Consider the following 461,373-nt stretch of genomic DNA (forward strand, 5'->3'; position numbering starts at 1 on the left):
TAATCCAGTGGGTTGTGTTGTTGTTGTGTCATGATCCATGTTTTAACGCTGCGCCTTGCAAAAAATAAGGCGCGATTATAGCAACCTGGCGGGGGTCGTATAGCGATTACGCCACGTTATAAGTTAGCTTCATGATCGGCGGGAAATTATTAGCGTAACACGGGAGAGGCGTGCTCTCCCCTGTCAGAGCGCATGATTTCGCAGGGGTCGGGCATGCCCGACCCGGGTTTTATTCCGTGCAATAGCTCAGAAAACGGTTCAGCGCCTTCGAGAGGTGTTTCTGCCGATGATGAATCCGGTACAGCGTGCGTTTGAGTTTTGGCAACGGAATGGTCACTTCGACCAGCGTCCCCATCTCCAGTTGTTCGGCAATCACCCTCCGCGACAGGCAGCTGATCCCCATGCCGTGACGCACCGCATTTTTAATCGCCTCAGAGTTACCCAGCTCCAGCGCCAGATCGAACTGCGGCAGATGTGACAACAGCAGATAGTCGACGATTTCACGCGTGCCGGAGCCATGTTCGCGCAGGATCCAGGGCGCGGCGGCCAGGCTCTGTAACGTCACCGGCTGGTTGAGAATATCGGCATTCGGGGCCGCAAAAACCACCAGCTCATCTTCCAGCCAGGGCTCCGTGATCAATTCAGCCATATGGCATGGCCCTTCAATCAGGCCAATATCCACCCGAAAATCAGCGACATCCGTAATCACGTCCTGGCTGTTACCGACGCTCAGCTCTAAAGGCAGCATCGGGAAATCGCGGCGGTAGTGGGCGATCATGCCGGGTAACAGATAGTTGCCGATGGTGCTGCTGGCCGATACGCGCAATGCCCCGTTGTCTTCACGGAATAACTGCTCAATATCCTGCGCCTGCTCAAGCAGCCCAACGGCACGTGGATATAACAGGCGGCCATGTTCGTTAATGACCAGGCGTTTGCCGACCCGGTCAAACAACTGGACACTCAGTTGGCCTTCAAGATCGGCCAATGCGGCACTGACCGCTGACTGGGAAAGTGCCAGCACCTGAGAGGCCTGAGTGGTTGAACCGCTTTTCAGGACTTCGGTGAAGACTTCCAGTTGGCGCAGGGTGATATGCATCGTCATTCCTTTCACAAAAAAAGTGGCTTACAAGTAGACTGCTTAACACTTAGAGTGGTTGATTATAAGTATATAATCAATTTATCTTTTAAGTAAGTTGCCATCATCATATCGCCATCATCTTATGGAGGAAGATATTTTGGCTGACATCGCTCTCAAAAATCATCATCACTCGATACAGCACTTTATTCCAGGCCTCGCGCTGGCAGGCGGGATTGCCGCGCTGGCTATCTGGGCGGGCAATATCCCCTGGGTTGCCGGACTGGGGCTGGGCGCACTGACCCTGGCGATTGTATTTGGCATCGTCGCTGGCAATACGCTGTATCCCCTCATTTATCCGTCTTGCGATAGCGGTATTCTGCTGGCAAAGCAGAAGCTGCTACGGCTGGGCATTATTCTCTATGGCTTTCGGTTAACCTTCCAGCAAATAGCCAACGTCGGCATCAGTGGCGTGATCATCGATATCATGACCCTGAGCTCCACGTTCTTTATTGCCTGCTGGCTGGGGCGTAAAGTCTTCGGGCTGGATCGCGACACGGCCTGGTTGATTGGCGCCGGTAGCAGTATCTGTGGTGCCGCGGCCGTGCTGGCAACAGAACCCGTGCTGAAAGCCGAAGCCTCAAAAGTCGCGGTGGCCGTGGCTACGGTTGTGATCTTTGGCACTATCGCGATTTTCCTTTATCCGCTGTTATATCCGCATGTCTTACAAATGTTTCCGTCGGTGACACCTGAAAGCTATGGTATTTACACGGGCTCTACGATGCATGAAGTCGCGCAAGTGGTCGCGGCAGGACATGCTATCGCCCCGGAAACAGAGAACGCGGCGGTGATCAGTAAAATGCTGCGCGTGATGATGCTGGCCCCCTTCCTGGTGATCCTCAACTGGCAGATGAAGCGCATGCGGCCAGCCACTGAAACTCAGAGCAAAAGCGCACTCTCTTTCCCATGGTTCGCTCTGCTGTTTATTGTTGTCGCGCTGTTTAACTCTCTGCATCTGTTCCCACAGTCCGTCGTCAACGCCATTAACCAGCTGGATAATGTCTTTCTGGCGATGGCCATGGCAGCGCTCGGCGTCACGACGCAGGTCAGCCAACTGAAGCGCGCCGGGATGCGCCCGATTCTTCTGGGCCTGACGCTGTTTATCTGGCTGATAGTGGGCGGTGGTGCTATCAACCTGTTGGTTCAACATTTGATGGCATAGTTTCCGCACTTTTCCGGTTATGATGACCTGACTGCCATTAGGCAGGCCATTAACAGGAGAACGGCATGAAATATATCGGTGCCCACGTCAGCGCAGCTGGCGGTGTGGATAAAGCGGTTGAACGCGCATACGAACTGGAAGCCACTGCTTTCGCGCTCTTTACGAAAAATCAGCGTCAGTGGCGCGCGGCTCCGCTGACTGATGAAGTGATTTCGGCCTTTCGCACTGCCTGTGAAAAGTATCACTACACTCCCGGGCAAATCCTGCCCCACGACAGCTATCTGATCAACCTCGGCCACCCGGTAGAGGAGGCCCTGGAAAAATCACGCGAAGCTTTCCTCGATGAAGTGACACGCTGCCAGCAATTGGGGCTGACGTTGTTGAATTTCCACCCCGGTAGCCACCTGCATCAAATCAGCGAAGACGACTGCCTTCAGCGCATTGCTGAGTCGATCAACATCGTGCTGGATAAAACGGAAGGCGTGACGGCGGTGATCGAGAATACCGCCGGTCAGGGCAGTAACCTGGGGTTCCGCTTTGAACATCTGGCGGCGATCATTGATGGCGTGGAAGATAAATCCCGCGTCGGTGTCTGCATTGATACCTGCCACGCCTTTGCCGGGGGTTACGACCTGCGCAGTGAAGAAGAGTGCGTGAAGACGTTTGCCGATTTCGAACGCATCGTGGGCTTTCAGTATCTGCGCGGTATGCACCTCAATGATGCGAAAAGCGAGTTTAACAGCCGTGTCGATCGTCATCACAGCCTGGGTGAGGGGAATATCGGTAAGACGGTATTTAGCTGGTTGATGAAGGATAAACGCTTTGATGGGATCCCGATGATTCTTGAAACGGTCAATCCGGATATCTGGAAAGATGAAATTGCGTGGTTGAAGTCAGAGCAGAAATAAAACCCGTAGGGGTCAGGCATGCCTGACCCTGTGAAACGGGCGAGGCGTGCCTCGCCCCTACGGGGATAAGATTATACTTTCAGCGCTTCTGCTTCCGGGCGTTTCAACACCGCGTAAGAGAGACCTGCCACCAGCGTACCCACGATAATCGCCGCCAGGTAACCGACGACCGGAGTGATTGCGCCAGGGATTAACAGGACAAACAGACCGCCGTGTGGCGCCATCAGTTTGGCACCAATCGCCATCGACATTGCGCCGGTTACGGCACCGCCGATGATGCAGCAAGGCAGAACGCGCATCGGGTCACGGGCAGCAAACGGAATCGCACCTTCAGAGATAAAGCACAGACCCAGTACCAGCGCCGCTTTGCCCCCTTCCTGCTGACCTTTGTTGAACTTCCTGCGTGCAACCAGCGTTGCCAGACCCATCGCCAGCGGTGGCACCATACCGGCTGCCATAATCGCCGCCATCGGCGCATAGGTTTGCGAACTGAGCAGTCCGACACCAAAGGCATAAGCCACTTTGTTCACCGGGCCACCCATATCGGTACACATCATGCCACCGAGGATGGCGCCCAGAACCACCGCGTTAGCCGTACCCAGGTTTGCCAGCCAGGCCGTCAGACCTGCCATGATACCGGCCACCGGTTTGCCCACCACGTAGATCATCAGCAGACCTGTAATCAAACTCGCGACCAGCGGAATGATCAGAATCGGCTTTAATGCTTCCATGCTGGTCGGTAGTTTGACCTTCTGGCTAAGGAACTTCGCGGCATAACCGGCAATGAAACCGGCGATGATACCGCCAAGGAAGCCGGCGTTAATGCTGGTCGCCAGCATCCCGCCAATCAGGCCAGGCGTCAGACCCGGACGGTCTGCAATCGAGAAGGCGATAAAGCCTGCCAGCACCGGCACCATCAGGGCAAACGCACTGCTGCCACCAATCTGCATCAGCGCTGCTGCCAGCGTACCCTGCTCTTTAAACGCAGTGATACCAAAGGCGAAGGACAGGGCAATGCTCAGCCCCCCTGCGACCACCATCGGCAGCATGTAGGACACACCGGTCAACAAGTGACGATAGGCCCCTGCTTTCTCTTTTTTCTCATCCTGTGCAGCAGACTGTCCACCCTGAGGCTGGTAAACACGGGCTTCTGCCACGGCTTTATCCAGTTCCTGAGCGGTTTTCTTCAGCGCCAGGCTGGTAGAGGTGCGGTACATCGGCTTACCGGCAAATTTTGCCAGGTCCACTTCGATGTCTGCCGCAACAATCACCAGATCGGCTGCCGCCACTTCTTCAGCGGTAATGGCATTGCCAGCACCCACTGAACCACGGGTTTCCACCTTCACCCACCAGCCGCGTTTTTTCGCTTCGGTGTCAATGGCTTCGGCGGCCATAAACGTATGTGCCACACCAGTCGGACACGCAGTAATCGCGACAACACGTTTAGGCCCGGTGCTGACCGCAGCAGGCGCAGCCGCTGATGCCGCCGGTGCCTGATAAGGTTGTGCGTGAGTTTGCGCCTTTGCCAGCACCTCGGCTGGCTGACGCAGCAGCTGTTCGATGTCAGCCAGATAAATGGCTTTGCCGTTCAGTGTGCTGTCTGCCGGAATATTTTTGCCTGCCACAATGACTTGATCCGCTTCTGCCGGATTATCCGTCAGAGTCAGACCGGCGCTTGCCGCAGCCGCTGTGGTGATATTTTTTGCCAGATAGCCCGTTGCCAGCCCCAGCGAAGAATCGATTATCAGCAGCGTTTTCATTATGCGTCTCCTGCTGTTAGTTAATGAAAGGTTGTAGGTCGACACGCGCCATCATTGCGGCCAACTGGGTACGATCGGTAACGCCCACGTTGCTCTGGCTGACGGCCATAGCCGCCACTGCCGTTGCAAGACGCAGTGTGTGCTCGCTCGATTCACGCATCAGCAGGCCATATATCAGCCCGCCAACCATAGAATCGCCCGCACCCACGGTGCTCACAACTTCACAGGCAGGTGGTTTTGCAATCCATTCGCCTGAAGCATTCACCCACAGCGCCCCTTCGGCACCGAGAGAGATAACCACGTGAGCGATCCCCTGCTCACGCAGCGCATGTGCTGCTTCAATCACATCTTGTAATGTCGGTAATTTGCGGCCTGCCCAGATTTCGAGCTCACGGCGGTTGGGTTTGACCAGCCACGGTGCGGCTTTCAGGCCCGCAACCAGCGCCTCACGGCTGCTGTCAAAAATAATGCATGGGCAGTGGGTACGCAGTTGCGTCATCCACTCGGTGAAGGCATCCGGGTCAACGCCTGCTGGCAGGCTTCCGCTGACGCAGACCATGTCGAACTGCCCCAGCCAGGTCAGTGAATCCGCCGTAAAGCGCTCCCAGTCCTGTGCCGTTACGTCAAAACCTGAGAAGTTCAGGTCAGTGACATCGCCATCTTTCTCGGTCAGTTTGACGTTGATACGGGTGCGGCCTTCAACCACCTGGAAGCGGTTAGCAATCCCCAGCTCGCTGAAGAGGTGCTGGAAGCCGTCCTGATTCTCTTTACCCAGGAAGCCGCCCACGGTGACATCAATGCCCAGGTCTTTGAGAACCTTGGCCACGTTGATACCTTTACCCGCTGCGTGCAGCCCGGTGGTTTTCACCAGGTTGACTTCGCCGCGCTCAACTTCCGGAACGTACCCCACCAGATCGTAGGCAGGGTTCAGAGTAATAGTGGCGACACGTCTGCTCATGATGCACCCTCGCCCAGACCGGCAGCGATGGCTTCACCAATGGCATCCAGTGCTGCGCGGGCATCTTCACCGCTGGCGCTGAAGCGCAGGCGATGGCCTTTTTTCACGCCAAGCGCCACGACTTTCATCAGGCTGCGACCGTTAGCCGGTTTACCACTACCATCAAGGTTTGTGACAGTCACATCACAGTTAAACTGTTTGATCACACTGACCAGTGCTGTACCCGGACGCGCATGCAGGCCATGTTCGTTACGAATGGTGAACTCTTCGGTCAATACGTCAGCCTGTTCGGAGACGTCGCTGGTCAGCAAGGCGAGAATTCCGGCTGCGTCCGCACTCAGCAGACGATCCGCTTTCTGCTTAATCAGCAGATCGCTTAAGTAGTTCAGCACATTCAGCGGCTGGTCGTCGGTGACGGAAACGGTGATCAACAGTGACGCGCTTTCACCGTTAACGCTGAACGGGGCAGCAGCACGGCTGATGGCAACCGCACTGGCCAGGTTACCGTTGGTGCTGTCACTAAGCCAGATACCCTGCCCCAGATTCAGCGGCTTACCGGCAATCACGCAGCTCACGAAGGAAGCATCCACTGCGCCTGCCTGTTGCAGACGACCAGCGTTCAGTGCCTGTAAGGTCATCAGGTCACTAGCGGCCACATCGATCGTGATCAGCGAGGTATCGAATTTGAATTCTGCCGCCAGTTTTTCACCCATCAAAATACTGCGCAGGGTTTCTGCGGAGTCGGTGGTGCGCAGCTGTTCTGCCACACTGTCATCACTCAGCACATGCGTCAGCTGGCGCAGCAGCGCGAGGTGTTCGTCAGACTTCGCGGCGATACCAATCACCACGTAGGCCGTTTGATCTTCGCCCCAGGCAATGCCCTGCGGGAACTGGAACACCTGCACACCGGTTTTTAACACCAGATCGCGGGTATCGGTGGTGCCATGCGGGATAGCAATACCGTTACCGAGGTAAGTGGAGGTCTGCTGCTCGCGTGCCAGCATGCCGTCGACATAACCTTCGCCGACATTACCGGCGGCGGTCAGCGCGGCGGCGACCTGACGGATAGCATCTTGTTTGTCGCCTGCCTGGGCTCCAGGCTTAATGGCGTTGAGTTCTAACTGGAACATGGTTCTCCTCGCTGCTGATTTGAATCGTTTCAGCTAATTTGAGAAAAAAAGCGCTATCTCTGCACTAACAACCTGAGGAGACAACGCTGAAACGTTTCAATGAGTTTGGTCCCGATAGCGGATCTGTTGCAAGTTTTACTGTGAATCGCGTAGCAGATTTTTGACGCTCCGCACATTTCATCAATCATTTTCAGAAAAACGCACCTCAAAAGAGTGGAAAGCTGAAGGCATGCTGACGAGCATTCTCACCGCTGAATTGTGCAAAAAGTGCCTAAAATGAAAACGCTTTCGCCCCCGATTGAAAAAGGTTTCCCGACTTTCATATTAGGGCGTAAAATCTCGCCGTTTTTCCTCACCAGGCTTATCGAACCCATGTCATTACCTGCTGCGCCCGCCCGTACCTTGCCTGACAGCAAATCCCTTGCATTTCTGATCGTGGCATTTATTTCCGGGCTGGCCGGTGCGCTGCAAACGCCAACCCTCAGCCTGTTCCTGAGCACTGAAGTTCATGTTCGCCCCTTTATGGTTGGCCTGTTCTTCACGCTCAGCGCCGTGATTGGCATTGTCGTCAGCCAGCTTCTGGCGCGCTATTCAGACCGCAAAGGCGATCGTAAAACACTGATCCTCTATTGCTGTTTGCTGGGCGCAATGGCGTCGCTGCTGTTTGCCTGGAACCGCAACTACTTTATTTTACTGTTCGTAGGCGTTTTGCTTTCCAGTTTCGGCACCAGCGCCACCTCGCAGATGTTTGCGCTGGCGCGTGAGCATTCAGATAAAACCGGGCGTGAAAACGTGATGTTCAGTTCGGTCATGCGTGCGCAGATCTCTCTGGCCTGGATGGTGGGTCCGCCGCTGGCCTTTGCTCTGGCGCTGGGCTACGGCTTTCGCACCATGTATCTGACAGCCGCCGTGGCCTTTGTACTTTGCGCGGTGATTGTGCGCTATCTGCTGCCCTCAATGCGCAAAACCACCCTGGTGATGCGTCAGCCCATTCAGGCTCCGCGCCGTCATCGCCGTGCCACGCTGATGTTGTTTATTGCCTGCACGCTGATGTGGTCGAGCAATGGTCTGTATCTCATTACCATGCCGTTATATGTGGTGAATGAGCTGCATCTGCCGGAAAAACTGGCCGGGCTGATGATGGGTCTGGCTGCCGGGCTGGAGATCCCGGTGATGCTGCTGGCGGGGTATTATGCCAAACGCTGCGGTAAGCGCCGCCTGATGCGTGGCGCCGCGTTTTCAGGATTGCTGTTTTACAGCGGCACGCTGATGTTTGATGGCGAAGTATCGATGCTGCTGTTGCAGGGGCTGAATGCGATGTTTATTGGGGTGGTGGCAGCAATCGGGATGATTTACTTCCAGGACATGATGCCAGGCCAGGCCGGTGCAGCGACAACGCTGTTCACCAATTCAACCCGTATGGGCTGGATTGTTGGCGGCTCGCTGGCTGGGATGGTGGCTGAGGTCTGGAGTTTCCACGCGGTGTTCTGGTTTGCCGTGATCATGATGGCCGCCTCACTGCTTTGCCTGCTGCGCGTGCCAGAACCTCAGTCAGGGGAAACCAGCACAGAACAGCCCGCAGGCTGATTCAGGGGGCGGTCTGTGCTTCCAGGTCCAGCAAATACACCATCGATTGCTCGCGGCTTGTGCCACACATCTCAAACTGCGGCTGCAATCCTGAGCACACTTTAGGCCGCAGTGGCGAACCAAAGATTTTGCAGCGCATCTGAGCATCGAGCTGAATACAGGGTGTATTCGCCGGTTTTCCGTGCGGATGGCCTGGGATAGGCGATGAAATTGACGGTGCTGTACAGCAGGCACCACAGGCGGCGCGACACTCCATCACTGACCTCCAATACGAAAGCGCGACAATAGCAGGTCGCCCTCGCGAATACTATTCTTGTCCTGTAACCGGTTCGGTCCGATCGAACCCCCTGTCCGGCCCGTGCGTATTCCTTCAGGCGCATATTTTTCTCCGGGCCATCTTGCCTGGCGACGCGGGCGCGAGTAACGTGTCGCGATAAATTTCCCCCTCATCTTTCATACGAGACCTGTTTTATGCCAAGAGCCAATGAAATCAAAAAAGGCATGGCCGTCAGCTTTAACGGCAAACTGCTGTTAGTTAAAGATATTGACGTACAAAGCCCGAGCGCACGCGGCGCGTCCACGCTGTACAAAATGCGTTTCACGGATATCCGCACCGGGATGAAAGTGGAAGAACGTTTCAAAGGTGACGACATCATCGACACCATTTCACTCAGCCGTCGCCAGGTGACCTTCTCGTACATTGATGGCGATGAATACGTCTTTATGGATGATGAGGATTACACGCCGTACAACTTCAAGCAGGAGCAGATCGAAGATGAACTGCTGTTCCTGCCGGAAGGCGGTATTCCGGGTATTCAGGTACTGACGATGGACGGTATGATTTTGGCGCTGGAGCTGCCTCAGACGGTAGATATGGAAATTGTCGAAACCACCCCGGGAATTAAAGGTGCTTCCGCCAGCGCCCGCACAAAACCCGCAAAAATGGCCACAGGTCTGGTCGTTCAGGTGCCGGAGTACCTCAGCAATGGTGATAAGATTCGCATTCATATCCCTGAGCGTCGTTATATGAGCCGCGCGGACTAGTCAACGTGAAAAATGGCGCGGTCAGGTGACGGCGCCATTTATAATATGTTATAACATAACAATATCACCGATAATCAACCAAGAGAATGCCCGTCTTGTGTTGTTGGTCGAGCCAGCGAATCTGGCTGGTGCCGAGATTGTAGGGTAAAGACTGTGGGGCCGTGCTTTTCAACGACATATGACTGAATCTTGCCTGGCCATTACGCTCGCATGAGACTTGCACCTGTTTTTGCTGAATCTTATGGGTGCATTCAGACTCCACAATCCTCCCGCTGAACTGGATGACTCCCGAACTGCCTGGTAACTGAGGCTGGTCTGCCACTACATTGCTCGTCCATGAGGCGAAAAACATAACGACGGCTGTCGTTGCAATAATGTTCATATCAACCTCAATGTTCATCTTCTTCTCGATGACTTTAGCCAATTACATACATTGATGTGATGAAAACAAATACGGGCCAAGAACGATAAATATCATTAAAGTTTTCCTGAGGAGCGAATATGACCCGAGTCAATCTGATTACCGGCTTTCTTGGCAGCGGAAAAACCACCACTCTGCGCCATTTACTGGCCAGTAAACCCGAAGGTGAGCAGTGGGCCGTTCTGGTGAATGAGTTTGGTGAAATTGGCATCGACGGTGCCCTGCTGGCAGAAACGGGGGCGGTACTGAAAGAGATCCCCGGTGGCTGCATGTGTTGTGTCAACGGGCTGCCCATGCAGGTAGGGCTAAATATGCTGCTGAAGCAGGCTAAGCCTGACCGCCTGTTGATTGAACCTACCGGGCTTGGTCATCCAAAGCAGATCCTTGATATGCTGTCAGCCACCGTTTATCAGCCCTGGATCGACCTGCGCGCCACCCTGTGTCTGCTCGACCCACGTCAGCTTGCCGATAAACGCGTGGTAGAAAATGAAAACTTCCGCGACCAGCTTGCCGCCGCAGATATTATTATCGCCAACAAGCAAGATCGCTGGGAAGAGGCCGACCGGGAAAGGCTTGATCAGTGGCAGCAGCTCACAGCAACGCCTCGTCAGCTGGTTGCCACCTCTCACGGCCAGATCGATGCTGCACTACTCGATCAACCGCGCGCCAACCTGCAAGCGCTGCCAACACCCTCGCACCATCATCATCATCGCCCGTCGCAGTCCGGGCTGGCCGCGCTGAAGCTGGACGACAACGCGCGCTGGCGGCGGGCAGTGAATCAGGGACAGGGTTACTTTGCGGCGGGTTGGATTTTCGACAGTGAAACTGTATTTGATACCATCGGCCTGCTTGAATGGGCCAGACTGGCACCGGTTTCGCGTGTTAAGGGTGTATTACGCATTCCGGAAGGGTTAGTGAGTATTAATCGTCAGGGTGCGGACTTTCATATTGAAACCCGTCAGACGACACCGCCTGATAGCCGTATCGAGTTAATTCATGAGGAAATAGCAGAATGGAATCTTTTGCAAAATGCTTTGTTGAATCTTCGTTTATAGTTGTAGATATATTATACGCCGCGACTTTTCTATAAAAAGCCCCTATACGGATATGACTATTAAACGTTTTTTACTGATTTTGCTGCTGAACGTTCTCGGCCTGGCGCTGTTTTTCTCATGGTATATTCCGGCCAACCATGGCCTGTGGTTTACCCTCGATAAAACCATTTTTTACGGGTTCAATCAGCGACTGGCGACCAATCCGATCCTGTTATGGCTGGTGGCTATTACCAACTTCCGCGCCTTTGACGGTGTGTCACTGCTGGCGATGGGCGGGTTGTACCTGCATTTCTGGCGTCGTGAAACACCTGAAGGGCGCCGCCGCATGTTTGCCATCGGCATCACCATGTTAATCACGGCAGTGGGCCTTAACCAACTCGGACATCAAATTCCGGTTTCGCATCCCAGCCCAACGAAATTCTTCCCGGACGTTAATCACGTGACCAAACTCACCGGGATCCCGACAAAAGATTCCTCCGCAGACAGTTTCCCCGGTGACCACGGCATGATGCTGATGATTTTTGCCTGCTTTATGCTGCGCTATTTCACCCGCCGCGCATTTGGCCTGGCCGTGATTATTGTGCTGATTTTTGCCCTGCCGCGCGTGATGATTGGCGCACACTGGTTTACCGATATTGCCGTGGGTTCCCTGTCAATCGTACTGGTTGGTATGAGTTGGTGGTTGCTGACACCGGCGAGTGATTATCTGGTGAACTGGCTGTATCGCAATTTGCCGGGCAAATATAAAACCGCACAATAATCCCAGCCGCATGGATGTAAAGACTCTTTTTTACGTCCACTATATTGCCGTTCAGGCAAATAATCTGCAGGCGAAAAAGGGGCTATAAGACGTATTTATTATGCCCCGGATAACAGCCGAAACCGCTACATCTCAAGCTTGTCCATCCAGATTGTTCTGATTTTGACTTGACCCGTAGTTGTTAGCAGCAAAATTGCGCTTAAGCACATTCAGTTAAGCTGCTAATTGGCGATAATGTGACCAATTCGTTACGTAATGGTTTTACATCGTAAAATCCTCTAAAAAAGTGCTTAAAAGCCCTCGCTATGGGGCTTGTTATCGGGTAATCTCGTTTTCGATTAGGCTAAATGGCTAAAGTATTTCGGTAAGTTACATTTTAATTTGTGCTCAATGACACATTTTAAGGTTTTCCGATTTGTCTTAACCTCCTGTACTAATTAATCTCGTTTCGTTTCGCAATTTTGCTAACGACTTAGTCGTTAAGGACTTCAAGGGATCACAAACATAATGGTCAAGTCTCAACCTATTCTGAGATATATCTTGCGGGCGCTCCCCGCCGTTGCATTAGCAACACTGTTGTCAGCATGTAGTTCGAACAGCGGACACAACGTACAAACTGATACTCATGCAGTTAAAGATCAAAACGGTTTTTTACTGCAAGCGTCTCAGGATGAATTCGAACAGATGGTCCAGAATGTGGATATCAAATCCCGCCTGATGGACCAGTATGCGGACTGGAAAGGTGTACGTTATCGTCTTGGCGGCACCAGCAAACGTGGCATTGATTGCTCTGCGTTTGTCCAGACCACATTCCGTGAACAGTTTGGCCTGGATTTACCACGCTCAACGTATGAGCAGGAAGATTCCGGAAAAAGTATTCAGCGCGCAAAACTGCGTGCAGGTGATCTAGTGCTGTTCCGTGCAGGCTCCACGGGTCGTCATGTCGGTATTTATATCGGTAATGACAACTTTGTTCATGCCTCCACCAGCAGCGGTGTGATGATTTCGAACCTGAATGATTCTTACTGGAAAAACCGTTACCGCGATGCCCGCAGGGTATTGAGCCGAACGCAAAGCTGATTTCACTCCCTTGAAATCTGCGAACACGAGATATGAAAACGCTGCCATGGCAGCGTTTTTTTTTGCCTTTTATACCGTCCTTCCTGCTCGTCATTTCGCGGAGTGAACCCTGTTTTTGGCCGCAAAAAGGATTACGTCGTCCTGGAACAATTTTTCAGTTGTTTTACCTGGCAGGCCGCCCGAAAAGGAATTGATTACCATCAATAAGATAGAGACAGAATTTCCCCTCCGTTATATCCTCACTGGCTGACACCAGAAGCAGTTCGCGACCAATAATAATAAAATCGGCGAAAACGGGAGAGATCACCGAATGCCACTATCTACCACCGTCAGGCGGCAGGTGACTCAGCCGCGCAAGATAGTTTGTCTCAGTGCGTCCATAGGTTTTTTCTTTTTTCTACTGTTTCTTATCATTATGCTGACCGTCACCTGGAGCCGGCGATCCGCAGCGCACGATCGCCTCGCGAGCTATACGCAACGTTACGTTGTTAACGCCTTCGACGAGTTGCAGACCACACTCCAACCACTTCAGGTTGCCACCAACGCGACCTGTGAAACCATACGCAACGATCTTACGCAACGCTCAGCCTTTGCAGCCAATGTTCGCGCTATTCTCCTGGTCAAAGATCACAGTGCCTTTTGCTCATCCGCTACCGGTCCGATGCAAATGGATATCCGCGAAATCTCCCCCTATACCGATGTCAGAAACCCCACCGACATTCGGCTGATCTCCGGTACGCCGATGATGCCCCATACACCCGCCATCGTGCTGTGGCTAAAAAACCCTGCCCTGCCCAACAGCGGTGTTTTCACTACCCTCAATATTAATCTCACCCCTTATTTACTGCTGGCCTCACGCGAGCAACAGATTAGCGGTATGGCAATCGTCGCCGGAGACAGTGCGATGACCACCTGGGATGAACAACGCGTGGTGAAACGCAGCGCGCTGCCAAAGGTGCCACTGCGCAGTATTGCCATTCCAGGTTATCCCCTCACGCTCTATCTTTACGGCGAAGCGCTGCCACGCCGCGATATCCATATTATCCTGCTGGCAGGGCTCTTAATGGGCGTACTGATTACCTGCGGCTGTTTCCTGATGCTTACGCTGCGCCTGCGCTCGGGTAAAGAAATCATGCTTGGCATTAAGCGCGGAGAGTTTCATGTTGAATACCAACCCGTCATCGAAACCCACAGCGGAAAATGCTACGGACTGGAAGCGTTGCTGCGCTGGACGCATCCGACCGATGGCCGTATCCCGCCAGATTCGTTTATCAGTTATGCCGAAGGACAGAATCTGATTGTGCCGCTGACCCGCCATCTTTTTACGCTGGTGGCACAGGACGCGCATCGCCTCTGTAAAGTAGTGCCCGTCGGCACTCAAATGGGGGTTAATCTGTCGCCCAATCACCTTGTTCACCCGAGCTTTCGCCAGGATGTGCGGGACTGGCTGGCCATGATGCCTGCGGGCCATTTTGAGTACGTGTTTGAAATCACCGAACGGGCGATGGTCAGCGAACAGGGGACTGAGGAAATATTCGACTGGATCCGCCAGCAGAACATCAGAATAGCCATTGATGATTTCGGCACCGGTCACAGCGCATTAATCTATCTGGAAAAATTCCAGTTTGATTATCTGAAGATCGACCGGGGGTTTGTACAAAGCATCGGTATGGAGACGGTCAATTCTCCCGTACTGGACGCGGTGCTGACGCTGGCGAACAAACTCAACCTTAATACGGTGGCCGAAGGTGTCGAAACGGGCGAACAGGCATTGTGGCTGATCAACCGCGGCGTAACCTATTTGCAGGGCTATCTGTTCAGTCGCCCACGTACCGTGCCACAGCTTATTGAGTACTACCTTGAGCAACAAACGCCTGTTCCCAGTACAATTTTAAAGGAATAACGGGCTGTTAAATCAGATAAAAACCTTTACTATCATTGTCTCATCGTGGTTTGACTGCCACGGCTTGCAAATATAACCGATTTGTCGCTGGTGGGAGCCTGTTGAAACCATGATTGTGCGTATTGTTGCCCTTGCATTACTTAGCCTGTCTGCGGCCAGCGTGCAGGCAGAAAAAATTAATGAGAGCTACAGTTTCGCTCAACTGGGCACGGCGAAGTACGCTGCCGGGTTCACACACTTCGATTATGCTAACCCGGCCGCACCGAAGGGCGGCAGCGCAACACTTTCTTCTATTGGTACCTTTGATAATTTCAACCGCTTCGCCCTGCGTGGCAGCCCCGGGGTGGGTACGGACACGTTGTATGACCGCTTATTTACCTCATCTGATGACGAAGTCGGCAGCCTGTATCCATTGATTGCGGAATTTGCCCGTTATCCGGATGATTATCGTTGGGTAGAAGTGACCCTCAATCCACGGGCGCGTTTTCAGGATGGTTCACCGATTACCGCTGCGGATGTGGCCTTTACCTTCAATATGTTTATGACGCAGGGCGTGCCGCAGTATCGGGTGTTTTACAAAGGGGTGACAGTGAAAGCGCTTTCACGCCTCACCGTACGCTTCGATCTGCCGAAGGGAGACCGCGATAAGATGATGTCGCTGATCTCTTCTCCCGTGTTTCCGGAAAAATTCTGGAAAAATCTCAATCTCGGGGAACCCCTGCCCTCCCCTCCTCTTTCCAGCGGACCTTATCGTATTTCTGCGTATAAAGTGGGCCAGTCGATAACCTATTCGCGGGTGAAAGACTACTGGGCGGCAGATTTACCGGTGAATAAAGGCCGCTATAATTTCGATACGATCCGCTACGACTATTATCTTGACGACAACGTCGCCTTTGAGGCCTTTAAAGCCGGCGCATTTGATTTTCGTACCGAAGGGTCGGCCAAGAAATGGGCTACGCAGTACAGTGGTTCGAATTTCGAACGCGGATATATCATTAAAGAACAGGTGCCGAATACCGTTGCCACAAACACCCAGTGGCTGGCATTTAATACCCAGAAGCCCCAGTTTGCCGACCGTAAGGTACGCGAAGCCATGTCGCTGCTGTTTGATTTTGAATGGATGAACAAGGCCCTGTTTTATAATGCTTACAAACGTGTCGACAGCTATTTTCAGAATACCGAGTATGCCGCGCGCCACTTTCCTGATGCCAAAGAGCGTGAGATCCTTGGCCCCTTTAAGGGCCAGTATCCACAGGAGGTGATCGATAAGATCTATCAACCTGCGAAATCTGACGGCACGGGTTACGACCGGGAAAAACTGTTGCAGGCGCTGGCGCTACTGAACCAGGCAGGCTGGGAGCTGAAAAACCAGCGGCTGGTCAACAGTAAGACCGGCAAACCCTTTACGTTTGAGCTGCTGCTGCGCAGCGGCGGCAACGACCAATGGGTTCTCCCCTTCCAGCACAACCTGGCGCGGGTCGGCATTACCATGACGGTGCGTCAGGTTGACAGTTCGCAATATCTGGCACGCCTGCGGAAACGTGACTTTGATATGCTGCCGACCGTTTATTCGGCCTTTCCTACGCCCGATACTGGCCTGCAGTTTTACTGGGCCACGTCCTATATGGACTCCAGTTACAATACGCCTGGCGTGAGCAGTCCGCTGCTTGACGACCTGATCACCCGCATTAATCAGAATCAGGGCAATGCCGAGGCACTGTTGCCGCTGGGCCGCGTCCTGGATCGCGTGCTGCTGTGGAACTATTACATGATCCCGATGTGGTATACCGCCAATGACCGTTACGCATACTGGAACAAGTTTTCGATGCCAGCCACGCGCCCAACCTATGCGCAGGGTTTTGATAACTGGTGGTACGATGTCAACAAAGCCGCACAGTTGCCGGCGCAACGTCGCTAAGGAGTCTGACTGTGGGTGCTTATTTACTTCGTCGTTTATTGCTGATTATCCCAACGCTCTGGGCGATCATCACTATCAACTTTTTCATTGTGCAGATCGCACCGGGCGGCCCGGTAGATCAGGCGATTGCTAATATTGAGTTTGGTCAGACGACCGGCCTCCCCGGCGCCGGGGCGGAAGGTTCGGCTCACGGGCGTAGCTCGCTTAACGCCGCGCCGGGCGACGGTCAGTACCGGGGTTCACGCGGCCTGGACCCGGAAGTGATTGCCGAGATTACCAAACGTTACGGCTTCGACAAACCGTTGCATGAGCGCTACTTCACCATGTTGTGGAACTACGTGCGCTTTGACTTTGGCGACAGCCTGTTTCGTAGCAGCTCAGTAATCCAGCTGATCAAAGAGAGCCTGCCAGTGTCGGTGACGCTCGGGCTCTGGAGCACGTTGATTATTTATCTGGTCTCGATACCGCTGGGCATAAAAAAGGCGGTGCGCAACGGGAGTGCCTTTGATATCTGGAGCAGCACGCTGATCATCGTGGGTTACGCCATTCCGTCTTTCCTGTTCGGTATCATGCTGATTGTGCTGTTTGCCGGGGGCAGTTATCTCGACTGGTTCCCACTACGCGGGCTGGTTTCCCCGCAGTTTGATTCCCTGCCGTGGTATGGCAAAGTCACCGATTATCTCTGGCATATCTGCCTGCCGGTACTGGCAACGGTGATTGGCGGTTTTGCTACGCTCACCATGCTGACCAAAAACTCATTTATGGATGAGATCCGCAAGCAGTATGTTGTTACCGCCCGCGCTAAAGGGCTGGATGAGAAAAAAATTCTTTATCGCCACGTGTTCCGTAACGCCATGCTGTTGGTGATTGCCGGGTTCCCCGCCACCTTCATCAGTATGTTTTTCACCGGTTCACTGTTAATCGAAGTGATGTTCTCACTCAACGGGCTGGGATTACTGGGCTACGATGCCACGATCCAGCGCGATTATCCGGTGATGTTCGGCACGCTGTATATTTTCACCCTGATTGGCCTGCTACTGAATATCCTGAGCGATATCACCTATACGCTGGTCGACCCGCGCATTGATTTTGAGGGCCGCTAATGAGCCGTTTAAACCCGATTAATCAGGCGCGCTGGGCGCGATTCCGCCATAACCGCCGGGGTTACTGGTCGCTGTGGATCTTTGCCGTGCTGTTTATTCTGTGTCTTGGTGCAGAGCTGTTAGCCAATGATAAACCGCTGGTGGTGCATTATCAGGATCGCACTTACTTCCCGCTGCTGGTCAACTATCAGGAGAGTGATTTTGGTGGCCCGCTGGCGACCCCGGCCGACTACCAGGATCCGTGGCTGAAATCGCGTCTGGATCAGAATGGTTGGGCCATCTGGGCACCGATCCGCTTTGGTGATGATACGATTAACTTTGCCAGTACCGTGCCCTTCCCTTCGCCTCCCTCCACGCAGAACTGGCTCGGGACCGATGCTAACGGTGGCGATGTGCTGGCGCGCATTCTTTACGGCACACGTATCTCCCTGCTGTTTGGTCTGATGCTGACGATTGCCTCCAGCGTGATGGGTATTTTCGCCGGAGCGGTGCAAGGTTATTTTGGCGGGCGCGTCGATCTCTGGGGGCAGCGTTTTATTGAAGTCTGGTCCGGTATGCCAACGCTGTTTCTGATTATCCTGCTCTCCAGCGTGATTCAGCCCGGCTTCTGGTGGCTGCTGGGGATCACCGTGCTGTTTGGCTGGATGGGACTGGTCGGCGTGGTGCGTGCAGAGTTCCTGCGTACCCGTAACTTTGACTACATCCGTGCCGCGCAGGCAATGGGTGTGAGCGACTGGCGCATTATGTCTCGCCATATGCTGCCAAATGCGATGGTTGCCACACTGACCTATCTGCCTTTTATTCTCTGCGGATCAATCACCACGCTGACCTCGCTGGACTTTCTCGGCTTTGGTCTGCCGCTCGGCTCACCTTCGCTGGGCGAACTGCTGTTACAGGGTAAAAATAACCTGCAAGCCCCATGGCTCGGCCTGACCGCCTTCTTCTCACTGGCGATCCTGCTGTCGCTGTTAATCTTTATTGGTGAAGCCGTACGCGACGCCTTTGACCCCAGCAAGGTGTATTGATATGGCGCTGCTCACGATTCAGGATCTCAGTATCGCGTTCCGTCAGGGTGGCGTAGAACGTCGTGTTGTGGATGGGCTGTCACTATCCGTGGATGCCGGTGAAACGCTGGCACTGGTGGGTGAGTCGGGTTCAGGGAAAAGTGTCACTGCCCTGTCGGTGATGCGTCTGCTGCCCACACCGCCGGTTGTCTATCCGCAGGGCGATATTCTCTTTGATGGAAAAAGCGTGCTACACGCTGAGGAAAGTACGCTAAGGGGCCTGCGAGGCAACCGCATCGCGATGATCTTCCAGGAACCGATGGTATCGCTGAACCCCCTGCACAACATCGAAAAACAGCTGTATGAGGTGCTGTCACTGCATCGTGGTATGCGTCGTGAAGCCGCACGCGCTGAGATGCTGACCTGCCTCGATCGGGTGGGCATCCGCCAGGCCGCCAGCCGTCTGAATGATTTCCCGCACCAGCTTTCCGGCGGTGAACGCCAGCGCGTGATGATTGCCATGGCGCTGCTGACGCAGCCTGAACTGCTGATCGCCGATGAGCCGACCACCGCACTGGATGTCACGGTGCAGGCACAGATCCTCACCCTGCTGAAAGAGCTCAAGCAGGAGCTGAATATGGGCCTGCTGTTTATCACCCACAACCTGAATATTGTGCGACAGCTGGCGGATAGTGTGACCGTGATGCGTAACGGTCAGGGCGTGGAACATAACAGCACCCATCAGCTTTTCAGCGCCCCTCAGCACGCTTACACACAGCAGTTACTGAACGCGGAACCCGAAGGCCAGCCGGATCCGGCTGACGAGCAGGCCGAGCCGTTGCTGCGCGTGGAAAATCTGGCCGTCGCGTTCCCGATCAAACAAGGTTTGATGAGGCGCACCGTGGGTTATCATCATGCGCTGAAGTCACTGAGTTTCACGCTGCGGCCAGGAGAGAGCCTGGGCCTGGTGGGAGAATCCGGCTCCGGTAAAAGCACCACCGGGCTGGCGTTGCTGCGTCTGCTGCATTCGCAGGGGGAAATCTGGTTTAAGAACCAGCCTCTGCACCTGTTGAACCGCAAAAAAATGCTGCCCGTCAGGCGCCAGATTCAGGTGGTGTTCCAGGATCCTAACTCCTCACTCAACCCGCGCCTGAACGTTTTGCAGATTATCGCCGAAGGTTTGCAGGTACATCATCCTGAACTGAGTCACGCTGAACGCGAAGCACGGGTCATCACCGCAATGCAGGAAGTGGGGCTGGACCCTGAGACGCGTCAGCGTTATCCCTCTGAGTTTTCCGGCGGGCAGCGCCAGCGCGTGGCTATCGCCAGGGCATTGATCTTACAACCGCAGCTGATCATCCTTGATGAACCGACCTCATCGCTTGATCGTTCGGTGCAAAAACAGATCCTGACATTGCTGAAAAAGCTTCAGCAACAGCACCGTCTGGCCTATATCTTTATCAGCCATGATTTACGCGTTGTGCGATCACTGTGTCATCAGGTAGTGGTACTGCGTCAGGGGGAAGTGGTTGAACAGGGTGAGTGTGAGCAGGTATTTAGCGCACCGCAGCAGAGCTATACACAACAGTTACTCACGCTGGCCTGACGCTGAATGGCGATCAGGCACTGCGGTCGCTAAGAAAAGGTTCGGCAATACCCACGCCGAAACTTTTCAGTCGGCAGGTTGCTGCGCATTCATCATCACGATGAACAAAGAGACAAGGTTCCCCTTCCCACTCGACCACCGAACATACCAACTGAATTTCCGCGAGCGCCGACTCAATCTTCTGCATGGTTTCCCATGCCGACTCGCCGCTATGGCTCAGCAGGCGCAACCCGATAAGATCGTCATCGCCGTTCAGACCGTTAAGGGTCTGTGCTTCAATGACCTGTCCGACCGGGCCGGCACACCAGTGATAGCGTTGCGGCAGTCGATGTACCACTGAATGTTGTAACGTATTCACCAGAGCTCCCCAGAGCGATTTTTAAACAATATTTTCACAAATAATTCACAAGGTAAATCATCAATTCTCGCTAACAGATTAACCTGTTAATTACTGGAACTATTTACCCTGTGTCAGAGCATCGGCTGACATGAAAAATCACGTATCCGGCCCCATTTTTGAGAGATGTCTCTCATTTATTCGTTATATTTACCGCGTTCGCCGGGTGATAACAACCGTTTTCGCTGCAATGTTGTTACTTTTTTATGGAAATTTTTTTACAAAAAAATCAACATCCTGAGCAGGGTTTTTAGGCCGGGAGGCGAGATTTGGGGAGCCAGTGGGGTGAGAGAGGGTTGTCATTACGCCGGGAGACATTTTTCGCACGGGCCGATCGCAACACATGATCGGCCCTACACGACTCATCAGCCCGCAGGGACAGATTTGCGCGGTCGCGAAGCGTAGATAAACAACAAGATGGACGTGGTGGCGCAGATAAAGATGGCGCTGACCATGGGCCACGCGCTGGTGAACGTAATCGTGGAGAGCAGTGCGCCTGCCAGCGCGCCCACGCCAAAGCGTAGCGTACCCGCCAGCGAGGAGGCGGTTCCTGCCATATGCGGAAATTCTTCCAGAATCACCGCCATCGCATTAGACGAGACCATTGCCACGCAGCCGATAAACATCGCCACGCCGAACACCAGTGGTATAAAACCAAGATTCAGCGCACTCACCACCACCAGCCAGACGCCCATCGAGAACTGGATTAACAGCCCAAAACGGAACATCACCAGCGGGCCAAAGCGGCGCACGCAACGGCTGTTTAGCAGCGTCATCAGGAACAGAAACACCACGTTCAGCGCAAAATAATAACCAAAATCCTGCGGCGAAATATGGTTCAGCTCGATATAGACAAACGGCCCGACGTTCAGAAATGAGAACAACCCGGCGAACGAGAATCCACTGGCCAGCATATAGCTGAACACCCGCTTGTGACGAAACAGAGAGAGGAAGTTACGCAACGTGGTACGCAGGCTGAACGGTTGCCGTTTGTCCTTCGGCAACGTCTCTTTGATTTGGGTCACCACCAGCAGCGTGGTGACCACCGCTGCCGCCGAGATGGTCCAGAAAATGGCATGCCAGCTCCAGATCAGCAGCATCCAGCCCCCAACAATCGGTGCCAGCAGGGGTGCAATGGTGGTGACCAGCATGACAAAGGACATCATGCGGGAAAACTCCTCTTTCGAGTAGCTGTCACGCATCAGTGCACTGATCACCACGCTGCCCGCCGCCGCCGACAGGCCGTGCAGAAAACGCAGTGTGATCAACTGATCGATAGTCTGCGCCAGAGCACAGGCGGCAGCCGCAATAGCAAAAATCAGCGTTCCTGCCGCAATCACCGGTTTGCGGCCAAAGCTGTCAGCCAGCGGCCCGTAGACCAGCTGACCCAGGGCAAAACCGAGAATATACGCGTTCAGCGTCATCTGTACGCTGCCCGCTGACACCGCGAATTCGCGGGCAATCTGCGGTAAGGCAGGAAGATACATATCGATCGACAGCGGCATAAGCATCGCCAGCAGCCCGAGGATCACCACCAGTCCCATGGAGGAATTCTTATCTTTTGCCACTCACCTGCCCCTCTGCTGGACAAAAATTCACTAACGCGTCAGTCCGACGCTGGCAATTTCTTCTGCGGTTAAAGGACGATACTCACCGGGTTCCATCTCTGTATCGAGCGCAATCGCACCAATACGTTCACGATGCAGCCCCACGACGTGGTTCCCCACCGCGGCAAACATACGTTTTACCTGGTGATAGCGCCCTTCGCTGATGGTCAGACGTACCTGATGCGGATCAATCACTTCCAGCGTAGCAGGTTTGGTCAGCGTCTTCTCATTGTGCAGCTGAACGCCGTCAGCAAACTGCTGTGCGGTATCGTCACTGAGCGGAGATTCCAGCGTCACCAGATAGGTTTTTTCACAGTGATGGCGCGGAGACGTGATGCGGTGGGACCACTGACCATCATCGGTCATCAGCACCAGACCGGTAGTATCAATATCCAGACGCCCGGCGGCATGCAGCTTCCAGGCGGAAGGTTCTTCAAGGAAGAACAGCACCGTCGGGTGATCGGGATCCTCAGTGGAACAGACATAACCGACCGGCTTATTCAGCATAAAGTAGCGCGGGCCATGCTGCTGTTGCAGCGGATTGCCATCATATTCAACCGCGCTGTCCGGGCTCAGTTTAAATGCACTATCGCGTACAACGTCACCGTCTACGGTCACTTTCTTTGCACGAATCTCACGCCCGGCGATGACACGGCTGACTTCCAGTTGCTGGGATATAAATTTATCAAGTCGCATTAACTCTGCACTGCCTGTAATTAGTTTGGAGTGGAAACTGACGATAATCGTCTTGTGATGTGGCGCAGAACGCTCATCCGGAATGGAACAGGGAGTATAGCGGCAGAAGGGGCTGAGGCACAGAGGGGATCGTATTCTTATGGCGCTTTCATGGCATAATGTCCCTTTATTGCTGCTTTACAGGTCTTCATGTCGTTCACCCTACGTCCCTATCAGCAGGAAGCCGTGGATGCCACCATCCGCTATTTCCGCCACACGTCGCAACCTGCGGTCATTGTCCTGCCTACCGGAGCCGGTAAAAGCCTGGTGATTGCAGAACTGGCACGGGTCGCACGCGGGCGCGTGCTGGTGCTGGCCCACGTGAAAGAGCTGGTGGCGCAGAACCACAGTAAATATCAGGCATATGGGCTGGAGGCCGATATCTTTGCCGCCGGGCTGCAACGTAAAGAGAGCCATGCCAAGGTGGTGTTTGGTAGCGTGCAGTCAGTAGCACGAAATCTGGCGCAGTTCAGTGCCGAATTTTCGCTGCTGATTATCGACGAATGCCACCGCATCAGCGATGCCGACGACAGCCAGTACCAGCAAATTATCAATCAGCTGCGCCAGCATAACCCGCAGCTCCGGCTGCTGGGCCTGACCGCCACACCGTATCGCCTGGGCAAAGGCTGGATTTATCAGTTCCATTATCACGGCATGGTCAGAGGCGACGAACGCGCCTTCTTTCGCGACTGCATCTATGAGCTACCGCTGCGCTATATGATCAAACACGGCTTTCTGGTGCCGCCTGAGCGGCTGGATATGCCCGTGGTGCAGTATGATTTCAGTCGTTTACAGGCGCAGGAAAACGGCCTGTTCAGCGAGGCGGATCTCAACCGTGAACTGAAACAGCAACAGCGTATTACGCCGCACATTATCCAGCAGATTGTTGAATTTGCCCAACAGCGGGAAGGCGTGATGATTTTCGCCGCCACGGTCGACCATGCGCGTGAAGTGCTCGGATTGCTGCCGGGCAGTAAAGCGCTGATCAGCGCGGGCACGCCGGCTGCCGAGCGTGACGCGCTGATCGCCGCATTTAAAGCACGTGAACTGCGGTATATGGTCAATGTGTCGGTGCTGACGACAGGGTTTGATGCCCCGCATGTTGATCTTATCGCTATTCTGCGCCCCACCGAGTCAGTCAGCCTGTATCAACAAATTGTCGGACGCGGGCTGCGGCTCAGCCCTGGTAAAACAGACTGTCTGATCCTCGACTATGCCGGTAACCCCCACGATATTTTTACCCCGGAAGTCGGTGCGCCCAAGGGTAAAAGTGATAATCAGCCGGTGCAGGTTTTCTGCCCTGGCTGTGGTTTTGCCAATACCTTCTGGGGTAAAACCACTCAGGATGGCACCCTTATCGAACATTTTGGCCGCCGCTGCCAGGGCGTGCTGGAGGATGATGACGGGCTGCGTGAACAGTGTGATTACCGTTTTCGCTTTAAAAACTGCCCACACTGTCATGCTGAAAATGATATTGCCGCACGCCGCTGCCGGGAGTGTGATGCAATCCTTGTTGACCCTGACGATATGCTGAAAGCCGCACTGAAACTGAAAGATGCGCTGGTGCTGCGCTGTGCGGCGATGGTGCTGGAGAGCGGGAGCGACGACCAGGGCGAATGGCTGAAGGTGCGTTACTTCGATGAAGAAGCGACCGAAGTCAGCGAGCGCTTTCGTTTAAAAACCCCGGCGCAGCGCACCGCCTTTGAGCAGCTATTTCTGCGCCCGCATCAACGTGCACCCGGCGTACCGCTGGGCTGGAAGAGCGCTGCCGATATCATTGCGCTTCAGCCGCTGCTGCGTCATCCCGATTTCGTCGTCGCGCGTAAACAGCGCCATTACTGGCAAGTGCGCGAGAAAGTGTTTGATTACCAGGGACGTTTCCGCCGGGCCAACGAATTACGTTAAAACAGACGGATTGCCGCTCCTGCTCTGCTTTCCGACTTAATACATTGCCTGAAAAGGCAAACCCGGGTATAATTCCGCCCGCTTTTAACTGGCTTTGCCGGATAAAAGCTGAACAATCCACCTGTTGCTGGGTCGCCTGTAGCAGGAATAAAACTTGAAGAGACTTAAAAATGTTCACTATTAATGTTGAAGCTCGTAAAGAGCAGGGCAAGGGTGCGAGCCGCCGCCTGCGTTTAGCTAACAAATTCCCAGCCATCATCTATGGCGGAAATGAAGCAGCTGTTGCTATCGAACTGGACCACGACTCTGTTATGAACCTGCAGGCGAAGCCTGGTTTCTACGACGAAGTTCTGACCCTGGTTGTTGATGGCAAAGAAACTAAAGTAAAAGTGCAGGCTGTTCAGCGTCACCCGTTCAAGCCAAAACTGCACCACATCGACTTCGTTCGCGCTTAATCGCCCGTTCGTTTTAGATGTGAAAAAAACGCCGCTTAATGCGGCGTTTTTTTTCGTCTATTTTCCGCTGGTACGGCGCTGCAACTGGTCGCGCAGGTTAGGCGGTGTCCCTTTAATGGTCAGCGTGTCAGTGGTCGGATCCCAGAAGATACGTTCACCTAACAGCATTGCGTCAAAGTTGATCGTCAGCCCGCCGCCGCTGCCGGCAAATTTGGTCAACTGGCGCAGCGTACTGCGGTCTGCCGGGAAGCTCTCTTCCAGCTCGTAACCCTGTTCCTGAGTAAAGGCCTGGAAGGTTTTGTCTCCCAGCGGGGCCAGCTCATTCGACAGGCCTTCCAGTTCAATCTCTTCACCGGATTTAAGCTGCTCGTTGCAATAAGTGGAAACCTGCTGGCGGTAGTTTTGCCGCTCATTTTTATCGAGGCTGGCTTCGGCACAGTAGTCATCCACCGCCTGTAGCAGGCCACGGTTCTGCGCTTTTGTATCCAGGCCCACGCTGGCACCGAGGAAGTCCATAAAGAAATCAGCCACTTTACGCCCCACCCGCCCACGCAGGAAGGTCAGGTAACGAGTCGATTCCGGGTTGGTTTCCCACTCGGTCAGATCGATGCGAGCCACGATATCGGCATGATTGATGTCCAGATAGTGGGTCGTGCTGATATCCAGCTCTTCGTTAACACGCATGCTGTTCTGGCTGTTCAGTACCGCAATCAGCAAATACTCAACCGCCAGATAGCGATAGTGACCGAATAACACCACGCCACCCTCTGCGAACGGATACTTGCTCAGCTCATCGCGCAGGCGTGCACTGGCGGCGCGGCTAAACGCCAGGAAATCATTCTCGCCCTTACGACAGTTGCGTAATGCATCGGCGAGTTCGCTCTCTTCATTAAACAGGCCATAGGCTTTGCTCTTGGCACTGTAAACGCGATGCAGCTCTTCCATCATTGCCGTCACGGGCGCGTTGGACGGTAACAGTGAATCTCGCAGCACCAGCTCCAGCGTCTGTTCGTCACGCTTGATCATCTGGTGAAGGGCAATCTGGGTGATATCCAGACTCATGGTAAACTCTCCTTTAAGCACAGGCGCGTATTCAATCACTGTGCGACTTTACGATCAACTGTCAGAACGATGCACAGTCCATTCGCGCGTCATTACGATAAAAATGCAGAAAAAAGCACGTTCTTACGGTAAGATAGCGCCCTTTAAACCTCAGTATAAAATTGACGTTATGGCACAATCATCCCGCTACAGCAACGAGCGCGTGGAGAAGATCCTCGCAGAAATGGTCCAGGTTCTGGAATCAAACCAGACCCCAACCGATCTTTCCCTGATGGTATTGGGGAATATGGTGACCAACTTACTTAACACCAGCGTGTCACCGGCACAGCGCCAGGCAATGGCACGTTCGTTTGCCGATGCCCTGCAGGCGTCGGTACGCGATGACCAAGCCCACTGATGAGATGATCCTGATTCCGATATGGTAACAAATCGACAGCGCTACCGTGAAAAAGTGTCCCAGATGATTAGCTGGGGGCATTGGTTCGCCCTGTTTAACATCATCTTTGCGCTTATTCTGGGTAGCCGTTACCTGTTTGTCTCCGACTGGCCAGCCTCGCTGGCCGGTCGCATCTACTCATTCAGCAGCTGGATTGGCCATTTCAGCTTTATTGTTTTCGCTGCCTATCTGCTGATTATATTTCCACTGACCTTTGTGGTGATGTCGCAGCGCCTGCTGCGCTTTCTCTCTGCGATTATCGCGACTGCCGGGCTGACGCTGGTTCTGGTGGATAGTGCGGTGTTTTCCCGCTTCCACCTGCACCTGAACCCGGTCGTCTGGGAGCTGGTGGTCAACCCCGACCAAAGTGAGATGGCCCGTGACTGGCAACTGATGTTTATCAGCGTACCGGTCATCTTCCTGGTGGAGATGCTGTTTGCCACCTGGAGCTGGCAGAAACTGCGCAGTCTGAACCGTCGCAGCTTTGGTAAACCCCTGGCCGGGCTGTTTATCAGCGCCTTCTTTGCCAGCCACCTGATGTACATCTGGGCGGATGCCAATTTCTACCGTCCAATCACTATGCAGCGCTCGAACCTGCCGCTCTCTTATCCGATGACCGCGCGACGCTTCCTTGAGAAGCACGGCCTGCTGGATGCTCAGGAATATCAACGCCGCCTGGTACAACAGGGTAACCCTGAAGCCGTGTCAGTCGCTTATCCGCTCAGCGATATCACCTTCAGTGATAAAGGCACGCGTAACAACCTGCTGGTGATTACCGTTGATGGGCTGAATGAAGCCTCGATGGCGAAATCATTGCCCAACCTGACACGTTTTGCCGAAAGTAACGTGCGCTTCAGCCAGCATTTCAGCTCAGGCGCTACGGAAGACAGTGGATTATTTGGCCTGTTCTACGGCATCTCACCAAGCTATATGGATGGCGTGCTGTCATCGCGTATTCCCTCAACGCTGATCACGGCGTTGGGGCAACAGGGCTACCAACTGGGTCTGTTTGCCAGCGACGGTTTCAACTCGCCGCTGTATCGCCAGGCCCTGCTCACCGACTTCTCTTTACCGACATCGCAGAGCCAGTCGAATGCGGATACCACGCGTCAGTGGCAGCGCTGGCTGGACGGACATAAAAACGAAGGGACGCCGTGGTTCTCCTACCTGTCGTTGTCGACATCTGACAGCAGTGATAGCGCCGATAAGCAGAGCGCTCGTCACTACAACCGCGCCGCGGCCAGTGTAGACCAGCAGATCCAGACGGTGCTGACGACCCTGGAACAAAAAGGATTACTGGCGAACACCGTGGTGGTGATCACCGCCCAACACGGCGTGGTGCTGGAAGGCGATACCACGCCGGGAAATCGTGAAATGTTGCAGGTACCTCTGGTAGTTCACTGGCCGCAAACCCCTGCGCAAACCGTCAATAAGTTGACAGATCATCAGGATATAATGACCACCCTGATGCAGCGCCTGCTGCACGTCAACACGCCAGCGGTTGATTACTCGCAGGGCGAGGATCTGTTTGCTGCCCAGCGTCGTCATAACTGGGTTGCCAGCAGCACCCATCATCAGTTGCTGATCACCACGCCGCAGGAGACGCTGGCGCTGGATAACAATGGGGGGTATGCCGCCTGGGATCTGCAGGGCCAGCCGTTGAAAGATCATAAGCCGCAGCTGGCATTGTTGTTACAGGTACTGACTGACGAAAAACGATTTATCGCAAATTAGCTGTATAAATCTAGAGCAGTCAACGCGTTAGCGGCTTGCAATCAGGATGCAGTTGGGTAAGATAGATTCATCCGTCGGCGCGTAGCGCAGCCTGGTAGCGCATCGTCATGGGGTGGCGAGGGTCGAGAGTTCAAATCTCTCCGTGCCGACCAAATTTCCCCCAACGTTTTGTCTAGTGAAGTCCAGACAAGACTATAAAAAACAGAATATACAGTAGGTTGCACAGACCTGCTGTTTTTCTGTTGTCTAGCAAAGTCCACACTGATACAGTGAAATCCAACATTTTTAGGCATATCTTTAGGCATACAATCCATTGTGTCGTCTGAGCCATATGCCTAACCAGTGATTGGAGAATGATATGGCGCGTCAGACAAAGCCCCTTAACAACACCGAAGTCAAAAATTCCAAAGCGACTGAACGTGCCACTATCCTGTATGACGGGGACGGCTTAGAACTACTGGTTAAGCCCGGTGGCTCAAAACTCTGGCGATCCGCTATTACAAACCTTTCACTCGCAAACGCGCCATGATTAGCTTTGGTGCTTACCCTGCTGTATCTCTCTCTGAGGCACGTCAACTTCGTGAAGATGCCCTTCTTCTATTGAGCAAAGATATTGATCCGCAGGAGCATAAAAAACTGAACAGTTGCGGCAAAAAAGTGCCACTGAGAACACTTTTCAAAAGGTCGCTGCCGAATGGTTCAAAACCAAAGAATCAGCGGGGCTGGCAACTCATACGTTAAACGATATCTGGCGATCTATGAGTAAGTATGTGTTCCCACATATTGGCTCTATGCCCATTGCTAATATCACGGCTCAGCAGTTTATCGGAGCGTTAGAGCCAACACATGCTGCCGGAAGACTCGAAACGGTTAAACGTCTAAGCCAGCGTATCAATGAGGTTATGGATTATGCACTCAATTCCGGTCTGGTTTCTGTAAACCCCGCTGCACGAATCGGAAGAACACTCCATAAACCGAAGGTAAAGCACCGCCCAGCCCTACTGTAAGTATCCCGGCAAAACGGCCCATTCACTTTTAGAGATCTTCCGACATACTGAATATGTCCCCTGAGGAGATCGCTATGCGTAAGATCCGATTCACTGAACACCAGATTATCGCCGTTCTGAAGTCCGTCGAAGCCGGACGAACCGTCAAAGATGTCTGCCGTGAGGCCGCGATATCTGAAGCCAGCTATTACAACTGGAAGGCCAAGTATGGCGGGATGGAAGCGGCCGATATTAAAAAGATCAAAGATCTGGAAGACGAGAACCGGCGGCTCAAACAGATGTTTGCCGATCTCAGTCTGGAATGCCGGGCGTTGAAAGATGTTATCGAAAAAAAGCTTTAAAACCAGCGATAAAGCGTGAACTCGTCCGCTATCTGACGGCGCATTTTGCCATGAGTTTACGCCAGGCCTGCAGGACGTTATCGCTGAGCAGGACGGTATATTTTTATCAGCCTGATACCCGGCGTGATGAACCGGTGATCCAGGCGCTGACTGAACTGGCAGAACGCTATCCGCGCTACGGTTTTAAGAAGCTTTTTCAGGTGCTTCGCAGGCACGGTAATGCCTGGAACCATAAACGCGTTCACCGGATTTACTGCCTGCTGAAACTGAATTTTCGTCGTAAGGGTAAACAACGTCTGCCGGTGCGCAACCCGACCCCGCTGGCAACACCGCAAGCGTTAAACCAGAGCTGGTCGATTGATTTTATGCACGATGCACTCGTCTGCGGCAGACGCTTTCGAACCTTCAACGTGGTGGATGATTTTAACCGTGAGGTGCTGGCGATAGAAATCGACCTGAATATTCCAGCTCAGCGTGTCGTCCGGGTACTGGACAGGATAGTAGCAAACCGCGGATATCCTCTGAAGATGCGGATGGATAACGGGCCAGAACTGGTCTCACTGGCACTGGCGCAGTGGGCGGAAGAACACGGGGTGATGCTGGACTTTATCAAACCGGGTAAGCCGACCCAGAATGCCTTTATCGAACGGTTTAACCGGACGTACCGGACAGAAATACTGGATTTTTACCTGTTCAGAACCCTGAATGAAGCACGGGAAATTACAGAGCGCTGGCTGGCTGAATATAACAGTGAGCGACCTCATGAATCCCTGAATAACCTGACGCCGGAAGAATACAGATTGATGGCCGAAAACACGGAAATCTCAAAAAGTGCGTGGAACTAAAGCTGGGATACTTACAGGGTAAGCTGTGCCTTAACGGGAGTGACGCTGTAAGATGGCGTTAACTGTTTAGTTGGGGCGATCTGAGGCGTTAACTGAGCAACCTTATTGGGCACACTGTGAGAGGGTGTTTTCTGTGGCACTGCTTGAGGTGCGTGAATTATGGGTGTTGCCTGTAATGTTGCGGTAGGGCTAACAGAGGGTGTAGCCGTTGGTGCAGGACGTGAAGCCTGTACTTTGGCTGCATTAAGATCGGCATAAGCCTGAGCACGATTAGTCGCCGCCTGTTTCATGGCTGATTCTTCATGACTGCCATTCACGCCCGAACCACTATAGAGTGCTGCATTTCTGTAGCTGCCCTGCGCAGTTGAGTAACCCCGTTCAGCATGGGATACAGCTTCTTCAGCTTGTGCAACATCAGCAGCATGAACAACACCGCCTACCGCCATAACCGCAACAACAATAAGAGTCACTTTCATTTGTTAATTTCCAATACGAATTAAGTTGACGCATTTATACACTCACTCTTTAACTGGAAATTGATGAAGATCAACTAACGTCATCGGGTTGATGGAAGTGATTGTTTTGGATCATAATTTATTGACTAGAAATTTTAAATTTTACGCTGAAGTTAGAAGGCCACTGATAAAGACTGACGGCATTTAGACACCGCTCACGTTGCACACAAGGCTATTAAGGACAATGCCTTGTGTGCTGCATCACAGGTGCAGGGCCAACGGCCCGGTTTGACGGCTATGCGAGATACTTACACGAGGTCCGTTTCATGAGAGCAAGTTTTAGAATACTCTTCGGTATGGGCAATGAGGCGGGCCTGTCTTTAGTACACATCACCACGGGTCGATCGAAAAAATGATTGACCTCTACGAGAAATCATACTGTTGCAGTGTTTTTGAAACCCTTAGCGGGCACCATGTTATGGGGATTCTTCTGAATCCCCTATTGTACATGCAACTCCCTATTTTTCCCTTTGTCCTTCTGGCATGACCAATTTCGCATAAAACCTAATAGCCTATTTGTTATCATTCTTTTTAGAAAAACGCAGGGCCGGGCGAGTAACGCCTCTATAATATAGATAACAAGGATGTACACATGTCTGAAGCAAGAATAGTAGCAAATAGAATCCTGGACGTATTGAGAGGAAGAAAAGAACAATCCGTTTATATTAGATACACCAATAAAATTGGTGAAGTCGCTTTGGATTTTTCAAACGATGTATCAGTGCTGTTATGGGGATATTTCGATATTGATAACAGATATAGAAACCAGTTAGACATCATGAGATTAATGCACAGAGTAAAAAAAGGTGTTGACAACTCCGACTTATCAGCCATATTAAATAAAGTGTTAAGTGTTTTTTTAAAACAGATAAATAAAAACAAAGTAAATTCCACTATAGACAACATGGGAAAGTTGACAGGAAAGATTTTTATAAACATGGCCCTGATAAATGATTTATCCTCGATTTTTACCAATAAATTTGTTGGTAAAATGAGTGTGGGTTTTTTAATGTCAACTCTCTTTTCAATAGGTGGTTCTGTATCGAGAGCAGTTTACGCTTCAGAAAAGCTAAAACAGGTCAATTATGAAGTCTACACGACCCTAAGAAATGCAGGAGACCTTGACTTATTCTACTTTCTTGTTGATGCATATGCTGGACCATTTATAGATGCAATGGCATTAAAACAAAAAAACCCGCCATTTGGGACGAGATTTTAATAATACTATCAGAAAGTTTAATCAAAAAATAAAATCTACCTTTTATTAAACTTAAGGGTTGTTTTTATAGAAAATAAAAAACAACCCAATGCAAAAAATATAATAATAAGATGCCCGGTCACTTCACCATAGTTGAGAGGCGACAGACCACCAACAGAGTAAATATAAAAAAGGGTAGTAACAAAAGAGTAAATAGCAAAAATGATGAAACAAAAGATAAACACCGATAACACACAAAAAAAATAATATAACGATTTCATATTAAGCATTTCCATCCATTGAAATCCTGTTAATAGTGTGCAGATAAGGGCTAATTTCGCGAAAATCTACGTTAAGAGGATAACTGAATCCCTCCAAAATTAACAGATACCTCAGGAAATGGCCCTCCTTTTTGCCGCCCCTTTGTGCATAATCCGACCTTAGCCTTGTCGGGCAACGGCCAGCCAGCGATACCCGTAACCCTCTATCAAACATCCTTTACACTGTTTTTATGCTCTTTTTTTCGTCGGTTCTCTGCCTTTCTCCGTCAGAAAACGTGGCGAAACTCTCAATCTTCATCACTGAAACAAAAATGTCACAGTAATATCATACGCTGTCGCTAGACTTTCATCGCACTGTCAGACAGGGATAACTCAATATGGCTATTATCAAAGCAAAGAACTTCAAAGACGCAGAAGAACTGCTTCATTCAGGTATCAGTAAAGTGGAACTGGCTTATGACATCGGTAGTGACGACTTCTTTCGTCTTGCCAGCCAGTGGTGCGATCGTGGCGCCAAGATCTCCAAAGGCCACGATCACTTCGTTGTCTCACTGAAAAGTTTCGCGATCCCCCCTAATCACTGATTAACGCCTTTATTTTGATATCCAGCCACTAACCTGTTTAAATAAATCATCTTATTTGAACAGGTTAGCGGCTATGACTGCACTGCACCTCCCGTCTTACCCGCCTTTTATTTCACACTGCACCCTGCAACCGCTGGCCGAACATCCCGATATCTATCTGCTGGATGCGCTCTACGATGCCGCGCATTTCACGGAATCCCTGTTTACCACGCTGACTATCCCTGCGCCTGAACACTTACAGCGGGCAGTCAAAAAGCGCCGTGCTGAATATCTGGCCAGCCGCTACTGCCTGCAACAGGCGCTGACAAGCTGGGGTATTCCCTCGTTTTTGCTGCGTAATACCCCCGATCGCGCCCCCATCTGGCCACAAGGTATCAACGGGTCACTGTCGCACACCCACCAGCAGGTCTGCGCACTGTTGACGCGTCGTCAGGATTGGCTGCTGGGCGTTGACTGTGAACGTATTATGACGGCGCAGGTCGCCCATGAGACGCACTCTATGCTGATCACCGCAGCAGAGAAAGCACGCCTGGAACTGAGTGAAGTTCCCTTTACGACGGCGCTGACCGTGGCTTTTTCGCTAAAGGAGAGTCTGTATAAGGCGCTTTACCCGCGGGTGTTGCAGTTTATGGATTTCAGTGCAGCGGAAGTGATTCAGTGCAGTGCCGACTTACAGCACATCAGCCTGCGTCTGACGCAGACAATTTCCGGGGAGATGGTGGTCGGGAGAATTTTTGAGGGAAGAGCCATACTGCAACCCGATCAGGTGATCACCTGGATTATCGGGCCGCAGCAGCGCAGAGATTAACGGGATGCATCGTGATGACGCTGTTGCAGCGACGGCAGATCGTGTAGATCCACACCGTACAGCTCAACCATCGGCATCATTGCCTCAATCACCCGACAGCTGTCTAATGTTGCCATGCCAGAGGGTGCCTGAAAAAATCGCGTGAAGTGCAGCCAGATACCTTTCATCATTTATTCCTCTGTTAACCGCCTGTCGCATCAGGCTTCAAGTGAAGCTTTATTAAACCCGACTTCCCCCGCCAGACAAAATACCCATTTCGCACAGCCTTTACCGATTCCCGGCAAACGTGGGTTAATCCCATTTCCCGACTGATATAAGCCAGATTTGTTGTTTTACAGCAGCGGACCCTCCTTCAATAATTGCCAGCAACTGATACCGTTCAAGGATGCATTATGGCTTACCGACTGAGCTTACTGGATAAAAGCCCCCTGGCTGAAGGCGAAACCGCGGCGGTTGCGCTGGCACGAACCCTGACCCTGGCGCAACGGGCGGAAGAACTGGGTTATCACCGCATCTGGCTGGCAGAACACCACAACACGGCCGCACTGGCCAGCCCGTCACCGGAAGTGCTGATCGCCTGGATCCTCGCCCACACGCGCCACATCCGTGTCGGTTCCGGTGGCGTGATGTTGCAGCACTACAGCCCGTATAAAGTCGCGGAAAACTTCAATTTGCTGGCATCACTGGCCCCTGGCCGCGTCGATTTGGGCGTGGGTAAAGCGCCGGGCGGGCTGCCGCTGTCCACGAAAGCATTACAGCAGGGTGTAAACGCGGAAGAGAAAGGGGATTTTGCCAGCCAGCTGCGCGCGCTGGATCAGTGGCTGAGCGCCTCCCCTGCCCCTGAAGGTGAAGACCAGCTGCTGGCCACGCCGGTACCACCGCGCCCGGCAACTCGTTTTCTGCTGGGTGCCAGCGAAGCCAGCGCTCAGCTGGCCGCCGAGCTGAACTGGCAGTTCGTGTTTGCCGCCCACCTGAATGGCGACAAGCAGGAACTGGACCGCGCCCTGACGGCTTACCGCACACACAGCAAAGGACAATCCGCGCTGCTGGCCGTGCAGGCCATTGTTGCCGATAGCGAAGCCGAAGCCGATCTGTTGGCGGCCGATTTACAGCACTTCCGCGTGCATGTGGATAACGGCCAAAGCGTCACGGTCGGCAATCTGGCCCAGGCCGAGGCCTTTATTCGCCAGTCCGGCGCGAAACAGTACCGGATTGAACCACGTGAATCCGCCGTACTGAAAGGCACCGCCGCACAGGTTCACGCCCATCTGGACGCGCTGCATCAGCGTTTCGGGGTGGAAGAATTCATTATTGATACCCCGATCAGTGCAGGTGTTCCACGCCTGAAATCCCTGCAACTGCTGGCCACCCACCAGCTGGTTGCCGCATAAGGAGCCGGACCATGAGCCACTCTCTTGCACAGCAGCTCGTCGCCTGGCGCCGTGAACTGCACCAGTATCCTGAGCTGTCGAACGAGGAGTTTGCCACCACGGAACGCATCACCGGCTGGCTGAAAGAAGCTGACATTACCCTCCTGCCTTTTGATCTGGCGACAGGCGTCGTGGCCGAAGTCGGTCAGGGTGAGCCGTTGATCGCCCTGCGTGCTGATATCGATGCCCTGCCGATTGAAGAGATCGTCCCGGTCGAATTCCGCTCGCAGCATCAGGGCGTGATGCACGCCTGCGGTCACGATGTGCACACCTCTGTGATTCTGGGTGCCGCAAAACTGCTTAAGGCCCGTGAAAAGAGCCTGCCCGGCCGCGTTCGCCTGCTGTTTCAACCGGCAGAAGAACGCTTTGGTGGCGCGAAAACGCTAATCAAAGCGGGTGCTTTACAGGACGTGGCAGCGATTTTCGGTATGCATAACGCCCCGGAACTGCCGGTCGGTACGTTTGAGACGCGTGGTGGCCCGTTCTACGCCAACGTGGATCGTTTTGACATCGACATTCACGGCAAAGGTGCCCATGCAGCCCGGCCGCAGGAAGGGGTGGATGCGATTGTGATCGCCAGCCAGATCGTCAGCGCCTTACAGACCCTGGTCAGCCGCAGTTACAGCCCGCTGGAATCCGTGGTGGTCAGCGTCACACGCATTGAGGGCGGCAATACCTGGAATGTGTTACCGCAGAAAGTGGTGCTGGAAGGCACAGTACGGACCCATAACGCGGCGATCCGCAGCGAGCTGCCGCAGCGCCTGCGCACGCTTATTGCAGGCATCGCCAGTGGCTTTGGTGCACGTGCCGACCTCAACTGGCATGCCGGCCCGCCGGCATTGATTAATACCGAGTACTGGGCCGAGTTCAGCAAACAGGTGGCTGCCCGTCAGGGTTACGCAGTGCAACATGCCGAACTGCAAATGGGGGGCGAAGATTTTGCCTTCTACCTGCATAACACGCCGGGCACCTTTGTCAGCATCGGCAGCAACAGTGAATTTGGTCTGCATCACCCTGGTTTTAACCCGGATGAAGCCCTGCTGTATCCCGCCGCAGAATACTTTAGCCAGCTGGCTGAAGCGGCGCTGAAGGACATCGCTTAACGGGCTGAGAACGGCCCGATTCATCTGCATTTTCACCATAATAAGAGTCATTCATCATGAAAAAATCATCCGTATTACTGGGCCTGCTCAGCGCGTCTTTGTGGCTTGGCACCACAGCAAATGCAGAAACCGTCAAGATTAACGGGACCGGGATCAGCGTCGAGGCCAATGCCACGCCGGTGCACGCGCCGCTGAATCCGGACGCCGTCAAACTGCTGCCGAAAGATCTTAAGCTGGCCGTACCGGGCAAGTTTACCGTCGCCGTTGCGGCACTGAACTCACCGCCACTGACGCTGTTCTCCGATGACAATAAAACCCTGCAAGGCAGTGAAGTGGATATCGCCCGCCTGGTGGCTGACAGCCTGGGGCTGGAGCTGAACGTGGTACCGACCTCATGGGAGGACTGGCCGCTGGGCGTCAGTTCCGGTAAGTATGACGCCGCCATCACCAACGTGACGGTGACCAAAGCGCGTAAAGAGAAGTTCGATTTCGCCACCTACCGTAAAGACTCCCTCGGTTTCTACGTGAAGTCTGACAGTAAAATCACCTCACTGACCAAAGCCGAAGATATCGCCGGGTTGCGCATTATTGTCGGCTCCGGCACCAACCAGGAAGCGATCCTGCTGGCGTGGGATGCCGAAAATCAGAAGAAAGGTCTGAAACCGTTCACGCCTAACTATGTGAAGGATGATGCTGCGCAAACGCTGGCACTGCAGTCCGGACGCGCCGATGCCTTCTTCGGCCCGAACGTGATCGGTGCATGGAAAGCCGCACTGACCGGAAAAACCAGGCTGGTGGGCAGCGTGGATGGTGGCTGGCCGAAAGCCGCCCATATCGCCGTAACGCTGAAGAAAGGCAACGGGCTGGTGACCGCCGTTAACGCCGCGCTGAATGGCGTGATCAAAGGAGGCGAGTACGACAAGGTGCTGAACCGCTGGGGCGAAGGCATTGAGCGTCTTGACCATTCTGAAATCAACCCGGAAGGCCTGGGCGACTAACGGAGGTCAGCATGAGCCATGAACAGTTCCGCCAACTGTCGCCGGAGGCGCCTGAACTGGCGCCGATTATCGACGGGTTATTTGGTGAGTACAGCGCACGTTACGGCGACTTCTTTGCACGCGATGCCGAAGTCGAACTGACCGAATGGTACCTGTCGCCCCGGGGGATGTTTGTGGTGCTGGAGCGCGACGGGGACATTATTGCGATGGGCGCTTACAAGGCGCTCGATGCCGAAACGGCAGAATTGAAACGCATCTGGACGCGCAGTGACCTGCGCCGCCAGGGGCTGGCGCTGAAGGTGCTGGTGGAGCTGGAGCGCCGCGCCCTGCTGGCGGGTTATCGTCAGGTGTATCTGACCACCGGTTTCCGTCAGCCGGAGGCGGTGCGTCTCTATCTGTCCCACGGTTATCAGCCGCAGTTTGATACCCGCCGTGACCCGGAAGAGTACAGCCTGCCACCGCATGATGGCCGCCTGCGCTTTACCAAGCAGTTGCACCAGAACGTCGATGCAGGAGCCGCCAATGAAACCCAGTGAAACCCTGCGCGTCGTGCCCGCACGCTACCCGCTGCGATTGGTGGGGGCGGTCATCGCGCTGTTTATTCTGGCCGTGGTGATCCAGTCCGTGGCGTTTAATCCACGCTGGGAGTGGTCAGTATTCGCTCAGTGGTTCTTTGCCCCGGCAATCCTGAGTGGTCTGGGCCAGACGCTGCTGCTGACGCTGATCGCCAGCCTGCTGAGTATCCTGCTGGGGGTGGGGCTTGCGCTGGCACGTCTTTCCCCTTCCTGGCTGCTCTCAGGGCTGGCGTTCGGTTATATCTGGCTGTTCCGTTCGCTACCGCTGATTGTGGTACTGATTATTCTCTACAACTTCTCCTATCTGTACGACACGCTCTCACTGGGGATTCCGTTTACCCCGCTGACGCTGGTTGAGTATAAAACCATTGATGTGCTCGGGCAGTTCAGCACCGCGGTGATTGGGCTGACGCTGGTGCAGGCCGCCTATACCGCTGAGATTATTCGTGGCGGGATTTTAGGCGTGGATCAGGGGCAGTTTGAAGCCGCTGCCGCTCTTGGGTTACCGTCATCGCGCCGCACGCTGCGCATTATCCTGCCGCAGGCGCTGCGCTCCATTATTCCTACCGGCTTTAACGAAATCATCAGCCTCGCCAAAGGCACCGCGATGGTTTATGTGCTGGCGATGCCGGAGCTGTTTTACACCATCCAGATGGTTTACAACCGCACGCAGCAGGTGATCCCGCTGCTGATGGTGGCGGCCGTCTGGTATCTGCTGATCACCACGGTGTTATCGGTGTTCCAGCACTATGTGGAACGCTGGCTGGCCCGGGGGGCCACGCGTGAACCCGTTAGCCGCCTCGCCTCTGCGCGTCTGCGCGCCGCCGTTACCCCTGTCAGGAGCTAATCATGTCTGAAGCTATCGATCTGCACAGCGATGCCACTCTCGGTCATATTTCGATTGCCGGGGTGAGTAAAAGTTATGGCCGTTTCAAGGCGCTGGACGATGTGTCGCTGGAGCTACCGCCGGGTTCCGTGACGGTGATCCTCGGCCCTTCCGGATCGGGAAAGTCCACCCTGCTGCGGGCAATCAATCATCTTGAGCGCGTGGATGAAGGTTTTATTCGTATTGATGGCGACTATATTGGCTATCAGCGTAAAGGCAATAAGCTGTATGAGCTGAAGGAAAAAGCGATCCTCAAACAGCGTATCGGCGTGGGCTATGTGTTCCAGAATTTCAATCTGTTCCCTCACCTGACGGTGCTGGAAAACATTATTGAAGCGCCGCTGGCCCATAAGCAACTGTCACGCGCCGATGCCGAAGAACGGGCTTTGCAGCTGCTCGACACGGTCGGTCTGCGCCATAAAGCCGATGCCTGGCCGCGCCATCTTTCTGGCGGGCAGCAACAGCGAGTGGCGATTGCCCGCGCGCTGGCGCTGAATCCGAAGGTGATTCTGTTTGATGAACCCACGTCGGCGCTGGACCCGGAGCTGGTCGGCGAGGTACTCGATACCATTAAGCAGCTGGCGCGTTCCGGCACAACGCTGGTCGTGGTCACGCACGAGATCGGTTTCGCCCGCGAGGTGGCGGATAATGTGGTGTTTATGGTGGAAGGGAAAATTGTGGAGCAAGGCAGCGCCGGGCAGGTGTTGAACCAGCCGCAGCATCCGAGGACCCGTCGTTTTCTGGCGAAGGTGCTGTGATAAGTCAGTATCACCATAGGGTCGGGGTACGCCTCGACCTCATCGGCAACGGGCGAGGCATGCCTCACCCCTACGAAAACCTTTATCTGTCACGGGCGAGGCGTGCCTCACCCCGACGAAAACCTTTACCTGCCACGGGCGAGGCGTGCCTCGCCCCTACGAAAACCTTACCTCGCCCCTAGACTAATGTATCCGTCCTTTTCACGGCATCCAGCGTAGCCTGATCGCGTTCATCCCCTGTCAATTCACTCAGTGTGCCGTCACGCATCTCCAGCAGGCGATCCGCATGCAGGAAATAATGGTCATCATGGCTGATGGCAAACACCGTTTTCCCCAGTGACTGCAACCACGGCAACAGCTCGCGATAGAAGATGCGGCGGAAGTGCGGGTCCTGATCGGCGGCCCACTCGTCAAGCAACAGGATATCGCGCTGCTCTGCCGTCGCCAGCAGCAGCGCAAGGCGCTTGGTCTGCCCCTTCGACAGCTTCAGGTTCAGCACGCGGTTGCCTTCCAGCTTGATTTTATCCTGCATTTTCAGGCGTTCCAGCCAGTTCTGTACCAGCGCCGGGTCAATCGCCTGCCCCTGATCATCAATCAGGCGGTCAAACAGATGCACATCGGTAAACACCGCCGAAAACAGGCGACGATAGCTCTCCATTGAGGACGCTTCCACCACCTGGCCATCCAGCAGAATGTCGCCAGACACCGGCTGATATAACCCGGTCAGCAGCATCGCCAGCGTGGATTTCCCACTGCCGTTACCGCCAATCAGGAACACCAGTTCGCCACGCTTAAGCGTCATGTTCACCGGGCCAACGTGGAAACCGTTATCGCCGTAATGGAACATCAGATTACGCAGTTCCAGCGTCTGCCAGTTTTTCGCCGCCGGAAGCTGCGGGAACTCAGCTTCATAAGGCGCCAGATTAAAGGTGTTCAGCTTGTCGAAGGCTACCTGTGCGGTCAGCAGCGTGGGCAGTGCTCCCACCGCTGAAAGCATCGGCGTGCGCAGGAACAGCAGGGTCAGCGAGTAGGTCGCCGCCACCGCGGTATCGGCCCAGCCAAGGCTGTTCGCCAGGTAAAATGCCAGCCCGATGGCGCCCAGCATCATGATATTCGACCAGTTCACCGCGCTCAGATGGTAAGTATCGGCCCGCACAATATGGTGACGATAGGTCTTTGCATCTTCGCTGTAGACGTTTTCAAAGATCTGCTGCGCGCGCTGACGGTTCAGCGCCAGCTCTTTACGCCCTTCAATAATAATCTGGAAGTCGTGATACAGACGGTCTTCCGTGTCGCGCAGCATCGCCATATGTTGATAAACGCGTGCCACCAGCAGCCAGCCGCCGATAATCGTCACCGCCACCCACACGGAGGTCACCACCATCATTTTCGGTGACAGCCAGACCAGATAGGCCGCAGAGCCGATCGTCAGGATGATCCCCTGAATCAGCTCCGGCAGACGCACAAAAGCAATGGTGATATTACGCACATCACTGGTCAGGCTGGCCAGCAGCTGAGCGTTACCAATCTGCTCAATGCGCTCAACCCGCGTGTCGAGAATACGTTTGATAAATTCGCCGCGCAGACGATAGACGAAATGGTGGCCCAGCATGGTCAGCGCCAGCTGTGAACCCAGCGTAACCGCCATCAACAGCAGCAGCAGTCCGAGAAACTGCGGTAACACCATCACAGAGGAATTAAGGGTGACGATCAGTTCGCGGTTAATGAAAGCAATCAGTCCAATCCCCAGCGCGGCGCTAAGAAGGCTAAGCACGATCACCAGAATAAACGGCCAGCGATACTGCTTATAAACAACGTGAAGCAACTCCATGAATACATCCCGGCAGGTAAAAAGCAGCTTGCAGTTTAATGAGAAGCAAGACGAGATCAATAACAATTCTCATTCGGGAACGTTTACACGCGGGCTAGCGGGCGCGGCGAAAGGTCAGATTGAAGCGAAAAGGCCCGGTGAGCGGATGGATGCCGGGTTTGAGCGGCAGAATACCGTGGTAACGCAGACGTGATGGCCCGCCCCAGACCACCACATCCCCCTGCTCCAGCAGCACGCGCTGGCAGGCGTCAGCGCGCTCAAAACCACCAAATAAAAAGACCGCTGGCAGCCCCAGCGATACGGACACAATAGGCTGACGCAGATCGCGTTCATCTTTGTCCTGATGCAGGGTAAGCTTTGCCCCCGGTTCGTAGCGGTTGATCAGACAGGCATCGGGGGAAAAACCACTAAACCCGGCTTCAGCGGCGCAGGTCACGGCCAGCTCCCGGAAGGAAGCGGGCATCGCGGGCCAGCGCTTGCCGCTGACGTCGTCCTGGGCGCTGTACTGGTAACCGCGTGAGTCCGTAGACCAGCCAAGATCGCCGCAGTTGGTCATCGCCACTGACATCTTATGGCCGCCGGGCGTGATGCGATGTTCAAAAGGATTCTGCGCAGCAATCTGGTTCACCTGTGCCATCAGCTCTGCGGCGCTGTCACGAACGCGGCGGCGCAGGATCACCGCGCCGTCCATCAGCGGTTCCTGCCACGGGGCATCATCGGCAAACAGATCGAGCATTGGAACTCCTTCGCGTATCAGTGTGGAGAGGATGGCGGGATAAAGGCCGCAAACTGTGGCGACATCCAGTGGCTGAAATGATCACCCTCTTTGAAAATCAGATAGACCGCCAGCTTATCACGCAATGCCAGTGCTTTGGCCTTCTCGGTACCCAGCACCATCAGCCCGGTGTCCCAGCCATCGGCTTCCAGCGCCGTGGTGGCAATCACCGTGACAGAGACCAGCTTATGCTGAATGGGGCGACCCGTTGACGGGTCAATCACGTGTGAGATGCGTTTTCCTTCCAGCTCATAATAGTTGCGATAGCTACCGGAGGTGCTGATGCCGTGCCCCTGAAGGTCGACAATCGCCTGAACGGCGTTCTCCTGATCGGTCGGTTTCTGGATCGCCACCTGCCACGCATTGCCCTGGGCATTTTTGCCGCGCGTCAGCACCGCACCGCCCACCGACACCAGATAATGGTTAATCCCCTGCTGCTCCATCAGCCGCGCCAGATGGTCGGTGGCAAAACCTTCACCGACGGTCGAGAGATCAACATACAGCTCAGGCAGGTCTTTCTGCAGCCAGGATTGCCCGGCGCGGTTGATCACCTGTAAATGTTCCAGCCCGGTTAAGGCGCGGGCAGCATCAATCTGAGGTTGTGTCGGCGTCTTCAGCGGCTGTTTATCCGGCCCAAACCCCCACAGGTTAACCAACGGACCCAGCGTGATATCCATCGCGCCTGAGGTCTGCTGCCCGATGCGTAACGACAGCGTGATGATATCGGCCATGTTGTTACTGATGGGCTGCGGCGCGCTGCCGCGATACTGGTTAAAACGTGACAAAACCGAATCACTTTTCCAGGTGGAAAGTTCGTGGTCATCGTTATCCAGCTGCTGCTGTATCGCTTTTTGCAGGGCGTCACGACGCTCAGGCGCGACGCCCGCCAGGCTCACCCTCCAGAATGTTCCCATTGTTTTACCTTCGAGCACCATCCCTTCAGATCCCGCTGATGGCTTAGGATTGTCACAGGACGTCAGCAAGTAAACCACCATCAAACCTAAAAAAAACCGCCATTTACTCTTCATATCAACCTGTAACCTTGATTAAAAACTGGTCCGAACCGTGCTTTACCGCAGGGAAAACTCGGACTCGATGCCTTGATCTTACCGCCATTGCTCACCAGGATGGTAGCTGTACAGGGCACTCGTGACGCCCATCATTCACTCTTAAAGGAGAGCCATAATGATCTATTACGTGCTTCTCATGGCTTCAATCGCCCTGATTATCTTTGCAGGCTTTAAGCATTACAAGCAGACACACGTCCGACAGTTACCGCGTCCGCGTCACCGCTAACACGGTATGCCAGACTCCCCCGGCCGCACCGGGGTGAGTTCACCGGCACCATCCTGGTGCATCCTGCCTCTCTCTGAGCCGCGCACAGTATCACAAGCCACCTGAACCGCCCCTCAATCCGCTCTCCCCCAACCTGGCACGTTTTCTGCTTGATAATCCTTATTGTTCAGAATGAGGAAAGGTCATGCGCAACAAAAATGCGGTCAAAGAAAACCAGGCCCGACGTCGTCTGTTGAGATTTTCACTGCTGACGCTCGGAGGAGCAGGACTGGAAGGCAGTACGCAGCATTTCGCCGGGAAAGAAGAAGGAGAAGAGAGTGATAAAAAAGTGGCCGTGATGGCCGCCTGAACCTGGCATGATCAAAAAAGCCGCCTCTGCGTCATATCACGCAGAGGCGGCTTTTTATTGTGCCTCAGGCTTATCGCGGCCAGGAAAATGGCCGTATCAGGTGAGGATTAGAACTGGTAAACCAGGCCTACAGCCACCACGTTGTCGGTATTGATACCGGCAGCCTGGGTGAAGTTGTTGTCATCCAGCAGATTGATCTGGTAATCCGCATAGGTCGACATGTTTTTGTTGAAGTAGTAAGTCGCGCCGACATCGATGTACTGTTTCAGGTTCTGGGTGCCCCAGTTCTGAATATCGGTTCCGCGTGAAGTCACGTAAGCCAGTGACGGACGCAGACCAAAGTCGAACTGATACTGTGCAACCAGTTCCCAGTTTTCTGCTTTATCGGCAAAGCCGTAGGCGGCCGGATTATCCGTGCTGCCGAAGCGAGTCGCGTTGTACGATTTGGTGTACATGGCTGCCAGGTAAACGTTGTTCGCGTCATATTTCAGACCACCGGTGTAAGCTTCTGCTTTGTCACCGTTGCCCAGCAGCGCATTGCTGTTCTGGGTATTGGTGCGGTCAGAAGAGAACATGGCAGCACCAGCGCTGAAGCCCGCACCGATGTCGTAGGTGGCAGAAAGGCCATATCCATCGCCGTTCTGTGCGGTAGCGCTACGGTTGCCCGCCACTTCAGCATCGCTGTCATTTTTACCCTGGTACTGTACGGCGAAGTTCAGGCCTTCGACCAGACCAAAGAAGTTGTTGTTACGGTAGGTCGCCATGCCCGAGCCGCGCTGGAACATGAAGTTATCTGCACCGTAGGTATCGCCACCGAACTCTGGCAGTACGTCGGTCCATGCGCCGATGTCGTATGCCACGCCGTAGTTACGACCATAATCGAATGAGCCAGCGTCACCGAATTTCAGACCGGCAAAACCAACGCGGGTATAGCTGTTCGCTGTTCCCTGGGCTTCAGCGGTGTTCAGGGCTGCCTGATATTCCCACTGACCGTAGCCGGTCAGCTGGTCGGAAATCTGGGTTTCACCTTTGAAGCCGAAACGCAGATAAGACTGGTCGCCATCTGAACCGGAGTCGTCTGAGAAGTAGTGCAGACCATCAACTTTACCGAACAGATCCAGTTTGTTGCCGTCTTTGTTATAGATTTCTGCCGCACCCGCTGAACCTGCTACCAGCAACGCCGGGACCATCAGAGAAAGAACGCGAAGTTTCATTTTTTAATACCCTCTCGATTATAAGTCTTATATTGCCACTGCGTGCTGTAGGTAAAAATTAAGCACTTAGTGTCATGTTAAGCTTGGGAGAGTAATAATCCATCAAGAAAATGATACTAAATCACATAAAATGTTTCTTAAGGGGGTAAACACATTTCTTAATGTAAATAAAGCGGAACTTTTACGCAGCACAAATAGATAACCAATTGCGCACTTAAAGACAAAAAATAAGATTAGTCTTATAATTCATTGCATTACACCTACATGTAACAATGCGCACTGATTGATAAAATTATTCTGCCATGAAGCAGTATTATTAGCGCGCTATCATCATTTATTGAATTATTATCTTCATTCACCCCGAATGAGTTGCACCACCTATTAATATTGCCAGGCTTTGTGCCTGGCATTTTTTTACGTATTTTATTCCCCTGCGAAATTATTCTTTCCTGGTATTATCTGGCGACGAAAATCTAACGTTCGCGCATCGACTCTTTAACTTTATTCAGCGGTTTAATCAGATAATCCATGACGGATTTCTGGCCGGTTTTAATCTCTACGTTCGCGACCATCCCCGGCACGATCGGGAATTTTCGTCCGGCTTTGTTGGTCAGTTCGGCCTTGTCGGTACGCACATAAACCCGGTAATAGTACTGGTCACGTTTGACCTCATCCTGCAAGGTATCGGGTGATACCGTCTCCACTTCACCGCGCAGATCGCCATAAATTGACGAATCATACGCCGTCACTTTGACCGTGGCGGGCAGCCCCGGACGGATATAGGCGATATCACGCGGGTTAATGCGTGTTTCGATCAGTAGCTGGTCCTCAAGGGGGACAATCTCCATCAGCTTACCGCCGGGTTGCAACACGCCGCCCACGGTGGTGACCTGAATATCTTTAACGATGCCGCGTACCGGTGAGTAAATAGTGGCGCGGGTCAGTTGATCCTCTTTCCCAGTCATCACCTGTAATTGTGCATCCAGGTCCGCGTTGTTCTTCACCTGCTCTTCGCGTGCGCGTACCGCGTAGTCATTACGTGCCTCATCGATTTTCCCCTGAAGCTCAGCGACCTGACGGCGCAGGCGGATCACTTCCACCTCACCCGCCGCCCCTTTCGCCACCAGCGGCTGGGTCATGCGCAGCTCATCCTGAACCAGTTTTTTTGACTGCTCCAGATTGCTGACGGTCTCTTGCAAATTACGCCGCCGCGACTGGTACAGTTGCGTTTCACGCGCCACCAGATCCGGCTCTTTCAGCGTTTCGGCACTGAATTTCAGCGGCGCGCCCGTCAGTTCAGCGGTTAAGCGTTCGGCCGATCCGCGCAGCGTTCGCGCGCGTGATGCCGCCTCACCAAAGTTGGACTGAAAACGCGTCGGGTCAAGTTTTGCCAGCACCTGCCCTTTCTCGACGATATTGCCTTCATGGACGTTGAGCTGGTCGACGATGCCGCCATCCAGACTTTCAATCACCTGCGCACGACTGAGCGGCGTGACCTTGCCCGTTCCCACCGTCACTTCATCAAGAATGGCGAAATGTGCCCAGACAAAAAACAGCACCAGCGCGACAGTACAGACCCAGATGATGGCCGAGGTGCGCCGTTCATTCTGTTTCAGACTGCGATCCATCAATACAAGGCTCATGCGGCATCTCCTCTTGCACTGGCCGCCGGCGGTTGGGCCTGTGCCGTCTGCGCGGTAGCACGTTTCAGGATGTCATCTTTCGGGCCATCAGCAATCACGCGGCCGTTATCCATGACAATAATGCGATCGACCATTTTCAGCAGCGCCGGGCGATGCGTCACCAGTATCAGGGTGCGCCCACTCAGCCAGCCTTTCATCTGACTGATCACATGTTCTTCCAGCTGTTCATCCATCGACGCGGTGGGTTCGTCCATCAGCACCACCTGCGGCTGGCGCAGGATCATACGGCTGAGCATCACCATCTGGCGCTGCCCGCCGGAGAGTCCGCGTCCGCCCTCATTAATAATGCGGTCCAGGCTGGCCGCATCCTGCTGCACCAGGCTCAGTGCACCGCTGACGCGTAGCGCCTGTAACATATCCTGCTCGCTGGCGTGGGGGTTGCCCAGCATCAGGTTCTGGCGCAGGGTGCCGAAGAACAGACGAGAATCCTGTGACAACCAGCCCAACTGTCGCCGCAGGTCAACCGGGTCAATGCGGCGTAAGTCCACGCCGTCGACGATCACTTTGCCCTGGGTCGCCATCGCCTGCCCGGCCAGCAGTTTCAGCAGCGTCGACTTCCCGGCCCCCACACGTCCCAGGATAGCGATGCGTTCGCCGGGTTTAATTTGCAGCTGGTTAATGGTGATCACGTTTTTCACGTTTTCTTCATCGTAGCTGTACTGCACGCCACGCAGATCGTAGTGACCGGTCAGCGTTGGGCAGTGCGCCATTTCTCCCTCTTCCGGCTGGTCGAGCGGTTTCTTCAGCAATTCATCCAGCCCGTTCATCGCACTTTTCGCATGTTGCCAGCGCGAGAACACCATCGTCAGCTGCATCAGCGGCGCAATGGTGCGCGAAGAGAGCATACTGCTCGCCACCAGCGTACCGGTGGTGATCTGACCATCGAGCACCAGATAGACCCCAAACACCAGCATGCTGGCGTAGGTCAGTTGCTGCACGCTTGACGCCCAGCCCGTGAGGCGCGCGCCCCACAGACGCTGCTGCATGCCAATCGCGGCGCTCACTTCGTGCGTCTGCTCCCACTGACGCTGGAAATAGGGTTCAGCCTGCAGTGATTTAATATCTTCAATACCTTCAATGGTTTCCACCAGGATGGCGTTACGCAATGCCCCTTCGCGTAATCCCTCTTTGGCCAGTTTCGCCATAGGAATCTGGATCAGCAGGCCGGGAATGACGATCAGCGGGATCGCCAGCAGCGGCACGATCACCAGCGGGCCGCCAATAAACGCCATAATAAACAGGAACAGGATGACAAACGGCATATCCGCCGCCGCCCCCACGGTGGTGGAGGTCAGCAGCTCACGCACCTGATCAATTTCACGCAGCTGGGAGATAAACGATCCGGTGGATTTTGGTCGCGCCTCGTTACGGATATTCATCGCACGCGCAAACAGCATGGAAGAGACTTTCAGGTCGATGCGTTTTCCCATCATGTCAGACACCTGCGTACGCATCAGACGGATGAGATATTCGATCACGGCGGCAATCAGTACGCCGCCAAACAGCACCCACAGCGTGGCTTCTGACTGCGCGGGGATCACCCGGTCATAGATCTGCATGGAGAACAGAATCCCCGCCAGCGCCAGCACGTTACCCACGATCGAGGCCAGGGAAATCTCACCGATTTTGCGCCCCATTCCCTGGAAGTTCTGCCAGAACCAGTGCTTTTTATACGGCTGGACGAACTCATCAATACGCGCATCGCGCCCACGTGCCGCCACGCCGATAATCCCCACCTCTTGCTGACTTTGTGCCAGCAGCAGCGCCAGTTCGGTTTCACGCACCACGTCACCGCCGTCACTGAGCCAGTAACGGGCATTGCCTTCACCATCAATGGCTTCAATCACCACCACACTGCCGCTCTCCATAATCAGCACCACGGGCGTCACTTCCTGACGCCAGCGGATTTTGTCACGCGGTGTCATAGTGAGATGCAGCCCGAGCAGCCCCGCCAGTCGCTCCAGCTGCTGCGGCGGCGTGAGGTGCTCAAACCAGCGCATCTGCTGTCGCAGTGTTTTACCATCAGCCGGTTTACCGAAGCGGGCGGCCACACGCAGCATGGCATCGATCCAGTTTTCCGTGGTTGCGGTTTGTTTAGTCATAAAAAACGGCCTTATCTGGTTGTCTTACGAGCGCCGCATCACAGCGACGGCAGCGTTTGTCCACTGTTCTTTTCCCGGTCAATGCCCAAAATATCCAGCAGATTATCCACCGCTGCGGCATAACGAACCGTGGCATCCCAGCCATCGTAGAGCGCCGTCAGGCGGCTGCTGTCAGCCTGAAAGACATCCTGCTCAACACTCAGCAGGTCGTTCAGGCTACGCTTATTCAGTTTGTATTCATCGGCATACACCTCACGGGTATGATCTGCACTGCTCAACTGCTGCTCACCGGCCTCTTTACGCTGTTGCGCGCCAATCATGTCGGCATAGGCCGTAGAGGCATTCTGGTTGATTTGCAGTTTTGACTGCTGGATGGCGGCCTCAGCCGCTTCACGATCGCCCTCAGCGGCACGAGTTTTGGCGTTCACCAGCCCGCCCTGATACAGCGGCGCTTCTACCTGCAATTGCAGTTCGTCATCCCAGTAGGATCGGCTGTCATTTTCATAACGGGTGCGGCCAGCCTGGACTTTAATGGTCGGCCAGTGGTTGGATGAGGCCTGGCGCACACGCTCCAGCGCCGCCTCTTGCTTCGCCTGCGCACTGCGCACGGCAGCGCTTTTCTCATAGGCGATTTTGTCCAGTGTCACCTGCTGGTTCAGCAACGCCTGTGGCAGTTCTGGCAGGTTTTCAGACGTTACGCCCGTCAGCACGGTCAGCTGCGCACGCGCCGATCGCGCCTGTGCGCGATACTGCTCCATGCTGGCGTTCATACCGGCAATGCGGGTTTGTGCCTGCAGGACATCAGACTGGGAACTTAGCCCGGCATCTGCACGCAGTTTTGCCATGTCCCTGACGCGCTGCAAAGACGCGATATTCAGACGCGCGGCATCCACCAGCGCCTGGTAGCGTTTCACTGCCAGATACGCCTGAAGGGTGTCCTGCGCCACGGTGGTCATGGTGTCATAAAGCGCATAGCGGTAGGCATCGGACAGCTTGTGCTGCTCGTCGATTGCCCCCCCGGTACGGCCAAAGTCATACAGCAACTGGCTGAGGGTGATGCCACCCGAACCGCTGTTATTCAGGCTGCCGGAGGAGTCGGTCTGGTGCGATCGCCCGCCGCTGGCTGCGAGCGACACCTGGGGATACCAGGCGCTTTTCGCCGCATCCAACTCGGCCTCACCGACGCGGATCTGTGCAGCGGCTTCAGAAATTTTGGGATTACGTGCAAAGGCTCGCAGGATAGCGTCACGCAGCGTCAGGCTGGCAATCTGCTCTTCCGTGGGTGCTGCGCGCCAGTTAAATGCCGCAACAGGTTCCTCTTTCGCCGCCAGTGCGCTCTGCCCAACCAGACAGGTTGTGAAACACAGCAATATCACCCTATTTTTCATCCAGACACCTGTGATCATTATGTTCCGGGCCAGAGGCGGGAAATACCCCGCCTCTTCTGCCCCCAATTAAGCGGTTTGTAACTGCAATTGATGCTGCGTCAGCACGTCTGCCAGCGTGCTTTCCTGAAGGGGAGCGTGATACACATCCGACATCGGTTCGCTGCTGCCCCCCGGTAACACCTGTGACCAGACACCACTGTCGGTGGTACTGAGCGCCACCGGGCTGTCCCCGGTCAGGAGCAGTGACTGAACGGCGGTGAGGTCGTCCTGCGTTGTCGCGGCCACCAGCGCATCGCTCTGCGTTGCCAGACCCAGACTGGCGAGTTGCAGCGATCCGCTGTCCGTCGCATTCCCCAGATCAACGTGGATCTGGTCAGACTGTTCAACCCAGTTACCGGCACCGTCCGAGGTACCAAAATAGATATAATTCAGCCCGTCATGCACATTGGAACCGGACAGCGGCACGGTGATGCTCCAGTGGTGATCCTCCGTCAGGGTCGCGCTGTAATACGGATAGTCATCCACCCGGATGCTGATCAAGTTAATGGGGAAGGTATCGGCGAAGGTGCCGCCAATGGTGACGTACTCCTGGCCGTCAACCACGCTAACGTCCGCCGGGGTGACGTCATCGACGGTGAAACCAATTTTGCTGGTGTAATGACTGAGCAACAGGACATCGCGGGTGGCGCTGGTGCTGTTGCCATTGGGGTCGGTAGCGCTGAAGGTAAAGGTATATTTACCGTCGGTGATCGCCGCCAGTTCGCTGTCATTGATCGACACGCGCCAGATATTGTCGCTGGCGACGTTGCCATAATAGGTTTTACCCGCAAGATCCAGTGTAACCACCGTGCCGGAAGGCAGGTTGCTGGAGGTGCCCCACATTTCAAGCCCATAGATCCCTTCACGGTAGTTGACGGCATCATCGGTGGAGATGGGGTCAATGCTCAGTGACGGCAGGGTATCAACAGAGGTTGCGAGGGTGATGTTGTGCGCCGTAGATGTGCTGTTACCCGCGGCATCACTCAGGCTGGCCTGCACGCGATAGACGCCATCGTCCAGCCCCTGAAGCGCGCTGGCCGGGATAGCCAGATTCCATGTGCCACTGCTGCTCACCACCGCGTGCCAGGTCTGCTCATTGAACAGCACATCCACGGTCCGTCCCGCTTCGCCCCAGGCCGAACCGCTAATCAGCAAATCGTCACCCTTTTCACTGGCATCAATCACGTCATCGCCCGAAATCTCATTCATGGTGATTTGTGGGTCGCTGGTGTCGATAACAATCGGCGTGCTGCTGCTGCCCTGCTGGCCCCAGCCATCGGTGGCGGTGACCACAATGGTGCTTTCCCCCTGGCCCAGCAAATACAGGGCATACGAATCAGGACTCAGTGACCAGTTACCGTCGTTGTCCACCGTGGCGTTGTAGTTTTCTTCACCCATCGTCACCACCACCTTCTGCCCACTGCCGGTCGATCCCGTGCTGCCGGTCAGGGTCTGCTGCGTTGCCAGCTCGGCACTGTTCAGAATGCCATCGCCAAACGGCAGGTCGAGGGTGGGATGTGGCGGCTCACCGATGGGCGTCAGCGGCTCAACGGTAATCACTTTATTTGCGGTCGACGTACCGCCGCTGGCGTTAACGAAGCTGATACTGATGGTGTTGCTGCCGTCGGGCAGCGCCTGGAGATCTGCGGCAGGCAGGATGACGCTCCAGCTGCCATCGCTGGCAATCTGCGTGCTGTAAGTGTGCGCATTCAGGCTGACGGTCAGGGTGCTGCCTGCGGCAATATTGGTGGAGGTCCCGCTGAAGGTTTGATCGCTCTGGCGCTCGTCAGCACTGATCACCGCATCGCCCGTCAGCGGGGTCACGGTGAGTGACGGGCTGCCGCCCGTTCCTGTGCCGCTCTCCGGTGGCACAACCTCCGGGGTGTCAACGCCGCTGGCAGACGTACTCTGACTGCTGCTGTCATCGCTGCTGCTGTGATGGCTGGCCAGCGCCACGCCACCGCCGACCCCGGCCAGCCCGAGTAGCCCCAGACCAACGGCCGTCAGGGTTCCACTGCTCTCCGCTGCGGCGGGCGCACCGAGCAGCGCATCGACGCTGGCCAATGCCTGATAGGTTGGTGTCAGCGGCGTTGCGGCATCGGTGGTATTCAGCCCGCTGCTGAACAGCGCATGCTGCGGCGGGTTCACCCCGTCATCAAACAGTAGTTGGCTTTGTTCGCCGTCGGTGGCCGTGAAGAAATGCTGATAGCGCACCGTGCTGCCATCGCGCATGTGAAGGATCAGATCGTCGCCCTGCTGTTGATAGTCAACAACGGAGGTAGTCGGTGCGTGAATTTTCACCAGCGAAGGCTGGTCAAGCTGCACGGTTTGAGACGTATGAGACTGGCTCTGAGACAGCAGTTTTCCGCCATCGCGAGAGAGTATATCGACGAAGCCAGATGCAGGCTGAGTCATGGTGTATCCCCTTGTGTACCCGGTAAAGTGAGTAAGCGTTTGCGAAGAAAAGCTCAGCCAGAGGCCGTTTTTTTCACGCAAAACATCAGCCAGCGCTACAAAAATAGCGCCGAGCATCACCCGGTGTACAACGGATCACAATGTAATCCATAACAAGGAAAAATGATTAAAATAGCTATTATAGTAGCGCTGGCGCGGCCTACGTTAACCTTGTCATCAGCGCATTACTACTGGCCAAAATCTGGAATTACACTTCGCCAGTGGCCTTATATCTTATTGTTATTTTTGCCTTACTCACTTTAAAAAAACCTTTCTTAGTTTATTCAGGTCCACAACGAACAACAGCGGCCGAAGCCGCTGTTGGATTGTTTCGCTACCAATCTATCACTTCCTCTTAACTTTAGACGCCCTGCGCGGGAATGCGACCCGCGCTGGCGTTATTTTTTCGTTATACGACATGGACCTGGAGATTATGCTGGATCAGCACATCGCCCAGGGTGTTGTCTGACGACAGTGCCGAGTTGTGATAAACGTCAAAGGTCTGCCCTTCTACCGTCCTTTGCCCGGTGGTGGCCCAGACGCCGCCGTCGGTATTGGCCAGCGTCACCTGGTCACCCAGCGTCCCTTTGATCAGCAGGTCATCGCTCTGTTTATCGGTAATATTCAGCGCTTCGTTCAAGTCCAGCTTAATGCTGTTATTGCCCGAGGTGCCAAGGTCGATAATCTCCACATGCTCGACTTTCAGACCGAGCGAGGTGAGATCCAGCGCAATATGTTCACCGTTCAGTACCAGGGTATCCGTCCCTGCGCCACCATCGATATGGGTAAAGTCGAGCGAACTCACGGTGATGGTGTCATTACCCACGCTACCCGTTACCGATTCGCCATGCACTGTCTGACCATCCGCCAGCGTAATGGTGACCCCGCCAATGGTGTAGCTGCCGTCATCCGTTGCCGTCAATGCCACTGTTTCACTGCTGGCCGTGGTGCTGGCCGCCGCCGTGGAGGTGGCATGGTCGGTGCTGCTGGTATCGCTGTCGGTCACCAGCGTTGAGGCCACACGCGCTGCCGTATGCACGGTGGGGGTGGTGCTCTCTTCACTGGTGCTGGCCGCACTGATTGAAGACGTATCCGTCGACGCCAGAGATTCATCGGAGGCCACCGCCATCATCACCGAGGCGGTGGTGGCTAATGGCAACACTGAACCCAACAGCAGCGTGGTGACGGTGGTCGCCGGGTTACCTGCGGCATCAACCGCCGTCACTGTGACCACCGAGCTGAGATCCAACGTGCTGAGTAACCCCCCGACGAACTTCGCACTGTACCGTCCATTAGCGCCCACCGTCGTGGTCATTGTCTGGGTTTGCCCGCTTTGCGACAGCGTGATCGTCACCGTTGTCCCTGTCGCCAGACGCTGGCTTCCTCCTGAAATGGTCAGCCCGGTCAGCAAGACACTCAACAGACTGGCAACCGCATCAACGCTCACCGCCGGCAGGTTTTGCGTCACGGCGTTGAAGCTGGCGCTGGTGCTGCTGGTGTTACCTGCGCGGTCAGCAACAGTGATTGCCGCAGTATGCTGCCCATCGGCCAGAGAGGTCAGCCCTCCTGCCGGGATGGTCACACTCCAGGTCCCATTAGCGGCTACCGTGCCGGTGTATGACATCCCTTCAATATTGACAGTGACCCGGCCCCCCGCTGCACTGGTGGACGTCCCGGTAATGACTTGTGCGGTACCGGATTCAGCAAGGTTGAAGTAACCATCGCTGAAGCCCGCGGTATTGCTCAACGTCACCGTCGGCGTGCTGTGAGTACCGACAATCACCGGAACCGTAATCGTGCCGCTGCTGGTACCGGCCCCGTTGATCACACTGGCGCTGATTGACGCCGTGTTATCCGGCAATGCTTTCAGATCCACCGACGGCACCGAAACGCTCCAGCTGCCGTTGGCGGCGACCACCGTGCTGTAGGTCTTCGACCCGACGTTAACCAGAATGGTCGAACCTTCGGCATTAAACGCCGTACCGGAGATGGTTTGCGCCGTCTGCGCTTCCACCGCATTCAGTGCCCCATCGCCAAACAGCGTGCCAAAGGTGATGGTCGGCGTATTGTGCGCAATCACGCTGGCGCTGTTGCTGCCGGACGCGGTATTGCCATACGGGTCAGCCAGATTGGCGGTGATGGTCAACGGACCGTCCGGTATGGCAGCCAGCGCGGTTTTCGGAATGCTGATACTCCAGCTGCCGTTACTGCCCACCGTCGTACTGTAAGCAATACCATTCAGGGTAAAGCTCACCGTTGAACCCGCCACCGCATTGGTGGAGGTACCGCTGATGGTCTGCGCTGTCGCCAGCTCAGCGGCGTTAAGAACGCCATCACCAAACAGCGTGCCTACGGTGACCGTCGGTGCCACATGCACCCCGATGGTGACGCCGACACTGCTGCTGCCCACATTGCCTACCGCATCGGTCACGGTTGCTGACACCGTCAGTCCCCCCGTCGCCAGACCCAGTAACTGTGCCGATGTGAGTGTCACACCGAAGTTGCCGTTGGAGTCAGTGCTCCCCTGTAAAGTCAGGCCACCGACTTTAATACTGACCAGGGTACCGGTTGGGACATTATTGACATGACCACTTAACAGCTGCCCTAACGAAGAGAGGGCCTCTGTCACACTTAATATCCCATCGCCAAACAGCGGGTTAAGGGTGACCGATGGTAAAGCATGAATGCCCACCGTCCCCGCCAGTGTGCTGCTGCTGCTGTTACCCGCCGTATCGGTGACGGTCACTTTAAGGGTGACACCGCCGTCTAACAGGGTCGCCAGCGCCGATGGCGTCAGCGCCAGGTTAAAGGCCCCGTCAGTCCCTGCCGTGCCGGAGAGCAGTGGCGTAATGCTGTCACCAACAGTGACCACGACACGCGCCCCCGCCGTGGTGGTGCCGCTGATCAGCTGATTAACCAGTGCATCCGCCGCATTCAGCAGGCCATCCCCGAACAGCTGCGTCTGGTTCAACGACAGGCTTGGCGGAGTTAGACTGACCTGCAGCCCGCCCACAACATTAAGGGTGGACTCATTACCGGACAGGCTGTCTTTCACCGAGGCACTGATATCCAGCAGCCCGGACTGCAGCCCCTGCAACTGACCCAGAGTCAGGCCCGCGCTGAACTTACCATTGGCATCAACCGTCGCGTCAACCTCAGTTGTCCCGATCATCACTTTGATGATGGTACCGGCCGCCACATTTTTCACCGTACCGCTGACCAGCTGACTGGCGACATTGCTCAAATCGGCAATATTCAGTAAGCCGTCACCCAGGATTGGGTTGAGGATAATCTCTGGCTTGATCGTCGCAACGGTGATGCTGGCGCTATTACTGGCAACGTTACCTGCCGGGTCGACCACTTTTACCCCCAGCGACACATTGCCATTCCCGAGCGCCAGCAGATCGGTGGCGGAGAGATTCACGTTCCAGCCGCCGCCCGCCTGCACGGTGGTGGTATACGCTTTAGCCCCCAGCGTCACCGTGACAACCGAGCCGGCCACCGCATTTAATGTGCCGCCGATGGTCTGTCCGGCCTGCGCTTCCAGCAGGTTGAGCACATTGTTATCACCAAACAATCCGGTCAGTGCACCCACCACCGGCAGGTTAGTGATAATCGTGGTGACCGGTGCTGTCGTCGTGACAATGTTACCTACCACATCCGTGACGGAAAGATTCAGCGTGTTAGCCCCTTCTTGCAAGGTCGCCAGCGCGGCTGGCGGCACCAGCAGCGACCATTTTCCGTCCTGCCCCACGGTTGTACTCAGTATCTGACCATTCCCCAGAGTCAATTCTACCAGCCCCCCAACCGCAGACACTGCTGTGCCGGTGATCAGCTGGTCAACAGCGGATTCTGCCGCATTGAGGAAGCCACTGAATACGCCAGGATTAGCAGGGTCTCTGACATCGCCAAATATCGTATCAACGTCCAGCCCCAGCAGGCTGTTAAACACTTTATTAATCGTGATGGCCGCACTGGTCTGGTTGCCATGGTCATCCGCCACTTTCACCGTCAGCACGTTACCGCCCTGCAACAGGGCGCCGATCGCCGTCGGGCTCAGCCCAAGCTCAAAAGCACCATTGAGGACGGTTGCCTGCGCCAGAGGAACAGTGCTGTTACCAAGGTAAACATAAATCGTTTGACCATCGGCCCCTGACACCGACCCCGTCAGTGTCTGCGTCAGTAGTGCATCTGCCGCATTGATGACGTTATTCCCCAGCAGGGCGTCCACATCCAGCAGGGGTGCCTGAGTATCCACAATCACATTGTTAAGTACCGCAGACCCGGTATTACCCGCCGTATCCTTCACGCTGGCGTTGATGCTGGTCACATCCTGAGCCAGAGCTTGTAGATCGGCAGACGGCACGTTCACCGTCCAGGAGCCGCCAGCCTGTACTACGGCGGTGTAGGTTTTGGTTCCCAGCGTCACAGAAACCGTGCTGCCAATTTCCGATGAGGTACCGGTAATGGTCTGCGATGTGGCCGCTTCCGCCACGGTGAGAATGTTATCTCCGGCAAATTGCGTGATCGTCACAGTCGGCGCAGTGATATCAATCAGAACCGTCGTGTTGGCGACAACAGGGTCGCCAACGGTTGGCGTAAAGGTCACCACCACCTGCTGTGAACCGGCCGGAAGGTCCGCATTCACCAGCGTCTGGGAGGTAAACTCATTGTTCAGGCGCAGTGCATCGACCGAAATGGTATCGACCAGAATGCCACCCACCGTGATGGTGATCTGCCCGCCCAGCGACAGAGGGACATTGTTGAGCGTCCCGCTGATAAGGGTATTAGGGCCATCGGCCACATTGATAATGTTATCGCCGCTGACAGGAGCCAGCGTAATGTAACCGTCAAGCGTTGGGCTGAGGTTTAACCCAACAGCACCATTAACGCTGGTGGTATTGCCCGCAACGTCGGTAATGGACACCGTGTAATTACCGCCTGCGGTCACCAGTGCCGCGAGATCCGTCACCCCGACATTAATCGTCCATGCTCCGTTGGTACCCACCAGGCCGGTTAAGGTCTGAGTACCAATTTGAAGTGTCACAGTGGCCCCTGCATCAGCAGGATTGGAAATCCCGGTCAACGTCTGCGTATTCAGGCTTTCGACGTAGTTGAGGACATTATCGCCAGCGAAGGTCAGTCCGTTAATTACTGGAGCAGCCGTATCGATGATAAAGCCTTCATTGAGGGTATTGGTGTTCCCCCCCGGGTCGGTCACAGTGACCTTAACGGTTTGCAGATTTTGCCCCAGACCTCCGAGATCGGCCATCTGGCCCGCAGACAACGTTAGCGACCAGGTGCCATCAGGATTAACGACCGTCGCAGGGATCGCCGCCAGGCCACCAAAGGTCAGGGTCACACTCTGCCCCGCACCGACCGCGCCAGTAGTACCGGTCAGTACCGCCCCTGCCAGCGCATCAACGTTAAGATAGCCATTATCAAATGGTACCGCGATGGTGGGCTGCGGCACCGTCAGATAGGCGTTAAAGTCGAGCGTTTCCGTTGCCGGGTTGCCTGCAGCATCAATGACGGTGACGATCACCTGGTGTGTTGTGTTGTTCAGGCCGTTAAGCGCACCCGGAGGCAGTTCCACTGTCCAGACATTCCCTACCACCGTCGCATCGTAGACCACGCCATTCACATCGACTTTCAGCGTGACGCTCTGATCCTGGCCAGCCACCACCGGAATGCCGGTGTTACCCGTAATGGTGATCGCACCCGCCGCCTCATCAATGCCCAGCCCGGTGCCGAACGGGTTAGTAATGGTCGGTATTGGCAGGGTCAGCAGCGCATCAAAGCTGCCCTCAACCTCCGCCTCATTGCCGTAGGCGTCAGTCGCCACCACGGTAATGGTGTGTTCACCGTTGGCCAGACCAGACAACAGGCCGGTGCTGAGATCCAACGACCAGCTACCATTGGCATTAACGACGGCAGGCACAGCTGCCGCGCCGTCAATACTGACGGTGACGGTTTGACCCGCACCCAATACCCCCGTCGATCCCCTCAACACCTGATCGACCGCGGCTTCCGCAATATTGAGCAGGCCATCAACGAACGGGGTGGTAATGGTCGGAACGGGCACATCGTTAATCGCCACGGTCAGCGATGCATCTGCCGGAATCCCTACGTTGCCCACGCCATCCGTCACCGTCACCGTAATTGGCCAGTTGCCGTCCGGCAGCGTGGCTAATACGCCACCCGACAGCGGCAGACTCCAGGTGCCATCACCGTTGATGGTGGCCTCAATCGGCGTACCGTTCACATTGACAATGACATGGGTGTTAGCCGCATCACCATTAAAGGTCACATTCCCCCCCAACGTGATCCCGCCAGCGACTTCATTCAGCGTTAGAATACCGTTACCCGCCAGCGACAGCGGATCGAGGGTGACCGTCGGTAATCCGGTGACAATCGCGGGGAAGTCCAGCGAGGTTGATGCCGTATTGCCCGCCGCATCGCCGACCACAATCACAATCACATGGCCTGCCCCCGTGCTGTTGCCCAAAGCAAGCAGCTGTGTCGTGGTTAAGTTGGCCGTCCAGACACCGTTGGCATCAACACTGGCGGCATAGACGTTGCCGTTAATCGTCAGCACGATAGTCTGCCCTGCACCAATCACACCAGTCGTGCCCGTCAGCGTCTGAGACACTGCGGCTTCGGCCACATCCAGCAGACCATCAACAAACGGCTGGTTGATCACCGGGTTCAGCGTATTGGTCAGTATCAGCTCGACATCGGCCGATACGCTCACCGGGTTCACCGCATCCACTGTTGATACACTGACCTGAATAACCCCATTGCCCATCGCGGCCAGATCGGCGGCCGGGATAGTCACCGACCATCCCCCCAGACCATCCAGAACCACAGGGGAGTAAGTCTGTGTCCCGACAGTCACCACCAGGCTGGCACCGTTCGGCAGATTATCCACCGTGCCCCGGATCGTCTGATCAACTAAAACTTCGGTACTGTTAAGGAAGCCATCAACGAATGGCGTCTCCAGGGTCAGTTCCGTGAGGGCGTTCACCGCCACGTTGACGTCGAGAATTTGCTCCGTGGTGTTACCGTACGCATCCTTGACGGAGACACTGAGCCCCAGATCACCGTCGACCAATGCCAGCAAATCAGCACTTGGAATGGTGGTACTCCAGTTGCCCAGGTTATCGGAGAGCACGCTGTAGACATTGGTCCCAAGGGTGATCTCAACGTTGAGATTCGGCGCTGTATTGCCTGACAACACCAGCCCCGTCAGAGCATCCGCCAGGCTGAGCACACCGTCCGTCACCAGGTTGGCGTCGATTTCCAGCAGTGGCGGTTGAGTATGAACGGTAAAGCTCTCATTGGCCGTCGCGGTATTGCCTGCAACGTCGTTACCGCTGGCAGTAATGGCATTGCTGTTCTGCGGCAGATTTTGCGCATCAGTCTGCGGGATCGTCGCTGTCCAGTTACCGTCGCTGTCCACGGTTGCCGGATAGTCTTTACCATTAACGCGCACGGTAATGGTGTCACCTTCCGGAATATGCTGGCTGCTACCGGTGATGATGACGCCATTCGGGTCGCGTGACTCGTTGTAGTTCACCATGTCATCACTGGTGACCGGGTTGATGGTAATGGAAGGCAGATCGTCACCACGCGCAATCACGGTAAAGTCACGGGTATCATCGCCCACGTTACCGTAGATATCGTTGACCGAGACACTCACCTGCTGCGGACCATCCGCAATGCTTCCCACTGCCGTATCCGGTACCAGGTAACTCCATACTCCGCCGTTAACCTCAGCGTAAAACGTCTGCCCGTTAAAGGTAATCTCCACCATCTGGCCATCGGTCACATTGGTGGTGGTACCGCTTAACTGCAGTGCCTGACCCACTTCACTGGTGTTGAGATAGTCATCACCGGTGATCGCATCAATGGTAATCAGCGGCAGATCGCCGGCTTCTGCCCTCACTTCGACGGTTTCCGTGGCCACCAATGAGGTGTTACCCGCTTTGTCGGTCAGCGTGGCGGTCACAGTATAACTATTGTCGGCCAGGTTCTGCGTCGCACTCCCCGGCAGATCAAAGCGCCAGCTACCATCCTCCTGCACAATCGCAATATAAGCAGGCTGGTTACCGTTAAAGGTGATGCTCACCTGCTGACCTGCTTCATCCGGCGATGCCGTGCCGCTGATGGTCACGGTTTGCAGAATTTCAGTGCCGTTGATCACGTTATCACCGGCAACCGGATCCAGACTCAGCGTTGGCGCAGTCCGATCAACGATGACGGAACTGCTGATGCTGCCCGTATTGCCCTGCGCATTGGTCACGTCCACGCTGATGGGCAGGCTACCCTCGCCGAGGGCCTGCAACTGTGTGGTACTCAGCGGTAGCGTCCAGTTACCGTTAATGTCTGCCGTAACAGGGAACGCCTGGCTGCCGATGGTAACAATCACCGTCTGACCGGCACCGATCGCGCCGGTGGTGCCCGTGAGGGACTGCCCGGCAGGATCAATCGCTTCGTTATTGTTGAGATAACCATCGCCAAACGGGAGGTTAATCGTTGGCTGCAGTGCGCCGGTAGCCAACGTCACGTTGGTGCTGACAGGGCTGCTGTTACCTGCGGCATCCGTCACGGTGGCCGTCAGCGTATAGCTGCCGTTGGTCACACCGGTCAGGGCATCGGCAGAAATAGTCAGGTTCCAGTTCCCCTGATCATCAACGGTCGTAGTGTAAGTCTGTCCGTTGAACACCACGTTCACTGCCTGACCTTCCTGCGCACCGGTACTGCCCCCGCTGATGGTGACACCCTGCGCGGCTTCAGTAGCGTTGATCACACCGTCAGTGGCGATCGGATCCAGCGTAATCGTTGGTGCGACCGTATCCACACCGACCGTCACCGTCTGGCTACTGCTGTTGCCTGCCACATCCGTGACCGTAACGGCCAGATCTGCCCCTGTCTGCGGCAGACCTTGCAAGACTGCTGACGGCAAAGGAATGCTCCAGTTACCGTTAGTATCCACCGTGCCGGTATAGGTGGTGGTGCCGATAAGCACGGAGACCGTTTGTCCTGCCCCCGCCACACCCGTGGTGCCATACAGCGTCTGCCCCAGTGCCGCTTCGCTGGCGTTCAATACACCATCGCCAAACGGGATATCGACGCTGATTTGCGGCAGATTATGGACAACCACGTTCAGCGTGGCGTTACTGGCAACCGGATTACCGTTGGCATCCAGCGTACTGGCAGAAACAATGGTTTGGCCGTCAGCCAGGCCCGCCAGCGCACTTGCCGGTACCAGCGCACTCCACACACCACCGGCACCCACGTTCACGGTAAAGGTCTGACCATTAATCAATACTGACACCGGGGTGCCCGTCGCCACGTTGGCGGTATGACCGGTAACGATCAGCGACTGCTGAGCCTCATCGGCGCTGAGATAACCGTCGCTGATCGGATCGATACTGATCCCCGAGGCAAGGGTGTTCACCGTGATAGTGAGAGTGTTGCTGGCTGGGTTGCCCGCAGCATCACTCACCGCGGCAGTAATGGTTGGTGTGCCGTTCTGCAAGGTACCGGACGGAATGCTGATGCTCCAGCTGCCATCTGACTGTACAACCGGGTTATAGACCTGCGAACCCAGGGTGACGGTCACCGTCTGTCCCTGCTCGACATTTGTCGTTGTACCGGACAACAACTGACTGCTCTGCTGTTCAGCACCATCAACGATATTGTTGCCGGCAAAGGTATTAATCGTAATCGTGGGGAGATCCGCCACATCCGCTTTCACCACCAGCGTGCTGGTGACAGGGGCACTGCTGTTCTGCGCCGCATCCGTCGCCGTCACACTCACCGCGTAGCTGCCATCCGGAATAGCCTGTAAATCTTCCGCAGGAACGTTTACCGTCCAGATTCCGCCGCTCACCACCACCGGCGGATAGGTGACGCCGTTCAGCGTCACAACAATGCTGCTGCCATTTTCACCCGTTCCGGAAACCGCCAGATCGGCGCCCCGCTCTGCGGCATTCAGCACACCGTCACCCGCTATCACATCAACGGTGACCGCCGGCGCCAGGGTATCAACGTTAAACGGTACGGTGAGTTCTGACGGATTACCCGCAGCATCGTTGACCAGCACCGTGATGTTGTTGGTATCCTGCGGTAATCCCGCCAGTACCGTTCCCGGGATTGCCACGCTCCAGTTGCCGTTACCGTCAACCGTGCCGGTATAAGTGATACCTGCCAGTGTGATGGTGACCGTCTGACCGTCGCCAGAGATACCGGTTGAGCCGGTCAGGGTTTGCGTACTGCCTGCCTCTGTCGCATTCAGGACGCTATCACCGAACGGTGCATCAACCACCACGTTGGGGAGATTCGTCACGTGAACATCCAGCGAGCTGCTGCTGGTCACTGCCGAACCTGTCGCATCAGTACCGCTCACGGTTACCGTCAGCGGCCCATCCACTAAGGGGATAGCCCCCGGTTGCAAGGTTAATGTCCACTGACCATTTGCGCCAACGGTGACCGGGAAGTCGCTGCCACCCACGCTGACCGTCAGCAGAGTACCGACCGTGAAGTTAGCTGAAGTACCGCTGATTTCCAGCGGCTGAGCCGCCTCCTGCGCATTGAGGAAACCATCACCGCTGATCGGATTGATTGCCAGGCCCGAAAGCAGGTTGTTCACCTCAAAGCTTCCGGTTTGTTCAATCGCTGTATTGGCACTGTTGCTGACAGAAACCACATAGGTTTGCTGTCCGTTGCTTAAGGCTTCCAGCGCCGTCGCGGGAAGCGTAATGCTCCATGCGCCGCTCGCCTGTACCACGCCACTGTAAGTGACGCCGTTCAGCGCGAGGGTAACGAGTTGACCTTCTTCCACGTTGGTAGTGGTCCCGGTCAGTTTCTGGCTGACATGCTGCTCTGCCCCATCAACAATATCGTTGCCGGTAAACGGATCAACCGTAATCGTCGGTTGCGAGGTATTGATCTGCACCGTGGTCGTCTGGGTAGTTTTGTTGCCGGCCAGATCGGTTTCCGTAACGCTGACCGGGTAGCTGCTGCCCGTGAGAGCGCCGAGGTCAGTTGCATTCACCTCTACCGACCACAGCCCGTTAACCCCAACGGTGGTCTCGTAAGTTTTGCCATTCAGCGTCACCACAATGGCTGCGCCATTTTCACCCGTACCGCTGATGGCGATACCATTTTGCTGCTCGCTGGCGTTGATAATATTGTCGCCGGTGACAGGATCCAGCGCCAACGACGGTGCAATAGTGTCAACAGTGAAATTGCTGCTGCTGGTTGAGGTGTTGCCTGCCGGATCTTTCACTACCACGCTGACGGTGTTGGTACCGCTGTTCAGGCCCGCCAGATCGCCGGTCGGCACGCTCACCGCCCAGCTGTTGTCATTGCCCACGGTGGTCAGATAAACCTTGCCGTTCAACGTGACGCGCACGCTGTCGCCAGGCGTACCGGTCCCCGTGATCGCCAGAGGTTGCCCCAGCTCAGTGCCATTCAGATAGCCATCAGATACCGGAGTGATCACAAAATCAGGTGGCGTGGTGTCCAGCACAATCGGACGTGTGACCGTCACGCTGTCACCGACCGATGGTGTTGCAACCACCGTCACGGTATAACCCGTGTCGGCCAGCCCGGTGAGGGCCGTGGACGGAATGGTGGCGCTCCACAGACCATCAGGCCCGACGGTGGCGTTATAAGACTGGTTATTAAAGGTAACCACCACGCTGGTGGTGCCGTCCGGTACGCTACCGGTAACGGTCAGACCTGCGGCCGCTTCCAGTGCATTAACCACATCGTCACCCGCGACCGGATTCACCAGCAGCGCGTTGGAAACAGCGGTATCCAGAATCACCGAGGTGTTCTGCGTCACGCTGTTGCCTTCCGGATTGGTGACCACAATGGTGACCGGGTTCTGCCCCTGATCGAGATTATCGAGCGTGGTCACCGGGAAGGTGACCGACCACTTACCGTCACTGCCTACCGTGGTATCCAGCGTGGTGCCGCCAAGGGTGACGCTGACGCTGTCCCCAATGGTGCCACTACCGGTGATATCCAGTGGCTGCGTCACTTCAACACGATCGATGATGCCGTCACCGCCGATCGGATCGAGGGTGTACGTTGGCGCGGCGGTATCAACAATCACCACCTCAGTATCCACCGTTTTGTTGCCTGCCGGATCGGTGACGGTAACAGTGACATCGTAGCCACCGTCTTGCAGCAGGGCCAGGTCTGCAGGTGGGATGGTTACCGTCCAGCTGCCATTGTTGCCGAATACCGCGTTATAGGTTTTACCCTCCAGCGTGATCACCACGGTATTACCCGCAGCGGTGGTGCCTTCAATCACCAGCGGCGCCTGTTGTTCGGTGGCATTGATAATGCCATCTTCGGCGATAGTACCCAGCGTCAGAGAAGGCAGATCGGTGGCAATCGTGACGGATGACGGCCCGGCTTCGGCGCTGTTCCCGGCCACATCAATCGCCGTAACCAGAATGGAAGACGCCCCCTTCGGATCCAAATCCAGTAACTGCTGCGTGGTCAGCACCAGAGTCCAGACGCCGGAGCTGTTAACGGTGGCCTCAAACGCACTGTTGCCGATGTTAATGATCACTCTTTGACCGTCGCCCAGTTCCCCGGTGGTGCCCGTCAGGGTCTGCCCGATAAGTGCTTCAGCATTGGTGAGCGTATTATCGCCAAACGGCGTATCCAGCGTTGGGTTCGGCAGGTTGGTGACGTGCACAATCAGCGAGGCGTTGCTGGTGGCCAGTGGGTTATCACTGCTGTCATAAACGGTCGCGACACCCGTCACGGTGCCATTGGTCAACGCTCCCACGTCAGCACGCGGAATGTTGACCAGCCAGGTTCCGTTCGGCTGCAATAAACCATCATAAGGGAGGCCATTAAAGCTAAAGGTCACTCTGCTGTCAGCAGGAACATTCAGCGTGGTCAGAATGATATCCAGTCCCTCTGCCGCCTGAGACTCAGCGAAGTTGAGGTAGCCATCGTCACTGATCGGGCTGACGGCAATCGCGGGCTGCGTGTCATCGACGTTGAAGGTTTTATCCGTGGTGCCGTTATTACCCGCTTTGTCGGTGACACTGGCGGTCAGGGTGTACGATCCGTTCGCCAGCCCCTCCAGCACCTCTGTCGGCAGATTGGCCTGCCAGCCGCCGCCGGACTGAATGAGGGCGGTGGTGGTGTACGTCGCGCCATTGCCACTCAGCGTTAGCGTCAGGGTCTGACCGGCTTCCACATTCGAAGCCGTACCGGTGATAATCTGGTCCACCTGCTGTTCAGCGCCATCAATACTGTTATTCGGCGTGACATTGTTGACAACAATGGACGGTACACCGGTATCCACGACCAGCGGGGTGCTGGTGATAGTCGTGTTGCCCGCCGGATCAACGGCCGTTACCGAGAGCGTATAGTCACCATCAGTCACCCCGGCCACCACGTTGCCCGGGATCAGGGCAGACCAGGACCCGTCGGCACCGACCACGGTAGTAACCGTGGTTCCCGCCAGTTCCACGCGGATAACATTGCCGGCTTCCCCGGTGCCGGTCACCGTCAGCGGCTGAATAGACTCTGCCGCATTGATATAGCCCCCGGAAACCGCATTGACGGTCACTGGCGGCGGAGTGATATCCACCTCAATGGTACGGACCACGGTGGTCACGTTGCCGGCTTCATCGGTGCTGGTGACCTGCAGTTCATAGCTGCTCGCGGTCAGCGCTTTCAGCGCGTTAACCGGCAGCTCGATCTCCCAGTGCCCGGTGCCATCCACGACAACGTCATACGTCTGGTTGTTCAGTGTGACACTGATACGGTCACCCTGCGTACCTGACCCACCGATGGTCTGTATGTCGTTCTGTTCTTCAAGGTTAATGCGGTTATCGGCCGCTACCGGATCCAGCGTGACCACCGGTGCCACAGTATCCACGGTAAAGTCGGTATTCACTTTAACGCTGTTGCCCGCATTATCACCCAGCGTCACGGAGACAGTATTTGGGCCCTGCGGCAGGTTTTGCAGCGTGGCAGACGGTACCGATACGCTCCAGTTACCCAGCGCATCCACTGTACCGGTATAGGTGATGCCGCCAATCAGCACGTTCACCGTCTGACCTGCGCCCTCAACGCCCGACGACCCACTGATGGTCTGTGCGCTACTCGCCTCGGCAGCATTGAGATAATCATCACCAAACAACGGATTGATCTCCGGCAGGAAGCCCGGAAGCACTTCACTGTTGAGTGAATGCTCAACGGTGATGGTATTGCCATTGACATCAACGGTACTGGCGGTGACTAACAGCGTGGTATTGGTCAGGTTCGCCAGGTCGGCAGGTGGAACCGTGACCGTCCAGCTGCCATCACTGTTGGTGGTGGTGAGATAGGATTTTCCGCGGAATGACACCGATACCGAACTGCCTGAGGCCACAAAGCGGCTGAAACCATGGATGGACAGCGGCAACAGTGCCTCACTGGCGTTCAGCGTATTATCGTCGCTGATCACCCCGATGGCGATGGCGCTGAAGGTATTATCAACGGTGAAGCTGCCATTGGTGCTGGCCGGGTTACCGGCCACATCGCTGACGCTGACGGTATAATTATCGGTGCCGTTCGCCAGATTATGCAGCGCCGAGGCCGGAACCAGCACACTCCAGCTGCCATCTGACAGTACCTGACCGGTGTAACTTGCACCATTAAGGCTGACGGTGACCGTCTGGCCTGCCTGAACATTCGTGGTGGTTCCGGTGACAAACTGAGACAGCCCTTTTTCCGCGCCATCGAGGATATTATCGCCCGCAAACACACCGACGGTGACGGTCGGCAGTGAACCGCCGCCAGCAATCACCGTCAGCGGCTGGCTGCTGCTGCCGCTGTTGCCCAGGGGGTCGGTGGCCGTCGCAGTCACGGTGTAGGTATTGTCGGCCAGGCCGGTAACGACGTTCGCGGGAAGGGTTGCGGTCCAGTTACCGCCAGCATCCACCGTGGCGGGGTAATCAACGCCATTGACGCTCACCACCACCGTCGCACCCGGCTCAGTGGTACCGGTAATGGCCAGCGCTGCATTGTGTTCCAGCGCATTGAGATAGCCGTCGCCAGAAACCGGTGCAACCGTCACAGACGGTGAAGCCGTATCGAGGGTGACCGGGGTCAGCGTCGTCGTTTCATTGCCGCCGCTGTCGCGAGCCGTGACGCTGATATCATATTTACCATCAGCAAGCGTTTGCAGCGTCGATGCCGCAATATTGACGCTCCAGTTGCCATCTGCATCGGCGGCAGTGCGGTAAGTCACGCCGTTGAGTACCACCGTAATGGTACTTAACGGGTCTGCTGTCCCGGAAAGCGGCAGCGGCTGACCCTGTTCGGTGCGGTTGATCACCCCGTCCCCCGCTACCGCGCCGACATTCAGGTCTGGCGCGAGTGTGTCCACGCTGACGCTGGCATTATGGATAACTTCATTTCCTGCGGCATCGCGCACCGTCACGATCACAGCGTTGCTGCCCTGCTGCAGCAACGCTAGATCAGCAGGAAGTAAGTTAACACTCCAGGCGCCCGTAGCAGGATTCACCGTGGCGTTATAGGAGGTGCCGTTTATCTCAACGGTCACCGTCTGATCCGGCAGTGTCAATCCGGTGTTACCGGTGATCGTCTGCGGTGTGGCTGATTCGGTTAGATTAAGGATATTGTCGCCACCAAAGGCAGCGTTGACAGTGACATTGTCCGGGAAGTTGGCCTGCACTCCAATGTTCAGCGTGGCGCTGATGCCAGGATCGGTGGCAACTTCGACCTTAATGTCATAAGTATTGTTAGCGACCCCAACGAAGTCAGCAGGCGGAATTTCAGTGGTCCATTTACCGTCTGCACCCACGGTGGCAGTGTAGGATTTATCGTTAAACGTCACGGTGAGCAGGGTGCCCTGCGGCACGCCCTGACTACTGCCGCTGACGGTCACCGGTGACCCGGCTTCCGACGCGTTGATCCAGTTATCGCCACCGACCGGCGCAATCGCCAGCGTCACGGCTAACGGATCGTTAATCACGGGATAATTGCCGCCAAACAGGGCGGTGACGCCGGCAGCATTGGACACGGACACACCGTAATTCACAAATTGGCCGTTAGTCAGGCCTGCCAGTGCATCGGCAGGAATGGTGACATGCCATAATCCCCCCGCCAGCACGGTCGTCGGGTATGGCTCGCCGTTGAACGTGACAATCAGGGGCTGGCCCTGCTCAACATTGAGAACCCGGCCACTCAATTCCTGATCCACACCCAGTTCGGCATTTTGCAGAACGTTGTCTCCGGCAAAGGTATTCACCTCGATCAACGGCTGGCTGCCCGGTTCAACGGCCAGAGTGACATTCCCGTATGCCGTCGTCACATTGCCTGCCGCATCGGACACTTCCACTCTTATTGGGTAACTGCCGTCGGCCAGAGCGGCCTTGTCGGCGTCAGAAACCACGATGCTCCATTCGTTATTGCCATTCGCATTGCCGGTCAGGCTCAGCTCCCGGTCACCGATGAAGACGCGAATGATACTGCCCGATTCCGCCGTCCCGCTGATAGTCAGGGTGCCCAGTTCATCAGCGGAAACGTAGTTATCGCCATTATCAGTGACAGGCGTCAGCGTAACGCCCGTCGGTGCCACGGTATCCACACTCAGCGGGAGGGTGGTTTCAGCCGAGGTATTACCGTATTTGTCGGTAGAGGTGACAACCAGGTCGCTACTCCCCTGATCGAGCTGTTGTAACGCCGAAGCCGGAATGTTCACACTCCAGCTACCGTCGGGATTCACTGAAGCGGTATACGTCTGACCATCCAGAGAGACGGTCACCGATTGACCGCCAACGCTGCTGCCGGTGATTGTCAGCGGTTGCGTGATGTCAGTGGCATTCAGCGCACTGTCAAACGGCGCGACAGTGACAACCGGAGGCGTATTATCCACCGTCACCTCAACTGTGCTGCTGCCCGTGTTACCCGCCGGATCGGTGATATTCACCACCAGAGGTAATGTCCCTTGCGTTGGATCGGTCACTGAACCCGCCGGAATAGTGACACTCCAGCTCCCGTCGTTATTGACCGTACCGGGGTATTTCTCACCGTTAAAATCGATGGAAACCGTCTGATTAGGGCCCGTCACGCCGGTCGTCCCGGTCACAGTCTGCGGCTGACCAATTTCCGTGCCGCTTAACACACCATCGACAAACGGCAGATCGACCTGCACGGCTGGCGCAGTGGTGATCACATCCACCGAGACAGTGGTGCTGTTTTCAATGAGGGTGCCATTAGGCAGCGTAATGCTGGCAACAATCAGATTCGAGCCCTGCGGAAGCTGTTGCAGGTCGGCTGACGGCACCGTTACCGTCCAGCTGCCGCCTGCCTGAGTGACAGCGGGATAACTTACCCCCCCCAGGGTTACAGACACGGCAGTGCCCACCGGTACGCCACTCGCGGACCCGCTCAGGGTGAGCGTGCCCTGTGCTTCAGTCGCACTGAGATAGCCATCGTCACTGACTGGCGAGGTAATGCTGACGCTTGGGGTGGTGCTTTCCTGCACGTTGAAATTGTGAGTGGCGCTGGCAGACGTGCCGCCCGTATTGCTCACGCTGGCAGAAATAGTCGCACTGCCGGTGGACAACAGCGCAAGATCGGCCGCCGGCACCGACACGCTCCATACGCCGTCAGCATCAACCGTTCCGGTGTAGGTTTTTCCGTTCAGCGTAACGGTAACGGTTTGCCCCTGTTGCACGTTAACGGTCGTACCGCTCAGGGTTTGTGAGGTCAGTTTTTCCGCGCCATCGAGCACATCGTTACCGGCAAAAATAGCAATGGCAATCTGAGGCACGTTTGCCGCCGGAGAGACTTCAACAGTAAAGTTATGCGTATCGTTGGCAGACTGGCCGGCGATGTTAGTCACCGAGGCTGAAATGGTCGCCGAACCGTTCGACAGCGCTTCTAAGGCCGAAACCGGAACCGCCACACTCCAGCTACCATTCGCCTGCACCGTCGCATTATAGGTGACGCCGTTCAGCACGATCACCACCGTTTGTCCGGCTTGTACGTTGGTGGTAGTACCGCTTAACAGCTGAGTGGTCTCTTTTTCTGCGGCGCTCAATACGTTATCGCCCGCGAAGGTGCCAATGGTCAGTGTCGGCCCGTTAGCAGGAGGGTTAGGAGGATTGGGAGGGTTGGTCCCACCGCCATTACCGCCATCATCACCACCACCACCGCCGCCACCACCCAGTGCGGCAGCACCCAGCCCCACCAGGCCAAGCGCACCCAGACCTGCAGCGGTGACAAGGCCCGGACCCGCCCCGGTATCAGCCAGCAGCAGAGGCTCAATACTTCCCAGGGATTCATACTGCGGCGTGATGACCATCGCGGTCTGCGCATCGGCAAACTCGCTGGTCACCGGGAACAGAGCGTGTTCCGGCGGATTAACTCCGTCATCGAACACCAGTTCGCTGTGATCGCCATCCACGTCATCCAAGAAGAACTGCTGATAGCGCACAGTGGTGCCATCTTTCATGTGCAGAATGAGGTCGTTACCCTGGCGCTCGTATTCGGCCACCATTTCGCGCGTGCCATGCACTTTTACGATGCTGGGTTGATTAAGGAGAACGTTCCTGGACGAGCCCGCATTGGCCTGGGAGAGAATAGAGCCGTCGTCGCGTGAGAGAATGTCTACGCGGCCATCATTGAGCTGTGCCATTTTAGTAACCTCATGTACATCAGATAACAGGATTTAGAAGTTCAACGCGAGAAAAGTGAAAAAAAACTTCACTTTTAGCTCACCTTAAACAAAATATTTTCACACCGTGTTGGGCGTTACTTTTCACCTGATGCACAGTCAGAGAGTGACTCTCCCTGAAAAAAATGGCTTAAATTTGCTGAAACTGACTTATTTTTTGTTTAATTCCTCATTCACATATAATTAATAAAATGAATGTGTTATTTGATTAAAATTTATCGATACGATTAATTATTTTAATTTAATGGTTTAGTACAGTAGCCGATTAATTGCCAAAAAATGCTGAAAAATAGTGCAACCACTGATTAATGATTTGATTTAGTTAACAGAAAAATTAGTTTGATGATGGCCGTTTAGACACTTTCAGGCATAAAAGCGATTTAACCGTGGTAATAACGCGGGGTTAATGACGCGAAAATTTCATGTTGATTCGTGACCGTAAGCACAAGCAGGCAATAGCTTAAAAAGCCACCAACCCCGCTCCGGGTTCAACAGTGAAAATCGGCATTTTATGTTCCCTCACAATAATTTGAGTTAAGTAAAAGAGGCTCAGCCTTAGCCAGGAACCTTCTTAAAAGCTGGCGTTAAGGGACAATTCTGATTCACCGCCCTATTTATCCAGGTTATTAACTTTGCCCATCCTGTCTTTCTGTGTTGCACCCTGCCCGGCATCGCCTTCACAGGCAGGGTTTAGCTTCTTAACTGGCAACAATTGTGGTAAAAAATGGGGTTGATTACGCGACAGGCAAAATGGATACAATGACGATACTGGAAGGCTCTGCCTCAGAGGAAAAAGCGCTGGCAACACAGCGTGCCACGCGTGCGGTATTTTTAATCGCCGGTATCGGCATGGCCTCCTGGGCCCCCCTGGTTCCTTATGCGAAAGATCGTGCCCTGCTGAGCGATGGCTCACTCGGCACCCTGTTATTGTTTCTTGGATTAGGCTCGCTGATTGCGATGCCATTGACCGGGATGCTGGTGGGTCGTCTGGGATGCAAACGCGTTATTGCAGCGGGCAGTCTGTTGCTGTTGCTGCTCTTACCCCTACTGGCAACGCTCTCCAGCCCTTCTACACTGGCGCTGGCGCTGATGATCTTCGGTGCCGCCATCGGTCTGATCGACGTTGCCATGAATATCCAGGCCGTCGAGGTCGAAAAAACGGCTAAAAAAGCGATGATGTCAGGGTTTCATGGTTTCTTCAGCGCGGGCGGGATTGTGGGTGCCGGACTGGTCAGCGCTGCGCTCGCGCTCGGTGCCTCTCCGTTAGTGTCGATACTGATGATCAATGTTTTGTTGGTGTTGCTGTGGCTTTACTGCCAGCAGCACCTGCTGAGCCAGCGTCTGCACCAGCCGGATACGTCGCTGTTTGTGATGCCGCGCGGCTGGGTACTGTTCCTTGGCGTGCTCTGTTTTATTCTGTTTTTAACCGAGGGTGCCATTCTTGACTGGGGCGCACTGTTTCTGACCCATAACCGTGACCTGCCCGCCTCACAAGCCGGGTTGGGTTACGCGGTATTTTCCATCGCCATGACCATTGGCCGCCTGTTTGGCGACCGCATCGTCAACGTGTTCGGGCGCACGCCAACGTTATTCTGCGGTTCATTATGCGCGGCGGGTGGCCTGGTGCTGGCAGTGGCGATACCGGATGCCACCTGGACGCTGGCCGGTTTTCTGCTGGTGGGGTTTGGTGCTTCAAACGCCGTGCCAATAATGTTCAGCGCAGCGGGAAAGCAGCAGGTGATGCCCGCCAATCTGGCCATCGCAGCGATGACCACCATCGGTTACGCCGGCATTCTTGCAGGGCCCGCGTTGGTCGGTTTTATTTCTCAATTATCCAGCCTGTCCGTCGCGTTCAGCGGCATTGCGGCGCTGCTGTTGGTCGTTGCTGCCAGCGCCCGACAGATTACTCGTTAACCGGGGTTTCACTGCATGTTGCCATATAAATTTCCACTGACTTCCGGCAATGTTACGCGCTTCTTTGCACTGTTTATTCTGGTGCTGGTACTGGCATCAGGATTTATGATCCACAATGCAGTTAACGCCTGGCTGACAGAAAAGCGCTACGCGATGGCGGATATCACTCACGCGATGCAAAAGCGTATTGATACCTATCGCTTCGCCACCTGGCAGATTTATGAAAACCTGGCGGCCAATGCGGCGGGCACGGCGGGCAACAGTTTGCAGGAAACCCGTCTACGTCAGGATGTCTATTATCTGGAGAAAACCCGGCGTAAAACCGAAGCATTGATTTTTGGTTCACACGACAGTGGCACGCTGGATATGACCCTGCGTATGTCCAACTATCTCGACACCTTATGGGGTGCCGAGAACAGCACCTGGTCGATGTATTTCCTCAACGGGCAGGACAACAGCCTGATCCTGGTCTCTACCCTGCCATTAAAAGATATGGCCTCACGCTATAAAGAAAGCGCGATCAGCAACATCGTTGAGGCACGTCGCGCCGAGATGCTGCAACAGGCTAATGCGCTGGACGAGCGTGAGAGCTTCTCGCCGTTGCGCCGTTTTACCTGGCAGAATGACCACTACTTCACCGTGCGCACCACCTTCAATCAGCCGGGGCATCTGGCGACCGTGGTGGCTTTCGATCTGCCGGTGAACGACATTATTCCGCTGAATATGCCGCTGGAGAATTTCCAGCTAAAGCAGGATACCACCCCGGTTGCCGAAGGGGATGATAATCAGGACAGCAGCAGCACCACCCGCATCAATTGGGTTAACCCTAATATCGAAATTGCCGGTTCACTGGCCAGCACGCCCTTACAGCTGATCTATCGTGTACCGATCACCGGGCTGGTGGTAGATACCTTACATAATCTGCTGTGGCCGCTGCTGGCTAATCTCGCGTTGTTGCTGATGTCACTGGCGGGTCTTTTCCTGCTGCGCCAGCAGTCGTTGCGCCCCAGTGAAAACCAGAGTGCCGAGCTGGAGTCGCTGCGCCTGTTGAATGAAGAGATCGTCGGTACGCTCCCGGTGGGGCTGCTGGTGTATGATTTTGCCAATAACCGCACCCTTATCAGCAATAAAATTGCTGAGCACCTGCTGCCGCATCTCAATCTGCAAAAAATCATCAATATGTCCGATCAACATCAGGGTGTTTTGCAGGCCACGGTGAACAACGAGGTGTATGAGATCCGTCATGCCCGCAGCATGATTTCACCGCATACGCAGGTGTTTATGATGCGCGATCAGGATCGTGAGTTGTTGGTGAACAAAAAGCTGCAAAAAGCACAGCAGGTGCTGGATAAAAACCATCAGTCACGCCAACAGCTCTTGCAGAATCTCGGTCACGCGTTGCAGCGTCCACTGAACGAGGTGATCACCAGCCTGCAAGCGCTGGCTGCCGCACATCCGGACGAACAGGTGGATACCTCGCTGGAAGCCTCTCAGGCTCTCAGTCGTCTGGTTGACGATATTGTGTTACTGAACCAGCTGGAAACCCTCGACTGGACCCCGGACGCAGGCAGTTTCAATCTGCAAACCCTGCTGGATGAGCTGGTGGCTGAGCTGCTACCGGTTATGCGCCGCAAAGGTCTGACGCTGATGATCGCCAATCACCGCAGCAGCGATGAGACGCGTTTTGGCGATCGTCGGGCAATCAGTAAAATCTTGTCCACGCTGCTGCACTATGCCGTGACCACCACAACCTGGGGCCGGGTCAGCGTCACCGTAAGCGCCCCCGACGATCGCCCGGATCGCCTGTCGATTGAGATTGTTGATACTGGTGCTGGTCTTTCGGCTGACGAAATGTCGAACACGGATTTCCCGTACCTGGGTGAGACTCATCAGGACCGTTATGGTCAAGCCTCAGGCATGGCCTTTTTCCTGTGTAAGCAACTGTGCAAACAGTTAGGTGGCCATCTGGATATCAGCGCCAGCCCGGATATCGGCTCGCGCTACAGCATCCAGCTCCATACGCCGCTGGAACCCCAGCTGGTACAGGAAGAGAAGCTCCTGGAGGGCGTCAACGCCCTGATTGATATTACCGTTGATGACGTGCGTAAAATCGTCGTACATCAGCTTGAAGACTGGGGAGCGAACTGCATTACGCCAGACGAACGTTTCTCCGGTCAGGAACACGATGTACTGGTAACGGATGAACCTGAGCATTTGACGCCCTGGTCATTACTGCTCTCCGGTGATGAACCGGGTTTCTGCCAGATTTCATCCAATCAGTACCGGGTCAATTTCAATATCAGCAGTGCGATGCAGGATGCGCTGCTGACGTTGATTGAACAGCAACTGGCTCAGGACGAGCTGGATGACGAAAATGCGGAACAACAGACCACGGCTCAACTTTTCGCCAGTGGTTACTTCCAGCTTTTCGTCGATACAGTACCCGATGATGTCAAGAGACTGTATAATGAGGCCGCAAACAGGGACTTTACTGCGCTTGCTCAGACTGCGCATCGGCTGAAAGGCGTGTTTGCCATGTTAAATTTATTACCCGGCAAGCAGCTTTGTGAAACGTTAGAACATCACATTGAACAGTGTGACGATTCAAACATCAAAAATACCACCAGTGAAATTGACAATTACGTCAATGACCTGCTGCAGCAAGGTAACCAATAATATGAATAACCTGAATGTCATTATTGCCGACGATCACCCCATTGTTCTGTTCGGCATTCGTAAGTCGCTCGAACAAATTGAATGGGTCAATGTTGTCGGTGAGTTTGAAGACTCCACTGCATTAATTAACAGCTTGTCTAAGCTTGATGCCAACGTTCTGGTGACAGATTTGTCTATGCCAGGCGAAAAATATGGCGATGGCATTACACTGATCAAATATATCAAGCGTCACTATCCTGATCTGTCGATCATTGTTCTCACCATGAACAATAACCCAGCCATTCTCAGCGCTGTGCTGGATCTGGATATCGAAGGCATCGTACTGAAGCAGGGTGCACCAACCGACCTGCCTAAGGCTCTGGCCGCATTGCAGAAAGGCAAAAAGTATACGCCGGATAGCGTGGCGAAACTGCTGGAGAAAATCAGCGCGGGCGGTTACGGCGACAAGCGTCTGTCACCGAAAGAGAGCGAAGTGCTGCGTCTGTTTGCTGAAGGCTTCCTGGTAACCGAAATTGCCAAGAAACTGAACCGCAGTATTAAGACGATCAGTAGCCAGAAGAAATCAGCCATGATGAAACTGGGTGTGGATAACGATATTGCGCTGCTGAACTATCTGTCATCAGTCAGCATGTCACCGGTTAAAGATTAAGTTTAAGACTGACGGGGCGACCTGAAAAATGGTCGCCCCTACATCTGCAGGGGCTGACCTTCTGTTTTGGTCAGCCTTTATGATTTAAACGTTCGCCCTGCTCTCTCTTGCCCGCTGCGCATATAACGTTAACGCCTGCTGTAATGTATCCATCGTCACCGGCTTAGACAGACAGTTATCCATTCCCGCATCAATACAGCGCTGTTTCTCTTCCGCTAACGCATTCGCCGTCACGCCCACCACCGGGAACGTTTTCCCCAGTTCGCGCAGACGTCGTGTCAGGCCATAACCATCCATATTCGGCATATTGACATCGGTCAACACGATATCAATCTCGTTACGGCCGATCACGTTAAGTGCATCAAGACCGTCGCGCGCCGTTTTCACGCGGTAACCCAGCGATCCGAGCTGATCGGAAAGCAACATACGGTTGATCGGATGATCGTCGACCACGAGGATCAGGATGTCATCATGCGCGGCGGTTTGCGCTTCTTTCGCCAGTACGGCAAGCCCGCCTTCAGGCTGATCCGCCTCCACCCGGTAGATCCGCGCCAGCAATGAAGGTAATTCGTGCGGCGTGGTTGTCGCACAAACCCAGTGCCCCGCGCCCAGATGCTGTGGTGCATCATTGTGGCGACTGTCAAAGCGGATAGTGGCACGTACGGCCTGCTCAGGCAGGAAATCATGATCGGTAATCATCACGTCATCTGCCGCCGCCTCGCCTTCGTAGCGCTGCACCTGAATACCGTGTTCGCCCAGCAAGCGCGTCAGGAACGTGGCCAACTGCTCATTACGCAGTGCCAGCCAGCACTGCTTATCGTGCAGACCGTCCTGCAACTCTGGCGCTATCACCCGGCTGTTATACAGCGGAATACGGATAATAAACAGGCTGCCCATGCCCGGCTCAGAGTCGACCTCAATATCACCGTCCATCATATTGATCAGCTTCTCACAGATAGCCAGCCCCAACCCGGTTCCCTGGAAGTTACGCTGTACCCCACTTCCGACCTGGAAGAACGGGTCAAACAGGCGCGTCAACTCCTTTGCCGGGATCCCCACGCCGCTGTCGCGCACGCGGAAAGCCAGATACCCATCTTTGACGTAAACCTGCAGGATGATCCCGCCAGTATGAGTGAACTTAATAGCATTATTCAGCAGGTTGGAGATGACCTGCTGCAAACGCATCGGGTCACCATCCAGCGTGGCTGGAACATCGCTGTCGACAAAGCACCACAGCGTCAGACGCTTTTTCACCACCATTGCCAGATAGTTGGAAGTGATATGTGCCACCACTTCACGCGGAGAGAACTCAGCGGGTTCTATTTTCAGCTGCTCAGACTCAATTTTTGAGAAATCGAGAATATCACTGATGATTTTCAGCAACAGGCTGGAGGAGTTGTTCATGGCCGTCACCAGCGACTCAACGCCCGGCGGCAGAGATTTTGTTTGCAGCAGGTCAAGGTTACCGATAATGCCATACAGCGGCGTACGCAACTCATGGCTGACGGTCGCCAGGAACATGGATTTGGACTGGCTGGCCTGCTCTGCGGCCTGAGCCATCTCCTGTAATGACTCTTCCATTTTGACGCGGGCACTGACGTCAACCAGCACGCAGATCGCCACATTCTCATTGCGGTAGCGCGAATGGACAAAGCTGATTTGCAGATTGGTATTACTGCCTGTCAGCACATCGACAAAGTTAACCTGCTGTCCACAGATAATCTCGGTTAAGCGCAGCCGATCTTCCTGAGTCAGCATGGTGAGATAATTATGAGCCAGCTCGTTACTGAGGATGTTGGTGCCATCACTGGTGCGCAAAATGCAGATCCCGACCGGCGCCGAGGCCACAATTTTACGGTTAAACTGCTCGTGCTCCTCCAGCCGGTGGGCATTATCTTCTGCGGGCAAAAACATTCTGCGTTCAAACAGCCATGCCAGCGTAAACAGCACTACCGCACTGATCAGGTTCAGCAACAGGGCGTTGATAATCAAAATTTTCAGCCGTTCAATCATCACATTGGTCGGCACCGAGTAGACGATACTGAGCGAAGACGGTGACAGACTTTTCTTCATGATTAGTTGATTGTAGCCGGAAATATAGCCAAACCAGGCGGCGTCATCAGGCAGGTCATCCGCTGAGAAATCCGGGCCATTGCGCGCAGAAGAGAGCAGACGCTGATTATTCTGATCCACCAGCGTGGCCGTTACCGGCATGCTACCCGGCAGGATCAGGTCTTCCATACGGATATTCTGCTCAATACCCAGCAGAGCCGTGACCTTATTGACCACATACACCGGGGTGATCATGTAGTAATAGCCAACGCCGGGCTGTGCCGCCGGAGAGATCCAGAACAGGCTGTTTTTACGCTCGTCTTCGTTACCATTACGGTACTTCAGGATGCGCTCGCGCAGCGATTTCATCGCGCGTTCACGATCGACGGATGCCGTGCCCAGGCCGAAATCCGCCAGGCAGGTACTGTCGCCACCGATAAAGAACACCCGGTTCAGTTCATAGGCGGAAGCGAAATTTTCTTTCCAGTAACTCAGGAAATAACTGAGAGGCTCCAGTGAGTTGCGCCAGGTATTGCTCATTGCATTGCAGTCGGAATCCGCATACAGAGGGTAGAACTCTGGCGGCGATGCTTTGCCTGCAGAGACACCGCTCAGTCCATCAAGGCTGCTGGTCGCAGTATTCAGGCGGTTTTCCGCAATAAACTTCAGCTCACGCATGACGTCCGCTGAATGGCGCACATACCACTGAGCCTGGTCATAGCTGGTATTGAATTCCTGGCGTACCTGCGATTCTCTTTCGTGTATGACGTTAATGATATAAAACGTGGTCAGCAGTGCGCCCAGCGTCCACAGCATCAACGCCAGGGCGCGGAACAGATAGCGGGAGATCTTTAACGTCGTTCGGAAAGAGACAAGATATTTCAAGCGTAACCCACTGGCAGCCATAACGGACAAAAGAAAATGATTGCCGATACAGTAGCGTCAGCATGGTAAAAAAGCCAGTTATCAGCACGCCCGCAGGCCGCTATTTCAGTGATTTTCAGCCTGTTCCCAGGCATCTTTGCGCCACTCAGATGGGGTTTTACCCGTGATGCGGCGAAACTCGCGATTAAAGTTGGATTTGGTCTGGAAACCGACGCTCTCCATCACTTCAATCACCGTCTGCTGGCTGCCCGCCAGGCGCTCTCCCGCCTCGCGGATACGCCAGCCATTCACATACTGAGACACGCTTTGCTGATAGAGGGCATTCACCGCCGCGGATACCTGCCGCGTCGGGATCCCGGCTTTGCGCGCCAGTCGCGCAAGGTTCAACTGAGGCTCCCGGTACAGCCCGGCCTGCATCAGAGCATCGATACGGGCCACAATATCCGGGTCCTCTGCACTGACCTCCCGCGTCACCTTGATCACAGGCGGTGCAACAGGTACACGGCCTAACAACAGCAACAGCGACATCACCGCCGCGATGGTCAGATTTCCGGCTAATAACAGTCCCGGGGTTCCCTCCGCCGCCGCAAATATCATTAACCAGGACACGGTGATATCCAGTAAGGCTACCGCAACCAGCAATAACGCCAGCAGCCGCCAGCCACGCAGCGTCAGATCACTCTCGCTCAGTGCCGCCTCCGGCAGCGCATCGCTGCCCGATTTCAGCCGCAGCAACATCAGGCCGGCACAGCCCAGCCAGATGGCAGGGAGCAGCCAGTCAATCCCCTGCGGCAGCCAAAGCACGCAGGCGACCATCAACATGACCACCAGCGCACTGCGCCAGGCGTGTACGCGCTGCCCGGTTGCCTGTGCCAGCGCCAGACGGCACATCAGCGGCAGTGCCGCCGCCGTGATGGGCTGCAATTCGCGCCAGACCTTTTCCCCGGGCAGCATAATAGCCAGCCCGGCAATCAGACTGTGCATCAGACACAACCACAGCAGCAGTTGAAACAAGTGTCCGGTGTATCGGCGCTGCACCAACAGCAACACGCATACCAGACTGAGCAAAAAATTAACCGGTATCAGCATAGGACTCTATCGCGTTCGAGGACGCCAGGCGCCTGTAATGTCCTGATAATAGTCTTTTTCCACACGACGAGTGAATATGATGCGTTTAATTATTTCCACAATGCTATGGATACTGAGTCTCCCCGCGTGGTGCTATTCCGTCGGCAGCCAGCAGGAAACGATCGTTGATAGCCAGCGCGCACGCACGCTGAATGTGCGTATTTTTTATCCCAGCCATAGCGAGCAAGTCCCTCAGCGACAGGCAGAGAATGGCGTTTTTTCGGGGTTCTCGGCTATCGTGAATGCGCCGCTGGCAACAGGCCGTTTCCCGCTGATTGTGTTGAGCCACGGCAGCGGCGGTAATAACGCCAGTCTCGCCTGGCTGGCCGTTCCTCTGGCAGCGCGCGGTGCCATCGTTATTGCCGCCAGCCACCCCGGCAGTACCACCGGAGATTCCAGTCCAAAAACCGATCTGACCCTTCAGATCACCGATCTCTCTTTTATGCTCACCCACTATCTTCAGGCTCCACGCTGGCAGCAGACCATCGATGCAGAAAAAATCGGCGCGATAGGTCATTCTAAAGGCGGATACAGCGTGCTGGCGCTGGCCGGTGCCCGCACCAACCGCCAGCAGATGAGCCACTACTGCCAGACAATGCCACAGATGCCAGACTGTCAGTTTTACTATCGTGATGGCGTCAGACTGGAAAACACGGACGACCAGCGCCTGGCGGCCAGCTATCGCGATCCGAGGGTGAAGTGGGTCATAGCCCTCGACCCCGGCATGAGCTACGTACTGACCCGCAGCAGTCTGGATACCATCAAGATCCCGTTGCTGACCATCGCCGCAGACTATTTTATTCGTGCCACCGGAAAGATGAATCTCGGTGTGGATCGTCTTAAATTACCGCTGATAACCGTGCCTGATGCCGGGCACTTTGACTTTCTACCGCTCTGCCAGCCCAATGCCGCCGCGATTCTGGCAGAGGAAGGGGAGGCATTTATTTGTGAAACCCCAACGGCGCAACGGGAAGTGATCCACCAGAAAACCCTGGCCGACGTCAGCCAGTTTATGCAACACCACGGTTTTCTCGCGCCCCGGCCCGCTAAGTAAGTTCTGTTTTTCAGGCAAAAAAAAGCCGGTTCAGAGTGAACCGGCTTTTTTATCAGACCCTTAACGATTACTCGTCATCGGCCTCAGGTGCATCGTCGTCGCTTTCCACTTCCGGGGCAATATCGTCATCCCCTTCCGCGACGCTGCCGTCGATAGCATCAAGTTCATCTTCCGCTACCGGTTCGGCCACACGTTGCAGACCCACCACGTTTTCATCTTCAGCGGTACGAATAAGGATAACACCCTGGGTGTTACGCCCTACTACGCTCACTTCAGACACGCGGGTACGCACCAGCGTACCGGCATCGGTGATCATCATAATCTGATCGCTGTCGACAACCTGTACCGCACCAATAACCGGTCCATTACGTTCGGTCACTTTAATCGAGATCACACCCTGCGTCGCACGCGACTTGGTTGGATACTCGGTGTTCGCCGTACGCTTACCATAACCGTTCTGTGTCACGGTCAGGATGGCACCATCGTCACGCGGTACAATCAGTGACACCACGCGATCGCCTTCTGCCAGTTTGATACCGCGCACGCCAGAGGCAGTACGACCCATCGCACGAACAGCGCTTTCTGCGAAGCGCACCACTTTACCGGCGGCAGAGAACAGCATCGCTTCATCGCTACCGTTGGTCAGTGACACACCAATCAGTTCGTCGTCGTCACGCAGGTTGACGGCAATGATACCGGCGCTGCGTGGGCGGCTGAACTCTTTCAGGGCCGTTTTCTTCACGGTACCGCTGGCGGTCGCCATAAAGATGTTAAAGCCTTCTGCATACTCACGCACCGGCAGGATTGCGGTGATACGTTCGTTGGCTTCCAGCGGTAACAGGTTGACGATTGGACGCCCACGCGCACCACGGCTGGCTTCCGGCAGCTGATAAACCTTCATCCAGTACAGACGACCACGGCTTGAGAAGCAGAGGATGGTGTCATGGGTGTTGGCCACCAGCAGGCGGTCGATAAAGTCTTCTTCTTTAATGCGTGCAGCCGATTTACCTTTACCACCACGGCGCTGCGCTTCGTAATCAGTCAATGGCTGATACTTCACGTAGCCCTGATGCGACAGGGTCACCACAACATCTTCCTGGTTGATCAGGTCTTCGATGTTGATGTCGGCGCTGTTAGCGGTGATTTCGGTACGACGCTCATCGCCGAACTGATCGCGGATCAGCTCCAGCTCTTCGCGAATCACTTCCATCAGACGCTCGGAACTACCCAGAATGCGTAACAGCTCTGCGATCTGCTCCAGCAGCTCTTTGTACTCGTCGAGCAGTTTTTCATGCTCAAGTCCGGTCAGTTTCTGCAGGCGTAAATCAAGGATCGCCTGAGCCTGCTGCTCAGTCAGATAGTACTGACCATCGCGGATACCGAACTCATCTTCCAGCCACTCAGGGCGCGCTGCATTATCACCGGCACGTTCCAGCATCGCGGAGACGTTACCCAGCGCCCATGGACGCGCAATCAGGCCCGCTTTCGCTTCAGAAGGAGAAGCAGCGCGGCGGATCAGCTCAATAATCGGATCGATGTTCGCCAGCGCTACGGCCAGTGCTTCAAGGATATGAGCACGGTCACGCGCTTTACGCAGTTCGAAAATGGTACGGCGGGTAATCACTTCACGACGGTGACGCACGAAGGCTTCAAGAATATCCTTCAGCGGCATAATCTTTGGCTGGCCCTGGTGCAGTGCCACCATGTTGATGCCGAAAGAGGTCTGAAGCTGAGTCAGTGAATACAGATTGTTCAGAACCACTTCGCCAACCGCATCGCGCTTCACTTCGATCACGATGCGCATACCGTCTTTGTCAGACTCATCGCGCAGGGCGCTGATGCCTTCCAGACGTTTTTCTTTTACCAGCTCGGCAATTTTCTCAATCAGGCGCGCTTTGTTCACCTGATACGGAATTTCATGCACGATGATGGTTTCACGGCCGGTCTTCGCATCCACTTCCACTTCACCACGGGCGCGGATGTAAATTTTTCCACGGCCAGTGCGATAAGCTTCTTCAATGCCACGGCGGCCATTGATGATAGCGGCGGTCGGGAAGTCCGGGCCTGGGATGTGTTCCATCAGCCCTTCGACGGTAATGTTTTCGTCGTCGATATAGGCCAGGCAGCCGTTGATCACTTCGGTCAGGTTATGTGGAGGAATGTTCGTGGCCATCCCGACGGCAATCCCTGAGGAACCGTTAACCAGCAGGTTGGGAACGCGGGTCGGCATCACTTCCGGGATCTGCTCGGTGCCATCGTAGTTAGGCACAAAGTCAACGGTGTCTTTTTCCAGATCCGCCAACAGTTCGTGAGCGATTTTGGACATGCGAACTTCGGTATAACGCATCGCAGCAGCGGAGTCGCCATCTACGGAGCCGAAGTTGCCCTGACCGTCCACCAGCATGTAACGCAGCGAGAACGGCTGCGCCATACGCACGATGGTGTCATACACGGCAGTGTCGCCATGAGGGTGATATTTACCGATGACGTCACCGACGACACGGGCGGATTTTTTATAAGCTTTGTTCCAGTCGTTACCGAGGACGTTCATAGCGTAAAGCACGCGGCGGTGAACCGGCTTCAGGCCATCACGGACATCTGGCAGCGCACGGCCAACGATGACCGACATTGCATAATCCAGATAGGAGTTCTTTAACTCTTCTTCGATATTGACCGGTGTAATTTCGCGGGCCAGGTCGCTCATGGAGGCGCTTTCCTTCTGTATTATTCCCGGATTCAAAGGTGCGAAAGTATATCACAAAGCAGCCATGTGTTGAATGGAAAGCGTTGCTTTGGCCGCTTTATTGCATTCTGTCCCTCTCCGGCCCGCGCCCCTGCCCATCGCAACGCGTAAACATGTATAATGGGGCAAACTTTGGCTGGAGTAATAACCCAATGAAATCAGAACAAAACGCGGGTACGCAGAACGTTGATCACGGTGAAATCGCTAAATTTGAAGCAGTTGCTTCACGCTGGTGGGATTTAGAAGGCGAATTTAAGCCTTTGCACCGGATTAATCCGCTGCGCCTTGGCTGGATTGCCCAACACGCTGACGGCCTGTTTGGCAAGAAGGTGCTGGATGTTGGCTGCGGCGGCGGTATTCTCGCCGAGAGCATGGCGCGTGAAGGTGCGAACGTCACCGGGCTGGATATGGGAGCGGAACCGTTGCAGGTTGCCCGTCTACATGCACTGGAAAGCGGCGTAGCTATTGATTACGTCCAGCAGACCGTGGAAGAGCACGCTGAGCAGTTCGCCGGACAGTACGATGTGGTGACCTGCATGGAGATGCTGGAGCACGTGCCCGATCCACGTTCCGTGGTCCATGCCTGCGCCCGGCTGGTGAAACCGGGTGGCGAAGTGTTCTTCTCAACCCTTAACCGCAATAGCAAATCCTGGCTGATGGCGATCATCGGCGCAGAATACGTATTACGTATGGTGCCGCGCGGCACACACGACATCAAAAAGTTTATCCGTCCGGCTGAACTGCTGAACTGGGTCGATGAAACTCCCCTGCGCGAACGCCATATTATTGGCCTGCACTACAACCCGATCACCAACCACTTCAAACTGGCTCCGGGCGTTGACGTGAACTATATGGTGCATACGCACAGCGCCATCGACGCGTCGTGACGCTATACGGGCGGATGCCGATCCGCCCGTGCGATATACGTGCGATATATAAGTCCATCTTAGTGCCTGACGCGAGATAAGATCGTTTTCGTCTTATCCCTGTCATCAAGATCAGGTTAATCTCACCGCATCACGCCATTTGTGCCCGTGAGGCGTCTTATTGTGCGTACTTTTTCAGCGCCCCAAAGCTCGAATTTTTTAACCTGAACAAGAAACCCGCGCTCGATCAAGATTCTAAAAAAAATCTCAACCCATTGACATTGACCCAGGGCCTTGAGAAACGTGGACTTAGGAAAAATGCCAGCCCTAGAACCGGAGTTTGCCGCGAAAATCAAGCCTTGTTAAGCACGCGGAAATTACTAGAATACTCACCATATTGTTATCAAGGTTTCTTCCACCCCCTATATGTAGTGTTTATCCACAGAGTTACTCACAATGAGAAATCTGTGTATAAACGTGGGGACTATTTGTTAAGGACAGGTAAAACGCGACATGAATCAGAGTCTGCTTGTAACCAAACGCGATGGCCGCACCGAGCGTATCGATCTCGATAAAATCCACCGTGTTCTCGACTGGGCTGCCGAAGGACTGCAAAACGTCTCCGTCTCTCAGGTTGAACTGCGATCCCACATCCAGTTCTACGAAGGTATCCGCACTTCTGATATCCATGAAACTGTCATTAAGTCTGCTGCTGATCTGATTTCTAAAGATGCCCCTGACTATCAGTACATGGCTGCCCGTCTGGCCATCTTCCATCTGCGCAAAAAAGCCTACGGCCAGTTCGAGCCGCCAAAGCTGATTGACCAGGTCACCCGCATGGTAGAGATGGGCAAATATGACCATCACCTGCTGGAAGACTACAGTGCGGAAGAGTTTGAGCTGATGGACGGCTTTATTGACCACTGGCGTGATATGAACTTCTCCTACGCTGCCGTGAAGCAGTTGGAAGGCAAGTATCTGGTGCAAAACCGCGTGAGTGGTGAGATCTATGAAAGCGCCCAGTTCCTGTACATTCTGGTCGCGGCCTGCCTGTTCTCCGGCTACCCGCGCGAGACGCGTCTGGACTACGTGAAGCGTTTTTATGATGCGATCTCCACCTTTAAGATCTCACTGCCAACGCCAATCATGTCTGGCGTGCGTACGCCTACGCGCCAGTTCAGCTCTTGCGTGCTGATCGAATGTGGTGACAGCCTGGACTCTATCAACGCCACTTCCAGCGCCATTGTGAAATATGTTTCTCAGCGCGCCGGGATTGGTATCAATGCGGGCCGCATTCGTGCGCTGGGTAGCCCGATCCGTGGCGGTGAAGCCTTCCACACCGGCTGTATCCCGTTCTATAAGCATTTCCAGACTGCAGTGAAGTCCTGCTCTCAGGGCGGCGTTCGCGGCGGGGCAGCCACGCTGTTCTACCCGATGTGGCATCTGGAAGTCGAAAGTCTGCTGGTACTGAAAAACAACCGTGGTGTTGAAGGCAACCGCGTGCGCCATATGGACTACGGTGTTCAGATCAACAAACTGATGTATCAGCGCCTGCTGAAGGGCGAAGATATCACCCTGTTCAGCCCGTCTGACGTGCCGGGCCTGTACGATGCTTTCTTTGCGAACCAGGACGAGTTCGAGCGCCTGTACACCAAATACGAGCAAGACGACAGCATCCGCAAACAGCGCATCAAAGCGGTAGAGTTGTTCTCACTGATGATGCAGGAACGTGCTTCTACCGGCCGTATCTACATCCAGAACGTCGACCACTGTAATACTCACAGCCCGTTCGATCCGGCTATCGCACCTGTTCGCCAGTCCAACCTGTGCCTGGAAATTGCGTTACCAACCAAACCGCTGCTGGATGTGAACGACGAAAACGGCGAAATTGCGCTGTGTACGCTCTCCGCATTCAACCTGGGCGCGATTGAAAGTCTGGATGACCTGCAAGAGCTGGCCACGCTGGCAGTTCGCGCGCTGGACGCCCTGCTCGATTATCAGGATTACCCCATCCCGGCCGCCAAACGCGGTGCAATGGGGCGTCGTACGCTGGGTATTGGTGTGATCAACTACGCCTACTATCTGGCTAAAAATGGCGTACGCTACTCCGATGGCAGCGCCAACGTCCTGACGCACCAGACCTTTGAAGCTATTCAGTACTGGCTGCTGAAAGCGTCCAACGATCTGGCCATCGAACAGGGTGCCTGCCCGTGGTTCAATGAAACCACGTATTCTCAGGGTATTATGCCAATCGACACCTATAAGAAAGATTTGGATGCGATTTGTAACACACCGCTGCTGCTCGACTGGGAAGCACTGCGTGAATCCGTGAAAACGCACGGCCTGCGTAACTCCACGCTGTCTGCGCTGATGCCGTCAGAAACCTCTTCGCAGATTTCTAACGCCACCAACGGGATTGAACCACCGCGCGGCCATATCAGTATTAAAGCATCAAAAGACGGTATCCTGCGCCAGGTGGTCCCGGAGTACGAACGTCTGAAAGACAGCTACGAGCTGCTGTGGGATATGCCAAACAATGATGGCTATCTGCAACTGGTCGGCCTGATGCAGAAATTTATCGACCAGGCGATTTCGTCGAATACCAACTACGATCCAACGCGCTTTGCCAACGGTAAGGTGCCAATGAAGCAGTTGCTGAAAGACCTGCTTACGGCCTATAAGTTTGGCGTGAAAACGCTTTACTATCAGAACACGCGTGACGGTGCAGAAGATACCCAGGAAGACCTGGCACCATCGATTCAGGATGATGGCTGTGAAAGCGGTGCCTGCAAGATCTAATCTCCGTGGGCCAGGTTTGCCTGGCCCCTTCGCGAAACATTGACTCTGAGGGTCGGGCATGCCCGACCCTGAACGCATCTGGAATACATCATGGCTTACACCACATTTTCGCAGAATAAAAATAATCAGCTGCTGGAACCGATGTTCTTCGGCCAGCCGGTGAACGTGGCGCGTTTCGACCAGCAGAAGTATGACATCTTTGAAAAACTGATCGAAAAGCAGCTCTCTTTCTTCTGGCGCCCGGAAGAAGTGGACGTCTCACGCGATCGTATCGACTATCAGGCACTGCCGGATCACGAAAAACACATCTTTATCAGCAACCTGAAATATCAGACGCTGCTGGACTCCATCCAGGGACGTAGCCCGAACGTGGCGCTGCTGCCGTTGATCTCGATTCCTGAACTGGAAACCTGGATTGAAACCTGGGCATTCTCAGAAACCATCCACTCACGTTCTTACACCCATATCATCCGCAATATCGTTAACGATCCGTCGCTGGTGTTTGACGATATCGTCACCAACGAGCAGATCCTGTCGCGTGCCAAAGATATCTCTGGCTACTACGACGATCTGATTGAGATGACCAGCTACTGGCATCTGCTGGGTGAAGGTACGCACGAAGTGAATGGTAAAACCGTCACCGTCAGCCTGCGTGCACTGAAAAAGCAGCTCTACATCTGTCTGATGAGCGTGAATGCGCTGGAAGCCATTCGTTTCTACGTCAGCTTTGCCTGCTCCTTCGCCTTTGCTGAGCGCGAACTGATGGAAGGCAACGCCAAAATCATCAAGCTGATCGCCCGTGATGAAGCCCTGCATCTGACCGGCACCCAGCACATGCTGAACCTGCTGCGCAGCGGCGAAGATGACCCTGAAATGGCAGAGATCGCCAAAGAGTGTCGCCAGGAGTGCTACGACCTGTTTGTGCTGGCAGCCGAGCAGGAGAAAGAGTGGGCAGAATATCTGTTCAGCGGCGGTTCGATGATCGGCCTGAATAAAGACATTTTGTGGCAGTATATTGAATACATCACCAATATCCGCATGAATGCCGTCGGTCTGGATCTGCCGTTTAAAACCCGCTCCAACCCGATCCCATGGATCAACTCCTGGCTGGTTTCCGATAACGTGCAGGTCGCGCCGCAGGAAGTGGAAGTAAGTTCTTACCTGGTCGGCCAGATTGACTCTGAAGTAAACGCTGACGACCTCAGCGACTTCGAGCTGTAAGATGGCGAGCATTACACTGCGTACCACCGGTACGCAGCTTGAATGTCATGATGAACACCCTTCCCTGCTTGCCGCACTGGAGTCGCACCGGGTGTGCGTGGAGTATCAGTGCCGTGAGGGCTACTGCGGTTCGTGCCGCACACGTCTGCTGAAGGGTGAAGTCAGCTACAGCGCAACGCCGTTGGCCTTTGTGCAACCGGGTGAGATTTTGCCCTGCTGCTGCAAGGCCGAAGGGGATATTGAGATCGCGCTGTAAGGGGTTAAGCGCGGCTATCTCATCGACATCGGGTCGGGCATGCCCGACCCCTACGCATTCCCGATAATCGATACCATCACCGCACCACATCGGGTCGGGCATGCCCGACCCCTGCGCATTACTGATAATCGATACTGTCACCGCATCACATCGGGTCGGGCGTGCCCGACCCCTGCGCATTACTGATAATCGATATCGTCACCGTGCCACGTCGGGTCGGGTCGGGCGTGCCCGACCCCTGCGCATTACTGATAATCGATACCATCACCGCACCACATCGGGTCGGGCATGACCGACCCCTACACGTTCCCGATAATCGATACCGTCACCGCATCACATCGGGCCGGGCATGACCGACCCCTACACGTTCCCGATAATCGATACCGTCACCGCATCACGTAGGGGCGAGGCATGCCTCGCCCGGGGCGTTTACAGCGTTTCTACCACATCAATCCAGCCGTGTCCGGTGGTCACTGACTGACCATTCAACCAGCGGCGCAGCATATTCATCGCCAGCATGGCCACCATCTCCTGCCGTGCTTTCAGACCATGTCGGCTGACGTTAAACTTCACTTTTTGCGCAAAAGTGCCGTCCGGCGTGTGCAGAGCAAAGCCCAGACGATCGTCCTCCAGACTTCCCACGACCAGCGATAACCGGGCATGGTTCTGTTTCGCCAGCTGCTGACTGCGTGCCGCCAGCAAGCCCAGTGACTCACTCTGATGAGGCAACACGTTGCCCGCCGCCAGAGAAGCACCGGCGGAAATAAGCTGCCATTGCAACAGCCCGGCGCTGAACTGCTCGCTAACGGCAAGCGTAAGCTTATGTTCTTTCAGACGGCGTGCCAGCTGCTCGGGTAAGGTTTCAAACCCTTCAAAGATCACACTGTCACCGGCAATCTCACGTACCTGCTGCCAGAACTGCTCCATCTCGGCACGCTTTGACGCCGGACCGTTCAGCTTCAGTTCGATAATCGGCATCGATGCGCGGTAACCCATCACCACCCCTTCCGGCAGCGCTAAAGGCTCAATATCAGAGGCGAGGTCACTTTCCCCGCGACCAAAAGTGGTCATCCGCAGGCAGACGGGCGGCTCGGGCAACTGGAAACGGGCTTTCAGGCGCGGCAGGATTTGATCCATGACCATCACCTTGTATTCGGAAGGCACACCCGGCGTGAAGAAGATCCAGCAGCGATTAAGCTGCATGGCGAAACCGCAGGCGGTGCCGACCGGGTTATCGATCATCTCCGCACCCTGCGGGATTTCAGCCTGCTTACGATTACTGGCGGCCATCACTTTGCCACGGCTGGCAAAGAAGGCTTCCATTTTCGCCAGCCACTCAGGATGAATTTGCAGTTCCACTCCGGCTGCGGTGGCGGCGGCCAGCGCACTCAGATCATCACTGGTCGGCCCCAGGCCACCATTCACGATCAAGACATCAGCCACTTTGCTGCGCTCGGTCAGTACCGTCACCAAATCCTGCAAGCTGTCCCCTACCGTCTGACGGCTGGTCATCGGTAAGCCCTGCTCAAACAGTACGCCAGCCAGCCAGGCCGCGTTGGTATCGACGATTTGTCCGTGCAGCACTTCGTCGCCGGTCGCGAGCATTTCCACTCTTATCATGTTGTTCTCCGGGTACACTCAAGCTTTACACTGTAAGAAGCACCCGGCAGAAATACAACGTCAATTTCCACTTCTTTAGCCGTCATTAGACCCGCGATGTCAAACAGGCCTGCGTCTGATTTGCCACCCATGCCTTCAGCTGCACGCGTGAGCGCTTGATCGCCCCGCCGTTATCAGCCGGTAGCGGATACCACGCCACCGGGCGCTGATACCCGGCCAGCTTTGGCGCGGCCCAGTCGGCCAACACCTCCAGCCCAATATTGCCTTCCACCAGTGCGACCGCGCGATGACCGTACTCCGCATCGACTTTTGGCACAATAAACACCTGTGTCACCGCCGGATGGGCGAGCAAAATGCGTTCAATATGCTCCGGCTGTACCGACTCACCGCCTGAAAAGAACAGGTTATCGCGCCGTCCGTCGACCCGCAGCTCGCCCCGATGCCAGTGCCCACAATCGCCGGTACGTAACCAGCCGTCGTGATCCGTCAACGGCATCAGTGCGCCCTGCAACCAGTAGCCGGAGGCCAGAGCGGGCGAACGCACCCAGATCTCACCGTCGACCACCCTGACCTGATGGCCAGCCAGTGGCGCACCCACGCCTGGATGTTCGTCTGCCCGTCGGGCGCAAAGAGTCGATGCAGTTTCCGTCATACCGTAGCCACAATAACAGTGCAGCCCGGCGGCCTCCGCCTGACGCGTCAGCTCAGCGGGGATTTGCGCACCGCCCAGCAGTACCGCGCGCAATCTGGCGGGTAAAACAGGTTGATTGAGCAGGCGCCAGAGCTGCGTGGGCACCAGAGACGCGATGCTGCTGCGCGCCAGTGCAGTATGCAATCCTTTGTCATCGGGGATCACCAGCGTGCCTCCGGCCAGCAGCCAGCGCCAAAGGATGCCCTGCCCGGAGACATGAAACAGCGGCAGCGACAATAACCAGCGATCATCAGCCGTCAACGCCATCAGTTCAATGACCGCTGCGGCGCTGTGCAGATGGGCGCTGAAAGTGTGGGCCGCTGCTTTAGGCAGCCCGGTAGAGCCAGAGGTTAACGTCAGGGTGGCGATCCGATCCGGCTGCCACGGCTGGCTGCCATCACCGGCAATCGGACGCAGCGCCAGCATGGGTCTTTCAATACTGGTTTCCCCGGCCAGATTGAGTACAAAGTCCAGCCCCAGCCCCGGCAACAGCTGGCGTAGCTGGGCATCCGGCAACTGAGGGTTAAGCCCCAGCACTCGTGCCCCGCAGGCCATCAGTCCGAGCCACGCCAGCAGCGCCGCCAGACTGTTCGCGCTTCGCAGCGCCACGACATCTCCGGCGGCCACGCCTTGCTGCTGAAAGCCCTGAGCATGTTCTGCCACCGCCTGTGACAGCTGCTGCCAACTGAGCGTGACCTCGCCACTATCAATCGCCAGCGACGCCGGACAACACTTCTGCCAGTCACGCCACGGCCAGTCGGCTATCGTTGCCAGAGACATTGCAGCACCTCTCTGTTCTGCACAGGTAACATACTGCCGGGCCACGCCCGCAGCACCTGCTGCTGCATCAGTTGCAGCGTATCCAGACCTGGCCGCACGCCCGGCGTCAGCTCATGTGCGAGCCGTGCCAGCTGGGTCAGCCCAAGGCTGGACTCCAGCGCACTACTGATCACCGGGGTTAACCCCTGCGCCTTCGCCTGTAACACCTGATGCTGTACGCGCTGAATACTGCCCGTGAGCATCGGTTTGATGACCACGGCCACCACGCCGGGTGCGGCGGTCAGTGCGTCATCATGGTCACGCAGGGTTTCATCCCAGGCGATGTTAATACCTGTCTCGGCGGCAAAGGCGAGGCTCTGCTGTCTGTCACGGCAAGGCTCTTCGATAAACGCAATGCGTGAACGCAACTCCGGCGACACATAGCGGGCAAAGCTCAATGCCTTTTCCAGCGTCCAGCTTTGGTTAGCATCCAGCCGCAAGGTGAGGTGCGGTAACGCCTCCAGCAGCAGGTTGACCTGCATGCCGTCGCGTATCGCCTCGTACAGGCCCACTTTCATTTTTGCCAGCGGCTCTGGCTGACGCAGCAGTTGCTGAAATAACGCGTCCGGATCGCCACTGCACAACTGCGCCAGACGATACTCCCCTTCTGCGGGCAGGGTGTTCGTCAGCTCGGCCTGCGCACAGCTGATGCCGAAGGCCACAGAAGGCCGTTCACTCTCTGCGGGCGTTTCACCCTCACACCACTGCGCCAGCCAGCTCATCGCCTGCTGCTGTGCTTGTTCAAGTGTCTCATGGCTGAACTCTGGGAGGGGGGCAATCTCACCCCAGCCTTGCGCTGCTCCCTCCATCAGGTTCACCAGCAGTCCCTGGCGGGTTTTTAACCGCTGGTTTCGTAACACCACCCCGGCGTCCATGGCGACCTGATAACCGTATAACGTGGCGTGACGCATCAGGGATTACGCCGGAAGTTGCTGAAGTCAGGCTGACGCTTTTCGTTGAATGCATTGCGCCCTTCCTGCCCCTCTTCCGTCATATAGAACAGCATGGTGGCATTGCCCGCCAGCTCTTGCAGCCCGGCCTGGCCATCACAATCCGCATTGAGAGCGGCTTTCAGGCAGCGCAGCGCCATCGGGCTGTTTTGCAACATCTCACGGCACCAGCGAACGGTCTCTTTTTCCAGCTCGGCCAGCGGTACAACGGTATTAACCAGCCCCATATCCAGTGCCTGCTGTGCGTTATACATCCTGCACAGGAACCAGATTTCACGCGCCTTTTTCTGGCCGACAATACGCGCCATGTAGGCCGCGCCCCAGCCGCCATCAAAGGAGCCCACTTTCGGCCCGGTCTGACCAAACTGTGCATTATCTGCCGCAATCGTAAGGTCGCACATCATATGCAGAACGTGGCCGCCACCCACCGCATAGCCCGCCACCATCGCCACGACCGGTTTCGGACAGGTACGAATCTGGCGTTGCAGGTCGAGGACGTTAAGATGATGAACGCCCGCGTCATCTTGATAACCGCCGTAGTCGCCGCGAACTTTCTGGTCCCCACCGGAGCAAAATGCCCGTTCGCCTTCGCCGGTCAGCACAATCACGCCCACCGCCGGGTCACGGCGCGCATTATCCAGCGCCTGCTGGATTTCACTGACCGTTAACGGGCGAAAGGCATTACGTACTTCAGGACGGTTGATGGTGATTCTGGCAATACCATCGTCCGTTTTGTGATAGCGAATATCGCTGAACTCAGCGCCGCAATCCCGCCACTGCGCCGGGGCATACAGCAGGCTTTCATCTGGATACAACATCAAAGCTCCTTAATGGTGATTAAGCACGCGGGCAAGTTGATGGGCAAATGCCAGGGGATTCGCCAGGTGCGAGTTATGGCCCGCTGCGGGGATAACCGCAGGAGGAAGTGCGGCCTGCTGAGCAAGCTGCAAAAATTTTTGATCCCACTCACCGCAGAGATAGCGGAACGGAAAGGTTTTTTCTCGCAGTTCCGGCAGCAGGTCGGGCTGCTCTGAGAGTGAGGTGGCCTGTAACATCGCCGCCAGATCTTCACCGCGATTGTTGAGCCGCCGGGCGACCAGGCGCTGGCGTTGGATTGCGGTCAGTTCGGCAAAAACCGGCTGCTGATACCACTGGTCCAACGCCTCTTCCAGCGGTTGCTGGCGGAAACACTGTACCCAGCCCTGGTCATGCGCCCGGCGGCGGGTACGCTCACTGGGGCAACTGAGGCCAAAATGCCCGGCTTCCACCAGCAATCCTGCCAGACCGTTACCGGCGTGACGGCAGGCGTGATAGAGCGCCAGCCGTCCGCCGAGGGAGTAACCGATCAGCCAATAGCGATCGACCTGGTGATAGTGCAGCGTGGCGTTAAGTCGCTGGCATACATCATCAAAACCGCTCACGGTCTGCGCACGTGAACCACCGTGACCGGGCAGATCAATACTGAGCAGCGGCCAGTGACTGAAATAGCGCTGAACCGGCTGCCAGTCCGTTGCACTCCCGAGAAAACCGTGCAGCCATACCAGTACCGGACGCGTACTGTGATGGTGCCCCTGCCAGTGCGCATGTAGCATCATAAATGGACCACCTCGCTGGCGCAGCGCGCCAGGGTTTGTGCACCCTCATCACCGTCGACCACCACCTCAATCAGGGTGATGCCCGAACTGAAACCCTGTTCAACCGCCCGCTGAAGTGCCAGCCAGCTGGCTGGCTGTGCAAAATGCAAACCAAACAGTGCCGCAGCATGGCGAAAATCAACGCTGGGCGGCATAGTGAAGAAGCGTTCACGTTCAGATAAGGGCGTTGGCAGCATAGAGAAGATCTGGCCGCCCTGGTTGTTTACCACGATGACCACCACCGGCGCAGAAGCCTGCTGCAACAGCGCCAGGCTATTCAGATCGTAGAGCGCGGAGAGATCGCCCAGCAGGATCAGTAGCGGCTGGCCCGTGCCGCGCTGTACGCCCGCCGCCGTTGCCAGTAACCCGTCGATGCCGCTGGCACCGCGATTACAGTACAGCGGATAACCCGCAGGAAGCTGTGCAAAAGCATCAACCAGGCGAATGGCGAGGCTGTTGCCGATAAACAGCGCGCCGTTTTCCGGCAGCAGTGCGGGCAGACGGTGCGCCAGCTGTGCCTCGCCAAACTGCTGCAAATGCTGTTGCAGATAGTCCCGGGTACGTTCAGCCAGCGGCACCAGCTGTGGACACCAGGGATGACGAGGCGCCGCAGGATGGTGCTGCAACCAGTCAGAAATATTGGCCTGAATGCGCCGCCCGCCAGGGTTCCCCGGATGGCGCTGCCCCGGTAATGCATCGATCAGCCAGTACATCTCAGTGCCGCTGTCGTTCTGATAGTTGAGCAGGTTTTTTCCCGTCAGGCTGCTGCCGAACTGCACCACGATCTGCGCCTCACTCAAGGCCCACTGTGCCGATGGATGCCCCAGCCACAAGGCCGCGCCAGGTAGTGGTTGCCCGGTTTGTGACACCACGTCACCGAGCAGCGGCCATCCCAGCATTTCCGCCCACTCGGCCAGCTGCTGGCCTTGCTGAGCACTGACGCGCCCGACAATCACCACCCCCCGTTTCTGGCGCCAGAAAAACCAGTCTTCTTCAATGGGGGTATGGCTGCGCTGTGGATATTTCAGCCAGGGTTCGTTGCTGTCCCACCAGTTTCCCAGTTCATCCTGCCAGGCGAGGTAATCGTTGCTGTCAGCGCCATACAGAGGTTCAGCAAACGGGCAGTTGATATGCACGCCGCCATGCTGCTGCTGTGCCAGCAAGGTATCGATGGCCGAGACCAGCCAGCGTGCGGGGATCGACGGTGAAGGCCGGGGAAGGTTGAGTGCAGCGGAAACATGGGGCGCAAAGAGACCAGGCTGTTCAATGGCCTGATTCGCGCCACAGTGAATCAATTCGGGTGGGCGGTCGGCGCTGATGGCGACCAGTTTTTCGCCGGTCAGATGCGCTTCAACCAGCGCGGGATAAAGGTTGGCTACCGCCGTCCCGGAAGTGACAACGATCGCCACCGGTTGATGGGTGGTTTTGGCCAGGCCGAGCGCGAGAAAACCGAGGCCACGCTCGTCAAAATGGGTATGACACACCCATTTATCACTGGCTGCTACTGCCAGAGCCAGCGGCGCAGAACGGGACCCGGGAGCAATGCAGATATGCCGTATACCGTGGCGCGTCAGCGTTTCCAGCAGTACGGTAGCCCAGCGGCGATTAAACGTTGCGTGCGACATCTCTTGCTGCATAGCCACTCCAGATCAAAAATCCTCGCGCTATTATAATCAGCTGAATTGATGTCCTTTTTGATTTGGGCCAGTTTTACCCCTGGTTTTCCGCCGTGAGTAACGTGCCCAGCGTCGCGGCTTTGCGTTCAATTTCCTCCCACTCCCGCTCCGGTTCGGAGCCGCTGACAATCCCGGCCCCAGCGTAGAGGCGAACCTGTGCCCCCGACACCTGCGCGCAACGGAGCACCACGGCAAACTCGCTGTGTGACTGCGACAGATACCCCACCGACCCGCTGTACCAGCCGCGACTAAAGGGTTCCTGCTGACGAATAAAAGCCTGTGCAGCGGCACGCGGCACCCCGGCAACGGCCGCTGTGGGTTGAAGGCGATCCACGCATTGCGCATCGTCCGCTCGCATTAACCGCGCGCGGATCCGCCGCCGGATATGTTGCAGATGACGCAGCGGCAGTAATTCTGCGGGCATGACTTCCAGTTCAGTAACAATATCCGCCAGCCGCTGACGGATATCCTCCACCACCAGGGTGTTTTCCCACTGGTTTTTTTTATCCATCAGCAACCCTGGCTGATGCACGTCAGCCGTTCCGGCCAGGGCTTCACTCGAAAGCTGGCTGCCCTCGCGCGCATACAGCCGTTCAGGGCTGGATCCCACCAACGCCTGATGTTCCTCTGTGGCCAGCATAAAATGGTAGCTATGGGGGTTAATGCGCTGGCTGGCGGCCAGCAAGGCGGCGGCAGACAAGGGGCCAGACAGGCTGAAATCGCTGACCCGTGCCAGCACGACTTTCTCCAGTTCGCCAGCGGCTATAGCCGTCAGCGCATGGTTAACCCGTTGGACCCAGCCCGTTTTATCCGGGGCATGATGCACGCAATGATAATGCGGCAAGGATGTAGCCGGCTGCACCGGGCGCAAGCCTGCCAGCCAGTGCAACAAACGCCGGGCTTGCTGCTGTAACGAACCGTCGCTGACCAGATTGAGCGTCAAGTGGTGCCCTGCACTGTCCTGCTGCCACAGCAGGACAGGCAGAAACAGGTCACTGGCACCAAAGATGCTGTTTGCGCCAAACACCCGCAAGCCCGGCGGCAATGCCTGCAAGCGCAGGGTAGCCTCTGCAACGGAGTGAAACCGCTCAAGCGCACCACAGGCTGCCACGATCTCTTCACCACTGCGCGACTGCCAGTAAAACTGGGGCCAGCAGGACTGGGAGGCTAGCCAGTTCAGCGCATCAGTTTCGGGGGAAAAGCGCACGCTGATTTGCCGCACGCCGGGCACCGATTCGCTCACCTGTGCGAGCCGATCGCGTAGCTGTTCTACCGCCTGAGCAAGTTGCACGCTGACCTCAATAGAAAGTAAAACACGGATGGGCAGTTATGTTAGCGGGATTAGCAAGGCAGGATATTGATCTGAAAACAGGGGGAGAGAAATGAACAGACGCCCGGGAGGGCGTCTGTTGTGCTACTGCCTGTTGTTCTACTGAATTAGCGACGCGCCAGCAGCAGGCCGATGACCAGACCCAACGTGGCACCGACACCAATCCCCTGCCAGGGTTTATCGTGGACATAATCATCAGCACGCGTAACGGCCTGACGGGCTCGCACATAGTAGGTATCAGAGGCATCGCTGATGCGGGACTTCACCTGGTTCAGTGATTTTTCCGCTTTCGCTTTCAGCTCAATGTATTTCTGATCGGCCGGATCGCCCGACGACTTCAGCACTTCTTCCAGGGTTTCAGTGAGCAGCGCCAGATCGTCATCCAGGCGAGTTTCATGTGGTTCAGTCGTTGTTGCCATTTCCATTCTCCTTGGGCGAAAAATCTTCGTCAGGTAACTATAGACAGTTTTTGCCGCTCTGCTTGATTAAAACCGCCAGGAATCGACTGAGAATGGTGTGTTCAGGGACAGTAAAACGGGTCAAAGGGTGCTTATTTTCCCGATATTTACGTTAATTCACATGCGAAACCACTGCGGTAGTTAGATTTATCTGATAAATTTTGCGTGAACTGAATCATTACCCAGGCAAGCTGTCGTAACTCCCTGTAACCGGACCTTTATCCGGCGAAGCGAATGCGTGCAAACGCACGACAGTCACTACAAACTCCGTTCACCTGAGGAAATTATTTCCGGCATGAATCGAAGAATGTTTATGAAAGCGTCAATGGCATTCGCAACCCTCAGTGGGATGTCGGGTTTATCCACGTTGTTCTCCCAGGCTGCCTGGGCGGAAGACGGGATTGCCGATGGTTCCGCAAAGCGATTTGATTTTGATGTGCTTAAAAAAATGGCCGCCGATATGGCAAAACAGGCCTATGGTGGTGCTCCGGCGCCGTTGCCTGAAACACTGGCAACGCTGACGCCGCAGGCCTATAACGAAATCCAGTACGATGCCAACCATTCGCTGTGGAACGGCATCGACAACCGTCAGCTTGACGTTCAGTTCTTCCATGTGGGGATGGGCTTTAAGCGCCGTATCCGCATGTTCTCCGTTGATGGTGCCAGTCGTGAGGCGCGTGAAATTCACTTCCGCCCTGAGTTGTTTAACTACAACAATGCTCACGTCGACACCAAACAGCTGGAAGGCAAAACCGACCTTGGCTTCGCCGGTTTCCGCGCATTTAAAAAACCCGAGCTGGCAAAACGCGACATCGTCTCGTTCCTCGGCGCCAGCTACTTCCGTGCTGTAGATGAAACCTTCCAGTACGGTCTGTCCGCGCGTGGCGTGGCCATCGACACCTTCAGTAACGGTAAAGAAGAGTTCCCGGACTTCACCGCCTTCTGGTTCGAAACCCCGAAAGCCGATGACACCACCTTTGTGGTGTATACCCTGCTGGATGGCCCGAGCTGCACCGGCGCGTTTAAATTCACCATTCACTGCGAAGATAAACGCGTAGTGATGGAAGTGGAAAACCACATTTATGCGCGCAAGGATATCCAGCAGTTGGGTATCTCGCCGATGACCACCATGTTCAGCTGCGGCAATAACGAGCGCCGCATGTGCGATACCATCCATCCGCAGATCCACGACTCCGATCGTCTGGCCATGTGGACAGGGAGCGGTGAGTGGATTTGCCGTCCGCTGAACAACCCACAGCGTCTGACGTTTAACGCCTATCAGGATGAAAACCCGCGTGGTTTTGGCATGTTACAGCTTAATCATGACTTCGACAGTTATCAGGATGTGATTGGCTGGTACAACAAGCGCCCAAGCCTGTGGGTGGAACCGGTCGGTAAGTGGGGTAAAGGTGCGATTAACCTGATGGAGATCCCGACCACGGGTGAAACGCTGGATAATATTGTCTGCTTCTGGCAGCCAGCCGATGCCATCAAAGCCGGGAGCGAGCACAGCTTCTCCTACAAGCTTTACTGGAGCGGCCTGCCACCGGTACGTAGCGGTCTGGCACGTGTTAATGCCACCCGCACCGGCATGGGCGGTTTCCCGGAAGGCTGGGCACCGGGCGAGCATTACCCGAACGTCTGGTCACGCCGTTTCGCCGTTGACTTTGTTGGCGGCGATCTGAAAGCCGCAGCACCGAAAGGCATTGAGCCGGTGATTAACGTCACCTCCGGTACGCTGAAGCAGGTTGAAATCCTCTACGTTGAACCGATTGATGGTTACCGTATTCTCTTCGACTGGTATCCAAACAGCGATTCCACCGAACCGGTAAATATGCGTCTGTTCCTGCGGACTAAAGATGAAACGTTAAGCGAAACCTGGCTGTATCAGTATGTTCCACCGCCGCCGGATAAGCGTAAATACGTGGATGACCGGATTATGACCGCGGGTTAATCGCGTTTGGACCGGGCCGGTCAAGGGCCAGGTCAACGTCTCAAGGTCCAGGGCGTTGACGTTGACGTTGACGTTGACGTTGACGTTGACCTTAAAATAAACGATTAACGCCAAACGCTATCGCTAACCAGACGTCCGCTGCATATCAATATGCGGAATATTATCCTCCAGATACTCCCCGCTGACTGCCACAAACCCCAGACGAGCATAGAAACGATGCAAATGCGCCTGTGCAGAAAGAAAAATAGGCTGCCCTGGCCAATGGTGTTCGCAGCTATTCATGGCCTGCTCCATTAGCCGACTCCCCAGGTTCAGCCCGCGCGCCTCTCCGGACACAATCACCCGACCAATTTTGACCGGCTGGCCCTCCCCTTCAGGCATCAGAATGCGTGCACAGGCAACCAGCTGATTGTCGAGGATACCCAGCAGATGGCGGTTTTCACCCACCAGATCCGCACCATCAATATCGAGATAAGGGCACTGCTGCTCAACAATAAACACCGCGTTGCGCAATGCCAGCAGCCGATAAAGCTGGGCGGCACTGAGTTCGCTGTGGTGCAGGTCCTGCCAGATGATGTCCATCAACTTAACTCCTCAGACTGAAGCAAAAAAAATCGGGCCACTGTGGGCCCGATTATTACCTGTCTTGCATCAAATTACATCAGTGGCTGCGCCAGTTTCACAAGCGAAATCAGCGGCTGCGGGAAGATACCCAGTATCAGCACCAGAATCGCGGAAATCAGCACCACCACACCACCGGCAGTAAATGCCCAGTTAGCAGGCGCATCACGCTGGGACAGTTCCGGTGGTGAAAGATACAGACTGACGGTCATACGCAGATAGTAGTACAGGCCAATGGCACTGCCCAGCACCACAGCTCCGGTCAGCCACCACAGGTGCGCACTGACACCGACAGCAATCACATAGAACTTACCGATAAAGCCCAGCGTCATCGGGATACCCGCCAGCGACAGCATCATCACGGTCATGACTGAGGCGAGGATCGGACGGTGCCAGAACAGGCCACGGTAAGAGTACATAGAGTCTGCATCCGGGCCACGGTACGGGCTGGACATCAGGCTGACCACACCGAAGGCGCCGAGGCTGCTGAACAGATAACCGGCCAGATAAACGCCAACGGTTTCCATCGACAGCTGATGGGTCTGTACCGCAATCAGGGCGACCAGCAGGTAACCAAGGTGAGCGATAGAAGAGTAACCCAGCAGACGCTTGATATTGCTCTGCGAGATTGCCATCAGGTTACCAAACAGCATGGATGCCACGGCGATCAGGCTGAGTACGGTACGCACACCTTCGTTATCCGCCATTGGCGCATACATAAACAGACGCATCAGCACGCCAAAAATGGCGATCTTGCTGGCGGTTGCCAGGAAGGTGGATACCGGTGCAGGTGCGCCCTGGTAAACATCCGGCGTCCAGAGATGGAACGGCACCAGTGACAGTTTAAAGCCAAAGCCGACAATCATCAGACCCAGGCCCGCTAACAACAGCGGCTGGTTGATCACACCGTCATTCAGGCTTGCACCCAGTGATGCGAAAGCAAGGTTACCGGAATCGGCATACACCAGCGCCATACCAAACAGCAGGAACGATGAGGCCGCTGCCGACAGAATGGCGTACTTGATGGCGGCTTCCAGCGAGCGTTTTTGCTGGAAGGCATAGCCCACAAGACCAAACAGCGGCAGAGAAATCAGCTCAATACCAATGAACAACGATGCCAAATGGTTCGCACTGGCCAGCACCACGCCACCGAGGGCAGCAATCAGCACCAACAGATAGAACTCTTCACGGTTGTCCGGGTACGTTGCCAGCCACGGATAGGCAAAGGTGCAGGTCGCCAGGCTGGCAAGGATCACCAGCCCGGTATACAGCATCGAATAACCATCCACCCGCATCAGCGGGGTGACATCCATGGGGCCTGCCTGACCGACAAAGTACAGTGAAAACAGCGCCAGGTTGAGACCGACAACTGCCAGCGTCGCATTGACGAAGTGATTGCGTCGCCACGCAATGGACAGCATCACAACTACCACCGTCAATCCGACGATCAGCAGCGGCAGAAGCGCGATCAATTGTTGAGGAGTTATTGTCATGGCGAATTACGGCCTTGTAGTTGAAATTGAAGCAGTAAACCACTGCTGAATATTGCTCATCGCAGCATGAGAGGTATCCAGAATCGGCTGCGGATAAACACCCAGCAACACCAGCAGGACCACCAGCACCATGATCATCAGGAACTCACGTGCAGACATCCCCCGCAGCGGCGTTTCTGACTTCGGCGCACCGTAGTAAGCACGTTGCATCATAATCAGCGAGTACACCGACGCGAACACCAGACCAAAGGTGGCGATGACAATAATCACCGGCACAGTCTGAAAGCTACCCGTCAGGATCATAAACTCACCGACGAAGTTACCGGTGCCCGGCATCCCCAGGTTAGCAACAGCGAAGAACAGCGACAGGCCCGGCAACCACTTGATACGTGACCACAGGCCGCCCATCTGACGCATATCGCGGGTATGCAGGCGCTCATACAGCTGGCCACACAGAATAAACAGCGCAGAAGCGGAAAGACCATGCGCGATCATCTGGATGACGGCACCCTGGAACGCCAGCTGGCTGCCCGTGTAGATAGCAATCAGCACGAAGCCCATATGGGAAATCGAGGTGTAGGCAATCAGACGTTTGATGTCGTACTGCGAGAACGCCATCCATGCGCCGTAGAAGATCCCGATAATCCCCAGCCACATGGCAATCGGTGCAAACTCGGCAGAGGCATTCGGGAACAGCGGCAGGGCAAAACGCAGCAGGCCATAGGCCGCGGTCTTCAGCAAGATCCCCGCCAGGTCAACAGAACCTGCCGTAGGGGCCTGACTGTGCGCATCCGGTAACCAGCCGTGCAGCGGTACCACCGGCATTTTCACCGCGAACGCAATGAAGAAGCCCAGCATCAGCATGTATTCCACGCCGTGCGTCATTGGGGTTTTCAGCAGCAGTTCGTAGTTAAACGTCCATACGCCCGTTGCGTTGTAGTGCACAAACACCAGCGCCAGAATGGCGATCAGCATCACCAGACCACTGGCCTGGGTGTAGATGAAGAACTTGGTGGCAGCAGAAATACGCGTCTTCCCGTCAGAGGCTTTGTGGCCCCAGAGTGCGATCAGGAAGTACATCGGCACCAGCATCATCTCCCAGAAGAAGAAGAACAGGAACATGTCCATTGCCAGGAACACGCCGATTACGCCACCGAGGATCCACAGCAGGTTCAGATGGAAGAAACCCTGCCATTTCTCGATTTCATTCCACGAACAGAGAATAGCCATCAGGCCTAACAGGCCGGTCAGTACCACCATCAGCAGCGACAGACCATCCAGGGCCAGATGGAACTCAATACCGAAGCGTGGGATCCACGGCACGGAGAACTCAGATTGCCACTGCGGCAAGCCCGCCGCCTGACTCAGTGAGTAATCTCCCTGCAGCCACAGTTGCAGCGAGAGCACAAACGTCAGCCCCATTGCGATCAGTGCAATCCAGCGTGGCAGCTTAGGCCCGAAGCGCTCCAGCTGCCAGCATAGTAACCCACCGACAAACGGGATGAATATTAGCCAAGGTAATAACATGGCGGTTTTCCCTTTATTGCGATTTTTATTCTTTATAGGGTGTGGCTCTGCCCCACCCCACTCACAAACCTTTACATCACCAGCAGCAGCGCCAGTACCACAACGGCACCAATGCTCATGGAGGCGAGATACCAACGCAGATAGCCATTCTCACTGACGACCAGGCCCTTGTTAGCGCCGCGCGCCAGCAAAGCAGGAATATTCATCAGTGAATTGAGCGGATCACGCGACAGCAGCCAGGCAACGCCGAGATAAGGCTTAACAAAGACTTTGTCATACAGCCAGTCGAAGCCCCAGGCAGCAAACCACCAGGTACTGAAGAAACGCCCTACTGCGCTGTTGGCAATTGCCGTCACCAGAGTTCGTTTACCCAGCCATAGAGCAGCTGCCAGCAGGATGCCCACAATCGCCACTACGCCAGACGCAATCTCCAGCGTCAGCACGCTACCGTGCGCCAGCTCACTGGTCTCAGGCAACACGCCTTTCAGCGGTGGAACAATCATCGCACCAATAAAGGTTGAGAGAATTAACAGCACAATCAGCGGCAGATGGTGAGTGATGCCTTTGCCAGCATGAGCGTGAATTTTTTCTTCCCCGTGGAAGGTAATGAAGATCATACGGAAGGTGTAGAGGGAGGTCATAAACGCCCCTGCCAGGCCGGCAATCATCAGATTCAGATGACCGTTAGCCAGCGCACCCGCAAGGATCTCATCCTTACTGAAGAAGCCTGCGGTGATCAGCGGCAGCGCAGACAGCGCGGCGCCCCCGACCAGGAAGCAGACATACACCAGCGGGATACTTTTACGCAGACCGCCCATCTTGAAGATGTTCTGCTCATGATGGCAGGCAAGGATCACCGAACCAGACGAGAGGAACAGCAGCGCTTTAAAGAACGCATGGGTCATCAGATGGAAGATCGCCGCGTCCCAGGCCTGAACACCCAGCGCCAGGAACATATAACCAATCTGGCTCATGGTGGAGTAAGCCAGCACGCGTTTGATATCGGTTTGCACCAGCGCGGCAAAACCGGCCAGTACCAGCGTGACCGCACCAATAATACCGACCAGATGCAGCACTTCCGGCGTCATCAGGAACAAGCCGTGCGTACGGGCAATCAGGTACACACCCGCGGTGACCATTGTGGCGGCGTGGATCAGAGCAGAAACCGGCGTCGGGCCGGCCATTGCATCAGCGAGCCACGTTTGCAGCGGCAGCTGTGCAGATTTACCGACCGCACCCCCTAACAGCATCAGGGTCGCCCACTGCAGCATCGTGCTATCTGCAGCAAAGTGTTGTGGTGCCAGCTCCATCATTTCGCGGAAGTTCAGCGTTCCCAGCTCGTTGTAGAGAATAAACAACGCAAATGCCAGGAACACGTCGCCCACGCGGGTGATGATAAAGGCTTTCATTGCCGCCGCGCCGTTGTTCGGGTTGGTGTAATAGAAGCCAATCAGCAGATAAGAGCAGAGGCCCACCCCTTCCCAGCCGAGATACATCAGCATCAGGTTATCGGCCAGCACCAGCACGACCATGCTGGCGATAAACAGGTTGGTGTAGGCGAAGAAGCGTGAGTAGCCCTCTTCTCCCCGCATGTACCAGGACGCGAACATGTGGATCAGGAAACCAACGCCAGTGACCACCGACAACATGGTCAGCGACAGGCCGTCCAGCGTCAGGTTGACATCAATTTTGAAATTACCCACCTGCATCCAGGTCCACAGCGCCTGGTTGAATACCTGCTGGCCGTTATTGAAGAAGTCGATACCTGCATATGCCGCCACCAGCGCCGCAAGGCCGACCGATCCCATCCCCACGGTAGCAGACAGATTCTCTGACCAGCGGCCACGGGAGAACGCCAGCAGTAAGAAGCCAATCAGCGGAAACAGGATAGTTAAATAGAGAAGGTTCATCCGCGCATCTCGCTCACTTTATCAATGTTGAGGGTCTGGCTACGACGATGGAGCTGCAGCAGCAGCGCCAGGCCAATGCTGGCCTCAGCCGCGGCCAGGCTGATTGCCAGGATAAACATCACCTGACCGTCGGCCTGTCCCCAGTAGCTTCCCGCCACCACAAACGCCAGTGCTGCGGCGTTAATCATGATTTCGAGACTAATCAACATAAACAGCAGATTGCGGCGGATCACCACGCCTGTCAGTCCAAGGACAAACAGGATGGCAGCCAGAATAAGTCCATGCTGTAGAGGGATCATACCCGCTCCTCCTTATTACTTTTCGCCGCATCACCCGGACGGTTGCTCAGAACCTCACCAGAACGCTGTTCGCGCCCGATGTGGAAGGCCACCACCAGACCCGCCAGAAGCAGCATCGATGCCAGCTCAACGGCCAGAACATACGGACCGAAAAGACTGATACCCACTGCTTTCGCATCGATCATCTTGCCGTCGATGCCCTGGTCATTAATGCCGCTAATAGCATAAACCAGCACCACCAGCAATACCAGGGAGAGCGCAGCCGGCCCCATCCACATGCTCGGTTTCAGCCACTGGCGCTCCTGCTCGACTTCCTGGCCGCCCAGATTCAGCATCATCACCACGAAGACGAACAGCACCATAATCGCACCGGCATAAACAATGATTTCCAGCGCGCCCGCAAAGTAGGCGCCGAGCGAAAAGAACACTCCTGAAACGGCCAGCAAAGAAATAATCAGGTACAGCAACGCATGTACCGGGTTGGTATGAGTGATGACGCGCAACGTCGCCAGCACCGCTACCAGACCACTAACATAAAAAGCAAATTCCATGCCTGGCTCCTTAAGGTAACAAGCCCTTGACGTCGATAGGTTTGGCTTCGTTTTCAGCGTCGCCTTTGTCTTTACCGTCGATCGCCATACCCGCCATCCGGTAGAAATTGTACTCCGGGTATTTACCCGGGCCGGAAATCAGCAAGTGTTCTTTTTCATACACCAGATCCTGACGCTTGAACTCACCCAGTTCGAAATCTGGGGTAAGCTGAATCGCAGTGGTCGGGCAAGCCTCTTCACACAGGCCACAGAAAATGCAGCGCGAGAAGTTAATACGGAAGAACTCCGGATACCAGCGGCCATCCGCCATCTCTGCTTTTTGCAGAGAAATACAGCCTACCGGGCAGGCAACAGCACACAGGTTGCAGGCAACACAGCGCTCCTGGCCATCCGGATCGCGCGTCAGCACAATACGGCCACGGTAGCGTGGTGGCAGATAAACCGGCTCTTCCGGATACATCATGGTTTCACGTTTGGCGAAGGCATTCATGCCTATCAGCCAGATACTGCGTACGGTTGTCCCGAAACCAACGACAAGGTCTTTTAATGTCATGTTCTTAAACCCCTTACTGCGCCGTGTACAGAATGACTGCGGCAGTCGCCAGCAGATTCAACAGCGTCAACGGCAGACAGACTTTCCAGCCGAACGACATCACCTGGTCATAGCGCGGACGCGGTAACGCAGCACGAATCAGAATGAACATCATCATGAAGAATGCCGTTTTAATCGCGAACCAGAAAATCGGTGGCAACCACGGACCGTTCCAGCCGCCGAAGAACAGCGTGACGATCAGTGATGAAACGGTCACGATACCGACGTATTCACCGACAAAGAACAGGCCGAATTTCATCCCGGCATATTCAATGTGGTAACCGTCGGCCAGTTCCTGTTCCGCTTCTGGCTGGTCAAACGGATGGCGGTGACAGACCGCAACACCGGCGATGCAGAAGGTAAGGAAACCTAAGAACTGCGGGATCACGTTCCACAGATGCTGCTGACTGTTAACAATGTCGACCATGTTGAATGAGCCCGCCTGTGCGACCACGCCCATCAACGACAGACCGAGGAACACTTCATAGCTCAGGGTCTGCGCAGAGGCACGCATTGCGCCCAGCAGCGAGTATTTGTTATTACTCGACCAGCCGGCAAACAGCACCGCGTACACCGCCAGACCCGCCATCATCAGGAAGAACAGCAGACCAATGTTCAGGTCGGCGCCCATCCAGGTGGAGGTCACCGGCACAATCGCCATCGCCAGCAGCAGCGAGGTAAAAGCAATCATAGGAGCGAGGGTAAAAATCACGCGGTCGGTAAACGGCGGGATCCAGTCCTCTTTAAAGAACATTTTGATCATGTCAGCGACCAACTGCAGGGAACCGCCCCAGCCGACACGGTTAGGCCCGTATCGGTTCTGGAACAGGCCGAGCAGACGGCGCTCACCAAAGCTCATAAAGGCGCCACAACCGACCACCACAAACAGGATAATCAGCGCTTTTACGACGGCAATCAGCACGTCGATAACTTCCGGTGTCAGCCAGCTCATTGTACTGCCTCCCGCAGATTGTCGATGTTGCTACCAGCCAGGAACGGTGGAATGCCCGGTAAACCGAGTGGCAAACCCACCTGCCCTGCCTGCAACGTGCTGGAGAAGCGTACTGGCAGGCGCAGTGTTTCGCCCTGGCAAGTAAACTCAACGGCCGTGCCGACATTCACCCCAAGCTTCGCAGCATCATCCGGATTAACCATCAGGTAGGCTTCTGGCATACGCTGCTGAATAACCGGGGCGCGCTGAGTCATTTCATCGCTGCCGAACAGGTGGAAATACGGTGCCACACGCCAGGCATCGTTCACGCCAGTGAAGGCAGCAGGTACCGTGTCGAACCAGCCCAGCTGTGTGGCCCCCGCTTCGATCAGACGCACGCCTGGATCGCCATTACGCAGGCTTCCGCCCACTTCCGCCTGGAATTTATTCCATGCCTGAGGTGAGTTCCAGCCTGGTGCCCAGGCAAACGGAATTTGCGAACGTGCTGCAGACGGCTGGTTGTTCCCTTCCATAGAGAAGGCAAACATGCTGTCTTTGTCCTGCGGCTGACGCGGCTCATGCACGTCGATGTTGGCGCGCATTGCAGTACGCCCACTCGAACGGTTAGGTGAACGTGCCAGTTTCTGACCACGAATACGGAAGCTGGCATCAGGTGCCGCTTCTTTAATCCCAGCCAGCTGTGGCAACGCCGCTACGCAGGCATCGATCACATGATCGAGCTGGCTCCAGTCCACTTCGCGGCTGTTAATCGTGCTTTGCAGCGAATGCAGCCAGCGCCAGCTTTCCAGCATCTGTACTTTTTCGTCGTAGTAGGCAGGGTCATAAACCTGGAAGAAGCGCTGTGCGCGGCCTTCCTGATTCACTACCGTACCGTCGCTTTCAGCAAAGCTGGCGCTGGAGAGGATCAGACCGGCTTTTTCCGTGGTCGACGTACGCTGATGATCGAGTACGATCACGTTTGGCGTATGGGCCAGCGCAGCATCCACCTTCGCCTTTGGCAGGTGACGGTAGAGATCGTTTTCCATGATAATCACGGCATCTGCTGCACCGCTTTCCAGCTCGGACAATGCCACATCAAGGGATTTCCCACCGATCAGGCCAAGACCCACGCTGTTCGTCGCGGTTGCCAGCAGGGTAATACCTACATCAGCACCGCGATTCTTCAGTGCTTTTGCCACGTTAGCGGCCGCCTGAATCATCGCTTCGCTGCCGGAGTTAGTCCCGGAGATAATCAGCGGTTTCTTCGCCCCGGCTAATGCCTGAACGATGACGTCAATTTTGCCTGCCAGTGACTTATCAATATCCGTAACGACAGGCGCACTTTCATCCAGTTCATGCGCAACGGCAAAACCAAGACGCGCCTGATCTTCCACCGGGGCGCGATAGCTCCAGGCGGCAATGTCATCAAGACGGGTCTGGTCAACGTTGGTGACAAACAGGGGGTGCTTCGCGTTCTGCCCGATGTTCAAAATGGCGGCAATCTGCCAGTCTGCCACTTTCTGTGCGGCAGCCATTTCACGGGATTTGCCCTTCACCGCCTGACGCACTGACAGTGCAACGCGCGCTCCGGTCTGGGTCAGATCTTCACCCAGCACCAGCACCGCATCGTAGCTTTCAATTTCGCGCAGCGCCGGAGTATGAATTCCGCTGTCGCGCAATACTTTCAGCATCAGATCCAGGCGCGCCTGCTCTCCCGCCGCAATGCCGGTGGAGAAGTTTTCTGCACCGACCAGTTCACGCAGTGCAAAGTTGCTTTCTACGCTGGCTCGCGGGGAACCAATGCCGATCACTTTCTTCGCCTGGCGCAGCACATCCGCCGCGCCCTGCATTGCCTGGTCAGCATTCAGCGCGATCCAGTCATCACCGCGACGCTGCATCGGCTGGCGTGGACGGTCTTTCAGGTTCACGTAGCCATAGCCGAAACGACCACGGTCGCAGAGGAAGTAGTGGTTTACAGTACCGTTGTAGCGGTTTTCAATACGACGCAGTTCGCCATAGCGCTCACCCGGGCTGGTGTTACAACCGATGCTGCACTGCTGGCAAATGCTCGGTGCAAACTGCATATCCCACTTACGGTTATAACGCTCAGAGTGCGTTTTATCCGTGAATACGCCGGTCGGACAAATTTCAACCAGGTTACCGGAGAATTCGCTTTCCAGTACGCCGTCTTCCGGGCGACCGAAGTAGACGTTATCGTGCGCGCCGTAGACACCGAGGTCGGTGCCATCCGCGTAATCTTTGTAGTAACGCACGCAGCGGTAACAGGCGATGCAGCGGTTCATTTCGTGGGAAATGAACGGACCGAGATCCTGATTACGGTGGGTACGCTTCGTGAAACGATAACGACGGAAGCTGTGGCCGGTCATCACTGTCATATCTTGCAGGTGACAGTTACCGCCCTCTTCACATACCGGGCAGTCGTGCGGGTGGTTAGTCATTAACCACTCGACAACGCTTTCGCGAAACTCTTTGGCTTCGCCATCATCGATCGAAATAAAGGTGCCGTCAGACGCCGGGGTCATGCAGGACATAACCAGGCGGCCACGGGTGTCTTCGGCATTCTGAAATTGCTTCACCGCGCACTGGCGGCAGGCACCGACGCTACCGAGCGCCGGGTGCCAGCAGAAATAAGGAATATCTAAGCCGAGGGAGAGACAGGCCTGCAAGAGGTTGTCTGCGCCATCAACATCATATTCTTTACCGTCTACATGAATTGTAGCCATAGTGAACATGCTTCCGTAAGGCCCGTGCGAACACGGGCGTTAAACTTTGCTTACCAGCGCGCCTTTAACAGGTTGGGCTGGATGCCGCTAATCGCGTGCGCGTTGCTGAATACCTGGGGTGCCATACCCGCTTCAAACTCTTCGCGGAAATATTTAATGGCACTTTGCAGTGGCTCTACTGCACCAGGCGCATGCGCACAGAAGGTCTTACCCGGGCCAAGCTGGCGGCAGAGTTGCAGCAGGGTTTCAATATCCCCCGGCTGTCCCTGTTTATTTTCCAGCGCGCGCAGAATTTTCACACTCCACGGCAGGCCATCGCGGCATGGCGTACACCAGCCGCAGGATTCACGGGCAAAAAACTCTTCAAGGTTACGCACCAGCGACACCATGTTGATTTCGTGGTCGACGGCCATCGCCAGCGCCGTACCCAGACGACTACCGGCTTTACCAATACTGGCAAATTCCATCGGCAGATCGAGGTGCGACTCGGTCAGGAAGTCCGTACCTGCGCCACCTGGCTGCCAGGCTTTGAACTTCAGGCCATCGCGCATGCCACCGGCATACTCTTCGAGGATCTCGCGCGCGGTGGTGCCAAACGGCAGCTCCCATACGCCCGGGTTCTTCACACGACCGGAAAAGCCCATCATTTTGGTACCGGCATCTTCGCTGGTAGAAATCCCTTTGTACCAGTCAACGCCGTTGGCGATAATGGCCGGTACGTTAGAGAGCGTCTCTACGTTGTTAACGCAGGTCGGCTTGCCCCAGGCACCCGCAGAAGCCGGGAATGGCGGCTTGGAACGCGGATTAGCGCGACGCCCTTCCAGTGAGTTAATCAGTGCGGTCTCTTCGCCGCAGATATAACGCCCCGCGCCGGTATGCACAATCAGCTCAAAGTCAAACCCCGTGCCGAGAATGTTCTTACCCAGCAGACCCGCTTCGGTCGCTTCCGCAATGGCACGGCGCAGGTTAACGGCCGCCTCAATGTACTCACCGCGCAGGAAGATGTAGCCACGGTAGGTTTTCAGTGCAAACGCGCTGATCAGCATGCCTTCCACCAGCTGGTGTGGCATCTGCTCCATCAGCAGACGGTCTTTATAGGTGCCCGGCTCCATTTCATCCGCGTTACACAGCAGGTAACGGATGTTCATGGATTCGTCTTTTGGCATCAGGCTCCACTTCAGACCCGTGGAGAAACCTGCACCGCCACGCCCTTTCAGGCCCGAATCTTTAACCTGACTGACAATCTCTTCCGGCGACAGGGATTTCAGCGCTTTTTCAGCCCCGGCATAACCATTCTTACTGCGGTACTCTTCGAGGAATACCGGCTGTTTGTCTTCACGCATGCGCCAGGTCAGCGGATGCATTTCGGCAGTACGCACGATCTGTCTCATTGATACTGCTCCAGTAAGTTGGCGATACCTTCCGGCGTCAGATGAACGTGGGTATCTTCATCCACCATCATCACCGGCCCTTTGTCGCAGTTGCCGAGACAGCAGGTTGGCAGCAGCGTAAAGCGCCCGTCCGCCGTGGTCTGACCCGGTTTGATATTCAGGCTGCTTTCCAACGCCGACTGAATCCCCTGGAAGCCCGTAATATGACAAACCACGCTATCGCAATAACGGATCACATGGCGGCCCACCGGAGTGCGGAAGATCTGGCTGTAAAACGTTGCCACCCCTTCCACATCACTGGCCGGGATCCCCAGCACATCAGCAATGGCGTGGATTGCACCGTCCGGCACCCAGCCACGCTGTTTCTGGACAATTTTCAGCGCTTCAATGGAAGCCGCACGCGCGTCTTCATAGTGGTGCTTTTCATGCTCGATGGCGTCGCGCTCTGCCGCACTCAGCACAAAAGCCCCGGTTTCATCGATCGTTTCGATCGCAATTCTTTGATCGTGCATAATTAGCGGTCCACGTCTGACATAACAAAATCGATACTACCGAGGTATACGATCAGGTCGGATACCAGGCTGCCGTTGATCACCGAAGGGATCTGCTGCAAGTGCGGGAAGCTTGGCGTACGCACGCGGGTGCGGTAGCTCATGGTGCTGCCATCACTGGTGAGGTAGTAACTGTTGATCCCTTTTGTCGCCTCAATCATCTGGAAGGATTCGTTGGCCGGCATAATCGGGCCCCACGACACTTGCAGGAAGTGAGTGATCAGGGTTTCGATATGTTGCAGCGTGCGCTCTTTCGGCGGCGGTGTGGTCAGAGGATGGTCGGCTTTGAACGGGCCTGCTGGCATGTTCTTCAGGCACTGTTCCAGAATGCGCATACTCTGGCGCATCTCTTCCATCTTCAGCATCACACGCGTGTAAGCACAGCTCACGCCGTCTCCGATTGGCACTTCGAAATCGAAGTTTTCATAACCGGAGTACGGGCGCCATTTACGCACGTCAAAGTCCAGCCCCGTACCACGCAGACCAGCACCGGTGGTGCCCCAGGCCAGCGCTTCTTCCATGTTGTAGGCAGAAACACCTTTGGAGCGGGCAATCAGCACGGAGTTTTTCAACGCCGTCTGTTCGTAAGCTTTCAGACGTTTTGGCATCCAGTCGAGGAACTCACGCAGCAAGCGTTCCCAGCCTTTCGGCAGGTCATGCGCCACGCCGCCAATGCGGAACCAGGCCGGATGCATACGGAAACCGGTAATAGCTTCCACTACGTCATAAATTTTCTGGCGATCGGTAAAGGCAAAGAACACCGGAGACATAGCACCGACGTCCTGAATAAACGTAGAGATGTACAGCAGATGGCTGTTTATACGGAACAGCTCTGAAAGCATCACGCGAATCACTTCAACGCGTTCTGGCACCTTGATACCTGCCAGTTTTTCAACCGCCAGTACATAAGGCATTTCATTGACGCAGCCGCCGAGATACTCGATACGGTCAGTGTACGGAATGTAGCTGTGCCAGGACTGGCGTTCGCCCATTTTTTCCGCACCACGATGGTGGTAGCCGATATCCGGCACACAGTCGACGATCTCTTCGCCGTCCAGTTGCAGGATGATACGGAAAGCACCGTGCGCTGATGGGTGGTTCGGACCCAGGTTGAGGAACATGAAGTCCTCATTGTTGGTCGAACGCTTCATGCCCCAGTCTTCTGGTTTGAAGGTCAGGGACTCCATCTCCAGATCCTCTTTCTGCTTGGTCAGCTCGAAAGGATCGAATTCGGTCGCACGCGCCGGATAGTCTTTACGCAACGGGTGCCCTTCCCAGGTCTGCGGCATCATGATGCGCGTCAGGTGTGGGTGGCCCTCGACATTGATACCAAACATCTCCCAGGTTTCACGCTCATACCAGTTGGCATTCGGGAAAATTTTGGTGATGGTTGGCACATTCAAATCGTTTTCAGACAACGCCACCTTGAGCATGATGTCGCGATTGCGTTCAATGGAGATGAAGTGATAGAAAACGGAAAAATCCGCCGCCGGTAATCCGGCACGGTGCGTACGCAGGCGCTCATCCATGCCATGCAGGTCATACAGCATCACATAAGGTTTAGGCAACTTGCGCAGGAACTCAATAATCTCAAGCAACTGCTCACGTTTCACCCAGACTACCGGCACGCCGGTACGGGTTGCTTGCACGGTAAAGGCATCAGGCCCAAAACGATTACGCAGCTCGCCGATCACCGGGTCATCCTGGTGATCTCGGGTTTGCCATAACGGCTGAGCGAGATCTTGCGTGGTTAAATCTGTCATAAGTTGTTCACCATTCTGGCCTGTCAGACAGGCACTCAGTGTTGGCGTCAGGTGGGTCAGCGCGATGACATTGTGTTTTTATTGCGCTTTTCATGACCACATCCATAAACTGCTGTCTTAAATTTCGTCAGGGGTACGCAGATTAGTGACTGCGATACGCTCGGCGTTTTTCCTGTCGCGCTCAGATTGCATATTGGCGCGATAAACGCCCTGATCGCTGACCACCCACGACAGCGGGCGACGTTCTTTTCCGATGGACTCCTGCAGCAGCAGCAGCGCCTGCATATACGCTTCAGGGCGCGGTGGGCAGCCTGGAATATACACGTCAACTGGCAGGAATTTATCCACGCCCTGTACTACGGAATAGATGTCGTACATGCCACCGGAGTTGGCACAGGCACCCATTGAGATCACCCATTTCGGTTCCAGCATCTGGTCATACAGGCGCTGAACAACCGGAGCCATCTTGGTGAAGCAGGTTCCTGCAACCACCATAAAGTCTGCCTGGCGCGGCGAAGCACGGATAACTTCAGAACCAAAGCGCGCAACGTCATGCACCGACGTAAACGACGTGGTCATTTCTACATAGCAACAGGAAAGACCGAAGTTAAACGGCCAAAGGGAGTTCTTGCGACCCCAGTTCACCATGTCGTGCATGGCATGTTCCAGCTTGCCCATGTAGACGTTTTGATGAACGTGCTTTTCCAGGGGATCGGTCACGATCTCCTGTTTTTGCAGTGGGTAACGGTCATTCTCACCGTTCGGGTCTATGCGGGTGAGCGTATAGTCCATGTTAATGCCTCGCTGTTACTGCTTGTGACGGTTGGCGTGCGAGATGGTGGTAGGTTTGACGTCAAACTGACGACGGGCAGGAGCCCAATCCAGTGCGCCAATGCGAACCAGATAAAACAGACCAGCAAGCAGAACCAAAATGAAAATGGCGGCTTCGACAAAGCCGACCCATCCGCTTTCGCGAATAGCCGTCGACCATGCGTAGAGATAGAGGGCTTCAACGTCGAAGATGACGAAGAACATGGCAACCAGGTAGAACTTGGCAGACAGACGCAGTTTGGCGCTGCCTACAGAGGCGATACCGGATTCAAAAGGTGTATTTGTATGCCTTCCACGGGCTTTTCCGCCCAAAAACCATGCTCCGGCCAACATCAGGCAGCAGAGACCAATCGAGACGATCAGGAAAACAGCGAATGCCCAGTGATGGGCGACGACTTCTGTGGTTGTTGACATACTCTTGCTTACTCACCAAAAGTGGCGTTTTGCGTCCTGCTCTATTATTTGGCAGTTAACACACCACATCGATTCAAGGGAAGAATGAAAAACCTTATAAATTTTACCGTCTTTAGCGATTAGGCAGTAATTTTATGTGGTTTTTTACTCCTTTAACTGACCTTTTGTCAACTTTGACAAAACTATCCGCACATTATTTTACACTCACAACATTTATTTAACACATGATGCTCAAAAAATGGGCTAAATCGAGTCAGTGACATCATGTGATCAAAGTGTAGCGGTTAAAACCTTGTTTGGATCGTGTATTTAACAAGGCCTATTTTGGCAGGATTCGTCCTCTTTTCCTGCCCCTTAATGGGGTTATTTTTTTGATCCAGAACACAGTTTGGTGTTTTTAGTGATAAAAACGGTCGGTTTTTTACTGCCGAATCAATTCACTGATCGGATCAGATGGCTCGGAAAGAGGAAAAAAATCGTCGTTCAACGAATAGGTGAATTTTTGACACCGCAGTGTTAATTGACGTCAAAAAAAGAAGGGTTTCACTCGACTAAAAGGTAAAAAAAAGGCCTTTCAGATTAAAAATACGCTGAAAGGCCTTTTTTACTCAGTAAAACTTAAATTCATCAATGTTTAATGATAAAAGTAATCGTTTGCGTTTACTGGTTATTCTTCTTCATCGGCAAAAGCTGCGCTGTCTGGCGCTGCAGGGGTCAGGCGGTAGGGATCATTGCCGGACTCCATTGCGTTGAAGATTGCCAGCGCCAGTTCGTTATCGCTGTCCGGGTTACGGCACAGCAAATACTCGGTGTCTGGCAACATTGGCAGCCCTTCAGCAGCCCCCATTACGCGTAATTCCGGGCTCATCATCTCAACCGGACGAGCTGTGACACCCAGGCCCGCTTTCACCGCAGCACGGACCGCAGCAAGTGTTGAGGCAACGTACGAGATACGCCACGGAATGCCCGCTTCGTTAAGATGGTCAATGGCCATGTCACGGTATGGGCTTGGCTCATCCAGCAGAACCAAAGGAATGGCTTCTCCACGCTGGAAGATGTAATCCGCTGCGCAGTACCACAATGTTGGAGACGTACGCAGAACCTGCCAGGCGAAGTTCATCGGGCTGGAGGTCGTCACCACCAGATCAACTTCACCCTGGTTTAACATTTCCATCATGAAGGGATTGCGTTTCACACGGACATCGATAGCCAGTTTCGGGTAAACCGATGTCACGCGGTTGAGCAGAAACGGTAAAATGGTATCAGAAGTATCATCAGATGCGCCGATGGTCAGTACGCCCTGAATGTTGCTGTACATCAGAGAAGTACAGGCTTCATCGTTGAAGCGCAGGATTTTTCTGGCGTAGCCCAGTAACTGAATACCATGTTCCGTTAATAACTTGTTGCGTCCATGCCTGGCAAACAGCTCTTTGCCTACCAATTGTTCCAGACGCTGCATCTGCTGGCTTACGGCTGACTGCGTTCTGCACACCGCTGCTGCAGCGGCAGCAAAGGTGTTCAAATCAGCAACAGCAACGAAGGTTCTCAGCAGATCGAGGTCAAGATTAAGTATTGGACGATTTGCACTAGTCATGTTTTTTTCTTCACTTTATAAGTTTTTTACAAACAGCTACCCTGGTGTTATTACCTTTTTTATCAATGGGATAAAATGATAACAATTGCATAATGGCTACAGTGTTTAGCAATAAAAAAAATTACCCGATGCATTACTTTCATTGGCAGACGAATAAGTAGTTTTTACTCTGGTAATTTTGACCAATGGTGAATGGCAAGATCGCAGAGAAAAGGTTCTTCCGTCTGATACATCACTAATGCACGCTGCACTAACCCATAAGTTGCAGGAAGCCGCGTCGTTATAGTTAAGTAACGCCGACAAAACTCAAAAAGAGACGAGTTGCGGTGTCGTTAGTCTAAAACAACCCTTGAAAATTAAGTTACCAACACGCTGTAGAAACAGCGAAAAATGTTAAGCAGTACTTATTGTTTAGAGTAATAAAAATCTTTTTTTTATTACCGGAAGAACCTGCACACCCGGTGCAAAGTCTCCTGAAGGTTATCCTGACATACTGTCGTTTACTTTTTAAGCCCAAAACTGATTATTCTTATCACTAAAGTAAGATTTTATTGGCAACAGCCCGCAGCACAGGCCCTGACACTACAAACTTTATTATTCCCACAGCACGATTATCACACTCGGTCGAGGCAGCATGCGGATCAGCCCTCAATGGTCAATCTTCACGCAAAGCCCCCTTTGTACAAAAAACATACCGACAAATAAGCGTAACTTGACTGTTTCATGTATCATCAGTACATCAATATTTACTAAATAATTTAATAATCACGTTGAAAAAGTATGACGGATAGGACAATACGCTGAGATTTTAAAACATCTGAATAGTTGTTCACATCGGATTACACTCAGATAACAGCATGAAATGTCATAAAACAGCGATCCAGTGTGCACGCCTGCCATCTGAATGAAAAAACATCCTTTAACACACCAAAGCCTGTTGCCACCCTTCAAAAGGAACCAGGAGAAGAGTACATTGTGCAATGTTTAGTTTTCCACGGCAGGAATGCCCTTCTGCCAGTCAAGGCGACAGAGATGACCCCAATTGATAAATCCAGCAAACTGGATAATGTGTGTTACGACATTCGCGGCCCGGTATTAAAAGAAGCCAAGCGCCTCGAAGAAGAAGGAAATAAAGTCCTCAAGCTGAACATCGGTAACCCTGCCCCGTTCGGTTTTGAAGCCCCGGATGAAATTCTGGTCGATGTCATCCGTAACCTGCCAAGCGCACAGGGTTATTGCGACTCAAAAGGCCTCTATTCCGCCCGTAAAGCGATCATGCAGCATTATCAGGCGCGCGGCGTGCGTGATATGACAGTAGAAGACATCTATATCGGTAACGGTGTGTCTGAACTGATTGTGCAATCCATGCAGGCGCTGCTGAACAGCGGCGACGAAATGCTGGTGCCCGCGCCGGATTATCCGTTGTGGACGGCGGCCGTATCGCTCTCTGGCGGCAAAGCGGTTCACTACCTGTGTGATGAGTCTGCAGGATGGTTCCCGGACCTGGATGATATCCGCAGCAAAATTACACCGCGTACTCGCGGCATTGTGATTATTAACCCGAACAACCCGACCGGTGCCGTCTACAGCAAAGAACTGCTGTTGGAAGTGGTCGAACTGGCGCGTCAGCATAACCTGATTATTTTTGCCGACGAGATCTACGACAAAATTCTTTATGACGCCGCACAGCATCACTCTATTGCCGCCCTGGCACCGGATCTGTTGACCATTACCTTTAACGGTCTGTCAAAAACCTACCGTGTGGCGGGCTTCCGTCAGGGCTGGATGGTGCTGAACGGGCCGAAAAAACATGCGAAAGGCTATATTGAAGGGCTGGAAATGCTGGCCTCAATGCGCCTGTGCGCTAACGTCCCTGCGCAACATGCGATTCAGACGGCGCTGGGGGGATATCAGAGTATTAGCGAATTTATCCAGCCTGGCGGCCGTCTGTATGAACAGCGCAACCGTGCCTGGGAGTTGATCAATGAAATCCCGGGAGTCAGCTGCGTGAAGCCGGATGGCGCGCTGTATATGTTCCCGAAAATCGACAGTAAGAAGTTCAACATCCACGATGACCAGAAAATGGTGCTCGACTTCCTGCTACAAGAAAAAGTGCTGCTGGTGCAGGGTACTGCGTTTAACTGGCCGTGGCCGGATCACGTTCGTATCGTCACCCTGCCGCGCGTGGATGAGCTGGATATGGCGATTAACAAGTTTGGTCGCTTCCTCAGCGGCTATCGCCAGCTGTAATGTTCCCCCCAAAGAGCGGCTAAGGCCGCTCTTCGCATTTTGACGTAAGGGAAAATGACCATGACTCAAAGCCACTTCTTTGCCCACCTCTCCCGCCTGAAACTGATCAACCGCTGGCCGCTGATGCGTAATGTGCGTACCGAAAATGTCTCGGAGCACAGCTTACAGGTGGCAATGGTCGCCCATGCTCTGGCCCTGATCAAAAATAAGAAATTTAATGGCAATCTCAACGCTGAACGTATCGCAATGATGGCGATTTATCACGATGCCAGCGAAGTGCTGACCGGCGATCTGCCCACACCGGTGAAGTATTACAACGCGCAGATTGCCCATGAGTACAAAAAGATAGAGAAGATTGCCCAGCAAAAGCTGATTGAAATGCTGCCGGAAGAGCTGCGTTCCGCCTATGCACCGCTGATTGATGAACATCAGCACAGCGAAGCGGAGACGGCCATCGTCAAGCAGGCTGATGCTCTCTGTGCCTATCTGAAATGCCTGGAAGAATTATCAGCGGGTAATAATGAGTTTCTGCTGGCAAAAGCGCGGCTTGAGAAGACGCTGACGCAGCGCCACAGCCCGGAAATGGACTATTTCGTCGAAGTCTTCGTGCCGAGCTTCAGCCTGTCGCTGGACGAAATCAGCCAGGACTCGTTGTAATCCTCCCGGGCGCGGCATGCCACGCCCAGCTGCACGGATATTTCCCAGGGGTCAGGCATGCCTGACCCGGCGGTCAAAACGCATACTCCAGTTTCAGACTCACGTCATTACGATCATAGCTGTACAACCAGTCGACGTTACTCTTCACCTTGTTATGCCGCACGGTCAGCAGTGGAACAAACCCCGCGACCTTGCAGTCAACCGCCTTCAGCACCAGCGTATAATTCTGCTCTTTGTCGCGACGACGCATCTCAAGAAGCGGACTGTACATGCCGTAATCACGCTGCCGATACGCGCTAAATACGGTCGCCTGGAACCCGGCAGGTAACTCAACAGAAGCGCCCAGACGAACGCCCTTCTGCTGATAGGCATTGACCTTATCTTCCGCCGTACTGTCGACAAAATCGATACCGCCAAACAACGTCACCCCTGCCCCAACCTCACGATAAAAGGTGGTGTAAGTTGAGGTTTGCCCGCCATCAAAATTTTGCGCATACAGCTGCTGCCGAAAGCGCATCGCTTTATAGTCGCTCTCAATTTTCAGCAACGAGGCGCTGCCCGCCAGATAGCTCCACTCTGCGTGCGCACCCCAGGCACCGTAAAAGGCGTCATTACCCAGATCGTAATACTCAAACGTGGGTGCAACAGCAATCTGATGGCGTCCCTTGCGATAGCTGTAACCCGCCTGAGTACTGAAGGTTGTTTCGTTGTAGTCGCCGTGGGTGCGGTACTGAGTACCAAACAGCTGTGAACGAATATACAAGCCATGATGCTGCCAGATGGGAATACGCCGCTGCACGCTGGCGTCAAAGCTGATGCCAGTGGTACTGATCGCCTTCGGTAAGGTGCGCTCGTAATAACACTGACCACTGATCGACAGCAGGCAGGTCTGGCTGGCAGAGGTCCGGTTAACGTTATCCGTCCATTCGGGACCAAAAGCGAAAGCCCCGGTCCAGGCCTGACGTTGTTCCAGTGCATCACGGAACAGGCCAATCGACTTGCGGACGCCCACCGTTTTTGGGTCGCTGGCATCAATACTCTCCAGCGTCTCGGTGAAGGTATTCTCCGCCTCGCGCTCCTGACCATCTTCAAACAGCGTGCGGGCCAGCTCAAGCCGGGCTGGCAGGAAACCGGGCTGCCTGTTCAGCAGTGCGGTAAATTCAGCAACAGACTGCGAAAAATCCCCCCGTTTGCGCGCCAGCAATCCCTGTGCGTAGTGCACCAGCAGCGGGTCACGGTCGGCAAAGGTCAGATAGTCATTGAGAAAACGTTGCGCTTCCGGCCACTGCTGCGATTGCAGCGACAGATAGAGCGCCTGCCCCACGGCCGGGGAGCTGTGCTCTACCTGCCAGGTTTGTCCATCAATCGTAATTGTACTGCCGGCCGGGGCGGTGGTTTCACTCTGCAACAGATCGCGTTCGCGGTCTGCCGCCTGGCGCTGCACGTTCATCTCAAGCATGCGGCGAGTATCTTCACGCTCCTGAGCATGAGCGACTGTGAGCGTACAAAAAAAGGGTATAGCGATTCGTAAGGCACGGATACCCATCAGCCTGCTCATCCGCATAACGTTCCCCGAATAAAAAAAGCAGGGATCCGATAAAGGATCCCTGCTGAGGAGCAACCCTCAGGCTGCCGGTAGATTAGTTTTTAGTACCACCAAAGGCAGTATCTTTATTACGGTCTGAGAATTTCACCAGACCGGCTACAGCAGAAGCGCCTGTACCGTAGAACTGACCATTCAGAGCACCACCGGTACCGCTAACGCTGGTTACCGCTACGTTGCTTGCCGCCAGTTTCACATCGGAAGCAGAAGTGGTAATGGTGCCGCCGGTGAAGGCGATATCACCGGTAGAACTGGCCGTTTTGGTGCTGAAGTTAGCAGTCAGCGTACTGGATGGCAGGGCTGCTGTCGCAGAGGTGCCACGGTTGATGGATTTCACCGCATAGGTCACTGGACCAGTGGTTGGCAGCGTGGTGGCAACATTCCCATTGTTCCCTACGTAAAATGCGGTATGAGTGCCATTAACTTTGCTACCGACAGCCGTCCCTTCTGCATCCCACTCACCGAACCACACATCCTGGGTTCCCACCTTGGCAAATGACCAGACCCCCAGGCCACCATGACCAGGAACGCCGATAGCCGTCAGTTGTTTACCGGAGAATTTGTAGCCATCGTTCCCACTGTTTTTGAACATCGGTAACGTGAAATGGCTGAAAGCCGTGATGGCACTGTTTAACTGCCCGCTCACTCCCGCCCCTGCAACAGCAGGCGTCGTCGTTCCAGCCTGACCAATAAGCAGGTTACTGCTGGCACTGGTCCCCCCGACAATGACCGCTGCCTGTGCCACACCTGTTGTCGCCAAAATTGCCAAAGCCAGAACCACTTTATTCTTTGCAAACATTGGAACTCTCCTTAAAAAGATGATTTACAACGGTTAACTGCAAATTTAGAGCCGCCCTTACGTGTTACACCAGCGGCTCCGGTCAAAAAAATTAAATACAAATCACAATGATATGTATTTGTATTTACATATAAGAGCGTAGTTACCCCGGAAAAAGCGGAATATCCCCCTGGTAACTGCCTCACGCGCTACGAACGCGGGAAGAACTGAATCTGTGCGGTAAGTCGTTTCGGTTCACCATCTGGCGGTGCCGGTACCGGTGAAGCACGGCGTAACAGAGACAACACTTCATTATCCAGTGCACTAAAACCCACGCCCTTTCTGAGTGCTACCGTCTGTACATTTCCCTGACCATCAAGGGTAAATTCGACGGTCGCCACCCCCTGCTGTCCGCGATCCTGTGCCGCCTGCGGATAGCGTTTGCGCTTCTCCAGATGGGCCATCACTTTGCTCATCCAGGTCGCCCTCTGTTGGGGTGACAGCGCGTTGCTGGCGACGGTCTGGCGGGCGGCGTTACGTAATGCCTGCTGCGCCTGTACCTGTGCCTGAACGCTCTGGGCTGATGCAGCTTGCTCGCGTTGCTGCTCTTGTTGCTGTTTTTGCTGACGCTGCCTTTTCTGCTGCGCCTTGCGTTGTTCATCTTTTTTACTTTTCGATGCCCGGGCGGCTGACTGGGTCATCACCGTTTTTTCCACGACAGGCAGCGGTTTTTCTGGGTCCTTCAATGATGGCTGCGGCTGTGCTTGCGCGGGTGCCGCTGCGCCATCGCTCTGCGCTTCTTCTTTGTTCTGCGCCTGACTGGCCTGGGCATCCACCTTTTCCGTGGTGATATTGTTCTGCTGCGTCTGTACAGCCTGCGCCGTATCGGCGATTTCAATCATAATGGCTGCGGGAGGGGCATCGTCAGCAGCAACCGGCGGTGGCGTCCACATCCACCAGACTGCCAGACCGCCATGTAGTGCCAGCGCCAGCAGACCACCCGTTAACCACAGCGGAGAATCTTGCTGACTTTCCGGCCCGAGTACGCCTTGCATACCACCCCCAACCTGTTTTTATTCTTTCACCCCTCTCGGGTTGATTGCCTGGCATCTTGCTTCTTACTAATAAAACGAACGGCGCGGCTTTTTTTTCTCAGTGAAGACAACGTTTTTTGATTTAAATGAAAAAAAGAAAACGGGCGGGGTTTCCCCCGCCCGCAAAAGGCTATCAGAACTTCATCGTCACACTACCGCGCAGTGTCCTGCCTGGACCGGCCTGCGGTGAGATACTCATCGCCTCGACATAATAACGGTCGGTCAGGTTATCAACGGTCAAATCAAACGTCGTATTCCTGTTCAGCTTATAACTGGCGTACAGGTCAACCAGCGCATACGGACGCCAGCGAGAAGGCTGAATTGAGCCGACACCCAGTGACTGTGTGGTTTTCTCACTGCCATCACCAATTCCCTCGGTGTAGCGGCTGCCGATCCAGTTAACACGTGAACCCACGGTCAGCTTGTCATCGAGGAAACGGCTTCCCAGATTCACCGTCACCGTATCTTTCGGCGGTACCTGTTGAAGCGCGAAGCTGTTGTAAATCCCCCCGGCTGCACACTCGGTATATTCAGGATTAATACTGCCCGGCACCGCGCAGAACATCACATGGGTATAGTGGTTCCAGCCCACACTGCCGAACACTTTGCCGGTGTCATACTCAGCGGAAACTTCAAAACCGCGCATCTCGGCTGACTTCAGGTTAATGCGTCCCAGCGCATACCAGGTGAACCACGGCGTCTCCATAGGGACATTGGAACGGGTAATGTAATTATCAACCTGGTTATCAAAATACGCCGCATGCAGGCGCAGTTTGTCTTCTTTCATCAGTACGCCATCGCGCAGAATGTTAATTCCGGCCTCATAGCTGCGTGCCTGTTCCGGTTTCACGGCGTTATCCGCCACCGGCACGCCAAATGACGGGCTGGTCAGTGACTCAAAGATACTGGGGTTGCGCATGACATTGCTGTACTTCACATAAGGTTTCACACCTTCAAACGGCTCAACCGTTGCACTGATAATCCGTGACCAGCCTTTATCGGTACGCTCATACGGTGTTTCCAGGGTTGGCGCCTCATCCAGGGTTTTATAGTGCTGATAGCGCACATGGCCGTTCAGTGTCAGCCATTCCTGCGGTTTCCATTCCAGTGTGGTAAAGGCATTACTCTCGCGGCGATTACCCTCGCGCGGTTGTGGCATGACCACCGAAAGATCATCGACAAATGTAACACCCCTCGGTGTGCCAACATCTTCACGTGTATAACCTCCGCCCAGCTCAACGCTGACATCCCCGACAGGCGTGGTGAACAGTGAGGTATTCGATGCGGTGGCACCCCAGCGATCCGCACCGACCAGCATAGCGGTAGAGGTCAGAGTGCCCAGCGTTTCATTGTAGCTGGTGGCATTAGCACGGTTATCCACCTGATTGTAAAACGTGTTCACTTTGAGGTTAATCAGATCGGTATCATCGGGCTGCCACTGATAACGCGCAGTCCAGGTATCTAGCGTGATATTACTCAGCCGTCCCTGATAGAAAGAGGGGGTGATAAAATACGTCGATCCCAGCTGATAGCCGTAGTCACTGATGTATTTTGAATATCCCAGTTCCAGCGTCTGGTTATTCACCATCTTCAGCTTGCCTTTCAGCAGCCAGGATTCGTTATCCAGCGAGGTATTCAGCACCTGCTCACCGCCACGGTAAGGTCCAATGCCGCCGTTGACTAAGGTGTTATTACCATAGAGATCCACTTTGGTCGTCACCCGGGGCTGGCCGCCACCGTGCTTACCCGCGTAGTAGTTACCGTTGTAGCGCCGGGCATAGGCAGCTACACCGTCAAAATAGTCGCTCGTCCCTGCCACCGCAATACTTCCGGAACCGCCCGTTGCCTCCAGTAACCCCGGACGCCGGGTGTCATTCTTATAATACATCTGGTCATAAGTCGGACTATCGCCAGCATAGCCGAACGATTTTTTCATGCCCGCACGGGTACCTTCCGCAGGAACATGACCACTGTTGCTGTTAAAGCCGCCCTTAATACGTACCCCCAGACTTTCGCCCGGCAGCAAAATATCCTGTACACCGATGGTACTGACGCGCACCACCCCACCGATGGCACCAGTGGCATCGGCACCCATGCTGGCACCCTTTTCAATCTCGACGGAACCAATAAAATCCGGGTCAATATAGGTACGTGAGTTCGATCCATTATATCCCTGATAAATGCTGGTCTCCTGGCTGGATCCATCGACAATAACCGGTGCTCGTCCCTGTCCCTGCATACCACGTATGTTCACATCCAGCGCCCCTGAGTTGCGGGCATCACCATTCAGCACACCGGGTACACCAGAGAGGAAGTCGCCTACCGAGGTGCCGCGAAAACGCTCCACCTGTTCGCCAGAGAGATACGCTCTGGAACCGGCACTTTCATAGGGTGCGTCCGCTGGCGTTCCACCTGCTTTAGCGGTCACGGTAATGGTGCCCAGCATCAGGGCATCATCGTCGGCATTGGATGCTGAAGCCGTATTCAGTGTGACCGTGTTGCCGCTGAAGTTTGCCTGTAGCCCACTGCCCTGCAACAACCGGTTCAACGCGGCGTCAGACGTGGTGGTGGTGGAGATACCCGGAGATGTCTTCCCGGCCGCCATTTCTGGTGGATAACTGATCTGCATACCGGACTGGCGGCCAAACGCGGCCAGCGCGCCGGACAGTGAACCGGCCGGGATGCTGAATGAAATTTGCTGTGCGGCTTCTGCGTGTGCACTGTGAGACAGCACCACCAGCGGCAACGAAAGTGAACCTAAAAGCGTTGCGCTTAACAGTCGGGTACCGACACGACGTGCAAGGCGAACTTCAACTGACGAAATCATAAATCCCCTCGGCAAAATATTGTTATTTTGTAAGCGGCCGATGATGCAGGTGACAGCCAGCACGCTCTGTCAGATACAACGAATGGGAATGACAATTTTTCTCATTAAGATGTTTTTTTTACAAAACTATTTTGGGGGAGAATGAAAACGTAGGGAGGAAGGTCTTTTTCGGTCAGATCGTGGCGATTACCGTCAGCCACGGACTCAGTTCATGCACTTTGCCACCACGAGGCTGCACCGCAGCCTGCAAGGCGCTCAAGGGGTCACTCAGATTATAGACACCGCTAATACGCTGATGACCAAGGCGGCTGCTGGCCATCACCACCTTGCCCGGCTGCCAGCGCGCAATGCGTGCGACCACTGATGATAATGTTTCGCCGTCCACCACCAGCGTACCGTCCTGCCAGGCACCGGCGGCATCAGCAGTATGATGACCATGTTCGATCAACTGGCTGTGCAGATCCAGGGTCAGCCAGTCACCGGCACCCAGCTGCGGACTGACCGGGTCACTGTTACCCGCGATAAGCACTTCAGCACTGCCGCGCCCGACGCTGACATTCAGCAGCGAACTCTCCTGGCTCAAATCGAAAGCACTGTCGAAAGTACTGACCTGCATATCACGCGCCACCGCGCGAAAAGTACGCATGTCGTCAGCGGCAACATCAATCCACGCCATCCCGGAGAGCAGCTCAATACGGCGCTCCTGCGGGGTAAAATGATAACGAACGGCACTGTCCGGTCCCAGCGCGATAGCGGTTCCGTCCTCCAGCCGCAGATGTTTCACTTCTGCGGTCGCCGTCACGTTGTCAGCACGAAGGTTAAGCAGCAGTTGGGGTCCCGCCACTGCCAACAGAGCCCCCGCAGCAGCAACTGCAGTTGCCCCCAGCAGAAAACGACGACGGGATAATTCCGGTCGGGAAGGAAGGGGCACAACGGTGGAGGGGGAAACATGCAGCAAATCGCCGGACAGGCTGTGAATATGCATCGCCTCGCGCCAGGCCGCTTCATGGGCAGGGCCACGCGCGCGCCAGACCTGAATCAGATCGCGCACCTGCGGGGTATCCTTGCCAGCCTGCAACATGATGATCAGGTCGAAGGCTTCTTCAAACAGTTTATCGTCCTGCGACATGTTTCCAGTCATCTGAGCAAATCCGGTTCGCTGGCGCGTCGGCAAAAAGAGCATTCATACTGTAATGGATAAGAGATGCGTTTGCTTATTTTAGTTCATTGCTTATGCGCATCGTTCAATTTCACGCGCAGATGAAGGTAGGCGCGTTGAATCAGTTTCCAGCAGTGGGAAATAGAAATATCCAGCTCCTCTGCCACCTCGTTAATCGTCATCTCCCCTAAACGATACAGGCGGAAAGCCTGCTGAGTTTGTAACGGCAGCTCATGCAGCGCATCGTTCAGTATTTGCAGATCCTGACGCGCACCAAAGGTCCGTTCCGGCCCGGAGAGCGGGTCAGCAATGGCATAGAAGTCCTCTTCCGGCATCTCTTCTATGGTGACAATCTGCTGGCGGCGATAGAGGTCAACCGAGAGGTTACGTGCCACCCGGTGCAGCCACGCACGCGGGTTATCATCCTTTTGCGGTGCCGAACTGAGGATGCGCAGGAAAGTATCCTGGGTCAGATCGGCGGCCACATCAGGCCCGTGCCCGCGTTTCTGAAGAAACTGCTGGATCTCGTGCGCGTGCTTCTGGAAGAGCAATTTGAGGTTCAGCATAGCGCCACCCCGGGAGCCGGAAGTTTAAAGCGAGCACAAGCAACGTTAATGCACACCATAAAAAAGTACCCTGGAGAGGACCAGCACGCGGTTGCGCGGGTCGCTATTTGTTCGTTTTAGGTAAGAATATAGAAAAAAATATAAAAATGATAATGATTCTTATTAACATTAAAATTGGTGTGACATTTATGTTGTGTTTTTTACCACGGGGAACCAGGGGGAAATAAAAAGCCCCGCGAGAGCAGGGCTGAAAAGAATTAATGTTTACGGTGAATATTAACGCTGCCATCAGCATTTTTATGGATGATAAGCTCATCCAGCGAGGTGAGTACCATATCCACATCTTCCAGACGGGGTGCATCAACGGGCACGTTCACGGCAATCACATGGCAGCCTGCGCTCAGTCCGGAGAGAATGCCCGCTGCGGCATCTTCTACCACCACACACTCTTCCGGCTCCAGGTCCAGCAGCTGTGCACCCAGTAAATAGGCATCAGGTTCAGGTTTACCGCGCTCGACACGTTCTGCGGTAACAAACGCGGCAGGAGCTGGCAGCCCTGCCGCCGCATGACGGGCGCTGGCCACAGGCACAGAACCGGAGGTCACGATGGCCCAGGGGATGTCCATTTCATCAAGCTGCGCCAGCAACGCTAGCGCACCCGGCAACGCCACAATCCCGTCCGTGTCTTCGGCTTCCATTTTTTCCAGGGCGATAAACTCCTGCTGAATGGCGTCTGCTGACGCCCCGGCCATAAAATGGCGCAGTGAGGTAATAGCCTGCTTACCGTGGATGAAACCAAGCACTTCGTCCGGGTCAATCCCGTGGCGCTTACCCCAGTTTTTCCAGGCACGTTCAACGACCGTAAGTGAGTCGACTAACGTGCCATCCAGATCAAACAGAAAACCTTTACACTTCACTGCATCTTCCTTCTCAGGCGTTGATAACTTGCGCGATCTCATTCGCACTCAGATGGTACTGTCGGGGACAATTGTGCCACACAGCCAGCATCCGTTGATACTTTTCCCACATCGGCACCTGAGCATTAAACTCGTGGTTGCCCGCGGAAAAATGACCGTAACGCCCTTCCACATTCACCAGAAAGCGCACGTAGCCGAGGTAACGCCCTTCTGTGGCGGCATCAAAACCCAGGAATACCAGGCGACGCGCTTCAACCCCCTGAGGCTCTTTCAGATTAGTCCAGGAAACATGCAGCGCGTGATACATCTCCATCATCGCGACTAGCGTGCGGCATTCCGCTTCCGGCAGCTGGCTGAATTCATTATCCAGCTCGCGCAGTTGCAGGCCGTAACCGCGTTCGACAATAGTCTGATAGCGACGATGACGCGCCGCATTATCGGGATCGAGCATCGCCATTAACTGGTATTGATTGGAAAGAATTAAACGCTGTGCGTGGGTCATATCCATTTGGGGCTCCTCGGCCACGGGGGGCAATCTGAAAGTTGCACAAGGATCGCATAGCGAGGGGAAAGGCTTCTTTGACGCAAAGCGGGTTTACCTTCACTTCAGTGAGGAAAACCCGCCTGCATTTAGAGGTCATCAAGGAACGTTTTATCCAGCTGCTTGAACGCCCGTTTCAGAACATCAGCCAGTGACTGATACGTGGGCTTGCCTTCAACCGGGGTCATCGCCTGGCCGGCGGCTTGCAGTTTCTCACGCACATCGTGGAACCAGCCCAGCAAAGAAGGAGGCAACGGCGTGACCGAACGTCTTCCCAGCCACCACAGCCCCTGCATTGGCAGGCTACAGGCAAAGAGCGCGGTGGCCACGGCCGGGCCAAGTTGCCCGCCGAGGGCAATTTGCCAGGTCAGGCTGAAAACAGCGACGGGAGGCATAATGCGGATAGCAAACCGCGTGGCGCGCGTCACTCTGTTTTCTGGAAACATAGGTGCAAGGCGTTTATCGACAGGCCACGTCTTCATATAGTGCTGCCCATGCTGGAACAGCTTAAACCAACCGACACTGCCGGACTCATTCGCCATGTCTGACCTCAACTTCAGAGATAAATATTAAAAAAAAACTGTAACTCACCAACTTTACCTAACATGATTCAAAATATTTTGTCTTTGCGAGTGACCCTGGTTATCCTGTGCGCGATTTATTCCCATCATATCGGGTACGGGCAGTGGATAACGAGCAATCCGGGTCAACAATCGACCAACTTATAAAAATAACAGACAAGATTTAAAAAAATCTCGTAATATTTCCAAAAAATTTGCTTTCGGACAAAACTTTTCGAAAGCCTGACCTTCATCATTAATGTACCAGCTTTCATGCACTACGCTGATAGACTGTTGACTTTATTTTCGCCACTTTAAACAAATAGGACCTTCCATGTCGAGTAAGTTAGTACTGGTTCTGAACTGCGGTAGTTCTTCCCTGAAATTTGCCATCATCGATCCGGCAAACGGCGACGAATATCTGTCAGGTTTAGCTGAATGTTTCCACCTTCCGGAAGCCCGTATCAAATGGAAGCAGGATGGCGCTAAACAAGAAGCGGCTCTGGGTGCTGGTGCAGCTCACAGCGAAGCACTGAACTTCATGGTTAAAACTATTCTGGCACAAAAACCAGAACTGTCGGCACAAATCGCTGCAATCGGTCATCGCATCGTACATGGCGGCGAAAAGTTAACTCAATCTGTGGTTATCGATGCGTCTGTTATCCAGGGCATCAAAGATGCTTCTTCTTTTGCACCGCTGCATAACCCGGCGCACCTGATCGGTATTGATGAAGCACTGAAAAACTTCCCACACCTGTCAGATAAGAATGTGGCTGTTTTCGACACCGCTTTCCATCAGACAATGCCTGAAGAGTCTTATCTCTACGCCCTGCCGTACAAACTCTATAAAGAGCACGGTGTTCGTCGTTACGGCGCACACGGCACCAGTCACTACTATGTAACTCAGGAAGCGGCGAAAGTCCTGAACAAACCTGTTTCTGAACTGAACGTGATCACCTGCCACCTGGGCAACGGAGGCTCTGTTTCGGCTATCCGTAACGGCGAATGTGTGGACACCTCAATGGGTCTGACTCCGCTGGAAGGTCTGGTGATGGGCACCCGCAGTGGTGACATCGACCCGGCGATCATCTTCTTCCTGCACGACACGCTGGGCATGAGCGTGGATGCGATCAACAAACTGCTGACCAAAGAGTCTGGCCTGCTGGGTCTGACTGAAGTCACCAGCGACTGCCGTTACGTTGAAGACAACTACGCCACTAAAGAAGATGCCAAACGCGCGATGGATGTGTTCTGCCACCGTCTGGCGAAATACATCGGTTCTTACACTGCACTGATGGACGGCCGCCTGGATGCGGTTATCTTTACCGGCGGGATCGGCGAAAATGCAGCGATGGTTCGTGAATTGTCACTGGGCAAGCTGGCGCTGCTGGGCTTCGAGGTTGACCACGAGCGCAACCTGGCCGCACGCTTCGGCAAATCAGGCTTTATCAACAAAGAAGGCACGCGTGCAGCGATTGTCATCCCAACCAACGAAGAGTTGGTGATCGCGCAGGACGCCAGCCGCCTGACGGCATAATCTCGCAACGAGCCGTCAGCCCAGGCTGACGGCGTTGTTTTAGACACCATTTTATATAGCTACATATTTCGCGTTACAGGAAGGCGGCAACTGAGTGAATCCTCAGGAGCTTACTCAAGTAATTGACTGGGGTGAGCGAAGGCAGCCAACACACCTGTAGCGTGAAAAATGACGCTATAGGAGAGAATCTATCGTGTCCCGTACTATCATGCTCATCCCTACCGGTACCAGCGTCGGTCTGACCAGCGTCAGCCTGGGCGTTATCCGTGCTATGGAACGTAAAGGCGTGCGTCTCAGCGTCTTTAAACCGATCGCCCAGCCACGTGCAGGCGGCGACAGCCCAGACCAGACCACCACCATCATCCGCAAAAACTCCAGCATTCCTGCCGCTGAACCGCTGGCAATGAGCCGCGTTGAATCTCTGCTGGGCTCTAACCAGCAAGATGTGTTGATGGAAGAGATCATTGCGCGCTATCACGAAAACACCAAAGATGCCGAAGTGGTGCTGGTAGAAGGCCTGGTGCCAACGCGTAAACATCAGTTCGCCAATGCGCTGAACTATGAAATCGCCAAAACACTGAATGCTGAAATCGTCTTCGTGATGTCACTGGGCAATGACTCAGCGGCCCAGCTGAAAGAGCGCATCGAACTGACGCAGAGCAGCTTCGGTGGCAGCAAAAACAAAAGCATTACCGGCGTTATCATCAACAAGTTGAATGCCCCGGTTGACGAACAGGGTCGTACGCGCCCGGACCTGTCTGAGATCTTTGACGACTCAAACAAAGCCAGCGTGGCCAATATCGATCCTAAGCAGCTGTTCGCTAACAGCCCGCTGCCCGTGCTGGGCTGCGTGCCGTGGAGCTTCGAGCTGATTGCCACCCGCGCTATCGATATGTGCCGTCACCTGAATGCACGTGTGATCAACGAGGGCGACATCACCACTCGCCGCGTGAAATCCGTGACCTTCTGCGCCCGCAGCCTGCCACACATGCTGGAACACTTCCGTCCGGGTTCACTGCTGGTGACCTCTGCTGACCGTCCTGACGTGCTGGTTGCCGCCTGCCTGGCCGCGATGAACGGCGTGGAAATTGGTGCCATTCTGTTGACCGGCGGTTACGCCATCGACGCGCCGATTCAGAAACTGTGTGAGCGAGCTTTCCAGACTGGCCTGCCCGTCTTTATGGTCGACACCAATACCTGGCAGACCTCTCTCAGCCTGCAGAGCTTCAACCTGGAAGTCCCAAGCGACGATACCCAGCGTATTGAACGCGTGCAGGAATATGTGGCCAGCCACATCGATGCCGACTGGATCGAATCGCTGACCGCTGAATCTGAGCGCAGCCGTCGTCTGTCTCCACCTGCCTTCCGCTACCAGCTCACCGAACTGGCACGCAAAGCGCATAAACGTATCGTCCTGCCAGAAGGCGACGAACCACGTACTGTTAAAGCCGCAGCCATCTGTGCTGAGCGCGGCATCGCCACCTGTATCCTGCTGGGTAACCCGGAAGAGATCCAGCGCGTAGCGGCCGCTCAGGGCGTTGAACTGGGCAAAGGTATTGAGATTGTTGACCCGGTCGTTGCACGCGAAAACTACGTTGCCCGTCTGGTTGAGTTGCGTAAGAGCAAAGGCATGACCGAAGTGGTAGCGCAGGAGCAGCTGGAAGACAATGTGATGCTCGGCACCATGATGCTGGAGCGCGGTGAAGTTGACGGACTGGTTTCCGGTGCTGTTCACACCACCGCGAACACCATTCGTCCGCCATTACAGCTGATCAAAACCGCACCGAACAGTTCACTGGTTTCCTCCGTGTTCTTCATGCTGCTGCCTGAGCAGGTTCTGGTTTACGGTGACTGCGCGATCAACCCGGATCCCAACCCTGAGCAGCTGGCAGAGATCGCTATCCAGTCCGCCGACTCTGCACTGGCGTTTGGCATCGAGCCACGCGTGGCGATGATCTCCTACTCCACCGGAACCTCCGGTGCCGGTAGCGACGTTGAGAAAGTACGCGAAGCCACGCGCATCGCGCAGGAAAAACGTCCTGACCTGGTGATCGATGGTCCATTGCAGTATGACGCAGCGATCATGGCTGATGTTGCCAAATCAAAAGCGCCAAACTCACCGGTTGCAGGCCGTGCTACCGTGTTCATCTTCCCAGACCTGAACACCGGTAACACCACGTACAAAGCCGTACAGCGCTCTGCTGACCTGATCTCCATCGGGCCAATGCTGCAAGGGATGCGTAAGCCGGTCAACGACCTGTCACGCGGCGCGCTGGTAGACGATATCGTTTACACCATCGCCCTGACGGCGATTCAGTCTAAACAGGCTGAAGGCTAACAACGTTTCAGGGACAGGGTCAGGCGTGCCTGACCTCTACGAATCTAACGTACCCCGTGCGGGTCAGGCGTGCCTGACCCCTACGAATCTAACGTACCCCGTGCGGGTCAGGCATGCCTGACCCCTACGAATCTAACGTACCCCGTGCGGGTCAGGCGTTCCTGACCCCTACGAATCCAACGTACCCCGTGCGGGTCAGGCGTGCCTGACCCCTACGAATCCAACGTACCCCGTGCGGGTCAGGCGTGCCTGACCCCTACAAATCTAACGTACCCCGTGCGGGTCAGGCATGCCTGACCCCTACGAATCCAACGTACCCCGTGCGGGTCAGGCGTGCCTGACCCCTACGAATCTAACGTACCCCGTGCGGGTCAGGCGTGCCTGACCCCTACGAATCCAACGTACCCCGTGCGGGTCAGGCGTGCCTGACCCCTACGAATCCAACGTACCCTGTAGGGGCCAGGCATGCCTGGCCCTTTTTTATTACTGGATCACCACATCAAGCGCACGCAGATGCTCAGGCTGCCACGAGAGTTTTACCTCACTGCCCGGCTGCCAGCGGCTGTCCATTTTGGCCGGCGACAGCTTGATCATAAAGTTCCCCTGCCCCGCGACCTCAGTCAGCATGCGCACATGATCGCCCAGATAGATAAACTGCTGGATACGCGCGCTCACCTGCTGATCGCCCTGTTCCGGGGCATTGACGTTAATACGCTCCGGACGAATACTGAGCTGGATTTTTTTCCCCGGTGAGCTTGGCCGCACTTTCAGCGCATCCAGCTCATAACCATCGTCCAGCTTGACGCGATAGTAGTCGCCCTGTGCTGCGACCTGCGTGGCGAGCAGGCTGTTATTTTCACCAATAAACTGCGCCACAAAGGCATTGGCGGGCTGCTCGTAAAGCTGGCCAGGGCTGTCCATCTGCTGGATCATACCGTCGTTAAATACGGCAACCCGGTTAGACATGGTCATGGCTTCGCTTTGATCGTGCGTCACATAAACAATCGTCAGACCCAGCATCTCATGGAGCTGCTTAATTTCCAGCTGCATGTGCTCACGCAGCTGTTTGTCCAGCGCCCCCAGCGGCTCATCCATCAGGATTAGCTTTGGCTCAAACACCAGCGCACGCGCCAGGGCCACCCTTTGCTGTTGTCCCCCCGACATCTGCGCCGGATAGCGATCGGCCAGTGGGGTGAGTTTGATCATATCCAGAATGCGTGCCACACGCTCTTTAATATCAACCTTGCTCATACGGCGGATCGACAGCGGAAACGCCAGGTTTTCCGCCACCGTCATATGCGGGAATAACGCATAATTCTGGAACACCATGCCAATATCACGCTGGTGCGGCGGCAAGGTATGCAAGGGTTTATCACGCAGGAAAATCTCGCCATCGGTCGGAGTTTCGAACCCGGCCAGCATCATCAGGCTGGTCGTTTTTCCAGAACCAGACGGCCCTAACAGCGTTAAAAACTCCCCTTCCTGCACGTCAAGATTCAGATTACGAACCACCAGCTTTTCGCCGTCGTAGCTCTTTTTGATGTTCTTAAAACTTACCAGGGATCTCATAGTATTCTCTCGTCAAACGGGCAAAAAACGTCCCAGGCACGCTTTGTGCATAACTCACAAGAGGTGCATCTGTTGGGTGGCTCTTTTTTAGCTCTACCACAACAAATTTCACTTCGACAAGTAGAATCTGACAAAAAATCAAAAAAAAGCCTGAAGGCATTGCTTTCAGGCTGTTGTTTTCTATTGTTTTTTTAAAAAACACCAAAACACATCAACAAAAAACCAGCAGAATCAGGCAATCATCGCCCTATGCACCATGAAAGGGCAATTCGCCCGGCGTGATGCGCCGTGACAGACAGGCGAGGATCGGGGCAAATTTCTCCGCCATCTGTTGCTCGTCGACGCAGGCATATCCCAGCAGCAGCCCGCGTCGCGCGGTACCCAGCAGGTAGTAAGCCGACAGCGGACGCGTCAGTACACCGTTTTGCTCCAGCTCAGCGCTGAGTGCCACATCGTCGATGTTATCGGGCAGCGACAGAATCAGATGCAGCCCGGCATTGCTCTGCTGAGCGATAAATTTATCTCCCAGACTTTCGCGGATCACCCGCACCAGCTCAGCGCGACGTCGGCTGTACAGCTGGCGCATCTTGCGCACATGGGCTGCGTAATGCCCCTCGCGGATAAACTCCGCCAGCGTCAACTGCACCAGCCCGTTGCCGCCACGGTACAGCTCGGAATGGGCCATTTTCATCCGCGCCGCCAGCGGCTTGGGCACCACCATGTAGCTCAGGCGCAGGCCGGGATACAGGGTTTTGCTGAAGGTGCCGAGATAAATGACCGGCGCATCCGGCGCCAGCCCTTGCAGGGCGGGGATCGGGGAGTCGGTAAAGCGAAACTCACCGTCGTAGTCATCCTCCACCACCCAACTTCCGGCGTTTTTTGCCAGCGCCAGCAGCTGGTGCCGTCGTTGCAGGCTCATTACCGATCCCAGCGGATACTGGTGTGAGGGCGTCACACAAATCAGGCGCGGCGCACGCGCTTCACCGCTCAAATCAGGCAGCGTCATCCCCTCGTCATCCACCGCCGTTGGCAACAACTCAATGCCGTTCACGGCCAGGACGTTACGGATGCCCCAGTAACCCGGCTCCTCCACCCACGCCCGGTCCCCCGGATCGCACAGCATTTTTGCCAGCAAATCCAGCGACTGATGCGTCCCGGCCGTCACCAGAATCTGGTCTGGCGTGCAGTTCAGCGAACGGATCACCCGCAGATAGTCAGCCAGCGCCTGTTGCAGTTGCAGGCAACCGCCGTGGCCGGAATAACTCAGCGCCTCCACCGGCATGCGGCGGCTCAGACGCAGGTGGATCTTGCGCCAGATATCGTGCGGCATATGGCTGACGTCGGGCACACCGGGCATAAACGCCCCCCACTGATACGCTCCGGCCCCGCTGCGCGTCAGCAGACGCGATCCCCGACTGGAGAGGCGCACGAAATTAAACGGGCGCCCGGCACTGACCGGCACGCCTTCGGTTTCCGGCACGCTTTCCGGCAACGCATCGCTGACGAAGGTACCGCTGCCGGTACGGGTTTGCAGATACCCCTCTGATTGCAACTGCTCATACGCCGCCAGCACGGTATTCCGCGACACGGACAGATCTTTTGCCAGATCGCGCGTGGCCGGCAAACGACTGCCCGTGGCAATGGATCCATCCTGAATCGCGCACTGCAACACATCGTATAAACGCTTGCCCAGCGCGCCCTCAGGCGCCAGTGCCAGGCGATGCGCGAGCAGGTCACCGAGTAACGTTCGCAAAATTGGTTCCTTGAAATAAAAAAAACTGGCTCTGGTTTATAAAACCCCGAAAAGGCTACAAAGCAAGGAGAGCAGAGAGTATTCAAAATTCATAACGAGGTTACACCATGAGCAACAGTGAAATACAGCAGCGCCGTCTGAACGCCACCCCACGTGGAGTGGGGGTGATGTGTGATTTCTTCGCCACCAAAGCAGAGAACGCCACGCTGTGGGATCACCAGGGCCGTGAGTATATCGACTTCACCGCCGGGATTGCCGTGCTGAACACCGGCCACCGGCACCCAAAAGTGATGGCCGCCGTCAGCGCCCAGCTGGACTGTTTCACTCACACCGCGTACCAGGTTATACCCTACGAAAACTACATTGCTCTGGCCGAGCAGCTTAATGAACTTGTGCCTGTGACCGGGCCATGCAAAACCACCTTTTTCTCCAGCGGTGCTGAAGCGGTCGAAAATGCGGTGAAGATTGCCCGCGCCGCCACCGGACGCCCGGGGGTGATAGCTTTCAGCGGTGCTTTCCACGGGCGCACGCTGATGACCATGGGACTGACGGGTAAAGTCACCCCGTACAAAACCGGCTTTGGTCCCTTCCCTGGCTCCGTGTTCCATGCCCGCTACCCGAATGCCCTGCACGGCTTCAGCGTAGAGGACGCGATGGAAAGCCTGGAAACGCTGTTCAAATGCGATATCAGTCCGCAGCAGGTTGCCGCCATTATCTATGAACCGATTCAGGGTGAAGGCGGCTTTAACATCGCCCCGGCTGAATTTGTTACTGCACTGCGTGCGCTGTGCGACCAGCACGGCATTGTGATGATTGCCGACGAAATCCAGACGGGCTTTGCCCGTACAGGCAAACTGTTCGCCAGCGAATATTATCCTGACGCGCAGCCTGACCTGATGACCATGGCGAAAAGCCTGGGGGGAGGACTGCCCATTTCAGCGGTATCTGGACGCGCTGAACTGATGGACGCGCCTGAACCCGGCGGCCTTGGGGGCACCTATGCGGGTAACCCGCTGGCCGTTGCCGGTGCGCTGGCTGTGCTGGAAGTGATTAAAGAAGAAGATCTGTGCGCCCGCGCCCTGCGCCTTGGCGCGGAACTGGTGGAAACGCTGAATGCCAGTGGAAACCCGGCGCTGGTTGAAGTGCGCGCGCGCGGCTCAATGGTGGCCGCTGAATTTAATGACCCGGCCACCGGAAAACCTTCCGCGGCGATGGCCCGTGATATCCAGCAACGCGCGCTGGCGCAAGGATTAATCCTGCTGACCTGCGGCGTACACGGCAATGTCATTCGTTTCCTTTATCCCCTCACTATTCCTGACGCTCAATTCAAAACGGCACTTAGCCTGCTGACATCACTTTTACGCGGCTGACTGCATCATTCCGCCGGCCACCGGGATGTGGCACATAAAATGCTTATAACAACCTAATAGAAAATGAGGAATTTGGCATGGTAAAGACCTTAGCAGCACTGATTCTCGCCACACTGACACTTCAGGCTCAGGCGGAAAGCCTGACAGTGATCTCTTTCGGCGGCACCAATAAAGCAGCACAGGAAAAAGCGTTTTATAAACCCTTCACTGCCGCGGGCCTGGGATCGATTGAGGCGGGTGAGTTTAACGGCGAAATGGCTCGCATCCGTTCAATGGTTGAAACCGGCCAGATAGGCTGGGACGTGGTGGAACTGGAAACGCCGGAACTGCAACGTGGCTGTGAGGAAGGTCTGTTGGAAACGCTGGACTGGAACAAGCTGGGTAATAAAGCCGACTTTATCCCTGCCGCCGTGAGCGAGTGCGGGGCCGGGATCTTCGTCTGGTCTACGGTGCTGACCTATGACGCCAGCAAACTGAAAAAAGGGCCAGCAAGCTGGGCAGATTTCTGGAATGTGAAAGACTTCCCGGGTAAACGCGCCATGCGTAAGAGTGCCAAATACACGCTGGAAATTGCATTGATGGCAGACGGTGTGAAGCGTGAAGACATCTATAACGTGCTGGCGACACCAGCCGGGGTGGAACGCGCCTTCAAAAAACTGGATCAGTTGAAGCCCAATATTCAGTGGTGGGAATCAGGCGCACAGCCGCTGCAATGGCTGGTGTCCGGCGACGTGGTGATGAGCTCCGCCTACAACGGCCGCATTGGTGCCGCACAGGATGAAGGTCATGACTTCAAAATCGTCTGGGACAACGCGCTGTACGACCTCGACAACTGGGCGATTGTGAAAGGATCTAAACACAAAGCACTGGCGGAGAAGTTTATCGCTTTTGCCAACAAAGCCGAAAACCAGAAAGTGTTTGCTGAAAATATTCCTTACGGGCCGACCAATATCAACACCAGCAAGCTGCTTGATCCGGCACGCGTAAGCAAACTGCCCACCGCGCCAGATAACCTCGCCACCTCATTACAGGTAAGCAGTGATTTCTGGCTGGAGCACGGTGAAGATCTGGAACAGCGTTTTAACGCCTGGGCCGCGAAGTAACGGCTCTGCGGGCGGACCGAAACAGTAGGTCCGCTCCTGCGCGCTTGTCGGGGGGCGCCCCCTTTATCCGGTCGCCCTGTGAGTAAACGGCCCCGCCATGATGTCAGGAGACAGTAATGAGCAATCCCGTAATGGAATCCCCCATGCCATCAACACCGGACAGTACGTCATTAAGTCAGCGCCTGCGCAAGGTCGATGGTGTGAAAACCCGTCGTTCCCTGCTGCTGATTGCGCCGCTGCTGATCTTCGTCGTGGTCTGTTTCCTGTTTCCTATCGTCTCTATTCTGAGTAAAAGCGTTCAGAACCCTGAGATCCACGAAAACCTGCCGGAAACCTCAGCCGCGCTGGCCTCCTGGTCTGGCAGTGCGTTACCGGATGAGGCAGTGTACGCCACGCTGGGAAAAGAGTTGATCGCCGCCAGGGAGCGCGGACAGATTGCCACCGTTGCCAAGCGTCTGAGTTATGAAAACACCTCGTTTCGCCGCCTGATCACCACCACGCCACGGCTTGTCCCCGCCTCGGGTGAAGGCGTAAAAGCGGCGCTGATTTCCGGACAACCGGCCTGGGGAGAATTGAGTACCTGGCAAACGCTGAAACGCGTATCCGGCCCGGTCACCAGCTACTATCTGCTGTCCGTGTTCGACCGTAAGGTCGATGCAGCCAGCGGTGATATTCAGGCACTGCCTGCTGACCAGGCACTGTATGTCAATGTGCTGCTGCGCACCCTGTGGATGGCCACGGTGGTGACACTGCTGTGCGTCGGTATTGGTTATCCGCTGGCATACTGGCTGGCGAAACAACCTGCCAACCGCGCTAATCTGCTGATGATCCTGGTACTGCTGCCGTTCTGGACGTCACTCATTGTCCGCACCGCCAGCTGGATTGTGCTGTTGCAGTCCGGCGGGCTGATTAACCGCGCCCTGATGGGTATGGGCGTTATCGACTCCCCACTGACGCTGGTGTTTAACCGTATCGGGGTGTTTATTTCGATGACCCATATCCTGCTGCCGTTTATTGTTCTGCCGCTGTATGCGGTGATGAAAGGCATCTCACCGAGCTATGTACGCGCGGCTGTCTCACTGGGCGCCCATCCTTTCCTCGCCTTCTGGCGCGTTTATGTCCCACAAACCTATGCCGGGGTTGCCGCAGGAGCATTGCTGGTATTTATGATGGCGATTGGTTACTACGTTACCCCTGCCCTGCTGGGCGGGCCGAACGACCAGATGGTGAGTTACTTTGTCGCCTTCTTTACCAACACCACCATGAACTGGGGAATGGCCGCTGCGCTCGGCAGCCAGTTGCTGGTGATCGTCCTGCTGCTGTATATCGTCTATATCCGTGTCACACGTACCTCTGCCGAAGCGGCAGCTCACTAAGGAGATGATGATGAGACAACAGGGAACCCTGATCCTGCGCCTGTGGAAAGGCCTGTTTAACTTCTATGCGGCGGCGGTGCTGCTCTTTCTTATCGTCCCGGTACTGGTCATTGTGCCGCTGTCATTTAACAGCAGCTCGTTTCTCAGCTATCCGCTCAGTGGTTTTTCGCTGCGCTGGTATGACACATTCTTTCATTCGCAAGAGTGGCTGGGTGCGCTGGGTAACAGCCTGCTGATTGCCCCGCTGGCCACGCTGCTGGCCACCGTACTGGGCGTGCTGGCCTCAATGGGCCTGGTGCGCGGTGAGTTTCGCGGGAAAGGCATCGTGATGGCGATTATCATTTCGCCGATGGTGGCGCCGGTGGTGATTATTGCCGTTGGCATGTTCTTTTTCTTTGCCAAACTGTCGCTGCTTAACAGCTATCTCGGTCTGGTGCTGGCCCATGCGCTGCTTGGCGTGCCGTTTGTCGTGATCACCGTGGTCGCCGTGCTGAAAAGTTACGATACGACGCTGTCCCGCGCTGCCGCCAGTCTGGGTGCCTCCCCCCTGCTGACGTTCCGCAAGGTGACACTGCCCCTGATCGCTCCAGGCGTCTTCTCCGGCGCACTGTTTGCCTTTGCCGCATCGTTTGATGAAGTGGTAGTCACGCTGTTTTTGGCCAGCCCAACCCAGCGCACACTGCCGATCCAGATGTTTGCCGGGATCCGTGAAAACCTGGATCCGACGATCGCCGCAGCGGCCAGCCTGATGATTGGTGCATCGCTGATTCTGCTGATCGTGATGGAAATATTGCGTCGACGTGGCGAGAAGATGCGCCAGTCCAGCCCGGCACATTAATCAATGTTATCACAGGAATATGTGTGGCGCAGGGCTACTGCGCCACAGGGAGGGTTAGTCGTAGCGGCCTGATTCGTTATTACGCGTCAACCACAACGACAAGGCTTTCAGCGAGTCAGCGGTAAACTCATCGCAGCGGGCAGTGATCTCTTCCGGCGTCATCCAGAAAATCTCATCCACTTCTTCTTCCTGCATGGCAAACGGGCCGTGAGACACACAGCTGAACAATCCGCCCCATACGCGACAGTGTTCATCTTCATAGTAGAACTGGCCATGTTCGGCAAACGGCACCGCGGCAATGCCCAGCTCTTCTTCGGCTTCACGTCGCGCCGAGCCCAGCATCTCTTCACCGGTCTGCACTACGCCCCCGGCGGTCGCATCCAGCATCCCCGGCATAAAGTCTTTCGTCTCGGTACGACGCTGCACCAGAATTTTGCCCATGCCATCGTGAACCACGATGTAGGTTGCGCGATGGCGCAAACACTGCGCACGCATCTGTACACGGCTGGATTGTGCAATGACCTCGTTATCTTCGTTAACGATATCCACCCACTCCGTGCCCTGATCTTGCTCCACCATCCGTAACCCTTTTTGTTCTGGCGCCTGGCGCACAGTTGAATCAAACGTTTTCGCACACGGTTGCGCGATCCGCCCTAAATTAATGTTTAACGCCGCACGACGCAATCATCAATTTGTGCTGATGCGCTATGCCGCTTTTGACGATTCGGATAACCACAGCTGTACAGACGCACGCTGCCACTGAAAATGCGCATAATCAGCGAGCCGCGGCGGTAACGCATCGCCGTGCAGCGCCAGGCGATTCAGCATGACCGCAAGGTCAGTATCCGCTATCGACCACTCGCCAAACAGGTTCTGCTGACCTTCGGGCAGCAGACGTTCCACGGCGCTAATCAGTTTTGCGGCCGCCTGCTGACCGGCCTCATCCAGCGGGGCAAACCGCGCTCCGGCAAACAACACTTCCGTCGGGCGCTGCTGACGGATGGGCATAAAGTCACTGCGCAACCAGGCCTGAATCTCACGAGCTTTAGCACGTTTTTCGATATCACGTGGATAAAGGCGCTCATAGTCCGGGGCCGGGAAACGGTCTTCCAGATACTCCGCAATCGCCGAGGATTCAGACAAATGGAAGTTGTCGACCTGCAACGTTGGCACCCGGCGCGTTAACGACACATCGCCATAAGCCTGCTGCTGATGCTCACCGCTGCCGAGATCGACGCGCTTCAGGGAAAAAGGAATGCCTTTTTCGCTCAGGGCAACATAGACCGACATCACATAAGGGCTGAAAAAGCTGGAATCTGACCACAACAGGATCGTGGGATAACGCATCAGGACGTCCTCTGACGTTCACGGATAGGAACATCCTGTTTACCGACTTTTCACGCCGATGGCAATCTCCGCAATGAGGGAGTTTACCATTTCAGAACAACCACCACAGCATCTGCACGTGCGCCCTGTCACACGCAATCCTGGTATCTTCACCTATGCTGAAAGCAGCATACTGTGTACTGGCGCATTCTGAAGGATAATCCGCATGCATATTCTGATTACCGGCGGGACGGGGCTGATTGGCCGCCCGTTAACGGCCCGATTACTTCAGGCAGGCCACCAAATCAGCGTGGTCACGCGTGATGTCGCCGCGGCACGCCGTACCCTGAGTGAAAAAATTAACCTGTGGTCGGGCCTGGACCAACAGCGTGATCTGAACGGCATTGATGCGGTCATCAACCTGGCGGGAGAGCCGATCGCGGCAAAACGCTGGAGCGAGCCGCAAAAGCAGCTGTTATGCGATAGCCGCTGGCAAATAACGATGCGTCTGGTTGAATTGATCAAGGCCAGCAGCGCCCCCCCTGCGGTGCTGATTTCCGGTTCCGCCACCGGTTTTTACGGCGACACTGGCGAACTGGTGGTGACCGAGGATGACCCCGGTCATGCGGAGTTTACGCATGAACTCTGTGCACGCTGGGAGCAGCTGGCGTTGAACGCACAAAGCGACCGCACCCGCGTGTGCCTGCTGCGTACGGGCGTCGTGCTGGCGGAGAAAGGCGGAGCGCTGGAAAAGATGAAACTGCCGTTTAAGTTGGGGATTGGCGGGCCGCTGGGTAACGGTAAGCAGTACCTCCCGTGGATACATCTGGAAGACGCGGTAAACGGCATTCTCTGGCTGCTGGATCATCCCGAGCTGGACGGGCCGTTTAATCTGGTAGCGCCCTACGCGGTGCGCAACGAGCAGTTCGCTGCGGCACTGGGTGAAGTGATGCACCGTCCGGCATTTATGCGTACGCCCGCCACGGCCATTCGCCTGATGATGGGCGAGTCAGCGGTGCTGGTGTTGGGGGGACAGCATGTGCTGCCGCAACGGCTGGAAGCATCGGGTTTTCGTTTTCGCTGGTACGAGCTGGATAAAGCGCTGGCAGATGTGGTGTGAATGACGGGCGGATTTCTCTTGAATATAATATCCCCTTTCCGGGTCACTGATCGCCATATTTGATATCACCTTCCACATAACACGACGAGTAGCGGGTATCTGTAGCAAAATGATTTTCCACTGGACAGGCATGATTAAAGAAGTTGATTGCCTGTTCTTTGGTCGGTCTGAATTTTCTACAGGTATTCATCTCATCGATATTGGTGACGCCTTTAATGTCTGACCATTACTGATTGTGTTGATGGATTTATAGGTAAACACTTGATTTCCCAAAAGTAATCGATTACTTTTAATCGTCGTATTTTTTACACGCGTATTCCTGTGCATGCCCGACACGCTGTTTTCCATGCACTGTCAGAGATCATTACCTTTTTATATTAACAATGCGGAATTAATTTTGAGCGATCACAATGCAGTCAACACCAGGAGTCCAGGCTTCGCCCTGCTGTCACTTGCCCTCGGGGGATTTGGTTTAGGAACCGGTGAATTTGTTATCATGGGACTTCTCCCTGATGTCGCCCATTCGCTGAATATCACTGAGCCTCAGGCCGGGAATGCCATTGCCAGCTATGCGTTGGGCGTGGTGGTAGGCGCACCGATTATTGCCGTGCTCACTGCGCGTATGAACAGAAAAATCCTGTTGATTGCTCTGATGTTTATTTTCTTTATCGGTAATCTTGCTACCGCACTGGCCGGTAACTACCCGACACTGGTCGCTGCCCGGTTTATCGCCGGGCTTCCTCATGGTGCTTACTTTGGTATTGCCTCACTCGTTGCGGCCTCACTGGTGCCTGCGGATAAACGCGGTAAAGCCATCAGTCTGGTGATGCTGGGCCTGACGGTCGCCACGCTGGCGGGTGTGCCTCTTGCCGCCTGGTTAGGGCAGTTTTTCTCCTGGCATATCGCTTTTGCTTTTGTCGGTGCAATAGGCTTGAGCACCTGCCTGATGATTACAATGTTAGTTCCTGCAACAGCAAACCGTTCCGATGCTCATCCGATGAAAGAACTCACGGCGCTGAAAAATTCGCAGGTGTTGATGACCCTGCTGACGGGCGCAGTGGGTTTTGGCGGCATGTTTGCCATATTCACCTATATTATCCCCACGCTAAAAAACCTCGCGGCGTTGCAGGACAACCTCGTCCCCTGGGTCATGGCTGCCTTTGGATTGGGAATGATCGTCGGTAACCTTGTTGGCGGACGTCTCGCCGATCACAACCCGCTTAAGGTCATTGGCGGCGCTCTGGTCTGGAATACCCTGATCATGGTCCTGTTCCCTTTCCTTGCAGGGCACGTGTTCACCGGCCTGTTGGCGACCTTCCTGGTCGGGACATCATCGGTATTGCTTCCCTCGATTCAGATCCGCCTGATGGATGTGGCAAAAGAAGCACAAACGCTTGCGGCCGCAATGAATCACTCTGCGTTGAATATTGCCAACGCGATGGGGGCTTATCTGGGAGGGGTGGCGATTACGATGGGGTTTGGATGGATCTCAACGGCGTATGTCGGCATCGCTCTGGGTATCTCAGGCATACTGGTTTACCTGCTTACCGCGTCACATGCCTCACGATTAATTTTGTCAGCCGATAATCAGAGCTGACATGCACTCAAGGGTCGATCGGAAAAAATGATCGTCCCCTGGGTGATCTATGCAGGCATCAATTCGTTGTGGCCGACCCTCTGTTCCGGTCGGCCAGTCACGCCAATCTCACCCAAGCGAGGATCGATCGGAAAATCATCACGCCTACTTGAGTGCCCCTGACAAAAACTGTTGCAGGCGGGTACTCTTCGGATGATTAAAGACCTCTTCCGGTGGCCCTTCCTCTTCTATCTTGCCCTGATGCAGGAAAATCACATGGTTCGACACGTGGCGGGCAAATTCCATCTCATGGGTCACCACCACCATGGTTTTACCCTCCTCCGCCAGCTTCTGCATAATGCGCAGCACCTCCCCCACCAGCTCCGGGTCCAGCGCTGATGTCGGTTCATCAAACAGCAACACTTCAGGCTCCATCGCCAGCGCACGGGCGATAGACACGCGTTGCTGCTGACCACCTGACAAGTGTACCGGATACTTTGCCCGTGCACGCTCGTCAATCCCGACCTTATCAAGGTAACGAATGGCACGTTCACGCGCTTCCGTTTTACTCAGGCCCAGCACCTGCACCGGCGCTTCCATCACATTCTCCAGCACCGTCATATGGCTCCACAGGTTAAAGTGCTGGAACACCATCGTCAGGCGGGTGCGCAGCATACGCAGCTGCTCTTTGTTGGAGACTTTCAGCTGGCCGTCGACATCACGTACCAGAGTGATATTTTGGTTATTCACCGAAATCGTGCCTTCACTCGGTTTTTCGAGGAAGTTAATGCAGCGCAGGAAGGTACTTTTTCCCGAGCCGGAGGAACCAATGATACTGATCACATCCCCGGCATTGGCCTGGAGTGAAACACCCTTTAGCACTTCATGTTCACCGTAACGTTTATGCAGTTCGGTGACGCTTAATTTATTATCAGCCATAGTGTTGTTACTCAATGTGACGATGAAGGTTTAACGTGCGCCAGCCAGCGTTTTTCCGCTTTACGGAACAGACTAATCAACACATAGGAAATAATCAGATACAGCACGGCCGCAATGCCAAAGGCAATAAACGGTTGATAGGTGGCCGAGTTTATATCGCGTGCCACTTTCAGCAGATCGGGCACCGTGGCGGTAAACGCCAGCGCCGTGGAGTGCAGCATTAAAATCACTTCATTACTGTACGCAGGCAGCGCAGAGCGCAATGCGGAAGGCATGATAATGCAGCGATACAGTTTAAAGGTGGAGAAACCGTAAGCGCGCGCCGCCTCGATCTCACCATGCGGCACCGAGCGAATCGCTCCGGCAAATATTTCCGTGGTGTACGCACAGGTGTTCAGCGTCAGTGCCAGTAGCGTACAGTTCAGTCCACTGCGGAAAAATGCATTCAGCAGGTCCGTGCCTTTGACAATTTCCAGCGTGTACATACCGGAGTAAAACACCAGCAGTTGCACATACAGCGGCGTACCACGAAACACGTAGGTAAACAGCCATACCGGAAAACGGATCGCCCTGATGGGAGACACGCGGGCAATCGACATCAGCACCGCCATACACCCGCCCAGCACGACAGACACCACCAGCAGCCACAGCGTGATTGCCACGCCAGAGAAGCGGTAACCATCCGTCCATAACAGGGCTTTCCAGTACTCCTGAATAATCTCAATCATAGGTCAGCCCTTTTTACACCCACCGTATAACGGCGTTCCAGCCACCACAGCACACCATTGGAGAGCGTGGTAAAAATCAGATAGATGACACCCGCGACAATCGCGAAATAGAAGGGTTCCCAGGTCGATTTCCCTGCCAGCTGCGTTGCTTTCACCACATCTTCCAGCCCCAGCAGTGAGACCAGCGCCGTGGCTTTCAGGATCACCTGCCAGTTGTTACCGATACCCGGTAGCGCAAAGCGCATCATCCCTGGGAACAGCACACGGCGAAAGGTTTGAGAACGGGTGAAACCAAAGGCGGTCGCGGCCTCAATCTGCCCTTTTGGCACGGCCATATAGGCGCCACGAAATGTTTCGGTGAAGTAGGCTCCGTAGATAAAGCCCAGGGTGATAATCCCGGCCACCATCGGATCAATATCAAACTGTGACAGGCCGAAGAAGTCGGTTACCTGGTTCAGCGCAATTTGCAGACCATAGAAGATCAGCAGCATCAGGACCAGATCCGGAACCCCACGGATGAGTGTTGTGTAGCCTTCAAAAATAACCACCAGCAGGCGGCTGTTGGAGAGCTTGGCCCCGGCGCCAATCAACCCCAGCACCACGGCAAACACCACTGAGCTGAGGGCCAGCTCGAGTGTTACCATTGCGCCTTTAAATATCACTTCAGAGTAGCCGTACAGCATAGGCAATATCCTGTTCTTATGATTCTAACTTCACGTTTACGCCATCGGCATTAAACGCGGCCCCACTGCATGACACAGTGAGGCCTGCAGACAGGGTTTTACTTAACCGCCGTACACATCAAAATCGAAGTATTTTTTCGCTAACTTGTCGTAAGTACCATCTTTGCGGATTTCATCAAACGCTTTATCGATAGCGGCTTTCAGCTCAGGGTTCTCTTTGCTGAGGCCGATCCCGGTACCCACACCAAAGATTTTTTCATCTTTAACAGCCGGGCCTGCAAACGCATACTCTTTGCCCGCAGGCTGCTTGAGGAAGCCCTCGCTGGCAGCCACTTCATCCTGGAACGCGGCATCAATGCGGCCCGCAGTCAGATCCTGATACACCAGATCCTGATTAGCGTATGGCGTCACAGTCACGCCTTTTGGACGCCAGTTTTCGTTCGCGTAGGTTTCCTGAGTGGTCCCCTGCAACAGACCGATGGTTTTGCCTTTCAGCGCTTCCAGCGTTGGCTGAATTTTCGAACCTTTCGGCGCGATCAGGCGCGAGTTGGCCGCATACAGTTTTTCAGAGAAGGCGATCTCCTGCTGGCGTTTTTCAGTGATCGACAGGGAAGAGATGATGGCATCGATCTTCTTCGCTTTCAGAGAAGGGATCAGCGCATCGAAGTCGCTTTCAACAAACGTACATTTGGTTTCCATACGCTTACAAATTTCGGTCGCCAGATCGATATCAAAACCGACCAACTGCCCCTGAGCATTTTTCATTTCGAACGGTGCATACGTTGGGTCGGTACCAATACGCAGCGTTTTTGGACCCGCAGCAAATGCGCTGCCTGCAGCTGTAATTGACATTAACAGGGAGAGAGCCAGGACCTGCTTTTTCATACATTACCCCAATTTAAATATTATTTTTAATGGTTCGTGATGTGTTTGCACAGTGACTTACACAATACAATTAGCAGGTTCCGTGCCACATTTTGTGGCAAACCGCTGTTTATATTGCACGATGCTTTAGGCACTGTGATTACTCAGTTTGCAGGAAAATTTATAGCAGGTTTGTTGGCAGACCGAAGCAACAATGTTTCATTTTGGTGCGCAACTTGCACGAAAAGCGATTCAGCACCAATAGGCGCACCAAAATGGTGCGACATATTCCCCGTTATGCACCTTGCCAGCGCGTAAACAGGTCTTCATCCAGTTCGATATCAAACTGATCGAGTACCCGATTAACAGTCTGATCGACAATATCCATCACGCTCTGTGGGCGATGATAAAAAGCGGGCACCGGCGGCATAATAATGGCCCCCAGTTCTGCGGCAGCGGTCATCGTACGCAGATGGCCAAGATGCAACGGGGTTTCACGCACACACAGCACCAGTCGGCGCCGCTCTTTCAGCACCACATCAGCGGCGCGGGTCAGCAGGCCATCGCTGTAGCTGTGAACAATACCTGACAGGGTTTTCATTGAGCAGGGAAGGATCGCCATACCCTCGGTTTTATAAGAACCCGAGGAGATACTGGCAGCAATATCGCGTACATCGTGGACCACATCCGCCAGCGCCTGGACTTCACGCAGCGTATAGTCACTTTCCAGCGCCAGCGTCTGCCGCGCAGCCTGGCTCATTATCAGATGGCTCTCTACCCCGCTCACCTGCTGCAAAATTTGCAGCATCCGAATGCCATAAATCACACCGCTGGCGCCAGAGATGCCAATAATGAGTCGTTTCATACCAAATCCTTCAAAAAAAATGGGCCGGAATTGCTTCCGGCCCATCTTAGCCTATTTACCCTGAATCATTCGAGTTAGATGAAGGCGGCAAGGCTGATCATCCCCGGGAGCATAGACAACTATGTGACCGGGGTGAGCAAACGCAGCCAACGCACATATCACTCGAAGTACGACGGGTATCAGCCTTCGTTGTGCATCTCGAGATTTTCCACTTCGTTCTGACGCTGCATCGCTTTCGCATCGTCATTACGCAGAGATTGCAGATACTCCAGGTACTGCTGGTCCACGTCTTTGGTCACGTAGATACCATCAAATACCGAGCACTCAAACTGGGCAATATCCGGGTTCTCTTCACGCACCGCTTCAATCAGGTCGCTCAGGTCCTGGAAAATCAGGGCATCTGCACCGATCAGCTGGCGGATCTCTTCCACTTCACGGCCGTGAGCAATCAGCTCAGTGGCGCTTGGCATATCAATGCCATAGACGTTCGGGAAGCGAATTTCCGGTGCCGCAGACGCGAGATACACTTTCTTCGCTCCCGCTTCACGTGCCATTTCGATGATCTGCTCAGAGGTGGTACCGCGCACGATGGAGTCATCCACCAGCAGCACGTTTTTACCCCGGAACTCAGCACGGTTAGCATTCAGCTTACGGCGAACCGCGCTGCGACGCAGGTGCTGACCTGGCATGATAAAGGTACGGCCGACATAACGGTTTTTCACAAAGCCCTGACGGTAGGGCTTGTCGAGAATACGCGCCATCTCCAGTGCGATATCGCAGGAGGTTTCAGGGATTGGAATCACCACATCGATATCCAGATCTTCCCACTCGCGGGCAATCTTGGCACCGAGTTTGGTGCCCATACGCACGCGGGCGCTGTAAACCGAAATCTTATCGAGGAACGAATCCGGGCGTGCAAAGTAAACGTACTCGAACAGGCACGGATTCCACTTTGGATTTTCAGCACACTGACGGGTGGACAGCTGGCCTTTCACGGTCACATACACCGCTTCGCCCGGTGCCACATCGCGCAGGAACTCAAAGCCAAGGGTATCCAGCGCCACGCTCTCTGAAGCCACCATATACTCGATACGGCCATCAGCCATAGCGCGTTTGCCGATCACCAGTGGACGAATACCGTTAGGATCGCGGAATGCCACCAAACCGTGGCCGATGATCATCGCCACGCAGGCATACGCACCGCGAACACGCTGATGAACCGCGGCAACGGCGGAGAAGATGTTCTCTGCTTCCAGCGGGTCATGCTGGAAACGATCCACTTCCTGCGCAAAGATATTCAGCAGGATTTCAGAATCAGAGGTGGTATTCACGTGACGACGACCCGTTTCGAACAGCTCTTTACGCAGTTCGTGAGCGTTGGTCAGGTTGCCGTTATGGGCAAGAGTAATACCGTAAGGGGAGTTTACGTAGAATGGCTGGGCTTCAGAAGCACTTGAGCTTCCTGCCGTGGGGTAACGAACGTGGCCGATACCCATATTGCCTTGCATACGTTGCATGTGGCGGGCTTCAAATACATCGCTAACCAGACCGTTTGCTTTGCGCAGACGGAAGCAATTCAATGCATCAATGGTAACGATGCCTGCGGCATCCTGCCCACGGTGCTGAAGCACCGTTAACGCGTCATAAATCGACTGGTTGACCGGTGCAAAACCGGCGATCCCGACAATACCGCACATATTGACATTTCCTCATAAGCCGCAACCCCGGTTCGATTACCGGGGCAAAAAACTCGACGTGCTTTTCAGGTAATCAAAAAACCACCTGATAATACTACTGAACTGAGGGATTAGCTGGGACTGTTGCCAGTCCGGACTCTTAGAAAAACCGGTGAATGTGTCGAGGAAAAACAGCATGGCTGAAACGATCAGCACACCGCGTAATGCCCCAAAACAGACGCCAAGGACTCTGTCGGTTCCCGACAGGCCGGTTTTTTCAACCAGCGAACCAATAACGTAGTTAACAATGGCCCCGACAATCAGGGTAGCAATGAATAACACCGCTACGGCGATTCCATTTCGAACCAGTTCGTCTTCAAATCCTGTGAACCAGACGGCAAGGAAGGAGTAGTAATGACTGGCGACAAAAAATGCGCAACCCCAGGTGACGAGAGAAAGAGCTTCCCGAACAAACCCTCGGATCAGGCTAACAAGAGCCGAAAAACCAATAACCGCAATAATGACGTAATCTATCCAGACCATGAACGCTTCCAGTGACCATGCCCCTGTATCAGCCGCTCTCCCCTTGTAAGCACAGGTGCAAGGGGATACTGCCTCAGTTCGGGGCGAATTCTAACAGAAAAAGAAAACGTTTGCGTAGCGTTTTACTGACGCGATTTAAATAAACGAGAACGCTTAAAAAAACCCCTTCCGGACACCGATTTCAACGGCCCGGACCCCACCACGCAATACCTTGATTTGCCAGCATCATCACGCACGACGCCCGGAGTGACGAGGTGTCGGCTCCGGGCGCAGGGTGATCATAGCTATCGCAATAATAGTCCGTCGCTGAGAGAAACAACGGACCAGAACGGCTTATTTAACACTGTACGGTTTAACAACTCCGCCCAGCCCCGAGATCCCCTGCAATGTGCCAACGGCAGCCTGCATTTTCGCTTTCGAAGCATCCGGCCCCACGTAAATACGGGTAATTTGCCCCTGTACCGGCGTGGACGGAACGGTAAAGGCGCGGTAGCCCGACAGGCGCAACTGTGCGACGATCTCATTCACTTTTGCCGCATTTTTCAACGCACCCAGCTGTACAACCCAGGCCTGCCCTGATGGCGCTGATTCCGTCACTGGTGGCTGGCTCTCAACAGGCGCCTCCACTTTCGGCTCAGGCTTCTCAACCGGTTTCGGTTTTTCAACAGGTTTAGGCTTCTCGATCGGTTTTTCGACCGGTTTAGGCTGCGGCTTCGGCTTTTCCACCACTTTCGGCGGTTGCTGCTGCGCAGGCTTCACCGGCGGCGGCGTCACTACCGTTGGCTGGTTATGAGACTGCGGCGCGGTGGAGCCGCTGTCGGCCTGCGAGGAGTTGTCGTTAGCATTGCTACCCGCACTGATCGCCGCCCCTGCCCCTTCCGGCGGTTGTGCCGGTAAGGTTTGCGTCACAGGCGGAACCAAATCGGTTTCCTGCTGGTCTTCGGGTTTCGGCACCAGAGGAATAGCCGCAAACTCTTCTTTATAGTGCTTCTTTTTACCATCGAGTAAGCCGGGCAGCACAATCACACCCAGCGCCACAATGATAATGGTTCCGACTAAACGGTTTTGAAACTTACTTGCCACTGCCGTTCTCCGTTTCCATCGTTTCCATGACCTGTGCCACGGTGTGGAACGAACCACACACCAGCACAATATCCTGTTCGGTTGCCTGTTGCAGCGCCTGTCGCCAGGCAAGCTCAACCGAGCCAAACGCCTGTGCACCCTCAAGATGCACCATCAGCTGTTCAGCGGTGGCACCGCGCGGACCGTCGAGCGGTGCACAGTACCAGTAATCCACCTGCGGCGAGAGGCATGCCAGCGTACCGGCAATGTCTTTATCATGCAGCATGCCTACCACCGCATGTACCTTGCCGTTGCGTGGCACTTCTGCCAGGCGCCCCGCCAGATAGCCTGCCGCATGGGGGTTGTGCGCAACATCAAGGATCACCCGCGGTGATTCGGCGACCGTCTGAAAACGACCGGGCAACATGGCCAGGTGCAGTGAACGACGGATTATTGCCTCATCAACGTTAAGCGGGGATGCACGCAGCGCCGCAAGTGCGGTAGCCGCATTCGGCAATGGGACTTGTGGCAACGGCAGCTGCTCCACAGTGCCGTGGGCATCGCGGAAAGACCAGCTGTCATGAGTTACGCTGTATGACCAGTCGCGGTCGCGCTGCAACAGCTGTGCGCCCTTCTCTGCGGCCACATCCGCGATGGTGTGCGGCATATCCGGCTCACCCACTACGGCAGGTTTCCCCGCGCGGAACACCCCGGCTTTCTCCCGGCCGATGCTTTCGCGATCCGGCCCGAGCCAGTCGGTATGATCCAGCGCAATACTGGTTACCACGGCGACATCGGCATCCACAATATTGGTGGCATCAAGACGCCCGCCCAGCCCGACTTCAAGGATCACCACATCCAGCTTCGCCTCAGCAAACAGCCACAGCGCCGATAGTGTGCCGTACTCAAAGTAGGTCAGCGTGGTGTCACCCCGGCCCGCTTCAATGGCCGCAAAGGAGGTGGTATGCGCTGACTCCGCCAGTTCTTCACCCTGAATGCGCACCCGTTCGGTGTAACGCACCAGATGCGGCGAACTGAAAACGCCCACGCGATAGCCCGCCGCCATCAGCACCGTTTCAAGGGTTCGGCAGGTGGTGCCTTTACCATTGGTTCCGGCGACGGTGAAAACCACAGGGGCTGGTGTCAGAAGGTCGAGAGAAGAGGCAACGCGCCGGATACGATCCAGCCCAAGTTCGATAGCCTGAGCGTGTAAATGCTCAAGATAATAAAGCCACGAGGCAAGAGGCGACGTGGCTTGAGGAAGATTATCCATGTGTCCCGTTCACAACGTTACGGTTCATTGGTGAAAGGGACGCAGGGTCCCTTTCTCATCATCGGTCAGGCCTCGTGGCTCTGGGATGCGTCAGCAGGCGCTTCTTTGACAATATCTTCCTCAGGTGCAGGCAGATTCATCATTTTCGCCAGCACACTGGCCAGCTTGAAGCGCATCACTGGACGGCGGACGATCATGTCAATCGCGCCTTTTTCGATCAGGAACTCACTGCGCTGGAAGCCCGGCGGCAGTTTTTCGCGCACGGTCTGCTCAATTACGCGTGGACCCGCGAAGCCGATCAGGGCTTTAGGTTCCGCAATGTTCAGATCGCCCAGCATCGCAAAGCTGGCAGAAACGCCGCCCATAGTTGGGTCGGTCAGCACGGAGATATAAGGCAGACCACGTTCCTGCATCTTCGCCAGTGCTGCACTGGTTTTTGCCATCTGCATCAGCGACATCAGCGCTTCCTGCATACGGGCACCGCCTGACGCAGAGAAACAGATCATCGGGCAGTTATCTTCCAGTGCCTGCTCAACCGCACGCACGAAGCGTGCGCCCACCACGGAACCCATTGAGCCGCCCATAAAGGAGAACTCAAACGCGGCTGCAACAACCGGCATCCCATGCAGGGTACCTTTCATCACAATCAGCGCGTCGGTTTCGTTGGTCTCTTTCTGAGCCGCAACCAGACGATCTTTGTATTTTTTTGAATCCCGGAACTTGAGCACATCTTTTGGTTCCAGTTCACTGCCCAGCTCAATCAGTGAGCCTTCGTCCAGCACGCTGTGCAGACGATCGCGACCATGCATGCGCATGTGATGGTCGCATTTAGGGCAGACTTCCAGATTACGTTCCAGCTCGGCGCGGTAGAGAACCTGCCCGCAGCTATCACATTTTGTCCAGACCCCTTCAGGAATGCTTGCTTTACGCGATGGGGTGATGGTGCTCTTATTGAGAATTCGTTCAATCCAGCTCATTGATGACCTTTCTGTTTGAACCTGGCGCTCCTGCTGGGGAGCGCCAGTTTTTCTTTTTCCACGCAGCGACCTGTAGTCGCAGCGCAAACCATAATTTATCGCTCATTAAACCATAACCGCCCGTGACTGTGGATAAAAATCTGGTCAGAGGGCGCAAGCCTGAGGATTTATTTTATTGCTGTTTCTGCTGACGTGCTGCGCGGCGATGACGTACCACTTCAATCACTCCTGGCAATACCGATAGCAGGATAATCGCCACAATCAATAGCTTAAGGTTTTCCTGCACCACCGGGAAATTACCAAACAGATAACCCGCATAGGTAAACAGCAGCACCCATAGCAGTCCGCCCGCCACGTTGTACAGGGCAAAATGACGATAGGACATCTTGCCCATTCCCGCCACAAACGGGGCGAAAGTACGGACGATCGGCACGAAGCGCGCCAGAATAATGGTTTTCCCGCCATGACGCTCATAAAATGCATGGGTTTTATCAAGATAGCTGCGACGGAAGACTTTTGAATTGGGATTACTGAACAGCTTATCGCCAAACAGCCGCCCGATCGTATAGTTCACCGCATCACCCAGTATCGCGGCGACGACCATCAGTGCCACCATCGTATGCACATTGAGGTCATTGCCTGGCAGTGCGGCCAGCGCCCCCGCAACAAACAGCAGGGAATCCCCTGGCAGGAATGGCGTCACCACCAGACCGGTTTCACAGAACAGGATCAAAAACAGAATGGCATACACCCAGACACCGTACTGGGCAACCAGCTCCGCGAGGTGGACGTCGATATGCAAAATGAAGTCGACAACAAAACGAATCAATTCCATACAGGCTTCCTTTAATACTCCAGGCCAGGGTTAATCCCCGAGGAACAGTGGTCCCATCGGTGGACGGGGTATTTCAAAACGGGCGGGATAGTCGACCGCGACCAGATACAGACCCTCTGCCCGCCCTGTCGCCGCTGCCAGCTTGCGGTCTTTTGCCGCCAGCAACTCTGCTATCCAACTCTCAGGCTGATTTCCACAACCCACTTCCATCAGACTGCCAACAATGTTGCGCACCATGTGATGCACAAACGCATTGGCTTTAATATCGACCACCACATACGCGCCGTGGCGGCTGACGTTCAGATGCATCACATTACGCATTGGCGTACGTGACTGGCACTGCACGGCACGGAACGAGGTAAAGTCATTCTCGCCCAGCAGGCACTGCCCGGCACGCTGCATTTTTTCCACATCCAGCGGATGATAAAAATGCGTGATGCCACCCCCGAGGATCGCCGGCCGCAGCCGCTGGTTATAAATCATATAACGGTAACGGCGAGCCGTGGCGCTGAAGCGGGCGTGGAAATCATCCGGCACCGCTTTCACCCAACGCACGGCAATATCCGCTGGCAGATGGGTGTTCACGCCCAGCGTCCAGGCGGCATCTTTACGCTGCGAGGTGGTCTCAAAATGCACCACCTGCCCCGTACCATGCACCCCGGCATCGGTGCGCCCGGCGCAGACCACTTCCACCGGATGGTTGGCAACTTTTGTCAGCGCAATCTCCAGCTTCTCCTGCACGCTGCGGACTTCCTGCTGCCGCTGCCATCCGTAATAGCGGCTACCATCATATTCAATGCCCAGCGCGAGTTTTAACGTCAGCTGTGGCACGGCGATGTCGGACATTAGTAGAAGTACTCCTGCACCAGCTTCTCAGCGGTTTTGACGGCCATCAATGCCCCGCCAAAACGCACGTTGTCGGCCACGGACCAGAACTGCAACAGTTCAGGAATACCGTAATCATTGCGCACACTACCAATACTGAGGTGCGCACTACCGGAAGCATCGCCCACCTGCGTCGGGAAATCATCTTCTGCCGTCAGGTTGATATCTTCCACCTGGCCCAGCGCGTCACGGGCTTCTTCCGCAGAGATCGGGCGCAGGTTCTCAATGTAGACAATCTGCGCGTTACCGTAGAATACCGGTGCCTGAATGGTGCTGACCGCAATCGGCAACCCATCGTCCTGCAGGACTTTACGCACCTGCTCTACCAGACGACGTTCCTGCGGCACACTGCCCTCTTTATCGGCAATCAGCGGCAGCACGTTGAACGCCAGCTGACGACCAAAATAGCCGTCTTCCGCAGGCAGGCCGTTCAGCAGCCGCGCACTTTCACCGGCCAGCGAATCCACCGCCGCCTTGCCGTGGGAGGATGCCGCCAGCAGATTCGTTACCTGCAAACGCCCCAGACCTGCCTGATCAACCAGCGGTTTGATGGCGCACAGCAGCTGGCTGGTTAATGCATCGGCCACGCTGATAATATTGCGGTTACGGTAATCGGCCAGTACCTGTGGATTGACGTCCGGCACCACTAACGGGACATCCGGCTCGAGCGCAAACAGATCGCTGCTGTCGATCACCAGGCAACCGCCGTTAGCGGCTTCGTCAGCGTAACGTGCTGATGCTTCGCGCCCGGCAACGAAAAACGCCAGTTGCACCTGCGTCCAGTCAAACTCTGCCGCATCGGACACGTGTAACGATTTACCTTCATAGCGCAGCACTTCACCCGCACTACGTTCGCTTGATAGCGCATACAGCTCACCAACAGGGAACTGACGTTCCGCCAGCAATTCCAGTAAAGCTCCCCCTACTGCGCCTGTCGCACCTAAGATTGCGATATTCCAGCCGTCGGACATGTTGGTTTACTCCAGACAATGACACAAAAATAGAAGGCGGTGAGTTCACCGCCCGAATTTTGGGAATAAACCTACGCAGGGGATTCACCCTACGCAGGTTGACTTAATAAAGACTTAAAGGTGGGCCGCGTTAAAGCCCAGCTTATTCAGCAGCACAGCGGTGTCGGCGTTATCACACTCAACCCGCAGCGAAGACCACTCGCGGCGCTCCTGATAATTCTTGCGCAGACGATCAAACTCACCTGGGATCGCAGCCACATGGCGCAGCGGTGCATCATCGCGGCGCACATCATACACCAGATGCACCAGACGTTTCAGCGTTGCCTGATCCAGCTCACCGCGCAGCGTGATGCGGCCAAATTCCGGCGCGGGCAGCAGCGTATCCAGCGCCACCTGCTGCGGCTGGCCGATGAACTGTGTCCAGGCTTCAAAAACCTGGGTGGTACCGCGTGCTTTCCCTTCCAGGGTGTAACCGGCGATATGCGCCGTGGCGATATCCACTTTATTCAGCAGCGGCAGCGACAGCTCCGGTTCTGGCTCCCAAACGTCCAGTACCACGCTGAGGTCATCACGCTGTTCCAGCACCTTCAGCAACGCGGCATTGTCCACCACCGGGCCACGGCAGGCGTTGATCAGAATGGTGCCCGGTTTCAGCGCCAGCAACAGGGCTTCATCAGCCATATGCAGCGTCTGGTAAGGGCCCTGTTTAAACAGCGGAGTATGGAAGGTCAGCACGTCGGCTTCCGCCACCAGCTGTGCCAGTGGCTGGAAGTCCCCTTCATCACCGCGTTCGGCACGTGGGGGATCGCACAGCAGCGTGCGAATGCCCAGCGCCTCAAGGCGCGCCTGCAGGCGCCCCCCAACGTTGCCCACTCCCACAATGCCGACGGTACGGTCGGTTAACTGGAAACCGTCACGTTCGGCCAGTAACAACAGCGAGGAGAAGACGTACTCCACCACCGCAATGGCGTTACAGCCGGGTGCGGCTGAAAACGCAATCCCCTGCTGGTTAAGCCAGCTCTCGTCGATATGATCGGTGCCTGCGGTGGCGGTCCCGACAAATTTCACCGGCTTGCCGCTCAGCAGTTCGGCATTCACTTTGGTCACTGAGCGCACCATCAACCCGTCGGCATCATCCAGCTCTTGCTGCGGGATCGGACGGCCCGGCACGGCCACAACGTCGCCAGTACGGCTGAACAGTTCACGGGCGTACGGCATATTTTCATCAACGAGAATTTTCACAAGCGGTTTCCAGTCGGTTCAGGGGGAGAGTATTCTGCCATAAAGCCGCGGGCAGGGGCATCCTCAGCGCGCGGACGAAGCAGTAGTGAATGCAACAGCGACCGCCAGACCGCCCAGCGTAGCACTCCTTGACAGCCGGATCTGGCTGCCATGCCAGCGGGCAATATCCTTCACCAGCGCCAGCCCTAAACCGGTTCCTGATATCTGATGCGTGTTTTCCAGCCGGTAAAAAGGCTGCAATACCTGCTGTCGTTCTGATTCGACTATCCCTGCCCCACTGTCTTCAATATGCAGACAGCCCTCTCGCACGCTGGCGGTAATCGTCCCTCCTTCTGGCGTGTATTTGATCGCGTTATCCAGCAGATTCGAACAGAGCTCTGCCAGTAACAGCGCATCCCCCCGGATCATACAGCACTCATCGCCTTCATATCCGAGATCAATCTGCCTGCTGCGCGCCTGCGGATAGCGCAACAGGCAGGCTTCGCGCACCAGCCCAACCAGATCGATAGTGGTCATCGGCTGATTCTGCTGCATCGCCTTAATACGCGACAGTTGCAGTAAACGGTCGGTGAGCACGATGGTATCGTTGAGCGTATCACGCATCCCCTGCAAACTTTCCCGCCAGGTTGTCGGATTATTGCTGTTGAGCGCCACGCTGACCTGTGTTTTGAGGATGGTCAACGGAGTACGCAGCTGGTGAGAAGCATCTGCGCTGAAGCGTTGCTGCCTTGCTACCATCGCCCGCAGACGCTCGATATATCTGTTTACAGATACCATTAACGGTTGTATTTCAGACCAGGGCAGCATCGTCGGAAGCGGAGTCAGGTCACCCGGATCGCGTAACAACATAACGCCGGATAGACGCCGCAGCGGACGTAACACCTTATGCAAAACCCAACTTGCCAGCAGCAGAGTGATCAGCACAAGAGCTCCCTGACTGAGAATCGCGGTATACAACAGACTGCTGGCAAAATCACGCCGCGAAGTGAGCGTTTCCGCCACGATCACCAGCGCCATCCCCTGCACATTATCTTCATTAACCGGCTGCCACAGTGCCGCGAGGCGAATAGGGAGACCGTTGTAATCGGCATAATAAAAATGCACCAACGCCGGGTAATTTTTCGACAGCGGAGTATTTTTCGGCAACGATGGCAAATCATCATAACCAGAGAGGGTTTTTCCTTCCGGAGAAATAACCTGGTAATAAAGCTGGTCGTTCATATTGCGCTCAAAACTGTCGAGCACAACCCAGGGTACATCCACTTCAAGATGCCCGTGGCGCACGCGTATCCTTTCCGCCACGGTGCGGGCCGAAGCCAGCAAGGAACGGTCATAGGCCTGGTTGGCAGCCTGCAATGCACTGGCATAATGGGTATAAACCGACAACGCCCAGAGGATGAGCAGAGGCAAGCCCAGCCACAGCAACAGATGCGCGCGCAACGATGCCAGTTTCATATCTGGTGCTCAAGGCTGTATCCCAGGCCACGCAGGGTGACTATCGATACATTACTACCCAATAATTTTTTTCGCACCCGGTGGACATAGAGCTCAATACTTTCCGGGCTGGCTTCATCCGCCAAAGTGAAAATCTGTTCATAAAGCTGCTGGCGTGACACAGGACGACCACGCCGCTGCATCAGAGTGATTAAAACGCTGGATTCACGAGGCGTCAGCGCCAGCGGTTTGTGACGTAACTCGAAGTAACCTTCGTGATGAAAGACCAGCTCGCCGAAGGTCTGTGCCTCCTGCACCTGCCCCTGACTACGGCGTAATAGCGCACGAATTCGCGCCTCCAGCTCTTCAAGTTCAAACGGCTTACTCAGATAATCGTCGGCTCCCTGATTCAGCCCGTGAACCCGGTCCATGAGTTCATTGCGCGCGGTCAGCAGCAACACCGGCACAGTCTGACCGCGCTTGCGCATCCGGCCCAATAGCTCCAGACCGTTCAGGCGCGGCAGCGAAATATCCAGTAGCACCAGTTCATAATGTTCAGTTTTTAGCAAATGGTCGGCAGCCATCCCATCCGCCACCCAGTCCACGACAAACCCTGCCTGAGTTAATGCTTTCTGCAACCAGCAAGCCAGCTCCGCCGTATCTTCCACCAATAAGAGACGCATATCACACCCTGTTGTTTTTCCCATTGGCTGAAAGGTAAATGAAAGGTTGTCGCGTTAACAATTCCATAACCCCAATATTTGGGAAGGCTCACAAACTCAATGATAAGAATGGAGCAATGATGAAAATGATGATCCGCACTACCTTAGCCAGCACCCTTTTGCTGCTGGCTGTGCCCGCCACCTTTGCCGCTGATGCACCATCCCGCACCGAATGTATCGCCCCGGCAAAGCCCGGCGGGGGGTTTGACCTGACCTGTAAGTTGCTTCAGGTCACCTTGCAGGACACTCAACAGATTAAGACGCCAATGCGTGTCACCTACATGCCTGGTGGTGTAGGCGCTGTGGCGTATAACGCCATCGTGGCGCAGCGCCCGGCAGAGGCGGGGACGGTGGTCGCCTTCTCCGGCGGCTCCCTGCTTAATCTGTCACAGGGGAAATTTGGTCGCTATTCCGTTGATGATGTGAAGTGGCTGGCAGCGGTAGGAACAGATTACGGCATGGTGGCGGTACGCAGTGATTCCCCGTACAAAAACCTCAGCGACCTGCTGAAAGCAATGAAGGAGGACCCGAACAAGGTGGTCATTGGCGCGGGGGCATCGATTGGAAGCCAGGACTGGATGAAGACAGCCCTGCTGGCACGTAGTGCCGGAATTGACCCACGAAAAATGCGCTATGTCGCCTTTGAAGGCGGTGGAGAGCCCGTCACTGCGCTGTTGGGAAACCATATTCAGGTGATATCCGGTGATATGAGTGAAATGGTGCCCCATTTACAGGCAGGCAAAATGCGCGTGCTGGCGGTAATGTCTGATAAACGACTTCCTGGCGTGCTGGCAGAGGTTCCCACAGCCAGAGAGCAGGGTATCGATGTGGTCTGGCCTATTATTCGCGGTTTCTACCTCGGGCCGAAAGTGACCGATGCCGAATATCAGTGGTGGGAAAATGCATTTAAAAAAATGGCGCAGACCGAAGAGTTTAAAAAACAGCGCGATCTGCGTGGCCTGTTTGAATTCAATCTGTCTGGCAAAGAGCTGGACAGTTACGTAAAGCAGCAGGTTACCGATTATCGTGAGAAGGCAAAATCCTTCGGTCTGGCGAAATAACGGAGGCGACCATGAGCGATCGTATTTTTGCCAGCATCTGGCTGCTGCTGTGTATTGGCGGATTATTTATCGCCTGGAGCATCCAGAGCGAATACAGCTATGAACCCGTGGGACCGCGGCCCTTCCCGATGATTATTCTCGGTCTGATGGCATTCTGTGCACTGTGCCTGCTGCTGCGTAAACCGGACATCATCCACTGGCCGACAAACGGTACGCTGCTACGTTTGCTGCTGTTAATCGTCTCTCTCGGGTTGTATGGCATGCTGTTTGAAAGTCTTGGTTTTCCACTATCAACCACGCTGTTGACCTTCGCAATTGGCCTGCTGTTCGGAGCATCCTGGTGGGCTGCCGCCATTTCTGGTGTGGTGATGGGCACGGCGTTGTTCTTTGCTTTTGATCGTCTGCTTGAAGTGACCTTACCGCTCGGCGCCTGGTTGAGCTAACGGAGAACATAATGGAAACATGGTCCTTTCTGATGCAGGGATTTGCCGTCGCCATGACGCCAGAGAATCTGCTGATCGCCTTAATTGGCTGCTTCATTGGAACGATAGTCGGTCTATTACCCGGCTTAGGCCCAATCAACGGCGTAGCCATTCTGATGCCGCTGGCTTTTGCCCTGCATCTTCCGGCTGAGTCAGCGCTTATCCTGCTCGCGACCGTCTATATCGGTTGTGAGTACGGCGGGCGCATTTCGTCAATTCTGCTTAATGTGCCGGGCGATGCCGGGGCCATTATGACGGCACTAGACGGCTATCCAATGGCGCAACAGGGACGCGCTGGTGTGGCATTGTCGATCTCGGCGGTCAGTTCCTTTATTGGTTCTACCATCGCCATCGTCGGCATCATTCTGTTTGCTCCCATTCTCGCTAACTGGTCGTTGGCGTTTGGCCCGGCGGAGTACTTCGCGCTGATGGTGTTCGCCATTGCCTGCCTTGGCAGCATGATGAGTCAGAATCCTTTGAAATCCTTCCTCTCAGCACTGATTGGCTTAAGCATGGCCACGGTAGGTGTTGATGCCAATACCGGCGTTTACCGTTTCACCTTCGACAGTGTTCACCTTTCCGATGGCATTCAGTTCGTGGTGGTGGTGATTGGCCTGTTCTCAGTCAGCGAGATCCTGCTGATGCTGGAGTCCACCAGAAGCGGGCAGAAAGTCGTACGTGCAAGCGGACGAATGCTATTCAATATGAAAGAAGCTGCACAGTGTACCGGTGCAACCCTACGTTCTTCCCTGATCGGCTTTTTTGTTGGTGTATTACCCGGTGCCGGGGCGACGATTGCCAGCGCCATCGCCTATATGAGTGAAAAGAAAATAAGCGGAGCCGAAACCTTCGGCAAAGGAGATATCCGTGGCGTAGCGGCACCAGAAGCCGCTAACAATGCGTCTGCCTGCGGTTCATTTATTCCCATGCTGACACTGGGTATTCCCGGCTCGGGGACAACGGCTGTGATGGTTGGCGCGCTCACACTGTACAACATCACCCCCGGCCCGGCGATGTTTACTGAACAGCCAGATATCGTATGGGGGCTGATTGCAGCTCTGCTGATCGGCAACGTGATGCTGCTGATCATGAATATCCCGATGATCAATATCTTCGCCCGCATGCTGACCATTCCCCTGTGGTTCCTGGTGCCGGCGATTGCGTCAATCTCGGCAGTCGGGGTTTATGCCGTACACAGCACGACCTTTGACCTGCTGCTGATGGTAGGTCTGGGGGTATTCGGATATATCTTACGCAAGATGGATTTCCCGATGTCGCCGCTGATCCTCGGCTTTGTGCTCGGCGGCATGCTGGAGCAGAACCTGCGACGCGCGCTGTCGATCAGCAATGGTAATCTGCCCATCCTGTGGGAGAGCCTGATCTGCAAGCTGCTGCTGGTACTGGCGATTAGCGTGCTGGTGGTGCCGCCTGTCTGGAAAAGGTGGCGACGTAAGCGCCTGATCGCGCGCAGTGAACTTTAGTCACCACCGGATGACCCGAGCAGGGTCATCCGGTGTCAATGACATTGTGCTGCGGTTACGGTAGCGCTCCGGTGTTGTGCCAGACTGTTGCTGAAACATCACGATCAGCGCGGAAGCCGAGCTGTACCCTAAATCCAGCGCCACATCCTGCACACTTTTTCCCCGTTCCAGCAGTGAAACCGCATGCAAAAACCGCAGACGCTGCCGCCACTCGCTGAAGGATATGCCCAGCAGTGCCTGGCAGCGCCGTGAGAGTGTGCGCTCGGTGGTGTAGACCCGCTGCGCCCACTGAGCCAGCGTGGTGTTATCGGCCGGATTCTGCTCCAGCGCCTGAAGTACCGGCGCGAGGGTCTTATCCTGGGTGGAAGGCAGATAGCTTTGCTGACTCTCTGCTACCCGTAGCTGATCGATCAATACTTCACAGAGGCGAAGATCCTGCGTCGTCTGTGGCACCAGCAGCTCGCGCGCGGCGCACTCTTCGATAATCGCATGCACCACCGGACTGACGCGCAGCAGGCAGGCACGCTCGGGAAACCCCTGGCATGCATCCGCTGCAATATTAAGCGTGCGAAAATAGGCTGCTTTATGGTTGTAACAGGCGTGCTGATGGCCAGGCGGTACCCAGATCGGCAAATTGGGCGGCGTCAGCAGGCGCTCTCCCTCTACTTGCATCTCCAGCACATTACATTTCACAAAAATCACCTGCCCCCAGGGATGCTGATGCGGCAGATACTCTGTACGGGCATTGGCCAGTTCATAGCGGAAAAAGAGGGGAAGCCGTTCGGCATCCTTAGGAGCCTGGTACGTCAGTTGCTGGATCATCTTGTCCGGTTCCGGCGTGCATTTGTCTTATTATCGTTATCTGTATTAAACAGGACAAGTTTACACTAAAGCTCTCACGCTAACCTTAAGAGCATACTGATGAGTTTTCTGTTTCCCCTGCTGGCCGTGCTGATCTGGTCGATCAATGCGATTGTCAGCAAAATGTCGGCTGCAGCGATCGATCCTGCTGCGATCTCCTTCTATCGCTGGCTGCTGGCCCTGCTGATTCTGGCACCTTTTGCCCTGCCTGGCGTCTGGCGCAATCGCCAGCAGATCAAGCAATCATGGTGGAAACTGCTGGTGCTTGGCCTGCTCGGTATGGTGCTGTATCAAAGCCTGGCGTATTACGCTGCACACAGCGTCAGCGCACTGTTTATGGGCATTCTTAATGCACTGATCCCCTTACTGACCGTGTTGTTCAGCGTGGTGATAATACGACTGGCCCCGACGCAGGGCATACTGCTGGGCAGCCTGCTCTCCTTTTCCGGGCTGGTATGGCTGGTCAGCGAAGGTAATCCAGCGCAGCTGTTATCACACGGATTAGGCAAAGGTGAGATAATGATGTTCGCCGCATCCGCCTCTTATGCGCTGTACGGCGTACTGACCAAACGCTGGGCAATTCCTTTGCCGAACTGGCAAAGCCTGTGGATGCAGATCTTTTTTGGCGTCTTGCTACTGACACCTAACTTCCTGCGGGCACCCGATGTATCACTTAACACGCACAATATTCCGCTCATTTTGTTTGCTGCCATCCCTGCTTCGATCGTGGCGCCTTTCCTATGGGTACAGGGCGTAATGCGTATGGGAGCCAGCACGGCCAGTATTTTTATGAATCTGGCTCCGATTTTTACTGCAATTATTGCCGTGACCTTTCTGAATGAGTCACTGCACAGTTATCATTTCATCGGTGGAGGTATCACACTCGCTGGCGTTGTTCTCGCCCAAAATCTCCGCAATCCCTTGATGACCAGAAGAAAGTAATCACTCTCAAACCGCCGATATTGTCACGCCCTTCTCCTTAGCAGTTGCACTTTCAGCTGCTAAGATCATTCTAATAATAAAATACGCCCCACCTCCCCTCCTTAATTTTCATTAAAAAAACACACCTAAGATTAAATTTAAAACCCCCTGATATTATTTTGGCTTATTTACTATTTACCAATTTCTACCACAAGCTACTCTTCTTCACATGAAAAAAACAAAAACACAATGACGTGAATCATTAACAAGGTAAACAATGTGCCTGCTTTTATTCTAACGAAAGTACATCATCTGAAACCAGTGACATCGCTTAAAAAGCCCTATTCTGCCAGGTGGTTTTTATCCATTTCATTTCACACCAAAACCTTATTTAGTTGCTTTTCATGCAATTAAACACCCCCGTTTTTTTTAACGGGAATACCCAAGCAAGGGTTTCCCTGTAATAACCCTTGTGCTTCAGGAATCAACCACGTTACTCAATAAGGATATACAGATGAAAAAAAGACTACTGGCAACCTCGATGATCGCTGCTCTGGCCCTCCCTGTCCCGGCAGTCATGGCGGCAAACGGCACGATCACGTTCACAGGAGATATATCAAATACGACGTGCAACGTTAGCGTCAATGGCCGTAACAGCAGTACGACCATCGTATTTGAACCTATTTCGGCCTCCGCACTTGCCAAAGCAGGTGAAGTTGCTAATGAACAGCCTGTGATCCTGACGTTAACCAACTGCCAGAACCCAACAGAAAATGTTCGTGCTCTCTTTGACAGCACTGAAACAGACAGCATGACAGGTAACCTGAAAAATAAAGGCTCTGCGGCGAATGTTCAGGTCCAGCTAATGGACAACAACCGTAAGCCGATCAAGTTAGGCGATGGCTCACAGGCCAGCGGCCCTTCATTCAAAATAGTCGACGATTTAGCGACTCTCAATTATTTCGCACGTTATTACGCTACGGATAAAGTGGAAGCTGGTGATGTCAGTACAGTCGTTAATTACTCGTTAAGCTATTTCTAATTTTTTCTCCCAGTGCAAGAAGCAATTCTTGCACTTTTATGTTTACTGACAAGCCGAGCCACCATCATGTCTGTTGTAAGCGATATGTCCCTGTCAGCCTGGAAATGCCTGCCTTTTTATCTTGTTGCCTCACTCCTTTCTCAGCAGGCTAACGCCAATGTTATTATTAATGGAACACGTGTTATCTATCCACAACAAAAAAATGAAGTGAATATTCATTTGAGTAATGATAGTGATAAGCCTGCGCTGGTTCAGTCCTGGATTGACAATGGTGATGAAAATGCTGCTTTAGACAAAATATCCGTTCCTTTTGTCCTCACACCGCCGATTGTCCGGATTGAACCGAACAGCGGGCAAACGCTGAGGATCACCTGGACAGGCACAGCGTTGCCTCAGGATAAAGAATCTATCTTTTGGTTAAATATTTTGGATATTCCGCCAAAAAGTGCAACCGCCATCAACGCCGATATATTGCAAATGGCGATCCGCAGTCGCCTGAAAATTTTCTTCCGACCACCCGCCCTGAATGCCAATGGCGCGAATCAGGCATTCCACGATTTACAGTGGCAACGCTCCACTTCCGCGCCAGGTACGGTGTTACGGGTAAATAACCCCTCTGCGTACTTTATTAATGTCTCCAATGTAAAAATTGAAACGCGTCGTCAGGAGATCAAAAGCCTGAATGGCGAGATGATTGCGCCAAAAAGCTCCGCTGAGTTCAGGTTTACTGCGCTTCCAGAAAAAATTGAAAATGCCGCCCTACGTTATGAAGTCATTAATGACTACGGCAGTATCACTACGGTCAAAAATACACAGTAAGCCAGATAAAAGAGTCACGAATGAGATGAGATCTCACAGGGAGAGCTAAGATGCCCAGGACAAGGCGCATTCATTTTTTCTGTTATTCAGTATCTGGCGTATTGCTGGCAGGAGTGATGGGATGGGATATCCAGCGGAGTGCCTTCGCTGCCCCTGCTGAGGGATATGCCAGCTTTGATATCAACCTGTTACGCCACCCATCGGATAAAAAAATCGATGTCACCCAGTTCAACCACCGCCATGCTCTTCCTCCCGGCGCTTATGATGTCGGGGTGATGCTGAATAATAAATATGTTGGCTATACACGTCTGCAGGTCAAAAAAAACCATGAAGAGTCGGTTATTTGTACTACCCGCTCGCTGATCAATTTGCTCCCCCTTAAACCCGGAGAGATTGATAGCAAAAAAATGGCAGAGCTGGATGATGCCGACCACTGCCGCAGTCTGGATTACTGGGTTCCCAGTGGCCAGGGTTACATTGATGTTTCCACATTGCAGATGATCGTTACTGTCCCTCAGGTACTGCTGATGCAGCGCGCCCAAAATGAAGTTGACCCCGCGCAGTGGGATGGCGGCGTGAACGCGCTAATCCTCGGTTACAACGCGAATTATTATCAATCAAAACAGGATGATAACGCATATCGCTCATTCTACAACGGAGACAATATTGGCCTGAATTTATGGGGATTTATGTTTCGCCACCGTGGCTCAATGAACTGGCAGAATAACAGCGGAACCCACTATCAGAGTTTGCGTAATTACATGGAACATGGCATTAGTGCGCTGAGATCGCGCATTATCATCGGCGATACGGATACCAGTGGTCATCTGTTCGACAGTTTTTCTCTACGCGGCGTCTTGCTCTACAGCGACGATAATATGCTGCCAGATTCCAGGCGTGGCTATGCCCCGATGATCCGGGGTGTGGCCGAAACCAATGCGCGTATCAGCGTGCGGCAAAATAACGTGCTGCTGTACGAAACCACCGTCTCTCCCGGCCCCTTCAGCATTGATGACCTTTATCCCACCGGGTACGGCGGCGATCTGACCGTGACCATTCGCGAGTCCGATGGCCGTGAGAGCCAATTTATGGTGCCCTATGCTGCGGTTCCACAGCTGGTTCGCCCCGGGCTAACAAAGTACAGCCTGACTGCAGGCACCTTACGTAACATGAACCTGTCAAAGCAGGACGCCGTCGCACAGCTCACGTTACAACGGGGCATCAATAATCTGCTGACGGGCTACGGCGGCGTATTAACGACACGTGATTACCATGCTTTCCTGCTGGGCGGGGCCATAGGCAGCTCATGGGGTGCGCTGGCACTGGATGTCACACAGGCACAGACCGACACTCAGGATCGTCATCTTTCAGGGCAGAGCTATCGCGCCACCTACAGTAAAGGGTTCAATGCCAGCAGCAGCACGATGTCATTGAGCGCATGGCGATTTTCCTCTCCAGGCTATCTCGGTCTGAATGATGCCATGTCTGCCATTGATTATGCCCGGCACCCTTCTCCCGGTTCGTATAACTCTGCATTCCTGTCCCCTCGCAGCCGCTTATCCGCCAGTCTGGCACAAGGATTTCCCGGCAAATGGGGACAGCTTTATCTGACCGCTATTCGGCAGAGTTACTGGGGGAGCCGGAGCACCAACAATCAACTACAGGCTGGTTACAGTAATACTTTTGGTTCCCTGAGCTGGTCCCTTTCCGTTAACCGGGTCAATGGACGTGATGGCGAAGAGACGCAATACACGCTGGGTCTGTCAGTCCCACTGGGTGGCAGTGCGCGCCATACCTATTTGAATATGAATGTGAGCCACGATGCGGAAGGAATGTCCAGCCAGGCGAGTATCAACAGCACATTGGGTGCCGAACAGCAGTTTGATTACGCCCTGGGTCTGCGTCATGACAGCCAGCAACGCGCCAGCGCGAATCTGGCGGCGAACTGGCACACGCGTTACACCTCCGTTCAGGGAAGTGTGGAACAAGGCAGGCACAGCCAGTCATGGTCCGGTGGGCTGAGTGGTGCGTTAGTGGCATTACCTGATGGCGTGGTGACCAGCCCCTGGTACAGTGAAACCATGGCACTGGTCGATGCACCTAACGCCTACGGCGCCAGGGTCGAAGGCCATTCCGGGCTGACGCTGAACCCACAGGGACGCGCGCTGGTGCCTTATCTGCGTCCCTATCGACTGAATGAAATCACGCTCGATCCACAAGGGCTGCCCACCGATATTGAACTGAAAAGTACCCGTCAGCAGACCGCGCCTCATACCGGTGCGCTGGTCAAAGTCAATTTTGCCACGTCACGCGGGCGAGCTGTGTTGATTCATTCAACGCTGCCCGATGGAAAGAGCCTGCCCTTTGGCGCAGTCGTGCAGGATGAACAGGGTAATCACCTTGGGCTGGTCGCGCAGGGCGATCTGATTTACGTTCGCCTGCCCCCAGGGCGCTCACACCTGCAAATTAAATCAGGCGATACCAGCCTGTGTTCGCTATCGCTGCAGCTTAGCCCTCACGCCACTCTGCAAAACGGTTTTGAGCATTTTAGTCAACCCTGCTTACCCCTTTCTGCCCATTGATGATGAGCGTATAAAATGAATAACCGTCTGATTTTATTGATATCGACCACCCTTGCCGCGCTGTCATTTTTCAGCCTGAATGCTCAGGCCGGGTCGCTTAAATGTGCTGCCGCCACCAATAAGGCTTTCCCGCTGGTACTGTTCAACGGCAGCAACAACATCAAACTCTCCTCCTCCCTGCCAATTGGCAAGACGGTTTTCAACCAAAGTTACACCCTCGATGTCTGGTGCAGCATCAGCGATCCTCTTCAGCAGGAAGCCGAAATGGCTTTTTTGATTCGCCGCACCAGCATGCAAACACTGGGCAATGGCTTAACCCTGTTCACCACGGTTAACGGCAACCGTGGCAGCGAATACAGCGTTGTCAGTTCCGGGATCATGATTGATAACCATAATGCTGCCGCCAGCCTGCCGTCCCGTACCTGGCAGCACTTTTCTCTCAATGTCACCGTTGATATCGTCAAAACGGCAAAGACACCTGAACGCCCGGAGCAGGTCACCCCGATCCCTTCACGTATTGCCCTTTTCGAGGTGGGATCGGAAACCGGAATAAAAAATGCAAAGTTTATGATGCTGGATGCCACTACCGGCCTGACGTTTATCGCCCAGAGCTGCCAGATTCAGGGACTTGCCTCATTTAATGTCCCACTAGGTCAGGTCAGAACACGGCGCGAACAGGGGCTGGGATCCGGCATCGGATCGACAAATGCAGGTAAACCTTTCTCACTTCATTTTCTCTGCGACACGGATGTGTCCGGTAACTTCACTGTGCTAATGCAACTTGATGGCACGGCCCCCACCGGTACGGTCAATCCCAGTTTGATTGCCCTCAGTGATGAGGCGAACAGCGCCACTGGGGTAGCACTGCAAATCTTACATACTGACAACGGCACACCGGTGAATATCGGCCAGCGCTGGCAAATCGCCCGCTATCCGCTGGCCGATCGCACCCTCACCGTCTCCTTCCAGGCACGCTATTACCAGACGGCGGAACGCATCACCCCCGGTAAGGCTAATAGCACCCTGACCTGGACCCTCAACTACCTTTAACCCGCCACCATGAAAAAAAAGGGGGAAAGCATCGGGATTGTTCCCCGTTCCTCTACCTATCACCGGACGGGATTGTTATCATAGTGGATGACCATTCTGTTCCGGCGCCCCCCGGACGTTGACTCTGACTGAAGGACTTCGCCATGCAACCTATAAGCGGCCCCGGTGCGCCGTTACCCGGCGATCGCCCGACGATCGATGCCCGAACCGGCGCAACACGCCCGGGCACCAGTACGGGAACGGGCGAACAGCCTCTGACACCCGCGCAGCGCACCACGCTGGAGCGCCTGATCGTCAAGATTATGTCGCTCAGTTCGCTGAAATCTGCCGAGCTTTGGGCCGGGTTACGTCATGAAGTGGGGGTTAAAAACGATGCAGGTCTTCAGGCACGCCATTTTCCGCCTGCGGAACAGTTTCTTAATACCCGTCTGTCGCAGGTACAAAACACCCACGCCACACGTCAGCTTCTGCAACAACTGACAGACCTGTTACCGACCGGCAATAACCGCCAGGCGGTCAGCGATTTCATTCGTCAGCAGTTTGGTCATACCGTGCTCAGCTCGTTGAATCCTGACCAGCTTCATCAGGTGCTGACGATGTTGCAAAATGGTCAGATGGCCATTCCCCAGCCACAGCAAAACCGTGTTACCGACCGCTCTCTGCTTCCGGCAGAGCATCAGACGCTGAATCAGCAGATCTCACGTCTTGCCGCCGCGACCGGGGAACAGCCGGCCAAGCTGTGGACCTCGCTGCTGAAAGTGGTGAACCTGCACAGCGGCGACCCGATCCCATCGCGTTTCTTCCCGCTGATGAACCAGTATTTGCAGGCCAGCCAGACCCTGAGCCAGCATACTGCCCCTACGCTGATACAGCTGACCGCCACGCTAAAACAGCCGCCGGATGCCGGTGAACAGCGGATGCTGGAGGATTACAGCCAGCAGCGCTTTAACGCCGCACCGCAAACGCTGCTGACGCCAACCCAGACGCAGGATCTGCTGAACCAACTGTTCAGCCGCCGTGCAGAGCGCCTGCAAGAACAGCAGTTGGCCGACAACGAACTCAACCCACGCCCGATCACCGTGCCATTGTGGGGTGCACTGCCACCTGTGCTGCAACCCCTGGCTAATCGTCCGGTGTTTGCCGCTTTTGCCATCCTGTTTGTCGTGGTGCTGGTACTCTGGATACTGCTTTAACTTAGCAACCGCAGTCGGGCAGTGTTGTCATTTCAGGCCAACTGCCCGGCCGATCGCCTTCCGTTACCGGATGGTTATCGCGCCGCCAGAAATCCAGCCCACCAATCAACTCCTTCACCCTGAAGCCCGCCGCCGCCAGCTTCCACGCGCCTTTTGTTGATCCGTTACAGCCAATGCCGTCACAGTAAGTGATATACACTTTCTCACGGTCCCATTCCGCCAGCGTATCGGCATTCATGAAACGATGAGGGAAGCTGACGGCACCGCAGATATGCCCGGCGTGATACTGCTGCTCTGAGCGCGTATCAATCACCACAATCTCCGGCACGCCGTGTGCCAGATCCTGCGCCACATCCCAGGCATCAGCATAGAGTGCCAGCTTCTGGCGCAGCAGCGCCTCACTCTGCTCAGGTGCCGCCGGAGGAAATTGTAAAAGCGCTGAAAACGAACTCATGATGCACTCCCGTTCATTATTAATGTTGCCATCATAGAAGGAATGGGTCTTAATCATAAGACCCATTCTGAGACAATGATAAGACCACAATGAATCCCACTCCCGCTCCCTTTGCCGCTCTTTTTTCCCGCCAGAATGGGTCCACCCTGCGGGAAAAAGTGTGTGCCATGTTACGGGAGGCGATTGCCAGCGCAACGTTACCCGCAGGGTCTCGCCTGCCCTCTTCCCGCCTGCTCGCCAGCGATCTCTCACTGTCTCGCGTTACCGTTGAGGCCGCTTACAGCCAGCTGGAAAGCGAGGGATATCTCTCACGTAAAAGCGGGCGCGGCACGTTTGTTGCCATCAGCCCCACCGTATCGCAAAACCGCCACCGCCCCGCTTCTGCGGCGCCACAACTCTCAGCACGCGGGGGGAAAATGGTGGCGGGAGGCGGCTGTGACGATCCACTGTTTCCCCGTGCTTTTGCCGCCGGTTCGCCGGACTTGCGCGCTTTCCCACAGGTGCTGTGGCGACGCCTGACCCAGCAGCGCCTGCGCTCAGAGAGCACTTCCCTGATGCAATATGGCGATCCGCTGGGTCTGCCCGATCTGCGCCAGGCGGTGGCGCATTACCTGGGGCAGTCGCGCGGCGTGCGCTGTTCGGCCGACCAGGTGATGATCCTCACCAGCTCTCAGCAGGCGCTGCAAATGATCGCCCTGCTGCTGTGCGATGCCGGCGATCCGGTTGCAATGGAAGATCCCGGTTACCCTGGTGCCTGGCATGCTTTTCGCTATGCCGGGGCGCAGGTCAACAGCATCGCTACCGACGAACAGGGAGCTATCCCACCCGAGGGGCAGGCACCACGCCTGGTCTACCTGACGCCTGCCCACCAGTATCCGACCGGCGTGACGATGAGCGGTCAGCGGCGGCTGGCGTGGCTGGCGTGGGCACGTCGCCACCAACGCTGGCTGATTGAAGATGACTATGACAGTGAATTTCATTATGACGGACGCCCGCTACCGGCATTGCAGGGGCTGGAGGATCGCGCAAGGGTGCTGTATCTCGGCACTTTTTCCAAAGTGCTGTTTCCCTCGCTGCGACTGGCGTATCTGGTGGTGCCCGATGCGCTGATTGAGCCGCTGCGGCGGCTGCGCAGCGTGATGGATGGTCACAGCGCCCAGTTGATGCAGGCGGTGACGGCGGATTTTATCCAGCACGGTCATTTCGCTGCCCACCTGCGCCTGATGCGCCAGCTCTATGCCAGCCGCCGTCAACGGCTGATCGAGGAATTAAACGAGAAGCTGGCGGATCGACTCACACTGTTTCCCCAGCAGGGCGGCTTACAGTTGACGGTGCACCTGACATCCGGCGGTGAACAACGACTGACGCAGCAGGCAGTGCAGAGCGGGCTGCTGTTACCGCGTCTGTCACCGTTGTATCAGCAGCAACCTGCACGGGAAGGCTGGCTGCTGGGATTTTCAGCACTACAACCCGCAGAGATTGTGCAGGCGGTATTAAAACTCAGCCGTCTGAGCTACTGACGGCACTGCGCGAGAAGCTGAAGGTCACGGCAATCCCCGCCAGCGCACAGATCGATCCGGCGACAAACACCGAACCGTAGCCCAGCGAGGTCGCCAGGATGCCAGTAAGCGGGCCGCTGGCCCCATAAGCGATATCCTGAAACGCCGAGAAGCCGCCAAGCGCCGTGCCACGCACCTGCGGGGCTACCCGCTTCAGCACCTCAACGCCCAGCGCCGGGAACACCAGCGAACAGCCGCAGCCGGTCAACGCCGCACCCGCCAGCGCCACCCAGCCATTCGGCGCCAGCCCAAGCAGCAGCAGCCCGCAGGCTTCCACCCCCAGCGAGATCAGCGCCACGCGCGTGCCTCCGAGCCGGTCCGGCAGCCCGCCGAACAGTACGCGCACCAGCACAAATGCCAGCCCAAACGCGGTCAGCGCAAACCCGGCATTGCCCCATTGCTGATCGGCAAAGTAGAGCGAGGTAAAGGTGCCGATCACCGCAAACCCGGTGCCCTGTAACGCCAGCGCCAGGCCCGGCTGAGTAATCTGCCCCACCACCTTCCACAGCGAGGGACGCTCGCCGCCGTGGATCGGTACAGGGCGTACGCCGGTATTGAACAATAGCGCCACCAGCGGCAGCAGGATCGTTGCCACGCCCAGCGCCATAAATCCCCACTGACTGTGTAACCACAAGCCCAGTGGCGCCCCGGCGGCCAGCGATCCATAAATCGCCATGCCGTTCCACGACATCACCTGGCCACCGCGTTTCGGCCCGACCAGCCCCATTCCCCAGGTCAGATTCCCGGTCAGTAACTGACTTTCGCCAAAGCCCAGCAACAGCCTGCCCGCCACTAGCAGGGCAAATTTACCCATGATCGGCAGCGGCAGCAGCGCCGCCAGCAGATAAGCCACACCGACCAGCGCCAGCGCCATCATACCCTGCATCGTGGAGCGCTTTGCCCCGCGCTGATCGGCCAGCCGTCCGGCATAACCGCGGGTCAGCAGCGTGGCAAAAAACTGAATGCCGACGGCAATCCCCACCATCACATTGTTCAGCCCCAACTCCTGGTGAACATAGAGCGGGATCACCGGCAGCGCGAGGCCTGCCGTCAGATAGGTGAGAAATACCGCGAAGGAAATACGTGCAAGAGCATGGGTGCCCGCTTTCGGGCTCTCATCACTGCAACTGGACATGGCGAACTTCTCCTGGAAAACCTACAGCACAGCCTGTGCCGCTCAGTTGGCTTGTGTGAAATTTTATTTTCAAAGCACCATAGATTGGCTAAAAAATTTCAAATCGTCAATATCACATCAGGAAGTTCGTGAGGAAGCCCGCAGTCAGTTATTATCAGGGCAATATTGACGATGCGGGAACAAGACATTGAAAACAGGGATATTCGCTTTAACACTGACCACACTGCTGACCAGCGTCCATGCCTTTGCCGCGGAAGAAGATACCTGCCGTAACGGCTATTTCCCCAGCTATCAGGGAGAGTATCACCAGGCAGAGATCAGCGCAGATGCAGGTAACGTCCATTTCTATGATGATGATAACGGCTGCCCGGAAAAAGGGGCAAGCTGCGCGCGTAAAGCCTATCTGGTCCCTGGTAATCAGGTGCTGGTGGCGCAGACCAAACCCGGCTGGAGTTGCGTCTGGTACTTCGCGAAAAAGCGCGACTTTACCAGCTGGATCCCCACGGCCAGCCTGACCACGCTCCCGACACGTGCGGTAAAGCCTGAAGACTGGCTGGGCCTGTGGCTTCCGGTGGAAGGGTCTGATGCCATCACGCTTTCACGCAGCGGCGAAAAACTGCACGTCAGCGGTACGGCGAACTGGCACGGCGGCATCAACAGCTACGGTGAACAAGTGGTGCATATCGGTGAAATCGATGATGATGCCACGGTAGACGGCAACCGTCTGACGTTCGGCAAACCGGATTCACAGAACTACGAGTGCGGCGGTGAAATGCTGTTGATTAATGGCAATCTGGTGGTGCGCGATAACAGCAACTGCGGCGGGATGAACGTGCGCTTCGACAGCGTTTACCGCAAGAGCGCAGCAAAATAGTGTTCAGGGCCGCCTGCGGGCGGCTCATTGACCTCTTTTTACCTCTGTGTAATGAAATTACGTCACCGCCTTCCTCATCTGTCAGGCTAAAGCAAGGCGGCCGGGTGGCAAATTCGCGAGATCGCTCGCATTCGGTGAATCCTTCAAGGCAAAAAACAATGTCTGGCTGCCATGCCCAGTGCTTTTGCTCGCATGAACCCTCTGCAATGTTATTTATTTGTTAAATAAAAATAATATTAACAAATACACAACACTTTATCGTGGTAAAAATCCAACAACCACAGCAAAAAAAACAAATAATTAACACAATAATGCTCGTAATTTTACATATAAAGTTACCGATCACACTTCTTCATCTCGCTCAACTCTTCGCCAAAATCTTCTTGCTATCTTGATCCGGTGGTCAATGCCACCTCTTACCTGACAAAAACAACGAATCAGATAACAAGGTACTGCTATGAAATTTAACCTCTCGTTACTCAATGCATGTGTTGTCTCTGCCTGTATGTTGTTCGCGACTCCGCTGCTGGCCGCAGAAAAACACGATATCGCCCTGGTGGCAAAAGTGACCGGCATCCCCTGGTTCACCCGGATGGCCGTTGGCGTGGATGAAGCCGCGAAAAAACTCGATGTAAATGCTTACCAGGTGGGCGGTTCCACTGCCGACCCGGCACAGCAGGTGAAAGTGATTGAAGACCTGATTGCCAAGAAAGTAGACGCGATTATCGTGGTGCCGAACGACGCTAAAGTGCTGGAACCGGTGCTGAAAAAAGCCCGCGATCAGGGCATCGTGGTGCTGACGCATGAATCCCCTGACCAGCCGATTGGTCAGTGGGATATTGAAACCATCGACAGTGTTAAATACGCCGAAAAGAATATGGACGAGCTGGCCAGCAATATGGGCGGCAAAGGCGGTTATGCCATCTATGTTGGTTCGCTGACCGTGCCCCTGCATAACGCCTGGGCGGATGCCGCCATCAAATATCAGAAAGAAAAATACCCTGAGATGCATGAAGTCACTTCACGCCTGCCGGTGGCTGAGAGCATCGATAAATCTTACGCCACAACGCTCGATCTGATGCGCACCTACCCTGATCTGAAAGGCATTATCGGTTTTGGATCGCTTGGTCCTATCGGTGCCGGACAGGCGGTGAAAAGCAAACGTGCGAAAAATAAAATCGCCGTCGTCGGTATCGCGATGCCCGCTCAGGCTGCGCCATACCTGGCAACGGGTGATATCAAGAAAGCCCTGTTGTGGGATCCAAAAGATGCCGGTTTCGCTCTGGTGAGCCTTGCCGACCAGCTGCTGGATGGCAAACAGGTCACGCCGGATCTGACCATTGACGGCCTGGGTAAAGCCGATGTGGATATGGAACACCATGTGATCCGTTTTAACCGCATTCTGGAAGTGACCAAAGATAACGCGAAATCCCTCGGCTTCTGATTGTTTTGGGCCAGCCTGACTGGCCCTTTATCCACTCCAGGGTACTGAATTATGTCCACGCAAACACCGTTTATCTCACTGGAAAACATCAGTAAATCCTTTCCGGGCGTCCGTGCACTGGATGACGTGACACTGACGCTGAACCGGGGTGAAGTGCACTGTCTGGCCGGACAAAACGGCTGCGGTAAAAGCACACTGATCAAAGTGATCTCCGGGGTGTATCAGCCCGATAAAGGTTCACATATCAGCATTGACGGAAAGCGGCTCACCCATCTGACGCCCGCCCTTTCGGCTTACTATGGCATCCAGGTGATCTATCAGGATCTGTCGCTGTTCCCCAATCTGTCGGTGATGGAAAACATTGCCGCCCATCGTTATCTGCCAGGCGGTCACTTCTGGGTAAACCGCCGGGCCATGCGCCAGCTGGCGCAGGAAACCATGGCACGTATCGGCGTGCAGCTCGACCCGGCGCGCAAGGTTGAAAAACTGTCGATTGCTGACCGCCAGCTGGTCGCTATCTGCCGGGCACTGGCGGCAGACGCCAGCCTGGTGATCATGGACGAGCCAACCGCATCGCTTACGCGCCATGAAGTGAACGGGCTGCTGCGGGTGGTGAATGAACTGAAAGCCGCCGGGATCTGCGTGGTGTTCGTCAGCCACAAACTGGATGAAGTGATGGAAGTATCCGATCGCATCAGCGTGATCCGCGACGGCAAGCTGGTAGGCACCTGGCCTGCCAGCAAACTGGATAGCGATGAGCTGGCATGGCAGATGACCGGGCAGCGCTTCAGCTTCAGCCATCTGCCGGAACGTGCTGACCTCAACGAAACGCCGTTGCTGGAAGTGCGTAGCCTCTCGCGCCGCAATCAGTACCGGCAGATCAATCTGCAACTCAGAGGCGGTGAGATCACCTCGATTGTCGGCCTGCTGGGCGCCGGACGTACCGAGCTTTGCCTGTCGCTGTTTGGTATTACGCGGCCCGACAGCGGCGAGATGATTATCGACGGTCAGCCGGTGACATTGCGCAGTAACCGCGATGCCATCCGCCACGGTATTGCTTACGTCTCGGAAGATCGACAGACCGAAGGGCTGATCATGACGCAGTCGATTTTCGACAATCTGCTGTTGCCGATTTTCTCACAGCTGCGCAACCGCCTGGGACTGCTGGACCGGCATGAAGCCCGCCAGCGGGCATCAAAACTGATCCGCGAACTGAATATTAAAGTCTCTGACAGCCAGCTGGCCGTTCAGACGCTGTCCGGCGGCAACGCTCAGCGTGTGGCCATTGGTAAATGGGTCGCTACCCGGCCGAAAGTGTTGATCCTCGACTCCCCCACCGTCGGCGTCGATATCGCCAACAAAGAGGGGATCTACCGTATCGCCCGCGAGCTGGCAGAGTCCGGTATGGCAGTGCTGATGATCTGCGATGAGATCCCGGAAGCCTATTACAACAGCCATCGCGTGCTGGTGATGCGCAAAGGCGAGCTGGTGGCGAGTTTCGCCCCCCATCTGTGCCGTGAAGAGGAGATAGCCGGAGTGGTCAATGAATAACAAACTGCGTCACCTTATCAGCCTGCACGAATTCTGGCTGGGTATGCTGATTGTGCTGCTGGCGCTGGGCCTGAGCGTGCGCACCAGTGAGTTTCTCACCCTCGGCAACCTGACCGATGTGGCCACCAGCTATGCCATCCTCGGCATTCTGGCCTGCGGCCTGTTTGTGGTGCTGATTGCCGGCGGCATTGATATCTCATTCCCGGCGATGACCGCCATTGCTCAGTATGTAATGGCCAGCACAATGCTGACGCACGGCGGCAACCTGTTCAGCGTCTTTGCCATTGCCATTGGCTGCGGTCTGGTGCTGGGGATGCTCAACGGTTTACTGGTTTATCTGCTGCGGGTACCGGCGATCATTATCACCATTGCCACGCTGAATGTGTTTTACGGACTGCTGGTCTGGGCCACCAACGGCACCTGGCTGTACGGCTTCCCGGACTGGTTTATGGAGGGCATTAACTGGTTTTCCTTCACCGCAACCGACGGCTACGAATATGGTCTGACGCTGCCGCTGCTCAGTCTTCTGGCGGTGTTTGTGCTGACCGGGGTAATGATGAACTTCACCCGCATTGGACGCCAGATTTATGCCATGGGCGGCAACCGCGAGTCGGCTTCACGCCTTGGCATCAACCTCAGAGGCTTGCATCTGGCGGTCTACGGCTACATGGGTGTGCTGGCCGGTGTGGCCGCCGTGGTACAGGCGCAGACAACGCAGTCTGTTGCCCCCAACTCACTGGTGGGCTTTGAGCTGACGGTCCTTGCTGCCGTGGTCCTGGGCGGTGCCAGCATGAGCGGTGGACGCGGAACATTAACCGGCACGCTGCTGGGCGTACTGCTGCTGGCCTTCCTGCAAAACGGCCTGACGCTGCTGGCGGTCTCGTCCTACTGGCATATGGTGTTTAGCGGCATCATTATTCTGGTCAGCGTGAGCGCCACGGCATGGAACGAAAAACACCAGCGGGCAAAGGGGAACTGAGATGCAAACATTACTGAATAAACTGCCAGGTGACCGCATTATCCGGCTGCAGGTGCTGATGCTGGTGGCCGTGCTGGTGCTGTTTTCTCTGACGCTGGGGGGGCGCTTTTTTAGCCTCGGTAACTTCCAGTCGATAGCCAGCCAGTTGCCAGTACTCGGCCTGCTGGCGCTGGGTATGGGCGTCACTATGCTGACGGGTGGTATTAATCTGTCGATTATCGCCAGCGCCAACGCCTGCTCATTGCTGATGGCCGCACTGATTGTCGCCCATCCTGACCAGCCGCAGTGGGTTTTCCTCGCACTGCTGGCCGGGCTGGGGCTGGCCGTGGTGATTGGCGTGGTCAACGGCGTACTGATTGCGGTCATTGGCGTCTCGCCGATTCTGGCCACGCTGGGCACCATGACGCTGATTGCCGGGCTGAATATTCTGCTCTCCAACGGTGCGGTGATCTCCGGCTTCCCACCGGTGATCCAGATGCTGGGTAACGGCAATATCGCCGGGATACCGCTGGCACTGCTGCTGTTCCTGGCCGTGGCGGCGCTGATGTGGCTGCTGCTGGAGCGCACCACGCTGGGCCGCACCATATTGCTGCTGGGCAGCAACGAGAAGGCCACGCGCTTTAGCGGGGTGAACACCACCCGCGTCACCATTGTGGTGTATGTCCTTTCGGCGCTGATGAGCTGGGGGGCCGCGCTGTTGATGATGTCGATGTTCAACTCGGCCAAAGCAGGCTATGGCGAATCCTGGCTGCTGGTGACCATCCTCGCCTCGGTGCTGGGCGGCATTAATCCTGACGGCGGTTTTGGGCGTATTCCCGGCCTGGTGATGGCGCTGATTGTGCTGCAGATGCTGGAAAGTGGACTGAATCTGCTGGGAGTGAGCAGCTACCTCACTATGGCCCTTTGGGGTGGTGTACTGATCCTGTTTATTGCGTTGCAACATCGCAGAACCTGAGGACTAAGGATAAAAAATGGCGAGCTATTACATTGGTGTGGATGTGGGAACCGGCAGCGCACGCGCAGGCATTTTTGATATTACCGGGCGCATGATGGGACAGGCGAGCCGTGAGATCGCGATGTTTCGCCCACAGGCCAATTTTGTTGAGCAGTCTTCCGACAATATCTGGCAGGCGGTGTGCCGGGCGGTACGCGATGCGATTAATCAGACCAACATTAACCCGGTGCAGATAAAAGGTCTGGGGTTTGATGCCACCTGTTCACTGGTGGTGCTGGATAAAGAGGGGCAGCCGCTGACGGTCAGCCCTTCCGGGCGCAGCGAGCAGAATATTATTGTGTGGATGGACCACCGCGCCATTGTGCAGGCGGAACGCATCAATGCATTGAAGCACCCGGTGCTGGACTACGTGGGTGGGGTGATCTCGCCGGAAATGCAGACGCCAAAACTGCTGTGGCTGAAGCAGCATATGCCAGCCAGCTGGCAGAATGTGGGGCACCTGTTCGATCTGCCGGACTTCCTGACGTGGCGCGCAACGGGTGACGTCACCCGCTCGGTCTGTTCGCTGGTGTGTAAATGGACCTGGCTGGCCCATCAGGACGGCTGGGATGCCAGCTACTTTAAACAAGTGGGTCTGGAAGATCTGCTGGAGCATGACGCGGCGAAGATCGGCAGCGAGGTCAAAAGCATGGGCGAACCCCTGGGACGTGGTCTGACACAGCGTGCGGCCAGTGAACTGGGTCTGCTGCCCGGCACCCCGGTCAGTGCCTCGATAATTGATGCCCACGCCGGAAGCCTGGGCACGCTGGGTGCCGCCGGGCCATCCGGCGAGCTGGCCGACTTTGACCGCCGCATTGCGCTGATCGGCGGCACCTCCACCGGGCATATGGCCATCTCCCGCGAGCCGCGTTTTATTAAGGGCGTCTGGGGCCCCTATTACAAGGCGGTGCTGCCTGACTTCTGGCTGAATGAAGGCGGCCAGTCCGCCACCGGTGCCCTGATTGATCATGTGATCCAGTCGCACCCCTGCTATGCCGCCCTGCATGAGCAGGGCAAAAGTCAGGGAAAAACTATTTACGAGGTGCTGAACGATCTGCTGCGTAAGATGGCGGGGGAAGCGGATAAAATCGCGTTTCTGACGCGGGATATCCATATGCTGCCCTACTTCCACGGCAACCGTTCGCCGCGTGCCAACCCTAATCTGACCGGGATACTGACCGGGCTGACACTGTCACGCACCCCGGATGATATGGCGTTGCACTATCTGGCAACGATTCAGGCCATCGCGCTCGGCACCCGCCATATTATTGAAACCATGAACCAGACGGGCTACAGCATCGACACCATTATGGCCAGCGGCGGCGGCACTAAGAACCCGATCTTTGTTCAGGAGCACGCCAACGCTTCTGGCTGCACCATGCTGCTGGCAGAGGAGAGCGAATCGATGCTGCTGGGCAGTGCCATGATGGGCACCGTGGCCGCGGGCGTGTACGACACGCTGCCGGAAGCGATGAACGCCATGAGCCGTATTGGTAAAACCGTCACGCCACAGACCAACGAGATCAAACGCTATTACGACCGTAAATATCGGGTGTTCCGCGAGCTGTATCACGACCATATGAAATACCAGCAGATGATGCAGGAGGAATAATGACGCCGGAACAGAGCTGGCAACAGGCCACCACAGGCTGGAATACCTACCGCCAGGCGCTGGCCGCACTGGAAACGCAGCTTGACCGTCAGCAGTGGCTGGCGGTGCTGAATGCCCTCGCCGCCTGTCGCGGCAAGATTGCCGTCACCGGCATCGGCACCTCCGGCATTGCGGCGCGTAAAATCGCCCATATGCTGGCCTGCGTTGAGCATCCCGCCATCTGGCTCAGCGCTGCCGATGCCGCCCACGGCGATATCGGTTTTCTGCGCCACGACGATGTGCTGATTATGCTGTCACGCGGCGGTAACTCCGATGAACTCACGCGGCTGCTGCCAACGGTGCGTGCTAAAGGCTGCACGCTGATTAGCGTCACGGAGAACGCACACTCGGCCATCGCTCAGGCCGCCGATCGGCTGCTGCTGATGCCAAAATCGCAGGAGATCGACCCGCTGAATATGCTGGCCACCACGTCGATTATCAGCGTGCTGGCGGTATTTGACGCGATGATTGCGGTACTGATGTCGCAGAGTGGCTACAGCAAGGAGACGTTGCTGACCGTGCATCCGGGGGGGAATGTGGGGAAGATGTTGAGGGAGGAGTGATCTCACTTACATTCATCATTTTTTTATCGCAAAATAGTAAGAATCTGATATCAGGAAGAAGAACTGGTTGCAGTTTGACAGGTTGGGCACTAAGGAATGATATGCTTGAAAATATAGTCATTGGGATAACAACAGGTATAATTAGCGGAGCCTATACGGGACTCATTATCTCTAAATACATATTATTTACATCATTACGCCGTGAAGCACTGAGAATTATAAGACGTATTGAGTATGTGAGCGGAAACGGTTACTCAAAAACAGAGTCATTACCAGAAATACTATTAATTTCATCTGACTTACTTTCTCTTAATCATAAAAAAGCAGGCGGTATCACAATGCAAGTATTTGGAGAGGTAAACAAAGAAACATCATCAAGTTCAGCCAATATAAATGAACATGTTTTATATAAATCCCAAGAGGCTTTAAGGCATCTCCCTGCGAATATTTTAGTTCTTATAAATCCATTTTCTATAAAGGTCTGAGTGGTAGTTTACATACTTCATCTATCATCATGTGTTAATTAAATATTTTCGGGAGGGATCGAGCCCCTACTTTTTTATGCAGTAGGTCGTTCGTTCCAGGCATCATGTGCTAACAAATTACCGTCTTTATAAAGATGAGTAATTTTCTCGTAGCTTAGAGCGACCTCTTCCATGTGACCAGTACCAGGGCAGCCTCGCGTATCGTGCATAACAGGACTGACACTAATAACTTTCACCCCTTCAAGAGTGATTAGATAATACTCCACCTCTTGCCCGGCGTCGTTAATGTGATAAAAGCTGAATGCTGCGGATTTCAGTGTCTGGCCTGTTGCTACCGCTTTGAACAGATAAGGAGAGGAGCTATCGAGTTCTTTTGTAAACTGGAAAGGGTAATGCTGACGTGTGCCAGTCACTTTCCCCGTAGCGCCATCAGTTGGAATTGTCAGGCTGTGATGAAGACTCCTGAGTTCAATGCTTCCTTCACGGCCTGCAACATCACAAGATCCACGAATTGTTGCGCCACCGTCATCGGTCAAAAATAAGTGTACAGGTACCGCCATTTTTAGCTCCTTGCATATGATTAGTCGTACAACCATTTCCCTGACTTTGCTGACTCAACCAGCATTCCTATTGTTAAGTCTGGAACGGGAACAGGTTGCGTTTTCCTTAAGGGATTCCATGAAAAAGGAACATCGGGATAATACGTTTCAATATTAAAACAGCCCCTTTCCACATTGAATGTATCAAAGAACTTATTCATCAAATCTTCTGCCTCAAGATCATCAAGGCTCAAATCAGTATCAAGATCTGTCTCAGGTGTTAACTCAACCATATTAATGTTGAAAAGATACGTCCCGGCATAAGGACGAATGAGTTGATAAACGCACTGCTCAATACTGTCTACCATAACTTATCGTTTCCTCTGGCTATGGTGTTGTAATCGCGGAGAGTACGGTAGGTAATTTGCGTGACATCAGAGGCAATAATAATCACACCGATCAGAGGAATAGAACGGCCAACAAAGGGTGCAATATTATGGACCATAACCCGTCTTGCAGTCCAGGGAGTGTAGCCGCCAAGCCACGTAGGCAATGAAATACCAAAAGGAAATTTCGTTTTTTTGAATACAACTCGCGCTGCTTTGGAGGCGTAGGAAGTCCCCTTAGTGGCATTACTGGGTTTTGCTCTTGTCGAGAGATTGTTACGACCAGAGACCAGGGCAACAATGGCACCGAAATCTGCTACGCCTATACCGAACTGGTTTGCAGTGTTCTCACAAAAAATCATAAACAGGAGTTCAGCAGCGGTCAGATTAGATTTTCCTGCATAGAAATATGTCCCGTTGAGTTCCTCTACAGTATCCATTTATTCATTCCTTACACGTCCTGTGTGGAACACAACAATAACGGCTATTGTTCATGCCGTCTGTGATCTGCCCCCCCGAATTCACTCTACAGGTTTAATGATAAGGTTTTCTGACGGATAACGATGCGATATTATCCGTTAAAACCTTTATGGACGCTCCCTAATGAACAGGCCGTTACCGCAGTTTACCTACCTCAGCGCTGACTTCGCTCGCGATGTCTTTATTCAACAAGCCGCCACCTGCAACTGCTGTGGTAAAGACACTGATCGCCACTATAACGGCACCATTTACAGGGTCGGTGACAGCGATATCACCCTGTGCCCGTGGTGCATCCATGATGGCAGCGCAGCCGCTAAGTACGCATGCAGCTTCAACGATCTTTATGATGAAGCACTTGATGATGCCATCGCGGCGGAAGTTTGCGAACGCACGCCGGGTTACAGTTCCTGGCAGGATCAGAGCTGGGCAACCCACTGCGATGATGCCTGCGTTTATCACGGCGATGCCAGTGCGAAAGATGTTGCCGACGCCAGTGCAGAAACCCGTCAAAAGTGGATGAACGATTACGAACTGGATGAGGAGAGCTGGTCGCAGTTTATGGCCGACTACAAACCGGGTGGCGATCAGGGCGTTTATAAGTTTGTCTGCCGCCATTGCGAATTGGTGATGTTTAACTGGGATTTTTCTTGAAAAAATCACTGTAATAAAACCGACAAAGCACTTAATCATTTAACTAAAAAATAATTTTATTATCTTATACCCATTAAATATGAGAGATTAACACCCCATGAAATATATTAATCAATACAAAGAATGATTTGCAAAAAAACAGTCTTAAAAATATGAAATCCCCGCAAGATAAAAATCAAGATTATCCATTTTAGAATATAAAATCTAATCTTTGGGTAAATGAAATTTACCCAAAGATTTTAAATGAACATCAAATATATCTATAATTCATCTAAAAGTAGATAACCCTTCATCCCAACGTCCATTAAGGTCATACTCATTAGTATAATAATAGCTATCATCTGTTCTTTCGTAGTCCTTTATGAGTTGAAGAACTAATTTCCGTTCACGTTCTGGTCGGTATTTTGCCATTTCTCTTAAAGTAATTAGCGCTGGCCCAATGTTATGATATTTATGAGTAAATTCTTCAATCAAAGATTGAAACTCGCAACACTGAGCATATAAACACAGAGTTCCACGCCACCAATCGTTTTTCAAATAATGGAATATTTCTATAGATCTATTTTGTTGTAGCTCGAGTGATGCAAGATGCTCTTGATACCTAAGGTGTCCGAAAGAATAAGTCCCAGAAATTGAATCAAACACTATAATATTACATGGATCAATTAATTCCTTAACTGCTGAAGAACAGGTTTCATCGATATAATTAAATCCGCGATCATTCTTAAGAAATGTAATCATATCACTTTTAGATGCCGAACGAAGATTTCTGGCATGCAGAGAATAAGCAATTTTAATTGCAGCCTTATATAATATACTTTGTGATATTTCTGTTCTTCTAATATCCTTGTATGTATCGTATAAACCACAAAATAAATTTAATCTTTTCGTAAAGATTTCACTTTCACTAGAAGGAATATCAATACCTTTTTCAGCGAGATCACAAAGTAAAGTAGCAAGCAATGGTGTTTTTACAATTTCAGCTATTTCTCTTCCTTTGATACTTGCAATTAATTTACCACCTAATTCTTTATTTTTACCTTCAAACCAAATTCGTATAAATTTGTAAAGTTGCTCTTCGCTAAATGGCAACAATGTAATACCTAAAAAATTAACTTCAGAAAGATAACTTACACAGTCTCGACTAGAAATAAGAATCTGAATCTGTGGGTGACTTATTTTAAAAGAATTCACAGCTTCAACAATCCCTGAAAATTTCGCATATGCTTCATCAAGACCATCAAGAACTAATTTAAGCTGAGTTTCCTCATTAAAATAAGACTTTATTGTAGAAATATTATCTATAGTGGGATCAAGGTTTTTTGCAATCAGAATTATTGCAACAAGTATATCATAAGCTTTTGATTTTTCGTTTAAAATAATATCAATCTGATTTATGTATCTATTTAATGGTATGTAAATTACTTTATTATTATCTTTAATCAATTTCCTAACATACATTTGTAATGTGGTTGTTTTACCAGCGCCGGCTCCGCCATACACTGCAATGTCATATTTGCAATCAAATAATTCAAAAGGGGATATCGAAAGCCCATCATTGTAGACTGGTCCATTATTGACAACGGTAACAAGCTTTCTACTATCCTCTGATTTATTAATTAAAACATCCAGAACATTCAGTATCTTTTGTGTTTCTTTCAAAAAGAATACAACATCAACACTTCCTTTATTATTATTTATTTCATATATTCCTCTTTTATATTCCTTACACTTTTTTTCAATCCAAGATGAAATCCTTTCATGTTCAAATAAAATATTAACCACAGGTTCTTCTAAATACTCTGATTCTAAAATCATTAATTCTTTTTTTTGAGAATATATTTATAATACACTTTTCTTAGCTTCTAAAACCTTAGAAAAAACACTTGATTTTTGTTTTTCAGCCAGTTTAGAAATACTCATACTTTCAATATATTCATCAACATCTCTTATTTTCTCTAAAGGGAAATTAGAATCCACAATTACCTTAAGAATAGAATAAAATTCTGATATGACATTAACAAAATAATCTTCATTTTTCTTGGACACCATTGCACTTACTGATGATAAAATCTCCTCGATAATTCTTTTTACACTTTGGATATTAGTAGATATTAATTGCTGAACTTGTGATATATCTTTTTTTATTTTTAGATTAGCCTCTGACTTATGCTTTTTTAAGTTATCTTGATATGTAATTTCCACATCATGGCTATTTTTCACAAGAGGCGTAAACTCTAGCAAGTTTTCTAACGGGCGATAAATCTCTCTATTGAATAAATCCCAATAACCTTTGGCAAGCGATATGTTTTCTTTATTAATTAAAAACTCACTATCTAAAAGAATATTACTATCTATAGTCCCCATAAAAAAAGCTAAATCACTGTAACAATTCAACTCGTCTATTGATTTCTTCTGATTCAAAGCAGCAATTAACTCTAAATTATTCAGCTGTTCTAAATCATGCAACTGAAGCTTATCACTAATGCTTAACAACCCTTCAAGCAAGGAGGGTTTGTGCTTTTTTAAAAGTGATATTACCTTCGGCCCATCTAATATTTCGACTTTTTTGTTATCCATGCATAAAAGATCATGAATCTCGTTTAACAACCTTTGGCTAATCTGGAAAGGTGATGCCAAATAAACAGCATCAGGGATTTGCTTGTCACCGTTATGTAATTTTATTTTCTTTGTAAAACACTGCCTCAATTGTGTAATCAATTCAGACAATATATTTTTTCGGATGTGTTAGAGTTTAGACCTATTTTTTTTGTTTGAATCACATAAACCATAGTTCCTTTCAGTGGTACTTCATGCAAAGCAACCAAATCCTTCCCTCCCTCATAAGGCCCCCCTACAAAATCCACTCGAGAAAAAGACATAGCTTCGAAAAGCGGCTTTAAAATTGTTTTGGAATAATCATCTTCTTTTAAATTTTGAATTGCCCTTAAATACAAGCTTAGATTGCTGCTAGCAGTATCAATAATCATAAGTAATCACTTCCATTTGAGTAATCAAGACTTACTACTTTGCCATGAATGGCGTTAAACAAGAAGAGCATAACACTCCCACCTACTTAAATTTACCAGCACAGAGAAACATCATGTTTAAGTTGAGATAAATCAAGTAAGCTTTTTTTATTGCGACATGCTCGGCCCTCTTCCCCCGCCCCTCCCCGCACTTATCATCCTCCTCTTCCCCCATGCTTTCCCCTACCCTATTGACGGCTATCATCACAGGGATGTCATCATGCTCAAGAAAATCGGCCTTACTCTCGCTATGCTGCTCTGCGGCTGCGCAACCATCACCAGCCACACCGTTGGCAACAATCCAAAAAACTCCTTTTATGCGGGGACGCAACTCGACGTCCACACACTGCCTGACTGTCTCGGGTGCTGGCTCGATCTGCCGTTCTCCGTCGTGGCCGATACGCTGATGTTGCCGTTTGATACCTGGCATTACTACCACACGCCGGACAACATCACACAGCCACCGAAGCCGGCAGAGAACGTGAAATAAACGTCCTGTTTATGCTAGCCTGCGCAAAACGAAAACAGCACAGGAATAGGGCAATGGACGGACAGCAGATTCAGACACTCACCATGCAGATAGCCCTGGCGCTGCCCGAAGCAGAGCTTGACTACCCTTTCGGCCCGGAGATTGAGGTATTTAAAGTGCGCGGTAAGATGTTTGCGCTAATGTCGCAGGTGCGCGGCGAACGCATCGTGAACCTGAAGTGTCGCCCGGAAGATGGCGAACTGCATCGGGTGATCTACGACAGTATTCATGCGGGCTGGCATATGAATAAGCGCCACTGGATTTCGATTTATCCGGGGGAGCAGATTACTGAGGGATTAGTGAAACAACTGGTGGAGGAGTCTTACGATCGGGTGGTGGCAGGTTTGCCGAAACGCTTAAGGCCAAGCGCACTGAGGGACAGTCGCGAATAGCCCCCATTTAAGATCAAAAAAGGGGCGATGACTCGCCCCTTTTTCAGCACTGCGTAGCAGCAAACTATGCCAGCTTGCGCATCACCAGGGTGGCGTTGGTGCCACCGAAGCCGAAGCTGTTAGACATCACGGTGGTCAGCTTACGCTCGGTAGGCTGAGTCACGATGTCCAGGCCTTCTGCTGCCGGGTCCAGTTCATCGATGTTGATGCTTGGTGCAACAAAACCGTGCTCCAGCATCAGCAGCGAGTAAATCGCTTCCTGCACGCCAGCGGCGCCCAGTGAGTGACCTGTCATCGCTTTGGTCGCCGACATCGCCGGGGTTTTATCCGGGAATACGGCACGGATAGCGCCCAGTTCTTTCACATCGCCCACTGGCGTTGAGGTTCCGTGGGTGTTCAGGTAGTCAATTGGGGTATCCACACCTTCCATTGCCATACGCATGCAGCGCATTGCGCCTTCACCGGATGGCGCCACCATGTCAGCACCGTCAGAGGTCGCACCGTATCCAACGATTTCAGCGTAGATATGTGCGCCACGCGCCAGTGCGTGCTCCAGCTCTTCAACCACAACCATACCGCCGCCGCCTGCGATAACGAAGCCGTCACGCTGCTGATCGTAAGTACGGGACGCTTTTTCCGGAGTGTCATTGTATTTGGTGGACAATGCACCCATCGCGTCAAACTCACAGGACATTTCCCAGCACAGCTCTTCGCCGCCGCCAGCAAATACGATATCCTGTTTGCCCAGCTGGATCTGCTCTACAGCGTTACCGATGCAGTGTGCAGACGTGGCGCAGGCAGAGCTGATTGAGTAGTTCACGCCATGAATTTTGAACGGGGTCGCCAGGCAGGCAGACACGCCAGAAGCCATTGCCTTGGTCACCATATATGGGCCAACGCCACGCAGACCTTTGGCACGCATACCGTCAACGCTGGCAGCCTGATAGAACGGTGAACCACCGCCGGAACCGGCAACCAGGCCCACACGTGGGTTATTCTGGTACTGCTCATCGGTCAGGCCGGAATCTTTCACCGCATCCTGCATGGAGAGGAAAGCATAGATTGACGCATCGCTCATAAAACGCAGCATTTTGCGATCGATACGGGCTGAAATGTCGTCCTTCGTTAACTTAACGTTACCCCAGACGTGACTACGCATGCCGGAATCTTTGAGTTCTTGCGAGAAGGTGATGCCAGAACGGCCTTCACGTAATGATGCCAGAACTTCCTCTTGGTTATTACCAATACTGGAAACGATCCCTAGGCCAGTAATCACAGCACGTTTCATTCAATACCTCTTTCACTTCTAATTAGGATTCGACTGGCACTCTAGCTTACAGTTGTACGCCGAACAAGTCCGATCAGCGAATTCCTTGTGTAAATTTGCGTAGGGTCAAGCACATCGTTAAAATCGCGCCACTGCCTGAGCAATGAGCCTTTGCCGTGAAAACCGCACCAATAGAGCACGCACAACTACGCTGGAACGATCAGGGTACACCTGTATCCCGAGTATTTGATGATGTCTATTTCTCTAACCAGAATGGTCTGAAAGAAACCGGCTACGTTTTTCTGGAGGGTAATCACCTCCCCGAACGTTTCACCACGCACCCGCGCGATCTCTTTATTGTGGCCGAGACTGGATTCGGAACGGGCCTGAATTTTCTGACGCTATGGCAGGCTTTTGATGCCTTCACCACGCGTGAGCCAGAAGCCAGACTCCAGCGATTACACTTTATCAGCTGTGAAAAATTTCCTTTAACGGCCAGCGATCTCGACGCCGCCCTGCAAAGCTGGCCACAGTTGGCCAATTATGCGCGCCAGCTGCGTGAACAGTGGCCGCTCGCGTTACCCGGCTGCCATCGTCTGCTGCTGGATGGCGGGCGTGTTACGCTCGATCTGTGGTTTGGCGATATTAATCAACTTATCCATACTTTTGATGACACCCTGAATCAGCAGGTCGACGCCTGGTTTCTGGATGGTTTCGCCCCGGCCAAGAACCCGGATATGTGGACGCCGGAACTGTTTGACTGTATGGCACGCCTGGCGAGGCCGGGCGGCACGCTGGCCACCTTTACGGCGGCCGGATTTGTGCGTCGTGGTCTGCAGCAGGCCGGATTTGAGGTGACAAAGCGCAAGGGGTTTGGTGAAAAGCGCGAGATGCTGATTGGCCATCTGCCCGCTGCTGTGGTCCGGCCTGCGCAGGCTCCGTGGTATGCGCGCCCGGCCGCTGAGGGCGATGATTTTGCCCTGGCAGGGGGAGGCATTGTCAGCGCACTGCTGGCCCTGGCATTACTGCGGCGCGGTAAAAAGGTCACGCTTTATTGTGCCGATGCCCGCCCGGCCGAGGGCGCTTCCGGCAATCGCCAGGGCGCAGTTTACCCGCTGCTCAACCACCACGATCCGGCACTGGCACAGTTTTTCCCTGCCGCCTTTACCTTTGCCCGCCGCGTCTACAATCAGCTGACCCTACCTTTCGAGCATGACTGGTGCGGCGTCACTCAGCTGGCGTGGGACGAAAAAAGCGCGGAGAAAATCAGCAAAATGCTGCAAATGGCGCTGCCGCCCGCGCTGGCTGCAGCCGTGAACATCGAAGAAGCGGAAGCACTGTGCGGCGTCACCACCGGCTGCGGCGGCATCACCTACCCGCTGGGTGGCTGGCTCTCTCCGGCAGAACTGACCGCGGGACTGTGGCAGCAGGCAGCACAGCAGGGCGCGACGTTACACTGGCAGCAGGAGATCACGCAGTTGACGCCACACCCGGCAGGCTGGCAGCTAAGCTTCCGCACGCAGCCTGACTGCACGCATCGTAACGTGGTGCTGGCAACCGGCCACCGTCTGACAGATTTCATCCAGAGTGAGAAGCTGCCCCTCTATGCGGTGAGTGGTCAGGTCAGCCACGTACCCACCACGGAGGCACTGTCCGCGCTGAAACAGGTGCTGTGCTACGACGGCTATCTGACGCCGGTCAGCCCACAGTTTCAGCAGCACTGCATCGGAGCCAGCTATCATCGCGGCGATACTGCGACAGAGTACCGCGCCGACGATCAGCAGGAGAATTGCGATCGCCTGCTCCGCTGTCTGCCGGATGCAGGATGGCCGCAGGAGATTGATGTCAGTGACGGCAAAGCACGCTGTGGCGTTCGCGCCGCCACGCGCGATCATCTGCCGATGATGGGCGCACTGCCGGACTATGCCGCTACGCTGCACCAGTACGAAACGCTGGCGCAGCAGCAGCAACAGGCTGAGCCCGCACCGGTTTATCAGGGCCTGTTCGTGCTGGGTGCGCTGGGTTCGCGTGGACTGTGCAGCGGACCGCTGGCAGCAGAAGTACTGGCGGCGCAGCTGTGTGGCGAACCGATCCCGCTTGACCGCTCCACCCTGGCCGCCACCAGCCCCAACCGCTACTGGGTGCGCAAACTGCTAAAAGGAAAAATCCCGAAGTAAGAATTGTCCTTGATTTAAAGTGCTTACGGCAGGAAATTTCATTACCCGTGTCTGATAAATAGCATAACATTCCCATTGTGCCCCTGAATTCTTCAGGGGCATTTTTGTATCTGGCCCGTAAACGAACAAACGGAAAGAACGGGCCATCAAGGGATGATTTGCTATGGACTTCACACTTAACGGCCAGCGCGTCTCAATTGACGATGCGCACTCAGATACCCCCCTTCTTTATATATTGCGTAATGACTTCCAGTTAAATGGCCCAAAGTTTGGCTGCGGCATTGGCGAATGTGGTGCCTGTACCATCAATATTGATGGTGTGGCCGCCCGCTCCTGTAGCGTACCTGTCCATACTGTTGCCGGCAGGCAAGTCACGACCCTGGAAGGGTTGGCAGGGGACGATGGGTTGCACCCGGTACAACAAGGCTTTATCGATGAACAAGCCGCGCAGTGTGGCTACTGCACCAACGGTATGATCATGACGCTGGTGGCACTCTTCCGGCGCAACCCGCAGGCATCCGGGCAGCAGATTAAAAATGAGCTGGCGTTCAATCTGTGCCGCTGCGGCACCCATCTGGAAATTTTACGCGCGGCGCAGAAGGCGCGCGACATGATCACCGGAAGTCAGCCATCATGAACCTGTTCACTCTGACACGACGCCGCCTGTTGCAGGTGGGTGGCTTTATTAGCGTAAGCACCCTTCTGCCCCCTCTCTCTCTGGCACAATCCACGGTGATAATCGATCCTCCCACGGTCCCACTGGGCAGTTTTATTGCGCTGGCCGCAGACGGCAAAGTGACCGCCTTTAACGGCCATGTCGACCTCGGCACCGGTGTGCGTACGGCGCTGTCGCAATATGTCGCCGATGCACTGGATGTTCCCTTCAGCGCCATTACGATGATACTGGGTGATACCGCTTCAACGCCGGATCAGGGCCCGACAATTGCCAGCGCCACACTACAGGTGACGGCGGTCCCGCTTCGCCAGGCAGCCAGCCAGTTGCGTCAACAACTTATGCTGTTGGCGGCAAAAGCCATGAATCTCTCCGCAAGCCAGGTGTATACCAATGCGGGCTGGGTCATTGACCGACAGCGTCCGGATCGCCGCCTGAGCTATGGCCAACTGGCTCAGGATAAAGACACGCATTTGCCTCTGGACACCGCTGTCCCGCTGTATAGCGCAAACCGCTATACCGGTAAATCGGTGGCGCGCGTGGATATTCCGGCAAAAGTGAGTGGCAAACTGACCTGGGTTCACGATCTCCGCATACCCGGTATGCTGCATGGCCGCGTAGTGCGCCCGCCTTATGGCGGTGCTGATAGCAGTGCCCCGCTGGGGCACAGTCTGATTTCAGTCGATGAGCATTCTGTTGCCCATCTTCCGGGTATCGTGAAGATTGTGGTGATGAAGGATTTTGTCGGCATTGTCGCCTTACGTGAAGAGCACGCGATTGCTGCTATGTACGCGCTAAAAGTGAACTGGAAGCCCTGGGCCGGACTGCCTGCGCTGGGCCTGGACCAGTTGCATCACACGCTGGCCAATTGTGAGAAAACCCCGCGCGTACTGCGTGATGATGCAGGCACTGACAGCGCGCTGAAGAACCGGCATGTCGCCGTTGATGCCGACTACGTCTGGCCCTATCAACTGCATGCCTCTATCGGTCCTTCCTGTGCCGTAGCCGACGTGCGCAACGGGCAGGCAACGCTGTGGTCAGGCACGCAGAACCCACACGATCTGCGTAAAGACATCGCACTGCTGCTGGAACTGGCCCCTGCCATGGTCGAGGTGAAACGTATGGAGGCCTCAGGGTGTTACGGGCGTAACTGCGCGGATGATGTCACCGCCGATGCGGCATTGCTGTCACAGGCAACGGGCAAACCCGTGCGCGTGCAGCTCATGCGCGAACAGGAAGCCGCATGGGAGCCCAAAGGCGCCGCGCAGTTAATCCGCGTCAGCGGTGGGCTGGACCGCATGATGAATATCTCATGCTATACGCTGCGCACCTGCTATCCCTCCAATAATGCCACCACCCTGCCGCTGATCCTGACGGGAAAAGTGCCCAATCAGCCAGTCGTCCAGTCAATGGGGGACCGCACCGCCATTCCGCAGTACCACTTTCCCCATATGCGGATGATCTGTGAAGATGCCGCCCCGCTGGTACGCGCTTCATGGATGCGCGGCGTTTCGGCTCTGCCGAACGTGTTTGCTCATGAGAGTTGGATCGATGAAATCGCCTGGCATTCTGGCCGCGATCCGATCGATCTGCGCCTGGAACACCTTGAAGATTCACGTGCGATTGTCATGATTAACCATCTGAAGAAAATGGCTAAATGGAAAAATGGCCCGCCTCACCATCGCCCTCAACACGAAGGTTCCGTACTACGGGGTCGTGGTTTCGCCTCGGCGCGCTATGTCCACAGTCAGTTCCCCGGATTTGGTGCCGCCTGGGCTGCCTGGGTCTGTGATTTAAGCGTGAATCGCCAAACCGGAGAGATTACGCTGAACAACATCTTCGTCAGCCATGACTGCGGGCAAATGGTCAACCCGGACGGGGTTCGCCATCAGGTGCACGGCAATATTATTCAGTGCGCCAGCCGGGTGTTAAAAGAGTTTGTCACGTTTGATGCCAGCGGGACGACCTCACTTGAGTGGGGCAGCTACCCGCTACTGCGTTTTGACGAACTGCCTGACATCCAGATCGCGCTGATGGACTACCCGGACGAACCCGCTATGGGTGCCGGCGAATCCGCGTCCGTGCCGGGGGCCGCAGCCATCGCTAACGCCCTGTTTGATGCCACCGCCATTCGTTTCCGTGCGCCGCCGTTTACCCCGGATCGCGTGCTGCGCGCGTTACAGGGAGGCCACGTATGATTCAGAATAAATGGCTGCGCATGTCAGGCGGGACGGTGCTGGCACTGATTGTCGCCGTGGCGATATTCAGTCTGCAACCCGAGATTGCCCCGATTTCCCCTCCGGATGCCGCGAAGTTTTCTGGCGAAAGTATCAATAGAGGAAAAACCCTGGCGGCACTGGGTGACTGTAGCGCCTGTCATACCCGCCCGGGGGGCGTGACCAACAGCGGTGGGCTGGCCATGGACACGCCGTTTGGCACGATCTACACCAGTAATATCACCCCGGATTTCACCAGCGGGATTGGCAGCTGGTCTTACCCGGCATTCCTGCGCGCGATGCGTTACGGTATTGACCGCCGTGGGCATTACCTCTACCCGGCGTTTCCCTACACCTCCTTCACGCAAGTCAGCAACGATGATTTGCATGACCTTTATGCCTTTCTGATGACCCGGCCCGCCGTCAGCTATCAGCCGCCGGAAACACGGTTATCCTTTCCGTTCAGTATTCGCCAGGGGATGGCGGCATGGAACTGGCTGTTCCTGCACCCGGGAGAACGCACACCGGACCCGCAGCAGAGCGCCATATGGAATCGGGGGGCTTATCTGGCCGGAGGGCTGGGCCACTGTAGCGCCTGCCATTCACCGCGTAATCTGGCCGCTGCCGAAAAACACGGTAGTGATGCGCTGAGTGGCGGTGTTGCTGAAGGATGGATTGCCCCCGCGCTTAACGACCGTTCCCCGGCACCTGTCGCCTGGGATGAAGTGCAGTTGCAGCGCTATCTGCGTACCGGATATTCCCCGGAACACGGCGTCGCGGCAGGCCCGATGGGGCCGGTGATCGCGGGCGGGCTGTCCCGGCAATCGGATGAGGATCTGCAGGCATTAGCCCACTGGCTGGTCAGCTTCCAGCCACCCAACGTGGCACAGGCCGATGAACTGACTGCACGTGCAGAACGACGTGCGCTGCGTCTGGACTCCGCAGGAGCGCGGCAGTATGCCGGTTCCTGTATGGTCTGCCACTCCCTGCAGAAAGGGCCGCAGCTGTTGGGTGTGCGCCCGTCACTGGCGCTGAACAGTAATCTGTATAGCGCTATGCCCGATAATCTTATCCGCATTGTGCTGGACGGTATCAGCCATCCGGCAACCCGCGATCTGGGCACCATGCCCGGCTTCCGCCATCAGCTTAGCGATCACCAGATCGCCACGTTGCTTAACTGGTTGCGCACTGATTTCGCGGGTCAAACGCCCTGGTCCGATCTGGAGAACAAGGTGGCAGCGATTCGTCAGCAGAATCATGGAGCCGAATAAATGAAGGATGTGGGGATATTAGTGATGGCGGCAGGCAACAGCCGGCGCTACCGCGAACAGGATGGGCGGCATAAGCTGCTGGTCAGGCATCAGGTGTGCGGCAATCTGTCGCTGCTGGCCCACACCTTGCAAATAGCCACTGCCGCCTGCGGCAAGCGGGTGAATGTGGTGTTACGTCCGGAAGATCACGCGTTGATCGAGACGGCACGGCATTATCACTGTGGCATCACGTTGCTGGAGAGCCCTTCTCTGGGCGACTCGATCGCCGCAGGCGTGGCGGCACAGCCTTACTGGTCCGGCTGGCTGGTGATGCTGGCTGATATGCCCTGGTTACAGTTAAATACGGTAAAGCGAGTCCGTCAGGCACTGGCCTTTGCCGATATTGTCCGCCCGCAGTGGAAGCTGCAGGTCGGCCACCCTGTCGGCTTCAGTGCCAACGTGCGTGAAACGTTACTCGGCCTGCAAGGCCAGGAGGGGGCACGTTCTATTCTGAACGGTGCCCCGCCGCTGCTGTTACAGGTGGACGACCCGGGTTGCGTGCGCGATGTGGATGTCCCTGGTGACTGGACGGAATTCTGATGGTGAGCTCTCTGGATATCCAGGTGCTGGAAAACGCCCTGAGCTGGGTGAGTAAGCAGCGTTGTATCTGGCTGTGTACCGTCCTGCAAACCTGGGGATCGGCACCCCGTGCGCCCGGCTCGTTGCTGGCGGTTTCTCAAGAGGGTGCTGTCTGTGGTTCGCTTTCCGGCGGCTGCATCGAACAGGATTTTCTGCAGCGGCTGGCTGCAGGTGACCACCGACTGCCCAGCCAGCAGGTACGATACGGCACAGGGGGGCTGTCACCGAATGTCGCGCTGCCCTGCGGCGGCAGCCTTAATGTATTGATTGAATACCTCCCCGCGTCGGCAGAGACCGAACACTACCTGACGCAAATGCTTCAGGCGCTGCGCGGCGAGGTCAGTCTGGAAAAACAGATTGCGCCCGGCCAACCGGGGCGGTTGCTCCCCACTGACATCATAACAGGGCGGCCGCGCGTGACGCAGCAGGCTAATGGCCTGGTCCTGACGCTCAGTGCAGCTACCACGTTACTGATTGCCGGGCTATCTCCGGTGGCGGAATACTGCATGCATTTCGCACGCATGCTGGGGTTTCATATCCAGGTATGCGAGCATCGCGATGCGTGGCTGGCTGAGTTTGACGCCCGCACGATGCTGAATTCCGGGGTGGAAATGATTCGTTGTTTTCCTGCCCGCCATCTGGAGCAGCACGGATGTCCTGCACATACGGCGGTGCTCAGCCTGACACACGATGCGCGCATTGACGATCTGACGCTGGTAGAAGCCTGTCATACGTCCGCATTTTATATCGGTGCACTGGGTTCACAGAGTACCAGTGAACGCAGGCGGGTGCGGCTGGCAGAAATGGGAGAGCTGAGCCGTGAACAGCTGGCACGTATCAGCGCGCCAGTAGGCATGGCGCTGGGCAGCAAAACGCCGCCAGAAATTGCGCTGGCGATTATGGCGGATATTGTTCGGGTAAAGAATGGGGTTTGAATACAGGGCAGAAGGCGGCCTTCTGCCCTGTGGGTAGTATGCCGTTTACTGGGCCTGCAGGAACAGCCTGTCCCACATGCTCATCACCAGGACCTGGTCACGCGGGGAAAGCTCACCTGCCTTGATCGCTTTATCCAGGCTGATTTGCACCTGAGTCTGCAACGCTTCCGGCGTGTGTTCGCCGGCCTGTTCAATTTCGGCCACGGCCAGCGTCAGATGACCACGCAGGTAACCGCCGGCAAACAGCTCATCGTCGCTGGCATGTTCTACCATGTCATCAATCAGGCCCAGAATACGCGCCTCAAATTCATCGATCATATAATCCTCTGTAAGCTAGTCGCTCCCCGTTCAGCACAAATCTTCCGGCCAGGGAAACAGTGCCGCCGTCAGCGGTGGAGTTGAGTAAAACGAGCGAAGTTCAGCAATCAGTCGGGCCGGGCGTGCAGGAATGCCCTTCTCCAGATAGTCCATCACCTGAGCATGAACTTTACGCTGGAACGCAATGCGATCCGGTTCACAATCACCTTCAAGATTGTCACAACTTACATTGAACGGAAAGCCTGCCGCAACACTTAACAACCACTCCAGCGCCTGGGGTTTGATCTCGACGGATTCAAACTGGCCCTGGGTCTCAGCATCACGCCCATCAGGGCAGTACCAGTAGCCAAAATCCACCTGCTTGCGGCGCTCGGCACCGGCAATGCACCAGTGGGAAATTTCATGCATTCCGCTGGCGTAGAAACCGTGGGCAAACACTACCCGGTTCCAGGGTGACGTCTCGTCAGCAGGAAGATAGATCGGTTCGTCATCACCTTTAATCAGGCGGGTCTGAAAATCATTCATAAAGCAGCGATCGAAGATGTCGATCAGATCCTGATAGTGGTGTTGCTGGCTCATAGCTGTTTGTCGTGTCAGTAAAAAACGCGCAATTTTGACATTTTGTCAGGCAGGTTTCGAGCACTATTGCATATATTGTCTCACGCGAAAAAGGTGGGCAGGTTATCAATGTCTTACCACCACTCGCCAACATGACGCATAAAGTTTCGGCTTAACGCTCCGATAACCGTTGGCACAGGCGCGATCGTTTTATTGCGCCATCTTATTTTATGGAAAAATAAACGTTTTACTTTAACTATGCGCAATCTCAAAACATCTCATTGAACATGCTGATGAGATAACGCTTTCCACCTTTAAATATTCTCTGGCTGCCACGCTTATCCCGCTGAAATCAGTGAAATAATCTTAGCCCGTGACATGGACGTCCTGAAATCCTGTTGACAACCTCATCCCCCTTTCAGGCGAGTGTGAATGAAGCAAAAATCAAATAAAACAACAATGATGATCAACGGAAATACCCGTGGACTGATCAGGCAGCCCCTGGTCGGTATGCTGGTATTACTGGGAGGACTTTTTCTTTGCGCTATCGTTGCGCTGTTTTACATCGCCGCTCAACAGAATACCCATGAAGACAAGCACCTTCAGTTACTGATGGGTAAAGCAATCGAAAACCGTCAGGATATTATGCATGCGCATACGATGGACAATGCCGACTGGGGCGAAGCCTGGAAAAATCTGCATTTGACGATAAACACCGAATGGGCCTGGGACAATCAAAACCTTGGGGAGTCCCTGTATCAACGTTTTCATTATGAGGGCATTTTCGTTGTCTCTCCGCAGGGAAAAACAGGTTACAGCGTGCTCGAAGGACAGCTGAAGCTACAGAGCGTTGCAACATGGCTGGGCATCGATCCTCTGCCCCAGCTTCAGCAACGGCTGAATGTGTCAGGGGGGAATGCCATCTCGATGCTGGTGGTCTCGCAGGGGCGAGTCACCATCATCAGCGCCGCTTGGATCACCCCCGATGGGGCGGCCAGTGCAGATACGGAAAACGGCCCGCATTCAATTCTTATCTTCGCCGACAGGCTCACCCCGGAGAAGCTGAGTCATATGGCTCTGGAATACGGTATCCAGGGCGCACAAATATTCAGTACACAAACCGCACTCCAGCCTGAAGACCGTAACATGCTGGCACTGCCCGCCCTGGGCGGAACGATCACATTCACCTGGCAGAGTGATGATCCCGGTAATGCTCTGGTAACGGGTATTCTGCCTGCGCTGGTATTGCTGATGTTTACCACCCTGCTGACCGCCCTGATGCTGATGAAAAATGCCCTGCGTAAAGCACGTCTCAGTGATGAGAGTCATTTCCAGCTGGAACAAAGCAAGAAGGCACTCTACAACAGCGAATGCCGTTTCAGGGATGTCGCTGAAACCACCACGGACTGGATTTGGGAAGCGGATGAGAACTTAACGTTTACCTGGATATCCGAGCGCTTCCCGGTGATTACCGGCTACCACATTTCTGACTGGATTGGCCGTCCGGCAACGGAGTTTTTACTGAACGACAGTAATGCCCTGGCGCAACTGACTTACCTGTGCCAGTCCGGTGGCCGCATCACGCTTCCTCATTGCCACTATCTCTCGGCCCAACAACATCAACGCTACTGCAATATGATCGTTAAACGCGTGTACCTGCCTGGCGGAAAAACCGGGTTTCGTGGCACAGCAACCGATGTCACCCAGGAAGTAAAAGCACAGGAGCGCGTGCGTTATTTATCACACTTCGATGAGTTAACCGGCCTGCCTAATCGTGTGCAGATGAAAGAGTTCCTCGAAGGAAAATTGAATTCAGCGCCCAGCACTGAACAGCAGCTGGCTATTGTGATGGTTGACCTGGATAAGTTTAAACCGGTTAACGATGTCTACGGGCATGCGGCCGGTGACAGCGTGCTGCATGAAGTCTCTGCCAGGCTACGCGCCTGCCTGAAAACATCCGGCATGGTGACCCGCCATGGCGGTGATGAATTTATTATTATTCTGCCGGAGGTTCAGGACCAGCGCGATATTGCCACCCTGTGCCAGCAGATTATTGATGAGATTAACCGGCCCTTCCTGATTGCCAACGGCGAAATTTTTATCGGGGTCAGCCTGGGCATTGCCCTCGCCCCTCAGGACGCCAGTACCGCCAGTGACCTGCTGCGTTATGCCGATATCGCACTCTACAAAGCCAAAAATGAGGGGCGTAACCAGTGGGCATTCTTCCAGCGCGATATGGGGGAAAAAATTGTCCAGCGCCGCGAGATGGAACAGGAACTGCGTGAGGGAATTCGCGCAGGCCAGCTGCGTCTGGTTTACCAGCCGCGTTACGATACCCACTGTTCGTGTATCACGGCGGTTGAAGCGCTGGTCAGATGGCAACACCCACACCACGGACTGCTGATGCCTGACCAGTTTATCCCGCTGGCGGAAGAAACCGGCTTGATTAACGCACTCAGCGACTGGGTATTGTTCACAGCCTGCAGTGATGCGCTGAACGCTATGCCGGGGTTAACGGTGTCGGTGAATATCTCGGCAAGTGAATTCCAGGACAGCAGCCTGTACAACAGAATAAAAGGGGTGTTAGAAAAAACAGGACTGGAGAGCTCATTGCTGGAGATCGAAGTCACCGAAAATGTCACATTGCATGATCCGGCCAAGACACAGAAAACCATGCTACAAATTAAGGAACTGGGCGTGAAGTTCCTTATCGATGATTTCGGCACGGGTTTTGCCTCGTTAAGCTATCTGCGCAACTTCCCGTTTGACGGTATAAAGCTGGATAAATCCTTTATTTTCCCTATGGATGATTCGGTACGCGCCAGGCAAGTCGTCGAAAATATGATTGGCCTCGGCAAGGCCTATTCTCTCTATGTCACCGCCGAAGGCGTTGAAACACAATCGCAGATGGAGCAGTTAACGCTGTTGCAGTGTGACAGCCTGCAGGGGTATTACATCGGCAAACCGATGGCCCTTGAACATCTGATTGCACTACCGACCTGCCGCACCCGCACTTAATGCCTGTGCCTGCTGGCGAAAAGCCAGCGGAGCCAGGCCGTAATGTTCTTTGAAGATGCGTGAAAAGTGAAAAGGCGAAACAAAACCACACTGCTCGGCGATCAGTGCCACGGGCAGGTGGCTGCGCATCAGCAGGCGTTCCGCATGGCGCAGGCGCACATCGCGCAGATAGCGGGCCGGAGTCTGGCGCAGATGACGGCGAAACAGCGCAATCAGATGATTTACCGAACAGTGGGCGCGGGCTGCGATATCCTCCAGCGCCAGCGGATGCTGGTAGCGCATAGCAATAAAGCGGCAGGCTTCACGTACCCCCTTCGGCATGGTTTGCCGCTCCTCTCCCGATGGCTGAATAGCGCGTGAGGCGTAGTAATAGAGCAGGGTTTCTGCCAGCGAGATTAACGCTCGCGGTGCGCCTTCAGGCTGAGAGGTTAAACTGATGCCCAGCTCCATCAGTTGCTCTACCTGATGGTCAAAAGCAATGGTGGCAGGCAAATGTGCCAGCTCGAGATTAAAGTTCACCGGGAGGGCCGCGAAATCCAGCTGGCACCAGATATGCTCGCTGGGCAGCAGTGAGTCAAACTGGAACAACTCACGCTCTCCCGGCAGCAGCAACGCCAGTGTGCCGGGCAATAACAGCAGTGAACGCTGCGCCGTCTCAATCGTCACGCTGCCACTCAGCAGCGCAATAAACTGAATGCCGCGCTGAATACGCGGCCCGTACACATCCCCAGCCCCGTACCGCGACAGACCGAAATATCCCTCCATGACGGGGACCGTCAGTGTGATTTCAGACATTTTTTTCACCACTTTGGTCATGTACCCCCCGGCCCCTGGCAGGCTATCTTTTCTCCACTCTTCAGCCGTATAGCGGCGAACACAACCCGAAACTGTGCGCAGAGCCTGATTGTGCGACGCAGATCAAACTTTGATTTCAGACAGGAGAAAACTATGGCAAATGCCAACGTGCGTCTTGGCGTCAGTCCGCTGGCCTGGACCAACGATGTGCTGGAAGATCTGGGGGATGATGTCACTGCCCTGCAATGTATGCAGCAGGCTGCCGCCATCGGCTATCAGGGGATTGAACTGGGCCGTAAATTTCCCCGCGAGCTGGCAGCCTTGCAACCGCTGTTGCAGGAAACCGGGCTGTCACTGGCTTCCGGCTGGTTCTCCGGCACCCTGGCCGACATTAGCGTGCAGCAGGAGCTGCACAATGTGGCCGATCATGCCCGCCTGCTGAGTGCGCTGGGCTGTTCCGTCATGGTGTATGGCGAATGCGGGGGGATGCCCGGCGAGACACCGCTGGATATCGGTATTTCCCACTCACCCAAACTCAGCGCCATTGACTTTGATGCTTACGTACGGCGGTTGAGCCAGTTCGCCTCGGCACTGTATCAGGAATATGGCCTGAAGCTGGCTTACCACCACCATCTGATGATGCTGGTGGAGCATCAGGATGAGATCGAGCGCTTTTTCTCTGCCACCCATGAGGATGTCGGGATGCTGCTGGATACCGGGCATGCCGTGGCGGCAGGCGCCGATCTCAACGCGCTGATCCGCCAGTTCGGCAGCCGTATCTGCCATATCCACCTGAAAGATATTCGTCGTGCGCGCCTGGAAAAGGTGTACCAGCAGGATGAAAGTTTTAACCAGGGCGTACGCGGCGGCATGTTCACCGTGCCCGGTGATGGCGGTATCGATTATCAGCCGGTGGTGGATTTCGTCAATCACAGCGGCTATCGCGGCTGGCTGATCGTTGAAGCAGAACAAGACCCGATCCAAGCGCCCCCGGTGCCCACCGTGACGCGCGCCTTCCATCACGTTAATGCTCTTTTTTCGCGCTAAGGAAATACGATGTCTGACACTCTGAATATTGGCCTGATCGGCTCCGGTTTTATGGGGCAGGCGCATGCAGACGCCATCCGCCGCGCTGCCCTGCTCTACCCTGATTTACCGAAAACACCGGTGTTGTACGCCATTGCCGACCAGAACCAGGCGATGGCACAGCAGGCGGCACAGCGCTTCGGTGCGCTGCACGCCTTTGGCGACTGGCGGGAGATGGTGCAGGACCCGAACATCGATGTGATTGATATCACCTCGCCCAACCATCTGCATCATCAGATGGCACTGGCTGCGATCAACGCCGGGAAGCATGTTTACTGCGAGAAACCGCTGGCCGTCACGGAATACGAGGCACGAGAGATGGCGGAAGCCGCACGCCGGGCCGGGGTGAAAACCATGGTGGCGTTTAACAATATCAAAACCCCGGCGGCGCAGCTGGCGAAGCAGCTGATTGAGCGCGGCGAGATCGGCACCCCGGTGCGTTTTCGCGGCACTTTCGACCAGGGTTTCTATAACGACCCGGAGCTGCCCTGGTCCTGGCGTTGCTCGAAAGAACTGGCTGGTTCAGGTTCTCTTGGCGACCTGGGTGCCCATACCCTGTCGGTGGCACAGTATCTGATGGGCGGCGTCAAAGAAGTGTGCGCCAGCGGGCAGACACATCTTAACACCCGTCCGGTTCCCGGCGTCGACAGCGGTTACGCCAGTAAGGTCGAGGCCAATGCGCAACGTCGCGAGGTGGAAAACGATGACCAGATGCAGTGCCTGGTGAGCTTCGACAGCGGCGCTGCCGGGGTGATTGAGTCTTCACGTATTGCCGCCGGGCGCATTTTCGGCGTTTACTGGGAAGTGTCCGGCACCGGAGGCACGCTGTATATGGACGGCGAGCGCTTTAACGAACTCCAGGTATTCCGTTTTAACGATGATAAGCGCGATCGTGGGTTCAAAACCCTGTATGCCGGCAGCCAGATCCCCGCTTATTCAGCCTTCTTCGGCTTCGATTTCGGTGGTGGCGGGCTGGGTTACTTCGATGTCAAAGTGCTGGAAATGCATGATCTGGTGCAGGGAATTTGCCGCGATGACGACTGCTACCCGAACTTTACGTTCGGCTGGGAGAATCAGCGCATCTTACAGGCGATTGAGGATTCGATGGAGCAGCGCCGCTGGATCAATGTGAGAAGAGGTTAGGTGTTGTGCAGCGGGTCAGGCATGCCTGACCCCTACTGATGCTACATACGGAGAAGCGTGGCATTCGTAAGAGCATGCCATGCGCGGGCAGTGACATCCGTAGGGATGTGGCATCCGTAGAGGCGAGGCATCCGTAGGGACGTGATATCCGTAGGGGCGTGGCATGCCGCGCCCGAAAGCACATTATGAGGCGCGGCATTCGTAAGAGCATGCCATGCGCGGGCAGTGCCATTCGTAGGGGCGTGGCATGCCGCGCCCGAAAGCACATTATGAGGCGTGGCATTCGTAAGAGCATGCCATGCGCGGGCAGTGCCATTCGTAGGGGCGCGGCATGCCGCGCCCGAAAGCACATTATAACGAATGGAACCACGCAATGATTTCCGCGCCGTGGCTGTCATACAGCAATTTCGCACTCATCACCGCCGACACAATCACAATCATCGGGCGGATCAGCTTCTGCCCTTTGGTCAGCACCATTCTGGCACCCAGACGTGCGCCGCACACCTGACCCGCGAGCATCACCAGCCCCACCAGCCACACCACTTTTCCGCCAATCATAAACAGCAGCAGGCCACCGAGGTTGGAGGTGAAGTTCAGCACTTTGGCATGGGCGGTCGATTTCGCCAGGTTGTAACCGCACAGGGTCACGAACGCCAGCGCATAAAACGAACCCGCACCAGGGCCGAAGAACCCGTCATAAAACCCAACGCATCCTCCAGCCACCAGTGCAAACGGCAGACCATGGAGACGACGCTGACGATCTTCCTCCCCAATCTTCGGCATCAGCAGGAAATAAAGACCAATGGTAATCACCAGCAGCGGCAGCAGCTGGCGCAGAATATCGCCCTGCACGTGCTGTACCAGCAGCGCACCGCTGATCGATCCTAAAAAGGTCAGCGCAATATTCAGCTTTTGCTCGCGTAAATCCACGGCTTTGCGGCGGATAAAATAGAGGCTGGCAGAAAACGACCCGCCTACCGACTGCAGCTTATTGGTCGCCAGCGCCTGGGCTGGCGACAACCCGGCGGCCAGCAGCGCAGGCACCGTCAGTAAGCCGCCGCCGCCCGCAATCGCATCGATAAACCCCGCCAGTAAAGCCACCAGAAACAGCACGCCCAACAGCCACGGAGCAACACTTACCCATTCCATTTATCGTTATGCCTTACAGTAAATGTTTATCCAGCAAAGCCTGGCAGGATGGCGGTAACGGAGTGGGCTCGCGCTTCACCGGCGGTGTACTGCCCGGTTTCGCTGGCGCAAACCAGCTTTGCAGTTCGGCACCACAGCCATCACCCGGCGGTGGGATCGGTTGATCCTGGCACTCAAGGCTTCCCGCCGGACAGCGCAGGCGCACATGCATATGGGCACGATGCTGGAACCACGGACGCACCTTGCGTAACCACTCACGATCGCTACCGGCATCCGCACAAAGCTGCTTTTTAATCGCCGGATTCACGAAAATACGCGTCACCTCGGGATCTTTCGCCGCCAGCTTAATCAGGCTGTCAATTTCTGGCTGCCAGTGGCGTGCCACCACATTTTTTCCATCGGCGGCAACCAGATCAAGCGGCTGAGGTTTCAGCAGCATTTGCTGTGTCCAGCGCTGTTTGGGGAGCTGTAACCAGATATCCACATCCAGCCCGGACTGATGACTGGCGTGGCCGCTGCTGAAACGACCGCCTGCCGCCATGCCCATATCACCGACCAGCACTTCCCCCAGCCCCCGTTGATTTGTCTGGGTGCTGAGACGCTGAATAAAAGCAATCAGGTCCGGGTGACCAAAATAGCGACGCTGATCGGTACGCATCACCTGATAACCGGATGCCTCCAGCGGCAGCGGCTGTGCACCAATAATACAGCCGTTAGAGAAGGCACCAATTGACTGCGGTGCACCGCTAATCGGCTGGTGGATTGTCTGCCACGGCGTGGCGGCCTGTGCGGTCGCCGTCGATATCAACAGCGCACACAGCGCCATCAGCGTCTTTTTCATGGGTTACCAGCGCGGGTAAGTGGTTTCAACGTCAGCATTCTGCGCGCGATGACGCAGTAAGTGATCCATCAGCACAATCGCCATCATCGCTTCGGCAATCGGCACCGCACGGATCCCCACGCACGGATCGTGGCGGCCTTTGGTGATCATCTCAACTTCTTCACCGCTGCGGGTCAGTGTTTTTCCGGGTACGGTAATGCTTGAGGTCGGCTTCATCGCCAGATGAGCCATAATGCTCTGACCGCTGCTGATGCCGCCCAGAATGCCGCCAGCATGGTTGCTCTGGAAGCCATTAGCACGGATCTCATCACGGTGTTCGCTACCGCGCTGGCTGACCACGGCAAAGCCGTCGCCAATCTCAATGCCTTTTACCGCATTGATGCTCATCAGCGCATGTGCCAGGTCAGCATCCAGACGGTCAAAGACCGGCTCGCCCAGACCTGCCGGGACGTTTTCCGCCATCACGGTCACTTTGGCACCAATGGAATCGCCCTCTTTCTTCAGAGCACGCATCAGTTCGTCCAGCGCGTCAATTTTATCAGGGTCCGGGCAGAAGAAGGGATTCTGTTCTACCTGGTCCCAGTCTTTCAGCTCGCAGGCCACGTCACCAATCTGCGCCAGATAACCGCGCACGATAATGCCGTGTTTCATCTCAAGGTATTTTTTCGCAATGGCCCCGGCCGCAACGCGCATCGCCGTTTCACGCGCCGATGAGCGGCCACCGCCGCGATAGTCGCGAAAACCGTATTTCTGGTCGTAGGTGTAATCCGCATGACCGGGACGGTAGAGATCTTTGATCGCGCCGTAGTCCTGCGAACGCTGATCGGTGTTTTCAATCAGCAGACCAATACTGGTTCCGGTGGTTTTGCCTTCAAACACGCCGGACAGAATTTTCACCTGGTCCGGCTCACGGCGTTGGGTGGTATAGCGCGAAGTGCCAGGGCGGCGGCGATCGAGATCGTGCTGCAAATCGGCTTCGGTCAGTGGGATGCCCGGAGGCACGCCATCCACAATACAACCGAGGGCGATGCCGTGTGATTCGCCAAACGTCGTGACCCGAAATACTTGTCCAATGGTATTACCCGCCATGCTGGCTCCTCGCTAAAATGGTGAATCAGTCTTTATAGATTTTAAAATGATGTTGTGCATCAATAATCTGTTGTTTCGTCAGCATGAACACGCCGTCGCCACCGTTATCGAATTCCAGCCAGGTGAAAGGCACATCCGGGTACTGGTCAATCATATGCACCATGCTGTTACCCACTTCACAAATCAGCACGCCCTGCTCACTGAGGTAGTCCGGTGCGCAGGCGAGAATACGACGGACCAGTTTCAGACCATCGCTGCCTGCTGCCAGACCGAGTTCCGGCTCATGGCGGTATTCGTTTGGCAGGTCGTCCATATCATCCGCATCAACATACGGCGGGTTGGTGACAATCAGGTCGTACTGCGTCTTAGGCAGTTCGCGGAACAGGTCGGCACGAATTGGCGTAACGTGGTGATCTAAACCGTGTGCGCCAATGTTCTGCTCGGTAACCGCCAGCGCATCGGTGGAGATATCCACGGCATCCACTTCAGCGTCCGGGAAGGCATAGGCACAGGCGATAGCGATACAGCCGCTGCCGGTGCACATGTCCAGAATATGCTGGGGTTCATGGCTGATGATGCCGTCAAAGTGGCTGTTAATCAGCTCACCGATCGGCGAACGCGGGACCAGCACGCGCTCATCAACATAAAACTCATGGCCGCAGAACCAGGCTTTGTTGGTGAGGTAAGCCACCGGAATGCGTTCGTTAATACGGCGGATCACACGCTCAACAATGCGGTGACGCTCGCTTGAGGTCAGACGCGCGGTGCGCATATCTTCAGGAATATCCAGCGGCAGATAAAGCGTCGGGAGCACCAGCTGAACAGCTTCGTCCCAGGGATTGTCGGTGCCGTGGCCATACCAGATATCAGCAGCAGAAAAGCGGCTGACCGACCAGCGCAACATGTCCTGAATAGTGTGCAGTTCATTGACTGCTTCATCGACGAAAATTTTGTCCAAAGTGCCCTCCGCAGGCCGTTCTGTTAAACCCGGGCGCTAGTTTGCCACGAAGCTTGAGATAATTCAGCGCGAGGGGGTGAAAAAGCTGAGATTTGTTTCAGCGATGGGCGAGGAAAAGGTAGACTGACCACAAATTGTGGATGAAATGACCCTTTAAAGGGGCAGTAAACCCTAACTGACAGCATAGCGATCCCCTGAGATGAGTAAAAAAGAGAATCTGAATGCGGACGATCGGGCGCTGTTTCGCGGGCTGATGACCGGCACACGCAAGCTGGCCCAGGACACGATTGTCCATAAGCCACCGCGCAAAAAGATAAGCGAAGTCCCGCAGAAACGCCTGCTCTCCGAGCAGATGGATAACAGCCACTATTTTTCCGATGAGTTCCAGCCACTGCTGGCGACGGAAGGCGCGGTGCGTTACGTTCGTAGCGACGTAGACCACTATGAGTTGAAAAAGCTGCGACGCGGGGATTACAGCCCGGAAATTTTTCTCGACCTGCACGGATTAACCCAGAAGCAGGCCAAAGAGGAGCTGGGTGCGCTGATTGCCGCCTGTCGCCGCGAACATATCTTCTGTGCCAGCGTGATGCATGGCCACGGCAAACATGTGCTTAAACAGCAGACACCGCTGTGGCTGGCCCAGCACCCGCTGGTGATGGCCTTTCATCAGGCGCCGAAGTTGTTTGGCGGAGATGCTGCCCTGCTAGTGTTGATTGAGATTGAAGAGTGGATGCCGCCGGAATTGATGCTGCCGTAGCGCGGAGCCTGTATTTCGCTACGGAGGTGTCACGATGGAGATCAGGGGTCGGGCCGACCGGAATAAAGATCGGCCCCTGGGGCAGGCATCACATCGCTTTCGCTAACTTGGCAGGGGATACCTGCCATTCCAGCTTGCCAGCCGCATTCTCCGCATCGAAGTCAACGCAGGCAATCGCCGAGGTGGCAAACATCGGTGGCGCTTCTTGCGGGCACAACTCAGCCACCAGATAGCCCACCAGCGGCAGGTGAGAGATCACCAACGCTGATTTCACGCCTTCGTTTGCCAGTACCTGCAGGTAGCAGGCCACCAGGCCAGGATCGCCGCCCGGAGTCAGCTCCGGCAGCACATCTTCGCCTTCCGGCAAGGGCAACACTTCACGTACCTGATTCAGTGTTTGCTGCGCACGCAGATAAGGACTGACCAGTACGCGCTCAATATCCACTGACTGGCCGTTAAGCCAGGTCGCCATCTGGCGAGTCTCATCGCAGCCGCAATGGGTCAAAGGTCTGACTGAATCACTTGCTGCATCTAATGCTGCATCGCCGTGACGCATAATGAAAACTTGCATATAGCACCGCTGTTGTTAAACAAAAACGCCGGGGACAACGCCGTCCGACTCTTCATCCAGAGAATGAACGCTGTGTTGTACCCCAATGCCTTGAGTATAGTCAACCGATTGTTTACTTAGTGAGCGACGTGCAGATTAACCAGCAAACATCATTCGCTAACCCCACCAGACTATCCCACTGAATCAGTGCAACTATTCAGCTTAACTTCCGGTTTATAGAAGGTTTCCTCGGCGTCAGCCATTTTTTTCAAACGTTCACAAGGGGCAAAACGCGGCCCGTGACGCTGCATAAGTTGCTCTAAACTGTTTACCACTTCACCGATGCCCAACTGGTCCATATAGTGGAAGGGACCCCCGAGAAACGGCGGGAAGCCGATGCCAAAAACAGCGCCGATATCGCCGTCACGCGCGCAGGAAACCACCTCTTCGTCCAGCGTACGCGCCGCCTCATTCAGCAGCATCATCACACAGCGCTGAGCGATATTCTGTGCGCTGAGATGGTGTTTTGCACTGATATTCAGCAAGCGATAAATCGCGCTGTCCGGCTGCTTTTTCCGCCCTTTCTGTGGATAAAGGTAGAAACCACGTCCGTTCTTCCGTCCCTTGCGATCGTCCTTCAGCACCGCATCCAGCGCAGCCGGTAATGCAAAACGCTCGCCCCATGCCTGTTGCAGGATTGGCATAATATGCGTGCCGACATCAATCCCTACTTCATCCAGTAACTGCACCGGCCCCACCGGGAAACCGAACTGCACCAGCGCGTGGTCAATAGACTCAATCGGCTCCCCTTCCAGCAGACAGTGCATCGCTTCAATCATATAGGGGGCGAGAATGCGGTTAACGTAGAACCCGGCCCGATCGGCCACCACAATCGGTGTTTTACCCTGTTTCTTCGCCAGCGCCACCGCCGTGGCCACGGTGGCCGCAGCCGTTCCGGCATGGGGGATCACCTCCACCAACGGCATTTTTTCCGGCGGGCTGAAGTAATGCAAACCGATGACATTCTCTGGCCGCTGCGCACCGGAGGCAATATCCGCAATCGGCAGCGATGACGTATTAGAAGCAAACAGCGTGTCTGGCGAACAGTGCGCCTCAACCTCAGCCACCATTTTTTGCTTCAGCGCCAGATCTTCAAAGACGGCTTCAATGACCATATCACGCTGGCGGAAGCCCTGATAGTCAGTACCACCGCTGATCAATGCCATCTGTTGCTGACGCTCTGCCACACTCAGGCGGCGGCGGTTGACCTGCTGAGTCAGCACCTGCCAGCTGGTTTTCAGCGCCCGGTTAATGCCTTCCGGGTTCACATCTTTAATGCGCACGGGCAGCCCGGCGCGGGTAGCCGTGATGCAGGCGATACCTCCCCCCATCAGGCCACCGCCCAGCACACCAATACGCTTCAACTCACGCGGCGCAGCCTGGGCACCCGGATCTTTTTTCAGGGCGGTAGTGGCGAAAAACAGGCTGCGCAAAGCGGCGGACTGCGGCGTCATCGCCAGTTCACCAAATGCCTGCGCCTCGGCGGCATAACCGCTACCGCTGCCCTGTTCCAGCCCGCAGCGCACCACGCTGAGTATTTTGTCTGTCGCCGGGTAATTCCCGTGCGTTTTCGCCTGCGTCTGGCGTTTTGCCAGCGCGAACAGTATCGCCCTGCCCGCCGGGCCGGTTAACAGCCGTTCGCGCAGCGGTAACGGCTTTCTGGCGCTGCGCGCTTTCAGTGCCAGCTTCACCGCTGTCTCCAGTAATATACTCGCTGCCACCGCGTCATCCACCAGCCCGCATTTCAGGGCCGCACGCGCACGCAGGGTTTTGCCTGTCAGGATCATATCCAGCGCGGTCGAAGCGCCAATCAGACGCGGCAGCCGCTGCGTTCCCCCGGAGCCCGGCAACAGCCCCAGCTGGACTTCCGGCAGGCCGAGCCGGGTTTTATCATCCAGCGAACAGACGCGATGATGGCAGGCCAGTGCCAGCTCCAGGCCGCCCCCGAGGCAGGCACCGTGGATGGCGGCCACGACCGGCACCGGCAGCGCAGCGATCTCCGCCATCACGGTCTGCCCGGCGTGTGCCAGCGCGCTGGCCTGCTCTGCCGTGTCACAGACCGCGATCATGCTGATATCGGCCCCGGCAATAAAAGAGTCCGGCTTGCCGGAGATCAGCACCAGCCCGGCAAGGTGCGGATTGGACCGTGCCTGTCTGAGGACATCGCGAATTTGCCCGGCAAAGGCCTCCTTCAGCGTGTTCATCTTCTCATCAGGCACATCGATAGTGATCACGCCGACGTTATCCAGGCGCATGCTGAGCGTAAAAGCCGTTTTCTGTTCCATTATTCCGCCTCCAAAACCATTGCGGCACCCAAACCCCCGGCGGCGCAGGCGGTCACCAGCCCCAGCCCGCCACCGCGCCGACGCAGCTCATTTAGCGTCTGCGTGATCATCCGTGCCCCGGTCGCGGCGAACGGATGACCATAAGCGATAGAGCCACCCAGCACGTTGAACTGCTCCTGATTCACCTCGCCCAGCGCATGGGGACGGTTCAGCACCTCGCGGGCAAAACGTTCATCCGCAAACATCTTCAGGTTAGCCAGCGTCTGCGCCGCAAACGCTTCATGCATATCAATCAGAGAAAGGTCGGCCAGCGTGATCCCCGCACGATCCAGCGCCAGCGGTGAAGCATAGGAAGGCCCCAGCAGCATATCCTGGCGCACATCAATGGCGGTAAACGCATAGCTGCGCAGGTAGCCCAGCGGCACCATGCCCAGCGCGCGCGCGCGGGACTCGGTCATCAGAACCACCGCAGCAGCCCCGTCGGTGAGTGGCGTGCTGTTTGCTGCCGTGACCGTACCGTGTTTTCGGTCAAATGCCGGGCGCAGGCGGGCATAGTCTTCAGGACGGGATTCGCTGCGCACATTGTTATCCTGCTGAACGGGCTGCTTCCACGGGGGAGCATAAGCCGTCATCACCTCGTCATTTAACAGCCCCTGTTGCCAGGCACGCGCCGCATGAAGATGGGAGCGGTGCGCCAGTGCATCCTGCTGCTCGCGGGTAATGCCATGATCTTTCGCCATCTGTTCGGCGGTATCGCCCATGCGCAGCCCGGTGGAATATTCGGCCACCGCCGGAGGCACCGGCAGTAAATCGCGCGGACGCAGCTGGCTAAGGAGTGTAAGTTTTTGCGGCAACGTACGCGCTTTGCTGAGGTCGACCAGCACCCGCGCCAGCGTTTTACTGACGCCAATCGGCAGCACTGAGGAAGAGTCCGCGCCACCGGCAATACCGGCCTGAATCGTCCCTGCCAGCAGGCTCTCGGCCACATTCGCCACCGCCTGAAAGCTGGTGGCGCAGGCGCGGCTGACGCTGTAGGCATCGGTATGCACACTCAGGCCGCTGGCCAACACAATTTCACGGGCAATATTGGGGGCTTCCGGCATCTGCACCACCTGGCCGAACACCAGCTGTTCAATGGCGTCAGCGGGGATCTCGCTGCGCGCCAGCAGTTCACTGATCACCATGCGCCCCAGTTCCAGCGCCGGAATACCGTGAAACGCGGTGGCCTGGCGGACAAATGGCGTACGCAATCCGTGGGTGATTGCGATACGGTCACCCTGACGTGTCAGCAAAGGTATAGCTTTACTCATTATTCTCACCTTTCTGCTCCCTGTTGCGTCGTGTTGCCGGTGCATGGGCGGCAATACGCGAGGTCGGGAGCATATCTTAGATAGACGGCATCATTGCCAAGAGGTCTGACCTGATCAGTGTTAACCAGATTAATGACGGGCGCTACGGCAGAAGGGAAAAAATGCGAGAACACACACGATTCTGGTGGAGGGCGGGCACCCTCCACCGGGAGATTAGCGCAGGCCCAGCTGGAAAATCATCGTTTCCGCCTGGCAGCTAAAAGTAAACTCACAGTCCAGCGTGACACCGGCCGGGGTTTCGCTGAAGCGGCTTTCGATCAGGCAAGGTTCTGACTCAACGGCACGCGCTTTATCCGTCAGCGTACGCAGCATCGCTTCAGCCTGTTCACGACGTTCAAATTCCTGGCTGTAGCTGGCGGTACAGTCCGTGTTATCCATTACTGTCCCAACATCGACACAGCAACACGCAGCGGTTTCACTGGCGTTACAGCGGTTAATAGCTTCAGTCATACATCCTCCGGCATACCACCCGGTATCTGGCGGCAGGTTAATTTAGATAAGTATAAGTCTACGCCTGCGCCTGTTTTCGCTCCAGCCATCCGGGGAAAAGAGCGCGTTAAGTGATGAAAATCACACTATTATTTGATCCGAAACAATTCACACTAAATCATCAAAAAATTGATTGTAAGGTTTTTGCAAGCCAGATCGCTTTTTCAGCATCATTTTAGAAATATTTGAAAAACAATATTGCAACATAGACACAGGTCGGACCTATACTTGGCCCACTGGTCTGATTTGTTGGTTGTCTGTCAGTCCCTAGAATCCGCGATCCCTTGTTACGTTACGTAACAGAGCTTAAATAAAAATCAGATAATGAGGTTGTGGTTATGAACCATAAAAACCTGTTTGCTAAGTCTGCACTCGCAGCAGCAGTGGCGCTTGTTTCTTCAAATGCTTTATCGGCTGGCTTTCAACTGAACGAATTTTCCACCATTGGTCTTGGCCGCGCTTATTCCGGCGAAGGCGCAATGGGTGATACCGCAGCATCGGCCAGTCGTAACCCGGCCACAATGGCATTAATGGATCGCCCTATGTTTTCCATTGGCGCGGTATTTATCGATCCCGATGTGAATATTCAGGGACAGTCTGGTGCAGGTAATAGTCTGAATGCCGATAATATTGCACCGACGCAGTGGGTACCAAATATTCACTACGTCCAGCCGCTGAACGATCAGTGGTGGATTGGCGCCTCAGCAACCAGTAATTATGGTCTCGCCACCGAGTTTAACGATGGATATGCCGGTGGTCCTTTTGCGGGCACCACCGATCTGTTAACCATGAACCTTAACCTCAGCACCGCCTATCGTCTTAACCAGCACTTCAGCATGGGTGTCGGCGTCAATGCCGTTTATGCGAAAGCGAAAATCGAACGTAATATTGGTGAGCTGGGCGCTTTCCTGCCCGCCGCAGGTTTACCTGCCGCACCGGCTGATACCCAGATTGCTCATCTGAAAGGCGATGAATGGGGTTACGGCTGGAACGCCGGTATTCTTTATGAAGTGGATGATAAGAACCGCTTTGGCCTGAGCTACCGTTCAGAAGTGAAAATCGACTTTGACGGTGACTACAGCAGTGATATTCCGGTGGCCTACAACCCGATCGGCGGTCAATTTGGTCTGCCGTCCGGTACTGGTGGTAATACGGTTTCAGGCTCCCTGTCACTGCACCTGCCTGAAATGTGGGAAGTCTCCGGATACCACAAAGTTGCACCACAGTGGGCCGTTCACTACAGCCTGGCGTATACCAGCTGGAGCCAGTTCCAGGAGCTGAGAGCGACCGGCAGCAATGGTCAGGACCTGTTCGTTAAAGATGAAAGCTTCCACGATGCCTACCGCATCGCGCTGGGTACCAGTTACTTCTACGATGATAACTGGACCTTCCGCACCGGTATTGCCTTCGATGACAGCCCGGTTCCTTCGGATAAACGTTCCATCTCTATTCCTGACCAGGACCGTTTATGGCTGAGCGCGGGTACCTCTTACGCCTTTAATAAAGATGCGTCAGTGGATGTCGGTATTTCTTATATGCACGGACAAAAAGTCACGGTTAAAGAAGGGAATGATCCGGTTGCCACCGCCCAAAATGGTGGCCAGGCGACACCTTATACCTTTACCTCCAGCGGTAAAGCCTGGTTGTACGGTGCGAGCTTTAACTATAAGTTCTGATCACTGCGCTTTATCAACGCGAATAAAAAACCCCACTCCCGTGGGGTTTTTATTATTTACTGCGAATCAATATCGCCCAAATCACCCTTAATTGCGGCGGCGTTTGGATTTTCCTGCGGAATTAATTTTCCATCGCTGGCAAGGAAATCATGATGCTGGAAATAAGCCGCACGCATAAATGCGTAAGGATCGTTAGAATTTCTCAAAATAGCATCGGAGTCGAGCAACTGTGCACGGGTTTCAATCCCTTCCAGTGCCCATTTACCCGCAGACATCCACCAGGTCAGCCAGAGCAGCGGCGGATAAACATCATCGACCAGCCCGCCAATATCTTCACGCGGCGTAAAACCCCCGTAGCCAGGGACTTCGACATACGTGCCGTATCCCACGCCGTAATGCCCCAGCGTACTACCGAAAGCACGGGTCTCTTCTTTCGCCAGTTTCGGGTTAGCCATGGAGGCCACATCAATCAGACCGCCCATACCCAACAGCGTATTCAGGAAGAAACGGTTGAAGTGCACCATCGCCTTATACGGGTTGCCCTCAATGAAATAGTTCACCATTGAGGAAGGTTCGTTCAGGTTACTGAAAAAGTTGCCCAGCCCGTTACGTGCAGGCTGCGGCAGATAATCACGCCAGACCACCGCAACCGGGCGCAGAACATACGGATCCAGCACATTGTAGTTAAAGTCGAACATAGAACGGTTGAAGCTTTCCAGAGGGTCGGCATGGCCCTGCGGCTCATTCGCCGTCTCAGAAGTGGCACATCCCACCATCAGTACGCTAGCCAGCACTAAGCCCGTCAGGCGATAGTTCATCGTTTTCTCCCTGTACTGTTATAAATTATCGTCCACTACTGCCGGTTAATTTCCACGGCAATCTGCTGCTGACCGGCAAAAGGCAGTACTTCAGTCAGCCCGAACCAGTCACCAGGTGAACGGTAAGCGCTGCCATCGCGCGATATTCGCACGCGAACCTGCACCTGATGCTGCGAGGATAACAACCGATCCGGCATCATAGCATTGCTGTCATCCAGCGTGATCGATAAAGGAAAATGGCTCAACGGACTCTTTTTCACGGCTACAGGAACCTGAGAAACGCCGTCAGACACGGAAATATACAACACTCCGTTCGCGGGTAACATTTTTTCTGCCTCAGGTGACAAACTGATGGTTAACGCCAGGTGGCTTTTTTCTTTGCCGGAAGCGCTGTCTGCCTGCTGGATACTGCGCTGGATCATCACCCGGCGTCCGTCATTTTCGGGTAACAGTGACAGCATTTTCTGCCAGGTCGCCGCTGCCTGCACATAGTTTTGCTGGTTATAGGCATTAAAGGCTAGCAGCCCCAGCACGCGCATATTGGTGGGATACTGCACGGCCATCCCTTCCAGCATCATGAGCGCCTCACGATTATCCTGCGGATCGTTCGAGCGGGTCTGTACTTCAGCATAGCTCAGGCGAACATCAATGTCGGTCGGTGCCAGCTGCAAGGCATGACGAAAGGCCTGGCTGGCCATGCTGGCATTGTTAAGCACCATGCCAAGCCGGCCGAGCATCTTCCAGTTTTCAACATCATCCGGCGTGCGCTGCAACTCGCTGCGAACACCCAGCGCCAGACGTGCCAGCTGTTCCATACTCAGCGGCCGCGCCTGCGGATCCATCACCTGTGCACGCAGTGCAGGCAGTTCATTCTTCACCTGCTGCCAGGCCAGGACCTGTTGCAGCCCTCCGGTTTTAACGTAGAAGCCGAGACTCACCAGCAGCAGGATCACCACGCCCGGCAGCAGTGCCCAACGGCTGACCTGACGGGATGTTTGAGAAGGGGTCTGGGGAATATCCAGTAGCAGCGTTTCCTGCAACTCGCGCACCATCTCGGGACGTTCTGCCACCACACCCTGCCCTTCATCCTCTTCCAGCTCACGCAGGCGCTGATGATAGAAAGCCTGATTAAGCCGATCGCGATCGGCGGTGCTTCCCCGCTTGTTGCGTACACCTGCCAGTAAAAATAGCGCACAGGCGGCGACCAGCAGCAACAGGATGGTTAAGAACAGTGTGCTCATGGCTGCTTCTCGTCATGGTTTAACAGGGTATCAAGCCGCTGCTGCTGTTCCGCATCCAGCGCGACGTGCTCAGCACGCCTGCGGCTGCGCAGAATAATCACCAGCGTGCCGATAATCACAAACAGCGCCGGACCCGCCCAGAGGATCAGCGTCGACGGCGTCACCGGCGGTTGATAAGAAACAAAATTGCCGTAGCGCGCCACCATATACGCTTTCACCTGCTCCGGCGTTTGCCCTGCCTGCAACAGCTGGTAAACCTTCAGCCGCATATCACCGGCAATCATGGCATTGGAGTCGGCAATACTGTTGTTCTGGCACTTCGGGCAGCGCAGCGAGGCCGTAAGCTGGCGATATTGCTGCTCCTGATCCACGGTGGCAAAAGAGTAGGTGTCGATGTTGTCAGCCTGCACACCCGCGCTGAACAGCACCAGCGCCAGCAGCATCAGATAAGCTTTCACGATCCGGCCTCCTGGCTGTATTTTTCCCACAGGGGTTTCACTTCCTCGTTCCATACGCGGTCGTTCATATCACCGGCGTGGCGATAGCGGATAATACCGTGGCCATCGATCAGAAACGTCTCCGGCGCACCGTACACACCCAGATCCAGCCCGAGCATTCCGTCACCGTCGTACAGGCTCAGGGCATAAGGGTTGCCGAGCGTATTAAGCCAGGTGATCGCTTTCTGACGATCGTCTTTATAGTTCATCCCCACAACGCGAACGCCTTTTGCAGCCAGCGTATTCAGATACTGATGTTCCGCCCGGCAGGTCGGGCACCAGGTGGCCCAGACATTCAGCAGGATCGGCTTGCCGTCATTCAGCACCGACTGATCGAAGGTTTTACCCGGCTGGTCCAGTGACTCCAGTTTGAAGACCGGGACCGGCTTACCGACCATCGCCGATTCCAGCCGCGTCGGGTCATCGCCGTTGGCATTACGACTTAGCTGCCACAGCAGCGCCGCCGCCAGCAGCAAAAACAGCACCAGCGGGAGATAAAGAATTTTCTTGTTCATGCCAGCTCCTTTTGCGCTTTACGGCGCGAACGGTAGCGCGGATCCAGCAGGCACAGCACCCCACCGAGCGCCATGAAGACACCACCAAACCAGATCCAGCGGACAAAAGGTTTGTAATAGAGGCGTACAGCCCAGGATTTGCCCTCCAGCTCTTCGCCCAGCGCCGCATAGAGATCGCGCGTGAAGCCGCCGTCGATGGCCGCTTCGGTCATCATGGTCCGTGCCGCACTGTAAAAGCGTTTTTCCGCCTGCAAGGTCGCTTCATGTTGACCGTTGCGGGTGACGTCAATTACACCTGTGCTACCGGAATAGTTCGGCCCCACCAGACGCACCACACCACGCAGCGTGAACTGATACCCGGCAACGCTCACGCTATCGCCCTCTTTCATCCGCACATCACGTTCCACGCTGTAGTTCTGGCTGAAGGCGATGCCGATCACCGTCACGGCAACACCCAGATGGCCGAGCACCATGCCCCAGTGACTGCGCGACAGATGACGCAGGCCAGCGAAGAAATCATGGCGATGCGTGGCGCGCTCATGCAGTTCCATCAGCGTCAGGATAATCACCCACACCGCCATCAGCAGGCCGACCACCGTCATCGCCTCAATGCGATCGTGCATCAGCCACGGCAGAACAATCGACAGCAGCAGCGTGACGACTAGCGCCAGCCCCAGACGCTTCCACAGTTTCTGTGGCTCATCACGACGCCAGCGCACCAGCGGGCCGATGCCCATCAGCAACGCCAGCGGAGCCATCAGCCAGGTAAACAGCGTATTAAAGAAAGGTTCACCGATGGAGATGGTGCCCAGCCCGAGCTGTTTATGTATCAGCGGCAGCAGCGTACCCAGCAGCACCACCAGCATCGCGGCAATCAGCAGCACATTGTTCCCCAGCAGGAAGGATTCGCGCGACCAGGCCTCATTCTGCACCCGGCTGCGTACCTTACCGCCTTTGATGGCATACAGCAGCAGCGAACCGCCAATGACGATAATCAGGAACGCGAGGATAAACATGCCGCGCGCCGGATCAGAGGCAAACGAGTGGACCGATACCAGCACCCCGGAGCGCACCAGGAAGGTGCCCAGCAGACTGAGGGAGAAGGCGGTGATTGCCAGCAGCACCGTCCAGGCTTTAAAGGTGCCACGTTTTTCCGTCACGGCCAGTGAGTGGATCAGCGCGGTCCCGGCCAGCCACGGCATAAAGGAGGCATTTTCGACCGGGTCCCAGAACCACCAGCCGCCCCAGCCCAGCTCGTAATAAGCCCAGGCCGAGCCAAGCACAATCCCGATGGTGAGAAACACCCAGGCCGCCGTAGTCCAGGGCCGCGACCAGCGCGCCCAGGCGGTATCCAGCCGCCCGGCCATCAGCGAGGCAATGGCAAACGCGAAAGCGACGGAGAAACCGACATAGCCCATATACAGCAGTGGCGGATGGAAGATCAGCCCGATATCCTGCAACATCGGGTTGAGATCGCTGCCCTCTATCGGGAAGTCCGGCAATGTGCGGGTGAACGGGTTCGACGTCAGGGTGATAAACAGCAGGAACCCGAGGTTGATCATCCCCATTACCGCCAGCACCCGGGCAATGGCATCCGCCGGCATGGCGCGACTGAGCAGCGCCACCGCCAGCGTCCAGCCGCTGAGCAACAGCACCCACAGCAGCAGCGAGCCTTCGTGCGCCCCCCAGGTGGCGGCAATGCGGTAGTAAACCGGCAATAAGGTATTGGAGTTGGTCGCCACGTAAGCCACGCTGAAATCGTTCACCACAAAGGCATGAACGAGGATCAAGAAGGCCCCGGCAATGCAGGTAAACAGCCCGTAAGTCAGCGGACGCGCCAGCCCCATCAGACGAGCATCCTGACGCGCGGCCCCCCATAACGGATAAACACTCAGCAGCAGCGAAAACGCCAGCGCCAGGCACAGCAGGAAACTGCCGATTTCAGGCATCATGACTGGCCTCCGCTCGCGCTGATTGCCGCCGGGGAACGGTGATTTTTCTTCATCGCATCTTCAATTTCGGGTGGCGTGTATTTTTCATCATGTTTGGCCAGCACTTCTTTGGCCTGCACGTGGGTGCCGTCCTGCAATACGCCCTGCGCCACCACGCCCTGCCCTTCGCGGAACAGATCCGGCAGAATGCCCTCATAGCTGACGCTAATCACGCCCACCGCATCGTAGAGTTTGAACGAGACCTGCAAGGTGTTGGGATCGCGTTTAACGCTGCCCGGCATCACCATGCCCCCCACGCGCAGACGCTGGCCCGGCTCCGGCTTAATCTGCTGAGCGCCTTTGCCGTTGATCACTTCGCCAGGCGTGTAAAACAGGTCAATATTGGAACGCAGCGCGTACATCACCAGCGCCGTTGCCAGCCCCAGCCCGATTAATATCAACATCACCAGAATCAGGCGACTTTTACGACGGGGATTCACGATCGTTCTCCTGCCGCGGTGGCGGCTTTTTTCATTTTTGCTGCGCGAATACGCTGCTCACGGGCATGGCGCTGACTGATGTCAGCCAGCAGACGGCGGCGTTGCCACAGCGTGTGTATCAACAGCGTAACCAGCGGGATCAGGGTGCAGCTCACGGCCAGCCAGACATAAAAGCCGTAACGGCCCATGGCAAAGAAATCATGCCAGGAAGAAAAAGCAGGTGTCATCGGTGATGCCCTCCCTTGACGGCCAGCTCCGCGACCCACGGGCGATGGCGCTCGGTATGCAGCAGCAGGTTACGCAGACGCATCAGCGTCAGGGTAATAAACACCAGCCACACGCCCAGGATTGACCAGTACAGCGGTGCCCGCATAGTCGGGTCAACGGCCTGTAACAGCACCCCGGACGAGCCCTGATGCAGGGTATTCCACCACTTTACGGAGTAATGAATAATCGGCAGGTTGATCACACCAACGAGGATCACAATCCCCGCGGCGCGCCCGGCCATGCGGCGGTCATCATAGGCGTGATACAGCGCAATGGCGCCCATATAAAGGAACAAAAGCACCAGTTCGGACGTCAGACGGGCATCCCACATCCACCAGGTGCCCCACATCGGCCGGCCCCAGGCGGAGCCGGTAACCAGCGTAATAAAGGTAAACACCGCACCGATTGGGGCCATGGCCATCATGGCAAGGTCAGCCGTTTTCCACTGCCACACCAGCCCGATAAAGGCGGCGCACGCCATCGCGGCATAGATGCCCATCGACCACATGGCCATCGGTACGTGGATATAGATGATGCGGAAACCGTCACCCTGTTCAGATGCTGGCGGTGCATAACCGAACCCCCACGCCCAGCCCAGCAGCAGCGCAGCCACGCCCGGGATCGCAAACCACGGCACCAGGCGTCCGCATAATCGGTACAACCGATCGGGCTTGCCCAGTTGATGTATCCATTTCCACATGATGTTTTTGCTCACAATTAAAGATCATTCGTCTGGCGTAAGTTCGCGCTAAAACGGCGCACTCCCGGTCTTTTCGCCGGTTAGTGAACGCTCACCCGTAATGCAGCCGCCGTGGCAAAAGGTGCCAGCGTGGCACTCCCTGCCAGCAGGGCACCCAGAATGGCCAGATAGCCGTCAATCGGCAGCCCCTGCCCCGCAGCATCGATGGCTGCACTGGCAAAAATCAGTACCGGCACCGCCAGCGGCAACACCAGTAAACTCAGTAATACGCCCCCACGACGCAGCCCCACCGTCAGCCCGACGCCAATCGCGCCGAGGAAACTGAGCGTCGGCGTGCCCAGCAGCAGAGTCAGCGCCACCGCCCGCCAGCTGGCAAAATCCAGCGACAGCAACAAGGCGACCAGCGGTGACAGCAGCAACAGCGGCAGCCCGGTAACGATCCAGTGTGCGGCCACTTTGCCCAGCACCGTCAACGGCAGCGGCGTGGGCAACAGCAGAAGCTGCTCCAGCGAACCATCGAGAAAATCATCACGGAACAGCCGCTCCAGTGCCAGCAGCGAGGAGAGCAGCGCTGCAACCCAGACAATGCCAGGTGCAATGCGCGCCAGCAGCTGCGGCTCCGGCCCGATGCCTAAGGGAAACAGCGTGACAACAATCAGAAAGAACCACAGCGGGTTGATAATTTCTGACCCGCTACGAAAAGCGATGCGCAGTTCACGCTGCAATACGCGCCAGAACATCAGGCCATCCCATCCGTCAGCCGAATGCGGCTGAGATGACGCACGGTCGCAGGCAGTTCCTGGTGCGTGGTGAGGATCACCGCCCCGCCCCGATCGGCATGAAGCACCAGCCTGGCTATCAGCTGGTCCACACCCGATTTATCAATGGCGGTCAGGGGTTCATCCAGTATCCACAGCGGTGCCGCTGACAGCCACAGACGCGCCAGCGCCACGCGCCGCTGCTGCCCGGCGGAGAGCTGGGACACCGCAACGTCTTCATAGCCGGTAAGGTCAACCTGCTCCAGCGCCTGCGAGAGTTCCTCCGGCGAACGCTCCGCGTGCCAGAAGCTGAGATTTTCAAATGGGGTTAATACCGCTTTGATCCCCGGCAGATGGCCGAGGTAAAGCAGGCTGGCGTGATAGTTTTCACGCTCCTGCTGAATGCTGCGCTGCTGCCAGAGCACGTCGCCCTGCTCTGCCCGGCTGAGCCCGGCCAGAATACGCAGCAACGAGGTTTTTCCTGCACCATTTTCCCCTTCCACCTGCACAATATCGCCGGCCTTCACGGTAAAACTGAGATCGCTAAACAGCGTCCGCTCATCGCGAACACATGTCAGATTTTGGGCTGCCAGCATGGGAGGAAAATCGCACATTGTTAAATTTGATGCAGGATAGTACCACAAACTGTGTGTCTGCCTACGCTGACCAGGCGGCATAAGGCACGTCTTCCCCCCCTGAAAAACCGGGCTATGGCGCTTTTTTGCACGGTTTCACGCCTGGGTTAAAGCTTTGTTACTCTTCTTATTAATGCAGGTTACATTTCATCGCGTCGGATAATACCCGCTACGCTTAAGAGGGAACGCTATTCTCTGGGGGAAAGATGAAAAACACACAAAACGATAATGATAATCAGGTTGAGAGTGAAGAAAGCGAACAGGGCAAAGAGATTGAGGTGGATGAAGAAGCCCTGCCCTCGCAGGCTGCCGCCGTACACGAGCAGATCCGCCAGGAGGGGGAGAAAGAGCTGGAGCGTGATGCCCTCGCCCTGCTGTTTTCTGCTATAGCGGCCGGGCTGTCGATGGGTGCCTCACTGATGGCAAAAGGCATCTTCCACGTCAATCTGCAGGATGTTCCCGGCGGGTTTCTGCTGGAGAACCTCGGCTACACCTTCGGCTTTATTATCGTGATTATGGCGCGGCAGCAGCTGTTTACCGAGAACACCGTCACTGCCGTGCTGCCCGTGATGCATAAACCGAACGGCGGGAATTTTCTGTTGCTGATGCGTCTGTGGGGGTTAGTGCTGGGCGGTAACCTGATTGGCACTGCGCTGGCCGCGCTGGCCTTTAACCACCTGCCCATTTTCGACGACGCCGTACGCGGGGCGTTTGTCAGCATCAGCCAGAAAGTGATGGAGAACAGCCCGATGGAGATGTTTGCCAACGCGGTGGTTTCCGGCTGGATCATTGCCACCATGGTATGGATGTTCCCGTCTGCGGGCGCCGCTAAGATTTGGGTGATCATCCTGATGACGTGGCTGGTGGCATTGGGTGACCTGGCGCATATCGTGGTGGGATCGGTGGAGGTCTTCTATCTGGTGTTCAGCGGCGATCTGCCGTGGCAGCAGTTTATCTGGCCGTTTGCGCTGCCAACCCTTGCCGGCAACATCATTGGCGGCACCTTTATCTTTGCCCTGATCAGCCATGCGCAGATCCGTAACGACATGAGCAACAAAGCCAAAGCGAAAGCCGCAGCGGAGGCGAAGCGCAAAGAGAAGAAAGAGGCAGAAAATCAGCCGGATTGATGCTAAAACGCGCAGTCAGGCGGGTAAGTGGTTAATCTGCGGCGCGAAACAGGCTATACTGCGCGCCGCTGTCCCCTTAGTTAAATGGATATAACGAGCCCCTCCTAAGGGCTAGTTGCAGGTTCGATTCCTGCAGGGGACACCATTTTCCTATCCTGTCGCCCTCACTGATACGTGGCTATTCGAACAAATCCTTTGCCTGGGGCAGTGCATCTCACACAGGATAAAGCCCGCGTGTGCGGGCTTCCGTTACCTTCCGTTAACCACCAAATACCAGCGTTGTAGACTTCGCCCCGGCATTAGCAGCCGCAAACGTTTTCGCGTCCGCCGCTGATTTTGCGCTGTAAGCGTAGTTTGATGCCGCTGTCCACTGACTCTTCGGCGACTTCTGGTTGGTAATGGCAGGCACGCTGCCCGTATCAGTAAAGGTGCCGTTGCCTTTATCATCCAGCATGCCTTTATTCGCGCTGCCCTCACCGAAGTAGTTATTTTCAGAAATAATTTTTGCGTTCTGAGCCAGCGTAAAGCCAAGCTGGAACTTGTTGATATAGTTACTGTAAACATGGAAGTAGCCATAACGCATCAGTCCCGGTGCCCTGACCTCCATATTATCGAAGTAACTGTGGCAAATGGTTAGATGCGGATAACCGTTATACGTTGCATCATTATCATCTGCCGGGTGCCCCAGAATCAGCCCGTATTTATGGTTACCGAAATAGCAGTTGCTGATGGTTGCGTAGTCAGCTTTCTCACCGATATACAGCAATTTATCCAGGCTGCCGTCACCATCTGACCAGGTGTGACCGACGAATGAACAGTGATCGATCCAGTATTTACTGCCGTAGTTCAGGTAAAGCTGGATATCATCATTGGCTTTAATATTCACCGAATGCTGGAAAATCAGGTTCTGGAAAATAATGTTCTGCGAGGTGGTCGTCGCACGGAAATGGATATTGTTTAAGGTGCGGTTCTGGAATGAACCAATAATAGTTTTATTCGAACCGAGATTCACTTTCGTCAGACTTGAGGCGGTGATATTGCTGTTAATCACCAGTACCCGCGCCGTGCTGTCGCCCACATACTGGTTAAGCTGCGCCAGTGTATTAATCTCCACCACCGACCCATTCCAGCCGCCTGTAACATTGGCTGCTTTGGCAAAACCGACCAGACCATTCAGTTTACTTGTTGGATATGTCATAAAAGCCCCTGTTTGCATGATGTTATTTTGAGATAAATGTGCGTATGACATCCTGTCGATTGCGCCATTTGCGAGAGGATAAGCACTCACGTCCATTGGCTTACGGGGCTATTTATACGCATCGTAAAAACCATGAACCAGCCAGTTCATGTCGCTGGTCGACAGGCAAACAAAAGCAGGCATTAAGATGCCATTCCAACCCCAGGGAATGACCTTCCCGGGGCTGGAATATATACTCCTGTCGTACCCGCCACCGATCTTAGTCAATCCTACAAAGCGGCACGCACGTCGAGATACTGCTGCTGTTTCATATGGCGGATCAGCACCTTGCCTTCCGGCATAAATTCGGTGCCGTAGCGCACAAGGCCGATGCCTTTCAGCTCGGCATCAATAGCGTAGCGCAGCTCACCGGGCATCGTTTGTGGCAGCATGTCGACCTTGATGCTGTTGAGACGAGGCTCAAAACGTAGCAAAACACCGGACAGCGTGGTCATCAGCTCATGTGCGGTGCCGGGCATCCCCTACAGGATCCTGGTCATATCCGGCAGACCGTAATCGGGCAGATGCGCCAGCGTTCCGGCGCGGCAGTTGAGGATGCGCTGCATATTGTCGAGTACTGAGAGGATCACCTGGTTCTCGTCGCTAACATGGTGCAGATCGAGGCCACCCTCAAAATTGCCGAACAATATTTCATACAGCGAGGGGGAGTGGTGTGAGTGAGGCATTACTTTTCCTTAAGCGGTTGCAGGGCCAGGCTGTTGTCGCCAGCTTCCAGTACGCGGGGCCTGTTCTGGTCCAGCATTTCGCGGTCCAGCACCTGCCGCCAGTGATTCTTCGTTAAGTCAGGGTGGCGAAACAGCCCCACCACGGCGACAAAGGCGGCCTTCTCTTCCAGCGGCATAGTGAGGTTAACCGCACCGCCAGGGCTGAGCACCACGTCACGGCTGGCAAGGAGATCGTCACCCAGCAATGCGTCACCGTCGTACGCAATCTGCTGATAAACCAGCGTATCGAAGGTTTTACGATCTTTGAGCTGATAAACGCGGATAATCAGCGACTGCGGGGTGCTATGATTTTCCCGGGTGTCGGTGTTAAGCGCTTCACGCGCGGTGAAATCGAGGTGCAAGACCTTAATTGTTTTATAGAAAATGGAGGACACCGCAGAACGGGTGCCGTCAGAGACGCTCTGCGTCAGACCGCAGCCGGTCAGGCTGACGGCCAGTAACGGTAACAGCCAGCGGAAAAATTTAGTTAAACTGGTAGATAACACGCTGATTTCCTTGTCGGATTGGGGTTGGTTGCAGGCCGCGATAGCTGCCAAGTTCGGTAGTAAACGTCTGTGGAATGTCCTCAGGCACTGTTTCACCCTCCACGCCCAGCACGCCATTCATACCCAGCCAGAACGGGGCTTCGCCGAGGGGAACAACGGGCAACAGCGCCGTACTGACGGTCAACCGGATTTTCGCTTTAAAGCGCCAGCCCAGATAAACGCGCAGCATCACCAGAAAGTCCTGATACAGCTGGCCGTCCGGCTTCCAGCCCTGCACTTCACTCTCGCTGTCAGTGATCAGCTCAATCAATAGCTGGCTACTGGTATCCATCACTTCATCACCCAGCGGCATGTTGCCATCCAGCAGAAAGTCCTGCTCACCGTAAAAACCAAGCGGCTGGCTGATTTCAATCGGACGCAGAGAGTACGGGCTGACCCGCGCCTGTGTCTCCGGGGCCAGTAGCCGCACCAGCGCCTGCACACCCTCCTCCGTTTTCGCTGGCTGACGCAACACGCCCAGCAAGGCAAGAAAACGCGAGACCGGGGTGCCAATATGGCGGGCGGTGCCGGGAATACCCAAGCCCACCAGCCCAAGCAGTGACTGGGAAATACCGTCCGTTCCCCCGTTCTCGAAGCTGGCCGGATAAGAGTATTTGCGCCAGATGCGATAGAACTGCGTGAGGATGCGATGGCTGAAGATATCCAGAAAATCCTGCAGCGCCTCGTGCCCTTCCCGTCGCTGACTGATGTCATCGAGGTAAGCCGTCGGTAGCGCAGAATCCACCCCATAGACACCCATAAAGGTGGTACGGACTTTGGGTGCTGTCATGGCATCATCGTCACTGTATTCGACGCTTTTCAGCTCACTGGCGGGGAACCCCATCCCCGGCCAGGGCGCGAACCGCACCGGATCATGGTGCGGATGCGCGCTACTGCCCAGCGGCGGACGATCCGGATTCTGCTTTTCTAACAGCTGACAGAAACGGTAAAAGTTCATCCGCGTCAGCTCGTCTTCCAGCCGTGGACTCAGCCGGGAATACGGCGATGGTGTTTCTCTTCCCATTCCAGGCGTTCTCCGGTGGGTTGCAGGATGATAATCAGGCGGTTAAACAAGTAGATATCGGTATACAGCGCGAAGAAGCGGCTGAGCATCTCCCCAAACAGACAGATATCGCCGTGCCCGGCAAAACCGTGACTGTCGAGCGTGACCTCGATCTGCACGCCGCGCAGCAGGTAACCCTGTTCAAAGCGTTCCGTTTCGCTGTGGCGTACATCGACAATCGCCTCCAGACGGCGGCGGTTCATCTCGCTGTCCGTCCACTCATACAGCGCCAGCGTGCCGCGCAGCACGTCGGCATTGTCCATCATCGACAGAAAGTGGCTGCCAAGGTGGCTGAGCACACGCCAGTGGAAGCGGTCGCGGTCTGGCGGGTAGCAGGGCAACGTGGGTGCACAAAGGTTGCGCACACCGATGCGGGTCGACGTGGCTTTCATCGTCGTATCCAGCACCGAGCCTTGCAGGGCGCGACGCGGAAGCTGACCATTCGTACCGGTCAGCGTCAGCGACAGGCTCTCTTCCGGCGGCACCGTATGGTGATCAAAGGCTTCGCCCCCCAGGATTAACCAGGTGTTATGCAGCCCGGACACGCCACGCCGCACGCGCGTATGGTAGTAATACTCCGGTGCCTCGTGGCGCATCATGCCGCCCTTGTGACGAAAGCTGGAGAACGGCACGTAAGTGTGACCGCCGGAGGACATCACCGAATCCACGGAGTAAATCTCGGTGTGCCCGTCCTGTATGCGCATCGGGCGCAGCAGGTACTCGGTTTGCAGCGAGTTAAGCGTCAGCGGGTCGGACTCCAGCGGGAAAAGATTGATCACCGGCGTGCAGTGCAGCCGCAGGTGCTGCTCCGTAAACGTGAAGTCATGCTCCCAGCGCTGCGCCAGCACCACGTCAATTTCAAACCATGGCAATCCGGCAGGCAGCACCCGCTTTTCCAGACCGCGCAACCCGGTAAACATAAACTTCTCGCGAAAGGTGAAGTACTCCAGCAACAGCTGATAGCCGCTGAAGCTGCTGTTCCCTGTCGGCCACAGTGCATCATTCTCACCAAAACCGAGGGCAGTAAATCGGGCCTCCAGCGGCTGGCGATCAACATCCCCCGGCAGACGCAGCCACAGTTGGGCAACGTTAAGGGTAAAGGCATGATGCATCGCGCAGGCCAGCGGCGCGTCAGCGTTGAAATAGAACGGGATCAGGCTTAAGTCCATCCGGCTCCAGTCCGCCAGGCTGCTGCACACAAAGCGCAGGCGCACTACCGAACGGCCATCCACATCAGCTGTGAGGGTAACCTGGTCCAGGGACAACGGCTGCAAGGTGATGTCCTGCGTGGTGGTATAGCAGCAGCGGGTCGCCTTCTCGCCTATTGGCCGGGACAGCACCTCAAATCCCTTCGCCACCGACAGCGGCTCTTTCATTTCACGCCAGTCCGGGGTGAACGCCACCACCGACATCGACGGAATGGTGCGCAGGTAATGCGGCCACAGCATGGTCACCAGCCCTTCCGTCAGCTCCGGCAGGTCATCGTCCAGCTTTTCCCGCAGGCGGCCCATCATAAAAGCGAAGCCTTCAAACAGGCGCTCAACATACGGGTCGCGCGCGCCCGATTTATCAAGGTTAAGCATTGCGGCCCGGTCCGGGTGGGCACGGGAAAATTCTTCACCTGCTTCAAGCAGGTAGCGCATTTCAGCGTCGTAATAACGCAGGGTTAGATCGTCCATGAGGAAGTTACTCAGTGTTGAAATCAGATTTACGGCATGAACCTTTTGCGTGGCGCAAAGAGCCTGGCGGTAAAGATAAACGGAGGGAAACAGCGGCATCAGCCGATTTTTGTCCCCCATGTCTCCAGCAGATTGTTGATGACAGCCACCCTCTGCTGATGCTGTGCAATGGCGATTTTTTCACTCTCCTGTGCGGCCAGTAACCCGGGCGTATTGCTGGCAGGGAGCCTGCGCGCGGCGGTCAGCACCTCAACCGTCCCGCTCGCCACTTCACGCACCTTATGCACCTCCGTCACCCCGTCCTGTCCGTTTCGGGACGCAACAATGTATTCCACCGGCCCGGAAACCTGCGTTGAACCCACGACTTTTCCTTCCAGGTAGATCAGCTGCAGCTGTTTGTTGGCGATGTTGCCGCAGTAGATCATACGGTAACGAAAGTAACCACCCCAGGGCTCACGCCCGCCGAGCGTGCTCTGCATAAACCAGGCACGCGAGTCGTGGATCTGGTCATCGTAAAAGGCCAGCAACTCTGCCATAGGAGCGGTGCGAGTGCCGGTACCCAGCCTGTCGGTGAACAGGCGGGCATAGTGATAGTCGCCGTCTTTGCGCATCTGCTCATACTCTTTGGTTTCATCATCGCCGTTAAACAGATACACCGGATGCTTTAGCACACCATCCAGCGCGATCTGTGCGATTCTTTCCAGCGGATCCCCGTTGATATCGCGATACCAGTGACGGTAATCATGTTCGAATTCGCGGGCTGCCTCGCGAAACTGATGGCGGGCGTTAGTCGGGTCATAGTCCGGTGGACCCGGCGGAATCTTCTCCTGCCAGTCCGCGCGCTGGCGGTTAACGGCGTTGAGCACCTTGTGGTGGGCAGCGATTTTTTTATCGTATTCGCGTTTCTCTTCCGCCATCCCGGCGGCGTCTTTCTGCGGTGCATGCAGGTAGAATGGCTGGGCCAACAGGCTGTTATGGGCATAGCGCCCGATGCGCCACGCGGTCATCCATGCCATCTGTACCCTAACCGCACTTTCCAGCGTTTTAGGAATGGGTTGCGGGTGATAACCCGGTTTTCCCGCAGGCATGCGGTCTTCGGCTGGCACATCGGTAAGCAGGGTTTCACGCCAGAGATTGAAGCGGTTGATCAGGACAGGTGCCACAGCAAATTCAGTAGTAGAATCTTGTGACATTTCTCGCGAAGGCCGCATATGCTGAATCAACGGCGTGACTATATCTGCCCGCACGGTCAGCGGCGCCCCCGCGTCAAAGGCGGCGGCATACAGATCGTGCAGGATAATCTGTGACAGCAATTCACCGACGCCGCCCCGGGATTTCCCCTGGTCAGCGGCCGGGTAGCCGCCGCCAACGTCAGAGTGCATCCCCGGATAGACCACCTCCTGCGTTTGGGACGGGTAGCGGCCATCCGGCCGTCGCACGGAGTCAAGTGGAAAGCTCAGGCGTTGCTCGTGGGCGGCAATAAAATGTTGGCAGCACTTCATCAGGCCGGGAAAACGGCTGGCTGAAGGCAGTTGCTGGGTGCCACTGGCCCAGCTCATATGGCCATCAAAGCCTGGTACCAGGTGCGCAATCCCTACCGAAGGCACGGTGTCCAGCAGCCCGAGAAACTCAATGCTGACCGGCAGCCCGAGCAGCGACAGTTCCACCCTGTCGCCATCGGGGTCGATAAACAGCTCTGATAGCCAGTTGACAAAAGTACGCGCCTCCGCCGCACCGCGCGAAAAGCCGTAAATAAACAGCTTAATCGCCAGCAGATGTGGCTGAACCCTATTGACCCTGGCACGCAGCGGCTCCAGCAGTTTATCGATGGCGCGGCGGCGGTTAACTTCGCCGCTGAGCGGCCAGGGCGCACGCATCGTGGCGAGGTTGTCGCGTGCCACGCTGTCGCTCAGTCCCTGACGGGTTGGCGTAATGGCCGTCATCAGCGCATCCACCAGACGCAGCAAGGCCCAGTTAATTCGATCTTCCCCACCGGCGGCATATTTCAGGCCATCGCCGCTATAGCTAAACTCATTGATTTCAGGGAAAGGGGTGCCTACGCCAGGCATATAGTAGCGGAAGTATCCCTGGCTCTCCGCATCCTGATAGGTAGCATGATAGAGCTTAGCGATATTGGTGGGATGGGGTGGGTTAGCGAAATCAGTATCATTTTTTTCATTATTACCCGTACCATCGAAGAACAGGCTGATATGCAGGCTGTGGCAACAGGGGGGCATGACGAGCTTCCCCGCCTGCTGAGTTAATTTGTCCCGGTACAGCCTCTCCTCTACAATTTGTTTTTTATAATTAACCCTGACCTGCTCCGGGGTTAACAGCAGCCGTCCCCCTTCGGGGAATTCCGGAGGTGCCCAGCAGGGCAACGCGAGATTTATTTTGGACATTGTGCTGGCTCCTTCATATCCAGTGGCTCTTTTATTGGGTAGTTTGGCGTGCCATAACCATCACATATCGTGGTCACTTTGACCTGATTGCAGGGAAGAAAATGCACCGTTATTCCACAGCGCTCTTCACCATATTCGGGGATATCGACTACCGCACTATATTTCTGGAAACTGGATTTTACTTCTTTTTCCCATTTCAAATATTCATCCCAATCCTCATAACCTGGGAATTTAGATGCAGTTTTAGGATCCACTTCCCACTCCACATGCGCTTTTAATCCTGGCGTCCATTTATCTGGCAACATCACACAACAATACCCTCCACCTAAACCCGGTGCGCGGTAGCCGTTAACCTTAAACCAGTTAATTGTTTTCCCGGAAACATGGTTTTTTGCTCTTAAATCGCCAGCGGTATACCTCTCATAACCTGCATGTGAGCAACCTGAAATCAATAAAATCAAAAAAACCAGTAACATCCATTTATGCATAGTATGCACTCCTTTTTTATAAACACGGATAATCACCACCGAGTGAGCGTTATTTCGGGCATTGTGCTGGCTCCTTCATATCCAGAGGTTCCTTAATCGGATAGTTTGGCGTGCCATAACCATCACAGATAGTGGTCACTTTGATCTGATTGCAGGGCAGAAAATGCACCGTTATTCCGCAACGTTCTTCACCATACGGTGGGATATCTACTATAGTGCTATGCTTATGAAAACTAGTTTCGATCTCATCCTTCCATTTATTAAACTTAATTCGATCATGATAACCTGGGAATTTAGATGCAGTTTTAGGATCCACTTCCCACTCCACATGCGCTTTTAATCCGGGCGTCCATTTATCAGGAAGAAGAATGCAGCAGGCATTTCCTCTTACCCCACCTCCGTAACCATTAACTCTGAAATAATTAATTCCCTGTTGAGTGTGATTGTAACCACGCAAATCCCCAGCAGTGTAACCACCACTTTCGGCCTGAGAACAACCTGATATCAGTAAAACCAATAAAACAAACAACATCCATTGACGCATAATAAATCTCCTTTCCTTACAAATACGAGTAGCGTCGCAGCACAATATTTATTTCGGACATTGTGCTGGCTCCTTCATTTCTCTTGGTTCCTTAATTGGGTAGTCAGGCGTGCCATAACCATCACAGATAGTGGTAACTTTGATCTGATTGCAGGGCAGAAAGTGCACCGTTATTCCACAGCGTTCTTCACCATACGGTGGGATATCTACTATAGTGCTATGCTTCTGAAAACTAGTTTCGATCTCATCCTTCCATTTATTAAACTTAATTCGATCATGATAACCTGGGAATTTAGATGCAGTTTTAGGATCCACTTCCCACTCCACATGCGCTTTTAATCCTGGCGTCCATTTATCTGGCAGCATCACACAACAATACCCTCCACCTAAACCCGGTGCGCGGTAGCCGTTAACCTTAAACCAGTTAATTGTTTTCCCGGAAACATGGTTTTTTGCTCTTAAATCGCCAGCGGTATACCTCTCATAACCTGCATGTGAGCAACCTGAAATCAGTAAAATCCAAACAACCAGTAACATCCATTTATACATAGCATGCACTCTTTTTTTATAAACACGGATAATCACCACCGGGTGAGCATTATTTCGGGCATCGTGCTGGCTCCTTCATTTCTCTTGGTTCCTTAATTGGGTAGTTTGGCGTGCCATAACCATCACAGATAGTGGTAACTTTGATCTGATTGCAGGGCAGAAAGTGCACCGTTATTCCGCAGCGCTCTTCACCATACGGTGGGATATCTACTATAGTGCTATGCTTATGAAAACTAGTTTCGATCTCATCCTTCCATTTATTAAACTTAATTCGATCATGATAACCTGGGAATTTAGATGCAGTTTTAGGATCCACTTCCCACTCCACATGCGCTTTTAATCCTGGCGTCCATTTATCTGGCAGCATAATGCAGCAGTAACCGCCTCCTTCACCATAAGCCCCCATATTAGGGCCACCATAACCATTGACGTCCATATAATTAACAACGAAAGGTGTATGATTAATCCCTCGTATATCACCGGCGGTATAACCACCATTTCCGGAACGGGAACAACCTGAAATCAGTAAAATCCAAACAACCAGTAACATCCATTTATGCATAGCATGGGTGAGCGTTATTTCGGGCATTGCGCTGGCTCCTTCATATCCAGAGGTTCCTTAATCGGATAGTTTGGTGTGCCATAACCATCACATATCGTGGTCACTTTGATTTTATTGCAGGGAAGAAAATGCACCGTTATTCCACAGCGTTCTTCACCATAGGGTGGAATATATTTTGGAGGTTTGCAGCGTGTTTAGCATAAACCTGACCATCATTAGTCACCCTATCCTGAGCCTATTCCCCCCTCCCCTTTGATTTACCCGCACAGTACCGCAGCACATGCCGGGTCGAGGTTAATCAAGCCGGAGAGCAGTTGGTCCATCTCCGGTTGCAGGCGGGTTTTATCCGTCTCGCTGCGCGCGGCTTTAATGCGCAGCAACTTCAGCCGCCGGGCTTTCACCTCAAACAGCAACTCAGGTGACCACTGCTGCAACGTCAGTATCTGCGCCCTGCTGTCCAGCTCACCCAGTAAATGCAGTGAGAGATCATTCCTGCCATATTGTTCCGCAACCCGGGCCATTAGCAGACGCATCAGCCAGCGGTCACGGACAGAGGTCATGCCAGGACGAGATTGTAACCAGCTAAATGCAGCTTCTATTCCTTCGCTATCCGCCAGCGTCAGCAGCTCCGGCTCCAGCATCAGCACGTCTTCATCACTCGACGATACCGATGTGACTGGCTCCGCTCTCCAGCGACCAAGGTCATCCATCACCTGCTGATTGATCCAGTTCAGAGTGACATCATCTGCAAACGGCGTGCCGTCGTTAAAAGCCAGTGTTTCCAGCTCGGGCAGGCGCGACAGCAAACTTTTCATGCCCCGGCAGAGGATATCGGCGCGGACCGTATCGACGTCCATCTTCACCAACGCCTGCCAGGCGTACCATTGCAAATCCAGCCACAGATGGTTGACGCCCTGGGAAAACAGGCTGTCGGCATGCTCCAGCAGCGCCATCCAGTCCTGTTGCAGGTAAAGCCGTTTGAGGTGAGCGCGGTGGTCCGGCTTCGGTGGTGCAAGGCGTGAACAGCCGCTGGCATCGAGCTGGGGCAGATCGGTCAGCGTGTCCCAGCGAATACTTTTCATCAGATGGTGGCCCGCCAGCCAACCGCCAGGCTGATCGCGCAGGTAACCCGCCAGCATTTTCGCCTGATCAAGCAGGTCACGGCCTGAGGTCACGGCGGCCATCAGCGGGGCAGACGCTGATGGCACGGCGGAGGATGAAAACGCATCGCAGCTGGTCTGTGGCACCAGGCTGCCCGCGCCACCACTCTGCACCAGCCGGGTTTCCAGCGCCAGGCATAGCCCGGTGAGCTGCGGGCGCTGCTCCTCTGCGAATGACTGCATTGCCCGCTCCGCCAGCAGAAGTGCACCGGTGATACGCTGCATAACAGCCATATCCACTTCCGGGTAGAGCGACAGGCTGTCGAGTACGCGCCCGCTGCCGAGCCACTCCAGCGCAGATTTTCGACTGCGCTCGCGCTGTGGGTGCAGCTGTACGCCGAAGCGTTGTAACATTGCAGCCAGCAGTTCCAGCCCTTCCGCCAGCCCGGACTCGCCATCCTGGTGCAACCGTGCCCAGATATAAAAAGTCACTACGCGCAAATCTTTGCTTACCGTGGTCAGCAGCTTTTCACTAAGCTGGCAAATTAGTGCGGTATCAATACAGGAGAGTTTATTCACCTCTTCGCGGATGCGTTGAAAGTCATCGTCATAGCCGGGATCATCACCCGCTGGCTGCGTATCACTGAGCGGCAGTAACCAGGGGTTCCAGTCGTCTGCCCGCCCCTGTGCCTGCTGGATCAGCGGGCCTTCGTCTGCGTGGCAGGCATTCACAATGTTTTGCAGCGTGCTCATTCGTCTCCTCCTTCTGTGGCAGGCATTGCATCATTCCCCGACAGCGCCTGAGCGGCTATCGTCGCATCGACGCTAAAAATCTCTGCCGGCAGCGTGAAATTACGCAGCTGCAGCAGCTCCAGCGGGCCGCTGCCCAGCTGGGAGCGCAGCACCCACTGCAGCGTCCGCCCATCCGGCGCCGCAAAGCTCATCATCCACCGCCCGCCGTCAAGCTGCCGCCGCTTACCCTGCTCCAGCCAGCGGATCAGGCCCCACGTCCCGCTCCAGTCGCCAAACAGCCGGGCTCCCGCCGCCGCGGTGCTCCACGTCAGCATCGTGCCCGGTCTGAAGGTCTCCCCCGGCCAGCGGAACGTCCGCCACTCCGCCATCTGGTTAAAATAGCGCAGCGTCTGTCCGTCAACGGTCAGCTGCGTTTCCACCACCTGCGCCACCGGGCGCGCCTGCAGCTCAAAGCGGATGCCCTGCTGCCCGTCGGTGAACAGCACGTCCGACAGCCCGCTCAGCTGGTTCAGCGCCTTCAGGAACGCCGGGTTGAAGGTCAGCCCCTGGCTGCTGGTGCTGTCCGGCACCCAGCGGCTGCCCTCCTTATGCAGCACGCCGCCCAGCTCCGCGTTAAGAAAACGCTCGATGCGCCCGCTGTCCTTACGCAGGAACTCCGCCAGCATCGGCAGCGAGGCCTCGTTGTCGCTGGCCGCAAACGGGTAGCGCCCGTCAAACGCGCTGCGCCACGGCGTCACCACCGAGCGGCTCCATTTCGCGTTCAGGCTCGCCGCCGACGGCTGCAGCACCGTCTCCCACGCCCGGGTCAGCGGCTGCACGAACACCGTCTGCCCGAACCCGCTCCACTCCTCCCCGAGGCTGGCGGCCATCAGGCTGCCGTACTGGCGGGTGTCGGTCAGGTCGACGCTGTTGCCCTTAAACACCGTCTGCGCCAGCGCCTGCATCCTCTCCTGCGGGTCCGCGCTGCCCGCCACCTGCTGCAGCCGCAGGCGCACGCGGGTGAGGCGCGTCAGGTACGTCTGCAGGCTCAGGCCGTCGTCGCCGGACGCCGCGCTGTGACGCCCCGTCAGGCTCAGCAGCGGGCCAAAGGTGGCATCCAGCGGCCCCTGCGGCCCGGTCGCACTCTGGTCGATAACCGGCTTCTGGCCGCTGCCCGTCAGCGCCTGCGCCGATTTAATCAGCGTGTCCGACAGCGCCTCGCTTTTCTGCCCCGCCTGCCCCTGCCACGCCAGCTGGTTCATCAGCGCAATCAGCGGCGACTGGCGCACGTCGCTCATCAGCGTCAGCTGGTCCGTCACGTCGGCAACGTTGTCCACCGGGTTGAGCCGCAGGCCGTTAAGAAAGTTCAGCCAGCCGCCGGCAAAGTCGGTGAAGTAGCGCGCCGTCAGCCGCGCCTTCAGCGCCTCCGGCGACAGGTCAGCCGGCGCCGGCTGGCGGCCGTCGCTCAGCACCCAGTCAATCTCCTCGCGGCGTGACCTGGCCGCCTTTTCAATCGCCTGCTGCACGCCCCCTTCCCACGCCTGGCGGGTAAACATGCCCGGCACCACCGCCTCCGTGGTGAACAGGCGGCGGGCGTCGGTGCCCGCCGTCATGTCCTCCAGCGTCAGGTCGGCAAAGCTGCGGCGCACCGACTGCAGCACCGCCTGATACAGGGTGCTTTCGGCGTTGCGGCGGCCAACCTGCTGCAACAGCAGCTGGCGGCTCTGGCTGACCAGCGTGGCGTCCGGGGTGATGGCCCACTGCGGCCGGTGCGGCAGCTCGCTGATATAAAATGCCCACAGGTCCGGCGCCAGGGCCTGCCACAGGCCGGGAGATATCCCGTCACGGGACGGCTCAACCGTCTTCATCACCTGCGCGTAAAACGCCCCGTCCACCCTGTCCGGGCGCGCCATCATCAGCCACGCCTTCAGCCGGTCGTAGCCAGCCTTTGCCCCGGCGGCGCGCTGCGGGCTGTCCGGCGGCAGGTCGGCCAGCGCCCTGAGCGCCCGGTGCAGCGCGGCAGCGGCCGGGTCACGTATCAGGCGGGTATTCGCCACCCCGTACCAGGGCATCACCGCGTCAAGCAGCGGCGTGGTGTGGTCGAGGCCGAAGCGCTGATACCAGGGCGTACCGTCCTGCTCCCGGTGCTTCAACAGCCCGGCCCCGTTGCGCAGCGCGTGCAGGCCAGTCAGCTGCCGGTCGGAGACCTCAGGCGCCTGCACCAGGGCGCGGGCCTGCTCCGCCACGCTGACAATCTGCTGGCGGTTGAGCGCGAAGGAGAGCAGCATCCCCGCGCCCCACAGGCCGAGAGCGGCCATCAGCGCCCGGGCCAGCGTCTGCTGCCAGGGCAGGCCAACCCGGCGGCCGCGCAGGCGGGTGCAGTCCTCCACCACGCCCTGCCAGGTGACGGGCAGCGTCAGGGCATGGGGCGGCAGCGCCGCCGTATCGCCGGATGCGCACGCACCGCTCTGCGGCAGGCTGAACATCAGGCCGCGCAGGACGATGCGCCGCTGCGCGGCGTGCAGCCACGGGGTGAGCTGTTCCTGCCAGCGTTCGCTGCCGCCCTGCGCCAGCCGCTGCCCGAGGCGCAGCAGGAAATCATGGGACAGGCTCTGCGCAATCTGCGCCATGCCCAGCTCGCGCAGCGGCGGCAGCAGGCCGTTGAGCTGTGAGGTGATATCCTGCGGCTGCGCGCGCGGCGGGAAGGTGGCTCCGACCGCCTGTTCGGTGCGTCCGGCCTGCGGCCAGTCGCTGTGGCACAGCTGCCACAGCCACACCGGCGGCTGATAACGCAGCAGCGTGCCGATGCTCTCCAGCGCGCGCAGGTCGGCGTCGCTCTGCTGCGGCGTGAGGCTCTGCTCCGCCCCCAGCACGCGGATAATGCCGTCCAGCGGGCGGCCCCGGCGCAGGGTGCGCAGCGCGGCGAATCTATCGGCATCCGGTGCCCCGCTCAGGCTGCCGCCGTCAATCAGCACGGTGCGGCTGCCTTCCAGCCACTGCTGCGCCTGCAGGCCGGGGAGCAGGGCTGCGCGGGCGGCATCGTCGCCAACGACTAAAAGCAGGCGTACCCTGTAGCGCCAGAGCAGGCCGTAGCGGGAATGGAGGTGAGTTTTTAGCGGTGAGGTGAAGTGCAGGGATGCTTTCACGGTTTTAGCCGCTGTCTTTTCCGGCCCGGCGCTTTGCTTCACACGGTTAATTATCCACAGTTGGATTGCCAGGAAGGCCAGCATGATCAAACATGCCAGTACGGTCCAGATAATGCCGCAGACGATCAGTATTGAACGGATGACTGGCCATTCTGTTGAAGCACTCTCAACAAAAAACCAGTACCCCAACCCTGCAAGCAGAATAATCAGGGTGATCGCCGCCACCGCCAGTACACCGGTAAATGCCGCAGAGATACGTTGAGTTTGTTGTGTGGCTTTATCCTTTTCCATAAGGCTTAACAATTCCAAGTGCGAGTGTGTGTTGAGGATCGGTAGCTATCCAGCCGCAGGGTTGTTGTTGATGCCGGGCCTGGATCGCCGCCAGGGAGATAACGATCAGCGGCTGCATGTTTCCCACATCGCCCCAGTAACTGTCCTGCAGGTGATGCGTGACATTCCAGCCGGTTTCGGCCAGTTGTGGCAGTTCAGGATGGGAAAACAGCATGCATGCATCCGGGGCATCGTCGATGTCGCTCTGCTTCAGGGCTCGCTGGCAAACGTCCTTCAGCGCATCAGGCGTCAATGCAGAAAAAACTTCGCCACGCGGCATTACAACAGGGCCTTCAGCCGCTACCCGCCAAAGCACCGCCGACTCGCCGGCGGGTAACCGACGGCCAGAAGAAGCGGCGCAGGACTGGCATCCGGCCAGCAGAAATTGCCTGCCCTTATCCTGCTTTAACCTTGCTGCCATTCGCGATAGCGTCTCTTCACCGTTCCAGATTTCAGGTTCTGTGGGTAATGCCACCTCAGGAAAACTCGCCACCATCTGCGAACGAAATGCCTGCCAGGCGGGTTCACTGCCCAGCCAGAAGACGCCGGCAAAAGAGCTGACCGGTTCACTCTGTTCTTTCTGCCATAACAGCACCAGTGAACACGCCAGCTGCTGCTCACGTGCCACCACATCGCTGGAGAAAGTACGGGCAATGCGCAGGGCCTTACCGCCGGGTTCCTGCTCCTGCTCCGGCGGGCGCTGTTCGCGGCCCAGTACGTGCTTCCAGTCTGATTCGTCACTGCCTGCCGGCCCAATCAGCAGAATTTCACGCAGTGCCAGCGTGCTTTGGTGCACTTCCCACCACAGATGATGTTCATGCGCCACGGCCTGCTGCCAGGTCGTGGCATGATGCAACGAGGCACGGTAATAGACCAGACGGCACAGCCAGAGCACGCCAGTGATAGCCAGAGCGAGCAGCATCAGCGTAAAAATCATGCTGCTGCCACTCTCCCCCTTCAGTAACAGAGCCGCACTCCCACCCGCCAGCAGCGTGAGCAGCGATCCCGCCGCCAGCCACTTTTTGCTGGCGGGCGGGGTTGCGGTTTTCCAGAGCGGGAACTCGGGTAACGCTCTCACTTCGCAATGCCGCAGTCGGGAAAGGAGCTAACCAGCGTGCAGCCACAGGCGCAGCGATGCCCGTGCAGCGCAACGGACTTACCATCAACCTTCGACAGCTCGCTACCCTCGCTGATAGTGGTCATACCGTGCTTGTTACATGTGACCGGGTCCCCCTTTGCGGCAATGCCTTTGCCAAAGCAGAGGTAATGCCCCGCCAGCACCTTACCGCCATACTCCCGCAGGGTGTCTCCCTCACGTATAATCTTTTTCATCAGGTTCCCTCCTGTTATTATGCGGTGATGACCGACTGCGCTTTTTCCCGCCAGGCAGACTGAATGGCAGACTTAGCCAACTCCAGCCGTTGCGCCGCGATCGCCACTTTTTGCTGCGCCACCACCTCACCCGGCTCGGTTGTGAATGCCTTCAGCAACCCGGCACCCGGCAGCATCGAGACTGGTTTACCGGAAAGAATATCCACCGCCTGGGTTTCCAGCGACAGCGCGCCGAACATTCCGGCTGCCCCCAGCAGCTTGTCCGTGACCCTTTTCTGTTTGATGATAAACGCCACGCCACCGACAAGAGTCGCCGCGCCCACCACCGCACCGGCGATCATCAGCGGCGACAGCGGTTTGTTACTTTTCTCACCGAAATAGACCATGCGGTAGCGGAAGTAGCCGCCCCAGGGTTCACGGGCACCGAAGGCGTTGTACATAAACCAGGCGCGTGAGTCGTGTACCTGGTCATCAAACAGCGCACGCACCAGCCCCGCTGGCTGTTCCGCGTTTGTGGCTTCGCCGCCATCCGGGAACAGCACCTTGAGGTGGCTGTCACCGGCGGTTTTCATCTTCAGCCACTCGCCGTACTCATTGTCGGTATTGAGCAGGTACAGGGTGTTTTGCAGCCCGGCAATGGCTTCGTAATACCATTCGCCGTCACCTTCCCGGGCGATACCCTGATAATCCTGGCGAAACTCTTCTGCCGCCTCGCGTAGCTGGGTCTGCCCCAGCGCGGCGTCGAAGTCTTTTGGCCCCTGTGGCAGCAGCGTAAATTCGTCTTTTTTCATCCCGTCGCGCATTTTTTTGCGCTCGTCATCAACCGCTTTCTGTTCCGCCCTGCGCTTGTCTTCATCAGCTTTTCGCAAGACAGGATCGCTGTGTTTATCCAGCCCGTTGGCGGCAGAGTCAACATAAAAGCGCTGGGTTTTATAGCTGCCGCCCGCGTAACGGCCAATGCGCCAGGCGGTGATCCAGGCGATCTGCTCGTCGAGGGCTTTTTCCAGGCTGACGCTGGCGCGGACTGGGGTATAGAGAACGGCCTGTTCAGCGCTGATGATTTCTGTGGAGGGGGGAAGATTCAGGGTCAGGGAACGCCAGGCGTTGAAACGCTGCACCAATAGTGGATCAATGATGAATTCAGATTGAAGTTCAGGGTTTAATTGCCGCCAGATATCTTTTTTCAGGCTATCCGGCAGCGCATCCTTACTCACCTTTAGCGGCGCACCCGCAGAAAAGGCCGCCGCATACGTCTCATGCAGGGCAATCTGCGACAGCAGCAGGCCGTCATCCGGCCCGTTGGCCTTGCCCTGGTCGCCCGGCGGGTAGCCGCCGCCGAGGTCCGAGTGCATGCCGGGGTAGAGCACCTCTTCGCTGTTGGCCGGATAGCGGCCATCGGTGCGGCGAATGGAGTCGAGCGGAAAGCACAGGCGCTGCTCGTGGGAGGAGACCAGGTGCACACAGCGCTTAATCAACCCGCCGTAGACCTTCTCAGCCGGCAGCTCCTGGGTGCCGTCGGCCCAGCCCATATGTCCTTCGGCAACCGGTGCAATATGCGGCACGCCGACCGAGGCCACGGTATCCAGCAGGCCGAGGAATTCAACGCTGAGCGGGATTTTCAGGCCGCCGGCCGCCAGGCACTGCGCCGGTTTTTTCTCCTCGCCCTCAGGTTTCGGTAACAGCCCGCTCAGCCAGTTAACAAAGGCGCGCGCGGCGGCGGCCCCGCGTGAAAAACCATACACGTACAGCTTGATCCCCAGCAGCCGGACCTGGCCCGGTCCGGCCGGATTAAGGGCGGTGCGCAGAACTTTCGCCAGCGCCGGCTCCTGCAGCAGGCGCTGGAACGCCTCGTAGCGGTTGCTGCTGCCGGTCAGACCGAAGCTTGCCATCGAGGTCCCCATTGCCTGTACGGACTGCCAGCAGGCGGCATCATCCAGCCTGTCCAGCCCGCAGGTACGACGCAGGGCATCAATGATACGCAGCAGCCCCCAGTTAATCCGTTCCTCGCCGCTGCTGGCGGTCGCCAGCCCCAGCATGCTGAAGTCAAGGTCGGACACCTCCGGGAAGGGGGTACCCACGCCGGGAATATAGTACTTGTAGTACTTATTCCCGGCGCTGTCCGGCATATCCGTCAGTTCCTGGTTTTTACTGCCCAGGCCGCCGGCATAGCCCTGGCCGATGGTGGCCTGAAACAGGCGGGCAATATTGGTCGGGTGCATCGGTTTGGCAACGTACAGGTCGTGATTGAGATTATTGCCGGTGCCGTCAAAAAACAGGCTGATATGCAGGGTCTTGCAGCATGGCGGTGCCACCAGACGGTTGGCCGCCACGCACAGCTCATCGTGGTACTTCTGCTCCTCGCTGTCCTGCTTACGGCAGTTTGCCCCCACCAGCGCAGCCTGTGAGGGCAGCCTTCCCTGATCAGGGAACTGGGGGGGATACCAGGCCAGATCGGTGATTATTTCGGACATACTTTTGGCTCCTTCATCCGTAAAGGTTCTTTAATCGGGTGGCGCGGATTGCCATAGTCGGCGCAGCTGGTGGTGACTTTCACCTGATCACAAGGTAAGAAATGTACGGTAATACCGCAGGTTTTCTTCCCCGTGTAGTCAGGAACCGGAACTGACGCGGAATGCTGTTTGTTCATGGCTTTTATTTTTTGAAACCACATACGCTGCTTTTGAGTGTAAACTACCCATTCCTGATGCCACTCTTCCCGAGTCTGCACACCTAATATTGGTTTCTTAGGTTCTGGTAACTCAGGGACATCGCTTGCGCTACCGATCCCTGTTTCCCAGTCCACCCTGACCACCATTCCCGGCTGCCACGTTGCTGGTGCACCGAAGCAGCAACCGCCCCCCCCTCCCTGGTAGGGACCGATCACATCAAGGCCGGACTGGCCGTTAACGCTGAACCGGTTTATTGCCCATTTGGTATGGTTAATGGCTTCGATGGTGCCTCCGCCGCCATGATATTCCGCCTGCGCACGCTGCTGGCCGCATCCTGCCAGCAGTAATATTGCGCACAGCACGCTGTAGACTTTCATTTGCATTACGCTCTTCCTTGTATTGTGTTTTCCGGTTTGACTGCCTGAAATCATTGAACCCTGCCCACCGCGGATGGACATGGCTGAATAATTTTTAACCTCATAAAGTTCATCGTTGGATTATTCCCGCAGCCGTCAAAAAACAGGCTGATATGCAGGGTCTTGCAGCATGGCGGTGCCACCAGCCGGTTGGCCGCCATGCACAGCTCATCGTGGTATCTCTGCTCCTCGCTGTCCTGCTTACGGCAGTTTGCGCCCACCGCAGGGGCCTGCGACGGCAGCCTTCCCTGATCAGGGAACTGGGGGGGATACCAGGCCAGATCGGTGATTATTTCGGACATACTTTCGGCTCCTTCATCCGTAAAGGTTCTTTAATCGGGTAATCGGGATAATCATAACGAGAGCAGCTGGTGGTCACCTTCACCTGGTCGCAGGGAAGAAAATGAACAACAATGCCGCAGGTTTTCTGGCCGGTGTAGTCAGGAACCGGCACCTGTAGTGAATGGGTTTTGCTTAGTGTCTTGATTTTTTTGTACCATTCACGGAGTGCTTCAGTATATTGGCTAGCTTTTAAATCTGCCGTTTTGGCATCCAGGTTATCCAGGGTAGGACGTTTGGGTTTGGGTATATTGGGTACATCACTTGCATAAGCCACACCTGTTTCCCAGTCCACCCTGACCACCATTCCCGGCTGCCACGTTGCTGATGCACCGAAGCAGCAACCGCCCCCCCCCTCCCTGGTAGGGACCAATCACATCAAGGCCAGACTGACCATTAACGCTGAATCGAGTGATGGCCCATTTGGTATGGTTAATGGCTTCGATGGTGCCCCCGCCGCCATGATATTCCGCCTGCGCACGCTGCTGGCCGCATCCCGCCAGCAGTAATATTGCGCACAGCACGCTGTAGACTTTCATTTGCATTACGCTCTTCCTTGTATTGTGTTTTCCGGTTTGACTGCCTGAAATCATTGAACCCTGCCCACCGCGGATGGACATGGCTGAATGATTTTTAGCCCCATAAAGTTCATCGTTGGATTATTCCCGCAGCCGTCAAAAAACAGGCTGATATGCAGGGTCTTGCAACACGGCGGTGCCACCAGCCGGTTGGCCGCCATGCACAGCTCATCGTGGTATCTCTGCTCCTCGCTGTCCTGCTTACGGCAGTTTGCGCCCACCGCAGGGGCCTGCGACGGCAGCCTTCCCTGATCAGGGAACTGGGGGGGATACCAGGCCAGATCGGTGATTATTTCAGACATACTTTTGGCTCCTTCATCCGTAAAGGTTCTTTAATCGGGTGGCGCGGATTACCGTAATCGGCGCAGCTGGTGGTCACCTTCACCTGGTCGCAGGGCAGAAAATGCACGGTAATGCCGCAGGTTTTCTGGCCGGTGTAATCAGGGACCGGAACTACCTTTGAGTGCTGCTCATTCATAGCTTTAACTTTTTGCCGCCATGCCTGATATTTTTCGGCATATTGAATAGCTTTCAAGTCTGCTGTTTTAACATCAAGGTGAGCTAAATTAGGGCGTTTTGGTTGTGGTATTTCAGGAACATCGCTGGCAAAAGCGACCGAGGTTTCCCAGTCCACCCTGACCGTCATTCCCTGCTGCCACAGTTTCGGTACGCCGAAGCAGCATCCCCCCCCCCCTCCCTGGTACGGGCCGATATTATCGAGGCCGGACTGGCCGTTAACACTAAACTCGATGGCCCATTTGGTATGGTTAATGGCTTCGATGGTGCCTCCGCCGCCATGATATTCCGCCTGCGCACGCTGCTGGCCGCATCCCGCCAGCAGTAATATTGCGCACAGCATGCTGTATATTTTAAAAATCATTATTCACATCCTTATGTTATTAAGCGCAGGCAATTTTATTTTCCTGCGCTTAACAGAAGTGCCATTAGAAGTGGCATTGTTTTTTCATTTTTAGATACCTCTCCTATTCATGGCATCCATTACAGAAATCCCTTCTATACCTTGAGATGCTTTATAACCCAGGCATCACGATCTTCTGCAAAAAGTATCCCCTGTTTCGTTGTTTCCAACATCGCGTGAAAACATGCTGAAAACATCTCTTCATTGTTGGTAAATAATGTTCGGGGAAGTAGTTCAAGGGTTAAAAAGCGTTTTGTATCGCATAAACACATCAGCGTTTCGTACTGTGTATCCGTGAAGGTAATTTGCTGACAGGCTTCAATATCTGCAAAGGTTCCATCACCCATCAGCAACGCTGGCTGGTGATCCCGGTTCATCCAGCTCCAGAACAGTGCCGGCTGATGGAGCTGGCTTTTCTCCTCATCAGCAAGGATATCGCTAAACAGATAGGGGAAAATTCGCGTATCCCAGAAGCGGAATATCCCCCCGCGTCCCTCGAGACTGGCATCGACGCATCGGCCCAGCCAGGCTGCCAGCGACGGCAGCGTCCAGAGCGATCCCATCACCAGCAGTGGTGCTGAGGGATGTACTTCCCGCGCAAGATCGTACATCCAGCGGACCTGCTGCGGCTCCCCCAGTTCAATGCGTGCCAGTAAAGGGGCATCCTCCCGATAGATATCTTCTGGTAGCCCCTCATAGAGGGAAAACCACTTTATTTCCGGTGAAAAACCTGACAAAGCGGGGATCACTGAAAAATCCAAACCACACTGGTCGATGATGATATCAATATAGCTTTGTCCGAACTGCTGACAGGTGTGCTGCACCCTGTCCAGCCATACTGTGATATTTTCCATGCGTTATCCTTCCCTCGTAACTAAGACCTGCGCCCGTTCCTGGGCTCTTTTCATGCACGCTTTACATACCGCTGCCGGCATTTCCGGCAGCGGGAAGTCCTTGCTGGCGGGGCCTTGCAGATCGTGCTGACCTTTCAGGCTGATCAGGCCCGGCCCGTGAATTTGCACTTCTCCCTGCGGCGTAAGGCGGATGTAAGCCCCGCCACAGCCCAGCGTGATGCCATTTTTAGCCGTCAGTTGCAGATGTCCCTGGGTTGACTGCACGGTGACATCTTTCAGGGCGGTCAGTGAAAGGACATCGCCATGTGATTCAATCTCCAGCGGGCCTTTGCCGGACACCAGACGCATGCCTTCGTTTTGAGCCAGCAGGGATATGCTTTGGCTGGCATTCACTGACAGACGCTGTGCGCTGGCGATGTTCACTTCGCCGAGGCTCTGCATATACAGCCCGTTGCCGCTGTGCAGCAGCAGGGTTTCCGGAGTCACTGCACCTATGCCTTGTGGCGCGCTCATTAACAGCATCGGGCCTTTAAGCGGGTCTGCGCGGCTAACCAGTTTTTTCAACCCCAGGGTGTCAGGGTTGTAGTTGTGGTGAGTCTGGGTAATGCTGCCCCATTGCGTAGCCTGACTAAGCGCCCCTTTCAGCAGGCTGATAGCCGGTGCCATCTCCAGCACCGCCCCCTGCGCCTTCGCCTGCCCGTCCGCCGTGATAAACAGCCCCTTATCCGCACGGATCGCCCCCCAGCCGTCGCTGCGCAGCTCGAACCCCTCCCCGCGCTTCTGCTTCTCACCGTCCACGATGTGCCCGAGGTTCAGCTGGCTCTTGCCGCCGTATTCGGTGCTCAGCTTGATATGCTCCTGCCCGCGCGTGTCGTCCATCCGCAGCTTGTTGTTCGCCGGGGTGCGCAGCACGTTGCGCTTATAGTTGCGGATGGTCACCGGGTCGCCGTGCGCCGAGTCGTGCAGCACACCCGCTATGTACGGCCGGTCCGGGTGGCCGTGCTCAAAGGCAATCGCCACCTCCGTGCCCGCCAGCAGCGGCAGGTGCAGCCCGTACGTGTCCCCCGCGTAAGGCCGCGCCTGGCGCACCCACAGGCTCTCGAACCCCGTTTCCCAGCCGTCACGGTCAAACAGCATGTTCACGCGGTAGCGCCCGTCGCGGTCGATGTGCCCGTAAGGGTCGTTTATCCGCGTGCTGGTCACCCGCGCGGGCAGCGTGCCCGCCATTGCCGGGGGCACGGGCGGCTGCGGGCGGAAGCCGTAGCGGTTATTCAGAGGAATGCCCTCAAAGGCGGTTTCAAAACTGCGGTCGCGCCGGGCGGTGCTGACCGTCGCCGTGACCAGCACGCCGCGGCGGAAGACGTCGCTGACCCCGGTCCCCCCGGTGACCTTCAGCTCGCCGCCGGAGGCCAGCGTGGCGCAGCTGGTGACGGCGGACACCCGCGTCTGGCCGTTCAGGCAGCGCTCGTGGCGCAGGCGGGCGTAGAACGCCCCGCTCTCAGGCTCCGGGCGGTGGCTGTAGCCGTCGCCCGGCGTGAGGTAATTCTCCCCCCAGCGATACGACTCACCGTAGGTGGTGTCGTCGCCGCCGGTGACGTCGGCGCGCACGTTCATGTCCTCAGTGGCGTTGCGGTAGTTGTAGTCGCGCCCGCTGACGCTTTTTTCCACCACCGCAGAGCGGCTGGCGAGGTCCCACACCGAGTCGGTCTCTGCATCGTGCAGGCCGGACGGCGGCACCGCGGGCAGCATCAGCCCTTTCACGTGGCCCTGCTTCCCGTCGAAGCACTCCATCACGTCAATCTTCAGGCGGGTATCGGTGGTGAAGCGGAACCAGATGCCCGCCTCGCCCAGCAGGCGGGTGATAAACGCCAGGTCATCCTCGCCGTACTGCATCACCTGTTCGCGTGGCGGGTACGCGTGTTGCAGGGTGAAAACGAAGTCCTGGCCGCGCATGCCGTGGCGCTCGCGCAGGATTTTTTCCACTATCTGCGGCACCGACAGGTGCTGGTAAATGGCGTTGTGGCGGCTGCGCGACAGCAGCGCCAGGCGCGGCTGAAGGGTGACGGCGTAGAGGGTCTGGTCGGCGGAGGTGCTGAGGCGCTCAAAGCCGGTGACCACGCCCTGCACCACGCGCACCGGCTGCTGAACCCGCACGCCCCAGGCCTGGGCGACCGGGGCCTGCAGGGTCAGCGAAGCGGGCTTCATCAGCATCGCCTCGCGGGTGATGCCGTGGTCGGCGCTGTTAAATTCGATGCGCCAGCGGAACGGCTCGCTCAGGCGCTCCTCGCCCTGAAAGGCCAGCACGTCGGGTTCAGCGGTGCAGCCGCGTATTGCCAGCAGGTGGTGGCTGTGGCTGAAAAAAGAGAGGGGATGGGTGCTCATGATTCACCTTCCCTGGTGGCGTCAAACGCCAGAATAATGCCTTCCTCGTCATCCCAGTCCATTGTGAGGTGCTGCGGTTTTTGCTTCGCGCTCATATGCTGCAAAAGCTGCTGGCTAAGTACCGGGAGGATCTGCTGGTTCAACAGGCTGTCGATATTACGTGCGCCGGTGTCCGGTAGCAGACAGGCGGCGGTCAGCGCCGCCGACAGACTGTCACCCAGTGTGGTTTTCAGGCCGTAGTGACGCGCCAGGCGTTTTTCCACCTGCTCCAGCTTCATGCTGACGATAATGCGCATCGCGTCTTCCGCAAGCGGGCGATAAATCACCGTCTGGAAACGGGCCAGCAGCGCGGGCTGGAAGTGGTCGCGCAGCGTCGGGCGCAGCAATTCCTGTAAATCCCCTTCCGTGGCCTCCGGCTGATCTTCCAGCAACTGCATGATGGCGTCGCTGCCGAGGTTAGAAGTCATCAGGATCACGGTGTTACGGAAGTCGATTTCGCGCCCCTCGCCGTCGCGCATAACACCGCGATCAAACACCTGATAGAACAGGTTCAGCACATCGCGGTGCGCTTTTTCCACCTCATCCAGCAGCACCACGCTGTACGGACGTTTACGTACTGCTTCCGTCAGAATGCCGCCCTGCCCGTAGCCCACGTAGCCCGGCGGCGAACCTTTCAGCTGTGAGACGGTGTGCGGCTCCTGGTATTCCGACAGATTGAGGGTGATAAGTGATTTCTCGCCGCCGAACAACACATCGGCCAGCGCCAGCGCGGTTTCGGTTTTTCCCGTTCCGCTGGGCCCGACCAGCAGGAATACGCCCAGCGGGGCGTTATCGGAAGCCAGCCCGGTTTTTGAAGCACGCAGTCGCTGTGCAATCGCCTTCAGCGCCGTGTCCTGGCCCACCACGCGTTTTTCCATCTGCGCTTCCAGGGTCAGCAATCCGGTTTGTTCGTCTTTCAGCAGGCTGGAGAGGGGGATCCCCGTCCAGTCAGCCACTACCCCGGCGACCATTCGCACGTCAACATCCAGCCCAATCAGCGGGTTATTCTGCTGCACGGTAAGCAGCTGATGCTGCAGATCGTCAATATCTGCCTGATTGCGGATATCGCTGCGACAAATCAGCAGCCTGCGCGTGATGGCTGCTTCACGGCTGTACTGCTCTTCCTGCCGCTGTAAGGTCGCGTTGAGTTCTGCTGCGCGGTGATCGATTTGCGCCAGACGCTCACTGTGCACCAGGCCGCCAACGGCGGCATCGTCCAGCAGCGCCTGTTTCTCCATCGCCAGTGAGGCAACCTCTGCTTGCAGAGATGTCAGGCTTTCCGGGAGGATATCCAGGCTCATGCGCACGCGGGCACTGGCGGTATCGAGCAGATCCACCGCCTTGTCAGGCAGTTGACGCCCCGTCAGATAGCGGCGGGACAGGTTGACCGCCGCTTTGACCGCATCGTCGGTGATGTGTACGCCGTGATGCTGCGCGTAGCGCGACTTCAGGCCGCGCAGCATCAGGCAGGCGGTCTCATCATCCGGCTCGTCAACTTTCACCCTCTGGAAACGGCGCTCCAGCGCGGCGTCCTTCTCAAAATACTGTTTGTATTCGCTCCAGGTGGTGGCGGCGATAGTGCGCAGTTCGCCGCGGGCAAGCGCGGGCTTCAGCAGGTTGGCGGCATCGGCCCCGCCCGCCTGGTTGCCCGCGCCGATAATGGTGTGGGCTTCATCGATAAAAAGCAGCACCGGGGTCGGCGACTGTTGCACCGCCGCAATCACGTTCTTCAGGCGCTGCTCGAACTCGCCTTTCACGCCAGCACCTGCCTGTAAAAGGCCGAGATCCAGCATACGCACGCTGACGGTTTTCAGGCTGTCCGGCACGTTGCCCTCACTGATGCGCAGCGCCAGCCCTTCGACCAGCGCGGTTTTCCCCACGCCCGGCTCACCGACCAGAATCGGGTTGTTCTTGCGACGACGCGAGAGGATATCAACCATCTGGCGGATTTCGGTATCGCGACCAAACACCGGGTCGATGCTTCCCGCACGGGCTTTGGCGGTGACGTCGAGGGTGAAACGGTCGAGCGCCGCCTGTAATGCCTCGCTCAGCGCGCTGCCGTCCGCTGCAGCGGCCTCCGTATCCGTCTCCCGCGGCAAGGACGGCGATGCATTCAGGCTTTCCTGCTGCTGTACTTCCGCACGCTCGTCGGACTGTGCGTCCAGCAGCGGGCGCAGACGTTCCAGCTGCACACGGCCGAGGCTCAGCAGCGGCCACACCCCGTCGCAGGCAATCAGGGCGGGCTTCTCGATCAGCGCCGCCAGCAGATGTTGGCTGCGTATGGCCGTGCCGTCTTCCTCCAGCGAAGCAATCAGCCAGGCCTGCTTAATCAGGCTTAACAACGATTCCGACAGTTGCGGACGGGTGCGTACCGATCGCGGCAGGTTATCCAGCCAGCCCAGCAGATCCTGCCAGATACTGTCCATATCCCACTCGTAACGGCGGGCGATAACCGTGATATCTCCTTCGCCCTGTTCCAGCAGTTTCAGCAGCCAGTGTTCCGTGCAGATTTCGCTGTGGGCGCGGGTCTGGCACAGCGTGGCAGCGGCTTCCAGCGCACGGGCGCAGAAGGGGTTTAAACGACGTAGCAGGATGGCTGACTGGTTTTCCATGTTTTGTTCTCTCTTCCGTAGTGAATCAGATTCAGACACGCTACCGCCCGTCGCCATTCCTTTCAGTAAGGAACCCGAAGCGCATCAGGTCAAAAGGCAGCTGGTTGTAGGGTTGTTTGCTGAGCCGCCACGCGGGTAGCGGCTCAGCAAACAAAACAGCAGACGGCGAACCGCCTGCCGATGATCTATTACCCTAAATAATTCGTGTTGCAGGACAAAACGCATTGCGTTTTGAACAGCACTCGTGCTGGCCCCGAAGGGGCGAGACCCAGCATGGGTCGAGTTACGCGGCAAGTGAGCAAGTCCCCGGTCACATAGATAACTATGTGACCGGGGCGAGCGAACGTAGCCAACGCACCTGCAGCGCGAAGAATGACGGGTAATTTAGGCAGTCGTGCGTTCGTTCCACGAATCGGAATGAATGATGTTGCCGTCTTTGTAGGTCCAGGTGATTTTTTCGTAGCGCAGTTCAATGCGTTCCAGGTGGTTGTGCTTCTCTTTCGATGGGTCCTTGATGTCGTACATCTCAGGGTTCACCTTCACCAGCTTGACGTTCTCCAGTTTGGTGTTGAAGTACTCCACCTCCTGGCCCGCATCGTTGATTTTGTACCACTTGAACTCGGCTGATTTCAGGGTCTGACCGGTGGTCACCGCCTTGTACAGATACGGGCTGGACGAGTCGATTTCCTTGGTGAACATGAACGGTGTATGAACCCGCGTGCCGGTGTTGTTGTCGGTCGGGATGTACAGGTTGTGTTCCTGTGCCACCACTTCGATGCTGCCTTCACGGTCTTTCACATCCACGGAACCTTTGATGTCCGCACCGCCGTCGTCTTTCAGCCACAGATAGACTGGAATTGCCATGTGTTACTCCTTGCTTGGTGTGATCCCGGCATCAACTCCTGATACCGGTTGATTTTCCGCTGCCCGACAGGCATTCGCCTGCGGCACCAGACTGATTTCGACCCGGCGATTGAGGGCGCGGCCCTCTGCCGTGTCGTTGGGTGCCACAGGACGGCTTTCGCCATACCCCTGCACCGCAAAACAGCTTTCCGGCACATCGCCGGTGTCGCGCATCCAGTCGCGCACCGCTGCGGCGCGCTTCAGAGACAACGCCTGATTCCGTTGGGGGTTACCGGTGTTATCGGTGTGGCCGCTGACCACAATCAGCCAGCCCGGCTTTGCTTTAATCCCCACCAGTGAATGGACCAGTGTTTTGGTTGAACCGTCTTTCAGCGCCGCCTTGCCAGAATCAAACAGCGACATGCCGTCGAGGCGAATGATCGTCTCCACTTTCTCTTTCATCGGAGGCGGAGGCGGAGGCGGAGGCGGAGGCGGAGGCGGAGGCGGAGGCGGAGGCGGAGGCGGAGGCGGTGGAACGTAAGAGCGAATAGCCTCCAGCAGCGGTATTCGCATTTTCTCCCCCTGATACAGACCCAGGCCAAGTCGTAAAGGGGGCCCGTGGCGGGCATACCTGTCCAGCTCAGCAGCATCCTGCTGCAACACGCTCACCGCCGCCGCTTTCTCTGCGTAATCGGTCATGCCGATACGCTCATAGTGAGCCATATCAAAAACCACACGCTGTAACAGCTGACGGTTATTCCAGGTGCTGCAACACAGCGCGACAACGCCCACCATGACCGCCATCCACAGTCCAGCACGCCAGGCCCGCTGCCGTGGCGTCAGTCCGTGCCCCTCAGGCAGCAATGGCAGTACAAACGCCGGCAACAGTGACAAATGCGGCGCATCTTCTGCGGGTAACCAGCCTGCAACCTGTGCCAGCCCGGTATGCTGTTGCAGCCAGCGCGTCCAGAGCGAGCTTGTTAATGCCCCGTCCAGAGCGCCACTCAGCCCCCAGACAACGCTCGCAGGGATGACGGCGGGCATATCCGGGCTGCTGTCGGTAAAGACGGCAACAACATTCTGCTGAAACCAGTCCGTCAGGCTGTTCATCACTACCTGCTGCTGTAAAGCCGTACTGCCACCCGCGGTCAGCCAAGTGTTCAAGGCACAGGGTGCGGTACTGTCACGCCATACCTGAACCGATTGCCCAGGCATCGCGGCCTGCCAGAGAGATGCACTGACCCGTCCACTGCCCACCTGTCCGTTGAGGACCAGCGGCAGGGAATAGCCGGTTTCACGCCGCAACTGGCCTATCTGCCAGCGCAGTGCCAGCAAGCGGCTGATGAGCGTCTTATTATCCTGATGCTGTTGAGGACAAACGCAGACCATTACCGACAGTTGCCGGCCCCACTCCGGGCGCAATGACAGCAGCTGACGCGCTACCACATCCAGCTCCTGATATTTTTCTACCCGCAGCCAGCAGCCATGCGACACGGCCAGAACCGCAGAATCATGCGGCCAGGGCTGTGCACTATCGCCGCAGACCAGCACCACTGGCTGACGGTAAGCTGCATCGGGCAGATCCTCAGCGCACACTATGGCTTCCGGCGGCAGGCGGCGATGGGCCGCCACCCTCACGGCTACCATCAGCCCCGCCCCGGCCAGCAACAGCAGCACGACCATTGCAGGGGGAACGGGCAAGAGCATCACGGCAACCAGCAGGACAACCCATAGCGCCAGCATGCGTTGTCGCGCAGGACTCATTGAACGACTCCCGGCAACAGCGAGGCCACCAGGCTGTTCAGCCAGTGATTCAGGCCCCACCAGACGGCAGCGAGGAGCAGGACGGAACAACCAATACGCAGCGGCCAGTGGGATAACCACACGCCGATCCCCGTGCGCGAGGGGCTTTTCGCCAGTGTGGTTTGCGCCTGCGGGCCGCTCAATGGCGGTACCTGCGCATTGAGCGCCTGCACCAGCGTTTCCCGCTCTGGATCGTTGAGCGAACCATAGCCACCGAGAAAGCCCAGCAGCATCACGCGCTGAAAGCAGATGAATACCGCCGCATCCGGTGCAGGCTCGTGCAGCACCTCACGCATGCGATTGCAGAGGTGATCGCCGGCATCTACCGTGCCGAGAAAATGCCCCTGCAGCGGCATGTGATACCACTGTACGCAGGCATCATCCTGCACGCCGCGCCCCTTAACGACCTCATCAATCAGGGCGCACTGCGCATAGAGAACGTGCTCGCAGCTCCGGGCGCTGTATCCGGACGCTTTCATCGCCAGTTGCACTTTCTCCACCTCTGCCACACAGCGTTGCCATAGCACTCGCCCTTCCCCGTCCTTAAATTCCGGGCCGTGACGCAGGCTGATGACCTGCAGCCAGCTGTTTTGCAACAGCGCGTCAATATCACACTCGTTTTTCTGGTTCATGTTCTCAGCACCGCAAACAGTTCAAGTTCAGGTTCACCGAGCATGCCCGGTACGTAAAACATGCAACTCCCGCTTGCCAGCATCTCTGCGGCGGCCGGGTGAGCCAGGTCGAGGGCAAAATACTGATTTTCCATACGTAGAGGGATCGCGGCGGGAACGTGGCGCAGTGATTTCAGCGGGATCCCCTGCTGTGACGTATTCACCAGGCCGGTCACCTCATCCGGGCTGCCGACTTTGCACTGGCGTGGGAACTGTTCCTGCAGTTGCGCCACCGGAAGCGAGGACCGTACCGAAAGGTAAAAATCGGCATCTTCGCGCAGTCGCGGCTCTTGCAGACGGGCCAGCCACTGGTGCAGGCGCTTGTCATGCTCCAGCTCAATGGAAACAACACGCGACGGCAGGCTGGCTTCCAGTAGATCGCTCAGCAAATCGAACAGAGGCGGGAAAACGGCATTCAGTTCCGCGTGCTGATACACCGGGATCGCGCTCACCTGGTGCTCCAGCGAGAAAGTCAGCAAACTGCCTGCCAGCCGGGCCAGCTCCGGATAAAGACGCTCCGGTGCACTTTGCGGAAAACGCAGAAACTGACCTAATACCGGCTCCGCACTGTTTAGCGCGTTGAGCAGCCAGAACAACGACACATCGGCAACGGCAAAATCCGCCATGCGTTCGTTACTCTCACGGCGCATCGCCATCAGACGGTTAAGGCGTGCGCGCAGCTGCGTCATCAGTTGTTCAAGCTGGCTCAGCAGCCACGGACTGCTCTGCACGGTCAGTAGCGCGGGCAGAAAGGTGTCGTTCTGCGTCCAGGCACCCTGGCTGTCCTGCTTCAGACGTGCGACCGGGCAGACCAGGTAATCACTGTTGTTCTGATGGGCAAAACGCAGCGTCAGCTCGGGTTTGATCACCGCAATCTGGCGGGTATCGTCGCCAAACTGATTGCGGATATCGCGCCAGCGCTGGCGATAGCGAACCGGACGTTCGGCAACCTCATCGGGTTGCAGGCAGTTACCGCCATTCGCCCGGAGCAGCGGTAGCGCCAGCATCACCACGACATCATTGCCCTCAGGCATAATCACTGGCGGCAGATCGTCACCGTTGTTGGTGTCGATCAGCGTGCCGTCCTGAAAACGCACATGCAGATGGCGCGCCTGCAAGCGCCCCAGTTTCAAAACATCGGCTTCGAACTCAGCATGGATCACGCCCCAGGGATGATTCAGCCCCATTTGCGCAATACATTCCGTCGACCAGGCCGCATACGCGGCCTGCTGTTGGAAATGCTGTGGCGAGACCATCACGCCCCGGCCCCACAGCGGTTGTTCCGTTTTCATCCCTGATACTCCGCGTTACGATTTCGCTTTTGGCATCTGAGAAACCAGAGACAGGTTGACGTCCATGCCTTCCACCTGGAAGTGCGGGATCGCAAACAGCCTGACGCGGAAGAAGCCCGGGTTATCTTCAATATCTTCCACGATCACTTTGGCATCGCGCAGCGGATGCGAAGCCTGCAGTTCGTCGCCGGGATCGGTCATTTCCGTCACCAGACCGCGTACCCAGGTGTTCAGCTCCAGCTCCAGCAGGCGGCGATCCTTGGTGGTGCCGATATTTTCGCGCTGAATAAGCTTCAGGTAGTGCGCAATGCGCGACAGCAGGAAGATGTACGGCAGGCGCGCGTTAATGCGGCTGTTCGCCGTGGCATCGGCGGTGTCGTACAGCGCTGGTTTCTGCGTTGAGTTGGCGGAGAAGAAGCACGAATAATCACGGTTTTTGTAGTACGACAGCGGGATAAAACCGAGGTTGGCGAACTCAAATTCGCGGGTTTCCGGGATCATCACCTCTGATGGGATTTTCACCTGGTTGCCGGTGCCCAGGTCGTACAGATGGATCGGCAGATCCGCCACCGCCCCACCGGCCTGTGGGCCGCGGATCTGCACACACCAGCCATTATTGATAAAGCTTTTCACCATGTTGGCGGCGAAGGCGAACGAGGCGTTGGTCCACAGGTATTTGTCATGCTCCGGGCCTTTCACCTCTTCGAGGTAATTGAAGCTGCGCACCGGCACGGTGTCGGGGCCGTACGGCAGGCGGCCCAGCACACGCGGCATGGTCAGGCCGATATAGCGCGAGTCGTCGGTGTCGCGGAATGACTTCCACTTGATGTATTCAGCGCGGTCGAAGTAGTTGCCGATATCTTTTATCGCCGCCACCTCTTCCATGTTGTCCTTCAGGAAGAACTGCGGGCCGGCGGAGCCAATAAATGGCATATGGGCGCTGGCCGCCACTTTGGAGATGTTGCGCAGCAGCGCCACGTCCTGTGCCGAGGCGTCGAATTCGTAAGAGGAGATCAGCGCACCGATCGGCTCGCCGCCTGGGGTGTCGTATTCAGCAATGTACGTATGCGCATACAGCCCGCTTTGAATAATTTCCGGCGCATCTTCGAAGTCCTGGCGCAGGTCCTCTTTCGACAGGTCGAGGATTTCGATTTTGACGTTCTGGCGGAAGTCGGTTTTATCCACCAGTGACTTCAGGCCGCGCCACAGGGATTCCACCTGCTGGAACGCATCATGGTGCATGACGGCATCCAGCTGGCGGCTGATCTGCGCATCCAGGCGGGCGATATGGTGGTCCAGCAGATTCTTATCGAGTTTATCGACCGTCGAACCTGACTGGTTCAGACACTCAACCAGCACTTTCATCGCGGCAGTGACACGCTCGTCGATGCTGGCATCGGACATCGCCTGATTATCCTGCCAGATGTCCAGGTCGCTAAGGTGCGACACCGGGTTGAGATTGATTTTTTCAAACAGGGAAGCATAAACACCGCCCGCAGCCGGGCGATCCAGCACGGTGGCAGCACCGGCAGAGTGAGTTTCATTTTGAACAGACATCAGCATTTTCTCTTTTCATTCCGTGAAGGGGGATCAGGCTTTTTCAGGCGCCAGGGCAGACAGTTCGCTACGCAGTTCCTTACTCAGTGCCGGGTTTTTCAAGATGGTTTCCAGCTCTTTGCGAAAGGTGACGTTATCCAGCAGGTTGGCTTTGAGGTCGCGCAGCAGGTTGCGCATCGCCAGCATGGCTTTAAGCTGTGGGATCTGGCGGGCGACCTGCTCCGGCGTGAAGTCTTTCATCTCGCGGAAGGTCAGGCTGACATTCTCTTCACTACCGTCACCGGTGAGGGTGTTTTCTACCGAGATGTTTAATGCCGGGGAGAACTCTGCCAGCACGCTGTCAAAGTTGTTCTTGTTAACATTGAGTTTTTCGCGTTCGGACAGCACACGTTGTTCCTGTCCGTTGCTGAAGTCGCCAGTGACTAAAAGCTTTAACGGCAGCTCCATTTTCTTACTCGCGTTTCCGGTATGCACGTCCAGTTTAATGTTTACACGCGCTTTTGGGATTTCATTCTGATAAGAGTTGCTCATATTTATTCCTGTAAAAATGGGCATGAAAGCAGGCATTACGCACACTTTCCCTATGTGTACAGGTGCGACTATATAGCAGCCAGCCCACCGCTGGCAACTCTCACCAATGGAAATTGTGATCTGATTTATATAGGAATTTTCTCTAATACCACGTTAGGGTGATAGGAAGGTTGTCACATAATCGTTGGCGTTATCTGGAAAAAAAAGAATAAATCAGCCGTAAACGTCAGGAACTATTGCCATTAGCTTGCTTATATCATCACGAAATTTTAATTGTTAATAATGATTACAGTTACCAAAACAACTATCACTAACTGACATTTTAACTGTGCCTGCCTGATTGACAGAACTGATGCTGAATCCATTGAAACGTTGAAATAGTGGGTGCAGAAACACTCCTTCGTGGCAAAACCCACATTGGACTTTTTGCTAAACGGAAATGTGTTAATAAATGGGCTTTGTGACTGAACGCTAAAGGTGGGGTTTTGCAAGGTGCGATGAAACTTTTTCTGTTTTCGTTTTTAGGCGCGGTGGTGGGATTTGGCGTAACCTTTGCTGTATTTCCACTGCTGTCCGATCTGATCGTCGGCCCGGTGCTGAGTGATGATGAGATGAATCAAAACGTTGGATTGTTTCTGATGACTGCTTCGCTTTTAACGGTGATCGGCGCGCTGGCAGGCGGGTTTTACCAGCAGCATCGGTGCAGGAAGCTCAAAGATACCTGACTGCTGGGTAGCCTTATCATTGAAGTAAGGGGCTAACCTATTTAGCCCCAATACCCACCAGCACCGTGTTTAAGAAGAAGTAACACCCGCAATCGCCCGCACATCACTGCCGGTCGGTGCCTGATGCACCCGCAGACCAAACTCGCCCACTACCGCAAAGACATGATCGAAAATATCGGCCTGAATGCTTTCATACTCCAGCCAGGCAACGGTATTGGTAAACGCATAGATCTCAATGGGGAGACCCTCGGCGCCCGGTGCCAGCTGACGTACCATCTGCGTCATGTCTTTACGAATCGACGGATGCTGGCGCAGATACTCAGTCAGGTAGGCGCGGAACGTACCCACGTTGGTCATACCGCGCTGATTCAGTACGGAGGCGGCGGCAACGTCGCCCTGCCCGTTCCAGCTGTTAATCTCCTCCTGGCGCGCCGCCATATACGGCTTAAGCAGGCGGGCCTGCATCAGTTTTTCATGCTCCGCGTCTGAGAGGAAACGGATACTGGTGGTATCGATATTGATACAGCGCTTAATCCGTCGCCCACCGGAGGCTGACATACCGCTCCAGTTTTTAAAGGCGTCGGATACCAGTGCATAGGTCGGGATGGTGGTAATGGTGTTATCCCAGTTCTGCACTTTCACCGTGGTCAGCCCGATGTCGATCACCGCACCATCGGCGCCATATTTCGGCATCTCAAGCCAGTCGCCCAATTTCAGCATAGTGTTGGCAGAAAGCTGGATGCCCGCCACCAGGCCTAAGATCGGATCTTTAAACACTAACATCAGTACGGCGGCCATTGCGCCCAGTCCACTGATCAGGATCGCAGGGGATTTGCCGATCAGCAGTGAGATCATCATGATGCCAATGACGATTGCGCTCAGCAGCTTCACGCCCTGGAAGATCCCCTTCAGCGGGAACTGCGCCGCAAACGCAAACCGGTGCGACAGGCCTGCGATCACGTCAAGCAGTGAGAAGAATGACATCAATGCATAGATCATTACCCACAGCTGGGCACAGGTGGACAGGATCAGGGCGGCATCGCTGCCTTTTTCCAGCCACAGAACGGCCTGGAGATTGACGATCATCCCCTGCAGCATAAAGGCCAGCCGGTGGAAGAGTTTGTTCCCGGTAATGATTTGCAGCCACAGGTGGTTGCTGCCCTGCGCACGCCGTTCAAATGCCCGCAAGACAATGCGGTGCAGAATAAAATGCACGATTAATGCGGTAAGAAAAATGATGCCAACAATCACAATCAGCGAGGTAGGGTGACCTGGTTCTATTCCATATTGCTTCAGAAATGTAGCCAACTGCTGCATAACGCCTCCTTTATAAAACGAGGGGCGATCATGCCCTCTGAAGATGCCAGGTTCAACCTTTAGCGGTCCGTGGTCCCGACATTTACAATGACAGAGAAAAATGGGGTTTACGTGACAAACCGGTGCGAAAAACAGCGATACTCTGCCGATTGATTCGAACGGATAGCGGGTAACCTAAAAGGATTGTTATTGACCGTTGTACCGGAGCATCCTATGCCAGATAAAGACCCCGTTGTTGAACGCCTCTCTTTAGAAGTTCTTGCGCTGAGAAATATTGTCCAGATGCTCATCGCTTACGGCAATGTCCCGACCGGCGGCAAGCTGAATAAGTACCTGGAGAAAATTGCGGAAGAAGTGGAACACCGCGATGGACGTGAAGCGAATAAAGCCATTGCGGATGTGATACGCGGTTATATTCGTTAAGCGATATCATCCCGCCCCGGCTGATACCCGGGCGGGATGATGGGATTACACGACTTTAAACACCGAAATATCTTCCGCCAGCTGCGAGGCTTCCGCATGCAGGGCGTGAGTATTTTCCGCTGTCTGATGAACCAGTGCCAGATTTTGCTGAATGGTACGCTCCATCTGCGATACGGCGAGCGTCACTTCGGCAATACCTTTGCTCTGCTCATCACCGGCTACGCGGATCTCTCCCACCACTTCTTTCACTTTCAGCACATCTTTCACCAGTTCTTCTAACTGACGTCCTGCGCCTTCCACCAGCTTACTGCCGGTCAGCACATTGCTGTCCGACTGACCGATCAGCGTTTTGATCTCCTGTGCGGCCGTTGCACTGCGCTGGGCCAGCGCACGGACTTCAGCAGCAACCACGGCAAAACCGCGCCCCTGCTCCCCGGCGCGCGCCGCTTCAACCGCCGCGTTCAGTGCCAGGATATTGGTCTGGAACGCAATGCCATCAATCACGCTGAGGATCTCACCCACACGGCTGGAAGAGACTTTGATGGTCTCCATCGTATCGATCAGCTGTCGCATCACATGACTGCTGCTGCGGGCGATCTGCGCCGTCTGCTCGGTGAAGGAATCGGCCAGGCGGGTATTCTCGGCATTCTGCTGCACGGTGGCATTCAACTGCTCCATCGCTGCCGCACTCTCTTCCACCGCTGCCGCCTGTTCGCTGATCTTGTCGGTCAGCTCCTGGTTACTCTGCTCCAGCCCGCTGGCGTTGTGTGCCACATGCACACCGCTCGACTGCACGTTGGTGATCACCCCGGCAATCTTGTCGACAAACTGGTTGAAGGATACGGCAATATCGGCGATTTCATCGCGGCCTGAGGTATCCAGGCGTCGGGTCAGATCGCCATCACCGTGCGCGATATCATCCAGCGCTTTACGGGTCGACTCCAGCCGCCCTGAAATCTGACGCGAGATAAACCACGAGGCAATCAGCAGCACGAACAGTGACGGAATCAGCAGCACAAAAATGTCCTGCATGATGTTGTGTGCCAGTGCGGTAACGGCGGCCTGAGGCGTGACCAGACCAATAATCCAGCCGGTATCCGCCATGCGGAACAGGGTGACCTGTGCCTCCTGGTGCAGCCATTCATCGCTGATGGCACTGAGTGTAGTGCTGCCGCTGGCCGACCCTGCCGTTTTGACCCCGGCAACCATCGGAGCCAGCCAGGGTTGCTGCTGCGCCAGATCGCTGAATTTTTTCAGTGCCTTATCTTTTATACCAGGGAAATACAGCACGTTACCGGCCTGATCGAGGGCGAAAGCATAGCCGCCGGTATTGCTGCCGTTACGTTGCATAAAGCCGGAAAGATTATCCAGCAGCACATCAAAGGTCGCGACCCCGGCAAAAGCGCCGCCGTGGCTGTAAGGTACGCTACAGGTGACCATGTTCACGTTGGAAACCGGGTCCTGGTAAACTTCGGACCAGTTGCACTTGTTGGCAGACGCCGTGCGGCTTGAGGTATACCAGCTTTCATTGTGATAGCCCGCGCCGGCCGGGTCGTTGTAGCCGTCCGAGTAATCCAGCCCACCGCTGGCGTTACGCGACCAGAAGAAACTGCGGCGAGCCACCCCCTCACTGAACGCGTTGGGCTCCGGCCAGATACCTCCCCCGGCGATACTTTTATCCCCTTTGCTGTCGATGATTTGTGGCAAGACCTGTTTCACCAGCGCGTCATCATGTGGCAGCACTTCGGCCAGGCGGGCCAGGCTGACGCCTTCCCCTTCAATGCGGATAAGCTGCTGGTTAAGCTGACCGACGATATTCTCACCGGTTTGCTGAATTAAGCTGTTGCTGGCATCGATCACACGCGGCTGACCGCGCAGTGAAATCGCCAGGTAGACGATGACGCAGGTAAGCAACAACATAAACACGCCACCTAACGTCAATTTCCCTGATAAACGAACGGGAACCCACGACATAATGATTACCTCGGAAAATAAAATTGAAAATCGACAATCAGAGATAAGCCAAAGGAAAAGTGATTTTTATTGTTATGCGGGTAAGTTCTATCGACATACCATCAATGACTATCATCGGCCGCGCGCTGATAAAACTTTAATTCCACTTAATAACTTGATATATATCAAGTTATAAGCCTGCCGTTTATTCCGCGCCCATGCCCGATATCCGCCATTCATGTCGTCCTGAAGGCATTTCATTCCCTGTTCATGGCAGTTCATGCCTTTTTTCCCCCGCTCTCACAGGGGCGAATTTATCATTGTGCTAATTCAAGATTCTTAGCATTCCCATCGGGAGATATCCATGAACACACCTACCGCAGGCAGCAGCGTTAACCGCACCCGCTGGTTAACCCTGATCGGTACCATCATTACCCAGTTTGCACTGGGATCGGTCTATACCTGGAGTCTGTTTAACGGGCAGCTCTCCCTGAAACTGGATACCACAATCAGTCAGGTGGCTTTCTCGTTCGGTTTGCTGAGTCTGGGTCTGGCACTGGCTTCATCCGTTGCCGGAAAATTACAGGAACGTTTTGGCGTTCGTCACGTCACCATCGCCGCCGGGCTGCTGATGGCGGTCGGTTTGATGCTGACCTCGCAGGCCGATAACCTGTTTATGCTCTATCTCAGCGCGGGCCTGCTGGTCGGCCTGGCCGATGGTGCAGGTTATCTGATGACGTTATCAAACTGCGTGAAATGGTTCCCGGAACGCAAAGGGGTGATTTCAGCCTGTGCCATTGGCGCATACGGCCTGGGCAGCCTTGGCTTCAAGTTTATCTGTAGCTATCTGTTGAGCGTCTACAGCCTGGAAACCACCTTTATGATTTGGGGTGGACTGGCGATGAGTATGATCATCGTTGGCGCACTGCTAATGAAAGATGCGCCTGCGCAACAGCCATCCGGCAGCAAATCTGCAGAGAAACGCGATTACTCGCTGGCGGAATCCATGCGTATGCCGCAGTACTGGATGCTGGCACTGATGTTCCTGACCGCCTGCATGAGCGGCCTGTATGTGATTGGCGTGGCGAAGGATATCGGCGAAAGCATGGTACACCTGAGCGCGCAGACCGCCGCCAATGCCGTCACCATCATTGCCATTGCCAACCTGAGCGGTCGTCTGGTACTGGGTGTCCTGTCCGATAAGGTGGCACGTATCCGGGTTATTACCCTGGCACAGGTGGTGTCACTGGTCGGCATGAGCATCCTGCTGTTCAGCCACATGAATGAAAACAGCTTCTTTATTGCCATTGCCTGCGTCGCCTTCAGCTTCGGTGGCACTATCACGGTTTATCCGTCACTGGTCAGCGATTTCTTCGGCCTGAACAACCTGACCAAAAACTACGGCGTGATTTACCTGGGCTTCGGGATTGGGAGCGTAATGGGATCGCTGATTGCCTCACTGTTCGGTGGCTTTACGGTGACCTTCAGCCTGATTATGGCGCTGCTGGTGATTTCACTGCTGATGTCCGCCACCATCCGGATGCCGTATAAACAGGCAGAAACGAAGAAAGAACTGCAACACGCCTGATAATACCCGCATGTCAATAAACGCCCGCTGTCAGTTATGACAGCGGGCTTTGCATTAATATTTTACTATTCAGATGATTCCCACCAATAACCTGCCTTTTTCATCCTTATCTTATTTCATTAAAGCCTTCTCATTCATTCGAGAGATATAATGAATTATTTGGAAATAACTTCCCGAATAAATCTACATTCACCGCATTATTCCTCCACTTTTCTTTCGTAAAGTTGTAGTCATTGAAAAGAGCAGGAGAACAACATGAAGACAACAATGAAAACAATAATGAAAGCAACCTCTGTGGTGTCTCTGATTGTTATGCTGAGCGGCTGTATTATTGCCCCTCCTCATCATGGCGGTGGCGGTGGGTATCACGGTGGCGGTGGGGGTTATCATGGCGGCTATCATCATGGTGGTGGCCCACGACGCGGCAGATAGGAATTTTTAGAAGGGTGGGCAAAGCCTGCACACAGCAATAAGCCGTAAGTCGGTAAATAAAATAAATGGTAAATAAGTACATTGGGCGGGAATTTTCCCGCCCTTATTTTTTAGCTTTTAATACTGTAATTACATTGATACCAGGCTTTCACCAGACCGGGCACATGACTATCCTGTGGCCGCAACGCTTCAACTTTATCAAAGCCGCGTTCACTACAATAACGCTCAACGTCTTTCTCCATCGCGGTTTTATCCACGCGGACGGGATTAAAACGGTATTGAACGGTATTCACTGCCGGATCTTCATCGACCTTTTCATAGGCTCCGGGTTTGCCGGAAGTACAACCTGCCAGCAACAGTAGCGCAAATGCGCCGATTATTTTTGATTTCATCATGGCTCCCTTCTTCCAGTGCCGCATCATGAGCTGCCCCGCCCCCCGGCGCTATCAGACGCCAGCGCATTTGCATAATTTTACTTAAGTTATGCAATGTTTTACCGATTGAATCGATTCAGGGAGATGAATAGCGTCAGAACGATTTCAGTGCGACTATGCACCCAGACATCGCAAGATGTCTGCGCAACACCAGGAAATTTTTTGCTATAATTAGAATGACTTATGCCCGCGGCGAGCGGGCTTTTTTTTGGACTTAATTACCTGTTCCGCTAATAATTATACGCAGAACGTTGGCGGAATCCTTACCAGTAAGTGCCAGAACCGACTGATAAAGGTCAATGGTCATGTCGCAGAGTTTCGCTTCATTCACCCCGGCTTCCGCAGGCGTGTTTAACGTTTGCAGATCGCTTCCCCAGCGCGCATACAACTGACGCACCACCGCCTGCAACTGCTCCCTTCCCTGTTTGAAATCAATGGGTTGCTCAATGCCATTACTGTGCTTAAGCAATACATCCATCGCCTGCAGCTCCTGCTCCGTCAGGGTTTTCGGTACCAGTTCACTGACATTCACCCCGCCTTTCACCTGGGGAAACAGGAAACGGAAGCACTGCTCCGGGCCACGCTGGCGGATCTGTCTCATCTGCTCCAGGGAAACCTGCATATAGTTAATCAGATCCTGGTCACGCGCCGCGTTAATCCGCTGATTCAACAGATCGGCCACCAACGGGCGCAGATGCTCAATCGCCTGTTGCTGCGGTATACCGGCTTCCAGCTGAGCGATCAGTTCATCATGCGCCTGCTGATATAGCAGGGGTTGCTGCGTTTTTACCGTACGCCAGACCGGGAGCTGTGCCAGACGGGCAGCGGCGGCATCAATTTCCGCCTGCTTTTCCCGTGCCGGGCTGACCCAACCATAGTAATAAAGATTCCCCACCAGCAGCGGAACCGAAAACAGCAGGATCGCCACGGCAGAGGCCATCTTTTTACGTTTGAAAAGGGCACCCAAAACAACCAGCCAGACCAGAGCGGAGAACAGCGAGGCAAGAATAGCGTGAGAAATCAAAACAGAACCCTGACGTTATCAGGCCGGATAACCGGCCCGTTAGAAATGTTAGTCGACGCGCACATCAAGTAATACCGGGCAACTGGCACGTTCAATCACCGCAGCACTACAAGAGCCTTTCAGCAGACGGTTAAAGGAAGAGAGATGACGGCGACCCATGATGATCATCGCTGCGTTCAGGCTGTTCGCCTGGGCCACAATGGTTTCTGCCGATTCTCCGGCAGCGACGCGCCCACGCGCTGCCACACCCGCACGATGCAGCTCGGCTAACGCCTGACGCACAACGCCTTCTGCGGTATTTTGCTCATCCAGCGCCAGACCAAAGTCGCCGGGATCTTCGCCCGCTTCAATATCAAACGGACCGGATGCCGCATAGCTGGCATCCACACAGCACAGCACCACCACCTCTGCCTGCAAGGCCAGTGCCTGTTCGGTCGCAAGCTGAATCACTTTGCGGGCAATCACCGAATTATCAACAGCGACCAAAAGCGTTTTCATAGCCCTTCTCCTGTCAGTCTCGTAATGCAACTTTTCCAATTTCATCGATCAGCGCCTCTTTGCATTTGAGGATCGCCTCGCGATTACGTGCTTCATGCCGCTGGAAACGGGCGCCAGGGATCAGAAGACTGATGGAAAAGCGTCCCAGAATCGTGTCGATTGCCACGGCCATCGTGGAGATCCCTTCCAGCGTTTCGCCCCGGTCATACGCCAGACCGGTACGACGAATTTCGGTTAAATGTGCCAGCAGCGCGGGGAAATCGCGCACGGTCAGTTCGGTAATGGCCTGATAAGCCTCACCCACCAATTCTCTGGCAGCGTCATCGCTCTCCAGCGCCAGCAGCGCACGGCCACCGGAAGTGCTGTAGAGCGGCAGGTTCATGCCAATGCGTGGCACCACCCGCAGTTCCCGGTCAGCCACAACATAATGCACAATCGCCAACTGCAGGCCGCTGGCCCGGGCCAGCGACACGGTTTCTCCGGTGGTGTCGCACAGTGCCTGAAGCCACGGCTGAGCAATAGCCACCACATCGGTATGCACGTTGGCGATCAGCCGCAGCAGAGCCGGGCCAAGCCGTACGCCACCGGCCGCGCCGTGGCTGCGCACCAGCTGCACTGAATCCAGCGCGTTGACGATGCGCTGCACGGTGGAACGCGGCAAATCGACCGCCAGAGCGATTTCGCCGAGGCTCATTCCGTTCGGTTTTGCGCCCAACGCATCAAGAATTTTCGCGGCGCGCGTGATCACCTGAATGCCGCCGATACGTTCGTCATCACGGCAGGTTGCGGACTCAAACATAGGGATTCTCTTTCCTTGTCATCGGCAAATACTGTAGCACTATTTGGCTTACTGGACACGCTGTATCACATTGCAATACAGCGCATCACCATGTAATATTCCGCTCAATGTATCACGATGCAATACACTGCATCGATAATAATAATTCTCGTCCGGGATACCTGCTATGAATGGCCAGCCAGCGGCGATGCCGCCGTCTCCGCACCCTTTTACTCTTCGCCTGGCGCTGGGCCTGGTGGGTGTACTGATCGCGGCGCTCAGCTCCGGTCTTAACGATCGCGTGACCGACCTGGCGTTGGCCGATATTCGCACCGCGCTGGGGATCGATTTTGATACCGGCAGCTGGATCACCTCCGCTTACCAGGCCGCAGAAGTGGCCGCCATGATGATCGCCCCCTGGTTTGCGGTCACCTTCTCACTGCGCCGTTTTACGCTGTCAGTCACCCTCGGATTCTGCCTGATTGCGGCAGTCCAACCGCTGGTGACCGATGCCTCAGGCTTTATCGCTCTCAGGGTGATTCAGGGGATTTTTGGGGGTGCGCTGCCCCCCATGCTGATGACGGTTGCCCTACGCTTTCTGCCCCCCGGCATCAAGCTTTACGGACTGGCCGCTTATGCCATGACGGCAACGTTTGGCCCGAATATGGCGGCGTCACTTGCCGCTTTCTGGACCGATTCCGTCGGCTGGCAGTTTACCTTCTGGCAGGTGATCCCGCCGTGTATGATCGCCACGTTGCTGATTAGCCGCGGATTGCCGCAGGACCCATTGCGTCTCGAACGTTTCCGCCAGATTGACGCACTGGGGATGCTGACTGGCTGTAGCGGTATCGCGCTGCTGGTGCTGGCGCTGACGCAGGGCGAACGGCTGGACTGGTTCCAGTCACCGCTCATCAGCGGCATGTTACTGAGCGCCGCCGCACTGCTGGTCGTGTTCTTCATTAATGAATGGTTCCATCCGCTGCCGCTGTTCCGGCTGCAAATGTTGCAACGTAAAAATCTGACGCATGGACTGCTGGTCCTCGCGGGCGTACTGATGGTCGCGCTGTCGGGGTCGGCCCTGCCCTCGGCGTATTTCGGTCAGATAGAAGGATTCCGCACCGCGCAGTTTGCTCCGCTGGCGCTGACCATTGGGCTACCGCAGCTGGTGATTGCCCCCCTGCTCGCGGCCTTACTGAATCTGCGCTGGATTGACTGCCGCTGGATGCTGACGGCAGGTGCCGGGCTGATGATTCTCTCCTGCGTACTGGGGATGCAGATCACCTCGGAGTGGGCGCGACAGAATTTCTGGTTAATTCAGGCGCTACAGGCATTTGGTCAGCCGATGATGATCCTGCCCGTGCTGATGAGCGCCACCAGCGTGGTGCTGCCACCGGAGGGCCCCTTCGCTTCCGCCATGTTTAATACCGTCCGGGGTTTTTCCAGCGTCGCCGCTGGCGTGCTGGTCGAAAATTTCCTCACCCATCGGGAAAAATTCCATTCGCATACGCTGGTCGATCAGCTGGGTAACCGCCCGTGGCTGATGACCGCCACCCGTAGCGACACGGCCAGCAGCATGATGCCGCTGCTGCCGGATGGATCGGCCAGCTCGGTTGAGAATCTCAGCCATTTCAGCACGCTGGTGAAACACCAGGCGGTGATCCTCAGCCTCAGCGACAGCTATCTGATGATTATTGGCTTCGCACTGCTGCTGATCCTTCTGACCGCCTGGCTACCAAAACGCGTCTGGCCGCCACAAACACTGTTAACTTCAGCTCCGCAAACATCGAGATCATAACAATGAGTTTCACACCTGCTAAACGCACCTCTTTGCTGGTACTGCTGCTGCTGGTACTTTTGACCATCGCCTTTTTCATCTGGTCAGCGATCAATCGCCATCACCTGCGGACCGATGATGCCGTGATCGCCGCTGACTACACGCTGGTGGCCCCCAAAGTGTCCGGCTATATCCGCACGGTCAATGTGACTGACAACCAGCAGGTGAAAGCCGGTGATGTGTTGGCCACCATTGATGACCGCGACTATCGTGTGGCACTGGAAACCGCCAACGCCAATCTTCAGGTCAGCGAAGCGAAACGCAGCAGCATAGAAGCCCAACTGGAGCAGCAGAAAGCGACCATCGCCCAGACCGAAGCAGCCGTTAGCGCCAGCCAGGCCACGCTGAACTACGCAGGACAAAATGCTGACCGCTATCGTCGCCTGCTGAAAAGCGGCACCGCGACCGCCGATGAGCAACAGAAATCCAGTTCAACGATGTTAAGTGCGGCAGCGCAGGTTAAGCAGAGCCAGGCTGCCGTACTGGCCGCACGCAAAGAAGTCGCCGTCTTGCAGGCAAGCGTGAAGCAGGCGGATGCGGACATTGCGGCGATGCAGGCCAGCGTCGATCAGGCGCAGCTCAACCTTTCCTATACGCAGATTACCGCACCGATTTCAGGCAGCGTTGGCCAGCGGGCCGTGCGTCAGGGTGCGTGGGTCGCGGCGGGAACACGTCTGCTGGCGGTCGTCCCCTTGCAGCAAAGCTATGTGGTGGCAAACTTCCTTGAAACCCAGCTGGCCCATGTGACCCAGGGGCAACCCGTTTCAGTGACGGTCGATGCCCTGCCAGGCGTGACGCTGCGCGGCCATGTTGACAGTATTGCCCCTGCTACAGGTTCAACTTTTGCGGCGATTACTGCTGATAACGCGACCGGAAACTACACCAAAGTCGTGCAGCGCCTGCCGGTAAAAATCGTGCTGGAACCGGGCCAGTCAGACCTGCCACGACTGCGCGTTGGTATGTCCGTCGTTCCAGAATTAGAAATGCATTAATGTGAGAAAGATCCCAGAACAATCACCTTTATTTCGCAAGGGAATGCGGGTAGATTAGCGTCCGATCCTGCCTGTTTTAGGCGTTTAGAGGAATTGTTCGTGAAATATGCTTTGATGGGAATCTCTTTTATCCTGTTAATCTGGGTTGGCACTTTCTATCTGATGGTGTAGGGATAAAAGTGAAGGGGTCAGGACAACCTGACCCTTACTGTTTTCAGACGTCGTCTTCGCCGCTTTTTGTGGCACTCGCTAAAATACCCTCAGCCCGAAACATCGCTTTAATGCCTCTGACCGCCTGACGAATACGGTCGCTGTTTTCAATCAGGGCAAAGCGCACGTGCGTATCACCGTAATCCCCAAAGCCGATACCCGGCGACACACACACCTTCGCTTCCTGTAACAGCAGTTTGGCAAACTCAAGCGATCCCAGGTGCGCATAGTGATCGGGAATTTTCGCCCAGACGTACATCGATGCTTTCGGGTTATCCACCATCCAGCCCGCCTCATGCAGACCTTTCACCAGCACGTCACGGCGGCGTTTATACTGCTCGGCAATATCGCGTACGCACTGCTGATCGCCTTCCAGCGCCGCAATCGCCGCTACCTGCAACGGGGTGAAGGTGCCGTAATCATGGTAGCTTTTGATACGCGCCAGCGCAGACACCAGCTCTTTGTTACCCACCATAAAGCCGATACGCCAGCCCGCCATATTGTAGCTTTTGGACAGCGTAAAGAACTCCACCGCCACATCACGTGCGCCCGGAACTTCCATGATAGACGGGGCTTTCCAGCCGTCGTAGACAATATCGGCGTAGGCGAGATCGTGGATCACCAGCACGTTGTACTGTTTCGCCAGCGCAATCACTCGCTCAAAGAAGTCCAGCTCCACACACTGCGCGGTCGGGTTTGACGGGAAGCCGAGGACCATCATCTTCGGCTTCGGATAGCTTTCGCGAATGGCGCGTTCCAGCTCGTTAAAGAAGTCGACGCCCGCTACCAGCGGTACAGAGCGCACCTGCGCGCCAGCGATCACCGCCCCATAGATATGGATCGGATAGCTCGGATTCGGCACCAGCACGGTATCGCCGTGATCGAGCGTAGCCAGCATCAGATGCGCCAGCCCCTCTTTGGAGCCAATCGTGACAATCGCTTCCGATTCGGGGTCAATGTCCACCTGGTAGCGGTCGGCATACCAGCGTGAAATCGCACGACGCAGGCGGGGAATACCGCGTGAGGTGGAGTAACCGTGCGTGTCTTCGCGCTGCGCCACGGTGCAGAGTTTTTCCACGATATGCGGCGGCGTCGGGCCGTCCGGGTTACCCATACTGAAGTCGATAATATCTTCACCGCGACGACGGGCTGCCATCTTCAATTCGGAGGTAATGTTAAAAACATACGGGGGAAGACGTTCAATACGGGAAAAACGGCGTGGGGAATTATTGTCAGTCATAGCAACCTCTGATTCACGTAAGCGCCCGGACCATCCGAGCGACGCTGACCACTGCGGTGGTCGAGGAATCAACATATCTTACCTTTCTGTAACCTGTCGATAGGCAGAATAAAATTTTTTACTGGGCCGGGTTAATGCGCCCAAACAGCCAGTCATTCACCCATTTGCCACGTAACAGGTAATTATCCCGTAGTGTCCCTTCCAGCGTGAAGCCGTTTTTTTCCAGCACGCGGCGCGAAGCATGGTTCCCCTCCACCACCTGCGCTTTCAACTTGTGAAACTCACACTCATTGAAGAGAAAATCACACAGCGCGCCCAGCGCTTCGCTGCCGTACCCCTGACCAAAACAGTCGTTCAACAGTGAGTAACCGACTTCCGCCTGACGATGCGGTGCCCACTCCGGGTTAGCTCCCATCAGCCCCACAGCCCGGCCATCCTCTTTGCGCCGCACCACCAGGCACAGCATGTGGAAACTGGTGATCTGCCAGGGAGCCAGACGGTCATGAAAACGCTGGCGGATATCGGCCAGTTGCGGCACCGCGCTGATAAATTTCATGCAGGTTTCATCGCTGTGTACCGCCAGGAACAGCTGCCAGTCTTCCGGCTGTAGCCGGGTCAGGATCAGTCGCTCAGTCGTGAGTTGCATAAGCCATCTCGCTAAAAGGGGAAAAACCACAAAGAACACATCTCTTTTATCTGCCGCTTTTTCGCCGTGTAATGATCCGCAGCAGTAACGCCATGATAATGAATTTGTCACAGGAGAACGACAATGTCCCATCTCAAAATTGACAATATCCCGGATGCGATTCGCACGATAAAACACCAGCTACGCCAGCAGCTTCCCCACTACCGCGCCGTCTTTGCCGAGCTGGATGACGAGATGCGCCTCCAGATCCATGCCCTTAAGGCAGAGCAGCAGCGCGGCGAACATCCGGTGCCGGAACTTGATGCCAACGATATCCTGAACCATCGCGTCACAGAACAACAAAAAAACCGCATCCGCCAGCGCGGCTGCTGCACGGTGCGTGGCGTCTTCCCCCGCGCGCAGGCCACGGAGTGGAACACGGATATTGGCCGCTATCTTGATGACAATCAGTTTGTTGAGAAGCTGAAAAATGCGGCGGAGGATAATTACTTTGGCGATCTGAAGCAGGGAAAACCGCAGATTTATGGCGTTTACTGGTCACAGCCGCAGGTGCAGGCGCGTCAGGATGCGCGGATGCAGGCGGTACAGGTGTTCCTCAATTCCCTCTGGCAGACCGAAAGCGCGGGCAAACAGCATTTTGATCCCACGCGTAGTGTCAGCTACGCCGACCGTATTCGCCGCCGTCCCCCTCATTCTGGCTCGCTGGGCCTGTCGCCGCACATTGACGGCGGCTCACTGGAGCGCTGGCTGGATGAGAATTTCCGTCACGTTTACCGCCATGTCTTTAGCGGCCACTGGCAGCAATATAATCCATTTGATGCCGAAGGGCGCACCGAGGTGCGAGAGTTCCCCTCTCCCGCCGTCTGCTCAATGTTCCGTACGTTCCAGGGCTGGACAGCGCTGACACCGCAGCGCAAACACGGCGGTACGCTGAAACTGCTGCCAATTGCCAATGCGATGGCATGGATTTTACTGCGCGCACTACAGGATGATGTGGCAGACGATGATCTGTGCGGTGCCGCGCCAGGGCGTGCCTTATCGGTCAGTGAAAAGTTCCATCCTCTTTTACTTGAAGGTTTTTCCTCTATTCCTGATATGGAGCCGGGTGACACGGTGTTCTGGCACTGCGACGTGGTGCATGCGGTGGAGAATGAACATCTGGGTGAGTTTGACAGCAATGTGATGTATATCGCTGCGGCCCCCTGGTGCGAAAAGAATGCCGCCTATTTGCAACGCCAGTGGCCCGCCTTTGTCGACGGGCGTTCGCCACCGGATTTCGCTGCGGATAATTTTGAGATCGATTTTTCTGGCCGGGCGACGGAAGACGATTTGACGCCATCAGGCAGGAAACAGATGCTATCCCAGGACGGTTAACATTTATTGTGGCGTAGGGGCGAGGCACGCCTCGTCCTGGATCACCCCGGGTCAGGCATGCCTGACCCCTACGCAGGGGATTTGCGCATTGCACCACGTTGATGCCTGGCACATCCCCCCCACATTCCCTATCATAGGCACATTATCCCCACCAGCCGAGACGCCCGTGCATTCGATGTTTGAGATGTTGCTCGCCGTGTTTGACCGCGCAGCGCTGATGTTAATCTGCCTGTTCTTCATTACCCGTACCCGCCATTTCCGCCAGCTCTTGCAAAAAGATGAGCATTCGCGCCAGGAACTGATCGCCGTCACCACCATTTTTTCGCTGTTTGCGCTGTTCAGTACCTGGACCGGGATCAACGTTGAAGGCTCACTGGTTAACGTTCGCACCATTGCGATTATGTCCGGCGGGATCCTGTTCGGCCCCTGGGTGGGCATTGCGACCGGGGTGATTGCCGGGACGCACCGCTTCCTGATCGACATTGATGGCGTCACCTCGGTGCCCTGCCTGATCACCAGCATTGTCGCCGGGGTGGTCTCCGGCTGGATCAATCTGAAAGTGGTCAAGGAGAAGCGCTGGAGCATTGGCATTATTGGCGGGATGGCCTGCGAATCACTGACCATGCTGCTGATTGTCGTCTGGGCCTCCCCGACTGCGCTGGGGCTGGATATTGTCTCGGAAATCGCCATTCCGATGATCCTCGGTGCGGCCAGCATCGGGCTGATCGTTCTGCTGGTGCAGAGCGTGGAGGGAGAAAAAGAAGCCATTGCCGCCCGTCAGGCCAAGCTGGCGCTGGATATTGCCAATAAAACCCTGCCGCTGTTCCGCCAGGTCAACAGCCAGTCTCTTAGCCAGGTGTGCCACATTATTCGTGATGATATCAATGCCGATGCGGTGGCAATGACCAACAACACCCAGATCCTCGCCTATGTTGGTGTGGGAGAAGAGAACTACCGCGACGGTGATGATGGCATCAGCCCGACCACGGCGGCTGCGATTTCGGAAGGGAAGATCATCATCAAAAACAATGATGAAGCCCACCGCACCCCTGAAATTCATTCGATGATCGTCATTCCGCTGTGGGAAAAAGGCGAAGTCACCGGCACGCTGAAAATTTACTACCGCCATGCTCACCGCATCACCTGGTCGTTGAAGGAGATGGCGGTGGGCCTGTCGCAGATTATCTCGACCCAGCTGGAAGTCTCGCGCGCGGAACAGCTGCGAGAAATGGCTAACAAGGCTGAGCTGCGGGCATTACAGAGTAAAATTAACCCCCATTTCCTGTTTAACGCCCTCAATGCGATCTCCTCTTCCATCCGCATCAATCCGGACACCGCGCGCCAGCTCATTACCAATCTGTCCCGTTATCTGCGCTATAACCTGGAATTGAACGATGACGAGATCATTGATATCAAGAAGGAGCTTTACCAGGTGAAGGACTACATTGCCATCGAGCAGGCCCGCTTCGGGGATAAGCTGACGGTCATCTATGATATCGAAGAGGACGTCAACTGCTCACTGCCCAGCCTGCTCATTCAGCCGCTGGTGGAGAATGCCATCATGCACGGCATCCATCCCTTCCGGGGGAAAGGCGTGGTGACGCTGAGTATTCACGACCTGGGCGACCGGGTGCGCATTGCGGTGCGGGATACCGGGCAGGGCATCAGTGAAGATGTGATTGCACGGGTGGAACGTAATGAGATGCCGGGGAATAAAATCGGTCTGCTGAATGTCCATCACCGGGTGAAGTTGCTGTACGGTGAAGGACTGCACATTCACCGCCTGAATCCCGGCACGGAGATTGCCTTCTATATCAGTAAAAATGGTGCAGGTTTGCCTGAAAAACCCAGTATTTCTTTGGCCTGAACCCGAGGTATGACGTGAAAGCAATCATTGTAGAAGACGAGTTTCTGGCCCAACAGGAGTTGAGCTGGCTGATCCGCGAGCATAGCCAGATCACCATTGAAGCAACGTTTGATGACGGGCTGGACGTGCTGAAGTATCTGCAAACCCATCAGGTCGACGTGATTTTTCTGGATATTAATATCCCGTCACTTGATGGCATGCTGCTGGCGCAAAATATCAGTAAATTCGCCAATAAACCGCTGATCGTGTTTATTACGGCCTACAAAGAGCATGCGGTAGAAGCCTTTGAGCTGGAGGCATTCGACTACATTCTGAAGCCCTGGTCCGAAATGCGCCTCATTACCTTGCTGCGTAAGCTGGAAAATCATGTGCAGAGCAGCGCCTCGCTCAGTCCGGCGGCCACGCGTCCTGCGCCGCACACCATCAATCTGGTGAAAGACGAACGCATTATCGTTACCGATATTAATGATATCTACTACGCGGAAGCCCATGAAAAGCTGACGTTTGTGTATACGCGGCGCGAAGAGTATGTGATGTCGATGAACATGACGGAATTTTGTCAGCGGCTGCCGGATGAGTATTTCTTCCGTTGCCACCGATCCTACTGCGTCAATCTCAGCAAAATTCGTGAGATCGAACCCTGGTTTAACAACACCTATATTCTCAAACTACGCGATCTTGAGTTCCAGGTGCCGGTGAGTCGCAGCAAGGTGAAAGAGTTTCGGCAACTGATGCGGCTGTAATTCTCCGCATCCGTTGCCTTGTACAGGCGGGAATTACAGTACCAGACCAAGCGTCTGACGCAGATGCGCACCCGCGCCCAGCAGGCCTGGCTGATCGTGGGTGATCAGGTAAACCGGAATGCCGGAGACGTAATCTTTAAAACGGCCTTTATCTTCAAATGCTGCACGGAAACCGGAGGCTTTGAAGAACTCCAGGAAACGCGGAACAATGCCCCCGGCAATATATACGCCGCCGAACGTGCCCAGATTCAGCGCCAGGTTGCCGCCGAAACGCCCCATAATCACGCAGAACATGGACAGGGCGCGACGGCAGTCAGTGCAGCTGTCCTGCAAGGCGCGTTCGGTCACATCACGCGGTTTCAGATTTTCTGGCACCCGGTCATCTGATTTAACAATCGCCCGATAGAGGTTCACCAGCCCGCCACCGGAGAGAATACGCTCGGCAGACACATGGCCCAACTCTTCACGCAGCACTTCGAGGATCTGATCTTCTTCTTCGCTGTTCGCGGCGAAATCAACATGCCCCCCTTCCCCCGGCAGGCTGACCCAGCGCTTATCAACATGGACCAGATGTGCCACGCCCAGGCCCGTTCCCGCGCCATACACGGCCACCGGTTTGTCCTGCACCGGCGATTTACCGCCGAACTGCAACACATGGTCTTCCTTCAGCATCGGGATGGCCATGGATACCGCAGTGAAATCGTTGATGATTTCCAGCGTTTCAAAGCCCAGGCTGGCTTTCATCTTGCTGGTAGAGAACGCCCAGTCGTGGTTGGTCATTTCAACCCAGTCTTCAGTGATCGGGCAGGCAATGGCGATACAGCCATGTTTGATGTCCTGCTGCTGCTCATCGAGATAAGCGCGGATCACCGCTTCCAGATTGTCATACTCTGCTGTGGAAAACGTTTTGGCTTGTGAAATAGCACCGCTCTCAACTTCACACAGTGCCAGACGCGCATTTGTGCCGCCGACATCACCCACCAAGGCATAGCTGGTCATTATTGTTTTGCTCCGCTCAAGTCAATTAGACACACTATAAATTTCCCCCGCTAAAACAACAACGCTCACCGGGAAAAAGGTGAGCGTTAAATCTGATAATGGCTACCTTAACGGGATTAGTGTCCCTTTCCCACGGGCAACTGTCTGAATTGCGAGTCAAACGGCGGTTATCGGCTGTTACGCTGATGCAGTGCCTGCGTGACAGACGCCAGCAGCGGCGGAATATCCTGCTGTGGCAGTACAACTTCCACCAGCGACAGGCGTGATGGCGCCTCAAGCAGCGCCATCACCTCCCGCAGCTGTACCGTTTGCGTCACACGCCAGCTCTGCGCCTGACTGTCGACGTTCAATGCCTGCGGCAGACGCGTCCAGTCCCAGGGGGCAATATCGTTATAGCGCTGCTGTGCACCGTGGATGGCACGTTCGACAGTATAGCCGTCGTTGTTCAGCAGGAAGATCACCGGGTTTTGCCCGTCACGCAGCATGGTACCCAACTCCTGCACCGTCAGCTGCGCCGATCCGTCACCGATGATCAGCACCACACGTTGCTGCGGCTGCGCGGTCTGGGCACCGAAAGCGGCCGGCAGCGTGTAGCCAATCGATCCCCACAGCGGCTGCACCAGCAAACGTGCCCCTTCAGGTAAACGCAGCGCGGCAGCGCCAAATGCCGCCGTCCCCTGATCGGCCAGCACGATATCGCCAGGGCGCAGAAAGTCCTGTATCGCCAGCCAGAACGTGCTTTGTATCAAATTGTCCGATCTCGCGCTGTCCATTTCCGGCGGTGCCACAATCCCTCGCTGCCAGCCGCGACCATGCTGGCGTGCCAGTTGATGTAACACCGCCAGCGCCGCCGCCATCGGTATGCGCGGAAAATCACGTTCGGCTATCCGGCAGCCGTGCAGGCCAACATCAATGGTCCGACTGCGGGTGATGTTTTGCGTAAATCCGGCGGTAATGGTGTCGGTATATTTCACGCCAATCGCCATCAGCACATCGCTCTGCTCAATAACGGCCCGGGTACTTTCAGCGCTGGACGATCCGGCATAGGTTCCGGCAAAACCATACTGGGTTTCCGGCAGCACACTTTTACCCATCAGCAGCGTGGCAAACGGCATCGGAATATCCGTTAGCCAGCGCTGTAAAAGGGGCTGTTGCCCGGCACGGTCGGCGAGAAAATCCGCCAGCATCGCCACGCTGCCCGCCGCGGCCAGCAGGCTTTCAGCCTTATCCGCAAAGGCGGCGAGCTGTTCCCGATCGATTTCCCGGGCCAGTGTCAGAGGATCAACAGGCGGCGGCAACGGACTTTCCGCCACATTGGTTGCCAGTAGCAGATAGACCGGGCGGCGCTCGGTTAATGCACACAACAGGACACGATCAATCTCTGCCGCCGCGTTGTCGGCGGTAAGCACCGTAGTGGCCACCGCGATTTCCTGATGCATACGCAGGAAGTGACCGAAATCGCCATCACCCAGCGTGTGATGCAGCAGTTCGCCGTTGTTCTGTGAGGTTTGCGACGGTGCGCCGACGATATGAATCACCGGCAGATATTCAGCAAAACTGCCCGCCACGCCGTTCAGAGCGCTTAACTCACCGACGCCAAACGTGGTCAGCAGCGCCGCAACGCCGCGACAGCGGGCATAACCGTCAGCAGCATAGGCCGCATTCAGTTCATTGGCACAGCCGACCCAGGCCAGCCGGGGATGATCAATCACATGATCGAGAAATTGCAGGTTGTAATCACCGGGCACCCCAAACAGGTGATCGATACCGATTTCATTTAACCGCGCAAGCAGATAGTCACCCACCGTATAGCTGTTCATCGCCCTGCTCCTCTGTGGCCTCTGTTCTCAGTATTGGTGATTATTTTCATTCTGTTATCGGAAAGATGCCGGGTGAAATGGCAACAGATCGTTACGGGCCAGGAATTATCCTTAAGTTGCGATCCGCCGCCCGATTTCATTCAGTGTAACCGTATACACTACTATGCTGTTCAACGACCCCAACGTTTTAACAACAGGATTTATTCATGGTTTATCAAGCAGATGCCCAGCGGTACGAGACAATGACTTATCACCGCTGCGGGCGCAGCGGCCTGAAGCTCCCGGCCATCTCCCTCGGTTTGTGGCATAACTTTGGTGACAGTACCCGCGTAGATAACAGTCGTGACCTGCTGCGTCATGCTTTTGATAACGGTATCACTCATTTCGATCTGGCCAATAACTATGGCCCCCCTCCGGGTTCGGCTGAAGAAAATTTTGGCCGCATCCTGCGTGAGGATTTCCGCGCCTTGCGTGATGAACTGGTGCTTTCCAGCAAAGCCGGTTACACCATGTGGGATGGCCCTTACGGCGACTGGGGATCGCGCAAGTATCTGATTTCCAGCCTCGACCAGAGCCTGAAACGTATGGGCGTGGAGTACGTGGATATTTTCTATCATCACCGCCCGGACCCGGAAACACCGCTGGAAGAGACCATGACCGCCCTTGACCATCTGGTACGCCAGGGTAAGGCACTGTACGTTGGGTTATCTAACTACCCGGCAGAGTTAGCAGCGCAGGCGATCACCCTGCTGAAAGCACTCGGAACCCCTTGCCTGATCCATCAGCCGAAGTATTCGATGTTTGAACGCGCCCCGGAAACAGGACTGCTGGATGTGCTGGCAGAACAGGGGGTTGGCAGCATCGCCTTCTCACCGCTGGCCGGTGGCATGCTGACCGACCGCTATCTTAACGGTATCCCTGAGGATTCCCGTGCCGCCAGCGGCAGTCGCTTCCTGAGTGGTGATCAACTGACGCCAGAGAAGATGGATAAAGTTCAGCGTCTGAATGCGCTGGCGCAGCGCCGTGGGCAGAAACTGTCGCAGATGGCGCTGGCCTGGGTGTTGCGCGGCGACCGGGTCACCTCGGTGCTGATCGGTGCCAGTAAAACCAGTCAGATTGATGATGCGGTGCAGATGCTGGGTAACCGTCGCTTTAGCGCCGATGAACTGGCTGAGATAGAAACGATTCTCGGTTAATATTTCAGTACGCCCGCTATCAGGGCCGATCAATAAAAAGATCGGCCCTTACCGTTAACCCCGCCTCTGCTCCCTCCAGATAAATCCCAAATCAACCTGTTCCCTGTTTTTTCAGAGTTCGCCAGGCGTAACGGCGATGAAGTGTTTATATTGTGCTCCTACGGTGGGGAAGTCAGACCACTGATAAAGGAGATAATATGAAACGCTTATTGCTTGTTGCCACGTTGCTGGCAAGTTTATCCCCGTTGGCGATGCACACAGCTCACGCCGACAGCGCCCGTATTACACTGGCGCCTGGCATTACACTGCATTTAGGCGATCGCGACGATCGTGGACGTTACTGGGATGGCGGCCGCTGGCGCGACAATCACTGGTGGCGTAATAATTATCGCTACGATGAGGGCCGCTGGTGGCGACACGAGCAGTGGCGCCGTCATGAAGAAATGCGCCGTCATCAGGAGTGGGAGCGGGAACGTCGCTGGCGCGACCACGATCGTCGCCGCGAATGGCGCCATCATGAGAATGAGCGACGTCATCATGAGAAAGAGCGACGTCATCATGACCGCCACGACCGCTGGTAAAGAATGATCATCTTGGGGGCTAAAAACAGATGCCTGTAGTTAGCCTAAATAATTCGAGCTGCAGGAAGGCGGCAAGCCCGTGAGTCCCCAGGAGCATAGCCAACTATGTGACTGGGGTGAATGGGTGCAGCCAACGCATCTGCAGCTTGAAGTATGACGGGTAACTTACAGATTTATCGCCATCGCGATAAGCAGATAACCATTCAGCACCACCACCACGGCCACAATGGCGCGGCCGACATTTTGCATCAGTCGCGAGTTCACCATATCGCCCATCAGCTCACGATTGCCGGTAAAGGCCAGCAGCGGCACCAGCGCCAGCGCAATACCAAAGCTTAACAGCACCTGACTCATCACCAGAATGCGTGTTGGCTCCCAGCCCGCCATAATCACGATAAAGGAAGGCAGCATGGTGACCACGCGGCGCACCAGCAGGGGAATATGGAAGCGGATGAAGCCCTGCATCACCACCTGACCCGCCATGGTCCCCACCACCGTAGATGATAAACCGGCAGCCAGCAGGCTCAGACCGAACACCATGGCGGCGGCTTTACCCAGCAGCGGGTCAAGGGTCAGGTACGCCTGGTCAAGGTCAGCAATACCGCTGTGACCGCTAAAGTGAAACGTCGCCGCCGCCGTTGCCATCATCGCCAGGTTAACAAAACCCGCAATTGTCATCGCAATCGCCACATCCAGCTTGGTGGACGCGTAACGCTCACTCCGCGTGGCGCCATCGCCTTTTTGCGTCAGCGACGAGTGCAGATAAATGACATGAGGCATAATTGTCGCCCCCAGAACGCCTGCCGCCAGCAATACAGCATCCGCCGTGGGCAGTGAAGGCACGGCCATTCCCTGGAGCAAATCGACCACTTTGGGCTGAGAGAAGAACAGCTCGATCACATAAGCCGCAGCAACAAACAGCAGCAGCCCGCCAATCACCAGCTCCAGTGGCTTCTGGCCGCGACTTTGCAGCATCAGGATCAGAAAGGTGGCGACCCCGGTGAGCATCGCACCCTGTAACAAACTGACGCCGAACACCAGTTTGAAACCGATCGCCGCACCAATAAATTCTGCAAGATCGGTCGCCATTGCGATAATTTCTGCCTGTACCCAGTAAAACCAGACGGCGGGACGGGGGAAGCGGTCGCGGATATGCTCGGCCAGGTTTTTGCCCGTGGCGATGCCCAGCTTGGCTGACATCAGCTGAATGACCATCGCCATAATATTCGCCCACACCACCACCCACAGCAGGGTATAGCCGTAGGAAGCCCCTGCCTGGATATTGGTTGCGAAGTTGCCGGGGTCAATGTAGCCAATTGCCGCAATAAAGGCTGGCCCCATTAAGGCAAATTTGATTTTACGACTACTGCGAATGTTCTGCTCCGCAGTGCGGCTTCCGAACATAGTTGTTACCCCTGAGACGATTCACCCGGCAACGATAGTGCCTTTATTTGATAATGATTATCAAGTGCATTTAGAACGGTTATTCTGATTACAGTGATAGCCAGAACTATGAAGTATAGCACTGGCTATACTTTGGAATAAATTACGGCATAGCCAAAAAATCAGCAACCATTTTCACTGTAGGGTATTCGGAAATCACTTGCCAGCAAAGGGGTCATTTTTTCAGCAAAAGAGTGTTGCAAAGCATTAGAGAATCGAGCATTAAAGTGCCTGAACGTAACGTAATGGGTTCAAATCCGTTGAAAACATGTGACGGCTCAAGCTTTTCTGAAATCTGATGCAATAGGGAATTGTTATATTGCGGTATAGATCTCGTTTTTCCGGTTCTTGTTACATAGAATGTGCAACGAAATATAACAGCCCTCTAATTTGGAGCAAATATGTCCCGCATTCTGCACTTTGCTTTGGCACTGGCGATGGTCGCCCTGTTGGCCTTGTTGGTCAGCCGCGATCGTAAAAACATCCGTATCCGTTTTGTTGTACAGCTTTTAGTGATCGAAGTTCTGCTGGCCTGGTTCTTCCTGAACTCTGAAGCGGGCCTCGGGTTCGTTAAAGGTTTCTCCGATATGTTCGAAAAATTGCTGAAGTACGCGGCGGAAGGGACCAACTTCGTCTTTGGCAATATGAGTGATAAAGGCCTGGCCTTCTTCTGGCTCAACGTCCTCTGCCCTATCGTGTTTATCTCTGCGCTGATCGGTATTTTGCAGCATTTCCGCATCCTGCCCATCATCATCCGCGCCATCGGTACCGTGCTGTCGAAGGTCAACGGCATGGGTAAACTGGAATCTTTCAACGCCGTAAGTTCACTGATTTTGGGACAGTCAGAAAACTTTATTGCCTATAAAGATATCCTCGGCAAGATGTCAGAGCGCCGCATGTACACCATGGCCGCCACCGCGATGTCCACGGTGTCGATGTCAATTGTGGGTGCGTACATGACCATGCTTCAGCCGAAGTATGTGGTGGCCGCGCTAGTACTGAATATGTTCAGTACCTTTATTGTGCTGTCGCTGATTAACCCGTACCGCGTGGACAGTGAAGAAGACCTGAAACTGGGTAACACCCATGAAGGCCAGAGCTTCTTTGAAATGCTGGGCGAGTACATTTTGGCCGGTTTCAAAGTGGCGGTGATTGTTGCTGCGATGCTGATCGGCTTTATCGCCCTGATCTCTGCCATCAACGCCCTGTTTGATACCATTTTCGGTATCAGCTTCCAGGGTATCCTCGGCTACGTGTTCTTCCCGTTTGCCTGGGTGATGGGCGTGCCGAGCAATGAAGCGTTGCAGGTCGGTAGCATCATGGCCACCAAACTGGTGTCTAACGAGTTCGTGGCAATGATGGATTTGCAGAAGATTGCCTCCACACTGTCACCACGCGCGGAAGGCATCCTGTCCGTGTTCCTGGTCTCCTTTGCTAACTTCTCGTCTATCGGTATCGTTGCCGGGGCGATCAAAGGGCTGCATGAAGAACAGGGTAACGTGGTATCCCGCTTCGGTCTGAAACTGCTGTACGGCTCAACGCTGGTGAGTGTGCTGTCGGCATCCATTGCCGGTCTGGTGCTGTAATCACCTGGCGGGGCCTCTGGCCCCGCTTTCTTCCCTCCCCTGCCTTTCCGTCTACGCTAAGCCTTCCCACGCCTCATTCGCCTCACAGACGCTTAAACAAAGCCCAGGAGTGACCATCAACGATCCTGTCGCTGAAAAAATATTCGGAGGGGGGAAATAGAAACGAAAAAAAATCCGCCGAAGCAGATTATGGGGACATCATCGAATGTATTGAGAATTTGGTGGAGATAAGCGGGATCGAACCGCTGACCTCTTGCATGCCATGCAAGCGCTCTCCCAGCTGAGCTATACCCCCACTACTAAACTCTGCGTTTTTCGGTGCCACCCCATCTGCTGGTGAAGATGTGGTGGAGATAAGCGGGATCGAACCGCTGACCTCTTGCATGCCATGCAAGCGCTCTCCCAGCTGAGCTATACCCCCAAGCCGAAAAACTCTGTCGTGTTGACGGCGGGGATAATATGAAACAGTGGGGTTGGTGTCAACGGCAAAATAACAATCTGAGATCGATCGCTGAAAAAGCCGTCAAAGCGCCCCGAAAAGCGCTAACCCTCTGTTTTTATCACACCTGTTGCCTGATGCACGCTGACGGCCGTGTATTGTGTTAATCACACGTTAATAATGAGCCTAAAAGCTACTTGTTTTTGTTAATTGACCATGCAAGACTGCGCCGGATTTTGAATGCCAGGCCTACTCCGTGACGGATGATCACCTATTTTCAGAGAGCGGCGAAATCTGGCACTTTACCAGCAACTCACAACACCAGAGCTATTATGTCCTTGCACACTCCAAAAGAGATTTCGGCTGTCGTCGTTCAGGCAGGCGTGATCAAAAGTCGTACCCCGATTTCCTCTTTATTGATCCTGGGTTTTCTCGCCGGTTCTTTTATCGCCTTTGGTTTTCTTCTCTATATTCACGTCGTCACCCAACTGCCCGTTGGCTGGGGTTCATTTGGCACGCTGCTGGGCGCCGCGGTTTTCCCGGTAGGGATTATCCTGACCGTGCTGGCGGGCGGAGAACTGCTGACAGGGAATATGATGCTGCTGCCCGTTGCATGGTTTGCCCGCCAGATTTCTGCGCTGAGTGTCATGCGTAACTGGTTCTGGGTCACCCTCGCTAACTTTATTGGCAGCGTCACCATCGCCTGGTTCTTCGGCCATATGCTGGGAATGACGGAAGGGGATTACCTGAAGAAAACGGTCGCCGTTGCCAGCGCGAAAGTGAATGCCGATTTCCTGCACGCCTTTATTTCTGGTGTCGGATGTAACTGGCTGGTGTGTCTTGCCACCTGGATTGCGTTTGCCAGTAAAGATGTGGTGGGCAAAATCTTCGGGATGTGGTTCCCGATCATGGCGTTCGTTGCCATTGGCTTCCAGCACGTGGTCGCCAATATGTTTATCGTTCCTGCTGCCATTTTCGCGGGCTACCTGAGCTGGGCCGAATACCTGCCTAACTTTGTTGCGGTGTTTCTTGGCAATGCGGTTGGTGGCGCTATTTTTGTCGGCCTGGCCTATTTTGTCGCTTACCGCGCCCCACAACCTGAAAGCTCTGTTTCCCGCTAATATGAGTATCCCCTGCTGTTTTAGGGGATATTTCTCGATCCAGCACCACTTTTTTACACTTTGCCCTGCCAAGGTTAGTAATTTGTGTTAGTTGTTCACGTGATGAATTGTTGTAAGATGCTTATGACTTTTATTCGGCAAAAGGGACAAGAGCGTGAAAAAGGATTGGTTAACGCCGGAAGAACTGGCACAGCAAACAGGTTTTAGCAGACAGACTATCAATAAGTGGGTTAAGAAAGAAAACTGGACGACCGCACCGAAACCCGGCGTTCAAGGTGGGAAAGCGCGCATGATTCATATTGATGAACGCGTGAAAGTCTTTCTTAAATCCACACGTCATGCAGCAGAACCGAATGCTCAATATCGTGTAAATCAAAATTCGCTTCCTTCACTGTTAATCACTTCTCTGCAGCAATTGAGCGGTGAAGAACAGGACAAACTGGCAGCCATGCTGCTGCGCGAGGGTATTCAGGGGATTTTGCAACGACTGGGCATTAATGACTGATTAAAAACCCCGGCAACAAGCCGGGGTTTTTTTATGCTGTCTGTCAGGCTTCGCGGGTGGCGATAAACGCCAGCGCTTTTTCAATGCGTGCCACACTGCGCGAACGCCCAATAGCATGCACGGTCACATCAAGCGCAGGCGACTGCCCTGCTCCTGTAACCGCTACGCGTAACGGCATACCGACTTTACCCATACCGACTTCCAGCTCATCAGCCGTCGCCTGAATGGCGTGATGGACATTTTCAGCCGTCCAGTCGGTAATGGCAGCCAGCTTGTCACGCACCACTTCCAGCGGCTGACGCGCGACCGGGCGCAGGTGTTTCTTCGCTGCATCGGCATCAAATTCGTCAAATTCTTCATAGAAGTAACGACATGATGCGGCCATCTCTTTCAGCGTCTTACAACGCTCACCCAGCAGGGTAACCAGTTGAGCCAGCTCAGGACCGGTGCGGGTATCGATGTTTTCCTGCTCGATATGCCATTGCAGATGGGTCGCAACGTATTCCGGTGCCAGGGTGTTGATATAGTGATGATTCAGCCACATCAGCTTTTCAGTATTAAAGGCGCTGGCAGATTTGCTGACCACATCAAGGTCAAACAGCGACTTCATCTCATCAATCGTGAAGATCTCCTGATCGCCATGAGACCAGCCCAGGCGCACCAGATAGTTAAGCAGGGCCTCCGGCAAGTAGCCGTCATCACGATACTGCATCACACCCACTGCACCGTGGCGCTTAGACAGCTTCTTGCCGTCATCACCCAGGATCATAGAAACGTGCGCGTAAACCGGCACCTGTGCACCAATGGCTTTCAGGATGTTGATCTGGCGCGGGGTGTTGTTGATATGATCTTCACCACGGATAACGTGGGTAATTTCCATGTCCCAGTCATCGATCACGACGCAGAAATTGTACGTTGGTGCACCGTCGGTACGACGAATAATCAGATCGTCGAGTTCCTGGTTGCTGAACTCGATGGGACCACGGATCTGATCGTCAAAGATCACAGAGCCTTCCTGCGGGTTGCGGAAACGCACCACGCAAGGTTCATCATCGGCGTGATGCTCATGGCTGTCGCGGCAGCGGCCGTCATAACGTGGCTTCTCGTTGTTAGCCATCTGGTTTTCACGCAGCGCTTCCAGACGTTCTTTCGAGCAGTAGCACTTATAAGCGCTGCCTGCTTCCAGCATCTGATCAATCACCGCGTTATAGCGGTCAAAACGTTTGGTCTGGTAGTACGGGCCTTCATCCCAGTCGAGATTCAGCCAGTTCATGCCATCCATAATGGCATCGATCGCCTGCTGAGTTGAACGCTCCAGGTCGGTATCTTCGATACGCAGCACAAACTCACCGCCGTGATTGCGGGCAAACAGCCAGGAGTAAAGTGCGGTACGAGCGCCGCCAACATGCAGGTAACCAGTTGGGCTGGGAGCGAAGCGGGTTTTGATTTTCATTAATGAATGCCTTATTACGCGGAGGCTTTGGCCAGAGTCAGAACAATTTTTTCGTGGGCCACATTCTATCACCTGCGGGCGAATCCTCAACGCGAATCCCTGTTTGCAGCCAGGGATTCGCCCCCATGGTGCTCAGCAAGCCACTGTTTTTGCCTGAAATGAGAACATCCTGATTATTTTTACGACGAACACACATTTTACGCTGAAAAAGCGTTGACTCATTTCCGCGTATCCCTATAATGCGACTCCACACAGCGGGGGTGATTAGCTCAGTTGGTAGAGCATCTCCTTTACACGGAGGGGGTCGGCGGTTCGAGCCCGTCATCACCCACCATTCATGATATGAATGATGCCCGCGTAGTAAGCAGTACCCAGAGATTTGAGATGTGGGTGATTAGCTCAGTTGGTAGAGCATCTCCTTTACACGGAGGGGGTCGGCGGTTCGAGCCCGTCATCACCCACCATATCTCGGTGAATTCTCGGTAAGCAGTAACGATATGGGTGATTAGCTCAGTTGGTAGAGCATCTCCTTTACACGGAGGGGGTCGGCGGTTCGAGCCCGTCATCACCCACCATATCGGGTCGTTAGCTCAGTTGGTAGAGCAGTTGACTTTTAATCAATTGGTCGCAGGTTCGAATCCTGCACGACCCACCAATTCAGAGAAAAGCGCCTAACAGGCGCTTTTTTCGTTTCTGTGCGGTGAAGCTTAACGTGCAGGATGAGAACCTGCAGCAGGTTCGACAAAATTGCACTGCAATTTTGTGCTGATGCGCCATCATCACCCGCAGGGCGAGCATCAATATGATGCGAGGCATATCCTGCACGACCCACCAATGTAAGAAGGCGCCCTAAAGGCGCCTTTTTGCTGTCTGCGATTTACCCTTCTGGTTTTCCTTTCACTTTCTTATCACTCCTTTTACGCTTTATTGCCTCAAGTCCTCAGCGCTTCGGTCCGATAACCCGTATTGGTTAAATACAAAGGAGACAGAAATGACAACCATCAATACCAGTTCCAGCGTATCGGGCAGCTCAAGTGGTGGCGGTTCAGTGTCACAAACGGCAAGCATTTATAAGCAAATTGTGAAGTTACAGGAACAGCTTAAAAATTTAAGCGGTGACACGACCCTCACAACCGAACAGAAGTCTGAGCAACAGCAGTTGATTGAAAGCCAGATTGCGCTGCTTCAGTCACAGATTGCGCAAATTCAGCAACAGGAGGCTGAGAAGGCCGCTGAAAAACAGCAAGAGAGTAAAGCAGCAGACAGCGGTAGCAGCAAAATCGCTGACGGGGTTAACCGCCCAACTGAAAATAATAAGCTGAATGTCTATATCTAAAATGGCGATGCGCTAGCACGCTGTTGCGTCAGCAGCTCTGCCTGCTGACGCACTTCCTGCCATATGGCTTCTGCGGCGGGCGTCAGCGAGCGGTTTTTACGCCTGACCAGCATAATGGTGCGGTTGATCTCTGGCACAATCCGACGCACCAGCAGCGGCCTGCCCTGTGGTAATGGCAGCGCCAGTGCCGGAAGAATACTGATGCCGATCCCGGCTTCTACCATCGGATACAGCGTGGCCGGATGGCCTATCTCCTGAGCAATCTCAGCCTGCACCTGCTGCACACGCAGCGCTTCATCAATCAGCACGCGACTGCCAGACGCATAGTCCTGCAATACCAGCGTGCGCTGATTGAGCATATGCCAGTGGATTGTCTCCTGCTGTGCCAGCGGATCGTCCTGCCTGCACAGTAGCAGAAACGGCTCATCCAGAATCGCTTCGCACTCAAGGTCATCCGCCTGTAGCGGCCCGACCACAATGCCAAAATCCACTTCCGCATTGCGGATGCTTTGCAGCACCCATTGTTGCGGGCGATCGCGCAACATCACTTTGATTTCCGGGTAATGCAACTGCCCCGCCGCCAGACACTGCGGCATCAGATGCGCAGAAATGGTCTGACTGGCCGCCACACGCACCGTACCGCTGCGCTGTTGCCCATAGCTGCGCACATCCAGCAGCGTGGTATTCAGCTCCTCCAGCAGCCGCTCAAGGCGGCTGGCGAGCTGCTCTCCGGCTTCCGTCAGCAGAACCTCCCGCGTTGTGCGATCAAGCAGACGGATACCCATTTCACTTTCCAGCTCTTTAATACTGTGGCTCACCGCCGACTGGCTAAGGCCAATCAGCTGGCCCGCCTGGCTGAAACTCCCCTGCTGGGCAACGGCAACGAACACCCGCAGCTGGCGTAATGTGTAATTCATCGATTCGGCTCATATATGAATTCAATAAATCAATTTTATTTCTAAACCCTGCCAGCGCACAATAGCCGCATGATTTTTTAACCAGGCATTAACAATGGGTATTTTTCGTATCGATCCACTGATGTTGAAACTGATTATCACCGTGCTGCTGGCGTCATTTCTGCCTGCGCGCGGTCATTTTGTCGATTTTTTTGAATGGCTGACAACGGCAGCCATCGCCCTGCTGTTCTTTATGCATGGCGCCAAGCTGTCGCGGGAGAAAATTATTGCGGGCGGCGGCCACTGGCGCCTGCATCTGTGGGTGATGTTCAGCACCTTTGTGCTGTTCCCGGCACTGGGCATGCTGTTTGTCTGGTGGCATCCGTTGAATCTCAGCACAGAGATTTATACCGGGTTCCTTTACCTGTCTATTTTGCCTGCCACGGTGCAGTCATCCATCGCCCTGACCTCACTGGCGGGCGGTAACGTAGCCGCTGCGGTGTGTAGCGCCTCGGCATCGAGCCTGCTTGGGGTCTTTATTTCACCCGTGCTGGTCAGCCTGTTGATGAATGTCCACAGTGATGCCGTGGGCGGCAGCCTGGAGCAGATTGGTAAAATCATGCTGCAACTGCTGGTACCGTTTGTTGTCGGGCATCTTTCCCGTCGCTGGATTGCTGACTGGGTGGAAAGAAATCGTGGTCTGATTGGCAAAACCGATCAGGCTTCAATCCTGTTGGTGGTTTACTCGGCCTTCAGTGAAGCGGTAGTGAACGGCATCTGGCACCGTGTCGGCGTGATGACGCTGGTGTGGATTGTGGTGGGTAGCCTGGGTCTGTTGTTCGTGGTGCTGGCGATTAACCTGGCGGCCGCGCGACTGTTTGGCTTTAACCGTGCGGATGAGATTACCATTCTGTTCTGCGGGTCGAAAAAGAGCCTGGCAAACGGCGTACCAATGGCCAATATTCTGTTCCCGTCGGCCGCCGTAGGGATTATCGTGCTGCCGCTGATGATCTTCCATCAGGTGCAGTTAATGGTGTGTTCAATGCTGGCCCAGCGCTACAAAAAAGCAGGCGAAAAACTGGCTGCGCAGCATAAGGCGAGCCGTTCGAAACCCGCGGTGATGGAGTCGCAGAAATAAGTGAGATTACGGGGCCTGGTGGCCCCGTTTTAGCGGTTTCACCAGACCTTCCAGCCCTTCTATTTTGATGGCCAGCGTGATCTGCATCAGCTCCCCCAGGTGGCCCTGAGGAAACTCATCTTTGCGGGCAAACCACAGCAAATACTCTTCCGGCAGGTCAATCAACGCCCGGCCTTTGTATTTGCCAAACGGCATTTCGGTATTGGCAATCTCAATCAGGTGCTGTTTTTCCATGTCATTCACCCAGTAAACGTATCATTTCCGCTTCGTCGATCACCGGGATACCCAGTTCCTGCGCTTTAACCAGCTTGGAGCCTGCGGCCTCTCCGGCGATCACCAGATCCGTTTTCTTCGACACGCTGCCACTCACTTTCGCGCCGAGCGCCGCCAGGCGGTCTTTGGCTTCATCACGCGAAAGAACGGTCAGTGAACCGGTCAGTACCACGGTTTTCCCGGCAAATGGGCTATCGATCTCTTCCGCTTTCACGACCACAACGTCAGGCCAGCTTATACCGGCTTTCTCCACCAGCAGGCGGATCACTTCACGGTTACTCTCTTCATCCAGGAAGTTCCGCACGTGGCTGGCCACCACTTTGCCGACATCCGGCACGGCAATCAATGCCTCCAGATCCGCCGCCATCAGCGCCTCCAGCGTACCAAAATGCGCTGCCAGGTTAGCCGCCGTCGCCTCACCGACTTCACTGATGCCCAGGGCATACAGGAAGCGGGCAAAGGTGGTCTGCTTCGCTTTCGCCAGCGCATCTACCACATTCTGTGCCGATTTCGGCCCCATACGATCCAGCCCGGTCAGTTTACCCGCCGTCAGATCGAACAGGTCGGCCGGGTTCAGGACGTACTCTTTATCCACCAACTGGTCGATAATCTTTTCGCCCATTCCGTCGATATCCAGTGCCCGACGCGAGACAAAGTGTTTTAACGCGCCTTTGCGCTGTGCGCCACAGATCAGGCCGCCCGTGCAGCGAGCAACCACCTCGCCCTCCACGCGCTCAACGTCGGAACCACAGACCGGACATTGGCCAGGAAACACTACGTCACGGGCATCTTCCGCGTGATCGACCACGCTGACCACTTTCGGGATCACATCACCCGCGCGGCGGATCACCACGCGATCGCCGATCTTCAGCCCCAGCCGTTCAATCTCGTCAGCGTTGTGCAACGTGGCATTGCTGACGATAACCCCGGCCACCAGCACCGGCTCCAGTCGGGCTACCGGGGTAATCGCCCCGGTACGCCCCACCTGGAACTCAACGTCACGCACGACCGTCATCTGCTCCTGAGCGGGGAATTTAAAGGCGATCGCCCAGCGGGGTGCGCGGGCAACAAAGCCCAGCTGTTCCTGGCGATCCAGCGAATCCACTTTGATCACCACGCCATCAATATCAAAACCCAGCGTTGGGCGAGCGGTTTCTACTTCACGGTAAAAGGTCAGCACTTCATCGGCGTTATGGCACAGGCGCACGCGGTCGCTGACCGGTAAACCCCAGGCTTTAAACTGTTGCAGGCGCCCCCAATGGCTACGCGGCATCTCGCCCCCTTCCAGCAGCCCGAGGCCGTAACAGAAGAACGTCAGCGGGCGTTTGGCGGTAATACGCGGGTCAAGCTGACGCAAAGAGCCCGCAGCAGCGTTACGCGGGTTAGCAAAGACCTTACTCCCGGTACGGCGCGCTTCGTCGTTCATTTTTTCAAAACCGGCCAGCGGCATAAACACTTCACCGCGCACTTCCATGCGCGCCGGAATATTGTCACCGCTGAGACGCAACGGGATGGCGCGAATGGTGCGCACGTTAGCCGTGATATTTTCACCCGTGGTGCCATCGCCACGCGTTGCTGCACGCACCAGCTCACCGTTTTCATACAGCAGGCTGACCGCCAGCCCATCCAGTTTCAGCTCACAGCAGAAGGTGATGTCATCGCTGTTTTTCAGACGATCTTTCACACGCTTATCGAATGCCAGGTAGCTCTCTTCATCGAAAGCATTATCCAGCGACAACATCGGCACTTCGTGGCGCACCTGATCAAAAGCCGCCAGCGGTGCAGCGCCAACGCGCTGGGTGGGTGAATCAGCGGTTATCAGCTCCGGATGAGCCGTTTCCAGCTCACGCAGTTCACCCATCAGGCGATCGTACTCCGCATCCGGCACTTCCGGTGCATCCAGTACGTGATACTGATGTTCATGGTGGCGAAGCAGGGTTCGCAAATGGGTGATTTTGTTTTGTACGGATTCCATAGCGGCACCATCAGAGATAAAAAACCCCCGGAGACCGGGGGTTCAGGAAGAGATTGCGGATAAAGATAAAATTAGTTGCTGTTAGCGTCAATCACATCGCGAATGCGTGCTTTATACGTTTCCAGCTTTTGCGGTGTCATCATGCGGCGTTCATCATCCAGTACAACCCCACCGACATCGTCGGCGATACGCTGGGCAGATTGCAGCATCAGCTTAAAGTTCTGATGCGCATCGCCGTAGGACGGCACCATCATAAAGATCGACACGCCCGGCGTGGTGAAATCAGACATGTTGTCTGGATTAAACGACCCCGGTTTTACCATATTCGCCAGACTGAACAGGACCGGGCCGCTGCCCGCCGGGTTCAGATGACGATGGAAGATATTCATTTCACCAAACTGGAAACCGGCTTGCAGCACACCCTGTAACAGGGCTTCACCGTTGATGCTGCCACCCGCGTGGGCAGAAACATGCAGCACCAGCACCGTCTCTTTCCGACGTGCTTCTTCGCGCTTCGCTTCGGCAATCTCTGCGGCTGATGGCGGCACGGCCTCGGGTTCAGGCTGAGGTTGCACTGGAACAGCAGGCGCGACCTGACGGATCGGCTCAGGCTGACGCAGAGGTTCAGCGGCTTCCCGTTCGGGTTCAGGGGCATGCTGCAGCGCACCACCGAACAGCGGATCGGATTCAGGTTGTTCATCCACCACCGGCTGATGACGAACCGGTTCAGGCTGCGGGCGAGGTTTGGGTTGACGCGGCGGCTCATCCCCGGCATTAAAGCCACTCAGGGAAGGCTCCGATGGCTCAGGCTGGCTGCGTTGTACACGCACTTCGCCCACGCTCTCATCTTCGTCCTCGAACGCTTCTTCTCTATCCTGCTTTAAACGTTTGTGTGGGCGATCACGAAAAACGGATGAGCGCTCTTTACGGCTGGTCCACAGGCCGTGAAGGAGAAGCGCTATTATGGCGATCGCGCCAACAACGATTAATATCAGACGCAAATCCTGCATCATTGTATTCTCTGTTGTTCCAATACCTTGCCACCGCGGCAAACTTTATCCTCTAACTGTATTTGCCCAGGTACACAAGTGCAAGTCTGTGCAGTATTTTCTGACAAATATCCCAGTCTGAGGCCGCTTTTTTGCTGATTTTTCGCTCAAAGTCCCTCTGTAAAGGGAAAAAAGCTGAGTTATGATAACCTTCGCCTGCCCATTCAAAGGAGAAAAGCAGTACATGTCACCTCACAATTCTGATCCGACACACAGTGGCGTCCACTATTTTGCCCAGGGATGGAAGCTGATCCTTCTCCCGGGTATCCGTCGTTTCGTCATTCTTCCACTGCTGGTCAACATCCTGTTAATGGGGGGCGCTTTCGTCTGGTTGTTTGGCCGTCTCGGCCACTGGATCCCAGAATTGATGGCGATGATCCCCAGTTGGTTGCAGTGGTTAAGCTATTTGCTCTGGCCGCTCATGGTCCTGTCGATTATTTTAGTCTTTAGTTACTTTTTCTCCACCCTTGCCAATTGGATTGCCGCGCCTTTCTGCGGCCTGCTTGCCGAACAATTGGAAGGCCGTCTGACCGGCAAGCCGTTGCCCGATAATGGCTGGAGCGGACTGGTGAAAGACCTGCCGCGTATCATGAAGCGCGAATGGCAAAAACTGGCTTATTACCTGCCCCGCGCCCTGGTGCTGTTTTTGCTTTATTTTGTGCCGGTATTCGGTCAGACCGCCGCCCCGGTATTGTGGTTCCTGTTCAGCGCGTGGATGCTGTCTATTCAGTACTGCGATTTTCCCTTCGATAATCACAAAGTGAGCTTCCGCCAGATGCGTTCCGCGCTGCGGCAGAATAAAACGGAGAATATGCAGTTCGGGGCACTGGTGAGTTTATTCACCATGATCCCACTACTGAATCTGGTGATTATGCCGGTAGCGGTCTGTGGGGCCACCGCCATGTGGGTGGATAAATATCGTCCGCATCTGGCGCTGAACCGATAGATCATCACGGGCCGACTGACAGGCGTGGTCGGCCTTGCCCACCGGGGAGGTTTAAGCAAAACAGGCTGCTTATGCCATTTCTGTAGGGCTTATTTCTGCAGAACATATCTATATTCGATTTCATCACTTCACTGGCTAAATGAACAAGGTATGCTCTAAGCGTTCCCAATATTTCATACAGTTAAGGACGGGCTATGAGTAAGATCTATGAAGACAACTCGTTAACAATCGGTCATACGCCGCTGGTTCGACTGAACCGCATCGGTAATGGACGCATTCTGGCAAAAGTAGAGTCGCGTAACCCTAGCTTCAGTGTCAAATGCCGTATCGGTGCCAATATGATTTGGGACGCAGAAAAACGCGGAATTCTGAAGCCAGGCATCGAATTGGTTGAGCCAACCAGTGGTAATACCGGTATTGCCCTGGCGTATGTTGCCGCTGCACGCGGTTACAAACTGACGCTGACCATGCCGGAAACCATGAGCGTTGAGCGCCGTAAACTGCTGAAAGCGCTGGGTGCGAATCTGGTGCTGACCGAAGGCGCGAAAGGCATGAAAGGTGCCATCAGCAAAGCGGAAGAGATTGTCGCGGCCGATCCGGACAAATTTGTTCTGTTACAGCAGTTCAGCAACCCGGCTAACCCGGAAATTCATGAAAAGACCACCGGCCCGGAAATCTGGGAAGACACCGATGGCGAAGTTGACGTGTTTATTGCCGGCGTCGGCACCGGCGGTACGCTGACTGGCGTCAGCCGCTACATTAAAAACACCAAAGGTAAAAAAGAGCTGATTACCGTCGCCGTTGAGCCTGTGGACTCGCCGGTCATTGCTCAGGCCATCGCAGGTGAAGAGATTAAACCAGGTCCCCACAAAATTCAGGGTATCGGTGCCGGTTTCATTCCGGGTAACCTCGATCTGAATCTGGTTGACCGCGTGGTATCCATCTCCAACGAGGAAGCTATTTCGACGGCACGCCTCCTGATGGAAGAGGAAGGCATTCTGGCAGGTATCTCTTCCGGTGCGGCCGTTGCTGCTGCGCTGAAACTGCAGGAAGATGAAGCTTTCGCCAACAAAAATATCGTGGTGATTCTGCCCTCTTCTGGCGAACGCTACCTGTCAACTGCGCTGTTTGCCGATCTCTTTACTGAGAAAGAACTGCAACAGTAGTGCCAGAAAGGCGATATTGTCTGAAAAAGCACCCGATCGGGTGCTTTTTTGTGGAGTGCGTCAAACTTTTACCACCCTGTAGATTGATTTTACCCACCAGTGTCTGGTATTTAAGCTGCCAATTATTTCGATCCGTAAAATTAATCGCCGCGTGAACTGGATCAAGCTGAATCGATTTACTGGTTTGGCGCACAAAGCGAAATAGCGGCATAATGGTAAATGGATAAGTACTGGGAAACACCACGTTCTTTCTCACTCTTCACTCCACCTTACCAGCGCATTTTTTGGCCAGTCTTTGTACCATGCCAGCGCGACTCACTACAGGCTAAAGTTCAGCCACCAGGCTAGACTTTAGATCAACAACACCAAACCAAATTAAGTTGGGGAAACATAATGTTCCAGCAAGAAGTTACCATCACCGCACCAAACGGCCTGCACACTCGTCCAGCAGCTCAGTTCGTTAAAGAAGCTAAAGCTTTCGCTTCAGAAATCACCGTGACCTCTAACGGTAAATCTGCCAGCGCGAAAAGCCTGTTCAAGTTACAGACTCTGGGTCTGACTCAGGGCACCGTGGTTACCCTGTCAGCTGAAGGCGAAGATGAGCAGAAAGCCGTTGAGCACCTGGTTAAACTGATGGCAGAACTGGAGTAATCCGTTCGCTTTCAGCTTCGATAGCGAAGTGTTTCCAGACAGAGTTATGCAATATTGATCGCGAACAGTACGTTCGCGATATTGTTTCCGTAAAGTTACCCAAAACTGACGAAACGGATTGTGTACTCCATCTGGCTCGCTGAGTGGATTAACCGATGTGCAGTCATCCGCGGTTCTCCGCCTCAGATGATTATCAGAGAAAGAAAAGGTAGGGTTATGATTTCAGGCATTTTAGCATCACCGGGTATCGCTTTCGGCAAGGCGCTTCTGCTGAAAGAAGATGAGATTATCATCAACCGGAAAAAGATTTCTGCCGACCAGGTCGACCAGGAAATTCAACGTTTTCTTGATGGTCGTAAAAAAGCTGCCGTGCAGCTGGAAGCGATCAAAATCAAAGCCGGGGAAACCTTCGGTGAAGAGAAAGAAGCGATCTTCGAAGGGCACATCATGCTGCTCGAAGATGAAGAACTTGAGCAAGAAATCATCGCCCTGATTAAAGACGAGCACGCCACTGCGGATGCTGCTGCCTTTTCTGTGATTGAAGGCCAGGCGAAAGCGCTGGAAGAGCTCGATGACGAGTATCTGAAAGAGCGTGCTGCCGACGTTCGTGACATCGGTAAACGCCTGCTGCAAAACATTCTTGGCTTGCATATCGTTGACCTTAGCGCCATCAATGAAGAAGTGCTGCTGATCGCGAAAGATCTGACTCCGTCAGAAACCGCACAGCTCAACCTGAACAAAGTGCTGGGCTTTATCACCGATATCGGTGGCCGCACGTCACACACCTCGATCATGGCGCGTTCTCTGGAACTTCCCGCTATCGTCGGCACCGGTAATGTGACCAGCCAGGTTAAAAATGACGATTTCCTGATCCTCGATGGCGTCAACAATCAGGTGTACGTTAACCCGACATCTGAAAAAATCGAAGAGCTGAAAGCCGTAGCACATCAGTATCTCAGCGAGAAAACTGAGCTGGCGAAACTGAAAGATCTGCCGGCAATTACGCTTGATGGCCATCAGGTAGAAGTGTGCGCTAACATCGGTACTGTGCGTGATGTCGCGGGTGCTGAACGTAATGGCGCAGAAGGTGTTGGCCTGTACCGCACCGAATTCCTGTTTATGGACCGTGAATCACTGCCAACGGAAGACGAACAGTTCCAGGCGTATAAAGCCGTTGCTGAAGCCGTCGGTGCTCAGGCTGTGATTGTACGTACCATGGACATCGGTGGTGATAAAGACCTGCCGTACATGAACCTGCCGAAAGAAGACAACCCTTTCCTCGGCTGGCGTGCGATTCGCATCGCGATGGACCGTCCTGAAATTCTGCATGCTCAGCTGCGCGCTATCCTGCGTGCCTCTGCGTTTGGCAAACTGCGTATCATGTTCCCCATGATCATCGCCGTTGAGGAAGTTCGCTTCCTGAAAGCTGAACTGGAAACCCTGAAAGCTCAGCTGCGCGAAGAAGGCAAAGCCTTCGACGAAAGTATTGAAGTGGGTATTATGGTGGAAACACCTGCTTCAGCCGTCATTGCTCATCATCTGGCAAAAGAAGTCGATTTCTTCAGTATTGGGACAAACGACCTGACGCAGTATACTCTGGCAGTGGATCGTGGTAACGACCTGATCTCCCATCTCTACAACCCAATGTCTCCTTCTGTTCTGACGCTGATTAAGCAGGTTATTGATGCTTCTCATGCCGAAGGTAAATGGACTGGCATGTGTGGTGAGCTGGCAGGCGACGAACGTGCTACACTACTGTTATTGGGAATGGGGCTGGACGAATTCAGCATGAGTGCCATTTCTATTCCACGCATTAAGAAAATTATTCGTAATACGAATTTTGAAGATGCGAAGGCATTGGCAGAGCAGGCTCTGGCTCAACCTACAGCGGACGAGTTGATGAACCTGGTCAACAAGTTCATTGAAGAAAAAACACTCTGCTGAGACCTGGACACGCTGGCCCAATATTACTGCTTAGGAGAAGAACATGGGTTTGTTTTCAAAACTTTTTGGCGATAAGTCTGATTCCGCATCAGGTGCCATCGAGATCGTAGCACCTCTGTCGGGTGAAATCGTCAATATCGAAGACGTTCCAGACGTGGTGTTTGCGGAGAAGATTGTTGGCGACGGTATCGCTATCAAACCTACTGGCAATAAAATGGTTGCGCCGGTCGATGGCACCATCGGTAAAATCTTCGAAACCAATCATGCTTTTTCCATCGAATCAGACAACGGCATCGAGCTGTTTGTCCACTTCGGAATTGATACGGTTGAACTGAAAGGCGAAGGCTTCAAACGCATCGCTGAAGAAGGTCAGAAAGTTAAAAAAGGCGACGTGGTGATCGAGTTTGATCTGGCGCTGCTGGAAGAAAAAGCAAAATCAACGCTGACCCCAGTGGTGATCTCGAATATGGATGAGATCAAAGAGCTGGTTAAGCTGACGGGTAACGTTGTCGTGGGTGAAACCCCGGTTATCCGCATCAGGAAGTAACAGCGGTCATCGTCGATAAGCCCCCTGATTTCGGTCCGGGGGCTTTTTTTATGGGGAAATTACCAACTGCTCAGCAACGCATCTCGCAGGTTGAGAGACGGTATTGGAACATCGTCCAGCTCCAGTTGCTGCTCAATATGGTGAAGATGTTCATCCATAATGATCTGCGCTCGCTCCACCTCCCCTGCCCGCAGAGCAGTAATCACCCCGCGGTGTTCCCGGCACTGGCAATCCGGTGTGTCATTACGCTGATATAACGCGACAATCAGCGAGCTACGCACCATCAGAGTAGAGAGCATCTCACTCAATACCTGATTATCACTAATTTTCGCCAGCAGCAAATGAAACTGGCTCAGCTCACGGATAATATCGCGGCGGTCTTCACGGGCAGCAGCCTCTTCCCCCGCCTGTAAATGAGCTTCTATCTCATCATAATGCAGTGCCATTTTCCCGATGCTGATCCCGGCCAGTACGGCATGTTCAATCGCCCGGCGGGCGATAAACACTTCCCGCGCCTCACGAGCTTCGGGCTGTGCGACCTTCGCTCCGCGATTCGGGGCAATCGTGACGATATGCTGCAACGCCAGCCTCTGTAAGGCCGCCTGCACGTGATTGCGATTGGCTGACAGCACGTCAACGATTTGTGCTTCTACCAGCCGCATACCGGGCTTTAATCGATGCTGCGCGATAGCCATCGACAGAGAATCGACGATGCGCTGTACTTCCTGCTGTCTGGCGCTGGCCACACCGCTCATGTCTTACCTCAACGAAATAAAAAAATGGTGCTGATAGCCGTGGCTAAACCACCCAATGCGGCAAACGAATAGTGAGTTCCAGTCCGCCATCACGGGCGTTCACCGCACTAACTTCCCCTTGATGGGCAGTCACCACTTTACGCACAATTGACAGCCCAAGCCCATAGCCTTTACCTGATAAGGGTGAATTGACACGTACAAAGGGGTCAAAAATACTCGAAAGCTTGTCAGCCTCCACACCGGGTCCATGATCGCGGACGCTAATCACCAGCCAGTCATGTTCCTTGTGCAGGCTAATGATCACCTGCTGGCCGTGCAGGGAAAAACGCAGCGCGTTGCGCACCACATTTTCGACGGCCGAGCGGATCAGGTTCGCATCCCCTTTGACCGTATAATCCTGTTGCTCATCCGCATTCAACAGAATCTCGACGCCGGGGATCTGCGCTTCATAGCGCGCATCGTTGGTGACGGCGTTCAGTAACCCCAGTAGATCAAAATACTGCTCATCGGGCAGGCTCTGATGTTCTGCACGCGACAACGTCAGCAGTTCACCAATCATTTTATCCAGACGACGCGCCTCTTCATCAATACGATCGAGCGAAGCATTAACACTTTCCGGCGTCTGCCTTGCCAGCCCGGTTGCCAGCTGCAAGCGTGCCAGTGGCGAACGCAGTTCGTGAGAGACATCGTGCAGCAGCTCCTCACGCGCTTTGACCAGCACCGACAGGCGCTCAACCATCGCATCGAAGTCCTGTGCCACAACCGAAAACTCATCGTGGCGACGGCGCATCTGTGGGAACAGACGGACCGAAAGATCGCCTTTCGAGACGCGGCCAAATCCCGCACGCAGCTGGCGCATCGGGCGCGTCAGGTTCCATGCCAGGAACAGGCTGAACAGCAACCCGCAGATGCCGCCGACAATAAATAGCGGCTCCGGCATATTGAGAATACTGTGCGGACGTCTGCCCATCGTACTGTCAGCACGCAGGCCTGCCACATCATACCTTAGCTGATACTGGCGGCCGTCAGCCCCGGTGACCCATTCCGTCACCTCTTTCGGGAATTCGCCAGGGGCAAGATCGCGGTTTAACTCATCGCGCGGCATCACCTGCTGTGGCGGTTTATCCATCAGCCGCACGGAGAAAAAACGCCGATCGTTAGGCGGCCAGTCAACCATCATGTCGTTCAACGCTTCCAGCCCGCCGCGTTGCAGCACCGACACCGCAGAGGTCATCTGCAAATTGACGATACGCTTAGTGGCCATGTTTTCCGGGGGTTCATGATGTTTGCCATACAGACTAAAACCCAGCCACAGCAGCTGGGTAATCGCAATATAGGTCAGCCAGAAGCCCAGCAGGATTTTCCAGAACAGAAAACCACGGAACCCGGATTTCATCGGATACGGTAACCGATGCTGCGCACCGTCTCGATGTTGATGGTGTCTTGCGTCAGTGCCGCCAGCTTCTGACGGATATTGCTGATATGCACATCCACGCTGCGGTCATAGGCTTCACGCGGACGTCCCAGCCCTTTTTCCGACAGCTCGTCCTTTGAGACCACGCGATCGGGGGAGCGCAGCAGGAGATCCAACAGGTTGAACTCTGAGGCGGTCAGGTCGAACGGCTTTTTCTGCCACTCGCTGATACGCGTTGCCGGGTTAAGCGTCAACTCACCCCAGCCAATCACCTCTTTGTTTTCCAGCACCACGGGCTGCTCTTCTACGCGACGCAGCACCGCACGCAGACGCGCCACCAGCTCACGCGGGTAGCACGGTTTCGGCATATAGTCATCCGCACCCATCTCCAGGCCAATCACCCGGTCGATGTTGTCGCCCTTGGCAGTCAGCATAATCACCGGCAGGCGGCCATTCTGACGCACCTGGCGCAGCACATCGATACCGCTCATATCAGGCAGCATAATATCGAGGATCATGGCGCTGTAGTCGCCGGAGAGCGCGCCTTCCACACCTGCTTTCCCCGTTAACACCAGTGAAGCATCAAAGCCTTCGGCAATCAGGTACTGACTGAGCATGGTGCCCAGTTCAAGGTCGTCATCAACCAGTAAAATTTTCATACGGGATCTCTCAATGATACAGCCGCTATTTTCGCCTGTTATCGACGGCTTCGCAGCCGCTTTTACCCAATCCTTACAGTCTAATCAAAGGTGGGGGAAGTGTCAGGAAGGATTTGATGCGCGCAGCGGCAGAAGGTTCGGCCGCTGCGAAGAAATAATGGCAGGTCAGTAAACGCCGGTGGAGAGATAGCGATCGCCGCGATCGCAGACGATCGCCACAATCACGCTACCAGGATGGACGTGGGCAAGACGTATTGCACCGGCAACGGCTCCGCCGGAACTGACACCACAGAATATCCCTTCACGCTTTGCCAGCAGGCGCATCGTCTCTTCGGCTTCCTGCTGCGACATATCCAGAACCTGATCCACCAGCTCCGGACGGAAAATTCCCGGCAGATACGCGGCAGGCCAGCGGCGAATGCCCGGAATGCTGCTGCCTTCCGAAGGTTGCAGGCCGACGATCTGTACGCTCTGGCTCTGCTCTTTCAGATAACGCCCCACGCCGGTAATGGTGCCGGTGGTGCCCATGCTGGACACAAAGTGAGTTAAGCGCCCCGCCGTCTGCTGCCAGATCTCCGGCCCGGTGGTGAGATAATGCCCGAGGGGGTTATCCGGATTGTTAAACTGGTCCAGCACCTTGCCTTCACCGCGTGCCGCCATGGCATCCGCCAGATCACGCGCGCCTTCCATCCCCTGTTCGCGGCTCACCAGAATTAATTCCGCCCCGTAAGCACGCATTGCCGCCTGGCGTTCAACGCTCATATTGTCCGGCATCAGCAGTTTTAAACGGTAACCTTTCATCGCGGCGATCATCGCCAGCGCAATCCCGGTATTGCCACTGGTGGCTTCAATCAGCACATCACCGGGGTGAATTTCACCGCGCAGCTCCGCGTGGTGAATCATCGAGAATGCGGCGCGATCTTTTACCGAACCGGCGGGATTATTCCCCTCCAGCTTGAGCCAGATTTCACTGCCGTTCATGGGCGTCAGGCGCTGCAGTTGAATCAGCGGCGTATTACCGATGGTATTTTCGAGTGTGGTCAAGGTCTGTGAGTTCCCGCATGAAATGGCAAAGGGCCGGAAAAACCGACCCTCTGTACTTTAAAATGACATCAGAGAAAAATATCAGGCGCTTTGTGCAAAGGCAACAGGCCGTAACGCGGTGTCACCGTGGTACAGACGTGCGTGTTGCAAGCCAACGAACAGACGTTCACCGCGAACAGGAGCCACCTGGTCACCGTCCATCACCACGGTAATCGGTTCACCGCTCCAGTCAGCAGGCACCACGACCAGCTGCCAGAAGTGTCCGCGCGGGCTAACTTCCAGTACCTGGGCCGGCAACGGTGTTTCCAGGCTGCTCTGACGGCTGACGTCGATTTCCCACGGGCGCAGGAACAGTTCTACCGGACCCTGGTGCGCAGGCGCGTAGCCCAGCGGCCAGTGATGTGCGCCAACATGGAACTGAGACCCCTGCACCGCGCCATCGAAGCGGTTGACTTCGCCGAGGAACTCCAGCACAAAGCGGGTGGCCGGATCACGCCAGACATCATCCGGTGTGCCAACCTGCTCAATGTTACCCTGGCTCATCACCACCACGCGATCGGCCACTTCCATGGCTTCTTCCTGATCGTGAGTCACGAACACGCTAGTGAATTTCAGCTCTTCATGCAGCTGACGCAGCCAGCGGCGCAGTTCTTTACGCACCTGAGCGTCCAGCGCACCGAAAGGTTCATCCAACAGCAGGATTTGAGGTTCCACTGCCAGCGCACGCGCCAGGGCGACACGCTGCTTCTGGCCGCCGGAAAGCTGTGCCGGGAAACGGCCAGCAAGATGCCCAAGCTGAACCATCTCCAGTAAGCGAGTGACTTTCTGCTTAATTTCAGCAGCAGAGGGGCGCTCACGACGCGGCAGTACCGTCAGGCCAAACGCGATATTCTCGAACACGGTCATATGACGGAACAGTGCATAGTGCTGGAACACAAAGCCCACCTGACGGTCGCGGGCATGGACCCGGCTGACGTCTTTACCGTGGAAGCTCAGGCGCCCGCTGTTCTGGTTTTCCAGCCCGGCGATAATACGCAGCAGCGTGGTTTTCCCGGAGCCAGAAGGACCCAGCAATGCCACCATTTGACCGGAAGGGATATCCAGTGAAATATCGTTCAGGACTTTCGTCTTGCCGAAGTATTTATTAATGCTACCGATTTCAATGCTCATGCTTCCCCTCCAGTTCCAGACGCTTGCTCTGGCTTTCTAACCGCCACTGCACCGCGCTTTTTAAAAACAACGTTACTATCGCCATCAGGGTCAGCAGCGCGGCGGCGGTAAAGGCCCCGACGGTGTTGTAATCCTGATGCAGTAATTCAACCTGTAATGGCAGCGTATAGGTCTCGCCGCGAATCGAGCCGGAGACCACAGACACAGCACCAAACTCACCGATGGCGCGGGCGTTGGTCAGCACCACGCCGTACAGCAGCGCCCAGCGAATATTCGGTAAGGTCACGCGCCAGAACATCTTCCAGCCCGATGCACCCAGTAATACCGCGGCTTCATCTTCATGACTGCCCTGGCTCAACATCACCGGCACCAGCTCACGCACCACAAACGGACAGGTAACGAAAATGGTCACCATCGCCATCCCCTGCCAGGAGAACATCAGCTGGATATTATGCGCATCCAGCCAGCCGCCCGCCGAACCATTGACGCCCCAGAACAGCAGGTACATCAGCCCCGCCACCACCGGTGATACGGCAAACGGAATATCAAACAATGTCAGCAACAGCTGGCGGCCCGGGAAGGTAAAGCGCGTTACCAGCCAGGCCAGCAGCGTGCCAAACACCAGATTCACCGGGACGGTAATCAGCGCAATCAGCACCGTCAGCCAGATGGAGTGCAGCATGTCGGAATCACTAAGGTTGTCCAGAGAGGCCATCAGGCCCTCTGACAACGCGGCGGTAAAAATCGCCACCAGCGGGATCACCAACAGCATCAGCGAGATCAGCATGCCGAGGCCAATCAGAACCCATTTCCCCCACTGAATACGTGCGCGTCCCACGCCCTTAAAATCGGTAACGTCAGCCATTAGTGACCTCCAATACGACGGCCAAAGCGGCTCTGTAAGGTGTTAATCGCAAACAGTAACAGGAGAGAAGCGGCCAGAATCACCGAGGCGATGGCGCTGGCGGCCGGATAGTCAAACTCCTGCAAGCGCACAAAGATCATCAGCGAGGTCACTTCGGTTTTCCACGCAATGTTCCCGGCGATAAAAATCACCGCGCCAAATTCGCCCAGGCTGCGGGTGAATGACAGTGCCGTACCGGCCAGCAGCGCCGGGCCCACTTCCGGCAGCACCACACGGCGAAAACTTTGCCACGGCGTCGCGCCGAGTGTTTCCGCCGCCTCTTCATATTCCGGCCCCAGCTCTTCCAGAACAGGCTGAACGGTACGCACCACAAACGGGATGCTGGTAAAAGCCATCGCCACGGCGATGCCGAGCCAGGTATAAGACACTTTGATACCAAACTGCGCCAGCCACTCGCCGTACCAGCCATTGACGGAGAACAGCCCGGCCAGCGTCAGCCCCGCGACCGCCGTCGGTAGGGCAAACGGCAGGTCCATCAGGCCATCCAGCAGCGCACGCCCGGGAAAACGGTAACGGGTCAGGATCCACGCCATCAGCATGCCAAAGACCGCGTTAAAAATAGAGGCAACCCCGGCGGCCAGCAGCGTCACTTCATAGGCTGCCATAACCTGCGGGTTGGTAATCACCTCCCAATACTGCGCCAGCGTCATCTGCGACAACTGCATCAGCAGCGCACTGATCGGCAGCAGCAGAATCAGACAGGTGAAAAAAAGGCTACTGCCCAGGCTGATACCAAACCCAGGCAGAACGCGTTTACTGCTTGCTGAAAACATTGACTACCGCCCCGCCGCTAACAACTTATCCAGTTCGCCACCACTGACGAAATGGGTTTTCATCACCTGATCCCAGCTGCCAAAATCATCGGCAACGCGGAATAAATCCGTCTGTGGGAAACGATCTTTTTGTTGCGCCATCAACTGGGGATTATTCACACGATAATAAAACTGCGTGATAATTTGCTGGGCAGCCGGGGTATACAGATAGTTTAGATAGGCTTTGGCTGCCGCTTCTGTGTGGTTATGTTCGACATTTTTATCAACCCACGCGACCGGGAACTCAGCCAGAATATTGGTTTTCGGCACGATGACTTCATAGCCATCTTTGGCGTACTGATTGCGGATGGTGTTCACCTCCGATTCGAAACTGATCAGCACATCGCCCAGACCGCGCTCCACAAAGGTAGTGGTGGCACCACGCCCGCCGGTATCAAACACTTCGACGTTTTTCAGGAACTGCGTCATTAACGCTTCCGTCTTCGCTTTATCTTTACCGTCGGTACGATCAAAAGCACCCCATGCAGCCAGATAGGTATAGCGGGCGTTGCCGGAGGTTTTGGGATTCGGGAAAATCAGTTTTACATCGTTACGCACCAGGTCGTTCCAGTCGCGGATATGCTTCGGGTTACCCTTGCGGACCAGAAACGCCATGGTGGAATAGAACGGCGAGCTGGCATTCGGTAAACGCTGCTGCCAGTCGGCGGGGATCAGTTTGCCTTTGTCGTGCAGGATCTGCACATCGGTGACCTGATTGTAGGTCACCACATCGGCTTTCAGGCCCTGCAAAATCGCCAGTGCCTGCTTGGAGGAACCCGCATGAGATTGTTTGATGGTCAGCGTGTCGCCAGGATGCTGCTGCGCCCACTGTTTTTCAAACGGTGCGTTCAGGGCGCTGAACAGCTCACGCGAGACATCATAAGAGCTGTTGAGCAGCTCGGTTGCCTGTGCGCCCGTACTCAGCAATAACGCCAGCGCGGAGGCTGTTACGTATTTTTTTACCGTTGGTAACGTCATTATGCACCCTGTGAGATTCACCGGTCGACTGACCTGAAGTGCGTTCAGTTTATTTATAACCAGGGTAAAAGCTGTAACGGTTTTATATACCGTTTAGTGCTTTGCAAGCAGAAAACGCTATAAGCGTGTGGAATTGATTATGCAGCGAGTGGGAATGAAAACGACTTTGGTGGATAAACGTAGGGGCGGGTCATGACCCGCCCTGTCCTGGCATGCCTGGACCCTACAATGCTGCCAACTGCTCAAGAGACGGCGCATAGAAATAGCTGCCACTGACCGGTTTGGTGAAACGTAGCATCGCATCGAACTTGCCATCGGTTTCACCAAACATGCTTAACAGCTGCTGCTCAATGTTATACAGCGTAGCGCAGTAGGCCAGGAAGAACAGGCCATGGGTCCCGCTGGCCGTGCCGTAAGGCAGGCTTTGACGTAAGATTTTCAGTCCTTTGCCGTTTTCTTTCAGGTCCACACGCGCCACATGAGACGTGGCCGGGCGCGCATCGCCCTCCAGCTCTTCGTTACTCTCTTTGGTGCGACCCATAATCTGCTCCTGCTTATTCACCGCCAGGCGATTAAACATCGGCAAATTATGCTGCCAGCGCTGGCTGAAGACGTAGCTCCCGCCCGCATTGTCCCCCTGGTGAATAATCGCTACCGCTTCGCGCTGTTCACCCTGTGGGTTTTCGGTACCGTCGACAAACCCGCTGAGATCGCGATCTTCCGTCCAGCGGAACCCGTGTGTTTCTTCGGCGATGCGAATAGCACTGCCAAATGCTGCCAGTGCGGCTTGTGCCAGACTGAAATTCACATCGTGACGCAGGGACTGAATATGGATCAACATATCGCGCTGGGTGGCCGGTGCCATACCTTTCCCCAGCGGCTGGAAGTCTTTGAGTTCGGCGCTGCTGTTACCCGCGCAGAGGTCGCTCCACAGACCGTTGCCAAAGGCGATGACTGCCCCCAGCCCGGCATCGGGATAGCGTTGTTGCAACTGGGATAGCTGCTGAAGAAATTGCTGGCTGCCACGGCGAACAGCGTCAACATCGCCTTCCACCATGGCTTCAAGATAAATAGCAAAACGGCGATGCTCTAATAAGATGCCGCTCTGAAAATGGGACATGTTGCTCTCCTGGCTCTCAGGTTAATTCTGGTCAGTTTTTCAGAATATGATAACCCAAGTGCATGCCAGGAGAGTGTTCAAACGCAATATTTATGGGGTCTTTATGCTAACCGCATTAGCGGCGCCAGATAATTTTGCTTAAGGTCCAGTTTTTCAGCGTATCGTCAGAAGGCATCAGGCCTTCCGGGCCATGCCAGTCGCCGCTGAAAACATAGCTGATATGCTGGCTGCCAGGGGCTTTACACTCGACGCTGGCACTGTCCGCGCCGCTGGCTTTCTGGCAGGCACCATAGGCTTTGCTGTAGAGATCGCTAAATGCCGTGCCAAACTTCACACCGCTTTCGGTTGTCACGTCGTGGTCCATGATATCGATGCGGTTGACCGTGGTATCACCGACCAGCTCCACTTTCACCTGCTTATCGCTGTCGACGCCCTGCCAGAAGTGGACGATATTCCCATCGGTAGTACGCATCCCCTGGCGCAGGTGATAGTTGCCGTTCAGGGCATCATTCAGCACCTCACGCTGCATCAGCGTGCTGCTGTTCACCTCACCCAGCCCCTGTTCGGTCACCATTAACGATGAACCGAACCAGTGCATCGGTGACAGGCTGGACCACGACCAGGAGACGGGATTCCACCAGGTGGACGAAGACGCGCTATCGGGCTGAGAAGATGAGCCTGCGCAGCCCGCCAGTATCAGGGCAGCCAGCAGTATCGCCGGGCGAAAAGTTTTCATTGCAACTCCAGTATTCATTGTCAGAGGCTTCCGTACTGCTTGGAGTGTGAATTGACCTAAAAGTTTAACTCAGTGATTTTCAGCCGGATCAAAGCAGTCACGTAACCGCCGATATCCCAGCAGCGCCAGAATGGCGAAGCCATCCAGCAGCGTGACCATCAGCACCAGTGAGGATGCGGCTTCATCGTTCTGCCACAGCGCCACCAGTTGAACAGCGAGCGTTAAAACCAGCGTCAGCACCAGCACCCAGCGCCATGCCTGCCACAGGCGCGGCAGACGCTGGCGATAACCAGTCAGCAGCAGCCCGAGGGCGGCAGGAACGCCTGACGCCAGCCCCAGCCAGAAGACGTGGTTATCCGGATAAAACAGCTCAAGCAGGCTCTCGCCCTGCTGGCGTGACGCACCAGCCGCCACAAACAGCACCCATGTGCGTGCCTGCAACAATAAAATCGCCCAGAAAGAGAGGGGCAGATGGAGCTGGCCTTTGGTGTCGTAATCGTCGGGGGAATATTTCAAAGTAGTGAATCAATACTCGCGATCTTCAATCAGACGTTTGCCCAACAGCAGGCTGTCCACCGTTTCGTAATCCAGCTTTTCATAAAACCCGGTCACGGCATCGTTCTCTTCACGGACCATCACATGGATTTTCGGGCAGCCACGGGCAATCAGCTTTTTCTCCAGGCGATTAATCAGCGCGTTGGCAAAGCCGCGTCCCTGATAATCAGGATGAACGCCAAGATAATAAGCAGAGCCGCGATGCCCGTCGTAGCCGCCCATTAGCGTGCCGACAATTTCACCGCCCACCACCGCGACCATAAACAGATCCGGGTCGTGGTTCAGCTTACGCTCAATATCCATCTCAGGATCATTCCAGGGACGTAACAGATCGCAACGCTCCCAGAGGGTAATTACTTCTTCAAAATCATCTTGCCGGAATGCGCGGATTTCCATGAGATTTGGCCTGTGGTTAAGCATAATTTGCTGATTATCACGTATTCTTCTGTCGGTGCAAGTGTGTTGGTCCGACACAAGTAAAAAAAAGCCCCCCCGGCGAACTCAGTGTTTGAAATACATAGCAAAAGCCTGAAATAGTTCCCTTCTCGCCGCCACCTCCTTGTTACGATATAACAATAAGCACTTTTTGCCCCAGGATGTGCCATGAAAAAGATAAACCTGTTGACGCCGCTCACCACTCGCCGCCAGTTGCTGCTTTCCGGCCTGGCATTGGCTCTGCTGGCTCGCCGCCCTGCACGTGCCGCAGAGGAAGATGCCACTCTGCGCGTCAGCCCGCGTCCGCATAAAGTGGTCAGCTCACCGCCACCTGCACGCCCGGCAAACAGCAAACGTATTGTGATGATTGATCCGGGCCACGGCGGTATTGATTCCGGTGCGGTGGGGCATGAAGGCTCTGAAGAGAAGCATGTGGTGCTGGAGATTGCCCAGCATATCCGCCATCTGCTGGGTGAACATCCTCATATCGAGGTGCGCCTGACGCGCGAAAGCGACCACTTTATTCCCCTCGGTGAACGGGTTGAGATCGCCCACCAGCACGGCGCCGACCTGTTTATGTCCGTTCATGCCGACGGTTTCACCAGCCCGTCCGCAAACGGCGCGTCAGTGTTTGCCCTGTCGAATCGCGGTGCCAGCAGCACTATGGCTCGCTATCTTTCTCAGCGGGAGAATGCGGCTGATGACGTCGGCGGCGTGAAAGCAGCGGATAAAGATCACTACCTCCAGCAGGTGCTGTTTGATCTGGTGCAGACAGACACTATCAAGAACAGTCTGATCCTCGGCAAACACGTTCTGGGGCAAATCCGCCCGGTCCATCACCTGCACAGCCAGCATACCGAGCAGGCAGCGTTTGCCGTGCTCAAGTCGCCGTCTATTCCGTCCGTACTGGTTGAAACCTCCTTTATCACCAATCCTGACGAGGAGAAATTACTGGGCACCACCGCATTCCGTCAGAAAATTGCCGGGGCCATCGCTAACGGCATCGTCAGCTTTTTTGACGAGTATGAGGCGACCAGGCGCACAGGCTGACGTATAATCCACGCGTCTTTTTTTGCACAGGATTTGTTATGAACACTCCGGATATTGCCCAGGTAAAACAGTTTTTGCTCAACCTTCAGGATGAAATTTGTCGCAAGCTGGCACAGGCAGATGGCGAAGCCCGGTTTGCCGAAGACAGCTGGCAGCGTCCCGGTGGCGGTGGCGGGCGCAGCCGCGTTCTGCGTCAGGGCCGGGTGTTCGAACAGGCGGGCGTCAACTTTTCCCATGTCCATGGCGATGCGATGCCCGCTTCTGCCACCGCGCACCGTCCTGAACTGGCCGGACGCAGCTTCGAGGCGCTGGGCGTGTCACTGGTGATCCACCCGGAGAATCCCTATGTGCCGACCAGTCATGCCAACGTGCGTTTCTTTATCGCCGAAAAACCGGGTGCCGATCCGGTCTGGTGGTTTGGCGGTGGCTTCGATATGACGCCCTTCTACGGCTTCGAGGACGATGCCGTGCACTGGCATCAGACTGCTGCCGACCTGTGTCAGCCGTTTGGTGATGAGCTCTACCCGCGCTATAAAAAGTGGTGCGATGACTACTTCCACCTGAAGCACCGTAACGAGCAGCGCGGTATTGGCGGGCTGTTCTTTGACGATCTGAACACCCCGGATTTCGATCAGAGCTTCCGCTTTATGCAGGCGGTGGGTAACGGCTTTACCGATGCCTATTTGCCGATTGTTGAACGCCGTAAAACGCTGCCGTGGGGCGAGCGCGAGCGCGATTTCCAACTCTACCGCCGTGGGCGCTACGTGGAGTTTAATCTGGTGTGGGATCGCGGCACGCTGTTTGGCCTGCAAACCGGCGGGCGCACGGAATCGATTCTGATGTCGATGCCGCCGCTGGTGCGCTGGGAATATGATTATCAACCGGAAGCAGGCAGCCCGGAGGCGGCGTTGTACAGTGATTTTCTGCCGGTTAAGGCGTGGATTTAAAGCCCAGGGGTCTTTAGGGCCAGGTCAACGTCAAGGGCGTTTCGCTTTCCCGCTGTCGCGGGCGAAGCGACCTAAGGGCGGCAGTCGCCCCGCCCTTAGGGATCCGGGCTTGCGGCAGGCGCATCGCCCGCTTACAGCGGGTTCCCTCAGTCAAGCGGCTTTCCGGCCGGACCGGGCGTGACGGGGCATCCCTGCCCCGGCACCCCCTCTCGCCGACGTCCTGTCTGCTCGTCCTGGAAATCCCCTCTCCTTCAGCGAGGCTTAATTGCCGCTCAAAGGTCAAAATCCACTTCAAAAGACAAATCAAAGATAGAAAGCCTTTCTGGGCTGATGGTCATTTTGGTTTTTTTAAGATTTGGGGTTTGACCTGGGTTTTGATGTTGAGGCGGCAATTAAGCTGCGCTGAGGAAGCGATGTGAACCAGGATGAACCGCCAGGACGGCGGTGAAAGGGCGTGTCGGCACAGGGATGTGACGTCACGAACGGTCCGTCGGTGAGCAACGCTTGCGAAGGCACCCGCTGAAAGCGGGCGCGGCGCCTGCCGCAAGCACGGGTCCCCAGGGCGGCGGCGACTGGCCACCCTGGGTCGCTCAGCCCGCGCAGCGGGAAAGCGAAACGCCCTTGACCTGGCCTTGACCTTGAGACGTTGACCTGGCCCCCAGGCAGGCCTGCGCCTTATAGCGGCGCGGTCTGCGCCTCCACCACCGCCAGTGCCACCATATTCACAATGCGCCGCACTGATGAAATCGGCGTCAACACATGGACCGGTTTCGCCATCCCCATCAGCACCGGCCCCACCGTTACACCGTCAGAGCAGGAAACACGCAGCAGGTTATAGCTGATACGCGCCGCTTCAACATTCGGCATAATCAGGATATTCGCCGAGCCTTTTAGCGGGCTGTCCGGCATCAGATCCTGACGAATGCTCTCTACCAGTGCCGCATCGCCGTGCATTTCGCCATCAATTTCCAGCTCAGGCGCACGGGCTTTTACCAGCGCCAGCGTGTCACGCATCTTACGCGCGGCAGGTGCATCCGAGGCCCCAAAGCTGGAGTGTGAAAGCAGCGCCACCTTCGGTTCGATACCAAAGCGACGCACCGTTTCCGCCGCCATCAGCGTCAGCTCAGCCAGCTGTTCCGGCGTCGGGTCTTCATTAACGTAAGTATCGGCAATAAAGGTGTTACCGCTCGGCAGCTCCAGCGCGTTCATCGCCCCGGCCACTTTCACGTCCGGACGGAAGCCAAACAGCTTCTCGACGATGTCGTAATGCTGCCGGTAATCCCCCACGGTGCCGCAGATCAGCGCATCGGCTTCCCCACGGTGAACCATAATGGCACCGATCAACGTCGGATTGCCGATCACATCACGTTGCGCCTGCTGCGGCGACACGCCACGGCGCTTCATGATCTGGTAATACTCGTTCCAGTACTCCTTAAAACGCGGATCGGATTCGTTGTTCACTACGTCGAAATCTTTGCCCGCTTCGATTTTCAGTCCCAGCTTTTGCAGACGCATCTCAATCACACTCGGGCGGCCAATCAGGATCGGCTTCGCCAGCCCCAGCGTCACCAGCTCCTGGGTGGCATGCAGCACACGCGCCTCTTCCCCTTCGGCCAGCACCACGCGTTTCGGATCTTTACGCGCCTGCGAGAACACCGGTTTCATAAACAGATTGGTTTTGTAGACAAACTCCATCAGCTTTTCGCGGTAGGCGTCAAAGTCAGCAATAGGCCGCCGTGCCACACCGGAATCCATCGCCGCTTTTGCCACCGCCGGGGCGATCTGCACAATCAGGCGCGGGTCGAAGGGTTTCGGGATCAGATACTCCGGGCCAAACGACAGCTCCTGGTCGCCGTAGGCAGAGGCCACTACGTCACTCTGCTCTGCCAGCGCCAGTTCGGCAATGGCATGCACCGCCGCCAGCTTCATCTCTTCGTTGATGGCGGTCGCGCCCACATCCAGCGCACCGCGGAAGATAAACGGGAAGCACAGCACGTTGTTCACCTGGTTAGGGAAGTCCGAGCGGCCCGTACAGATGATAGCGTCCGGGCGCACGGCTTTCGCCAGCGGCGGCAGAATTTCCGGTTCCGGGTTCGCCAGCGCAAGGATCAGCGGGTCACGCGCCATCCCTTTGACCATTTCCTGGGTCATCACTTTTGGGCCGGAGCAGCCAAGGAAAATATCCGCACCGTCAATCACCTCCAGCAGCGTGCGTTTGCCGCTGTCCGCCACGGCATACGCCGCTTTGGTTTCCGCCATCGGCGTTTCGCGCCCCTGGTAGATCACCCCTTTCGAGTCGCACACCACAATATTGTGTTTCTGCATCCCCAGTGCCACCAGCAGGTTAAGGCAGGCAATGGCAGATGCCCCCGCCCCGGAGACCACCAGCCGCACGTCCGAAATGTTCTTTTTCACTACCCGCAGGCCGTTCAGCACCGCGGCCGTACAGATGATCGCCGTCCCGTGCTGATCGTCGTGGAACACCGGGATGTTCATGCGCTCGCGCAGTTTCTTTTCAATGTAGAAGCACTCGGGTGCTTTAATGTCTTCAAGGTTGATGCCACCAAAGGTGGGTTCCAGCGCGGCGATCACATCGATCAGTTTGTCCGGGTCCAGCTCGTCCACTTCGATATCAAAAACATCGATACCGGCAAATTTCTTGAACAGTACGCCTTTCCCTTCCATCACCGGCTTACTGGCCAGCGCGCCGATATTCCCTAAGCCCAGCACGGCTGTGCCGTTAGAAATCACCGCCACCAGGTTAGCGCGGGCGGTGTAATTGTCTGCCGCCTCAGGATCGGCGGCGATCGCCAGGCATGGCGCGGCCACACCCGGTGAGTAGGCCAGCGCCAGATCACGCTGCGTGGCAAGGGGTTTGGTCGGGGAAACCTGAATTTTTCCGGGAACCGGGAATTGGTGAAAATCGAGCGCACTCTGTTTTAACTGATCGTCCATTAGCAGGATCCTTTTTTATGGTGGGGTACAACTGCTCAGTATAGGAGTGCCGGACGGGAGAAAAACTTGAGGGAGTGCATAGAATTGGCATTCAACGGATCGGGCGAGGCATGCCTCGCCCCTACGTCAGCCAGCGTGGGGGGCAGGCATTCCAGCCGGTCGTAGGGGTCAGGCATGCCTGACCCGTGGAAAACTACTTCGTCATATTCAACAGCGTACGAATGTTCTGTGCCGTGGTGGCAATAATATCAATCGCCCCGGTACGCAGCGCACCCAGCAATGCCATCGCTTTGGTGTTCTCCGAGGCGATAGCTATCACACAGGGGATTTTACGCAGCTCGTCGATGCTCAGGCCGATAACCCGGTCATTCATCACCGTATCCACATGCTGCCCCTGAGCGTTAAAGAAGTCATAACCCGCCACATCACCAATCACCCCCTGATTCAGGCTGGCATCGATAATCTCATGGGGGGTAAACCAGCCAAGTTTGACCATATAACTGTTTTCATTCATATCACCGATCCCCACCAGCGCTACATCGGCTTTACGTGCGCGATCCAGCGTCTCTTTGATGGTGCCGTTCAGCATGAAAGCTTCTTTCAGCGCGCGGTCTTCAACATAGGCCGGGGCATAGAGCGTTTCACTGATACCGCCGAACTTTTTCGCCAGACGGCGACTGATGTGGTCAGCATTGATGGCATCACCGGGGCGGTGCGTCCCGCCAATACCGCTAATAAAGTGGCAGTTACGCGTGGGAACACTGCCGGGATGGTCAGCAACCGCTGCCACGTTACGCCCCTGCCCGACCGCCACCACCGCATTATCTTTCAGTGACTGTGACAGGTGCATCGCGACCAGCGCCGCCACCTGACGGCGCTGCTCATCCTCGTCATGATGATCGAGGGCAATCAGCGCACGTTGTAATGGGAAACGTTCCAGTAACTGCTGCTCCAGCCGGGTACTGAAGACCGGGTGATAGCGCACGTTGATTTCAACGATGCCCTCTTCTTTGGCTCGCTTTAACAAGCGCCCCACTTTAATGCGGGAGATACCAAATTTACGCGCAATCTCTTCCTGGGTAATTTCGTCCTGATAGTATGCAACGGCAATTTCCGTCAGCAGTTCAGTGTCCTGAGATAGCGTGTTTTTTTCCATCCGGGCAGTCGTCTCTTCTCGTCGGTTTCGGTAGCGAGCGCGGCAGCCAGTGCCGCGCCTCAGGCAACAATTTATACCATTTTACGCTATCCGACAGAGGATTAACGACGGATCGCGTCAATTTTGAGCATGCGCGCAATCACGATATCCAGTTCTTTCTCCTCGAAAATCTGTTTCCAGTCGGGCTTAACGATCTTCTCGCGGCCATACTCCATCGCAATCATGCAGGCATCAGAGAACGGGTTAGTGGCGCGGAATGCCACTGCCAGCGCGATCTGAATATGGCCGTACAGCATTGCTTTTGCCGCCTCTTCCGGCACGCCGGAGTGTTTAACCGTCTCATCCAGCGCCTCTTTCATAAAAGCACCGACCATACAGGCTACGGTTTCCACCAGCGTGGGCTCAAGATACGCCAGCTGTTTAACCGTCACCCAGTGTACCTGCTCAACCGGGCCATACATCACGCTGATCACCTTGCTCAGTTCACTCTTCTGCGCATCGCTGCCGCTTTCAAACGACGCCGCCACATGCTGAATGGCAGCCACGCCACCGAAGGCATCGGCGTGTTCTTCTTTGGTATAACGGTCAAGGAATACGGAAGGATGGCACGGATGGGCCACGGCGTAGTGAATGCCCTCGCGCAGCGCAATCAGATTGGCATAAGCCGCTGCCGGGTCCAGCGTTAACAGCGTGGCACCGTTTTTCATCAACGGCACCACACCTTCAGAGACTTTGCCCAGCACAATATCCGGCACCGCGAGGATCACCACATCACTGTGCGGCACCACGGATTCCGTGCTGGACAGCTCACGCCCCTGCCCGGTGACCTGCTCCTGGGCCTTCGGCGCACTCTCACAGTAAAACACCTGATAGTCGCTGCGCTGCAAATTCGCCGAAATGCGCATGCCCATTTTGCCGCCCGCGCCAATCACGGTGATGGTGGTTAATTGTGTGCTCATACTGACTCCTGAAGTTGTTTGTGACGTAAAAAATCAACGCTCTGTTGCGTCCACTCGGCTTCCCGCTGGCAGGTGCTTTCGGCATCCTGCTGCCACGGCAGCCAGTGTTCGACGATCTGATTAATGCCACGCTCTGCCGGACGCACCTGGTCTATCAGCAGATCGTAATCAAGCAGCCCTTCGCCCAGCGGGCAACCGGTCAGCGTGAAACCGACCCAGCCCTCCTGGCGGCTGAAAGCAAAATCTTTAATATGCAGATTGAGCACCCGGTGCGCGGTGTTTGCCACCACCTGCTGGGGGAGTTCGAGAGCGGCGACGCAGTTTGCCGGGTCCAGGCACACGCCCAGGTAATCGGAAGGGAAACGATCGATCACCGACATCATCTGCGCGCTGTTGACCTGCTCGTAAGTCTCCAGACACAGCCGAACCTGCTGGCGTTCAAACGCGGGCAGAATGCTTTCAATCAGCGCGGCGGCTTCCGGCAGCGTTGGACGATGGCTGGCACTGTTAAACATCGAACGGATCACCGTCACCTGTAACACCTGTGCCAGGTGCAGATAACGCTGTAAGTGGGCGGTTTGCAGACCGCGCGTTCCCAGCTCCAGCTCGATGCCCAGCGTATCGGCCTGCTGACGCAGTGTGACCAGCTCGGCATCGCTCCAGCTTTCGATCTGCGGATAATCACAGATTTGAAACAGCGTCACGCCCATATCGGCGGTCTTTTCCAGCATCTGCGCCAGCGTCATCGGAACGGATACACGCGCCGAGGCACGCCAGAAAAAGGCATAGGTACTCAGACCAATCGCCATTTATGCCTCCTGCCGCTGAGCGCTGTGGGCCAGTGCGGCGGCTTCATCAATAATCTGTGCCAGCGCATCGGGTTTGTGGGCGAAGCGCCCGAGAAACAGCCCGCTGACCTGATGGCCAAGACGACTCAACAGCCCCGGCCCGGCGCTGCCACCGTAAATCACGCGAATGTTGATATCGCCCGCCAGATCAAGCTGGCGCAACCCGGTACACACCTCACCGATAAAGGCATCCGGTGCAGGCGCAGGCGCACCAATCGCCCACTGCGGTTCCCAGGCCAGCACCACATCACCGCTCAGCTGTTGCTGACGCGCCTGACTCAGTGCCGCGCTTAACTGATGACGGCAGATCGCTATCGCCTGCTCACTGCTCAGACGTTGTTCTTCCCCCAGTCACAGTACCGGGATTAACCCGTTACGCAGCGCTGCCGCCAGTTTCCCCGCCACCTGACGGTCATCTTCGGCAAAATGGCGACGACGTTCCGCATGGCCGACCTCCACATAGCGACAGCCGATTTCAGCCAGCATCGGGCCACTGACCTCACCGGTCCAGGCCCCGCTGTCCTCCCAGGCCAGATCCTGTGCCCCCACGCTGACTGCCGTATCAGCAAAAATCTGCTTCACCGCCGGAATAGCGGGGAACGCAGGCAGAACGAACAGCCCCACCTCACCGCTGACGATCGCCGGATGCTGACGAGCCAGCTCTGCCACCTGCTGGCTCCAGGTCAGGGTTTGTTGATAGCTGAAATACATTTTCAGGCTGACGCCCAGTGTGATGCGCGCGCTCACTGACTGACCTCCTGAAGGGAGAGTGTCGCAGGGGCACTGGCCTGTAGCTGCACCAGCACTTTATTGACGATCAGCGCCAGCGAAACGGCCCCGGCATCTGGCGTGCCCAGGCTCTTCTCAGCCAGTGGACGGGCGCGGCCCATTTTCGGCAACAGCTGCGCCGTCTCTTTGGCGCTTTTGGTCGCCTGCTGTGCTGCCGCCGCCCAGGCATCAATCAGCGTGTCACCTGCGGCCACGCGGGCACTCAGGCACTCGCTGAAAGGCACCAGCACATCGACCATGGTTTTATCGCCCGGCTTCGCTTTACCGAAGTGCATAATCCCCTCTTTGGCATGCTGCACCCCCAACGCAACGCGCCGGGCATTCGGGGTTTTAACATCCCCCAGCGCCGTGCCAATCGCCGTCAGCAGCACGCCCCAGAGCGCACCTGAAGTGCCTCCGGCTTTGTCCGCCCAGGCATCGGCGGCGCGGCACAGCAGCGTTCCGGCACCCGCCTGGCGCTGCTGCATCTCACGGGCTTTTTCCAGCGCCCCCAGCGATCCGCGCTCCATACCGATTCCGTGGTCACCGTCTCCGGCAACCGCATCAATACGCCCCAGTTCAGTGGCATGTTCTTCAATCACTTCAGCTATCGCAGTGACCACCGACACGACACAGGTGGCCGCCTGCTGCGAGGCCGCGCTGGCAGTGGGCACCACATCTACCTCGGCGAGGATCTGCTCAGCAGCATCCAGCGGTTCCGCCATCAGCACACTGCCTTTACGGAAGGCCGGAGCATTGGCCGGGGCACGCCACAAGGTTTCCAGTTCATCGTCCAGCCACATCAGCGTCAGCGAGGCACCGGCCATATTAAAGCTGGTCACAAACTCACCCACTTCCGGCTCCACCACCTGCAACCCTTCCGCCGCCAGCAGTTGTGCCACGCGGCGATAAACGACAAACAGCTCTTCATATTTTACCGAGCCGAGGCCGTTGAGGATCGCCGCTACCCGCTGCCCTTTACGCTGCGTAATCTCTTCCGGGCACTCCTTCAGCAGACTGCTGACAAACAGTTCTGCCAGCGTATCTGCCGCGGGTATATCGCATTCGCGGATGCCCGGCTCACCGTGTATCCCCATTCCCAGCGCCATGGTGCCGTGCGCCACGCTGAACAGTGGCTGTGTGGCCCCCGGCAGGGTACAACCGGAGAACGCCACACCCAGAGAGCGCGTGCGATGATTCGCATGGCGTGCCAGACGCGTGACCTCGGCAAGCGAGTATCCTGCCTCAGCCGCCGCGGCTGCGGCCTTAAACACCGCCAGATCGCCCGCCACACCACGACGTTTTTCGCGCTCGGACAGCGCCGCACTGGAAATATCGTCTGTCACTGCCAGCAGTTCGCAATCAATGCCTTCGGCTTTCAGACGTTCGCTGGCCTGACCAAAATGCAGCACGTCCCCGGCGTAATTACCAAAGGCCAGCAGAACGCCCCCGCCATTGTCCGCCGCACGCGCCACGTTGTAGATCTGCTGGGCTGACGGGGAAGCAAACAGGTTACCCATCGCCGCCCCGTGCGCCATGCCCTGCCCGACCAGGCCGGAAAACGCCGGATAGTGGCCGGACCCGCCGCCAATCACCACCGCCACACATCCCGCAGGGCTGCGGGTGCTGCGCACCACGCCCCCCGGAACCTGACGGACTTTATCGGCATTGGCCGCGACGAAACCCTCAATCAGCTCACTGGCGAAAGCAGAGGGTTGATTAAACAGATAGGTCATTGGGATGGCTCCTGTGTAATGGGGGCAGACTGAAATCCAGAACGTTTGGCGTTAAGTAACAACATCAGCAGTGCAGAGAGCAGCATGAAGCCCCCCACGACCATCATGGGAACGGTGTAGGCTCCGGTGGCGTCATGCAGCATTCCGGTGAGGTAGCCCGCCGAGAAGCCCGCAACGTTACCGAGGGTGTTAATCAGCGCGATGGCTGCCGCCGCAGACGCGCCGGTCAGAAACTGCGTTGGCAGCGTCCAGAAATTCGGCAGTGCGGCAAAAATCGAGCTGGCCGTCACCGCAATCACCAGCATGGTGGCCAGCGGAGATTCCATATAGAGCGCCAGCGGTACGCTGATAGCCCCGGTCAACGCAGGCAGTGCGATATGCCAGGTTTTGCAGCCGCGACGGGTTGCATCGCGTGACCAGAAGAACATCACGATGGCCGCCACCAGATACGGCGCTCCGGTAATCAGCCCCTTCTCGATGACGTTAAACGAGGTGCCGAACTGCTGCTGGAAGCCAGAAATAATGGTCGGCAGGAAGAAAGCCAGCGCATACAGACCGTAGATAAAGCCGAAGTAGATCAGGCACAGTAGCCAGACGCGGCCGTTGGTCATCACGCTACGCAGGCTGGCATGCGCGGTGGAGCCTTTTTCACGCTGCTCTTTTTCCAGCGCCGTAGTCAGCCACTCTTTCTCTTCTTTATTCAGCCATTTTGCATCACGCGGGGAGTCCACCAGATAGAACCAGGCCACGATGCCGATAATAATCGCCGGAATGGAGACACCGAGGAACATCACCCGCCAGCCGGAGAGGCCAAACAGACCGTGCTGTTCAATCAGTGCGGCAGCCAGCGGCGCACCCAGCACCACCGTCAGCGGCTGTGCGAGGTAAAACAGGGACAACACCTTACTGCGGTGTTTAGCCGGAACCCACATGCTGAGGAACAGGATCGCCCCCGGGAAGAAGCCCGCTTCGGCAATCCCCAGCAGCAGTCGCAGGGTATACAACCCTTCAATACTGCTCACCCAGGTAAACAGCAGCGAAACGATGCCCCAGCTGACCATAATGCGCGCCAGCCATTTGCGTGCGCCGTAGCGATGTAAGGCCAGGTTGCTTGGCACTTCCAGCAGGATGTAACCAATAAAGAAGATGCCGGACGCCAGGCCAAACTGCACCGCACTCAGCCCGAGATCCTGTGTCATGCCGTTCGGTCCGGCGAAGGAGATCGCCGTACGGTCAAGGAAGTTGATGAAGAACATCAGTGCCACAAAGGGCACCAGCCGCAGCGAGACTTTTCGAATAGCGGATTTTTCAATCGCCTGTGGATTAAGGGCAGTCATACGGCACCTCCGACAGACTGGAACAGAATACTGGTGAAATGACTCTGGCAATGACGCACCAGATCAGGGGTAGGCAGATGGCAAATTTGACGCATGGTTGAGTCCTCAGTGGGTCTTCTTGTGCATTGCATCAATGCGTGAACAAATGAACACTATATGGATTAATGTTCATTTCCCAGCATGCAAAACGAAAACTGTGACGGATCTCAAAACCTTTAATTTTGCCATTTAGCGGCAATAATAGGCAAAACCAAGCGCCATAAGGAAAAAACCAGCAGAGAGAAGAGGCATACTGAATAAAACAAAAGAACATCTATTGAACATATGAACAAAAATGCGTTAGGGTAAAAGTGAATCGTTGCCGGAGATCCTGATGATTCACCGGGATCCGGCGGCCCTGTTATCTCAGCGGGAGTAACCCTATGTCTTCTATCGCAATTGGCGCCGACGATGCGGCACTGGAATTAAAAAACCTGATCAAGCAGCTTTTGCAGGAAAAAAATATCGACGTCAGCGACTACAGCAATGATGCACAGTCCAGCAGACCCCTCTATCCGGATGTCGCCTGGACGGTGGCCAACGCCATTCGAGAAGGCAAACATCAGCGGGGAATTTTGATTTGCGGAACCGGGATCGGCATGGCGATTGTGGCGAACAAAGTGCCGGGCATCCGTGCTGCACAGTGTCACGATACTTACTCTGCAGAGCGTGCTCGCAAGAGTAACAATGCACAGGTGATGACACTGGGTGCACGCGTCATCGGCCCGGAGCTGGCCCGAAGTATTGTGAATAGCTGGCTAAATGCTGAATTTGAAGGGGGCGGCTCAACGGAAAAAGTCGAGAAAATCAGCTATTACGAGCAGAAAGTCGGCGAAAAGTAATCTTTAAGTGCGGCGCACCCCCTCTGCGCCGCCGCGTTTTCCCTGAGCTGCTACACTTAATCGTTGTGCTATTTTTGCTGCCAGTAGACTGGCCCATTGGGCGAACCCATCGCAACAATCAGAGAAAACGCATTCCCATTGTCGCGGGTCTGATGCAATGTTTCGCCTAAGAATACTCAGCCGTGTCGGGTACAGTTGTTGCGTCTTGCCTGTGTGAAACAGCCGCAACACTGCGTCACGGTTAAACTTGCATCACAGATTGCTTATCAAGGAGCTTTAGATGAACCAGCTAGACGCACTGAAACAATTCACCACCGTGGTGGCTGATAGTGGCGATATTGAATCCATCCGTAACTACCATCCGGAAGATGCCACAACCAACCCGTCTCTGATCCTGAAAGCCTCCGGCCTCGACGCCTACAAACATCTGATTACTGACGCCATCGAGTACGCCAAAAAACAGGGCGGCAGTAAAGAAACCCAGATTATTAATGCCAGCGATAAAGTGGCGATTAACCTCGGTCTGGAGATCCTGAAAAGTGTTCCAGGCCGCGTGTCTACCGAAGTGGATGCACGCCTCTCTTTCGATCGCGGGATGTGCGTGACCAAAGCGGAAAAGCTGGTGAGAATGTATGAAGAACACGGTATCGACCGTTCACGCATCCTCATCAAACTGGCTTCCACATGGGAAGGCATTAAAGCGGCTGAAGAGCTGGAGAAAAACGGTATTCAGTGCAACCTGACCCTGCTGTTCTCCTTCGCTCAGGCCCGTGCCTGCGCCGAAGCCGATGTGTTCCTGATCTCGCCATTTGTTGGCCGCATCTACGACTGGTACAACAGCCGTAAACCGCTCGACCCGTACGTGGTGGATGAAGATCCGGGTGTGAAATCCGTACGCAATATCTACGACTACTATAAGCAGCATCGCTATAACACCGTCATCATGGGTGCCAGCTTCCGTAAAGTTGAGCAGATCCTGGCCCTGGCGGGCTGCGATCGTCTGACTATCGCACCGAATCTGCTGGAAGAACTTCAGGCCAGCAATGCGCCGGTCGAACGTAAACTGACGCCGTCCACTCAGGGCTTCCACCAGCCAGCGCCGCTGTCTGAAGCGGAATTCCGCTGGGAACATAATCAGGACCCGATGGCGGTAGAAAAACTGGCCGAAGGTATCCGCCAGTTCGCCATTGACCAGCAGAAACTGGAAGACGTGCTGGCTGCACGTCTGTAATTCCCCTCTTATCTCTGTCTCCCCGGGCGGATCGACGATCCGCCCTCATGCAATCAGGAGGAAGCAATGTCTTCACGTAAAGAACTGGCAAATGCCATCCGCGCGCTCAGTATGGATGCGGTGCAAAAAGCCAAATCTGGTCATCCGGGTGCACCAATGGGTATGGCCGATATCGCTGAAGTCCTGTGGCGTGATTTCCTGCATCACAACCCGAACAACCCAGCCTGGGCTGACCGCGACCGCTTTATTTTGTCTAACGGCCACGCCTCAATGCTGCTTTACAGCCTGCTGCACCTCAGCGGCTACGATCTGCCGATGTCCGAGCTGAAAAACTTCCGCCAGTTGCATTCAAAAACCCCGGGTCACCCGGAGTTGGGCTACACGCCGGGTGTGGAAACCACCACCGGACCGCTGGGCCAGGGCCTGGCGAATGCGGTCGGTCTGGCGATTGCGGAACGGACGCTGGGCGCACAGTTTAACCGCCCTGACCATAAAATTGTCGATCACCACACCTACGTGTTTATGGGCGATGGCTGCCTGATGGAAGGTATCTCCCATGAAGTCTGCTCACTGGCGGGTACGCTGGGGCTGGGTAAACTGATCGGTTTTTACGATCACAACGGCATCTCGATTGATGGTGAAGTGGAAGGCTGGTTCACCGACGATACCGCACAACGCTTTGAAGCCTATCACTGGCATGTGATCCGCGATATCGACGGCCATAACCCGGATGCGATTGCCAACGCCATCAAAGAAGCGCAAAGCGTCACCGACAAACCGTCGCTGCTGATTTGTAAAACCGTAATTGGTTTCGGTTCACCGAACAAAGCCGGTAAAGAAGAAGCGCACGGTGCTGCGCTGGGCGATGAAGAAGTGGCACTGACACGTAAAGCGCTGGGCTGGAATTATCCGCCGTTTGAAATTCCGAAAGAGATCTACGCTCAGTGGGATGCGAAAGACGCCGGAGCCAAAGCGGAAAAAGCCTGGGATGAGAAATTTGCTGCCTACAAAGCGGCCCACCCTGAGCTGGCCGCAGAATATACCCGTCGTATGACCGGGGGCATGCCGGAGAACTGGCAGGCGGAAACCCAGAAGTATATTGAACAGTTGCAGGCCAATCCGCAGAAAATCGCCAGCCGTAAAGCATCGCAAAACGCGCTGGAGGCCTACGGTCCGCTGCTGAAAGAGTTCCTTGGCGGTTCTGCTGACCTCGCCCCGAGTAACCTGACCATCTGGTCCGGCTCGAAGTCGATTAAAGAGGATGAAGCCGGAAACTATATTCACTACGGCGTACGCGAATTCGGGATGACGGCGATTGCCAATGGCCTGGCGCATCACGGTGGCTTTATCCCGTATACCGCCACCTTCCTGATGTTCGTCGAGTATGCGCGTAATGCGGTGCGTATGGCCGCGCTGATGAAGGCGCGTCAGATTATGGTCTATACCCATGACTCCATCGGTCTGGGCGAAGATGGCCCAACGCACCAGCCTGTCGAGCAGATTGCCAGCCTGCGCGTGACGCCGAACATGAGCGTCTGGCGTCCGTGCGACCAGGTGGAAACCGCCGTGGCGTGGAAACATGCCGTCGAGCGTCATCATGGTCCGACCGCGCTGATCCTGTCGCGTCAGAACCTGGCACAGCCGGAGCGTACTAAAGAGCAGCTGGCCAATATTTCACGCGGCGGTTACGTGCTGAAAGACAGTGACGGCACGCCGGAGGTGATCCTGATTGCCACCGGTTCCGAAGTGGAAATCACTCTGGGCGCAGCCGACAAGCTGAGCGCCAGCGGCCACAAGGTGCGCGTGGTATCGCTGCCGTCTACCGATCTATTCGATGCCCAGGATGCGGCCTACCGCGAATCCGTGCTGCCTTCCGGCGTCACGGCGCGTGTCGCTGTTGAAGCCGGTATCGCTGATTACTGGTACAAATATGTTGGCCTGAACGGTGCCATCGTCGGGATGACCGGCTTCGGTGAATCGGCCCCGGCCGAGAAGCTGTTCCCGGAATTTGGCTTTACGGTGGAAAACATCGTCAGCCATGCCGAGGCGCTGCTCAAACCGCATTAATTCCTTTCCAGTCAAAAAGACAAAACCGCCGCAAGGCGGTTTTTTTTATGCTTTCGGCACCACATCGTCTTTGATCACCAGGCTGAGACAGGCAGGCAGTACCGTCAGTGTCACCAGCGTTGCTACCAGCAACCCGCCAATGATGGCATAGGCCATCGGCCCCCAGAATACCTGTTCGGCTATCGGGATCATCCCGAGAATTGCCGCACAGGCGGTCAGCATGATCGGGCGAGATCGATGCTGCGCGGCAGCGATAATCGCCGGCTGTTTTTCCATCCCCCGCCCAAGGTTACTGTCTACCTCACCGATCAGAATCACCGCATTACGGATAATCATCCCGGCCAGCGCAATCATGCCGAGCAGTGCCACAAAGCCCATCGGCGTGCCGGTCGGTAACATCGCCAGCACAATACCAATCAGCCCAAAGGGTGCCATCAGCAACGCCAACAGCATTCGCGAGAAACGCTGTAGCTGAATCATCAGCAGGATCAGCATCACAAACAACGTCACCGGCAAGACGGCAAACACCGAGGTGTTCCCCTTATCCGATTCAGCCACCGAGCCGCCTTCGTCAATCCGGTAATCAGGGGGTAACGACGCTCGCAGTTGCGTGACCGAGGCCGCCAACTGTTGCGATACCCCCTCCGCACGCAGGCCCGGTGCCAGGTCAGTCTGCACGGTGATGAACGGCATACGCTGATGGCGCCAGATCACCGGATCCTGGATGCCCCAGCGAAGCGTTGCCACCTGACTTAAGGGCACCTTCATGCCGCCGCTGGTGGTCAGTTGCAGGGAGGAGAGCGTTGTCAGGTCCTGACGTTCCCGGTCATTGGCCCGCAGCATCACATCCACCTGCCGGTTACCGTCGCGGACTGTCGTCACCACGCTGCCTGACCAGAGGGTATTCAGTGCCGTGGCAACGCTTTCCGAGGAGACACCCGCCGCCCGTGCCGCCGTCTGATTGATAATCAGAGTAATGACGCGCTCCGGCTCCCCGGCGGTCAGATTCACTTCACGGGTGAGCGTACTGTCGCCAAGGATCGCCGCCAGTTGCCGGGCAATGGACTGAACCTGATGGTAGTCCGGCCCGCTGACGCGGTACTTTATCGGCCAGCCGACTGGCGGCCCCAGTTCGAGCGGCGACACGCGCGTAGCGATATCACTGAAACCCTCCGACAGAATCTTCTCTAACTGCTGTTGCAGCGCTTCACGATCCTCAAGGCTCTTCGCCACCACCACCAGCTGGGCGGTGTTTTCATTATCGAGTAATACATCCATCGGCAGATAAAAACGGATCGCCCCGGTGCCGATATAGCTGGACAGGCGATCGATGTGAGGATTGCCGCGCAGCGCACGCTCAAGCCGCTCGGTCTGGCGTTCGGTTTCTGTCTGTGAGGCGTTGCCGGGTAGCGTCAGGCTCACCAGCAGCTCAGGACGGTCGGACGCCGGAAAAAACTCTCCCTGCATAAAGGTTGTTCCCCAGGCAGCCAGCACCAGTAACGTCAGCGCGGCGGCCACGGTTTTCAGCCGGTGCCCCAGTGCCAGCGTCAGTAAGCGATGATACCCGCGCGCCAGCCGACCCGGCCCGGCCTGATGTGACTTAAGGGTGGCGGGCAGCAGCCAGGTGCCGATCAGCGGAGAAAACAGGATAGCCACGACCCAGGAAGAGAGCAGCGCGATCGTCACCACAACGAACAGAGAAAAACAGTATTCTCCCGCGCTGGAGGCGGCAAACCCGACCGGGATAAAACCGGCAATCATCACCAGCGTACCCGTCAACATCGGGAAGGCGGTGGTTTGAAACGCGTAGCTGGCGGCCTTCCAGCGGCTGTCTCCCGCTTCCAGCCGCGACACCATGCTTTCCACGGTGATCATCGCATCATCCACCAGCAGGCCGAGCGCGATAATCAGCGCCCCCAGTGAAATGCGCTGTAACCCGATCCCCGCCAGCATCATGCCCACAAAGGTCATCGCCAGCACCAGCGGGATCGCGGCAGCCACCACCAGGCCGGCACGCATACCCAGCGAGAGAAAAGAAACCGCCATCACGATAACCACCGCTTCCGTCAGCACCCGGGTAAATCCACTGACGGCCTGCTGTACCACGGTGCTCTGGTCGGCCACCCTGACCATCTCAATGCCGTGCGGCAGCCCGGCCTGAATCGCCGCCATACGCTGGTTTACCGCCTCACCAAAATGAATCATGTTGCCGGTAGCCGCCATGGATATCGCCAGACCGATGGCAGGTTGGCCATTGACCCGAAAGGCAGCAGCGGGCGGCTCTGCCACCTGTCGGGTGACGGTGGCTATCGCGCTAAGGGGAATATAACGATCGCCGATATGCAGCACGACAGCCTGCAGACTCTGCGCAGACCCCAGTGCCCCCGTCACGCTCAGCGCGATATTCTCCCTGTCGCTGCGTATTTCCCCGGCGGGTACCACCGCATTCTGCGCGCGGATGGCCTCGGTGACCTGCTGAAGGTCAATCCCCAGCCCCGCCATTTTACGCGGCGAGAAGGCAATCACCATTTGCTCTTCCTGCACACCCGTCAGCGTGATTTTGCCGATATCCGGCAGCGACATCAGGTTACGACGAATGTCTTCAACCCGGTCGCGCAGTTCGCGCAGGGAGAAGCCTTCCGCGGTGAAACCGTAAATCGTGCCAAACGTGTCATCAAACTCGTCGTTCACCTGGGGCGTCTGCACGCCCTGGGGAAGTGAAGGCGTTATATCCTGCACTTTTTTGCGCACCTGATACCAGATCTCAGGCACTGATGCAGGGGGCGTATCATCGCGCAGGTTAACAAAAATCACGGACTGCCCGGCACGGGTTTCACTCTCGACATAATCGAGATAAGGAATTTCCTGAAGTTTCTTCTCCAGGGTATCCGTAACCAGATTGACCGTATCTTTTACATCCGCACCCGGCCAGGACGCCGATACCACGGCGGTTTTGATGGTAAACGCCGGGTCTTCATTGCGCGGCAGTTGTTCATAGCTGAAGATACCGGCCGCCATCACCAGCAGCATGAAAAAGACGATCAGCGGCTGATGCTGTAAGGCCCAGGTGGAGAGATTGAAACGCGATGTCGGAATGTGCGGGATCATTGGCCCTCCTCCAGCAGCGTCACTTTTTCACCGTCACGCAGTTTACTGACGCCTGCCGTCACCACCCGTTCTCCCGGCAGGATGCCCGCCGTTACCGCAATGCTGTTCACGTCAGAGTTCCCCAGGGTGACCGGACGTAGCAGCACGCGGAGGTGGGTACTGTCCACCACGAAAACGGCGGGCTTATCCCCCAGCCGGGTCAATGCTGACGCTGGCAGTGCGATGCTGCGTTGCCCCTGCTGCTGCCACGCTGCCTGCACACTGGCCCCCAGCGCCATGCTTTCCGGTGGATTCACCAGCGTCACGCGCACGCGCCAGGTACGCGTTTGCGGGTCGGCCTGTGGGCTGACATCACGCAGATGTCCCAGGGTTGTCACAGCGGGATCGGCAAGCAGTGAGATCTGTACAGGCAGTGCGCTGTTTGGCGTCAGCGCATGCGGATCGCTGACATCAAAGATCGCATCGCGATCATTGCCCGCAGCGAGGGTGAACACCGCTTGTCCGGCACTGACGACCTGCCCCGGCTGGGCGCTGACCGCGGTGATAATGCCGTCCGAGGGTGCCGTCAGGCGCGTCCAGCTCAGGCTGTCCTGGGCATTTTTAAGCGCCGCTTCGCTGCTCTGTCGTTTGGATAAAGCAGCCTGCCAGTCTGAACGCGCCGTATCCAGCTGAACCCGGGCGATAGCCCCGGTTCGCGTCAGCGTGGTCATCCGCTGCACATTCAGTGCTGCCACCCGCTCCGCCGCCTGGGCGCTGGCAAGATCGGCGCGCGCACTGCCCAGCTGATTCAGGCCCGTGCTGTTATCCTGCATCGCCAGCAGCTGTCCTGCCTTCACCTTGTCCCCCACATCCACGGCACGTGACAACATGCGTCCATCCAGGCGAAACGCCAGGGTCGTTTCATCGTGAGCCCTGATCTCCCCGGTCTGCGACTGCACGCTGCCGGAAAGCGACGCCGGTGCCACCACATAGCGCACCGGACGTGCCAGAGGCGCAACGGTTTTCTCATTGTCGCCACAGGCAACAAGGAGAAACACGACGGGCAGTGCCATGAGCCACAGCCAGAAGAGGGATAACCGCCCCGGGAGGTTGAGATGATGCAGTATCTGACGGGCGTAATCGGTGAAGGTATCGGTCATAGCACTATTCCTGAACGGTAATCGCCTTATTCAATCGCGCGACTGTCCAGATTTGCTGCACGTATTATCAAGAAATCGTCAATTCAGGCGATTTTTATTCCCACCTCCGGCGTGGCAAAGGGTAAATGCAGGCTGATCATCAGCCCGCCTTCCGCCGGTAATGAGGCCACCAGCTGCCCGCCACAAGCTTCACAAATTGCCCGGGCTATCGACAGACCCAGCCCACTGCCGCCTGAGTGTCGTGCCCGCGACGAGTCAGCCCGGGCAAATCGTTCGAACATCAGCGGCAGAAATTCCGCCTCCACGCCCGGCCCGCGATCGCGGAGGGTGATCAAATAGCCCTTTGGCTGGCGCTGAACATCGATATCCAGCACCTTGCCTTCGCCCGCATAGCGCAGGGCATTTTCCATCAGAATGGTAAAGACCTGCCCCAGACGAAACGGATCTCCGCGAAAAGGCGCAGGTGCGGCCGCTCTGACAGGCATATTCATCCCAGCCGCTTCCGCCTGCGGTTTCATCCATATCACGCGCTCGCGCAGCAGTTCGGTTAAATCAAAGGTACTGAGGGTGAACGACAGTTGTCCGGCATCGGCAAGCGATAACAGATGCAGCTCATCCGTCAGACGGTTCAGGTGCTGAAGCTGTTTCATCACCATGTTCAGCTGGCCCGGGTCCGGCTCAAATACGCCGTCTATCATGCCCTGAAGGCGCCCTATCGCAGCCGTCAGCGGCGAACGCAGCTCGTGCGCCATCGCAACATGGGAGGTGCGCAGCTCACGATCGTAACGTTCAAGCTGCTGAGACATAAGATTAAAATCGTGGGTGAACTGCGCGAGTTCCGCCGGGGCGTTTTCCACCGTCCCTGCCCGCGTACCAAACTCACCGCGTGCCACCGATCGTGCGGCCGCTGCCAGGCGACTGAACTGTTCGGACAGCGGCCGCGCGGCGCGCAGCCCGAAGATAATAATGACTGGCAGCGCAATCACAATTAAGGTCGCCAGCGTCAGCCAGTCGGATGAGGCGATGTCGGGCATCGAATAACCGATGCCCCAGCCGGCATCGATCAGTTGGTGAAAACGGGCAATATCCCGTTCCGGATGTTTCAACAGGACGGTCAGCTCCGCGCGTTGAGAGGCCGTCATATGGTTGAGCACCCAGTATTTCTGGATAACAAAACGCAGCCACATGCAGAAGGCGATTAAGACAACGGATCCCATCGCCAGCGCCAGGATCCTCATGCAAATCCAGCGCCACAGGCTCTGTTTTTTTTGCTGGCTCATGGCTGTCTGAACCGGTAACCCACGCCGCGCACGTTATGCAGGACATCCGCAATACCCGCATTTTCCAGCTTTTTACGCAGGTTATACATATGCGTATCGACCACGCGCTCCAGCGCTTCGCTCTCGGGAAGACAGCGTTCCAGCAGCAGCTGACGAGAAAAAGGATAGGTCTGTGACTGCATCAGTGTGGTGAGCAATGAGAGTTCGGTCGGGGTGAGTTCCAGACCGGTCACCTTGCCTGCCCCGTCTCTGACAACGGCGGTGAGCGATTCAACATCAACCTCCAGCCCCTGCCAGCGCAGGATCTCTTTGCGCGGAGTAAGGTTTGATGTACGGCGCAGCACCGCCTGAACGCGCGCCACTACCTCACCCGGGTTATACGGTTTTACCACGTAGTCATCGGCCCCATAGCGTAGCGCGCCAATTTTATCCGGCGTATCCCCCATCGCGGAGACCATGATCACCGGAATATCCCCTTTACGGCGCACGGCGGCCAGCACCTCTGTGCCATTCATGCCTGGCAGCATGATATCAAGCAGGATCAGGTCCGGCTTCCAGCTCTGCGACAAATCCAGCCCGGTGACTCCGTCGCTGGCGATAGCGACATGGTAATTCTCCCGGCGTAAATAGGCTTCCAGCACGTTAGCCGCATCCGCATCATCCTCAATAATCAGTACGCGTTTCATCTGCATGACATCACCTTGACTGTTTCTTCATAAAACCCTGGCAGTAAATTGACACTGCCTGTTCATCATTCGGTATCAGATGTGCGGCCACTTATGAGCCGTGATGATTCGGTGCTGAGGAGCGACGATGATAACCAGAAAATTTACCCTGTGCATTAGCTGTCTTGCCGTCATGAACATCAGTCTTATCGCCCGCGCCGCCGAGCCGGACCCGAAAAGCCTGACTCTGGGTATCGGGGCAACCAGTGCGCCGCGTTACAGCGGTTCCGACCAGCGCCAGTGGCAGTTTGTGCCGGTGATACAGGCTCGCGATGGCGCGGTGTTTTTCGACTCGCAAAAAGGGCTGGGCTACGACCTGCAGACCGACTCGGGGCTGTATCTGGAGCATACGCTGGGCTACAGCCTGGGGCGTTCGGATAAAAATGCCTCATGGCGCGACGGGTCTGACAAACTCAAAGGGATGGGAAATATTGACGCCGCGCTGAATACGGCGGTGGCCGTCGGCTGGACGATTGCGCCGTGGCTCTCCGTGGAAGGCAAAGCAACGCTGCCGTTGAGCGACAGTCAGGGCGTGCAGTATCAGACATCCGTGACGCTGATCCCGCTGCAAAATGAAAGCGATACCCTCGCCTTTCAGTCCGCCGCGCTGTTTGGCGACAGTCGCTATATGAATACGTTTTACGGCGTCAATGCGCAGCAGAGTTCACGCAGCGGTTACCGCCACTACGCTGCACCCGGCGGGCTGTATGGCGTACAAAACAGTCTGACATGGGGACACCAGTTTACCCCGCAGTGGGGCACCACGCTGGTGGCGGGCTATACCTGGCTCAGTGACCACGGCGCCGACAGCCCGATTGTGTTCCGTCGTAATGAAGCCACCGCGACGGCTGCTATCACTTACACGTTTTAGTGACGATGAAGGGAACGAAACGCCGCCCCTCACGGTTTGAAAATTTTCTGACCGATTACGATATCCGCTTTGTGGCGTGTATTGTGGGGGGCATTGTTGTCGTTCATCTCATCGTTTATTACTTGGTAGCATATGGTGCCAGGTAATGGCCGCACAGGGAGTTCGTTTGTGTCATCACTCCTGCTGCATCTCCACCGAGGCGTTCTGCTGTGGCGGAACGCTTTGACTCTCATACAGCATCGGCCACTGGTCGCTGCTGTGCCAGGCATCACAGGTACTTTCCTGCGCATATTCTGCCAGCACAAACTGGCGGCCATTATACTGCCAGCGCGTGGCCACACCGCAGTCGCCCAGGCCACGATCTTTACTGAAGGTCAGCAGCTCACCGCGTGCTGCATCAAAATCGGCATTCACCAGCTCCAGCTGATTATCCGTGCGCTCCGGCGGAGAAAACGGCAGCGTCAGGGTAATGCTTTTCGACACATAAGGCTGACTGCGCGAGACTTCAAACGCCAGGTCAATAATGTTGTAAGCCCCCATTTCACAACTGACCAGCAGCAGTGCCTTCTCATCACTGAGCGGTGAAACGCTGACTTCGCGCCGCAGTGGGTTGAGCGAGCAGCTGTCGTTGTTAATCCGCCAGGTCGCAAAATCAATCAACCCGGTGGACTCTTCCTGCGTTAACGCCTGAGGTGCATGCGGCGGTGCGCTGACCTGCGGCAATACCGGGGCAGGAGGGACGTTGTTGGCCGCACGGTCACCGCGCTGGATCCAGGCACTGGTGCTGTTAATACGTCCCTGCACTTCATCCATCAGTAATAACGCGGCTTTCAGGCCATGCAGAGAAATAATCGCATCCGCGCGGTAGAGCAGTTGAATGGTATCTGCATCCATCACCTGGGCGAGGAATTCATCAATTGAGATGCTGTGGGTGGTGCGCAGATGGTGCGGCTCAACCTCCCAGTGTTTGAGGTCGAGCTTTAACCGCTGCCCGTCCAGCAACAGGTTATCCTGCAATGCGCCGCCGGGCAGCTTGCCGCTGAAACGGTTGCCGTAATCCATGCGCAACTGTGCCGGGGCATCGCTGCCCGCATCCCGCTGTAGCGTCATTGCCAGGCCATTGTTTCCCGGAATACTGCGCACTTCGCAGCTGTTGAGGTTATTGCAGGTGATCTGCCAGTCAGAAAAGGTCTTCTGTAACGGCTGCGCCTGCACAGAAGCCGCACAAGAGAGCGAGAGTAGCCATAACCATTTCGTCCAGTAAGACATTGATCGATGAGGTCCCTGTTAGGTCATCCAGCAAAAAAACACCATCACGGACAATCCGTGTACAGCATTCATCATGCGCAGATCCTGCCAGTGTCTCAATCGGATTTATCGGACAGTCACCGTTGTCGGAGAGCGTGCAGATTCAAATAAGATGCAGCCAGCCCACCAGCAGCGCATGCTGCAACAGGGTAACGGTTTTCCCGTCTTTAATGCGGCCATCTTTCACCATGGCCCAGGCCTCCGGAAAGGTGACTTCCAGCACATCAATATCTTCGTCATCAATCCCGCCACCCGCGTTTTCACGCCGGGCATCGCTGTACTCAGCGGCAAAGAAATGCACCATCTCGGTGACGCCGCCCGGTGACATATACAACTCGAACAGCTTTTCCACGTCACCCACGACATAACCGGTTTCTTCAATCGCTTCGCGACGAATGCAGTCTTCTGGTGAATCATCGTCCAGCAATCCCGCACAGGTCTCAATCAGCATCCCGCTGGGATTGCCATTCACCCAGGTGGCAATACGAAACTGACGCGTCAGCACCACGCTGTTTTTATCGCGGTTATACAACAGGATGGTCGCGCCATTACCGCGATCGTAAACTTCGCGTTTGTGACGCAGGGTGGTGCCATCTTTGGCGGTGAGATCGTAGGTAAAATTACGCAGAACGAACCAGTTCTCGGACAGAACTTTATTCTTGATGACGTCGATCTTGGCTGACATACAGGCCCCGTGGTGATGCTTAAGGAGCCTGCTATCTTAGATCGCAATAACCTGGAAAACTATCTGAAACGGGTCAGGCATGCCTGACCCCTACGTGCGTTGAGATGTGGGGCCGTGGCATGCCTGACCCCTACGTGCGTTGAGATTGTGGGGCCGTGGCATGCCTGACCCCTAAGTGCGTTGAGATTGTGGGGCCGTGGTATGCCTGACCCCTACGTGCGTTGAGATGTGGGGCCGTGGCATGCCTGACCCCTAAGTGCGTTGAGATTGTGGGGCCGTGGTATGCCTGACCCCTACGTGCGTTGAGATTGTGGGGCCGTGGTATACCTGACCCCTACGTGCGTTGAGATGTGGGGCCGTGGCATGCCTGACCCCTAAGTGCGTTGAGATTGTAGGGGCGTGGCATGCCGCGCCCGTTAAGATTAGTGGTTTTGTTCTTCCTGAGCCAGAGCATGAACACGCTTACGCGCGCCAAACCAGCCAAGGACCAACACCACGGCAATCAGGGGGATCGCAGCGATAGTGTAAGTGCCGTTCGGGTAGTCGAACGCCATCAGCACCAGCACGCTGAACAGGAACAACAGCGTTAACCAGGAGGTAAATGGCGCCCACGGCAGCTTGAAGCTGACATCTTCAGCCTTGCCTTCTTTGATCGCTTTGCGCAGACGCATCTGACACACCACGATAAAGGCCCAGGAAGAGAGGATACCCAGCGCCGCCACGTTCAGCACGATTTCAAAGACGCGTGAAGGGACCACGTAGTTGAGGTAAACACCAATGATGTAAACACCGATGGTCACCAGAATACCCATATAAGGCACCTGCTGGCCGCTCATTTTAGACATGAACTTCGGTGCAGATCCGCCCATCGACATCGAGCGCAAGATACGCCCTGTTGAATAGAGACCCGAGTTCAGACTGGACAGTGCCGCACTCAGCACCACGATATTCATGATGCTGCCCACGTAAGGCACACCCAGCTTAGAGAAGAAGGTAACAAACGGGCTCTGCCCTGCCTGGTAGGCATTCCACGGCAGCAACAGTACCAGCAGCACCACGGAACCGACGTAGAACAAACCAATACGCCAGATCACGCTGTTGATCGCTTTTGGCAGCATGGTTTTCGGGTCTTTACATTCCCCGGCCGCCGTTCCCACCAGTTCAATTGAGGCGAAAGCAAAGACCACGCCCTGTACTAATACCAGTGCCGGCATCAGACCATTCGGGAAGAAGCCGCCGTTATCGCTGATCAGGTGGAAACCGGTCGCGTTACCATCCAGCGGCTTACCGCTGCCGAGGAACACCACACCGACAACCAGGAAGATCACAATCGCCAGCACTTTAATCAATGCAAACCAGAACTCCATCTCGGCAAACCACTTCACGCCGATCATGTTCATAGTACCCACAATGGCTAACGCACCGAGGGCAAACACCCACTGTGGCACATCACCAAATGCGCCCCAGTAGTGCATATACAGTGCAACGGCGGTGATATCGACAATACCGGTCATTGCCCAGTTGACGAAATACATCCAGCCCGCAACATAAGAGGCTTTTTCACCGAGGAATTCACGGGAGTAAGAAACGAAACTGCCGCTTGATGGGCGGTGTAATACCAGTTCCCCCAGCGCGCGCAGAATGAAGAAAGAGAATATACCACAGACCAGATAGACGATGGCCAGTGCAGGCCCGGCGGCTTGCAGACGGGAACCGGCGCCCAGGAACAGCCCGGTACCAATCGCACCACCGATGGCAATCATCTGAACGTGGCGATTGTCCATCGCTTTATGGTAGCCAGAATCATGAGAGTTTAACCAACGTCGTTTTGCTGCGCGTTTTTCAGCGCCAGATTTCTTTTCAGCGTTCATTTTCTATCCTGTTGTCCTGTCCACAATGTGATGCGGCACCCTGTCCCGGGCATCCTGTATTCTTATAGGCCAACCAAACGATTGCGTAGCATGATGCATCGCTGGTCGATCCGCCTGTCTGCTGTAGTTTTATTCATGACACAAGCAGGAAAATCGCGGCGATGCATCCTAACCGTTCTGATTAATTGACGCAAAAAATCCACGCTGGAAATCGTGAGCTTTTGTAATTTTTGTCGGATGGCGCATAAAAAAACCGACCACAATTTGCGGTCGGTCAGTGAAAACACTAAGAACTACACAGGGACATACAGGGGACTACACAGGGATTACTGGGCTGGGGTAAAACGGGTCTTAACGATAAATCTCGGCGTTACCGCTCCACTGGCTGGAATCGCCGGGAGTATTAACACCAATCACGCGATAACTGCTGGCACCCATCGCATCGGCTTTTTTCGCTAACTGGTGAGTGGCATCATCCAGCGAGCCTCTGACGCCTGAAATGGAAACGGTGCCAATGCTTTGTAAGTTGGTCGCCTGGCTTTCATCGACCTGCGTGGCCGCCAGGGTTGAAAATGAGGTCGCAGCGAGCAAGGTCGCCACAATCAAAGCGGGGAAAGACTTGTTCATCATGATGCTCCTCAATGCGTTAATTAATCATGTAGTGACGGGATTGATTATTACCGATTCAATGAAAAGCAGAGTGAGCATTCAGTAAAGGCATTAAAACATTGTTGACGTAGAGCGTTTACGCGCCAAGAAACGTAAAGGAGTATGTCAAAACCCCGGGGATGTAACCGCCCATGACACGCCCGGCGTAGCCCTTCTGTAAACGATGACATGACGTTATAATCACCCTTATTAAATTAAGGATAATTACTTTGCCCCTCACACGCTCACTGACCTCCAGCCTCGCCCGCGCCTTGTTTGCGATAGTCGTGCTCTCCGTTATCTCAAGCGGCCTGGCGCTATTAATGCTGTCCGGCAGCCTGCGCGATGCGGAAGCGGTCAATCTGGCGGGGTCGCTGCGTATGCAGGTCTGGCGACTGAACTGGGACGTCACCGCCCACTCTCCGCTTTATGCGCAGCATATGGCGGACTACCAGCGCACCTTACACTCACCTGCCCTCACGGCGCTGGATCGTTTCTATGTGCCTGCTACCGTGCGTCAGCGCTATCGGGAATTGCTGATAGCGGCACAACACCCCGCCTCTCAGATGGCCGGGAACCCGGGTCAGGTGATCCATCAGGTGGCGCAAATCGATCGGTTCGTGCTGGCGTTGCAGCACTGGGCGGAACGCAAGATGCGCCTGGCTGCCCTGACCTGTTTGCTGGGATTTGTGGCGATCGCGCTGCTGGTGTATCTCATTCTGCGCCGTATAAGACAGAGCGTGGTTGGGCCGTTGCAGCAATTGGTCAGCGCCAGCGAGGCGATTGAACAGACCGATTTTCATCTGCCCCCGCTCAGTACCCACCTGCCCAATGAGCTTGGCGTACTGGCGCGGGCGTTTACCCGGATGTCAGGCGAGCTGGAAAAGTCATGGCGGGCAATGTCATTAAACGTTGAGGAAAAAACCGCCGATTTAATACGCGCTAACCGCCGTCTCAGCCTGCTGTATGCCTGTTCGCAGCAGCTCAGTCATAGCGTGAAAGGGCAGGAGGCGTTTTTGCAGACGCTGCAGCTGGTGTCTGACCATGAAAAGCTCAGTTTCATTGCCTTGTCTACGCCCGAGTTTGGCTCACTGTCTGTCGGTCACATTCTGGCCGACAGACAGTGGCAAATGCTGCCGTTACGCCGGCACCCGCAGCAGCCCATCTGCGGAGAACTGCGCTGGCAGGCCGATCAAAACGAGTCGCCGCTAATGAACAGTGTGGCTTCGTTGCTGGTCCATGGGCTGGAACTGTGGCAGGCCCAGCAGCAGGTACAAAGCCTGCTGCTGCTGCAAGAGCGGGCGGCGATTGCCCGTGAACTGCATGACTCGCTGGCGCAATCCCTGACCTTTTTACGGATTCAACTGGTCAGGTTAAAGCGCGCACTCAACGCTGATGCAGCAAGCGAACGGGCTATCGTGGAAGAGTTTGAGCAGGCGCTATCCACGGCTAACCGTCAGCTACGTGAGTTGTTAACCACTTTCCGTCTGAGCATTGAGCCTGCCAGCCTGGCGCGGGCGCTGGAACAGGTGATCGCCCCGCTGCGCCCACAAAGCACGGCCGCCATCACACTGGTGTGCCAGTTGGATGTCCAGCTTCCGGCACAGCAACATATTCATGTTTTACAGATCGTACGTGAAGCCCTGCTCAATGCGGTACGTCATGCTCATGGGACGGAAATTTGTGTCAGCGGCGATAATCATCCCACAGAAGGAGTGACCCTCACCATCTGCGATAATGGCGTGGGTATGGCCACAATCGAAGAGCCGGAGGGGCATTACGGCCTGAATATTATGCATGAACGCGCTGCCCTGCTGAACGGCGAGTTAACGATTACGCGTGGTGCAAACGGGGGCACCTGCGTGTCATTGCATTTTACACCGCTCACCGAAAGCGGACCGGGAAAGGAATTATGATCATGGAAGAGCACAAAAAAATCAGTGTGATGATTGTCGACGATCACCCGTTGATGCGCCAGGGCATTCGCCAGCTACTGGCACTGGAACCCCATTTTGACATCGTGGCTGAAGCCAGCAACGGTGAAGACGCACTGATCAGCGCGCGGGAACTGCACCCGGCGTTAATCCTGTTAGACCTGAATATGAAGGGCTTATCCGGGCTGGAAACACTGCATGCACTGAGAGCCGAGAATATTCTTTCCCGCGTCGTCGTGCTGACCGTCTCTGACCATCGCCGCGACATTTCCGCCCTGCTGGAGGCGGGCGTCAATGGTTATCTCCTGAAAGACAGCGAACCGGAAACGTTACTGCATCACATTATTTTGGCCGCTAAAGGTGGCACCGCCTTCAGTGCACCTTTAGAGGCATTGCGTCACAACGATAACGGGAAGGCCGATCCGTTCATCAACCTGACAATCCGTGAACGGGATGTGATGAAAGCGGTGGCTTTGGGTCTTTCCAATAAAGAGGTGGCAGAGAAGCTGGAGATTTCAGATCAAACGGTCAAAGTGCATCTGCGCAACGTCACGCGCAAACTGAATGTACGCTCCAGGGTAGCGGCTACCGTGCTATGGCTGGCGTCGCATCACGCCAGTCTGTAACGAAAATGCGTCGTATCAGCACGATAATTTACATATTCTCCTCAATTTCTCCACGATTGTTCGCGCAACCGCGAGTAAAGTGATTCACTGCCGGAGCGCGTTGAATAATTAGAGAAATTTGCTCCGCACTGAACTCTCAAACGCCGCAGGGAACACAGGCATTCTTTTCTTCTTTTTTCAGACAACATGCTGCGGAGCTTGAGATGGCGAATTTCTTTATCGACCGCCCGATATTTGCCTGGGTACTGGCGATCCTTATGTGCCTGACGGGTGGGCTGGCGATTGTTTCCCTGCCGATTGAACAATATCCTGACCTGGCTCCCCCCAACGTCCGTATCACCGCGAACTATCCTGGTGCCTCTGCTGAAACACTTGAAAACACTGTGACCCAGGTGATTGAGCAGAACATGACGGGCATCGATAACCTGATGTACATGTCGTCGCAGAGCAGCAATACCGGCCAGGCAACCATCACGCTGACCTTCGAAGCCGGGACCAACCCTGACGAAGCACGCCAGCAGGTGCAAAATCAGCTTCAGACCGCGCTGCGTAAACTGCCGCAGGATGTCCAGTCGCAGGGGGTGACGGTCAATAAAACCGGCGACACCAATATTCTGATGGTGGCTTTCGTCTCCACCGACGGCAGCATGGATAAGCAGGATATTTCTGACTATGTAGCCAGTAATATTCAGGATCCTCTCAGCCGTATTGACGGTGTGGGCCAGGTGGATGCTTACGGTTCACAATATGCGATGCGCATCTGGCTCGATCCTGACAAACTGATTAACTATGCCATGACCACGGGCGATGTCGTCAGCGCCATCGAATCGCAAAACAGTCAGGTCGCTGTGGGCCAGCTCGGTGGGCTACCCTCGGTTGACCGCCAGGCACTGAATGCCACCATTAACTCTCAGTCGCTGTTGCAGACACCGGAACAGTTCCGTGCGATCACGCTCAAAGTCAATCAGGATGGCTCAGTTGTCACGCTGGGTGACGTGGCACAGATTGAACTAGGCGCGGAGAAATATGACTACCTCAGCCGCTATAACGGCATGGCGGCGTCAGGGCTGGGGATTAAGCTGGCATCCGGTGCCAACGAACTGCAAACGGATACGCTGGTACGCGCCCGTCTTGACGAACTGTCCCACTACTTCCCGCACGGACTCAAAGCCGAAATTGCCTATGAAACCACGCCGTTTGTAAAAGCCTCCATCGAGGATGTGGTGAAAACGCTGTTTGAAGCGGTGCTGCTGGTCTTCCTTGTCATGTACCTGTTCCTGCAAAATTTCCGTGCCACGCTGATCCCGACGATTGCCGTTCCGGTGGTACTGCTGGGTACCTTCGGCGTGCTTTACACCTTTGGCTACAGCATTAATACCCTGACGATGTTTGCGATGGTGCTGGCCATCGGCCTGCTGGTGGATGATGCCATCGTGGTGGTGGAAAACGTCGAACGAATAATGAGTGAAGAGGGGTTATCCCCGCGGGAAGCCACGCGTAAATCGATGGGGCAGATACAGGGAGCGCTGGTCGGTATTGCCCTGGTACTGTCGGCGGTATTTATTCCGATGGCGTTCTTTGGCGGCACCACCGGTGCGATCTATCGTCAATTCTCGGTGACCATTGTATCCGCCATGGTGCTGTCGGTGCTGGTGGCAATGATCCTCACCCCGGCCCTCTGCGCCACACTGCTTAAACCGCTGGCGAAGGGCCATCATCACGGGCGGCGCGGTTTCTTTGGCTGGTTTAACCGCATGTTCAACCGTAGCGCCGATCGCTACGAGCGTGGCGTGGGGAAAATTCTCGCCAAAGGCGGCCGCTGGCTGCTGCTCTATCTGGCGCTGATTGGCATTATGGCCTTCCTCTTTCTCCGCCTGCCGACGTCATTCCTGCCGCTGGAAGATCGCGGCATCTTCACCACTCAGGTCCAGCTGCCGCCAGGTTCCACCCTGCAACAGACCATGAAAGTGGTGGAGAAGGTGGAAAAATACTATCTGACAGAAGAGAAAGACAACGTGCTGTCGGTGTTTGCCACCGTCGGTGCCGGGCCGGGCGGTAACGGGCAAAACGTGGCGCGTATGTTTGTGCGACTAAAAGACTGGCAGGATCGTACCGACAGCCACAACACCGCCTTCGCCATTATCGAACGCGCCACCAAAGCCTTCGAAAAAATCAACGAGGCAAAAGTGATCGCCAGCAGCCCGCCAGCGATCACCGGCCTGGGTAACTCCGCCGGGTTTGATATGGAGTTGCAGGATCACGCAGGGCTGGGCCATAACGCTCTGATGAACGCGCGTAATACGCTGCTGGAGCTGACACAGAAAAATCCGCAGTTGACCCGGGTACGCCACAACGGTCTGGATGACAGCCCGCAGCTGCGTATTGATATTGACCAGCGTAAAGCCCAGGCGCTGGGCGTATCGCTTGATGATATTAATGCCACGCTGCAAACGGGCTGGGGCTCAACCTATGTGAATGACTTCCTCGACCGTGGGCGTGTGAAAAAGGTCTATGTTCAGGCCGATGCAAAATTCCGTATGCTGCCAGACGACATCAGTAAATGGTATGTGCGCAACAGCAGCGATCAGATGGTGCCCTTTACCGCATTTGCCCGCTCACACTGGGAGAGTGGATCCCCACGTCTGGAACGTTACAACGGTTATTCTGCGGTCGAGATTGTGGGTGAATCCGCCGCGGGCGTCAGTAACGGGGCTGCAATGGATGTGATGGAGAAGCTGGTCAGCCAACTGCCCACCGGGATTGGTTTGCAGTGGACCGGGGCATCGCTTCAGGAGCGTATGACCGGTGCCCAGGCACCTGCCCTGTACGCGCTGTCGTTACTGGTGGTATTCCTTTGTCTGGCCGCGTTATACGAGAGCTGGTCGATCCCGTTCTCGGTGATGCTGGTGGTGCCACTCGGTGTGATCGGAGCGCTGGTCGCTACCTGGTTGCGCGGGCTGGAAAACGATGTTTACTTCCAGGTCGGTTTACTGACGGTCATTGGTCTGTCTGCAAAGAATGCCATTCTGATTGTCGAGTTTGCCAATGAGATTAATACGCGCGGGCGCGACCTGGTCGAAGCCACACTGGAAGCCTCGCGCCAGCGTCTGCGGCCGATTCTGATGACCTCTCTGGCCTTTATCTTCGGTGTGTTGCCGATGGTGATCAGCAATGGTGCGGGTTCCAGCAGCCAGCATGCGGTGGGAACCGGGGTAATGGGCGGGATGATCTCGGCTACCGTGCTGGCGATATTCTTCGTCCCGCTGTTCTTTGTGCTGGTCCGTCGGCGTTTCCCGTTGAAAGATAAACCTCAGTAACTAAAGCAAAAAGGCAGCCGGTGAAGGGCTGCCTTTTATAATTTTGGTAACTGAAGGTAAAGCATTTTGATGCAGTCGCCGTGCTTTTCTTTTCTCAAATTCATTACTTACGTAACATTGATTCGATAAAGTCTTTCCAGTTCCCCAGTTCTAAATCAATCATAATATCCTCTCTTATTTTGTAGGTTTATTTTAAGAGTATTCCTAAGCAAAAGAAAGACGGGGATCACAATTGCTGCTATCGGCGGAAACCCTTTAAAGGGCGCGTGATGAATTTGTGTGGCAACGCACAGTTCGCGGGTAATGATTTCGCAGGAAATTATTAGCAGTAGCACAGAATAGGCTTTTGCGCTGTTGACCCAAAAAATCCACTGCCGGAGGATGTCACCTGTCACGATCGTTGCCAGAAAGGTAAAACATCGACCCCTGGCGGGGCCGGATGCATCATTACTTGAGAATGATCACTTTGTCATAACCGCCGCTTTCGCTGTCGATATGCGTTTTGGCATCGGGATGTTCACGCATCACCGCGTCAACAACATGTGCAAACTCTTCACAGCGGGTTTTCTTTTTACGCTTCAGCACAATGGTCGACTGGGTTTCTTCCACCGTATGTGCGGCAGACTCTTTCATGTAGTTCATCGCTCCCCTCCTCTCGATCGCGGGCCTTCTGCCCTGGTAAACGGTGCTCATAGCAATAATGCTACGTTGAGCTCTCCCGAATATAGATGAATCCCACAAAAAACAGAAGGGTACAGAAGTCTGACTTTTACTGACTGCGCATCAAACGTTCTTCAGATGTCACCGTCTTTCCTCACCCTAAGGGCTGCCTGTTGGTGCCATCCGCTGTAGACTGTATGCCAGGCGCGTATTCACTGGCACAGGAACCCTTTTTTCATGACAGACAACACCGCAAAAAACACCTTAACGATGTACGGCATTAAAAACTGCGACACCATCAAAAAAGCCCGTAAATACCTGGAAAGCCAGGGCGTGGACTATCAGTTCCATGACTACCGCGCAGACGGGCTGGATGCCGCTTTGCTCCAGCGCTTTATCGATACGCTCGGCTGGCAGGCGCTGCTCAATACCCGGGGCACTACCTGGCGGAAACTGGAAGAGTCGGAGCGTAATGCGGTGGATAATCCAGCAACTGCGCTGAAGTTGATGCTGGCACAGCCTGCAATCATTAAACGCCCGTTGCTCTGTGCGCCAGACGGCTCTATGCTGCTGGGCTTTAGTGAAACCACCTATACGCCGTTTATCCAGGAGAAGTCATAATTATGCACTGTCCGGTCATTGAGCTGACGCAGCAGCTTATTCGTCGCCCTTCCCTCAGCCCTGACGATGCGGGTTGCCAGGCGATTCTGATTGCCCGTCTCCAGGCGCTGGGTTTCACTATCGAACCGATGAATATGGGCGACACGCTGAACTTCTGGGCATGGCGCGGCGAAGGCGAAACACTGGCGTTTGCCGGCCACACTGACGTGGTGCCCACCGGCGATGCAAATCTGTGGATCAATCCCCCGTTTGAACCGACGATCCGCGACGGCATGCTATTTGGCCGTGGCGCGGCTGATATGAAAGGGTCGCTGGCCGCGATGACCGTTGCCGCTGAACGCTTTGTCACAGCACACCCGAATCATAAAGGGCGTCTGGCTTTCCTGATCACCTCCGATGAAGAGGCCAGCGGGACTCATGGCACCGTTAAGGTGGTGGAAGCGCTGATGGCGCGCAACGAACGCATGGACTACTGCGTGGTAGGCGAACCCTCCAGCACCGAAGTGGTGGGCGATGTGGTCAAAAACGGTCGTCGCGGCTCGATTACCGCCAATCTGACTATCCACGGCGTTCAGGGCCATGTGGCCTATCCGCACCTGGCTGATAACCCGATACATCGGGCGATGCCTGCGCTGAACGAGTTGGTCGCTACCGAGTGGGATCGCGGTAATGAATTCTTCCCGCCGACCAGCATGCAGATTGCCAACGTCCAGGCCGGCACCGGGAGCAACAACGTCATTCCCGGCGACTGTTTTGTGCAGTTCAATTTCCGTTTCAGTACCGAGCTGACCGATGTACTGATTCAGCAGAAAGTGCAGGAGCTGCTCGACCGCCACCAGTTGCGTTACAGCATTGAGTGGACACTCTCCGGGCAACCTTTCCTGACATCACGCGGGAAACTGGTGGATGCGGTGGTCAACGCGGTTGAGCACTATAATGAGATCAAGCCGCAACTGTTAACCACTGGCGGCACCTCTGACGGACGCTTTATTGCCCGTATGGGCGCACAGGTTGTGGAACTCGGCCCGGTGAATGCCACCATTCATAAAATCAATGAGTGCGTCAAAGCCGCCGACCTGCAGCTCCTTAGCCGCATGTACCAGCGGATCATGGAACAGCTGATCGCATAAAGGTGAGATGATGGAATTTATAAAACATTACTGGTGGATCCTGGTGATCCTGCTGATGATTGGTATTCTGATGAACGTCTACAAAGACCTGAAGCGTATCGATCACAAAAAGTTTCTCGATAACAAACCCGAACTGCCTCCGCATCGTGATTTCAACGATAAGTGGGATGACGAAGACGACTGGCCGAAAAAGAAATAGCGCCATGAAACACAAAGGCCGATCGAAACAGATGATCGGCCTTTGTGCGTTCATTGCAGGGGCGGACTTTCTTTTCCGGTCCGCCCCGATCCCCCGCATCACATCAACGCCACAACATCCTCATCGCCCGGTTTACTGCCGCTAAACGCTTCATCAAAGTAGCGACGCGGCACGGTAAATTGCAGGCGTTCGAGCGCACACTGCATCGCGTGGTCATCAATGGCATGGGGAAGGTCGGGGGCGATATCCAGAGTGACATCGCCCCCGAGCGCCGTTAACCGCTCCTCTGCGTCCAGCGCATGGGTCAATGGCAGCACAGTATCATTATCACCGTGGATCAAATGGATGGTGGTGCGTGTGCTTGCCTGATGCGGCAACGTGATATAGCGCCCGCTAAACGCCACCACCCGCCCTGCCAGCCCGCTCTGTGCCTTCACCGCTTCCAGCACCATCGTTGCCCCCTGGGAAAAGCCAATCAGCGCCGTTGCATCGGCTTTGACACCGCTTTGCTGCTGCCAGTGGCGAACGCTGGCGATAAACCCGTCCATCACCTCCGCCACCGCCTGCTGGGGTTCGGCCGCAGAGGGATCAAACCACTGGAATCCCCCTTCCGCATTCTGCTCCGGTCCGCCGATGCTCACCACCAACGCACGGGGAAATGCGCCGGTAAACCAGCGGCCAATTTCACTCATGGCGACCGGATTATCGCCCGCAGCGTGATACAGCAAAAACAGTTGGCTCGGGGGTAACGAGGGGGTCTGGACGACAACATGGTCATATTTCATCAGGATCTCCTTAATGCGATAAGACGATCATACGCCCCTCAGCGATAATGAAAATGGCGTATTTTTGACGATGATGTTGGATTTATTGCAACGAGTTGATCCACTGCTCGCACTGTTGCGCCCGGGAGGCATCCAGCCCGATCAGTGCCTGCTGTACCTCCTGTCGCCACGCCACCAGCAATGCTTTACGTCCGCTCAGAGTGAATCGCGCGCAAATGTCGGCCGCTGACTGCCCCTCCAGCAGCGCAGCATGCAGAAGCGGCAGTGTACCGACATGCTGGCTGACCAGACGCCCCAGCGCAGCAAAACTGGCCTCAAAGGGCCGCTGTGCCCAGGCGAAACCGCACAACGCCTGCCAGTCATCTTCCGTCAGCATCAGATCCTTGTGGTCTGCCAGCGGCAGGTCCTGCCCATCGACCTGCTGACGCAGCCAGTAACCGTCCCGCGCCAGCTGCTGAACCAGACCAGCGGTCAGGCGCTGCCCCGCAGAACTAAGCGGCAGCACAGCCATCGCCGCATAACACCCGCTGCTGGCTTCACGCTGGCTACCGATGCGCACCAGCTTAAAACCACAGCGCTGCCAGAAACGCCACAGCGGTTCGGTAAAGCCAAAGCTGACCGAGAGATAGTCCAGCCCCTGGGCATGCTCAAGCGCATGGGCGATCAGCTGCTGTCCGATACCGCGTCCGCGCAGCAGCGGTGAGACGGCAATGCGGCTGATACGCCGTGAACGTAGCTGCGGCGCAACCAGTGACCCCCCGTGGGCCGCCAGCGACTGAGCAACAAGATTACCGCGCGGACGCCGTTTGCCTGCCCATACCGCCGCCGCCAGCTCCGCTGATAATCCGCCTTCATCGACCAGCCATAGCGCGCCCTGCACGTTCTCTGCCTGCGTGGCCACCAGAAAATGCATACCCGGTGCATCCATCATGCGGCGCAGGTCCAGCGGCGAAGTGCGATAGTGGGCGCTGGTCAGCAGTTGATAGATCGCCGTCATGCGGGCCGGCTGCCGCAACCAGTCATCCTGCTCCAGCGCGCTGTAGTGAATGGCTCCCTGCTGTGGCTCAGCGCTGCCATCCTCGAACAGCAGCATCCCGGCGACAATCTGCTCCAGAGGATCGTTAGCCGCCCAGCGCAGCGGCTCATCAAGCTGGTAGTGCGTCACCGCGGGCAGTGAGGCGCAGAACTTCAGCATAAAGCCACGCCCGGTGCCCTCGTAGCCCTGCACGGTGGTGGTCAGCAGCACCCGGGGGAATAATGTCACCAGCCGCTGCAACAGCGGTGCCGGAATGGCGGCAGCCTCGTCAATCAGCAACCAGTCAACGCCGGGTACACACTGTTCTGCTTCTGCCAGCAGCCGGTCTGGTGCCACAAACTGGAAGCGTTCTCCGGCAAACTGCGCCAGCACATCCGTCGACACCCGGCCAGGCGCGGTCACCCGACAACGTCCCGGCCAGTGAGCCGCCAGCATCCCCGCCAGTGCAGATTTTCCACGCCCGCGGGCAGCGGTCAGCGCATAAATCCCGGGGGGGGCATTGAGAAGCTCGGTGAGAATGTTCTGCTGCGCGCGATGATCCGCCTGCCAGTCGGGCTGGATAGCAACAGGGGAAAGCGTTTGGGGAAAAGGCTGACGCCACAGCACAACGCGCGGGTCGGCCAGTATCGACTGTTGAACATGATGCACAAAGTGCGTGCTGGCACAGGGCGTGTCTCCCTCACTCCAGCGCAGTGAGTCGGCATCCGGGCGCTGCGCCCAGCCGTCCCATTCGGGTACCAGCAGCAGCAGCCAGCTGCCGGCACGCAGGGTACCCGCCAGCGCGGCAAAAGCCTCAGCATGAAAGCCGTCACGGGCATCAAACACGGCATGGTGGAACTCCCGCCCCAGCAGCGTGCGGATGGCCTGCGGCTCACAGCAAAGCCCGGTGCCCTCGGGTTTCCCCGCCCACAACCAGTCGCCGGGCAATTGTGCCATCACATCAGCGGCCTGCTGTGCGCACCACGCAGGCTCACCGCTGATCACCAGCAGACGGCGCCAGCCCTGTCGTTCAATCTGAGCCGTTGCCGTTATCAGATCATGCACCCGCGTTAACCCGCAAAGGTATTACACTGGCCAGGATTGCCGCTGTCGAAACCTTTCTTAAACCAGGTGTAACGTTGCTGCGAAGTGCCGTGCGTAAAGCTGTCCGGCACCACTCTCCCCTGGCTGCGCTGTTGCAGGCGGTCATCACCAATGGCCTGGGCAGCATTGAGCGCCGACTCAAGGTCACCGGTTTCCAGGATATTTTCCTGCTGCATATAGTGGCCCCAGACGCCGGCAAAACAGTCGGCCTGCAATTCCATTTTCACTGACAGCTGATTCACTTCGGCGCGTCCGGCGTTCTGTTGCAACTGGCGAACGTTTTTATCAATACCCAACAGGTGCTGCACATGGTGGCCCACTTCATGAGCGATAACATAGCCCTGAGCAAATTCTCCACCCGCACCCAGTTTGTTGGTCATTTCGTCATAGAAGGAGAGGTCGATATACACTTTACTGTCTGCCGGGCAGTAGAACGGCCCCATTGCCGACTGTCCGCTGCCGCAGGCGGTTGAGGTCTGGCCGCGGTACATCACCAGCGTGGGCGGCTGCCAGGTCTTATTCATTCGCTGGAACAGCTTCTGCCAGGTATCTTCCGTCAGGGCAAAAACGGTACGGGTGAACTGTGCCGCTTCATCTTCTTTCGGCGTGACCCGACGCTGCTGCTGAGTCGTTTGTGACATGGAGGTGGTGTCCCCGGTCAGCAAAGGCGTCAGATCGTAGCCATAGTAGCTGGCGATCGCCACCAGGATCAGCAGAACAATGCCCCCTTTGCCACGGGGAATACGTATACGCCCACCGCCAACCGTCCCGGATTCGTTACGGCGATCTTCCACATTGTCGCTTTCGCGACGCCCTTGCCAGCGCATAAATTTTCCCTCGTGATCATCACAACAACATATCAGTCGATTTTAGTCTGACGCAGCGGGGAACACCAGAAAACGCGGGGGGTAGAAAGGATATAACAAAAAAGGTCAGGCAAGCCTGACCTTTCCATAATGCAGTGTGATGGGGCGGATCAACCGCGCCCGGCAATCAGTCCAACTTCACACCCAGACGATTCGCCACTTCTTCGTATGCTTCGATCAGGCCACCCAGACTCTGGCGGTAGCGATCTTTGTCCATCTTGTTCAGGGTTTCCTTATCCCACAGACGCGCTCCGTCCGGGGAGAACTCATCGCCCAGCACCACTTCGCCTTTGAACAGACCAAACTCCAGCTTGAAGTCGACGAGGATCAGACCGGCATCCGAGAACAGCTTAGTCAGAACGTCGTTCGCTTTGTAGGTCAGCTCACGCATACGGGCCAGATTTTCTCTGTTGACCCAGCCGAAGGTCTCACAGTAAGACTCGTTGACCATCGGGTCATGTTTAGCATCGTCTTTCAGGAACAGGTCAAACAACGGTGGATTGAGCACCAGGCCCTCTTCCACGCCCAGACGTTTTACCAGAGATCCGGCCGCACGGTTACGCACTACGCATTCCACCGGCACCATATCCAGCTTCTTCACCAGCGCTTCGTTATCAGAGAGCAGGGCTTCCATCTGTGTTGGGATCCCGGCTTCCTGCAGTTTTGTCATAATGAAATAATTGAACTTGTTGTTAATCATTCCTTTACGGTCAAACTGTTCGATACGCTCACCGTCCAGCGCTGACGTATCGTTACGGAATTCGAGTACCAACAGATCCGGGTTTTCGGTGCTGTAAACGGTTTTCGCTTTGCCGCGATACAACTCAGCTTTTTTCTGCATCTTGTTTAACTCCAAACGATATAAGTGACACTATCAGGGCGGCGGTGCCGTCCCGTTAAAATTTTGCCTGGCGGAATTATATGTTCCGCGGGTAAAAAACCGAAGCAATCGTTTACGTAATACCAAATAAAAAAGGCCAGAGAATCTCTGGCCTTCCTGGCTTACTTGCTGAATGCGGCCTGGAACACCGCCACCAGCGCATCATTCTGCGACTGGGTGAGCGGATGACCCTTCGGATCAAGGAACTGCAGACTACTACGGTTATCCAGGTCACCGACCTGAAGTTTGTAGTCACCATTTTTCAGTTCAGGATCTTTGGCACCCAGTTCATCAAAGGTGCTGCTACCCGGCGCTTTGTACGTCACGTTCAGGCTACCCTGTGAACGGTTGTTATCCGTGACTTCCATACCCATGCGGTTCAGGGTCGCTGGCAGACGCTGCCAGACAACGTTGAATGGCGCACGCAGGATCAGGTTAGGCAGACCGGTATCATCCGCCCCACTCTGCACATCAATCTGCGTTGGGCTGCGGCTGGCGGCGGCATCTTCACGGCCAGTTTCAATCTTATCCAGACCGGTGCTGATCTCGTTCAACATCTGCGCAGTGTAACGCTGGATCTGCACCGGGGACGTGACGACTTTGTCCTCCTGCTGCAACTCCAGCAGTTTCACTGTCAGCGCCTGCTGACCGCCCTGCTGCTGAACGCTTAACTGATAACGACCACGATACTGGTTGTCTTCATCAGCACGGTTCCACTGGACCCAATCGGTGGTCAGCGACTGACGAGCATCCTGACGGTCAGCGATCGGGAACTTGGCAGCCTGCACCACATCAACAACCTGCGGCCAGAGTGCACTACGGGTATCGACCAGCAGCGTACCGGTATTGCCGGCAAACTGGCTACGCGTACCGTTCATCAGCGCCAGCGTCTGGGCTGGTGGACGAATATCCAACTGCTTACCCACCTGCCCTTTGCTGCTGACGTTTGGTATGTCAAAGTCGCCATTTTGCAGCGGCAGGATCATGCCAGCAGGTGCGCGCAGATCGCTAAGATCGGCTGCCTGCAGGTAGGATTCGTCACCGCTCACCTGACGCTTGTAACGTTGGTCGTTAGAACATGCTGCAAGCAGCATCACCAACGACAGTCCCACCACTTTCGCTACCGTGGACTTTTGTACTGAGTAAGCCATTAATTCTCCCTAAATTTAAAGCAGGCCAGCGTTTTTCAGTGCCTGCTCAACAACCGGACGACCGGCATCGGTCAGCGGCGTCATAGGCAGACGCAGCGTATCGGTTGCTATTAATCCTAATCGTTTCGCAGCCCATTTCACCGGGATAGGATTCGGTTCAACAAACAGTTTCTGATGCAGGTGCATCAGGCGCTGGTTCAGAAGGCGTGCTTCAGCAAAGTTGCCCTGCTGTGCCAGAGCACAGAGTTCAACCATTTCACGTGCGGCAATGTTTGCCGTGACGGAAATAACGCCGTGCCCGCCCAGGTGCATAAAGTCCAGCGAGGTGGCGTCATCGCCGCTCACCAGCACAAAATCTTCATTTACACGCTCTTGGATCTGACTTACCCGCGATAAGTTCCCGGTGGCCTCTTTGATTCCGATAATATTTTTAATTTTGGCCAGCCGACCGACGGTTTCCGGCAGCAAATCGGTGCCGGTACGTGACGGTACGTTATATAACATCTGCGGAAGAGCGGTGCTTTCTGCGATGGTTTTGAAATGCTGATACAACCCTTCCTGAGTAGGACGGTTGTAATAAGGGGTGACGGTCAGGCAACCGACAACGCCGGAGTTTTCGAAACGTTTGGTCAGAGAGACGCCTTCAGCCGTGGCATTTGCACCGGTCCCGGCAATAATCGGAATACGGCCATCTGCCAGCTCCAGCGTCAGCATCACCACATCACCATGTTCATCATGGCTGAGGGTGGCAGATTCGCCTGTCGTTCCTACAGAAACAATTGCCGCGGTGCCGCTGGCAATATGGTAATCAATCAGTTTTTTCAGACTCGCACGGCAGACATTACCTTTGTCATCCATCGGCGTAACGAGTGCAACAATACTTCCCGTGAACATTAGCCATCCCCTCGACAAACAAGTGCTTCATGGTACGTTTGTACGAGCAGTAAAAGCAAGCGCGCAGGGCGGCTCAAGCGCTTGTCAGCAGTTTTTTTTATGTTTACCTTATAGTTATTAGTATTTGGACAGGAAGCTTGATTTTGCCACAGTCATCGCAACACCATTTGGTTATCACTGCCCTTGGGGTAGACCGCCCAGGGATCGTCAATGCCATCACCCGTCATGTCAGCAGTTGCGGATGTAACATTGAAGATAGCCGGCTTGCTATGCTGGGCGACGAATTCACCTTTATCATGCTGTTATCCGGTAGCTGGAATGCCATCACCCTGATTGAATCCACTCTGCCATTAAAAGGAGCCGAACTGGAACTGCTGATCGTGATGAAACGCACCAGCGCCAGCACACGTCCTCCGATGCCCGTAACGGTGTGGGTTCAGGTGGATGTGACCGACTCCCCGCATATCATTGAACGCTTTACCGACCTGTTTGATTCGCATCAGATGAATATTGCAGAGCTCGTCTCACGGACGCAGCCAGCAGATGAAAATCAGCCTCCACTGCTCTATATTCAGATAACCGCCCACAGTCCGGCCAGTCAGGATGCTTCATTTATTGAGCAAGCGTTTAACCGACTCTGTACAGAACTCAATGCTCAAGGCACTATTAAGGTGGTTTCTCATCACGGAGCGTAAATCTGGCTAACCGCGAGAGAGAAAGTGCGCACATTTACCCATAGAATGTCCCCATAGCATGATGATAAAAACGGAGAGTTGTGATGAATCCACTGAAAGCCGGTGATACCGCACCGAAATTTAGCTTGCCCGATCAGGATGGCGAACAAGTAAATTTAGCCGACTTCCAGGGACAGCGCGTTCTGGTTTATTTCTACCCGAAAGCGATGACACCAGGCTGCACCGTACAGGCATGCGGTCTGCGTGACAGCATGGATGAGCTGAAAAATGCTGGCGTTGATGTCTTAGGCATTAGCACCGATAAGCCGGAAAAACTGTCGCGCTTCGTTGAGAAAGAGCTGCTGAACTTCACCCTGCTCTCTGATGAAGACCACCAGGTTTCTGAACAGTTTGGTATCTGGGGCGAGAAAACCTTTATGGGGAAAACCTATGATGGGATTCACCGTACCAGCTTCCTGATCGGTGCGGATGGTAAAGTCGAGAAAGTCTTTGATGATTTCAAAACCAGCAACCACCACGATATCGTGATGGATTACCTCAAGTCAGCATGATTTGAACGTGCGGGTCGGCCTTTTTCCGGTCGACCCGTAACGATTTAACCCGTGATTATTTGGCCAACTCATCCGGCCAGGCATGTACGACCGCTTTGACCAGCGTCGCCAGCGGGATCGCAAAGAACACGCCCCAGAATCCCCATAGCCCGCCAAAAATCACCACCGACAGGATGATCACCAGCGGATGCAGGTTCACGGCTTCTGAGAACAGCACAGGCACCAGAATATTGCCATCCAGCGCCTGGATAACCAGATACACCATCATCATGGTCCAGAAGTCACCGGACAATCCCCACTGCCCCAGCCCAACGCCCACGACCGGGATGGTCACCACCATCGCACCAATATAGGGGATCAGCACGGAAACACCGACCAGCACCGCGAGTAATAGCGCATAGTTCATGCCAATCGCGAGGAAGCCCAGCCAGCTGACCACCCCGACCACGATCATCTCCAGCACTTTACCGCGAATGTAGTTAGACACCTGCTGGTTCATCTCAATCCAGACCTGTCCGGCCAGGCCACGGTTACGTGGCAGCACACGCCGAATGGCGCTCAGCATTTGTTCTTTATCCTTTAGCAGGAAGAACACCATCAGCGGCACCAGCACCAGATAGATCGCCAGTGTCATTAACCCCACCAGCGAGGCGAGAGAATATTTCACCACCTGGTCACCCAATCCACTCAGGCGACTGCGCAGGTTTTCCACCACAATATCGATAATTCCCACATCCATCAGCGTAGGAAAACGCTCCGGCAGACGCAGGGCAAACTGATAGAGGCGGGTGAGCATGGTGGGCAGCTCATGGGTCAGATTAATGCCCTGCTGCCATGCCACGGGGGCCACCACCAGCATCAGAACCAGCAGCAGCGTTGCAAAGACAATCAGCACCAGCGTTACCGCCCAGGTGCGCGAGCAGCCAAGCCGCTCCAGCCGCACCGTTGGCCACTCCAGCAGATAAGCCAGTACCAGCGCCACTAACAGCGGGGCCAGCAGGCCATTAAAGAAAAACAAAATGCAAAATGCAGCGATTAAAATCACCAGCAACGCAATCGCCTGGGGATCGCTGAAACGGCGACGATACCATTGCGTAAGAAGTTCCAGCATGGGAGTCCTTGCCTGAAAAAGAATAAAGAAGAGTGTACCTGATACGGCCCGCCCTTGTGAAAACAAGAGCGGGCGTAAAAACTACTGCGGCAGCACCTGCACAACGGCAGGCGGTTCAGTGATATTTTTCGCGAAAATCACCCGGTTACGTCCGGCATTTTTTGCCTGATATAACGCATCATCCGCCAGCTTGAAGGTCTGATCCATCGTATTGCCACTTTCCGGTGACCAGAAAGCCACACCCACTGAAATGGTAATATGGCCGACAGGATCCAGCGACAGCGCTTCAATGCGCTTACGCACACGTTCAGCAATCATCATGGCCACATCGCGATCGGCGCCCGGCAGGATCATCAGGAATTCTTCACCGCCATTACGGCAGATCACATCGGTCTGCCTGGCACTTTGCTCCAGCTGACGCGCCACGGTTTTGATCACCGTGTCACCTGCATCATGGCCGAACGTATCATTCACCCGTTTAAAGTAGTCGATATCCAGTGCCAGCACGGCAAAAGGCTGGGTGGTGGCCAGAAAATAGTCCAGTACCGCATTCAGGCCACGGCGGTTGAGCAGGCTGGTCATCGGGTCAGTCTGTACTTCACTTTTCAGGCGGCCAATTTTATCCTGCATCAGTGAAATCCCGACCAGCAACGCACGTTTGATCTGTGACGCCTCATAATACCAGGAGCGGATGCTGTTGATCTCTTTCGAGACATTTTGCGTATCCATCTGGCTGGCCTTGCGCGCCAGCTGCCATAGCGGCAGTGCAATGCGTTGTGCAAGGATCAGCGCAATAATCAGCGTCAGCAGAGCAAACGGCACCGAATGCTTCAGCACTTTCAGCAACAGGCTGTTCAGCGGCGCCAGCGTGGCCTCCGTGGGTTTAAGCGCCACGATGGTCCAGCCTGCCGTCGGTACATTGGCATAGCCCGCCAGCATCGCATCACCGTTTTCGGCGGTCACCTGCTGATGGCCATTACTGGATTTTTTACGCTGTTCGTTACCGATTAACGGATCGATGGTTTTCCCGATCAGCTGACGATCCTGGTGATATAACACCTGGTTCTTTTCATCGATCACATACAATGACGAACCGTCGCGATAGAACTGCTCGCCCAGCAGAATGTTAAGGATGCTTTTTTTCTTCAGGTAAATAGAGCCGCCGACATAGCCGAGGTAGCTGCCGGTTTTCGACCAGATCGGCCAGGAGATAAACACCAGCAGATTATTGGCAGCAGACATCGTTGGCGGGCTGACCAGTGGCTTGCGTTCTGTGAGCGCCTGTTTTGCCGCGCTGGAGCTGAGATGCATGCCTTTCAGCATCAACGACTCCGGCGAGATCGCGCGCACCCAGCCGTTGGCATCAACAATCACCACGGAGTTAAAACTGTTGGTTTGTTCGCGCAGGCGATCGACTTCATCCTGCAGAGTGGCATCGTTACCCAGGCCATTACCCAGCACTTTAGCGCTGTAAGAGAGCTGTGACTCAGCCAACTGGAAAAACACTTCGGTAGTGGAGGCCAGCTTGGTGGCATAAACCCGGTTTGATTCCAGTGTGTTACCGATCAGCACATCGCGCTGCACACGCCAGCTGGCGTACAGAGAATTAGCGAGTGTGATCACGATACTGGCGACAGCCAGCAGCGTAATAAGGGTGCGCAAGTCCGTTTTTGGCCGCGATAGCCTCAACATGGACTCACCTTCGTGAGAAACATCATCATCTGCGCCTTATATTTTATTATGCGCGTTAATACCCCATCGGCTTCACACGGCAGGTGTGAAAAATGCGGAGTATGTCTTTGAGTGCGAGTTATGCCCTGGTAAAGCACGTGCCAATTGTACACCTCTCAGCCGATTTGGGAATATTCTGAATCGCGCAGGGCCAATAAATATTTTGGTTAAAGCGAGATAATCATGCGGCGCAGCAATGCAGCGAAGGAGAGGAAAATCGAGGCCAGGCGGGCCGAGGGCCCGCACGGAACAGCCGTCTACATCGACAGGAAAGCATATCCTTGATTTTCAAGGGTCGATACGGTTGTTGGGCTAGAGAGTGCATGGGTAACCGACCGATCAATCCAGTTGCTTTGGAAATGATGGAAGGCCACAGACTGATCGCACACGGACACATCTACCCCTTTGGCACGCAGGGCGCCAATCAGTTTCAGGTTAGGATTATCGATGCCATAAATCCGGTGATACTGCTCATTGTTCAGCATGGCGGGCGTACCCTCCCCCGTTACTGACACCACAAACTTCAGTTTTTCTGTCGGAACACCGGACGCCACATACAGATTCACCACACGCGCCACACGTTCCAGCCCCAGGTTCGGGTCCTGGGGTGCGTTTTCGGCGCGGGTAATCTGGAAAACAATTTTATTGCTGTCATTGATGTTGGGTTTGTAAGCAACATCTGACTCATAGTGCATTTTCCCATAACCTTCAATGGCGGGCGTTGACCAAAACCCTTCAGGATCGCTGACCGGTGCAACACGATTGCTGATCTTGTCGATAAGCTCAGGCGCTTTGGTAAAACTGGCCCCGACAAAACCCGCGACAGCCGCAATCAGAACATAAGACACCACAGAACGCATAAAGAACTCTCCGCAAAACACCGTTGTGACTGCGATATTACACAGCCTCATCACAAACGCTTACCGCCGTTTTCCATCACAGAGACTGGATAGTCCCCCTCTAAAACAGTGCCGGAACGTCACTGTGTAGCATCAGCTAACAATGCCCGTAGACAGCCGTCATCAGGCAGGTCCATACCAAACTACAGTCGCGGGTCCCTCTCGCCGTCAGATCATTGTTATTACCGTAACTGACTGGATATCTTTATACTTTTTAATGGTTCGCCATTGTTCACCCGCCGCCCAGCCAATGATAATTTTGCTTATGTCGTCTTACACTGCCCTCTCCTACGACAGGGACGTTTTTAAGAAAAAACCTGGTCAATTAGCATGCCACTATCAATAAAACTGATTAAATTTACCTAACTTTTAAATTTAAGCCGAACCATTGCGCCGATGAGAGCGACATTCACCTGCTCTGTCGGGGAGCGCCCCCACACCGCCCTGTTCAGTTTTTTACCGCAACATCGTGTGCGTAATTGACGAGTACCGGCAGACGTCACTATTTTAGCCATTTCATTCGCCCCGGGCTGTGGTTTAAGATGTGGAATTAGTGCGTCTTTTTCTACGTACATGCAGAACATTTCGGCACGTTGCCGGTCAAAAAACTGGACTTCCTTGTTAGGGTTTACGTATGTTCATCCGATTAAAGAAAAGCCTGCTGGCTTCGCTGGTGGTGACACTGCTGACGGGTAGCTTGCTTCCGGCACATGCCGATATCAGCGATAATCTGCCGGATATCGGTACCACCGCAGGCGGCACACTGTCGATTAATCAGGAACTGGCGATGGGCGATTTTTATGTGCGCCAGTTGCGTGCCAGTGCCCCTATCATCAACGACCCGCTGCTGAATCAATATATCAATCAGTTAGGGCAGCGCCTGGTGACCCACGCCTGGTCGGTAAAAACCCCGTTCCATTTTTACCTGATCCGTAACGATGAAATTAACGCCTTTGCTTTCTTTGGCGGCAACGTTGTCCTGCATTCCGCCCTGTTCCGCTACAGCGATAATGAAAGCCAGCTGGCCTCCGTTATGGCGCATGAAATCTCCCACGTGACCCAGCGTCACCTGGCGCGCGCGATGGAAGAGCAGCAACGTAATGCGCCACTGACCTGGGTCGGCGCGCTGGGATCCATTCTTCTTGCAATGGCCAGCCCGCAGGCGGGGATGGCGGCATTGAGCGGCACGCTGGCAGGGGCTCAACAGGGCATCATCAGTTTTACCCAGCAAAATGAACAGGAAGCGGACCGCATCGGCATTCAGGTGCTGCAGCGCGCCGGTTTTGACCCGGAAGCGATGCCCAACTTCTTGCAGAAGCTGGCGGACGCCTCCCGTTTTGCGTCAAAACCACCGGAAATGCTGCTGACGCACCCACTGCCTGACAGTCGTCTGGCCGATGCGCGGAACCGCGCCAATCAGATGAAGCCAGTGGTGGTGCAGTCCTCGCAGGATTACTACATGGCCAAAGTCAGGGCGCTGGGGATGTTCTCAACCGGACAGAACCAGTTGGGCACCGATCTGCTGACGACCCTGGCGCACGGTAACAGCCGTGAACAGTCCGCCGCGCTATACGGGAAAGCAGTGTTGCTGCTGGGGGAAAGTAAGTTTACGGAGGCGCGTACTATTATTGCGCCACTGCTGGCAAAGCAACCGGATAATCTGTGGTATCTCGATATCATGACCGACATCGATATCGGGCTGAAGCAGCCTCAACAGGCGATAAACCGTCTGCTGGCCGTTAAAGGGGTAAACAACAATCCGGTATTGCAGATTAACCTCGCCAACGCCTATGTGGAGGCCAAACAACCGGCCAATGCCAGCAAAGTGCTCTACCGCTACACATGGGCGAACAAAGATGACCCCAACGGCTGGGACTTGCTGGCTCAGGCCTCGGCGGATCAGAGGCTGACAGATGAAGAACAGGCGGCGCGAGCTGAAGGTCTGGCGTTAAGCGGCCAGCTCGATCAGGCCATCCGCAGCCTGAGCAGCGCCAGTGCAGCCGTAAAACTGGGCAGCCTGAAGCAGGCACGTTATGACGCACGCATCGACCAGCTGCGCCATTTGCAGGAGCGTTTCCGTCAGTACCAGAAATCATAACGAATCCTGAGGATAGCCATGTCAGAGGTACAGATTTACCATAACCCGCGCTGCTCCAAGAGCCGCGAAACGCTCGCGCTGCTGACCCGCCAGGGAATAACGCCTGAGGTCATCCTTTATCTGGAGACCCCACCCGATGTCGCCACGCTGAAAACGCTGTTGCAGCAGCTGGGATTCACCAGCGCGCGTCAGTTGATGCGGACTAAAGAAGCGCAGTATAAAGCGGCGGGTCTGGACGATTTAACGTTAACGGAAGCGCAGTTACTGGCCGCGCTGGTCGCTGAGCCGAAGCTGATTGAACGCCCGATTGTTACCAATGGAGGCAAAGCGCGCATCGGCAGACCGCCGGAGCAGGTGCTGGAGATTCTTTAAGGAAGAAAGCCTGGCGCAGAGCAACTACAGCGCCAGTGTCTCTTTAACGAAGGGAATGGTCAGTTTACGCTGGGCGCTGATAGAGGCCTGATCGAGCTGATCCAGCGTCACAAAAAGCGTACGCATTTCACGATCGAGCCGTTTCAGCAGGAAGCGGCCCACATCTTCCGGTAGTTCAAAACCGCGTAATTTTGCACGTAGCTGTAAGGCCTGCAATTTATCTTCATCGGAAAGCGGTTGCAGCTTATAGATCTGCCCCCAGTCGAGACGCGAGGCCAGATCCGCCAGCTTCAGGTTGAGCTGACGCGGTGGACGATCACCCGTGATCAGCAGTCGTGTTTTACCGGTTTCCAGAATGCGATTATACAGATCGAAGATCGCCATTTCCCAGGGTTCATCCCCGGCAATGCACTCGATATTGTCGATGCAGATCAGCGCGAGCTGCTCCATGCCATCGAGCACTTCAGGCACAAACCAGGTGCGTTTATCGAGAGGAACATAGCCCACCGCCTCACCTTTGGCCGACAGTTCGGCACAGGCGGCATGCAACAGGTGGCTGCGTCCTCCGCCCTCGCGGGACCAGAAGTAGAAGTAACTCCCGTGTTGCTGATGCAGTGCGCCCTGAAGCGCAGCCAGCAGCGACGGATTTTCCCCCGGCCAGAAGCTGGCAAAGGTTTCATCGTCGGGCAGGTAAAGTGGCAGTGAGAGCTGTGCCGGCGTGTTCAGATTCACCTCAGGGTTTGAGCAGGCAGAAAACGGGAAAATTCTACCACAAGTCGTTCAGGATCATGAAACGCTAAGGTCGGGAGATGCAATGAGGCAGGGGCAGCCAGAGCTGCCCCTTAGATTTACTGTGCGTCGCGACGTTCGTCCTGCACCTCAATCACCTCTTCTTCCTTACTCAACAGACTGATCGCTTTGAAAATCAGGCTGAGCGTCACACCCACCACGGTGGCAAGTGCCATGCCTTTCAGCTCAGCGGCACCAATGTGTACTTTCGCTCCACTGACGCCGATGATCAGGATCACGGAGGTCAGGATCAGATTCTGCGCTTTGTTGTAATCCACTTTCGATTCAATCAGTACGCGAATACCCGATGCCGCAATCACACCGTACAGCAACAGCGATACGCCGCCCATCACCGGGACTGGCACGGCCTGAATTGCCGCAGCCAGCTTACCCACGCAGGAGAGCATGATGGCCAGAATCGCTGCACCGCCAATTACCCAGGTGCTGTACACGCGGGTAATCGCCATCACGCCGATGTTTTCGCCATAAGTGGTATTGGGCGTTGAGCCAAAGAAGCCGGAGAAAATGGTCGAGATGCCATTGGCAAACATTGAACGATGCAGACCCGGGTCTTTCAGCAGGTCTTTCTTCACAATATTCGCCGTTACCACCAGGTGGCCGATATGTTCGGCAATCACCACCAGTGCCGCAGGCAGAATGGTGAAAATGGCATACCACTCAAAACGCGGGGTGTAGAAGGTTGGCAGGGCAAACCAGTGGGCTTTCGCCACCGGCGTCCAGTCGACAATGCCCATGCCATAGGACAGTGCGTAGCCCACCAGAACACCGATCAGAATCGGGATAATTGCCAGAAAACCACGGAACAGCACGGAGCCAAAGACCGTTACGCCCAGCGTGACCATCGAGATAATAATGGTTTTGCTGTCAGCCATGCTGCCATCGGCTGGTAACAAACCGGACATATTCGCCGCCACGCCCGCCAGTTCCAGACCAATCACCGCCACAATCGCGCCCATCGCCGCTGGCGGGAACATCACGTCCAGCCAGCCTGTACCGGCTTTTTTGACGATCAGCGCCACCAGGCAGAACAGCACACCACACATAATGAAACCGCCCAGCGCCACTTCATAACCCAGCGGTAACAGCAGCAGTACCGGGGAGATAAAGGCAAAGCTGGAGCCCAGATAAGCCGGGATTTTACCTTTACAGATAAACAGGTACAGCAGCGTGCCGATGCCGTTGAACAGCAGCACCGTGGCCGGGTTGATATGGAACAGGATGGGTACCAGGACCGTCGCGCCAAACATGGCGAACAGATGCTGGAAGCTGAGTGGAATGGTTTGCAGCAGCGGTGGCCGCTCGTGTACGCCAATTGCACGACGCGTCATGATGTTATTACCCCTTGAGTTTGCCTTTGCTATAAAAAAACCGACTCTCTGGTCGGTTTGATGCTTATCGGGGCGGGCATGCCCGCCCCCTACGGATTATTCGCGGATTCGGCGCTTGCCGGGCCGGGCATGCCCCACCCCTACGAATTACTCGCGGATTCGGCGCTTGCCGGGCCGGGCATGCTCCCCCCCTACGAATTACTCGCGGATTCGGCGCTTGCCGGGCCGGGCATGCCCCACCCCTACGAATTACTCGCGGATTCGACGCTTGCCGGGCCGGGCATGCTCCACCCCTACGAATTACTCGCGGATTCGGCGCTTATCGTGCCGGGCATGCCCCACCCCTACGAATTACTCGCGGATTCGGCGCTTGCCGGGCCGGGCATGCCCGGCCCCTACGGGGTTCGTAGGGGCGAGGCACGCCTCGCCCGCAGCCGGCTTATTTAGTACCGAAGATCTTATCGCCTGCATCGCCGAGGCCTGGGATAATATACCCCTTCTCGTTCAGCCCCTGATCGACTGAGGCAGTGTACAGCTCAACATCCGGGTGCGCTTTTTCCAGCGCAGCAATACCTTCCGGTGCCGCGACCAGTACCAGCACCTTAATGCTGTTACAGCCCGCTTTTTTCAGCAGGTCGATAGTAGCAATCATCGAACCACCGGTTGCCAGCATCGGGTCAACCACCAGTGCCAGGCGCTCTTCGATGTTGGACACCAACTTCTGGAAATAGGGTACTGGCTCCAGTGTTTCTTCATCGCGGTACACGCCAACGACACTGATGCGGGCGCTTGGCACATGTTCCAGCACACCTTCCATCATGCCGAGACCAGCACGCAGAATAGGAACAACGGTAATTTTTTTACCTTTGATCTGTTCGATTTCAACCGGACCGTTCCAGCCTTCAATGGTCACGGTTTCGGTTTCCAAATCGGCAGTGGCTTCATAAGTCAGCAGACTTCCCACTTCTGATGCGAGTTCACGGAAACGTTTGGTGCTTACATCATGTTCCCGCATCAGACCCAGTTTATGTTTGACCAGCGGGTGTTTGACTTCCACGATCTTCATTGTTGTACTCCCGGAGTGTTAAGCTGCAAAAAAAATCGCGAGATTATAGCGCCATTTATCCCCGGCGCCATATGACTTAGTGCAATACTTTGCACATCTCCTGCAACCCCTCTAAGAATTAGCTAAAATCCAGCTATCCGCAATGCGCAATAAGATGGCACTCGCAAACGTTTGCCTGCGCTGCTAGAATTGCCGCGCTTAAACTTACCACCACACCAACCGCAAACCGCGTGGGGATTTCGCAGTGACCGACAAAACCTCTCTCAGCTATAAAGACGCCGGCGTAGATATCGATGCTGGCAATGCTTTAGTCGACCGTATCAAAGGCGTAGTGAAAAAGACTCGTCGCCCGGAAGTGATGGGTGGACTGGGCGGTTTCGGTGCCCTTTGTGCACTGCCGCAAAAATACCGTGAACCTATCCTGGTTTCCGGCACTGACGGCGTCGGCACCAAGCTGCGTCTGGCGATGGACCTTAAACGCCACGATACCATCGGTATCGATCTGGTCGCGATGTGCGTTAACGATCTGGTGGTACAGGGCGCAGAGCCTCTGTTCTTCCTGGATTATTATGCAACCGGCAAGCTGGACGTTGACACGGCAGCCAGTGTGATCACCGGCATCGCTGAAGGCTGTTCACAGTCTGGCTGTGCGCTGGTGGGCGGCGAAACCGCTGAAATGCCAGGTATGTACCACGGTGAAGATTACGACGTGGCAGGCTTCTGTGTCGGCGTGGTTGAGAAATCCGAAATTATCGACGGCAGCAAAGTGGCCGATGGCGACGTTCTGATCGCCCTGGGTTCAAGCGGCCCTCACTCCAACGGCTACTCGCTGGTGCGCAAAATTCTGGAAGTCAGCAAAACTGACCCGGAAACCACTCAGCTTGAAGGCAAAACGCTGTCTGACCATCTGCTGGCTCCAACCCGCATCTACGTGAAAAACATCCTCAGCCTGATCGAACAGGTGGATGTCCATGCGATTGCCCACCTGACTGGCGGCGGTTTCTGGGAAAATATTCCGCGCGTACTGCCGGATAACACTCAGGCTGTTCTGGACGAGTCAAGCTGGGAATGGCCAGCCGTCTTTGGCTGGATGCAGCAGGCCGGTAACGTCAGCCGCTTTGAGATGTACCGTACCTTTAACTGTGGTGTCGGCATGGTGATTGCCCTGAGTCCGGCAGACGCCGACAAAGCGGTACAATTGATGACTGATGCAGGCGAAAAAGCCTGGAAAATCGGTGTCATCAAAGCCTCTGACTCTGAAGAACGTGTGGTTATTAACGCATGAAACGCATAGTCGTGCTGGTTTCCGGTAATGGAAGCAATTTACAGGCAATCCTGGACGCCTGCCAGCAGGGACGGATTCACGGCAGCGTTGCTGCCGTGTTCAGTAACAAGGCTGAGGCCTTTGGTCTGGAACGTGCACGTGAGGCGAACGTTGCTGCTCATGCGCTGTCTGCTGCGCAGTTTGCCGACCGTGAAGCGTTCGATCGCCAGCTGATGCTGGAGATTGACGCTTACGCCCCCGATCTGGTGGTACTGGCCGGTTACATGCGCATCCTCAGCCCGGCATTTGTTCAGCACTATGCCGGTCGGATGCTGAATATCCATCCTTCGCTGTTACCGAAATACCCGGGGCTGCATACGCATCGCCAGGCCATCGAGAACGGTGACGACGAGCACGGCACCTCGGTGCATTTTGTCACCGAAGAGCTGGACGGCGGTCCGGTGATCCTGCAGGCAAAAGTGCCGGTGTACAACAACGACAGCGAAGCGGATGTTGCTGCGCGCGTTCAGCACCAGGAACATGCGATTTATCCACTGGTCGTCGGCTGGTTTGTGGATGGCCGACTGGCTATGCGCGACGATGCCGCATGGCTTGACGGTCAGCCGTTGTCCGCTGAAGGACATGCATTCGAATAATGCCTTACCTGCGTAAGGGCGGACCTTTTTTCCTGTCCGCCCATATCAATGACCTCCACCAAATTAACCATATCGTCCGGTAATATAATCCTCAGTACGACGCTGACGCGGTGCCGTAAACAGATCATCGGTCATACCAAACTCCACCACACTCCCCTGGTGCATAAACGCCGTATAGTCCGACACACGTGCCGCCTGCTGCATATTGTGCGTGACCAGAATCAGCGTGAAGTGCTGTTTTAACGATGTCATCAGCTCTTCTATCACCAGCGTCGAAATCGGATCCAGTGCCGAGGTCGGCTCATCCAGCAGCAGGATTTCAGGCTCAATGGCGATAGCCCTGGCGATCACCAGGCGCTGCTGCTGTCCGCTCGACAGCGTGAGGGCATTTTGCCAGAGGTTATCTTTCACCTCTGGCCACAGCGCCGCAGCACGCAGCGCACGCTCCACCGCTTCATCCAGTACACGCCTGTCACGCACGCCCATCAACCTCAGACCGTATACCACATTATCGTAAATGGTTTTCGGGAAGGGATTAGGCCGTTGAAACACCATGCCCACGCGGCGACGCAGCGCAGAGAGATCCTGATTATGGCCGAGGATTGACTGCTGTTGCAGGCGGATATCCCCTTCAATGCGACAACCATCAATCAGATCGTTCATACGGTTAAAACAGCGTAACAGCGTTGATTTCCCACAGCCTGATGGACCAATCAACGCCGTAATGCGGTTTTTAGGCACTCGCAGGCTGATGTTATTCAGCGCGGCTTTATCGCCATACCACAAACAGAGGTTATCAATCTCAAGCGCGGTTTCGTTGTCATCAAACATCGCAGTCATAACGGAATTCCGTGTTAATGCATCAGCGCACGGTAGCGCTCGCGCAGACGGTGGCGAAGGACCATCGCCATCAGATTTAACCCCAGAATCAGCAACACCAACAGCAGCGCCGTGGCAAATACCAGCGGGCGATCGGCTTCGGCATTGGGGCTTTGGAACGCCAGATCGTAAATCTGAAAACCAAGGTGCATAAATTTACGATCCAGATGTAAATAAGGGAACAGCGAGTCTATCGGCAGCTCCGGGACCATCTTCACCACGCCCACCAGCATCAGTGGAGCGGTTTCTCCAGCGGCACGTGCCACCGCCAGGATCAGCCCGGTAAGCATCGCCGGTAATGCCTGCGGTAACACCACGTGCCACAGCATCTCTGCCTTCGTCGCCCCCAGCGCCAGCGCACCCTGGCGCAATGAACCCGGAATGCGCGACAGCCCCTCTTCAGTGGCGACAATCACCACTGGCAATGTCAGCAACGCCAGGGTCAGTGATGCCCAGAGCAGGCCTGGCGTGCCAAAGGTCGGGTTCGGCAAGGCGCTGGAGAAAAACAGACGATCGAGGCTGCCGCCCATAAACCAGACGAAGAACCCCAGGCCGAACACGCCATAGACAATCGATGGCACCCCCGCCAGGTTGACGACGGCAATACGCACCAGCCGGGTTAACAGATTGCGTCCGGCATACTCATGTAACCAGATGGCGGCAATCACCCCCAGCGGCATCACGACAACCGACATCAGCAACACCATCAGCACGGTACCGAAAATCGCCGGGAAGACACCGCCCTCCCCCTGGCTCCCGCCGCCAGAATCACTGACAAAGTGCCACAGCTGGCTGCCAAAATGTCGCCACTTCATACCGGTGGTCATCGCATTGGGCTGCCAGGCAGCAATAATCTGCGCCAGCGAAATCTCATGCTGTACACCGCTGGCATCCCGCAGCAGCACCGCCGTATTGTTGCTTTCACGCTGAAGCGTTGCGAGTCTGGCCGCCTGACGGGCGAACTGACGTTGCAGTTCGGCGCGATCCGCCTGATACACCGACTGGGCCTCGGGGTTATAGCGCTTTTCGTCTCGCAGATGCTGCCGCTGTTGCTCCAGCGACTCCATCTGCGCATTCAACCGCGCCATATTCTTGCGCCGCAGTTTCTCGGCCTCGTCAATCCGCTGGCGAGCCTGCAGTAAACGCTGCTGTAACGTCTTGCCGGGATCCTGGGAGGTTAACAGATGGCTATCTTCACGCAGCCCCTCAAACCAGCCATAGGCATTGCCGCCAGCGCGGCGTTGCAACACGATCGTCTGCGGAGGTGTTTCCCTGGTGAGCACATCGCTGGACAGCACCGTGCGAAAATCAGGTGCATCGAAATCACGGTTACCGGTTTTAATCAGATAACGTGTCACGCTGTCAGGCAGACCCGCAGCATCATACTGGCCGCTGGCGACTAATTGCTGGCGCGATACCGTCTGCTGCTGGGTGACCTCGCCCAACACCTGTACCTGACCTTGCGGGGTGTTCAGCGTGAACAGTTCCAGCGGTTGTGGCCAGAAATAACGCAGCCCCTGCCAGGCCAGCAGGGTAATCAGCAGCAGGAAGGCCAGCAGGCTGACGGCAACAGCGCCGCCGGTGAGCCAGCGCCAGCGGTGATTATTCTTTACCGCGTTCATCCCTGCGCCTCCTGCTGGCTGTAACGCTGCCGCAGTCGCTGACGAACCATCTCGGCAACGGTATTGACCACCAGCGTGAAGATCAGCAGCACCAGCGCCGACAGGAACAGAATACGGTAATGGGTGCTGCCCGCCGCCGCTTCCGGCATTTCTACCGCCACATTGGCCGCCAGTGAACGTAACCCTTCAAACAGCCCCCCGTCGGTCACCGGCGTATTACCGGTGGCCATCAGCACAATCATCGTTTCGCCAATAGCGCGGCCAAACCCGATCATCAGGGCGGCGAAGATACCGGATGAGGCACCCGGCAGTACCACGCGCGTCAGGGTTTGCCACGGTGTCGCCCCCAGCGCCAGCGATCCCTGCCCCAGTGAGGCCGGAACACTAAAAATAGCATCTTCTGCCAGCGTGAAAATCAGTGGGACCAGAGCAAAGCCCATCGCCACACCCGCCACCAACAGGTTGCGCTGCTGATAGTCTGCGCTGATGTGATCGGCCAGTCCCTGTCCCCAGAGTGCCTGCTCCGCCAGCGGGATGAGCCACAGGGAGCCTGTCGCCGTCAGTAACAACAGCGGCAGCAATAGCAGGACTTCACGCCCTTCAGCAAACGCACGTTTACGCCAGCGAGGGGGCAGTTTTTGCACCATCCAACCACACAGCAACAGCACCGCAGCCAGCAGTAAAGGCAGTAGCAGTACCCCAAGCAGCCGATCGGCAATTTTTGGGGCCAGCCACAGCCCGGCAATCAGACCAATCACCACGCTGGGTAACGCGCCCATCATTTCAATGGTGGGTTTCACCCAACGCCGTAGCTGAGGCGTCATAAACCAGGCGGTGTACATGGCGGCCGCCAGTGCCAGTGGCGTCGCAAACAGCATCGCCAGCCCTGCGGCTTTCAACGTGCCCGCCACCATCGGGATCAGGCTAAATTTCCCCTGGTAGTAATCATTGGCCGAGGTGGACTGCCAGACCCAGGCCGGCTCCGGATAGTTTTCATACCAGACTTTCTGCCACAGATTGCGCCAGCTGAGATCGGGCCACGGGTTAGTCAGACGATAATGCTGCCAGTGCCCGGCACGTTCAACCAATAAGCCATCGCCCTCCTGGGAGAACTGCGCCAGTTCAATACCCGGCGCCAGCTGTCGGCTGAGGATCGCGCCCTGCTGCTTACTGGCAAACAGCTTCAGCTCACCCTGCGGACTCAGGGTGGCGAAAACACGACGGTGCGGTTCGGTAAAGAGCAGAGGCTGCCACTGCGCCCCCTCAAAATGACGGATATAACGCAAATGTGGGCCACTGGAGCTTGCAATATCAAACCACTGGGAAATCCCCTGCCCATCGGAAATGAGCAAGGAATTCCCCCCACTCAGCAACGCGATGTTTTTCGGTGGCTCGGCCAGCATCAGAGAATCACGCAGCTGGGGCTCACCGTTACCGAGTCGCCAGACGCGCAACTGAGCGCCAGAAAGGGTAAATAACAGGCTGCCATCGGGCGATAACAGCAACTGATCGACGTCACGCACGTTCAGCCGGTAGTTTTGCGCTGGCTGCTGAGCATTGAGTTGCCATAGCGTAATATGATCGGCGGTCGCCAGTGCAACCTGCCAGCGGTTTTCAGCGGTCTGCGCCAGACTGAACTGACGCACATGATCTTCCCCGTTGGAAAGTGGGACATCGCCCAGCGGGAATGTCCAGCGGGGTTCCTCACCGGGAGGAAAATCGGGTTTAACTAACACCATTGAGCCGCTATCTGACAACAACAGCACACTACTATGATCGGCACTGCTCGCTGCCCGGATAGTACCGCGCAACAGCGTTACTGCAGAGGAAGGAGGTTGAGCACTGAGCGGCACAAAGCGCCCGCTGCCCTGACGGTCAATGCGCCAGCCCCACTGTTGCTGCCTGTCCATTCCCATGACAACCGCAGGACTGCTCTGCCAGAGCTTAATGTTGTTATCTGCCTGCATCCCAGGGCTGATAAAGAGTGGCACCACCACCCAAATCAGCCAGAAGAACAGCAGTGTCATCACCAGCAGGATCGCCACCCCACACGCCGTTACCACACGTCGCGTCAGCCGATCAATCCTGCGGCGGCGCCCGGCGTTGTCGTGAACAGGGATTGGGCGATCAGTCATATCAGGGTGGTTTTCCATTATGCTTAGAAGCCGCTATGTTGCCCGTATGTGATTAATAAGACAATCAACATTCATCGGGCATTGGACAATGCTGCCATACTCTCGCCATAATGTTTCAGGACAATGGATACCTTCATCCTGAATCAGCCGAACGGAGTAAAAATGGGTCAGGAAAAGCTGTATATAGAGAAAGAGTTAAGTTGGCTATCCTTTAATGAACGCGTTTTACAAGAAGCGGCAGACAAAACCAACCCGCTGATTGAACGTATGCGCTTTCTTGGTATCTATTCCAATAATCTGGAAGAGTTTTATAAAGTTCGTTTTGCCGATCTCAAACGCCGCATTCTGATTGGAGAAGAGCAGGGTTCCCCCAGCACGCCACGCCATTTACTAAAAAAAATTCAGGCGCGGGTGCTGAAAGCTGACCAGGAGTTCGACAGTCTGTATAACGACCTGTTGCTGGAAATGGCGCGTAATCAGATCTTCCTGATCAACGAACGCCAGCTCTCTCCTAATCAGCAGAGCTGGCTGCGGCACTATTTTAAACACCATCTTCGCCAGCACATCACGCCGATCTTGATCAATCACGACACCGATCTGATCGAGTTCCTGAAAGACGATTATACCTACCTGGCCGTAGAGATTATTCGTGGTGAAGACATTCGTTACGCGTTGCTGGAAATTCCGTCAGATAAAGTTCCGCGTTTCGTCAATCTGCCGCCGGAAACCCCGCGTCGCAGAAAACCAATGATTCTGCTGGATAATATTCTGCGCTATTGCCTGGGTGACATTTTTCGTGGCTTCTTCGACTACGATGCGCTGAATGCCTACTCGATGAAAATGACCCGTGACGCCGAGTACGATCTGGTCACTGAAATGGAATCGAGCCTGCTGGAGCTGATGTCCTCAAGCCTGAAACAGCGCCTGAATGCCGAGCCGGTACGGTTTGTTTATCAGCGCGATATGCCTGATGCCATGGTTGAACTGCTGCGTAAAAAGCTGAACATTTCCAATTACGACTCCATTGTGCCCGGCGGTCGTTACCATAACTTCAAAGACTTCATCAGCTTCCCGAACGTGGGCAAAGCGAATCTGGTCAACAAACCTCTGCCGCAGCTGCGCCATATCTGGTTTGATCGCTTCCGCAACGGCTTTGATGCGATCCGCAACCGTGACGTGCTGCTCTATTATCCGTATCACACCTTCGAGCATGTGCTTGAACTGCTGCGCCAGGCGTCATTTGACCCGGCGGTACTGGCAATAAAAATCAATATTTACCGCGTGGCGAAGAATTCACGCATCATCGATGCGATGATCCATGCCGCCTATAACGGTAAGAAAGTTACCGTGGTCGTCGAGCTGCAGGCGCGTTTCGATGAAGAAGCCAATATTCACTGGGCGAAACGCCTGACGGAAGCCGGCGTGCATGTAATTTTCTCCGCTCCCGGACTGAAGATTCACGCCAAGCTGTTCCTGATTTCGCGCCGTGAAAACGGAGAGATTGCCCGCTATGCGCACATCGGCACCGGTAACTTTAACGAGAAAACCGCGCGTATCTACACCGACTACTCGTTGCTGACCGCCGATGCGCGTATCACTAACGAAGTGCGCCGGGTGTTTAACTTTATCGAAAACCCGTATCGCCCGGTCAGCTTTGAGCACCTGATGGTGTCACCGCAGAACTCGCGCAAAATGCTGTACCAACTGATTGATGCCGAGATTGCCAATGCGCAAAAAGGAATTTCGGCGGGTATTACGCTGAAGATCAATAACCTGGTGGATAAGGGGCTGGTCGATCGGCTGTATACCGCCTCCAGCGTTGGCGTTAAGGTTAATCTGCTGGTGCGCGGCATGTGCTCCCTGATCCCCAATCTGGAAGGGATCAGCGATAATATTCGTGTGATCAGCATTGTTGACCGTTATCTTGAGCATGACAGGGTCTATATTTTTGATAACGGCGGCGACAAAAAAGTCTTCCTCTCCTCCGCAGACTGGATGACACGCAACATCGATTATCGTATCGAAGTGGCTGTCTCCATACTTGACCCTATTCTTAAACAGCGTGTGCTGGATATTATTGCCATCCTGTTAAGTGATACGCTGAAAGCACGTTACGTCGATAAAGAGTTAAGCAACCGATATGTTCCGCGCGGTAACCGCCGCAAGGTTCGGGCCCAGCTGGCAATTTACGATTACATTAAATCTCTCGAGCAACCTGATTAATCACTATGCCAATTTCCCATAAAAGTACGCCCAAACCGCAGGAATTTGCTGCCATTGACCTGGGTTCGAACAGTTTTCACATGGTGATTGCCCGCGTAGTTGACGGGGCGATGCAGGTGCTCGGACGCCTGAAACAGCGCGTGCATCTGGCTGACGGGCTGGACAGTAATAACGTCCTGAGCGAAGAGGCTATTCAGCGTGGTTTAGGCTGTCTGGCGCTGTTTGCCGAACGTTTACAGGGTTTCAGCCCGGCCAACGTCACGATTGTCGGGACGCATACCCTTCGCCAGGCGATTAACGCGGAAGATTTCCTCCAGCGTGCAGCCGATGTGATCCCCTATCCGATTGAAGTGATTTCTGGCCATGAAGAAGCCCGTTTGATCTTTATGGGTGTTGAACATACCCAGCCGGAAAAAGGCCGCAAGCTGGTGATCGACATCGGAGGCGGATCCACCGAGCTCGTTATTGGTGAAGACTTTGAACCCAAGCTGGTCGAAAGCCGCCGCATGGGCTGTGTGAGCTTTGCCAATATGTACTTCCCTGGCGGTGTCATCAGCAAAGAGAACTTTAACCGCGCCCGGCTGGCAGCAGTGCAAAAACTGGAAACCCTGGCGTGGCAGTATCGTCTGATGGGCTGGCAGTTTGCGCTGGGTGCTTCTGGCACGATTAAAGCAGCCTGCGAAGTACTGCTGGCGATGGGGGAGAAAGAAAAGCTGATCACCCCGGAGCGCCTTGAGTTGCTGTACAACGAGGTTATCAAGCACAAGTCGTTTGATGCACTCAGCCTGCCAGGCCTCTCTGACGAGCGTAAAGGCGTCTTTGTGCCTGGCCTTGCCATTCTCTGTGGCGTGTTTGATGCCCTGGCGATCCGCGAACTGCGCCTGTCAGACGGCGCACTGCGTGAAGGTGTGTTGTATGAAATGGAAGGCCGCTTCCGTCATCAGGATATTCGCAGCCGCACAGCCCAGAGCCTGGCGAACCATTATGCTATCGACAGCGATCAGGCGCGCAGAGTTCTGGAAACGACAGAGTTACTCTACGAGCAGTGGCGCGCACAGAATACCCGGCAGGCGAACCCGCAGCTTGCCGCTCTGTTGAAGTGGGCGGCGATGCTGCATGAGGTTGGGCTGACGATCAACCACAGCGGTATGCAGCGGCATTCCGCTTATATCCTGCAAAATACCAATCTCCCGGGGTTTAATCAGGATCAACAAACGCTGTTGGCCACGCTGGTACGCTACCACCGTAAAGGCGTGAAAGTGGAAGATATGCCGCGCCTTACGCTGTTTAAACGTAAGCAGTTCCTGCCGCTGGTTTTCCTGTTGCGTTTAGGGACATTGCTCAATAATCAGCGCCAGGCGACGACTAAACCGAGCGATCTTCAACTGCAAACCGATGATGGCAACTGGACCCTGACGTTCCCGACCGGCTACTTCAGCCAGAACAACCTGGTTCAGCTGGATTTAGAACGTGAGCAGACGTACTGGAAAGATGTCACGGGCTGGCAACTGACCATTCAGGAAGAAAGCTAAGCGTTATCGGTAAACGGCCACTCATGCGCTTATCATCGCGCAGAGTGGCCTTATTTTTGGTCAGCCACCGGCCTGACCCACTGGAAAATGATGAACTGATAATCATGACTCAACACCTGGAAAGAGATTTCAGCAAGCAATACGGGCTGACCGCGCCCCATTCTGAAGTGGTGGAAGCCTCACGTTATTTTGACGGCGGTAAAGCGCTGGATGTCGGCTGCGGCAGTGGACGAAATACGCTGTATCTGAACAGCAAAGGCTTTGATGTGACGGCATGGGACAAAAACCCGGCCAGCCTGGCACGGCTTGACCAGATTATCTCCGCAGAAAACCTGAGCGGTATTCATACCGCCGAGCAGGACCTCAACCAGCTGCGCTTTAACGGGGCTTATGACCTGGTGCTGTCCACGGTAGTGATGATGTTCCTGCAGCCCGAAACCATCCCACAGCTGATTGCGGATATGCAAGCCAGCACGGTGCGGGACGGTTATAACCTGATCGTCGCCGCCATGGACACCACCGACTATCCTTGCAACCAGGGCTTTCCGTTCGCCTTTAAATCAGGTGAACTGAGCCACTATTACCGTAACTGGCATATTGTTAAATACAATGAAGATGTCGGCCAACTGCACCGAATCGATGAAAATGGCCAACGTATTTCCCTGCGTTTTGCCACGTTGCTGGCACAGAAGTCGATGGTTAAAGTCTGACAGCCAGACTGGCCGCTGTCTGTGCAGAGGCCAGATCATATAATGGTATCGGCGGACCCACGATAGCCCCCTGCAAGTAATCCACGCCCAACTTACGCAGTGCTTCGGCAGTGTCATCGTTATCAACGCACTCAGCCACCACCTGCATCCGTTTCAGCCGTGCGACGGCGCAAATCGATTGTATAATCTGATAATCCAGGCTGTTATCCAGCATATTGTTCACAAAGCTGCCATCGATTTTCAGTATATCGGCCTGTATCAGTTTCAGGCGCGAATAGCTGGAATAACCTTTACCAAAATCGTCAATCGCCACCCGGCAGCCAAGCTGGCGCAGTTGAGCAATGGAACGATTTCCCCAGCTGTGATCGCTGAGAATCGGTGACTCTTCCACTTCAACAATCAACTGCCACGGCTCGATGTCATGCACTTTAAGACGTGATGCAATGTCTTCCACAAACTGTGGACGACACAACGTTGCCGCAAAAAAATTGACAGCAAGACGGATCCCCGGCAATTGTTCCCGATGGCGATGGATAAATGCCAGGGCCTGGTCAAGCATCATACTGTCCACTTCCCAGGTCAGACCGAACTCACGCACCACCGGCAGAAAATGCCAGGGTTTAATATGTTCACCCTGTGCATTTACCATAAACAGCAGGATTTCATAGTAATCGTCGCCGCGAATACCCTTTATCCTTTGCGCCATCAGATGAAAACCCCCGCTCTGTAACGCCTGCTGGATAGTGTGCAGCATCACCAGTTTTTCCGCGATGTGCCTTTGTACCGGCACATTTTGTGCCTGCTGCATATTTTCTGCGTGGCCGCTGCGCAATGACATTTGTGCCATGGCACTCATCTCACCCAAAAGCTCATACAGATGAAGTACTGGCGGAATAACCGAGCAATAGCTGATCCCGACATCAGGATGAATAGGCAGGCCATCCCAGCTCAAATGGTAATCCTTCAGGCGGGCTTCAATCCCTTCGATCCGTGACTGATGCCCTGCATGCTCAAGACGTAAAACCAGATCGAAACCGGGAAGTTGATAAACATCTTCTCCGGGAAGCAGACAGGGCTGGAGATGTACGGCAAGGCTGCGCTTATACTGGATACGCAGTTGCAGGCCATAGGTCCGGCTCAGTCGATCCAGATCGGGAATACACAAAAAACAGAGCACAGAGCTGGAGCTGACCGCCAGATCCTTACTGAGCGCACGCAAGTTCGGCAAACCGATGACCGGATCGGTGAGCGCCATTTCTCGGGCTTTAGCCAGCAGTCGACGCTGCCGGGTACTGATGGCGGACATCAGTAAAATCGTCAAGGTGAAAACCAGGAGATTAGCAGAAACAACCGCAAGGTCATGGGGTTTCACTGACGTATTCATAAATCGATCGTGATACTGGTACAGCACCACCAGCAATATTCCCCAACTGAGGGAGGTAAAAAGATAACCAAAACGCAGGGCAGCCCAGAGCATCAGCGGCAATAAAAAAGGCACCCCGTACTCGGTGGTCAGCAAATTTTCCGGGCTGGATCGGAGCTGTGTCAGCATCATGAGTGACGTCATCAGCATCACCAGCCATATCAACCACTCATGGCGCGTTACCGAAGGGGAACATTGCCGTTTACAGCGATCGATAAAAATGAATAAAAACCGGGGCGTGCGCAAAATGCGAATCAAAAAATAGAACAACTGCACCAGGGCAAGCGAGGCCAGCAGTGTCGATTGATAGTTAAGCAGGGTATGCACTGAAAAAGGCTCAGGGGCAAAAACAGAATCATTTTTCGGTAAAACACCCAACGGCATCATCAACTGATTCAGCAAGATAAACACCGTCGGTATAGCAAGTGCCAGCCAAAAAAGACGCACCCTGGCCAGATGCAGTTCACCGAAACTGACACCCCAGCGCACTTTCTCTTGACTGCGATATCCCCACCAGCAGAACGTCAAAGTGACAAGGAAAATAGCGATGATAAGCACTGCCTGCATGCTGGTATAACGGAAAAAATAGTGGAAACATAACGCGATGAAGATACCGGGCAGTGCAGCCCAGTCAAAAACCATTAACAAGGCAATCATCATCGCCAGAGGCAGATAGATAAGATAAACATAGCCGCCAGGAATCCAGAGCCTGACGGATAGCGATGATGACAAGGGCATCAGTAACAGTGCCAGTATCAGGGGGAATCCCCACCAGCGGTTGATAAAACGCTTCAGAAGAGCCGCTTTTTTCATTGAGTCAGGGTATTTTTTTAGTGGGGTTTTTACGGTTTTATTCAAAAATGTCAGCCATTGTAATACTGATGAACGAAAATACCTTATGAAATGTTGCGATATTGTAGGAGCAACAGCCCATGTTAAATTGATTAAAATCAATTTAATGACAATTAATGCGCACGCAAAAGCACTTTATTTATCCGTATGTTAACTAAATGAATCTATTCGCCGTATCCACGTTGTCATCGCGGTCACCTTCTCCCATTGACCTCCGTAGCCCGCTGTGCGTAAATTACTCATCGCCCTTTTGGGTTAATAACAGGAAATTTTGCGTGAATAGCGCCATGTCATTCAGAAAACGTCAGAAAACCGGACGCATGACCCGGGTCATTTTGCTGGTCAGTTTTATCATTTTATTAGGACGGCTGATCTATGTCGTTCCCGGTGCTATCGAACATCACCAGCAGAAAAAGAACGCTCCTGCGATCCCCACAACCGTCGTAAACGATAAGTAGCCACAACCCGGTGGCGATGTAAGCAGACGCTTTTCGGAGCTTTTGCAGATTAGTTATGTCTGAAATCCGCTAAACTATAACCTCATTTCGTCTTCTTCTTTGTTAGCCAGACAAAAGGATGTTGTATGTCTGTAGCACCTTCTCATGTTCAGCAGCTGGCCGAAATCCGTAGCCGTATTCTTAATCTCCTGCTGAATGATAGCGATCTTGTTGACACGTTACATGAACGCCCGCTGCGTGAATCTCCCGCCGAAGCCGAAGCGCATCGTGAACAGGTTGATGAGATTAAACGCACCCTTCCCCTGCTGCATGCTGCCGACATTGCTGACCTGCTGGAAGCACTGCCGGAAGATGAACGTCTGGCACTGTGGCGACTGATTGGCAATGACCGCCGTGGTCAGGTGCTGGTAGAGGCGTCAGAAAACGTCTGGGAAAGCCTGATTGAGGAGATGAGTGACCGCGACCTGCTGCGCGCTATCGCACCGCTGGACATTGATGAACAGGCCTACCTTGCTAAATATCTGTCGCGCGACTTAACTGGCCGGCTGCTGACCTCCCTTGATCCGGAATTGCGTTCACGCGTACTGGACGTGATGCATTTCGACCGCGACCGCGTTGGTCGCATTATGGACTTCAAGCTGGTCACCGTGCGGGCCGATGTCACTCTGGCTACCGTGCAACGTTTCCTGCGCCGGAAAAAGTCCATTCCCGATGGCACCGATAAACTGTTTATCACCGATAAGAATAATCGCCTGCTTGGCGAACTGCCGTTGACGGAAATTCTGCTGAATACGCCGGACAAAAGGGTGCATGAGGTGATGAACGATCGCCCGACCACTTTTTTGATCGATGATAAAGCCGAAGATGCGGCCGGTTCCTTCGAACGTTATAACCTGATTTCTGCTGCCGTTATTGATGCCAAAGGCAAGCTGATGGGGCGCGTGACCATTGAGGATGTGATCGACCTGGTCAACGATGAGAACGACAGTAACATTCGTAAAATGGGGGGGGTGAACCCGGAGGAAGATGTCTTCGCGCCGGTAAGAAAATCAGTCCGCACTCGCTGGGCCTGGCTGGCGATCAATCTGTGCACAGCGTTTATCGCGTCACGCGTTATTGGCCTGTTTGAGCACACAATTTCACAACTGGTGGCACTGGCCGCACTCATGCCGATTGTCGCCGGGATTGGTGGCAACACCGGTAATCAGACCATCACCATGATTGTGCGCGCACTGGCGCTTCACCAGGTGGAACCGGGGAACTTTACGTTTCTTATTGGCCGTGAGCTTGGCGTGGCGCTGATTAACGGCCTGTTCTGGGGCGGCATTATGGGAGGGGTAACCTGGGCGATGTACGGCAACCCGGCGCTGGGTGGTGTGATGATGCTGGCGATGTTGCTTAACCTGCTGCTGGCCGCTCTGATGGGCGTCCTGATCCCGCTACTGATGATCAAAATGAAACGCGATCCGGCGGTCGGTTCCAGCGTGCTGATCACCGCGCTGACAGATACCGGCGGCTTCTTTATCTTCCTCGGTCTGGCGACGCTGTTCCTGTTGCACTGATGAATAAGATATTACGTATTTTGTTATAAAATGATAATTAATGGTTAATTATGTGATTCATTGCGCAGAAAATTTCCCCCCCACCGCCTAATCTAACAAAAAATAACAAACATTCTCGTCAATTCACCTTTCCGGGTCACAGGCTAGCCCTGTGCACCGGGAACAGGATGACTATTGCCTGAATAAAGCACATCTCCTACTCTATCCGACAAAGGAAACCCAATGAATTCATCGATATCGGCTCTCCCGCCACCCTCTGCGGTCAGCGATTTGGAAGAGAATGCCTGGAAACGCGCCGTCTGGCGTATCCTGCCGATTTTGACTGTCAGTTATATTTTCGCCTATCTCGACAGAATCAACGTCGGCATTGCCAAACTTCAAATGTCCAGCGATCTCGCCTTTTCCGAAACGGTTTACGGTCTCGGTGCTGGGATCTTCTTTATCGGCTTCTTCTTTTTTCAGGTGCCAAGCAATATGGCGCTGCACCGCTTTGGTGCCCGCCGTCTGCTGGCCGCACTGCTCGCCTCCTGGGCAGTGATTGCACCGCTTACCGCGCTGGTGTCGACACCTTTTCAGTTTTACGCCGTGCGTTTCCTGCTTGGCCTGACGGAATCCGGTTTTTACCCCGGGGTCATCCTTTATCTTTCGCTGTGGTTCCCCTCCTATCGGCGTGGGAAAATGTTTGCCCTGTTTGCAGCAGCGGTTCCCTTGTCAGGACTGATTGGCGGGCCACTATCCGGCTGGATTATGGACTATTTCCATAATGCCCACGGGATGGCAGGCTGGAAGTGGCTGTTTATCATTCAGGGAACCCCTTCTCTGCTGATCGGCATACTGGTGTTCTTTTTACTCCCCGACCGCATTGAAAATGCAAACTGGCTGAGTGCGGAAGAAAAGACCCTGCTGAATATCCGCCTGAAAGAAGATGCAGTGCAAGATTCACCTGCTGCACAAGCGACACTGGGCAGCGTATTGCGTAACGGCAAGCTGTGGTTGCTGACGTTTATCTACTTCTGCCTGATTGCCGGTTTTTATACCGTCAGCTTTTGGCTGCCGACGCTGGTACGCAATGCCGGGGTCGAGGATATCTTCACCGTGGGCCTGCTGACGACCATCCCTTATGCCGCGGCAATTTTCACCATGATTGTGGCTTCGCGCAGCGCAGACCGCCACCGCGAACGCCGCTGGCACCTCGCCGTCATTGCCGTTATCAGCGGTGTGGGCATGGTGATTTCCGCTCTCTACAGCGACAACCTGTGGATCGCCATGTTCGGCCTGACATTGGGGGCGGCAGGTGGACTGAGCACTCTGCCACTGTTCTGGAGCCTGCCGACAGCCTTCCTGGGAGGCACGATGGCAGCCGTAGGTATCGCACTGATTAACTCCTTCGGTAACCTTGCCGGCTTTGTTGCGCCTTATCTGATGGGAATACTGACCGACCTCACGCACTCCACCCTGACCGGCATGATGATCATCTCCTGCACCCTGTTCGTGGGCGCTGCGGCTATCTTTTTGATCCCTGGTCGCATCGTCAACCGCTAACCTCAATGAGGCATATTATGAATATCGTTGTTACCGGCGCTGCCGGATTCCTGGGAAAAAAACTGGTTCAGGCACTGCTGGCAAAAGGTTCACTGCACGATGCAAACGGACAGCCACAGCCGATTAAACAGATTACGGCCATTGATATTGCGCCCCTCAGTGGCATTGATGACCGACGCCTGATCGTCCGCTGTGGGGATATCAGCAACCGTACCGAGCTGGAAACGCTGATTGATGCGCAAACAGACAGTGTTTTTCATCTGGCGGCGATCGTTTCAGGTCAGGCCGAACAGGATTTCGATCTGGGGATGAAAATCAACGTTGACGCTGCCCGTCAGGTTATGGAGCGACTGCGTGCATTGCCACAGTGCGTACGCCTGGTCACCACCAGTTCGGTGGCGGTGTTCGGCGGCAAGCTCCCCGAGAAAGTCCCTGACGACCAGGTCTGGATGCCGCAAAGTTCCTATGGCACTCAGAAAGCCATGAACGACCTGTTGCTGTCCGACTACAGCCGTAAGGGCTTCCTCGATGGGCGCAGCCTGCGTATGCCCACTATCGTTGTACGCCCGGGTAAGCCGAATGCAGCCGCCTCCAGCTTTGCCAGCGGTATTATTCGCGAACCCATCAACGGAGAGCGTGCGAACTGCCCGGTCAGCCTGGCCACGCGTCTGTGGTTAATGTCTCCAGCCCGGGCTGTACAGGCGCTGATCCTTGGGCACGAACTGAACGGTGAAGATTTGGATCAGGGCCGCGTCATTAATCTGTGCGGCCTGTCGGTGACGGTAGAAGAGATGCTGGCTTCACTCAGGCGTATCAGCGGTGATGGAGTCTTATCACGAATCAGCCATCAGCCCGACCCGGCGATCGTTAAGATCGTTAACTCCTGGCCCGGTGATTTCCATGCCCACTATGCCCACCGCCTGGGTTTCCAGGCCAATGCCTCATTTGATGAAATGGTCAGAGAATATCTGGCTGAGAGCGATGCCGCTGAATCTCTTTGCTGAGATTGAGGTTTAGCGCAGCGGCAGCCGCTTCCTGAACATTCTCAGGAACGCGGTAACCGCCGCGTTTTTCCAGCCATGTCAGCACCTCGGCAAGGTGCCAGATCGTCGCAGTGCCTTCATGGATCGGTGCCGGAAAGGTATGATAATGCGCCAGCATCAGCTTGCGCATATTTTGCCTGGTAACACCTATCAGATCAGCGACATCCGTCAGGCCTACGTAATCCGGTGAAACTTCAAACAGTCGGGCATCCGGCAGTACGCTCCGGACCTGCTCCAGTGCGCTCTCCATCGCCTGCTGCGCTGACGATGCTTCACGGATAAACTCCAGCGCGATACGCCCCGGGATGCCCAGGCCAATCAGGGCATCATCACAACCCGCCTCAGCCAGCCGTTCAACGAGTGCATCGCCGTCTTCTTCTGTCTGGCCAACTAACTGATATTTTAGTGTAAAGGTGTATTCCATGACGTCTTATTCCTTCCATTGCGTTCAAATCGTTGGCTCATCGTGCAGTGATCCACAACGCGCTTAAGCTGCCTGGCGTGATTCACTGCATTTTTTGGCGTACTCCATACACAACTGATGCAGAACTCTCCGCAACGGCACTGTGCGCTATTCCAGGGACAATATATTTTCCCCCAGGCATGACTGCCACCACAGACCACCCGCCAGCCTTGCTGCTCGGCATGTTTGAGGACTATTTCGATTTCCTTGATAGCATGAGTACGACGCGCCATATTTCCCCTCCAGTATCTATCGTCATATGTCGGTTGTCAACTGACAACCTTAATGGAATGATGAGATAATGTCTCCGATAAAGGGAAAGTACCAGTGGTGTGGTAACTGACTGCGAAGCATGTCGGGAACTATTGCTTCGGGTTGCAGGCAGGGAAAAATATTTGCGTATCTGTTCGCAAATCGCGCCGTCTGCGAACAGGAAAATAACCGACTCAGATCCCCGAATTTTCTTTTTGCAAATTATCGTCACCCAGCCCGCCGATAAAAGGCAGGCGGAGCTGTAGCGGTGAGAAACCCAGTCCGAGGTTCAGCCCCAGTACGTTGATTTCAAACCCTTCTTCTGCGCCCAGTGTGACCGCTGCCACACCCAACACCGATACCTGTAATCCACGCCCGGAAGGCGGCAACCCGATCGGATTCAGCAGCGAACGATAATCTTTGCCAATCGCATTCGCGGGGAGATTCAGTTTCAATGCCGGGACTTCACGGCCAATATGGGCGAGAAAAGTGTTGCTGTTGGGCCCCGGCCAGGCGTGATAGGTTTGCGGCCAGGGATAAGAACCAATCGCCGCCACGATCCCAGGGATCATCGCTTCAGCTTCTGCTCCGCGATGATCCACCAGCAAGCGAGGACGCGAGCCATACCAGTACGCATCCGGAAGATTGCGGTTACGCCGCACTTTATCGTCGCTTCCCCAACTGATGACTTCATACCGGCTGTAGCGGGTTTCCCCTGCACGTTTAAAAATAATCCACGGATGCACTGCCACTGCCCCTTTCCAGCCGTAGGTGGGGGCCGCATAGACCTGCACAATCGCCATGTTGGCAAAACGCTGAGGATCGGGTGCCTGCCCGGAAGAATCACTCCGCGCCGTCGCCCAGCCCTGTGCACCCGCATCATTATGGCGCGTGGCCTGTGCCAGGCTTGCTCCCAGCGACAACAGCGTTATACAGAGCAAAATCAGGCTCAGGGCTTTCAGTGAGAACATAGCGGGGATTCCTGACAGGAGTGGGTTTATCAGCATACCTGATTGCCCGGGGTTGCACAGCGCCGGGGCGTATCATCCTGTCGGGGTTTACACACATTTTCACTGCGCTAAGATGATTGGCATTCACAGGGAGGACAGAATGAATATCACCGTATCTGACTGTGTGGCGTTTGCGGCATTGGTTGTCTCGATGGTCAGTATGCGTTATGCAAAGCAACAGAATCAGCATTCCCGGATAGCCGCGCATAATGATTACCGTTCCTATCTCTCTGAACAGCACGCCCCCTATCGTAAAGCGTTAAAACAGATCCGCGATCGCCACAAAGACGACATTTCGCAGCTCAGCAGGCTGGCAGGGGAAACGCTGACCAACGTCGTGCATCAGTTCGATCGCTTTGATCTCAAGAACCACACGCCGCGTTATTTACGCCATCTGCTACATGAAAGTTCCGAAATGGTTTTTTGGGCATTTCGCGGGCAGCTAGCCTGGCAAACCGCAGAAAATTTGACCTGGAGACTGGCAGCGTTTATTCACATTGAAGACCACCTGAACGCCGTGGACAGCCACTCAGGTGATGCCGATTTCAGAGCGGTTTCACAACAAAAATATCTGGCCGATCCCAACCTTCTTCTTGAAAGCGATCTGAAGAACGATATCTATTTTTGCCATCTGGTATCCGAACTGAAATCGCGCATCGACCCGGAACAAAATGCAGAGTTGTTATTAACCATGCAGCGCGAAATCGCCCCTTTCCGCGCTGAGCTGGAAAGGCTGCAACCTCAGTTTCAGGCAAGCGCAACGGTGCTGGATGACCTGATCGTAGAGGGCGTTACAGAGCACTTTTCACTGAAGGAGTCCGCGGAACTCTATCAGGCAATGAAAAAGAACAGGGCGATACTGAACACGTTAGGCCGACTTTATTTCCAGCCGATCAGTGAGAATTATGCCAGTAAATACTCAAATGCCGTTTCCCTGAGTATTCACACCTGCGCCATACTGCAGATGATCCAGGGCGTTTCAATGTGGGGCGTTGAGTTTAACAAGGGGAAAAATAACGGAGCAACTGATTGATGCGCTATGAATTCGTTGAAGTCCTTAACGACCTGATTGATTACTTTCTGATTGGCGACCTTCGTCTGCTGAAAAAGTACAAGGATGACCACGAACTGAGTGACGATCTGGCCTCAGAATTTGCCAGCAATGACAGCGGTGACAGGGCCGTTGAGGGCGGCATCGTCATCCCCTTAGCGGGCATTGAAAATTACCCGTACACGATTATTTTTAACCTTTCTAATGAGATGCCGGAACTACTCAAGCCGGAGAGCCGTTTACAGCATCGGCGCGGCGGCTACTTTCTGCGGATTGAAAATCAGCAGCTCCTGCTCTTCACATGGCGGATTCTGCATAACTTCACCGATGCCGATATCCAATCACTGCAGGAACGCTATCGCCAGCCAGGGCGACCACAGATCGCGCTTGAGAACGGCCTGTATGATGTTGAGATTTTCGGCGGTGAAGTGCTCAGAGGCGAGGACTACGAACCCGCTTTTGAGTTCGTTTTAAAGAAAACCGAACGCGCCGATATTACGTCTGAGGTCGATATCAACTATCGTTTCACCATCGACAGCAGCACTTATTAATCATCCTGAGGCAACGTCCGCTATGAATTCAGACACTCACCCGCCAGCTCCACCCAGCGACCTTCCCCCTCTGGCCTGGCCAGAATTTGCCGATGATAACGCCCGGCTGGACTGGTGGCGTGTCTGCGCACTGGCCTGGCTCGATCAGTGGGAAAACCCGTCGCCGCTGACGCCTGCCAAACCAGAAGATGTGGTCGCACTTGAACAGCGCCTGGGCTGCACCCTCCCTCCGTTACTGCGCACGTATCATGAGCAGATTGGCACGCTGGACCTGGCCGAAACGCTGTGTAGCGTGACACCTGCCAAATACGCCAGCATTGAACCACTGCATAACGCCTACCCCGGCATCAGTGACATTCTGGAAGATGCACCCGATGCCGACGCGCTTTGGGCGCTGGTCAGGCAACTGGTCGTCTTCGGTGACTATCTGGGCAACGGCAATATGTGGTGCTTTCATGTTGAGACCGGCGAGGTGTGGTATTTCGATCACGACAGCTCGCCGATGCTGACGCAAATCTTCAGCGACGTGGGCCAGTACCTCGACGTGCTGATGTTTATGTGCCTGCTGGCCGTTCACGGTGAGGAGGACAATGAGGAGCTGCTGCGTGAGCATCTGGGCGATGCTATCGTGGAGAAGTGGATGTATTGAAGTGAAGGAAAACGCTGCCGGAATCCAATAAAAAAGCCCGCGAATGCGGGCTTTGTTCATTCAGTTATCTGTTAGTGATAACGAGAGGGGAGAAAAATCATTCCCACTCAATCGTCGCCGGTGGTTTACCTGAAATATCGTAAACCACACGGGAAATCCCGTCGACTTCGTTGATGATGCGGTTGGATACGCGGCCGAGGAAATCATACGGCAGATGCGCCCAGTGTGCGGTCATAAAGTCGATGGTCTCGACAGCACGCAGGGAAACCACCCAGTCGTACTTACGGCCATCGCCCATCACGCCGACAGAACGAACGGGCAGGAAGACGGTAAAGGCCTGGCTGACTTTGTTGTACAGGTCGGCTTTATGCAGCTCTTCAATGAAGATCGCATCGGCACGACGCAGCAGGTCACAGTACTCTTTCTTCACTTCACCCAGTACGCGCACACCCAGGCCCGGGCCCGGGAACGGGTGACGGAACAGCATTGCGTGCGGCAGGCCCAGTTCCAGGCCGATTTTACGCACTTCGTCTTTAAACAGCTCACGCAGTGGTTCAACCAGGCCCATCTTCATTTCTTTCGGCAGACCACCCACGTTGTGGTGCGATTTGATCACGTGCGCTTTGCCAGTAGCAGAAGCGGCTGATTCAATCACATCAGGGTAGATAGTTCCCTGGGCCAGCCACTTCACGTCTTCCAGCTTCAGAGCTTGTTCATCGAAGACTTCAACGAAGACGCGGCCGATGATTTTACGCTTGGCTTCCGGCTCATCTGTGCCTGCCAGTGCGTCGAGGAAGCGTTTTTCGCCTTCCACATGAATGATGTTCAGACCGAAATGGTCACCAAACATCTCCATCACCTGCTCTGCTTCGTTCAGGCGCAGCAGGCCGTTGTCGACAAAGACGCAGGTCAGACGGTCACCAATCGCACGGTGCAGCAGCATTGCGGTCACAGAGGAGTCAACGCCGCCGGACAGGCCGAGAATCACTTTATCGTTGCCGACCTGCACACGCAGACGTTCAACGGCATCTTCAATGATTTTAGCCGGGGTCCACAGGGCTTTACACTGGCAGATATCCAGCACGAAACGCTCCAGCAGACGCAGACCCTGACGGGTGTGTGTCACTTCCGGGTGGAACTGTACGCCGTAGAAGCGCTTCTCTTCGTTGGCCATAATGGCAAACGGACAGGAGTCGGTGCTGGCAACGGTCACGAAGTCAGACGGGATCGCCGTCACTTTGTCGCCGTGGCTCATCCACACGTCCAGCAGCGGCTTACCGGCTGGGCTGATCGCATCTTCGATGTCACGGATCAGCGCGCTGTTGGTCTGTACTTCAACCTGAGCATAACCAAATTCACGCTCGCTGGAGCCTTCAACTTTGCCGCCCAGCTGCATCGCCATCGTCTGCATGCCGTAGCACACGCCCAGAACCGGAACGCCTGCGTTAAACACATAGTCAGGTGCGCGAGGGCTGTCGTTTTCAGTGGTGCTTTCAGGGCCGCCGGAGAGGATGATGCCGTTCGGGTTAAAACCACGAATCTGCTCTTCGGTCACGTCCCACGCCCACAGTTCACAGTAGACACCCAGTTCACGCACGCGGCGGGCAACCAGTTGCGTATACTGCGAACCGAAATCGAGGATCAGGATGCGATGTTTATGAATATTTTCCGTCGTCATTGGGCTATTCCAGGCGATGTAGTACAAATTCGGGATTACGAGTAAAACGCCCGGCAGTGAAGCCGGGCGTGCAGTACAGGGTTATCAGGAACCCATGCGGTAGTTCGGCGACTCTTTGGTGATGGTCACGTCATGAACGTGGCTTTCCTGAATACCCGCACCGCTGATACGCACAAATTCAGCCTTGGTGCGCAGGTCGTCGATGGTAGCACAGCCGGTCAGGCCCATACAGGAGCGCAGGCCACCCATTTGCTGGTGTACGATCGCTTTCAGGTAGCCTTTGTAGGCTACGCGGCCTTCGATACCTTCCGGCACCAGTTTGTCAGCGGCATTGTCGGTCTGGAAGTAACGGTCAGACGAACCTTTCGACATCGCGCCCAGGGAGCCCATACCGCGATAGGATTTGAATGAACGGCCCTGGTAGAGTTCGATTTCGCCCGGAGATTCATCGGTCCCGGCCAGCATGGAACCGACCATCACGGCAGCAGCGCCCGCGGCAATCGCTTTGGCGATATCACCGGAGAAGCGGATACCGCCATCGGCGATAACCGGGATCCCGGTGCCTTCCAGCGCTTCTACCGCGTCAGAAACAGCGGTAATCTGCGGCACACCTACGCCCGTTACGATACGGGTGGTACAAATTGAGCCAGGGCCGATACCGACTTTCACCGCGCTCACGCCTGCTTCAGCCAGCGCCAGTGCACCAGCGCCTGTCGCGACGTTACCGCCCACGATTTGCAGGTCAGGGTATTTTGCACGGGTATCACGGATACGTTGCAGTACGCCTTCAGAATGGCCGTGTGAGGAGTCGATCAGCAGCACGTCAACACCGGCCGCGACCAGCGCATCCACACGCTCTTCGTTACCGGCACCGGCACCCACAGCAGCGCCTACGCGCAGGCGGCCGTGCTCGTCTTTACAGGCGTTAGGTTTACGTTCGGCTTTCTGGAAGTCTTTTACGGTGATCATGCCCAGCAGGTGGAAGCTGTCATCCACAACCAGCGCTTTCTCAACGCGTTTTTCGTGCATTTTATGCAGCACAACTTCACGCGCTTCGCCTTCTTTCACCGTCACGAGACGTTCTTTCGGCGTCATCACGGCAGAAACAGGCAGGCTCAAATCCGTCACGAAGCGGACGTCACGGCCGGTGATGATCCCCACCAGTTCGTTTTCGCCGTTCACCACCGGGTAACCGGCAAAGCCGTTACGTTCGGTCAGAATTTTTACTTCGCTCAGGGCAGTGGTGGGCAACACGGTCTGCGGGTCAGTAACCACGCCACTTTCGTGTTTCTTCACTTTGCGCACTTCTTCAGCCTGGCGCTCAATGGACATGTTTTTGTGAATAAAGCCCAGACCACCTTCCTGTGCCAGTGCAATAGCCAGACCCGCTTCGGTCACGGTATCCATAGCAGCGGACAACATAGGAATGTTTAAACGGATGGTTTTGGTAAGTTGGGTGCTGAGGTCAGCCGTGTTTGGCAGTACAGTTGAATGTGCAGGAACGAGCAAAACGTCGTCAAATGTCAGGGCTTCTTTAGCGATTCTTAGCATGGCAATATCTCAACCTCAGGGTGAATGAGAACTTGTAAAATATTGCCGCGGCATTATACAGGGCGTAATCGATTGCCTCCAGCATTATTTACGAAAAACTCTTGATCCCCTGACTGAGCCATGTAGTATCGGTTAATTAACCCTCTGATTTAAAGTTTGATCTTCATCACATGTCGCTACCTCCAACCGCCAATATTTTTACCGTCAGCCGTCTCAATACGACAGTGCGCAAGCTACTGGAGATGGAAATGGGCCAGGTCTGGTTGAGCGCGGAGATCTCAAATTTCTCCCAGCCCTCTTCCGGTCACTGGTACTTCACGTTGAAGGATGATGGCGCCCAGGTTCGCTGTGCGATGTTCCGCAACAGCAACCGCCGTGTCACCTTCCGTCCGCAAAATGGCCAGCAGGTTTTGGTGCGCGCCACCATTACGCTGTATGAGCCACGCGGCGACTACCAGTTGATTGCCGAAAGTATGCAACCCGCCGGAGATGGCCTGTTGCAGCAACAGTTCGAGCAACTGAAGCAGCGGCTGATGTCAGAAGGACTGTTTGAGCAGAGCCATAAACAGGCACTGCCGGACCCGGCACGCCAGGTTGGGGTGATCACCTCTGCCAGCGGTGCCGCGCTACACGACGTGCTACGCGTGCTACAGCGACGCGACCCGTCACTGCCCGTGGTTATCTACCCGACCCAGGTACAGGGCGCAGAAGCGCCCTCAGGCATCGTACGGGCCATTGAGCTGGCCAATGCGCGCAATGAGTGCGATGTATTGATTGTGGGACGCGGCGGCGGCTCGCTGGAAGACCTCTGGAGTTTTAACGATGAGCGTGTGGCGCGGGCAATTTATGCCAGCCGCATTCCGATTGTCAGCGCCGTCGGGCATGAAACCGATGTGACCATCGCCGACTTTGTGGCCGACCTGCGCGCGCCCACGCCTTCTGCGGCAGCGGAGCTGGTCAGTCGTAATCAGATCGAACTGCTGCGCCAGCTCCAGTCACAACAGCAGCGGCTGGAAATGGCGATGGATTATTACCTCGCGCAGCAGCAGCGGACTTTCACCCGCATTCAACATCGTCTGCAACAACAGCATCCGCAGCTGCGTCTGGCACGCCAGCAGACGGCGCTGATGAAGCTACAGCGCCGACTGGATGATGCCATGCAGCTCAGGCTTCGCCAGGCAGTACGCCAGCAGGAGCGCGTGGGGCAGCGTCTGAGTGCCATTCGCCCGGAAATGCGCGTCCAGCGCGCCGGACAGCAGCTCCAGCAGTGGCATCACCGCCTGCAACAGGCCATGCAGCAGCAGCTCAACGCCAATAAACAGCGCTTCGGCAATCTTGCGGCCCAGTTGGAAGGGGTCAGCCCGCTGGCCACGCTGGCACGTGGTTTCAGTGTCACCACAGCGGCAGACGGCCAGGTCGTGAAAAAGACGCAACAGCTACACCCTGGTGACGTGCTGAAAACCCGCCTGGATGACGGTTGGGTGGAGAGTGAAGTCACCGCCATTACGCCGGTGAAGAAAGCACGTAAACGCAACGCGTCCTGAATGACGCTTCAATTCAGGGATAATAAACGCAGCGAGTCTTTGTCACGCAAATGAGTCTGGCGGTTGTTGAGGCCGTCTGACTCTTTTCTCCGGCGAATGTCTGGTGCGGCTCGTTATTCAGAAATCAGCTGTTCGATGTCCGCTAATACCTGTTGTTGATCCATTGGCTGCCGGTCATGTATGCCCATGTCAAAAGCTTGCAGGCTTGCCTCCAGTTTTTGCAGTAAGACTTCATCATCCCGCACACAGAAAATATAGGCATTTTCAAATGGCAGCAGGGTGATTAACCTTAATGCGTGCGGCTTTAAATAAAAATTAATATGCTCGAACCACGGCACGAAATAGGCTATCTCATAGGGATCAATACTGGCTGTTGACCAATCTATTTTCTCGATAGCTGAAAAAATAAAGTCCGCGGGTGCTTCAGGCATAGATAAATCAGACAGCGTTTTTAATGCGGGAATATCACCGGTGTATTCTTTCCATTCCTCATAGACCATGAGGTTTTGCGCGCTAAGGTGCTTATACAGCCACTCTAAGAGCGTAAACTGCTCATCATTAAGTGGTTTTTCGCTCTGTAATGGCGCGGTATCCAATGCTGGAATGCACTGTTTCAGTGTTATTATCAGGTTTTCTATCTTTTCCATTAATCTCTCCTTTTATTCATTATCAGAGGGGATAAACGTTATGACTCAATTATAACAGCGCGCTTAGTGTTTCCCGCCCTGGCTCAAAAGACCCGATAATTGCATGATTTTACCCCCTCATCCAGGACGGATAGTGTTAACTCCACAAAGTGACCGACAAAAAAAGCCCCTTCAGCGATGAAGGGGCTTTTTTGACATCAGGTTAGCGAGTGAGTCGCTGCGCCTTATTTGTCCAGTGCGTAAGCGATCACATAGTCACCACGATCGGGGGACTGACGCGCACCGCCCGCAGAGATGATGATGTACTGCTTACCGGTTTTCGGTGATTTGTAGCTCATCGGGCCACCCTGGCTGCCCACTGGCAGACGGGCTTTCCATACTTCTTTACCGGTTGAGGTATCGAATGCACGCAGGTAGTAATCCTGCGTTCCTGCGATAAACACCAGGCCGCCCTGTGTTGCCAGCGTACCGCCCAGTGTCGGCATACCTACTGGCATCGGTGCATGCATTTTCACGCCTAGCGGACCGGTGTCCTGCACGGTGCCAACCGGAACCTGCCATACCACTTTCTGTGTTTTCAGGTCGATAGCCGAAAGCGTACCAAATGGTGGCTTCTGGCAAGGGATACCCATTGGCGACATAAAGCGGTTTTTGTTCACGGCATACGGCGTGCCTTTCAGCGGAACGGCCCCCATACCAGTGTTAACCGCTTCACCGCCATCGCTGGCTTTCGCATCGGCTTTCACCGGCACCATCTGCACCCACAGGCCCAGACGCATGTCATTGGCGAAGATGTAGTGGTTATTCGGATCGGTCGACAGGCTGCCCCAATTCATGCCACCCAGCGATCCCGGGAAGCTAAGAGAGAGGTCAGTCCCCGGTACAGTGTACAGGCCATCGTAACGCATGGATTTGAAACCAATACGGCAAGCCAGCTGATCAAATGGCGTCGCGCCCCACATGTCAGACTCTTTCAGCGTACCCGCACCAATCTCCGGCATACCTACGGATTTCGGCTGCGTTGGGGTGTACTGCTCGTTCGGGATGTTACCTGGTTTAATCGGCACTTCCTTCACTTCCGTCAGAGGCTGCCCCGTCAGACGGTCCAGCACAAAGATCTGGCCCGCTTTCGTACCAAACACCACCGCTGGCTTCGTGCTGCCATCTTTCTGTGGGAAGTCGATCAGGCTTGGTTGCATCGGAATATCGAAGTCCCACAGATCGTTATGCACGGTCTGATAAACCCACTTCTCTTTACCGGTGGTCGCATCCAGTGCCAGAATCGAAGCACCGTATTTATGATCCAGCGCGTTACGGTTCGCCCCCCACAGATCTACAGAAGAGCTTCCCATCGGCAGGAACACGGTGTTCATGCCCGCGTCATAGGACATCGGTGCCCAGGAGTTCGGCGTGCTGCGAACGAAGGTTTTACCCTCTTCCAGTTTCGCATTGGGATCCTGGTTGCCCGGGTCAAAGGCCCAACGCATTTCACCGGTGATCACATCAAAGCCGCGCAGTACGCCGCCAGGCATATCAGTCTGCACGTTATCCGCCACACGGCCACCGACGACAACAGTCGTACCGGCCAGAGTTGGCGCTGAGGTTAACTGATATTTCGGATCGCTGGCATCGCCCAGGCCGGCTTTCAGGTCAACAAAACCTTTGTCACCGAAGTTCTGGCACATTTCACCATTGTCGGCGTTGATCGCGACCAGACGCGCATCGATGGTGTTCATCAGAATACGGCGCTGACAGGTATCGCCCGCAGCCAGCGTCACAGGTGTGACAGGCGTTGAGTCAGGAACGGTAGGCTGTTCCAGCGGTTTGCTGACATCGAAATAGGCCAGGCCACGGCAGCGGTTCCAGACCTGAGACTGTGCGTTAATCTCGGTTTTCCAGAGCTGCTTACCGGTATCAGCATCCAGAGCAATCACGTTGTTATGCGGAGTACAGAGGAATACGCGATCACCAATCTGCAATGGCGTTTGCTGATCTTCAGCGCCGCTGCCGGTCGGGCTTTCCGGGATATCACCGGTGTGGTAGGTCCAGACAGGTTTCAGATCTTTCACGTTATCGCGGGTGATCTGGTCCAGAGCCACAAAGCGGCTACCGCCTGCGGTGTTACCGTAGTTATCCCAGTTTTTCTGCTCCGTTGACTTATCAACGGGCACCAGCGGCAACTCCTGACCATTTGCGACGGTCGGATGCGGCTGGAACATGCCATAAAGGGTTGCCAGCAGGCCAACCACGGTCACCACGCCAAGGCCATAAGCCCCTTTCGCGCAGGCAGGTTTGCCTTCATGTTTGCGCAGAGACGGCCAGGTGATCAACGCCAGCAGCAGCATACCTGCCAGGAACATCAGGCGGGAAACCAGCGGCCAGAAGTCGATACCGGCATCCAACACAGCCCAGATGGCGGAACCAATAAACACCAGAGCAAAAATCACCACTGCGGAAGCCCTGCGACGGAAGAACTGGATGGCGGACAGCACGGTGACAATACCGGCAATCACGAAATACCAGCTCCCACCGAGTGAAACTAATTTTCCCCCACCAATGACAAAGTAAAGGCCTGTTGCCAGTAAAATTAATCCCAGCAAGAAACACCACAGGCCCAGCCATTTAGATGACCCGGCATTTATTTGAGGCATAGCAGAAATACTCCTGGAGAAAATAAGGCAGCTTTTTATGAATACCTTATTTTTATTAACATGTTACACGGAAGCGATCCCGTCCTGCTTTCACCGCTGATGCTCTGACCTCACGGCTGACGTGGCTGAGCACCGGTAGCAAGCGGCAGGATTGTACCACCAGGTTCATAATCTGATAAACAGAAAATTAACAACCCGTCTATCTTCGATAACTATAGACGGGAAATCGCACAAAATGATTATCGTGATTATGTCCAGGGTTTATGGATTATCAACGGGGAGTAATAGCAGGCGTTTTTTGGATATCAAGCCGTGCCCATGTTCACAGAAGTAGTCCACTGCGCCACAGGCTTTCAGGATAGTCAGAGGAAGATGGCAATCAGGGCAACAGGCATCGAAATGACGCTCACAGTGCGGGCAGAAAACACCGTTATCAGTGGTCGTGAGGGATTGCTGGCAATGCGGGCAAAGTCTGTCCATCGGGTTTCTCCATCGTCTTTGCTTTTCAGCATAAAACAAAGGGGGCCATCAGGCCCCCTTGTGGATCAACGTTTGTTCTTTTTCAGATGGCTCATCAAGCGCTGGCGCTTACGCTGCTGATTTGGCGTCAGCAGGTTACGTTTACCTTCATAAGGGTTCTCACCCTCTTTGAACTGAATACGGATTGGCGTACCCATGATTTCCAGTGAACGACGGAAGTAGTTCATCAGATAACGTTTGTAGGAGTCCGGCAGGTCTTTCACCTGGTTTCCGTGGATGACCACAATCGGTGGGTTATATCCCCCGGCGTGGGCATATTTCAGCTTCACGCGGCGGCTACGCACCAGCGGCGGCTGATGGTCATCGGCAGCCATGTTCATAATACGCGTCAACATGGAGGTGTTAACACGACGTGTTGAACAGTCGTAAGCTTCGGTCACCGATTCAAACAGGTTACCCACACCACTGCCGTGCAGAGCAGAGATAAAGTGAATACGGGCGAAGTCGATAAAGCCCAGACGGTAGTCCAGTTGCTCTTTCACTTCATCACGGATTTCCTGTGACAGGCCATCCCACTTGTTGACCACAATCACCAGTGAGCGCCCACTATTGAGGATAAAGCCCAGCAGTGAGAGGTCCTGATCGGAAATACCTTCGTGCGCATCAATGACCAGCAGAACAACGTTGGCATCTTCAATCGCTTTCAGGGTTTTGATCACCGAGAACTTTTCAACGGTTTCAGTGATTTTTCCGCGCTTACGCACCCCGGCCGTATCGATCAGGACATATTCACGCCCGTCACGCTCCATCGGGATATAAATACTGTCACGCGTGGTACCCGGCATGTCGTAAACCACCACGCGCTCTTCACCGAGAATACGGTTAGTGAGCGTTGACTTACCTACGTTCGGACGACCGACAATCGCCAGCTTGATCGGCAGATCCAGCGGGTTGAAATCATCTTCTTCGTCTTCCGGCATTTCGCCGTTGGCTTTGGCTTCTTTTGCCGCAAACTCCGCCCAGTAGGCTTCGTTTTCTTCTTCTTCCGTCAGCTCACGTTCTGGCGCAACAACATCCATCCATGGCAGCAATACCAGTTCCAGCAGGCTGGTGACACCACGCCCGTGGGAAGCAGCAATCGGATGGATTTCGCCCAGACCGAGTGACCAGAAATCGACCACGGCAGAGTCGGCATCCAGGCCATCGGTTTTGTTGGCAACGATAAAGGTTGGCTTATCGCGCGAACGCAGGTGCTTGGCAATAGCGGTGTCAGCAGGCATCAGCCCGGCACGCGCATCGACCATAAACAGCACAACATCGGCTTCTTCAATCGCCAACAGCGACTGTTCCGCCATGCGTGTTTCCACGCCCTCTTCGTTGCCGTCGATACCACCGGTATCGATACAAATAAACTCACGCCCTTCTATTTCGGCGCGACCATATTTGCGATCTCGAGTCAGCCCTGGAAAATCCGCCACCAGCGCATCTCGTGTACGCGTTAAACGGTTAAACAGGGTGGATTTTCCCACATTGGGACGCCCGACAAGCGCGACCACAGGTACCATAGTGAAGCCTCATAACTAAAAAATAAGCGCCTGGCTGCGATATTATTCGCTGTTCCGGCAGATAAACTGCCGCTGTACTCAGGCCGATGGCGCCTAGAATAACACGCCTTGGATAAAACAAAACGGCCCCTGAACAATCAGGAGCCGCTTACCCTTCAACTTTCAGCCCGCTGCAGTCGCGGCAGGCTGAATTCTGTGGGGCACAGACTTGCTGAGGAATTAACGCGTAATCGCGTAAACCTCACCGTCTTTAGACTGAATAAGCAGCTTGTCGCTGGCAACAACCGGTTCGGTCTGGAAACCGGAGCTGTCCAGTTTCTGTTGAGCAACAAAACGGCCATCGTCAGTATTGATCCAGTGCAGATAACCTTCGCTGTCACCGACGACCAGATAGCCATTATACAGAACGGGTGATGTCAGGTTACGGTGCAGCAGATCGCTCTGGCGCCACAGGCTCACGCCACCGTCGGTATTCAGTGCAATCACACGGTCATCCTGGTCTACCAGGAAGATGCGGCCACCGTCGACGATCATGTCGTGAACGGAACCGATTTCGCGTTTCCACAGAATCTGGCCTGAACGCAGGTCCAGCGCGGTCAGATTACCGTTATAGGCTAAGGCATACACGACACCGTTAACGATAACCGGCGTTGTGTCTACGTCGGCCAGGCGATCGATTTCCGTCGCACCACTTGGCTGGGAGATACGCTGCTGCCAGATAATCTGGCCCTGGTTCATAATCACCGCGCTGACGCGGCCGTTATCACCACCAACAATGGCAGCACCAAAGGCCGTCGCAGGTGCAGACTCACCGCGCAGACTCAGGGCTGGCACGTCGAGGTTAACGGTCCACTTGATGTTACCGCTGGTCTGATCCAGACCTTGCAGCATGCCGTTGCTGGTATGAACCAGCACCAGGCCATCGCTGACAACCGGACGGGACAACACTTCACCGGCCGCTTTAGTCTGCCAGGCGATAGAGCCATCGCTGGTGTTCAGCGCATAAACCTGACCACGCTCACTACCGACATAGACATGACCCGCATCAACGGTCAGGCCACCGGAGAGCAGCGCGGGAATATTGCTGGATAACCAACCGGTTTTTTCTGCCAGGTCGACTTTCCACTGTTCTTTGCCATCGCCTGAGTTCAGCGCTTTGACCACACCGTGGCGGTCAGCGGCATAGACGGTATTCTCAGACCAGGCCGGGTGCAGGTTGGAGTAGAAATCACCTACGCCATTGCCCACTGAGGTGCTCCAGACTTTTTCTGGTTCGAACTGATTCTGCACTGTCGGCAACGGTGACATTTTGACAACATCTTCTTCACCGCTGAACCATGAACATCCGCTGAGCAAGGTGACTGACATCAGTCCCGGCAGAAGTAACTTACGCAATTCCATGAAATCCCTCTTGTGCCTGTAAGGCCAAATGTACAAGGAGCTATTTAGCCCGGCAGATTATTCACTTTCATTTGCAGCATCTCTTTCAGCGTCGAAGACGCATCAGAAGCGATTCCTTTGCTCCACGCATCGCGTGCGCCTTTGACATCGCCTTTGCTGAGTAACGCTTCACCGCGTACATCAGCCACGATAGCTGCCCAGCCGTCACCTTTAACGCCTTCCAGTGTTTTCAACACGGCGTCAGGCTGCTTCTGCTGTAACTGGATGCGTGCAAGGCGCAGGTTCAGAACCGACTGCAAGTTAGCATCTTTGGTGCTCTTGAGGCCGCTCTGCAACTGGTCTACCGCTTTATCCAACTGATTGTTGTCAATATAGCGTTTTGCCAAATCCAGAGAAGCCAGTGCACCGTAGGTATTGCTGTTTTCGCTGGCAAATTTAGCTACTGCGTCAAGCGAAGCGGGTTTCGTGGCGTCCAGCGCCGACGTCACCTGCTGATAAGACGCGGACACTTCACGCGATCCGCTGTCCTGATGATTACTCCAGTAACGCCAGCCCAGTAATGCGCCGACGCCCAGAACAACGCCAACCACTAACGCTTTGCCATTCTGAGCAAAGAAGTTCTTCAGCGCATCTACCTGTTCGTTCTCGTTGCTATACACTTCCACGCAATCCTACTCCTTTAAATCGTGCCGCCGCAGAGGCTTAACGCTGTAACATCGATGCCAGCGTAGCTGCCGCAGCACTTTGTGCCAGCGTTTGTTGCTCGCCGTTACGCAAATCTTTAATCACCAGTTGGCCATTGGCCACTTCATCTTCACCGAGTACCAGTGCAATGCGGGCGCCCCACTTGTCTGCACGGGCAAACTGCTTCTTGAAGTTACCGCCACCAAAGTTAGTCATTAGCTTCAGTTCCGGCAGCGCGTCACGCAGCTGTTCTGCCAGCAGCATCGCCGCGCTCTGTACGCCCTGACCCGAAGCGATAACATAGACATCAACAATACGCGTCGGTTCAAATTCTGGATTAACCGCCTGCACCAGCAGGACCAGACGTTCCAGGCCCATCGCAAAACCGACCGCCGGGGTTGCACGTCCACCCAACTGTTCAACCAGGCCATCATAACGTCCACCGGCACAGACGGTGCCCTGTGAACCGAGGCTGCTGGTCACCCATTCAAACACGGTCCGGTTGTAATAGTCGAGGCCACGCACCAGACGCTGGTTGACGGTATAAGCAATACCGGCTGCATCGAGCAGGCTGCACAGCCCGGCGAAATGCTCGCGGGATTCGTCATCCAAATAATCACCGAGCGTTGGTGCATCATTCAGCAGTGCCTGAACATCCGGGTTTTTGCTATCCAGCACGCGCAGCGGGTTAGTATACATGCGGCGTTTGCAGTCTTCATCCAGCACGTCAATATGCTGTTCGAGGAAGGCCACCAGCGCATCACGGTAATTGGCACGGGCTTCCAGTGAACCAATGGAGTTCAGCTCCAGGCTGACATGCTCAGAGATACCCAGTGCTTTCCACCAGCGGGCCGTCATCATGATCAGTTCCGCATCAATGTCCGGGCCTTGCAGACCAAACACTTCAGCACCAATCTGATGGAACTGACGATAACGCCCTTTTTGTGGACGCTCATAGCGGAACATCGGGCCGATATACCACAGACGCTGTTCCTGATTGTACAGCAGACCGTGTTCAATGCCCGCGCGTACACAACCCGCGGTACCTTCAGGACGCAGCGTCAGGCTTTCACCGTTGCGGTCATCAAAGGTGTACATCTCTTTTTCAACCACATCGGTCACTTCACCGATAGCGCGTTTGAATAACGGGGTCTGCTCTACAATCGGCAGGCGAATTTCGCTGAATCCATAGCTGCCCAGCACCTGCTTGAGGATCTGTTCGATACGCTGCCATACCACGGTATCAGCAGGTAAATAGTCGTTCATGCCGCGAATGGCCTGGATATTCTTCGCCACTAGTTTTCTCTCATCAATTTGATTCAGCAAGGGGCGACCGAAATAAAAGGCCGCCCCTTGCAGTTTATTTTTCGACCTGCTGGACATCAATCCGGCGCGATGCGTCCAGTATGGTGGCTTTCGCACGAATACGGGCTTCCAACTGATCGATCATATTGTCGTTATCCAGACGCTCGCGCAGACGCACGCCATCTTCGTAGAAACCGCTTTTCTTGCTGCCGCCAGTGACGCCCATCGTGGAAACGGTGGCTTCACCCGGGCCGTTCACCACACAGCCGATAATCGAAATATCCATCGGTGTGATGATATCTTCCAGCCGCTCTTCTAACGCATTCACCGTGCCGATCACGTCAAATTCCTGACGTGAACAGGTTGGACAGGCGATAAAGTTGATACCGCGCGCGCGAATACGCAGCGACTTAAGGATATCGAAGCCGACTTTTACTTCTTCAATCGGGTCGGCCGCCAGCGAGATACGCAACGTATCGCCGATGCCTTCCGACAGTAGCAACCCCAGGCCAATGGCCGATTTGACGGCACCCGCACGTGCACCACCCGCTTCGGTGATGCCCAAATGCAGCGGCTGGTCGATCTGCTTCGCCAGAAGTCGATAGGACTCAACGGCCAGGAACACGTCGGAGGCTTTCACACTGACTTTGAACATATCAAAGTTGAGGCGATCGAGGATGTCCACATGACGCATCGCGGATTCCAGCAGCGCCTGCGGAGTGGGCTCACCGTACTTTTCCTGCAAATCTTTTTCCAGCGATCCGCCGTTAACACCAATGCGGATGGGAATATTGTAATGACGCGCGCAATCCACCACAGAGCGAATACGCTCTTCATTACCAATGTTGCCGGGGTTGATGCGCAGACAGTCCACGCCATATTCGGCAACTTTAAGGGCAATACGGTAGTCAAAATGGATATCAGCGACCAGCGGGACATTTACCTGCTGTTTGATAAGACGGAAAGCTTCTGCGGCATCCATCGTTGGTACGGACACACGCACGATATCGACACCAACGCGCTCCAGAGCTTTGATCTGAGCGACCGTAGCGGCAACGTCGGTAGTGCGGGTATTGGTCATGGACTGGACGGCAATAGGTGCACCGTCACCCACGGGCACCTTGCCGACGTAAATGCGCTTTGATTTGCGACGGGTAATGGGTGCTTCGTTATGCATATTCTTTCTCCACAATCACTCGCGACCAGAGGAAGATGCGTTATTGCGCACCGATAGTCAGGCGAGCAACCTGGTTAGTACGGATGAAACGACTCAGATCGACAGGTTTACCCTGATATTCGATCTGTACTGCGGCCGGCGCACCAATCTTCAAACGATAGGGGGCGGTGCCGGCAAGGCTGAGTTTACCACCACTACGCTGAATACCGCTGAACAGTTTCTTGCCTGCTGCATCGGTTACTTCCAGCCAGCAATCGCTGGAAAAAGTCATCACTACGGCGTTTGGGTCAACAGCAGGCTGGCTGACGCCGGCGCTGCTGGTAGGCAGTTGCCCACTGACACCGGCCTCAGCCGGTGCCTGACTTGGTGAAACCACAGCAGGCTGAGAATTATCAGCCTGAGTATTTGCCGCAGGTACCTGCGCCGTGGCAGCTGGAGTGCTGCCCGTGTTCGCAGAATCTGCTGCTGGTGTGGTATCCAGTGGAATGGCCGTTTGCCCACTGCTATCAGTGGCGCTGTTGGCATTACTGTCGGTCAAAGGGATCGACTGACTGTTATCCCCTTCGGACGACGCGTTTTGATCGGCCATTGAAACCAGATCATCCTGAGCGGCTTTGTGATTCTGCCACCACCAGGCTCCCGTCAATCCCACCACCACAAACAACACCAGCCAGGTGAAAATCATCAACCAGCCGTCGCGTTTTTTGCGGCGTTTACCGAGGGAAAAACTTTGCATCGGTTCAACTTTCGCGGCTCTGACCGGGGCCTGCTTGGCCATCATCGGTAGCAGCTCTTCTTCCGGCACGCGAACCAAACGCGCGTAAGAACGGATATAGCCACGCAAAAAGGTCGATGCCAGGTCGGCAGGCGACTTGTCCTCTTCAATATCACGAACAGTGGAAAGTTTCAGGCAGAGGCGTTCAGCAACATTCTGCTGAGTCAGGCCCATGAGTTCACGGGCACCACGCAGGCGCTCGCCTGTTGAATTTACGTTAGGTTTGTCTTGAGTGGCTTCAGTATTCATTAGCTAAGAAATGCTGGTACTGTATCGATTGTGGAAAAATTCGCGCAAGTTGAGCCCCATAATAATGAACTTCATCGGGCTGATTGACCTGCGCGGCGAAGCGAATCTCTAACCACAGGCTTTCTGCCGAAACAGGAAAGTTGTGTTGATAAACATCTAACAGGAGCCGTGAATCTGCACGACTCCCCTTTCCAAATCGCCTTTCGGCTTCTGCCAGCATTAGCATTCCTTTGGTCGGATCGATTTTCACCGCATCCTTCAGCGCTTCTCGCGCTTTTTCATGCTGGCCGGCATTCAAAAAACAATAGCCGGAATTTTCAACACTGTCGGCACGAAGCCCATTTGCTGAATCATCCATTGCCCTGCTGAACAGCCGTTGTGCCGCATCATACTGCCCTAATCCGCAGAGAAACGCACCGTAATTATTAAGCACATAGCTGTTTTGCGCTGCTAATTTCAGGGCGTGACGATAATGTTGCTGCGCCATGCTGTTGTTGCCTGTCTGCTGCTGGTAGCGAGCCATCGCCAGTTGGGTACGGTAATCGCCTGGTGCAATGGCGATTGCACGCTGCAAATTCCTGCGTGCAGCATCATTGTTACCGCGCGCCAACCAGGCCATTCCCAACTGAATCCGTGTTTCAACCAGTGCATCTGGCTGTGGCGAAGTCTGACATCCCGCCAGCAACATTATCAGCACAAAGGCGATTATCCCTGCCCGCATCCCTGTCTCTCCCTGTTTTTATCAGCCACTTATCGTACGCCAATATTGCCAGGTTCAATACGGAATTAGGCAGGAAAACACCGGGTTTCAGATCGCCTTCACAGAGATGGCTTCTCCAGCCAATTTCTTTTTCAACGTGCGCTTAGTACGGTCAATAACATCACCTGCCAACTGACCACACGCAGCATCAATATCATCACCACGGGTTTTACGCACAATAGTAGTAAAACCGTAATCCATCAACACTTTAGAGAAGCGATCGATGCGACTGTTCGAACTGCGACCATAAGGTGCTGCCGGGAAGGGGTTCCACGGGATCAGGTTAATTTTGCACGGCGTATCTTTTAACAACGCGGCCAATTCATGGGCGTTATCGGTGCTGTCATTGATGTGATCGAGCATCACGTACTCGATGGTCACGCGCCCCTGATTAGCATTAGACTTGCCGATATAACGGCTGACTGACGCCAGGAACGTCGCAATATTGTACTTTTTGTTGATCGGCACAATTTCGTCACGAATTGTGTCATTCGGTGCATGGAGCGAGATCGCCAGCGCCACATCGATCATATCGCCCAGCTTATCCAGCGCGGGAACCACACCCGACGTGGACAGCGTTACGCGGCGTTTTGACAGGCCAAAGCCAAAATCATCCAGCATGATTTCCATTGCCGGAACCACATTGGTCAGGTTGAGCAATGGCTCCCCCATTCCCATCATCACCACGTTGGTGATCGGGCGCTGGCCGGTGACTTTGGCTGCACCGATGATTTTGGCCGCGCGCCATACCTGGCCAATAATTTCGGATACACGCAGGTTACGATTAAAACCCTGCTGTGCCGTTGAACAGAATTTGCATTCCAGCGCACAGCCCACCTGGGAAGAGACACACAGCGTGGCGCGATCTTTTTCTGGAATGTAGACGGTTTCTACCTGCTGTCCACCCACCTGAATAGCCCATTTGATGGTGCCATCGGCTGAGCGTTGTTCTTCCGCCACTTCTGGTGCGCGTATTTCAGCGACCTCTTTCAGTCGGTTACGGAAAACCTTGTTGATGTCGGTCATCTCGTCGAAATCATCACAGCAGTAGTGATAGATCCATTTCATCACCTGGTCGGCGCGAAACGGCTTTTCACCCATGCTGGCAAAAAACTCACGCATCTGCTGGCGATTCAGATCGAGCAGGTTGATTTTGTCTTTTTTAGGGGTGGCAATTGCAGGAGATTCGGACGACGGCGTCACAATAAGTTCTGACATAATATTCTCTGGCCTCGTTGTTACACGTTATGGCTCTGGGTTTGGAGTGAATAAAATAGAAGCGCCCCTGAACAGAATGTCAGGGGCGCATTATTGTACTCATGACTTCGTAAGGGTTAAAGCAGCAAACACACTTTTTTTGTAAACCCTTTTCTGTCAGGCAGCCGAATTAACGGGTGCGTGGGCAGATTTCGCCTTCGCCGAAGAAGTAAGCGATTTCACGGGCAGCAGATTCAGCAGAATCAGAACCGTGGGTCGCGTTCTCGGTGAAGCTGTCTGCGTAGTCAGCACGCAGCGTACCCGCCAGTGCGTTCGCCGGGTTAGTTGCCCCCATCAGGTCACGGTGACGCTGTACGGCATTTTCGCCTTCCAGTACGGAAACCACAACCGGACCAGAGGTCATGAATTCAACCAGGCCATCAAAGAAAGGTTTACCCTGGTGTTCAGCGTAGAAACCTTCAGCCTGCTCTTTGCTCAGGTGCAGCATTTTGCTGCCAACGATTTTGAAGCCAGCGCTTTCAAAACGGTTGAAGATGGCACCGATAACATTCTTTGCCACAGCGTTTGGTTTTACGATGGAAAATGTACGCTCAATAGTCATTGTTGACCCCTGTATTATCTTTCGAGTTTAGCCGCGAAAACGGTTCCCGGCCGGGAAAATGGCCGCAGATTATAGGGGGCATCGCGAGAGATGCCTATCGGAGATTCAATAATTTAATGAAAAACCCGATCCTCATCGCGACATTTTTTCCCCACCTGCGGCTATTTTACGCAGCCCGTGGATTGATGACCAGAAAAGCGCCTGGGGATCCGTCTGAAATTAGTTGATCAACGCCACATTAATCAGACGACTGTCGGCACGGCCACGGTCGTCTACCGCACGAATACGATATTTTCCCGGGCGGGAGGGCCGCCAGTCGAGGGGCGTTTTACTGGCACTGCTACCAAGATAAACATCATCAACAAACCAGTAAACAGTGGCACTGTCCGCATCGGTCACCGCGCTGAAACTGATATTGTCCCGCCCTTTCTGCGACTGACGCAGCTGGTAAGTGGTGTTCTTCAACGGCGACGTTATGCGTGGTGCATCTCCTCCCACTGCGCCCTGCTGGCAGGTAACCGCTGGCGGCTGGCGCTTGGGCAACCCGGCTTGCATAAAGACGTTGGCAAGATCGGAAGGCCAGAACTCAAACACTTCAATATGGCTGGTCTCTGTATCCCAGGGGGCACAGACGGGTTGCCCACTCTGATTATCAATACGTAAGGGGCGGTAAACCGTATCCACTTTAATCGGGGATTTACCCGGAATAAACCAGCTTTTGCCGCGCTGCTGGCACCATTGCGTGGGCAGATCGCCACTCGGCAGGCAGATTTCCACACGTTTCAGATGCACCGGGAAGCGATGCTTAGGCTCACTCAGTCCCGGATAGCTGGCAATCACACTGTCGATAATATTGAAAAACAACGGTGCGGCAGCCTCAACGCCGACAAACGCGTTATTGCCCTGCCCGTTAAAGTTCCCCTGCCACACCACCAGCACATAAGGACCAAAAATACCGACGCTCCATGCGTCGCGAAAGCCCCAGGAGGTGCCGGTTTTCCAGTAAACAGGAAGCGATGACGGGCGCTGCGCTAATGTATCGCCAGGGCGGCGGTGCTGACGCAGAATATCCAGCGTCATAAAACTGGCCTCTTCACTCAGCAGGCGAAATGCCGGCGACTGAGGGTCCTGCTGACGCAGCCGCAGCGCGCGAACTTCGCCCCGGTTAGCCAGCATCGCATAGAGTTTCGCCAGTTCCTGGGCAGTCACCTCTCCCCCCCCCAGCACCAGCGACAGTCCATAATGTTTTTCGCTGGCAAGATTACTGATACCCGCCAACTGTAAAAACTGATAGAAACCCGGCTGGCGCAGCCGTGAAGCAATGGTCACCGCCGGAATATTTCGGCTGAAATTGAGGGCGTCGGTCGCAGTCACCGGCCCGAGGAAGCGGCGGTCAAAGTTCTCGGGCGCATAGCTGCCGAAGGAGTAAGGCACATCTTTCAGAACGGTCATCGGATGCAGCACGCCCTGCTCCATCCCCAGTGCATAAATAAAGGGCTTCAACGCGGAACCCGGGGAACGTTTAGCGTTTGTGCCATTCACCTGCCCCTGAATCTGGCGGTTGTAATAGTCGGCCGAGCCGACCATAGCACGTACTCCCATATCGCGGCTGTCCACCATCAGTACGGCGGTATTATGAATCCCCCGGCTCTGATTACGACGAATAAACGCGTTGACCTGTCTTTCAACCAGCCGTTGCAGACTGGCATCCAGCGTGGTGTCCACACGGGGTTGACGCTCTCCGATTTGCAACTGTTCAATGAAGTGCGGTGCGATAAAAGGTAAATCCTGCGGCTGACGCAGGGCTAACGGCAGCTGGAACAGCGCTTGCTGGCTGTGGTCGGTGGAATAATGCTGCTGCCAGCGCAGGAACAAGCGGTTGCGCGCCTGCATCAGCGGCGGGCTGACTTCATCACTGCGAGGATTAATACGCAAACTGGGTGACTGAGGCAGTACCGCCAGCGTCAACGCCTCTGCCAGCGTCAACTGTGCAGGGGGTTTGGCAAAGTATATCAGGCTGGCTGCACCAATACTTTCGATGTTACGCCCATACGGAGCGTAATTCAGATAGGCTTCCAGGATATCGTGTTTGGAGTAACTGAGTTCAAGCTGAAGGGCGCGCAACACCTGAACTATCTTGCCTTTTGGCGATCGGGTATTCAGTTGCCACACCATGCGCGCCAGTTGCATGGTGATGGTCGATCCGCCCTGCTTATTGCCGCCCAGCACATAGCTGCGCCAGAAGCCCCGCGCCAGGCTTAGCGGGTTTACGCCGGGGTTGTACCAGAACCAGCGATCTTCATGCAGCAACAGTCCGTCCACCGCCAACGGCGAAATCGCCTCCAGAGGCGTCCACTGACGATAGCGATCGTCGCTGGCCAGCGACAGCCTTAGCAATGTGCCATGACGGTCATACCATGCCGTGGACAGCGGGACACCTTGTGATAACGGCGGATGTGGCCACAAACGAAAGCCTGCCACCAGCAGCGCCAGTAATCCCAGCGCCATTGCCAGATTTTGCAACAGACGTTTCATGTGTTCATGCTACCCGAAGCCCGGCTATTCAGCCGGTACCACATCAATCTTGCCTGCGCTGGCTGACATCGCCTGAATTTCACGGTCATACATCGCTTCACCGTACGCCGGAGGAATGACAAAACTTCCGGTGTTGGTGGCTTTGATTTGGTAAACAAACTCCTGCAGTTCCGTGGTGGCACTGCCATAGATGATCACACGATCTTCACGAATATCGCTGAAGTCCGGTGCCCAGGTTGATCCGCTTGCCGCCAGCGGCGACTGCCAGCTTGCGGATGGCGCATCCTGCTGTTCCTCATCATCTGTCTCTGGCGGTGGAGGCGTTTGCTGGACCACTTCAAATCCACCCGGCAACAGGTCAACTATCGCCAGATTACTCAGCGCTGCTTTTGAATTCGCACGGATTTTCAGATGCACGTTAATGGTCTGACCGAGTGAGACCTTGTCGACCGTTTTACCTGCGGCATCGGCGTAATCGCGGCTGATTTCCAGCCCACGGCTGATCGCTTTCTCTGGTGCAGCCAGGTCATAACCGGCCTGTGTGACCACATACCAGGCGGGTGCGTTTCCTGCATTGCGGAACTGAACAGAAGCCGCATCCCCACTGAAGTTACCCTGTGCAAACCGCCCCTTTAGCGCAGAAATCAGCTGAGGAACTTTATTGTCACGCCCCAGTTGGTTAATCGTCAGCGCCTGCGGATCGTTTTGTTGTGCCACCTGTTCTGAGTAACTTTCCAGCGCCAGAATGCTCATCGCCGCGGAGAAGGTCGTGTAACGCTCTTCCCTCAGTGCCTGCACCATATTTTCCAGCAGTTGTGGCGGGATAGCCGATACTTTTTCCGGGAAGTGACGGGTAATCAGGTACAACCGGGTCGCATCCTGCACCAGCGGATCGTAGTAGTTTTGCGTCCACCAGCTTTTGTTATAGGCCTTGTCCAGCGCCTTCCAACCCGGCGCCAGCAACCGTTCAGCTTCATCATCGGCCTTGAGTAAGCGCCATGAGGAAGCGAGATACAGCGCACTGAGATCGGTTTGCCAGCTGTCCGGGTAGCGTTTTTTCAGTGTCTCCTGCACTGAGGCCAGCGCATTCGTGGTGATTTCGCCCTGCCGCGTAAGCAGATAAACGGCCCAGGCGCGCAGGCGAAGGTGGTAGAGGTCTTCATAACCGTTGGCCGCCAGTGCGCGCAGTGCAACATTGGCATCGTCCAGCATACCGGCAGGCAGCGGATAACCGGCGGCTTTCGCCTCCAGCAGGTACTGCACCACATACGGTGTGATAAACGGATCGGCCTGTGGTGACGCCATCCACAGCCCGACAGCACCGTCAGCGTTCTGGCGTGAACGCAACACGTCGAGAATGCCTTTCAGCTGCTGACGCACTTTATCCGCATCCAGATTGCCACGCAGTTCCGGGTGTTCACTCTGTAGCAACAGCGGGATCGACTGGCTGACAATCTGTTCAGAGCAGTAGTACGGGTAGTCCGCCAGATAACTTGCCAGCCCGCTGGTTAACACCAGCGGTGAGTTCGAGACCGCAGCCTGACGCTGTGCATAAGCACCGAACATCTGGCGTAAATTATCCACCTGCTGCTGATTCCCGCTCATGCGTCCCATCACCGTCTGGATTCGGAACGGCATTGCCGGGCGTACCGAGGTACTGATCGTCCGGCGGCTGGTTTTATCACTGTATTGCGCACTAAAGACCAGTGGCGCATCACCCAATTCAGATTTAGCACGCAGACGGAAGTTGACCACACCCTCATGCTTAGCCGCCAGTTCAAGCGACTGTTCCGGCTGCCCGACCACTTCCAGCTGCGGCGGAGGCGTCACCTTGATTGCCACCGGCAGTTTGCCATCACCCAGGCCTTCCAGGTTATTACTCACGCCCACGCTGACGTCAAATTCATCCCCCGGAGCGACCATTGAGGGGACGTTCGGCGTCAGAATAAAGTTGTCACGCACGGTGGTGCCGGTTTGCGCTTTACCTATTTTTTCTGGCGTGACCGAAATCGCCATCACCCGAATTTTACCGTTGAAATAGTCCGGCACCGGATAAGTAAACTGTGCGTGGCCGTTCACTTCGGTGATCCCCGACCAGTACGCCACCGGCTTGTCCCGTTTACGTTTGAACGGGTTGAGGTGTAGATCGAGGCCTTCACCGCCATCACCGCCTGGGGCAGAAGTCAGCGACATCAGCTTGCTGAACTCTGGCAGGATCAGATCAAGAATCTGCGAGCTCTCAACGTTAAGTTCACGCTTACGGAAGAAGTAATCCAGGGGATCGGTCAGACGATAACGCGCCACCTGCAAGATCCCTTCATCTACGGCAAAAACGGCCACCTGCTGCGGGGCATCCGTGGTGACGTTAATGGTGAGATCTTCACCTGGCTTAATCACCTCTGGCACATCGAGTTTCAGGGTGTTTTTCCGCGCTTCATTACTGATTTTAAACGGCATCACACCATAACTGAGCGGGCTCATGAAGATCTCATCCGAGTTAATATCACGGACGAACTGCACGTTAATATAGGCATTGCCCTCAAGCTCTGCCGGAATGCGGATCTTCTGCACCGAGTTAGTGGTGGTGGTGTGGAACCACTGCCAGCTGTAGACACGATCTTTTTCAATGGTGATCAGGCCGCTGCCGGTATAGGGTGCGTTGATCGCCACTTCAATTTCACTGCCCGGCTGATACTTGTCGCTGTTTAGCTTTAGTTTCAGTTCGGCATTACGATCGAGCGAGCGGGTCAGGTTGGCTTCACCCGCCACGCTATAAGCGATGCGGTTCAGCACCTCACCTTTGGCATTTTCTACCACCAGCACGAAATCACCGGGCTTATTGGTCGCCAGTGTCATCGAGTGACCGCTGGCAGGCAAGTCAAATGCAGCATCGGAAACCGGGATCTCTTTCAGCCTGGATTGATATTTATAGACACCGGACTCCTGACGCGTCAGCACCGACAGATATTTTTGCTCTAACAGGCGCAGCATCAGGCCGTTAAGCGCAATGGTATCCAGCGACGGATTAATCGCGATCAGATTCACGTTGCGCTGGGCATTTTGATGAATGTAACCCAACTCTCCATCGGCTTTCACACCAATCAGATAATCATACGGAGAGACCAGCGTACGGGCGGTAGCTGCCACTGAACGACCGCCGCCAGCGACAAAGGCTTCCGACAGTAATTGCAGCTGATAGGTCGACTCACCGAAACCGCTCAGATCCAGTTTAATCGCTGCCGCACCGTTATCATCCGTGGTGCTGTCTTCCAGTTCAGTTTCATAACCGTCACTGGCCGAACGCGCTTCATAGAAGGCGTAATCTGCATAGCGATCGAACGCCGGGTAGACGGGACGCAGCGTCATTTTGGACGCCACACGGCGCCCCTGTGCCGGGGTGCCGAACAGGTTCTGGACATCAATATTGGCTTTCAGTGCATCCGGCTTGACCCAGCCTTGCTGATGGTCGGGGGTCAGGGTCAGCTTGACCTTGAGCTGATCCGGTTCGAACTCTTTGACGTTAACCGCCGTGCTGCCGAGCAGGCGTGTTGAGTCGTCGTCTTTACCCGGCAGATAGAGATAGATATTCCATTCGCCCGTAGGAGAGCTTTCTTCCGTGGTAAAACTCAGTTCGTTAAATCCGCTGGCGCTGAGGGTCAACGGAACGGTACGCATCAGTTTATCGCGCGGGTCGCGAATTTCAGCGCGAACCGGTATGCCGCCTACCGGCACGGACCAGTCGGCGGCACGGGTGATCAGACCAATATGGAAGGTATCGCCCGGGCGATAGACACCACGATCAGAGAACAGATAGCTTCCGAGAGTGCGGGTATCGTCCGGTGTGGTTTCGCCATACACATCAAAACGGGAGAAATCGAGGCCACGATCGTTGTCACGGCCGGTCGGCAGGAAGGAGACATCCCCCTCTTTTTCCACCAGGAACATCACCGGTTCACGTTCGTTGGTATACACCTCCAGCGACGGGAAACTGACGTGACCATCGCTGCCCGTCTGACGGGTCAGCAGTTTTTCACCGTTCTTCGCCACGACCGAGACCTGCGCACCCGCCACTGGCTGACCGCCGCTGATCGACTGCACAAACAGGTCACGCGTTTTATCCTGCGAACGTTTGGCAATGATGCCCAGATCGGTCACCACCACAAAGCGTGAATCCACGGTGATCGCCTGCTGCGATTCCTCTTCCTGATACTCCTCTTCCTGAGGCTGGGCCTCTTTCTGCTGTGGAGACCATTCAGACAGGGTCAGCAGGAAGATGCCGCGATGGGAATCGGGACGGGTTGAGAGATAGCGCGACAGGTCGATGCCCTGATAGCTGACCTCACCGGGTTTATCATTATTCACCGGCGTCTGATAACGAAAGCGCTCGGTGAAGTATTCGTCGTTCAGGCGATTGAAATCAGCCGAAGCGAACTGGCGGCTTTTAAATGAGACGATATGCTGCAACTGGCTGGGAATAACACGTTTGATGTCCACGCGCAGCCCCGGCACGTTACGTGCGGCCACGCTAATGCGTTTATCGCCGTTAACTGACAGTAGCGCCCCCTGAGCGGCAAACTGCAGCAGCTTCGGATAGTCTGGCACCTGAACCACGCGCCACTGTTTTTCCGGCATTTTGTAGCCACCATTGGACGTCATCGCAGCATCCACCGACACCAGCAAATAACGTTTTGCCGGGGCATCAAATTTGAAGCTGAACTGCGGTTGCCAGGTTTCTTCTGCTTCGTTCAGGCTGAGCGACACGACCGGAGAGCGGTTAATCACGCTCTGATCGATATTGCTCACATCCCAGGGAATGAATTCTTCTTCTGTTTGCTCACTGGCCGGACGACGTGGGTCCTTCTGTGGCAACAGCCAGGCTTTCACCCCTTTGCGAACATCGTTGTCACGTACGGCATCGCTAAAGCCAACAATCAGTGCGCGTTCGCCCTGGCTGCCGGGTTTATCGACCACTTCCGCACTGACATCACTCAGGCTAAGGCTGTAGAGATTCGGGACCGTCACCCATCCATCACTTTTACGCGTCACCGGATTGCCAGGACGTGAGGATTTCACCCCGCTGCTCACCTGCAAATGCACAGCTCCGCCGTGATCCATTGGCTGTAGCGCAGTGGAACGCACCCAGGCATTCAGTTTCTTTTCATCCCAGGTTACGCTGAACTTAAGCGGCTGTTCTGGCTGCCCCTGCGCGGCGCTCAGGCCGAGCGACAACTGTTTTTCCACGCTCTGCACATCGGCCGGCGCGTTGAATTTGATATTGAAAATAGCGCTGTGCTGGCTGCTGTCCTGCGGGTCCTGATAGTACTCGCTGCTGCCAATTTGATAGTCAAAAGCAGGCACAATGAAGCGGTGGCGCGTCTGTTCAATACGGATTTGCGGGGCCAGCAAAGTGTCAGGCTCAAGAGTCGCCTCATAGCTCGCCCCCATTGGCAGCGGCTGCTGCGGGGTGAAAATCAGCGTCCAGGCATTCTGCCACTGCCATTCCCCGGCTAAGGCGGGCTTCAGGCTAATCCCTGCGCTGACCTTTTTTCCGACCAGCGTGACCGGGGCAACCGACTGATTGAACCTCAGGGTGAGCACCTGCACGGCAGGTTTTGCGGCGGTGTAGTCAATCCCTTCCGGGTTGACGACCTCTACCCTGCTGTTCTGGATGGCCAGCGGGGCAACGTCAATCGGTTTAGGTCGGTTCTGCCACCACTGCCAGCCATACACGCTGGCAACACCTGCAGCCGCCAGCAGCAGCACACTCAGGGCAATGGTCTTCGGATGTCGGTCAATCCCCTGCTCAAGCCGGGCGAAGCCTGCTTTAAGGGGTGAAACCCAGCCTGGGCCGCGCCAGTTGATCTCACCCAGCAGCGGGCGCAGCAACAGTCCCAGCACGCGAAAAAGGCGCGAGAGCAGCCAACACAGTGCTTTCAGCACGGTGAACGGTAAGCGCAGGAGAAATTTGAGCACATCCATCAGATAGAACCTTCCCTGTTACAAAATTGGTCAAAGAGTAATAGTTTATCTGCGCAATTTCTATCTGCGAATGCAAACAATTTGCAGGAATCCAGAGGTGGCTCTGAATAGTGTCATTTCGCCTTGTGATAGCTAACAAAATCGCTGACACTCAGCTAAACGTTACTGACAATGAGGCCGCGATGACGACTCCCTCTCTTTTTGTTTCTGCTGACTGGCTGGCAGAGCATCTGACCAATGACAACATCCAGGTTCTGGACGCACGTATGCTGCCGCCAGGGCAGGAGAAAACCCGCAACATCCAGGAAGAGTATCTGGCAGAGCATCTGCCAAATGCGCCCTTCTTCGATATTGAGGCCCTGTCGGATCATACCAGTGCTTACCCGCATATGTTGCCGCGAGCGGAAACGTTCGCAGTGGCAATGCGTGAACTGGGGATCAGCGATGACAAACATCTGGTTATCTACGATGAGGGCAATCTGTTCTCGGCTCCCCGCGCCTGGTGGATGCTGCGTCACTTTGGTGTGAAGCAAATTTCCATTCTGGCTGGCGGGCTGGCGGGCTGGAAACAGGCGCAACTGCCGCTGGAAAGTGGTGCCCTGGACATCGCGGAAGGCGAGTTCGAGGCCGATCAGGGTGAAGGCGAAGTCAAACGCGTCACTGATGTCCTGCTGGTTAGTCATGAAGGTGGCGCGCAGATTATTGATGCCCGTGCTGCTAACCGTTTTCACGGAGAAGTGGATGAACCGCGTCCTGGACTGCGCCGTGGACGCATTCCAGGCAGCCTGAACGTTCCCTGGAACTCGCTGGTCACCGAAGGGCGTTTGAAACCCACTGCGGAATTACAGGCAATATTCAGTCAGCAGGGTGTGGATTTGTCGCAGCCTGTGATTGCCAGCTGTGGTTCTGGCGTCACCGCGGTGGTGGTGATTCTGGCGTTAACCAGCCTCGGCGTGAAAAACGTCGCGTTATACGACGGTTCCTGGGGCGAATGGGGAGCCCGTAACGACCTGCCGATCGTTAACGATTCACTGTAGCGGCGGATCGTCTTTGATCCGCCAGCAGCAACGGGATCGCCCGTGGGATGACTAAAAAAGGGTCGTCCCATGCAGCAAACGATCGTTAATCGATGTTTTTGACTTTGAAATCTCGCAGGAAACTTCCCCAACGCCGTTCATAGAATGGCGTGATATGGGCAATAAAGAAGTGGCTGATACCTTTCTCCCCTTCCACGACCTGGCAAATATCAATTGGGCTATCGTCCAGCAGCGTATCCGTTGCCACACTGCCGGCCGCGTGAATCACTGCTTCAAGATCGCCATCGCCTTCAATGCCAATCAGCAGATTAGCGGGCTGGTCAGCATGTTCTTTGATCTCCGCCACGTAGGCGCGGCGCACGGTTTTATACTTGGCAAAAAGCTGGGTCAGCGAATCGATCATCTGTGCCGGAGGCTCAGCAATTTCCGACAGCAACAGCGAGGTTCCGCCTTCCAGCACCGTCTGCTGGCTGAGAGCACTGCTGCCCTCATCTAACAGGTGGGCAATTTCACGCGGAGAAAACTCTTTGCCGTTAGGCAATTTGGGGTTCAGAAACAGGGCTTCGCCCAGAGTCATTTCGAACAAAGTGCGCACCGGCATCACCAGATAAGCCTGCTCGCCACTCACGGCCTGTTGCAGTGCTTCCGCTGAGGTGAAGAACGGAATAATGCTGGTGCCGTCTTCTTTTTCCCAGTGCTGTAAATCAACTGGAGTGCTGGCATCGATCGCCTGCTCAGGCTGGGCGCTTTCGCCGGGGACCACAACGCTGGCATCCATCAGCAGGGCAAAAAACTCCGGACGGTGCGCCGGCTCTACTGCTGCCAGTTTCAGCACCTCTTCCAGCCGCGGGTTAAGATCGTTCATGAATGTGTTCCAGACAAGACTGCGGGTGGACCGGAAAAAGGGTCCGTCCCTACAAGGGCCGATCGTGTTGCGATCGGCCCGTTATATTACGCTTTGTTTAACAGCAGGTTCGCAACGGCACGCACACCCAGCCCGGTGGCACCCGCAGACCACTGATCCACGGCACCTTTACGGTAGGTAGCAGAACAGTCGATATGCAGCCAGCCCTGCTTGTATTCACTCACGAAATGCGACAAGAACGCAGCGGCGGTGCTGGCCCCGGCAGAGTGCGACGGGCTGGCAATGTTGTTCAAATCAGCAAAATTTGACGGCAGATGACTGCGGTGGAACTCCGCCAGCGGCAGACGCCAGAACGGCTCGTTCTCCCCGGCAGCACTTTCCAGCAACGACTGCGCCAGTGCATCGTCAAAGCTGAACAACGCGTGGTAATCGTTACCTAATGCGGTTTTTGCTGCACCCGTCAGGGTCGCCGCATCAATAATCAGTTCAGGGTTAAGCGCACTGGCATCAATCAGCCCATCGGCCAGTACCAGACGGCCTTCAGCATCGGTATTCATCACCTCAACGGTTTTGCCATTGCGGTAACGAATAATGTCGCCCAGTTTAAAGGCATTGCCGCTGACCATATTATCCGCGCAGCACAGGATCAGTTTCACACGTTTGTTCAGACCACGGCTGATTGCCAGCGCCAGTGCACCGGTCAGCGTTGCCGCCCCTCCCATATCCGACTTCATGGAGTCCATAAAGCCGCTCTGTTTCAGGCTGTATCCGCCGGTATCAAAGGTGATTCCTTTGCCGACCAGGCAGGCGTATACCGGGGTTTCATCGTTGCCACCGGGATTATAATCCAGCGTCAACAGTACCGGACTGCGCGATGAACCGCGCCCGACAGTATGCAGCCCCAGATAGTTTTGCTTTTTAAGGTCATCACCTTTCGTAATGCGGTAACTGACCGCATCACAGGCCACATCACACAGCAGGTCAATGGCACGGGTGGCTAACTGTTCCGGCCCCAGCTCTTCAGCGGGCAGGTTAATAGTGTCACGCACCCAGTCGATAATTTTCAGACGGTTGTTCAGCTCCGCCTGTTCGGCATCTGCCAGCGCGGCCCACTGCACTTCGCGCTCGCCTTTTGGACCACGGTAGCCCTGCCAGAACGCCCAGCTGTTCTCCAGATCCCAGCCATCGCCGCTCAGGCTGACATGACGGATACCCTGGCTATCAATTTTGCGCGCAGCGCGCTGGATAGTGGCCAGCGGTTCACTGCCGGTAAGATGGATAGTCAGGCCGCTGTCGTTGCTGCTCAGGATCGCTTTTTCGCCCCAACGCAGATCGGCCGCAGCCGTTGACAGGGTAATATTCATAGAGGTGGTCATCGCATGGCTCCTTTTCATTATTTCATCTTTCAGACCGGGGTTTGACCGGCCGCTGCGATTTTTCCGCAGGAGGATTGTACAACCAGACTAACAGAAATGTGACAGGGATGTTTTCGCGGGATGCGGCGTACTACGCAGAACGGGCCAGAATCTGGCCCGTTACTGTTTGTGCGGGAGTGAGGATCAACCTGCCTGAACAGCACCGCTGGCTTTAAACGCTTTCCATTGAGGGGAGAGCTCACGCAGACGGCTAAGGGATTTTTGCACCAGCTGAATGGTGTAGTCGATCTCTTCTTCGGTGGTAAAACGCCCGAGAGAGAAGCGGATCGAACTGTGTGCCAACTCATCGTTGAGACCAATGGCCCGCAGCACGTAAGACGGCTCCATACTGGCAGAGGTACAGGCTGAGCCGGTTGAGACCGCCAGATCCTTCAGCGCCATAATCAGTGATTCACCATCAACGTAATTAAAACTGACGTTGAGAATATTCGCCGCACCTTGCTCCAGTGAACCATTGAGGTACACCTCCTCGATATGTCCAATACCCGCCCACAGGCGGCTACGCAGCGCACCCAGGCGTGCCATCTCGCTGGCCATTTCTTCTTTGGCGATGCGATAGGCTTCACCCATTCCCACAATCTGATGCACCGGCAGCGTACCGGAACGCATACCGCGTTCGTGACCGCCACCGTGGATCTGGGCTTCCAGACGGATACGCGGTGCACGGCTGACATAGAGCGCACCGATGCCTTTCGGTCCGTAAATTTTATGCGCAGAGAAAGACATCAGATCGACTTTCAGCACACTCAGATCGATAGGTAATTTACCCACGCTCTGCGTGGCATCAACATGGAAAATCACCCCGCGCTCACGGCACAGTTCGCCAATAGTGGCAATATCCTGCACCACCCCGATCTCATTATTGACGTGCATAATTGACACCAGCACCGTGTCATCACGCAGCGCCGCGGTCAGCTGTTGCAGATCCAACGTGCCATCAGGGCGCGGGTTCAGATAAGTGACGCTGAATCCCTCACGCTCTAACTGAGCACAGGTATCCAGGACCGCTTTATGCTCCGTGGTACAAGTGATGATGTGACGACCCTTTTCCTGATGGAAAGTGGCTGCACCTTTGATGGCGAGGTTGTTGGCTTCTGTTGCACCGGAGGTAAAGACGATTTCACGTGGGTCAGCGCCCACTAACTCTGCAATCTGGTTGCGGGCAACATCCACCGCTTCTTCTGACTGCCAGCCATAACGATGCGATCGCGAGGCCGGATTACCGAAGGTTCCGTCCAGAGTCAGATACTGCATCATTTTTGCGGCCACACGAGGGTCGGCGGGTGTGGTGGCGGAATAATCCAGATAAATCGGTAATTTCATTGCTCGTTAAGCTCCGGGAGGTTTCTTGATTGCCGCCCTTCTGCGCCCTGAAATCTTTGCTGGAAGCAGAAATGAATAAAAGGCCCGTCAGGCCTTTTATTCATTTCCGGGGGCGAAGAACAAACCCCGCCCGGACTGCGATCAGGCGCGCAGATTGACGTTAATTGTTTCCTGCATGCGGCCGTTTGGCGCACGACGGATTTCATTGCTGTTCTGACGGTCAGCCACTTCCAGGATTTCCTGGTTATTGACCAGTTCTGCCAGTGTAATATTGTTGAGGAAGTCGCTGATGCGCTCACTCAGATCACGCCACAGCACGTGAGTCAGGCAACGCTCGCCGCCCTGGCAGCCTTCTTTACCCTGACATTTAGTGGCATCGACAGATTCGTCAACGGCAGTAATCACTGCGCCCACTGCGATGGCATCAGAGCCTTTGCCCAACAGATAACCGCCACCCGGACCACGTACGCTGGCCACCAGACCATTCTTACGCAGACGGGAGAACAGCTGCTCAAGATAAGAAAGGGAAATGCCCTGACGCTCTGAAATATCCGCTAAAGGCACCGGGCCTTCATGGGAATGCAGTGCAACATCAAGCATAGCGGTAACAGCATAACGGCCTTTGGATGTCAGTCTCATGGCGTTTACAACCTCGGTTATAACCCTGGATGGGTGTTAACAAAATATGGACGCAAGTCTGACATTCCTGACTAAATTGGTCAAGTATTTAACCTACTAAAACACTCAACTATTTAACCAAGTAAAATACTCAACTATTATGCTGTTATTTTATTCACCGATACACCCTTACTCGCCCCGTGGCTTCTCCAGTGAAGAGAGCATCCCACGCAGGATATTCAGCTCGTCACGTTCAGGGCGAGCACGGGTAAACAGGCGACGCATTTTACTCATCACCTGCCCCGGGCTGGCTTCACGGATAAAACCGCTGCCGATCATCATTTTCTCCATATGCTGATAGAAGCGCTCAAGCTCATCGACCAGTGGATAAGGTGACTCAACCGGCGCTTCTTGCTCCGCTTCCAGCGACTGCAGCCAGGCCATACGCACTTCATAGGTAATGACCTGCACAGCCATCGCCAGGTTCAGCGAGCTGTAGTCCGGGTTAGCAGCAATGGCGACGTGGTAGTGGCACTTCTGCAACTCTTCGTTGGTCAGGCCAACGCGTTCGCGACCAAATACCAGCGCAACAGGCGCCTGTTGGCCCTCTTCCACACTTTTTAAACCGCACTCGCGTGGGTCGAGCATCGGCCACGGCAGAGAGCGCGAGCGCGCACTGGTGCCGACCACCAGGCCACACCCGGCAATCGCTTCATCGAAAGTGTCGACAATTTTCGCATCGCCAATCACATCGCTGGCACCGGCCGCCAGGGCAATAGCCTGTGAGTCCGGTTTAACCAGCGGATTGACCAGATAAAGGTTCGTTAAACCCATGGTTTTCATCGCACGAGCGACAGAGCCCATGTTGCCAGTGTGAGAGGTCTCCACCAGCACAATTCGGATATTTTGCAGCATAAGGATTCTGGGGTCTGAGAGTTAATTCGACGATGCTAACATATTTTAAGGACATTTGCCGTTCTGCCCTGCTATACTACGCGCCGTTTTCTATCAGATTATGATATTTATCCAAAGTGATTGATGCTGTAGCAAGGCAGCAAGAAAGCGAATCCCGCTGAGCTTACTTAAGTAAGTGATTCGGGTGAGTGAGTGCAGCTAACACAGCGACAGCTTCAAGAATGAAGGGTAAACCGTTCTTTAACATCCAGCGAGACGAAACTTAACTATGCATCCAATGCTCAACATTGCCGTGCGCGCTGCGCGCAAGGCCGGAAACGTAATTGCCAAGCACTATGAAACCCCGGACTCCGTCGAAGCCAGCCAGAAAGGCAGCAATGACTTTGTCACCAATGTTGACCGTGAAGCGGAACGCCAGATTATTGAAGTGATCCGCAAGTCTTACCCACAGCACACCATCATCTCTGAAGAGTGCGGTGAACTGCCAGGCGAAGACCAGGATGTGCAATGGGTTATCGATCCACTGGATGGCACCACCAACTACATCAAACGCCTTCCCCACTTCTGTATTTCTATTGCCGTTCGCATCAAAGGCCGTACTGAAGTTGCCGTTGTTTACGATCCAATGCGTAATGAACTGTTCAGCGCCGTACGCGGCCAGGGCACCCAGCTTAACGGCTATCGTCTGCGCGGCGGCACCGCCCGCGATCTGGATGGCACCATTCTGGCCACCGGCTTCCCGTTCAAACTGAAGCAGCACGCCACTCCGTATATCAATATCCTCGGCAAACTGTTCACCCAGTGTGCTGACTTCCGTCGCACCGGTTCTGCTGCGCTGGATCTGGCCTATGTGGCTGCGGGTCGCGTGGACGGTTACTTCGAGATTGGTCTGAAGCCATGGGATTTCGCCGCGGGTGAGCTGCTGGTGCGTGAAGCTGGCGGTCTGGTGACTGACTTTGTTGGCGCGCATGGTTATATGCATTCAGGTAACATCGTTGCAGGTAACCCACGCGTCGTGAAAGCGATGCTGGCCAACATGCGTGATGAACTGAGTGAAGCGCTGAAGCGTTAATTCGTCCCAGGGGCGCGGCATGCCGCGCCCTGAGTCAGGCATGCCTGCCCCCTGCGCAAGATTTACTGCAGGAACATCGGTCGGATACCGCCTGACATCGCGGGTTGCGCACTCAGCCACAGCATGGCTCCAGCGGCAATCAGCAGCACGCCACCGGTCAGAGCCAGACAGTTCAATGCCACTACATGCCAGGCAGCAGATCCTGTATTACGTGTTAAACGCTGTGCGAGGGAGCGCGAGAGCTGTACCACCAGCGCCATGCACGATACCGTTAACGCCGTTCCCACCGCCATCACCAGCGCGGATAGCACCCCCCAGAAGTAAACACCAATCACCTTTGAAAACAGCAACATCATAATGGCCCCCGAGCAGGGTCGTAACCCCATCGACAGTACCACCGCGACCTTCGTTTTCCATCCCATCGCCTGCGACAACATTGCACTGTCCGGCACATGCTGATGCCCACAACCACAGTGTTCACTGTGCTGATGCCCCGCAGGCAAAATACGGGTGATGGTCATTCGGACAGGTGCCGGGCGCAGCTGCAGCCACAATTTTTTCAGGGCTCGCCAGCACAGCCACAGGCCCAGGCCGATCACCAGTAGATAGCTCCCTTTTTCCAGCCAGTAGCTGCTGAGATGCATCTGGCGCGAAGAGAGTTGCAACACGCCCAGCATTATCGTCACCAGCGCAATCGCCACTGCCCCTTGCACTACAGCCGCGGCCAGCGTCAGTTGCAGGCTGGTTTTCATTTTCGTCGGGTGGGTAGCAAGAAAGGTGGCTATCACCACTTTGCCATGGCCGGGGCCGAGCGCATGTAATACGCCATAAAGCAGGCTGAAACCCATTAGCGCCAGCCCGGCCTGATGAGGATTGCTGGCAACCTGTTGTAACAGCCCGGTCATCTGCTGATGCAGACTCTTCTGCCACATAATGCTTTGCAACAGGATTTGCGGCCAGTGCTGCCAAATCCACAGCCCTCCCAGGAGCATCCCTGACATCAACAGCGCGAACGGCCATATCGCCCCTCTACGCGGAGCGCGGCTGAGGCCACTTACTGACATATCAGCGTCACCGTCTGGGCAAACTTGCGACCAAGATCCATCTCTTCCGCTGGCGCATCTGCTTTATCCAGTGACAGCGCATAGGCTTGCATGGAGGCATCCGGTTTGGGGGTTTGCAGCTCGAAATGACATTGTGATACCAGTTCTGCCGGGACTGTCAGTGCTTTTTCAGAGTCGTAATACATATCTACAAAGTAAGTGGGATCAAAAGTGGAAAACGTATACCGCTGGCCTTTTAGCGACTGCGGATGTGCCAGCGGCAGAATAAACTCCAGCACCGCCTGATGCCCCTGCCGTGAAAGATGGTATTCCGGCGGCAGATTATCGAACTTCACCGGCTGCTTCTGGTGCCAGAATTCGCTGAAGTAATGCTGGCCTAACACATTAGCCATCACTTCTGCCGCCAGTTTTTTCCAAACCACTGAATCCGGTTTTGCCGTTCCTGCATCGTATAACAGATCGGCAGAGGTGATTTCATCCATCACCCAGCGCATTTTCAGCCCGGTGAGCCGATCGCCCTGATGAACCAGCGTGGTCTGCATATCGATAAAGCTGTGCGGATGCGCCATGGCAACCGGGGACAAAACGATTATCAGCCCTGCGGCCCCCGCTGCACACCTGTTATAATGTAACAAATTAAACTCCACTCCAGTTTTTGTCGATTATTTTTGTGACCTGTCTTAAAAGCTCTGAATAAAACTGACTCGATTGACCACAACGTGGCTGGCTAAGGCTATTCTTAGCATAATCAATCGCTACTGGGATCACAGATGATGAGTACACACTCACCTGAAATGTCTGTCCTCTCCAGTCCACAGCGCCGTTGCCACCTGCTTTTAATGCTCTGCCTGCCTGAATCCTTCGTCACGGTGGAATCGGTTTGCCAGCTTAACGGTGTGGATCACGCCGTAACCCGGCAAGATATAGCGGAGGTGGCAGAGGAAATCCAGCGCTATCACCATCTTGCCATTGAGCTGGATGAGCTGGGCGCGTTGCGCCTTCGTGGAACGCATTTAGATCAGCGTCTGTGCCTGCTACATAACTTACGGCGGGCTCTGCGGCTGTCTCCGGCGTTTATCCATAACGACTTTTCCTCCGTCATTAAGCAACAACTTCAGACGCTGCCAGTGGATAAGGCCTTGTACGATGAGCATAACCTGGCAGCACTGGTCCAGTATTGTTCACTTCATCTGGACCGCGAGTTCAGCGCTCGCGATACCCAATTTTTACAGGTCTGGCTGCGCTATGCTCTCGCCTGGCACTGCCAGCCGGACTTTACCGCACAGCAACTGCACTGGATCGAAGGTAAACCGGAGTTTTCACTGGCACAGGCGATTGCCCGCTGCTGGAGTAAACGTGGCTATCAGGCGGCGGTTAATGAGGTTGCGTTACTCGCCCTGCTCTTCAGCCAACTGCATGTTCCCCAGAGACAACACACCCTCAGCGCTCATGAACGCCAACTTCTCCAGTCCGTGGAGCTGTTAATTCAGCGCTTTCAGGCGTTGTCTGGCATGGTATTCAGTAATGACGCGGGCCTAAGCGCACAACTTTATACGCATCTGGCGCAGGCGCTGGAGCGTACTCTGTTTTCCATCGGCATCGATCACAATCTGGTTGACGATATCGCCCAGCAGTACCCGCGTCTGCTGCGTACTACGCGTGAGGCTATCGCCGCGCTGGAACAACAATACAGCGTGCAGTTCACCGATGAAGAGATGGGTCTGATTGCGATTATTTTTGGCGCATGGCTGATGCAGGAAAGCGCCTTGCAAGAGAAGCAGGTGTTGTTATTGATTGGTCGTGATAGCGAACTGGAGCAGCAGGTTGAGCAGCAGCTGCGTGAACTGACGCTGCTGCCGCTGACGATTAAGTACCAGGATGTTGCCGACTTTCAGCGCCACAGCGCACCGAAAGGGATCGCGCTGGTGATCACGCCTTATGCCACGCCGCTGCCGCTCTACTCACCACCGCTGATCCATGCTGAACTGCCGCTGGGCGAACACCAGCAGCGCAGTATCCGCCTGCTGCTGGAGTCATAATCAGGTCACTTTTGGCCGCAGGAACAGCACTGGCACAACCAGCAGTGCCATCACCCAGAACACGCCGCCTTGCAGGTGCTGGAACAGCACACCACACACCATGGTCATCAGAGCAATGCCACCGCCCATTGCCAGTGCGGAATAGACTGACTGCAGGCGGATCACCTCGCTCCCGTCGCGGGCAGCGATAAAGCGCATAGCCGCCAGATGACAAATAGTGAAACTGCCACAGTGCAGAATTTGTGCAACGACAAGCCAACCCAGTTCCGTGGACGACGCCATCATACTCCAGCGTAAAACAGCACAGACACAGGACAGCAACAGCAGATCGCGTGCGCTCCAGCGGCGGAACAGTCGGTTGCTGGCGGCAAACACCACAATTTCAGCCACGACGCCCAGCGACCATAAATAGCCCACAATGCTCGACGAGTAGCCTGCTTCCTGCCAGTAAATGGCACTGAAGCCGTAGTAGGCGGCATGCGCCCCCTGCATCAGCGTCACGCATAGCAGGAAGCGCCAGACAGCGGTTTCACTGAGCATCTGCTTCCACTGCGCCCATCCGCTATGTTCGGTTTGTTTTTCCATCCCCTGCGGCATCACCGCCGGGCGTAGCATCATACCTGCAATCATCGCCCCGCATCCCACACACAGCAGCATCAGGATGGCGTGATAGGAAAAATGTGTCACCAGCACACCGGTAAGCGCCGAGCTGATCACAAACGCCAGGGAACCCCACAACCGCACCGGACCGTAAGGCAGGGCGATCTGTCGCTGCCAGGTTGCGGCCAGCGCATCGCTCAACGGCACCAGCGGTGAGAAGAACAGATTGAATCCGACCATCACCAGCAGCAGCCACACCCACTGGGAACCTGCCCAGAAGCCCAGCGCAAATAACAGCGTCAGCGAAGCCAGCAGGCGCAGGACGCTAATCAGTCGTGAAGGGTTAGTGACGCGTGAGGCGATAAGCAGGCTACCGGCAAAGCGGGCAATCATGCCGCAGCCCAGCAGCAGGCCGATTTTTTCCGGTTGCAGGCCGCTGTCTTTTAGCCAGACGCCCCAGAACGGTAAATAGACGCCATAGGCGAAGAAATAGGTGAAGTAGCTCAGTCCAAGCCAGTACGTGGAACGTATCGTCATTTTCCCTCCGACAAAGTGGAGGCTAATGTACACCGCCGCACAGGATAAAAAAATAGCGGGACACTTTCGTGTCCCGCTATCTGTACTCAGGCTCCCATTAAATCAGGAGGTAAGGACGAATTTATGCATATACAGGGAAGCGTGCACAGATTTCCAGCACCTGCTTCTTCACACGCTCGCTCACGCCTTCATCATTGATATTGTCGAGAATATCGCTGATCCAGCCTGCCAGTTCGCGCACTTCTGCTTCTTTAAAACCACGACGGGTGACAGCCGGGGAACCGATACGAATACCTGAAGTCACAAACGGGCTTTTCGGATCGTTAGGCACGCTGTTTTTGTTCACGGTAATGTTGGCACGGCCCAGGGCTGCGTCAGCTTCTTTACCGGTCAGGTTTTTGTCTACCAGGTCCAGCAGGAACAGGTGGTTATGCGTACCGCCAGAAACCACGTTGTAGCCGCGTGCCAGGAACACTTCCACCATTGCTTTAGCGTTTTTAGCCACTTGCTGCTGGTAGGTTTTGAACTCAGGCTCCATCGCTTCTTTGAAGGCGACAGCTTTACCCGCGATAACGTGCATTAGCGGGCCACCCTGGCCACCAGGGAAGACAGCAGAGTTCAGTTTTTTGTACAGGTCTTCGTCACCGCCAGCCGCGAGGATCAGGCCGCCACGTGGGCCTGCCAGGGTTTTGTGCGTGGTGGAGGTCACGATGTGCGCATGAGGTACCGGGTTAGGGTACACGTCAGCTGCAATCAGACCCGCCACGTGCGCCATATCAACGAACAGGTAAGCGCCAACGGTATCTGCGATTTCGCGCATTTTTGCCCAGTCGCACACGCCAGAGTAAGCAGAGAAACCACCAACGATCATTTTTGGCTGGTGCTTTTTCGCCAGTTCAGCCAGTTCGTTGTAATCAATCTGGCCGGTCTCGTCGATGCCGTAAGGGATGACGTTATACAGCTTACCAGACAGGTTAACCGGGGAACCGTGAGTCAGGTGACCGCCGTGTGCCAGGTTCATACCCAGAATGGTATCGCCCGGCTGCAGCAGCGCAGTGTATACCGCGAAGTTAGCCTGGGAACCGGAGTGTGGCTGCACATTGGCGTAGTCTGCACCAAACAGGGCTTTAGCACGGTCGATAGCCAGCTGCTCAACGATATCCACGTACTCACAACCACCATAGTAGCGCTTGCCCGGATAACCTTCAGCGTACTTGTTCGTCAGCTGAGATCCCTGAGCCTGCATAACACGTGGGCTGGTGTAATTCTCTGAAGCAATCAGCTCGATGTGCTCTTCCTGGCGCACTTTCTCCTGCTCCATCGCCTGCCATAAATCGGCATCATAATCGGCAATGTTCATTTCACGTTTTAACATTTGCATCTCCTGACTCAACTGACTTGCAATAATGAATGCCCCCGCTGGGGAGCGATGGGCAATAGTTTAAACTGTTTATGCACCTGTTGAATAGCTTAACCACTGCCTTTTTACGCAAACGATTGGCTTCAGTTGTGGCAAGGGTTAGTTACTGTTCTTTGCAAGTCCCGGATAAGGAATTCTCCTCATCTGCCAGATGCTGTTTTTTCAACAAGACCGTACATCGCGTGCGGAAAAATACCCTCTCACTCTAAAGGTGTATTTACAGCGGAGTATGTTGCGAATAACATGCATTTTAAATACATGTTTAATTTCTTGCTAAGGAGCACACCATGCTGGACAGCCAAACCATTGCCATCGTCAAATCTACTATCCCCGCCGTTGCTGCACTCGGCCCTCGCCTGACCTCGCATTTCTATCAGCGGATGTTTGCCCACAACCCTGAGCTGAAAGACATCTTTAATATGAGCAACCAGAGCACAGGTAATCAGCCGGAAGCGCTGTTTAATGCCATCTGCGCCTACGCCAGCAATCTGGATAACCTCGCCGCGCTGGGCCCTGCCGTAGAGAAAATTGCGCAGAAACACACCAGTTTCGCTATTCGTCCCGATCACTATCCGATCGTCGGTGAGCACTTGCTGGCGAGTATTGATGAAATGCTGCATCCGGGTGAAGAGGTGCTGGCAGCATGGGGCAAAGCCTACGGCGTACTGGCCGGAATTTTTGTACAGCGTGAGGAGCAGATTTATGAAGAAACCGAAGAAAAAGTCGGCGGCTGGCGCGGTGGCCATCGTGAATTTGTTATCAGCGAGATCGTCCCGCAGAGTTCCGTGATCAAAAGTTTTATCCTGACTCCCGTCGATGGCCAACCGGTCGCAGATTATAAAGCCGGGCAGTATCTGGCGGTATGGGTGAAAGACCCGGGTTTTGAGAATCAGGAGATTCGCCAGTATTCCCTGACGCGCACGCCCAACGGTCGTGACTATCGTATTGCAGTGCGCCATGATGAAGGCGGTGTGATGTCCAGCTGGCTGCATCAGCAGCAGCCCGGCCAGCGCGTTCATCTGGCCCCCCCTGCCGGGGATTTCTTCCTTGATATCACGGCTGAGACGCCGGTGACACTGATGTCGGGTGGTGTCGGCCTGACGCCGATGCTGGCGATGCTAAACCAGCTGGCGAAAGATAAACATCCCGCCACAGTACAGTGGCTGCACGCCACCGAGAATGGCGCAACCCATGCTTTCGCTGAGGAAGTGACCGCGCTGGGGGCGCAGTTGCCGCAGTTCTGGCAACACATCTGGTACAACCATCCGCAGGCGCAGGATGAAGGGAAATATCACCAGCGTGGGCTGATGAACTTGCTGCCGCTGGAATCACGCGTCAGCGATCCGGCGATGCACTATTATCTCTGCGGCCCACTGGCCTTTATGGAAGCGGAAGAAAAGGGGCTGCTAGAGTTAGGGGTTAAAAAAGAGCACATCCACTACGAAGTGTTCGGGCCGCATAAAGCGTTATAAAAGCAAACGGGCTGGCCGCGCAATGCGGTCAGCCCGTTGGGACCCCGAAAACGACAATCAGATCGCTTCTTCGTCTTCCTCGCCAGTACGAATACGCACCACGCGCGCAACGTCGAACACGAAGATTTTACCATCGCCGATTTTACCGGTCTGCGCCGTACGCATGATGGTATCAACGCAGGTATCCACGATGTCGTCCGCAATCACGATTTCGATTTTCACTTTTGGCAGAAAATCGACCATGTACTCTGCGCCACGATACAGCTCGGTGTGGCCCTTCTGACGACCAAAGCCTTTCACTTCAGTCACGGTCATCCCGGTGATGCCGACTTCCGCCAGCGCTTCACGCACATCATCCAGTTTGAACGGTTTGATAATTGCATCAATCTTTTTCATGGCAGACCCTTTTCTCTCCCTCCGTGCCCGGACGGATAATCAGTTAACTATATACCCGTTACGCTCAGCCTGCCTGCGCACGGGCAGCAGACCGAACATGTCTGAGGTATACCGGACGTCCGTCTCTTTTCAGGCAGCTAAACTACCATAATCAGGCAGCGTTACCGCAGTGAAAATTATTCTTTAAAATCGGCAGCATCCAACTCATGACGCGATAACAGTTTATAGAACTCAGTACGGTTACGCCCCGCCAGCCTTGCCGCGTTAGTCACATTGCCTTTGGTCATTTGCAACAATTTACGCAGATAATTGAGTTCAAACTGGTTGCGGGCTTCAGCAAAAGTAGGCAGCGCGGTATTTTCTCCTGCCAGCGCCTGTTCCACCAGCGCCTCTCCAATCACTGGCGCGGAGGTCAGCGCGACACACTGTTCAATCACATTCACCAGTTGCCTGACGTTGCCCGGCCAGGCAGCGGCAATCAGACGTCGCATGGCATCGGTGGAAAAGCTACGTACAAAAGGTTTGTGCCGTTCAGCCGACTGCTTCAACAGATGATTGGCCAGCAGGGGAATATCTTCTGCCCGCTCATGCAGTGCAGGGATCTTCAGATTCACCACGTTAAGACGATAAAACAGATCTTCGCGAAACTCTTTCTTTTCCATCGCTTTTGGCAGATCGCGATGGGTGGCAGAGACAATACGCACATCAATGTCGAGGTCGCGGTTACTGCCAAGCGGGCGGACCTTACGCTCCTGCAAGACGCGCAGCAATTTCACCTGCAACGCCTGCGGCATGTCACCAATTTCATCGAGGAACAGCGTGCCGCCCTCTGCGGCCTGAAACAGCCCTTCACGACTGCTGACGGCACCGGTAAAGGCCCCTTTCGCATGACCAAACAGTTCTGATTCCAGCAGTTGTTCCGGTAACGCGCCGCAGTTAATAGCGATAAAGGCTTTACCTGCACGCGGGCTGGCCGCGTGGATAGCCTGCGCCAGCACTTCTTTGCCAGTTCCGCTCTGTCCGTTAATCAGTACACTGACATCCGACTGCGCCACCATGCGCGCCTGCTCCAGCAGGCGCAGCATCAGCGGGCTACGGGTGACAATGCTTTCGCGCCAGGCTTCATCGCTGGTCGGCGCCCGATGGACCAGGGCATCATCTATCGCTTTATACAGCGCATCACGATCGACCGGTTTAGTCAGGAAACTGAATACGCCCTGCTGAGTTGCCGCCACGGCATCCGGAATGGAACCGTGGGCGGTAAGAATAATGACCGGCATGCCTGGCTGGAGCTTCTGGATTTCAGCGAACAGCGCCATACCGTCCATTTCGTCCATACGCAGATCGCTGATCACCAGATCAAGCGTATCGCGGTTAAGCACGCGCAGCGCGTCCGGACCACTTTCAGCGGTAGTAACGCTGAACCCTTCACTGCTCAGACGCATCCCCAGCAATTTCAGCAGGCTGGGGTCATCATCTACCAGCAGTAACCGTGCCGATTTTTTGATCATGGATTGTCATCATCCTGTGACGCGTTATCAGCCGGGTTGTTTTTGTCATTACCGTGGCTGTTGGTGTCAGTGGCATCCGGGGAGCGACGCGAAGAGAGTCGGCGTTCAATATCCGTCAGCGTATCAAGTTTGCGCCGGGTGACAGCGAGATCGTTCTTCAGGGCGATTTGCTGCTGACGCAGCCCATCCAGTTGACCATCACTGCTCTCCTGAAGGTGGGCATAACGCATCCGCTCTTCGGATAGCTGTAAAAGCGATCCCTGCCCTTCACGCCACAACATCATTAACGGGCGCACAGAGGCCGGATAATCATAGCTGTAACTGTCCAGACGGTTCAAATACTGGCGACGCTCAACGGGGGTAATATTGCCATTATTCAACAATACGGCCTGTTTGAAGGCACTCTGCCAGTTATCCGTTGGCCAGCGCCGTGCTTCAGCACGTGCATCGGCTGGCGATAGCCGGATGCCACAGTCAATAGCGCGCAGCCAGTAAAGAGGATTACCCGTTGCGGCCTCATCGTTAAATGCCCATATATGCTCACAGGACACCAGCTGATAGTCGACGATTTTAACATCAGGCTCATTCAGTGTGATATCGGCGCGGCTGGCCACCTTTTGCGACGGCTGCTGGCTACACCCCAGCAGGCCAAACGCCAGTATGAAGGCGCCGGTCAGTCTGCCTATACGCCTGTGTTGCAGTAAGGCAGAAAAACGTGATGATTGCATTATAATAACGTCCCGGCGGTAGTGTTTAATTCGATGCGAAAGCAGACATCAGCATCAACGCTGTCGATCAGTTGCAGATCGCCCTGCAGCCGGCGCAGGCAGTCTTTCGCAATGCTTAATCCCAGCCCGCTTCCTTTTACCGCGCCTTTGCGCTGTAGATTTCCCTGGAAGAACGGTTCAAAGATCATTGCTCGCTCAGCCGCAGGAATAGGCGGGCCGGTATTTGCGACCTCAATCACCACGCGGTTTCCTTGCTGAAGACTGCGGATCCAGATATTTCCAGATTCAGCGCCGTAGTGTACCGCATTGGAGTAAAGATTATCGATTGCCCTCAACAACAACGTCGGTTCGGCACGACAGCTGTCAGCCTTAAGGTCGATGTTGATATGGAGTTGTTTAGCGCGGGCCGTGAGGCTGTGAGCGGCAACCAGTGAGTCGATCAGCGGCCGCAGCTGAACATCTTCCAGCGCTACCGGGCCATCAGCCAGCTTTCGGTTGTAGTCCAGCAGCTGTTCAATCAGCGTTTGCAGATGACGACTGCTGTCGTTAAGAATGCTGACCACCTCTTTCTGGTCAGCAGTCAGCGGCCCGGCAACCTCGTCAGCCAGCAATTCAGTGCCCTCACGCATGCTGGCCAGCGGTGTTTTTAATTCATGGGAAATATGGCGGAGAAACTCATGACGCTGCGACTCCAGCCAGGCCAGCCGCTCACTGAGCCAGATAATACGCTGTCCGAGTGAACGGAGCTCACGCGGGCCTTTGAACGCCAGACTGTGCCCCAGCGGCCGCCCTTCCCCCAGACGATTAATCATGCGTTCTACCGCTTTTACCGGGCCGATAATCATACGGGTAAACAGCAACACCAGCCCCAGGCTGAGCAGGAAAAGAATCAATGCCTGCCAGCCAAAATACTGGCCGCGTTCGGCAATCTCTCGTTGCAGTTGTAACCCACGTGAGAACACCACTTCACGTGTAGCCTGAACCAGTTGACCGTTGGCGGCAGAGAACAGCTCGAGCTGATCGGCGGCCTGCGACACCGGGCTGCTGTTTTCGCATTTCATCTGGCTGAGTTGAGTGAGGTTCTGACGCAGGCTTTGCCAGGTACGAATATCCGGCAGTACCGGGGCGTGGGCATCCAGCATTTGTGAATAGCGGCTGCGCTGCGTCTGGTAGAGGCGTGCCAGCATCGGATCATCTAACACGCAATACTGGCGGTAGCTACGTTCCAGTTCCAGGGCGGTACGGGCCATGGCTTCGCTGCGACGCACATCGGTCAGCGTGGTGCGATTGGTATCGGCCGCCCGGTCGCTCAGCGCCGAGAGGCTTTCCCATGCCTGCCAGGCCAGCACCAGCAGCGGTAATAACACCAGTAAAAACGCCATCAGCACCAGCTGACGTAGCGATCGCGGTAACAGACGCCATTTCTTCACGACACAATTTCTCTTTCCAGGAGTTAGGGCGATGCTAGCTGAGAGTGAGCAGAGAAGAAAGTGTGAAAGCGTAAAATGAAAATGGCCGGTTCACTGAACCGGCCACTGGCGTTACGCCGGTGAGCCAGCGTAACTGAATAGGTGGTGCCTTACTCAACGTTGCGTCCGATGTTTGATAACGTCACAGAGTGAACGATTATCGGTGAGGTGGACGACAGGCACCGTATTGTGCGTCATTCTGGGTGTTATGAGCACTTGTCCGCTTACGCAGGGCTGTCATAACCAGGTGAATGAGCCACTGAGGTGATTATAGCAATTAACATGCCACATTGAAAATAAATTTATAAGCCATTAATAAATAAAACCTTATACATTGGAAGTATTCATCGGGCAGGTAATTTTGACCATCGGGTCCGGTTAAGTGTCGCCATATAACAACACCCACAGATAAATTTAATTTTTACCATTAAAATCAATAAATTAAACGTCTCCATTTAACGACAACTCACATCTAATTTGTTGTGAAATGGCAACACTCCCCTGCTAATCCCTTTCAGACAGGCGAAAAAAAACCGGCCACACGTTCAGGCCGGTTTATTACCATCGCGTCAACGCAGAGGATTAGCCCAGTTGTTTACGCGCATTGCGGAAGATACGCATCCACGGGCTGTCTTCGCCCCATTCTGCCGGGTGCCATGAGTTGCTGACCGTGCGGAACACACGCTCCGGGTGCGGCATCATGATGGTCACGCGACCGCTTTCATTGGTCACCGCCGTGATTCCGTTCGGGGAACCGTTCGGGTTCGCCGGGTACTGCTGGGTCACTTTGCCAAAGTTATCCACAAAGCGTAGCGCCACAAGACCTTTGTTTTCCAGCTGGGCCAGATGAGCATCATTACGCACTTCCACGAAGCCTTCACCATGCGATACGGCGATTGGCATACGGGAACCGACCATGCCGTCCAGCAGCAGAGACGGGCTGGCCGCCACTTCAACCAGGCTGAAGCGGGCTTCAAAACGCTCGGACTGGTTGCGCACAAAGCGGGGCCACTCTTCACTGCCCGGAATCAGTTCACGCAGATTAGACATCATCTGACAGCCGTTACAGACGCCCAGTGCCAGTGTCTGTGGACGGTGGAAGAAGGTTTCGAACTCGTCACGTACGCGGGCATTAAACAGAATCGACTTCGCCCAGCCTTCACCCGCACCCAGCACGTCACCGTAAGAGAAGCCGCCACAGGCAACCAGCGCCTGCACGTCATCCAGACCACGACGGCCAGCCAGCAGGTCGCTCATATGCACGTCTACCGCATCAAACCCGGCACGATGGAAGGCCGCGGCCATTTCAACATGGGAGTTAACGCCCTGCTCACGCAGTACAGCCACTTTAGGGCGCGCACCGGTCGCAATATAAGGCGCAGCAATATCTTCCTGCGGCTTAAAGGTCAGTGCAACGTTGAGGCCCGGATCGCGATCGTCTTTCTTCGCGTCATGCTCCTGATCGGCACAGACTGGGTTATCGCGCAGACGCTGCATCTGCCAGGTGGTTTCAGCCCACCAGGTACGCAGCGTGGTACGGCTTTCGCTGTATACGACAGAGCCGCCGGAAGTGACCACAAAACGATCCCCTTCCACGGCCTGGCCCAGCACATGCACACAGTCAGCTAACCCATGAGCGGCAAAGACCTGCTCAACCGCCGCACGATCAGCCGCTGCGACCTGAATCACCGCACCCAGCTCTTCGTTAAACAGGGCAGCCAGGCTATCGCTGCCCAGTGCCGCGATGTCGACGTCTACACCGCAGTGACCTGTGAAGGCCATTTCAGCCAGCGTGACCAGCAGGCCGCCGTCAGAACGGTCGTGGTAGGCCAGCAGTTTGCCGTCGGCCACCAGCGCCTGGATGGCATTATAGAAACCAGCCAGTTGCTGCACATCACGCACATCGGCAGGCTTATCACCCAGCTGACGGTAAACCTGTGACAGCGCCGTTGCGCCGAGGGCGTTGACCCCTTTGCCCAGGTCGATCAGCAGTAGCGCGTTATCACCGGTCTGCAACTGCGGGGTGACGGTTTTACGCACGTCTTCCACACGGGCAAACGCGGTGATCACCAGGGACAGCGGAGAAGTCATCTCACGCTGCTCATTCCCCTGTTGCCAGCGGGTTTTCATCGACATAGAGTCTTTGCCGACCGGGATAGTGATACCCAGCGCCGGACACAGCTCTTCACCCACCGCTTTCACCGCTTCATACAGGCCGGCATCTTCACCCGGGTGACCGGCAGCGGCCATCCAGTTGGCTGACAGCTTGATGCGCGTCAGCGGGCCAATGTCGGTTGCCGCAATGTTGGTGAGTGCTTCGCCGACGGCCAGACGACCGGAGGCCGCAAAATCCAGCAGCGCGACAGGAGCACGTTCGCCCAGCGACATCGCTTCACCGTAGTAGCTGTCGAGGCTGGCGGTAGTCACCGCACAGTTCGCTACCGGGATCTGCCACGGGCCGACCATCTGGTCACGGGCAACCATACCGGTTACCGAACGGTCACCGATGGTGATCAGGAAGGTTTTTTCCGCCACGGTTGGCAGGTGCAGTACGCGATTCACGGCATCTGCAACAGTCATTCCCTCACGCACCAGCGCGTCACCTTTCACTTTCAGTGTGGTCACGTCACGGGTCATTTTCGGGGTTTTACCCAACAGCACGTCCAGCGGCATATCAATTGGCGTGTTGTCGAAATGGCTGTCAGCCAGCGACAGGTGCATCTCTTCGGTCGCTTCACCGATCACGGCGTACGGTGCGCGCTCACGTTTACACAGCGCATCAAACAGCGCCAGGCTATCCGGCGATACAGCCAGAACATAACGTTCCTGAGATTCGTTACACCACACTTCCAGCGGGCTCATGCCTGGCTCATCGTTAAGGATGTCACGCAGGTTGAAACGACCGCCACGTTCGCCGTCGCTCACCAGCTCCGGCATGGCGTTAGACAGACCGCCCGCGCCCACGTCATGGATAAACAGAATCGGGTTCTCTTCACCCAACTGCCAGCAGCGGTCAATCACTTCCTGGCAACGACGTTCCATTTCCGGGTTGTCGCGCTGTACGGAAGCGAAATCGAGATCCGCGTCAGACTGGCCTGAGGCCATTGAAGACGCCGCTCCGCCACCCAGGCCGATGTTCATTGCCGGGCCACCCAGCACGATCAGCTTGGCACCAATGGTGATTTCACCTTTCTGCACGTGGTCGGCACGAATGTTACCGATACCGCCTGCCAGCATGATCGGTTTGTGGTAACCGCGCAGCTCTTCGCCGTTATGGCTGTTAACGCGTTCTTCGTAGGTACGGAAGTAACCCGTCAGCGCCGGACGACCAAATTCGTTGTTAAATGCCGCGCCACCCAGAGGGCCTTCGGTCATGATGTCCAGTGCCGTCACAATACGGTCCGGCTTACCGAAATCTTCTTCCCACGGCTGTTCAAAGCCCGGGATACGCAGGTTAGAAACAGAGAAGCCGACCAGACCCGCTTTCGGTTTAGCGCCACGCCCGGTTGCGCCTTCATCACGAATTTCGCCACCGGAACCGGTCGCCGCACCCGGCCACGGAGAAATCGCCGTTGGGTGGTTATGGGTTTCAACCTTCATCAGGATATGCGCATCTTCCTGATGGAAATCATAGCGGCCCTGTGGATCGGCGTAGAAGCGCCCTACCTGAGAACCTTCCATAACGGCCGCATTGTCTTTATACGCTGACAGCACATGGTCCGGGGTTTTCTCGAAGGTATTTTTGATCATCTTGAACAGCGATTTCGGCTGCGTTTTGCCATCAATCACCCAGTCGGCGTTGAAGATTTTATGACGGCAGTGCTCAGAGTTAGCCTGAGCAAACATATACAGCTCGATATCGTTCGGGTTGCGCCCGAGTTTTTCAAACGCCGCCTGCAGGTAGTCGATTTCGTCATCGGCCAGTGCCAGGCCCAGTTTGATATTGGCCTGAACCAGCGCGTTGCGGCCTTCACCCAGCAGGTCGACGCTTTGCAGCGGTGCAGGCTGATGATGAGCAAACAGCGCATCGGCCTGGCTCAGATCGGCAAAGACGGTTTCCATCATGCGGTCATGCAGCAGTGCAGCCAGCTCTGACCACTGCGCTTCGCTCAACTGCGGTGCCTTCACATAGAAGGCCAAGCCGCGCTCAAGACGCAGTACCTGAGGGAGATCGCAGTTGTGGGCGATGTCTGTCGCTTTCGAAGACCACGGCGAGATAGTGCCAGGACGCGGAGTGACCAGCAGCAGGCGGCCTTCCGGGGTATGTTCAGCCAGAGAGGGACCGTATTTCAGCAGACGCTGCAAACGGGATTTTTCATCCTCGCTCAGCGGCGCGCTGACATCGGCAAAATGGACGTACTCAGCGTAAATATCACTCACCGGCAGGTGAGCATCCTGAAAGCGGGTCAGCAGTTTGTTAATACGAAATGCCGACAGAGCGGGCGAACCACGCAGAATTTCCATCATTAAAGATCTCTCGTCTCGAAGCGCCGGGCGACGCTTCATTGGGCGCAACAGGGGAAAACGGGCGGTATTATAGAGAATCCCCACCGGTTACGAAACCGTTTGCGCAGAATTAATCGCGATAAGGAATTGACTGAAAAACGCACAAAACAGGTGGATTTCAGTTGCGGAGCTGCGCGGAGTTGAGCAGAATGCCCCACGCTCAGGACCAATTATAGACAATAAATACTGCCATAGAAGACAGATACCTGAGAACCATCGAGAGATAACTATTTGAAACGCCTTAAATTTAATTATCTGCTGGTCGGGCTGATCACCGTGCTTCTTGCGCTGGCACTGTGGCCCTCGATACCGTGGTACGGCGGTTCGACCGACCGTATCGCACAGATAAAATCGCGGGGAGTGCTGCGTATCAGCACCATAAATTCTCCGCTGACTTACTACACAGTCAATCAATCCCCAGCGGGTATGGACTACGAGCTGGCGAAGCGCTTCGCCGATTATTTAGGGGCTAAGCTGGAAATCACCGTGCGTCCGAACCTGGGCGATCTGTTTGATGACCTCGAAGATGATAAAGCCGACATGCTGGCGGCAGGGTTAATTTACAATAATGAACGGCTGGCGCGTTTTCGTGCGGGTCCGTCTTACTATTCTGTTTCACAACAGCTGGTGTACCGTATCGGCGCACCACGGCCGAAAAATTTGGGCGATCTGAAGGGGCGCCTGACGGCGGCGTCAGGATCGGCTTATCTGTCGACCCTGCGTGAAATGAAAGCGCATCAGTACCCCGATCTTGACTGGGCGATCTCGACCGATCAAACGCCTCAGGGCCTGCTGGAAGCCGTGGCCGATGGCAAACTCGACTATACCGTGGGCGATTCCGTCACTATCGCGCTGATGCAGCGCATCCATCCACAGCTGGCAGTGGCTTTTGATATCACGGATGAAGAGCCGGTCACTTGGTATGTCCAGCGTGAACAGGATGACAGCATGAATGCCGCGCTACTCGACTTCTTTAATCAGATGGGCGAAGAAGGCGCAATGGCCCGTCTGGATGAGAAGTACCTGGGGCACGTCGGCACGTTCGATTATGTCGATACTCGCACCTTTCTGCGTGCCATTGACGGAACGCTGCCAGACTTCCAGCCACTTTTCGAGAAGTACGCGCAGGTTATTGACTGGCGTTTACTGGCAGCCATCTCTTACCAGGAGTCCCACTGGAACCCACAGGCCACATCCCCGACTGGCGTGCGTGGCCTGATGATGCTGACGCGCAATACTGCGGATAGCCTGAATGTCAGTGACAGGACCGATCCGGAACAGAGCATTCGTGGCGGCAGTGAGTATCTGGTGCGTATGATGGAAAAGGTACCGCCAACGATCCCTGAAGACGAACGCATCTGGTTTGCTCTGGCGGCGTATAACATGGGTTACGCCCATATGCTGGACGCGCGTAAACTGACGGATAAACAGAAGGGTAATCCGGATAGCTGGGCCGACGTGAAGATTCGCCTGCCGATGCTCAGCCAGAAACGCTATTACAGCCAGACCAGTTACGGCTATGCCCGCGGCCATGAAGCCTATGCCTATGTGGAAAATATCCGCAAATACCAGATAAGCCTTGTCGGCTATTTGCAGGATCAGGAAAGAAAGCTGGCACAACAGGCGGCAACGGAAGCCGAACTGGGTAACGGCTATCCAACGGTTGAAGCGAAAATCGCATTGAACTGATGACTCAGCTCAGACAGGCGGACCGAAAAAAGAAGGTCCGTCCCTACGGGCGCTGGGCCTTCTTTTCGGCACGCCGCTGGCGGAAAAATTCACTCAGCAGCGCAGCACACTCTTCAGCAAGGACCCCCTGCTCAATCTGCACCTGATGATTCATCCCCGGGTGTCGCAGCACATCAAGCAGCGAACCGGCTGCCCCGGTTTTTGCATCTCGCGCGCCAAAGACCAGACGTCCAATACGACCGTGTACCATCGCCCCCGCGCACATCACGCAGGGTTCCAGCGTGACGTACAGTGTGGTATCCAGCAGGCGGTAATTTTCAATGACTTTGCCGCCCTGACGTATTGCCATCATTTCGGCATGCGCCGTTGGGTCATGGTGACCAATCGGGCGGTTCCAGCCTTCACCAATCACCCTTCCTTCATGCACCAGAACGGCACCCACCGGCACTTCGCCCTCGTCCCAGGCGCGCTGAGCCAGTTGAAGCGCGTGGCGCATCCAGAATTCATCGTTAATGTCGGTCACCTGAGTCTCCAGCAAAAAAAAGCGCGGCATTATAGCGTTAAATGTCGCGGAGAGACTATCCTGCCAGACGCTTATTCCAACTGTTGTAACTCACCTACAGGTGTCACTCGGAAACGATGCTGGCAGAAAAACAGCAGTGGGTTATCCTGCTTGCTGTCGCTGTAACCGCTGTAAAGTTGTAACGGCGTGCCAATTTGCTCTTCCAGCTGCGCGACCTTTTCATGGCCGAGGCAGCGCATCGAGAGTACCCGGCCACCATAAGCGCGTGACATCTGGCTGGCGATCAATTTGACGCGCGGCAAAAATGCGGAGTCAAAATAGACCTGTTCGACCAGCGGCTGCGGTGAACCGGTTATCAGCCAGACATCGGCATCTTCACTGCTGAGATAATCTGTCAGCCGCTGCTGCACTACGGGAAATGCGGTCACTCGCTGGCGGAACCAATGGGCAAACTGCTGCTCTCGTTCTGCCAGACGCGCTTCACTGCGGCCAAACGTAATCGACCATAGCAGCAGGCTCATCGGCCAGCGCGCCGCACGACCTTTAATCAGCAACCCAAGCCCTGTCACCGGCAGCAGTGGCACCACCAGCAATAAATTGAGCGGCTGACGCCACAATAGCCAGCGCATAAAAGTGCCAAACATATCCTGCTGGTGCAGGGTGCCATCAAGGTCAAAAAATACCACGCGTCGTTCCCGACTGGTTGTCAAACCTTACTCCTCAGGGTCATTGAAACCCATAAACCAGGCAAACAGGAAACCACAGATAACTGCGGTCAACCAGCCTGCCAGATACATCATGACCTTACCGGCCACAATCGTCAGTGCCAGTGGCAGCCCGGAAAGGCCAAACGTAATCAACGTGGCGACCTTAGCATAGCTAATGACCGCTCCGCCAACGGCGCCGCCGAGGCAGGCGGCAATAAACGGGCGCCCCAGCGGCAGGGTGACACCAAAAATCAACGGTTCGCCAATCCCAAGAATACCTACCGGCAGTGCACCTTTGACCAGTTTTTTCAGCCTTGCGTTACGTGTTTTGAGTAGTACCGCCAGCGATGCGCCAATCTGCCCTACCCCGGCCATGGCCAGGATCGGCAGCAGCGCATTCGCACCGTGCGCCTGAACCAGTTCAACGTGGATCGGCACCAGTCCCTGATGCAAACCGGTCAGCACCAGTGGCAGAAAGGTTCCGGCCAACAAGGCACCGACCAGCACACCACCGCGGTCGATCGCCAGTGTCGCCCCATGGGCAATCGTATCAGAGATCATCCCACCGACAGGCTGTAACAGTACAATAGCCAGTGATGCAGTAATAAGTGTAGTCAGAAGTGGGTTGAGGATCAGCTCCAGCGATTCGGGCAGACGCTGGCGCAGACGTTTTTCAATCCAGCACATCAGTACCACTACCAGCAGAACCGCTATTACCCCACCGCGCCCCGGTTGTAGCGGCTCACCAAATAACGTGATCTGCGCCAGTGCGGGGCTGGAGAGAATGCCCGCCATCACGCCACCCAGCGCGGTGGAACCGCCAAAAACTTTGGCGGTATTCACCCCAACCAGAATATTCATTATCGTGAAAACGGCACTGCCGAAGATCGCGGCCAGACCGATCAGATTAGGGTACTGCGTAGCAATATTCCCCACGATATCCGGACGTTTGATGATATTGATCAGCCCGGTGATCAAACCGGAGGCAATAAATGCCGGGATCAGCGGGATAAATACATTCGCCAGCTGACGTAATGCATCACTCAGCGGCGCACGATATTTCGCTTTCGCCTGTGCCTTGTTCTGCTGCACAGTATCGCCCGCCGCGATAACGCCTGCGGGTGAGATGAGGTTGCGCATCGCGTCCGTCACTTTTGCTGCCGCTCCGGGACCTGCGATAAACTGGTGCTGACTTCCCTGCTTCACGTACCCTTTTATCCCCTCCAGCTGACGCAGGTTATCCAGCGCCAGTTTGCTCTCATCAATGACTTCAACGCGTACCCGCGTCATACAGTTTTCCAGTCGGGCAATATTGGCAGCTCCGCCAATGCCCTGTAACAGCGCCTGTGCCAGCCGGGTGGATTTGTCCATGAGGGATCCTTTTTCCGTTATTCGTTAGAAAGTGCCGCGCGTAAAAATCCTTTATGCTGTGTCAGCCGCTGCTTTGCCTGCTCGGCCGGGAGATCCGCCAGGATCATTAAAATGGCCGTCTTAACTTCGTAGTGCACCTGCAGCAAGGCTGTTTCGGCCTGCTGAGCATCACAACCCGTTGCCTCCGATACCATACGCCGCGCACGGTCGACCAGTTTGATATTGGTCGCCTGCATGTCCACCATCAGGTTCTGGTACACCTTACCGATTTTCACCATGGCGCCAGTAGAGAGCATATTCAACACCAGCTTCTGTGCAGTGCCGGACTTCAGGCGGGTTGAACCGGTCAGTGCCTCCGGCCCGACAACCGGTGAAATAGCAATCTCTGCTTCGTGTGCGATCGGTGAGTCCGGGTTACAGGAGATCGCCGCAGTGCGGCAACCAAACTGCCGGGCATACCGCAACGCGCCAATGACGTAAGGCGTTCTGCCAGATGCGGCAATACCCACCACCATGTCGTTCACCGTCAGATTCAGCGCCTGTAAATCGCTGATGCCCAACTGCTGGTTATCTTCCGCTCCTTCCACCGCCTTGAGTAACGCACCAGGGCCACCGGCAATCAGCCCCACAATAACGCCATGCGCCACCCCAAAGGTAGGAGGACATTCGGATGCGTCCAGCACGCCGAGACGGCCGCTGGTGCCCGCCCCCATATAAATCAGGCGGCCGCCCGCGGTGAGCGCAGCAGCGGCCGCATCCACCGCCATTGCAACCTGCGGTAATGTCAGGGCAACGGCCGCAGCAACGGTCGCATCCTGCTGATTAAATTTAGACACCATCTCAAGCGTTGACAGATTGTCGAGGTCGAATGTGTCCGGGTTACGCGTTTCTGATACCAGTGAACCGAGATTCATTATTTCTCCTTTTGAATTTTTAATTCGAACTTAAGTTATAATAAATGAATATTTTATTCTACGCGACGACACATTTTCCCGTTCTTAATCATGGAAACCATTAAATGTCGCGTTAGACTTAGCCTGCTGAATGTTATCATTACAGATAATTCAATATGATGGGCCTGATTTCGCAAGAGGAAAAATGATGAGTTCATTGCTGCGTATCCGTCAGCTTTATCCTAGCCTGGCGCTGAACGAACGTCGGTTAGCTGACTACCTGCTGTCGCAGCCTGACCGGGCACGCCACCTGAGTTCACAAAAGCTGGCGGATGAATCAGGCGTCAGTCAGTCAAGCGTGGTAAAATTTGCGCAAAAACTCGGCTATAAAGGGTTCCCTGCACTGAAGCTGGCGCTGAGTGAATCGCTGGCCGAGAAAGATGCGATTACCGTGCATAACCATATTCTCAGCGATGATGCGCTGAAGGTGGTTGGCGAAAAACTGTTCACCGAGAAAAGCTCTGCCATTCGCGCTACGCTGGATATTAACAGTGAAGAGATGCTGCTGGAGACATTGCGTCTGCTGAAGCAGGCAAGGCGTATTGTGCTGGTCGGGATTGGTGCTTCAGGTCTGGTGGCGAAAGATTTTTCCTGGAAGCTAATGAAGATTGGCATCAGTGCCGTGGCCGAGCAGGATATGCATGCACTGCTGTCCAGCGTGCAGGCACTAGATGTGGGTGATGTGCTACTGGCTATCTCCTATACCGGTGAACGTCGCGAAATCAACCTCGCAGCACAGGAAGCACAGCGCATTGGTGCCACCGTGCTGGCCTTTACAGGCTTTACACCGAATACACTGCAACAGTCGGCCAGCCACTGTCTGTATACCGTTGCAGAAGAGCAGACAACACGCAGCGCCGCCATCTCGTCAACCACTGCGCAGTTGGCGCTGACAGACCTGCTGTTTATGGCGCTGATTCAGCGCGATCCAGAACGTGCTTCCAGTCATATTCGCCACAGTGAAGCGCTGGTGAAAAAGCTGGTTTGAGCCTGGAGTGCGCGTATAATACCCGCGCACTTTATCCTGTTAATGACTTGAGAGAATTATGGCACTGCTGATCACCAAAAAATGTATCAATTGCGATATGTGTGAACCGGAGTGCCCTAACGAAGCGATCTCAATGGGGGATGAATTCTACGAGATCGATACCGATCGCTGTACGGAGTGCATCGGCCATTACGACTCCCCCACCTGCCAGCAGGTGTGCCCGATTGATCATACGATTATCGTTGATCCGCTGCATATCGAGAGTCATGACCGACTGTGGGAAAAGTTCGTGGTGCTGCATCCTGCGGGCTAGCTCTCAATAATTACCGTCGCACAGGCATAGTGTCGTTCATCAGCCAGCGTAACGTGCACGTGCGCCACCCCCAGCTTCTTCGCCACTTCTTCAGCATGCTGGAAAAAACGCAGTCCGGGTTTACCCAGCTCGTCGTTATAGACTTCAAACTGATTAAACGCCAGGCCACCACGGATCCCGGTGCCAAAGGCTTTGGCTGCCGCTTCTTTTACCGCGAAACGCTTGGCGAGAAAACGCACCGGCTGCTGGTGTGCCTGGTACTGTGCCCACTCATTATCACTCAGCACACGCTTTGCCAGGCGGTCGCCGGACCGGGAGATCACCCCTTCAATGCGGGCGATCTCGACAATATCTGTACCCAGACCCAGGATTGCCATTAACGACGTGCTTCACGCATCAGCAGTTTCATCTCTTTCACTGCCTCAGCCAGACCGCTAAATACAGCACGCCCAATAATGGCATGCCCGATGTTCAGCTCGTGCATTTCTGGCAGAACGGCGATCGGTTGCACGTTGTGGTACGTCAGGCCGTGTCCGGCATTGACCTTCAGGCCTTTCCCGGCGGCATAGGTGGCAGCTTCAGCAATGCGCGCCAGCTCAGCATCGCGTGCCGTGCCTTCTTCGGCTTCAGCGTAAGCACCGGTGTGGATCTCGATATAAGGTGCACCGGCAGCAACAGCGGCATCAATCTGGCGATGGTCAGCATCGATAAACAGTGACACCAGGATGCCGGCATCATTCAGCCGTTTTACCGCCGCCGTCACTTTGTCCTGCTGTCCGGCCACATCCAGCCCACCTTCGGTCGTCACTTCTTCGCGCTTCTCAGGGACCAGACAACAGAAGTGCGGCAGGATGTCACAGGCAATGTCCACCATTTCATCCGTAACGGCCATTTCCAGGTTCATGCGTGTCTGGATGGTCTGACGCAGGATGCGCACATCGCGATCGGTGATATGACGGCGGTCTTCACGCAGATGCACGGTAATACCGTCTGCTCCTGCCTGCTCAGAGACAAATGCCGCCTGTACCGGATCCGGATAATGCGTACCACGTGCATTACGTACGGTAGCAACATGATCGATATTAACGCCCAACAACAGCTCTGCCATGATAGTCCTCTGAAGATCGCGAAAGGTTTTAGGGAGTGTACAACGTTCACGGCACGCAGGGATATTACCCGTGGCTATTCATCACCAGGAAGGGCTGCATCTGGTCGTTTTCTCGGCAAAAACTGGCGAAACAGTTCCGTGCTCTTTAGCGGTTTGCCCCCCAGATAAGGTTTAAGGGCAATGCGGGTAAAACGTTTGGCTGCGCGCAGGGTGTCTGCATCCGGGAATTCGCGCAGATACAGTGCGCGTAAATGGCGACCGGTAAAACTGCGATGCCCGACCACAAGACTGGCAATAAACCCCTTCTCTTCACGATAACTGTACGTCATGCCATCGGCGACTTCTTCGCCGCTGCCTGCGCAGTGAAGAAAATCGACGCCATAACCAAGATGACCCAGCATAGCCAGTTCAAAACGCCTGAGTGCAGGTTCGGGTGACCCGGCGTCAGCCGCCAGCGCCTGAATACAGTGCAGGTAGTCGAAGAAAAGCTCGCTAAAGGGGGTTTCATCTTCCAGCACGCGCGAAAGAAGTTCATTGACGTAGAGGCCGCAGTAGAGCGTTGTACCGCTGAGAGGAAGCGCCAGCGACACAGGTTCAGCGCCGCGCAGGGTTTTCACCTCGCCACGGCCGCCCCAGCGTACCAGCAGCGGCGTGAAGGGTTGCAACGCGCCCTTCAGACTGGAGCGCTTGGAACGGGCGCCTTTAGCCAGCACCCGTACCCTGCCATGCTGTTCAGAAAACAGGTCAAGCAGCAGGCTGGTTTCGCTCCAGGGACGTCCATGCAGGACAAATGCGCGTTGCCAGCCATCCATCAGTATCAGAGGTCGTCGGTATAGCCCAGGCTGCGTAAAGCGCGTTCATCATCCGCCCAGCCGGACTTCACTTTCACCCACAGTTCAAGGTGGACTTTCGCCTCAAACATCTCTTCCATATCACGGCGAGCTTCCGTACCGATGACTTTAATTTTGGCGCCTTTGTTACCGATCACCATTTTCTTCTGGCCTTCACGTTCGACCAGAATCAGACCATTGATCGTCAGACCACCACGCTCGTTCGTCAGGAACTGTTCGATCTCAACCGTGACGGAGTACGGCAGTTCGGCACCGAGGAAGCGCATCAGTTTTTCACGGATAATTTCAGACGCCATAAAGCGCTGGGAACGATCGGTGATGTAGTCTTCCGGGAAGTGATGTTCCGCTTCCGGCAGGCGCTTACGGACGATACTGGCGATAGTATCAACATTAGTGCCTTTTTCGGCTGAGATCGGCACCACATCCATAAAGTTCATCTGCTGACCCAGGAATTGCAGGTGTGGCAGTAGAATACTTTTGTCTGTGAGGTTGTCGACCTTGTTGATCGCTAACAGCACCGGTACTTTGCCGTCTTTCAGCTTATTCAGTACCATCTCATCGTCGGCAGTCCACTTGGTCCCTTCAACAACGAAGATCACAATTTCAACATCACCGATCGAGCTGCTGGCAGCACGGTTCATCAGGCGGTTGATCGCCCGTTTTTCTTCCATATGCAGGCCCGGGGTATCGACATAGATCGCCTGATAATCCCCTTCGGTATGGATGCCCATAATGCGGTGACGCGTGGTTTGCGGCTTACGCGAGGTGATGGAAATCTTCTGCCCCAATAACTGGTTCAGTAAGGTAGATTTACCAACGTTCGGACGGCCTACAATAGCAATAAAGCCGCAATGGGTAGTTTGTTCGCTCATTCAATTCCCAGCTTAATCAGCGCCTGTTCGGCTGCTGCCTGTTCAGCTTTGCGACGGCTGGATCCGGTTCCCACAACCGGTTCTGCCATGCCGCTTACCTGACAGTGAATAGTAAATTCCTGATCGTGCGCTTCGCCCCGAACCTGTACCACCAGATAGGATGGTAACGGCAGATGACGACCCTGCAAGAACTCCTGCAGACGCGTTTTTGGATCCTTTTGTTTATCGCCCGGGCTGATCTCATCAAGACGGCTAGCGTACCAGCTCAGGATGAGTTGTTCCACCGACTGAATGTCGCTGTCGAGGAATACCCCGCCAATCAGCGCTTCTACGGTGTCAGCCAGAATCGATTCACGGCGGTAGCCGCCGCTTTTCAGTTCACCCGGCCCAAGGCGCAGACACTCGCCAAGGTCAAATTCCCGTGCCATCTCTGCCAGCGTGTTGCCGCGAACCAGCGTGGCACGCATACGGCTCATGTCACCTTCATCCACGCGCGGGAAGCGCTGATAAAGGGCATTAGCAATCACGTAGCTCAGAATAGAGTCGCCCAGGAATTCCAGTCTTTCGTTGTGTTTACTGCTGGCACTACGGTGAGTCAGCGCCTGCTGTAACAATTCCTGATGGGTAAAAGTGTAGCCCAGCTTTCGTTGAAGCTTGTTAATTACGATGGGGTTCATGCGTTACCAATTTCTTAATGCGTCAATTATCCTGCACACGGAACAGGGCTGAGCCTGAACACCAACACGATCTGTTTCGTGTGCAGTGGCCTGCCAAACCTGGCAGACCACCCTTTGCTAATGTCGCCCGCAGGCGATCATTAATGAATGCCGCCGATACGACTCAGGCGAACGCCGGTTGGCCATTGGCCTTCCTGCTTATCAAAGCTCATCCAGATTGCGGTCGCTTTACCCACCAGATTACGCTCAGGAACAAAGCCCCAGTAACGGCTGTCAGCACTGTTATCACGGTTATCGCCCATCATAAAGTACATGCCTTCAGGCACGACCCAGGTGGACTGCGGCTGACCTGCCTGCTGGTAGTAAGAGCCTGGCTGGCTCGGTGCCTGTGCAATCAGTAAAATACGGTGAGTGACATCCCCCAGCGTCTCGTTGCGGGTGGCTAAACGCACGCCACCCTGCATCGTTTCACCTTTCGGCTTCTGGAAGAACCCGTTGCCCAGTTCATTACCACTGAAACCGCTGAAGGTCTGAATGAAGTCACTCTCTTCAACATCCGAGTAAGTGACGGGCAGCGCAGTAGATGTCTGCTGAATCGACACGGTTTTGCTCAGCGGATCGTAAGTCACCCGATCGCCCGGCAACCCGATGACACGCTTGATGTAATCCATGCTGGGATCTTTCGGGTATTTGAACACCGCGATATCGCCACGCTTCGGATGACCCGTTTCGATCAGCGTCGTTTGGGTAATCGGATCTTTAATGCCGTAGGCATATTTCTCCACCAGGATAAAATCACCGATTAACAGCGTCGGCATCATTGAACCTGACGGGATCTGGAACGGCTCATAAATAAACGAACGCACCACAAACACCACGAACAGCACCGGGAAAACCGAAGCCGTTGTTTCTACCCAACCTGGCTGTTTGTCTGCCTTGGTGGCTTCGATACCTTGTGCCTGCGCGGCAGCACGTTTCGCACGCCGGGCCGGTGCCCATTTATATTTGTCGATACACCAGACAATGCCGGTAATCAGCGTTGCTATCGCCAAAATCAGGGCGAACATATTAGCCATTCCAGTTCCCTCGAAGCCCGAAGCCGGGCTTATTTACTGTCTTTACCCACGTGGAGGATGGCAAGGAACGCTTCCTGCGGTAACTCAACGTTACCGACCTGTTTCATGCGTTTCTTACCGTCTTTCTGTTTCTGCAGCAGCTTTTTCTTACGGCTGACGTCACCGCCATAACATTTGGCAAGGACGTTTTTGCGCAACTGTTTAACCGTAGAACGGGCGATAATGTGGTTACCAATCGCCGCCTGAATCGCAATATCAAACTGCTGACGCGGGATTAATTCTTTCATCTTCTCAACCAGATCACGGCCACGGTACGGCGCGTTATCATTGTGCGTAATCAGCGCCAGCGCATCCACGCGCTCGGAGTTGATCAACACATCTACGCGCACCATGTTCGATGCCTGGAAACGTTTGAAGTTGTAATCCAGTGACGCATAACCGCGAGAGGTGGATTTCAGACGGTCGAAGAAATCGAGCACCACTTCCGCCATCGGAATTTCATACGTCAGCGCAACCTGATTACCGTGGTAAACCATGTTGGTCTGCACGCCACGCTTCTCAATACACAGCGTGATCACGTTACCGAGGAACTCCTGCGGCAACAGCATATGACACTCTGCAATCGGCTCACGCAATTCTTCGATGTTGTTCAGCGGTGGCAGTTTGCCCGGGCTATCAACGTAAATGGTCTGATTGTCCGTTGTGACGACTTCATAAACCACCGTCGGCGCGGTAGTGATCAGCTCAAGGTCGTATTCACGCTCCAGACGTTCCTGGATGATCTCCATGTGCAGCAAACCAAGGAAGCCACAGCGGAAACCAAAGCCCAGCGCGGTAGAGCTTTCTGGTTCATAGAACAGAGACGCATCGTTCAGGCTCAGTTTACCGAGCGCATCGCGGAAGGCTTCATAATCATCAGAGCTGATCGGGAACAGACCGGCATAAACCTGAGGTTTAACCTTTTTGAAACCAGGCAGTGCTTTGTCTGCCGGGTGACGAGCCAGCGTCAGGGTATCCCCTACTGGTGCGCCGAGGATGTCTTTGATCGCACAGACCAACCAGCCGACTTCGCCGCAGTTCAGGACATCGGTATCAACGCGTTTCGGGGTGAAGATGCCCAGACGGTCAGCATTGTACGTCTGACCGGTGCTCATCACCTTAATTTTTTCGCCTTTGCGCATGGTGCCGTTTTTAATACGCACCAGAGAGACGACGCCAAGGTAGTTGTCGAACCAGGAGTCAATAATCAACGCCTGCAGCGGGCCATCCGGGTCACCCTGTGGTGGCGGGATATCACGGACCAGACGTTCAAGCACGTCAGGCACACCAATACCGGTTTTTGCCGAGCAGCGCACGGCATCGGTGGCATCAATGCCGACGATGTCTTCAATTTCCTGGGCAACACGATCGGGATCGGCAGCAGGTAAATCGATCTTATTCAATACAGGTACGACTTCCAGTTCCATTTCCATTGCGGTGTAGCAGTTTGCCAGGGTCTGGGCTTCTACGCCTTGCCCGGCATCTACCACCAGCAATGCACCTTCGCAGGCGGCCAGAGAGCGTGAAACTTCATACGAGAAGTCTACGTGACCTGGGGTGTCGATAAAATTGAGCTGGTAAGTTTTACCATCTGGCGAATGGTAATCGAGGGTAACGCTTTGCGCTTTAATGGTAATACCGCGCTCGCGTTCCAAATCCATAGAATCCAGAACCTGCGCAGCCATTTCACGTTCAGACAATCCACCACAAATCTGGATCAGACGGTCAGAAAGCGTTGATTTGCCATGGTCGATGTGGGCGATGATAGAAAAGTTTCTTATGTGCTTCATTATTGAGATTTTTCTGCCTTACAAATTCTGGAACTCTCGCGATGCGAAGTCAGGAGAGCGTGATATCACAGGCGAACACTGGCCCGAAAGGCAGCATTCTACACTACATATCAAAGGGGTGGAATCTTCACGGTCAGGCAAAAACGCATGCATGACCATATCGAACGGGAAACAGGGAAGATGACGAGGTGAAATAAGGCGGTTGGCGAGGGAATACAGCCAACCGTCTTTTCGCGGGTCAGGCATCGGTACTGACGTGAATAGCGTCAGGTGGCAATGCCACGCTGAGGATCACCGGCTGGAAAGAGGCAGAACGGCCCAATATTCCGGAGATACCTTTTGCAATAATAAACCCGCCCACGCCGCCCAGCAGCGCACCGCAGGCAGCCGCCAGATCGCTGTGAAACAACATCTGAAACACACCGGCCAGGACAAAAAGCCCGATCAGAGGGGTCATGTAAACCAGAAACGCCGAGCTGAGCAGGCTGGTTTCAGCAATGCCCAGTTCGATACGCTGGCCGGGGGTAAGCGGCTGCGCACTGGCGATTTTCATCACATGCGCGTTCTTCGGCCCGAGCTTATCCAGCATGTGACTGCCGCAGCCTTTGCGTGCCGAGCAGCTGCTACAGGATGTTTTGATTTCGGAGTGCAGCGTGGCAATACCATTCTGCCACGACACTACCGTTGCCCATTCTCTCATCATGGCGCGGCCCCTAAAGTGACACTATCAGCAATACGTTTAGCGGTAGCCGGTGGCAGTTCACCCACTACCGTGATCTCCGCATTATTACGCACTTCAGTTTGGACCGTACGACGACCAGTGCGCAATTGCTGTGGCGAACTGGTTTTATCGGCAAGCGTCACGTTAATGGAGAAGCTAAACAGGCCATCAGTAAAGAGGATGGTTTCAACCGGACGGTCAAGTGAGGGAAGCTGACGGCGGCTTTTCGCCACTTCCTTCATCCCTGCTGGCAGCCAACCCGCTTTCCAGTTAAATGTCACGGCATTTGACGTAGGGACAGATAACACCGGAGGAAGCTTGGCGCTTTCCAACCCCTGCATGATATTGCGAACGCCGTCATCCACCGCGAAACTGACCACCCGATACTGTTCGAGTGTCTCGCCATCACGATCGAGGAGATCAACCCGCAAAGGCAGTTTCGTTTCGCTGTCCAACCAGACGATATAACTGTAACGAGTGCCATCACGAGGGACGATGCGAATCACTTCACACAGCTGATCGGCAATACGCGTGCGTCCAACGGAAACAAAATCGTAGGTTTCAGCCAGACGGTCGAAATCGGCATACACCAGCGCAGGCAGCGAATCGACAATATGATCCCCCGTCATGGTGAACGGCTCAAGGCCCGATTCAAAATAGCTGACCTCATTGCCACGCTGGATAATCTCGCGGCGCGGGCCATCCATCTGAAGCAACTGCGCATAGCTTTTGTTATTGATGATGGAATGACGGTAGCGTAGTGACTCGATGCCCAGTCGCGATACGTTGATATAGGCGAGTTCATAGCTGAGAGACTGACTGGCCTGTTCCATCTGATGTAACAACGCCCCGGAGGGCGTTGACGCGGCCGGGGCGACAGAGGAGTAAATCAGGCAGCCAGCGATAAAACTGGCGGCGCACCAAAACGGCTTCATTGCTGCGGTTGCATTCCTAACGACTGAGTACCTGGAACCTGAGCAGCAGCCTGTTGATCAGGGCTTTGCTCAAACTGTAACTGCTCAGCATGCAGACGACGTTGCAGTTCGTAATCCTGCAATAGCGCGTTAACGCGGCGACGTTGATCCTGCACCTGCTGATTCGCATTAAGCTGCGTACTGGCGTTGTCCGCTGGCACACCGAGGCTGACCGGAGAGGCTTGCCCCATCATCGGCAACGTATTGAATACCGGAGAATCCGGGGACTGGACATCAGCCGGTTTGTTGTACTGCTGCACACCGACGATCACCGCCAGTGAAACGCAGGCAGCCAGGCCCACCTGAGTAATCTGAGCCGCCCATGGACGCAGTTTCGCCCAAAATGGCATGGCTGCGACCTGTGCCGGCACAGGCTGTTCTTCCGGAATCAGATGCGTAATATTTTTTGCTGGCTCATTCTCAATCGCTGCCATCACACGGGCAGAAATATCAAAATCAAGCAGTTGTGGGACATCGCCGCGCAGTGTGTCGCGAATCAGATGATAGCTTTCCCAGTCTTTTTGCAGCACAACGTCTTTAGACAACGCAGACATCAATTCATTGTCCAGCGTTTCACCGTCCATAAGAGCGGAAAGTTGTTCTTTCTGCATGCCTCAATACCCTTCCTGTGTCGCTATCGCTAGCGTTGGATAAGCGGTTGAATTTTATTATCAATAGCTTCACGGGCGCGGAAAATACGTGAACGAACCGTACCGACCGGGCAATCCATGATCACAGCTATCTCTTCGTAGCTCAGGCCATCGAGTTCACGTAAGGTGATTGCCATACGCAAGTCTTCGGGTAACATCTCGATGGTACGAAAAACTATCTGTCTCAATTCTTCCGACAACATTAAGTTCTCAGGGTTCGAAATTTCTTTCAGCGCTCCCGCACTTTCAAAATTCTCGGCGTCGATAGCGTCCACATCGCTCGATGGTGGACGACGTCCCTGAGCAACCAGGTAATTTTTGGCCGTATTGACGGCAATCCGGTAGAGCCAGGTATAAAAAGCACTGTCGCCCCGAAAAGATTCCAGCGCACGATAGGCTTTAATAAACGACTCTTGCACTACATCAGGCACATCCCCTGACGGCACATAGCGGGAAACCAGACTGGCCACTTTATGCTGATAGCGAACTACCAGTAAGTTAAATGACTTCTGATCTCCCTTCTGCACTCGTTCAACGAGGACCTGATCCGTTAGCTGCTCGCTCATCCGAGGTAAGATCTCCCCAAACTTGTCTCCACGCGTAATCGCACTTCCAGCAATAACTCAATCATTATGAACAAGCATCCAGTCTGAGTCGCATTCATCGGAAAAGTTCCATTACGCCATTATATTTGTTGTGCCATCAGGGGACATCGACAAACCAGCACGCGTTTTTATGCATTCTCGCTGACCTGTGGGCCACTGCCTCTCTCTCACTCCCGGAACATCATCGCTCAGGAGCCTGATGACGCCCGCAGAGTAACGCAAGAAGCCAGTTTTTTCACCTTATAATCACGTCAACACGTGACAGTTCGCCAGAGTAAAGCCTGCCTGGTGCATTTACGTGATGTCACCAACGCCGTGAGGCTTGTTCAATTTTTGATTTAGCTCCCACTGTGGAGAGGGGCCAATAAAAAGCCTTTTTGCCTGGATAAGTGAGTGCTATGCTCAACAAACAATCTGTTTAGTAAATTAAACAACATGACTCTTTCTTCCGATTACAGCTGTGATGTGTTGATTATTGGTAGTGGCGCGGCGGGCTTATCACTGGCATTACGCCTGGCAGAGAAACATCAGGTCACCGTACTGAGTAAAGGCCCGGTCAGTGAAGGCTCAACGTTTTATGCCCAGGGCGGGATTGCCGCCGTGTTTGATGAAACAGACAGCATTGAGTCGCATGTTGAAGATACGCTGATTGCAGGGGGCGGCCTGTGCGATCGCGAGGCCGTCTCGTTTATCGCCAGTAATGCACGCCATTGTGTGCAGTGGTTGATTGATAACGGCATGCTGTTCGATAAAGAAACCCCGGTGGACAGCGAAGAACGCTATCACCTGACGCGTGAAGGCGGTCACAGCCATCGTCGCATTCTGCACAGCGCGGATGCCACCGGGAAAGCCGTGGAAAACACGCTGGTCAGCCAGGCGTTAAGTCACCCAAACATTACCCTGATTGAGCGCGGTAATGCTGTTGACCTGATCGTCTCCGATAAAATCGGCCTGCCGGGCGAGCGTCGCGTGGTGGGCGCTTACATCTGGAACCGTCAACGAGAAGCCGTAGAAACCTGCCGTGCACGTGCCGTGGTACTGGCCACCGGGGGTGCAGCAAAAGTCTATCAGTACACCACCAACCCAGATGTGGCCTCCGGGGACGGTATTGCGATGGCATGGCGCGCGGGCTGTCGGGTCGCTAATCTCGAATTCAACCAGTTCCATCCGACCTGCCTGTTCCACCCGGATGCACGTAACTTCTTGCTGACCGAGGCACTGCGTGGAGAAGGCGCGGTGTTAAAACGCCCGGATGGCAGCCGATTTATGCCCGACTTCGATGAACGAGGCGAACTGGCGCCACGCGATATTGTGGCACGCGCCATTGACCACGAAATGAAACGCCTTGGCGCTGACTGCATGTACCTGGATATCAGCCACCAGCCGCCGGAGTTCGTGCGCGCGCACTTCCCGATGATCTACGAAAAACTGCTGACACTGGGCATTGATCTCACCACAGAGCCGATCCCGATTGTTCCGGCAGCGCACTACACCTGCGGCGGTGTCATGGTCGACCAGCAAGGGCGTACCGACCTTAACGGACTTTATGCTATTGGAGAGATCAGTTATACCGGGCTGCATGGCGCCAACCGCCTGGCATCGAACTCGCTGCTGGAGTGCCTGGTGTACGGTTGGTCTGCGGCAGAAGACATCAATCAGCGCCTGCCTGCTGTTGAGAGGGTCGAGGGCCTGCCCGCGTGGGATGAAAGCCGCGTGGATGATTCCGATGAGCGCGTGGTCATCCAGCACAACTGGCATGAACTGCGGTTATTTATGTGGGACTACATGGGGATTGTACGCACCACGAAACGGCTGGAGCGCGCGCTGCGCCGCATCACGACGCTACAACAGGAAATTGACGAGTATTACGCCCATTTTCGCATTTCCAACAACCTGCTGGAGCTGCGTAACCTGGTGCAGGTCGCTGAGCTGATGGTACGCTGTGCAATGGCACGTAAAGAGAGCCGGGGCCTGCATTACACCCTCGACTATCCGGAAGCCCTGGGCGAGGCGTTACCAACGATTCTGGCGCCCTGATTAGCGGAACAGATAGAAATCGCGGGTCAGGCTGCAGTGAGCATCGGAATACTGATGGTCCGGCCCGCGGATCGTCATGCGATCCAGTAATTGCTCGCCCGGCTTGGGTGATAACGCCAGCAGCACCCGATTGGGCGGCCGGGTATCATTATCGGCAACATCAGTGCGAAAACGCAGATGCCAGCCGCGCTGTAAAGCCAACTCAACCAACTTACTTCCCGCCGACTCCGGCAGGATCACACAGAAGAAGCCCTCTTCCGCGATCAAGTTTTCCGCGCACACCAACAGCACATCATGCGTCAGATCGGTGGTATAGCGCGCCGAAGCCCGCTCAGGCGATGCACATTCCGACCCCGGTGAAAAATAAGGGGGGTTACTGACGATAAGCGAATAACGCTGATCGCAGCGCTGAGACCATTCGACAATATCGGCCTGGTGCACATGCACTCTTCCCGACCAGGGCGAGGCCGCCACATTTTCCTGCGCCTGCGCGGCCGCCATTTCATCCAGTTCAACGGCATCAATGTTCACGGACTCTGCCGTTCTCTGCGCCATCATCAACGCGATCAAGCCGCTGCCCGTGCCGATATCCAGCACTCGCTGTACATTCGCGACAGGGGCCCATGCACCGAGCAGCACACCATCGGTGCCGACTTTCATGGCACAGCGATCGTGGGCGACAAAAAACTGTTTGAAGGTGAATCCGTTGGCGCGGAGAATGGCTTTCTGTTGTGACATTTGACTGACCTGAAAGGGAAACGGCGCTAGCATAGGACAAACTGTGACGAAGGAAAAGTCATTAACTCCACACAAACAGATGAAGATCGTGTTCAATCTGTCTATAATCAGCGCCCCAAACTGAGGTAGACCATGACTGTAACCACTTTTTCCGAACTCGAACTAGACGAGAGCCTACTGCAAGCCCTGCAGGAGAAAGGCTACACGCGTCCTACTGCCATACAGGCAGAAGCTATTCCGGCAGCACTGGAGGGTCGCGACGTTCTGGGTTCGGCACCAACCGGTACAGGCAAGACTGCGGCCTACCTGCTGCCCGCATTACAGCATCTGCTCGACTTCCCGCGTAAGAAGTCTGGCCCGCCACGCATTTTAATCCTGACCCCAACGCGCGAACTGGCGATGCAGGTTGCAGACCAGGCGCGTGAAATGGCCAAACATACGCATCTGGATATTGCCACTATCACGGGTGGCGTTGCGTTTATGAACCATGCCGAAGTGTTCAGTGAAAACCAGGACATCGTGGTAGCGACTACCGGGCGTCTGCTGCAATACATTAAAGAAGAGAATTTTGACTGCCGTGCAGTTGAAACGCTGGTTCTCGATGAAGCCGACCGCATGCTGGATATGGGCTTTGCTCAGGATATCGAAACCATTGCGGCTGAAACCCGCTGGCGTAAGCAGACTTTGCTGTTCTCCGCCACGCTGGAAGGCGAAGCGATCAAAGATTTCGCCGAGCGCATTCTGAACGAGCCGATTGAAATTGAAGCCGACCCGGCGCGCCGTGAGCGTAAGAAAATCCAGCAGTGGTACTACCGCGCGGATGATATCAAACACAAAACTGCGCTGCTGATCCACCTGATGAAACAGCCGGAAGTGACCCGTTCAGTGGTCTTCGTGCGTAAACGTGAGCGTGTGCACGAGCTGTGTGGCTGGCTGCGTGAAGCAGGCATTAACACCAGCTATCTGGAAGGGGAACTGGTTCAGGCGAAGCGCAACGAAGCGATTAAACGTGTGGCTGAAGGTCGTGTAAACGTCCTGGTCGCAACCGATATTGCTGCACGCGGCATCGACATCGACGATGTCAGCCACGTGTTTAACTTCGATATGCCAGTGACCGCCGACACCTACCTGCACCGCATTGGCCGTACCGGCCGTGCAGGCAAAAAAGGTATCGCTATTTCACTGGTTGAAGCGCACGACAACATGCTGCTGGGCAGAATCATTCGTTACATCAAGGAGCCGCTGAAAGCGCGCACCGTTGATGAACTGCGCCCGGTCACGCGCGCACCCAGCGAAAAGCTGCAAGGCAAACCCTCGAAGAAAGTGTTAGCCAAGCGCAAGCAGTTAAAAGATAAAGAGAAGCAGGAAGAGAAGCCGCGCGTTAAAGAGCGTCATCGCGATGCCAAAAATGTGGGTAAACGTCGTAAGCCAACAGCAGCAAAAACTGACAGTGCTGAATAATCACACTGCATGACAAAAAACCGCCTTATTGAAGTGACCCCATAAAGTTGGACGGGTTTATATCAGGCGGCTATCTGGGCCTGAGTTCGGTACTCTACCGGACTCAGGCCTTTTAGTTTCTGTTTTATTCTTTCATGGTTGTAATAGTAGATGTACTCGTCAATAGCAGCCCGTAATCCACTGATACTGTTATGTTCTTCCAGGTAAAAACATTCCGATTTCAGCGTACCAAAAAAACTTTCTATCACCGCGTTGTCATAGCAGTTTCCCTTCCGGGACATACTCTGTTTCAGCACCGCTTCCTTCAACCGATTCTGATAGTGCACCATCTGATACTGCCAGCCCTGATCTGAATGCAGCATCGGGTGTTCACCTTCTCTCAGTACTGATAGCGCCTTAGACAGCATATTATCCACCATTGACAGGTGGGGGCGATGCTCCATCTGATATGCCACAATCTCACCGTTATACAGGTCAGGCACCGGAGATAAATACAGTTTTTCACCACCGACCTTAAACTCCGTCACGTCAGTTACCCACTTCTGGTTGGGCTTATCCGCACTGAATCTCCGGTTCAGGAGATTACCGGCAGCTTTGCCGTATCGGCCTGCGTAAGAGTTGTATTTTTTCGCCCTGATACAAGATACCAGCTGTAACTCCTGCATCAGCTTCTGAACCGTTTTATGATTCAGGGAACTCCCTTCACGGCGGAAGGCAAGTGTGATCCTGCGGTATCCATATCGCCCTTTATGTTTATGAAACAACGTTAAAATCCGGCGCCTGTCATCAGCGTATTTGTCCGGTTTTTTTTCGCAGGACAACTGCCAGTAGAACGTGCTTCTTGCCAGTCCTGCCGCCCTTAACAGGCGAGTCAAAGGATGCTGTTGCCTTAACTCATTCACGACCTGCGCTTTGTCGCGCGTTTCGGTGTTTGTTTTTCCCTGAGTAAGGCTTGCAGCTTTTTTAGATAAGCCACTTCAACGCGTAACTGCTCAAGCTCTTCGCGTTCGTCCGGATTGAGGGCGGCTGAAGCTGGAGCGACTGTCTTATTTTCAGGACGTTGCGGCATCGTCTTTTTCCTGTGTCGGGTGTCAGTGAGGGCTTCAAGACCGCCTTCATCATACAGTCGTTCCCACTGACAAACCGATGAAAAGGCAGGGATAATGAACTTTGCACACACTTCACGAACAGAGAGACAATGTTCACGCATATGAAGGATAACGGACTCTTTGAAGGCCGGTGAATAGATGAAGTGCCGGGTCGTTAGTCCTGCTTCACCATGAAGTTTCCAGGCGGCAGACCACTTTCGAACGGCACTGTGGTCGATACCAAAACGCTTTGCCGTCGCCTTTTGCCCCTCCGACCCGGAGAGATAGTGCTGCACGACCCTAAGCTTGAAACTGAGGGAATACTTACTCATAAAAAACTGCACCTTACTCAGTTGGGTATCCAACTTTTGGGGTGCAGTTCATTATTGGGGCGGTTTTTTATTGCCTGAAATTGACAGAAACAGGGGTCAGAGCAAGAAAACTCACGTTCTAATACAAATGAATAATTTTCGTTACACCCCCGGCCTGTTAAAAACAGATTCTGCACAATGTAATCATGATGTTAATAAAAAAGGACCGAAGGTGTATTTTTCACCCCCGGCCCTTTTATCGTACCCCGTTCAGGCTTACAGGCTTTCAGTAAAGGTACGGGTAATCACATCTCGCTGCTGTTCTGGCGTCAATGAGTTAAAACGCACG

The 461,373-nt window shown here is 55.1% G+C and carries 385 protein-coding genes, 8 tRNA genes and 8 pseudogenes (2 of these 401 running past the window's edge); 147 read left to right on the top strand and 254 right to left on the bottom strand.

Translation table 11 applies throughout. The features are described 5' to 3' along the window. Both LJN55_RS15535 and yieE read right to left on the bottom strand, forming a co-directional pair. On the bottom strand, nucleotides 1–39 hold the 5' end (the start) of the coding sequence (locus LJN55_RS15535; protein WP_133841471.1) for an amino acid permease. 1,428 nt of this gene lie to the left of the window's left edge; only the first 39 of its 1,467 coding nucleotides appear in the window; the start codon lies at nucleotides 37–39; its stop codon lies beyond the left edge, outside the window. 190 nt (nucleotides 40–229) lie between these two features. Beyond that, a complete protein-coding gene (gene yieE / locus LJN55_RS15540; protein ID WP_133841470.1) occupies nucleotides 230–1,096 on the bottom strand; it encodes a DNA-binding transcriptional regulator YeiE in 867 nt (288 codons plus the stop codon). Nucleotides 1,097–1,235: 139 nt separating this feature from the next. Here yieE and LJN55_RS15545 point away from each other — a divergent pair, with 139 nt between their 5' ends. Together LJN55_RS15545 and nfo are read left to right on the top strand one after the other, a co-directional pair. Then, nucleotides 1,236–2,297 (top strand): YeiH family putative sulfate export transporter, encoded by a 1,062-nt coding sequence (locus LJN55_RS15545; RefSeq protein ID WP_159336306.1) that lies wholly within the window; start codon nucleotides 1,236–1,238, stop codon nucleotides 2,295–2,297. Nucleotides 2,298–2,362: 65 nt separating this feature from the next. After that, entirely contained in the window at nucleotides 2,363–3,205 is an 843-nt protein-coding gene (gene nfo, locus LJN55_RS15550; RefSeq protein WP_133841468.1) for a deoxyribonuclease IV, read from the top strand. A 71-nt stretch (nucleotides 3,206–3,276) separates the two neighbouring features. On the opposite strand, the gene fruA is transcribed toward nfo, so the two are convergent. The 3 genes from fruA to fruB are packed head-to-tail and all read right to left on the bottom strand — an operon-like array spanning nucleotide 3,277 to nucleotide 7,053. Next, nucleotides 3,277–4,965 (bottom strand): PTS fructose transporter subunit IIBC, encoded by a 1,689-nt coding sequence (fruA, locus tag LJN55_RS15555; RefSeq protein WP_133841467.1) that lies wholly within the window; start codon nucleotides 4,963–4,965, stop codon nucleotides 3,277–3,279. Between the two features lie 16 nt (nucleotides 4,966–4,981). Then, nucleotides 4,982–5,923, bottom strand: a complete 942-nt coding sequence (gene fruK, locus LJN55_RS15560) for a 1-phosphofructokinase (RefSeq protein ID WP_133841466.1) — start codon at nucleotides 5,921–5,923, stop codon at nucleotides 4,982–4,984. Beyond that, complete coding sequence (fruB, locus tag LJN55_RS15565; RefSeq protein ID WP_133841465.1) at nucleotides 5,920–7,053, bottom strand: fused PTS fructose transporter subunit IIA/HPr protein; 1,134 nt, start codon at nucleotides 7,051–7,053, stop codon at nucleotides 5,920–5,922. Before fruB ends, fruK begins: the two co-directional genes overlap by 4 nt. Before the next feature lie 372 nt (nucleotides 7,054–7,425). On the opposite strand from fruB, the gene LJN55_RS15570 reads away from it, so the two are divergent. Then, entirely contained in the window at nucleotides 7,426–8,640 is a 1,215-nt protein-coding gene (locus LJN55_RS15570; RefSeq protein WP_159336305.1) for a sugar efflux transporter, read from the top strand. A 1-nt stretch (nucleotide 8,641) separates the two neighbouring features. Here LJN55_RS15570 and LJN55_RS15575 read toward each other — a convergent pair whose 3' ends face one another. Beyond that, nucleotides 8,642–8,896, bottom strand: a complete 255-nt coding sequence (locus LJN55_RS15575; protein ID WP_167863615.1) for a YkgJ family cysteine cluster protein — start codon at nucleotides 8,894–8,896, stop codon at nucleotides 8,642–8,644. 215 nt (nucleotides 8,897–9,111) lie between these two features. Here LJN55_RS15575 and yeiP point away from each other — a divergent pair, with 215 nt between their 5' ends. Beyond that, entirely contained in the window at nucleotides 9,112–9,684 is a 573-nt protein-coding gene (yeiP, locus tag LJN55_RS15580) for an elongation factor P-like protein YeiP (RefSeq protein WP_133841462.1), read from the top strand. 64 nt (nucleotides 9,685–9,748) lie between these two features. Here the strand turns inward: yeiP and LJN55_RS15585 are convergent, their stop codons facing one another. Next, on the bottom strand, nucleotides 9,749–10,108 hold the full coding sequence (locus LJN55_RS15585; RefSeq protein WP_227534813.1) for a hypothetical protein: 360 nt from the start codon (nucleotides 10,106–10,108) through the stop codon (nucleotides 9,749–9,751). A gap of 77 nt (nucleotides 10,109–10,185) precedes the next feature. On the opposite strand from LJN55_RS15585, the gene LJN55_RS15590 reads away from it, so the two are divergent. The 8 genes from LJN55_RS15590 to yejF all read left to right on the top strand — a co-directional run bounded on the left by LJN55_RS15590 (nucleotide 10,186) and on the right by yejF (nucleotide 20,534). Then, nucleotides 10,186–11,160 carry a CobW family GTP-binding protein gene (locus tag LJN55_RS15590; RefSeq protein ID WP_133841460.1) on the top strand — a complete coding sequence of 325 codons (975 nt, stop codon included), beginning with the start codon at nucleotides 10,186–10,188 and terminating at the stop codon, nucleotides 11,158–11,160. Nucleotides 11,161–11,212: 52 nt separating this feature from the next. Beyond that, the gene (locus LJN55_RS15595) at nucleotides 11,213–11,920 is read left to right on the top strand and encodes a phosphatase PAP2 family protein (RefSeq protein ID WP_227534814.1); all 708 of its coding nucleotides are present in this window, start codon (nucleotides 11,213–11,215) and stop codon (nucleotides 11,918–11,920) included. A 507-nt stretch (nucleotides 11,921–12,427) separates the two neighbouring features. Next, complete coding sequence (gene mepS / locus LJN55_RS15600) at nucleotides 12,428–13,000, top strand: bifunctional murein DD-endopeptidase/murein LD-carboxypeptidase (RefSeq protein WP_133841458.1); 573 nt, start codon at nucleotides 12,428–12,430, stop codon at nucleotides 12,998–13,000. 310 nt (nucleotides 13,001–13,310) lie between these two features. After that, the gene (locus tag LJN55_RS15605) at nucleotides 13,311–14,903 is read left to right on the top strand and encodes a cyclic di-GMP phosphodiesterase (RefSeq protein WP_227534815.1); all 1,593 of its coding nucleotides are present in this window, start codon (nucleotides 13,311–13,313) and stop codon (nucleotides 14,901–14,903) included. Nucleotides 14,904–15,012: 109 nt separating this feature from the next. Further along, nucleotides 15,013–16,821 carry an extracellular solute-binding protein gene (locus tag LJN55_RS15610; RefSeq protein ID WP_227534816.1) on the top strand — a complete coding sequence of 603 codons (1,809 nt, stop codon included), beginning with the start codon at nucleotides 15,013–15,015 and terminating at the stop codon, nucleotides 16,819–16,821. Between the two features lie 11 nt (nucleotides 16,822–16,832). Next, nucleotides 16,833–17,924 (top strand): microcin C ABC transporter permease YejB, encoded by a 1,092-nt coding sequence (locus LJN55_RS15615; RefSeq protein WP_133841455.1) that lies wholly within the window; start codon nucleotides 16,833–16,835, stop codon nucleotides 17,922–17,924. Continuing rightward, nucleotides 17,924–18,949 (top strand): microcin C ABC transporter permease, encoded by a 1,026-nt coding sequence (locus LJN55_RS15620; protein WP_133841454.1) that lies wholly within the window; start codon nucleotides 17,924–17,926, stop codon nucleotides 18,947–18,949. Before LJN55_RS15615 ends, LJN55_RS15620 begins: the two co-directional genes overlap by 1 nt. 1 nt (nucleotide 18,950) lies before the next feature. Continuing rightward, nucleotides 18,951–20,534: a microcin C ABC transporter ATP-binding protein YejF gene (gene yejF / locus LJN55_RS15625; RefSeq protein WP_167863612.1), complete on the top strand. Its 1,584-nt coding sequence runs from the start codon at nucleotides 18,951–18,953 to the stop codon at nucleotides 20,532–20,534. A gap of 13 nt (nucleotides 20,535–20,547) precedes the next feature. Here yejF and LJN55_RS15630 read toward each other — a convergent pair whose 3' ends face one another. The 3 genes from LJN55_RS15630 to rsuA form a co-directional block, all read right to left on the bottom strand. Continuing rightward, a complete protein-coding gene (locus LJN55_RS15630; protein WP_374760141.1) occupies nucleotides 20,548–20,892 on the bottom strand; it encodes a YejG family protein in 345 nt (114 codons plus the stop codon). A gap of 404 nt (nucleotides 20,893–21,296) precedes the next feature. Continuing rightward, nucleotides 21,297–22,499, bottom strand: a complete 1,203-nt coding sequence (locus tag LJN55_RS15635; protein WP_133841451.1) for a Bcr/CflA family multidrug efflux MFS transporter — start codon at nucleotides 22,497–22,499, stop codon at nucleotides 21,297–21,299. A 30-nt stretch (nucleotides 22,500–22,529) separates the two neighbouring features. Continuing rightward, nucleotides 22,530–23,234 (bottom strand): 16S rRNA pseudouridine(516) synthase RsuA, encoded by a 705-nt coding sequence (rsuA, locus tag LJN55_RS15640; protein WP_133841450.1) that lies wholly within the window; start codon nucleotides 23,232–23,234, stop codon nucleotides 22,530–22,532. 189 nt (nucleotides 23,235–23,423) lie between these two features. Between rsuA and LJN55_RS15645 the strand changes: the two genes are divergently transcribed. Together LJN55_RS15645 and rplY are read left to right on the top strand one after the other, a co-directional pair. Then, nucleotides 23,424–25,178: a DEAD/DEAH box helicase gene (locus tag LJN55_RS15645; protein ID WP_167863611.1), complete on the top strand. Its 1,755-nt coding sequence runs from the start codon at nucleotides 23,424–23,426 to the stop codon at nucleotides 25,176–25,178. A 170-nt stretch (nucleotides 25,179–25,348) separates the two neighbouring features. Further along, nucleotides 25,349–25,633 carry a 50S ribosomal protein L25 gene (gene rplY, locus LJN55_RS15650; protein ID WP_133841448.1) on the top strand — a complete coding sequence of 95 codons (285 nt, stop codon included), beginning with the start codon at nucleotides 25,349–25,351 and terminating at the stop codon, nucleotides 25,631–25,633. Between the two features lie 57 nt (nucleotides 25,634–25,690). On the opposite strand, the gene yejK is transcribed toward rplY, so the two are convergent. Continuing rightward, a complete protein-coding gene (gene yejK, locus LJN55_RS15655; RefSeq protein WP_133841447.1) occupies nucleotides 25,691–26,695 on the bottom strand; it encodes a nucleoid-associated protein YejK in 1,005 nt (334 codons plus the stop codon). Between the two features lie 169 nt (nucleotides 26,696–26,864). On the opposite strand from yejK, the gene LJN55_RS15660 reads away from it, so the two are divergent. The 6 genes from LJN55_RS15660 to LJN55_RS15680 all read left to right on the top strand — a co-directional run bounded on the left by LJN55_RS15660 (nucleotide 26,865) and on the right by LJN55_RS15680 (nucleotide 31,058). Next, nucleotides 26,865–27,092, top strand: a complete 228-nt coding sequence (locus LJN55_RS15660) for a YejL family protein (protein ID WP_133841446.1) — start codon at nucleotides 26,865–26,867, stop codon at nucleotides 27,090–27,092. 21 nt (nucleotides 27,093–27,113) lie between these two features. Then, a complete protein-coding gene (yejM, locus tag LJN55_RS15665) occupies nucleotides 27,114–28,865 on the top strand; it encodes an LPS biosynthesis-modulating metalloenzyme YejM (RefSeq protein WP_133841445.1) in 1,752 nt (583 codons plus the stop codon). Nucleotides 28,866–28,940: 75 nt separating this feature from the next. Then, a tRNA-Pro gene (locus LJN55_RS15670) sits at nucleotides 28,941–29,017 on the top strand. 373 nt (nucleotides 29,018–29,390) lie between these two features. After that, on the top strand, nucleotides 29,391–29,606 hold the full coding sequence (locus LJN55_RS15675; protein WP_265105960.1) for an integrase arm-type DNA-binding domain-containing protein: 216 nt from the start codon (nucleotides 29,391–29,393) through the stop codon (nucleotides 29,604–29,606). Continuing rightward, the gene (locus tag LJN55_RS24055; protein ID WP_407647758.1) at nucleotides 29,510–29,872 is read left to right on the top strand and encodes a tyrosine-type recombinase/integrase; all 363 of its coding nucleotides are present in this window, start codon (nucleotides 29,510–29,512) and stop codon (nucleotides 29,870–29,872) included. The genes LJN55_RS15675 and LJN55_RS24055 overlap by 97 nt, the downstream gene beginning before the upstream one ends. A gap of 74 nt (nucleotides 29,873–29,946) precedes the next feature. Beyond that, a protein-coding gene (locus tag LJN55_RS15680) for an IS3 family transposase (protein WP_150099640.1) occupies nucleotides 29,947–31,058 on the top strand; the annotation gives its coding sequence in 2 pieces (ribosomal slippage) (nucleotides 29,947–30,208 and nucleotides 30,208–31,058; 1,113 coding nt in all). An 11-nt stretch (nucleotides 31,059–31,069) separates the two neighbouring features. On the opposite strand, the gene LJN55_RS15685 is transcribed toward LJN55_RS15680, so the two are convergent. Next, nucleotides 31,070–31,534 (bottom strand): hypothetical protein, encoded by a 465-nt coding sequence (locus LJN55_RS15685; protein WP_227534817.1) that lies wholly within the window; start codon nucleotides 31,532–31,534, stop codon nucleotides 31,070–31,072. Nucleotides 31,535–32,165: 631 nt separating this feature from the next. Between LJN55_RS15685 and LJN55_RS15690 the strand changes: the two genes are divergently transcribed. From LJN55_RS15690 to LJN55_RS15700, 3 genes are all read left to right on the top strand, one after another. Then, nucleotides 32,166–32,792 (top strand): hypothetical protein, encoded by a 627-nt coding sequence (locus tag LJN55_RS15690; protein WP_227534818.1) that lies wholly within the window; start codon nucleotides 32,166–32,168, stop codon nucleotides 32,790–32,792. A gap of 637 nt (nucleotides 32,793–33,429) precedes the next feature. Further along, complete coding sequence (locus tag LJN55_RS15695; RefSeq protein WP_133841443.1) at nucleotides 33,430–33,636, top strand: hypothetical protein; 207 nt, start codon at nucleotides 33,430–33,432, stop codon at nucleotides 33,634–33,636. Nucleotides 33,637–33,709: 73 nt separating this feature from the next. After that, nucleotides 33,710–34,444 (top strand): 4'-phosphopantetheinyl transferase family protein, encoded by a 735-nt coding sequence (locus tag LJN55_RS15700; protein ID WP_212813071.1) that lies wholly within the window; start codon nucleotides 33,710–33,712, stop codon nucleotides 34,442–34,444. On the opposite strand, the gene LJN55_RS15705 is transcribed toward LJN55_RS15700, so the two are convergent. Beyond that, nucleotides 34,441–34,614, bottom strand: coding sequence for a hypothetical protein (locus LJN55_RS15705; RefSeq protein ID WP_159336299.1), 174 nt, complete (start codon nucleotides 34,612–34,614; stop codon nucleotides 34,441–34,443). The genes LJN55_RS15700 and LJN55_RS15705 overlap by 4 nt on opposite strands. A gap of 222 nt (nucleotides 34,615–34,836) precedes the next feature. Between LJN55_RS15705 and LJN55_RS15710 the strand changes: the two genes are divergently transcribed. The 6 genes and pseudogenes from LJN55_RS15710 to LJN55_RS15735 all read left to right on the top strand — a co-directional run bounded on the left by LJN55_RS15710 (nucleotide 34,837) and on the right by LJN55_RS15735 (nucleotide 40,194). Continuing rightward, on the top strand, nucleotides 34,837–35,835 hold the full coding sequence (locus tag LJN55_RS15710) for an LLM class flavin-dependent oxidoreductase (RefSeq protein ID WP_159336298.1): 999 nt from the start codon (nucleotides 34,837–34,839) through the stop codon (nucleotides 35,833–35,835). An 11-nt stretch (nucleotides 35,836–35,846) separates the two neighbouring features. Further along, the gene (locus tag LJN55_RS15715; RefSeq protein ID WP_159336297.1) at nucleotides 35,847–36,977 is read left to right on the top strand and encodes a M20 peptidase aminoacylase family protein; all 1,131 of its coding nucleotides are present in this window, start codon (nucleotides 35,847–35,849) and stop codon (nucleotides 36,975–36,977) included. Between the two features lie 44 nt (nucleotides 36,978–37,021). Next, nucleotides 37,022–37,975: pseudogene (locus LJN55_RS15720) on the top strand (ABC transporter substrate-binding protein); the annotation flags it as partial. Nucleotides 37,976–37,986: 11 nt separating this feature from the next. Next, nucleotides 37,987–38,511: a GNAT family N-acetyltransferase gene (locus LJN55_RS15725; protein WP_227534819.1), complete on the top strand. Its 525-nt coding sequence runs from the start codon at nucleotides 37,987–37,989 to the stop codon at nucleotides 38,509–38,511. Further along, on the top strand, nucleotides 38,498–39,397 hold the full coding sequence (locus LJN55_RS15730; RefSeq protein ID WP_133841437.1) for an amino acid ABC transporter permease: 900 nt from the start codon (nucleotides 38,498–38,500) through the stop codon (nucleotides 39,395–39,397). The genes LJN55_RS15725 and LJN55_RS15730 overlap by 14 nt, the downstream gene beginning before the upstream one ends. A gap of 2 nt (nucleotides 39,398–39,399) precedes the next feature. Next, nucleotides 39,400–40,194 carry an amino acid ABC transporter ATP-binding protein gene (locus LJN55_RS15735; protein ID WP_133841436.1) on the top strand — a complete coding sequence of 265 codons (795 nt, stop codon included), beginning with the start codon at nucleotides 39,400–39,402 and terminating at the stop codon, nucleotides 40,192–40,194. A 178-nt stretch (nucleotides 40,195–40,372) separates the two neighbouring features. Here LJN55_RS15735 and LJN55_RS15740 read toward each other — a convergent pair whose 3' ends face one another. The 3 genes from LJN55_RS15740 to apbE all read right to left on the bottom strand — a co-directional run bounded on the left by LJN55_RS15740 (nucleotide 40,373) and on the right by apbE (nucleotide 43,828). Then, nucleotides 40,373–42,025, bottom strand: coding sequence for a multidrug ABC transporter permease/ATP-binding protein (locus LJN55_RS15740; RefSeq protein ID WP_227534820.1), 1,653 nt, complete (start codon nucleotides 42,023–42,025; stop codon nucleotides 40,373–40,375). A gap of 94 nt (nucleotides 42,026–42,119) precedes the next feature. Then, nucleotides 42,120–42,761, bottom strand: coding sequence for a DNA oxidative demethylase AlkB (alkB, locus tag LJN55_RS15745; RefSeq protein WP_133841434.1), 642 nt, complete (start codon nucleotides 42,759–42,761; stop codon nucleotides 42,120–42,122). A gap of 17 nt (nucleotides 42,762–42,778) precedes the next feature. Continuing rightward, nucleotides 42,779–43,828, bottom strand: a complete 1,050-nt coding sequence (gene apbE / locus LJN55_RS15750; protein WP_133841433.1) for an FAD:protein FMN transferase ApbE — start codon at nucleotides 43,826–43,828, stop codon at nucleotides 42,779–42,781. Between the two features lie 452 nt (nucleotides 43,829–44,280). On the opposite strand from apbE, the gene LJN55_RS15755 reads away from it, so the two are divergent. Beyond that, nucleotides 44,281–44,445: a hypothetical protein gene (locus LJN55_RS15755; RefSeq protein ID WP_159336293.1), complete on the top strand. Its 165-nt coding sequence runs from the start codon at nucleotides 44,281–44,283 to the stop codon at nucleotides 44,443–44,445. A gap of 107 nt (nucleotides 44,446–44,552) precedes the next feature. Here the strand turns inward: LJN55_RS15755 and ompC are convergent, their stop codons facing one another. The 6 genes from ompC to LJN55_RS15785 all read right to left on the bottom strand — a co-directional run bounded on the left by ompC (nucleotide 44,553) and on the right by LJN55_RS15785 (nucleotide 72,042). After that, the gene (ompC, locus tag LJN55_RS15760) at nucleotides 44,553–45,659 is read right to left on the bottom strand and encodes a porin OmpC (protein WP_133841432.1); all 1,107 of its coding nucleotides are present in this window, start codon (nucleotides 45,657–45,659) and stop codon (nucleotides 44,553–44,555) included. 473 nt (nucleotides 45,660–46,132) lie between these two features. Then, on the bottom strand, nucleotides 46,133–47,302 hold the full coding sequence (locus LJN55_RS15765) for an HlyD family efflux transporter periplasmic adaptor subunit (RefSeq protein ID WP_133841431.1): 1,170 nt from the start codon (nucleotides 47,300–47,302) through the stop codon (nucleotides 46,133–46,135). Further along, the gene (locus tag LJN55_RS15770; protein ID WP_133841430.1) at nucleotides 47,299–49,464 is read right to left on the bottom strand and encodes a type I secretion system permease/ATPase; all 2,166 of its coding nucleotides are present in this window, start codon (nucleotides 49,462–49,464) and stop codon (nucleotides 47,299–47,301) included. Before LJN55_RS15770 ends, LJN55_RS15765 begins: the two co-directional genes overlap by 4 nt. A gap of 38 nt (nucleotides 49,465–49,502) precedes the next feature. Then, nucleotides 49,503–50,852, bottom strand: a complete 1,350-nt coding sequence (locus tag LJN55_RS15775) for a TolC family outer membrane protein (protein WP_133841429.1) — start codon at nucleotides 50,850–50,852, stop codon at nucleotides 49,503–49,505. Between the two features lie 66 nt (nucleotides 50,853–50,918). Next, nucleotides 50,919–53,306: a BapA prefix-like domain-containing protein gene (locus LJN55_RS15780; protein WP_227534821.1), complete on the bottom strand. Its 2,388-nt coding sequence runs from the start codon at nucleotides 53,304–53,306 to the stop codon at nucleotides 50,919–50,921. A gap of 448 nt (nucleotides 53,307–53,754) precedes the next feature. Beyond that, nucleotides 53,755–72,042 carry an Ig-like domain-containing protein gene (locus tag LJN55_RS15785; protein WP_227534822.1) on the bottom strand — a complete coding sequence of 6,096 codons (18,288 nt, stop codon included), beginning with the start codon at nucleotides 72,040–72,042 and terminating at the stop codon, nucleotides 53,755–53,757. Nucleotides 72,043–72,840: 798 nt separating this feature from the next. Here LJN55_RS15785 and LJN55_RS15790 point away from each other — a divergent pair. The 3 genes from LJN55_RS15790 to rcsB are packed head-to-tail and all read left to right on the top strand — an operon-like array spanning nucleotide 72,841 to nucleotide 77,320. Beyond that, entirely contained in the window at nucleotides 72,841–73,995 is a 1,155-nt protein-coding gene (locus LJN55_RS15790; RefSeq protein WP_227534823.1) for an MFS transporter, read from the top strand. A 15-nt stretch (nucleotides 73,996–74,010) separates the two neighbouring features. After that, on the top strand, nucleotides 74,011–76,671 hold the full coding sequence (gene rcsD / locus LJN55_RS15795; RefSeq protein ID WP_227534824.1) for a phosphotransferase RcsD: 2,661 nt from the start codon (nucleotides 74,011–74,013) through the stop codon (nucleotides 76,669–76,671). 1 nt (nucleotide 76,672) lies between these two features. After that, the gene (gene rcsB, locus LJN55_RS15800) at nucleotides 76,673–77,320 is read left to right on the top strand and encodes a response regulator transcription factor RcsB (protein ID WP_062742930.1); all 648 of its coding nucleotides are present in this window, start codon (nucleotides 76,673–76,675) and stop codon (nucleotides 77,318–77,320) included. 84 nt (nucleotides 77,321–77,404) lie between these two features. Here rcsB and rcsC read toward each other — a convergent pair whose 3' ends face one another. Both rcsC and LJN55_RS15810 read right to left on the bottom strand, forming a co-directional pair. Then, nucleotides 77,405–80,257 carry a two-component system sensor histidine kinase RcsC gene (rcsC, locus tag LJN55_RS15805; RefSeq protein WP_227534825.1) on the bottom strand — a complete coding sequence of 951 codons (2,853 nt, stop codon included), beginning with the start codon at nucleotides 80,255–80,257 and terminating at the stop codon, nucleotides 77,405–77,407. Between the two features lie 105 nt (nucleotides 80,258–80,362). Then, nucleotides 80,363–81,325: a helix-turn-helix domain-containing protein gene (locus LJN55_RS15810; RefSeq protein WP_227534826.1), complete on the bottom strand. Its 963-nt coding sequence runs from the start codon at nucleotides 81,323–81,325 to the stop codon at nucleotides 80,363–80,365. Between the two features lie 97 nt (nucleotides 81,326–81,422). On the opposite strand from LJN55_RS15810, the gene LJN55_RS15815 reads away from it, so the two are divergent. After that, nucleotides 81,423–82,439, top strand: a complete 1,017-nt coding sequence (locus LJN55_RS15815) for an alpha/beta hydrolase family protein (RefSeq protein WP_227534827.1) — start codon at nucleotides 81,423–81,425, stop codon at nucleotides 82,437–82,439. 67 nt (nucleotides 82,440–82,506) lie between these two features. Here LJN55_RS15815 and gyrA read toward each other — a convergent pair whose 3' ends face one another. After that, nucleotides 82,507–85,143, bottom strand: coding sequence for a DNA topoisomerase (ATP-hydrolyzing) subunit A (gene gyrA, locus LJN55_RS15820; RefSeq protein WP_133841422.1), 2,637 nt, complete (start codon nucleotides 85,141–85,143; stop codon nucleotides 82,507–82,509). A 191-nt stretch (nucleotides 85,144–85,334) separates the two neighbouring features. Here gyrA and ubiG point away from each other — a divergent pair, with 191 nt between their 5' ends. From ubiG to yfaE, 4 genes are all read left to right on the top strand, one after another. Further along, entirely contained in the window at nucleotides 85,335–86,069 is a 735-nt protein-coding gene (gene ubiG / locus LJN55_RS15825; protein ID WP_133841421.1) for a bifunctional 2-polyprenyl-6-hydroxyphenol methylase/3-demethylubiquinol 3-O-methyltransferase UbiG, read from the top strand. Between the two features lie 492 nt (nucleotides 86,070–86,561). Continuing rightward, nucleotides 86,562–88,847 (top strand): class 1a ribonucleoside-diphosphate reductase subunit alpha, encoded by a 2,286-nt coding sequence (nrdA, locus tag LJN55_RS15830; RefSeq protein WP_133841420.1) that lies wholly within the window; start codon nucleotides 86,562–86,564, stop codon nucleotides 88,845–88,847. A 90-nt stretch (nucleotides 88,848–88,937) separates the two neighbouring features. Then, complete coding sequence (gene nrdB, locus LJN55_RS15835; protein ID WP_133841419.1) at nucleotides 88,938–90,068, top strand: class Ia ribonucleoside-diphosphate reductase subunit beta; 1,131 nt, start codon at nucleotides 88,938–88,940, stop codon at nucleotides 90,066–90,068. Nucleotide 90,069: 1 nt separating this feature from the next. Then, nucleotides 90,070–90,324, top strand: a complete 255-nt coding sequence (gene yfaE, locus LJN55_RS15840) for a class I ribonucleotide reductase maintenance protein YfaE (RefSeq protein ID WP_133841418.1) — start codon at nucleotides 90,070–90,072, stop codon at nucleotides 90,322–90,324. Between the two features lie 429 nt (nucleotides 90,325–90,753). Here the strand turns inward: yfaE and LJN55_RS15845 are convergent, their stop codons facing one another. From LJN55_RS15845 to elaB, 8 genes are all read right to left on the bottom strand, one after another. Further along, nucleotides 90,754–91,944, bottom strand: coding sequence for a nicotinamide mononucleotide deamidase-related protein YfaY (locus tag LJN55_RS15845; protein ID WP_133841417.1), 1,191 nt, complete (start codon nucleotides 91,942–91,944; stop codon nucleotides 90,754–90,756). Between the two features lie 85 nt (nucleotides 91,945–92,029). Beyond that, nucleotides 92,030–93,415 (bottom strand): o-succinylbenzoate--CoA ligase, encoded by a 1,386-nt coding sequence (gene menE / locus LJN55_RS15850; protein ID WP_212813088.1) that lies wholly within the window; start codon nucleotides 93,413–93,415, stop codon nucleotides 92,030–92,032. Next, a complete protein-coding gene (gene menC, locus LJN55_RS15855; RefSeq protein WP_159336286.1) occupies nucleotides 93,397–94,365 on the bottom strand; it encodes an o-succinylbenzoate synthase in 969 nt (322 codons plus the stop codon). The genes menE and menC overlap by 19 nt, the downstream gene beginning before the upstream one ends. Next, nucleotides 94,365–95,222 (bottom strand): 1,4-dihydroxy-2-naphthoyl-CoA synthase, encoded by an 858-nt coding sequence (menB, locus tag LJN55_RS15860; protein ID WP_133841414.1) that lies wholly within the window; start codon nucleotides 95,220–95,222, stop codon nucleotides 94,365–94,367. The genes menC and menB overlap by 1 nt, the downstream gene beginning before the upstream one ends. Before the next feature lie 9 nt (nucleotides 95,223–95,231). After that, entirely contained in the window at nucleotides 95,232–95,999 is a 768-nt protein-coding gene (gene menH, locus LJN55_RS15865; protein ID WP_166653679.1) for a 2-succinyl-6-hydroxy-2,4-cyclohexadiene-1-carboxylate synthase, read from the bottom strand. After that, complete coding sequence (menD, locus tag LJN55_RS15870; RefSeq protein ID WP_227536406.1) at nucleotides 95,996–97,663, bottom strand: 2-succinyl-5-enolpyruvyl-6-hydroxy-3-cyclohexene-1-carboxylic-acid synthase; 1,668 nt, start codon at nucleotides 97,661–97,663, stop codon at nucleotides 95,996–95,998. The genes menH and menD overlap by 4 nt, the downstream gene beginning before the upstream one ends. Nucleotides 97,664–97,748: 85 nt before the next feature. Beyond that, complete coding sequence (locus tag LJN55_RS15875) at nucleotides 97,749–99,005, bottom strand: isochorismate synthase (protein WP_227534828.1); 1,257 nt, start codon at nucleotides 99,003–99,005, stop codon at nucleotides 97,749–97,751. Between the two features lie 146 nt (nucleotides 99,006–99,151). After that, entirely contained in the window at nucleotides 99,152–99,463 is a 312-nt protein-coding gene (elaB, locus tag LJN55_RS15880; protein WP_133841412.1) for a stress response protein ElaB, read from the bottom strand. A gap of 334 nt (nucleotides 99,464–99,797) precedes the next feature. On the opposite strand from elaB, the gene LJN55_RS15885 reads away from it, so the two are divergent. Beyond that, complete coding sequence (locus tag LJN55_RS15885; RefSeq protein ID WP_133841411.1) at nucleotides 99,798–101,456, top strand: glucan biosynthesis protein D; 1,659 nt, start codon at nucleotides 99,798–99,800, stop codon at nucleotides 101,454–101,456. Nucleotides 101,457–101,579: 123 nt separating this feature from the next. Here LJN55_RS15885 and LJN55_RS15890 read toward each other — a convergent pair whose 3' ends face one another. From LJN55_RS15890 to lrhA, 15 genes and pseudogenes are all read right to left on the bottom strand, one after another. Then, the gene (locus LJN55_RS15890; RefSeq protein WP_133841410.1) at nucleotides 101,580–102,038 is read right to left on the bottom strand and encodes a GNAT family N-acetyltransferase; all 459 of its coding nucleotides are present in this window, start codon (nucleotides 102,036–102,038) and stop codon (nucleotides 101,580–101,582) included. Nucleotides 102,039–102,112: 74 nt separating this feature from the next. Beyond that, on the bottom strand, nucleotides 102,113–103,570 hold the full coding sequence (gene nuoN, locus LJN55_RS15895) for an NADH-quinone oxidoreductase subunit NuoN (protein WP_133841409.1): 1,458 nt from the start codon (nucleotides 103,568–103,570) through the stop codon (nucleotides 102,113–102,115). 6 nt (nucleotides 103,571–103,576) lie between these two features. Next, nucleotides 103,577–105,097: an NADH-quinone oxidoreductase subunit M gene (gene nuoM / locus LJN55_RS15900; protein WP_227534829.1), complete on the bottom strand. Its 1,521-nt coding sequence runs from the start codon at nucleotides 105,095–105,097 to the stop codon at nucleotides 103,577–103,579. A 71-nt stretch (nucleotides 105,098–105,168) separates the two neighbouring features. After that, nucleotides 105,169–107,007 carry an NADH-quinone oxidoreductase subunit L gene (nuoL, locus tag LJN55_RS15905; protein WP_227534830.1) on the bottom strand — a complete coding sequence of 613 codons (1,839 nt, stop codon included), beginning with the start codon at nucleotides 107,005–107,007 and terminating at the stop codon, nucleotides 105,169–105,171. Further along, complete coding sequence (gene nuoK, locus LJN55_RS15910; protein ID WP_133841406.1) at nucleotides 107,004–107,306, bottom strand: NADH-quinone oxidoreductase subunit NuoK; 303 nt, start codon at nucleotides 107,304–107,306, stop codon at nucleotides 107,004–107,006. Before nuoK ends, nuoL begins: the two co-directional genes overlap by 4 nt. Continuing rightward, nucleotides 107,303–107,857: an NADH-quinone oxidoreductase subunit J gene (gene nuoJ / locus LJN55_RS15915; RefSeq protein ID WP_133841405.1), complete on the bottom strand. Its 555-nt coding sequence runs from the start codon at nucleotides 107,855–107,857 to the stop codon at nucleotides 107,303–107,305. Before nuoJ ends, nuoK begins: the two co-directional genes overlap by 4 nt. Before the next feature lie 10 nt (nucleotides 107,858–107,867). After that, a complete protein-coding gene (gene nuoI / locus LJN55_RS15920; protein WP_048915455.1) occupies nucleotides 107,868–108,410 on the bottom strand; it encodes an NADH-quinone oxidoreductase subunit NuoI in 543 nt (180 codons plus the stop codon). Nucleotides 108,411–108,423: 13 nt separating this feature from the next. After that, nucleotides 108,424–109,401, bottom strand: coding sequence for an NADH-quinone oxidoreductase subunit NuoH (gene nuoH / locus LJN55_RS15925; protein ID WP_133841404.1), 978 nt, complete (start codon nucleotides 109,399–109,401; stop codon nucleotides 108,424–108,426). Then, nucleotides 109,398–112,124: an NADH-quinone oxidoreductase subunit NuoG gene (nuoG, locus tag LJN55_RS15930; RefSeq protein WP_133841403.1), complete on the bottom strand. Its 2,727-nt coding sequence runs from the start codon at nucleotides 112,122–112,124 to the stop codon at nucleotides 109,398–109,400. Before nuoG ends, nuoH begins: the two co-directional genes overlap by 4 nt. A 50-nt stretch (nucleotides 112,125–112,174) precedes the next feature. Beyond that, complete coding sequence (gene nuoF, locus LJN55_RS15935) at nucleotides 112,175–113,515, bottom strand: NADH-quinone oxidoreductase subunit NuoF (protein ID WP_133841402.1); 1,341 nt, start codon at nucleotides 113,513–113,515, stop codon at nucleotides 112,175–112,177. Then, entirely contained in the window at nucleotides 113,512–114,027 is a 516-nt protein-coding gene (gene nuoE / locus LJN55_RS15940; RefSeq protein WP_133841401.1) for an NADH-quinone oxidoreductase subunit NuoE, read from the bottom strand. The genes nuoF and nuoE overlap by 4 nt, the downstream gene beginning before the upstream one ends. 2 nt (nucleotides 114,028–114,029) lie before the next feature. Next, a pseudogene (gene nuoC, locus LJN55_RS15945) lies at nucleotides 114,030–115,843 on the bottom strand (NADH-quinone oxidoreductase subunit C/D). A 103-nt stretch (nucleotides 115,844–115,946) separates the two neighbouring features. Then, on the bottom strand, nucleotides 115,947–116,621 hold the full coding sequence (locus LJN55_RS15950) for a NuoB/complex I 20 kDa subunit family protein (RefSeq protein WP_133841399.1): 675 nt from the start codon (nucleotides 116,619–116,621) through the stop codon (nucleotides 115,947–115,949). A gap of 15 nt (nucleotides 116,622–116,636) precedes the next feature. After that, nucleotides 116,637–117,074, bottom strand: a complete 438-nt coding sequence (locus tag LJN55_RS15955; protein ID WP_133841398.1) for an NADH-quinone oxidoreductase subunit A — start codon at nucleotides 117,072–117,074, stop codon at nucleotides 116,637–116,639. A 667-nt stretch (nucleotides 117,075–117,741) separates the two neighbouring features. Continuing rightward, nucleotides 117,742–118,668 (bottom strand): transcriptional regulator LrhA, encoded by a 927-nt coding sequence (lrhA, locus tag LJN55_RS15960; protein ID WP_133841397.1) that lies wholly within the window; start codon nucleotides 118,666–118,668, stop codon nucleotides 117,742–117,744. 1,032 nt (nucleotides 118,669–119,700) lie between these two features. On the opposite strand from lrhA, the gene LJN55_RS15965 reads away from it, so the two are divergent. Next, on the top strand, nucleotides 119,701–120,918 hold the full coding sequence (locus tag LJN55_RS15965; protein WP_133841396.1) for a pyridoxal phosphate-dependent aminotransferase: 1,218 nt from the start codon (nucleotides 119,701–119,703) through the stop codon (nucleotides 120,916–120,918). 60 nt (nucleotides 120,919–120,978) lie between these two features. Continuing rightward, entirely contained in the window at nucleotides 120,979–121,575 is a 597-nt protein-coding gene (yfbR, locus tag LJN55_RS15970; protein ID WP_133841395.1) for a 5'-deoxynucleotidase, read from the top strand. A gap of 73 nt (nucleotides 121,576–121,648) precedes the next feature. On the opposite strand, the gene LJN55_RS15975 is transcribed toward yfbR, so the two are convergent. The 9 genes from LJN55_RS15975 to yfbV all read right to left on the bottom strand — a co-directional run bounded on the left by LJN55_RS15975 (nucleotide 121,649) and on the right by yfbV (nucleotide 131,602). Continuing rightward, entirely contained in the window at nucleotides 121,649–123,133 is a 1,485-nt protein-coding gene (locus LJN55_RS15975) for a porin family protein (protein ID WP_227534831.1), read from the bottom strand. An 82-nt stretch (nucleotides 123,134–123,215) separates the two neighbouring features. After that, nucleotides 123,216–123,977, bottom strand: coding sequence for a Slam-dependent surface lipoprotein (locus LJN55_RS15980; protein WP_133841394.1), 762 nt, complete (start codon nucleotides 123,975–123,977; stop codon nucleotides 123,216–123,218). A 188-nt stretch (nucleotides 123,978–124,165) separates the two neighbouring features. After that, the gene (locus LJN55_RS15985; protein WP_212813094.1) at nucleotides 124,166–125,011 is read right to left on the bottom strand and encodes an energy transducer TonB; all 846 of its coding nucleotides are present in this window, start codon (nucleotides 125,009–125,011) and stop codon (nucleotides 124,166–124,168) included. A 172-nt stretch (nucleotides 125,012–125,183) separates the two neighbouring features. Further along, the gene (locus LJN55_RS15990) at nucleotides 125,184–127,877 is read right to left on the bottom strand and encodes a TonB-dependent receptor (RefSeq protein ID WP_133841392.1); all 2,694 of its coding nucleotides are present in this window, start codon (nucleotides 127,875–127,877) and stop codon (nucleotides 125,184–125,186) included. 172 nt (nucleotides 127,878–128,049) lie between these two features. After that, a complete protein-coding gene (locus LJN55_RS15995) occupies nucleotides 128,050–129,018 on the bottom strand; it encodes a FecR family protein (protein WP_227534832.1) in 969 nt (322 codons plus the stop codon). Between the two features lie 83 nt (nucleotides 129,019–129,101). Next, nucleotides 129,102–129,602, bottom strand: coding sequence for an RNA polymerase sigma factor (locus LJN55_RS16000; RefSeq protein ID WP_133841390.1), 501 nt, complete (start codon nucleotides 129,600–129,602; stop codon nucleotides 129,102–129,104). A gap of 257 nt (nucleotides 129,603–129,859) precedes the next feature. After that, the gene (locus LJN55_RS16005) at nucleotides 129,860–130,519 is read right to left on the bottom strand and encodes a sugar phosphatase (protein ID WP_133841389.1); all 660 of its coding nucleotides are present in this window, start codon (nucleotides 130,517–130,519) and stop codon (nucleotides 129,860–129,862) included. 13 nt (nucleotides 130,520–130,532) lie between these two features. Continuing rightward, entirely contained in the window at nucleotides 130,533–131,027 is a 495-nt protein-coding gene (locus LJN55_RS16010; protein ID WP_133841388.1) for a YfbU family protein, read from the bottom strand. Nucleotides 131,028–131,149: 122 nt separating this feature from the next. Beyond that, on the bottom strand, nucleotides 131,150–131,602 hold the full coding sequence (yfbV, locus tag LJN55_RS16015) for a terminus macrodomain insulation protein YfbV (RefSeq protein ID WP_133841387.1): 453 nt from the start codon (nucleotides 131,600–131,602) through the stop codon (nucleotides 131,150–131,152). 352 nt (nucleotides 131,603–131,954) lie between these two features. Between yfbV and ackA the strand changes: the two genes are divergently transcribed. Both ackA and pta read left to right on the top strand, forming a co-directional pair. Beyond that, the gene (gene ackA / locus LJN55_RS16020; protein ID WP_133841386.1) at nucleotides 131,955–133,157 is read left to right on the top strand and encodes an acetate kinase; all 1,203 of its coding nucleotides are present in this window, start codon (nucleotides 131,955–131,957) and stop codon (nucleotides 133,155–133,157) included. A 193-nt stretch (nucleotides 133,158–133,350) separates the two neighbouring features. Next, a complete protein-coding gene (pta, locus tag LJN55_RS16025; protein ID WP_227534833.1) occupies nucleotides 133,351–135,495 on the top strand; it encodes a phosphate acetyltransferase in 2,145 nt (714 codons plus the stop codon). A 483-nt stretch (nucleotides 135,496–135,978) separates the two neighbouring features. Here pta and LJN55_RS16030 read toward each other — a convergent pair whose 3' ends face one another. From LJN55_RS16030 to pdxR (LJN55_RS16040), 3 genes are read right to left on the bottom strand one after another with little or no spacing between them, the layout of a single operon-like run. Then, nucleotides 135,979–137,064 (bottom strand): ABC transporter ATP-binding protein, encoded by a 1,086-nt coding sequence (locus LJN55_RS16030; protein ID WP_213202089.1) that lies wholly within the window; start codon nucleotides 137,062–137,064, stop codon nucleotides 135,979–135,981. Next, on the bottom strand, nucleotides 137,042–137,266 hold the full coding sequence (locus LJN55_RS16035; protein ID WP_227534834.1) for a hypothetical protein: 225 nt from the start codon (nucleotides 137,264–137,266) through the stop codon (nucleotides 137,042–137,044). Before LJN55_RS16035 ends, LJN55_RS16030 begins: the two co-directional genes overlap by 23 nt. A gap of 45 nt (nucleotides 137,267–137,311) precedes the next feature. Beyond that, nucleotides 137,312–138,817, bottom strand: coding sequence for a MocR-like pyridoxine biosynthesis transcription factor PdxR (pdxR, locus tag LJN55_RS16040; protein ID WP_133841383.1), 1,506 nt, complete (start codon nucleotides 138,815–138,817; stop codon nucleotides 137,312–137,314). A gap of 107 nt (nucleotides 138,818–138,924) precedes the next feature. Between pdxR (LJN55_RS16040) and LJN55_RS16045 the strand changes: the two genes are divergently transcribed. From LJN55_RS16045 to LJN55_RS16060, 4 genes are all read left to right on the top strand, one after another. Beyond that, nucleotides 138,925–140,187, top strand: a complete 1,263-nt coding sequence (locus tag LJN55_RS16045) for a 4-aminobutyrate--2-oxoglutarate transaminase (protein ID WP_133841382.1) — start codon at nucleotides 138,925–138,927, stop codon at nucleotides 140,185–140,187. Nucleotides 140,188–140,264: 77 nt separating this feature from the next. Then, entirely contained in the window at nucleotides 140,265–141,290 is a 1,026-nt protein-coding gene (locus LJN55_RS16050; protein ID WP_133841381.1) for an ABC transporter substrate-binding protein, read from the top strand. 116 nt (nucleotides 141,291–141,406) lie between these two features. Continuing rightward, on the top strand, nucleotides 141,407–142,666 hold the full coding sequence (locus LJN55_RS16055) for an ABC transporter permease (protein WP_133841380.1): 1,260 nt from the start codon (nucleotides 141,407–141,409) through the stop codon (nucleotides 142,664–142,666). 10 nt (nucleotides 142,667–142,676) lie between these two features. Then, on the top strand, nucleotides 142,677–143,504 hold the full coding sequence (locus LJN55_RS16060) for an ABC transporter permease (protein ID WP_133841379.1): 828 nt from the start codon (nucleotides 142,677–142,679) through the stop codon (nucleotides 143,502–143,504). 54 nt (nucleotides 143,505–143,558) lie between these two features. On the opposite strand, the gene yfcD is transcribed toward LJN55_RS16060, so the two are convergent. Together yfcD and yfcF are read right to left on the bottom strand one after the other, a co-directional pair. Continuing rightward, nucleotides 143,559–144,083, bottom strand: a complete 525-nt coding sequence (yfcD, locus tag LJN55_RS16065; protein ID WP_133841378.1) for an NUDIX hydrolase YfcD — start codon at nucleotides 144,081–144,083, stop codon at nucleotides 143,559–143,561. Between the two features lie 126 nt (nucleotides 144,084–144,209). Next, a complete protein-coding gene (gene yfcF, locus LJN55_RS16070; RefSeq protein WP_133841377.1) occupies nucleotides 144,210–144,851 on the bottom strand; it encodes a glutathione transferase in 642 nt (213 codons plus the stop codon). 205 nt (nucleotides 144,852–145,056) lie between these two features. Between yfcF and LJN55_RS16075 the strand changes: the two genes are divergently transcribed. Together LJN55_RS16075 and LJN55_RS16080 are read left to right on the top strand one after the other, a co-directional pair. Then, nucleotides 145,057–145,950: a TIGR01777 family oxidoreductase gene (locus tag LJN55_RS16075; protein WP_133841376.1), complete on the top strand. Its 894-nt coding sequence runs from the start codon at nucleotides 145,057–145,059 to the stop codon at nucleotides 145,948–145,950. A gap of 496 nt (nucleotides 145,951–146,446) precedes the next feature. After that, nucleotides 146,447–147,547: an MFS transporter gene (locus LJN55_RS16080; protein WP_242462116.1), complete on the top strand. Its 1,101-nt coding sequence runs from the start codon at nucleotides 146,447–146,449 to the stop codon at nucleotides 147,545–147,547. A 144-nt stretch (nucleotides 147,548–147,691) separates the two neighbouring features. Here LJN55_RS16080 and hisP read toward each other — a convergent pair whose 3' ends face one another. The 16 genes from hisP to tctD form a co-directional block, all read right to left on the bottom strand. Then, the gene (gene hisP / locus LJN55_RS16085) at nucleotides 147,692–148,465 is read right to left on the bottom strand and encodes a histidine ABC transporter ATP-binding protein HisP (RefSeq protein WP_133841374.1); all 774 of its coding nucleotides are present in this window, start codon (nucleotides 148,463–148,465) and stop codon (nucleotides 147,692–147,694) included. 11 nt (nucleotides 148,466–148,476) lie between these two features. Next, entirely contained in the window at nucleotides 148,477–149,193 is a 717-nt protein-coding gene (locus tag LJN55_RS16090) for an ABC transporter permease (RefSeq protein WP_159336276.1), read from the bottom strand. Then, nucleotides 149,190–149,876: a histidine ABC transporter permease HisQ gene (locus LJN55_RS16095; RefSeq protein ID WP_133841372.1), complete on the bottom strand. Its 687-nt coding sequence runs from the start codon at nucleotides 149,874–149,876 to the stop codon at nucleotides 149,190–149,192. The genes LJN55_RS16090 and LJN55_RS16095 overlap by 4 nt, the downstream gene beginning before the upstream one ends. Nucleotides 149,877–149,978: 102 nt before the next feature. Continuing rightward, a complete protein-coding gene (argT, locus tag LJN55_RS16100) occupies nucleotides 149,979–150,761 on the bottom strand; it encodes a lysine/arginine/ornithine ABC transporter substrate-binding protein ArgT (RefSeq protein ID WP_133841371.1) in 783 nt (260 codons plus the stop codon). Nucleotides 150,762–151,035: 274 nt separating this feature from the next. After that, a complete protein-coding gene (locus tag LJN55_RS16105; RefSeq protein ID WP_133841370.1) occupies nucleotides 151,036–151,605 on the bottom strand; it encodes a UbiX family flavin prenyltransferase in 570 nt (189 codons plus the stop codon). A gap of 179 nt (nucleotides 151,606–151,784) precedes the next feature. Next, nucleotides 151,785–153,302, bottom strand: a complete 1,518-nt coding sequence (gene purF / locus LJN55_RS16110; RefSeq protein WP_133841369.1) for an amidophosphoribosyltransferase — start codon at nucleotides 153,300–153,302, stop codon at nucleotides 151,785–151,787. Nucleotides 153,303–153,338: 36 nt separating this feature from the next. Next, nucleotides 153,339–153,824, bottom strand: a complete 486-nt coding sequence (cvpA, locus tag LJN55_RS16115; protein WP_133841368.1) for a colicin V production protein — start codon at nucleotides 153,822–153,824, stop codon at nucleotides 153,339–153,341. Between the two features lie 333 nt (nucleotides 153,825–154,157). Continuing rightward, nucleotides 154,158–154,907 carry a cell division protein DedD gene (gene dedD / locus LJN55_RS16120; RefSeq protein ID WP_159336275.1) on the bottom strand — a complete coding sequence of 250 codons (750 nt, stop codon included), beginning with the start codon at nucleotides 154,905–154,907 and terminating at the stop codon, nucleotides 154,158–154,160. Further along, nucleotides 154,897–156,159 (bottom strand): bifunctional tetrahydrofolate synthase/dihydrofolate synthase, encoded by a 1,263-nt coding sequence (gene folC / locus LJN55_RS16125; RefSeq protein WP_227534836.1) that lies wholly within the window; start codon nucleotides 156,157–156,159, stop codon nucleotides 154,897–154,899. The genes dedD and folC overlap by 11 nt, the downstream gene beginning before the upstream one ends. Before the next feature lie 65 nt (nucleotides 156,160–156,224). Further along, nucleotides 156,225–157,136 carry an acetyl-CoA carboxylase, carboxyltransferase subunit beta gene (gene accD, locus LJN55_RS16130; protein WP_159336273.1) on the bottom strand — a complete coding sequence of 304 codons (912 nt, stop codon included), beginning with the start codon at nucleotides 157,134–157,136 and terminating at the stop codon, nucleotides 156,225–156,227. 172 nt (nucleotides 157,137–157,308) lie between these two features. Beyond that, nucleotides 157,309–157,971: a DedA family protein gene (locus LJN55_RS16135; RefSeq protein ID WP_133841364.1), complete on the bottom strand. Its 663-nt coding sequence runs from the start codon at nucleotides 157,969–157,971 to the stop codon at nucleotides 157,309–157,311. A 30-nt stretch (nucleotides 157,972–158,001) separates the two neighbouring features. After that, nucleotides 158,002–158,817 (bottom strand): tRNA pseudouridine(38-40) synthase TruA, encoded by an 816-nt coding sequence (truA, locus tag LJN55_RS16140; protein WP_133841363.1) that lies wholly within the window; start codon nucleotides 158,815–158,817, stop codon nucleotides 158,002–158,004. Beyond that, nucleotides 158,817–159,827: an aspartate-semialdehyde dehydrogenase gene (locus LJN55_RS16145; RefSeq protein WP_133841362.1), complete on the bottom strand. Its 1,011-nt coding sequence runs from the start codon at nucleotides 159,825–159,827 to the stop codon at nucleotides 158,817–158,819. The genes truA and LJN55_RS16145 overlap by 1 nt, the downstream gene beginning before the upstream one ends. A 114-nt stretch (nucleotides 159,828–159,941) precedes the next feature. Continuing rightward, a complete protein-coding gene (pdxB, locus tag LJN55_RS16150; protein WP_133841361.1) occupies nucleotides 159,942–161,069 on the bottom strand; it encodes a 4-phosphoerythronate dehydrogenase PdxB in 1,128 nt (375 codons plus the stop codon). 63 nt (nucleotides 161,070–161,132) lie between these two features. After that, complete coding sequence (locus LJN55_RS16155; RefSeq protein ID WP_159336271.1) at nucleotides 161,133–162,524, bottom strand: sensor histidine kinase; 1,392 nt, start codon at nucleotides 162,522–162,524, stop codon at nucleotides 161,133–161,135. Next, nucleotides 162,521–163,186, bottom strand: coding sequence for a transcriptional regulator TctD (gene tctD / locus LJN55_RS16160; RefSeq protein WP_227534837.1), 666 nt, complete (start codon nucleotides 163,184–163,186; stop codon nucleotides 162,521–162,523). The genes LJN55_RS16155 and tctD overlap by 4 nt, the downstream gene beginning before the upstream one ends. Nucleotides 163,187–163,305: 119 nt before the next feature. Between tctD and LJN55_RS16165 the strand changes: the two genes are divergently transcribed. Genes LJN55_RS16165 through LJN55_RS16175 form a run of 3 tightly spaced genes read left to right on the top strand, consistent with a single transcriptional unit; the run spans nucleotide 163,306 to nucleotide 166,249 of the window. Beyond that, nucleotides 163,306–164,286, top strand: coding sequence for a Bug family tripartite tricarboxylate transporter substrate binding protein (locus LJN55_RS16165; protein ID WP_159336685.1), 981 nt, complete (start codon nucleotides 163,306–163,308; stop codon nucleotides 164,284–164,286). Between the two features lie 11 nt (nucleotides 164,287–164,297). Further along, a complete protein-coding gene (locus LJN55_RS16170; protein ID WP_159336269.1) occupies nucleotides 164,298–164,729 on the top strand; it encodes a tripartite tricarboxylate transporter TctB family protein in 432 nt (143 codons plus the stop codon). An 11-nt stretch (nucleotides 164,730–164,740) separates the two neighbouring features. Continuing rightward, entirely contained in the window at nucleotides 164,741–166,249 is a 1,509-nt protein-coding gene (locus LJN55_RS16175) for a tripartite tricarboxylate transporter permease (RefSeq protein WP_159336268.1), read from the top strand. Here LJN55_RS16175 and LJN55_RS16180 read toward each other — a convergent pair whose 3' ends face one another. Next, complete coding sequence (locus tag LJN55_RS16180; RefSeq protein ID WP_159336267.1) at nucleotides 166,250–167,071, bottom strand: AraC family transcriptional regulator; 822 nt, start codon at nucleotides 167,069–167,071, stop codon at nucleotides 166,250–166,252. Nucleotides 167,072–167,170: 99 nt separating this feature from the next. Here LJN55_RS16180 and LJN55_RS16185 point away from each other — a divergent pair, with 99 nt between their 5' ends. The 6 genes from LJN55_RS16185 (at nucleotide 167,171) to flk (ending at nucleotide 174,717) form a co-directional block, all read left to right on the top strand. Further along, nucleotides 167,171–168,052 (top strand): DMT family transporter, encoded by an 882-nt coding sequence (locus LJN55_RS16185; RefSeq protein ID WP_227534838.1) that lies wholly within the window; start codon nucleotides 167,171–167,173, stop codon nucleotides 168,050–168,052. 493 nt (nucleotides 168,053–168,545) lie between these two features. Next, the gene (locus LJN55_RS16190) at nucleotides 168,546–169,073 is read left to right on the top strand and encodes a fimbrial protein (RefSeq protein WP_133841358.1); all 528 of its coding nucleotides are present in this window, start codon (nucleotides 168,546–168,548) and stop codon (nucleotides 169,071–169,073) included. Between the two features lie 66 nt (nucleotides 169,074–169,139). Further along, a complete protein-coding gene (locus LJN55_RS16195; protein ID WP_227534839.1) occupies nucleotides 169,140–169,892 on the top strand; it encodes a fimbrial biogenesis chaperone in 753 nt (250 codons plus the stop codon). 50 nt (nucleotides 169,893–169,942) lie between these two features. Beyond that, nucleotides 169,943–172,474, top strand: a complete 2,532-nt coding sequence (locus LJN55_RS16200) for a fimbria/pilus outer membrane usher protein (RefSeq protein WP_227534840.1) — start codon at nucleotides 169,943–169,945, stop codon at nucleotides 172,472–172,474. 15 nt (nucleotides 172,475–172,489) lie between these two features. Next, complete coding sequence (locus tag LJN55_RS16205; RefSeq protein ID WP_227534841.1) at nucleotides 172,490–173,524, top strand: fimbrial protein; 1,035 nt, start codon at nucleotides 172,490–172,492, stop codon at nucleotides 173,522–173,524. A gap of 143 nt (nucleotides 173,525–173,667) precedes the next feature. Next, on the top strand, nucleotides 173,668–174,717 hold the full coding sequence (gene flk, locus LJN55_RS16210; protein ID WP_133841354.1) for a flagella biosynthesis regulator Flk: 1,050 nt from the start codon (nucleotides 173,668–173,670) through the stop codon (nucleotides 174,715–174,717). A gap of 1 nt (nucleotide 174,718) precedes the next feature. Here flk and LJN55_RS16215 read toward each other — a convergent pair whose 3' ends face one another. After that, on the bottom strand, nucleotides 174,719–175,171 hold the full coding sequence (locus LJN55_RS16215; protein ID WP_227534842.1) for a rhodanese-like domain-containing protein: 453 nt from the start codon (nucleotides 175,169–175,171) through the stop codon (nucleotides 174,719–174,721). Nucleotides 175,172–175,260: 89 nt separating this feature from the next. Here LJN55_RS16215 and pdxR (LJN55_RS16220) point away from each other — a divergent pair, with 89 nt between their 5' ends. After that, nucleotides 175,261–176,691, top strand: a complete 1,431-nt coding sequence (gene pdxR, locus LJN55_RS16220; protein WP_227534843.1) for a MocR-like pyridoxine biosynthesis transcription factor PdxR — start codon at nucleotides 175,261–175,263, stop codon at nucleotides 176,689–176,691. On the opposite strand, the gene LJN55_RS16225 is transcribed toward pdxR (LJN55_RS16220), so the two are convergent. After that, nucleotides 176,672–177,865, bottom strand: a complete 1,194-nt coding sequence (locus tag LJN55_RS16225; RefSeq protein ID WP_133841351.1) for an MFS transporter — start codon at nucleotides 177,863–177,865, stop codon at nucleotides 176,672–176,674. The two genes, pdxR (LJN55_RS16220) and LJN55_RS16225, sit on opposite strands and share 20 nt — an antisense overlap. A 187-nt stretch (nucleotides 177,866–178,052) precedes the next feature. Here LJN55_RS16225 and LJN55_RS16230 point away from each other — a divergent pair, with 187 nt between their 5' ends. From LJN55_RS16230 to LJN55_RS16265, 8 genes are all read left to right on the top strand, one after another. Then, nucleotides 178,053–178,739 (top strand): hypothetical protein, encoded by a 687-nt coding sequence (locus LJN55_RS16230; RefSeq protein WP_227534844.1) that lies wholly within the window; start codon nucleotides 178,053–178,055, stop codon nucleotides 178,737–178,739. 457 nt (nucleotides 178,740–179,196) lie between these two features. Further along, nucleotides 179,197–180,183: an autoinducer 2 ABC transporter substrate-binding protein gene (locus LJN55_RS16235; protein WP_133841349.1), complete on the top strand. Its 987-nt coding sequence runs from the start codon at nucleotides 179,197–179,199 to the stop codon at nucleotides 180,181–180,183. A 51-nt stretch (nucleotides 180,184–180,234) separates the two neighbouring features. Beyond that, complete coding sequence (locus tag LJN55_RS16240; protein WP_227534845.1) at nucleotides 180,235–181,734, top strand: sugar ABC transporter ATP-binding protein; 1,500 nt, start codon at nucleotides 180,235–180,237, stop codon at nucleotides 181,732–181,734. After that, entirely contained in the window at nucleotides 181,727–182,713 is a 987-nt protein-coding gene (locus tag LJN55_RS16245; RefSeq protein WP_227534846.1) for an ABC transporter permease, read from the top strand. The genes LJN55_RS16240 and LJN55_RS16245 overlap by 8 nt, the downstream gene beginning before the upstream one ends. A 1-nt stretch (nucleotide 182,714) precedes the next feature. Then, complete coding sequence (locus tag LJN55_RS16250) at nucleotides 182,715–183,668, top strand: ABC transporter permease (protein WP_227534847.1); 954 nt, start codon at nucleotides 182,715–182,717, stop codon at nucleotides 183,666–183,668. 16 nt (nucleotides 183,669–183,684) lie between these two features. Further along, entirely contained in the window at nucleotides 183,685–185,319 is a 1,635-nt protein-coding gene (locus LJN55_RS16255; protein ID WP_227534848.1) for an FGGY-family carbohydrate kinase, read from the top strand. Beyond that, nucleotides 185,319–185,921 carry a KpsF/GutQ family sugar-phosphate isomerase gene (locus LJN55_RS16260; RefSeq protein WP_133841344.1) on the top strand — a complete coding sequence of 201 codons (603 nt, stop codon included), beginning with the start codon at nucleotides 185,319–185,321 and terminating at the stop codon, nucleotides 185,919–185,921. Before LJN55_RS16255 ends, LJN55_RS16260 begins: the two co-directional genes overlap by 1 nt. A gap of 101 nt (nucleotides 185,922–186,022) precedes the next feature. Beyond that, nucleotides 186,023–186,406 (top strand): hypothetical protein, encoded by a 384-nt coding sequence (locus LJN55_RS16265; RefSeq protein WP_227534849.1) that lies wholly within the window; start codon nucleotides 186,023–186,025, stop codon nucleotides 186,404–186,406. Nucleotides 186,407–186,480: 74 nt separating this feature from the next. On the opposite strand, the gene LJN55_RS16270 is transcribed toward LJN55_RS16265, so the two are convergent. The 3 genes from LJN55_RS16270 to LJN55_RS16280 are packed head-to-tail and all read right to left on the bottom strand — an operon-like array spanning nucleotide 186,481 to nucleotide 187,771. Then, a complete protein-coding gene (locus LJN55_RS16270) occupies nucleotides 186,481–186,966 on the bottom strand; it encodes an Hcp family type VI secretion system effector (RefSeq protein WP_227534850.1) in 486 nt (161 codons plus the stop codon). A gap of 20 nt (nucleotides 186,967–186,986) precedes the next feature. Continuing rightward, nucleotides 186,987–187,313: a DUF1493 family protein gene (locus LJN55_RS16275; protein ID WP_227534851.1), complete on the bottom strand. Its 327-nt coding sequence runs from the start codon at nucleotides 187,311–187,313 to the stop codon at nucleotides 186,987–186,989. Then, nucleotides 187,307–187,771 carry an STM2901 family protein gene (locus LJN55_RS16280; protein ID WP_227534852.1) on the bottom strand — a complete coding sequence of 155 codons (465 nt, stop codon included), beginning with the start codon at nucleotides 187,769–187,771 and terminating at the stop codon, nucleotides 187,307–187,309. The genes LJN55_RS16275 and LJN55_RS16280 overlap by 7 nt, the downstream gene beginning before the upstream one ends. A 163-nt stretch (nucleotides 187,772–187,934) precedes the next feature. On the opposite strand from LJN55_RS16280, the gene LJN55_RS16285 reads away from it, so the two are divergent. Further along, nucleotides 187,935–188,462 (top strand): CbrC family protein, encoded by a 528-nt coding sequence (locus LJN55_RS16285; protein WP_227534853.1) that lies wholly within the window; start codon nucleotides 187,935–187,937, stop codon nucleotides 188,460–188,462. Between the two features lie 267 nt (nucleotides 188,463–188,729). Here the strand turns inward: LJN55_RS16285 and LJN55_RS16290 are convergent, their stop codons facing one another. The 3 genes from LJN55_RS16290 to LJN55_RS16300 are packed head-to-tail and all read right to left on the bottom strand — an operon-like array spanning nucleotide 188,730 to nucleotide 191,452. Next, nucleotides 188,730–190,280: an NACHT domain-containing protein gene (locus LJN55_RS16290; RefSeq protein ID WP_227534854.1), complete on the bottom strand. Its 1,551-nt coding sequence runs from the start codon at nucleotides 190,278–190,280 to the stop codon at nucleotides 188,730–188,732. A 24-nt stretch (nucleotides 190,281–190,304) separates the two neighbouring features. After that, on the bottom strand, nucleotides 190,305–191,192 hold the full coding sequence (locus LJN55_RS16295) for a hypothetical protein (RefSeq protein WP_227534855.1): 888 nt from the start codon (nucleotides 191,190–191,192) through the stop codon (nucleotides 190,305–190,307). Next, entirely contained in the window at nucleotides 191,180–191,452 is a 273-nt protein-coding gene (locus LJN55_RS16300) for a hypothetical protein (protein WP_227534856.1), read from the bottom strand. Before LJN55_RS16300 ends, LJN55_RS16295 begins: the two co-directional genes overlap by 13 nt. A 259-nt stretch (nucleotides 191,453–191,711) precedes the next feature. Between LJN55_RS16300 and LJN55_RS16305 the strand changes: the two genes are divergently transcribed. Next, a complete protein-coding gene (locus tag LJN55_RS16305) occupies nucleotides 191,712–191,981 on the top strand; it encodes a YceK/YidQ family lipoprotein (protein WP_133841332.1) in 270 nt (89 codons plus the stop codon). 53 nt (nucleotides 191,982–192,034) lie between these two features. After that, on the top strand, nucleotides 192,035–192,412 hold the full coding sequence (locus LJN55_RS16310; RefSeq protein WP_133841331.1) for an MmcQ/YjbR family DNA-binding protein: 378 nt from the start codon (nucleotides 192,035–192,037) through the stop codon (nucleotides 192,410–192,412). Between the two features lie 64 nt (nucleotides 192,413–192,476). On the opposite strand, the gene fabB is transcribed toward LJN55_RS16310, so the two are convergent. Further along, nucleotides 192,477–193,700 carry a beta-ketoacyl-ACP synthase I gene (gene fabB, locus LJN55_RS16315; RefSeq protein WP_133841330.1) on the bottom strand — a complete coding sequence of 408 codons (1,224 nt, stop codon included), beginning with the start codon at nucleotides 193,698–193,700 and terminating at the stop codon, nucleotides 192,477–192,479. A gap of 155 nt (nucleotides 193,701–193,855) precedes the next feature. Here fabB and mnmC point away from each other — a divergent pair, with 155 nt between their 5' ends. The 6 genes from mnmC to LJN55_RS16345 all read left to right on the top strand — a co-directional run bounded on the left by mnmC (nucleotide 193,856) and on the right by LJN55_RS16345 (nucleotide 201,569). After that, on the top strand, nucleotides 193,856–195,856 hold the full coding sequence (gene mnmC, locus LJN55_RS16320) for a bifunctional tRNA (5-methylaminomethyl-2-thiouridine)(34)-methyltransferase MnmD/FAD-dependent 5-carboxymethylaminomethyl-2-thiouridine(34) oxidoreductase MnmC (RefSeq protein ID WP_227534857.1): 2,001 nt from the start codon (nucleotides 193,856–193,858) through the stop codon (nucleotides 195,854–195,856). A gap of 163 nt (nucleotides 195,857–196,019) precedes the next feature. Then, complete coding sequence (locus LJN55_RS16325; protein ID WP_200642902.1) at nucleotides 196,020–196,493, top strand: (2Fe-2S)-binding protein; 474 nt, start codon at nucleotides 196,020–196,022, stop codon at nucleotides 196,491–196,493. Further along, a complete protein-coding gene (locus LJN55_RS16330) occupies nucleotides 196,490–198,727 on the top strand; it encodes a xanthine dehydrogenase family protein molybdopterin-binding subunit (protein ID WP_227534858.1) in 2,238 nt (745 codons plus the stop codon). Before LJN55_RS16325 ends, LJN55_RS16330 begins: the two co-directional genes overlap by 4 nt. Beyond that, nucleotides 198,724–200,016, top strand: a complete 1,293-nt coding sequence (locus LJN55_RS16335; protein WP_227534859.1) for a c-type cytochrome — start codon at nucleotides 198,724–198,726, stop codon at nucleotides 200,014–200,016. The genes LJN55_RS16330 and LJN55_RS16335 overlap by 4 nt, the downstream gene beginning before the upstream one ends. Then, nucleotides 200,017–200,595 (top strand): nucleotidyltransferase family protein, encoded by a 579-nt coding sequence (locus tag LJN55_RS16340; RefSeq protein WP_227534860.1) that lies wholly within the window; start codon nucleotides 200,017–200,019, stop codon nucleotides 200,593–200,595. Beyond that, entirely contained in the window at nucleotides 200,595–201,569 is a 975-nt protein-coding gene (locus tag LJN55_RS16345; RefSeq protein WP_227534861.1) for an XdhC family protein, read from the top strand. Before LJN55_RS16340 ends, LJN55_RS16345 begins: the two co-directional genes overlap by 1 nt. Nucleotides 201,570–201,614: 45 nt before the next feature. Here LJN55_RS16345 and LJN55_RS16350 read toward each other — a convergent pair whose 3' ends face one another. After that, nucleotides 201,615–201,887, bottom strand: coding sequence for a YfcL family protein (locus LJN55_RS16350; protein ID WP_133841324.1), 273 nt, complete (start codon nucleotides 201,885–201,887; stop codon nucleotides 201,615–201,617). Nucleotides 201,888–201,917: 30 nt separating this feature from the next. Further along, complete coding sequence (locus LJN55_RS16355) at nucleotides 201,918–202,466, bottom strand: elongation factor P hydroxylase (RefSeq protein WP_133841323.1); 549 nt, start codon at nucleotides 202,464–202,466, stop codon at nucleotides 201,918–201,920. Nucleotides 202,467–202,877: 411 nt separating this feature from the next. Between LJN55_RS16355 and LJN55_RS16360 the strand changes: the two genes are divergently transcribed. Further along, nucleotides 202,878–205,463: a bifunctional diguanylate cyclase/phosphodiesterase gene (locus LJN55_RS16360; RefSeq protein WP_227534862.1), complete on the top strand. Its 2,586-nt coding sequence runs from the start codon at nucleotides 202,878–202,880 to the stop codon at nucleotides 205,461–205,463. On the opposite strand, the gene LJN55_RS16365 is transcribed toward LJN55_RS16360, so the two are convergent. Then, the gene (locus LJN55_RS16365) at nucleotides 205,437–206,258 is read right to left on the bottom strand and encodes a helix-turn-helix domain-containing protein (protein ID WP_227534863.1); all 822 of its coding nucleotides are present in this window, start codon (nucleotides 206,256–206,258) and stop codon (nucleotides 205,437–205,439) included. The genes LJN55_RS16360 and LJN55_RS16365 overlap by 27 nt on opposite strands. A gap of 153 nt (nucleotides 206,259–206,411) precedes the next feature. Between LJN55_RS16365 and iolE the strand changes: the two genes are divergently transcribed. Then, complete coding sequence (iolE, locus tag LJN55_RS16370) at nucleotides 206,412–207,305, top strand: myo-inosose-2 dehydratase (protein ID WP_159336255.1); 894 nt, start codon at nucleotides 206,412–206,414, stop codon at nucleotides 207,303–207,305. A gap of 9 nt (nucleotides 207,306–207,314) precedes the next feature. Next, entirely contained in the window at nucleotides 207,315–208,487 is a 1,173-nt protein-coding gene (locus tag LJN55_RS16375) for a Gfo/Idh/MocA family protein (protein ID WP_227534864.1), read from the top strand. 351 nt (nucleotides 208,488–208,838) lie between these two features. On the opposite strand, the gene LJN55_RS16380 is transcribed toward LJN55_RS16375, so the two are convergent. From LJN55_RS16380 to prmB, 4 genes are read right to left on the bottom strand one after another with little or no spacing between them, the layout of a single operon-like run. Further along, complete coding sequence (locus LJN55_RS16380; RefSeq protein WP_159336253.1) at nucleotides 208,839–209,636, bottom strand: sulfite exporter TauE/SafE family protein; 798 nt, start codon at nucleotides 209,634–209,636, stop codon at nucleotides 208,839–208,841. Between the two features lie 13 nt (nucleotides 209,637–209,649). Next, nucleotides 209,650–210,477, bottom strand: coding sequence for a penicillin-insensitive murein endopeptidase (gene mepA, locus LJN55_RS16385; protein WP_227534865.1), 828 nt, complete (start codon nucleotides 210,475–210,477; stop codon nucleotides 209,650–209,652). 3 nt (nucleotides 210,478–210,480) lie between these two features. Then, entirely contained in the window at nucleotides 210,481–211,566 is a 1,086-nt protein-coding gene (gene aroC / locus LJN55_RS16390) for a chorismate synthase (RefSeq protein WP_167863570.1), read from the bottom strand. 25 nt (nucleotides 211,567–211,591) lie between these two features. Continuing rightward, nucleotides 211,592–212,524 carry a 50S ribosomal protein L3 N(5)-glutamine methyltransferase gene (gene prmB, locus LJN55_RS16395; protein WP_133841315.1) on the bottom strand — a complete coding sequence of 311 codons (933 nt, stop codon included), beginning with the start codon at nucleotides 212,522–212,524 and terminating at the stop codon, nucleotides 211,592–211,594. Between the two features lie 199 nt (nucleotides 212,525–212,723). Here prmB and smrB point away from each other — a divergent pair, with 199 nt between their 5' ends. Then, entirely contained in the window at nucleotides 212,724–213,281 is a 558-nt protein-coding gene (smrB, locus tag LJN55_RS16400) for an endonuclease SmrB (RefSeq protein WP_227534866.1), read from the top strand. Nucleotides 213,282–213,369: 88 nt separating this feature from the next. On the opposite strand, the gene sixA is transcribed toward smrB, so the two are convergent. From sixA to LJN55_RS16420, 4 genes are all read right to left on the bottom strand, one after another. Continuing rightward, entirely contained in the window at nucleotides 213,370–213,852 is a 483-nt protein-coding gene (gene sixA, locus LJN55_RS16405; RefSeq protein ID WP_133841313.1) for a phosphohistidine phosphatase SixA, read from the bottom strand. Nucleotides 213,853–214,022: 170 nt separating this feature from the next. Beyond that, nucleotides 214,023–216,176, bottom strand: a complete 2,154-nt coding sequence (gene fadJ, locus LJN55_RS16410) for a fatty acid oxidation complex subunit alpha FadJ (protein ID WP_227534867.1) — start codon at nucleotides 216,174–216,176, stop codon at nucleotides 214,023–214,025. Next, on the bottom strand, nucleotides 216,176–217,486 hold the full coding sequence (fadI, locus tag LJN55_RS16415; protein ID WP_227534868.1) for an acetyl-CoA C-acyltransferase FadI: 1,311 nt from the start codon (nucleotides 217,484–217,486) through the stop codon (nucleotides 216,176–216,178). The genes fadJ and fadI overlap by 1 nt, the downstream gene beginning before the upstream one ends. Before the next feature lie 213 nt (nucleotides 217,487–217,699). After that, complete coding sequence (locus tag LJN55_RS16420) at nucleotides 217,700–217,996, bottom strand: YfcZ/YiiS family protein (protein WP_133841310.1); 297 nt, start codon at nucleotides 217,994–217,996, stop codon at nucleotides 217,700–217,702. Between the two features lie 377 nt (nucleotides 217,997–218,373). On the opposite strand from LJN55_RS16420, the gene fadL reads away from it, so the two are divergent. Beyond that, a complete protein-coding gene (fadL, locus tag LJN55_RS16425) occupies nucleotides 218,374–219,711 on the top strand; it encodes a long-chain fatty acid transporter FadL (RefSeq protein ID WP_133841309.1) in 1,338 nt (445 codons plus the stop codon). 56 nt (nucleotides 219,712–219,767) lie between these two features. Here the strand turns inward: fadL and mlaA are convergent, their stop codons facing one another. The 10 genes from mlaA to ccmA form a co-directional block, all read right to left on the bottom strand. Next, a complete protein-coding gene (gene mlaA, locus LJN55_RS16430) occupies nucleotides 219,768–220,529 on the bottom strand; it encodes a phospholipid-binding lipoprotein MlaA (protein WP_133841308.1) in 762 nt (253 codons plus the stop codon). A gap of 35 nt (nucleotides 220,530–220,564) precedes the next feature. Further along, nucleotides 220,565–221,770, bottom strand: a complete 1,206-nt coding sequence (gene ccmI, locus LJN55_RS16435) for a c-type cytochrome biogenesis protein CcmI (RefSeq protein WP_227534869.1) — start codon at nucleotides 221,768–221,770, stop codon at nucleotides 220,565–220,567. After that, nucleotides 221,767–222,228 (bottom strand): cytochrome c-type biogenesis protein, encoded by a 462-nt coding sequence (locus LJN55_RS16440; protein WP_133841306.1) that lies wholly within the window; start codon nucleotides 222,226–222,228, stop codon nucleotides 221,767–221,769. Before LJN55_RS16440 ends, ccmI begins: the two co-directional genes overlap by 4 nt. Continuing rightward, a complete protein-coding gene (locus tag LJN55_RS16445; RefSeq protein WP_133841305.1) occupies nucleotides 222,225–222,782 on the bottom strand; it encodes a DsbE family thiol:disulfide interchange protein in 558 nt (185 codons plus the stop codon). The genes LJN55_RS16440 and LJN55_RS16445 overlap by 4 nt, the downstream gene beginning before the upstream one ends. Then, nucleotides 222,779–224,734, bottom strand: a complete 1,956-nt coding sequence (locus LJN55_RS16450) for a heme lyase CcmF/NrfE family subunit (RefSeq protein ID WP_227534870.1) — start codon at nucleotides 224,732–224,734, stop codon at nucleotides 222,779–222,781. The genes LJN55_RS16445 and LJN55_RS16450 overlap by 4 nt, the downstream gene beginning before the upstream one ends. Further along, nucleotides 224,731–225,213, bottom strand: a complete 483-nt coding sequence (gene ccmE, locus LJN55_RS16455; RefSeq protein ID WP_167863565.1) for a cytochrome c maturation protein CcmE — start codon at nucleotides 225,211–225,213, stop codon at nucleotides 224,731–224,733. The genes LJN55_RS16450 and ccmE overlap by 4 nt, the downstream gene beginning before the upstream one ends. After that, nucleotides 225,210–225,440 carry a heme exporter protein CcmD gene (gene ccmD / locus LJN55_RS16460; RefSeq protein WP_227534871.1) on the bottom strand — a complete coding sequence of 77 codons (231 nt, stop codon included), beginning with the start codon at nucleotides 225,438–225,440 and terminating at the stop codon, nucleotides 225,210–225,212. The genes ccmE and ccmD overlap by 4 nt, the downstream gene beginning before the upstream one ends. Then, nucleotides 225,437–226,180, bottom strand: a complete 744-nt coding sequence (locus LJN55_RS16465) for a heme ABC transporter permease (RefSeq protein WP_133842107.1) — start codon at nucleotides 226,178–226,180, stop codon at nucleotides 225,437–225,439. The genes ccmD and LJN55_RS16465 overlap by 4 nt, the downstream gene beginning before the upstream one ends. 80 nt (nucleotides 226,181–226,260) lie before the next feature. After that, nucleotides 226,261–226,920: a heme exporter protein CcmB gene (ccmB, locus tag LJN55_RS16470; protein WP_133841301.1), complete on the bottom strand. Its 660-nt coding sequence runs from the start codon at nucleotides 226,918–226,920 to the stop codon at nucleotides 226,261–226,263. Continuing rightward, complete coding sequence (gene ccmA / locus LJN55_RS16475) at nucleotides 226,920–227,534, bottom strand: cytochrome c biogenesis heme-transporting ATPase CcmA (protein ID WP_227534872.1); 615 nt, start codon at nucleotides 227,532–227,534, stop codon at nucleotides 226,920–226,922. The genes ccmB and ccmA overlap by 1 nt, the downstream gene beginning before the upstream one ends. A gap of 245 nt (nucleotides 227,535–227,779) precedes the next feature. On the opposite strand from ccmA, the gene LJN55_RS16480 reads away from it, so the two are divergent. Together LJN55_RS16480 and LJN55_RS16485 are read left to right on the top strand one after the other, a co-directional pair. After that, nucleotides 227,780–228,700 (top strand): formate/nitrite transporter family protein, encoded by a 921-nt coding sequence (locus LJN55_RS16480; protein WP_227534873.1) that lies wholly within the window; start codon nucleotides 227,780–227,782, stop codon nucleotides 228,698–228,700. A 70-nt stretch (nucleotides 228,701–228,770) separates the two neighbouring features. Next, nucleotides 228,771–228,845, top strand: a tRNA-Arg gene (locus LJN55_RS16485). 114 nt (nucleotides 228,846–228,959) lie between these two features. Here LJN55_RS16485 and LJN55_RS16490 read toward each other — a convergent pair. From LJN55_RS16490 to tssB, 31 genes and pseudogenes are all read right to left on the bottom strand, one after another. Then, nucleotides 228,960–229,898 (bottom strand): pectate lyase family protein, encoded by a 939-nt coding sequence (locus LJN55_RS16490; protein ID WP_171149004.1) that lies wholly within the window; start codon nucleotides 229,896–229,898, stop codon nucleotides 228,960–228,962. 269 nt (nucleotides 229,899–230,167) lie between these two features. Then, a pseudogene (tssE, locus tag LJN55_RS16495) lies at nucleotides 230,168–230,623 on the bottom strand (type VI secretion system baseplate subunit TssE). Continuing rightward, nucleotides 230,623–231,168, bottom strand: coding sequence for a type VI secretion system lipoprotein TssJ (gene tssJ / locus LJN55_RS16500; RefSeq protein WP_200642876.1), 546 nt, complete (start codon nucleotides 231,166–231,168; stop codon nucleotides 230,623–230,625). The pseudogene tssE and the gene tssJ overlap by 1 nt, the downstream one beginning before the upstream one ends. Continuing rightward, nucleotides 231,146–232,231, bottom strand: a complete 1,086-nt coding sequence (gene tssG / locus LJN55_RS16505; RefSeq protein ID WP_227534874.1) for a type VI secretion system baseplate subunit TssG — start codon at nucleotides 232,229–232,231, stop codon at nucleotides 231,146–231,148. The genes tssJ and tssG overlap by 23 nt, the downstream gene beginning before the upstream one ends. Further along, a complete protein-coding gene (gene tssF, locus LJN55_RS16510; protein ID WP_227534875.1) occupies nucleotides 232,195–233,949 on the bottom strand; it encodes a type VI secretion system baseplate subunit TssF in 1,755 nt (584 codons plus the stop codon). Before tssF ends, tssG begins: the two co-directional genes overlap by 37 nt. A gap of 98 nt (nucleotides 233,950–234,047) precedes the next feature. After that, the gene (locus LJN55_RS16515; protein WP_227534876.1) at nucleotides 234,048–236,351 is read right to left on the bottom strand and encodes a T6SS phospholipase effector Tle1-like catalytic domain-containing protein; all 2,304 of its coding nucleotides are present in this window, start codon (nucleotides 236,349–236,351) and stop codon (nucleotides 234,048–234,050) included. Next, on the bottom strand, nucleotides 236,339–236,839 hold the full coding sequence (locus LJN55_RS16520; RefSeq protein WP_200642872.1) for a DUF3304 domain-containing protein: 501 nt from the start codon (nucleotides 236,837–236,839) through the stop codon (nucleotides 236,339–236,341). The genes LJN55_RS16515 and LJN55_RS16520 overlap by 13 nt, the downstream gene beginning before the upstream one ends. A 49-nt stretch (nucleotides 236,840–236,888) precedes the next feature. Continuing rightward, nucleotides 236,889–237,383, bottom strand: coding sequence for a DUF3304 domain-containing protein (locus LJN55_RS16525; RefSeq protein WP_227534877.1), 495 nt, complete (start codon nucleotides 237,381–237,383; stop codon nucleotides 236,889–236,891). Nucleotides 237,384–237,431: 48 nt separating this feature from the next. Then, nucleotides 237,432–237,932 carry a DUF3304 domain-containing protein gene (locus LJN55_RS16530; protein WP_227534878.1) on the bottom strand — a complete coding sequence of 167 codons (501 nt, stop codon included), beginning with the start codon at nucleotides 237,930–237,932 and terminating at the stop codon, nucleotides 237,432–237,434. A gap of 49 nt (nucleotides 237,933–237,981) precedes the next feature. Next, nucleotides 237,982–238,521 carry a DUF3304 domain-containing protein gene (locus tag LJN55_RS16535; protein ID WP_227534879.1) on the bottom strand — a complete coding sequence of 180 codons (540 nt, stop codon included), beginning with the start codon at nucleotides 238,519–238,521 and terminating at the stop codon, nucleotides 237,982–237,984. Further along, nucleotides 238,509–238,664 (bottom strand): annotated as a pseudogene (locus LJN55_RS16540) (DUF3304 domain-containing protein); the annotation flags it as partial. The gene LJN55_RS16535 and the pseudogene LJN55_RS16540, both read right to left, overlap by 13 nt. A gap of 87 nt (nucleotides 238,665–238,751) precedes the next feature. Continuing rightward, nucleotides 238,752–240,347: a type VI secretion system protein TssA gene (gene tssA, locus LJN55_RS16545; protein ID WP_227534880.1), complete on the bottom strand. Its 1,596-nt coding sequence runs from the start codon at nucleotides 240,345–240,347 to the stop codon at nucleotides 238,752–238,754. Then, entirely contained in the window at nucleotides 240,344–243,763 is a 3,420-nt protein-coding gene (locus tag LJN55_RS16550; RefSeq protein WP_227534881.1) for an ImcF-related family protein, read from the bottom strand. Before LJN55_RS16550 ends, tssA begins: the two co-directional genes overlap by 4 nt. Continuing rightward, on the bottom strand, nucleotides 243,750–244,880 hold the full coding sequence (locus LJN55_RS16555) for a hypothetical protein (RefSeq protein WP_227534882.1): 1,131 nt from the start codon (nucleotides 244,878–244,880) through the stop codon (nucleotides 243,750–243,752). The genes LJN55_RS16550 and LJN55_RS16555 overlap by 14 nt, the downstream gene beginning before the upstream one ends. Next, a complete protein-coding gene (locus LJN55_RS16560; RefSeq protein WP_227534883.1) occupies nucleotides 244,877–245,134 on the bottom strand; it encodes a PAAR domain-containing protein in 258 nt (85 codons plus the stop codon). The genes LJN55_RS16555 and LJN55_RS16560 overlap by 4 nt, the downstream gene beginning before the upstream one ends. A gap of 17 nt (nucleotides 245,135–245,151) precedes the next feature. Continuing rightward, nucleotides 245,152–247,605 carry a T6SS phospholipase effector Tle1-like catalytic domain-containing protein gene (locus tag LJN55_RS16565; RefSeq protein ID WP_227534884.1) on the bottom strand — a complete coding sequence of 818 codons (2,454 nt, stop codon included), beginning with the start codon at nucleotides 247,603–247,605 and terminating at the stop codon, nucleotides 245,152–245,154. Further along, nucleotides 247,593–248,186: a DUF3304 domain-containing protein gene (locus LJN55_RS16570; protein WP_227534885.1), complete on the bottom strand. Its 594-nt coding sequence runs from the start codon at nucleotides 248,184–248,186 to the stop codon at nucleotides 247,593–247,595. The genes LJN55_RS16565 and LJN55_RS16570 overlap by 13 nt, the downstream gene beginning before the upstream one ends. 113 nt (nucleotides 248,187–248,299) lie before the next feature. After that, nucleotides 248,300–248,521: pseudogene (locus LJN55_RS16575) on the bottom strand (hypothetical protein); the annotation flags it as partial. After that, complete coding sequence (locus LJN55_RS24060) at nucleotides 248,509–248,862, bottom strand: DUF3304 domain-containing protein (RefSeq protein WP_407647813.1); 354 nt, start codon at nucleotides 248,860–248,862, stop codon at nucleotides 248,509–248,511. The pseudogene LJN55_RS16575 and the gene LJN55_RS24060, both read right to left, overlap by 13 nt. Continuing rightward, a pseudogene (locus LJN55_RS24065) lies at nucleotides 248,836–249,103 on the bottom strand (DUF3304 domain-containing protein); the annotation flags it as partial. The gene LJN55_RS24060 and the pseudogene LJN55_RS24065, both read right to left, overlap by 27 nt. Before the next feature lie 113 nt (nucleotides 249,104–249,216). Then, nucleotides 249,217–249,438: pseudogene (locus LJN55_RS16585) on the bottom strand (hypothetical protein); the annotation flags it as partial. Beyond that, on the bottom strand, nucleotides 249,426–250,016 hold the full coding sequence (locus LJN55_RS16590) for a DUF3304 domain-containing protein (protein ID WP_227534887.1): 591 nt from the start codon (nucleotides 250,014–250,016) through the stop codon (nucleotides 249,426–249,428). The pseudogene LJN55_RS16585 and the gene LJN55_RS16590, both read right to left, overlap by 13 nt. Before the next feature lie 134 nt (nucleotides 250,017–250,150). Continuing rightward, nucleotides 250,151–250,909: a DUF4123 domain-containing protein gene (locus tag LJN55_RS16595; RefSeq protein WP_227534888.1), complete on the bottom strand. Its 759-nt coding sequence runs from the start codon at nucleotides 250,907–250,909 to the stop codon at nucleotides 250,151–250,153. Between the two features lie 3 nt (nucleotides 250,910–250,912). Beyond that, the gene (locus tag LJN55_RS16600; RefSeq protein ID WP_227534889.1) at nucleotides 250,913–253,291 is read right to left on the bottom strand and encodes a type VI secretion system Vgr family protein; all 2,379 of its coding nucleotides are present in this window, start codon (nucleotides 253,289–253,291) and stop codon (nucleotides 250,913–250,915) included. Further along, nucleotides 253,288–255,942 (bottom strand): type VI secretion system ATPase TssH, encoded by a 2,655-nt coding sequence (gene tssH / locus LJN55_RS16605; RefSeq protein WP_227534890.1) that lies wholly within the window; start codon nucleotides 255,940–255,942, stop codon nucleotides 253,288–253,290. The genes LJN55_RS16600 and tssH overlap by 4 nt, the downstream gene beginning before the upstream one ends. Nucleotides 255,943–256,326: 384 nt before the next feature. Further along, nucleotides 256,327–256,806, bottom strand: a complete 480-nt coding sequence (locus LJN55_RS16610) for an Hcp family type VI secretion system effector (RefSeq protein WP_227534891.1) — start codon at nucleotides 256,804–256,806, stop codon at nucleotides 256,327–256,329. A gap of 3 nt (nucleotides 256,807–256,809) precedes the next feature. Further along, a complete protein-coding gene (locus LJN55_RS16615) occupies nucleotides 256,810–258,549 on the bottom strand; it encodes an OmpA family protein (protein WP_227534892.1) in 1,740 nt (579 codons plus the stop codon). Continuing rightward, on the bottom strand, nucleotides 258,546–259,220 hold the full coding sequence (gene tssL, locus LJN55_RS16620) for a type VI secretion system protein TssL, short form (RefSeq protein WP_227534893.1): 675 nt from the start codon (nucleotides 259,218–259,220) through the stop codon (nucleotides 258,546–258,548). The genes LJN55_RS16615 and tssL overlap by 4 nt, the downstream gene beginning before the upstream one ends. Continuing rightward, a complete protein-coding gene (gene tssK / locus LJN55_RS16625) occupies nucleotides 259,217–260,551 on the bottom strand; it encodes a type VI secretion system baseplate subunit TssK (RefSeq protein ID WP_227534894.1) in 1,335 nt (444 codons plus the stop codon). Before tssK ends, tssL begins: the two co-directional genes overlap by 4 nt. A 15-nt stretch (nucleotides 260,552–260,566) precedes the next feature. After that, nucleotides 260,567–262,114 carry a type VI secretion system contractile sheath large subunit gene (gene tssC / locus LJN55_RS16630; protein WP_227534895.1) on the bottom strand — a complete coding sequence of 516 codons (1,548 nt, stop codon included), beginning with the start codon at nucleotides 262,112–262,114 and terminating at the stop codon, nucleotides 260,567–260,569. A 27-nt stretch (nucleotides 262,115–262,141) separates the two neighbouring features. Then, entirely contained in the window at nucleotides 262,142–262,639 is a 498-nt protein-coding gene (gene tssB, locus LJN55_RS16635; RefSeq protein WP_200642855.1) for a type VI secretion system contractile sheath small subunit, read from the bottom strand. Between the two features lie 485 nt (nucleotides 262,640–263,124). On the opposite strand from tssB, the gene LJN55_RS16640 reads away from it, so the two are divergent. After that, complete coding sequence (locus tag LJN55_RS16640; RefSeq protein ID WP_227534896.1) at nucleotides 263,125–263,364, top strand: hypothetical protein; 240 nt, start codon at nucleotides 263,125–263,127, stop codon at nucleotides 263,362–263,364. Nucleotides 263,365–263,433: 69 nt separating this feature from the next. Here the strand turns inward: LJN55_RS16640 and LJN55_RS16645 are convergent, their stop codons facing one another. Further along, nucleotides 263,434–264,681 (bottom strand): mechanosensitive ion channel family protein, encoded by a 1,248-nt coding sequence (locus LJN55_RS16645; RefSeq protein WP_227534897.1) that lies wholly within the window; start codon nucleotides 264,679–264,681, stop codon nucleotides 263,434–263,436. 213 nt (nucleotides 264,682–264,894) lie between these two features. Here LJN55_RS16645 and LJN55_RS16650 point away from each other — a divergent pair, with 213 nt between their 5' ends. After that, nucleotides 264,895–265,104 (top strand): hypothetical protein, encoded by a 210-nt coding sequence (locus LJN55_RS16650; protein WP_133841237.1) that lies wholly within the window; start codon nucleotides 264,895–264,897, stop codon nucleotides 265,102–265,104. A gap of 45 nt (nucleotides 265,105–265,149) precedes the next feature. Here the strand turns inward: LJN55_RS16650 and LJN55_RS16655 are convergent, their stop codons facing one another. After that, entirely contained in the window at nucleotides 265,150–267,078 is a 1,929-nt protein-coding gene (locus tag LJN55_RS16655; RefSeq protein WP_227534898.1) for a methyl-accepting chemotaxis protein, read from the bottom strand. A gap of 343 nt (nucleotides 267,079–267,421) precedes the next feature. Between LJN55_RS16655 and LJN55_RS16660 the strand changes: the two genes are divergently transcribed. Together LJN55_RS16660 and LJN55_RS16665 are read left to right on the top strand one after the other, a co-directional pair. After that, nucleotides 267,422–268,645, top strand: a complete 1,224-nt coding sequence (locus tag LJN55_RS16660; protein WP_171149001.1) for an L-lactate MFS transporter — start codon at nucleotides 267,422–267,424, stop codon at nucleotides 268,643–268,645. Between the two features lie 279 nt (nucleotides 268,646–268,924). Beyond that, nucleotides 268,925–269,077: a hypothetical protein gene (locus LJN55_RS16665; RefSeq protein ID WP_166653668.1), complete on the top strand. Its 153-nt coding sequence runs from the start codon at nucleotides 268,925–268,927 to the stop codon at nucleotides 269,075–269,077. Between the two features lie 110 nt (nucleotides 269,078–269,187). On the opposite strand, the gene LJN55_RS16670 is transcribed toward LJN55_RS16665, so the two are convergent. The 4 genes from LJN55_RS16670 to LJN55_RS16685 form a co-directional block, all read right to left on the bottom strand. Beyond that, nucleotides 269,188–269,469: a putative periplasmic lipoprotein gene (locus tag LJN55_RS16670; RefSeq protein WP_133842101.1), complete on the bottom strand. Its 282-nt coding sequence runs from the start codon at nucleotides 269,467–269,469 to the stop codon at nucleotides 269,188–269,190. A 256-nt stretch (nucleotides 269,470–269,725) separates the two neighbouring features. Next, the gene (locus LJN55_RS16675; RefSeq protein WP_227534899.1) at nucleotides 269,726–270,535 is read right to left on the bottom strand and encodes a hypothetical protein; all 810 of its coding nucleotides are present in this window, start codon (nucleotides 270,533–270,535) and stop codon (nucleotides 269,726–269,728) included. 48 nt (nucleotides 270,536–270,583) lie between these two features. Continuing rightward, entirely contained in the window at nucleotides 270,584–271,033 is a 450-nt protein-coding gene (locus tag LJN55_RS16680; protein WP_133841233.1) for a universal stress protein, read from the bottom strand. Nucleotides 271,034–271,046: 13 nt separating this feature from the next. Next, a complete protein-coding gene (locus LJN55_RS16685) occupies nucleotides 271,047–271,832 on the bottom strand; it encodes an IclR family transcriptional regulator (RefSeq protein ID WP_133841232.1) in 786 nt (261 codons plus the stop codon). Nucleotides 271,833–271,998: 166 nt separating this feature from the next. On the opposite strand from LJN55_RS16685, the gene LJN55_RS16690 reads away from it, so the two are divergent. The 3 genes from LJN55_RS16690 to ypdK all read left to right on the top strand — a co-directional run bounded on the left by LJN55_RS16690 (nucleotide 271,999) and on the right by ypdK (nucleotide 274,808). Beyond that, the gene (locus LJN55_RS16690) at nucleotides 271,999–273,606 is read left to right on the top strand and encodes an MFS transporter (RefSeq protein ID WP_167863558.1); all 1,608 of its coding nucleotides are present in this window, start codon (nucleotides 271,999–272,001) and stop codon (nucleotides 273,604–273,606) included. A gap of 2 nt (nucleotides 273,607–273,608) precedes the next feature. Continuing rightward, nucleotides 273,609–274,637: an HlyD family secretion protein gene (locus tag LJN55_RS16695; protein ID WP_133841230.1), complete on the top strand. Its 1,029-nt coding sequence runs from the start codon at nucleotides 273,609–273,611 to the stop codon at nucleotides 274,635–274,637. A 114-nt stretch (nucleotides 274,638–274,751) separates the two neighbouring features. Next, complete coding sequence (gene ypdK, locus LJN55_RS24070; RefSeq protein WP_197931267.1) at nucleotides 274,752–274,808, top strand: membrane protein YpdK; 57 nt, start codon at nucleotides 274,752–274,754, stop codon at nucleotides 274,806–274,808. Nucleotides 274,809–274,851: 43 nt separating this feature from the next. Here ypdK and alaC read toward each other — a convergent pair whose 3' ends face one another. Beyond that, nucleotides 274,852–276,087, bottom strand: coding sequence for an alanine transaminase (gene alaC / locus LJN55_RS16705; RefSeq protein ID WP_133841229.1), 1,236 nt, complete (start codon nucleotides 276,085–276,087; stop codon nucleotides 274,852–274,854). Between the two features lie 118 nt (nucleotides 276,088–276,205). Then, nucleotides 276,206–276,733 (bottom strand): GNAT family N-acetyltransferase, encoded by a 528-nt coding sequence (locus tag LJN55_RS16710; protein ID WP_133841228.1) that lies wholly within the window; start codon nucleotides 276,731–276,733, stop codon nucleotides 276,206–276,208. Between the two features lie 123 nt (nucleotides 276,734–276,856). On the opposite strand from LJN55_RS16710, the gene LJN55_RS16715 reads away from it, so the two are divergent. The 3 genes from LJN55_RS16715 (at nucleotide 276,857) to LJN55_RS16725 (ending at nucleotide 280,717) form a co-directional block, all read left to right on the top strand. Then, nucleotides 276,857–278,107 (top strand): DUF1479 domain-containing protein, encoded by a 1,251-nt coding sequence (locus tag LJN55_RS16715; RefSeq protein ID WP_227534900.1) that lies wholly within the window; start codon nucleotides 276,857–276,859, stop codon nucleotides 278,105–278,107. A gap of 184 nt (nucleotides 278,108–278,291) precedes the next feature. After that, nucleotides 278,292–279,974: a sensor histidine kinase gene (locus LJN55_RS16720; protein WP_159336681.1), complete on the top strand. Its 1,683-nt coding sequence runs from the start codon at nucleotides 278,292–278,294 to the stop codon at nucleotides 279,972–279,974. A 14-nt stretch (nucleotides 279,975–279,988) separates the two neighbouring features. Continuing rightward, nucleotides 279,989–280,717 carry a LytR/AlgR family response regulator transcription factor gene (locus LJN55_RS16725; protein ID WP_133841226.1) on the top strand — a complete coding sequence of 243 codons (729 nt, stop codon included), beginning with the start codon at nucleotides 279,989–279,991 and terminating at the stop codon, nucleotides 280,715–280,717. A 33-nt stretch (nucleotides 280,718–280,750) separates the two neighbouring features. Here the strand turns inward: LJN55_RS16725 and glk are convergent, their stop codons facing one another. Continuing rightward, entirely contained in the window at nucleotides 280,751–281,716 is a 966-nt protein-coding gene (gene glk, locus LJN55_RS16730) for a glucokinase (RefSeq protein WP_133841225.1), read from the bottom strand. 167 nt (nucleotides 281,717–281,883) lie between these two features. Beyond that, on the bottom strand, nucleotides 281,884–283,536 hold the full coding sequence (locus tag LJN55_RS16735) for an alpha-keto acid decarboxylase family protein (protein WP_227534901.1): 1,653 nt from the start codon (nucleotides 283,534–283,536) through the stop codon (nucleotides 281,884–281,886). A 206-nt stretch (nucleotides 283,537–283,742) separates the two neighbouring features. On the opposite strand from LJN55_RS16735, the gene mgrA reads away from it, so the two are divergent. Continuing rightward, the gene (gene mgrA, locus LJN55_RS16740) at nucleotides 283,743–284,732 is read left to right on the top strand and encodes an L-glyceraldehyde 3-phosphate reductase (protein WP_133841223.1); all 990 of its coding nucleotides are present in this window, start codon (nucleotides 283,743–283,745) and stop codon (nucleotides 284,730–284,732) included. Nucleotides 284,733–284,929: 197 nt separating this feature from the next. Further along, nucleotides 284,930–285,313: a DUF2502 domain-containing protein gene (locus LJN55_RS16745; RefSeq protein ID WP_212813149.1), complete on the top strand. Its 384-nt coding sequence runs from the start codon at nucleotides 284,930–284,932 to the stop codon at nucleotides 285,311–285,313. A gap of 165 nt (nucleotides 285,314–285,478) precedes the next feature. On the opposite strand, the gene LJN55_RS16750 is transcribed toward LJN55_RS16745, so the two are convergent. Next, on the bottom strand, nucleotides 285,479–286,717 hold the full coding sequence (locus LJN55_RS16750; RefSeq protein WP_227534902.1) for an Nramp family divalent metal transporter: 1,239 nt from the start codon (nucleotides 286,715–286,717) through the stop codon (nucleotides 285,479–285,481). A 440-nt stretch (nucleotides 286,718–287,157) separates the two neighbouring features. Between LJN55_RS16750 and LJN55_RS16755 the strand changes: the two genes are divergently transcribed. Continuing rightward, complete coding sequence (locus LJN55_RS16755; protein WP_133841220.1) at nucleotides 287,158–288,342, top strand: NupC/NupG family nucleoside CNT transporter; 1,185 nt, start codon at nucleotides 287,158–287,160, stop codon at nucleotides 288,340–288,342. 219 nt (nucleotides 288,343–288,561) lie between these two features. On the opposite strand, the gene LJN55_RS16760 is transcribed toward LJN55_RS16755, so the two are convergent. Together LJN55_RS16760 and LJN55_RS16765 are read right to left on the bottom strand one after the other, a co-directional pair. Further along, a tRNA-Ala gene (locus LJN55_RS16760) sits at nucleotides 288,562–288,637 on the bottom strand. A gap of 50 nt (nucleotides 288,638–288,687) precedes the next feature. After that, nucleotides 288,688–288,763, bottom strand: a tRNA-Ala gene (locus LJN55_RS16765). Between the two features lie 350 nt (nucleotides 288,764–289,113). On the opposite strand from LJN55_RS16765, the gene LJN55_RS16770 reads away from it, so the two are divergent. Both LJN55_RS16770 and LJN55_RS16775 read left to right on the top strand, forming a co-directional pair. Further along, complete coding sequence (locus tag LJN55_RS16770) at nucleotides 289,114–289,902, top strand: formate/nitrite transporter family protein (protein ID WP_133841219.1); 789 nt, start codon at nucleotides 289,114–289,116, stop codon at nucleotides 289,900–289,902. A gap of 154 nt (nucleotides 289,903–290,056) precedes the next feature. Then, on the top strand, nucleotides 290,057–290,407 hold the full coding sequence (locus LJN55_RS16775; RefSeq protein WP_133841218.1) for a YfeC-like transcriptional regulator: 351 nt from the start codon (nucleotides 290,057–290,059) through the stop codon (nucleotides 290,405–290,407). Between the two features lie 43 nt (nucleotides 290,408–290,450). Here LJN55_RS16775 and gltX read toward each other — a convergent pair whose 3' ends face one another. Beyond that, nucleotides 290,451–291,860 (bottom strand): glutamate--tRNA ligase, encoded by a 1,410-nt coding sequence (gltX, locus tag LJN55_RS16780; protein WP_227534903.1) that lies wholly within the window; start codon nucleotides 291,858–291,860, stop codon nucleotides 290,451–290,453. Nucleotides 291,861–292,118: 258 nt separating this feature from the next. Between gltX and LJN55_RS16785 the strand changes: the two genes are divergently transcribed. The 5 genes from LJN55_RS16785 to LJN55_RS16805 all read left to right on the top strand — a co-directional run bounded on the left by LJN55_RS16785 (nucleotide 292,119) and on the right by LJN55_RS16805 (nucleotide 293,196). Beyond that, nucleotides 292,119–292,194 (top strand) — tRNA-Val (locus LJN55_RS16785). Between the two features lie 54 nt (nucleotides 292,195–292,248). Beyond that, a tRNA-Val gene (locus LJN55_RS16790) sits at nucleotides 292,249–292,324 on the top strand. 35 nt (nucleotides 292,325–292,359) lie between these two features. After that, nucleotides 292,360–292,435 (top strand) — tRNA-Val (locus LJN55_RS16795). Nucleotides 292,436–292,439: 4 nt separating this feature from the next. Further along, nucleotides 292,440–292,515: transfer RNA gene (locus tag LJN55_RS16800), tRNA-Lys, on the top strand. A gap of 336 nt (nucleotides 292,516–292,851) precedes the next feature. After that, nucleotides 292,852–293,196: a FlxA-like family protein gene (locus LJN55_RS16805; protein ID WP_171148996.1), complete on the top strand. Its 345-nt coding sequence runs from the start codon at nucleotides 292,852–292,854 to the stop codon at nucleotides 293,194–293,196. Here LJN55_RS16805 and LJN55_RS16810 read toward each other — a convergent pair. Further along, nucleotides 293,193–294,113 carry a LysR family transcriptional regulator gene (locus tag LJN55_RS16810; RefSeq protein WP_133845961.1) on the bottom strand — a complete coding sequence of 307 codons (921 nt, stop codon included), beginning with the start codon at nucleotides 294,111–294,113 and terminating at the stop codon, nucleotides 293,193–293,195. The two genes, LJN55_RS16805 and LJN55_RS16810, sit on opposite strands and share 4 nt — an antisense overlap. A gap of 94 nt (nucleotides 294,114–294,207) precedes the next feature. On the opposite strand from LJN55_RS16810, the gene LJN55_RS16815 reads away from it, so the two are divergent. Beyond that, nucleotides 294,208–295,230: a bile acid:sodium symporter family protein gene (locus LJN55_RS16815; RefSeq protein WP_227534904.1), complete on the top strand. Its 1,023-nt coding sequence runs from the start codon at nucleotides 294,208–294,210 to the stop codon at nucleotides 295,228–295,230. 6 nt (nucleotides 295,231–295,236) lie between these two features. Here the strand turns inward: LJN55_RS16815 and LJN55_RS16820 are convergent, their stop codons facing one another. From LJN55_RS16820 to zipA, 3 genes are all read right to left on the bottom strand, one after another. Continuing rightward, nucleotides 295,237–295,464, bottom strand: a complete 228-nt coding sequence (locus LJN55_RS16820; protein WP_133845959.1) for a DUF3820 family protein — start codon at nucleotides 295,462–295,464, stop codon at nucleotides 295,237–295,239. 1 nt (nucleotide 295,465) lies between these two features. Continuing rightward, nucleotides 295,466–297,478, bottom strand: a complete 2,013-nt coding sequence (gene ligA, locus LJN55_RS16825) for an NAD-dependent DNA ligase LigA (protein WP_227534905.1) — start codon at nucleotides 297,476–297,478, stop codon at nucleotides 295,466–295,468. Nucleotides 297,479–297,549: 71 nt separating this feature from the next. Then, nucleotides 297,550–298,491, bottom strand: a complete 942-nt coding sequence (gene zipA / locus LJN55_RS16830; RefSeq protein WP_227534906.1) for a cell division protein ZipA — start codon at nucleotides 298,489–298,491, stop codon at nucleotides 297,550–297,552. Nucleotides 298,492–298,711: 220 nt separating this feature from the next. Between zipA and cysZ the strand changes: the two genes are divergently transcribed. Next, nucleotides 298,712–299,473: a sulfate transporter CysZ gene (gene cysZ / locus LJN55_RS16835; RefSeq protein WP_227534907.1), complete on the top strand. Its 762-nt coding sequence runs from the start codon at nucleotides 298,712–298,714 to the stop codon at nucleotides 299,471–299,473. A 194-nt stretch (nucleotides 299,474–299,667) separates the two neighbouring features. Continuing rightward, complete coding sequence (gene cysK / locus LJN55_RS16840; RefSeq protein ID WP_133845955.1) at nucleotides 299,668–300,639, top strand: cysteine synthase A; 972 nt, start codon at nucleotides 299,668–299,670, stop codon at nucleotides 300,637–300,639. Here the strand turns inward: cysK and LJN55_RS16845 are convergent. Beyond that, nucleotides 300,614–300,895, bottom strand: coding sequence for a hypothetical protein (locus tag LJN55_RS16845; protein WP_159336158.1), 282 nt, complete (start codon nucleotides 300,893–300,895; stop codon nucleotides 300,614–300,616). The two genes, cysK and LJN55_RS16845, sit on opposite strands and share 26 nt — an antisense overlap. Nucleotides 300,896–301,032: 137 nt before the next feature. On the opposite strand from LJN55_RS16845, the gene ptsH reads away from it, so the two are divergent. The 3 genes from ptsH (at nucleotide 301,033) to crr (ending at nucleotide 303,781) form a co-directional block, all read left to right on the top strand. Then, the gene (gene ptsH, locus LJN55_RS16850) at nucleotides 301,033–301,290 is read left to right on the top strand and encodes a phosphocarrier protein Hpr (protein ID WP_034916267.1); all 258 of its coding nucleotides are present in this window, start codon (nucleotides 301,033–301,035) and stop codon (nucleotides 301,288–301,290) included. A gap of 216 nt (nucleotides 301,291–301,506) precedes the next feature. Beyond that, nucleotides 301,507–303,234: a phosphoenolpyruvate-protein phosphotransferase PtsI gene (ptsI, locus tag LJN55_RS16855; protein WP_133845954.1), complete on the top strand. Its 1,728-nt coding sequence runs from the start codon at nucleotides 301,507–301,509 to the stop codon at nucleotides 303,232–303,234. Nucleotides 303,235–303,277: 43 nt separating this feature from the next. Continuing rightward, on the top strand, nucleotides 303,278–303,781 hold the full coding sequence (gene crr, locus LJN55_RS16860) for a PTS glucose transporter subunit IIA (RefSeq protein WP_133845953.1): 504 nt from the start codon (nucleotides 303,278–303,280) through the stop codon (nucleotides 303,779–303,781). Between the two features lie 59 nt (nucleotides 303,782–303,840). Here crr and LJN55_RS16865 read toward each other — a convergent pair whose 3' ends face one another. From LJN55_RS16865 to LJN55_RS16920, 12 genes are all read right to left on the bottom strand, one after another. Beyond that, nucleotides 303,841–304,536 carry a GntR family transcriptional regulator gene (locus LJN55_RS16865; protein ID WP_133845952.1) on the bottom strand — a complete coding sequence of 232 codons (696 nt, stop codon included), beginning with the start codon at nucleotides 304,534–304,536 and terminating at the stop codon, nucleotides 303,841–303,843. A gap of 43 nt (nucleotides 304,537–304,579) precedes the next feature. Beyond that, the gene (locus LJN55_RS16870) at nucleotides 304,580–305,932 is read right to left on the bottom strand and encodes an ATP-binding protein (protein WP_133845951.1); all 1,353 of its coding nucleotides are present in this window, start codon (nucleotides 305,930–305,932) and stop codon (nucleotides 304,580–304,582) included. Next, on the bottom strand, nucleotides 305,929–306,609 hold the full coding sequence (locus LJN55_RS16875; RefSeq protein WP_133845950.1) for a response regulator transcription factor: 681 nt from the start codon (nucleotides 306,607–306,609) through the stop codon (nucleotides 305,929–305,931). Before LJN55_RS16875 ends, LJN55_RS16870 begins: the two co-directional genes overlap by 4 nt. A gap of 165 nt (nucleotides 306,610–306,774) precedes the next feature. Further along, the gene (gene cysM, locus LJN55_RS16880; RefSeq protein ID WP_133845949.1) at nucleotides 306,775–307,653 is read right to left on the bottom strand and encodes a cysteine synthase CysM; all 879 of its coding nucleotides are present in this window, start codon (nucleotides 307,651–307,653) and stop codon (nucleotides 306,775–306,777) included. Between the two features lie 81 nt (nucleotides 307,654–307,734). Further along, nucleotides 307,735–308,823: a sulfate/thiosulfate ABC transporter ATP-binding protein CysA gene (gene cysA, locus LJN55_RS16885; protein ID WP_133845948.1), complete on the bottom strand. Its 1,089-nt coding sequence runs from the start codon at nucleotides 308,821–308,823 to the stop codon at nucleotides 307,735–307,737. Then, on the bottom strand, nucleotides 308,813–309,688 hold the full coding sequence (gene cysW, locus LJN55_RS16890; RefSeq protein ID WP_133845947.1) for a sulfate/thiosulfate ABC transporter permease CysW: 876 nt from the start codon (nucleotides 309,686–309,688) through the stop codon (nucleotides 308,813–308,815). Before cysW ends, cysA begins: the two co-directional genes overlap by 11 nt. Then, on the bottom strand, nucleotides 309,688–310,521 hold the full coding sequence (gene cysT, locus LJN55_RS16895; RefSeq protein ID WP_133845946.1) for a sulfate/thiosulfate ABC transporter permease CysT: 834 nt from the start codon (nucleotides 310,519–310,521) through the stop codon (nucleotides 309,688–309,690). The genes cysW and cysT overlap by 1 nt, the downstream gene beginning before the upstream one ends. Before the next feature lie 3 nt (nucleotides 310,522–310,524). Then, nucleotides 310,525–311,538 carry a sulfate ABC transporter substrate-binding protein gene (locus tag LJN55_RS16900; RefSeq protein WP_133845945.1) on the bottom strand — a complete coding sequence of 338 codons (1,014 nt, stop codon included), beginning with the start codon at nucleotides 311,536–311,538 and terminating at the stop codon, nucleotides 310,525–310,527. A 223-nt stretch (nucleotides 311,539–311,761) separates the two neighbouring features. Continuing rightward, nucleotides 311,762–312,658, bottom strand: a complete 897-nt coding sequence (locus LJN55_RS16905) for a Dyp-type peroxidase (RefSeq protein ID WP_167864739.1) — start codon at nucleotides 312,656–312,658, stop codon at nucleotides 311,762–311,764. Between the two features lie 115 nt (nucleotides 312,659–312,773). Then, nucleotides 312,774–313,394, bottom strand: coding sequence for an RpoE-regulated lipoprotein (locus LJN55_RS16910; protein ID WP_133845943.1), 621 nt, complete (start codon nucleotides 313,392–313,394; stop codon nucleotides 312,774–312,776). Between the two features lie 69 nt (nucleotides 313,395–313,463). Further along, entirely contained in the window at nucleotides 313,464–313,910 is a 447-nt protein-coding gene (locus LJN55_RS16915) for a DUF2919 domain-containing protein (RefSeq protein ID WP_133845942.1), read from the bottom strand. Between the two features lie 9 nt (nucleotides 313,911–313,919). Next, nucleotides 313,920–314,345: a GNAT family acetyltransferase gene (locus LJN55_RS16920; protein WP_133845941.1), complete on the bottom strand. Its 426-nt coding sequence runs from the start codon at nucleotides 314,343–314,345 to the stop codon at nucleotides 313,920–313,922. A 207-nt stretch (nucleotides 314,346–314,552) separates the two neighbouring features. Here LJN55_RS16920 and amiA point away from each other — a divergent pair, with 207 nt between their 5' ends. Together amiA and hemF are read left to right on the top strand one after the other, a co-directional pair. Then, a complete protein-coding gene (gene amiA / locus LJN55_RS16925; protein ID WP_212815643.1) occupies nucleotides 314,553–315,434 on the top strand; it encodes an N-acetylmuramoyl-L-alanine amidase AmiA in 882 nt (293 codons plus the stop codon). A 38-nt stretch (nucleotides 315,435–315,472) separates the two neighbouring features. Further along, nucleotides 315,473–316,381 carry an oxygen-dependent coproporphyrinogen oxidase gene (hemF, locus tag LJN55_RS16930; RefSeq protein WP_227534908.1) on the top strand — a complete coding sequence of 303 codons (909 nt, stop codon included), beginning with the start codon at nucleotides 315,473–315,475 and terminating at the stop codon, nucleotides 316,379–316,381. Between the two features lie 675 nt (nucleotides 316,382–317,056). On the opposite strand, the gene maeB is transcribed toward hemF, so the two are convergent. The 7 genes and pseudogenes from maeB to LJN55_RS16965 all read right to left on the bottom strand — a co-directional run bounded on the left by maeB (nucleotide 317,057) and on the right by LJN55_RS16965 (nucleotide 326,140). After that, a complete protein-coding gene (gene maeB / locus LJN55_RS16935) occupies nucleotides 317,057–319,336 on the bottom strand; it encodes an NADP-dependent oxaloacetate-decarboxylating malate dehydrogenase (RefSeq protein ID WP_227534909.1) in 2,280 nt (759 codons plus the stop codon). Between the two features lie 193 nt (nucleotides 319,337–319,529). Beyond that, complete coding sequence (locus tag LJN55_RS16940; protein WP_227534910.1) at nucleotides 319,530–320,492, bottom strand: sugar-binding transcriptional regulator; 963 nt, start codon at nucleotides 320,490–320,492, stop codon at nucleotides 319,530–319,532. Nucleotides 320,493–320,593: 101 nt separating this feature from the next. Beyond that, nucleotides 320,594–321,451: a phosphogluconate dehydrogenase C-terminal domain-containing protein gene (locus LJN55_RS16945; protein WP_159336151.1), complete on the bottom strand. Its 858-nt coding sequence runs from the start codon at nucleotides 321,449–321,451 to the stop codon at nucleotides 320,594–320,596. After that, nucleotides 321,448–322,260 carry a sugar phosphate isomerase/epimerase family protein gene (locus LJN55_RS16950; protein ID WP_212815644.1) on the bottom strand — a complete coding sequence of 271 codons (813 nt, stop codon included), beginning with the start codon at nucleotides 322,258–322,260 and terminating at the stop codon, nucleotides 321,448–321,450. The genes LJN55_RS16945 and LJN55_RS16950 overlap by 4 nt, the downstream gene beginning before the upstream one ends. After that, nucleotides 322,261–323,010, bottom strand: a pseudogene (locus LJN55_RS16955) (triose-phosphate isomerase family protein). Between the two features lie 32 nt (nucleotides 323,011–323,042). Continuing rightward, complete coding sequence (locus LJN55_RS16960; RefSeq protein ID WP_227534911.1) at nucleotides 323,043–324,803, bottom strand: dihydroxyacetone kinase family protein; 1,761 nt, start codon at nucleotides 324,801–324,803, stop codon at nucleotides 323,043–323,045. After that, complete coding sequence (locus tag LJN55_RS16965) at nucleotides 324,800–326,140, bottom strand: MFS transporter (RefSeq protein ID WP_133845933.1); 1,341 nt, start codon at nucleotides 326,138–326,140, stop codon at nucleotides 324,800–324,802. The genes LJN55_RS16960 and LJN55_RS16965 overlap by 4 nt, the downstream gene beginning before the upstream one ends. A 422-nt stretch (nucleotides 326,141–326,562) precedes the next feature. On the opposite strand from LJN55_RS16965, the gene rpiB reads away from it, so the two are divergent. The 3 genes from rpiB (at nucleotide 326,563) to tkt (ending at nucleotide 330,319) form a co-directional block, all read left to right on the top strand. Further along, nucleotides 326,563–327,021: a ribose 5-phosphate isomerase B gene (rpiB, locus tag LJN55_RS16970; RefSeq protein WP_133845932.1), complete on the top strand. Its 459-nt coding sequence runs from the start codon at nucleotides 326,563–326,565 to the stop codon at nucleotides 327,019–327,021. Nucleotides 327,022–327,301: 280 nt separating this feature from the next. Then, nucleotides 327,302–328,252: a transaldolase gene (gene tal / locus LJN55_RS16975; RefSeq protein ID WP_200643943.1), complete on the top strand. Its 951-nt coding sequence runs from the start codon at nucleotides 327,302–327,304 to the stop codon at nucleotides 328,250–328,252. Nucleotides 328,253–328,318: 66 nt separating this feature from the next. Then, nucleotides 328,319–330,319: a transketolase gene (gene tkt, locus LJN55_RS16980; protein ID WP_133845930.1), complete on the top strand. Its 2,001-nt coding sequence runs from the start codon at nucleotides 328,319–328,321 to the stop codon at nucleotides 330,317–330,319. Between the two features lie 45 nt (nucleotides 330,320–330,364). Here the strand turns inward: tkt and LJN55_RS16985 are convergent, their stop codons facing one another. The 4 genes from LJN55_RS16985 to LJN55_RS17000 form a co-directional block, all read right to left on the bottom strand. Further along, nucleotides 330,365–333,427, bottom strand: coding sequence for an efflux RND transporter permease subunit (locus tag LJN55_RS16985; protein WP_227534912.1), 3,063 nt, complete (start codon nucleotides 333,425–333,427; stop codon nucleotides 330,365–330,367). Further along, on the bottom strand, nucleotides 333,424–334,566 hold the full coding sequence (locus tag LJN55_RS16990) for an efflux RND transporter periplasmic adaptor subunit (protein ID WP_227534913.1): 1,143 nt from the start codon (nucleotides 334,564–334,566) through the stop codon (nucleotides 333,424–333,426). Before LJN55_RS16990 ends, LJN55_RS16985 begins: the two co-directional genes overlap by 4 nt. A gap of 83 nt (nucleotides 334,567–334,649) precedes the next feature. Then, nucleotides 334,650–335,846 (bottom strand): sensor histidine kinase, encoded by a 1,197-nt coding sequence (locus tag LJN55_RS16995; RefSeq protein WP_227534914.1) that lies wholly within the window; start codon nucleotides 335,844–335,846, stop codon nucleotides 334,650–334,652. Next, nucleotides 335,843–336,538: a response regulator gene (locus tag LJN55_RS17000; protein WP_133845926.1), complete on the bottom strand. Its 696-nt coding sequence runs from the start codon at nucleotides 336,536–336,538 to the stop codon at nucleotides 335,843–335,845. Before LJN55_RS17000 ends, LJN55_RS16995 begins: the two co-directional genes overlap by 4 nt. A 121-nt stretch (nucleotides 336,539–336,659) precedes the next feature. On the opposite strand from LJN55_RS17000, the gene LJN55_RS17005 reads away from it, so the two are divergent. Continuing rightward, nucleotides 336,660–337,442 (top strand): MipA/OmpV family protein, encoded by a 783-nt coding sequence (locus tag LJN55_RS17005; protein ID WP_227534915.1) that lies wholly within the window; start codon nucleotides 336,660–336,662, stop codon nucleotides 337,440–337,442. 174 nt (nucleotides 337,443–337,616) lie between these two features. Here LJN55_RS17005 and LJN55_RS17010 read toward each other — a convergent pair whose 3' ends face one another. The 4 genes from LJN55_RS17010 to LJN55_RS17025 form a co-directional block, all read right to left on the bottom strand. After that, nucleotides 337,617–338,711, bottom strand: a complete 1,095-nt coding sequence (locus LJN55_RS17010; protein WP_227534916.1) for a DUF1176 domain-containing protein — start codon at nucleotides 338,709–338,711, stop codon at nucleotides 337,617–337,619. Between the two features lie 142 nt (nucleotides 338,712–338,853). Then, entirely contained in the window at nucleotides 338,854–339,435 is a 582-nt protein-coding gene (gene nudK, locus LJN55_RS17015; RefSeq protein ID WP_159336142.1) for a GDP-mannose pyrophosphatase NudK, read from the bottom strand. 422 nt (nucleotides 339,436–339,857) lie between these two features. Next, a complete protein-coding gene (gene ansP, locus LJN55_RS17020) occupies nucleotides 339,858–341,306 on the bottom strand; it encodes an L-asparagine permease (protein WP_133845922.1) in 1,449 nt (482 codons plus the stop codon). A 351-nt stretch (nucleotides 341,307–341,657) separates the two neighbouring features. Continuing rightward, the gene (locus LJN55_RS17025) at nucleotides 341,658–341,933 is read right to left on the bottom strand and encodes a YdgH/BhsA/McbA-like domain containing protein (RefSeq protein ID WP_133845967.1); all 276 of its coding nucleotides are present in this window, start codon (nucleotides 341,931–341,933) and stop codon (nucleotides 341,658–341,660) included. 251 nt (nucleotides 341,934–342,184) lie between these two features. On the opposite strand from LJN55_RS17025, the gene narQ reads away from it, so the two are divergent. From narQ to acrD, 3 genes are all read left to right on the top strand, one after another. After that, nucleotides 342,185–343,870, top strand: a complete 1,686-nt coding sequence (narQ, locus tag LJN55_RS17030) for a nitrate/nitrite two-component system sensor histidine kinase NarQ (RefSeq protein ID WP_227534917.1) — start codon at nucleotides 342,185–342,187, stop codon at nucleotides 343,868–343,870. Between the two features lie 2 nt (nucleotides 343,871–343,872). Then, nucleotides 343,873–344,514, top strand: coding sequence for a response regulator (locus LJN55_RS17035; protein ID WP_133845920.1), 642 nt, complete (start codon nucleotides 343,873–343,875; stop codon nucleotides 344,512–344,514). Nucleotides 344,515–344,717: 203 nt separating this feature from the next. Then, nucleotides 344,718–347,831, top strand: a complete 3,114-nt coding sequence (acrD, locus tag LJN55_RS17040) for a multidrug efflux RND transporter permease AcrD (protein WP_213202117.1) — start codon at nucleotides 344,718–344,720, stop codon at nucleotides 347,829–347,831. A gap of 103 nt (nucleotides 347,832–347,934) precedes the next feature. On the opposite strand, the gene ypfM is transcribed toward acrD, so the two are convergent. Both ypfM and LJN55_RS17050 read right to left on the bottom strand, forming a co-directional pair. Continuing rightward, a complete protein-coding gene (gene ypfM / locus LJN55_RS17045) occupies nucleotides 347,935–347,994 on the bottom strand; it encodes a protein YpfM (RefSeq protein WP_133845966.1) in 60 nt (19 codons plus the stop codon). A gap of 284 nt (nucleotides 347,995–348,278) precedes the next feature. After that, complete coding sequence (locus LJN55_RS17050; RefSeq protein WP_133845918.1) at nucleotides 348,279–348,473, bottom strand: hypothetical protein; 195 nt, start codon at nucleotides 348,471–348,473, stop codon at nucleotides 348,279–348,281. Between the two features lie 255 nt (nucleotides 348,474–348,728). Here LJN55_RS17050 and LJN55_RS17055 point away from each other — a divergent pair, with 255 nt between their 5' ends. Genes LJN55_RS17055 through LJN55_RS17065 form a run of 3 tightly spaced genes read left to right on the top strand, consistent with a single transcriptional unit; the run spans nucleotide 348,729 to nucleotide 350,441 of the window. After that, complete coding sequence (locus tag LJN55_RS17055; RefSeq protein WP_133845917.1) at nucleotides 348,729–349,112, top strand: ArsC family reductase; 384 nt, start codon at nucleotides 348,729–348,731, stop codon at nucleotides 349,110–349,112. A gap of 2 nt (nucleotides 349,113–349,114) precedes the next feature. Beyond that, a complete protein-coding gene (gene dapE / locus LJN55_RS17060) occupies nucleotides 349,115–350,242 on the top strand; it encodes a succinyl-diaminopimelate desuccinylase (protein ID WP_227534918.1) in 1,128 nt (375 codons plus the stop codon). Between the two features lie 10 nt (nucleotides 350,243–350,252). Then, nucleotides 350,253–350,441 carry a YpfN family protein gene (locus LJN55_RS17065; RefSeq protein ID WP_062744795.1) on the top strand — a complete coding sequence of 63 codons (189 nt, stop codon included), beginning with the start codon at nucleotides 350,253–350,255 and terminating at the stop codon, nucleotides 350,439–350,441. 98 nt (nucleotides 350,442–350,539) lie between these two features. On the opposite strand, the gene ypfH is transcribed toward LJN55_RS17065, so the two are convergent. The 6 genes from ypfH to dapA all read right to left on the bottom strand — a co-directional run bounded on the left by ypfH (nucleotide 350,540) and on the right by dapA (nucleotide 357,136). Beyond that, complete coding sequence (ypfH, locus tag LJN55_RS17070; protein WP_227534919.1) at nucleotides 350,540–351,226, bottom strand: esterase; 687 nt, start codon at nucleotides 351,224–351,226, stop codon at nucleotides 350,540–350,542. Between the two features lie 82 nt (nucleotides 351,227–351,308). Then, entirely contained in the window at nucleotides 351,309–353,306 is a 1,998-nt protein-coding gene (locus LJN55_RS17075; RefSeq protein WP_227534920.1) for a tRNA(Met) cytidine acetyltransferase TmcA, read from the bottom strand. 5 nt (nucleotides 353,307–353,311) lie between these two features. Beyond that, a complete protein-coding gene (gene ypfJ, locus LJN55_RS17080; protein ID WP_133845914.1) occupies nucleotides 353,312–354,172 on the bottom strand; it encodes a KPN_02809 family neutral zinc metallopeptidase in 861 nt (286 codons plus the stop codon). 166 nt (nucleotides 354,173–354,338) lie between these two features. Then, on the bottom strand, nucleotides 354,339–355,052 hold the full coding sequence (purC, locus tag LJN55_RS17085) for a phosphoribosylaminoimidazolesuccinocarboxamide synthase (protein ID WP_133845913.1): 714 nt from the start codon (nucleotides 355,050–355,052) through the stop codon (nucleotides 354,339–354,341). Between the two features lie 161 nt (nucleotides 355,053–355,213). Then, on the bottom strand, nucleotides 355,214–356,242 hold the full coding sequence (bamC, locus tag LJN55_RS17090; RefSeq protein WP_133845912.1) for an outer membrane protein assembly factor BamC: 1,029 nt from the start codon (nucleotides 356,240–356,242) through the stop codon (nucleotides 355,214–355,216). 15 nt (nucleotides 356,243–356,257) lie between these two features. Next, nucleotides 356,258–357,136: a 4-hydroxy-tetrahydrodipicolinate synthase gene (gene dapA / locus LJN55_RS17095; protein WP_133845911.1), complete on the bottom strand. Its 879-nt coding sequence runs from the start codon at nucleotides 357,134–357,136 to the stop codon at nucleotides 356,258–356,260. 143 nt (nucleotides 357,137–357,279) lie between these two features. On the opposite strand from dapA, the gene LJN55_RS17100 reads away from it, so the two are divergent. Beyond that, complete coding sequence (locus LJN55_RS17100) at nucleotides 357,280–357,831, top strand: glycine cleavage system transcriptional repressor (protein WP_133845910.1); 552 nt, start codon at nucleotides 357,280–357,282, stop codon at nucleotides 357,829–357,831. Between the two features lie 83 nt (nucleotides 357,832–357,914). Further along, the gene (gene bcp / locus LJN55_RS17105) at nucleotides 357,915–358,382 is read left to right on the top strand and encodes a thioredoxin-dependent thiol peroxidase (RefSeq protein WP_133845909.1); all 468 of its coding nucleotides are present in this window, start codon (nucleotides 357,915–357,917) and stop codon (nucleotides 358,380–358,382) included. A 55-nt stretch (nucleotides 358,383–358,437) separates the two neighbouring features. Here bcp and LJN55_RS17110 read toward each other — a convergent pair whose 3' ends face one another. The 3 genes from LJN55_RS17110 to LJN55_RS17120 all read right to left on the bottom strand — a co-directional run bounded on the left by LJN55_RS17110 (nucleotide 358,438) and on the right by LJN55_RS17120 (nucleotide 362,084). Then, nucleotides 358,438–359,493 carry an AI-2E family transporter gene (locus tag LJN55_RS17110; protein ID WP_167864721.1) on the bottom strand — a complete coding sequence of 352 codons (1,056 nt, stop codon included), beginning with the start codon at nucleotides 359,491–359,493 and terminating at the stop codon, nucleotides 358,438–358,440. An 81-nt stretch (nucleotides 359,494–359,574) separates the two neighbouring features. Next, complete coding sequence (locus LJN55_RS17115; protein ID WP_227534921.1) at nucleotides 359,575–361,185, bottom strand: sensor domain-containing diguanylate cyclase; 1,611 nt, start codon at nucleotides 361,183–361,185, stop codon at nucleotides 359,575–359,577. Between the two features lie 296 nt (nucleotides 361,186–361,481). After that, entirely contained in the window at nucleotides 361,482–362,084 is a 603-nt protein-coding gene (locus tag LJN55_RS17120) for a DsrE family protein (protein ID WP_133845906.1), read from the bottom strand. 673 nt (nucleotides 362,085–362,757) lie between these two features. Between LJN55_RS17120 and bepA the strand changes: the two genes are divergently transcribed. Both bepA and arsC read left to right on the top strand, forming a co-directional pair. Then, the gene (gene bepA / locus LJN55_RS17125; RefSeq protein WP_133845905.1) at nucleotides 362,758–364,221 is read left to right on the top strand and encodes a beta-barrel assembly-enhancing protease; all 1,464 of its coding nucleotides are present in this window, start codon (nucleotides 362,758–362,760) and stop codon (nucleotides 364,219–364,221) included. Nucleotides 364,222–364,239: 18 nt separating this feature from the next. Then, nucleotides 364,240–364,593 (top strand): arsenate reductase (glutaredoxin), encoded by a 354-nt coding sequence (gene arsC / locus LJN55_RS17130; protein ID WP_133845904.1) that lies wholly within the window; start codon nucleotides 364,240–364,242, stop codon nucleotides 364,591–364,593. A 24-nt stretch (nucleotides 364,594–364,617) separates the two neighbouring features. Here the strand turns inward: arsC and hda are convergent, their stop codons facing one another. From hda to upp, 3 genes are all read right to left on the bottom strand, one after another. Continuing rightward, on the bottom strand, nucleotides 364,618–365,325 hold the full coding sequence (hda, locus tag LJN55_RS17135; protein WP_133845903.1) for a DnaA inactivator Hda: 708 nt from the start codon (nucleotides 365,323–365,325) through the stop codon (nucleotides 364,618–364,620). Nucleotides 365,326–365,441: 116 nt separating this feature from the next. Then, nucleotides 365,442–366,731: a uracil permease gene (gene uraA, locus LJN55_RS17140; protein WP_133845901.1), complete on the bottom strand. Its 1,290-nt coding sequence runs from the start codon at nucleotides 366,729–366,731 to the stop codon at nucleotides 365,442–365,444. A 439-nt stretch (nucleotides 366,732–367,170) separates the two neighbouring features. Next, nucleotides 367,171–367,797, bottom strand: coding sequence for a uracil phosphoribosyltransferase (gene upp, locus LJN55_RS17145; RefSeq protein ID WP_133845899.1), 627 nt, complete (start codon nucleotides 367,795–367,797; stop codon nucleotides 367,171–367,173). Between the two features lie 244 nt (nucleotides 367,798–368,041). Here upp and purM point away from each other — a divergent pair, with 244 nt between their 5' ends. Then, a complete protein-coding gene (gene purM / locus LJN55_RS17150) occupies nucleotides 368,042–369,082 on the top strand; it encodes a phosphoribosylformylglycinamidine cyclo-ligase (RefSeq protein ID WP_133845898.1) in 1,041 nt (346 codons plus the stop codon). Beyond that, nucleotides 369,079–369,717: a phosphoribosylglycinamide formyltransferase gene (gene purN, locus LJN55_RS17155; protein ID WP_227534922.1), complete on the top strand. Its 639-nt coding sequence runs from the start codon at nucleotides 369,079–369,081 to the stop codon at nucleotides 369,715–369,717. The genes purM and purN overlap by 4 nt, the downstream gene beginning before the upstream one ends. Before the next feature lie 63 nt (nucleotides 369,718–369,780). On the opposite strand, the gene pstB is transcribed toward purN, so the two are convergent. Genes pstB through LJN55_RS17170 form a run of 3 tightly spaced genes read right to left on the bottom strand, consistent with a single transcriptional unit; the run spans nucleotide 369,781 to nucleotide 374,371 of the window. After that, complete coding sequence (gene pstB, locus LJN55_RS17160) at nucleotides 369,781–370,548, bottom strand: phosphate ABC transporter ATP-binding protein PstB (RefSeq protein ID WP_374760152.1); 768 nt, start codon at nucleotides 370,546–370,548, stop codon at nucleotides 369,781–369,783. Between the two features lie 23 nt (nucleotides 370,549–370,571). Beyond that, complete coding sequence (gene pstA, locus LJN55_RS17165; RefSeq protein ID WP_212813177.1) at nucleotides 370,572–372,218, bottom strand: phosphate ABC transporter permease PstA; 1,647 nt, start codon at nucleotides 372,216–372,218, stop codon at nucleotides 370,572–370,574. After that, nucleotides 372,215–374,371: an ABC transporter permease subunit gene (locus LJN55_RS17170; RefSeq protein ID WP_227534924.1), complete on the bottom strand. Its 2,157-nt coding sequence runs from the start codon at nucleotides 374,369–374,371 to the stop codon at nucleotides 372,215–372,217. The genes pstA and LJN55_RS17170 overlap by 4 nt, the downstream gene beginning before the upstream one ends. A gap of 144 nt (nucleotides 374,372–374,515) precedes the next feature. Here LJN55_RS17170 and ppk1 point away from each other — a divergent pair, with 144 nt between their 5' ends. The 3 genes from ppk1 to tehB all read left to right on the top strand — a co-directional run bounded on the left by ppk1 (nucleotide 374,516) and on the right by tehB (nucleotide 378,818). Then, a complete protein-coding gene (gene ppk1, locus LJN55_RS17175) occupies nucleotides 374,516–376,576 on the top strand; it encodes a polyphosphate kinase 1 (RefSeq protein ID WP_133845893.1) in 2,061 nt (686 codons plus the stop codon). Nucleotides 376,577–376,581: 5 nt separating this feature from the next. Then, nucleotides 376,582–378,108, top strand: coding sequence for an exopolyphosphatase (ppx, locus tag LJN55_RS17180; RefSeq protein ID WP_227534925.1), 1,527 nt, complete (start codon nucleotides 376,582–376,584; stop codon nucleotides 378,106–378,108). Between the two features lie 104 nt (nucleotides 378,109–378,212). Beyond that, nucleotides 378,213–378,818, top strand: a complete 606-nt coding sequence (gene tehB / locus LJN55_RS17185; protein ID WP_238337100.1) for a tellurite resistance methyltransferase TehB — start codon at nucleotides 378,213–378,215, stop codon at nucleotides 378,816–378,818. Here tehB and LJN55_RS17190 read toward each other — a convergent pair. Beyond that, nucleotides 378,808–381,099 (bottom strand): EAL domain-containing protein, encoded by a 2,292-nt coding sequence (locus LJN55_RS17190; RefSeq protein WP_227534927.1) that lies wholly within the window; start codon nucleotides 381,097–381,099, stop codon nucleotides 378,808–378,810. The two genes, tehB and LJN55_RS17190, sit on opposite strands and share 11 nt — an antisense overlap. A 269-nt stretch (nucleotides 381,100–381,368) precedes the next feature. Here LJN55_RS17190 and LJN55_RS17195 point away from each other — a divergent pair, with 269 nt between their 5' ends. The 4 genes from LJN55_RS17195 (at nucleotide 381,369) to denD (ending at nucleotide 385,659) form a co-directional block, all read left to right on the top strand. Continuing rightward, nucleotides 381,369–381,551: a YfgG family protein gene (locus LJN55_RS17195; protein WP_133845889.1), complete on the top strand. Its 183-nt coding sequence runs from the start codon at nucleotides 381,369–381,371 to the stop codon at nucleotides 381,549–381,551. A gap of 125 nt (nucleotides 381,552–381,676) precedes the next feature. After that, a complete protein-coding gene (gene mgtE / locus LJN55_RS17200; protein ID WP_133845888.1) occupies nucleotides 381,677–383,113 on the top strand; it encodes a magnesium transporter in 1,437 nt (478 codons plus the stop codon). A 222-nt stretch (nucleotides 383,114–383,335) separates the two neighbouring features. Next, nucleotides 383,336–384,655 (top strand): MFS transporter, encoded by a 1,320-nt coding sequence (locus tag LJN55_RS17205; protein ID WP_227534928.1) that lies wholly within the window; start codon nucleotides 383,336–383,338, stop codon nucleotides 384,653–384,655. A 17-nt stretch (nucleotides 384,656–384,672) separates the two neighbouring features. Further along, the gene (gene denD, locus LJN55_RS17210) at nucleotides 384,673–385,659 is read left to right on the top strand and encodes a D-erythronate dehydrogenase (protein ID WP_227534929.1); all 987 of its coding nucleotides are present in this window, start codon (nucleotides 384,673–384,675) and stop codon (nucleotides 385,657–385,659) included. Here denD and LJN55_RS17215 read toward each other — a convergent pair. Together LJN55_RS17215 and LJN55_RS17225 are read right to left on the bottom strand one after the other, a co-directional pair. Beyond that, nucleotides 385,613–386,122 (bottom strand): helix-turn-helix transcriptional regulator, encoded by a 510-nt coding sequence (locus LJN55_RS17215; protein ID WP_159338048.1) that lies wholly within the window; start codon nucleotides 386,120–386,122, stop codon nucleotides 385,613–385,615. The genes denD and LJN55_RS17215 overlap by 47 nt on opposite strands. A gap of 485 nt (nucleotides 386,123–386,607) precedes the next feature. Beyond that, nucleotides 386,608–387,384, bottom strand: coding sequence for a DUF3750 domain-containing protein (locus LJN55_RS17225; protein WP_167864717.1), 777 nt, complete (start codon nucleotides 387,382–387,384; stop codon nucleotides 386,608–386,610). A 139-nt stretch (nucleotides 387,385–387,523) separates the two neighbouring features. Between LJN55_RS17225 and LJN55_RS17230 the strand changes: the two genes are divergently transcribed. The 3 genes from LJN55_RS17230 to LJN55_RS17240 are packed head-to-tail and all read left to right on the top strand — an operon-like array spanning nucleotide 387,524 to nucleotide 389,674. Further along, nucleotides 387,524–388,456 (top strand): hypothetical protein, encoded by a 933-nt coding sequence (locus LJN55_RS17230; RefSeq protein WP_227534931.1) that lies wholly within the window; start codon nucleotides 387,524–387,526, stop codon nucleotides 388,454–388,456. Beyond that, nucleotides 388,456–389,025 carry a hypothetical protein gene (locus LJN55_RS17235; RefSeq protein WP_227534932.1) on the top strand — a complete coding sequence of 190 codons (570 nt, stop codon included), beginning with the start codon at nucleotides 388,456–388,458 and terminating at the stop codon, nucleotides 389,023–389,025. The genes LJN55_RS17230 and LJN55_RS17235 overlap by 1 nt, the downstream gene beginning before the upstream one ends. Nucleotides 389,026–389,047: 22 nt before the next feature. Continuing rightward, nucleotides 389,048–389,674: an SMI1/KNR4 family protein gene (locus tag LJN55_RS17240; RefSeq protein ID WP_227534933.1), complete on the top strand. Its 627-nt coding sequence runs from the start codon at nucleotides 389,048–389,050 to the stop codon at nucleotides 389,672–389,674. 97 nt (nucleotides 389,675–389,771) lie between these two features. Here the strand turns inward: LJN55_RS17240 and guaA are convergent, their stop codons facing one another. Beyond that, entirely contained in the window at nucleotides 389,772–391,352 is a 1,581-nt protein-coding gene (gene guaA / locus LJN55_RS17245; protein ID WP_227534934.1) for a glutamine-hydrolyzing GMP synthase, read from the bottom strand. An 84-nt stretch (nucleotides 391,353–391,436) separates the two neighbouring features. Continuing rightward, entirely contained in the window at nucleotides 391,437–392,903 is a 1,467-nt protein-coding gene (gene guaB, locus LJN55_RS17250; protein WP_133845876.1) for an IMP dehydrogenase, read from the bottom strand. Between the two features lie 170 nt (nucleotides 392,904–393,073). On the opposite strand from guaB, the gene xseA reads away from it, so the two are divergent. Beyond that, complete coding sequence (xseA, locus tag LJN55_RS17255) at nucleotides 393,074–394,447, top strand: exodeoxyribonuclease VII large subunit (RefSeq protein ID WP_159338042.1); 1,374 nt, start codon at nucleotides 393,074–393,076, stop codon at nucleotides 394,445–394,447. Between the two features lie 113 nt (nucleotides 394,448–394,560). Here xseA and LJN55_RS17260 read toward each other — a convergent pair whose 3' ends face one another. The 14 genes from LJN55_RS17260 to LJN55_RS17325 form a co-directional block, all read right to left on the bottom strand. Beyond that, the gene (locus LJN55_RS17260) at nucleotides 394,561–395,094 is read right to left on the bottom strand and encodes a hypothetical protein (RefSeq protein WP_227534935.1); all 534 of its coding nucleotides are present in this window, start codon (nucleotides 395,092–395,094) and stop codon (nucleotides 394,561–394,563) included. 224 nt (nucleotides 395,095–395,318) lie between these two features. Further along, nucleotides 395,319–397,745 (bottom strand): glucose/quinate/shikimate family membrane-bound PQQ-dependent dehydrogenase, encoded by a 2,427-nt coding sequence (locus tag LJN55_RS17265; protein WP_227534936.1) that lies wholly within the window; start codon nucleotides 397,743–397,745, stop codon nucleotides 395,319–395,321. A gap of 261 nt (nucleotides 397,746–398,006) precedes the next feature. Continuing rightward, nucleotides 398,007–398,225: a zinc ribbon domain-containing protein gene (locus LJN55_RS17270; RefSeq protein ID WP_227534937.1), complete on the bottom strand. Its 219-nt coding sequence runs from the start codon at nucleotides 398,223–398,225 to the stop codon at nucleotides 398,007–398,009. Between the two features lie 65 nt (nucleotides 398,226–398,290). Then, entirely contained in the window at nucleotides 398,291–399,790 is a 1,500-nt protein-coding gene (gene der / locus LJN55_RS17275) for a ribosome biogenesis GTPase Der (RefSeq protein WP_133845871.1), read from the bottom strand. Between the two features lie 219 nt (nucleotides 399,791–400,009). Continuing rightward, nucleotides 400,010–401,191, bottom strand: a complete 1,182-nt coding sequence (bamB, locus tag LJN55_RS17280) for an outer membrane protein assembly factor BamB (protein WP_133845870.1) — start codon at nucleotides 401,189–401,191, stop codon at nucleotides 400,010–400,012. 44 nt (nucleotides 401,192–401,235) lie between these two features. Continuing rightward, nucleotides 401,236–401,856 (bottom strand): YfgM family protein, encoded by a 621-nt coding sequence (locus LJN55_RS17285; RefSeq protein ID WP_227534938.1) that lies wholly within the window; start codon nucleotides 401,854–401,856, stop codon nucleotides 401,236–401,238. A 37-nt stretch (nucleotides 401,857–401,893) separates the two neighbouring features. Then, nucleotides 401,894–403,171, bottom strand: coding sequence for a histidine--tRNA ligase (gene hisS / locus LJN55_RS17290; protein WP_133845868.1), 1,278 nt, complete (start codon nucleotides 403,169–403,171; stop codon nucleotides 401,894–401,896). A 64-nt stretch (nucleotides 403,172–403,235) separates the two neighbouring features. Then, the gene (ispG, locus tag LJN55_RS17295) at nucleotides 403,236–404,357 is read right to left on the bottom strand and encodes a flavodoxin-dependent (E)-4-hydroxy-3-methylbut-2-enyl-diphosphate synthase (RefSeq protein ID WP_133845867.1); all 1,122 of its coding nucleotides are present in this window, start codon (nucleotides 404,355–404,357) and stop codon (nucleotides 403,236–403,238) included. Between the two features lie 40 nt (nucleotides 404,358–404,397). Next, nucleotides 404,398–405,381: a cytoskeleton protein RodZ gene (gene rodZ / locus LJN55_RS17300; protein ID WP_133845866.1), complete on the bottom strand. Its 984-nt coding sequence runs from the start codon at nucleotides 405,379–405,381 to the stop codon at nucleotides 404,398–404,400. Next, on the bottom strand, nucleotides 405,371–406,102 hold the full coding sequence (gene pilW / locus LJN55_RS17305) for a type IV pilus biogenesis/stability protein PilW (protein ID WP_133845865.1): 732 nt from the start codon (nucleotides 406,100–406,102) through the stop codon (nucleotides 405,371–405,373). The genes rodZ and pilW overlap by 11 nt, the downstream gene beginning before the upstream one ends. Before the next feature lie 87 nt (nucleotides 406,103–406,189). Continuing rightward, nucleotides 406,190–407,359 carry a bifunctional tRNA (adenosine(37)-C2)-methyltransferase TrmG/ribosomal RNA large subunit methyltransferase RlmN gene (locus LJN55_RS17310; RefSeq protein WP_227534939.1) on the bottom strand — a complete coding sequence of 390 codons (1,170 nt, stop codon included), beginning with the start codon at nucleotides 407,357–407,359 and terminating at the stop codon, nucleotides 406,190–406,192. 169 nt (nucleotides 407,360–407,528) lie between these two features. Then, nucleotides 407,529–407,960 carry a nucleoside-diphosphate kinase gene (gene ndk, locus LJN55_RS17315; RefSeq protein WP_062744669.1) on the bottom strand — a complete coding sequence of 144 codons (432 nt, stop codon included), beginning with the start codon at nucleotides 407,958–407,960 and terminating at the stop codon, nucleotides 407,529–407,531. 219 nt (nucleotides 407,961–408,179) lie between these two features. After that, complete coding sequence (pbpC, locus tag LJN55_RS17320) at nucleotides 408,180–410,495, bottom strand: penicillin-binding protein 1C (RefSeq protein WP_227534940.1); 2,316 nt, start codon at nucleotides 410,493–410,495, stop codon at nucleotides 408,180–408,182. 24 nt (nucleotides 410,496–410,519) lie between these two features. Continuing rightward, nucleotides 410,520–416,474, bottom strand: coding sequence for an alpha-2-macroglobulin family protein (locus tag LJN55_RS17325; RefSeq protein WP_227534941.1), 5,955 nt, complete (start codon nucleotides 416,472–416,474; stop codon nucleotides 410,520–410,522). Nucleotides 416,475–416,656: 182 nt separating this feature from the next. Between LJN55_RS17325 and sseA the strand changes: the two genes are divergently transcribed. Next, a complete protein-coding gene (sseA, locus tag LJN55_RS17330; protein WP_212813185.1) occupies nucleotides 416,657–417,511 on the top strand; it encodes a 3-mercaptopyruvate sulfurtransferase in 855 nt (284 codons plus the stop codon). 85 nt (nucleotides 417,512–417,596) lie between these two features. On the opposite strand, the gene sseB is transcribed toward sseA, so the two are convergent. From sseB to trmJ, 5 genes are all read right to left on the bottom strand, one after another. Continuing rightward, nucleotides 417,597–418,376 (bottom strand): enhanced serine sensitivity protein SseB, encoded by a 780-nt coding sequence (gene sseB / locus LJN55_RS17335; RefSeq protein ID WP_227534942.1) that lies wholly within the window; start codon nucleotides 418,374–418,376, stop codon nucleotides 417,597–417,599. Between the two features lie 86 nt (nucleotides 418,377–418,462). After that, nucleotides 418,463–419,752: an aminopeptidase PepB gene (gene pepB, locus LJN55_RS17340; protein WP_133845859.1), complete on the bottom strand. Its 1,290-nt coding sequence runs from the start codon at nucleotides 419,750–419,752 to the stop codon at nucleotides 418,463–418,465. 183 nt (nucleotides 419,753–419,935) lie between these two features. Next, nucleotides 419,936–421,135 (bottom strand): IscS subfamily cysteine desulfurase, encoded by a 1,200-nt coding sequence (locus LJN55_RS17345; RefSeq protein ID WP_159338036.1) that lies wholly within the window; start codon nucleotides 421,133–421,135, stop codon nucleotides 419,936–419,938. 141 nt (nucleotides 421,136–421,276) lie between these two features. After that, nucleotides 421,277–421,774, bottom strand: coding sequence for a Fe-S cluster assembly transcriptional regulator IscR (gene iscR, locus LJN55_RS17350; protein ID WP_133845857.1), 498 nt, complete (start codon nucleotides 421,772–421,774; stop codon nucleotides 421,277–421,279). A gap of 168 nt (nucleotides 421,775–421,942) precedes the next feature. Continuing rightward, nucleotides 421,943–422,668: a tRNA (cytosine(32)/uridine(32)-2'-O)-methyltransferase TrmJ gene (gene trmJ / locus LJN55_RS17355; protein ID WP_133845856.1), complete on the bottom strand. Its 726-nt coding sequence runs from the start codon at nucleotides 422,666–422,668 to the stop codon at nucleotides 421,943–421,945. A gap of 268 nt (nucleotides 422,669–422,936) precedes the next feature. Here trmJ and suhB point away from each other — a divergent pair, with 268 nt between their 5' ends. Then, nucleotides 422,937–423,740, top strand: a complete 804-nt coding sequence (gene suhB, locus LJN55_RS17360; protein WP_133845855.1) for an inositol-1-monophosphatase — start codon at nucleotides 422,937–422,939, stop codon at nucleotides 423,738–423,740. 62 nt (nucleotides 423,741–423,802) lie between these two features. Here suhB and LJN55_RS17365 read toward each other — a convergent pair whose 3' ends face one another. Together LJN55_RS17365 and LJN55_RS17370 are read right to left on the bottom strand one after the other, a co-directional pair. Beyond that, nucleotides 423,803–424,804, bottom strand: coding sequence for a nickel/cobalt transporter (locus LJN55_RS17365; RefSeq protein WP_227534943.1), 1,002 nt, complete (start codon nucleotides 424,802–424,804; stop codon nucleotides 423,803–423,805). Next, nucleotides 424,795–425,373: a DUF1007 family protein gene (locus tag LJN55_RS17370; protein ID WP_265105966.1), complete on the bottom strand. Its 579-nt coding sequence runs from the start codon at nucleotides 425,371–425,373 to the stop codon at nucleotides 424,795–424,797. Before LJN55_RS17370 ends, LJN55_RS17365 begins: the two co-directional genes overlap by 10 nt. Nucleotides 425,374–425,574: 201 nt before the next feature. On the opposite strand from LJN55_RS17370, the gene csiE reads away from it, so the two are divergent. Further along, nucleotides 425,575–426,843, top strand: a complete 1,269-nt coding sequence (csiE, locus tag LJN55_RS17375; RefSeq protein WP_133845852.1) for a stationary phase inducible protein CsiE — start codon at nucleotides 425,575–425,577, stop codon at nucleotides 426,841–426,843. On the opposite strand, the gene LJN55_RS17380 is transcribed toward csiE, so the two are convergent. Both LJN55_RS17380 and glyA read right to left on the bottom strand, forming a co-directional pair. Then, entirely contained in the window at nucleotides 426,844–427,980 is a 1,137-nt protein-coding gene (locus LJN55_RS17380) for a 3-phenylpropionate MFS transporter (RefSeq protein WP_133845851.1), read from the bottom strand. Nucleotides 427,981–428,101: 121 nt separating this feature from the next. Beyond that, on the bottom strand, nucleotides 428,102–429,355 hold the full coding sequence (gene glyA / locus LJN55_RS17385; RefSeq protein WP_133845850.1) for a serine hydroxymethyltransferase: 1,254 nt from the start codon (nucleotides 429,353–429,355) through the stop codon (nucleotides 428,102–428,104). Between the two features lie 332 nt (nucleotides 429,356–429,687). On the opposite strand from glyA, the gene hmpA reads away from it, so the two are divergent. Beyond that, complete coding sequence (gene hmpA, locus LJN55_RS17390) at nucleotides 429,688–430,872, top strand: NO-inducible flavohemoprotein (RefSeq protein ID WP_133845849.1); 1,185 nt, start codon at nucleotides 429,688–429,690, stop codon at nucleotides 430,870–430,872. Between the two features lie 57 nt (nucleotides 430,873–430,929). Here hmpA and glnB read toward each other — a convergent pair whose 3' ends face one another. The 5 genes from glnB to purL all read right to left on the bottom strand — a co-directional run bounded on the left by glnB (nucleotide 430,930) and on the right by purL (nucleotide 439,443). Then, entirely contained in the window at nucleotides 430,930–431,268 is a 339-nt protein-coding gene (gene glnB, locus LJN55_RS17395; protein WP_062744629.1) for a nitrogen regulatory protein P-II, read from the bottom strand. Nucleotides 431,269–431,444: 176 nt separating this feature from the next. Further along, nucleotides 431,445–432,779, bottom strand: a complete 1,335-nt coding sequence (gene glrR / locus LJN55_RS17400) for a two-component system response regulator GlrR (protein ID WP_133845848.1) — start codon at nucleotides 432,777–432,779, stop codon at nucleotides 431,445–431,447. Then, on the bottom strand, nucleotides 432,776–433,507 hold the full coding sequence (gene qseG / locus LJN55_RS17405; RefSeq protein ID WP_227534945.1) for a two-component system QseEF-associated lipoprotein QseG: 732 nt from the start codon (nucleotides 433,505–433,507) through the stop codon (nucleotides 432,776–432,778). Before qseG ends, glrR begins: the two co-directional genes overlap by 4 nt. Continuing rightward, on the bottom strand, nucleotides 433,507–434,937 hold the full coding sequence (locus tag LJN55_RS17410; RefSeq protein ID WP_133845846.1) for a sensor histidine kinase: 1,431 nt from the start codon (nucleotides 434,935–434,937) through the stop codon (nucleotides 433,507–433,509). The genes qseG and LJN55_RS17410 overlap by 1 nt, the downstream gene beginning before the upstream one ends. Before the next feature lie 621 nt (nucleotides 434,938–435,558). Then, nucleotides 435,559–439,443: a phosphoribosylformylglycinamidine synthase gene (purL, locus tag LJN55_RS17415; RefSeq protein WP_227534946.1), complete on the bottom strand. Its 3,885-nt coding sequence runs from the start codon at nucleotides 439,441–439,443 to the stop codon at nucleotides 435,559–435,561. A gap of 270 nt (nucleotides 439,444–439,713) precedes the next feature. Between purL and mltF the strand changes: the two genes are divergently transcribed. After that, nucleotides 439,714–441,171, top strand: a complete 1,458-nt coding sequence (gene mltF, locus LJN55_RS17420; protein ID WP_227534947.1) for a membrane-bound lytic murein transglycosylase MltF — start codon at nucleotides 439,714–439,716, stop codon at nucleotides 441,169–441,171. 43 nt (nucleotides 441,172–441,214) lie between these two features. Here the strand turns inward: mltF and tadA are convergent, their stop codons facing one another. The 4 genes from tadA to murQ are packed head-to-tail and all read right to left on the bottom strand — an operon-like array spanning nucleotide 441,215 to nucleotide 444,686. Then, the gene (gene tadA, locus LJN55_RS17425; RefSeq protein WP_197931309.1) at nucleotides 441,215–441,724 is read right to left on the bottom strand and encodes a tRNA adenosine(34) deaminase TadA; all 510 of its coding nucleotides are present in this window, start codon (nucleotides 441,722–441,724) and stop codon (nucleotides 441,215–441,217) included. Between the two features lie 41 nt (nucleotides 441,725–441,765). Then, nucleotides 441,766–442,404: a phosphatidylglycerophosphatase C gene (gene yfhb / locus LJN55_RS17430; RefSeq protein ID WP_133845842.1), complete on the bottom strand. Its 639-nt coding sequence runs from the start codon at nucleotides 442,402–442,404 to the stop codon at nucleotides 441,766–441,768. Nucleotides 442,405–442,407: 3 nt separating this feature from the next. Then, nucleotides 442,408–443,772, bottom strand: a complete 1,365-nt coding sequence (locus tag LJN55_RS17435) for a PTS transporter subunit EIIC (protein ID WP_133845841.1) — start codon at nucleotides 443,770–443,772, stop codon at nucleotides 442,408–442,410. A 17-nt stretch (nucleotides 443,773–443,789) separates the two neighbouring features. Then, nucleotides 443,790–444,686, bottom strand: a complete 897-nt coding sequence (murQ, locus tag LJN55_RS17440) for an N-acetylmuramic acid 6-phosphate etherase (protein ID WP_227534948.1) — start codon at nucleotides 444,684–444,686, stop codon at nucleotides 443,790–443,792. 187 nt (nucleotides 444,687–444,873) lie between these two features. On the opposite strand from murQ, the gene LJN55_RS17445 reads away from it, so the two are divergent. Further along, a complete protein-coding gene (locus LJN55_RS17445) occupies nucleotides 444,874–445,713 on the top strand; it encodes a MurR/RpiR family transcriptional regulator (protein WP_133845964.1) in 840 nt (279 codons plus the stop codon). A 58-nt stretch (nucleotides 445,714–445,771) separates the two neighbouring features. Continuing rightward, nucleotides 445,772–446,026, top strand: coding sequence for a YfhL family 4Fe-4S dicluster ferredoxin (locus LJN55_RS17450; protein ID WP_133845839.1), 255 nt, complete (start codon nucleotides 445,772–445,774; stop codon nucleotides 446,024–446,026). On the opposite strand, the gene acpS is transcribed toward LJN55_RS17450, so the two are convergent. From acpS to rpoE, 11 genes are all read right to left on the bottom strand, one after another. Beyond that, complete coding sequence (gene acpS / locus LJN55_RS17455; RefSeq protein WP_159338031.1) at nucleotides 446,023–446,403, bottom strand: holo-ACP synthase; 381 nt, start codon at nucleotides 446,401–446,403, stop codon at nucleotides 446,023–446,025. The two genes, LJN55_RS17450 and acpS, sit on opposite strands and share 4 nt — an antisense overlap. Further along, complete coding sequence (gene pdxJ / locus LJN55_RS17460; RefSeq protein ID WP_133845837.1) at nucleotides 446,403–447,134, bottom strand: pyridoxine 5'-phosphate synthase; 732 nt, start codon at nucleotides 447,132–447,134, stop codon at nucleotides 446,403–446,405. Before pdxJ ends, acpS begins: the two co-directional genes overlap by 1 nt. Before the next feature lie 74 nt (nucleotides 447,135–447,208). Beyond that, nucleotides 447,209–447,946 (bottom strand): DNA repair protein RecO, encoded by a 738-nt coding sequence (recO, locus tag LJN55_RS17465; protein ID WP_133845836.1) that lies wholly within the window; start codon nucleotides 447,944–447,946, stop codon nucleotides 447,209–447,211. A 5-nt stretch (nucleotides 447,947–447,951) separates the two neighbouring features. Continuing rightward, nucleotides 447,952–448,857 (bottom strand): GTPase Era, encoded by a 906-nt coding sequence (era, locus tag LJN55_RS17470; RefSeq protein ID WP_133845835.1) that lies wholly within the window; start codon nucleotides 448,855–448,857, stop codon nucleotides 447,952–447,954. Continuing rightward, entirely contained in the window at nucleotides 448,854–449,534 is a 681-nt protein-coding gene (rnc, locus tag LJN55_RS17475; protein WP_133845834.1) for a ribonuclease III, read from the bottom strand. Before rnc ends, era begins: the two co-directional genes overlap by 4 nt. 140 nt (nucleotides 449,535–449,674) lie before the next feature. Further along, nucleotides 449,675–450,610 carry a signal peptidase I gene (gene lepB / locus LJN55_RS17480; protein WP_133845833.1) on the bottom strand — a complete coding sequence of 312 codons (936 nt, stop codon included), beginning with the start codon at nucleotides 450,608–450,610 and terminating at the stop codon, nucleotides 449,675–449,677. Nucleotides 450,611–450,639: 29 nt separating this feature from the next. Next, nucleotides 450,640–452,439 (bottom strand): translation elongation factor 4, encoded by a 1,800-nt coding sequence (gene lepA / locus LJN55_RS17485; RefSeq protein ID WP_133845832.1) that lies wholly within the window; start codon nucleotides 452,437–452,439, stop codon nucleotides 450,640–450,642. A gap of 238 nt (nucleotides 452,440–452,677) precedes the next feature. Further along, nucleotides 452,678–453,142, bottom strand: a complete 465-nt coding sequence (rseC, locus tag LJN55_RS17490; RefSeq protein ID WP_133845831.1) for a SoxR-reducing system protein RseC — start codon at nucleotides 453,140–453,142, stop codon at nucleotides 452,678–452,680. Then, the gene (gene rseB, locus LJN55_RS17495; RefSeq protein WP_133845830.1) at nucleotides 453,139–454,095 is read right to left on the bottom strand and encodes a sigma-E factor regulatory protein RseB; all 957 of its coding nucleotides are present in this window, start codon (nucleotides 454,093–454,095) and stop codon (nucleotides 453,139–453,141) included. Before rseB ends, rseC begins: the two co-directional genes overlap by 4 nt. Beyond that, nucleotides 454,092–454,745: an anti-sigma-E factor RseA gene (gene rseA, locus LJN55_RS17500; RefSeq protein ID WP_133845829.1), complete on the bottom strand. Its 654-nt coding sequence runs from the start codon at nucleotides 454,743–454,745 to the stop codon at nucleotides 454,092–454,094. Before rseA ends, rseB begins: the two co-directional genes overlap by 4 nt. A 29-nt stretch (nucleotides 454,746–454,774) precedes the next feature. Further along, on the bottom strand, nucleotides 454,775–455,350 hold the full coding sequence (gene rpoE, locus LJN55_RS17505; protein ID WP_062744587.1) for an RNA polymerase sigma factor RpoE: 576 nt from the start codon (nucleotides 455,348–455,350) through the stop codon (nucleotides 454,775–454,777). A 474-nt stretch (nucleotides 455,351–455,824) separates the two neighbouring features. Between rpoE and nadB the strand changes: the two genes are divergently transcribed. Next, nucleotides 455,825–457,426 carry an L-aspartate oxidase gene (gene nadB / locus LJN55_RS17510; RefSeq protein ID WP_227534949.1) on the top strand — a complete coding sequence of 534 codons (1,602 nt, stop codon included), beginning with the start codon at nucleotides 455,825–455,827 and terminating at the stop codon, nucleotides 457,424–457,426. Here nadB and trmN read toward each other — a convergent pair whose 3' ends face one another. Next, on the bottom strand, nucleotides 457,427–458,164 hold the full coding sequence (trmN, locus tag LJN55_RS17515) for a tRNA(1)(Val) (adenine(37)-N(6))-methyltransferase TrmN (protein WP_133845827.1): 738 nt from the start codon (nucleotides 458,162–458,164) through the stop codon (nucleotides 457,427–457,429). A gap of 132 nt (nucleotides 458,165–458,296) precedes the next feature. Here trmN and srmB point away from each other — a divergent pair, with 132 nt between their 5' ends. Continuing rightward, on the top strand, nucleotides 458,297–459,625 hold the full coding sequence (gene srmB / locus LJN55_RS17520; RefSeq protein WP_133845826.1) for an ATP-dependent RNA helicase SrmB: 1,329 nt from the start codon (nucleotides 458,297–458,299) through the stop codon (nucleotides 459,623–459,625). 62 nt (nucleotides 459,626–459,687) lie between these two features. Here srmB and LJN55_RS17525 read toward each other — a convergent pair. Continuing rightward, nucleotides 459,688–461,045, bottom strand: a protein-coding gene (locus tag LJN55_RS17525; protein ID WP_227534950.1) for an IS3 family transposase whose coding sequence is annotated in 2 segments (ribosomal slippage) — nucleotides 459,688–460,583 and nucleotides 460,583–461,045 — 1,359 coding nt in all. Because the reading frame shifts where the segments join, the coding sequence is not laid out codon by codon here. 255 nt (nucleotides 461,046–461,300) lie between these two features. Beyond that, nucleotides 461,301–461,373: the 3' portion of an autonomous glycyl radical cofactor GrcA gene (gene grcA, locus LJN55_RS17530; RefSeq protein ID WP_133845825.1), read on the bottom strand. It continues 311 nt past the right edge of the window; the window shows 73 of its 384 coding nt (coding positions 312–384); its start codon lies off the right edge, out of view; its stop codon occupies nucleotides 461,301–461,303.

This window comes from Erwinia rhapontici (genome assembly GCF_020683125.1).
Taxonomy (GTDB): Bacteria; Pseudomonadota; Gammaproteobacteria; order Enterobacterales; family Enterobacteriaceae; genus Erwinia; species Erwinia rhapontici.

Bases quoted from the DNA above. Each gene is read 5' to 3' on its own strand.
- acrD (WP_213202117.1), top strand. From the start codon at position 344,718: ATGGCGAATTTCTTTATCGACCGCCCGATATTTGCCTGGGTACTGGCG.
- LJN55_RS16240 (WP_227534845.1), top strand. From the start codon at position 180,235: ATGTCCACGCAAACACCGTTTATCTCACTGGAAAACATCAGTAAATCC.
- LJN55_RS17055 (WP_133845917.1), top strand. From the start codon at position 348,729: ATGACAGACAACACCGCAAAAAACACCTTAACGATGTACGGCATTAAA.
- LJN55_RS16950 (WP_212815644.1), bottom strand. From the start codon at position 322,260: ATGGCGATTGGTCTGAGTACCTATGCCTTTTTCTGGCGTGCCTCGGCG.
- fruB (WP_133841465.1), bottom strand. From the start codon at position 7,053: ATGTTCCAGTTAGAACTCAACGCCATTAAGCCTGGAGCCCAGGCAGGC.
- fabB (WP_133841330.1), bottom strand. From the start codon at position 193,700: ATGAAACGTGCTGTGATTACTGGCCTAGGGATCGTTTCCAGTATTGGT.
- mlaA (WP_133841308.1), bottom strand. From the start codon at position 220,529: ATGAACTATCGCCTGACGGGCTTAGTGCTGGCTAGCGTACTGATGGTG.
- trmN (WP_133845827.1), bottom strand. From the start codon at position 458,164: ATGTCACAACAGAAAGCCATTCTCCGCGCCAACGGATTCACCTTCAAA.
- nrdB (WP_133841419.1), top strand. From the start codon at position 88,938: ATGGCTTACACCACATTTTCGCAGAATAAAAATAATCAGCTGCTGGAA.
- LJN55_RS16770 (WP_133841219.1), top strand. From the start codon at position 289,114: ATGTCCTTGCACACTCCAAAAGAGATTTCGGCTGTCGTCGTTCAGGCA.
- nuoK (WP_133841406.1), bottom strand. From the start codon at position 107,306: ATGATCCCTCTACAGCATGGACTTATTCTGGCTGCCATCCTGTTTGTC.
- LJN55_RS16530 (WP_227534878.1), bottom strand. From the start codon at position 237,932: ATGTATAAATGGATGTTACTGGTTGTTTGGATTTTACTGATTTCAGGT.
- tssF (WP_227534875.1), bottom strand. From the start codon at position 233,949: ATGGACGATCTAACCCTGCGTTATTACGACGCTGAAATGCGCTACCTG.
- ndk (WP_062744669.1), bottom strand. From the start codon at position 407,960: ATGACTATTGAGCGTACATTTTCCATCGTAAAACCAAACGCTGTGGCA.
- LJN55_RS15755 (WP_159336293.1), top strand. From the start codon at position 44,281: ATGCGCAACAAAAATGCGGTCAAAGAAAACCAGGCCCGACGTCGTCTG.
- purN (WP_227534922.1), top strand. From the start codon at position 369,079: ATGAAACGCATAGTCGTGCTGGTTTCCGGTAATGGAAGCAATTTACAG.
- LJN55_RS17025 (WP_133845967.1), bottom strand. From the start codon at position 341,933: ATGAACAAGTCTTTCCCCGCTTTGATTGTGGCGACCTTGCTCGCTGCG.
- LJN55_RS16680 (WP_133841233.1), bottom strand. From the start codon at position 271,033: ATGAAAACGCTTTTGGTCGCTGTTGATAATTCGGTGATTGCCCGCAAA.
- sseA (WP_212813185.1), top strand. From the start codon at position 416,657: ATGACGACTCCCTCTCTTTTTGTTTCTGCTGACTGGCTGGCAGAGCAT.
- LJN55_RS17065 (WP_062744795.1), top strand. From the start codon at position 350,253: ATGGAATTTATAAAACATTACTGGTGGATCCTGGTGATCCTGCTGATG.
- zipA (WP_227534906.1), bottom strand. From the start codon at position 298,491: ATGATGCAGGATTTGCGTCTGATATTAATCGTTGTTGGCGCGATCGCC.
- LJN55_RS17370 (WP_265105966.1), bottom strand. From the start codon at position 425,373: ATGGCGCATCCGCACAGCTTTATCGATATGCAGACCACGCTGGTTCAT.
- cysZ (WP_227534907.1), top strand. From the start codon at position 298,712: ATGTCACCTCACAATTCTGATCCGACACACAGTGGCGTCCACTATTTT.
- LJN55_RS17345 (WP_159338036.1), bottom strand. From the start codon at position 421,135: ATGAAATTACCGATTTATCTGGATTATTCCGCCACCACACCCGCCGAC.
- LJN55_RS15790 (WP_227534823.1), top strand. From the start codon at position 72,841: ATGACGATACTGGAAGGCTCTGCCTCAGAGGAAAAAGCGCTGGCAACA.
- tssB (WP_200642855.1), bottom strand. From the start codon at position 262,639: ATGAGCAACTCTTATCAGAATGAAATCCCAAAAGCGCGTGTAAACATT.
- ccmB (WP_133841301.1), bottom strand. From the start codon at position 226,920: ATGTTCTGGCGCGTATTGCAGCGTGAACTGCGCATCGCTTTTCGTAGC.
- ypfH (WP_227534919.1), bottom strand. From the start codon at position 351,226: ATGAAATATGACCATGTTGTCGTCCAGACCCCCTCGTTACCCCCGAGC.
- LJN55_RS15645 (WP_167863611.1), top strand. From the start codon at position 23,424: ATGTCGTTCACCCTACGTCCCTATCAGCAGGAAGCCGTGGATGCCACC.
- dapA (WP_133845911.1), bottom strand. From the start codon at position 357,136: ATGTTCACGGGAAGTATTGTTGCACTCGTTACGCCGATGGATGACAAA.
- fruA (WP_133841467.1), bottom strand. From the start codon at position 4,965: ATGAAAACGCTGCTGATAATCGATTCTTCGCTGGGGCTGGCAACGGGC.
- mgrA (WP_133841223.1), top strand. From the start codon at position 283,743: ATGGTTTATCAAGCAGATGCCCAGCGGTACGAGACAATGACTTATCAC.
- LJN55_RS16350 (WP_133841324.1), bottom strand. From the start codon at position 201,887: ATGATCGATGAATTTGAGGCGCGTATTCTGGGCCTGATTGATGACATG.
- maeB (WP_227534909.1), bottom strand. From the start codon at position 319,336: ATGGACGATCAGTTAAAACAGAGTGCGCTCGATTTTCACCAATTCCCG.
- LJN55_RS16600 (WP_227534889.1), bottom strand. From the start codon at position 253,291: ATGAGCACCCATCCCCTCTCTTTTTTCAGCCACAGCCACCACCTGCTG.
- tssA (WP_227534880.1), bottom strand. From the start codon at position 240,347: ATGAGCACGCTGCAAAACATTGTGAATGCCTGCCACGCAGACGAAGGC.
- LJN55_RS16710 (WP_133841228.1), bottom strand. From the start codon at position 276,733: ATGCAACTCACGACTGAGCGACTGATCCTGACCCGGCTACAGCCGGAA.
- sseB (WP_227534942.1), bottom strand. From the start codon at position 418,376: ATGAACGATCTTAACCCGCGGCTGGAAGAGGTGCTGAAACTGGCAGCA.
- LJN55_RS16965 (WP_133845933.1), bottom strand. From the start codon at position 326,140: ATGACTGCCCTTAATCCACAGGCGATTGAAAAATCCGCTATTCGAAAA.
- pstA (WP_212813177.1), bottom strand. From the start codon at position 372,218: ATGAACGCGGTAAAGAATAATCACCGCTGGCGCTGGCTCACCGGCGGC.
- LJN55_RS15995 (WP_227534832.1), bottom strand. From the start codon at position 129,018: ATGACTGGAAACATGTCGCAGGACGATAAACTGTTTGAAGAAGCCTTC.
- LJN55_RS16335 (WP_227534859.1), top strand. From the start codon at position 198,724: ATGATTCAGAATAAATGGCTGCGCATGTCAGGCGGGACGGTGCTGGCA.
- pstB (WP_374760152.1), bottom strand. From the start codon at position 370,548: ATGTTTGATGACAACGAAACCGCGCTTGAGATTGATAACCTCTGTTTG.
- LJN55_RS16195 (WP_227534839.1), top strand. From the start codon at position 169,140: ATGTCTGTTGTAAGCGATATGTCCCTGTCAGCCTGGAAATGCCTGCCT.
- LJN55_RS16535 (WP_227534879.1), bottom strand. From the start codon at position 238,521: ATGCCCGAAATAACGCTCACCCATGCTATGCATAAATGGATGTTACTG.
- lepB (WP_133845833.1), bottom strand. From the start codon at position 450,610: ATGGCTAATATGTTCGCCCTGATTTTGGCGATAGCAACGCTGATTACC.
- rplY (WP_133841448.1), top strand. From the start codon at position 25,349: ATGTTCACTATTAATGTTGAAGCTCGTAAAGAGCAGGGCAAGGGTGCG.
- LJN55_RS17235 (WP_227534932.1), top strand. From the start codon at position 388,456: ATGCGCTATGAATTCGTTGAAGTCCTTAACGACCTGATTGATTACTTT.
- LJN55_RS16990 (WP_227534913.1), bottom strand. From the start codon at position 334,566: ATGACCGATACCTTCACCGATTACGCCCGTCAGATACTGCATCATCTC.
- LJN55_RS16355 (WP_133841323.1), bottom strand. From the start codon at position 202,466: ATGAGCCAGCAACACCACTATCAGGATCTGATCGACATCTTCGATCGC.
- pdxR (WP_227534843.1), top strand. From the start codon at position 175,261: ATGAATCCCACTCCCGCTCCCTTTGCCGCTCTTTTTTCCCGCCAGAAT.
- yejF (WP_167863612.1), top strand. From the start codon at position 18,951: ATGGCGCTGCTCACGATTCAGGATCTCAGTATCGCGTTCCGTCAGGGT.
- csiE (WP_133845852.1), top strand. From the start codon at position 425,575: ATGATGAGTACACACTCACCTGAAATGTCTGTCCTCTCCAGTCCACAG.
- cysK (WP_133845955.1), top strand. From the start codon at position 299,668: ATGAGTAAGATCTATGAAGACAACTCGTTAACAATCGGTCATACGCCG.
- LJN55_RS15785 (WP_227534822.1), bottom strand. From the start codon at position 72,042: ATGGCACAGCTCAATGATGGCCGCGTAGACATTCTCTCACGCGACGAC.
- glk (WP_133841225.1), bottom strand. From the start codon at position 281,716: ATGACCAGCTATGCCTTGGTGGGTGATGTCGGCGGCACAAATGCGCGT.
- LJN55_RS17325 (WP_227534941.1), bottom strand. From the start codon at position 416,474: ATGGATGTGCTCAAATTTCTCCTGCGCTTACCGTTCACCGTGCTGAAA.
- LJN55_RS15775 (WP_133841429.1), bottom strand. From the start codon at position 50,852: ATGAAAAATAGGGTGATATTGCTGTGTTTCACAACCTGTCTGGTTGGG.
- rpiB (WP_133845932.1), top strand. From the start codon at position 326,563: ATGTCTTCTATCGCAATTGGCGCCGACGATGCGGCACTGGAATTAAAA.
- elaB (WP_133841412.1), bottom strand. From the start codon at position 99,463: ATGGCAACAACGACTGAACCACATGAAACTCGCCTGGATGACGATCTG.
- LJN55_RS16660 (WP_171149001.1), top strand. From the start codon at position 267,422: ATGAACACACCTACCGCAGGCAGCAGCGTTAACCGCACCCGCTGGTTA.
- ppk1 (WP_133845893.1), top strand. From the start codon at position 374,516: ATGGGTCAGGAAAAGCTGTATATAGAGAAAGAGTTAAGTTGGCTATCC.
- LJN55_RS17450 (WP_133845839.1), top strand. From the start codon at position 445,772: ATGGCACTGCTGATCACCAAAAAATGTATCAATTGCGATATGTGTGAA.
- yejK (WP_133841447.1), bottom strand. From the start codon at position 26,695: ATGAGTCTGGATATCACCCAGATTGCCCTTCACCAGATGATCAAGCGT.
- smrB (WP_227534866.1), top strand. From the start codon at position 212,724: ATGAGTAAAAAAGAGAATCTGAATGCGGACGATCGGGCGCTGTTTCGC.
- ptsH (WP_034916267.1), top strand. From the start codon at position 301,033: ATGTTCCAGCAAGAAGTTACCATCACCGCACCAAACGGCCTGCACACT.
- pepB (WP_133845859.1), bottom strand. From the start codon at position 419,752: ATGACCACCTCTATGAATATTACCCTGTCAACGGCTGCGGCCGATCTG.
- LJN55_RS17110 (WP_167864721.1), bottom strand. From the start codon at position 359,493: ATGCTGGAACTTCTTACGCAATGGTATCGTCGCCGTTTCAGCGATCCC.
- aroC (WP_167863570.1), bottom strand. From the start codon at position 211,566: ATGGCGGGTAATACCATTGGACAAGTATTTCGGGTCACGACGTTTGGC.
- LJN55_RS16985 (WP_227534912.1), bottom strand. From the start codon at position 333,427: ATGATCCCGCACATTCCGACATCGCGTTTCAATCTCTCCACCTGGGCC.
- nfo (WP_133841468.1), top strand. From the start codon at position 2,363: ATGAAATATATCGGTGCCCACGTCAGCGCAGCTGGCGGTGTGGATAAA.
- LJN55_RS17205 (WP_227534928.1), top strand. From the start codon at position 383,336: ATGAATTCATCGATATCGGCTCTCCCGCCACCCTCTGCGGTCAGCGAT.
- guaA (WP_227534934.1), bottom strand. From the start codon at position 391,352: ATGACGACGGAAAATATTCATAAACATCGCATCCTGATCCTCGATTTC.
- LJN55_RS15660 (WP_133841446.1), top strand. From the start codon at position 26,865: ATGGCACAATCATCCCGCTACAGCAACGAGCGCGTGGAGAAGATCCTC.
- LJN55_RS17270 (WP_227534937.1), bottom strand. From the start codon at position 398,225: ATGGACAGACTTTGCCCGCATTGCCAGCAATCCCTCACGACCACTGAT.
- LJN55_RS17035 (WP_133845920.1), top strand. From the start codon at position 343,873: ATGGAAGAGCACAAAAAAATCAGTGTGATGATTGTCGACGATCACCCG.
- LJN55_RS15695 (WP_133841443.1), top strand. From the start codon at position 33,430: ATGGCTATTATCAAAGCAAAGAACTTCAAAGACGCAGAAGAACTGCTT.
- LJN55_RS17000 (WP_133845926.1), bottom strand. From the start codon at position 336,538: ATGCAGATGAAACGCGTACTGATTATTGAGGATGATGCGGATGCGGCT.
- menB (WP_133841414.1), bottom strand. From the start codon at position 95,222: ATGTTGTATCCAGATGAAAGCCTGCTGTATGCCCCGGCGCAGTGGCGG.
- hemF (WP_227534908.1), top strand. From the start codon at position 315,473: ATGAACACTCCGGATATTGCCCAGGTAAAACAGTTTTTGCTCAACCTT.
- LJN55_RS17240 (WP_227534933.1), top strand. From the start codon at position 389,048: ATGAATTCAGACACTCACCCGCCAGCTCCACCCAGCGACCTTCCCCCT.
- LJN55_RS15770 (WP_133841430.1), bottom strand. From the start codon at position 49,464: ATGACTAAACAAACCGCAACCACGGAAAACTGGATCGATGCCATGCTG.
- LJN55_RS15765 (WP_133841431.1), bottom strand. From the start codon at position 47,302: ATGAGCCTTGTATTGATGGATCGCAGTCTGAAACAGAATGAACGGCGC.
- truA (WP_133841363.1), bottom strand. From the start codon at position 158,817: ATGTCCGACATCGCCGTGCCACAGCTGACGTTAAAACTCGCGCTGGGC.
- LJN55_RS16275 (WP_227534851.1), bottom strand. From the start codon at position 187,313: ATGGTAGACAGTATTGAGCAGTGCGTTTATCAACTCATTCGTCCTTAT.
- cysW (WP_133845947.1), bottom strand. From the start codon at position 309,688: ATGGCTGACGTTACCGATTTTAAGGGCGTGGGACGCGCACGTATTCAG.
- LJN55_RS16075 (WP_133841376.1), top strand. From the start codon at position 145,057: ATGCATATTCTGATTACCGGCGGGACGGGGCTGATTGGCCGCCCGTTA.
- tssG (WP_227534874.1), bottom strand. From the start codon at position 232,231: ATGGGAAGAGAAACACCATCGCCGTATTCCCGGCTGAGTCCACGGCTG.
- dapE (WP_227534918.1), top strand. From the start codon at position 349,115: ATGCACTGTCCGGTCATTGAGCTGACGCAGCAGCTTATTCGTCGCCCT.
- yieE (WP_133841470.1), bottom strand. From the start codon at position 1,096: ATGCATATCACCCTGCGCCAACTGGAAGTCTTCACCGAAGTCCTGAAA.
- LJN55_RS16365 (WP_227534863.1), bottom strand. From the start codon at position 206,258: ATGTCTGAAATCACACTGACGGTCCCCGTCATGGAGGGATATTTCGGT.
- nuoF (WP_133841402.1), bottom strand. From the start codon at position 113,515: ATGAGACAGATCGTGCGTACTGCCGAAATGCATCCGCTGACCTGGCGC.
- LJN55_RS17230 (WP_227534931.1), top strand. From the start codon at position 387,524: ATGAATATCACCGTATCTGACTGTGTGGCGTTTGCGGCATTGGTTGTC.
- LJN55_RS15605 (WP_227534815.1), top strand. From the start codon at position 13,311: ATGCCACTATCTACCACCGTCAGGCGGCAGGTGACTCAGCCGCGCAAG.
- tadA (WP_197931309.1), bottom strand. From the start codon at position 441,724: ATGCCGCGCTTTTTTTTGCTGGAGACTCAGGTGACCGACATTAACGAT.
- LJN55_RS16565 (WP_227534884.1), bottom strand. From the start codon at position 247,605: ATGTCCGAAATAATCACCGATCTGGCCTGGTATCCCCCCCAGTTCCCT.
- LJN55_RS16080 (WP_242462116.1), top strand. From the start codon at position 146,447: ATGGGACTTCTCCCTGATGTCGCCCATTCGCTGAATATCACTGAGCCT.
- LJN55_RS15690 (WP_227534818.1), top strand. From the start codon at position 32,166: ATGTCTGAAGCAAGAATAGTAGCAAATAGAATCCTGGACGTATTGAGA.
- LJN55_RS16310 (WP_133841331.1), top strand. From the start codon at position 192,035: ATGGACGGACAGCAGATTCAGACACTCACCATGCAGATAGCCCTGGCG.
- LJN55_RS16300 (WP_227534856.1), bottom strand. From the start codon at position 191,452: ATGATTATTGATACTGCTAGCAGCAATCTAAGCTTGTATTTAAGGGCA.
- mgtE (WP_133845888.1), top strand. From the start codon at position 381,677: ATGTCTGTAGCACCTTCTCATGTTCAGCAGCTGGCCGAAATCCGTAGC.
- LJN55_RS16815 (WP_227534904.1), top strand. From the start codon at position 294,208: ATGGGTATTTTTCGTATCGATCCACTGATGTTGAAACTGATTATCACC.
- LJN55_RS15620 (WP_133841454.1), top strand. From the start codon at position 17,924: ATGAGCCGTTTAAACCCGATTAATCAGGCGCGCTGGGCGCGATTCCGC.
- LJN55_RS16810 (WP_133845961.1), bottom strand. From the start codon at position 294,113: ATGAATTACACATTACGCCAGCTGCGGGTGTTCGTTGCCGTTGCCCAG.
- ligA (WP_227534905.1), bottom strand. From the start codon at position 297,478: ATGGAATCCGTACAAAACAAAATCACCCATTTGCGAACCCTGCTTCGC.
- LJN55_RS16305 (WP_133841332.1), top strand. From the start codon at position 191,712: ATGCTCAAGAAAATCGGCCTTACTCTCGCTATGCTGCTCTGCGGCTGC.
- LJN55_RS17260 (WP_227534935.1), bottom strand. From the start codon at position 395,094: ATGGAAAAGATAGAAAACCTGATAATAACACTGAAACAGTGCATTCCA.
- LJN55_RS16735 (WP_227534901.1), bottom strand. From the start codon at position 283,536: ATGAACAGCTATACGGTGGGTGACTATCTGCTTGCGCGGTTAAATGAA.
- ptsI (WP_133845954.1), top strand. From the start codon at position 301,507: ATGATTTCAGGCATTTTAGCATCACCGGGTATCGCTTTCGGCAAGGCG.
- glrR (WP_133845848.1), bottom strand. From the start codon at position 432,779: ATGATCAAAAAATCGGCACGGTTACTGCTGGTAGATGATGACCCCAGC.
- nuoG (WP_133841403.1), bottom strand. From the start codon at position 112,124: ATGGCTACAATTCATGTAGACGGTAAAGAATATGATGTTGATGGCGCA.
- nuoJ (WP_133841405.1), bottom strand. From the start codon at position 107,857: ATGGAATTTGCTTTTTATGTTAGTGGTCTGGTAGCGGTGCTGGCGACG.
- fadI (WP_227534868.1), bottom strand. From the start codon at position 217,486: ATGAGTAAAGCTATACCTTTGCTGACACGTCAGGGTGACCGTATCGCA.
- cysT (WP_133845946.1), bottom strand. From the start codon at position 310,521: ATGTTTTCAGCAAGCAGTAAACGCGTTCTGCCTGGGTTTGGTATCAGC.
- LJN55_RS15845 (WP_133841417.1), bottom strand. From the start codon at position 91,944: ATGATAAGAGTGGAAATGCTCGCGACCGGCGACGAAGTGCTGCACGGA.
- ccmA (WP_227534872.1), bottom strand. From the start codon at position 227,534: ATGCTGGCAGCCCAAAATCTGACATGTGTTCGCGATGAGCGGACGCTG.
- yeiP (WP_133841462.1), top strand. From the start codon at position 9,112: ATGCCAAGAGCCAATGAAATCAAAAAAGGCATGGCCGTCAGCTTTAAC.
- tssC (WP_227534895.1), bottom strand. From the start codon at position 262,114: ATGCTGATGTCTGTTCAAAATGAAACTCACTCTGCCGGTGCTGCCACC.
- upp (WP_133845899.1), bottom strand. From the start codon at position 367,797: ATGAAGATCGTGGAAGTCAAACACCCGCTGGTCAAACATAAACTGGGT.
- LJN55_RS16285 (WP_227534853.1), top strand. From the start codon at position 187,935: ATGAACAGGCCGTTACCGCAGTTTACCTACCTCAGCGCTGACTTCGCT.
- mepS (WP_133841458.1), top strand. From the start codon at position 12,428: ATGGTCAAGTCTCAACCTATTCTGAGATATATCTTGCGGGCGCTCCCC.
- LJN55_RS15675 (WP_265105960.1), top strand. From the start codon at position 29,391: ATGATTAGCTTTGGTGCTTACCCTGCTGTATCTCTCTCTGAGGCACGT.
- LJN55_RS15950 (WP_133841399.1), bottom strand. From the start codon at position 116,621: ATGGACTATACGCTCACCCGCATAGACCCGAACGGTGAGAATGACCGT.
- yfcD (WP_133841378.1), bottom strand. From the start codon at position 144,083: ATGGTGGAGCAAGATCAGGGCACGGAGTGGGTGGATATCGTTAACGAA.
- tssH (WP_227534890.1), bottom strand. From the start codon at position 255,942: ATGGAAAACCAGTCAGCCATCCTGCTACGTCGTTTAAACCCCTTCTGC.
- menE (WP_212813088.1), bottom strand. From the start codon at position 93,415: ATGTCTCTGGCAACGATAGCCGACTGGCCGTGGCGTGACTGGCAGAAG.
- alkB (WP_133841434.1), bottom strand. From the start codon at position 42,761: ATGCTCGATCTGTTTGCCGATGATGCCCCGTGGCAGGAACCGCTGATG.
- ompC (WP_133841432.1), bottom strand. From the start codon at position 45,659: ATGAAACTTCGCGTTCTTTCTCTGATGGTCCCGGCGTTGCTGGTAGCA.
- LJN55_RS16865 (WP_133845952.1), bottom strand. From the start codon at position 304,536: ATGAGCGGTGTGGCCAGCGCCAGACAGCAGGAAGTACAGCGCATCGTC.
- LJN55_RS17225 (WP_167864717.1), bottom strand. From the start codon at position 387,384: ATGTTCTCACTGAAAGCCCTGAGCCTGATTTTGCTCTGTATAACGCTG.
- LJN55_RS16420 (WP_133841310.1), bottom strand. From the start codon at position 217,996: ATGACTGAAGCTATTAACCGCTGTAACGCCAGTGAAACCGCTGCGTGT.
- hisP (WP_133841374.1), bottom strand. From the start codon at position 148,465: ATGGCTGATAATAAATTAAGCGTCACCGAACTGCATAAACGTTACGGT.
- LJN55_RS16260 (WP_133841344.1), top strand. From the start codon at position 185,319: ATGACGCCGGAACAGAGCTGGCAACAGGCCACCACAGGCTGGAATACC.
- LJN55_RS15730 (WP_133841437.1), top strand. From the start codon at position 38,498: ATGAAACCCAGTGAAACCCTGCGCGTCGTGCCCGCACGCTACCCGCTG.
- rodZ (WP_133845866.1), bottom strand. From the start codon at position 405,381: ATGAATACTGAAGCCACTCAAGACAAACCTAACGTAAATTCAACAGGC.
- tssL (WP_227534893.1), bottom strand. From the start codon at position 259,220: ATGAACCAGAAAAACGAGTGTGATATTGACGCGCTGTTGCAAAACAGC.
- amiA (WP_212815643.1), top strand. From the start codon at position 314,553: ATGAAAAAGATAAACCTGTTGACGCCGCTCACCACTCGCCGCCAGTTG.
- LJN55_RS16045 (WP_133841382.1), top strand. From the start codon at position 138,925: ATGAGCAACAGTGAAATACAGCAGCGCCGTCTGAACGCCACCCCACGT.
- LJN55_RS16715 (WP_227534900.1), top strand. From the start codon at position 276,857: ATGTCCCATCTCAAAATTGACAATATCCCGGATGCGATTCGCACGATA.
- LJN55_RS17380 (WP_133845851.1), bottom strand. From the start codon at position 427,980: ATGACGATACGTTCCACGTACTGGCTTGGACTGAGCTACTTCACCTAT.
- LJN55_RS16450 (WP_227534870.1), bottom strand. From the start codon at position 224,734: ATGATGCCTGAAATCGGCAGTTTCCTGCTGTGCCTGGCGCTGGCGTTT.
- rcsB (WP_062742930.1), top strand. From the start codon at position 76,673: ATGAATAACCTGAATGTCATTATTGCCGACGATCACCCCATTGTTCTG.
- LJN55_RS17365 (WP_227534943.1), bottom strand. From the start codon at position 424,804: ATGTCAGTAAGTGGCCTCAGCCGCGCTCCGCGTAGAGGGGCGATATGG.
- nuoI (WP_048915455.1), bottom strand. From the start codon at position 108,410: ATGACATTAAAAGACCTTGTCGTTGGTTTCGGGACAACCGTACGCAGT.
- LJN55_RS17115 (WP_227534921.1), bottom strand. From the start codon at position 361,185: ATGTTGAGGCTATCGCGGCCAAAAACGGACTTGCGCACCCTTATTACG.
- recO (WP_133845836.1), bottom strand. From the start codon at position 447,946: ATGGATGGCTGGCAACGCGCATTTGTCCTGCATGGACGTCCCTGGAGC.
- tehB (WP_238337100.1), top strand. From the start codon at position 378,213: ATGACTCAACACCTGGAAAGAGATTTCAGCAAGCAATACGGGCTGACC.
- acpS (WP_159338031.1), bottom strand. From the start codon at position 446,403: ATGGCAATCCTGGGTCTGGGTACAGATATTGTCGAGATCGCCCGCATT.
- arsC (WP_133845904.1), top strand. From the start codon at position 364,240: ATGTCAGAGGTACAGATTTACCATAACCCGCGCTGCTCCAAGAGCCGC.
- LJN55_RS16290 (WP_227534854.1), bottom strand. From the start codon at position 190,280: ATGATTTTAGAATCAGAGTATTTAGAAGAACCTGTGGTTAATATTTTA.
- LJN55_RS16610 (WP_227534891.1), bottom strand. From the start codon at position 256,806: ATGGCAATTCCAGTCTATCTGTGGCTGAAAGACGACGGCGGTGCGGAC.
- LJN55_RS17215 (WP_159338048.1), bottom strand. From the start codon at position 386,122: ATGGAATACACCTTTACACTAAAATATCAGTTAGTTGGCCAGACAGAA.
- yfaE (WP_133841418.1), top strand. From the start codon at position 90,070: ATGGCGAGCATTACACTGCGTACCACCGGTACGCAGCTTGAATGTCAT.
- nrdA (WP_133841420.1), top strand. From the start codon at position 86,562: ATGAATCAGAGTCTGCTTGTAACCAAACGCGATGGCCGCACCGAGCGT.
- qseG (WP_227534945.1), bottom strand. From the start codon at position 433,507: ATGCAATCATCACGTTTTTCTGCCTTACTGCAACACAGGCGTATAGGC.
- menC (WP_159336286.1), bottom strand. From the start codon at position 94,365: ATGCGTCACGCCACGTTATACGGTTATCAGGTCGCCATGGACGCCGGG.
- LJN55_RS16550 (WP_227534881.1), bottom strand. From the start codon at position 243,763: ATGGAAAAGGATAAAGCCACACAACAAACTCAACGTATCTCTGCGGCA.
- LJN55_RS16480 (WP_227534873.1), top strand. From the start codon at position 227,780: ATGAAAAACACACAAAACGATAATGATAATCAGGTTGAGAGTGAAGAA.
- LJN55_RS15890 (WP_133841410.1), bottom strand. From the start codon at position 102,038: ATGGACATCATCTGGCAGGACCTGCACCACAGCGAACTCAGTGCCGCC.
- argT (WP_133841371.1), bottom strand. From the start codon at position 150,761: ATGAAAAAGCAGGTCCTGGCTCTCTCCCTGTTAATGTCAATTACAGCT.
- nuoN (WP_133841409.1), bottom strand. From the start codon at position 103,570: ATGACAATAACTCCTCAACAATTGATCGCGCTTCTGCCGCTGCTGATC.
- alaC (WP_133841229.1), bottom strand. From the start codon at position 276,087: ATGACTGACAATAATTCCCCACGCCGTTTTTCCCGTATTGAACGTCTT.
- LJN55_RS15735 (WP_133841436.1), top strand. From the start codon at position 39,400: ATGTCTGAAGCTATCGATCTGCACAGCGATGCCACTCTCGGTCATATT.
- yejM (WP_133841445.1), top strand. From the start codon at position 27,114: ATGGTAACAAATCGACAGCGCTACCGTGAAAAAGTGTCCCAGATGATT.
- sixA (WP_133841313.1), bottom strand. From the start codon at position 213,852: ATGCAAGTTTTCATTATGCGTCACGGCGATGCAGCATTAGATGCAGCA.
- flk (WP_133841354.1), top strand. From the start codon at position 173,668: ATGCAACCTATAAGCGGCCCCGGTGCGCCGTTACCCGGCGATCGCCCG.
- trmJ (WP_133845856.1), bottom strand. From the start codon at position 422,668: ATGCTGCAAAATATCCGAATTGTGCTGGTGGAGACCTCTCACACTGGC.
- folC (WP_227534836.1), bottom strand. From the start codon at position 156,159: ATGGATAATCTTCCTCAAGCCACGTCGCCTCTTGCCTCGTGGCTTTAT.
- LJN55_RS15885 (WP_133841411.1), top strand. From the start codon at position 99,798: ATGAATCGAAGAATGTTTATGAAAGCGTCAATGGCATTCGCAACCCTC.
- ansP (WP_133845922.1), bottom strand. From the start codon at position 341,306: ATGAACGCTGAAAAGAAATCTGGCGCTGAAAAACGCGCAGCAAAACGA.
- bepA (WP_133845905.1), top strand. From the start codon at position 362,758: ATGTTCATCCGATTAAAGAAAAGCCTGCTGGCTTCGCTGGTGGTGACA.
- LJN55_RS16095 (WP_133841372.1), bottom strand. From the start codon at position 149,876: ATGCTGTACGGCTACTCTGAAGTGATATTTAAAGGCGCAATGGTAACA.
- LJN55_RS16805 (WP_171148996.1), top strand. From the start codon at position 292,852: ATGACAACCATCAATACCAGTTCCAGCGTATCGGGCAGCTCAAGTGGT.
- rseA (WP_133845829.1), bottom strand. From the start codon at position 454,745: ATGCAGAAAGAACAACTTTCCGCTCTTATGGACGGTGAAACGCTGGAC.
- LJN55_RS16445 (WP_133841305.1), bottom strand. From the start codon at position 222,782: ATGAACAAGAAAATTCTTTATCTCCCGCTGGTGCTGTTTTTGCTGCTG.
- der (WP_133845871.1), bottom strand. From the start codon at position 399,790: ATGGTACCTGTGGTCGCGCTTGTCGGGCGTCCCAATGTGGGAAAATCC.
- purL (WP_227534946.1), bottom strand. From the start codon at position 439,443: ATGATGGAAATTCTGCGTGGTTCGCCCGCTCTGTCGGCATTTCGTATT.
- era (WP_133845835.1), bottom strand. From the start codon at position 448,857: ATGAGCGAACAAACTACCCATTGCGGCTTTATTGCTATTGTAGGCCGT.
- LJN55_RS16055 (WP_133841380.1), top strand. From the start codon at position 141,407: ATGAGCAATCCCGTAATGGAATCCCCCATGCCATCAACACCGGACAGT.
- LJN55_RS16615 (WP_227534892.1), bottom strand. From the start codon at position 258,549: ATGAGTCCTGCGCGACAACGCATGCTGGCGCTATGGGTTGTCCTGCTG.
- nuoH (WP_133841404.1), bottom strand. From the start codon at position 109,401: ATGAGCTGGCTGACACCGGAAGTTATCGACGTGCTGATTGCCGTCGTA.
- glnB (WP_062744629.1), bottom strand. From the start codon at position 431,268: ATGAAAAAGATTGATGCAATTATCAAACCGTTCAAACTGGATGATGTG.
- LJN55_RS16650 (WP_133841237.1), top strand. From the start codon at position 264,895: ATGCCAGATAAAGACCCCGTTGTTGAACGCCTCTCTTTAGAAGTTCTT.
- LJN55_RS15740 (WP_227534820.1), bottom strand. From the start codon at position 42,025: ATGGAGTTGCTTCACGTTGTTTATAAGCAGTATCGCTGGCCGTTTATT.
- accD (WP_159336273.1), bottom strand. From the start codon at position 157,136: ATGAGCTGGATTGAACGAATTCTCAATAAGAGCACCATCACCCCATCG.
- LJN55_RS16250 (WP_227534847.1), top strand. From the start codon at position 182,715: ATGCAAACATTACTGAATAAACTGCCAGGTGACCGCATTATCCGGCTG.
- rseC (WP_133845831.1), bottom strand. From the start codon at position 453,142: ATGATGAGAGAATGGGCAACGGTAGTGTCGTGGCAGAATGGTATTGCC.
- yfbR (WP_133841395.1), top strand. From the start codon at position 120,979: ATGACTCAAAGCCACTTCTTTGCCCACCTCTCCCGCCTGAAACTGATC.
- nuoE (WP_133841401.1), bottom strand. From the start codon at position 114,027: ATGCACGATCAAAGAATTGCGATCGAAACGATCGATGAAACCGGGGCT.
- pdxJ (WP_133845837.1), bottom strand. From the start codon at position 447,134: ATGGCAGAGCTGTTGTTGGGCGTTAATATCGATCATGTTGCTACCGTA.
- tctD (WP_227534837.1), bottom strand. From the start codon at position 163,186: ATGCGTCTCTTATTGGTGGAAGATACGGCGGAGCTGGCTTGCTGGTTG.
- LJN55_RS16380 (WP_159336253.1), bottom strand. From the start codon at position 209,636: ATGGAATGGGTAAGTGTTGCTCCGTGGCTGTTGGGCGTGCTGTTTCTG.
- LJN55_RS15710 (WP_159336298.1), top strand. From the start codon at position 34,837: ATGGCTTACCGACTGAGCTTACTGGATAAAAGCCCCCTGGCTGAAGGC.
- LJN55_RS16200 (WP_227534840.1), top strand. From the start codon at position 169,943: ATGCCCAGGACAAGGCGCATTCATTTTTTCTGTTATTCAGTATCTGGC.
- LJN55_RS16695 (WP_133841230.1), top strand. From the start codon at position 273,609: ATGAGTTTCACACCTGCTAAACGCACCTCTTTGCTGGTACTGCTGCTG.
- yfbV (WP_133841387.1), bottom strand. From the start codon at position 131,602: ATGGCGAATGAGTCCGGCAGTGTCGGTTGGTTTAAGCTGTTCCAGCAT.
- LJN55_RS16655 (WP_227534898.1), bottom strand. From the start codon at position 267,078: ATGTCGTGGGTTCCCGTTCGTTTATCAGGGAAATTGACGTTAGGTGGC.
- LJN55_RS16745 (WP_212813149.1), top strand. From the start codon at position 284,930: ATGAAACGCTTATTGCTTGTTGCCACGTTGCTGGCAAGTTTATCCCCG.
- LJN55_RS16340 (WP_227534860.1), top strand. From the start codon at position 200,017: ATGAAGGATGTGGGGATATTAGTGATGGCGGCAGGCAACAGCCGGCGC.
- LJN55_RS16920 (WP_133845941.1), bottom strand. From the start codon at position 314,345: ATGGAAATCCGCGCATTCCGGCAAGATGATTTTGAAGAAGTAATTACC.
- LJN55_RS16135 (WP_133841364.1), bottom strand. From the start codon at position 157,971: ATGGAATTGATTCGTTTTGTTGTCGACTTCATTTTGCATATCGACGTC.
- xseA (WP_159338042.1), top strand. From the start codon at position 393,074: ATGTCGCTACCTCCAACCGCCAATATTTTTACCGTCAGCCGTCTCAAT.
- nadB (WP_227534949.1), top strand. From the start codon at position 455,825: ATGACTCTTTCTTCCGATTACAGCTGTGATGTGTTGATTATTGGTAGT.
- pbpC (WP_227534940.1), bottom strand. From the start codon at position 410,495: ATGAAACGTCTGTTGCAAAATCTGGCAATGGCGCTGGGATTACTGGCG.
- LJN55_RS16875 (WP_133845950.1), bottom strand. From the start codon at position 306,609: ATGAAAATTTTACTGGTTGATGACGACCTTGAACTGGGCACCATGCTC.
- LJN55_RS17050 (WP_133845918.1), bottom strand. From the start codon at position 348,473: ATGAACTACATGAAAGAGTCTGCCGCACATACGGTGGAAGAAACCCAG.
- LJN55_RS16215 (WP_227534842.1), bottom strand. From the start codon at position 175,171: ATGAGTTCGTTTTCAGCGCTTTTACAATTTCCTCCGGCGGCACCTGAG.
- LJN55_RS17120 (WP_133845906.1), bottom strand. From the start codon at position 362,084: ATGCGTTCTGTGGTGTCTTATGTTCTGATTGCGGCTGTCGCGGGTTTT.
- LJN55_RS16255 (WP_227534848.1), top strand. From the start codon at position 183,685: ATGGCGAGCTATTACATTGGTGTGGATGTGGGAACCGGCAGCGCACGC.
- menH (WP_166653679.1), bottom strand. From the start codon at position 95,999: ATGATGCTACATGCGCACTGGCAGGGGCACCATCACAGTACGCGTCCG.
- LJN55_RS16185 (WP_227534838.1), top strand. From the start codon at position 167,171: ATGAGTTTTCTGTTTCCCCTGCTGGCCGTGCTGATCTGGTCGATCAAT.
- nuoL (WP_227534830.1), bottom strand. From the start codon at position 107,007: ATGAACCTTCTCTATTTAACTATCCTGTTTCCGCTGATTGGCTTCTTA.
- rcsD (WP_227534824.1), top strand. From the start codon at position 74,011: ATGTTGCCATATAAATTTCCACTGACTTCCGGCAATGTTACGCGCTTC.
- LJN55_RS16900 (WP_133845945.1), bottom strand. From the start codon at position 311,538: ATGACGTTACCAACGGTAAAAAAATACGTAACAGCCTCCGCGCTGGCG.
- LJN55_RS15990 (WP_133841392.1), bottom strand. From the start codon at position 127,877: ATGATTTCGTCAGTTGAAGTTCGCCTTGCACGTCGTGTCGGTACCCGA.
- LJN55_RS16465 (WP_133842107.1), bottom strand. From the start codon at position 226,180: ATGTGGAAATGGATACATCAACTGGGCAAGCCCGATCGGTTGTACCGA.
- LJN55_RS16325 (WP_200642902.1), top strand. From the start codon at position 196,020: ATGGACTTCACACTTAACGGCCAGCGCGTCTCAATTGACGATGCGCAC.
- suhB (WP_133845855.1), top strand. From the start codon at position 422,937: ATGCATCCAATGCTCAACATTGCCGTGCGCGCTGCGCGCAAGGCCGGA.
- ackA (WP_133841386.1), top strand. From the start codon at position 131,955: ATGTCGAGTAAGTTAGTACTGGTTCTGAACTGCGGTAGTTCTTCCCTG.
- LJN55_RS16720 (WP_159336681.1), top strand. From the start codon at position 278,292: ATGTTGCTCGCCGTGTTTGACCGCGCAGCGCTGATGTTAATCTGCCTG.
- gyrA (WP_133841422.1), bottom strand. From the start codon at position 85,143: ATGAGCGACCTGGCCCGCGAAATTACACCGGTCAATATCGAAGAAGAG.
- gltX (WP_227534903.1), bottom strand. From the start codon at position 291,860: ATGAAAATCAAAACCCGCTTCGCTCCCAGCCCAACTGGTTACCTGCAT.
- LJN55_RS16205 (WP_227534841.1), top strand. From the start codon at position 172,490: ATGAATAACCGTCTGATTTTATTGATATCGACCACCCTTGCCGCGCTG.
- LJN55_RS17310 (WP_227534939.1), bottom strand. From the start codon at position 407,359: ATGTCAGAACTTATTGTGACGCCGTCGTCCGAATCTCCTGCAATTGCC.
- LJN55_RS16270 (WP_227534850.1), bottom strand. From the start codon at position 186,966: ATGGCGGTACCTGTACACTTATTTTTGACCGATGACGGTGGCGCAACA.
- bamB (WP_133845870.1), bottom strand. From the start codon at position 401,191: ATGGAATTGCGTAAGTTACTTCTGCCGGGACTGATGTCAGTCACCTTG.
- LJN55_RS15965 (WP_133841396.1), top strand. From the start codon at position 119,701: ATGACCCCAATTGATAAATCCAGCAAACTGGATAATGTGTGTTACGAC.
- LJN55_RS16165 (WP_159336685.1), top strand. From the start codon at position 163,306: ATGAAAATGATGATCCGCACTACCTTAGCCAGCACCCTTTTGCTGCTG.
- srmB (WP_133845826.1), top strand. From the start codon at position 458,297: ATGACTGTAACCACTTTTTCCGAACTCGAACTAGACGAGAGCCTACTG.
- bcp (WP_133845909.1), top strand. From the start codon at position 357,915: ATGAATCCACTGAAAGCCGGTGATACCGCACCGAAATTTAGCTTGCCC.
- LJN55_RS15700 (WP_212813071.1), top strand. From the start codon at position 33,710: ATGACTGCACTGCACCTCCCGTCTTACCCGCCTTTTATTTCACACTGC.
- LJN55_RS16570 (WP_227534885.1), bottom strand. From the start codon at position 248,186: ATGCAAATGAAAGTCTACAGCGTGCTGTGCGCAATATTACTGCTGGCA.
- LJN55_RS16060 (WP_133841379.1), top strand. From the start codon at position 142,677: ATGAGACAACAGGGAACCCTGATCCTGCGCCTGTGGAAAGGCCTGTTT.
- LJN55_RS15715 (WP_159336297.1), top strand. From the start codon at position 35,847: ATGAGCCACTCTCTTGCACAGCAGCTCGTCGCCTGGCGCCGTGAACTG.
- LJN55_RS16175 (WP_159336268.1), top strand. From the start codon at position 164,741: ATGGAAACATGGTCCTTTCTGATGCAGGGATTTGCCGTCGCCATGACG.
- guaB (WP_133845876.1), bottom strand. From the start codon at position 392,903: ATGCTAAGAATCGCTAAAGAAGCCCTGACATTTGACGACGTTTTGCTC.
- apbE (WP_133841433.1), bottom strand. From the start codon at position 43,828: ATGAAGAGTAAATGGCGGTTTTTTTTAGGTTTGATGGTGGTTTACTTG.
- LJN55_RS15610 (WP_227534816.1), top strand. From the start codon at position 15,013: ATGATTGTGCGTATTGTTGCCCTTGCATTACTTAGCCTGTCTGCGGCC.
- LJN55_RS15590 (WP_133841460.1), top strand. From the start codon at position 10,186: ATGACCCGAGTCAATCTGATTACCGGCTTTCTTGGCAGCGGAAAAACC.
- uraA (WP_133845901.1), bottom strand. From the start codon at position 366,731: ATGACGCGTCGTGCAATTGGCGTACACGAGCGGCCACCGCTGCTGCAA.
- LJN55_RS16685 (WP_133841232.1), bottom strand. From the start codon at position 271,832: ATGTTTGAGTCCGCAACCTGCCGTGATGACGAACGTATCGGCGGCATT.
- iscR (WP_133845857.1), bottom strand. From the start codon at position 421,774: ATGAGACTGACATCCAAAGGCCGTTATGCTGTTACCGCTATGCTTGAT.
- LJN55_RS15780 (WP_227534821.1), bottom strand. From the start codon at position 53,306: ATGACTCAGCCTGCATCTGGCTTCGTCGATATACTCTCTCGCGATGGC.
- pilW (WP_133845865.1), bottom strand. From the start codon at position 406,102: ATGCGGGCAGGGATAATCGCCTTTGTGCTGATAATGTTGCTGGCGGGA.
- murQ (WP_227534948.1), bottom strand. From the start codon at position 444,686: ATGAATCTCGGTTCACTGGTATCAGAAACGCGTAACCCGGACACATTC.
- LJN55_RS16905 (WP_167864739.1), bottom strand. From the start codon at position 312,658: ATGTCCCATTTTCAGAGCGGCATCTTATTAGAGCATCGCCGTTTTGCT.
- LJN55_RS17010 (WP_227534916.1), bottom strand. From the start codon at position 338,711: ATGTCTTACTGGACGAAATGGTTATGGCTACTCTCGCTCTCTTGTGCG.
- cysA (WP_133845948.1), bottom strand. From the start codon at position 308,823: ATGAGCATTGAAATCGGTAGCATTAATAAATACTTCGGCAAGACGAAA.
- LJN55_RS16170 (WP_159336269.1), top strand. From the start codon at position 164,298: ATGAGCGATCGTATTTTTGCCAGCATCTGGCTGCTGCTGTGTATTGGC.
- LJN55_RS16525 (WP_227534877.1), bottom strand. From the start codon at position 237,383: ATGCGTCAATGGATGTTGTTTGTTTTATTGGTTTTACTGATATCAGGT.
- LJN55_RS16265 (WP_227534849.1), top strand. From the start codon at position 186,023: ATGCTTGAAAATATAGTCATTGGGATAACAACAGGTATAATTAGCGGA.
- ccmI (WP_227534869.1), bottom strand. From the start codon at position 221,770: ATGAGCACACTGTTCTTAACCATCCTGTTGCTGCTGGTCGCCGCCTGT.
- LJN55_RS16375 (WP_227534864.1), top strand. From the start codon at position 207,315: ATGTCTGACACTCTGAATATTGGCCTGATCGGCTCCGGTTTTATGGGG.
- LJN55_RS15685 (WP_227534817.1), bottom strand. From the start codon at position 31,534: ATGAAAGTGACTCTTATTGTTGTTGCGGTTATGGCGGTAGGCGGTGTT.
- ppx (WP_227534925.1), top strand. From the start codon at position 376,582: ATGCCAATTTCCCATAAAAGTACGCCCAAACCGCAGGAATTTGCTGCC.
- ccmD (WP_227534871.1), bottom strand. From the start codon at position 225,440: ATGACACCTGCTTTTTCTTCCTGGCATGATTTCTTTGCCATGGGCCGT.
- LJN55_RS16180 (WP_159336267.1), bottom strand. From the start codon at position 167,071: ATGATCCAGCAACTGACGTACCAGGCTCCTAAGGATGCCGAACGGCTT.
- LJN55_RS16330 (WP_227534858.1), top strand. From the start codon at position 196,490: ATGAACCTGTTCACTCTGACACGACGCCGCCTGTTGCAGGTGGGTGGC.
- LJN55_RS16940 (WP_227534910.1), bottom strand. From the start codon at position 320,492: ATGGAAAAAAACACGCTATCTCAGGACACTGAACTGCTGACGGAAATT.
- LJN55_RS16995 (WP_227534914.1), bottom strand. From the start codon at position 335,846: ATGAGCCAGCAAAAAAAACAGAGCCTGTGGCGCTGGATTTGCATGAGG.
- tkt (WP_133845930.1), top strand. From the start codon at position 328,319: ATGTCTTCACGTAAAGAACTGGCAAATGCCATCCGCGCGCTCAGTATG.
- LJN55_RS17445 (WP_133845964.1), top strand. From the start codon at position 444,874: ATGAGTTCATTGCTGCGTATCCGTCAGCTTTATCCTAGCCTGGCGCTG.
- lrhA (WP_133841397.1), bottom strand. From the start codon at position 118,668: ATGACTAGTGCAAATCGTCCAATACTTAATCTTGACCTCGATCTGCTG.
- LJN55_RS16190 (WP_133841358.1), top strand. From the start codon at position 168,546: ATGAAAAAAAGACTACTGGCAACCTCGATGATCGCTGCTCTGGCCCTC.
- lepA (WP_133845832.1), bottom strand. From the start codon at position 452,439: ATGAAGCACATAAGAAACTTTTCTATCATCGCCCACATCGACCATGGC.
- ubiG (WP_133841421.1), top strand. From the start codon at position 85,335: ATGAAATCAGAACAAAACGCGGGTACGCAGAACGTTGATCACGGTGAA.
- nuoM (WP_227534829.1), bottom strand. From the start codon at position 105,097: ATGTTATTACCTTGGCTAATATTCATCCCGTTTGTCGGTGGGTTACTA.
- LJN55_RS16910 (WP_133845943.1), bottom strand. From the start codon at position 313,394: ATGAAAACTTTTCGCCCGGCGATACTGCTGGCTGCCCTGATACTGGCG.
- purC (WP_133845913.1), bottom strand. From the start codon at position 355,052: ATGCAGAAAAAAGCTGAGTTGTATCGCGGCAAAGCGAAAACCGTTTAC.
- LJN55_RS16945 (WP_159336151.1), bottom strand. From the start codon at position 321,451: ATGAGCACACAATTAACCACCATCACCGTGATTGGCGCGGGCGGCAAA.
- rnc (WP_133845834.1), bottom strand. From the start codon at position 449,534: ATGAACCCCATCGTAATTAACAAGCTTCAACGAAAGCTGGGCTACACT.
- LJN55_RS16000 (WP_133841390.1), bottom strand. From the start codon at position 129,602: ATGCTGAACCTCAAATTGCTCTTCCAGAAGCACGCGCACGAGATCCAG.
- LJN55_RS15575 (WP_167863615.1), bottom strand. From the start codon at position 8,896: ATGGAGTGTCGCGCCGCCTGTGGTGCCTGCTGTACAGCACCGTCAATT.
- LJN55_RS15725 (WP_227534819.1), top strand. From the start codon at position 37,987: ATGAGCCATGAACAGTTCCGCCAACTGTCGCCGGAGGCGCCTGAACTG.
- rpoE (WP_062744587.1), bottom strand. From the start codon at position 455,350: ATGAGCGAGCAGCTAACGGATCAGGTCCTCGTTGAACGAGTGCAGAAG.
- tssK (WP_227534894.1), bottom strand. From the start codon at position 260,551: ATGAAAACGGAACAACCGCTGTGGGGCCGGGGCGTGATGGTCTCGCCA.
- LJN55_RS16820 (WP_133845959.1), bottom strand. From the start codon at position 295,464: ATGGAAAAACAGCACCTGATTGAGATTGCCAATACCGAAATGCCGTTT.
- fadL (WP_133841309.1), top strand. From the start codon at position 218,374: ATGAACCATAAAAACCTGTTTGCTAAGTCTGCACTCGCAGCAGCAGTG.
- LJN55_RS16345 (WP_227534861.1), top strand. From the start codon at position 200,595: ATGGTGAGCTCTCTGGATATCCAGGTGCTGGAAAACGCCCTGAGCTGG.
- LJN55_RS16645 (WP_227534897.1), bottom strand. From the start codon at position 264,681: ATGCAGCAGTTGGCTACATTTCTGAAGCAATATGGAATAGAACCAGGT.
- LJN55_RS15975 (WP_227534831.1), bottom strand. From the start codon at position 123,133: ATGAGCAGGCTGATGGGTATCCGTGCCTTACGAATCGCTATACCCTTT.
- cvpA (WP_133841368.1), bottom strand. From the start codon at position 153,824: ATGGTCTGGATAGATTACGTCATTATTGCGGTTATTGGTTTTTCGGCT.
- crr (WP_133845953.1), top strand. From the start codon at position 303,278: ATGGGTTTGTTTTCAAAACTTTTTGGCGATAAGTCTGATTCCGCATCA.
- denD (WP_227534929.1), top strand. From the start codon at position 384,673: ATGAATATCGTTGTTACCGGCGCTGCCGGATTCCTGGGAAAAAAACTG.
- LJN55_RS16280 (WP_227534852.1), bottom strand. From the start codon at position 187,771: ATGGATACTGTAGAGGAACTCAACGGGACATATTTCTATGCAGGAAAA.
- LJN55_RS16665 (WP_166653668.1), top strand. From the start codon at position 268,925: ATGAAAGCAACCTCTGTGGTGTCTCTGATTGTTATGCTGAGCGGCTGT.
- LJN55_RS17435 (WP_133845841.1), bottom strand. From the start codon at position 443,772: ATGGACAAATCCACCCGGCTGGCACAGGCGCTGTTACAGGGCATTGGC.
- menD (WP_227536406.1), bottom strand. From the start codon at position 97,663: ATGTCGCACGCAACGTTTAATCGCCGCTGGGCTACCGTACTGCTGGAA.
- LJN55_RS15705 (WP_159336299.1), bottom strand. From the start codon at position 34,614: ATGATGAAAGGTATCTGGCTGCACTTCACGCGATTTTTTCAGGCACCC.
- mepA (WP_227534865.1), bottom strand. From the start codon at position 210,477: ATGAAAAAGACGCTGATGGCGCTGTGTGCGCTGTTGATATCGACGGCG.
- LJN55_RS16560 (WP_227534883.1), bottom strand. From the start codon at position 245,134: ATGAAAAAGATTATACGTGAGGGAGACACCCTGCGGGAGTATGGCGGT.
- ispG (WP_133845867.1), bottom strand. From the start codon at position 404,357: ATGCATAACGAAGCACCCATTACCCGTCGCAAATCAAAGCGCATTTAC.
- LJN55_RS16755 (WP_133841220.1), top strand. From the start codon at position 287,158: ATGTCCCGCATTCTGCACTTTGCTTTGGCACTGGCGATGGTCGCCCTG.
- bamC (WP_133845912.1), bottom strand. From the start codon at position 356,242: ATGGCTTACTCAGTACAAAAGTCCACGGTAGCGAAAGTGGTGGGACTG.
- iolE (WP_159336255.1), top strand. From the start codon at position 206,412: ATGGCAAATGCCAACGTGCGTCTTGGCGTCAGTCCGCTGGCCTGGACC.
- LJN55_RS16670 (WP_133842101.1), bottom strand. From the start codon at position 269,469: ATGAAATCAAAAATAATCGGCGCATTTGCGCTACTGTTGCTGGCAGGT.
- LJN55_RS16595 (WP_227534888.1), bottom strand. From the start codon at position 250,909: ATGGAAAATATCACAGTATGGCTGGACAGGGTGCAGCACACCTGTCAG.
- LJN55_RS15985 (WP_212813094.1), bottom strand. From the start codon at position 125,011: ATGCAAGGCGTACTCGGGCCGGAAAGTCAGCAAGATTCTCCGCTGTGG.
- LJN55_RS16155 (WP_159336271.1), bottom strand. From the start codon at position 162,524: ATGAAACTGGCATCGTTGCGCGCGCATCTGTTGCTGTGGCTGGGCTTG.
- LJN55_RS16750 (WP_227534902.1), bottom strand. From the start codon at position 286,717: ATGTTCGGAAGCCGCACTGCGGAGCAGAACATTCGCAGTAGTCGTAAA.
- rsuA (WP_133841450.1), bottom strand. From the start codon at position 23,234: ATGCGACTTGATAAATTTATATCCCAGCAACTGGAAGTCAGCCGTGTC.
- LJN55_RS17005 (WP_227534915.1), top strand. From the start codon at position 336,660: ATGATAACCAGAAAATTTACCCTGTGCATTAGCTGTCTTGCCGTCATG.
- LJN55_RS16690 (WP_167863558.1), top strand. From the start codon at position 271,999: ATGAATGGCCAGCCAGCGGCGATGCCGCCGTCTCCGCACCCTTTTACT.
- LJN55_RS16490 (WP_171149004.1), bottom strand. From the start codon at position 229,898: ATGACATATCCAACAAGTAAACTGAATGGTCTGGTCGGTTTTGCCAAA.
- LJN55_RS15955 (WP_133841398.1), bottom strand. From the start codon at position 117,074: ATGTCAACAACCACAGAAGTCGTCGCCCATCACTGGGCATTCGCTGTT.
- LJN55_RS16050 (WP_133841381.1), top strand. From the start codon at position 140,265: ATGGTAAAGACCTTAGCAGCACTGATTCTCGCCACACTGACACTTCAG.
- LJN55_RS16145 (WP_133841362.1), bottom strand. From the start codon at position 159,827: ATGTCCGACGGCTGGAATATCGCAATCTTAGGTGCGACAGGCGCAGTA.
- nudK (WP_159336142.1), bottom strand. From the start codon at position 339,435: ATGTCAGCCAAGATCGACGTCATCAAGAATAAAGTTCTGTCCGAGAAC.
- LJN55_RS16520 (WP_200642872.1), bottom strand. From the start codon at position 236,839: ATGCATAAATGGATGTTACTGGTTTTTTTGATTTTATTGATTTCAGGT.
- glyA (WP_133845850.1), bottom strand. From the start codon at position 429,355: ATGTTAAAACGTGAAATGAACATTGCCGATTATGATGCCGATTTATGG.
- LJN55_RS16010 (WP_133841388.1), bottom strand. From the start codon at position 131,027: ATGGATATGACCCACGCACAGCGTTTAATTCTTTCCAATCAATACCAG.
- LJN55_RS16030 (WP_213202089.1), bottom strand. From the start codon at position 137,064: ATGAGATCCCTGGTAAGTTTTAAGAACATCAAAAAGAGCTACGACGGC.
- LJN55_RS15595 (WP_227534814.1), top strand. From the start codon at position 11,213: ATGACTATTAAACGTTTTTTACTGATTTTGCTGCTGAACGTTCTCGGC.
- ypfJ (WP_133845914.1), bottom strand. From the start codon at position 354,172: ATGCGCTGGCAAGGGCGTCGCGAAAGCGACAATGTGGAAGATCGCCGT.
- LJN55_RS15570 (WP_159336305.1), top strand. From the start codon at position 7,426: ATGTCATTACCTGCTGCGCCCGCCCGTACCTTGCCTGACAGCAAATCC.
- LJN55_RS17265 (WP_227534936.1), bottom strand. From the start codon at position 397,745: ATGCCTCAAATAAATGCCGGGTCATCTAAATGGCTGGGCCTGTGGTGT.
- LJN55_RS16235 (WP_133841349.1), top strand. From the start codon at position 179,197: ATGAAATTTAACCTCTCGTTACTCAATGCATGTGTTGTCTCTGCCTGT.
- LJN55_RS16960 (WP_227534911.1), bottom strand. From the start codon at position 324,803: ATGACCTATCTGTTTAATCAACCCTCTGCTTTCGCCAGTGAGCTGATT.
- LJN55_RS15815 (WP_227534827.1), top strand. From the start codon at position 81,423: ATGATGCGTTTAATTATTTCCACAATGCTATGGATACTGAGTCTCCCC.
- purF (WP_133841369.1), bottom strand. From the start codon at position 153,302: ATGTGCGGTATTGTCGGGATCGCCGGTTTTGCACCGGTCAACCAGTCG.
- LJN55_RS16225 (WP_133841351.1), bottom strand. From the start codon at position 177,865: ATGTCCAGTTGCAGTGATGAGAGCCCGAAAGCGGGCACCCATGCTCTT.
- LJN55_RS16590 (WP_227534887.1), bottom strand. From the start codon at position 250,016: ATGATTTTTAAAATATACAGCATGCTGTGCGCAATATTACTGCTGGCG.
- fruK (WP_133841466.1), bottom strand. From the start codon at position 5,923: ATGAGCAGACGTGTCGCCACTATTACTCTGAACCCTGCCTACGATCTG.
- rseB (WP_133845830.1), bottom strand. From the start codon at position 454,095: ATGAAGCCGTTTTGGTGCGCCGCCAGTTTTATCGCTGGCTGCCTGATT.
- LJN55_RS16105 (WP_133841370.1), bottom strand. From the start codon at position 151,605: ATGAAACGACTCATTATTGGCATCTCTGGCGCCAGCGGTGTGATTTAT.
- hmpA (WP_133845849.1), top strand. From the start codon at position 429,688: ATGCTGGACAGCCAAACCATTGCCATCGTCAAATCTACTATCCCCGCC.
- yfcF (WP_133841377.1), bottom strand. From the start codon at position 144,851: ATGCGTTATCCCACGATCCTGTTGTGGTCAGATTCCAGCTTTTTCAGC.
- fadJ (WP_227534867.1), bottom strand. From the start codon at position 216,176: ATGGAACAGAAAACGGCTTTTACGCTCAGCATGCGCCTGGATAACGTC.
- LJN55_RS16360 (WP_227534862.1), top strand. From the start codon at position 202,878: ATGAAGCAAAAATCAAATAAAACAACAATGATGATCAACGGAAATACC.
- LJN55_RS16515 (WP_227534876.1), bottom strand. From the start codon at position 236,351: ATGTCCAAAATAAATCTCGCGTTGCCCTGCTGGGCACCTCCGGAATTC.
- tal (WP_200643943.1), top strand. From the start codon at position 327,302: ATGAACCAGCTAGACGCACTGAAACAATTCACCACCGTGGTGGCTGAT.
- LJN55_RS16870 (WP_133845951.1), bottom strand. From the start codon at position 305,932: ATGAAATCCGGGTTCCGTGGTTTTCTGTTCTGGAAAATCCTGCTGGGC.
- LJN55_RS17170 (WP_227534924.1), bottom strand. From the start codon at position 374,371: ATGGAAAACCACCCTGATATGACTGATCGCCCAATCCCTGTTCACGAC.
- LJN55_RS16090 (WP_159336276.1), bottom strand. From the start codon at position 149,193: ATGATTGAGATTATTCAGGAGTACTGGAAAGCCCTGTTATGGACGGAT.
- LJN55_RS16245 (WP_227534846.1), top strand. From the start codon at position 181,727: ATGAATAACAAACTGCGTCACCTTATCAGCCTGCACGAATTCTGGCTG.
- LJN55_RS15980 (WP_133841394.1), bottom strand. From the start codon at position 123,977: ATGTTTGCAAAGAATAAAGTGGTTCTGGCTTTGGCAATTTTGGCGACA.